395 protein-coding genes, 8 tRNA genes, 1 other RNA gene, 1 pseudogene and 1 riboswitch (1 of these 406 only partly in view) are annotated in these 461373 nt (G+C 56.6%); of the genes and pseudogenes, 154 read left to right on the top strand and 251 right to left on the bottom strand.

Annotation, left to right across the window (positions count from 1 at the left end):
* A protein-coding gene (locus HF679_RS02025) for a proline iminopeptidase-family hydrolase (protein WP_123755075.1) crosses the window boundary here: on the bottom strand, positions 1-103 show its beginning. The gene continues 797 nt to the left of window position 1, outside the view; 103 of the gene's 900 nt are visible here — the first part of the coding sequence; it begins with the start codon at positions 101-103; its stop codon lies off the left edge, out of view.
* Between the two features lie 203 nt (positions 104-306).
* Here HF679_RS02025 and HF679_RS02020 point away from each other — a divergent pair, with 203 nt between their 5' ends.
* Both HF679_RS02020 and HF679_RS02015 read left to right on the top strand, forming a co-directional pair.
* Complete coding sequence (locus tag HF679_RS02020) at positions 307-1059, top strand: helix-turn-helix transcriptional regulator (RefSeq protein WP_187042542.1); 753 nt, start codon at positions 307-309, stop codon at positions 1057-1059.
* A gap of 83 nt (positions 1060-1142) precedes the next feature.
* Positions 1143-2048: a proline iminopeptidase-family hydrolase gene (locus HF679_RS02015; protein ID WP_123755077.1), complete on the top strand. Its 906-nt coding sequence runs from the start codon at positions 1143-1145 to the stop codon at positions 2046-2048.
* Between the two features lie 41 nt (positions 2049-2089).
* Here HF679_RS02015 and HF679_RS02010 read toward each other — a convergent pair whose 3' ends face one another.
* Entirely contained in the window at positions 2090-3205 is a 1116-nt protein-coding gene (locus HF679_RS02010) for a succinylglutamate desuccinylase/aspartoacylase family protein (RefSeq protein ID WP_187042541.1), read from the bottom strand.
* A gap of 14 nt (positions 3206-3219) precedes the next feature.
* On the opposite strand from HF679_RS02010, the gene HF679_RS02005 reads away from it, so the two are divergent.
* Complete coding sequence (locus tag HF679_RS02005) at positions 3220-3675, top strand: Lrp/AsnC family transcriptional regulator (RefSeq protein WP_123755517.1); 456 nt, start codon at positions 3220-3222, stop codon at positions 3673-3675.
* On the opposite strand, the gene HF679_RS02000 is transcribed toward HF679_RS02005, so the two are convergent.
* The 5 genes from HF679_RS02000 to HF679_RS01980 all read right to left on the bottom strand — a co-directional run bounded on the left by HF679_RS02000 (position 3676) and on the right by HF679_RS01980 (position 8447).
* On the bottom strand, positions 3676-4401 hold the full coding sequence (locus HF679_RS02000; protein WP_123755079.1) for an ABC transporter permease: 726 nt from the start codon (positions 4399-4401) through the stop codon (positions 3676-3678).
* Positions 4398-5090 (bottom strand): ABC transporter permease, encoded by a 693-nt coding sequence (locus tag HF679_RS01995; RefSeq protein WP_154144239.1) that lies wholly within the window; start codon positions 5088-5090, stop codon positions 4398-4400. The genes HF679_RS02000 and HF679_RS01995 overlap by 4 nt, the downstream gene beginning before the upstream one ends.
* 64 nt (positions 5091-5154) lie before the next feature.
* Positions 5155-5928, bottom strand: a complete 774-nt coding sequence (locus HF679_RS01990) for an ABC transporter substrate-binding protein (protein WP_123755081.1) — start codon at positions 5926-5928, stop codon at positions 5155-5157.
* Between the two features lie 29 nt (positions 5929-5957).
* Positions 5958-6719, bottom strand: a complete 762-nt coding sequence (locus HF679_RS01985) for a dimethylarginine dimethylaminohydrolase family protein (protein ID WP_187042540.1) — start codon at positions 6717-6719, stop codon at positions 5958-5960.
* A gap of 186 nt (positions 6720-6905) precedes the next feature.
* A complete protein-coding gene (locus HF679_RS01980; RefSeq protein ID WP_187042539.1) occupies positions 6906-8447 on the bottom strand; it encodes an EAL domain-containing protein in 1542 nt (513 codons plus the stop codon).
* A 347-nt stretch (positions 8448-8794) separates the two neighbouring features.
* Between HF679_RS01980 and HF679_RS01975 the strand changes: the two genes are divergently transcribed.
* The 8 genes from HF679_RS01975 to yegS all read left to right on the top strand — a co-directional run bounded on the left by HF679_RS01975 (position 8795) and on the right by yegS (position 22762).
* Positions 8795-10042 carry an MdtA/MuxA family multidrug efflux RND transporter periplasmic adaptor subunit gene (locus HF679_RS01975; RefSeq protein WP_123755085.1) on the top strand — a complete coding sequence of 416 codons (1248 nt, stop codon included), beginning with the start codon at positions 8795-8797 and terminating at the stop codon, positions 10040-10042.
* Positions 10042-13164 carry an MdtB/MuxB family multidrug efflux RND transporter permease subunit gene (locus tag HF679_RS01970; protein WP_187042538.1) on the top strand — a complete coding sequence of 1041 codons (3123 nt, stop codon included), beginning with the start codon at positions 10042-10044 and terminating at the stop codon, positions 13162-13164. The genes HF679_RS01975 and HF679_RS01970 overlap by 1 nt, the downstream gene beginning before the upstream one ends.
* Positions 13165-16242 carry a multidrug efflux RND transporter permease subunit MdtC gene (gene mdtC / locus HF679_RS01965; protein ID WP_123755087.1) on the top strand — a complete coding sequence of 1026 codons (3078 nt, stop codon included), beginning with the start codon at positions 13165-13167 and terminating at the stop codon, positions 16240-16242.
* Position 16243: 1 nt separating this feature from the next.
* Positions 16244-17668, top strand: coding sequence for an MFS transporter (locus HF679_RS01960; RefSeq protein ID WP_187042537.1), 1425 nt, complete (start codon positions 16244-16246; stop codon positions 17666-17668).
* Positions 17665-19176, top strand: a complete 1512-nt coding sequence (gene baeS, locus HF679_RS01955; protein ID WP_123755089.1) for a two-component system sensor histidine kinase BaeS — start codon at positions 17665-17667, stop codon at positions 19174-19176. The genes HF679_RS01960 and baeS overlap by 4 nt, the downstream gene beginning before the upstream one ends.
* Entirely contained in the window at positions 19173-19895 is a 723-nt protein-coding gene (gene baeR / locus HF679_RS01950; RefSeq protein ID WP_123755090.1) for a two-component system response regulator BaeR, read from the top strand. Before baeS ends, baeR begins: the two co-directional genes overlap by 4 nt.
* A gap of 260 nt (positions 19896-20155) precedes the next feature.
* Entirely contained in the window at positions 20156-21517 is a 1362-nt protein-coding gene (gene yegQ, locus HF679_RS01945; protein ID WP_123755518.1) for a tRNA 5-hydroxyuridine modification protein YegQ, read from the top strand.
* A 351-nt stretch (positions 21518-21868) separates the two neighbouring features.
* Positions 21869-22762: a lipid kinase YegS gene (gene yegS / locus HF679_RS01940; protein ID WP_154144235.1), complete on the top strand. Its 894-nt coding sequence runs from the start codon at positions 21869-21871 to the stop codon at positions 22760-22762.
* 45 nt (positions 22763-22807) lie between these two features.
* Here yegS and HF679_RS01935 read toward each other — a convergent pair whose 3' ends face one another.
* From HF679_RS01935 to dalD, 10 genes are all read right to left on the bottom strand, one after another.
* Entirely contained in the window at positions 22808-23581 is a 774-nt protein-coding gene (locus HF679_RS01935) for an ABC transporter ATP-binding protein (protein ID WP_123755092.1), read from the bottom strand.
* 10 nt (positions 23582-23591) lie between these two features.
* A complete protein-coding gene (locus HF679_RS01930) occupies positions 23592-24455 on the bottom strand; it encodes an ABC transporter ATP-binding protein (RefSeq protein ID WP_123755519.1) in 864 nt (287 codons plus the stop codon).
* Entirely contained in the window at positions 24427-25332 is a 906-nt protein-coding gene (locus HF679_RS01925; protein ID WP_123755093.1) for an ABC transporter permease, read from the bottom strand. Before HF679_RS01925 ends, HF679_RS01930 begins: the two co-directional genes overlap by 29 nt.
* On the bottom strand, positions 25329-26366 hold the full coding sequence (locus tag HF679_RS01920) for an ABC transporter permease (RefSeq protein WP_123755094.1): 1038 nt from the start codon (positions 26364-26366) through the stop codon (positions 25329-25331). Before HF679_RS01920 ends, HF679_RS01925 begins: the two co-directional genes overlap by 4 nt.
* Positions 26363-27985 (bottom strand): ABC transporter substrate-binding protein, encoded by a 1623-nt coding sequence (locus HF679_RS01915; protein ID WP_154144233.1) that lies wholly within the window; start codon positions 27983-27985, stop codon positions 26363-26365. The genes HF679_RS01920 and HF679_RS01915 overlap by 4 nt, the downstream gene beginning before the upstream one ends.
* Before the next feature lie 105 nt (positions 27986-28090).
* A complete protein-coding gene (locus HF679_RS01910) occupies positions 28091-29245 on the bottom strand; it encodes a mandelate racemase family protein (protein WP_123755096.1) in 1155 nt (384 codons plus the stop codon).
* 319 nt (positions 29246-29564) lie between these two features.
* Positions 29565-30221 carry an HAD family hydrolase gene (locus tag HF679_RS01905; RefSeq protein ID WP_123755097.1) on the bottom strand — a complete coding sequence of 219 codons (657 nt, stop codon included), beginning with the start codon at positions 30219-30221 and terminating at the stop codon, positions 29565-29567.
* Positions 30222-30281: 60 nt separating this feature from the next.
* Entirely contained in the window at positions 30282-31559 is a 1278-nt protein-coding gene (locus HF679_RS01900; protein WP_123755098.1) for an RbtT/DalT/CsbX family MFS transporter, read from the bottom strand.
* A 69-nt stretch (positions 31560-31628) separates the two neighbouring features.
* The gene (gene xylB / locus HF679_RS01895; RefSeq protein WP_123755099.1) at positions 31629-33092 is read right to left on the bottom strand and encodes a xylulokinase; all 1464 of its coding nucleotides are present in this window, start codon (positions 33090-33092) and stop codon (positions 31629-31631) included.
* A gap of 9 nt (positions 33093-33101) precedes the next feature.
* The gene (gene dalD / locus HF679_RS01890) at positions 33102-34469 is read right to left on the bottom strand and encodes a D-arabinitol 4-dehydrogenase (RefSeq protein ID WP_123755100.1); all 1368 of its coding nucleotides are present in this window, start codon (positions 34467-34469) and stop codon (positions 33102-33104) included.
* A 209-nt stretch (positions 34470-34678) separates the two neighbouring features.
* Here dalD and HF679_RS01885 point away from each other — a divergent pair, with 209 nt between their 5' ends.
* Complete coding sequence (locus HF679_RS01885) at positions 34679-35620, top strand: sugar-binding transcriptional regulator (RefSeq protein WP_123755101.1); 942 nt, start codon at positions 34679-34681, stop codon at positions 35618-35620.
* A gap of 32 nt (positions 35621-35652) precedes the next feature.
* On the opposite strand, the gene HF679_RS01880 is transcribed toward HF679_RS01885, so the two are convergent.
* On the bottom strand, positions 35653-36663 hold the full coding sequence (locus tag HF679_RS01880) for a substrate-binding domain-containing protein (protein ID WP_123755102.1): 1011 nt from the start codon (positions 36661-36663) through the stop codon (positions 35653-35655).
* Between the two features lie 269 nt (positions 36664-36932).
* Here HF679_RS01880 and HF679_RS01875 point away from each other — a divergent pair, with 269 nt between their 5' ends.
* Entirely contained in the window at positions 36933-37682 is a 750-nt protein-coding gene (locus tag HF679_RS01875; RefSeq protein ID WP_174507887.1) for an SDR family oxidoreductase, read from the top strand.
* A 31-nt stretch (positions 37683-37713) separates the two neighbouring features.
* Positions 37714-39321, top strand: a complete 1608-nt coding sequence (locus HF679_RS01870) for an FGGY-family carbohydrate kinase (RefSeq protein ID WP_154144230.1) — start codon at positions 37714-37716, stop codon at positions 39319-39321.
* 40 nt (positions 39322-39361) lie between these two features.
* On the opposite strand, the gene fbaB is transcribed toward HF679_RS01870, so the two are convergent.
* The 7 genes from fbaB to HF679_RS01835 all read right to left on the bottom strand — a co-directional run bounded on the left by fbaB (position 39362) and on the right by HF679_RS01835 (position 47885).
* The gene (gene fbaB / locus HF679_RS01865) at positions 39362-40414 is read right to left on the bottom strand and encodes a class I fructose-bisphosphate aldolase (RefSeq protein ID WP_123755520.1); all 1053 of its coding nucleotides are present in this window, start codon (positions 40412-40414) and stop codon (positions 39362-39364) included.
* A gap of 201 nt (positions 40415-40615) precedes the next feature.
* Positions 40616-41416: a bifunctional hydroxymethylpyrimidine kinase/phosphomethylpyrimidine kinase gene (thiD, locus tag HF679_RS01860; protein WP_123755105.1), complete on the bottom strand. Its 801-nt coding sequence runs from the start codon at positions 41414-41416 to the stop codon at positions 40616-40618.
* Positions 41413-42189, bottom strand: a complete 777-nt coding sequence (gene thiM / locus HF679_RS01855; RefSeq protein ID WP_187042536.1) for a hydroxyethylthiazole kinase — start codon at positions 42187-42189, stop codon at positions 41413-41415. The genes thiD and thiM overlap by 4 nt, the downstream gene beginning before the upstream one ends.
* 34 nt (positions 42190-42223) lie before the next feature.
* A riboswitch (TPP riboswitch) is annotated at positions 42224-42320 on the bottom strand.
* Between the two features lie 90 nt (positions 42321-42410).
* Positions 42411-44390: a TonB-dependent receptor domain-containing protein gene (locus tag HF679_RS01850; protein WP_154144284.1), complete on the bottom strand. Its 1980-nt coding sequence runs from the start codon at positions 44388-44390 to the stop codon at positions 42411-42413.
* Positions 44391-44419: 29 nt separating this feature from the next.
* Complete coding sequence (locus HF679_RS01845) at positions 44420-45478, bottom strand: YncE family protein (RefSeq protein ID WP_123755108.1); 1059 nt, start codon at positions 45476-45478, stop codon at positions 44420-44422.
* Between the two features lie 228 nt (positions 45479-45706).
* On the bottom strand, positions 45707-46834 hold the full coding sequence (locus HF679_RS01840) for a polysaccharide lyase family 1 protein (protein WP_187042535.1): 1128 nt from the start codon (positions 46832-46834) through the stop codon (positions 45707-45709).
* Between the two features lie 415 nt (positions 46835-47249).
* Positions 47250-47885: a helix-turn-helix domain-containing protein gene (locus HF679_RS01835; protein WP_187042534.1), complete on the bottom strand. Its 636-nt coding sequence runs from the start codon at positions 47883-47885 to the stop codon at positions 47250-47252.
* 215 nt (positions 47886-48100) lie between these two features.
* On the opposite strand from HF679_RS01835, the gene HF679_RS01830 reads away from it, so the two are divergent.
* Entirely contained in the window at positions 48101-50077 is a 1977-nt protein-coding gene (locus HF679_RS01830) for an alkyl/aryl-sulfatase (protein WP_123755112.1), read from the top strand.
* A gap of 79 nt (positions 50078-50156) precedes the next feature.
* Here HF679_RS01830 and HF679_RS01825 read toward each other — a convergent pair whose 3' ends face one another.
* The gene (locus tag HF679_RS01825) at positions 50157-51098 is read right to left on the bottom strand and encodes a LysR family transcriptional regulator (protein WP_187042533.1); all 942 of its coding nucleotides are present in this window, start codon (positions 51096-51098) and stop codon (positions 50157-50159) included.
* 124 nt (positions 51099-51222) lie between these two features.
* Between HF679_RS01825 and HF679_RS01820 the strand changes: the two genes are divergently transcribed.
* Together HF679_RS01820 and HF679_RS01815 are read left to right on the top strand one after the other, a co-directional pair.
* Complete coding sequence (locus HF679_RS01820; RefSeq protein ID WP_123755114.1) at positions 51223-53034, top strand: adenine deaminase; 1812 nt, start codon at positions 51223-51225, stop codon at positions 53032-53034.
* Between the two features lie 2 nt (positions 53035-53036).
* A complete protein-coding gene (locus HF679_RS01815) occupies positions 53037-54380 on the top strand; it encodes an NCS2 family permease (protein ID WP_187042532.1) in 1344 nt (447 codons plus the stop codon).
* 38 nt (positions 54381-54418) lie between these two features.
* Here HF679_RS01815 and HF679_RS01810 read toward each other — a convergent pair whose 3' ends face one another.
* The 3 genes from HF679_RS01810 to HF679_RS01800 are packed head-to-tail and all read right to left on the bottom strand — an operon-like array spanning position 54419 to position 58051.
* Positions 54419-55261, bottom strand: coding sequence for a hypothetical protein (locus tag HF679_RS01810; RefSeq protein WP_187042531.1), 843 nt, complete (start codon positions 55259-55261; stop codon positions 54419-54421).
* Between the two features lie 10 nt (positions 55262-55271).
* Entirely contained in the window at positions 55272-56309 is a 1038-nt protein-coding gene (locus HF679_RS01805; RefSeq protein ID WP_187043021.1) for an oxidoreductase, read from the bottom strand.
* A complete protein-coding gene (locus HF679_RS01800) occupies positions 56303-58051 on the bottom strand; it encodes a PTS transporter subunit EIIC (RefSeq protein ID WP_154144227.1) in 1749 nt (582 codons plus the stop codon). The genes HF679_RS01805 and HF679_RS01800 overlap by 7 nt, the downstream gene beginning before the upstream one ends.
* 267 nt (positions 58052-58318) lie before the next feature.
* On the opposite strand from HF679_RS01800, the gene HF679_RS01795 reads away from it, so the two are divergent.
* The gene (locus HF679_RS01795) at positions 58319-59047 is read left to right on the top strand and encodes a GntR family transcriptional regulator (protein WP_123755119.1); all 729 of its coding nucleotides are present in this window, start codon (positions 58319-58321) and stop codon (positions 59045-59047) included.
* On the opposite strand, the gene HF679_RS01790 is transcribed toward HF679_RS01795, so the two are convergent.
* A complete protein-coding gene (locus tag HF679_RS01790) occupies positions 59044-59943 on the bottom strand; it encodes a LysR family transcriptional regulator (RefSeq protein WP_154144226.1) in 900 nt (299 codons plus the stop codon). The two genes, HF679_RS01795 and HF679_RS01790, sit on opposite strands and share 4 nt — an antisense overlap.
* Positions 59944-60130: 187 nt before the next feature.
* Here HF679_RS01790 and HF679_RS01785 point away from each other — a divergent pair, with 187 nt between their 5' ends.
* On the top strand, positions 60131-60445 hold the full coding sequence (locus HF679_RS01785) for an RcnB family protein (protein WP_123755121.1): 315 nt from the start codon (positions 60131-60133) through the stop codon (positions 60443-60445).
* Between the two features lie 102 nt (positions 60446-60547).
* Here the strand turns inward: HF679_RS01785 and apbC are convergent, their stop codons facing one another.
* Positions 60548-61657 carry an iron-sulfur cluster carrier protein ApbC gene (gene apbC, locus HF679_RS01780; protein ID WP_123755122.1) on the bottom strand — a complete coding sequence of 370 codons (1110 nt, stop codon included), beginning with the start codon at positions 61655-61657 and terminating at the stop codon, positions 60548-60550.
* 152 nt (positions 61658-61809) lie between these two features.
* On the opposite strand from apbC, the gene metG reads away from it, so the two are divergent.
* A complete protein-coding gene (gene metG, locus HF679_RS01775; RefSeq protein WP_123755521.1) occupies positions 61810-63846 on the top strand; it encodes a methionine--tRNA ligase in 2037 nt (678 codons plus the stop codon).
* A gap of 83 nt (positions 63847-63929) precedes the next feature.
* Here metG and HF679_RS01770 read toward each other — a convergent pair whose 3' ends face one another.
* The 3 genes from HF679_RS01770 to HF679_RS01760 are packed head-to-tail and all read right to left on the bottom strand — an operon-like array spanning position 63930 to position 66852.
* Complete coding sequence (locus tag HF679_RS01770) at positions 63930-64397, bottom strand: DUF1456 family protein (protein ID WP_123755123.1); 468 nt, start codon at positions 64395-64397, stop codon at positions 63930-63932.
* A 53-nt stretch (positions 64398-64450) separates the two neighbouring features.
* Positions 64451-65170: a two-component system response regulator BtsR gene (btsR, locus tag HF679_RS01765; RefSeq protein WP_123755124.1), complete on the bottom strand. Its 720-nt coding sequence runs from the start codon at positions 65168-65170 to the stop codon at positions 64451-64453.
* Entirely contained in the window at positions 65164-66852 is a 1689-nt protein-coding gene (locus HF679_RS01760) for a sensor histidine kinase (protein WP_123755125.1), read from the bottom strand. The genes btsR and HF679_RS01760 overlap by 7 nt, the downstream gene beginning before the upstream one ends.
* Before the next feature lie 209 nt (positions 66853-67061).
* On the opposite strand from HF679_RS01760, the gene HF679_RS01755 reads away from it, so the two are divergent.
* Positions 67062-67793 (top strand): MerR family transcriptional regulator, encoded by a 732-nt coding sequence (locus HF679_RS01755; RefSeq protein WP_154144224.1) that lies wholly within the window; start codon positions 67062-67064, stop codon positions 67791-67793.
* 59 nt (positions 67794-67852) lie between these two features.
* Positions 67853-67966, top strand: a complete 114-nt coding sequence (locus HF679_RS01750) for a protein YohO (protein ID WP_071844955.1) — start codon at positions 67853-67855, stop codon at positions 67964-67966.
* Here HF679_RS01750 and HF679_RS01745 read toward each other — a convergent pair.
* The 5 genes from HF679_RS01745 to bglX form a co-directional block, all read right to left on the bottom strand.
* Positions 67941-68678: an ABC transporter permease gene (locus tag HF679_RS01745; RefSeq protein ID WP_123755522.1), complete on the bottom strand. Its 738-nt coding sequence runs from the start codon at positions 68676-68678 to the stop codon at positions 67941-67943. The two genes, HF679_RS01750 and HF679_RS01745, sit on opposite strands and share 26 nt — an antisense overlap.
* Complete coding sequence (locus HF679_RS01740) at positions 68662-69609, bottom strand: ABC transporter ATP-binding protein (protein WP_187042530.1); 948 nt, start codon at positions 69607-69609, stop codon at positions 68662-68664. Before HF679_RS01740 ends, HF679_RS01745 begins: the two co-directional genes overlap by 17 nt.
* On the bottom strand, positions 69602-70759 hold the full coding sequence (locus tag HF679_RS01735; RefSeq protein WP_123755128.1) for an ABC transporter permease: 1158 nt from the start codon (positions 70757-70759) through the stop codon (positions 69602-69604). Before HF679_RS01735 ends, HF679_RS01740 begins: the two co-directional genes overlap by 8 nt.
* Before the next feature lie 7 nt (positions 70760-70766).
* Entirely contained in the window at positions 70767-71684 is a 918-nt protein-coding gene (locus tag HF679_RS01730) for an ABC transporter substrate-binding protein (RefSeq protein WP_123755129.1), read from the bottom strand.
* A gap of 141 nt (positions 71685-71825) precedes the next feature.
* Complete coding sequence (bglX, locus tag HF679_RS01725) at positions 71826-74123, bottom strand: beta-glucosidase BglX (protein ID WP_123755130.1); 2298 nt, start codon at positions 74121-74123, stop codon at positions 71826-71828.
* A 340-nt stretch (positions 74124-74463) separates the two neighbouring features.
* Between bglX and dld the strand changes: the two genes are divergently transcribed.
* Complete coding sequence (gene dld, locus HF679_RS01720) at positions 74464-76203, top strand: D-lactate dehydrogenase (RefSeq protein WP_123755131.1); 1740 nt, start codon at positions 74464-74466, stop codon at positions 76201-76203.
* 92 nt (positions 76204-76295) lie between these two features.
* Positions 76296-76850 carry a GNAT family N-acetyltransferase gene (locus HF679_RS01715; RefSeq protein ID WP_123755132.1) on the top strand — a complete coding sequence of 185 codons (555 nt, stop codon included), beginning with the start codon at positions 76296-76298 and terminating at the stop codon, positions 76848-76850.
* A gap of 40 nt (positions 76851-76890) precedes the next feature.
* Here the strand turns inward: HF679_RS01715 and pbpG are convergent, their stop codons facing one another.
* Together pbpG and HF679_RS01705 are read right to left on the bottom strand one after the other, a co-directional pair.
* Entirely contained in the window at positions 76891-77841 is a 951-nt protein-coding gene (gene pbpG, locus HF679_RS01710; RefSeq protein ID WP_174507852.1) for a D-alanyl-D-alanine endopeptidase, read from the bottom strand.
* A gap of 239 nt (positions 77842-78080) precedes the next feature.
* Positions 78081-78668, bottom strand: a complete 588-nt coding sequence (locus tag HF679_RS01705) for a Yip1 family protein (protein WP_123755133.1) — start codon at positions 78666-78668, stop codon at positions 78081-78083.
* Between the two features lie 229 nt (positions 78669-78897).
* On the opposite strand from HF679_RS01705, the gene HF679_RS01700 reads away from it, so the two are divergent.
* Positions 78898-79467, top strand: coding sequence for a DedA family protein (locus HF679_RS01700; protein ID WP_123755134.1), 570 nt, complete (start codon positions 78898-78900; stop codon positions 79465-79467).
* A 66-nt stretch (positions 79468-79533) separates the two neighbouring features.
* On the opposite strand, the gene mdtQ is transcribed toward HF679_RS01700, so the two are convergent.
* On the bottom strand, positions 79534-80982 hold the full coding sequence (gene mdtQ / locus HF679_RS01695) for a multidrug resistance outer membrane protein MdtQ (protein WP_123755135.1): 1449 nt from the start codon (positions 80980-80982) through the stop codon (positions 79534-79536).
* A 123-nt stretch (positions 80983-81105) separates the two neighbouring features.
* On the opposite strand from mdtQ, the gene HF679_RS01690 reads away from it, so the two are divergent.
* Entirely contained in the window at positions 81106-81840 is a 735-nt protein-coding gene (locus tag HF679_RS01690; protein WP_123755136.1) for a class I SAM-dependent methyltransferase, read from the top strand.
* A 45-nt stretch (positions 81841-81885) separates the two neighbouring features.
* On the opposite strand, the gene HF679_RS01685 is transcribed toward HF679_RS01690, so the two are convergent.
* From HF679_RS01685 to dusC, 5 genes and pseudogenes are all read right to left on the bottom strand, one after another.
* Positions 81886-83280 carry a glycoside hydrolase family 1 protein gene (locus HF679_RS01685; protein WP_187042529.1) on the bottom strand — a complete coding sequence of 465 codons (1395 nt, stop codon included), beginning with the start codon at positions 83278-83280 and terminating at the stop codon, positions 81886-81888.
* Between the two features lie 15 nt (positions 83281-83295).
* Positions 83296-85267: pseudogene (bglF, locus tag HF679_RS01680) on the bottom strand (PTS beta-glucoside transporter subunit IIABC).
* Between the two features lie 157 nt (positions 85268-85424).
* Positions 85425-86258 (bottom strand): transcriptional antiterminator BglG, encoded by an 834-nt coding sequence (gene bglG, locus HF679_RS01675; RefSeq protein WP_123755139.1) that lies wholly within the window; start codon positions 86256-86258, stop codon positions 85425-85427.
* A 176-nt stretch (positions 86259-86434) separates the two neighbouring features.
* Positions 86435-87799 carry a carbohydrate porin gene (locus HF679_RS01670; RefSeq protein ID WP_123755140.1) on the bottom strand — a complete coding sequence of 455 codons (1365 nt, stop codon included), beginning with the start codon at positions 87797-87799 and terminating at the stop codon, positions 86435-86437.
* Positions 87800-88155: 356 nt separating this feature from the next.
* Complete coding sequence (dusC, locus tag HF679_RS01665; RefSeq protein ID WP_123755141.1) at positions 88156-89088, bottom strand: tRNA dihydrouridine(16) synthase DusC; 933 nt, start codon at positions 89086-89088, stop codon at positions 88156-88158.
* A gap of 304 nt (positions 89089-89392) precedes the next feature.
* Here dusC and HF679_RS01660 point away from each other — a divergent pair, with 304 nt between their 5' ends.
* The 4 genes from HF679_RS01660 (at position 89393) to sanA (ending at position 92336) form a co-directional block, all read left to right on the top strand.
* On the top strand, positions 89393-89800 hold the full coding sequence (locus tag HF679_RS01660; protein WP_123755142.1) for a CidA/LrgA family protein: 408 nt from the start codon (positions 89393-89395) through the stop codon (positions 89798-89800).
* The gene (locus HF679_RS01655) at positions 89790-90485 is read left to right on the top strand and encodes a CidB/LrgB family autolysis modulator (protein WP_123755143.1); all 696 of its coding nucleotides are present in this window, start codon (positions 89790-89792) and stop codon (positions 90483-90485) included. Before HF679_RS01660 ends, HF679_RS01655 begins: the two co-directional genes overlap by 11 nt.
* 127 nt (positions 90486-90612) lie before the next feature.
* Positions 90613-91497 carry a cytidine deaminase gene (cdd, locus tag HF679_RS01650; protein ID WP_123755144.1) on the top strand — a complete coding sequence of 295 codons (885 nt, stop codon included), beginning with the start codon at positions 90613-90615 and terminating at the stop codon, positions 91495-91497.
* A 125-nt stretch (positions 91498-91622) separates the two neighbouring features.
* Positions 91623-92336, top strand: coding sequence for an outer membrane permeability protein SanA (gene sanA / locus HF679_RS01645; protein ID WP_123755145.1), 714 nt, complete (start codon positions 91623-91625; stop codon positions 92334-92336).
* 12 nt (positions 92337-92348) lie between these two features.
* Here the strand turns inward: sanA and HF679_RS01640 are convergent, their stop codons facing one another.
* The 7 genes from HF679_RS01640 to folE all read right to left on the bottom strand — a co-directional run bounded on the left by HF679_RS01640 (position 92349) and on the right by folE (position 100995).
* Positions 92349-93716 carry a GGDEF domain-containing protein gene (locus HF679_RS01640; protein ID WP_187042528.1) on the bottom strand — a complete coding sequence of 456 codons (1368 nt, stop codon included), beginning with the start codon at positions 93714-93716 and terminating at the stop codon, positions 92349-92351.
* A 240-nt stretch (positions 93717-93956) separates the two neighbouring features.
* The gene (mglC, locus tag HF679_RS01635) at positions 93957-94967 is read right to left on the bottom strand and encodes a galactose/methyl galactoside ABC transporter permease MglC (RefSeq protein WP_123755147.1); all 1011 of its coding nucleotides are present in this window, start codon (positions 94965-94967) and stop codon (positions 93957-93959) included.
* 15 nt (positions 94968-94982) lie between these two features.
* On the bottom strand, positions 94983-96503 hold the full coding sequence (mglA, locus tag HF679_RS01630; protein WP_123755148.1) for a galactose/methyl galactoside ABC transporter ATP-binding protein MglA: 1521 nt from the start codon (positions 96501-96503) through the stop codon (positions 94983-94985).
* Positions 96504-96681: 178 nt separating this feature from the next.
* On the bottom strand, positions 96682-97680 hold the full coding sequence (gene mglB / locus HF679_RS01625; protein ID WP_123755149.1) for a galactose/glucose ABC transporter substrate-binding protein MglB: 999 nt from the start codon (positions 97678-97680) through the stop codon (positions 96682-96684).
* A gap of 294 nt (positions 97681-97974) precedes the next feature.
* Positions 97975-98997, bottom strand: a complete 1023-nt coding sequence (galS, locus tag HF679_RS01620) for an HTH-type transcriptional regulator GalS (RefSeq protein ID WP_187042527.1) — start codon at positions 98995-98997, stop codon at positions 97975-97977.
* A gap of 155 nt (positions 98998-99152) precedes the next feature.
* On the bottom strand, positions 99153-100310 hold the full coding sequence (yeiB, locus tag HF679_RS01615) for a DUF418 domain-containing protein YeiB (RefSeq protein WP_123755151.1): 1158 nt from the start codon (positions 100308-100310) through the stop codon (positions 99153-99155).
* 16 nt (positions 100311-100326) lie between these two features.
* Complete coding sequence (gene folE, locus HF679_RS01610) at positions 100327-100995, bottom strand: GTP cyclohydrolase I FolE (RefSeq protein ID WP_123755152.1); 669 nt, start codon at positions 100993-100995, stop codon at positions 100327-100329.
* A gap of 266 nt (positions 100996-101261) precedes the next feature.
* Between folE and fghA the strand changes: the two genes are divergently transcribed.
* Positions 101262-102098, top strand: a complete 837-nt coding sequence (fghA, locus tag HF679_RS01605) for an S-formylglutathione hydrolase (RefSeq protein ID WP_187042526.1) — start codon at positions 101262-101264, stop codon at positions 102096-102098.
* 70 nt (positions 102099-102168) lie between these two features.
* Here the strand turns inward: fghA and HF679_RS01600 are convergent, their stop codons facing one another.
* The 4 genes from HF679_RS01600 to yieE all read right to left on the bottom strand — a co-directional run bounded on the left by HF679_RS01600 (position 102169) and on the right by yieE (position 108719).
* Positions 102169-103692 (bottom strand): EAL domain-containing protein, encoded by a 1524-nt coding sequence (locus HF679_RS01600; protein ID WP_187042525.1) that lies wholly within the window; start codon positions 103690-103692, stop codon positions 102169-102171.
* 213 nt (positions 103693-103905) lie between these two features.
* Positions 103906-105879 carry a catecholate siderophore receptor CirA gene (cirA, locus tag HF679_RS01595; protein ID WP_174507842.1) on the bottom strand — a complete coding sequence of 658 codons (1974 nt, stop codon included), beginning with the start codon at positions 105877-105879 and terminating at the stop codon, positions 103906-103908.
* A 312-nt stretch (positions 105880-106191) separates the two neighbouring features.
* Positions 106192-107661: a lysine-specific permease gene (gene lysP / locus HF679_RS01590; RefSeq protein WP_123755156.1), complete on the bottom strand. Its 1470-nt coding sequence runs from the start codon at positions 107659-107661 to the stop codon at positions 106192-106194.
* Positions 107662-107852: 191 nt separating this feature from the next.
* Positions 107853-108719, bottom strand: a complete 867-nt coding sequence (gene yieE / locus HF679_RS01585) for a DNA-binding transcriptional regulator YeiE (RefSeq protein WP_123755157.1) — start codon at positions 108717-108719, stop codon at positions 107853-107855.
* A gap of 249 nt (positions 108720-108968) precedes the next feature.
* Here yieE and HF679_RS01580 point away from each other — a divergent pair, with 249 nt between their 5' ends.
* Positions 108969-110018, top strand: coding sequence for a YeiH family protein (locus tag HF679_RS01580; RefSeq protein WP_123755158.1), 1050 nt, complete (start codon positions 108969-108971; stop codon positions 110016-110018).
* A 93-nt stretch (positions 110019-110111) separates the two neighbouring features.
* Positions 110112-110969, top strand: a complete 858-nt coding sequence (gene nfo, locus HF679_RS01575) for a deoxyribonuclease IV (protein WP_187042524.1) — start codon at positions 110112-110114, stop codon at positions 110967-110969.
* Positions 110970-111071: 102 nt separating this feature from the next.
* Here nfo and fruA read toward each other — a convergent pair whose 3' ends face one another.
* Genes fruA through fruB form a run of 3 tightly spaced genes read right to left on the bottom strand, consistent with a single transcriptional unit; the run spans position 111072 to position 114849 of the window.
* Positions 111072-112763 (bottom strand): PTS fructose transporter subunit IIBC, encoded by a 1692-nt coding sequence (gene fruA, locus HF679_RS01570; protein WP_123755160.1) that lies wholly within the window; start codon positions 112761-112763, stop codon positions 111072-111074.
* A gap of 16 nt (positions 112764-112779) precedes the next feature.
* Positions 112780-113718 carry a 1-phosphofructokinase gene (gene fruK, locus HF679_RS01565; RefSeq protein ID WP_123755161.1) on the bottom strand — a complete coding sequence of 313 codons (939 nt, stop codon included), beginning with the start codon at positions 113716-113718 and terminating at the stop codon, positions 112780-112782.
* On the bottom strand, positions 113719-114849 hold the full coding sequence (fruB, locus tag HF679_RS01560; RefSeq protein WP_123755162.1) for a fused PTS fructose transporter subunit IIA/HPr protein: 1131 nt from the start codon (positions 114847-114849) through the stop codon (positions 113719-113721). It abuts the gene before it with no gap.
* 331 nt (positions 114850-115180) lie between these two features.
* Between fruB and setB the strand changes: the two genes are divergently transcribed.
* Positions 115181-116362: a sugar efflux transporter SetB gene (setB, locus tag HF679_RS01555; protein ID WP_187042523.1), complete on the top strand. Its 1182-nt coding sequence runs from the start codon at positions 115181-115183 to the stop codon at positions 116360-116362.
* Here the strand turns inward: setB and HF679_RS01550 are convergent.
* A complete protein-coding gene (locus HF679_RS01550; RefSeq protein WP_123755164.1) occupies positions 116359-116613 on the bottom strand; it encodes a YkgJ family cysteine cluster protein in 255 nt (84 codons plus the stop codon). The genes setB and HF679_RS01550 overlap by 4 nt on opposite strands.
* A gap of 148 nt (positions 116614-116761) precedes the next feature.
* Between HF679_RS01550 and yeiP the strand changes: the two genes are divergently transcribed.
* Positions 116762-117334: an elongation factor P-like protein YeiP gene (yeiP, locus tag HF679_RS01545; protein ID WP_039079953.1), complete on the top strand. Its 573-nt coding sequence runs from the start codon at positions 116762-116764 to the stop codon at positions 117332-117334.
* A 77-nt stretch (positions 117335-117411) separates the two neighbouring features.
* Here yeiP and uxuA read toward each other — a convergent pair whose 3' ends face one another.
* On the bottom strand, positions 117412-118602 hold the full coding sequence (gene uxuA, locus HF679_RS01540; RefSeq protein WP_123755165.1) for a mannonate dehydratase: 1191 nt from the start codon (positions 118600-118602) through the stop codon (positions 117412-117414).
* 206 nt (positions 118603-118808) lie between these two features.
* On the opposite strand from uxuA, the gene HF679_RS01535 reads away from it, so the two are divergent.
* The 9 genes from HF679_RS01535 to yejF all read left to right on the top strand — a co-directional run bounded on the left by HF679_RS01535 (position 118809) and on the right by yejF (position 130589).
* Positions 118809-120275 (top strand): mannitol dehydrogenase family protein, encoded by a 1467-nt coding sequence (locus HF679_RS01535; RefSeq protein ID WP_123755166.1) that lies wholly within the window; start codon positions 118809-118811, stop codon positions 120273-120275.
* A gap of 121 nt (positions 120276-120396) precedes the next feature.
* On the top strand, positions 120397-121374 hold the full coding sequence (locus HF679_RS01530) for a CobW family GTP-binding protein (protein WP_123755167.1): 978 nt from the start codon (positions 120397-120399) through the stop codon (positions 121372-121374).
* 42 nt (positions 121375-121416) lie between these two features.
* Positions 121417-122124, top strand: a complete 708-nt coding sequence (locus HF679_RS01525) for a phosphatase PAP2 family protein (protein WP_123755168.1) — start codon at positions 121417-121419, stop codon at positions 122122-122124.
* A gap of 425 nt (positions 122125-122549) precedes the next feature.
* On the top strand, positions 122550-123122 hold the full coding sequence (mepS, locus tag HF679_RS01520) for a bifunctional murein DD-endopeptidase/murein LD-carboxypeptidase (RefSeq protein ID WP_123755169.1): 573 nt from the start codon (positions 122550-122552) through the stop codon (positions 123120-123122).
* A 308-nt stretch (positions 123123-123430) separates the two neighbouring features.
* Positions 123431-124993: a cyclic di-GMP phosphodiesterase gene (locus HF679_RS01515; RefSeq protein ID WP_187042522.1), complete on the top strand. Its 1563-nt coding sequence runs from the start codon at positions 123431-123433 to the stop codon at positions 124991-124993.
* A gap of 70 nt (positions 124994-125063) precedes the next feature.
* A complete protein-coding gene (locus HF679_RS01510; RefSeq protein WP_187042521.1) occupies positions 125064-126869 on the top strand; it encodes an extracellular solute-binding protein in 1806 nt (601 codons plus the stop codon).
* A gap of 9 nt (positions 126870-126878) precedes the next feature.
* Positions 126879-127973, top strand: a complete 1095-nt coding sequence (locus HF679_RS01505) for a microcin C ABC transporter permease YejB (protein WP_187042520.1) — start codon at positions 126879-126881, stop codon at positions 127971-127973.
* Entirely contained in the window at positions 127973-128998 is a 1026-nt protein-coding gene (locus tag HF679_RS01500; protein ID WP_154144216.1) for a microcin C ABC transporter permease, read from the top strand. The genes HF679_RS01505 and HF679_RS01500 overlap by 1 nt, the downstream gene beginning before the upstream one ends.
* Position 128999: 1 nt before the next feature.
* The gene (yejF, locus tag HF679_RS01495) at positions 129000-130589 is read left to right on the top strand and encodes a microcin C ABC transporter ATP-binding protein YejF (protein ID WP_154144215.1); all 1590 of its coding nucleotides are present in this window, start codon (positions 129000-129002) and stop codon (positions 130587-130589) included.
* Between the two features lie 3 nt (positions 130590-130592).
* On the opposite strand, the gene HF679_RS01490 is transcribed toward yejF, so the two are convergent.
* From HF679_RS01490 to rsuA, 3 genes are all read right to left on the bottom strand, one after another.
* Positions 130593-130937: a YejG family protein gene (locus HF679_RS01490; protein ID WP_123755175.1), complete on the bottom strand. Its 345-nt coding sequence runs from the start codon at positions 130935-130937 to the stop codon at positions 130593-130595.
* Positions 130938-131280: 343 nt separating this feature from the next.
* Positions 131281-132477: a Bcr/CflA family multidrug efflux MFS transporter gene (locus HF679_RS01485; protein WP_123755177.1), complete on the bottom strand. Its 1197-nt coding sequence runs from the start codon at positions 132475-132477 to the stop codon at positions 131281-131283.
* Positions 132474-133193 (bottom strand): 16S rRNA pseudouridine(516) synthase RsuA, encoded by a 720-nt coding sequence (gene rsuA / locus HF679_RS01480; protein WP_187042519.1) that lies wholly within the window; start codon positions 133191-133193, stop codon positions 132474-132476. Before rsuA ends, HF679_RS01485 begins: the two co-directional genes overlap by 4 nt.
* A gap of 160 nt (positions 133194-133353) precedes the next feature.
* On the opposite strand from rsuA, the gene HF679_RS01475 reads away from it, so the two are divergent.
* Together HF679_RS01475 and rplY are read left to right on the top strand one after the other, a co-directional pair.
* The gene (locus HF679_RS01475; protein ID WP_174507832.1) at positions 133354-135111 is read left to right on the top strand and encodes a DEAD/DEAH box helicase; all 1758 of its coding nucleotides are present in this window, start codon (positions 133354-133356) and stop codon (positions 135109-135111) included.
* Between the two features lie 137 nt (positions 135112-135248).
* The gene (gene rplY / locus HF679_RS01470) at positions 135249-135533 is read left to right on the top strand and encodes a 50S ribosomal protein L25 (RefSeq protein WP_095100671.1); all 285 of its coding nucleotides are present in this window, start codon (positions 135249-135251) and stop codon (positions 135531-135533) included.
* A gap of 60 nt (positions 135534-135593) precedes the next feature.
* Here rplY and HF679_RS01465 read toward each other — a convergent pair whose 3' ends face one another.
* Entirely contained in the window at positions 135594-136208 is a 615-nt protein-coding gene (locus HF679_RS01465; protein ID WP_123755180.1) for an NUDIX domain-containing protein, read from the bottom strand.
* Positions 136209-136289: 81 nt separating this feature from the next.
* Between HF679_RS01465 and HF679_RS01460 the strand changes: the two genes are divergently transcribed.
* The gene (locus tag HF679_RS01460; RefSeq protein ID WP_123755181.1) at positions 136290-137054 is read left to right on the top strand and encodes a DeoR/GlpR family DNA-binding transcription regulator; all 765 of its coding nucleotides are present in this window, start codon (positions 136290-136292) and stop codon (positions 137052-137054) included.
* A gap of 52 nt (positions 137055-137106) precedes the next feature.
* Here the strand turns inward: HF679_RS01460 and yejK are convergent, their stop codons facing one another.
* Positions 137107-138114, bottom strand: coding sequence for a nucleoid-associated protein YejK (yejK, locus tag HF679_RS01455; protein WP_123755182.1), 1008 nt, complete (start codon positions 138112-138114; stop codon positions 137107-137109).
* 189 nt (positions 138115-138303) lie between these two features.
* On the opposite strand from yejK, the gene HF679_RS01450 reads away from it, so the two are divergent.
* The gene (locus tag HF679_RS01450; protein ID WP_015583825.1) at positions 138304-138531 is read left to right on the top strand and encodes a YejL family protein; all 228 of its coding nucleotides are present in this window, start codon (positions 138304-138306) and stop codon (positions 138529-138531) included.
* 19 nt (positions 138532-138550) lie between these two features.
* Positions 138551-140311 carry an LPS biosynthesis-modulating metalloenzyme YejM gene (yejM, locus tag HF679_RS01445; protein ID WP_123755183.1) on the top strand — a complete coding sequence of 587 codons (1761 nt, stop codon included), beginning with the start codon at positions 138551-138553 and terminating at the stop codon, positions 140309-140311.
* 205 nt (positions 140312-140516) lie between these two features.
* Here yejM and HF679_RS24785 read toward each other — a convergent pair whose 3' ends face one another.
* Positions 140517-140900, bottom strand: coding sequence for a hypothetical protein (locus HF679_RS24785; protein WP_187043090.1), 384 nt, complete (start codon positions 140898-140900; stop codon positions 140517-140519).
* A 156-nt stretch (positions 140901-141056) separates the two neighbouring features.
* A complete protein-coding gene (locus HF679_RS01435; protein ID WP_123755184.1) occupies positions 141057-141419 on the bottom strand; it encodes a hypothetical protein in 363 nt (120 codons plus the stop codon).
* 767 nt (positions 141420-142186) lie between these two features.
* On the opposite strand from HF679_RS01435, the gene HF679_RS01430 reads away from it, so the two are divergent.
* Positions 142187-142263, top strand: a tRNA-Pro gene (locus HF679_RS01430).
* A gap of 131 nt (positions 142264-142394) precedes the next feature.
* On the opposite strand, the gene HF679_RS01425 is transcribed toward HF679_RS01430, so the two are convergent.
* Complete coding sequence (locus tag HF679_RS01425; protein WP_187042518.1) at positions 142395-143066, bottom strand: RES family NAD+ phosphorylase; 672 nt, start codon at positions 143064-143066, stop codon at positions 142395-142397.
* On the bottom strand, positions 143059-143760 hold the full coding sequence (locus HF679_RS01420) for an integrase (RefSeq protein WP_123755186.1): 702 nt from the start codon (positions 143758-143760) through the stop codon (positions 143059-143061). Before HF679_RS01420 ends, HF679_RS01425 begins: the two co-directional genes overlap by 8 nt.
* A 237-nt stretch (positions 143761-143997) precedes the next feature.
* Between HF679_RS01420 and HF679_RS01415 the strand changes: the two genes are divergently transcribed.
* Positions 143998-145107, top strand: a complete 1110-nt coding sequence (locus tag HF679_RS01415) for an AI-2E family transporter (RefSeq protein ID WP_123755187.1) — start codon at positions 143998-144000, stop codon at positions 145105-145107.
* Between the two features lie 218 nt (positions 145108-145325).
* Positions 145326-145817, top strand: a complete 492-nt coding sequence (eco, locus tag HF679_RS01410; protein ID WP_123755188.1) for a serine protease inhibitor ecotin — start codon at positions 145326-145328, stop codon at positions 145815-145817.
* Between the two features lie 47 nt (positions 145818-145864).
* Here the strand turns inward: eco and mqo are convergent, their stop codons facing one another.
* Entirely contained in the window at positions 145865-147496 is a 1632-nt protein-coding gene (mqo, locus tag HF679_RS01405; protein ID WP_187042517.1) for a malate dehydrogenase (quinone), read from the bottom strand.
* A 273-nt stretch (positions 147497-147769) separates the two neighbouring features.
* Between mqo and HF679_RS01400 the strand changes: the two genes are divergently transcribed.
* The gene (locus HF679_RS01400; RefSeq protein ID WP_123755190.1) at positions 147770-149017 is read left to right on the top strand and encodes a SulP family inorganic anion transporter; all 1248 of its coding nucleotides are present in this window, start codon (positions 147770-147772) and stop codon (positions 149015-149017) included.
* Here the strand turns inward: HF679_RS01400 and mgtE are convergent.
* From mgtE to ompK36, 6 genes are all read right to left on the bottom strand, one after another.
* Positions 148980-150416 carry a magnesium transporter gene (mgtE, locus tag HF679_RS01395; protein WP_123755191.1) on the bottom strand — a complete coding sequence of 479 codons (1437 nt, stop codon included), beginning with the start codon at positions 150414-150416 and terminating at the stop codon, positions 148980-148982. The genes HF679_RS01400 and mgtE overlap by 38 nt on opposite strands.
* 143 nt (positions 150417-150559) lie before the next feature.
* Positions 150560-152203, bottom strand: coding sequence for a multidrug ABC transporter permease/ATP-binding protein (locus tag HF679_RS01390; RefSeq protein WP_123755192.1), 1644 nt, complete (start codon positions 152201-152203; stop codon positions 150560-150562).
* A gap of 78 nt (positions 152204-152281) precedes the next feature.
* The gene (alkB, locus tag HF679_RS01385; RefSeq protein WP_123755193.1) at positions 152282-152941 is read right to left on the bottom strand and encodes a DNA oxidative demethylase AlkB; all 660 of its coding nucleotides are present in this window, start codon (positions 152939-152941) and stop codon (positions 152282-152284) included.
* Complete coding sequence (ada, locus tag HF679_RS01380; RefSeq protein WP_123755194.1) at positions 152941-154005, bottom strand: bifunctional DNA-binding transcriptional regulator/O6-methylguanine-DNA methyltransferase Ada; 1065 nt, start codon at positions 154003-154005, stop codon at positions 152941-152943. The genes alkB and ada overlap by 1 nt, the downstream gene beginning before the upstream one ends.
* A 72-nt stretch (positions 154006-154077) precedes the next feature.
* Positions 154078-155130, bottom strand: a complete 1053-nt coding sequence (gene apbE, locus HF679_RS01375) for an FAD:protein FMN transferase ApbE (protein ID WP_123755195.1) — start codon at positions 155128-155130, stop codon at positions 154078-154080.
* Positions 155131-155233: 103 nt separating this feature from the next.
* Entirely contained in the window at positions 155234-156325 is a 1092-nt protein-coding gene (gene ompK36, locus HF679_RS01370) for a porin OmpK36 (RefSeq protein WP_123755196.1), read from the bottom strand.
* A 769-nt stretch (positions 156326-157094) separates the two neighbouring features.
* Between ompK36 and rcsD the strand changes: the two genes are divergently transcribed.
* Both rcsD and rcsB read left to right on the top strand, forming a co-directional pair.
* Entirely contained in the window at positions 157095-159752 is a 2658-nt protein-coding gene (gene rcsD / locus HF679_RS01365; protein WP_123755197.1) for a phosphotransferase RcsD, read from the top strand.
* A gap of 15 nt (positions 159753-159767) precedes the next feature.
* Positions 159768-160418 (top strand): response regulator transcription factor RcsB, encoded by a 651-nt coding sequence (rcsB, locus tag HF679_RS01360; RefSeq protein WP_123755198.1) that lies wholly within the window; start codon positions 159768-159770, stop codon positions 160416-160418.
* A 96-nt stretch (positions 160419-160514) separates the two neighbouring features.
* Here the strand turns inward: rcsB and rcsC are convergent, their stop codons facing one another.
* Complete coding sequence (gene rcsC / locus HF679_RS01355) at positions 160515-163361, bottom strand: two-component system sensor histidine kinase RcsC (protein ID WP_154144210.1); 2847 nt, start codon at positions 163359-163361, stop codon at positions 160515-160517.
* Between the two features lie 169 nt (positions 163362-163530).
* Positions 163531-166170 carry a DNA topoisomerase (ATP-hydrolyzing) subunit A gene (gene gyrA, locus HF679_RS01350; protein WP_123755200.1) on the bottom strand — a complete coding sequence of 880 codons (2640 nt, stop codon included), beginning with the start codon at positions 166168-166170 and terminating at the stop codon, positions 163531-163533.
* 383 nt (positions 166171-166553) lie between these two features.
* Between gyrA and ubiG the strand changes: the two genes are divergently transcribed.
* From ubiG to yfaE, 4 genes are all read left to right on the top strand, one after another.
* Positions 166554-167282: a bifunctional 2-polyprenyl-6-hydroxyphenol methylase/3-demethylubiquinol 3-O-methyltransferase UbiG gene (gene ubiG / locus HF679_RS01345; RefSeq protein WP_123755201.1), complete on the top strand. Its 729-nt coding sequence runs from the start codon at positions 166554-166556 to the stop codon at positions 167280-167282.
* Between the two features lie 357 nt (positions 167283-167639).
* Positions 167640-169925 carry a class 1a ribonucleoside-diphosphate reductase subunit alpha gene (nrdA, locus tag HF679_RS01340; RefSeq protein ID WP_123755202.1) on the top strand — a complete coding sequence of 762 codons (2286 nt, stop codon included), beginning with the start codon at positions 167640-167642 and terminating at the stop codon, positions 169923-169925.
* A gap of 100 nt (positions 169926-170025) precedes the next feature.
* On the top strand, positions 170026-171156 hold the full coding sequence (nrdB, locus tag HF679_RS01335; protein ID WP_123755203.1) for a class Ia ribonucleoside-diphosphate reductase subunit beta: 1131 nt from the start codon (positions 170026-170028) through the stop codon (positions 171154-171156).
* Positions 171156-171410, top strand: a complete 255-nt coding sequence (yfaE, locus tag HF679_RS01330; protein WP_123755204.1) for a class I ribonucleotide reductase maintenance protein YfaE — start codon at positions 171156-171158, stop codon at positions 171408-171410. The genes nrdB and yfaE overlap by 1 nt, the downstream gene beginning before the upstream one ends.
* Before the next feature lie 62 nt (positions 171411-171472).
* Here yfaE and glpT read toward each other — a convergent pair whose 3' ends face one another.
* Positions 171473-172819: a glycerol-3-phosphate transporter gene (gene glpT, locus HF679_RS01325; protein ID WP_123755205.1), complete on the bottom strand. Its 1347-nt coding sequence runs from the start codon at positions 172817-172819 to the stop codon at positions 171473-171475.
* 273 nt (positions 172820-173092) lie between these two features.
* Here glpT and glpA point away from each other — a divergent pair, with 273 nt between their 5' ends.
* The 3 genes from glpA to glpC are packed head-to-tail and all read left to right on the top strand — an operon-like array spanning position 173093 to position 177148.
* Entirely contained in the window at positions 173093-174715 is a 1623-nt protein-coding gene (gene glpA / locus HF679_RS01320) for an anaerobic glycerol-3-phosphate dehydrogenase subunit A (protein WP_187042516.1), read from the top strand.
* Positions 174705-175964, top strand: coding sequence for a glycerol-3-phosphate dehydrogenase subunit GlpB (glpB, locus tag HF679_RS01315; protein ID WP_154144208.1), 1260 nt, complete (start codon positions 174705-174707; stop codon positions 175962-175964). Before glpA ends, glpB begins: the two co-directional genes overlap by 11 nt.
* Positions 175961-177148: an anaerobic glycerol-3-phosphate dehydrogenase subunit GlpC gene (gene glpC, locus HF679_RS01310; protein ID WP_154144207.1), complete on the top strand. Its 1188-nt coding sequence runs from the start codon at positions 175961-175963 to the stop codon at positions 177146-177148. The genes glpB and glpC overlap by 4 nt, the downstream gene beginning before the upstream one ends.
* A 7-nt stretch (positions 177149-177155) precedes the next feature.
* Here the strand turns inward: glpC and HF679_RS01305 are convergent, their stop codons facing one another.
* Both HF679_RS01305 and HF679_RS01300 read right to left on the bottom strand, forming a co-directional pair.
* The gene (locus tag HF679_RS01305) at positions 177156-178355 is read right to left on the bottom strand and encodes a nicotinamide mononucleotide deamidase-related protein YfaY (protein WP_154144206.1); all 1200 of its coding nucleotides are present in this window, start codon (positions 178353-178355) and stop codon (positions 177156-177158) included.
* A gap of 96 nt (positions 178356-178451) precedes the next feature.
* On the bottom strand, positions 178452-178994 hold the full coding sequence (locus HF679_RS01300; RefSeq protein WP_123755210.1) for a YfaZ family outer membrane protein: 543 nt from the start codon (positions 178992-178994) through the stop codon (positions 178452-178454).
* 231 nt (positions 178995-179225) lie between these two features.
* On the opposite strand from HF679_RS01300, the gene nudI reads away from it, so the two are divergent.
* Positions 179226-179651: a nucleoside triphosphatase NudI gene (gene nudI, locus HF679_RS01295; RefSeq protein WP_123755211.1), complete on the top strand. Its 426-nt coding sequence runs from the start codon at positions 179226-179228 to the stop codon at positions 179649-179651.
* On the opposite strand, the gene HF679_RS01290 is transcribed toward nudI, so the two are convergent.
* From HF679_RS01290 to HF679_RS01280, 3 genes are all read right to left on the bottom strand, one after another.
* A complete protein-coding gene (locus tag HF679_RS01290) occupies positions 179628-181067 on the bottom strand; it encodes a sensor histidine kinase (protein ID WP_123755212.1) in 1440 nt (479 codons plus the stop codon). The two genes, nudI and HF679_RS01290, sit on opposite strands and share 24 nt — an antisense overlap.
* A complete protein-coding gene (gene tctD / locus HF679_RS01285; protein WP_123755524.1) occupies positions 181054-181728 on the bottom strand; it encodes a transcriptional regulator TctD in 675 nt (224 codons plus the stop codon). The genes HF679_RS01290 and tctD overlap by 14 nt, the downstream gene beginning before the upstream one ends.
* 188 nt (positions 181729-181916) lie before the next feature.
* Positions 181917-182948: a linear amide C-N hydrolase gene (locus HF679_RS01280; RefSeq protein WP_123755213.1), complete on the bottom strand. Its 1032-nt coding sequence runs from the start codon at positions 182946-182948 to the stop codon at positions 181917-181919.
* 452 nt (positions 182949-183400) lie between these two features.
* Here HF679_RS01280 and HF679_RS01275 point away from each other — a divergent pair, with 452 nt between their 5' ends.
* From HF679_RS01275 to HF679_RS01260, 4 genes are all read left to right on the top strand, one after another.
* Positions 183401-183523 (top strand): small membrane protein, encoded by a 123-nt coding sequence (locus tag HF679_RS01275; protein ID WP_148060389.1) that lies wholly within the window; start codon positions 183401-183403, stop codon positions 183521-183523.
* A 329-nt stretch (positions 183524-183852) separates the two neighbouring features.
* Positions 183853-184833 carry a Bug family tripartite tricarboxylate transporter substrate binding protein gene (locus HF679_RS01270; RefSeq protein WP_123755214.1) on the top strand — a complete coding sequence of 327 codons (981 nt, stop codon included), beginning with the start codon at positions 183853-183855 and terminating at the stop codon, positions 184831-184833.
* A gap of 15 nt (positions 184834-184848) precedes the next feature.
* Positions 184849-185280 carry a tripartite tricarboxylate transporter TctB family protein gene (locus tag HF679_RS01265; protein ID WP_123755215.1) on the top strand — a complete coding sequence of 144 codons (432 nt, stop codon included), beginning with the start codon at positions 184849-184851 and terminating at the stop codon, positions 185278-185280.
* An 11-nt stretch (positions 185281-185291) separates the two neighbouring features.
* Positions 185292-186809, top strand: a complete 1518-nt coding sequence (locus tag HF679_RS01260) for a tripartite tricarboxylate transporter permease (protein WP_123755216.1) — start codon at positions 185292-185294, stop codon at positions 186807-186809.
* Here the strand turns inward: HF679_RS01260 and menE are convergent.
* From menE to HF679_RS01225, 7 genes are all read right to left on the bottom strand, one after another.
* Positions 186806-188179, bottom strand: coding sequence for an o-succinylbenzoate--CoA ligase (gene menE, locus HF679_RS01255; protein ID WP_123755217.1), 1374 nt, complete (start codon positions 188177-188179; stop codon positions 186806-186808). The genes HF679_RS01260 and menE overlap by 4 nt on opposite strands.
* Complete coding sequence (gene menC, locus HF679_RS01250; RefSeq protein ID WP_123755218.1) at positions 188176-189141, bottom strand: o-succinylbenzoate synthase; 966 nt, start codon at positions 189139-189141, stop codon at positions 188176-188178. Before menC ends, menE begins: the two co-directional genes overlap by 4 nt.
* Positions 189141-189998: a 1,4-dihydroxy-2-naphthoyl-CoA synthase gene (gene menB, locus HF679_RS01245; protein WP_123755219.1), complete on the bottom strand. Its 858-nt coding sequence runs from the start codon at positions 189996-189998 to the stop codon at positions 189141-189143. The genes menC and menB overlap by 1 nt, the downstream gene beginning before the upstream one ends.
* A gap of 14 nt (positions 189999-190012) precedes the next feature.
* On the bottom strand, positions 190013-190771 hold the full coding sequence (gene menH / locus HF679_RS01240; protein ID WP_123755220.1) for a 2-succinyl-6-hydroxy-2,4-cyclohexadiene-1-carboxylate synthase: 759 nt from the start codon (positions 190769-190771) through the stop codon (positions 190013-190015).
* Positions 190768-192438 carry a 2-succinyl-5-enolpyruvyl-6-hydroxy-3-cyclohexene-1-carboxylic-acid synthase gene (gene menD / locus HF679_RS01235; protein ID WP_187042515.1) on the bottom strand — a complete coding sequence of 557 codons (1671 nt, stop codon included), beginning with the start codon at positions 192436-192438 and terminating at the stop codon, positions 190768-190770. Before menD ends, menH begins: the two co-directional genes overlap by 4 nt.
* A 76-nt stretch (positions 192439-192514) precedes the next feature.
* Positions 192515-193810: an isochorismate synthase MenF gene (gene menF, locus HF679_RS01230; RefSeq protein ID WP_123755222.1), complete on the bottom strand. Its 1296-nt coding sequence runs from the start codon at positions 193808-193810 to the stop codon at positions 192515-192517.
* Positions 193811-193973: 163 nt separating this feature from the next.
* On the bottom strand, positions 193974-194435 hold the full coding sequence (locus HF679_RS01225) for a GNAT family N-acetyltransferase (RefSeq protein WP_123755223.1): 462 nt from the start codon (positions 194433-194435) through the stop codon (positions 193974-193976).
* A 52-nt stretch (positions 194436-194487) separates the two neighbouring features.
* Between HF679_RS01225 and rnz the strand changes: the two genes are divergently transcribed.
* Positions 194488-195405 (top strand): ribonuclease Z, encoded by a 918-nt coding sequence (gene rnz, locus HF679_RS01220; protein ID WP_123755224.1) that lies wholly within the window; start codon positions 194488-194490, stop codon positions 195403-195405.
* Between the two features lie 86 nt (positions 195406-195491).
* On the opposite strand, the gene nuoN is transcribed toward rnz, so the two are convergent.
* From nuoN to HF679_RS01150, 14 genes are all read right to left on the bottom strand, one after another.
* Positions 195492-196949, bottom strand: coding sequence for an NADH-quinone oxidoreductase subunit NuoN (gene nuoN, locus HF679_RS01215; RefSeq protein WP_123755225.1), 1458 nt, complete (start codon positions 196947-196949; stop codon positions 195492-195494).
* Between the two features lie 6 nt (positions 196950-196955).
* Complete coding sequence (nuoM, locus tag HF679_RS01210; RefSeq protein WP_123755226.1) at positions 196956-198485, bottom strand: NADH-quinone oxidoreductase subunit M; 1530 nt, start codon at positions 198483-198485, stop codon at positions 196956-196958.
* Positions 198486-198780: 295 nt separating this feature from the next.
* Positions 198781-200622: an NADH-quinone oxidoreductase subunit L gene (gene nuoL / locus HF679_RS01205; protein ID WP_123755227.1), complete on the bottom strand. Its 1842-nt coding sequence runs from the start codon at positions 200620-200622 to the stop codon at positions 198781-198783.
* Positions 200619-200921, bottom strand: coding sequence for an NADH-quinone oxidoreductase subunit NuoK (gene nuoK, locus HF679_RS01200; RefSeq protein ID WP_100682775.1), 303 nt, complete (start codon positions 200919-200921; stop codon positions 200619-200621). Before nuoK ends, nuoL begins: the two co-directional genes overlap by 4 nt.
* Entirely contained in the window at positions 200918-201472 is a 555-nt protein-coding gene (gene nuoJ, locus HF679_RS01195; protein WP_123755228.1) for an NADH-quinone oxidoreductase subunit J, read from the bottom strand. The genes nuoK and nuoJ overlap by 4 nt, the downstream gene beginning before the upstream one ends.
* Before the next feature lie 10 nt (positions 201473-201482).
* Entirely contained in the window at positions 201483-202025 is a 543-nt protein-coding gene (nuoI, locus tag HF679_RS01190) for an NADH-quinone oxidoreductase subunit NuoI (RefSeq protein WP_015365590.1), read from the bottom strand.
* 14 nt (positions 202026-202039) lie between these two features.
* Positions 202040-203017 carry an NADH-quinone oxidoreductase subunit NuoH gene (gene nuoH, locus HF679_RS01185; RefSeq protein ID WP_004865093.1) on the bottom strand — a complete coding sequence of 326 codons (978 nt, stop codon included), beginning with the start codon at positions 203015-203017 and terminating at the stop codon, positions 202040-202042.
* The gene (nuoG, locus tag HF679_RS01180) at positions 203014-205740 is read right to left on the bottom strand and encodes an NADH-quinone oxidoreductase subunit NuoG (RefSeq protein ID WP_187042514.1); all 2727 of its coding nucleotides are present in this window, start codon (positions 205738-205740) and stop codon (positions 203014-203016) included. The genes nuoH and nuoG overlap by 4 nt, the downstream gene beginning before the upstream one ends.
* Positions 205741-205822: 82 nt before the next feature.
* A complete protein-coding gene (nuoF, locus tag HF679_RS01175; protein WP_123755230.1) occupies positions 205823-207160 on the bottom strand; it encodes an NADH-quinone oxidoreductase subunit NuoF in 1338 nt (445 codons plus the stop codon).
* Positions 207157-207657, bottom strand: coding sequence for an NADH-quinone oxidoreductase subunit NuoE (nuoE, locus tag HF679_RS01170; protein WP_004865099.1), 501 nt, complete (start codon positions 207655-207657; stop codon positions 207157-207159). Before nuoE ends, nuoF begins: the two co-directional genes overlap by 4 nt.
* A gap of 2 nt (positions 207658-207659) precedes the next feature.
* Complete coding sequence (gene nuoC, locus HF679_RS01165; RefSeq protein WP_123755231.1) at positions 207660-209468, bottom strand: NADH-quinone oxidoreductase subunit C/D; 1809 nt, start codon at positions 209466-209468, stop codon at positions 207660-207662.
* 89 nt (positions 209469-209557) lie between these two features.
* Positions 209558-210232, bottom strand: a complete 675-nt coding sequence (gene nuoB / locus HF679_RS01160) for an NADH-quinone oxidoreductase subunit NuoB (protein ID WP_002913178.1) — start codon at positions 210230-210232, stop codon at positions 209558-209560.
* 15 nt (positions 210233-210247) lie between these two features.
* Complete coding sequence (nuoA, locus tag HF679_RS01155; RefSeq protein ID WP_123755232.1) at positions 210248-210694, bottom strand: NADH-quinone oxidoreductase subunit NuoA; 447 nt, start codon at positions 210692-210694, stop codon at positions 210248-210250.
* Positions 210695-211343: 649 nt separating this feature from the next.
* The gene (locus HF679_RS01150) at positions 211344-212270 is read right to left on the bottom strand and encodes a LysR family transcriptional regulator (RefSeq protein ID WP_123755233.1); all 927 of its coding nucleotides are present in this window, start codon (positions 212268-212270) and stop codon (positions 211344-211346) included.
* An 883-nt stretch (positions 212271-213153) separates the two neighbouring features.
* Between HF679_RS01150 and alaA the strand changes: the two genes are divergently transcribed.
* Both alaA and yfbR read left to right on the top strand, forming a co-directional pair.
* Entirely contained in the window at positions 213154-214371 is a 1218-nt protein-coding gene (gene alaA / locus HF679_RS01145) for an alanine transaminase AlaA (RefSeq protein WP_123755234.1), read from the top strand.
* Between the two features lie 86 nt (positions 214372-214457).
* On the top strand, positions 214458-215057 hold the full coding sequence (gene yfbR, locus HF679_RS01140) for a 5'-deoxynucleotidase (RefSeq protein WP_123755235.1): 600 nt from the start codon (positions 214458-214460) through the stop codon (positions 215055-215057).
* Positions 215058-215106: 49 nt separating this feature from the next.
* Here yfbR and HF679_RS01135 read toward each other — a convergent pair whose 3' ends face one another.
* The 4 genes from HF679_RS01135 to yfbV form a co-directional block, all read right to left on the bottom strand.
* A complete protein-coding gene (locus tag HF679_RS01135; protein WP_123755236.1) occupies positions 215107-216939 on the bottom strand; it encodes an SLC13 family permease in 1833 nt (610 codons plus the stop codon).
* 76 nt (positions 216940-217015) lie between these two features.
* The gene (locus HF679_RS01130; RefSeq protein ID WP_154144199.1) at positions 217016-217687 is read right to left on the bottom strand and encodes a sugar phosphatase; all 672 of its coding nucleotides are present in this window, start codon (positions 217685-217687) and stop codon (positions 217016-217018) included.
* On the bottom strand, positions 217687-218181 hold the full coding sequence (locus HF679_RS01125; protein WP_123755237.1) for a YfbU family protein: 495 nt from the start codon (positions 218179-218181) through the stop codon (positions 217687-217689). The genes HF679_RS01130 and HF679_RS01125 overlap by 1 nt, the downstream gene beginning before the upstream one ends.
* A gap of 86 nt (positions 218182-218267) precedes the next feature.
* On the bottom strand, positions 218268-218723 hold the full coding sequence (gene yfbV / locus HF679_RS01120) for a terminus macrodomain insulation protein YfbV (protein WP_123755238.1): 456 nt from the start codon (positions 218721-218723) through the stop codon (positions 218268-218270).
* 335 nt (positions 218724-219058) lie between these two features.
* On the opposite strand from yfbV, the gene ackA reads away from it, so the two are divergent.
* Entirely contained in the window at positions 219059-220261 is a 1203-nt protein-coding gene (gene ackA / locus HF679_RS01115; RefSeq protein ID WP_123755239.1) for an acetate kinase, read from the top strand.
* A 200-nt stretch (positions 220262-220461) separates the two neighbouring features.
* The gene (pta, locus tag HF679_RS01110) at positions 220462-222606 is read left to right on the top strand and encodes a phosphate acetyltransferase (protein ID WP_123755240.1); all 2145 of its coding nucleotides are present in this window, start codon (positions 220462-220464) and stop codon (positions 222604-222606) included.
* Between the two features lie 46 nt (positions 222607-222652).
* Here pta and HF679_RS01105 read toward each other — a convergent pair whose 3' ends face one another.
* The 5 genes from HF679_RS01105 to HF679_RS01085 all read right to left on the bottom strand — a co-directional run bounded on the left by HF679_RS01105 (position 222653) and on the right by HF679_RS01085 (position 226681).
* Entirely contained in the window at positions 222653-223606 is a 954-nt protein-coding gene (locus HF679_RS01105; RefSeq protein ID WP_123755241.1) for a transketolase family protein, read from the bottom strand.
* The gene (locus HF679_RS01100) at positions 223599-224429 is read right to left on the bottom strand and encodes a transketolase (protein ID WP_187042513.1); all 831 of its coding nucleotides are present in this window, start codon (positions 224427-224429) and stop codon (positions 223599-223601) included. Before HF679_RS01100 ends, HF679_RS01105 begins: the two co-directional genes overlap by 8 nt.
* Positions 224426-225817, bottom strand: a complete 1392-nt coding sequence (locus tag HF679_RS01095; protein WP_123755243.1) for a PTS ascorbate transporter subunit IIC — start codon at positions 225815-225817, stop codon at positions 224426-224428. Before HF679_RS01095 ends, HF679_RS01100 begins: the two co-directional genes overlap by 4 nt.
* A gap of 67 nt (positions 225818-225884) precedes the next feature.
* A complete protein-coding gene (locus HF679_RS01090; RefSeq protein ID WP_041146575.1) occupies positions 225885-226157 on the bottom strand; it encodes a PTS sugar transporter subunit IIB in 273 nt (90 codons plus the stop codon).
* An 80-nt stretch (positions 226158-226237) separates the two neighbouring features.
* Positions 226238-226681 (bottom strand): PTS sugar transporter subunit IIA, encoded by a 444-nt coding sequence (locus HF679_RS01085; protein ID WP_187042512.1) that lies wholly within the window; start codon positions 226679-226681, stop codon positions 226238-226240.
* Between the two features lie 236 nt (positions 226682-226917).
* On the opposite strand from HF679_RS01085, the gene HF679_RS01080 reads away from it, so the two are divergent.
* Positions 226918-227937: a LacI family DNA-binding transcriptional regulator gene (locus HF679_RS01080; RefSeq protein WP_123755245.1), complete on the top strand. Its 1020-nt coding sequence runs from the start codon at positions 226918-226920 to the stop codon at positions 227935-227937.
* Positions 227938-227941: 4 nt separating this feature from the next.
* Here the strand turns inward: HF679_RS01080 and yfcD are convergent, their stop codons facing one another.
* The 4 genes from yfcD to HF679_RS01060 all read right to left on the bottom strand — a co-directional run bounded on the left by yfcD (position 227942) and on the right by HF679_RS01060 (position 231331).
* Positions 227942-228505, bottom strand: coding sequence for an NUDIX hydrolase YfcD (gene yfcD, locus HF679_RS01075; RefSeq protein WP_123755246.1), 564 nt, complete (start codon positions 228503-228505; stop codon positions 227942-227944).
* A gap of 57 nt (positions 228506-228562) precedes the next feature.
* Positions 228563-229114 carry a phosphodiesterase gene (yfcE, locus tag HF679_RS01070; protein WP_123755527.1) on the bottom strand — a complete coding sequence of 184 codons (552 nt, stop codon included), beginning with the start codon at positions 229112-229114 and terminating at the stop codon, positions 228563-228565.
* Positions 229115-229170: 56 nt separating this feature from the next.
* Positions 229171-229815, bottom strand: a complete 645-nt coding sequence (gene yfcF, locus HF679_RS01065) for a glutathione transferase (RefSeq protein ID WP_123755247.1) — start codon at positions 229813-229815, stop codon at positions 229171-229173.
* Between the two features lie 97 nt (positions 229816-229912).
* Positions 229913-231331 carry an aldehyde dehydrogenase family protein gene (locus HF679_RS01060; protein WP_123755248.1) on the bottom strand — a complete coding sequence of 473 codons (1419 nt, stop codon included), beginning with the start codon at positions 231329-231331 and terminating at the stop codon, positions 229913-229915.
* A gap of 103 nt (positions 231332-231434) precedes the next feature.
* Between HF679_RS01060 and HF679_RS01055 the strand changes: the two genes are divergently transcribed.
* From HF679_RS01055 to HF679_RS01025, 7 genes are all read left to right on the top strand, one after another.
* Positions 231435-232349, top strand: a complete 915-nt coding sequence (locus HF679_RS01055; RefSeq protein WP_187042511.1) for a LysR family transcriptional regulator — start codon at positions 231435-231437, stop codon at positions 232347-232349.
* 72 nt (positions 232350-232421) lie between these two features.
* Positions 232422-233051, top strand: coding sequence for a GSH-dependent disulfide bond oxidoreductase (gene yfcG / locus HF679_RS01050; protein ID WP_123755250.1), 630 nt, complete (start codon positions 232422-232424; stop codon positions 233049-233051).
* A gap of 65 nt (positions 233052-233116) precedes the next feature.
* Positions 233117-233479 (top strand): dihydroneopterin triphosphate 2'-epimerase, encoded by a 363-nt coding sequence (gene folX, locus HF679_RS01045; RefSeq protein ID WP_154144196.1) that lies wholly within the window; start codon positions 233117-233119, stop codon positions 233477-233479.
* 18 nt (positions 233480-233497) lie between these two features.
* Positions 233498-234391 (top strand): TIGR01777 family oxidoreductase, encoded by an 894-nt coding sequence (locus HF679_RS01040; protein WP_123755252.1) that lies wholly within the window; start codon positions 233498-233500, stop codon positions 234389-234391.
* Positions 234392-234640: 249 nt separating this feature from the next.
* Positions 234641-234859: a hypothetical protein gene (locus HF679_RS01035; protein ID WP_187043019.1), complete on the top strand. Its 219-nt coding sequence runs from the start codon at positions 234641-234643 to the stop codon at positions 234857-234859.
* Between the two features lie 38 nt (positions 234860-234897).
* The gene (locus HF679_RS01030) at positions 234898-235464 is read left to right on the top strand and encodes a helix-turn-helix transcriptional regulator (RefSeq protein WP_187042510.1); all 567 of its coding nucleotides are present in this window, start codon (positions 234898-234900) and stop codon (positions 235462-235464) included.
* 86 nt (positions 235465-235550) lie between these two features.
* Positions 235551-236048, top strand: a complete 498-nt coding sequence (locus tag HF679_RS01025; protein WP_187042509.1) for a GNAT family N-acetyltransferase — start codon at positions 235551-235553, stop codon at positions 236046-236048.
* Between the two features lie 42 nt (positions 236049-236090).
* Here the strand turns inward: HF679_RS01025 and hisP are convergent, their stop codons facing one another.
* The 8 genes from hisP to HF679_RS00985 form a co-directional block, all read right to left on the bottom strand.
* A complete protein-coding gene (gene hisP / locus HF679_RS01020; protein WP_123755256.1) occupies positions 236091-236864 on the bottom strand; it encodes a histidine ABC transporter ATP-binding protein HisP in 774 nt (257 codons plus the stop codon).
* A gap of 7 nt (positions 236865-236871) precedes the next feature.
* A complete protein-coding gene (locus HF679_RS01015; RefSeq protein ID WP_123755257.1) occupies positions 236872-237588 on the bottom strand; it encodes an ABC transporter permease in 717 nt (238 codons plus the stop codon).
* Positions 237585-238271 (bottom strand): histidine ABC transporter permease HisQ, encoded by a 687-nt coding sequence (locus HF679_RS01010; protein WP_123755258.1) that lies wholly within the window; start codon positions 238269-238271, stop codon positions 237585-237587. The genes HF679_RS01015 and HF679_RS01010 overlap by 4 nt, the downstream gene beginning before the upstream one ends.
* A 66-nt stretch (positions 238272-238337) precedes the next feature.
* Positions 238338-239120: a histidine ABC transporter substrate-binding protein HisJ gene (gene hisJ, locus HF679_RS01005; RefSeq protein WP_123755259.1), complete on the bottom strand. Its 783-nt coding sequence runs from the start codon at positions 239118-239120 to the stop codon at positions 238338-238340.
* A gap of 269 nt (positions 239121-239389) precedes the next feature.
* Positions 239390-240172: a lysine/arginine/ornithine ABC transporter substrate-binding protein ArgT gene (gene argT / locus HF679_RS01000; protein WP_123755260.1), complete on the bottom strand. Its 783-nt coding sequence runs from the start codon at positions 240170-240172 to the stop codon at positions 239390-239392.
* A gap of 278 nt (positions 240173-240450) precedes the next feature.
* The gene (locus HF679_RS00995; protein ID WP_187042508.1) at positions 240451-241032 is read right to left on the bottom strand and encodes a UbiX family flavin prenyltransferase; all 582 of its coding nucleotides are present in this window, start codon (positions 241030-241032) and stop codon (positions 240451-240453) included.
* A 41-nt stretch (positions 241033-241073) separates the two neighbouring features.
* On the bottom strand, positions 241074-242069 hold the full coding sequence (locus HF679_RS00990) for a LacI family DNA-binding transcriptional regulator (protein ID WP_187042507.1): 996 nt from the start codon (positions 242067-242069) through the stop codon (positions 241074-241076).
* 10 nt (positions 242070-242079) lie between these two features.
* The gene (locus tag HF679_RS00985; protein ID WP_187043018.1) at positions 242080-243021 is read right to left on the bottom strand and encodes an ROK family protein; all 942 of its coding nucleotides are present in this window, start codon (positions 243019-243021) and stop codon (positions 242080-242082) included.
* Positions 243022-243298: 277 nt separating this feature from the next.
* Between HF679_RS00985 and HF679_RS00980 the strand changes: the two genes are divergently transcribed.
* Together HF679_RS00980 and HF679_RS00975 are read left to right on the top strand one after the other, a co-directional pair.
* Entirely contained in the window at positions 243299-244702 is a 1404-nt protein-coding gene (locus HF679_RS00980) for an MFS transporter (RefSeq protein WP_123755264.1), read from the top strand.
* A 10-nt stretch (positions 244703-244712) separates the two neighbouring features.
* Positions 244713-246671 carry a glycoside hydrolase family 127 protein gene (locus HF679_RS00975; protein WP_187042506.1) on the top strand — a complete coding sequence of 653 codons (1959 nt, stop codon included), beginning with the start codon at positions 244713-244715 and terminating at the stop codon, positions 246669-246671.
* Between the two features lie 60 nt (positions 246672-246731).
* Here HF679_RS00975 and purF read toward each other — a convergent pair whose 3' ends face one another.
* The 9 genes from purF to pdxB all read right to left on the bottom strand — a co-directional run bounded on the left by purF (position 246732) and on the right by pdxB (position 256003).
* Positions 246732-248249: an amidophosphoribosyltransferase gene (gene purF, locus HF679_RS00970; RefSeq protein ID WP_123755266.1), complete on the bottom strand. Its 1518-nt coding sequence runs from the start codon at positions 248247-248249 to the stop codon at positions 246732-246734.
* Between the two features lie 33 nt (positions 248250-248282).
* On the bottom strand, positions 248283-248771 hold the full coding sequence (cvpA, locus tag HF679_RS00965; RefSeq protein ID WP_004865201.1) for a colicin V production protein: 489 nt from the start codon (positions 248769-248771) through the stop codon (positions 248283-248285).
* Positions 248772-248969: 198 nt separating this feature from the next.
* Positions 248970-249668, bottom strand: a complete 699-nt coding sequence (dedD, locus tag HF679_RS00960) for a cell division protein DedD (RefSeq protein WP_123755267.1) — start codon at positions 249666-249668, stop codon at positions 248970-248972.
* Positions 249658-250926, bottom strand: a complete 1269-nt coding sequence (gene folC, locus HF679_RS00955; protein ID WP_123755268.1) for a bifunctional tetrahydrofolate synthase/dihydrofolate synthase — start codon at positions 250924-250926, stop codon at positions 249658-249660. Before folC ends, dedD begins: the two co-directional genes overlap by 11 nt.
* Positions 250927-251104: 178 nt before the next feature.
* Entirely contained in the window at positions 251105-252019 is a 915-nt protein-coding gene (gene accD / locus HF679_RS00950; protein WP_123755269.1) for an acetyl-CoA carboxylase, carboxyltransferase subunit beta, read from the bottom strand.
* A 200-nt stretch (positions 252020-252219) separates the two neighbouring features.
* On the bottom strand, positions 252220-252879 hold the full coding sequence (locus HF679_RS00945) for a DedA family protein (RefSeq protein ID WP_123755270.1): 660 nt from the start codon (positions 252877-252879) through the stop codon (positions 252220-252222).
* Positions 252880-252978: 99 nt separating this feature from the next.
* The gene (gene truA / locus HF679_RS00940; protein WP_123755271.1) at positions 252979-253791 is read right to left on the bottom strand and encodes a tRNA pseudouridine(38-40) synthase TruA; all 813 of its coding nucleotides are present in this window, start codon (positions 253789-253791) and stop codon (positions 252979-252981) included.
* Complete coding sequence (locus HF679_RS00935; protein ID WP_123755272.1) at positions 253791-254804, bottom strand: aspartate-semialdehyde dehydrogenase; 1014 nt, start codon at positions 254802-254804, stop codon at positions 253791-253793. Before HF679_RS00935 ends, truA begins: the two co-directional genes overlap by 1 nt.
* A 62-nt stretch (positions 254805-254866) precedes the next feature.
* Positions 254867-256003: a 4-phosphoerythronate dehydrogenase PdxB gene (gene pdxB / locus HF679_RS00930; RefSeq protein ID WP_187042505.1), complete on the bottom strand. Its 1137-nt coding sequence runs from the start codon at positions 256001-256003 to the stop codon at positions 254867-254869.
* Between the two features lie 109 nt (positions 256004-256112).
* Here pdxB and flk point away from each other — a divergent pair, with 109 nt between their 5' ends.
* Positions 256113-257096, top strand: coding sequence for a flagella biosynthesis regulator Flk (gene flk / locus HF679_RS00925; protein ID WP_187042504.1), 984 nt, complete (start codon positions 256113-256115; stop codon positions 257094-257096).
* A 63-nt stretch (positions 257097-257159) separates the two neighbouring features.
* Here flk and HF679_RS00920 read toward each other — a convergent pair whose 3' ends face one another.
* Positions 257160-258335 (bottom strand): MFS transporter, encoded by a 1176-nt coding sequence (locus tag HF679_RS00920; protein ID WP_187042503.1) that lies wholly within the window; start codon positions 258333-258335, stop codon positions 257160-257162.
* Positions 258336-258553: 218 nt separating this feature from the next.
* Positions 258554-259771: a beta-ketoacyl-ACP synthase I gene (fabB, locus tag HF679_RS00915; RefSeq protein ID WP_123755276.1), complete on the bottom strand. Its 1218-nt coding sequence runs from the start codon at positions 259769-259771 to the stop codon at positions 258554-258556.
* A gap of 159 nt (positions 259772-259930) precedes the next feature.
* Between fabB and mnmC the strand changes: the two genes are divergently transcribed.
* Positions 259931-261919, top strand: a complete 1989-nt coding sequence (gene mnmC, locus HF679_RS00910; RefSeq protein ID WP_187042502.1) for a bifunctional tRNA (5-methylaminomethyl-2-thiouridine)(34)-methyltransferase MnmD/FAD-dependent 5-carboxymethylaminomethyl-2-thiouridine(34) oxidoreductase MnmC — start codon at positions 259931-259933, stop codon at positions 261917-261919.
* A 110-nt stretch (positions 261920-262029) separates the two neighbouring features.
* On the opposite strand, the gene HF679_RS00905 is transcribed toward mnmC, so the two are convergent.
* The 6 genes from HF679_RS00905 to prmB are packed head-to-tail and all read right to left on the bottom strand — an operon-like array spanning position 262030 to position 266569.
* Positions 262030-262305 (bottom strand): YfcL family protein, encoded by a 276-nt coding sequence (locus tag HF679_RS00905; protein ID WP_123755278.1) that lies wholly within the window; start codon positions 262303-262305, stop codon positions 262030-262032.
* Positions 262306-262336: 31 nt separating this feature from the next.
* Complete coding sequence (locus HF679_RS00900) at positions 262337-262885, bottom strand: elongation factor P hydroxylase (RefSeq protein ID WP_123755279.1); 549 nt, start codon at positions 262883-262885, stop codon at positions 262337-262339.
* Positions 262885-263694, bottom strand: coding sequence for a sulfite exporter TauE/SafE family protein (locus HF679_RS00895; RefSeq protein WP_123755280.1), 810 nt, complete (start codon positions 263692-263694; stop codon positions 262885-262887). Before HF679_RS00895 ends, HF679_RS00900 begins: the two co-directional genes overlap by 1 nt.
* The gene (mepA, locus tag HF679_RS00890; RefSeq protein WP_187042501.1) at positions 263694-264518 is read right to left on the bottom strand and encodes a penicillin-insensitive murein endopeptidase; all 825 of its coding nucleotides are present in this window, start codon (positions 264516-264518) and stop codon (positions 263694-263696) included. Before mepA ends, HF679_RS00895 begins: the two co-directional genes overlap by 1 nt.
* Before the next feature lie 3 nt (positions 264519-264521).
* Positions 264522-265607 (bottom strand): chorismate synthase, encoded by a 1086-nt coding sequence (gene aroC / locus HF679_RS00885; RefSeq protein WP_123755282.1) that lies wholly within the window; start codon positions 265605-265607, stop codon positions 264522-264524.
* 29 nt (positions 265608-265636) lie between these two features.
* The gene (prmB, locus tag HF679_RS00880) at positions 265637-266569 is read right to left on the bottom strand and encodes a 50S ribosomal protein L3 N(5)-glutamine methyltransferase (RefSeq protein WP_123755283.1); all 933 of its coding nucleotides are present in this window, start codon (positions 266567-266569) and stop codon (positions 265637-265639) included.
* A 166-nt stretch (positions 266570-266735) separates the two neighbouring features.
* Here prmB and smrB point away from each other — a divergent pair, with 166 nt between their 5' ends.
* Positions 266736-267287: an endonuclease SmrB gene (gene smrB / locus HF679_RS00875; RefSeq protein WP_123755284.1), complete on the top strand. Its 552-nt coding sequence runs from the start codon at positions 266736-266738 to the stop codon at positions 267285-267287.
* A 21-nt stretch (positions 267288-267308) separates the two neighbouring features.
* Here the strand turns inward: smrB and sixA are convergent, their stop codons facing one another.
* The 4 genes from sixA to HF679_RS00855 all read right to left on the bottom strand — a co-directional run bounded on the left by sixA (position 267309) and on the right by HF679_RS00855 (position 271898).
* Positions 267309-267794, bottom strand: coding sequence for a phosphohistidine phosphatase SixA (gene sixA / locus HF679_RS00870; protein WP_123755285.1), 486 nt, complete (start codon positions 267792-267794; stop codon positions 267309-267311).
* A gap of 209 nt (positions 267795-268003) precedes the next feature.
* Positions 268004-270148, bottom strand: a complete 2145-nt coding sequence (gene fadJ, locus HF679_RS00865; protein ID WP_123755286.1) for a fatty acid oxidation complex subunit alpha FadJ — start codon at positions 270146-270148, stop codon at positions 268004-268006.
* Entirely contained in the window at positions 270148-271458 is a 1311-nt protein-coding gene (fadI, locus tag HF679_RS00860) for an acetyl-CoA C-acyltransferase FadI (RefSeq protein WP_123755287.1), read from the bottom strand. Before fadI ends, fadJ begins: the two co-directional genes overlap by 1 nt.
* A gap of 155 nt (positions 271459-271613) precedes the next feature.
* Positions 271614-271898 (bottom strand): YfcZ/YiiS family protein, encoded by a 285-nt coding sequence (locus HF679_RS00855; RefSeq protein WP_123755288.1) that lies wholly within the window; start codon positions 271896-271898, stop codon positions 271614-271616.
* A gap of 372 nt (positions 271899-272270) precedes the next feature.
* Here HF679_RS00855 and fadL point away from each other — a divergent pair, with 372 nt between their 5' ends.
* Entirely contained in the window at positions 272271-273593 is a 1323-nt protein-coding gene (fadL, locus tag HF679_RS00850) for a long-chain fatty acid transporter FadL (protein ID WP_174507773.1), read from the top strand.
* A gap of 62 nt (positions 273594-273655) precedes the next feature.
* Here the strand turns inward: fadL and mlaA are convergent, their stop codons facing one another.
* Positions 273656-274417, bottom strand: coding sequence for a phospholipid-binding lipoprotein MlaA (gene mlaA / locus HF679_RS00845; RefSeq protein ID WP_123755290.1), 762 nt, complete (start codon positions 274415-274417; stop codon positions 273656-273658).
* A gap of 265 nt (positions 274418-274682) precedes the next feature.
* On the opposite strand from mlaA, the gene HF679_RS00840 reads away from it, so the two are divergent.
* Positions 274683-275588: a formate/nitrite transporter family protein gene (locus tag HF679_RS00840; RefSeq protein WP_187042500.1), complete on the top strand. Its 906-nt coding sequence runs from the start codon at positions 274683-274685 to the stop codon at positions 275586-275588.
* Between the two features lie 74 nt (positions 275589-275662).
* A tRNA-Arg gene (locus tag HF679_RS00835) sits at positions 275663-275737 on the top strand.
* Positions 275738-275787: 50 nt separating this feature from the next.
* Here the strand turns inward: HF679_RS00835 and pgtA are convergent.
* The 3 genes from pgtA to pgtC are packed head-to-tail and all read right to left on the bottom strand — an operon-like array spanning position 275788 to position 280185.
* On the bottom strand, positions 275788-277035 hold the full coding sequence (gene pgtA, locus HF679_RS00830) for a two-component system response regulator PgtA (protein WP_154144183.1): 1248 nt from the start codon (positions 277033-277035) through the stop codon (positions 275788-275790).
* Positions 277025-279019, bottom strand: coding sequence for a two-component system sensor histidine kinase PgtB (pgtB, locus tag HF679_RS00825; RefSeq protein WP_187042499.1), 1995 nt, complete (start codon positions 279017-279019; stop codon positions 277025-277027). Before pgtB ends, pgtA begins: the two co-directional genes overlap by 11 nt.
* An 11-nt stretch (positions 279020-279030) precedes the next feature.
* Positions 279031-280185, bottom strand: a complete 1155-nt coding sequence (pgtC, locus tag HF679_RS00820; protein WP_123755529.1) for a phosphoglycerate transport regulator PgtC — start codon at positions 280183-280185, stop codon at positions 279031-279033.
* A gap of 470 nt (positions 280186-280655) precedes the next feature.
* Between pgtC and pgtP the strand changes: the two genes are divergently transcribed.
* The 3 genes from pgtP (at position 280656) to HF679_RS00805 (ending at position 285812) form a co-directional block, all read left to right on the top strand.
* Entirely contained in the window at positions 280656-282044 is a 1389-nt protein-coding gene (pgtP, locus tag HF679_RS00815; RefSeq protein ID WP_123755294.1) for a phosphoglycerate transporter PgtP, read from the top strand.
* A gap of 267 nt (positions 282045-282311) precedes the next feature.
* Positions 282312-284717, top strand: a complete 2406-nt coding sequence (locus tag HF679_RS00810; RefSeq protein ID WP_187042498.1) for a membrane-bound PQQ-dependent dehydrogenase, glucose/quinate/shikimate family — start codon at positions 282312-282314, stop codon at positions 284715-284717.
* Between the two features lie 294 nt (positions 284718-285011).
* Positions 285012-285812: a MipA/OmpV family protein gene (locus tag HF679_RS00805; RefSeq protein ID WP_174507744.1), complete on the top strand. Its 801-nt coding sequence runs from the start codon at positions 285012-285014 to the stop codon at positions 285810-285812.
* On the opposite strand, the gene cynR is transcribed toward HF679_RS00805, so the two are convergent.
* On the bottom strand, positions 285800-286711 hold the full coding sequence (gene cynR, locus HF679_RS00800; protein ID WP_123755296.1) for a transcriptional regulator CynR: 912 nt from the start codon (positions 286709-286711) through the stop codon (positions 285800-285802). The two genes, HF679_RS00805 and cynR, sit on opposite strands and share 13 nt — an antisense overlap.
* A gap of 200 nt (positions 286712-286911) precedes the next feature.
* Here cynR and HF679_RS00795 point away from each other — a divergent pair, with 200 nt between their 5' ends.
* Positions 286912-288105 carry a cyanate transporter gene (locus HF679_RS00795; protein ID WP_315970235.1) on the top strand — a complete coding sequence of 398 codons (1194 nt, stop codon included), beginning with the start codon at positions 286912-286914 and terminating at the stop codon, positions 288103-288105.
* A gap of 380 nt (positions 288106-288485) precedes the next feature.
* Positions 288486-288557: a membrane protein YpdK gene (gene ypdK / locus HF679_RS00790; RefSeq protein ID WP_099130696.1), complete on the top strand. Its 72-nt coding sequence runs from the start codon at positions 288486-288488 to the stop codon at positions 288555-288557.
* Positions 288558-288630: 73 nt separating this feature from the next.
* Here the strand turns inward: ypdK and alaC are convergent, their stop codons facing one another.
* Positions 288631-289869, bottom strand: a complete 1239-nt coding sequence (gene alaC / locus HF679_RS00785; RefSeq protein WP_123755298.1) for an alanine transaminase — start codon at positions 289867-289869, stop codon at positions 288631-288633.
* A gap of 410 nt (positions 289870-290279) precedes the next feature.
* Between alaC and HF679_RS00780 the strand changes: the two genes are divergently transcribed.
* Complete coding sequence (locus tag HF679_RS00780) at positions 290280-291959, top strand: sensor histidine kinase (protein WP_174508126.1); 1680 nt, start codon at positions 290280-290282, stop codon at positions 291957-291959.
* A gap of 11 nt (positions 291960-291970) precedes the next feature.
* Complete coding sequence (locus tag HF679_RS00775) at positions 291971-292714, top strand: LytR/AlgR family response regulator transcription factor (RefSeq protein ID WP_187042497.1); 744 nt, start codon at positions 291971-291973, stop codon at positions 292712-292714.
* 59 nt (positions 292715-292773) lie between these two features.
* On the opposite strand, the gene glk is transcribed toward HF679_RS00775, so the two are convergent.
* Positions 292774-293739, bottom strand: coding sequence for a glucokinase (glk, locus tag HF679_RS00770; protein WP_123755300.1), 966 nt, complete (start codon positions 293737-293739; stop codon positions 292774-292776).
* A 263-nt stretch (positions 293740-294002) separates the two neighbouring features.
* Between glk and HF679_RS00765 the strand changes: the two genes are divergently transcribed.
* Entirely contained in the window at positions 294003-295238 is a 1236-nt protein-coding gene (locus HF679_RS00765; RefSeq protein ID WP_187042496.1) for an ion channel protein, read from the top strand.
* Here the strand turns inward: HF679_RS00765 and HF679_RS00760 are convergent.
* Complete coding sequence (locus HF679_RS00760; RefSeq protein WP_123755532.1) at positions 295235-296896, bottom strand: alpha-keto acid decarboxylase family protein; 1662 nt, start codon at positions 296894-296896, stop codon at positions 295235-295237. The genes HF679_RS00765 and HF679_RS00760 overlap by 4 nt on opposite strands.
* Before the next feature lie 176 nt (positions 296897-297072).
* Between HF679_RS00760 and mgrA the strand changes: the two genes are divergently transcribed.
* Both mgrA and HF679_RS00750 read left to right on the top strand, forming a co-directional pair.
* Positions 297073-298065: an L-glyceraldehyde 3-phosphate reductase gene (gene mgrA / locus HF679_RS00755; RefSeq protein WP_123755302.1), complete on the top strand. Its 993-nt coding sequence runs from the start codon at positions 297073-297075 to the stop codon at positions 298063-298065.
* 152 nt (positions 298066-298217) lie between these two features.
* Positions 298218-298568, top strand: a complete 351-nt coding sequence (locus HF679_RS00750) for a DUF2502 domain-containing protein (RefSeq protein ID WP_123755303.1) — start codon at positions 298218-298220, stop codon at positions 298566-298568.
* A 48-nt stretch (positions 298569-298616) separates the two neighbouring features.
* Here the strand turns inward: HF679_RS00750 and HF679_RS00745 are convergent, their stop codons facing one another.
* A complete protein-coding gene (locus HF679_RS00745; RefSeq protein ID WP_123755304.1) occupies positions 298617-299855 on the bottom strand; it encodes an Nramp family divalent metal transporter in 1239 nt (412 codons plus the stop codon).
* A 345-nt stretch (positions 299856-300200) separates the two neighbouring features.
* Between HF679_RS00745 and HF679_RS00740 the strand changes: the two genes are divergently transcribed.
* Complete coding sequence (locus HF679_RS00740) at positions 300201-301403, top strand: NupC/NupG family nucleoside CNT transporter (protein WP_123755305.1); 1203 nt, start codon at positions 300201-300203, stop codon at positions 301401-301403.
* 40 nt (positions 301404-301443) lie between these two features.
* On the opposite strand, the gene HF679_RS00735 is transcribed toward HF679_RS00740, so the two are convergent.
* The 3 genes from HF679_RS00735 to HF679_RS00725 all read right to left on the bottom strand — a co-directional run bounded on the left by HF679_RS00735 (position 301444) and on the right by HF679_RS00725 (position 304025).
* A complete protein-coding gene (locus tag HF679_RS00735; RefSeq protein ID WP_154144180.1) occupies positions 301444-303624 on the bottom strand; it encodes an EAL domain-containing protein in 2181 nt (726 codons plus the stop codon).
* Positions 303625-303834: 210 nt separating this feature from the next.
* Positions 303835-303910: transfer RNA gene (locus HF679_RS00730), tRNA-Ala, on the bottom strand.
* A gap of 39 nt (positions 303911-303949) precedes the next feature.
* Positions 303950-304025, bottom strand: a tRNA-Ala gene (locus HF679_RS00725).
* Between the two features lie 219 nt (positions 304026-304244).
* Here HF679_RS00725 and HF679_RS00720 point away from each other — a divergent pair.
* Positions 304245-304598 carry a YfeC-like transcriptional regulator gene (locus HF679_RS00720; protein ID WP_123755307.1) on the top strand — a complete coding sequence of 118 codons (354 nt, stop codon included), beginning with the start codon at positions 304245-304247 and terminating at the stop codon, positions 304596-304598.
* A gap of 4 nt (positions 304599-304602) precedes the next feature.
* Positions 304603-304995 (top strand): YfeC-like transcriptional regulator, encoded by a 393-nt coding sequence (locus HF679_RS00715; protein WP_123755533.1) that lies wholly within the window; start codon positions 304603-304605, stop codon positions 304993-304995.
* 47 nt (positions 304996-305042) lie between these two features.
* Here HF679_RS00715 and gltX read toward each other — a convergent pair whose 3' ends face one another.
* Positions 305043-306461 (bottom strand): glutamate--tRNA ligase, encoded by a 1419-nt coding sequence (gene gltX / locus HF679_RS00710; RefSeq protein ID WP_123755308.1) that lies wholly within the window; start codon positions 306459-306461, stop codon positions 305043-305045.
* 258 nt (positions 306462-306719) lie between these two features.
* Here gltX and HF679_RS00705 point away from each other — a divergent pair.
* The 5 genes from HF679_RS00705 to HF679_RS00685 all read left to right on the top strand — a co-directional run bounded on the left by HF679_RS00705 (position 306720) and on the right by HF679_RS00685 (position 307268).
* Positions 306720-306795, top strand: a tRNA-Val gene (locus HF679_RS00705).
* 42 nt (positions 306796-306837) lie between these two features.
* Positions 306838-306913, top strand: a tRNA-Val gene (locus HF679_RS00700).
* Positions 306914-306955: 42 nt separating this feature from the next.
* A tRNA-Val gene (locus HF679_RS00695) sits at positions 306956-307031 on the top strand.
* A gap of 4 nt (positions 307032-307035) precedes the next feature.
* Positions 307036-307111 (top strand) — tRNA-Lys (locus HF679_RS00690).
* A 31-nt stretch (positions 307112-307142) separates the two neighbouring features.
* A non-coding RNA gene (locus HF679_RS00685) (RtT sRNA) lies at positions 307143-307268 on the top strand.
* Positions 307269-307371: 103 nt separating this feature from the next.
* Here HF679_RS00685 and HF679_RS00680 read toward each other — a convergent pair.
* Positions 307372-308298, bottom strand: coding sequence for a LysR family transcriptional regulator (locus tag HF679_RS00680; RefSeq protein WP_123755309.1), 927 nt, complete (start codon positions 308296-308298; stop codon positions 307372-307374).
* An 89-nt stretch (positions 308299-308387) separates the two neighbouring features.
* Here HF679_RS00680 and HF679_RS00675 point away from each other — a divergent pair, with 89 nt between their 5' ends.
* Positions 308388-309386: a bile acid:sodium symporter family protein gene (locus tag HF679_RS00675; protein WP_123755310.1), complete on the top strand. Its 999-nt coding sequence runs from the start codon at positions 308388-308390 to the stop codon at positions 309384-309386.
* Here the strand turns inward: HF679_RS00675 and HF679_RS00670 are convergent.
* The 3 genes from HF679_RS00670 to zipA all read right to left on the bottom strand — a co-directional run bounded on the left by HF679_RS00670 (position 309383) and on the right by zipA (position 312707).
* Positions 309383-309601: a DUF3820 family protein gene (locus HF679_RS00670; RefSeq protein ID WP_013878164.1), complete on the bottom strand. Its 219-nt coding sequence runs from the start codon at positions 309599-309601 to the stop codon at positions 309383-309385. The two genes, HF679_RS00675 and HF679_RS00670, sit on opposite strands and share 4 nt — an antisense overlap.
* A gap of 1 nt (position 309602) precedes the next feature.
* Positions 309603-311618: an NAD-dependent DNA ligase LigA gene (ligA, locus tag HF679_RS00665; RefSeq protein WP_123755311.1), complete on the bottom strand. Its 2016-nt coding sequence runs from the start codon at positions 311616-311618 to the stop codon at positions 309603-309605.
* 75 nt (positions 311619-311693) lie between these two features.
* Positions 311694-312707: a cell division protein ZipA gene (gene zipA / locus HF679_RS00660; RefSeq protein ID WP_187042495.1), complete on the bottom strand. Its 1014-nt coding sequence runs from the start codon at positions 312705-312707 to the stop codon at positions 311694-311696.
* 230 nt (positions 312708-312937) lie between these two features.
* On the opposite strand from zipA, the gene cysZ reads away from it, so the two are divergent.
* From cysZ to crr, 5 genes are all read left to right on the top strand, one after another.
* Complete coding sequence (gene cysZ / locus HF679_RS00655) at positions 312938-313699, top strand: sulfate transporter CysZ (protein ID WP_123755312.1); 762 nt, start codon at positions 312938-312940, stop codon at positions 313697-313699.
* 201 nt (positions 313700-313900) lie between these two features.
* Positions 313901-314872 carry a cysteine synthase A gene (cysK, locus tag HF679_RS00650; protein WP_123755313.1) on the top strand — a complete coding sequence of 324 codons (972 nt, stop codon included), beginning with the start codon at positions 313901-313903 and terminating at the stop codon, positions 314870-314872.
* A 379-nt stretch (positions 314873-315251) separates the two neighbouring features.
* Positions 315252-315509, top strand: a complete 258-nt coding sequence (ptsH, locus tag HF679_RS00645; RefSeq protein ID WP_000487600.1) for a phosphocarrier protein Hpr — start codon at positions 315252-315254, stop codon at positions 315507-315509.
* Between the two features lie 44 nt (positions 315510-315553).
* The gene (ptsI, locus tag HF679_RS00640; RefSeq protein WP_123755315.1) at positions 315554-317281 is read left to right on the top strand and encodes a phosphoenolpyruvate-protein phosphotransferase PtsI; all 1728 of its coding nucleotides are present in this window, start codon (positions 315554-315556) and stop codon (positions 317279-317281) included.
* A 42-nt stretch (positions 317282-317323) separates the two neighbouring features.
* Positions 317324-317833: a PTS glucose transporter subunit IIA gene (gene crr / locus HF679_RS00635; protein WP_003861316.1), complete on the top strand. Its 510-nt coding sequence runs from the start codon at positions 317324-317326 to the stop codon at positions 317831-317833.
* 55 nt (positions 317834-317888) lie between these two features.
* Here the strand turns inward: crr and pdxK are convergent, their stop codons facing one another.
* A complete protein-coding gene (gene pdxK / locus HF679_RS00630; RefSeq protein WP_187042494.1) occupies positions 317889-318746 on the bottom strand; it encodes a pyridoxine/pyridoxal/pyridoxamine kinase in 858 nt (285 codons plus the stop codon).
* Positions 318747-318828: 82 nt separating this feature from the next.
* On the opposite strand from pdxK, the gene ptsJ reads away from it, so the two are divergent.
* Positions 318829-320124 (top strand): transcriptional regulator PtsJ, encoded by a 1296-nt coding sequence (gene ptsJ, locus HF679_RS00625; RefSeq protein ID WP_187043016.1) that lies wholly within the window; start codon positions 318829-318831, stop codon positions 320122-320124.
* 65 nt (positions 320125-320189) lie between these two features.
* On the top strand, positions 320190-320591 hold the full coding sequence (locus HF679_RS00620) for a YybH family protein (RefSeq protein WP_187042493.1): 402 nt from the start codon (positions 320190-320192) through the stop codon (positions 320589-320591).
* On the opposite strand, the gene cysM is transcribed toward HF679_RS00620, so the two are convergent.
* From cysM to HF679_RS00595, 5 genes are all read right to left on the bottom strand, one after another.
* Positions 320588-321499, bottom strand: coding sequence for a cysteine synthase CysM (gene cysM / locus HF679_RS00615; protein ID WP_123755319.1), 912 nt, complete (start codon positions 321497-321499; stop codon positions 320588-320590). The two genes, HF679_RS00620 and cysM, sit on opposite strands and share 4 nt — an antisense overlap.
* A gap of 138 nt (positions 321500-321637) precedes the next feature.
* Positions 321638-322732, bottom strand: coding sequence for a sulfate/thiosulfate ABC transporter ATP-binding protein CysA (cysA, locus tag HF679_RS00610; protein ID WP_123755320.1), 1095 nt, complete (start codon positions 322730-322732; stop codon positions 321638-321640).
* Positions 322722-323597, bottom strand: coding sequence for a sulfate/thiosulfate ABC transporter permease CysW (cysW, locus tag HF679_RS00605; RefSeq protein WP_123755321.1), 876 nt, complete (start codon positions 323595-323597; stop codon positions 322722-322724). The genes cysA and cysW overlap by 11 nt, the downstream gene beginning before the upstream one ends.
* Entirely contained in the window at positions 323597-324430 is an 834-nt protein-coding gene (cysT, locus tag HF679_RS00600) for a sulfate/thiosulfate ABC transporter permease CysT (protein ID WP_123755322.1), read from the bottom strand. The genes cysW and cysT overlap by 1 nt, the downstream gene beginning before the upstream one ends.
* Entirely contained in the window at positions 324430-325446 is a 1017-nt protein-coding gene (locus HF679_RS00595) for a sulfate ABC transporter substrate-binding protein (protein ID WP_123755323.1), read from the bottom strand. Before HF679_RS00595 ends, cysT begins: the two co-directional genes overlap by 1 nt.
* A 438-nt stretch (positions 325447-325884) precedes the next feature.
* On the opposite strand from HF679_RS00595, the gene HF679_RS00590 reads away from it, so the two are divergent.
* The gene (locus HF679_RS00590) at positions 325885-326418 is read left to right on the top strand and encodes a sel1 repeat family protein (RefSeq protein ID WP_123755324.1); all 534 of its coding nucleotides are present in this window, start codon (positions 325885-325887) and stop codon (positions 326416-326418) included.
* A gap of 44 nt (positions 326419-326462) precedes the next feature.
* The gene (locus HF679_RS00585; RefSeq protein WP_187042492.1) at positions 326463-327275 is read left to right on the top strand and encodes a hypothetical protein; all 813 of its coding nucleotides are present in this window, start codon (positions 326463-326465) and stop codon (positions 327273-327275) included.
* 102 nt (positions 327276-327377) lie between these two features.
* Here the strand turns inward: HF679_RS00585 and HF679_RS00580 are convergent, their stop codons facing one another.
* The 4 genes from HF679_RS00580 to HF679_RS00565 all read right to left on the bottom strand — a co-directional run bounded on the left by HF679_RS00580 (position 327378) and on the right by HF679_RS00565 (position 329933).
* Positions 327378-328277, bottom strand: coding sequence for a Dyp-type peroxidase (locus tag HF679_RS00580; protein ID WP_123755326.1), 900 nt, complete (start codon positions 328275-328277; stop codon positions 327378-327380).
* Between the two features lie 157 nt (positions 328278-328434).
* Positions 328435-329010, bottom strand: coding sequence for an RpoE-regulated lipoprotein (locus HF679_RS00575; protein ID WP_123755327.1), 576 nt, complete (start codon positions 329008-329010; stop codon positions 328435-328437).
* A gap of 61 nt (positions 329011-329071) precedes the next feature.
* The gene (locus HF679_RS00570) at positions 329072-329521 is read right to left on the bottom strand and encodes a DUF2919 domain-containing protein (protein ID WP_123755328.1); all 450 of its coding nucleotides are present in this window, start codon (positions 329519-329521) and stop codon (positions 329072-329074) included.
* Positions 329508-329933, bottom strand: a complete 426-nt coding sequence (locus HF679_RS00565; RefSeq protein WP_123755329.1) for a GNAT family acetyltransferase — start codon at positions 329931-329933, stop codon at positions 329508-329510. The genes HF679_RS00570 and HF679_RS00565 overlap by 14 nt, the downstream gene beginning before the upstream one ends.
* 211 nt (positions 329934-330144) lie before the next feature.
* Between HF679_RS00565 and amiA the strand changes: the two genes are divergently transcribed.
* Together amiA and hemF are read left to right on the top strand one after the other, a co-directional pair.
* Positions 330145-331020, top strand: a complete 876-nt coding sequence (gene amiA / locus HF679_RS00560) for an N-acetylmuramoyl-L-alanine amidase AmiA (RefSeq protein ID WP_154144176.1) — start codon at positions 330145-330147, stop codon at positions 331018-331020.
* A complete protein-coding gene (gene hemF / locus HF679_RS00555; RefSeq protein ID WP_123755331.1) occupies positions 331017-331916 on the top strand; it encodes an oxygen-dependent coproporphyrinogen oxidase in 900 nt (299 codons plus the stop codon). The genes amiA and hemF overlap by 4 nt, the downstream gene beginning before the upstream one ends.
* 29 nt (positions 331917-331945) lie before the next feature.
* Here the strand turns inward: hemF and maeB are convergent, their stop codons facing one another.
* Entirely contained in the window at positions 331946-334225 is a 2280-nt protein-coding gene (gene maeB, locus HF679_RS00550; RefSeq protein ID WP_123755332.1) for an NADP-dependent oxaloacetate-decarboxylating malate dehydrogenase, read from the bottom strand.
* Between the two features lie 287 nt (positions 334226-334512).
* Between maeB and tkt the strand changes: the two genes are divergently transcribed.
* Positions 334513-336507 carry a transketolase gene (tkt, locus tag HF679_RS00545; RefSeq protein ID WP_123755333.1) on the top strand — a complete coding sequence of 665 codons (1995 nt, stop codon included), beginning with the start codon at positions 334513-334515 and terminating at the stop codon, positions 336505-336507.
* On the opposite strand, the gene HF679_RS00540 is transcribed toward tkt, so the two are convergent.
* The 3 genes from HF679_RS00540 to aegA all read right to left on the bottom strand — a co-directional run bounded on the left by HF679_RS00540 (position 336476) and on the right by aegA (position 340245).
* Positions 336476-337543, bottom strand: coding sequence for a DUF1176 domain-containing protein (locus HF679_RS00540; RefSeq protein WP_123755535.1), 1068 nt, complete (start codon positions 337541-337543; stop codon positions 336476-336478). The genes tkt and HF679_RS00540 overlap by 32 nt on opposite strands.
* Positions 337544-337608: 65 nt before the next feature.
* On the bottom strand, positions 337609-338205 hold the full coding sequence (gene nudK / locus HF679_RS00535) for a GDP-mannose pyrophosphatase NudK (RefSeq protein ID WP_123755536.1): 597 nt from the start codon (positions 338203-338205) through the stop codon (positions 337609-337611).
* A gap of 57 nt (positions 338206-338262) precedes the next feature.
* Positions 338263-340245 carry a formate-dependent uric acid utilization protein AegA gene (aegA, locus tag HF679_RS00530; protein WP_187042491.1) on the bottom strand — a complete coding sequence of 661 codons (1983 nt, stop codon included), beginning with the start codon at positions 340243-340245 and terminating at the stop codon, positions 338263-338265.
* 381 nt (positions 340246-340626) lie between these two features.
* Between aegA and acrD the strand changes: the two genes are divergently transcribed.
* A complete protein-coding gene (acrD, locus tag HF679_RS00525; RefSeq protein WP_123755335.1) occupies positions 340627-343740 on the top strand; it encodes a multidrug efflux RND transporter permease AcrD in 3114 nt (1037 codons plus the stop codon).
* A 130-nt stretch (positions 343741-343870) separates the two neighbouring features.
* On the opposite strand, the gene ypfM is transcribed toward acrD, so the two are convergent.
* A complete protein-coding gene (gene ypfM, locus HF679_RS00520; RefSeq protein ID WP_100181659.1) occupies positions 343871-343930 on the bottom strand; it encodes a protein YpfM in 60 nt (19 codons plus the stop codon).
* 408 nt (positions 343931-344338) lie between these two features.
* On the opposite strand from ypfM, the gene HF679_RS00515 reads away from it, so the two are divergent.
* The 3 genes from HF679_RS00515 to HF679_RS00505 are packed head-to-tail and all read left to right on the top strand — an operon-like array spanning position 344339 to position 346056.
* Positions 344339-344695 carry an ArsC family reductase gene (locus HF679_RS00515; protein ID WP_187042490.1) on the top strand — a complete coding sequence of 119 codons (357 nt, stop codon included), beginning with the start codon at positions 344339-344341 and terminating at the stop codon, positions 344693-344695.
* Positions 344696-344698: 3 nt separating this feature from the next.
* Positions 344699-345826 carry a succinyl-diaminopimelate desuccinylase gene (gene dapE, locus HF679_RS00510; RefSeq protein ID WP_187042489.1) on the top strand — a complete coding sequence of 376 codons (1128 nt, stop codon included), beginning with the start codon at positions 344699-344701 and terminating at the stop codon, positions 345824-345826.
* A 29-nt stretch (positions 345827-345855) separates the two neighbouring features.
* Complete coding sequence (locus HF679_RS00505; RefSeq protein WP_123755338.1) at positions 345856-346056, top strand: YpfN family protein; 201 nt, start codon at positions 345856-345858, stop codon at positions 346054-346056.
* 81 nt (positions 346057-346137) lie between these two features.
* Here the strand turns inward: HF679_RS00505 and ypfH are convergent, their stop codons facing one another.
* The 6 genes from ypfH to dapA all read right to left on the bottom strand — a co-directional run bounded on the left by ypfH (position 346138) and on the right by dapA (position 352776).
* Positions 346138-346836 carry an esterase gene (ypfH, locus tag HF679_RS00500; protein ID WP_123755339.1) on the bottom strand — a complete coding sequence of 233 codons (699 nt, stop codon included), beginning with the start codon at positions 346834-346836 and terminating at the stop codon, positions 346138-346140.
* A 76-nt stretch (positions 346837-346912) separates the two neighbouring features.
* Positions 346913-348913 (bottom strand): tRNA(Met) cytidine acetyltransferase TmcA, encoded by a 2001-nt coding sequence (locus tag HF679_RS00495; RefSeq protein ID WP_187042488.1) that lies wholly within the window; start codon positions 348911-348913, stop codon positions 346913-346915.
* A 12-nt stretch (positions 348914-348925) separates the two neighbouring features.
* Positions 348926-349801, bottom strand: a complete 876-nt coding sequence (locus HF679_RS00490; protein WP_123755341.1) for a neutral zinc metallopeptidase — start codon at positions 349799-349801, stop codon at positions 348926-348928.
* 120 nt (positions 349802-349921) lie between these two features.
* The gene (purC, locus tag HF679_RS00485) at positions 349922-350635 is read right to left on the bottom strand and encodes a phosphoribosylaminoimidazolesuccinocarboxamide synthase (protein ID WP_123755342.1); all 714 of its coding nucleotides are present in this window, start codon (positions 350633-350635) and stop codon (positions 349922-349924) included.
* 211 nt (positions 350636-350846) lie between these two features.
* Complete coding sequence (bamC, locus tag HF679_RS00480) at positions 350847-351881, bottom strand: outer membrane protein assembly factor BamC (RefSeq protein WP_123755343.1); 1035 nt, start codon at positions 351879-351881, stop codon at positions 350847-350849.
* 16 nt (positions 351882-351897) lie between these two features.
* Positions 351898-352776 carry a 4-hydroxy-tetrahydrodipicolinate synthase gene (gene dapA, locus HF679_RS00475; RefSeq protein ID WP_123755344.1) on the bottom strand — a complete coding sequence of 293 codons (879 nt, stop codon included), beginning with the start codon at positions 352774-352776 and terminating at the stop codon, positions 351898-351900.
* Positions 352777-352929: 153 nt separating this feature from the next.
* Here dapA and HF679_RS00470 point away from each other — a divergent pair, with 153 nt between their 5' ends.
* Positions 352930-353499, top strand: coding sequence for a glycine cleavage system transcriptional repressor (locus HF679_RS00470; protein WP_174507714.1), 570 nt, complete (start codon positions 352930-352932; stop codon positions 353497-353499).
* Positions 353500-353502: 3 nt separating this feature from the next.
* On the top strand, positions 353503-353973 hold the full coding sequence (bcp, locus tag HF679_RS00465; RefSeq protein WP_123755346.1) for a thioredoxin-dependent thiol peroxidase: 471 nt from the start codon (positions 353503-353505) through the stop codon (positions 353971-353973).
* Positions 353974-354054: 81 nt separating this feature from the next.
* Here the strand turns inward: bcp and HF679_RS00460 are convergent, their stop codons facing one another.
* Positions 354055-355122: an AI-2E family transporter gene (locus tag HF679_RS00460; protein WP_123755347.1), complete on the bottom strand. Its 1068-nt coding sequence runs from the start codon at positions 355120-355122 to the stop codon at positions 354055-354057.
* A 226-nt stretch (positions 355123-355348) separates the two neighbouring features.
* Between HF679_RS00460 and bepA the strand changes: the two genes are divergently transcribed.
* Together bepA and arsC are read left to right on the top strand one after the other, a co-directional pair.
* The gene (gene bepA, locus HF679_RS00455; protein ID WP_123755348.1) at positions 355349-356812 is read left to right on the top strand and encodes a beta-barrel assembly-enhancing protease; all 1464 of its coding nucleotides are present in this window, start codon (positions 355349-355351) and stop codon (positions 356810-356812) included.
* A 9-nt stretch (positions 356813-356821) separates the two neighbouring features.
* Positions 356822-357181: an arsenate reductase (glutaredoxin) gene (gene arsC, locus HF679_RS00450; RefSeq protein WP_123755349.1), complete on the top strand. Its 360-nt coding sequence runs from the start codon at positions 356822-356824 to the stop codon at positions 357179-357181.
* Positions 357182-357229: 48 nt separating this feature from the next.
* Here arsC and HF679_RS00445 read toward each other — a convergent pair whose 3' ends face one another.
* The 4 genes from HF679_RS00445 to HF679_RS00430 all read right to left on the bottom strand — a co-directional run bounded on the left by HF679_RS00445 (position 357230) and on the right by HF679_RS00430 (position 361776).
* The gene (locus HF679_RS00445) at positions 357230-357931 is read right to left on the bottom strand and encodes a DnaA inactivator Hda (protein WP_123755350.1); all 702 of its coding nucleotides are present in this window, start codon (positions 357929-357931) and stop codon (positions 357230-357232) included.
* Positions 357932-358025: 94 nt separating this feature from the next.
* Complete coding sequence (uraA, locus tag HF679_RS00440; RefSeq protein WP_187042487.1) at positions 358026-359315, bottom strand: uracil permease; 1290 nt, start codon at positions 359313-359315, stop codon at positions 358026-358028.
* 97 nt (positions 359316-359412) lie between these two features.
* Positions 359413-360039, bottom strand: a complete 627-nt coding sequence (upp, locus tag HF679_RS00435; RefSeq protein WP_123755352.1) for a uracil phosphoribosyltransferase — start codon at positions 360037-360039, stop codon at positions 359413-359415.
* Between the two features lie 306 nt (positions 360040-360345).
* Positions 360346-361776 (bottom strand): 6-phospho-beta-glucosidase, encoded by a 1431-nt coding sequence (locus tag HF679_RS00430; protein WP_154144174.1) that lies wholly within the window; start codon positions 361774-361776, stop codon positions 360346-360348.
* Between the two features lie 237 nt (positions 361777-362013).
* Here HF679_RS00430 and purM point away from each other — a divergent pair, with 237 nt between their 5' ends.
* From purM to ppx, 4 genes are all read left to right on the top strand, one after another.
* Positions 362014-363051, top strand: a complete 1038-nt coding sequence (gene purM, locus HF679_RS00425) for a phosphoribosylformylglycinamidine cyclo-ligase (protein ID WP_123755354.1) — start codon at positions 362014-362016, stop codon at positions 363049-363051.
* Positions 363048-363689, top strand: a complete 642-nt coding sequence (gene purN, locus HF679_RS00420) for a phosphoribosylglycinamide formyltransferase (RefSeq protein ID WP_123755355.1) — start codon at positions 363048-363050, stop codon at positions 363687-363689. Before purM ends, purN begins: the two co-directional genes overlap by 4 nt.
* A gap of 275 nt (positions 363690-363964) precedes the next feature.
* Positions 363965-366025 (top strand): polyphosphate kinase 1, encoded by a 2061-nt coding sequence (gene ppk1, locus HF679_RS00415; RefSeq protein WP_123755356.1) that lies wholly within the window; start codon positions 363965-363967, stop codon positions 366023-366025.
* A gap of 2 nt (positions 366026-366027) precedes the next feature.
* Positions 366028-367560, top strand: a complete 1533-nt coding sequence (gene ppx, locus HF679_RS00410) for an exopolyphosphatase (RefSeq protein WP_123755357.1) — start codon at positions 366028-366030, stop codon at positions 367558-367560.
* Positions 367561-367607: 47 nt separating this feature from the next.
* Here ppx and HF679_RS00405 read toward each other — a convergent pair whose 3' ends face one another.
* On the bottom strand, positions 367608-369845 hold the full coding sequence (locus HF679_RS00405; RefSeq protein WP_187042486.1) for an EAL domain-containing protein: 2238 nt from the start codon (positions 369843-369845) through the stop codon (positions 367608-367610).
* On the opposite strand from HF679_RS00405, the gene HF679_RS00400 reads away from it, so the two are divergent.
* Together HF679_RS00400 and HF679_RS00395 are read left to right on the top strand one after the other, a co-directional pair.
* Positions 369778-370092, top strand: coding sequence for a hypothetical protein (locus tag HF679_RS00400; RefSeq protein ID WP_187043089.1), 315 nt, complete (start codon positions 369778-369780; stop codon positions 370090-370092). The two genes, HF679_RS00405 and HF679_RS00400, sit on opposite strands and share 68 nt — an antisense overlap.
* A gap of 104 nt (positions 370093-370196) precedes the next feature.
* Complete coding sequence (locus HF679_RS00395) at positions 370197-370388, top strand: YfgG family protein (RefSeq protein ID WP_123755359.1); 192 nt, start codon at positions 370197-370199, stop codon at positions 370386-370388.
* Between the two features lie 40 nt (positions 370389-370428).
* Here the strand turns inward: HF679_RS00395 and HF679_RS00390 are convergent, their stop codons facing one another.
* A complete protein-coding gene (locus tag HF679_RS00390; protein WP_123755360.1) occupies positions 370429-371322 on the bottom strand; it encodes a LysR family transcriptional regulator in 894 nt (297 codons plus the stop codon).
* Between the two features lie 191 nt (positions 371323-371513).
* Between HF679_RS00390 and HF679_RS00385 the strand changes: the two genes are divergently transcribed.
* Entirely contained in the window at positions 371514-372614 is a 1101-nt protein-coding gene (locus HF679_RS00385) for an MFS transporter (RefSeq protein WP_187043015.1), read from the top strand.
* Positions 372615-372716: 102 nt separating this feature from the next.
* Here the strand turns inward: HF679_RS00385 and HF679_RS00380 are convergent, their stop codons facing one another.
* From HF679_RS00380 to guaB, 4 genes are all read right to left on the bottom strand, one after another.
* Positions 372717-373049: a type II toxin-antitoxin system RelE/ParE family toxin gene (locus HF679_RS00380; RefSeq protein ID WP_123755361.1), complete on the bottom strand. Its 333-nt coding sequence runs from the start codon at positions 373047-373049 to the stop codon at positions 372717-372719.
* Between the two features lie 30 nt (positions 373050-373079).
* On the bottom strand, positions 373080-373313 hold the full coding sequence (locus tag HF679_RS00375; RefSeq protein WP_123755362.1) for a type II toxin-antitoxin system Phd/YefM family antitoxin: 234 nt from the start codon (positions 373311-373313) through the stop codon (positions 373080-373082).
* A gap of 159 nt (positions 373314-373472) precedes the next feature.
* Positions 373473-375050 (bottom strand): glutamine-hydrolyzing GMP synthase, encoded by a 1578-nt coding sequence (gene guaA, locus HF679_RS00370; protein ID WP_123755363.1) that lies wholly within the window; start codon positions 375048-375050, stop codon positions 373473-373475.
* A 65-nt stretch (positions 375051-375115) separates the two neighbouring features.
* Complete coding sequence (gene guaB, locus HF679_RS00365) at positions 375116-376582, bottom strand: IMP dehydrogenase (RefSeq protein WP_123755364.1); 1467 nt, start codon at positions 376580-376582, stop codon at positions 375116-375118.
* Positions 376583-376740: 158 nt separating this feature from the next.
* On the opposite strand from guaB, the gene xseA reads away from it, so the two are divergent.
* Positions 376741-378111 carry an exodeoxyribonuclease VII large subunit gene (xseA, locus tag HF679_RS00360; RefSeq protein ID WP_123755365.1) on the top strand — a complete coding sequence of 457 codons (1371 nt, stop codon included), beginning with the start codon at positions 376741-376743 and terminating at the stop codon, positions 378109-378111.
* A gap of 13 nt (positions 378112-378124) precedes the next feature.
* Here xseA and HF679_RS00355 read toward each other — a convergent pair whose 3' ends face one another.
* The 12 genes from HF679_RS00355 to HF679_RS00300 all read right to left on the bottom strand — a co-directional run bounded on the left by HF679_RS00355 (position 378125) and on the right by HF679_RS00300 (position 396192).
* Complete coding sequence (locus tag HF679_RS00355; RefSeq protein ID WP_123755366.1) at positions 378125-378343, bottom strand: zinc ribbon domain-containing protein; 219 nt, start codon at positions 378341-378343, stop codon at positions 378125-378127.
* 50 nt (positions 378344-378393) lie between these two features.
* Positions 378394-379479, bottom strand: coding sequence for a Gfo/Idh/MocA family oxidoreductase (locus HF679_RS00350; protein ID WP_123755367.1), 1086 nt, complete (start codon positions 379477-379479; stop codon positions 378394-378396).
* Between the two features lie 144 nt (positions 379480-379623).
* A complete protein-coding gene (gene der, locus HF679_RS00345; protein WP_123755368.1) occupies positions 379624-381102 on the bottom strand; it encodes a ribosome biogenesis GTPase Der in 1479 nt (492 codons plus the stop codon).
* A gap of 159 nt (positions 381103-381261) precedes the next feature.
* A complete protein-coding gene (gene bamB / locus HF679_RS00340; protein ID WP_123755369.1) occupies positions 381262-382440 on the bottom strand; it encodes an outer membrane protein assembly factor BamB in 1179 nt (392 codons plus the stop codon).
* A gap of 10 nt (positions 382441-382450) precedes the next feature.
* Complete coding sequence (locus tag HF679_RS00335) at positions 382451-383071, bottom strand: YfgM family protein (protein WP_174507706.1); 621 nt, start codon at positions 383069-383071, stop codon at positions 382451-382453.
* 34 nt (positions 383072-383105) lie between these two features.
* A complete protein-coding gene (gene hisS / locus HF679_RS00330) occupies positions 383106-384380 on the bottom strand; it encodes a histidine--tRNA ligase (RefSeq protein WP_123755371.1) in 1275 nt (424 codons plus the stop codon).
* A 91-nt stretch (positions 384381-384471) separates the two neighbouring features.
* Positions 384472-385593 (bottom strand): flavodoxin-dependent (E)-4-hydroxy-3-methylbut-2-enyl-diphosphate synthase, encoded by a 1122-nt coding sequence (gene ispG / locus HF679_RS00325; RefSeq protein ID WP_123755372.1) that lies wholly within the window; start codon positions 385591-385593, stop codon positions 384472-384474.
* A gap of 26 nt (positions 385594-385619) precedes the next feature.
* A complete protein-coding gene (gene rodZ / locus HF679_RS00320) occupies positions 385620-386597 on the bottom strand; it encodes a cytoskeleton protein RodZ (RefSeq protein ID WP_123755373.1) in 978 nt (325 codons plus the stop codon).
* A gap of 272 nt (positions 386598-386869) precedes the next feature.
* Positions 386870-388036, bottom strand: a complete 1167-nt coding sequence (locus HF679_RS00315; RefSeq protein ID WP_123755374.1) for a bifunctional tRNA (adenosine(37)-C2)-methyltransferase TrmG/ribosomal RNA large subunit methyltransferase RlmN — start codon at positions 388034-388036, stop codon at positions 386870-386872.
* A 291-nt stretch (positions 388037-388327) separates the two neighbouring features.
* Positions 388328-388759, bottom strand: a complete 432-nt coding sequence (ndk, locus tag HF679_RS00310; protein WP_041146713.1) for a nucleoside-diphosphate kinase — start codon at positions 388757-388759, stop codon at positions 388328-388330.
* A 161-nt stretch (positions 388760-388920) separates the two neighbouring features.
* Positions 388921-391245 (bottom strand): peptidoglycan glycosyltransferase PbpC, encoded by a 2325-nt coding sequence (gene pbpC, locus HF679_RS00305; RefSeq protein WP_123755375.1) that lies wholly within the window; start codon positions 391243-391245, stop codon positions 388921-388923.
* On the bottom strand, positions 391246-396192 hold the full coding sequence (locus HF679_RS00300) for an alpha-2-macroglobulin family protein (protein ID WP_187042485.1): 4947 nt from the start codon (positions 396190-396192) through the stop codon (positions 391246-391248).
* 558 nt (positions 396193-396750) lie between these two features.
* On the opposite strand from HF679_RS00300, the gene HF679_RS00295 reads away from it, so the two are divergent.
* The 3 genes from HF679_RS00295 (at position 396751) to sseA (ending at position 400154) form a co-directional block, all read left to right on the top strand.
* Positions 396751-397962: a hypothetical protein gene (locus HF679_RS00295; protein ID WP_123755377.1), complete on the top strand. Its 1212-nt coding sequence runs from the start codon at positions 396751-396753 to the stop codon at positions 397960-397962.
* Between the two features lie 36 nt (positions 397963-397998).
* Positions 397999-399183 carry an amidohydrolase gene (locus HF679_RS00290; RefSeq protein ID WP_187042484.1) on the top strand — a complete coding sequence of 395 codons (1185 nt, stop codon included), beginning with the start codon at positions 397999-398001 and terminating at the stop codon, positions 399181-399183.
* Positions 399184-399305: 122 nt separating this feature from the next.
* Positions 399306-400154, top strand: a complete 849-nt coding sequence (gene sseA, locus HF679_RS00285) for a 3-mercaptopyruvate sulfurtransferase (protein WP_123755379.1) — start codon at positions 399306-399308, stop codon at positions 400152-400154.
* 33 nt (positions 400155-400187) lie between these two features.
* Here the strand turns inward: sseA and sseB are convergent, their stop codons facing one another.
* From sseB to trmJ, 11 genes are all read right to left on the bottom strand, one after another.
* Positions 400188-400964: an enhanced serine sensitivity protein SseB gene (gene sseB, locus HF679_RS00280; RefSeq protein ID WP_123755380.1), complete on the bottom strand. Its 777-nt coding sequence runs from the start codon at positions 400962-400964 to the stop codon at positions 400188-400190.
* A 119-nt stretch (positions 400965-401083) separates the two neighbouring features.
* Entirely contained in the window at positions 401084-402370 is a 1287-nt protein-coding gene (gene pepB / locus HF679_RS00275; protein WP_123755381.1) for an aminopeptidase PepB, read from the bottom strand.
* 110 nt (positions 402371-402480) lie between these two features.
* On the bottom strand, positions 402481-402681 hold the full coding sequence (gene iscX / locus HF679_RS00270) for a Fe-S cluster assembly protein IscX (protein WP_154144164.1): 201 nt from the start codon (positions 402679-402681) through the stop codon (positions 402481-402483).
* 1 nt (position 402682) lies between these two features.
* Positions 402683-403018, bottom strand: coding sequence for an ISC system 2Fe-2S type ferredoxin (gene fdx, locus HF679_RS00265; protein WP_004866372.1), 336 nt, complete (start codon positions 403016-403018; stop codon positions 402683-402685).
* 1 nt (position 403019) lies between these two features.
* Positions 403020-404870: a Fe-S protein assembly chaperone HscA gene (hscA, locus tag HF679_RS00260; RefSeq protein WP_123755383.1), complete on the bottom strand. Its 1851-nt coding sequence runs from the start codon at positions 404868-404870 to the stop codon at positions 403020-403022.
* Positions 404871-404885: 15 nt separating this feature from the next.
* Complete coding sequence (hscB, locus tag HF679_RS00255; protein ID WP_123755384.1) at positions 404886-405401, bottom strand: co-chaperone HscB; 516 nt, start codon at positions 405399-405401, stop codon at positions 404886-404888.
* A 282-nt stretch (positions 405402-405683) separates the two neighbouring features.
* Positions 405684-406007 carry an iron-sulfur cluster assembly protein IscA gene (iscA, locus tag HF679_RS00250; protein WP_123755385.1) on the bottom strand — a complete coding sequence of 108 codons (324 nt, stop codon included), beginning with the start codon at positions 406005-406007 and terminating at the stop codon, positions 405684-405686.
* 15 nt (positions 406008-406022) lie between these two features.
* The gene (gene iscU, locus HF679_RS00245) at positions 406023-406409 is read right to left on the bottom strand and encodes a Fe-S cluster assembly scaffold IscU (RefSeq protein WP_002913991.1); all 387 of its coding nucleotides are present in this window, start codon (positions 406407-406409) and stop codon (positions 406023-406025) included.
* Positions 406410-406435: 26 nt separating this feature from the next.
* Positions 406436-407650: a cysteine desulfurase gene (gene iscS / locus HF679_RS00240; protein WP_123755386.1), complete on the bottom strand. Its 1215-nt coding sequence runs from the start codon at positions 407648-407650 to the stop codon at positions 406436-406438.
* Between the two features lie 178 nt (positions 407651-407828).
* On the bottom strand, positions 407829-408320 hold the full coding sequence (iscR, locus tag HF679_RS00235; RefSeq protein WP_041146727.1) for a Fe-S cluster assembly transcriptional regulator IscR: 492 nt from the start codon (positions 408318-408320) through the stop codon (positions 407829-407831).
* A gap of 208 nt (positions 408321-408528) precedes the next feature.
* Positions 408529-409263 (bottom strand): tRNA (cytosine(32)/uridine(32)-2'-O)-methyltransferase TrmJ, encoded by a 735-nt coding sequence (gene trmJ, locus HF679_RS00230; RefSeq protein ID WP_123755387.1) that lies wholly within the window; start codon positions 409261-409263, stop codon positions 408529-408531.
* A gap of 120 nt (positions 409264-409383) precedes the next feature.
* On the opposite strand from trmJ, the gene suhB reads away from it, so the two are divergent.
* Entirely contained in the window at positions 409384-410187 is an 804-nt protein-coding gene (suhB, locus tag HF679_RS00225; protein WP_123755388.1) for an inositol-1-monophosphatase, read from the top strand.
* A 42-nt stretch (positions 410188-410229) separates the two neighbouring features.
* Here suhB and HF679_RS00220 read toward each other — a convergent pair whose 3' ends face one another.
* Both HF679_RS00220 and HF679_RS00215 read right to left on the bottom strand, forming a co-directional pair.
* Positions 410230-411210, bottom strand: a complete 981-nt coding sequence (locus HF679_RS00220; protein WP_187042483.1) for a nickel/cobalt transporter — start codon at positions 411208-411210, stop codon at positions 410230-410232.
* Positions 411201-411839 carry a DUF1007 family protein gene (locus tag HF679_RS00215; RefSeq protein WP_174507697.1) on the bottom strand — a complete coding sequence of 213 codons (639 nt, stop codon included), beginning with the start codon at positions 411837-411839 and terminating at the stop codon, positions 411201-411203. Before HF679_RS00215 ends, HF679_RS00220 begins: the two co-directional genes overlap by 10 nt.
* A gap of 124 nt (positions 411840-411963) precedes the next feature.
* Between HF679_RS00215 and csiE the strand changes: the two genes are divergently transcribed.
* A complete protein-coding gene (gene csiE, locus HF679_RS00210) occupies positions 411964-413241 on the top strand; it encodes a stationary phase inducible protein CsiE (protein ID WP_174507696.1) in 1278 nt (425 codons plus the stop codon).
* Here the strand turns inward: csiE and HF679_RS00205 are convergent.
* The 4 genes from HF679_RS00205 to HF679_RS00190 form a co-directional block, all read right to left on the bottom strand.
* The gene (locus HF679_RS00205; protein ID WP_123755392.1) at positions 413238-414371 is read right to left on the bottom strand and encodes a 3-phenylpropionate MFS transporter; all 1134 of its coding nucleotides are present in this window, start codon (positions 414369-414371) and stop codon (positions 413238-413240) included. The genes csiE and HF679_RS00205 overlap by 4 nt on opposite strands.
* 87 nt (positions 414372-414458) lie before the next feature.
* The gene (locus HF679_RS00200; RefSeq protein WP_187042482.1) at positions 414459-415286 is read right to left on the bottom strand and encodes an aldose 1-epimerase; all 828 of its coding nucleotides are present in this window, start codon (positions 415284-415286) and stop codon (positions 414459-414461) included.
* The gene (locus HF679_RS00195) at positions 415286-416722 is read right to left on the bottom strand and encodes a sugar porter family MFS transporter (protein ID WP_154144161.1); all 1437 of its coding nucleotides are present in this window, start codon (positions 416720-416722) and stop codon (positions 415286-415288) included. The genes HF679_RS00200 and HF679_RS00195 overlap by 1 nt, the downstream gene beginning before the upstream one ends.
* 70 nt (positions 416723-416792) lie before the next feature.
* The gene (locus tag HF679_RS00190) at positions 416793-420068 is read right to left on the bottom strand and encodes a DUF5107 domain-containing protein (RefSeq protein WP_187042481.1); all 3276 of its coding nucleotides are present in this window, start codon (positions 420066-420068) and stop codon (positions 416793-416795) included.
* 112 nt (positions 420069-420180) lie between these two features.
* Here HF679_RS00190 and HF679_RS00185 point away from each other — a divergent pair, with 112 nt between their 5' ends.
* Both HF679_RS00185 and HF679_RS00180 read left to right on the top strand, forming a co-directional pair.
* Complete coding sequence (locus HF679_RS00185; RefSeq protein ID WP_123755396.1) at positions 420181-421377, top strand: ROK family transcriptional regulator; 1197 nt, start codon at positions 420181-420183, stop codon at positions 421375-421377.
* A gap of 73 nt (positions 421378-421450) precedes the next feature.
* Positions 421451-421873 carry a DoxX family protein gene (locus tag HF679_RS00180; RefSeq protein ID WP_123755397.1) on the top strand — a complete coding sequence of 141 codons (423 nt, stop codon included), beginning with the start codon at positions 421451-421453 and terminating at the stop codon, positions 421871-421873.
* Between the two features lie 68 nt (positions 421874-421941).
* Here the strand turns inward: HF679_RS00180 and glyA are convergent, their stop codons facing one another.
* On the bottom strand, positions 421942-423195 hold the full coding sequence (gene glyA, locus HF679_RS00175; RefSeq protein ID WP_123755398.1) for a serine hydroxymethyltransferase: 1254 nt from the start codon (positions 423193-423195) through the stop codon (positions 421942-421944).
* 323 nt (positions 423196-423518) lie between these two features.
* Between glyA and hmpA the strand changes: the two genes are divergently transcribed.
* Positions 423519-424709 (top strand): NO-inducible flavohemoprotein, encoded by a 1191-nt coding sequence (hmpA, locus tag HF679_RS00170; protein WP_187042480.1) that lies wholly within the window; start codon positions 423519-423521, stop codon positions 424707-424709.
* 67 nt (positions 424710-424776) lie between these two features.
* Here hmpA and glnB read toward each other — a convergent pair whose 3' ends face one another.
* The 5 genes from glnB to purL all read right to left on the bottom strand — a co-directional run bounded on the left by glnB (position 424777) and on the right by purL (position 433203).
* Positions 424777-425115 (bottom strand): nitrogen regulatory protein P-II, encoded by a 339-nt coding sequence (glnB, locus tag HF679_RS00165; protein ID WP_002914032.1) that lies wholly within the window; start codon positions 425113-425115, stop codon positions 424777-424779.
* A gap of 65 nt (positions 425116-425180) precedes the next feature.
* Positions 425181-426518 carry a two-component system response regulator GlrR gene (gene glrR / locus HF679_RS00160; protein ID WP_123755400.1) on the bottom strand — a complete coding sequence of 446 codons (1338 nt, stop codon included), beginning with the start codon at positions 426516-426518 and terminating at the stop codon, positions 425181-425183.
* On the bottom strand, positions 426505-427209 hold the full coding sequence (gene qseG / locus HF679_RS00155) for a two-component system QseEF-associated lipoprotein QseG (protein WP_187043014.1): 705 nt from the start codon (positions 427207-427209) through the stop codon (positions 426505-426507). The genes glrR and qseG overlap by 14 nt, the downstream gene beginning before the upstream one ends.
* Positions 427210-427226: 17 nt before the next feature.
* On the bottom strand, positions 427227-428663 hold the full coding sequence (locus tag HF679_RS00150) for a sensor histidine kinase (protein WP_123755402.1): 1437 nt from the start codon (positions 428661-428663) through the stop codon (positions 427227-427229).
* A gap of 652 nt (positions 428664-429315) precedes the next feature.
* Positions 429316-433203: a phosphoribosylformylglycinamidine synthase gene (purL, locus tag HF679_RS00145; RefSeq protein ID WP_154144159.1), complete on the bottom strand. Its 3888-nt coding sequence runs from the start codon at positions 433201-433203 to the stop codon at positions 429316-429318.
* A 174-nt stretch (positions 433204-433377) separates the two neighbouring features.
* Between purL and mltF the strand changes: the two genes are divergently transcribed.
* Positions 433378-434991 carry a membrane-bound lytic murein transglycosylase MltF gene (mltF, locus tag HF679_RS00140; protein ID WP_123755404.1) on the top strand — a complete coding sequence of 538 codons (1614 nt, stop codon included), beginning with the start codon at positions 433378-433380 and terminating at the stop codon, positions 434989-434991.
* On the opposite strand, the gene tadA is transcribed toward mltF, so the two are convergent.
* Together tadA and yfhb are read right to left on the bottom strand one after the other, a co-directional pair.
* A complete protein-coding gene (gene tadA / locus HF679_RS00135) occupies positions 434992-435498 on the bottom strand; it encodes a tRNA adenosine(34) deaminase TadA (protein WP_222618214.1) in 507 nt (168 codons plus the stop codon).
* A gap of 58 nt (positions 435499-435556) precedes the next feature.
* Positions 435557-436192 (bottom strand): phosphatidylglycerophosphatase C, encoded by a 636-nt coding sequence (gene yfhb / locus HF679_RS00130; protein WP_123755406.1) that lies wholly within the window; start codon positions 436190-436192, stop codon positions 435557-435559.
* Positions 436193-436412: 220 nt separating this feature from the next.
* On the opposite strand from yfhb, the gene HF679_RS00125 reads away from it, so the two are divergent.
* Both HF679_RS00125 and HF679_RS00120 read left to right on the top strand, forming a co-directional pair.
* On the top strand, positions 436413-437261 hold the full coding sequence (locus tag HF679_RS00125; protein WP_123755407.1) for a MurR/RpiR family transcriptional regulator: 849 nt from the start codon (positions 436413-436415) through the stop codon (positions 437259-437261).
* Positions 437262-437317: 56 nt separating this feature from the next.
* Positions 437318-437578, top strand: coding sequence for a YfhL family 4Fe-4S dicluster ferredoxin (locus HF679_RS00120; protein ID WP_123755408.1), 261 nt, complete (start codon positions 437318-437320; stop codon positions 437576-437578).
* An 18-nt stretch (positions 437579-437596) separates the two neighbouring features.
* Here the strand turns inward: HF679_RS00120 and acpS are convergent, their stop codons facing one another.
* The 11 genes from acpS to rpoE form a co-directional block, all read right to left on the bottom strand.
* Entirely contained in the window at positions 437597-437977 is a 381-nt protein-coding gene (gene acpS / locus HF679_RS00115) for a holo-ACP synthase (protein ID WP_187042479.1), read from the bottom strand.
* Positions 437977-438708, bottom strand: coding sequence for a pyridoxine 5'-phosphate synthase (gene pdxJ, locus HF679_RS00110; RefSeq protein ID WP_123755410.1), 732 nt, complete (start codon positions 438706-438708; stop codon positions 437977-437979). Before pdxJ ends, acpS begins: the two co-directional genes overlap by 1 nt.
* Positions 438709-438716: 8 nt before the next feature.
* Positions 438717-439457 carry a DNA repair protein RecO gene (gene recO, locus HF679_RS00105; RefSeq protein WP_123755411.1) on the bottom strand — a complete coding sequence of 247 codons (741 nt, stop codon included), beginning with the start codon at positions 439455-439457 and terminating at the stop codon, positions 438717-438719.
* Positions 439458-439468: 11 nt separating this feature from the next.
* Positions 439469-440374, bottom strand: a complete 906-nt coding sequence (gene era, locus HF679_RS00100) for a GTPase Era (RefSeq protein WP_123755412.1) — start codon at positions 440372-440374, stop codon at positions 439469-439471.
* Positions 440371-441051, bottom strand: coding sequence for a ribonuclease III (gene rnc, locus HF679_RS00095; RefSeq protein ID WP_123755539.1), 681 nt, complete (start codon positions 441049-441051; stop codon positions 440371-440373). The genes era and rnc overlap by 4 nt, the downstream gene beginning before the upstream one ends.
* A gap of 295 nt (positions 441052-441346) precedes the next feature.
* The gene (gene lepB, locus HF679_RS00090) at positions 441347-442321 is read right to left on the bottom strand and encodes a signal peptidase I (protein ID WP_123755413.1); all 975 of its coding nucleotides are present in this window, start codon (positions 442319-442321) and stop codon (positions 441347-441349) included.
* 16 nt (positions 442322-442337) lie between these two features.
* Positions 442338-444137, bottom strand: coding sequence for a translation elongation factor 4 (gene lepA, locus HF679_RS00085; RefSeq protein WP_123755414.1), 1800 nt, complete (start codon positions 444135-444137; stop codon positions 442338-442340).
* Positions 444138-444323: 186 nt separating this feature from the next.
* The gene (rseC, locus tag HF679_RS00080; protein ID WP_123755415.1) at positions 444324-444803 is read right to left on the bottom strand and encodes a SoxR-reducing system protein RseC; all 480 of its coding nucleotides are present in this window, start codon (positions 444801-444803) and stop codon (positions 444324-444326) included.
* Positions 444800-445756, bottom strand: a complete 957-nt coding sequence (gene rseB / locus HF679_RS00075) for a sigma-E factor regulatory protein RseB (RefSeq protein ID WP_123755416.1) — start codon at positions 445754-445756, stop codon at positions 444800-444802. The genes rseC and rseB overlap by 4 nt, the downstream gene beginning before the upstream one ends.
* Entirely contained in the window at positions 445756-446406 is a 651-nt protein-coding gene (rseA, locus tag HF679_RS00070; protein ID WP_123755417.1) for an anti-sigma-E factor RseA, read from the bottom strand. The genes rseB and rseA overlap by 1 nt, the downstream gene beginning before the upstream one ends.
* Before the next feature lie 31 nt (positions 446407-446437).
* A complete protein-coding gene (gene rpoE, locus HF679_RS00065; protein ID WP_004866461.1) occupies positions 446438-447013 on the bottom strand; it encodes an RNA polymerase sigma factor RpoE in 576 nt (191 codons plus the stop codon).
* Positions 447014-447435: 422 nt separating this feature from the next.
* Between rpoE and nadB the strand changes: the two genes are divergently transcribed.
* Positions 447436-449055: an L-aspartate oxidase gene (gene nadB, locus HF679_RS00060; protein WP_187042478.1), complete on the top strand. Its 1620-nt coding sequence runs from the start codon at positions 447436-447438 to the stop codon at positions 449053-449055.
* Here nadB and trmN read toward each other — a convergent pair.
* Positions 449040-449777 carry a tRNA(1)(Val) (adenine(37)-N(6))-methyltransferase TrmN gene (gene trmN, locus HF679_RS00055; RefSeq protein WP_187042477.1) on the bottom strand — a complete coding sequence of 246 codons (738 nt, stop codon included), beginning with the start codon at positions 449775-449777 and terminating at the stop codon, positions 449040-449042. The genes nadB and trmN overlap by 16 nt on opposite strands.
* Before the next feature lie 132 nt (positions 449778-449909).
* On the opposite strand from trmN, the gene srmB reads away from it, so the two are divergent.
* Positions 449910-451235: an ATP-dependent RNA helicase SrmB gene (srmB, locus tag HF679_RS00050; protein ID WP_123755420.1), complete on the top strand. Its 1326-nt coding sequence runs from the start codon at positions 449910-449912 to the stop codon at positions 451233-451235.
* 56 nt (positions 451236-451291) lie between these two features.
* Here the strand turns inward: srmB and grcA are convergent, their stop codons facing one another.
* Positions 451292-451675: an autonomous glycyl radical cofactor GrcA gene (gene grcA / locus HF679_RS00045; protein ID WP_123755421.1), complete on the bottom strand. Its 384-nt coding sequence runs from the start codon at positions 451673-451675 to the stop codon at positions 451292-451294.
* A gap of 316 nt (positions 451676-451991) precedes the next feature.
* Here grcA and ung point away from each other — a divergent pair, with 316 nt between their 5' ends.
* A complete protein-coding gene (gene ung, locus HF679_RS00040; protein WP_123755422.1) occupies positions 451992-452681 on the top strand; it encodes a uracil-DNA glycosylase in 690 nt (229 codons plus the stop codon).
* Between the two features lie 69 nt (positions 452682-452750).
* Here ung and HF679_RS00035 read toward each other — a convergent pair whose 3' ends face one another.
* Complete coding sequence (locus HF679_RS00035) at positions 452751-453821, bottom strand: tRNA/rRNA methyltransferase (protein ID WP_123755423.1); 1071 nt, start codon at positions 453819-453821, stop codon at positions 452751-452753.
* Positions 453822-454024: 203 nt separating this feature from the next.
* Between HF679_RS00035 and trxC the strand changes: the two genes are divergently transcribed.
* From trxC to HF679_RS00010, 5 genes are all read left to right on the top strand, one after another.
* The gene (gene trxC / locus HF679_RS00030; protein ID WP_123755424.1) at positions 454025-454450 is read left to right on the top strand and encodes a thioredoxin TrxC; all 426 of its coding nucleotides are present in this window, start codon (positions 454025-454027) and stop codon (positions 454448-454450) included.
* Positions 454451-454520: 70 nt separating this feature from the next.
* Positions 454521-455219, top strand: a complete 699-nt coding sequence (locus tag HF679_RS00025; RefSeq protein WP_154144158.1) for a tRNA-uridine aminocarboxypropyltransferase — start codon at positions 454521-454523, stop codon at positions 455217-455219.
* A 35-nt stretch (positions 455220-455254) separates the two neighbouring features.
* On the top strand, positions 455255-457906 hold the full coding sequence (locus tag HF679_RS00020) for a bifunctional acetate--CoA ligase family protein/GNAT family N-acetyltransferase (protein ID WP_187042476.1): 2652 nt from the start codon (positions 455255-455257) through the stop codon (positions 457904-457906).
* Positions 457907-458026: 120 nt separating this feature from the next.
* A complete protein-coding gene (pssA, locus tag HF679_RS00015; protein ID WP_123755427.1) occupies positions 458027-459382 on the top strand; it encodes a CDP-diacylglycerol--serine O-phosphatidyltransferase in 1356 nt (451 codons plus the stop codon).
* A 41-nt stretch (positions 459383-459423) separates the two neighbouring features.
* A complete protein-coding gene (locus HF679_RS00010) occupies positions 459424-459747 on the top strand; it encodes a YfiM family lipoprotein (protein ID WP_187042475.1) in 324 nt (107 codons plus the stop codon).
* Positions 459748-459750: 3 nt separating this feature from the next.
* Here HF679_RS00010 and HF679_RS00005 read toward each other — a convergent pair whose 3' ends face one another.
* Entirely contained in the window at positions 459751-461049 is a 1299-nt protein-coding gene (locus HF679_RS00005; protein WP_123755429.1) for an MFS transporter, read from the bottom strand.
* Positions 461050-461373 lie beyond the last annotated feature (324 nt).

Below are 461373 nucleotides of genomic sequence, written 5' to 3'. Positions count from 1 at the left end.
GGCACAAAATGGTCTCGTCGCCGTCGCCGAATTGATACGCCACGACGTTATATCCATCCACCGCAATGTGATGGCACTGGTCGGGTGCTATTTCGCTCCACATGGTGTGTTCCTCGTCGTCGATGGTGCCGGCTGTTGGCGTTGCATTAACGCTAACGGCAACGCCGGAAGCTGAACAGTTAGCAAAAATACTAGTTTTACGCCGCGTCGGGACGGCACCGGAATTGCATACCTATGAGCGAGCACCGGACGGTTTTGCACAAATCGTGCCCGTCGCGGATCTCGGTTTAACCTGAAGGGGGTTTTATGCGACTGGAGTTTGAACGCCCCGGCAGCGCCCGGGCGACCAGCCTGGATGAGGCATTCGGCGGGCTTTTTCAGCAAACCCGCACTCTGGGATTCGACGCGGTCATTTACGACTACACGCCGGTCCCGCGCTCGCTGGAGGGGGAGCTGATTACGCCGTCATTACTGAAGACGTACAACGTGCCGGAAGATATGCGCCAGCTGTGGTGCGAGCGCGGCTATTACCAGCTGGATCCGGTGCAGCACTGCGCGCTGGCGAGCTGCGCGCCGTTTGTCTGGTCCTATCAACACCCGGATAACAGCATGCTGCGCGGCAGGCTGGATACCGACGCCGCCGCCGTTACCGACTATATGCGCGAACACAATATGCCCTGCGGCGCCACGGTTCCCCTGCATCTGCCTAACGGCGGGTTTGTGACCCTCACCGGCATCCACACCGGCCAGCGTCAGGAGCGGGAAATCAACGCGACCCTCGCACAGCTGATGCTGCTGGCCCACCAGTTTCAGGAGTCCGCCTTCCCGCTGTTCGACAGCACCATGCTGACCTGTCGTCACGTGAAGTTAAGCAACCGCGAGCGTGAATGCCTGGCGTGGTCCGCCGAGGGGCTGACCGCCAAAGAGATTGCCCGCAAGCTGCATCGCTCGGTAGCGACGGTGACGCTACATCTGAATACCGCGGCGAAAAAACTCGGCGCCAGCAACCGCGTGCAGGCGGTGGTCCGCGCCCTGCACTACCGCCTGCTCGACAGTTAAGAACTAGCATTTTTGCTAGTGTTCAGCCGCGGTGACCAGCCTTTACCCTGAAAGCCGGTCCACTGAGCAGGGAAAGAACATTCATGTACACCATTAGCGAAGGCTACGCGCCGTTTCGGCAGTATCAAACCTGGTTTCGTGTTTGCGGCGATCTCCATAGCGGCCTGACGCCGCTGGTGGTTGCCCACGGCGGACCTGGGTGTACGCATGATTATGTCGACGCGTTTCGCGATATCGCCCTCAGCGGGCGGGCGGTGATCCACTACGATCAGTTAGGCAACGGGCGCTCGACCCATCTTCCGCAGCAGCCCGCCGACTTCTGGCAGCCGGCGCTGTTTCTCGATGAACTGGCTAACCTGCTGCAGCATCTGGAGATTGCCGATAATTACGCCCTGCTTGGTCAGTCGTGGGGCGGAATGCTGGGGGCGGAACACGCCGTGACGCAGCCGTCGGGGCTAAAGGCGCTGGTAATCGCCAATTCTCCGGCCTCAATGGCGCTGTGGCTACAGGGGGCGGCGGCCCTGCGGGCGCAGCTGCCCGCCGGGGTCCAGCAGACGCTACAGGAACATGAAGCGGCGGGCACGCTGGACAGCCCGGCGTATAAAGCGGCAAGCCAGGTGTTTTATCAACGCCACGTCTGCCGCCTGGATCCCTGGCCGGCGGAAGTGCGGCGCACCTTTGACGCGATGGATGCCGACCCGACGGTGTATCACGCGATGAACGGCCCCACCGAATTTCACGTCATCGGCAGCATGAAAGCGTGGACCATTATCGACCGTCTGGCGCACATCCAGGTTCCGGTCCTGCTGATTTCCGGGCGTTACGACGAGGCTACGCCGGAGGTGGTGCAGCCCTTTATGGACCACATTCCCGACGTGCGCTGGACAATATTCGAAGAGTCCAGCCATATGCCGCACGTGGAAGAGCGCGCGTTATGCATGCAGACGGTGAACGATTTTCTCGACGACGTGCTCCCAGTCCGCCGATAGCCACCGACAGCGGGAAAACCGTGAGTTCACTCTCTGGCGTGTTACATCGCCAGTCCGCCACCGCCGCTGAAGGGCTGTTCGCCGGCGATTTTCATCACTTCGGCACCGAAGGTCACAAACGGCGCCCGACGGCTGGCGTAGATCAGCCCGCCGGCCTGCGGGCGAACGGATTTGATCATATCGGTCAGCGGGTCGACAATTTCGGCTACCACATCATCGGCGCTGACCCACTCGCCGGGCTGTTTCAGCTGGACCAGAATCCCACTCGCCGGGGCGGTGACAATCTCTCCGGCGCTAAACGGCAGCATCACCGTCTGCTGCTGCGGGACCTCCGGACGATCGCCGGCCAGCACGCCGCGAAATTGCAGGTAGCGATAGAGCCGCTCGGCATCCTGACGCGCCACCTCATGATTGACCTCCTGCTGGCCTCGCAGCTCGACGGTCACCGCCATGCAGCCGGGCTGCCGTGGCAGTTGGGGAAACGGGGCCGCCAGACGCTGCCAGGGCAGCCCGCAGGCTTCATCGAATGAGTTACCGCCGCTCTCCTGCGACAGCAGCACCGTGCCGATCCCAAGAAAAGCGGCCAGTACCCCGGCCTCTGGCTGCCAGGCCGGATCGGCGTACATATGTAAAATGGCCTGGTCGTCGCAGTGCAGATCCAGCACGACATCCGCATCGCAGGCCAGGCTCAGCAGATGATGGCGCAGCGCCTGCACTTCGCTACGTACCGGCTCCGCGGCCAGCCCATCGCGCATCGCCTGGCGTACCCGTTGCCGGTAATTATCGTGCGTCAGCGGCGCTGCGTCCTGCAACAGGGGTTGCGCCAGGCGGGCCAGGTCGGGAAAATCACGATTAAAGTTGCGGCCGCTGCCGAGGTCAAAGCGCCCGATGCCGCTGTTGAGCATCACCTGGGCCAGTCCCGGCGGGTTTGCCACCGGAACGAGGATAATTTCACCGCGCAGCTCGGCGCGCCGTTCCGCCTGGCACAGTAATCTTTTAAGATAGTGCAGCACCAACATGCCCGGGATTTCATCGGCATGCAGCCCTGCCTGGAGATAGACTTTCTCCCCGACGCCGGGTTCGCCAAAATGAAAATGCGTTAATTGCCGCTGCCCACCCAGGGCATGTTCGGGTAAGGTATAGTGTTTAATTTTCATTGGACGTCCTCTTTGTGGAAAAGAAAGCCCGGCTTGACCGTATCGATCATAAGATCCTTGAAATCCTGCGCCGGGATGGCCGCATTTCTTATCAAAAGCTCTCGGAGCAGGTAAACCTCACCGCCCGTCCTTGCCTGGAACGCGTACGTGGCCTTGAGCGCGATGGAATTATCAGAGGCTACAGCGCGATTATCGATCTCCCCGAGCCGGAGCATGCCTTCGTGGTGCAGGCGCAGATTGCGCTGGCCGACCATGGCCGCTCGCAGCCGGTATTTGAACAGGAGATGCGCCAGACCCCGGAAGTGCTCGACTGCTGGCTGGTCAGCGGCAGCTTTGACTTTCTGGTGCGCATCGGCTGTCGCAGCATGGCCCACTACTGCCAGCTGGCGGACACCTGGCTGACCAGCAAAAAATTCCGCGTCGATAAAATCGTGACCCTGACCGAACTTCAGGCGATTAAACGCTCCTGATCACGAGCGGCGGGCAAACGCCAGCCAGCGTCGTTCGGCGCGTGAAAAAGCGAATATCAGTAAAAAAGTGCACAGCAAATAGAGCGCGGCGGCCATCAGGAACGGAATAAACGGCGAATAGGTGATGGCATAAAACGCCCGCGCGACGCCGGTAATATCGAGCAGCGTGACGGTGCTGGCCAGCGACGTGGCATGCAGTAAAAACACCATCTCGTTATTCAGCGCCGGAATACCCCGCCGCAGCGTCGCCGGCAGCACCAGACGACGAATAATTTGTCCTTTGCTCATGCCGTAGGCTTCACCGGCCACCCACTCCTGACGCGGGAAGGTCATCATCATCCCTGCCAGCAACTCGGCCACGTAAGCGGCCGTATTCAGCACCAACGCTAAGGTGGCGCAGAAGGTCGCATCGCGGAACAGCAGCCAGAACGGCCGATCGTTTTGCCAGCCCAGCTGGACGATATCGAACTGCGACAGCCCGTAATAGATCAGCATCAGTTGCAGGTAGAGCGGCGTGCTGCGAAAGAACCAGGTGCAGCCGCGAATCGGCCAGGCCAGCAGTCGCGGGCCGTACACCTGGATGACCGCCATCACTACCGCCAGCACCATGCCGGGAACGATAGACAGTAAAAACAGTTCCGCCGTCACCGCCAGCCCGCTCGCCGAGCCGTTGCCGTCGCTCCACAGGTAGCCCGGTAGCGCATCGATAAAAGTCTGCAGGTTCATAGTGCCGCCCCCGCCGTCGAAGAGCGCAGCGCGTAGCGCTTCGCCAGACGATTAAACAGCCAGCTGGACAAGGCGGTGATCACCATATAAATCAGCGACACGAGGAAGTAGAACAAAAACGGCTTCTGCGTGGCGCGCCCGGCCTGTTCCGCCAGCCACACCATATCTTCTAAACCGAGGATCGACACCAGCGCCGACGCTTTCATCAGCCCCAGCCAGTTGTTATTGATACCCGGAATGGCAAAACTCAGCATCTGCGGCAGCATCACGCGCCGAAAGACCGTCCACGGACGCATGCCGTACGCTTGTGCCGCTTCGGTCTGCCCCCGGTCGACGGTCAGAAAGGCCCCGCGAAAGGTTTCGGTGTAGTAGGCACCAAACACAAAGCCAATCGCCAGCACCCCGGAAATAAAGGTATTGAAGCGAACCGGCCCGAACCCGACCAGCCCCAGCAGCGTATTCACCAGCATCTCGCCGCCGAAAAACAGCAGCAGCATAATGACCAGCTCCGGAATGCCGCGCACCAGCGTGGTATAGCCGGTCGAAAACCAGCGTAGCCAGCGCGGCCCGAACAGCTTAATCAGCGCATTCAGCAGCCCTAACAACAGCGCCACCAGCAACGAAACCAGCATCACGCACAGCGAAAGCCCCGCGCCGCGCAGCAGTAACGGTAAATAGTCTGCAACCATATTCTGTCTTCCACCCGTGTCGTAAAGGGGCGCCGATCGCCGACCGCGCCCTCCCCTTCACGGCTTATTTGCCGTAGATATCAAAGCTGAAGTACTTTTTCTGAATGGCCTCGTAGGTGCCGTCGGCGCGGATTTGCTTAATCGCACCGTTCAGGGCATCGCGCAGCGCCGGATTGTCTTTATTCACCGCAATGCCGACGTCGGACGAGATACTGCCATCGCTGATAACCGGGCCGGCGAAGGCAAACTTCTGCCCGCGCGGGGTATCGATAAAGCTGGTGGCCGCCTGAATATTGTCCTGCAGGGAAGCATCGATACGCCCGGAGAGCAGATCGAGATAAACGTTATCCTGGTTGGCGTAACCGACGATTTTCACGCCATGGTTGGCCCAGTGGGTTCTGGCGTAGGCTTCATGGGTTGAACCGGTCTGTACCCCGACGGTCTTGCCCTTGAGGCTGGCGGCATCTGGCTGCAGCGGGCTGCCTTTGCGCGCCACCAGCTGCGCGGCGCTACGGTAGTAGCGGTCGGTGAAATCCACCTCTTTCTTGCGCTCATCGGTAATGTTCAGCGAGGCGATAATGGCATCGAATTTATGGGCGTTGAGCGCGGCAATCATGCTCTCGAACGGCTGCTTCACGAAGACGCATTTCGCTTTTAGCTGCGTACAAAGGGCGTTGGCAATATCAATGTCAAAGCCGGTGATCTCGCCGCTGGGAGCAAGGACATCAAACGGTGGATAGCCACCGTCCACCCCAAAGCTGATGGTGTCAAACTGCTGTGCGGCCAGCGGTGCGCTCAGCGCCATACAGGCCAGTAAAGCGGCAATGCGTGTTTTCATATCGGTTACCCCTGATGTCAACGGTGTGGCTAAAAGCGCAGTGAAAGGCAGGTCAGGCCGCCGTCCATTTTCTTAAATTCGCTGGTGTCGAGCTGCACCACCGGCATTCCCAGCTTGCTGATTTCGCCGAGGGTATAGGGGTAGCCCTGAGGCGTAATCAAGGTGTCGTTGATCCACAAGGTATTGCCGGCATACGCCTCTTCCTGCGGGATCACAATGGTATTGAAGCCGCTAAAGGCCGGGTGATGCAGGTAGCCTTCCGTCAGCAGCAACGTATTGCGCCCGACGTAGTTCACAATCGATTTCAGGTGCAGCCCGGCGCTCACTTCAATCGCGGTGACCTGGTAGCCGTGCGGTTCGACGGCGGAGGCAAACTCGCGGATCCCTTGTTCGTCGGTACGTGCGGTCAGGCCAACAAAAAACTGCTTGCCGACCAGCAGCACATCGCCGCCGTCCATATGACCCTGTTCGCTCATCTGCACCAGCGGGCGAAAACCGGCCAGCACCGGGGCGATGGTCGCCACTTCACCCTGACGGCTCGGCGCGCCAGGATGGGTGATCACCGCCAGCTCCGGCATCACTACCGCGGTATCTTCCACAAAGTGGGCATCCGGGTAATCCGCGGCGGCAGGCAGAACGGTGACTTTCAGCCCGAGCTGCAGCAAGGTTTCGACATAGGCAAGGAACTGGCGGGTCGTGCCGGCAATATCTGGCGCTCCGAGGCGGGCGGTGGTTTGGCCGGCGGCGCAGGTGGCGGCGGGCAGACGGGCAATAGCCTGGTTGAAATGCATAGAGAACCCTCAGGTGACAAATGAACGTTGCGCTTCCCGACACGCGGGTAAAGCAACGGGTTTTCTTGATTATCAAACAGATATTGTCACCGGTCCGGCTGAATAGCCGGTCAGGATTGTCGATTTACGCTGTATATTGTGTGCAAACGACGCATTCCGCTGTCGGCGGATGACCTTTATCGCCCGCTACGGTTCCGCGTTTTGCGCACGCAGCGGAAGCGGTTCAGTCAGCAGCAACGCGCAGAGTTTTTCAATCGGCATCGACTTGTAAAAATACCATCCCTGAATCAGCGCGTTCTCATCGAAGGATTTGACAAACTCATAGTCGGTTTTGCTTTCTACCCCTTCAAAGACAATTTGTTTATTGAGCTGGCAGACGATCTCCAGAATCGAGCTCAGAATCGTGCGCTTGTACTCATTCTTCAGGCCGTTTACGAAAAACTTATCCAGCTTAATTTCATCGTAGAACACCTCGGTCAACCACAGCAGGTTGGAAGAGCCGGTACCAAAATCATCAAGGGCAATCCGCAGTCCCCGGTTCATCGCCTGCAATGAAAAGGCCGCGATCTTTTTATAGTACTCGCCGCTTCTTTCGGTAATTTCAATTTTAATCTGCTGCGGGCGAATATCATGACGCTTGAGCACCCGCATCAGATTATCTAAAAAACGCGGATTGTTGATTTCACTTTTGCCGATATTTATCGCCAGGGTGAAACCCGCATCGGCCTGCAGAATGGTTTTCAGCTCACGGGTCGCCTTCTCAATCACCAGCGCCGAAATATCGTCGGAGACATTCAGCTGCTCCGCCATCGAAATAAACAGATCCGGCGGAACCTGGCCATAGATCTTGTCATGCCAGCGAACCAGCGCCTCCACGCCAACGATCTTTTCGTTTTTAGCGCAGACTAACGGCTGGTACTCCAGATCGATCCGCTGGTTGAGAATTGCCTTTTTCAAGCGAAATTCCAGCGAACGCCGTTCCGCAAGATAGCTCAGAATGGCGTAGAACAGCGCGGCCCCGACAATAAAGGCGACGATCGCTATTGCGGCGATAAGCAGCGGCGGGAGCGATAAAAAGCCCTGCTCTTTTTCTGCCAGACGGGCGCAGATATCGTATTTCTGGCTACAAAGACGGGATGCCGCCGCGGAACCGGCGGCGGTATTAGCGCTGACGTCATTGAGAAAAACGTGCTGACCATTACGGCTGGTTAATGAAAAATCGAGCCCCTTATAGCGCCGCACAAAACCACTGAAGGCAAACGAAGAGGTAAATGAGATCACATTGCCGTACTGGCTCATGTCCAGAACGACGCCATATGGCAGATAGTTGCGCACCCCTTTGTAAATGCTAAAACCGTTCGGCACGACATATTTTTCGTCAGGCAGCAGCAGCGGTTTATCGAGCACGCCCCAGTTGGCGGTACAGGCTATCCTGCCATTCTCAATAATGCCGAGGTCCTCGACGTTAGCGTACTTCCAGATAACCTCGCGCAGGGCGGCAATATCCTGCTTACGACAGCCCACAATCTCTCGGGTGTGAACACGATTAATGGACGAGACAATTTGCGTGGTGACCTCTTCAGCATGGCTGAGCAGTTCGTCACTCATATCATCTAACTGCGCGCGCTGATGCGATAACATCAGGCTGTTGGTCAGAAATGCGGAAAGAAGCACAGTGATGCTGCCGCCGGCCAGCAGCCATTTCTGTTTCTTAATAAATTTCATCATCCCTCCGCGACCCGCGCCAGATACCGGAATCCGCCTCGCAAACTCTTAAGCCAGGTGTCACAGTCCCTGCCACGCAGACCTATAATGTCGATAATAATGACAAAGCGGTGGTTATACCAGGCATCAGCACGCGAATGGGCCCCCTTATTAATCAGGAGGGAACGCGTTGTTGACCGCCAGATTACGGTCAGAAAACGCCCGCTTTTCTTTAACGTAAGCGGCTCATCGAAAAGCATTTTTTCCAGACAGTTCTGGACAGACTTTTCACAATTCCTCCATTTTTGCGGGGCGTTTGGTCACTAAAATAGTATCATTCCGCGAAACGCTTCAGGATGAGATAACAATAAATGAAAGGCAGTCACACAATTCGCTGGGGAACCGCACTGGCGGTGATTATTGTTGCCGGCGCAGCATATTGGTTCTGGCATAGTCGTGAAACCGCAAACGGTGCGCCGTCTGCGACGAATGGTCAACATCAGCAGGCCCCAGGAGGCGCTCGTCACGGGCGCTTCGGCGCGACGCTGGCACCGGTTCAGGCGGCGACCGCCACCAGCGAGTCGGTCCCGCGTTATCTCAGCGGCCTCGGCACCGTTACGGCGGCCAATACGGTCACGGTGCGCAGCCGGGTAGACGGTCAGCTGCTGGCGCTTCATTTCCAGGAAGGCCAACAGGTCAAAGCGGGGGATCTCCTCGCCGAAATCGATCCCAGCCAGTTTAAGGTGGCTCTGGCCCAGGCCCAGGGCCAGCTCGCTAAAGATAAAGCCACGCTGGCCAACGCCCGGCGCGATCTCACCCGCTATCAGCAGCTGGTGAAAACCAATCTGGTTTCACGTCAGGAGCTGGATACCCAGCAGTCGCTGGTCAGTGAAACAGAAGGCACCATTAAAGCCGACGAAGCCTCGGTCGCCAGCGCGCAGCTGCAGCTCAACTGGAGCCGCATCACCGCCCCGATTGACGGGCGCGTGGGCCTGAAACAGGTCGATATCGGCAACCAGATTTCCACCGGCGACACCACCGGTATTGTGGTGTTAACCCAGACCCACCCTATCGATGTCGTCTTTACGCTGCCGGAAAATGATATTGCGACCGTCGTCCAGGCGCAGAAAGCCGGGAAAACGCTGCAGGTAGATGCCTGGGACCGCACCAACAAACAGAAAATCAGCCAGGGCACCCTGCTGAGTCTGGACAACCAGATTGACGCCACCACCGGGACCATCAAGCTGAAAGCGCGCTTCACCAACCAGGATGACGCGCTGTTTCCGAACCAGTTCGTCAACGCCCGCATGCTGGTCGATACCGAACAGAACGCGGTCGTTATCCCAACCGCCGCCCTGCAAATGGGCAACGACGGCCACTTTGTGTGGGTCCTGAACGACGAAAACAAAGTCAGCAAGCATACCGTCACGCCGGGGATCCAGGACAGCCTGAAAGTGGTGATTACCGCCGGGCTCTCTGCCGGTGACCGCGTGGTCACCGACGGTATCGACCGTTTGACCGAAGGGGCGAAAGTGGAGGTTGTCGATCCGCACAGCGCGCCTGCCGCCACGGAAAAAGCCACCAGCCGTGAGTACGGTAAAAAAGGAGCACGCTCCTGATGCAAGTGTTACCCCCGAGCAGCACGGGTGGCCCGTCCCGACTGTTTATTATGCGTCCGGTCGCCACCACCCTGTTGATGGTGGCGATTATGCTGGCCGGGATCATCGGCTACCGCTTTTTGCCGGTCTCCGCCCTGCCGGAGGTCGATTACCCGACCATCCAGGTGATCACGCTTTATCCTGGCGCCAGCCCGGACGTGGTGACCTCGGCGATTACCGCGCCGCTGGAACGCCAGTTTGGTCAGATGTCCGGCCTGAAACAGATGTCGTCGCAAAGCTCAGGCGGCGCCTCGGTAGTGACGCTACAGTTTCAGCTGACGCTCCCGTTGGACGTCGCTGAGCAGGAAGTGCAGGCGGCGATCAACGCCGCCACCAACCTGCTGCCCTCCGACCTGCCGAACCCGCCGGTCTACAGCAAGGTTAACCCGGCGGATCCGCCGATCATGACCCTCGCCGTCACCTCCTCCGCCATTCCGATGACCCAGGTCGAAGATATGGTGGAAACCCGGGTGGCGCAGAAAATTTCCCAGGTCTCCGGCGTCGGGCTGGTGACGCTTGCGGGCGGCCAACGCCCGGCGGTACGCGTGAAGCTCAACGCGCAGGCCATCGCCGCCCTCGGACTGACCAGCGAAACCATCCGCACCGCCATCACCAGCGCTAACGTGAACTCGGCGAAAGGGAGCCTGGATGGCCCTACCCGTGCCGTCACCCTGTCGGCAAACGACCAGATGCAATCGGCGGAAGATTACCGTCGGCTGATCGTCGCCTACCAGAACGGCGCGCCGATTCGCCTCGGCGATGTCGCCACCATTGAACAAGGGGCAGAAAACAGCTGGCTTGGCGCATGGGCGAACAACCAGCAGGCCATCGTCATGAACGTTCAGCGTCAGCCGGGGGCCAACATCATCGCCACCGCCGACAGCGTCCGTGAAATGTTGCCGCAGCTCACCGAGAGCCTGCCGAAATCGGTCAAGGTCCAGGTACTCTCCGACCGGACGAACAACATCCGCGCCTCGGTCAGCGACACCCAGTTTGAGCTGATGCTGGCGATTGCGCTGGTGGTGATGATTATTTACCTGTTCCTGCGCAACGTCCCGGCCACCATTATCCCCGGCGTAGCGGTACCGCTGTCGCTGGTGGGGACCTTCGCGGTGATGGTGTTCCTCGACTTCTCGATCAATAACCTGACCCTGATGGCGCTGACTATCGCCACCGGCTTTGTGGTCGATGACGCCATCGTGGTCATCGAAAACATCTCCCGCTACATCGAAAAGGGTGAAAAACCCCTCGCCGCAGCGCTGAAAGGGGCCGGTGAAATCGGCTTTACCATTATCTCATTAACCTTTTCGCTGATTGCCGTGCTAATCCCGCTGCTGTTTATGGGCGATATCGTTGGCCGTCTGTTCCGCGAGTTTGCGATAACCCTGGCGGTGGCGATCCTGATATCCGCCGTGGTGTCGCTCACCCTGACGCCGATGATGTGCGCGCGCATGCTCAGCCACGAATCGCTGCGTAAGCAAAACCGCTTCTCCCAGGCCAGCGAGCGTTTCTTCGACCGCGTGATTGCGGCCTACGGGCGAGTGCTGAGCCGGGTGCTGAATCACCCGTGGCTGACCCTGAGCGTGGCCTTAGGCACGCTGGTGCTGTCGATTATGCTGTGGGTCTTTATCCCCAAAGGGTTCTTCCCGATTCAGGATAACGGCATTATTCATGGCACCCTCCAGGCCCCGCAATCGTCGTCCTTTGTCAATATGGCCCAGCGCCAGGAGCAGGTCTCTGCCGCAATCCTCAAGGATCCGGCGGTCGAGAGCCTGACCTCCTTCGTCGGGGTTGACGGGACCAACCCGGCACTGAACAGCGCCCGCTTGCAGATCAACCTTAAACCGCTGGATGAACGCGACGACCGCGTCCAGGCCGTTATCTCGCGTCTGCAAAAATCGGTCGACAGCATTCCGGGCATCGAACTGTATCTGCAGCCGACGCAGGACCTGACGATTGATACCACCGTCAGCCGAACCCAGTACCAGTTCACCCTGCAGGCCAACTCGCTCGACGCCCTCAGCACCTGGGTGCCGCAACTGCTGACGCGTCTTCAGGCGCTGCCGCAGCTTTCGGACGTCAGCAGCGACTGGCAGGATAAGGGTCTGGCGGCCTATATCAAGGTTGACCGCGACAGCGCCAGCCGGCTCGGCATCAGCATGGCCGATGTCGATAACGCGCTGTACAACGCCTTCGGCCAGCGGCTGATCTCCACCATTTACACCCAGGCGAACCAGTATCGCGTGGTGCTGGAGCACGACACCCGCGAGACGCCGGGGCTGGCGGCGCTGGATAATATTCGCCTGACCAGCAGCGATGGCGGCATCGTGCCGCTGAAATCCATCGCCAGCGTCGAACAGCGGTTCGCTCCGCTGTCGATTAACCATCTCGATCAGTTCCCGGTGACCACCATCTCGTTTAACGTGCCGGATACCTACTCGCTGGGCGATGCGGTGGAGGCGATCCTCGCCGCCGAACAGGCGCTGGATTTCCCTTCCGAGATCCGCACCCAGTTCCAGGGCAGCACTCTCGCCTTCCAGTCAGCGCTCGGCAATACCGTCTGGCTGGTGGTGGCCGCGGTGGTGGCGATGTATATCGTGCTTGGCGTGCTGTATGAAAGCTTCATCCACCCGATCACCATTCTGTCGACCTTACCGACCGCCGGCGTCGGCGCGCTGCTCTCCCTGTGGCTGGCGGGGAGCGAGCTGGACGTGATCGCGATCATCGGGATTATCCTGCTGATTGGTATCGTCAAGAAAAACGCTATCATGATGATCGACTTTGCGCTGGCCGCCGAGCGCGAGCAGGGTATGCCGCCGCGCGAAGCCATCTACCAGGCCTGCCTGCTGCGTTTCCGCCCGATTCTGATGACCACCCTCGCCGCCCTGCTCGGCGCCTTGCCGCTGATGCTCAGTACCGGCGTCGGCGCCGAACTGCGGCGTCCGCTGGGGATCGGCATGGTCGGCGGTCTGATGTTAAGCCAGGTGCTGACGCTGTTTACCACTCCGGTCATCTACCTGCTCTTCGACCGCCTGTCGCTGTACATTAAAAGCCGCTTCCCGCGACATGAGGAGGAGGCGTAAATGAAGTTTTTTGCCCTCTTCATTTACCGCCCGGTGGCCACGATTTTAATTTCGCTGGCCATCACCCTGTGCGGCGTGCTGGGTTTTCGCCTGCTGCCGGTGGCCCCCCTGCCGCAGGTGGATTTCCCGGTCATCATGATCAGCGCCTCGCTGCCTGGGGCTTCGCCGGAGACCATGGCCTCGTCGGTGGCGACGCCGCTTGAGCGCTCTTTAGGACGCATCGCCGGCGTGTCGGAGATGACCTCCTCCAGTTCGCTGGGCAGCACGCGCATTATTATGCAGTTCAATTTCGACCGCGATATCAACGGCGCGGCCCGCGATGTACAGGCGGCGATCAATGCCGCACAGAGCCTGTTGCCCAGCGGTATGCCAAGCCGCCCAACCTACCGTAAGGCCAACCCGTCCGACGCGCCGATCATGATCCTCACGCTCACCTCGGACACTTACTCCCAGGGCGAGCTGTACGATTTCGCCTCCACCCAGCTGGCACAAACCATTGCCCAAATTGATGGCGTCGGGGACGTGGACGTGGGCGGCAGCTCGCTGCCCGCGGTCCGGGTGGATCTGAACCCGCAGGCGCTGTTTAACCAGGGCGTTTCGCTGGACGCGGTGCGCACCGCCATCTCCGATGCTAACGTGCGCAAGCCGCAGGGCGCGCTGGAGGACCACAGCCAGCGCTGGCAGGTACAAACCAACGATGAGCTGAAAACCGCTGCGGAATATCAGCCGCTGATCGTGCACTACAACAACGGCTCAGCGGTTCGCCTCAGCGACGTCGCCACCATCAGCGATTCGGTACAGGATGTGCGCAACGCCGGGATGACCAACGCCAAACCGGCGATTTTGCTGATGATCCGCAAACTGCCGGAAGCCAACATCATCCAGACGGTGGACAGCATTCGCGCCCGCCTGCCGGAGCTGCAGCAGACCATTCCGGCGGCCATCGACCTGCAAATTGCCCAGGACCGCTCACCGACCATCCGCGCCTCGCTGGAGGAGGTGGAACAGACGCTGGTTATCTCGGTAGCGCTGGTGATCCTCGTGGTGTTCTTGTTCCTGCGCTCCGGCCGGGCGACGCTGATCCCCGCGGTAGCGGTTCCGGTGTCGCTGATTGGGACCTTCGCGGCGATGTATCTGTGCGATTTCAGCCTCAATAACCTGTCGCTGATGGCCCTGACCATCGCCACCGGTTTTGTGGTGGATGACGCCATCGTGGTGCTGGAAAACATCTCCCGCCATCTTGAAGCCGGCATGAAACCGCTGCAGGCAGCGCTGCAAGGTAGCCGCGAAGTCGGCTTTACCGTGCTGTCAATGAGCCTGTCGCTGGTGGCGGTCTTTTTACCGTTGCTGCTGATGGGCGGGTTGCCGGGGCGGTTGTTGCGTGAATTTGCGGTGACTCTGTCGGTGGCGATCGGCATTTCGCTGGCGGTCTCCCTCACGCTGACGCCGATGATGTGCGGCTGGCTGCTTAAGAGCAGCAAACCGTCTCAGCCGACGCGCAACCGTGGTTTTGGCCGGGTACTGGTCGCGATTCAGGGCGGCTACGGCACCTCGTTGAAGTGGGTACTCAAACACAGCCGCATTACCGGGCTGGTGCTGCTGGGCACCATCGCGCTGAGCGTCTGGCTCTATATTTCGATTCCGAAAACCTTCTTTCCGGAGCAGGATACCGGCGTGCTGATGGGCGGTATTCAGGCCGACCAAAGCATCTCCTTCCAGGCGATGCGCGGCAAGCTGCAAGACTTTATGAAAATCATCCGTGAAGACCCGGCGGTGGATAACGTGACCGGTTTTACCGGTGGCTCAAGGGTCAACAGCGGGATGATGTTTATCACCCTTAAATCCCGTGACCAACGGCACGAGACGGCGCAGCAAATTATCGACCGGCTGCGGCAAAAACTGGCGAAAGAGCCGGGGGCCAATCTGTTTTTAATGGCGGTTCAGGATATTCGCGTCGGCGGCCGTCAGGCCAACGCCAGCTACCAGTACACGCTGCTGTCAGACGACCTTGCGGCGCTGCGTGAATGGGAGCCAAAGATCCGTAAAGCCCTCGCCGCCCTGCCGGAACTGGCGGACGTTAACTCGGACCAGCAGGATAACGGCGCGGAAATGGACCTTATCTACGATCGCGATACCATGTCGCGGTTGGGGATCAGCGTCCAGGACGCCAACAGCCTGCTGAATAACGCCTTCGGTCAGCGGCAGATCTCGACGATTTACCAACCCCTGAACCAGTATAAAGTGGTGATGGAGGTGGACCCGGTGTATACCCAGGACGTCAGCGCGCTGGATAAGATGTTTGTCATCAACAGCGAAGACAAACCTATCCCGCTGTCCTACTTCGCCAAATGGCAGCCGGCCAACGCGCCGCTGTCGGTGAACCACCAGGGACTGTCGGCAGCGTCGACGATCGCCTTTAACCTGCCAACCGGTAAATCCCTGTCGGAAGCCAGCGAGGCCATCGACCGCACCATGACCCAGCTTGGAGTGCCCTCCAGCGTGCGCGGCTCCTTTGCCGGCACCGCCCAGGTGTTCCAGGAGACCATGAATTCGCAGGTCATTTTGATTCTTGCCGCCATTGCGACGGTGTATATCGTGCTCGGGATCTTGTACGAGAGCTACGTGCACCCGTTAACGATCCTCTCCACCCTGCCCTCGGCGGGCGTGGGGGCGCTGCTGGCGCTGGAGTTATTTGGCGCGCCGTTCAGCCTGATCGCGCTTATCGGCATTATGCTATTAATTGGGATAGTGAAGAAAAACGCCATCATGATGGTCGACTTTGCTCTGGATGCCCAGCGCAACGGCAATCTCACGCCGGAAGAGGCCATTTTCCAGGCCTGTCTGCTGCGATTCCGCCCGATTATGATGACCACCCTGGCGGCGCTGTTCGGCGCACTGCCGCTGGTGCTATCCGGCGGCGACGGTTCGGAACTGCGTCAGCCACTGGGGATCACCATTGTCGGCGGGCTGGTCATGAGCCAGCTGCTAACGCTCTACACCACGCCGGTGGTCTATCTGTTCTTCGACCGTCTGCGGTTACGTTTTTCGCGCAAATCCAACCAGCCGGTAAGCGATTAACATGACAGAACTGCCCGCCAGCGTACGCTGGCAACTCTGGATAGTGGCTTTCGGCTTCTTTATGCAGTCGCTGGATACCACTATCGTCAACACCGCCCTCCCCTCCATGGCCCGCAGCCTGGGGGAGAGTCCGCTACACATGCATATGGTGGTGGTTTCCTACGTGCTGACGGTGGCGATCATGCTGCCCGCCAGCGGCTGGCTGGCGGACCGGGTCGGCGTGCGCAATATTTTCTTCAGCGCCATTGTGCTGTTTACCCTCGGCTCCCTGTTTTGCGCCCAGGCTAACACGCTCGATCAGCTGGTCATGGCCCGGGTGCTGCAAGGGGTTGGCGGCGCGATGATGGTGCCCGTAGGTCGCCTGACAGTGATGAAAATCGTCCCGCGTTCGCAATATATGGCGGCCATGACCTTCGTGACCCTCCCCGGCCAGGTCGGGCCGCTGCTCGGTCCGGCCCTCGGCGGTATCCTGGTAGAGTATGCCTCCTGGCACTGGATCTTTTTAATCAACATCCCGGTGGGGATTATCGGCGCCATCGCCACCCTGTGGCTGATGCCGAACTACACCTTACAAACCCGGCGTTTTGATATTTTTGGCTTTATTTTGCTGGCGGCGGGAATGGCCACGTTGACTCTCGCCCTCGACGGTAAAAAAGGACTGGGGATTTCTCCGCTGCTGCTCAGCGCGCTGGTGGTCATTGGCGTCGCCTCAATCCTGCTCTATCTGTGGTACGCCCGGGACAACGATAACGCGCTGTTCAGCCTGAAGCTGTTTCGCAACCGCACCTTCTCCCTCGGGCTCGGCGGGAGCTTTGCCGGGCGCATCGGTAGCGGCATGCTGCCTTTTATGACCCCGGTATTCCTGCAAATTGGCCTCGGCTTCACGCCGTTCCACGCCGGGCTGATGATGATTCCGATGGTCCTCGGCAGCATGGGGATGAAGCGCATTGTGGTGCAGGTGGTGAACCGCTTTGGTTACCGCCGCGTGCTGGTGGTGGCGACCCTCGGCCTGGCGCTGGTCAGCCTGCTGTTTATGGCCGTTGCGCTGGCGGGCTGGTACTGGCTGCTGCCGGTGGTGCTGGTATTGCAAGGCATGATCAACTCCAGCCGTTTCTCCTCAATGAATACTCTGACCCTGAAAGACCTGCCGGATGAGCTGGCCAGCAGCGGCAACAGCCTGTTGTCGATGATCATGCAGCTGTCGATGAGTATCGGCGTCACCATCGCCGGGATCCTGCTCGGGATGTTCGGCCAGCAGCATCTGAGCGCCGACCCGGCAACCGTTCATCAGGTCTTCTTCTATACCTATCTGTGCATGGCGGCGATCATTGCGCTCCCGGCGTTTATTTTTTCCCGTGTGCCGGACGAGACCGGCAGCAACACCACCATCGCCCGTCGTAGCCGTCATAAAAGGAGTGAGCCGTGAAGTACTGGCGTCCGGGGATTACCGGCAAACTGTTTCTGGCCATTTTAGCCACCTGTATCGTGCTGCTTATCAGCATGCACTGGGCGGTGCGCATCAGCTTTGAACGGGGGTTCATCGACTATATCAAGCGCGGTAACGAACAGCGCCTGACCCTGCTGGGCGATGCGCTGAGCGAGCAGTACTCCCTGCACGGCAGCTGGAAATTCCTGCGCAACAACGATCGCTTTATTTTCCAGATCTTAAAATCGTTTGACCGCGAGAGCGACGATCGTGCCTCCGGCGGACGCCGAATGAACGGCGGCGGATCGCCCTACGATCGCCCCGGCCACGATGGCCCGCCGCCAGAAGGCCCACCCGACGGACCACCGGGCGGCCCACGCGGTCCCGGCCCGGATATGCCGCCGCACGGCTGGCGCACCATGTTCTGGGTTGTCGACCAGAAAGGCCGGGTGCTGGTCGGCCCGCCGGAAAAGCTGCCGGAAGATGGCACCCGACGCGACATTATGGTCAACGGCGTGCGGGTCGGCATGGTGGTGGCCTCGCCGGTTGAGCGCCTGACGCGCAATACCGATATCAATTTCGATCGCCAGCAAAAGCGCACCAGCTGGCTGATTGTCGCCCTCGCCACATTGCTGGCGGCGCTGGCGACCTTCCCGCTGGCCCGCGGCCTGCTGGCACCGGTGAAACGGCTGGTTGAAGGGACCCATCGTCTGGCGGCGGGGGATTTCAGCACCCGCGTTACCGCCACCAGCAGCGACGAGCTTGGCCGTCTGGCGCAGGATTTTAACCAGCTTGCCAGCACCCTTGAACGCAACCAGCAGATGCGCCGCGATCTGATGGCGGATATCTCCCATGAGCTGCGCACTCCGCTGGCGGTACTGCGCGGCGAACTGGAAGCGATTCAGGACGGCGTGCGTAAATTCACCCCAGACTCCATTACCTCACTGCAGGCTGAAGTCGCCACCCTCACCAAACTGGTGGACGATCTGCACCAGCTGTCGATGTCCGATGAAGGCGCGCTGGCCTATCAGAAAACCTCGGTCGACATCATTACCCTGCTGGAAGTGGCGGCGGGCGCTTTCCGCGAACGTTTTGCCAGCCGGGGGCTGAGCATCAAGGTGTCGCTGCCGGAAAGCGCGATGATTTTTGGCGATGGCGATCGCCTGATGCAGCTGTTTAATAACCTGCTGGAAAACAGCCTCCGCTATACCGATAGCGGCGGACAGCTGCTGATCAGCGCCAGCCAGAGCGGTCAACGCCTGATTCTGGATTTCGCCGACAGCGGTCCGGGGGTCAGCGACCAGCAGCTGGAGCGGCTGTGCGAACGTTTTTATCGCGCCGAAGGTTCTCGCAATCGTGCCAGTGGCGGCTCTGGGCTGGGGCTGGCGATCTGTGTCAATATTGTGGCTGCCCATGGCGGCAGCTTACGCGCCGACCATTCGCCTTTTGGCGGGGTTAGCATTAAAGTTGAGTTACCACTGGAACGTGATATATCGAGAGACGTATGAGTGAATTACCTGTTGATGAAAATACCCCACGCATTCTTGTCGTGGAAGATGAACCCAAACTGGGTCAGTTGCTGCTCGACTATCTGCTCGCAGCAGGTTATGCACCGACGCTGATTAATCACGGCGATCAGGTCCTGCCTTACGTTCGTCAAACCCCGCCGCATCTCATCCTGCTGGATCTGATGCTGCCGGGTACCGATGGTCTGACCCTGTGCCGGGAGATCCGTCGCTTCTCCGATGTGCCGGTGGTGATGGTCACCGCCAAAATTGAGGAGATCGACCGGCTGCTGGGGCTGGAAATTGGCGCCGATGATTATATCTGCAAGCCCTACAGCCCACGTGAAGTGGTGGCGCGGGTGAAAACCATTCTTCGCCGCTGCAAGCCGCGCCGGGATCTGCAGGCGCTGGATGCGGAAAGCCCGCTGATCGTCGATGAAGGCCGTTTTCAGGCATCATGGCGCGATAAGCTGCTGGATCTGACCCCTGCCGAGTTCCGCCTGCTAAAAACCCTCTCCCAGGAGCCGGGCAAGGTCTTCTCGCGCGAGCAGCTGCTTAACCACCTGTATGATGATTACCGCGTGGTGACCGACCGCACCATCGACAGCCATATCAAAAACCTGCGGCGCAAGCTGGAGTCGCTGGACACCGAACAGTCGTTTATTCGTGCGGTATATGGCGTCGGCTATCGTTGGGAAGCGGACGCCTGCCGGCTGGCGTAGTGAGCCGCCTGCCCGACTATTCCCGGTGGCGCTGTGCTGACCGGCTACAGGTTTTTGCAACCCGGTAGCCCCGCCTCCGGGGAAACGTCCGCGCCAACGGCCACGACCTTGCGCATTGATTAAACCCGACGGTTTACTCCCCTCCTCCACAGCGCTACAATGCCCGCCCTTAATGTGTGGGCACTCTCCCTGCGAGAGCGTCTCCCCAACTCGCCGCATCAGGTGTGGCGAATCTGACCTGTCATCAGAACGAGAAAATCATGTTTAAACCGGAACTCCTTTCCCCGGCGGGAACGCTGAAAAATATGCGTTACGCTTTCGCTTATGGCGCCGATGCCGTTTATGCTGGCCAGCCGCGTTACTCTCTGCGCGTGCGCAACAATGAATTCAACCACGAAAACCTGCAGCTGGGCATCAATGAAGCGCATCAGCAGGGCAAAAAATTCTACGTGGTGGTCAATATCGCGCCGCATAACGCCAAGCTGAAAACCTTCATTCGCGACCTCAAGCCGGTGGTGGATATGGGGCCGGACGCGCTGATCATGTCCGATCCCGGTTTAATCATGCTGGTGCGCGAGCACTTCCCAGAAATGCAGATCCACCTGTCGGTCCAGGCCAACGCCGTAAACTGGGCGACGGTTAAATTCTGGCAGCAGATGGGCCTCAGCCGGGTGATTCTTTCCCGCGAGCTGTCGCTGGATGAAATTGCCGAGATCCGCAGCCAGGTTCCCGAGATGGAAATTGAGATTTTCGTCCACGGCGCCCTGTGCATGGCCTACTCCGGCCGCTGCCTGCTTTCGGGCTATATCAACAAGCGCGACCCGAACCAGGGTACCTGCACCAATGCCTGCCGCTGGGAATATAACGTTTCGGAAGGCAAAGAAGATATCGTCGGCAACATCGTCCACCAGCAGGAGCCGATTCCGGTTCAGACCGTCGAGCCCACCCTGGGCGTCGGCGCGCCGACCGACAAGGTGTTTATGATTGAGGAAGCAAAACGTCCGGGCGAATACATGACCGCCTTCGAAGACGAACACGGCACCTACATCATGAACTCCAAGGACCTGCGCGCCATTGCGCACGTTGAACGCCTGACCCAAATGGGCGTGCATTCGCTGAAAATCGAAGGCCGAACCAAATCCTTCTACTACTGCGCGCGCACCGCTCAGGTTTACCGCAAAGCCATCGACGATGCCGCCGCCGGCAAACCGTTTGATGAAAGCCTGCTGGAAACTCTGGAAGGGCTGGCCCACCGCGGCTATACCGAAGGCTTCCTGCGCCGTCATACCCATGACGACTACCAGAACTACGAGTACGGCTATTCCCTCTCCGAACGCCAGCAGTTTGTCGGTGAATTTACCGGCGAGCGCAATGGTCAACTGGCGGCCGTGGCGGTGAAAAATAAGTTCTCCGTCGGTGACAGCCTGGAGCTGATGACGCCGCAGGGCAATGTCAATTTCACCCTCGAACATATGGTGAATGCCAAAGGCGAAGCGATGCCGGTCGCCCCTGGCGATGGCTATACCGTCTGGCTGCCGGTTCCGGAAGAGATGGAGCTGCAATACGCGCTGCTGATGCGTAACTTTGCCGGACAGAGCACCCGTAACCCGCACGGGAACTAAGGTACCCTGAATAATTCGAGCTGCAGGCAGCAAAACCAACTGACATGCAACTTGAAATAAGATGGTTTAGTAGGGTTATTTTTTCACGGAATAAAGATATTAGAAACGGATCACACACCGCTTCGCTTGAAGCGGGTATCATCCATTCTGCTGAAAAACATAACCCATAAATGCTAGCTGTACCAGGAACCACCTCCTTAGCCTGCGTAATCTCCCTTACGCGGGCTTATTTTTTTCCCCTCTGCTACAACCCAGGCCTGTCGTACTTCTCACGATAAGTGGTGCAAAATATCCATCCCCGGCGTCATGCGGTACACTTTCTGCATCTTGTGCAAAAAGGAAGCCATACCCATGTCCACGTTTCCAGCCAGCTTACTGATTCTCAACGGCAAAGGGGCGAACGACCCCCAGCTACGTGAAGCAATCACCCTGTTACGCGAAGAAGGCGTCGACATCCATGTCCGCGTGACCTGGGAAAAAGGCGATGCCGTCCGGTATGTCGACGAGGCCATACAGCTTGAGGTCGGTACGGTGATTGCTGGCGGCGGTGATGGCACCATCAATGAAGTCGCCACCGCGCTGGTTCAGCGTGAATGTCAGGCCGCGCTCGGGATTTTGCCGCTGGGCACCGCCAACGACTTCGCCACCAGCGTCGGCATCCCGCAGGATTTAGCCAGCGCGCTGAAGCTGGCGATTATTGGCCGTGACGTGGCGATAGACGTCGCGCGGGTTAACGACAAGACCGGCTTTATTAATATGGCCACCGGCGGTTTTGGTACCCGGATCACCACCGAAACGCCGGAAAAACTCAAAGCCGCGCTCGGCGGCATCTCCTATCTGATTCATGGCCTGATGCGCATGGATACCCTGAAACCCGACCGCTGCGAAATTCGCGGCGAGAATTTCAGCTGGCAAGGGAACGCGCTGGTGATCGGTATCGGCAACGGTCGTCAGGCCGGCGGCGGCCAGCAGCTCTGCCCGCAGGCGCTGATTAACGACGGCCTGCTGCACGTGCGGGTCTTTACCGGCGAAGAGCTCCTTCCGGCGCTGTTCACCACCCTGGCGAATCCCGACAACTCCCCGAACCTGGTGGATGGCGTATCGTCATGGTTTGAGATTTCCGCCCCCCATGAGATGACGTTTAACCTCGACGGTGAACCGCTCAGCGGCACACATTTCCGCATGGAAGTGCTGCCCGGCGCCCTGCGCTGCCGCCTGCCGCCGGACTGTGCATTGCTGAAATAACTCAAATTGCGCCGGTGCCTCATCCCTGATGCACCGGCATACTCCTCAGTAGGCGGCCACTTCGCGCGCCATCTCCCGGGTATAGCGCTGGCTGGCGGTAACCAGCATTTGCGTATAGGCCGTCTGCGCATCACCGTTGACCAGAGCATCCACCGTCAGCGTCTCAAGGATTTTGCCGTGCTGCATCACCGCCACCTTCTGGCACAGATGCGCTATCACCCCTAAATCATGGGTCACCATCAGATAGGTTAGGCGGGACTCCTGCTGCAGCTCCGCCAGTAGATTGAGGATTTCGGCCTGCACGGATACGTCCAGCGCCGAGGTCGGCTCATCCAGCAGCAGCACCTGCGGCTCCAGAATCAGCGCCCGGGCGATAGCCACTCGCTGGCGCTGACCGCCGGAAAGCTGGTGCGGATAACGGTCACGAAAAGCGCGGTTCAGCCCCACCCGATCCAGCAGGGTATTCACCCGCCGGTCGCGATCGCCGATGCCGTGGATCTGCAGCGGCTCTTCGAGGATATCACCGATGGTATGCCGCGGATGCAGCGATCCGTAGGGGTCCTGAAACACCATCTGCACCTGCCGACAGCGCTCGCGGCGAATCTGATGATCCAGCGCGTGGCCGTCGATCGACAGCGCGCCCTGCCAGTGGGTGAACAGCCCCGCCAGGCACTTCAGCACGGTGGTCTTCCCGGAACCGGACTCTCCCACCAGCCCGTAAATCTCCCCCGGCTGCACCTGAAAACTGACGTCGTACAGCACCTGGTTACGCTTCTCACCTTCGCCAAACACCAGGTTCAGGTTGTTAACTTCAATCATCATCCGCTCCTTATTCCGTAAGCCAGCTGGCCTGGCGCTGTAGCACCGGCAGCACCGGGCGACGATGTTGCATATCCGGTAACGCGTTAATCAGCCCCTGCGTGTAGGGATGGCGGGCGTTATCGAGTTCGTTGGCCGCAATGGACTCCACCACCCGTCCGGCGTACATCACCAGCACCCGGTCGCAAAAACTGCGCACCAGGTTGATGTCGTGGCTGATAAAAATCAGCCCCAGCCCGCGCGACTTGACGAGGTCATCGAGCAGCCCCAGCACCTGCAGGCGCACGGAGACGTCCAGCGCCGACGTCGGTTCATCGGCGATGATCAGCTCCGGGTCGGTGATTAACATCATGGCGATCATGATCCGCTGCCCCTGGCCGCCGGAAATTTCGTGCGGATACAGGCGGTAGACCCGCTGCGGATCGCGGATACGCACGACGTCCAGCATCTCCAGCGCTTTGGCTCTGGCCTGCGCTTTACGCCCGGGGTTGTGGGTCAGCCAGGCTTCGGCCACCTGATCCCCGACGCACACCACCGGGTTCAGCGAGTATTTCGGGTCCTGCATAATCATCGAGATGCGCTTGCCGCGGATGGTGCGCATTTGCGCTTCGCTCTGCTGACGCAAATCGATATCGCCAAACTGCATGCGGCTGGCGGTGATCCGCGCCTTTTTCGGGTGCAGATGCAGCAGCGCCCGCCCGACGGTGGATTTTCCCGAGCCGGACTCCCCGACAATCGCCAGTTTTTCCCGGCCCAGTTGGAAGGAGACGCCGCGCACCGCATGGGTCACCGCGCCGCCGTTGACAAAATCGACGCACAGATCGCCGACGTCGAGTAGTGGTGCATTATTCGCTGCGAGGATCGAGGATGTCACGTAAGCCATCTCCTAAGAAGTTGAATGCCAGGCTGTTAATCAGAATCGCCAGCCCCGGAATCGTTACTACCCACCAGCACTCCATCATGTAGGTGCGCCCGCTGGAGATCATCGCCCCCCACTCCGGCTCCGGCGGCTGCGCGCCAAGGCCGAGGAAGCCCAGACCGGCGGCGGTCAAAATAATCCCGGCCATATTCATGGTGATGCGGATAATCACCGACGGCAGGCACAGCGGGACGATGTGTTTCCACAGCACCCGCGCCGGAGAAGCGCCCTGCAAACGCACGGCGGAGATAAAATCCGCCTGGCGCAGCGACAGGGTTTCAGCCCGCGCCAGACGCGCAATCGGCGGCCACGCAGTCAGGGTGATGGCAATCACCACATGCTCCAGCCCCGGGCCTAATGCCGCCACAAACGCCAGCGCCAGCACCAGGCTCGGGAAGGAGATGAAGATATCGGTCACCCGCATCAGCACCATATCCACCTTGCCACCGAAGTAACCGGCGCTCACCCCCAGCAGCAGGCCCAGCGGCCCAACGGTGACCGACACCAGCAGCACGATATACAGAGTGATCCGCGAACCGTAGACCAGGCGGCTGAAGATATCGCGGCCAAACTCATCGGTGCCGAACCAGTGTTGGGCATCCGGCGCGCTGAGCGCATTGTTCAGATCCTGAACCAGCGGGTTGTAGGGGGCGATCCACGGGGCGAAAATCGCCACGATCAGCAGCAGGCTGATAATCCCGCCGCCCACCGCCGTCAGCGGGTTGCGCGCCATTTTACCGATGAATCCGGCGCCCCACGCCAGGGTGCGCATAACCCGCCGGCGGCCTTCAGTACCGCCGCGTTGCAGCGGCGTCTCCAGAGAAACGGTCATGATTTGGTCCTCGGGTCAAAGCATTGATACAACATGTCAGAGAGCAGGTTGAGCATGACGAAGATCACCCCGACCAGCAGCACGCAGCCCATCACCGCATTCATGTCGCCCAGCAACAGGCTGCCGGTCAGATAAGAGCCGAAGCCCGGCCACGAGAAGACGGTTTCAATCAGCACCGCCCCTTCCAGCAAGGCGCCGTAGGCCAGCGCCACCACGGTGAGCAGCTGTACCAGGATATTGCGGAACGCGTGATTCCAGATAACCTGGCGCTCGGTTAAGCCCTTCACCCTGGCGGTGATAATGAACTCCTGAGACAGCTGCGCCAGCATAAAGCTGCGGGTCATGCGGCTGATGTAGGCCAGCGAGTGAAAGCCCAGTAAAGAGGCCGGCAGGATCAGGTGGTTGATGGCGTTCCAGAACACCTGGCTGTTGCCCGCCAGCAGCGCGTCGACGGTCATCAACCCGGTGCGTCGCGGCACGATGCCGTCGAGGCCGAGATCCACCCGTCCGGCACCACCGACCCATCCCAGCCAGGCATAGAACACCAGCAGCCCCACCATCCCGACCCAGAAGATCGGCGTCGAATAGCCAGCGAGGCTGATAATACGCACCACGTAATCGCTCAGGCTGTTGCGCCGCGCCGCCGCCAGCACGCCCAGCGGAATGCCGAGACCGGCGCCGACGATAATCGCCATGGTCGCCAGTTCCATGGTGGCCGGGAAGACGCGGATAATATCGTCCATCACCGGTTTACCGGTCAGCAACGCATTGCCTAAATCGCCGTGCATCAGGTTGTAGAAGTAGATCGCAAACTGCGTGGGCAGCGAGCGGTCAAAGCCCATCTGCTGATAGACCTGTTGATAGGTGCTCTGATCGGCATCCGGGCCAACAATCGCCAGCACCGGGTCGATAGGCATCACCCGGCCGATGGTGAAGGTCAGCAGCAGCAGGCCAAACAGGGTGATCGCGACCTGCAGCAGACGGGTTGAAAAGCGCCGGGCGCGAGAGCCGGGGGAAAACAGCATGGTGCTCATCCTTTCTCTCCTTCGCTGACTTTATAGACGTCGCGTAAAAAAGTGGTGGCGGAGGGGTGCGGCTGATAGTCCTTGACCTCATGACGCACCACCACCGAATCCACCATTTGTGACAACGGGATCAGGGCCGGCACCAGTTGGTCGTAGCGGGTCTGAATCGCCTGGTAGTCAGCGACCTGTTTTTGCGGATCGCGTTCGAGCAACGCGCGGTCGATCATCTCGTTGAGCGGCTTATCGTAGAAACCGGTACGCCAGCCCTGGAAGTTGGTCAGCCGGGCGGCATCGCTGTTATCCGGGTTGTAGACCAGCGCGCGCAGGCTGGAGTGCGGATGCGGCTCCATGCCGCTGCCGCCGCGGCCCACCAGCAGGTCGAACTGACGCTCGCGCATCGCGCCGTAGATCTGGTTGCCGGTACCGGTGATGATTTTGGCGTTAATGCCCGCCTGCATCAGCGTCGACTGTACGGCGATAGCAATGTTGAGGAACGGCTGGTCGGACAGCACCCGCAAGGTGGTGTCAAACCCGTCGGGATAGCCGGCTTCGGCCAGCAGTTTTTTCGCCCGAGGAATATCCAGCCGGTAGCCAGGGTCCGGCAGCGTCGAGGGCATCCCCGCTTTGATTGGGCGCTGATGCAGCACGCCATAGCCCGGCATCAGCGCTTTATTTATGCCCTGATAGTCAATCAGATAGCGCAGCGCCTCACGCACTTTCGGGTTGGCGAAATGCGGCTCCTTCATGCTCATCGCCACGTAGTACATCGTCCCGCGCTGAACCGCATCGATGCTCAGAGCCGGGTCATGGCGCAGCGCGTTGATATCCGACACCGCCATATTGCTGGCAATATCCAGATCGCCCTTCTCAACCATCAGACGCAGCGTTTGCGACTCCTGGAAATGGCGCAGCACCACCCGGCTCATCTTCGCCTCACCGCGCCAGTAGTTCGGGTTACGCTGCATGCGCAGGACATCTTTGGCCTGCCAGGTTTCCAGCATAAACGGCCCGGAACCGGCTTCGTGGGTGGTCAGCCAGCGGTTGCCCCAGTCGTTATCCTTCTCGTGGCTTTGCACCGTTTTGCTGTCGAGCACGCCGAGATTGCCCAGCGCGCCCAGCGAGTAAAGCACCAGCTGTGGGTCGTTGGCTTTCGGCAGAGCGATTTGCAGGGTGTAGTCATCCAGCGCCGTCACCTGCTTATCGATGTTATCTTTGCTAAAGCCGTACGATTTCCACACCGAAGCCTGGGCAAGATTGAGGTGCAGGATACGCCGCATCGACCACACCACATCCGCCGCGGTAAGCGGGTTACCCGAGTGAAATTTTACGTCCTTGCGCAGGTGGAAAGTCAGGGCACTGCCGTCCGGGGCAATGTCCCAGGACTCCGCCAGCGCCGGGCGCACATGGGTCAGTTGCTGCGGGTCAAGCTCCACCAGCGAATCGTAGAGGTTAACCACGATCCCCACCACTTCGTTGCCGGTCATCGCCGCCGGGTCGAGGGTGAGCAGGTTATTCATGTTCATGCCGATAATGAGCTGGTCGGGCGGCGTTTTGGCGTACGCCCCCCCACCCCCCATACTTATGGCGAGCGCGAGTAAACACGCTCCCATCAGGGAAGTTCTTTTCATGTCGGTATCGCCTGTAGGGTACGCCCGCCGTCGCCCGTGCCTGCGGTTACGCTGCACGAGCAAGGAGGGCTGGTTTTATTGTTATAGGGCGCTGCTGGTTATGGCTCAGTCGTGGCTGACGGTATGCGCTTCAATCCAGTTAAAGTTGATATCTTCGCCAAGGCCCGGACGTTGGGACAAATGCACAAAGCCCTCGTCGTCCATCGGGTCGACGATGCTGTTCAGGTACGCCGCCGGCTGGTCATAATCGAGGAACGGGTGCAGTAAACCGCGCTCGTACCAGCGACAGTTGCGGATCGCCCCGACCACCGCGAGGCTCGCGGCGCCGTTGCCGTGAACTTCGCAATCCATGCCGAAGGATTCCGCCAGCGCCGCCACCTTCATGGTTGGCGTAATCCCGCCCACGCCATTGGCCCCGGCACGCAGAATGTCGCAGGCGCCGGCCTTGACCCACTCCGCACGCATATGGTGTTTGCCGCCGAAGCTTTCCGGGCCGACGATCGGGATGGTCAGATTTTCAGCCAGCCAGGCGTAGGACGACATAGAGTCCTCTTCCATCGGCTCTTCAAACCATGCGAAGTCGAGTTTTTCCAGCTCCTTACCGATCCATAACGCCTCGGCGCGGCTGTACCAGTGGTAGCCGTCGATCATTAAATCAATGTCTGGCCCCACCGCTTCCCGCACCGCCGCGCAGGCTTTGATATCCATTTTCGGGTTCGGCGCAAAGGAGACCGGCGGCATCCAGGTATGCAGCTTGATGGCTTTATAGCCGCGGGCGACCAACTGTTCCGCGAAGTCCGCGTACTCCTGCGGCGTGGAGAGCCCGCCGGGCAGATCGTCGCCGCACATGGTGCTGCCGTAGGCCAGCACCTTATCGCGATAGCCGCCAAGCAGCTTATAGACCGGCATATTGAGTTTACGGCCAATCAGATCCCACAGCGCCTGCTCGATAAATGACAACGCGCGTTCGGTCAGCTGGTGCGCGCTGCCGCGCTGCCAGTGGTTGAGATCCTGCCAGATGCGCTCACGGTTAAAGGGGTCCTGCCCCACCAGCACTTTGCGAAAGAAGGTATTCACCACAAACGGCCGCACGATCTCCGGCGGCGAGAAGGAGAAGCCCTGGCTGCCGTCATCGGCAGTAATGGTCAGCATCGCCATTTTCGCCATGCTCTCTGCCCCGGGATGAGAGTGACCGGCGCTGTCGGAGACCCGACGGGTGGGATACTCAAAAACGGTCACGTTTACAGATTCAATTTTCATTATTAGTCCTTAGTACAGAGCACCTGAACGCATTCACCTGAAATGGGCGCAACAGAGTAAATCCGGAAAAACGGGCTCGTTTAATTGAAAAAGCGTTTCAATTACTAATCTAAGCACAAATTTGTAACACTGCCTCGGACAAATTCCGCTAAGCAACGGCAGAAATTTGGGCATTGGCACGACAAGGCGTGATTGTTTTCACAAAAGAGGGGCGAAATGTGATGGCGGTCGACAGGGCGTTTGAGAGCGGTGAGCGCAGCACGATGGGACGAACAGACCGTTTACATCGCCAGGGATGCCGCGCTCACCAGAAGGGTCGTTATCCTGCGGCCAGCACCGGCTCAGATTGCCGCTGCAGCCACTCGGTTAACGAATGATGACGGGCCACGGCGCCGTTAAAGCGCGGATGCTGGCAATCCGACGCCACAACCACCGTTGGAATACCTGCCGCCTGCGCGGCACAAAAACCATGATAGCTGTCTTCAAACACCAGGCACTGTCCGGCGCTCAGGCCGAGCCTGCGCAGAGTTGACAGGTACACCGCCGGATGCGGTTTTCCCCACTCATCGTCATCGGCGCTGGAAATCACGTCAAAGTACGGCCGCAGGGACAGCTTATCCAGCACCGCGGAAATCACCTGATGGGACGATGAGGTCGCCAGCGCAATGCGGTAACCCTGCTGGCGAGCATAGGCGAAGACCTCGTCAACGCCGCGCATCGCCTGGCCTTCTGCAGCGATCAGCCCGGTGATGCGGCCTAAAATGAGCGGCTCCAGCTGGTCAGGGGTGAGCGCCAGCCGGCAGTGCTGACACCACACCCGGGCAATGTCATCCAGCCGTTTGCCCTTGGTCAGAGCTTCGCATTCGCTCTCGCTGACCGTGGCGCCCAGGCTGGCCAGCGCTTCCCTCTGCGCCCGGCGCCACAGCGCTTCTGAATCAATAATGACGCCATCCATGTCAAAAATAACCGCTTTCATGCTTAGCTTCTCTCTTCTGACCGGGCGGATATGACCGCCATATTCGCCCGGTAACGACAATCAGGAAAACTCGACGCGCTTGCCGGCAGAGTCCGGCGCTACGGTAAAGCCCGGCTGCTCAACACGGATAAAGGCGCAGAGGAAAAAGGCCAGCACGTACAGTGCGGTGTAGGCCACCACCACGCCGATGGTGCTGAAGTATGGCAGCAGCACCACCGCAATGGCCGGTGCCAGGAAGTTGGACAGCCCCGCCGACAGGTTATAAACCGAGATAGCCGCCCCTTTGTGCTTCGGCTCCAGCGCCGGGAATACCGCCGCCATCGGCACAAACGCCGCCACAAAAATCCCCAGCGCAATCGCCGGTATCAGCGCCATCGCGAAGTTATGGCCGAAGTGCTGCGGAATGTAGTAAAACGCCAGGCTCGACAGCGCCATCCCGATACAGCCAAACCAGCGCACCACCCGGATCCAGCCCAGCTTTTCACCGAGGATCCCCCACAGCACGTTGGAGAAAATAGTGGTGAAGAAGAACGCCGCCCACACCTGAAGCCACTCGGAGGTGGTAAAGCCCAGCTCATCGACAAACATCAGCGGCATAATTACCGCAAAACCGAACAGCGACAGGGTGTTGATAATCCGCACCATGCTGGAGAGCAAAATATTGCGGTTGGTATAGAGCAGCGTCGCCGCGCGGCCCAGCTCGGCAAACTTCTCGCGGGTAGTGAGATTTTGCATATGCCGCGGTGTCTCAATGTGGCGCAGCGACACCAGGGCGACGATGCCGCCGGTCACGCAGAATACCAGCGCCAGCCATAACGTCCCCAGTTCACCAATATGCGGGATCGTAAAGCTCGGAATATAGCTGCCGAACACGCCAATCCCGATGGAATAGACCGCCCAGAACCAGCCCAACGCCGAACTGGCGCCTTCGCTCTTCACGTTATGGATGATGGCGACGATAAAGGAGTAGAGGAACAGCGGATAGGCAAAGCCACGAATGCCGTAGAACAACAGGATCAGCGGATAGTTGGCATGCCCGAGGCCGAATACCAGGAACAGCACATGGAACACGCACCACAACACGAAGCCAATCAGCATCGTTTTTTGCGGGGTGATAATTTCGGCGACCACACCCGAGATCCACGCCGATAACGCGGCGGCAAGGCCATACAGCGTAAAGGCGAAGGAGGCCTGGGCCGGCGTAAAGCCCAACTCCTTGATGTAGTGTGACAGGAAAGCCAGTTCAAACCCGTCGCCGGTCATGAACACGGCGATAGCGATGTATCCCCATATCAGATTCAGCGGCAAACCGAACCACTGGTTGTTATTCACGGACATAATGACCTCGTTTCTAGGGTGCAGAGAAGCAACTCCGGTGAAACCACCGGAGAGTTTTTATTATTAAAATCAATGATGTCTATAATTCAGGTCGTTCAGATATAACGATTTAAACTGTGCATAGCGCTGCATCAGCGCGTGGTGACGTTCGGGCGCGGCGCGCCAGGTCTGGTAGACCTCCGGCTTTTCGCACACCTCGGCCAGCGGTTTACCGACTGCCAGACAGGCCAGCCTCGCCGCCCCCAGCGCGCCGCCGGTTTCGCCGCCTTTGTGGGTGACCACCGGCATGTTGAGGATATCGGCCAGCAGCTGCGCCCAGAAGGGACTGCGGGCGCCGCCGCCCACCAGCGAGCACTGTGTAATTTGCGTGCCGCTCTCTTTCAGCACCTGCAAACCATCGTTAATGCCGAAACTCACCCCTTCCAGCACCGCGTAGCCCAGTTGGGCGCGCAGGCTGGCGTGCGTCATCCCCCAAAACATCCCACGCGCGTCAGGATCGTTATGCGGCGTGCGCTCCCCGGAGAGATACGGCAGGAACATCGGCGCGTTGGCCTTTTCCGCCTCGCTGAGCTGGGCGATCTCCTCCAGCAGCGCCACTTCGGTGGTGCTGGTTAAGCGGCAGAACCACTGCAGACAGCTGGCGGCGCTGAGCATCACGCTCATCTGGTGCCACAGATTGGGCAGCACATGGCAGAAAGCATGCACCGCCGACTGGGGCGCCGGACGGTAGGCGTCAGTCACCACAAACAGCACCCCGGAAGTGCCGAGGGAGATAAACGCATCTCCCGGCGAAACCGCGCCAACGCCAATGGCGCTGACCGCGTTATCGCCCCCGCCGCCGGCCACCACCACCGAGGCATTTAATCCCCAGCGCGCCGCCACCTGCGGGTCGAGCGTGGCGGAAACCTCGCAGCCTTCGACCAGCGCTGGCATATGGCTTCGCGACAGGCCGCACTTATCCAGCAGTCCATCGGACCAGTCGCGTTTCGCCACGTCCAGCCACAGCGTCCCGGCGGCATCGGACATATCAGAAATTTTTTGCCCGCTCATTTTGTAGCGCAGATAGTCCTTCGGCAGCATCACCGTGGCCGTGCGCTGAAAGTTTTCCGGCTCGTGACGGCGTACCCACAGCAGTTTCGGTGCGGTGAAGCCCGGCATTGCCAGGTTCCCGGCCACCTGATGCAGTTCGGGTGCCATCTCCTCAAGCTCGCGGCACTCCTGCGCGCAGCGGGTGTCGTTCCACAAAATGGCCGGGCGGATCACCTCCCCGCGGCTATCCAGCAGCACCGCCCCGTGCATCTGCCCGGAGAGGCCGATGGCCTTAATCGCGGACCAGTGGCCGGCGCATTTCTCCCGCAGCGTGGCAATCAGGTACTCCGTCGCCTCCCACCAGGCCTGCGGCGCCTGCTCTGACCAATGCTGATGGGGCCGCTGAATACTCAGCGGCGCGCTATGGCTGGCAACCACATCATTGTTCTCGTCAATGACCAGCGCTTTGACTTCCGACGTTCCGAGATCGATTCCTAAATACATCGCGCGCTCCTACTGCATCAGTGAATAGACTGCCGCCACTTTCTCGCGCAGCAGGGCCAGGAAATCATCCCGCTCGCTCAGGGAGCCAAACAGCGCCCGGTCTTTGGCATAGCAGGCGATGGGGTCGCTGGATTCGAACATCTCGTGCACCGCCTGAGCGTCAAGAATGCCGTCCTGGTACTCGTAAGGCAGAGTGCCTTTGTGCCACTGCTCCATAAACACGAAGAACAGCGCCGGCAGCATGGCGGTGGCCTCCGGGCGAGCGCCGCGCTGGTAGCATTCCTGTAACGTCGGGGCGATCATCGCCGGAATTTTCGAGAAGCCATCCGCCGCCACCCGCTGGTTGGTGTCCTGGATGTACGGGTTGGTAAAGCGCTTAAGCACCACGTCGCGATAGGTCGCCAGGTCGATCCCGTTATCTCCCAGGCACGGGATCACATCTTCGGTGACGTAGCGGTCGGCGATGGCGTAGATAAAATCGGTCAGGGTGCTCTCATGGATATAGCGCTGGCCGATCAAGGTTCCGGCCCACGCGATGCAGCTGTGGGAGGCGTTCAGAATGCGGATTTTCGCCTCTTCGTAAGGAATGACCGACGCGACCATCTCCACGCCGACGGCTTCAAGGTCCGGACGCACGTCGCGGAAATTATCTTCAACCACCCACTGAATAAAGGTTTCGCCCATCACCGGCGCACGATCGTCGATGCCGGTTTGCGCTTTAATGCGCGCCGGCAGATCCGCCGCCGGACGCGGCGTGATGCGGTCAACCATGGTGTTCGGGCAGGTCGCATTCTCCGCCAGCCACGCTATCACCGCCTGCTTGCCGGTTAACTGCAGGAACTCCACCAGCCCGTCATGAAAACGTTCACCGTTGTGGCGCACGTTATCGCAGTTGAGCAGCGTCAGCGGCCCGGCATTGTCGGCCATCCGCTTTTCCAGAATGCGCGCAATGGTGCCATAAATGGTGGCGCAGCCGCCCTGCAGGTCGGACTGGAGATCCGGGTTGCTGGTTTCCAGCTTATGGCTGGTGTTCAGGTAGTACCCGCCTTCGGTCACGGTGAAGGCAATGACTTTGGTCTGCGGCTGCGCCCCTTCGGCAATCAGCGGTTGCAGGTCGGCCTGCCACGGCAGCAGTTTTTGAATCGAGGTGATCTCTTCGTACTCGCGCTCCCCGTCCGGGCTGACGGTTTCCAGCACATAGCGCCCGTTTTGCGCCGCCAGCGCCTGCACCACCTGCTCGGCATCCGAACGAATATTCCCGGCAGCGATATGCCAGCGCCGATCGCCCCCGGCAATCAGACGATGGAGGTACCACGCCTGATGCGCACGATGAAAAGAACCCAGACCGATGTGAAGCCACGTGTATTGCTGATTCATATGCTGATCTCCTTGAGTGTATGCGGCTCACTGTAGATGATCATTAGACCTAATTAAGAGCGATAGATCACAAAAGATCAATTGACCATTAAAATTACAAATGACCAATTCAGAGCAAAAGCTTGCCTGTTTATAAAACCGCAGCGAAAATGCGGTGATACGGGTTTACCGGCAATCACGCCGGCTGGACAGGCTTAAGGCAGGGGATCATGGGTAAAGAAGATGACATCAGGCTGGATCAGAAGGTCCGCGCGGCATGGATGTACTACATTGCCGGACTCAATCAAAGCGAGATAGCCAGCCAGCTGGGCACCTCAAGGCCGGTGGTCCAGCGTATGATCGCCGCCGCCAAAGAAGAGGGCATCGTCTCCATTGGCCTTCACCACCCGGTGGCAAACTGTCTCGACTATGCGCAACTGCTACAGGAAAAATATCAGCTGATCGCCTGCAATATCGTCCCCGCCTGGAGCGAAGAGAGCACCCTGGAGAGCGTCTCCTTCGGCTGCTATCAGCTGATGGCCCGCTATCTGCAGGACGATAAGGCGAAAATTATCGGCATCGGCTCCGGGCTGACGCTGAAAAAAACCATGCAGCGCATCGACTTTGATAGCCTGAATACCCGTTGCGTGGCGCTGATTAGCGCCATGGATGCCGACGGACAGTGTAACTACTACGATGATGTTCCCCTGCTGCTGGCGCGTAAAATTCAGGCCAAATACTATCAATGGCCCGCGCCGCGCTATGCGCAAACGGTGGATGAACATGAGATGTGGTGCACCAGCCGCCTGTTCCGCAACGTTTCAGGGGTGGCGCAGCAGGCGGACGTGATTTTCGTCGGGATCGGCCCGCTGGGCACCAACAGCCCGATCTTTAAAGACGGTTTTATCAACCAGGCGCAGCTGGACGAACTGACGGCCCAGGGCGGCATCGGCGAGATCCTTGGCCGCTTTATCGATGCCGAAGGCGGCGTGGTGGCAAGCGATATCAATCGGATGATCACCAGCTACGATATTCGCCAGAATCAGTGCCCGCGCATCGCGGTGGCCTGCGGCGAGTACAAGCGCCCGGCGATCCTCGCGGCACTGAAAGGCGGCTGGATCAACGGCCTGGTAACCGATGAGCACACCGCGCGCTGGCTGCTGACCCGCTAGCGGCGGCCGCGCAGGCCGCCCCTGGCAGGCGCTCAGAGATGCTCGCGACTGTCGATCAGCAGCGGCGGGATTTCAATCAGCCGTTTGCTGGCGTCGTCGGCGTCGATAAGGCTAAACACCGCCTCCAGCATCGCCTGCACATTCTGCTGCACCATATCGATATCGTGGCCCAGCAGGAAGACAAACGGGTCCCAGTCAAAACAGCCCATCGGCGGCTGTTCGGTGCCGGTTAACCCCCGCTGCGCCAGCCATCTGACCACCCCTTCAAGCGAGATCGTCGAGTTGACGAAAAAGCCCTGCAGGTGCGCCTCCCCGGCGCCGAAGCGGGCCTGCATGCAGGCTTCCACTTTGCCCTTTGAGTAACCGGGTGCGAGTACATTCTCTTCCGGCACCTCGAGGCCGCGCTGCCGATGCGCATCGCGGAAGCCGCGCAGACGTTCAAGGGTGTTGTGGTCGCTGCTGCGTCCGCCTACGAAAGTCAGCGGCGCCAGGGTGCCGTGACGCCTCAGGCTGTTATCGAGGATTTTATCCGTCAGCGCTCTGGCCCCGGCGTAGTTATCGGAGATAACCGACGGCGCCAGCGTGCCCGGCAGATCGAGATTGACGGTGGGCACCCCCGCCTGCTGGCACAGTTCGGTGATCGTGTCCGGGTTGGTTGCCCCGGTCGCCACCACCCAGTCGACCTGCCAGGAGAGCATCGCTTTGACCGCTTCAATTTCCAGCTCCGGACGGCGGCGGGTACAGGTGATAATCGGCAGCAGGCCGCGCTCACGCGCCATCTCCTCGAAGCTTTCCACCACCGAGCCGAAGTAACGGTTATCGTATTTGGGAACGATCATGCCAATCACATTCGATTTTTTGCTACGCAGCATGCTCGCCTGACGGTTTATCGCATAGCCCTGCTCCTGGGCGATCTGCGTGACCTTTTCCGCCAGCTTTGCGCTGATGCGGCGCTTTTTCCAGTTGCCATTGAGGATCGCGCTCACCGCGCTTGCCGACACGCCGGATAATTCCGCCAGATCGTAGATAGTGATTTTTTTCATTTTCCCAACTTACGTCACAAATTCATTTCGCTGTTAATTTCCCCACTTGCTCAATCGATGAAGCTGGCGCTACATTGGCTTCATCGATTGAGCTACCACTATACTCCATACCGTATTGCGTCACTGATTGCTAACACTTCAGCATATACCAATAAATAGCGTTTAGATTCATTACGTTAACAATATTTCACGCACAATATCAACGCAGGCCCCACGCCTGGCGATGACCCGACAGATTGACCTAAACAGACTCAAAGAAGGATTATAAAATGAACCACTCTGTATCCTCTATGAATACTTCTCTCAACGGTAAAGTCGCAGCGGTCACCGGCGCCGCTTCCGGCATCGGACTCGCCTGCGCCACCACCCTGCTCGCGGCGGGCGCCAAAGTCGTGCTGATCGACCGCGAAGGCGAAAAGCTGAATAAGATTGTGGCTGAACTCGGCGAAAATGCCTTTGCGCTGCAGGTTGATCTGATGCAGGGCGCGCAGGTCGACAACCTGCTGGCGGGCATTCTGGATCTCGCCGGCGGGCTGGATATTTTCCACGCCAACGCCGGCGCCTATATCGGCGGGCCGGTGGCGGAAGGCGACCCGGACGTCTGGGATCGCGTCCTGCACCTCAATACCAACGCCGCCTTCCGCTGCGTGCGCAGCGTGCTGCCGCATATGATCGCGCAGAAATCCGGCGATATTATCTTTACCAGCTCCATCGCCGGGGTGGTGCCGGTTATCTGGGAGCCGATTTACACCGCCTCCAAATTTGCCGTGCAGGCCTTCGTGCACACCACCCGTCGCCAGGTGTCGCAGCATGGGGTGCGGGTCGGGGCAGTCTTGCCGGGCCCGGTGGTCACCGCCCTGCTCGATGACTGGCCAAAAGAAAAAATGGAAGAGGCGCTGGCGAATGGCAGCCTGATGCAGCCCATTGAAGTGGCCGAATCGGTGCTGTTTATGGTGACCCGCTCGAAAAACGTCACCGTTCGCGATCTGGTCATCCTGCCTAACAGCGTGGATCTCTGAACATTAACCCGCCAGGCTTAAGGATGGCTCTATGAACGACGATAAACACACCATTATTGGCGTCGATGTCGGCTCCGCCAGCGTGCGCGCCGGTGTCTTTGACCTTAATGGCACCCTTCTCGCCCATGCAACCCAGGGTATCACCCTGTTTCGTAGCGCGGGTAACGTGGTGGAACAATCCAGCCGCGAAATCTGGCAGGCGGTCTGCAGCTGCATTCACAGCGCGCTGGCACGCTCCGGCGCCGCCCCGCAGTCCGTCGCCGGGATTGGTTTCGACGCCACCTGCTCGTTGGTGGTGGTCGGCGAACATGGCGCCTCGCTGGCGGTGGGGCCTGGGGACGATCCTCAGCGCGATATCATCGTCTGGATGGATCATCGCGCCACGGCCCAGGCCGAAAAGATTAACGCCACCGGACACGCGGTGCTGCAGTACGTCGGCGGCACTATCTCACCGGAGATGGAAACGCCGAAAATTCTGTGGCTGAAGGAGAACCGGCCGCAGACCTATCAGCAGGCGCGACACTTCTTCGACCTGGCGGACTACCTGACCTGGCGCGCCACCGGCGATCTGGCCCGTTCAATGTGTACCGTTACCTGCAAATGGACCTATCTGGCGCATGAACAGCGCTGGGATGCCGACTACTTCCGCCAGATTGGCCTCGGCGATCTGGCGGACGACGACTTTGCGCGTATCGGCCAACGTATTGTCGATCCGGGCACCCCCTGCGGCCAGGGGCTTAGCGCGGAGGCGGCCCGGGAGATGGGCCTGCCGGTCGGCACGCCGGTAGCAGCCGGGATGATTGACGCCCATGCCGGCGGCATCGGCACCGTCGGGGTGCTCGATGGCGCGGTCAGCAATATGGCCTACGTGTTCGGCACCTCCTCCTGCACCATGGCCAGCACCGCCAATGCCGTTTTCGTGCCCGGCGTCTGGGGGCCGTACTACTCCGCGATGGTGCCCGGTTTGTGGCTGAGCGAGGGTGGCCAGAGTGCGGCAGGCGCCGCGATCGACCAGCTGCTGCGTTTTCACCCGGCGGCTGCGCAGGCCAGCGAACTGGCTCAGCAGGCAGGAGTGGCGCTGCCGGTGTATCTCGCCGATCGGGTGCTGGCTCAGGTGAGCAGTGCCTCCGCGGCGGCCGACCTCGCCGCCGGGCTGCTGGTGGTGCCGGAGTTTCTGGGTAACCGCGCGCCGCTGGCGGACCCGGAGGCCAGAGCGGTGGTGGCGGGATTAGGCATGGAGCAGGATCTGGATAATCTGCTGGCGCTGTATGTCGCGGGGTTATGCGGGATTGGCTACGGGCTGCGGCAGATCCTTGACGCCCAGCAGGCGTGCGGCATTCACTGTGAAAACATCGTCATCAGCGGCGGTGCCGGGCAGCATCCGCTGGTCCGTCAGCTGCTGGCCGATGCCTGCGGCATTAACATCGTGAGTACCGAGTGCAGCGAACCGGTGCTGCTAGGCTCAGCCATTCTTGGGGCCGTCGCCGGTCGGGTATCGGCATCGCTGCCGGAGGCCATGAAGCAGTTTACCCGGGTGGATAAAACCTACCGTTGCACGACGTCGAATCAGGCGCTGCATCAACGCCGCTATGAAGCCTATCTGGCGCTGCAGCAGGCAGCCCGCTTACTGCGCCAGTAGGTCGTGAAGTGAGGCCCCTCTACTGAAGAGGGGCCAGTACTCAGGCAATGGTCACTTTGCCGTCCAGATAGACATCCTGCACCGCATTAATCAGCTTCACGCCGTCGCTCATCGACTTTTTAAACGCTTTACGACCGAGGATCAGCCCCATCCCGCCGGCACGCTTGTTGATGACCGCGGTACGCACGGCATCCGAGAGATCGGTTTCGCCCCCCGCCGCACCGCCGGAGTTGATTAACCCGGCACGGCCCATATAGCAGTTCGCCAGCTGATAGCGCACCAGGTCGATCGGGTTTTCCGAGGTCAGTTTGCTGTACACGCGATCGTCGGTATAACCAAAGTTAACCGCTTTATAGCCGCCGTTATTTTCGGCCATTTTCTGCTTCACGATATCGGCACCAATGGTGGCCGCCAGATGGTTCGCCTGGCCGGTTAAATCGGCCGAGACATGATAATCGACGCCGTCTTTTTTGAACGCCGGGTTACGCAGATAGGCCCACAGCACGGTCACCAGGCCCAGCTCATGCGCGCGTTCAAAGGCCGCCGAGATCTCTTCAATCTGGCGACGCGACTCCTCGGAACCGAAATAGATCGTCGCCCCGACCGCCACCGCTCCCATATTGAATGCCTGTTCCACGCTGGCGTACAGCGTCTGGTCAAAGGTGTTCGGGTAGCTGAGGGTTTCGTTGTGGTTAAGCTTCACCAGGAAGGGAATGCGATGCGCGTAGCGGCGCGAAACCGAGGCCAGCACGCCATAGGTGGACGCCACGCAGTTGCAACCGGCTTCAATAGCCAGTTCAACGATATTTTTCGGATCAAAGTAGAGCGGGTTGGCGGCAAACGAGGCGCCTGCCGAGTGTTCCACGCCCTGGTCAACCGGCAGGATGGAGAGGTATCCGGTCCCTGCCAGGCGCCCGGTGTTGTAGAGGGTTTGCATATTACGCAGCACCGCCGGCGGACGGTTGTTATCCACCATCACCCGGTCGACATAATCTGACCCCGGCAGATAAAGCTGGTCAGCTGGAATGGTCATACAACGGTGCTGTAAAAGGCTGTCGGCATCTTTGCCAAGCAACTGCGTAATATCAGTCATAGCTATGCTCCCGTTAGCGCCGGCCGCAGCCGGCATGTCTTTTCCTGACCCAAGTATTTGGGCAGGTTAAGCCTGGTACCGACTTAGCATATTTTCCAGCCGGGATCGCATTTTTCAGCGGTTTTAACCGGCTGGAATCGGGACTCGCTGGCTCAGATAATGGTGTCGACATCCCTCAGCCAGCGGGGAGCGTTATCCGATTTACCACCACGCGTGGAAATGGTGCACCGGCCCGATGCCGTGGCCCACTTCCAGCGAATCGGCCTGCGCCAGCGCCGCAGAGAGCCAACCTTTGGCCTCCGCCACCGTCTGTCCCCAGTCGGCATAGCGTGGGCGCAGTGCGGCCAGCGCCGCAGAGAGCGTACAGCCGGTACCGTGGGTATTTTTGGTCTGCACCCGCGGCGCGGTGAAGCGCTGTTCGCCGTCGCGGGTAAACAGCCAGTCCGGGCTTTCGGCGTTATCGAGATGGCCGCCTTTCATCAGCACCGCGCCGCAGCCCATCGCCAGCAGCGCCCGCCCCTGCTCCAGCATCTCTTTCTCGTTGTGCGCATGGGGGGCATCCAGCAGCGCCGCCGCTTCCGGCAGGTTGGGAGTAATCAACGACACGTGCGGCAGCAGACGCTTACGTAACGTCTCCACCGCAGAGGCGCTGAGCAGCGGGTCGCCGCTTTTCGCCAGCATCACCGTATCCAGCACCACGTTGTCGATCTGATAGCGGGCAAGGCGTTCCGCCACCGCCTCCACGATATCCGTTTCCGCCAGCATGCCAATTTTGGTGGTATCGATGCGCACGTCGCTGAACACGGAATCCAGCTGGGCGGCAACAAAGTCAGGCTCGATACGATAGACCGACTGCACGCCACGGGTGTTTTGCGCCACCAGCGCGGTGATCACCGAGCAGCCATAGGCCCCCAGCGCAGAGAACGTTTTCAGATCGGCCTGGATCCCGGCGCCGCCGCTGGGATCGGTACCGGCGATAGTCAGTGCATTAATCCGTTTCATCCCTGCTGCTCCCCATATAACGCGTCAAGAAATGCCGGGGTAAAGCTGCCCGGTCCTCTGCCGTGAGCCGCCAGGCCACCGGCCTGTTTCATCAGGCCGCAGGCGGCGGCAACGTTCTCGAGGCGGTCGCCGGGCATGGCGGTACTGGCGGCCACAACGGCGGAGAGCGCGCAGCCGGTGCCCACCACCCGGGTCATCAGCACATCGCCGCCGCTGACCGTGCGCGTGCGCTGCCCGTCGGTGATGTAGTCCAGTTCACCGGTCACTGCCACAATGGTATTGATCTGTCGGGCCAGCGCCTGGGCGGCCGGCAGCGCCGCGGCGGCGGTATCGGTGGTGTCCACGCCGCGCCCGCCGGCGCTCATGCCGGCCAGCGCCATAATTTCCGAGGCGTTGCCGCGAATGGCCGCCGGGTGCAGGCTCAGCAGTTCATGGCAGAAGGAGCTGCGCAGGGTTAATGCTCCAACCGCCACCGGATCCAGCGTCCAGGGTTTACCGGCGCTTTGCGCACTGAGCGCCGCGCCGCGCATGGCTTCCGCACGGTCGACGGTTAAGGTGCCGACGTTAATCAGCAGTCCATCGGCGATAGCCGCAAACTGCGCCGCTTCTTGCGGGTCAATAACCATCGCCGGCGAGGCACCGATCGCCAGCAGAACGTTGGCAGTAAAGGTCTGTACCACATCGTTGGTCATGCAGTGCACAAGGGGGGAATGGCGGCGAAACAGATGTTGCAGGTGCGCGATATGCGCGGGATTGAGTGGCTCAGTTTGCATCGTGTGCTCCAGCCAGGCGACGTAGAAGCAACGACCTTGTGGTCTCTGACTTCCCTACGCTGGCATTATCCAGATCAGGTACTACGGGTTTTTCTCAGCCTTCACAAAGAAGGGCACCCCGAGTCATTTAAATCAAAATCAATAAGTTGGGATTAACGTCTCGTTAATCCCTGTTTGGATCATGCCAGCCACGAGCCAAAGACACAACCCCTGCCTTATGCTCAGAACTCGATGCGGCCGCCGAAATTGTAGCGGCGCCCTTCCAACATCGCGGTCTGTCGGTAAGAGGTGCTGTAAATCGGGTTCACATCAAACAGATTGTAGATGCCGCTCATCAGGGTAACGTGCTTGTTCAGGTGATACCGAGCGCCGAGATCCACCAGCGCGTAGGCCTCGGTGGAGGTGGACTTACCGATATCCGGCGAGTTGCTGCGCCAGCTTGCCCGGGTCCACAGCTCAAGATCGTTGGTCGTATTCCAGGTCAGCGACACGTTGGCCATGCTGCTCGGGAAATCGCTCAGCGCGTACCCTTTATACTCACCGCTCTTCTGTTCGCTGTGGGTGTAGGTATAGTTCGCGTTGGCTTTCAGCGCGGCGGTGGCCTGCCAGTCGCCGTTCAGCTCCAGACCGTAGATCTCCGCATCACCGACGTTAATGTATTGCGACACGGTGTCCGCGGTGTAGCCATTGTACTGACATTTCTGGGTCGCAGACGCCGTACAGATGGTGTGATCGCTGATTTTGTCTTTGAATTTGGTGTGGAAAATCGTGGCATCCAGCGCCAGCGCGTCCTGCTGCCAGTACACCCCCAGCTCGGTGTTGATGCTCTGCTCCGGCTTCAGGTCATCATTACCAATGCCGATTTCGGAGTAAGGATACGCGCCGTAGACGCTGGTAAAGCTGGCGTTGTTCTCGCGCAGATCCGGCTTCTTATACCCGGCGGACACGCCGCCTTTCAGCGCCCAGGTTTCATTCAGGGTCCAGTTACCGTACAGCTTAGGCGTGACGTGGTAGCCAAAATAGCTGTCATGATCCAGACGCGCCGAGGTGGTCAGGGTGAAATCCGGCACCATCATCCAGGCATCTTCCGCAAAGACCGCCCAGCCGTGACGGGTGATCTTGCTGACCGGCGTCACGCCGGGCGCCTCTTTGTCTTCTATACCAAAGGTGTCATTCAGCTCGTTGCGGGTAAAGTTGATACCTAACGTCAGCTTGTGATCGCCCAGGGTAAAGGTGTTCGCGCTGTTGGCTTCGAAGTTATTCTGTTTAATAAATTGCGAATCCATGCCCGGTACCCGATATTCCGTGCGCGCTTTCTCGTAGCTGATGAAGTTCTTGACCTCCAGCAGGTCATCACCGTACCAGGCGTGCTGCGAAAGCGAGGCCGCATCGCGGTCAAAACCCCAGTACCACTGCTTATCGTTATGGGTTTTCTCCTGATTGCCTTTGGTGGCGTTCAGATCCCACAGTTGGGTATCGGTGGGCGACATGGAAATCGTCGCATCCAGATTCCCCGCCTCGTGCTTCACAAAACGCTGCTTAGCCGGACTATCATCATCGCGACGGTCAAGATAATCCGCCGCCACGCTTACCCCGAGCTTGCCCGGCACTACCGGCCCCATCAAGAAAACGTTGCTCTGGTTGGTGTTGCCGTATTCGCTTTTCTCCTGCAGGAAGTAATTATCCTCCAGCACCCCTGTCCATTTATCGATGTTGTACGCTTTTTTGGTAATGACGTTGACCACGCCGCCGATAGAGTCAGATCCATACAGCGAGGACATCGGTCCACGAATGACTTCAACCCGTTCGATGGCCGCCAGCGGCGGCATAAAGGCCGCCTCAGTACCGATATGGTGCCCGTAAGGCCGGGATTCGCGGGTCGACTGCTTAATGCCGTTCACCATAAACGAGGTATAGGTAGAGTCCATCCCGCGCATCTGCACATCCCCGGTCGCCAGGCTACCGTGGCCGTTGCCGACCAGCACCCCTGGCATTTCGCGGATGGCTTCCGTCACGTTCTGGTTTGAACGGGTATTCAGCGCTTTCTCATCAAGCACCGAGATAGTGGCTGGCGCTTCGCGCCGCTCCTGAGTAAAGCCGGTGGCGGTCACCACCATTTGTTCTTCGTTGGCCGGGGTGCTGTCTGCTGCAAAAACCCCTGCCGGCAGGTTGGCAATGGCGAGCGCAATCGCCACGGCCATGCATGTCTTAGTCGTCACAAAAAAAGCCCTTAAAATGTAGTGAGATCAATCTTGAGAACGTAGTCAGCCTGGTCGGATTTTTCGTCTTGTTTGACGCTGGCATAGAGCGTTCTGGCATCGGCAGAAAGCACCAGGCTGTTCGGCATGGCCGCCGTTTTGATGGTGTGTTTGACGCGGTTGGTTTTGGCATCAATCACGCTAATCGAGCGATCGTTACGATGGGTCACATAGATTTCATCGCGCGCGGCGTTATACAGCACGGCAATGGAGTTCGGCGTGGCAATGCGATGCAGCAGCTTGCCGGAGCGCAGGTCCACCACCAGCAGGTCGCGGGTATTGGTATCGGCGATATAGCCCACGCCTGCGGCGCTATTCAACGCGATATTGAGGAAGTAGTGATTGGTCTCGGCCGGGTCGACCTTCACGCGGGAGAGCAGCGTCGAGGTTTTGCCATCAAGGGTAACCAGCTCGCCGTGGCCGGTGACCACATAAACCTTCTCACCCGTGGCATCCACCGCAAATCCCACCGGTTCGATTTTCCCGATAGTCTCCAGCAACTGCTGCTTACGGGTATCGACGACCCAGAGCAGCCCTTTGTCTTTACGCCCGATCCCGGAGACATACAGGCGCTGGTTGTGCTTATCGAGCACCACTTCGCGAACATGGGCCTTTTTCTCAGGGTCAGAATCGTCGCTCAGCTGAATGGTTTTGATCACCTTGCCCGTGAGCGTGTCCAGCAGCATCACCGAACCGTCCAGCGCATTGCCCAGATAGAGAATATGGTTCTCTTCATCCAGCGAGAGCGCGAAGGTGCGGCGCTCGGTGGCGATTTTATCCTTAATCTGCAAAGAATCGGCCGCCAGTCGGAACACCACGCCAGCGGTTTTATCTTTCTCAAAAGAGGGTGCCGAGGCGGCATAAATCGTCTGCTGCTGGTGGTCGTAGGCTAGTTCATAAACCCCGTGTCCCAGGGGCTGCGAGCGAAATACCTTCTCACTGAACTCCTTTGCAGATGCGCAGAGAGTATGAAGAGAAACGGCAATGGCCAGCGTGCAGAGCGCGGCTTTCTTTACAGATGCTGTAGACATGTAATATTTCTTTACAGTAGTTTACGGAATGCAAACGATAATGAAAATGAATATTATTTGCAATCGCGTATTCCTTCATATTTCCTACCATTTTTTGTGTTGTAATCGAAGCGGCAGCTGTTTTAACGCGCGCGAACCTGCGCGGGTGGGGCTTCTCAAATGACGTCGTTTCGCGGTGACGGGGCAAGTACAGCGCACCCGCGGTGCGCTGCCCTCCTCACTTAGTGTTTAAACCAGTTCACGATAATCCAGCCCGCAGCCGGCGTTGGCGATAATGCCCTCTTCAACCTCGGGGGTTAGATGCTGATGCGGGGAATAGTGATACGGGGGAGCGATATACTCGGTGTTAAATCCGCAGGGATTTAATGCCGGTGGAGGCACTTCCGGGGTACCAGGTTGATCCGGCGGTTCGCTATTAAATGTCGAACCTTTATCGCTCAGATACTCGCCGCCAAATGCTTTATACATTTTGCAGGAGTCGCTGACGCCCTGCACCCGGAAAATATTAAATTCTGAGCGGGTTCTTGAATCTTTGCCTACACCAAAGCTGTATTGATATTTATAGATGGGATCGCTAATACTGTTATCAAATACGTTATTAAAAAGATGAATATTACCAAAACGTACCCGTGGAGTACGCTGCACTATGCGGGTAAACAGATTGTCATAGAAGGTGACCCGGAGTTTACCAGCATCTTCCTCTATATTACTGTCGCTATGACCAATCAGGATTGTTTTGTCATGCAAGGTGAGATGGCAATGCGAGACCGTAATATAATCAGAGGCCCGTTTAATATCTAACGCGCCGTCGTGTTGAACGTATTTCCAGCCCTCCACGGTCTTGTAGTTATCCATGGTAAAACGGCCATCGGTGAAGGTCACATTGCTGACCCAGACGTGGTGAGCGCGAACGATACTGAGGCCATCCCACTCGGCATTCCAGCCGTCGCCCTCTTCGAATTGCGGCTCAACATCCACCGGGTTTTCAATATGCAGGTTGTGGATAATCACATTGCTGACATCCTGAACAAACAAAGCACATTCAATGAGTTGTGCATTGCTGTCGATACCAATCAGGGTGGTGTTGCTGCCGAGGAAAATGCGGCCGCGTTTTGACTGATCCTGGCGGTCGGTGTAGGGAACGCCCCCGCTGGCGTCAATTAACCCGCCGACCCAAATCCATTTCGGCTGGTCGCCTGATGCCGCAATCGCCTCCCTCAGTTCGGTGATATTCCTGACATAGTAAGCATGCTCCGGCGACGTTCCCCCGCCGGTCGTTCCCCCGGCTTCGGTGGCCCATCCCAGCGGAGTACCATGCCAGGGTTTATGCGGAGGCACATTATTGATTGTTGTCATTACAAATCTCCTTTTGTATTTTATAAAACGGCTGTTATTCAACAAATATTAACATCACAGTGATGACTTAATATTAATGAGATCCAGTTTATAAAAATATGTCAACAACAAATGGCATATCCCACAGAGTATAAATAGCTAGGTATTAAAAGCCATCACCATTTACATCAAGGTAAATGAAACATTATTTCACTTTAAAATCACAAAATGAGGTTAATCTGCACATATAAAAACTTCAAGTGCGACTTTGCATTAAAGGGAGGTAGATCATATTTACCGCTCGTCGGCGATCAACGGAATGGCGGTAACACATGGAAAACATGGCAAACGTAACCAGGCAATGATGTGCCGCACTATTTTGCCTGGTCTTTCCCTGCTGCTTATGGTTCCTGGCCGTCCGTAGGTGCCTTTCACCTTAATAATCTTCCGGCAGCGGTCGGTCAATGGAAACCAGCTTGCCTCTCTCCATGGTGATGTAGCCCCCGGCTTTCAGCTCGGCCAGCACCCGGAAAACGTGGGTTCGCGACAGGTTGGTCCGACGGATAATAAACAGCGCCAGCCCCTCGGTTTCGCCCTTATGAGCGTTCTGACGATACAGGTAACGGAACAGCATCGGCCGGATCGTCTGGTAGCTGGTCAGCTGCCGCCGTTCGTTATGCAGGTCGATGGTAAAGATGGTCATATACAGCAGAATGGTCGTCAGCTCCTGGATACGCTGCGGATCGTTTTTCATAAAAATACGATCAAACGCCTCGTAGGATATTTTAATAACCTCCGCTGGCGCCACCGCAATATATTCAAACTTCGCCAGGGGACAATATCTTTCCAGCAACCCTACCGGCATATGTTCAATCGTATTACCAATCATGAGTCCATTATCGGGCATCACCATGGCCAAAGAACCTTTAACGCAAAAATAGATACATTCGGGCTTTAATACTAATTTTTTATTTAGCGCAACGGACAGCAACTCGCCTTCTTCGGTTATTTCCGCCAGATAGGTGTCTATTTTAAGTCCTTGATAATAGCTATGCACGTCCTGAAAATTCACACCATTCCCCTTTCTGTCCCCTGTACCAACAACTGAAGTATAGCAGTGAACGCACTGTCTATTCACCGTGAACATATCCTGATCAACGGCCAGTCCCATTTGGGACTATCGCACTAATTCAATTCCCTTACAATGCTCAACAGTTACTCCAGATTTGCTTTTGTCACTTCATCATTATTTGTTGAACATGACAAAATTATCCAAGAGGCCCTTCAATGAAATTAAATCAGATCGCAAAACATCTGGCACTGGCCGGTGTTTTAACTTCTCTTTCTGTTTCCGCTTTCGCGCAGGTTATGCCGAAAGATGCAACAGAAGCCACTCAACAGGCAAATAACGCGCTTTATAATAAGTTGCCGTTTGCCGACAAAACTGACTTTGAAAATGCGCACAAAGGTTTTGTTGCCGCGCTGCCACAAGAAGTGATTAAAGGCGCACAAGGTAACGTTATCTGGGACCCGGCGAAGTACGACTTCATTAAAGAAGGCGAAAAAGCGCCTGCGACCGTTAACCCAAGCCTGTGGCGTCAGTCTCAGCTGATCAATATCAGCGGCCTGTATAAAGTCACCGACGGCGTTTATCAGATTCGTAACCTCGATCTCTCCAACATGACCATTGTTGAAGGCGATAAAGGCATCACCATTATTGACCCGTTATTGTCTGCAGAGCCGGCGAAAGAAGCCCTGGACCTGTACTACAAAAACCGTGGTAAAAAACCGGTCGTTGCGGTGCTGTTCACCCACAGCCACGTAGACCACTACGGCGGTATCCGTGGTGTGGTTGATGAAGCAGACGTGAAAGCGGGCAAAGTGAAAATCTACGCCCCGGACGGATTCATGAAAGAAGCCGTGTCTGAAAACATTATGGCCGGTAACGCCATGAGCCGTCGCGCCAGCTACATGTACGGTAACCTGCTGAAGCCTGACGCGAAAGGCCAGGTCGGCGCGGGTCTGGGGACCACCACCTCTGCCGGTACGGTTACCCTGCTGCAGCCAACGGACTACATCACCCATACCGGGCAAGAAGAAGTTATCGATGGCCTGACCTACGACTTTATGATGGCGCCGGGCTCTGAAGCGCCGTCAGAAATGCTGTGGTACATCAAAGAGAAGAAACTGATTGAAGCAGCAGAAGACGTAACCCATACGCTGCACAACACCTACTCTCTGCGTGGCGCGAAAATCCGCGATCCGCTGGCATGGTCGAAATATATCAACGCCGCCATCGAGCGTTGGGGCAGCGATGCCGAAGTCATTATCGCGCAGCACCACTGGCCGACCTGGGGTAACGAAAACATTGTTAAGCTGATGAAAGGTCAGCGCGACATGTATCGCTTTATCAATGACCAGACGCTGCGCCTGGCCAACAAAGGCCTGACCCGTGATGAGATCGCCGCGAACTTCAAGCTGCCGCCGTCACTGGAAAAACAGTGGGCAAGCCGCGGTTACTACGGTTCCGTCAGCCACGACGTGAAAGCCACCTACGTGTTCTATCTCGGCTGGTTCGATGGCAACCCGGCAACCCTCGACGAACTGGCGCCAGAAGAAGCGGCGAAGAAGTTTGTTGATTACATGGGCGGCGCGAGCAACGTGCTGAAGAAAGCCAAAGAAGATTACAGCCAGGGTAATTACCGTTGGGTTGCTCAGGTCACCAGCAAAGTCGTCTTTGCTGACCCGAAAAACCAGGAAGCGCGTAACCTGGAAGCGGATGCGCTGGAGCAGCTGGGTTACCAGGCCGAAGCGGGTACGTGGCGTAACTTCTACCTGACCGGTGCTCAGGAACTGCGTAACGGCGTGCAGCAACTGCCGACGCCGAACACCGCCAGCCCGGATACCGTGCGTGCAATGACCCCGGAAATGTTCTTCGATTACCTGGGCGTGCATATCAACGGCGAGAAAGCAGGCAATGCTAAAGCGACCTTCAACATTGACCTTGGCAAAGACGGCGGCAAGTACAAGCTGGAACTGGAAAACGGCGTACTGAACCATACCGCTAACGTTGAAGCGAAAGACGCGGATGCCAACATCACGCTGAGCCGCGATGCGCTGAACAAGATCATCCTGAAGCAGGAAACGCTGAAGCAGGCTGTCGATAATGGTGACGTGACCATTACCGGTAATGCCGCGAAGCTGGACGAAATGCTGAGCTATATGGACAAGTTTGAGTTCTGGTTCAACATCGTTACTCCGTAAGTTTATTCAGTGACTTACCCTACCCCGCAGCCTGTGGCTGTGGGGTATTTTTTTGCCTGTAAGATACTGAACGCCCGGTTTACCCCTCTGTCCTGAGGCGCGCCGCCGATTCGCGCAGCGAACTCAGCAACAGTAAAAAACACTCTTCAATTAACGGCGGCAGCGGCTGCGGCCCGCGCATTAACGCCACGGTACGCGCCAGCGCCGGCTGCTGGAGCTGCGCTATCTGCAACGCCGGGTCCTGTAAATGGGTGGTATAAAGCTCCGGCAGGATGGCAATCGCCAGGCGCGAACGCACCAGGCCATACAGGGTTTCGATATAGTCCACCTGATACCGGGTATTCAGGGTCAGGCGATGGCTCTCCGCCAGTGCGCCAACCAGACGTTGGATATTGCCTTTCGAGAACACCGCAATATCGCGCCCGGCCAGCAGTTTCCACCGTAAATGCGGCTGCGCCGCCAGCGGGTCGTCGTAGTGCAGCACCGCCACAAACGGATCTTCCCGCAGCGGGTAGACCTGCAACTCTGCGGGCAGCGAACTGTCGATAGCGCCAATGCCAAAGTCAATCTTGCCGCTTTGCAGCTCCCGCACCAGCGCATCGTTGGTCTGGTCGTGGAACTCGACCCGCAGCCGGGGAAAGGTTTGCGCCAGCAGCTGCGGCAGCAGTGGAAACAGCAGCGAACTCACCGAAGGCACCAGACCAATCCGCACGGTGCCATCGCCGCCGGCCGCCACGATCTGCTGCATATCCTGAAACGCCAGTTGGGCCACGCTCAGCACCCGGCGGGCGTGGGGCAAAATCGCCGCCCCCAGTTCGGTCAGGGTCACCGCAGCGGCGGTCCGGTTCACCAGCTTGCCGCCGAGCACGGTTTCAACCTGACGCAGCGCGCTGCTCAGCGCCGGCTGGCTGATGGCCAGGCGGTTGGCGGTATCGGTGAAATGACGCAGCTCCGCCAGGGTGACAAAGTACTGTAGCTGCTTGAGGGAAAGCGCGGGCAGGCGCTGCCATGGTTCGGTCATGGTGTTCTTCGCTAAGGGTAGTCAGGCAGAATAACCCGAGCTTATCGGGTGATAAATTTATTCATCTGGGCAAACGTTTGCTGTGCGCCTAGAGTATCACCATTATCCTTGTGCCGGAGTTGTTATGTCCAGCAATGCAGAAAACCGCCGCCGTGCCGTCCAGGCCGCCAGAGGCGAAACACCGTTTGACCTGTTACTGACCGACGGGCATATCGTCGATATGGTCACCGGCGAAGTCCGCGCCGCCGATGTCGGCATCGTTGGCGAGATGATCGCCAGCGTGCATCCGCGCGGCAGCCGGACGGACGCGCACCAGTGCCAGTCGCTGGAAGGCGCCTACCTTTCGCCGGGGCTGATCGATACCCACGTCCATCTTGAAAGCTCCCATCTGCCGCCCGAGCGCTACGCCGAAATCGTCCTTGCGCAAGGGACCACGGCGGTCTTCTGGGATCCCCATGAGCTGGCCAACGTCCTCGGCGTGGAGGGGGTTCGCTATGCCGTCGCCGCCAGCCGCCATCTGCCGCTGCAGGTGATGGTTGCCGCCCCTTCCAGCGTGCCATCGACCCCAGGACTGGAAATGTCGGGGGCGGATTTCGCCGGCGCCGAGATGACCACCATGCTGGCATGGCCGGAAGTCTGCGGCGTGGCGGAAGTAATGGACATGCACGGGGTGCTCAACGGTAGCGCGCGGATGCTGGAGATTGTCCAGGCTGGTCTCGACAGCGGCAAGCTGATCGAAGGCCACGCCCGCGGCCTGAGCGGCGCCGACCTGCAGGCCTACCTTGCCGCCGGGGTGACCTCCGATCATGAGCTGACCTCAGCGGAAGATGCGCTGGAAAAGCTGCGCGCCGGATTGACTCTGGAACTGCGCGGCTCGCATCCGTATCTGCTGCCGGATATCGTGAAGGCCCTGAAAACCCTCCCGCATCTCTCCTCGCAGATCACCGTCTGCACCGACGATGTGCCGCCGGATATGCTGCTGGAAAAAGGCGGGATTATCGCCCTGCTCAACCTGCTGATTAGCCACGGTCTGGCCGCCACCGACGTCCTGCGCTTCGCGACCCTCAACGCCGCGATTCGCCTGCAGCGTAACGATTTGGGGCTGATTGCCGCCGGTCGCCGCGCCGATCTGGTGGTCTTTGACAGCCTCGAAACTCTGCAGGCCCGTGAGGTCTTTGTGGCCGGGAAGTCGATCGCCCGTGACGGCGCGATCCTCCAGCCGATCCCGGCGGCTGCTGGCGTCTTGCCGCCGCGCGATACGCTCCAGATGGCGCCGCTACAGGCTGCGGATTTTGTGCTGCGGGTGCCCGGCATCGTGCACGGCGTGGCCCGTCTGCGGCATATCCGCGGCGCGCGCTTTACCCAATGGGGAGAGGTCGAGGTGCAGGTTCGCGACGGCGAAATCCAGCTCCCGGAAGGCTTCAGCCTGATCTGGGTGAAGCACCGCCACGGACGTCACCAGGCCAAGCCGCAAATCGCCCTGCTCGAAGGCTGGGGTGAGCTGCGCGGCGCCATCGCCACCAGCTACTCCCACGACTCCCACAACCTCGTGGTGCTGGGACGTCATCCTGCAGACATGGCCCAGGCTGCCAATCAGCTGATTGTCTCCGGCGGCGGAATGGCGCTCGCTCAGCAAGGCGCCATTCTGGCCCACGTGGCGATGCCGATTGCCGGTATGCTGTCCGACCTGCCGGCCGCCGAACTGGCGCAGCAGTTCCGTGAATTACGCGACCTCAGTGCGGAAATCGCCGACTGGGAACCGCCCTACCGGGTATTTAAGGCCATTGAGGGAACCTGCCTCGCTTGTAATGCCGGGCCACATTTGACCGATTTAGGGTTGACCGATGGCACTACCCGCCAGATCGTCGAACCGCTGATAGCATGCCGGGAAACCCCGGTCCCAACCGATCACAACAATAATCATCGGGGAGCCTGAACATGGCCGACAACACACTGCATACCTCCGCGCAGGGAAGCTGGCTGGAGCGGCGTTTTGCCCTGCGCTCCCGCGGCAGCACGCTGCGTACCGAATGTCTCGCCGGGGTGACCGGCTTTCTTGCCGCCGCCTATCTGCTGGTGGTGATCCCCGGCCTGCTGGCGGTGGGCGGTATGGACAAAGGCGCCGCCACCACCGGGACGATTCTGGTGTTCGTCGCCGGAACGTTGCTGATGGCCTTTTATGCCAACCTGCCGTTTATCGTTGGCCCAGGCATTGGCGGCTCGGTGCTGGTGGGCGTGACGCTGGCCGGCAGTGAGGGTATCGGCTGGCAAATCGGGCTCGGTATTGCCTGCTGGTCTGGGATCCTGTTCTTCCTGCTCACCACATTCGGCCTGCGTGAAGTGGTGACCCGTTCGGTGCCGCAGTCCATCAAGCTGGGGCTGACGGCCTCGATCGGCCTGTTTGTGGCGGTGCTTGGTTTTCGCAACGCAGGCCTGGTGCTGGCAAACGCCAAAACCAACGCCCTGATGCTGGGAGATTTCCTTTCCCCTGGCGCGCTGGTGGCGCTGTGCGGCCTGTTTCTCGCTATCGCCCTGCAGGCACGGCGCATTCCAGGGGCTATTCTGTGGGCAATTCTGTTTGCGACGCTTATCGGCATTCCTGCCGGCGTGACCCGCTTACCCGCCAGCTTTATCGATATGCCGCACTCGCTGGCGCCGGTGCTGGGCCATATCGATATGCTGGGAGCGCTGAATATCGCCTTCCTGCCGTTCCTGTTCGTCTTTTTCGCCTCCGAGTTTTTCTCCACCATGGGGACCACCCTGGCGGTCGGCGGCGAAGCGGGGCTGCTGGATGACGAAGGCAATATGCCGCAGATCAACCGGCCATTTATGGTCGACTCAATCGCCGCCGCCATCGGCCCATGGCTGGGTATTCCAGCGGCGACCGCGCTGATTGAGTCGTCAGCGGCGGCAGAAGCCGGGGGCAAAACCGGGTTAACGGCGCTGGCGGCAGCGGTGATGTTTTTGCTGATGCTGCTGTTCACCCCGGTGGCCCTGATGATCCCCAAAGAGGCCACCGCCCCGGCGCTGATCCTGATCGGTCTGAATATGTTCAGCGGCCTGCGCAAAGTCGATCTGGCTAATTTCACCGACGGGCTGCCGGTATTGATGATGGTGATGATCACCCTGATCGCTAACAGCTTCGGCACCGGGATTGCCGGCGGGCTGCTGTTCTACATCATGATTAAAACCGTTGCCGGCAAATGGCGCGAGATCCCGCTGGGACTGTGGATCCTCGCCATTCCGCTGGTCTACTACTTCGCCACCCTGGTACGCCACTAAGCGAAGATGCCGCCCGCCAGCCGGGCGGCATGCTGCATTTACCGCCGCTGCGACGCCGCCATCCGCACCCAGGTATGGCGGCGACCGCGTACCGCCATCGAGAGCGTGTAGACCGCCTGCGGGTCGGCCATTCCGGCGACCCCCGCATCACCAAAATTGTACACATCCGCCCCGCAGCGTTTGCTGGCCAGCGCTATCTGACGGACGCTGTGCTCATCGGCCCCTTCCTGACTGCTGCTGATGGTGGCGAGCGCTAGCCCACCAGCGGCCTGAACCGCCATGATAATCTGTTCAACCCGCGACTCCGATGCCCCACGACAGCTGGACGGTGCCGGAACCATCACCCCATCCGCCCCGGCTTTGATGCAGGCCGCATAGTCCTCGCTGGGCGCCAGGCCGTGTTGATAGAATTTCGCCACCAGGATCAGCTTGTCGGTCATCTGCCGCAGTTCCGCCACCGCCTCGCACACCCGCTGTATCGTCACGCCGGGTTTGTCATAGGCCGTCAGACAATAGAAGCTGGCCTCGGGAAGACGCGCCACCTGTGCTGCATCCCAGGCCCGGGGGTTTTCGCCGTCATTATCTGCCAGTACCTCAAGGCTGACGCCGACCAGACGCCCGGTTAACTGCTTAAGGTGGCGTAAGTTTTCACAGCCCTGAATCCGCTGGGTGTGGCAGTCCATCCCTTTGACCAGCAGCAAATCAGCGCCGAAGGCCCCCAGCAGCTCGCCGTTGGTCACTTCAGTGTACAGCGGCACCGCGTCAGCCGCGACTTCAGCCATGATCACCCGCCCTTCTGCGGCGCGGATGGCTTCCCGTAGCACCTCGCCGCTCACCTGACGTTCAAAATCACTGGTGCGGCAGTTAAGTATTCTTTGCATGCGTTGCTCCTCAGGCCAGGGTTATCAAGGCCGGCGACGGTTGGTGAAAGGCGGATTCCAGAATCTCCAGATTGGTGAGCGCCTGTGCTTCGCTGACATAATTGGCCGCCCCGCTGGTTATGGTGGCAAAAATGGCGTCATAAACCCGCCCGTAGTCGCCTTTCACCGATACCCGGTCTTCGCGAAACCAGATCCCCCGCTCATCGACATACTCCAGCAACGCCAGCGCTTCTTCGGCGGCGAAGCGGGGATCGCCGGGCATCACCCCGTCTTTCAAGGAGGTTTCCTGCTGGTCTATCTGATAGCGGGTAAAAGAGCCGCGGGTACCGTGGACGATAAACTTTGGATAAGGGGTTTTCACCAGATGGCTGGTTTTGATAATCGCCTTCATCTGCGGATAGAGTAGCTGCACCTCAAAGGTGTCATCGGGATTCTGCGGTTGCCGGAGATGGCGCAGATGATAGAAGACCTGCTCAGGGCGGCCGAACAGCGCAATCATCTGGTCAAGAGTGTGAACGCCCAGACCATACAATGCGCCGTCAAAGGCCCCGCCTGGACGCCGTTCAGCTTCAGGGCGAAAATAGTCAAAGTGGCTTTCAACTTCGATAATGTCTCCCAGCTTGCCGCTGTCGATCGCCTGTTTCATGGTCAGAAAACAGCTATCAAAACGGCGATTCTGGAACGGAGTGACCAGCAGTCCCTTTTCCCGCGCCAGCGCATAGAGGATCCTCGCCTCCTCAAGAGTGGTGGTAAACGGCTTTTCGACCAACACGTTTTTGCCGTGTTCCAGACACAGCCGGGCATAGTCGAAATGGCTGTCGGGATGGGTACAGATGGTGACGAGGGTAATCTGCGGGTCATTTAAGATATCCGCCAGCTGCGAGGTAAAATCGATATGGCGATAGATATCGGCCCCTTCGCGTTGCGGGTCGCGGTGCAGGTCGTAGATCCGTTTGACGCAGAACGTCTCTTTACGCGCCAGTACGTACGGCAAATGATAGCGGGTGGCACTTTTACCAAAGCCAATAAATGCACTGTAAATCATGATGTCCCCTCCTGTGGGAATAGGTGTTCTCCTGCCAGAATCGCGGCAGCCTGTTCCACCGCAGCTTTGCCGTCCAGCCGACTAAAAGCCTGGGTATTTATCGGTACCACCGGGCAGCGGCCCTGTACGGTCGCGGTAATGCTGTCGCGCATATACACCAGCTGTGGGCCGAGCAAAATCAGATCTGCTTTTTGATACTCGTCTTCAATACTGCCGCTGTTAACCGCGTACACCGACAGCGAGCAGCCGATCTCCTGTGCGTACTTGCGCATCTTCGTCGCCATGATTGACGTCGACATACCTTCATTGCAGGTCAGGACGATAGTTTTATGATTGAGAATGTCCAGCGCGTTGTCCGCCATATCACGCTCAGCAGGTGCAGGGTTTTGCGCCACCGCAGCCACGACCGGGGCCGCCATTTCCGCCAGCGTCTGGCGCCCTTTGGTCTGCCGCATGGTTTTTTCATAGGCCATTAAAAACGGTAAATAGATGACGACCCCCAGGATCAGCAGCACTATCTGCAGCAGGACGTTACGATAATCGCCGCCGGAACCGAGCCAGCCTGACAGCAGCGGCGGTACTGACCAGGGCACATAGGTAACGATTCTGGAGACCATGTCATACTGCGTCGCCAGATAAGCAATAATAAAGTTGATCTGCGGGTAAATAATAAAAGGGATCATGATTAACGGGTTATACAGCACCGGGAAACCGAAAATCACCGGCTCATTAATATTGAATATCCCCGGAGCCAGTACGGTGCGCCCCAGTTTTTGATGGCTGGAAATTTTACTGCGCAAAAAGATGGCAATCAGCAGCGCCAGGGTGCTGCCAGTTCCGCCCATATGGCCGTACAGATCGCGAAAAGGCAGCACGATAATATGCGGAGGGATCTCGCCGCGGGCGAATGCCGCCATATTTTCCTGCATCGCAACCAGCAGCGGCGGTTCCAGGATCGGATTGATAATCCCGGAGGGGTGGATCCCCAAAGAAAACAGAAAATTGGTCAGCGTGGTCAGTACCAGAAAGCCGGGTAAATTGGTGGTCAGATGAACCAGGGGAGCCTGAATCGCCGCCTGGATAATTTCATGTACCTCAAGGCCAAACAGGCTTTTCATGCCGACGGCCAGCAGCGCAAAGGCCAGCACCACCAGCATAATCGAAAACATCGACTGAAAAGATTGCGTTACCATCGGCGGAACATCGTCGCCCATGCGTATTTGTAGCCAGCGCGTTTTGGCTATCCATAAAAACAGGTCGGTCGCCAGCACCGCGGTCATAATGGCCATAAACACGCCGCCCGCATTGGTCAGCGCGAAGGTCATCACGCCGGAAACCTCGACGGCCTCGCCGCCCCCGACCGGCGTCAGGCTGAGGTTCACCGGCATCAGCACCACAAACGCTGCCAGCGCGGCCATTGCCGGGATCATCGGCGCCGCAAACTGGCGTTTGCTCGCGATACTCCAGGCAATCAGCACCACCAGCATCAAGGCCAGGATGCTCATGGTGCCGTTGAGAATCCGATCGCCGACGCTGCGTATGGCGAGCAGCGTTTCTCCGGATACCCAACGGCTCATGACACCGCCGGGATCCAGAAAAACATAATTAATCATGATGAACACACCGGCTAATACCAGAAAGGGGACGGTGATAATAAAACTGTCGCGCAGGCTGCGCAGATGAACTTCCGCGGCCATTTTTTGCGATATGTCGGTGATACGTGCTAATACCGCTCCGCTGCTCATTGTTTTATCCTTATATCATTGAAATATTCAACACCCAGAAGAGGTATTACCCACTGGAATTATATAAAATTAATCATTATTAATAATGGCATTGTAATTCATAAAACAAATATATAGATCGTTGTTGGCACCAAGGCAGAATGAAAGAGACACTCCATCAAGTCAATATGTTTATATTAAAAGTAATCTACTTATAAAATAAATGAGATCTGGATAATAAAACCCACACAAGGATATAATCGCCGGCAGATTAAACGGAGGTGTCGTTTGCGCAGATACATTGAAATAGCAAATATAATAAGAGAAAGGATATTAAATAAAATATATCTCCAGGGTGCAAAAATCCCCTTTGGTCACCAGTTGTGTCATGAATTCAGCTGTAGCAAAATCACGTTGAATAATGCGCTGGATATTCTGGTCAACGAAGGTTTTATTACCCGTCAGCGTGGGCTGGGGACCGTGGTCAAAACCGCAACGCCGCCGCAGGCCTTCGCCGCCGGGCACAGCGCCTCGCCGATTATGGGGCTCAGCACCTTTCATCGCGCACAGGGGGGCTGTGTCAGCAGCCATCTACTGGAATTTGGGATTGCCAACCCGCCGGAAGAGATCGCCGGGCAGTTGGCGATGCAGGGTGAGCAATATGCCTGGCATTTTCGTCGCGTGCGCTTTGTTGACACCCAGGCGCTGTCCATTGAGGAGACGTGGATCCCGCTGCGCATTCTGCCTGACCTGACGCGCCTTGATGCGCTGGGCTCTATCTATCAGTATGTCGAGACGCGGCTGCATAAAGTACCGACCAGCAGCCACACCTGGTTTTACTCTTTGCCCAGCGACGATGAAGCGCAGGAGTGGCTAAAGCTACAGCCCCATGAACCGGTGAGCGTGACGCGCTCGGTGACCTACCTCAACGACGGGCAGCCGCTGGAGTATTGCACCAGCCGCTACCACTATCAGCGATTTAATTACAACGCCGTGGTCCAGCATCATGATAATTAGCCCTGCCCCGCTTCGCAGTGCGCTTTCACCTCTTCATACAATAAACGCACCGCGGCGGAGAGCTGCTTGCGGTGCGGGCAAATCATATTCAGCGGCACCAGGTCGCCCTGGTAGTGCGGTAACAGCACCTGCAGACGCCCGGCGCGAATATCGTCTCTGACATCCAGCGCCGACTTATAGGCAAAACCCTCCCCGGCTATCGCCAGTCGGCGGATCACCTCGGCATCGTCGCTGACGATGGCGCCGGAAACCTGGATATGTTCCACCACGCCGTCAAGGCTGACCGGCCAGCGATCGAACTGCCGCCCGCGCAGCACGTACAGCAGCGCATTGTGCTGTGCCAGCGCCTGAGGCGTTTGCGGCTCGCCATGTTCGGCAATCCACGCCGGAGAGGCCACCAGCACCCGGCGGTTTTCCGGCGCGACGGGCAGTGAAATAAACGAAGCATCGTCGTTGTCGCCGTAGCGAAAGGCGACATCCACCGGGTCTTTAAACACATCGGTGCGGTGATCGGAAAAGAGGATCCGCAGCTTCAGCGCCGGGTGACGCTGGCGAAACGCCCGAAAGACGGTCAGCAGCAGATTGCGCCCAAGGTCGGAGGGCACCGCGATTTGCAAGGTGCCGCGCACTTCATCATCCGGCACCTGAATTTTTTGTAACCCGGCATGAAGCGTATCGAGCATCTGGATGGCATAGGGCAGCCAGGTCTCCCCTTCCGGGGTGAGGCGCAAGCTGCGGGTAGAGCGCGCAAACAGGCGAATATTGAGCATGGTCTCCAGGCGCTTAATCGCCGCACTGACCTGCGCCGGCTGCTGCCCGACCTCCCGCGCGGCGTCGCTGAAACTGCCTAAGGCCGCCGCCCGAACAAATAACGTCAGATCTTCCAGTCTGAACATAGACACTCCCGAATCCAGATCTCCGGATTGTTCTCAAAACGGGCGCGATTCGCCCAATCAGGCACCCTGCCCATCGTTTTCTTACATATTTAACGCAACCAACGCTTGCCATCCCCGCCATGCTTCAGGAATGATACGAGGCTGCGATTTTGTGTCCAGGGTAATCCAGGATAATAATGAGGAAAATATGCGCAAGACAAAAATGATGCTTCTGGGCGTCCTGTTGGCCAGCACCAGCACCGTATGGGCGGCTTCCAGCGGCCCGCAAAAATTCGAACTTGATGGTTTCACCGCAGACTTCACCCAGTTTCGCGTCGGAGACACCGTACCACCGCTGTATCTCACTCCGGAATACCACATCAAGCAGTGGCAGCAGCGTAACCTGCCTGCGCCGGATGCCGGCACCCACTACACCTATATGGGCGGCAGCTACGTGCTGATCACCGATACTGAAGGGAAAATCGTCAAAATTTATGACGGCGAGATTTTCTATCAGCATTGATGGCTGAGCGCATCGTCAGCGATGGCGCCAACGAAAACGCCCTGCCCTTTTCCTGCCAGCGCTGGCGCAGAGAAGGACAGGGCGTTGTCTTATCCGCCGGCGTTACACCGCGCGGAAGGCAATCTCGCTGGGAATAACTTCCCCTTGCCAGTAGAGCTGTGCCGCCACTCTTCCCGCCAGCTGACGGTAGATGTCGGTGAACTCGCTTTCCGGACGGGCCACGACGGTCGGCGTGCCGTTATCGAGGTCTTCGCGCAGGTTGATATGCAGCGGCAGCTGGGCCAGCAGCTGAGTATGGTATTTCTCTGCCAGTTTCTCGGCACCGCCGGTGCCAAAGATAGCCTCATGGTGCCCACAGTTGCTGCAAATATGCATGCTCATGTTTTCCACGATGCCTAATACCGGCACTTCTACCTTCTCGAACATCACGATGCCTTTCTTCGCATCGATCAGCGCAATATCCTGCGGCGTGGTCACCACAACCGCCCCGGTCACCGGAATATTCTGCGCCAGGGTCAGCTGAATGTCGCCGGTGCCTGGCGGCATATCCAGCACCAGATAGTCGAGATCCGGCCACATTGTCTCCTGCAGCATTTGCAGCAGCGCTTTGCTGGCCATCGGCCCGCGCCACACCATGGCGTTATCGTCGGTCACCAGGTAGCCGATGGAGTTGGTGGCAAGACCAAAGCGCATAATCGGCGCCATGTGGGTGCCGTCAGGCGAAGTAGGACGCTGATCTTCCGCCCCGAGCATGTTAGGAATCGACGGGCCATAAATATCGGCATCGAGGATCCCGACCTTCGCCCCTTCCGCAGCCAGCGCCAGCGCGAGGTTGACCGCCGTGGAAGATTTACCGACCCCACCTTTACCGGAGCTGACGGCGATAATATTTTTAACCCCGTTGATACCCGGCTGGTTTTTCACCCGCTTCAGCGTGGCGATGCTGTGCGTCAGCTTCCAGTCGATCGCCTGGGCGCCGGTGATGCGCAGCAGATCGGCACTGCATTGCTCTTTTAAATCCTCAAAGGCGCTGTGCCAGACGAACGGCATTTGAATCTCGATATGCACGGTATCGTCGAGCCAGGCGACGTGGTGCAGTGCCTTCAGCGCGGTGAGGTTATGCTTCAAAGTGGGGTGCTGGAAATTAGCCAACGTTCCGGCGACCATCGCACGCAGACGTTCGGGGGATTTGGCCTGGGATTGTGAATTCATCCCGACTCCTTTGTTGTTATGAGCTGCTTTCAGTATGGCTGAGTTTACCACAGCTGAGGATTATCCATATATGGTCAGCCATTTATGGCGCACCCATTACCCTTTTGGTAATATCAGAAGCCCTTTTTACAACAGAAGATGTAATGCCCACTATGACTCAAGTCGCGAAGAAAATTCTGGTAACGTGCGCACTGCCGTACGCCAACGGCTCTATCCACCTCGGCCACATGCTGGAGCACATCCAGGCTGATGTCTGGGTCCGTTACCAGCGAATGCGCGGCAACGAGGTCAATTTTATCTGCGCCGATGACGCCCACGGCACGCCGATTATGCTGAAAGCCCAGCAGCTTGGCGTTTCTCCGGAGCAGATGATTGACGAAATGAGTCAGGAGCATCAGACCGATTTTGCTGGCTTCAACATTAGCTACGACAACTACCACTCGACGCACAGCGACGAGAACCGTGAGCTGTCAGAGCTTATCTACGGTCGCCTGAAAGAGAACGGTTTTATCAAAAACCGCACCATCTCTCAGCTCTACGATCCGGAAAAAGGCATGTTCCTGCCGGACCGTTTCGTCAAAGGCACCTGTCCGAAGTGCAAATCACCGGATCAATATGGCGATAACTGTGAAGTCTGCGGCGCGACCTACAGCCCGACCGAGCTGATCGACCCGAAATCCGTGGTCTCCGGCGCAACTCCGGAAATGCGTGACTCCGAGCACTTCTTCTTCGACCTGCCGTCCTTCAGCGAAATGCTGCAGGCGTGGACCCGCAGCGGTGCGCTGCAGGAGCAGGTTGCTAACAAGATGCAGGAGTGGTTCGAGTCTGGCCTGCAGCAGTGGGATATCTCCCGCGATGCGCCGTACTTTGGCTTCGAAATTCCAGGTGCGCCAGGCAAATACTTCTACGTCTGGCTGGATGCGCCGATCGGCTACATGGGGTCGTTCAAGAACCTGTGCGACAAGCGCGGCGACACCACAAGCTTCGATGAATACTGGAAGAAAGACTCCAGTGCCGAGCTGTATCACTTCATCGGCAAAGACATCGTCTACTTCCACAGCCTGTTCTGGCCAGCGATGCTGGAAGGCAGCAATTTCCGTAAACCCACCAACCTGTTTGTGCACGGCTACGTGACGGTGAACGGTGCGAAGATGTCCAAATCGCGCGGCACCTTTATCAAAGCCAGCACCTGGCTGAACCACTTCGATGCCGATAGCCTGCGTTACTACTACACCGCGAAGCTCTCTTCACGCATCGATGATATCGACCTGAACCTGGAAGACTTCGTCCAGCGCGTCAATGCCGATATCGTCAACAAGGTGGTGAACCTGGCATCGCGCAACGCCGGCTTTATCAACAAGCGTTTTGACGGCGTGCTGTCGGCTGAACTGGCCGATCCGGCGCTGTACAAAACCTTCACCGATGCCGCGCAGACCATTGGCGAAGCGTGGGAAAGCCGTGAATTCGGCAAAGCCATCCGCGAGATCATGGCGCTGGCCGACGTGGCGAACCGCTATGTTGACGAGCAGGCTCCGTGGGTGGTGGCGAAACAGGAAGGCCGCGATGCCGACCTGCAGGCCATCTGCTCAATGGGCATCAACCTGTTCCGCGTGCTGATGACCTGGCTGAAACCGGTTCTGCCGACCCTGTCCGAGCGCGTTGAAGCGTTCCTCAACTGTGAACTGAGCTGGGATGCTATCCAGCAGCCGCTGCTGTCGCACAAGGTGAACACCTTCAAAGCGTTGTACAACCGCATTGACATGAAGCAGGTTGAAGCCCTGGTGGAAGCCTCTAAGGAAGAAGTGAAAGCGCTGAACAGCGCGCCGGTTACCGGCCCGCTGGCTGACGACCCGATTCAGGAAACCATCACCTTTGACGATTTCGCCAAAGTCGATATGCGTATCGCGCTGATTGAAAACGCCGAATTTGTCGATGGTTCCGATAAGCTGCTGCGCCTGAGCCTCGACCTCGGCGGCGAGAAACGCAATGTCTTCTCCGGCATTCGTAGCGCTTACCCGGACCCACAGGTGCTGATTGGTCGCCTGACGGTGATGGTCGCCAACCTGGCGCCGCGTAAAATGCGTTTCGGCATCTCTGAAGGGATGGTGATGGCGGCAGGCCCTGGCGACAAGGATATCTTCCTGTTAAGCCCGGATAGCGGCGCCAAACCTGGTCAACAGGTAAAATAATCTCCGCATCAAGCGCTGCTCCGGCAGCGCTTTTTTTTGTCCATCGTTACTGTCGCAGGTCGGGACAACTCAGCAAGAGAAACTCAAGGTTTGGCGTGGACGCGTTCGGCCAGGCCGCGCAGGAAATAGCGCAGGAACTGGTCGCCGCACTCGCGGAAGTTTTTATGCTCCGGCGCGCGCATCATGGCGGTAATTTCTGGCATCGAAACGCGGAACTTCTGCTGGGTCAGAATGGCGAGGATGTCATCGGTCTTCAGCGAAAACGCGATGCGCAGCTTTTTCAGCACCACATTGTTATTCACCCGGCGCTCAACCGCCAGCGGCGGTGCCGACTCGTCTTTGCCGCGTTTGTCATAAATCAGGCCGTTGAGGAAAATCGACAACATAATGTCCGGGCAGCGCTGGAAGCCATCTTCTTCTTCCTTTTTCAGCCACGGGACCAGCTGCTCTGCGCTGACGACGGAATCGCCCAGCGCAAAAATACGCACCAGGTCGTTATTATTGCTTTTCAGGATGTAGCGCAGGCTACGTAAGATATCGTTACTGATCATAATGCCTTCATGATGAAAAATGCTGGCGCTAAGTCTATCACGATTCAGGCGTATTACAGCCCAATCGCCTCTTTCAGATTTTTTAAGTAGCGCCGGCTCACCGGCACCGTTTGCCCGGCCCGCATCAGCAGTTCCGCCTGGCCGTTCTCCTCCAGACGGATCTCCTTCAGGTGCGCCATGTTCACCAGGTACTGGCGATGGCAGCGCAGCAGCGGCGTGCGGTTCTCCAGCGTTCGCAAGGTCAGCTCGGTGAAGCCCTCTTTCCCTTCGCGGTCGGTGACGTAGATTCCGCTCATCCGGCTGCTGACGAACGCCACATCTTCCATTTGCAGCAGCCAGATGCGGCTGTGGCCGGTGCAGGGGATGTATTTCAACGCCTGTTGGGTATCGTCGAGCAGCGAGATATCCTGCAGGCTGCGCTCCTGGCGCAGACGGGCCAGGGTCTTCTCCAGCCGCGGCGCCTCGATGGGTTTGAGCAGATAATCAAACGCATGCTCTTCAAAAGCTTTCACCGCGTACTCGTCAAAGGCGGTGAGAAACACGATGTAAGGCCGGTGCTCCGGGTCCAGCATCCCGACCATTTCCAGACCGCTGATCCGCGGCATCTGGATGTCGAGAAACAGCACGTCCGGGCGCAGCTTGTGCACCGCGCCGATGGCTTCTACGGCATTGCCGCACTCGCCGACAATCTCAATCTCGCCGGCGGATTCCAGCAATACGCGCAGGTTCTCACGTGCCAGCGGCTCATCATCAACTATCAACACTTTTAACACGCGTTCTCCTCCAGAGGCAGTCGCAGCGTGACGCGGGTGAAACGCTCCGCTTCACAGGTGACGGTAATGCCGCAGTCGGCGCCGAAGCGCGCCCGTAAACGTCTGTCCACCAGGCTCATACCCAGCCCGCTGGCGTTGGGATTGTCCTGGTACAGTCCGGCATTATCTTCGATATCCAGCTGCAGCCAGCGGTCGTTCTGGCTGGCGCGAATGGTAATTTCCCCGACCCCGAGATGCTGCGACGTACCGTGCTTAATGGCATTTTCTACGATCGGCTGTAGCGTAAACGCCGGTAGCTGATGGTGGGCCAGCGCCTCGGGCACCAGCATCTGAATCTGCAGGTTGGCCTGGAAACGCGCCTTCTCAATTTGCAGATAGGCGTTCACATGTTCAATTTCATCGGCCAGGGTCACGACCTCCGAAGGCCGCTTGAGGTTTTTACGGAAGAAGGTCGACAGATACTGCACCAGCTGCCCGGCCTGATCGCTGTCGCGGCGGATCACCGCCTTCAGGGTGTTTAAGGCATTAAACAGAAAATGGGGGTTCACCTGCGCATGCAGCAGTTTGATCTCCGACTGCGTCAGCAGCGCCTTCTGCCGCTCGTACTGCCCGGCCAGAATTTGCGCCGACAGCAGCTGGGCAATCCCCTCCCCCAACGTACGGTTGATGGAGCTGAACAGGCGGTTTTTCGCTTCATATAATTTGATGGTGCCGATGACCCGTTGATTTTCGCCGCACAGCGGGATCACCAGCGTCGAGCCCAGCTTGCAGTTGGGGTGAATCGAGCAGCGATACGGGACCTCGTTGCCGTCGGCGTAGACCACCTCGCCGCTATCAATCGCCTTTTGCGTATAGGATGACGAGATCGGCTTGCCGGGCAGGTGGTGATCGTCGCCAATGCCGGTAAACGCGAGCAGCTTGTCGCGGTCGGTGATGGCCACCGCGCCAATATCGAGCTCCTGGATCAGCACCTGCGCGACCTTCATGCTGTTCTCTTCGTTAAACCCCTGGCGCAGGATCCCCTCCGTCGAGGCCGCGACCTTCAACGCGGTGGCAGAGAAAGCCGAAGTGTATTTCTCAAACATCGCCCGCTTATCCAGCAGGATACGCATAAACAGCGCGGCGCCGACCGTGTTGGTGACCATCATCGGCGCGGCGATGCTTTGCACCAGATGCAGCGCATTGTCGAAGGGACGGGCGATCAGCAGGATAATCAGCATCTGCACCATCTCGGCGAAGAAGGTGATCGCGCCGGCGGTGAGCGGGCTGAACACTTTATCCGAACGTCCCCGTTTGACCAGCACGCTGTGGACCAGACCCCCCAGCAGCCCCTCCACGATGGTGGAGACCATACAGCTCAGCGCCGTCATCCCGCCAAGGGAGTAACGATGCAGCCCGCCGGTGAGGCCTACCAGGCCGCCGACGACCGGGCCGCCGAGCAGGCCGCCCATGACCGCACCGATGGCGCGCGTATTGGCAATGGAGTCTTCGATATGCAGACCAAAATAGGTCCCCATAATGCAGAAAATGGAGAAGGTGACGTAGCACAGCAGCTTATGCGGCAGGCGGACGGTGACCTGCATCAGCGGAATGAACAGCCGCGTCTTGCTCATCAGCCACGCGATGACCAAAAACACGCACATCTGCTGAAGCAGCAGCAACACCAGATCGAACTCGTACATACCCGCAGACCACACTTCACTTGAAAGCGCGTAACATACACCGCCGGGTCAAAACTTTCTTTGAAGCCACCGAGGAAAATGAAAAATCATGGTCAGGATCACACTTCTTAGCCGCCCACCTCTCGCCACTTGAACAAAAAATGAACAAACATATCGTCTTCGGCAAACAGCTTCTACAGTTATAAGGGAAGCAACTGCGGGAGGGATTTATGGCGCTTTATACGATTGGTGAAGTGGCTCAGCTCTGCGACATCAACCCCGTGACGTTACGCGCCTGGCAGCGGCGCTATGGACTGCTGAAACCTCAGCGCACCGACGGCGGCCATCGCCTGTTTAATGAACAGGAAATTGACCGTATCCGCGAAATTCAACGCTGGATTGACGCGGGCGTTCAGGTGGGCAAAGTCAAAACCCTGCTCAACGATAACGATCATCAGGAGGAGGATGGCTGGCGGGAACAGCAAGAGATCCTGCTGGGCTATCTGCACGACGGCAGCTATCACCGCTTGCGGCTGTGGATTAAAGAGCGCAGCCACAGCTACTCCGCCCAGACGCTGGTTAACCAGCTGTTTATTCCTTTGCGCCATCGTCTGCTCAGCCCTCAGCCCACCCTCACCGCCCTGCGCAGCATCCTTGATGGCGTACTGATCAACCATATTGCCCACAGTCTCGCCAGCGCCTACAAACACGCCGGCAGCCATGCGCTGGTGCTCGGCTGGAATATCGACGATACCACCCGGATGTGGCTGGAGGGCTGGATTGCCAGTGAACAGGGCTGGCGGGTCGACGTTGTGCCGCACTCGCTGCCGCAGATTCGCCCCGAGCTGTTTCCCGACAGCACCCTGCTGGTGTTGTGCGGCGAGAGCCCGACCCAGGCGCAGCAGGATCAACTGCAGGCCTGGCAGCAGCAGGGTCACGTTATCTGGCTAAATAGCAATTAATGTTTTATTAACACCTGAGCTTCACCGTATAATCCCTCCGTTAACATCAGGAGCCTATTATGAAGCCAGCGAAAATCGCGGTCATTACCCTATTCTTATTCATGGCCATCGGCGGGATCAGCGGCGTGATGCTTGCCGGTTATTCGTTTATTGTTCGTGGCGGTGTCGGCTGATCCAGCGGTTCAGCCGTTCAAATCCGCGGTCGACGACGATCGCCGCCAGCGCCACCAGCAGCGCACCCTGCAGTACATAAGCAGTGTTGAACCCGCTAAGGCCGATGACAATCGGCGTTCCGAGCGTATTCGCCCCGACCGTTGAGGCGATAGTTGCCGTGCCGATATTAACGATGGTCGAGGTCCGGATACCGGCCAGCATCACCGGTGCGGCCAGCGGCAGTTCGACCTTGATAAGCCGCTGCCAGCCGGTCATCCCCATTCCCTGAGCGACCGCCACCGCACCCGGCGGCACAGCGCTTAACCCGGCCAGTGTCCCCTGCAATACCGGCAGCACGCCGTACAGCGCCAGCGCAATCAGCGCCGGCTGCCAGCCAAACCCCATGACCGGCACCGCAATCGCCAGCACCGCCACCGGCGGAAAAGTTTGCCCCATCGCCGCTATCGTCTCCACCAGCGGGCGAAACTCACGCCCCGCGGGACGCGTCACCGCTACGCCGGCCCCGACGCCCACCACCGTCGCCGCCAGGCTCGAAAGCGCCACCAGCCAGCAATGGGCCCACGTCAGCGACAGAAAGCTCTGCTGCTGATAGACCGGGCGCGGCAGTTCGGGAAACAGGGCGCTGAAGAGCGGCGCGCTGTAGGGCAGCAGCAGCAAGATGGCGATAAACAGCGCCAGCAGCCACAGCAGCGGATCACGAAGCAGACGGATGGCGCACCTCCTTGCCGAGCAGGTCGGCAAAATGCAGCGTCCCGCAGGCTTGTCCCTGCTCATCCACCACCGGCAGCACCTCACAGCGATGGGTAATAAACTGCGAAAGCGCTTCGCGCAGCGTCATCGTTACCTGCAGCGTATCCCCGGCCAGCCGCTCATCGCGGCGCAGGTACTCCCCGACGCCGCGCAACGCCAGCAGCCGGACGCCCAGCTCGCTGTGGCCAAAAAACGTCTCCACGAAGGCATTTTGGGGATTCAGCAGCATCTGCAGCGGTTCGCCCTGCTGCACCACTTCGCCGCCGTCCATTAATACCAGATGGTCCGCCAGCCGCAGCGCTTCATCCACATCGTGGGTCACGAGGACGATGGTCCGCCCCAGCAGCCGGTGAATGCGGATCATCTCCTGCTGGAGCGCGTCGCGGGTCACCGGGTCGAGGGCGCCAAACGGCTCGTCCATCAGCAGGACGTCAGGATTGGCAGCCAGCGCCCGCGCCACCCCAACCCGCTGCTGCTGGCCGCCGGAGAGCTGATGCGGGTAACGAGCACCCAACGCCGGGTCCAGCCCCAGCAGCGCCATCAGCTCATCAACCCGCGCGGCGATCTGCTGTCGCGACCACTTTTGCAGTTGCGGGACGGTGGCGATGTTCTGCGCCACCGTCCAGTGAGGAAACAGGCCGATCGACTGAATGGCGTAGCCCATCCGTCGGCGCAGCGCCAGCACCGGCTGCTGGCGAATATCCTGCCCGGCAAAGCGCAGGCTGCCGCTATCATGCTCGACCAGCCGATTGATCATTTTCAACGTGGTGGATTTACCCGATCCGGAAGTACCAATCAGGACCGAGAAGGCGCCTTCACGCAGATGCAGGTTGAGATTTTTTACCGCCGGCTGCCCGGCGAAGGATTTGCTGACCCCGTCAAATTCAATCATCTGCCTCTCCTTTCAGTAACGCGCCCCACAGCGCAAACAGCGCATCGACCACCACCGCAAGGGCAATGGTCGGGATCACTCCCAGCAGCACCAGATCCAGGGCGCTGCTCAACAGCCCCTGGAACACCAGGGTGCCGAACCCGCCGGCGCCAATCAGCGCCGCCACTACCGCCATACCAACGGTTTGCACGCTCACCACGCGCAGGCTGCGCAACAGCACCGGCAGCGCCAGCGGCAGCTGTACCGACCTGAAGCACTGTCCGCGGCTCATCCCCATCGCCACCGCGCTCTCCAGCGCGTCGCGCGGCACCTGCTGCAGGCCGGTGACCACGCCACGCACCAGCGGCAGCAGGGCATACAGCACCAGCGCAATCAGCGCTGGCGCCATCCCGGTACCGGAAATACCCCGCGCCGCGAGCCAGGGAAAGTGATGGGCAAGACCGGCCAGCGGTGCGATCAGCAGGCCAAACAGCGCCACGGAGGGCACGGTCTGAATAATATTGAGGAAGGTAAACACCGGCGCCTGCCAGCGGGGCCGGCGCCAGATGGCGATGCCCATCGGCAAACCGATCAGCAATCCCGGCAGCAGCGTGCCAAACAGCAGCGTCACGTGCTGGTACAGCGCCGCATCGAAAACATCCTGACGGTTGGCGTACTCTTTCAGCAGCGATAGCTGATCCAGCGCACCGGTGGTCAGCAGCACACAGGGGATCAGCCAGATCTGGGCATTGAGCAGCCAGCGCCAGAGCGCCCGGGAAGTCAGGCGGCGGATGGCATCGCTGGCAATGAGCAGGCAGAGCGCCAGCGCCAGCCACAGGCCGCTGCCCGGCGAGGTACGCGCCAGCGCAGAACCCTCCTGCGCCAGTTGAGTCGCCACCTGCCCGGCCCCCCACAGCTGGAGCGGCAGCAGCGCGTCGGCCACCAGCAAGGTCAGCAGCAGCGGCCCACGGCCTGCTCGCCAGCACAGGAGCATCAGCAGCAGCGCCCCGCCGACCTGCAGCGTCAACAGCCAGCGGCAATCCTGCCATAGCCAGCGACCCTCTCCGGATAACAGGCGATTAGGCGCATAGTTGACGAACGGCAAGGCCACCGCCAGCAGCAGGACGCAGGCCAGCAGCAGCACGACACGGTTATAACAACGAATAGCCACCCGGGATCTACTTCAACAGCCCTTTTTGCTGCAGATAATCAGCGGCCACTTTTTTGGCGTCCCGCCCTTCTACGGCAATGCTGGCATTCAGCTGTTGCAACGTTTTTTCATCGAGGCTGGCAAACACCGGCTGCAGCCATTCGGCAATCTGCGGATAGGCTTTCAGCACCGCCTCGCGGACCACCGGAGTCGGGGCGTAAATCGGCTGTACGCCCTGCGGATCGCTGAGGGTTTGTAACCCCAGAGCAGCAACCGGGCCGTCGGTTCCGTAGGCCATCGCCGCATTGACGCCGGAGGTTTGCTGCGCCGCCGCTTTGATGGTCACCGCGGTATCGCCGCCCGCCAGCGACAGCAGCTGGTCCTGATTAAGCGAGAAACCGTAGGCTTTCTCAAAGGCCGGGAGCGCATCGGGACGTTCGATAAATTCGGCGGAGGCCGCCAGCTTGAAGGCACCGCCGCTGTGCAGATAACGGCTGAGATCCGCCAGTGACTTGAGGTTATTTTTTTCAGCCAGATCCTGACGCACGGCTATGGTCCAGGTGTTGTTCGCCGGTGCCGGGGTGAGCCAGATAAGCTTATTCTGCTCTGCATCGAGCTTTTTCACCTTCTCGTAGCCCTGCCGGGCGTTTTTCCACGCCGGATCGTTCTCCTGCTTAAAGAAGAAGGCGCCGTTGCCGGTATATTCTGGATAAATGTCGAGTTCACCCGCCGTAATCGCCCCGCGCACCACCGGGGTGGTCCCGAGCTGCACTTTATTGACGGTCTTCACCCCGTGGCTCTCCAGCACCTGCAAAATAATATTGCCCAGCAGCGCCCCTTCCGTATCGATTTTTGAGCCAACTTTGACCGGCTCCGCCGCCTGAAGCGGCAGACTTATCAGCGCGGCCAGCGCCAGCGCAGCGCGCCATTTCGTTGCCATATCCATCCCGCTATCCTCATTATTTTGCGCTCCATTTTCAGAAGCTTAAGAGAAAAGCGTAGCCTATTTGACCGCTGAACGAAAAAAGAAAAGGCCGATTAATCGGCCTTTTAGGGGAGTTCCGGCCGTATGACCGGGAGGATCAGATTAGCGTAATTCGAACTCGCTCTGCTTCACGCGGGCGGAGTCAACGCCAATAAAGACGTTGAATTTGCCCGGTTCGGCGTCGTATTTCATTTTCTGGTTCCAGAACTTCAGCGCATTAATCTCAATCGGGAAGCTGACGGTTTGCGTCTCACCCGGTTTGAGGTTCACGCGCTGGAAACCACGCAGCATTTTCACCGGTCGGCTCATTGAGGCGGTGACGTCCTGCAGATAGAGCTGAATGACCGTCGCCCCTTCGCGTTTACCGGTGTTGGTCACCTGCACGCTGGCGGTAACGCTGCCGTCGCGTGTCATGGTCGGCGCCGACATTTTCACGTCGGATACGCTAAAGGTGGTGTAGCTCAGGCCGTAACCGAACGGATACAACGGGCCGTTGGCCTCGTCAAAGTAGCGCGAGGTGTATTTATTCGGCTTGTCGGCGTTGTACGGACGGCCGGTATTGAGGTGGCTGTAGTACACCGGAATCTGTCCCACCGAGCGCGGGAACGACATCGGCAGTTTACCCGACGGGTTGGCATCGCCGAACAGCACATCGGCAATGGCGTTGCCGCCTTCGGTCCCGGCAAACCAGGTTTCCAGCATCGCGTCAGCCTGCTGGTCTTCTTTGACCAGCGCCAGCGGACGACCGTTCATCAGCACCAGCACCAGCGGCTTACCGGTGGCCTTCAGCGCGCTAATTAAATCACGCTGGCTCTGCGGCAGATTAATATCGGTACGACTGGAGGCTTCGTGGGCCATGCCCTGCGCCTCGCCGACCACCGCCACCACGACGTCGGACTGTTTCGCCGCGGCCACCGCTTCGTCAATCATCGCCTGCGGCGAGCGCGGGTCAACCTGCACCGCTTTCTCGTACAGATTAAGGAAATCGACAATGCCGCTATCGTTGGTGATGTTGGCGCCGCGGGCATAAACCACCTTGCCTTTGTCACCCAGCGCATCTTTGATGCCAGTCAGCACGGTGACCGACTGATCCGCCACGCCCGCCGCCGACCAACTGCCCATCATGTCACGCTTGCTGTCTGCCAGCGGTCCCACCACCGCAATGGTGCCCGATTTTTTCAGCGGCAGCGTCTCGAGGCGGTTTTTCAGCAGTACCAGGCTTTGCCGGGCAACCTCGCGAGCCTCTTTACGATGCAGACGGCTTTCGGCGTTGGTGTCCTGGGGGTCGGAATCTTTCGGCCCGAGGTGGCTGTACGGGTCGTTAAACAGCCCCATATCATATTTGACGTTCAGCACGTGGCGCGTGGCGTCATCCAGCTCCGCCATCGTCACTTTGCCGGATTTCACCAGCCCCGGCAGGTATTTACTGTAGTACTCGTCGCTCATGCTCATGTTGATGCCCGACTTCAGGGCCACCCGCACCGCATCTTCCGGGTCGGAAGCAACGCCGTGTTTAATCAGCTCCTTGATGGCACCGTGATCGGAGACGGTGATGCCTTTAAAGCCCCAGTCGTCGCGCAGGACCTCTTTCAGCAGCCAGGCGTCGGAAGTGGCCGGGGTACCGTTCAGCGAGTTCAGCGCCACCATGACCGCCCCGCTACCGGCATCCAGCCCGGCTTTGTAAGGCGGCATGTAATCGTTGAACAGGCGCTGCGGGCTCATATCAACGGTGTTGTACTCTTTTCCGCCCTCTACCGCGCCATAGGCGGCGAAGTGCTTCACGCTGGTCATCACCGAGTAGCGATCCGCCGGGCTTTTGCCCTGCATCGACTCGACCATCGCCTGGCCCATCATGGTGGTTAAATAGGTATCTTCCCCGAAACCTTCCGAGGCGCGGCCCCAGCGCGGATCGCGCGAGACGTCTACCATCGGCGCCCAGGTCATGTTCAGGCCATCGTCGGCGGCTTCATAGGCCGAAATACGGCCCACGGTATTGACCGCATCGAGGTTAAATGAAGAGGCCAGGCCGAGGCTTATCGGGAAGACGGTGCGCTGGCCGTGGATCACGTCATAGGCGAAAAACAGCGGGATCTTCAGGCGGCTGAGCTGCATGACCTGATCCTGCATGATGCGGATATCCGAGCGGGTGACGGTGTTAAAAATGGCCCCGACCTGGCCGTCTTTAATCATCTCGCGGATCGCCTCTTTCGGGTTATCCGGCCCGACGCTGATCAGCCTGAGCTGGCCGATTTTTTCATCGACGGTCATTTTCTTGAGCAGTTCGCTCACGAAGGCATCCCGCGCCTGCGGGGTCAAGGGGTGATTGCCGAACAGTTCATCCGCCAGAGCGGGTTGCAGCGCCAGACTAACGGCGACGCCAATCGTACAGAGCCATTTCATTGTTATCTCGCTTTCTCTCAGGCCGGGATCACGGCAAAACATAATAAAAACCGCAGTTTGCCATATATATAAACAAGACGCCTGCAGAATGCTAAGGTTCTTCTCTGAAATTCGACACATTCCTGCACAATATTGTCATACAAAGCGCTATGCTTAGAGCCTGACCCAGTAGGCTATTTTATTTGCCATTTCGGCCCTGGGCAGTGCTCACAATCCTCACGTACTACGTGTACGCTCCGGTTATTCCGCGCTGTCCGTGTCCAAACTGGCTGCAACAATTACGCCTACCGGGGCAGGCTCTTAATCCCGATATTTTCGGTACCACCACAAGGAGTGGATCATGTCATCTGCAACACCTTCGAATAATCATGATTTTCTGGCGGAACTGGCAAGACTGGTCGGCACTTCCCACCTGTTAACCGATCCGGCCAAAACCCAGCGCTACCGTAAAGGTTTCCGCTCAGGCCAGGGCGATGCGCTGGCGGTGGTCTTTCCGGGAACGCTGCTGGAACTGTGGCGGGTGCTGAACGCCTGCGTGAACGCCGATAAAATTATTCTCATGCAGGCGGCAAACACCGGGCTGACTGAAGGCTCGACCCCCAGCGGCAACGATTACGATCGCCAGATAGTGATTATCAGCACCCTGCGCCTCGATAAACTGCATCTGCTGGACAAAGGCGAACAGGTGCTGGCCTTCCCGGGCACCACGCTCTATTCGCTGGAAAAAGCGCTGAAGCCGCTGGGCCGTGAGCCGCACTCGGTGATCGGATCTTCCTGCATCGGCGCGTCGGTGATCGGCGGGATCTGCAATAACTCCGGCGGCTCGCTGGTGCAGCGCGGCCCGGCCTACACCGAGATGTCGCTGTTTGCCCAGATTGACGAAAACGGCAAGCTGCGGCTGGTGAACCACCTGGGAATCGATCTGGGCACTACGCCGGAGCAGATCCTCAGCCGTCTCGACGACGACCGCGTGAGCGATGGCGACGTGCTGCACGATGGCCGCCACGCCCATGACCACGATTACGTAACCCGGGTGCGCGATGTCAATGCCGACACGCCGGCACGCTACAACGCCGACCCGGATCGCCTGTTTGAATCGTCCGGCTGCGCCGGCAAGCTGGCGGTGTTCGCCGCGCGTCTCGACACCTTCCCGGCAGAAAAGCGCCAGCAGGTCTTTTACATCGGCAGCAACGATCCTGCGGTACTGACCGAAATTCGCCGCCATATCCTCGCAGAGTTTGCACATTTGCCGGTGGCGGGCGAATACATGCACCGCGATATCTACGATATTGCCGAGCGCTACGGTAAAGACACCTTCCTGATGATCGACAAGCTCGGCACCGACAAGATGCCGTTCTTCTTCACCATGAAAGGCCGCGCCGATGCCATGCTGGATAAAGTGTCGCTGTTTAAGCCGCACTTTAGCGACCGCTTCATGCAGAAGCTGGGGCACGTTTTCCCGGCGCACCTGCCGGAGCGCATGAAAACCTGGCGTGATAAATACGAGCATCACCTGCTGTTGAAAATGGCCGGGGATGGTATCGAAGAGGCGCAGACCTGGCTTAAAGGGTACTTCGAGCAGGCCGAAGGGGATTTCTTCGTCTGTACCCCGGAAGAAGGCAGCAAAGCATTTCTTCACCGCTTCGCCGCCGCTGGGGCCGCGATTCGTTATCAGGCGGTCCATGCTGATGAAGTCGAAGATATTCTGGCGCTGGATATTGCCCTGCGTCGCAACGACAGCGAATGGTTTGAGCATCTGCCGCCGGAAATCGACAGCCAGCTGGTCCACAAGCTCTATTACGGCCACTTTATGTGCCACGTGTTCCATCAGGATTACATCGTGAAAAAAGGCGTCGATGCCCATGCGCTGAAAGAACAGATGCTTGAGCTGCTGAAGCAGCGCGGGGCGCAGTACCCGGCCGAGCATAACGTCGGGCACCTGTATGAAGCCGCGGATAGCTTAAAACAGTTCTACCGCCAGAATGACCCGACCAACAGCATGAACCCGGGCCTCGGTAAAACCAGCAAGCAGAAGTACTGGGGCGAACGCCCGCAGAGCGAAAATAACGTCGCGGAATAGCCATCATCGCAGATGACGCGTAACGGGATTCTGTATTACGCTGCACGCCGGAGAAACGCTTCTCCGGCAAACCTGGTTAAGGAGTCCCCCTCATGTCCGAAGCGGATATGTTACACGGCGCTGAGTTAGAGATCCGCGAAGCCCTGCCCGATGACGCTCACGCTATTGCAGCGCTGTACGTCTGGCACGTACTGAATGGACGCGCATCCTTTGAAGATATTCCCCCCACCGTCGATGAAATGCGTAAGCGGATTAAGACGGTGCGTGATAACGGGCTGCCGTGGCTGGTGGCCCTGTGGCGCGGCACCATTGTCGGCTACTGCTATGCGACGTTTTACCGCCCTCGCCCCGCCTACCGCTACACCCTCGAAGAGTCGATTTATGTCGAATCGGGTATGGGCGGGCGCGGGATCGGCAGCGCCCTGCTGGCGCAGCTGATTGAGAAGTGCGAGCAGGGTCCGTGGCGGCAGATGCTGGCGATCATCGGCGATGGTCACAACAATGCCGGTTCGCTGGCGATTCACAAAAAATTTGGCTTCACCGTGGCCGGTCAGTTGCGCAGCGTGGGCTATAAGATGGGAGACTGGCGCGATACGTTAATCATGCAGCGCCAGCTGGGTGAAGGCGATTTAACCATACCGGAATAAAAAAACCCCCGTCCGCTGCTGCGGGCCGGGGGTAGAGGCATTAATCGTTTTGCGCCGTCTGCGCGCCACCTTTCAGCATCGCATCCGCCATCTGGGCTTCACGCTGCTTTTTGTAGCTCAGCGCGGAGGCCGGCACCGGCATCACCTTCCCGGTTTCAACCCACGTACGCAGGCGGCTGGCATCGGCAAAGTGGGTATATTTGCCGAAGGCATCCATCACCACCAGCGCCACCGGACGCTGATTAATCACCGTGCGCATCACCAGGCAATGGCCCGCGGCGTTGGTAAAGCCGGTTTTGGTCAGCTGGATATTCCAGTTGTCGCGATAGACCAGATGGTTGGTGTTGCGAAACGGCAGCGTATAGGCCGGATGGGCAAATGTCGCAGTATCTTCTTTGGTCGTACTCAACTGACCAATCAACGGATACTGTTCGGTCGCAATCAGCAGTTTCGTCAGGTCACGGGCGGTCGAGACGTTATGAATCGACAAGCCCGTTGGCTCAACGTAACGGGTATGGGTCATGCCCAGCGCCTGGGCCTTGGCGTTCATGGCGCGGATAAAGGCGTCGTAGCCCCCAGGATAGTGGTGGGCAAGGCTTGCGGCGGCGCGGTTTTCTGAGGACATCAGCGCCAGCAGCAGCATATTGCGGCGGCTGATTTGGCTGTTCAGGCGCACGCGTGAATAGATACCTTTCATCTCTGGCGTATGGCTGATATCCACGGTCAGCATTTCGTCTAACGGCAGATGCGCATCCAGCACCACCATCGCCGTCATCACTTTGGTAATGGACGCAATCGGTCGCACCAAATCAGGCTGGCTCTGGTAGACAATTTTTTTGCTGGCAAGATCAACGATCATCGCGCTACCGGAGGCAATATCCGGCTGCAAGGCCGTCGCGGCGGCGGGGGTTTTTGCTATCGCCTGGGGCGCAAAAGGCACAGCCAGGAGCAAGGTCAGGCTGAGCAAAGAAACTCGAAATTTCGGCATCATGATCATTCGTGAAAGTATTTTTGCACGTTATGAACGTACGCTGCGGCGCCGGGATGTGGGCGACGCTGGCAGGACCTATCATACCGTGCACTGGCGGGATCTGACTAATAAGAATCGTGAGCAAATGCTGCATTGCCGACATAAAAATCCATTTATGTCGGCAATGCATACCCAAAATAATTCGACTGACTTGTCGGCGGCAAACCGTTCATGCCAGCCGATTCTGTGGTTACCGAGGATTAGAAGAGTCGGTAACCGTACCCCCAGAGGATCACGGTGATCGCCAGCAGCACCTCGAGCACCAGCACCCCGATCGCCAGGGTCGAGCTGGCAAAGCTCAGCCCCTCTTCTTTGTTGATGTTCAGGAAGGTCGGAATACCGAGATACAGCAGATAACCGGTGTAAAACAGCGCTACCGTACCCACCAGCGCACACAGCCAGACCAGCGGATAGAGCGCCACCAGCCCGCTCATAAACAGCGGCGTCGCCACGTAACCGGCGAACACCATGCAGCGTTTAAGCGACGGGCGTTGCGGATAGCTTCTCGCCATCCACCAGATGATCCTCCCCATCACCGCCACCCCGGCCAGCATCACGGCATAGAACACCACCGCCAGCGCCAGCCCCGTCAACAGCGACAGTTGTACCACGTTACCGTCGCCAAAATTCCAGCCAAGTTGCGTGGTACCAATAAACGCGCAAATCACCGGAACCGCAGCCATCACCAGCACATGGTGCGTATAGTGGTGCGAAATGGTCTCATTTTCGCTTTTGATGACGCTCATTTCCTGATTAGGATGAGCGAACAATCCCCAGACATGGTTCATAGCATCCCCCTTGTCACGGCTTCGTACAGCACTGATCCAAGTATAATTCACTCTGAGAGATTAGTTTGTGTACAGCTATAAAAATGCACTTCACCGCGTTTTAACTCGCAGGGTGTATGATTAACAGATTGATGAGAATGATCTTCCCTGCTTTGTGCTGCCAGACCGACCGAAAGCGGTCGAGCGCCATCCAGCCTGAAGCCAAAGCAACAATGGAGTTTTTCTGTGTATGGATATCAATAACCTGATCTCCCAATATGGCTACGCTGCGCTGATCGTCGGCAGCCTGGCGGAGGGTGAAACCATCACCCTGTTGGGCGGCGTCGTGGCGCATCAGGGATTGTTAAAATTTCCACTGGTGGTTATCTCGGTCGCGCTGGGCGGGATGATTGGCGATCAGCTGCTGTACCTGTTGGGCAGGCGATTTGGCGGTCGTCTGCTGCGGCGTTTTTCACGCCACCAGGCGCGGATCCACAAAGCGCAGCGCATGATTCAGCGCCGCCCTTACCTGTTCGTGATTGGCACCCGTTTTATGTACGGTTTTCGGGTGATTGGCCCGCTATTGATCGGCGCCAGCCGCCTGCCGCCCAAAGTCTTTTTGCCGCTCAATATTCTCGGCGCGCTGGTCTGGGCCCTGCTGTTCACCACCCTGGGTTATCTGGGAGGCGAAGCGATTGGACCCTGGCTGCATCATCTTGATGGCCATCTGAAGCACGGGATCTGGCTGATTCTGGTGGTGGTCCTGGTGGCGGGCGCTCACTGGTGGTTCCGCCGCCGGGAAGCGAAAAAGAAGCCCTAGCGGGTAACCATTAAGCAGCGACCGGGGTCTCCCCCGGCCGCGTCAGCTGTAATGTTAGCTGTGGTGTTAGCTGGATTTTTGTGGGGTCTGGTGATAGCCGCCGCCCAGCGCGGAGGTCAGCTGAATGCTGGCATCCAGCCACTGGCCGTGCAGGCGCAGCGCCGTAATTCGCTCCTGCAGCGCGGGGAGTCTGGCTAAGCTGACTCGCGACCCCGCCAGGATCCCGGCTTCCATACGCGCCTGCGCCAGGTTCACCGTACGCTGAGCGTCTTTTTCAACCTGCTGCTGCTGCTGGTTCTTCTCCATCAGAGTCTCAACCTGGCTGGCAGTCTTCGCCACCTGATTGACCGCATCCACCACCGCTTTGTTGTACTTCGCCACCGACAAATTATTCTGCGCGCTGGCAATGTCGAGGTTAGCGTTGAGCCTGCCGCTATCAAAGATAGGCAGCGTCAGCCCGGCGGAAAGCCCCATCTGCTGTGCAGAGTGGCGGAACAGATCGCTTAAGTGCAGCGCATCCTGTTGCAGGAACGCCATCAGGTTGATGTCCGGATAGAACGCCGCTTTCGCGGCATCCACTTCGCTCAGTGAGGCTTCGATATACCAGTGCGCCTCCTGCAGATCCGGGCGCCGCGCCAGCAGTTCATAGCCCAGCTCCGTCGGCATTTGCGCGCTGACTTCCGGGAGATTAGCCACTTTCAGATTCAGCGACTGGCTTTGGCTGTTGGTCAACGCCATCAGACGCGCTTCGATCTCTTTCATGCTGCCGGCAACGTCGGTCAGCTGCTGATCGGTTTTGCTGACATTAATGTCGTTTTCAGCCCCTTCAGCAGAGTTGGTGATCCCGCGCTGATACAGCGCCTGGTCGACGTTAACAATATTGTTTTGTTCGCTTTTAACCTGCTGCAGCACGCTCTTCACCGCTGCTTCGGTCTGCCACTGCCAGTAAAGTCGCGCCACGCTGCTGGCCAGCAGCTCGCGGGTCTGCGCCTCTTCGGCGATTTGCGCTTTGACCTCACCAATGCGCGCTTTCACCAGCGCGCGGTTTTTACCCCACAGGTCCAGATCCCAGCCTGCGGTCAGGCCAAAGGTGCCGTTGGTGTACCAGGGACCGGTATTCCCGTCGGTGTCGGTGGCAAACGGCCCCATCAGCCCTTCGGCCGACATTTTCTGTCGTTCAACGTTGGCGGAAAAATCCATCTCTGGCCCAAGATTGGCTTGCGACATGCGCGCCTGCGCTTCCGCCAGCTTGATGCGCTGCTCGGCAATCTGCATATCCGGGGCATTCGCCAGCGCACGCTGGATAAGGCTGTTCAACTGCGGGTCGTGGTAATCCTGCCACCAGTTACTTTGCGGCCAGCCATTTTTAACGGCGGCGGGGAGATCCATGGACACATGAGAGGCAGGTGTCTGCTGCTGCGGCGGATTGCCAATATCATGGGACGGCGCGCAGCCAGCCAGAGCGATGACCAGGGGAATCCCGGCCAACACGCTTTTTCTCAACGTTAGATTCATTAGACAGGTCAGATTACGAAAAAAGGTTGGTTATAATAAGTTAATTGAAACTGGCCCGTTTAGTAAAGCGTGTGACTAAAAATCAGGGTAATTAAAAATACACAAATAATTCATGGAGTGATTATGAGTCAAAATATTTATGATGATCCTGATTTTTTTGCAGGATATGCCACTCTCGACCGCTCGATAAAAGGGCTCGACGGCGCGCCGGAATGGCCTGCCATTCAGCAGATGCTGCCCGCATTAGCTGGCCTGCGGGTAGTGGATCTTGGCTGCGGCTACGGCTGGTTTTGCCGCTGGGCGCGTGAACAAGGCGCCACACAGATTACCGGGATCGATATTTCCAGCCGCATGCTTGACCGCGCGCGCGACATGGGCACGGCGGGCGACATTGATTACCGCTGCGAAGATCTGCAGGCCCTCACTCTGCCCGCCGGCAGCTGCGAACTGGTCTACAGCTCGCTGGCGCTGCACTATCTTCCTGACGTCGCGCCGCTGTTTGCCACGATTTATCAGGCCCTGACGCCGGGCGGTACGCTGCTGTTTTCCGCCGAACACCCGATCTACACCGCCCCGCTACGCCAGGGCTGGCAGGTGGACGACGTCGGTCAAAAGAACTGGCCGGTCAACCACTATCAGCAGGAGGGGGAGCGCATCAGCAACTGGTTTGCCGACGGCGTGAAGAAACAGCATCGTAAGCTGGCCAGCTGGATAAACCTGCTGGTCGCCGCCGGTTTTGTCATTGAACATCTTGATGAGTGGGGACCGACGGCGGAGCAAATCGCCGCTCAGCCGGAACTGGAGGAAGAGCAGGAGCGACCGATGATCTTCCTGCTGCGCGCCCGTAAACCAGCATAAACGCCCGGCGGCCCGGGAGTTCCGGGCCGCAACGGATGGCGAGGCTTAGTCTTTTAAGCTGGCACCGTGACTGCCAATCACTTCTTTGTACCAGTAGAAGCTGTTCTTTTTGCTCCGCGCCAGGGTGCCGTTGCCCTGGTCGTCGCGATCGACATAGATAAAGCCGTAGCGCTTGGACATCTCCGCTTTTGAGGCGCTCACCAGGTCGATAGGCCCCCAACTGGTAAAGCCCAGCAGCTCCACGCCGTCGTCGATCGCTTCCCGCGCCTGCACCAGATGGTCGTTGAGGTAGCTGATGCGGTAATCGTCCTGAATCGAACCGTCCGCCTCAACCTTGTCTTTCGCGCCGAGACCATTCTCCACAATAAACAGCGGCTTTTGATAGCGATCCCACAGCACGTTCAGCAGCGTCCGCAGGCCCAGCGGGTCAATCTGCCAGCCCCATTCGGAGCTGGCCAGATGCGGGTTCGGCACCATGCTGAGAATATTGCCGCGCGCTTTCTTATTCAGCTCTTCGTCAGCGGTGACGCAGCCGGTCATGTAGTAGCTAAAGGAGATGAAATCCACGGTGGATTTCAGGGCCTCACGGTCGGCATCGGTGATGCTAATCGTCATTCCCTGGTCGCGGAAATAGCGCAGCATATAGCCCGGATAGCTTCCGCGGCACTGCACATCACCGAAGAACTGCCAGCTGCGGTTCTGCTGCAAGGTTTCAAACACATCTTCCGGCTTACAGCTTAACGGGTACATTAAGCCGCCGAGCAGCATATTGCCGATTTTGCCCTCGGGGACAATCTCATGGCAGGCTTTGACCGCCAGGGCGCTCGCCACCAGCTGATGGTGGATCGCCTGATAAACCGCTTCCTTACTGCTGCCTTCCGGCAGGCCGACGCCGGTCATCGGCGCATGGAGCGACATATTGATTTCGTTAAAGGTCAACCACAGTTTGACCTGGTCTTTGTAACGGGCAAATACCGTGCGGGCGTAACGTTCGAAGAAGCCGATCACCTCCCGGCTGCCCCAGCCGCCGTAGTTTTTCACCAGCGCCCACGGCATTTCATAGTGCGATAAGGTCACCAGCGGAGTGATATTGTGCTGCGCCATTTCGGCAAACAACCGGTCGTAAAACGCCAGCCCGGCTTCATTAGGCTCGGCATTGTCGCCGTCGGGGAAAATACGCGTCCAGGCAATCGACACCCGCAGGCAGTTGAACCCCATTTCGGCGAACAGGCTGATATCTTCCGGATAGCGATGGTAGAAATCGATCGCGATATCTTTGATCCCGCTGTCGCCCGGCACGCGCTCAACAACCTCGCCAAAGACACCGTGCGGCTGGACGTCCGAGGTGGATAATCCTTTGCCCTCTTCCAGATAAGCGCCTTCTACCTGATTGGCAGCGGTCGCGCCGCCCCATAAGAAGGTCTGTGGAAATGTCTTCATCTTTCTCTCCTGTGATTAAGGGATGACGGACAACAGCGGCTGGCCGGCATCGACCACGCTGGTGGAGACGATCTCGACGCTACGATAATCGTCGCTGTTGCTGATAATAATGGGGGTCGCCAGGTCATAACCGGCGTCCAGAATAGCCTGTCGGTCAAATTCGAGCAGCAGATCGCCGGCCTTCACCCGGTCGCCTTCTTTAACGTGGGCGGTAAAGGGCGCGCCATCGAGCTTCACGGTGTCGATACCGACGTGGATCAACAGTTCAATGCCGCTATCGCTGAGCAGGCCAATCGCATGTTTGGTCTGGAACAGCGACGCCACCTCCCCGGAGAACGGCGCAATCACTTTGCCGACGGCGGGAATAATCGCCACGCCCTGCCCCAGCAGGCCGCTGGCGAAGGTGCTATCGGGAACCTGATCCAGCGCCAGCGCGGTGCCGGACATCGGTGCGAGGATCGCGTTTTCCGCAACAGGACCAATCGGCACGCCAGCAGGCTCGGTGCGGTTCCCCGGCAGGCCCGCGACAAAGGTCAGCACGCAGGAGATAACCAGCGCCGCAACGATACCGACCACCCCGCCCCAGACGGTGGCATCGATGCCCTGCGGCGGGATCATCTGCGCGAGGGTGAAAATATTGGCAAAGCCAAAGGAGTAAACGTGGCTGTCGCTCAGGCCGACAATCGCCCCGCCGATGGCACCGGCCACGCAGCCAAAAATAAACGGACGGCGCAGCGGCAGGTTCAGGCCATAAATCGCCGGTTCGGTAATCCCAAAGATCCCGGCGGAAACCGCAGATCCCGCCAGCACTTTTTGCCGGGTATCACGGGTGCGCAGGAAGATCCCCAGCGCCGCGCCAACCTGCCCCATCACCGCCGGCAGCAGCATCGGCAGCATCGAGTCCTGGCCCAGTACCGTCAGGTTGTTAATCATCAGCGGTATCAGCCCCCAGTGCAGGCCGAAAATCACGCAGACCTGCCACAGCGCGCCCATGGCGGCACCCGCCAGCCACGGCGCCACGGTGTAGATAATCTGGTAGCCGTGGGCCAGCAGCTGGCTTAACCAGGTGGCCACCGGGCCGATAGCCAGGAAGGTCAGCGGCACCACTACCACCAGGCAAATCAGCGGCGTAAAGAAGTTTTTCATTGCCGACGGCAGCAGCGCGTTGCCTTTACGCTCCAGCCAGCAGCTCAGCCACGAGGCGAGGATAATCGGGATCACCGAGGAACTGTAGTTGATAAAGGTCACCGGGATGCCGAGAAAATAGCTCGCTTCCGCGCCGGGCAGTTGAGCGCCTTCAAAGGCCTGGATCATCAGCGGATGGGTCAGCGCACCGCCGATCACCATGGTAATAAACGGATTGCCGCCGAATTTTTTACCGGCGGTGTAGCCGAGAAACAGCGGGAAGAAAAAGAACAGCGCGTCGCTGGCGGCAAACCAGATTTTGTAGGTTGCCTGCTGCGGCACCAGCCAGCCGCAGACCACCGCCAGCGCCAGCAGCCCTTTGAGGATCCCCGATGCCGCCAGTACGCCGATAAACGGTGTGAAGATAGCGGAAACCACGTCAATCACCTGGCCCAGTACCGAGGTTTTCTCTCCAGTATCTGCCACCGGCTCGCTGTCGTCGGTGAGGCCCGCTTCGTTGCGTACCGCCTGCCAGACATCGTGGACGTGGTTGCCAATCACCACCTGGAACTGGCCGCCGCTTTCCACCACCATAATCACGCCAGGGTTAGTTTTCAGCCCTTCCGCGTCGGCCTTTTTGTTCTCTTTGAGTTTAAAGCGCAGTCGTGTGGCGCAGTGAACCAGACTCACAATATTCTCTTTGCCGCCAACCCGGCTCAGAATATCCTGCGCGAGTGCTTTGTATTCCATGCTGTTTTCCTTTCTTCCGCTGCCTGCCGGCAACAGTGACTGAGTATAAAAATAAAAAAAACCCGAGAACCACGCCGGGAAAGGCGTCGCGCTCAGGTTTTGCCTGCGTTATGCAGTAACAATCCAGTTTTATCCCCTTCAATCCTTCAAGTTGCCTCGGTGTTGACTGCACCCTCGCACCCCGGTCACTTATCTGTGTAAGCGCCTGGGGATTTACGGCTTTGCCGCCGACAAGCCACTCGAATTATTTTGGGTATAGTCAGAAGGGATCAGCGCCCTTCTTTTCTCACTCGCTCGATATGGATGGCGAGAAACATAATTTCTTCCGTCGTCAGCGACCGCTGGTAGCTTTTCTGCAGATGACGGGCCACGGTTTCCGCACATTTCCACGCTTTGGCGTAGTTTTCTTTTACCGCGCTGTGCAGCGTGACGTCATCATCTTCCACCACCGTGCGCGTCAGCATGCGCTGGGCGAAAAACTTCAGGTGGGTGACAAAGCGCTGGTAGCTCAGCGACTCCTGGTCATAATTCAGCTGGAGCTGATATTTCACCAGCTGCAGGATCTCCTGCATCACCCGCGTCACGTGCATTACTTCCGGCATTTCGCTGTTGAGCTGCGCGGTGACCAGGTGCAGGGCAATAAAGCCCGCTTCATCTTCCGCCAGCTCCACCCCGAGCCGCCGGGCGATAATGGCGCGGGCCTCCTGCCCAAGCTCAAACTCTTTCGGGTAAAGCCGCTTAATTTCCCACAGCAGCACGTTGCGCAGCGCCACCCCTTTTTTTTGCCGCTCGATGGCAAAATGGCAGTGGTCGGTCAACGTGATGTACAGGCTTTCCTGCAGTTTCCCCAACCGCCCGCGCGCCAGTTCAATAATCCGGTCGCAGGTGGTCATGACTTCTAACGGTATCTGACTGAGTAATTCGCCTAAGCGTCCTACCAGCTCATCACTGTGCAGCGCGAAGACTTTTTCAATTTTACTTTCATCCAGAGTGTCACCGACGCGCTTTTGAAAGGCCAACCCGCGCCCCATCACTACCTGCTCGCGTCGCTGCTCGTCCAGAATAACCACCACATTATTATTAAGAACTTTGGCGATTTGCATATGAACCCCAAAAACAAAAAAACCTGACCCCCGACAAATGCCAGAAATCAGGTTTTGCCTGCCGCAGCAGTAGCAATCCAACTCCCGCACTGTAACAACTTCTTTGTTTGTCTCAACTAACGAAACAAAAAAACGTGATACAGATCGCGACTAAATGCCCGTCGCCCGGCCGGCTGTCAGAAAGTCACCACCGTTTTCCACTCGATGACCCAGGCATCCTGAGTCTGGGCAACGCCGCCCGGACGATGCCAGTACTGCAGGCCGGGCTGAAGTTCGAGCCATGAAAGCGGGCGCAGGCGATAGTACAGTTCGGCATTCACCGAATGACCGGCCACCGGCTGGTAGTTTGCATCGTAGTAATCCGTAGCGCCGCTGACCTCGTTCATGTACTGCTGGTTGCGGGCGTAGTGGCTGCTCATATCAATGTAGGTGACGCCAAAGCCTAACCAGTCCTGCGGACGGGCATCAAACAGCCCGCGATAACGCATGGACGCGGCGGCGGTGGTATGAATGTAGTTGCTGCGCTGGTCACCGAACCCGGCGCTGAGCGAGACGCTCATTCCGCGGTTGGGATCGTCGGCATGGCGGGTTACCTGCTGGTTCATCCCGGTATAGAGGAACCAGGTGCGGTTATGCTGGGCGTATCCTTCGGGATCGCTGGCCCCTGGGCCGCCGGATTTCCCGGTATAGAGATCGCTTTGCGGCGCGTTGGTGAACAACACCCCGAGGTTATAGGCGCCGGAAAGTCCGTTGATCACCGGACGCGCTTCAATTTCGACCGGCAGCAGAATGCCTTTACTGCCTTTGGTTGACCAGCTCCACGCGTGGCTGCGGGAAGAGGCCTCTGGGTTTTGCTCCATAATGCCGCCTTTCAGCGTCAGTTCCGGCGTCAGTTTATATTCCAGCGTCGTCCCCCAGGTGTGGACGTTCCAGTTGTTCCACGTCATGGAGTTTGCCGACTTGCCGCCACACTGCATCAGGGTCTGGAAATCACAGGGGATTATCTGATCGAAGGTCTGGACTTTGTTCATCATGCCGATACGCCAGGTCAGGCGGCGGTCATCAAAACTACGGGCAAAGGTCAGCCAGCCAAGGCGGGTAATCGACTGTCCACCCCAGCTCTCCTGGGTCAGGTCGTTAAAATTGACCCGCGGATCCTGCAGCCGTTTGGTCGTCAGATCGTCGTTATGATTGCGGTTAACAATATTGCCTTCGATACGCGCATCGGGGATCCCGGTCCAGCGCTCGAGGTCCTGGGTAAAGGTCAATGCCACCTGGTCGATATAAGCCAGATGTTTATCATGGTTATATCCGCCGCCGGCGTTATAGCCCATTTCATTCAGGTAGCCGAAATTATAATTAAATCCGTTATCTTCGAGGATGGGACGAATTCCCAACATATCGCCAAGTAAACCGGTTTGTGGTTTTTCAAAACCTAATACCGTGCCGTTCCATTGTTCTGTTTCTGCTGCCAGCGCCCCCGGCGCCCACAGTGAAAATGTCATCACCAACAGCAGAGGATTTATTTTATTGTTGTGCATAACGATATCCATTGTGACTGAGTAAAGGTAATAGCGGTCCGCAGGCAATAAATTCGCCCGTTATTCATGTTCTTTTTTTATTTTTTGCAAAAGGTGTCCGTCAGTCATAAAACTGCCTGATTGATGAACCCAGAATAAAAATAACCCGTTGTTTTATATAGCCATTAAATTCTCTCAAGAATAAAAAGCAAAAAAAAACCTAAGCACTCCCGCCACGCATGGCGTAAGTGCTTAGGTTTTGCCTGTTATCAGTAGCAACCCTGAATATTAGAATCCCACAATATCACTCTGTTGAGGAAATTCCCATCACCAGAAAGTCCTTAAGTAATAAAGTGTGAGCAGATTAACAATCCAACCTAATAACGGGCAATCGCGGTAGCGATTTCTGCAGATGTTTTGAGGGTGCGAATTTCATTAAACAGCACCAGCGCTTCGCTATATTCTTTACGTAAATAACTAAGCCACTGTTTGATGCGCGCCACATGATACAGCCCGGTATCCCCCTGCTTTTCCAGCTGGGTATATTTTTGCAGTAGCGTTACCACCTGCGGCCACGGCATCCGCGGCTCGTTATATTTGATGACCCGGCTTAAATTCGGCACGTTAAGCGCCCCGCGGCCAATCATCACCGAATCACAACCGGTTGCCGCCAGGCAATCCTGGGCGCTTTGCCAGTCCCAGATTTCGCCATTCGCGACCACCGGGATGGTCAGGCGCTGGCGGATCTCGCCGATGGCCGCCCAGTTGATCCGTTCGGCTTTATAGGCGTCTTCTTTGGTACGCCCGTGCACGACAAGCTCCGTCGCACCGGCCTGCTGTACCGCATCGGCAATTTCAAACTGCCGGGCGCCGCTGTCCCAGCCGAGGCGAATTTTCACCGTTACCGGCAAATCGTCCGGCACCGCTTCGCGCATCGCCTTTGCGCCGCGATAAATCAGTTCCGGGTCTTTGAGCAGCGTCGCCCCGCCGCCGCTGCCGTTCACCAGCTTTGACGGGCAGCCGCAGTTAAGATCGACGCCCCATGAACCCAGTTCTACCGCCCGCGCGGCATTTTCTGCCAGCCACTGCGGATACTGCCCAAGCAGCTGAACGCGTACGCGAGTCCCTGACGGCGTGCGGCTGTGGTGGTGTAGCTCCGGGCACAGCCTGTAAAACGATTTTACCGGCAGCAGCTGATCCACCACCCGCAAAAACTCGGTGATGCAGAGATCGTAATCATTCACTTCGGTCAGCAGCTCGCGCACCAGCGAATCGAGCACGCCTTCCATCGGCGCCAGTAAAACACGCATTATTGTTACCCGGGGGAAAAAAGAGGCGCTATGGTAGCGTCTCTGTTCGTCGGTTGAAAGCAATCAATGTGTGAAGCGCCACGCTTACCGGGACGCGAGGTGGTCGCGGGACTACACGCGCTCAATAACGGTGTTATGCTACCTCTGGCACTGCGCCGTTTCACGGCGATGCCATCGCCATGTTTGCCATCTCATGGAAGGTTCCATTGCGCTATCCCAGGTATGCGTATAATTCATGATGTGATCGGTAGCACATTTCAAGGTTTAATTGTATGATGAATTCGGTTCATCAAGGGTTATTACCATGAGTAAATCGCTGAATATTATCTGGCAGTACCTACGGGCTTTTGTCCTGATTTACGCCTGTTTATACGCCGGCATTTTTATTGCTTCCCTGCTACCGATTACCATTCCAGGCAGCATTATCGGGATGCTGATTTTGTTTGTGCTGCTGGCGCTGCAAATTATGCCGCCCAAATGGGTCAACCCCGGCTGTAACGTGTTGATTCGCTATATGGCGCTGCTGTTTGTGCCCATCGGCGTCGGCGTCATGCAGTACTGGGATTTGCTGCGTGCGCAGCTTGGTCCGGTGGCGGTTTCTTGCACCATCAGTACCTTAGTGGTTTTCCTGGTGGTGAGCTGGAGCTCTCACCTGGTCCACGGCGAGCGTAAAGTGGTCGGTCAAAAAGAGGAAGTCAAAGATGATGCATGAAATCTGGTGGTCTTTGCCGCTGACGCTGATCGTTTTTTTCCTCGCCCGCAAACTGGCCGCACGCTTTAAATTCCCGCTGCTGAACCCCCTGCTGGTGGCGATGGTGGTGATTATCCCCTTTCTGCTGATCAGCGGTATTTCCTACGATCGCTATTTTCAGGGCAGCAAAATCCTCAACGATCTGCTGCAGCCTGCGGTCGTCGCGCTGGCCTTTCCTTTATATGAGCAGCTGCACCAGATCCGCGCCCGCTGGAAATCCATCATTACCATCTGCTTTATCGGCAGCGTCGTCGCCATGGTGACGGGGACAACCGTCGCCCTGCTGATGGGGGCCACACCACAAATCGCCGCCTCCATTATGCCTAAATCAGTGACCACGCCGATTGCCATGGCGGTCAGCGGCAGCATCGGCGGTATTCCGGCCATTAGCGCAGTGTGCGTGATTTTCGTCGGTATTCTCGGGGCGGTCTTTGGCCATACCCTGCTGAACCTGATGCGCATCCGGACTAAAGCCTCCCGCGGCCTGTCGATGGGGACCGCCTCGCATGCCCTCGGCACCGCCCGTTGCGCAGAACTGGACTATCAGGAAGGGGCATTCAGCTCGCTGGCGCTGGTGCTGTGCGGGATTATTACCTCCCTGGTCGCCCCCTTCTTGTTCCCGGTCATTCTGGCAATAGTCGGATAAATGTGATTTAAGTCACATTTATCAATGCAACAATGAAAAGTTGCACGAGCAATGAGATATTAGTCACATATACGGGCGATTGACGCCCGTACACTAGATTCCCATTACATTGTTAAGAGGCTACGCCATGCACCCACGTTTTCAAGCTGCGCTTCCCCTTCTGGCGGCAGACCTGCAAGCGGCCATCGCCCCGATGCTGAGCGACCCGCATTTTCCGGCTTTGCTGGATGCCGGTCAGGTCGCGACGCTGCGCAATGCGACAGGTCTGGATGAAGACGCGCTGGCTTTCGCGCTGTTGCCGCTTGCGGCGGCCTGCGCCCGTGCCGATCTCTCTCATTTTAACGTTGGCGCTATCGCCCGCGGTATCAGCGGCACCTGGTATTTCGGCGGCAATATGGAATTTCTCGGCGCGACCATGCAGCAAACCGTCCATGCCGAACAGAGCGCCATCAGCCACGCCTGGCTGCGCGGTGAAAAATCCCTGCAGGCCATTACCGTTAACTACACCCCTTGCGGCCACTGCCGTCAGTTTATGAATGAACTGAACAGCAGCCAGCTGTTGCGAATTCATCTGCCGGGCCGCGAAGCGCATTCGCTCCAGCACTATCTGCCGGATGCCTTCGGTCCGAAGGATCTGGAGATCAAAACGCTGCTGATGGATGAACAGGATCACGGTTTCCCGCTGGCGGGCGATGCGCTGGCGCAGGCGGCGATTCAGGCGGCCAACGCCTGCCATATGCCTTACAGCAACTCCCCGTCTGGGGTGGCGCTGGAGTTGAAAGACGGGACCATTTTTTCCGGTCGCTATGCGGAAAACGCCGCCTTTAACCCGACGCTGCCGCCACTGCAGGGCGCCCTGAACCTGCTGAGCCTTAACGGATACGATTATCCGGACATTCAGCGTGCGGTGCTGGCCGAAAAAGCCGACGCGCCGCTGATTCAGTGGGATGCCACCGCGGCAACGCTGAAAGCATTAGGCTGTCACAACATTGACCGGGTACTGCTCGGCTAAATAGCGTGTTATGCGGGCTTTTTAGCCCGCATTGTTGAAAAACCCCGCAATTAAACGATGGTTTCTTGCGCTTGCCCGACGGGTAAAGTAGCCTGATGTCTCCCTTATCCACATGAGCCCGGTGAATGTTAAAGCGTGTGTTATACAGCCTGTTAGTCCTGTTCGGCCTGCTGCTGTTGACCGTGCTGGGTCTTGACCGTTGGATGAGCTGGAAAACCGCCCCCTATATTTATGACGAGCTGCAGGATCTGCCCTATCGCCAGGTTGGGGTGGTGCTCGGTACCGCAAAATACTACCGCACCGGGGTTATCAATCAATATTATCGCTACCGGATTCAGGGCGCGCTCAACGCCTATAACAGCGGCAAGGTCAACTATCTGCTGCTGAGCGGCGACAATGCACTGCAAAGCTACAACGAGCCGATGACCATGCGCCGGGATTTGATCAAAGGCGGCGTTGACCCGGCAGATATCGTCCTCGATTACGCCGGATTCCGCACCCTCGACTCGATTGTGCGCACCCGGAAAGTGTTCGATACCAACGACTTTATTATCATCACCCAGCGCTTCCACTGCGAGCGGGCGCTGTTTATCGCCCTGCATATGGGGATTCAGGCCCAGTGCTATGCGGTGCCGTCGCCGAAAGATATGTGGAGCGTGCGCTTGCGTGAGTTTGGCGCCCGGTTTGGCGCGCTGGCGGATCTCTATATTTTCAAACGCGAACCGCGTTTTTTAGGGCCGCTGATCCCGATCCCCACCCTGCAGGAAGTGCCTGAGGGAGCTCAGTCCTATCCGGCCGTTACGCCAGAGCAGCTGCTGGAGCTGCAAAAGTCAAAGTAACGCCCCGCGGGTTTAATCGCTAAATTCAACCGCCCGGTTACGGCCAAGATGCTTGGCCTCATACAGCGCTTTATCCGCCTCATCGACCATTTTTTGATAATCAGGATGGCCGCGATAATAGCTCACGCCAAATGAAGCGCTGAGCGCCACGTTCTCCCCTTCCTGGGTCACAAACGGCGAGGCTTCAATGGTCTGACGAATTTTTTCAACCAGGCTCAGCGTCTGGTCACGCCTGACTTCCAGATAGACGATCATAAACTCTTCCCCGCCGTAGCGGAAAACATAGTCGCTGGCGCGGGTGTTGTCGGCGAGAATGCCGGCGATATGGCGCAGGACATCATCTCCGGTGGAGTGTCCCCAGGTATCGTTGATCTTCTTGAAGTGATCGACATCGAGCATCACCACCGAAAGGGCGTGCTCATTATCCATCGCCAGTTTGACTTCGTACTTCAGCACCGTCGACAGATAGCGGCGATTAAGCAGATTGGTCAGGACATCTTTGCCGCTTTCCAGACGGTTAGCTTCTTCAAACAGCGAAGTGAACAGGTTATTGATCGTCATGGTCTTCGAGCGAATATCGCTGAGCAGAGACTGAATGGAATCCAGTTCATTGCCACCGACCTCTCCGCCTTTGATCAGCATATTATCAATCGCATCAATCAGCAGGTTAATTTGTTCTATTTCCGGCTGTTTGCCGAAATGCTGACTACATTTATGGCGAAACCATAAACCAAATTCGGAGTCGCTGAGTAAATACGAGTGGATATTCGCCGTCCGCGATACCAGGGCGTAGATCAGCGCATTTTCCCAGTTAAATAGCGAGGCCTGCTGCTTACCTTTTTCCAGTTCAAGGTTAGCGATTAAATTATGCAGGCGGTATGACTCTTCATTTTTAGCTTCGCTGAACTGATAGTTTTCATAGGCATAGGTCATCAGTTCGCTGGCGATTTGAATCGATACCGAGACATATTGCTGCATCAGCGTATTGAGGTGGCTATCGAGGGACAGCGACTGAATATACTGCAGCATTGAGCGGGTGATGATGCGCATCCCTTTCAGCACCAGGCTTGCCGGGATCCCCACCCGCGAGTGGATATTACCGATGGTGAACTGCTGGCCGGCGAACGCCAGCAGCGCGTCGCCTTTTAAGGTCAGGGCGTTAATAATCCAGGTCCGCATCGAGTGGCGCAAACGTGTCTGGACCATCTCCGAGGAGAGGAATTTCTCCGCGTAGGGGTCCTCAAGCATAATGCTATAAAATTGCTCCGCGAGCTCCGCGGCTTTTTCATCGGCAATGCTTTGTAATTTAACAAAAACGGATTCAGAAATCTGTGTTGATAACTCAATCCACTCAGTGACAATTTGTTCGCTATATCTCATAAAACCACTCAACGCTTCTATCAATGTGCTTTTCATTAAAATGAGAGTAACTTCCTCATTAATGAAGATATTATTATCTTTTTGACAAAGATAAAAACCAGGCTATCTTCCTCCAAAACCGAGGAAAAGAGAATTATCCCCCCGGGTTTATTTATCTAATTTTGGACTTTAGTTCAGCGGCGCTTACGAGTGAAACAAAAAAGCCCGCACGGTTGGCGCGGGCGATTTCACTGCGGAATATTATTTCTTACGCGCGTATTTCAGGGAATCCAGCGCGACGGCGAAGATAATAATCGCCCCTTTAATAATATACTGCCAGTAAGGGTTTACGCCGATATAGGTCAGGCCGTAGTTGATTACCGTAAAGATGATAACCCCGGTCACCACCCCAAACACGGTACCCACACCGCCGCTGAACGATACGCCACCGACCACGCAGGCCGCGATGGCATCCAGTTCATACATAAAGCCGAGGTTGTTGGTCGCCGAGCCGATACGCCCCGCTTCCAGCAGACCACCGAAGGCATAGAACACGCCGGACAGCGCATAAATCACCAGCAGGTTCAGCGCGACGTTGACGCCAGAGACTTTGGCGGCTTCCGGGTTACCGCCGATAGCAAAGATGTTTTTACCAAAGCGGGTTTTATTCCACAGGATCCACACGAAGAACACCGCAATCAAGGCGTAGAACGTGATGTATGACAGGCGGAAGGTCCCCAGCGCCACAAACCCTTGGGCAAACTGCGAGAAGTGGCTGTCAAAGCCGGAGATCGGCGAGGCGCCCACAAAATCGTAGTACAGGGAGTTAATACCATAAACGATGATCATCGTACCGAGCGTGGTAATAAACGGCGTCACGTTCAGGTAAGCAATGATAATACCGTTAATCAGGCCGATAATGGCGCCAATCGCGCAGACCAGCAGGATCACCAGCGGAATCGGCATGGTTGCCATATCCGGGAACACCTTGTTGGCATTATCGACGGCCTGCAGCATGGTGGCAGCAATAACCGCCGCCAGGCCTACCTGACGTCCGGCAGACAGGTCGGTCCCCTGGGTAACAATCAGCCCGGCCACGCCAAGGGCGATAATAATACGCACCGAGGACTGGGTCAGGATGTTACTGAGGTTCAGCAAACTTAAAAACGTAGGGTCCTGGAAAATAATAATGGCCAGCAAAACCAAAAGAACAACGTAAATCCCACCTTCTTTCAGGTAGGTGAGAAAACTTTTTTTATTTAACGCGCTCATGAGAAGCCCCTGCTCTTAAAGATGCAACGACGCAAGACGTAAAATCTCGTTTTGCGTAGTAGTTTTTGTCTCAACAATGCCGGCGACAAGACCATTGCTCATCACCAGAATACGGTCGGTAATACCCAGCAGCTCCGGCATCTCGGAGGAGATAATGATGATCCCTTTCTCTTTCTTCGCCAGCTCAGCAATCAGCTGGTAAATCTCGAATTTCGCGCCAACATCGATTCCGCGCGTGGGTTCATCAAGCATTAAAATTTCCGGCTGGGTTAATAACCAGCGTCCAATAATGACTTTCTGCTGGTTACCGCCGGACAATGAACCAATTTGCGTGTGCTGGCCGGGGGTTTTCACCCGCATCGAATCAATTACCCACTGGGTATCGCTTTTCATGCGCGAATTATCCAGTAAGCCAACCCTGTTTTTATATTTCTTAATATTGGAGATCAGTGAGTTAAAACCGATATCCAGGTACGCGTAAATCCCGGTGGAGCGCCGCTCTTCGGTAACCAGGGCAAAGCCGTGGTTAATCGCTTCATTGGCGCTATGGTTATTTATTTTCTTACCGTGCAGCGTAATAGTGCCGCCTGACTTCTCGCGGATACCGAAAATGGTCTCCACAATATCGGTACGCTTGGCTCCCACCAGCCCGGCGATGCCGAGGATTTCGCCTTTGTGCAGGTCGAAAGAGATGTCGCGAATCGACGGCTGGCGCAGCGACGTCAGGTTGCGGACTTCAAGGATCACCTCACCCGGTTTGTTTTCACGGTCCGGAAAGCGCTGGTTGAGGGAGCGCCCCACCATCATGGCGATGATCTTGTCCATATCCAGGCCTTCGAGCGGCTGGGTGGCAATCCACTGACCGTCGCGCAGAACGGTAATCTCATCACACAGCTGGAAAATTTCTTCCATCTTATGCGAGATATAGACAATGCCGCAGCCGCGTTCTTTCAGCTTACGGATGATCTTAAACAGGTGATTGACCTCTTTCTCCGTCAGCGACGAAGTCGGCTCGTCCATAATGACGATTTTCGCGTCATAGGAGAACGCCTTCGCGATTTCAATCATCTGCATCTGCGATACTGACAGCGTACCGACGCGCGCGCGCGGGTCGATATCGATATCCAGTTCATCAAAGATCCCTTTGGTATCGCGATACATTTTATCCTGATCGACAAACACGCCTTTGGTGGGATAACGCCCCAGCCACATGTTGTCCATCACCGTACGTTGCAATACCAGGTTTAATTCCTGATGCACCATTGAAATACCGTTTTCCAGGGCCTCTTTCGCCGAATGGAAATCGATCTCTTTACCCTGAAAAAGAATACTGCCGGAATCTTTTTGATAGATCCCAAAAAGGCATTTTAATAATGTTGATTTGCCCGCACCGTTCTCTCCCATTAATGCATGAATAGAATGAGGACGGACTTTCAGATTGACATTATCGAGCGCCTTGACGCCAGGAAACGATTTGTTGATGTTGCTCATTTCCAACAAAAATTCGCCTGACCGTTCGCTATTATTGCTGACCATAGTTATACCTGGCTGCGTTCATGCACACCCCAACCGACGAATGAACGCCGAAGTCAGGATCTGGTTCTGTATCAGGAATAATCGGGCGGGAATACCCGGAGTCTTTCTGCTTGCAGTAACATTAACTGTCCTGCCACCTAAATACTCCGGATAATAATCCGCGCCCGTAACTCAATAATTATTTACCGGTAAACTGGCTCAGATTGTCTTTATCTACGCCAACGTAAGGAACGCGGACGATTTTATTCTCAATCTTCCAGTTGGTGCCTGCTGCCGGTTCTTTCCCGTCAGCCAGGTTTTTCGCCAGATCGAAGGTCGCTTTAGCCTGGTTGTTGGCATCGTTCAGCACGGTACCAGCCATTGCACCGGATTTAACCAGCGCCAGCGCTTCAGGCAGGGCATCGACGCCGAACACCGGAATGCTGCTCTTGTTGTGTGCTTTCAGCGCTTCAACAGCACCCATCGCCATGGCGTCGTTGTTAGCAATAACGACTTCAATTTTGTTGGCGTTCGGGCCAGACAGCCACGCGTCCATCTTGTCTTTAGCCTGCGCGGTATCCCACATCGCCGTGTCTAATGCCAGCTGCTGAGTTTTGAAGCCTTTGTCGTTCAGCTCTTTAATCACGTAGGTGGTACGTGCTTCAGCATCCGGATGTCCTGGCTCGCCTTTCAGCAGCACAAACTGAATCTGACCATCTTTGTTGAGATCCCAGTTCGGGTTTGCTTTCCAGTGTTTGGCAATCAGGTCACCCTGAATCACGCCGGACTCTTTTGAATCGGTCCCGACGTAATAAGCTTTATCGTAGCTATCCAGCGCTTTGCGGGACGGCTCTTTGTTAAAGAACACCACCGGCACGTTCTGACCACGTGCTTTATCGATAACGGTACCCGCAGCCGCCGGGTCCACCAGGTTGATGGCCAGCGCTTTCACCCCTTTCGCCAACAGGACGTCAATCTGATCGTTCTGTTTTGACTGGTCGTTCTGCGAGTCATTCATCAGCAGCTGCACGTCCGGCGCTGATTTGCCGTCTTTTTCGATAGCCTTACGCACCACCGACATAAAGTTGTCGTCATATTTATAAATGGTTACGCCGATGCGGGTATCAGCTGCGTGCGCCGCGGCGCCAAATAACATGCTCGCCATAACAGCAGACAGGGTTAACACCTTCTTATTCATGGAATCTCCGGTTTTTTTTATGCAGGGTCGTTGGTGTGAAAATAGCGGGCGGGCATCTGTTACATAAAAGTTACCGCACAACCATGTTCACGACTGTAATTCTGTCTTCCATGTAGGGTAACGCTCCAGAAATACGACTTTATTACGCGTTTAACGCCTTATTCCTACGGTAAAAGTGATTACTCACCGTGATAGAGTGGTTCAGACTAGTAAACGCGGCCATCATAATCAGTTGAATGTTAATATACTGTGAATTTACTCACAGATTGAAAGCGGTTACATAACGCCGCATCATCAGTTAGTGATCGGCCCCGCACTTTGCCGTTGCAGCACGGAATGACGACGCACCAGCGTTGGCATAAAGCAGTGACGCGCCTCATGATCCAGCTTGCCGGCCGCCCCCAACAACGCCAGTTCCGTCGCCAGTTTTGCCATCGACATCACCGGGTAACGCACCGTGGTCAGCTGCGGGTCGGTGTAACGCGAAATCGGGATATCATCGAAGCCAATGAGTGACAGATGCTGCGGTACCGCAATGCCGTTATCTTTCAGCGTCGTCAGCGCCCCGGCAGCCATGCTGTCGTTATAGGCAAAGACGGCCGTCAGGCCTAAATTACGCCCCAGCAGTTCGACCATTGCCGCTTCCCCGCCCTGCATATCCGGCGTTCCTGAGCCGACCCAACTGTCCAGCGCGATAATGTTTTGCTCCTGCAACGCCTTAAACCATCCTTCCCGACGCATATCGTCATCTTCAATGCCGTGGTTTGAAGAGAGGTAGCCGATGCGTTGATGACCATGATTGAGCAGCATTCGCGTCGCCATCAGCGCGCCGCTGACGTTATCCAGTCCGACGCAGCGATGGGCGTAGCCGGGCACGATGCGGTTGATCAGCACCATCCCCGGAATATGCTCCATAAAGTCGCCTAGTTCGGCGTCGCTCAGGGCTTTGGAGTGAACAATCAGGGCGGAACAGCGCTGGCGGATCAGGACTTCAATGGCATGACGCTCTTTTTCCGCCTCATGGTAGCTGTTGCCGATCAGCACATATTTTTGATGCTGCTGCGCGACGGTATCCACCGCTTTGACCAGCGCGCCGAAGAAGGCATCCGAGACGTCCATCACCACCACGCCGATGGTATCGCTGACCTGCGTCGCCAGCGCCTGGGCGTTGGCATTCGGCCGGTAGCCCAGCTGCGTTACCGCTTTCATTACATTTTCCCGTGTATCCGGGCTCACCAGCGCGCTGTTGTTCAGCACACGTGAGACGGTCGCCACGGAAACACCCGCCTGACGGGCGACATCACGAATGGTGATCATGCTCACCGACCTTAAGAAAATTGTAAGACGCCACACCCACCTCCTGTGTTCAGCAAGGTGGCTATTCTGGCAGCGACCTGCGGCCCACTACGTGAGTGATGTCACAAGCCTGGAAACGGTTACATCCGTTTTGTTAATGATTGTGATCGAGATCGTTATCTGGATGTGTTTTTTGATGAGGTGCCTGACGCACGAAGCGTTAGCTGACGCCACAACCATTCCACCGGCCCCTGGCGGAAATAGCGCAGCCACATTAGCGAGAAGGTGATATTGATGGCCCACACCGGCAGCACCAGGGCTAACAGGTGCAAGCGGTCAAACTGCATAAACAGGCCAAAGCGGTAGAAAATGGTGGTACAGATCAGCGTCTGGAGCAGGTAGTTGGTTAACGCCATCCGCCCGACGCAGGCTATCGCCCCCACCAGCCGGAACTGGCACAACCATGGCCAGAAGCCCCACGCCAGCGCAGCATAACCAATGGTTTGTAACGGGGCGCCCAGCTCACGCGGCGCCTGTAACAGGAACGCACACCAGCGCGGATCCCAGTCGAGATGCCACTGGGCAACAATAGCAGGGATATTTACCGCCATGCCGGCGGCAATCAGCAATACACCGGTGCGCCGGTAATGACTGAGGCTAAACTGCCCTTTTAACCAGCCGCTGCGCATCAATGCCGCGCCCATCAGCATCATCCCCGCGAGCTGCCAGCCATATTGCGCCCCCAGCGCCAGCAGATTATCGGAAAGCAGGTCGGCACGATTGCTCACCGCTTCCATCCCGCCGTTGAGCTTCCAGTATTGTTCATACTGTAAATTCGCCGCATCGGGCACCCATGAGCGGTTTGGCGTGCCGCCGGAAATCAGTCCCAGCAGCACCAGCACCGCAACGCCAATCAGGTACAGCACAACGCCGGTATTAAACAGCGACTTGAGGTGATGGGCATCGCGCACCATCCGCCAGGTCACCAGCCCGACTAAGGCATAGGCCAGCAGGATGTCGCCATCCCAGAAAAACAGGCCGTGGATAAAGCCCAGCAGCGCCAGCAGCGTCAGACGCGACTGGATCCAACGTTTGCCGCGCGGCAGCAGCATCTGTAGACCGGCACCAAACAGCAGGGCAAACAGCGTCAGGAATTTGACCTGCGCGAACAGATCGAGGATCGCCCAGGTCCAGGCATCGCTTGAGGTGATAGTCCCGGACCAGGCCGGATTGAGGTAAGCCGCCTTCGGCAGGCCGAAGGCGTTGATATTCAGGAGCAGGATACCGAGGATGGCCACGCCGCGCACAAAATCCAGCGTGACATTTCTCTCCATGTAACCTGCCCTTTGATTAGTTGTGATGGCGAACGGCGCGCAGGAACTCCTGGCGAGTGTTCTGGCTGGATTTAAACAGACCGCCCAACGACGTGGTGGTGGTGGCGCTGGTTGCATCACGGATGCCACGCGCTTTGACGCAGTAATGCACTGCATCAATCGATACCGCCACGTTGTTGGTGCCGAGCAGGGTCTGTAGCGCGGTTAAAATCTGCTGGGTCAGACGTTCCTGAACCTGCGGACGCTGCGAGAAGAACTGCACGATGCGGTTAATTTTCGACAGACCAATCACCGAATCTTTCGGAATATAGGCGACCGTCGCTTTACCATCGATGGTGACAAAGTGGTGTTCGCAGGTGCTGGTCAGCGTAATATCACGCACGGTGACCATTTCATCGACCTGCATTTTATTTTCGATAACGGTGATTTTTGGGAACCTGGCATAATCCAGACCGGAAAAAATCTCGTCAACGTACATTTTGGCAATGCGTCGTGGGGTTTCCACCAGGCTGTCATCGGTCAGATCAAGATTCAGCAGCTGCATAATCTCGGTCATGTGTCCGGCTATCAGGCGCTTGCGCGTTTCATTATCAAGTTCTTGTACTGGCGGACGCAACGGCGTCTCCAGCCCACGAGCGACCAGCGCTTCATGAACGAGTATGGCTTCTTTACTCAGTGCTGACATTTAGGTTCTCCTGCAGGTGTCGCGCTCTTTGCTCTATGAGGGCAAAGTTTGCATCCATTGTGCGTGAGGTGACGCACATAATCCAGTAGCCGAAACGATAATTGTTGAAATTTGCGTTAGCTATCAACCAGCACAGACATGTTGGCTAAAAGTTGCATTAATGATGCAATATCTTGCTGAAAGGAGAAAGTGAAAGTTGCTCACGGGCACATGAAATATCTGTATTATGGCCTGTCACGCGCACTTATCTTCCTGAGGAGCCCGGCATGGAATTGCTTGAAGAGCACCGCTGTTACGAAGGCCGGCAGCAACGCTGGCGGCACGACTCCAGCACCCTGAATGTTCCAATGACCTTCAGCATCTTTTTACCCCCATCGCAGTCAGAAACCGCGCCGCCGGTGCTGTACTGGCTGTCAGGGTTAACCTGTAATGATGAAAACTTCACCACCAAGGCCGGCGCTCAGCGAATCGCCGCCGAGCTGGGCATTGTCCTGGTAATGCCGGATACCAGCCCGCGCGGCGATAACGTCGCTGACGATAGCGGCTGGGATCTTGGCAAAGGCGCCGGCTTTTATCTTAACGCGACCGAAGCCCCGTGGTCCGAACATTACCGCATGTATGACTACGTGCGCGACGAACTGCCCGCGCTGATTCGCTCGCAGTTTAACGTTGGCGAGCGCTGCGCCATCAGCGGCCATTCCATGGGCGGCCACGGCGCGCTGATCATGGCGCTGAAAAACCCGGGCCGTTTTGTCAGCGTGTCCGCTTTCGCCCCTATCGTGAACCCGACGCAGGTTCCGTGGGGACAAAAAGCCTTCAGCGCATACCTGGGTGCCGATACTTCGGCATGGCAGGCGTGGGACAGTTGCGCATTGCTGCAGGCAAGCCAGGCCGCCGACGCCATCCCGACCTTAATTGATCAGGGTGATGGCGATACCTTCCTGGCGGTACAGCTTCAGCCGGCAGTGCTGGCAGAGGTCGCCCGCCAGAAAGCGTGGCCGTTAACCCTGCGGATCCAGCCGGGTTACGATCACAGCTACTATTTCATCGCGTCGTTTATCGAAGACCATTTACGCTTCCACGCCCGCTATCTGCTGGGCTGACGTACCGCCTGTGCGCCTCACGGCGCACCGGCTCTCGCCACCGCAGCTTAGCGCCTGTCCCTGTAGGCGCTTATTCCAGAACCACCGTTTCTTTCTTCTTAGAAAGCAATATTTTAATAAAGTCGACGTAAGAAACCGGTTTAAAGAAATAATACCCCTGCAATAAGGTGACATTTTTCCCGTTGAGATAATTGAGCTGCTCCTGCGTCTCAACACCTTCCGCGACAATCCGTAAGGAGAGCTTGCCCGCCATTTCCAGCACGCAATCCAGCAGCTTCGTCGATTCTTCAAGGTCGTTAACCCGCCCGACAAAACTCTTATCAATTTTGATGTAGTCAATGTTCAAATCGTGCAGATAGGACAACCCGGAATACCCGGTGCCAAAATCATCCAACGCAATGGAAAAACCGCGGGCGTGTAAGGTATTGAGATTGGCAATCAGTTGCTCATCCACATGCAACGGTTCGCGTTCGGTCACTTCGAGCACCAGTTTCAAATTTTGGTTGAGAAAACCCTCCCGGTATTTCAGGCAATCCGCCATAAACAGCGGCGAGCTGATATGCGACGCGCTGAAGTTGATCCCAATATGAAAACTATCAGGCAGTTTCTCGCTAAGTTTGTTCATCTGCGAGACGACCTGAGTCATCAGGCTTTGGGTCAGAGGAATGATCAGCCCGGTTCGCTCCGCCAGCGGGATAAACGCCACCGGGGAAATAATCCCAATTTGCGGATGCTTCCAGCGGGCCAGCACCTCGACGCCATAGATCGCCCCGGTTCTCCCATTGACCACCGGCTGGTAGAACGGGACAATTTCGCCGTTGGCAATCGCTTTGCGCAGCGTATCTTCGGGGGTGGTGTATTTATTGGCGTACTTCAACAATAGCCACGCCAGCGCGCAAGAGACAAACAAAATAAAGACCAACAAACCCGCTCCTTGATGAATCATGCGCCTGGCGCTAAAAAATGGCGGCAGGTTATATTCGATACCAAACGGAAAGTCGGCCGACTGAAACAAACCGGTGGTAGCCGTGCTGAAGCTGGCTTTTCTGACGTCCCCTGTATAGCCAATCGCCTTATCACCCACCACTAATGAAAACGCGGTATTTTGCACATTACTGTTCAGGGCATCACGAATATGGACGTCGCTGATGCTGATAATAATTTTGACGTTCCCGGAGATCTGCTGATAGACCAGCACCGGGCGATTATTCACGGTGTTCATCGCCGCAATAAGCATTAACGGCTCTGGCGGTAAAGAGTGAAGGCGGGAAAGCAGCACCCGGTTACCGGGGAGCGAGGAACACCATACTTTATCCCCTTTGATGATCAATAACGTTCTGAGGTGCGGCTTCAGCGCCGCCTCGGTGCCAAGCTGAAACTGCCCTTCTGGCGTACACCCTTTGAGGGCGACATCGCGCGCGGTGGTGGTTGCATCTCGCGCTTCATCCAGAAAGACGTTGATCTTTCTTGCTGTCTGATAGGCCGCGCTGGTGTTATTTATTCTGGCTAAATACCAGAGCTGCATATTTAAAATAAACACACCGACGCTAAAAAAAAGTACCGCAACCAAAGCCGGAAGTATGACGTTGCGCATTATTATTGTTCTCTATCAATAGGGATTCGAGTTGAGAAATAACGTCAGCATGAAATATCAGGAGAGCATCAGCCATCCTGAAGCAGGATGGCTGCGTCTCTCTCTAATAGTGTATACGCCATTTTGCGCCGCGCATGGTTCTGTGCGACAGGAAAACAGAGGCACAATAATAGCGGGCAGCCGGCGATCGCAACTGCCCGATTGGCGGGTTAATTAAAAGCGGTAATCCACGGCCATAAAGTAGCGGCGACCTTCTTCCGTATAGCTATAGTCGTCGCGGCTCAGGTCTTTATCCCCGACGTTCAGCACGCCGGAACGCAGCTTCACGCTCTTCGTCACCTGCCAGGCGGCACCGACGTCAAACATGGTGTACCCTCCCGGCGTTTTTGAGGTGGCGCTGACCGCACGCTGCTCGCCGGTATAATTTGCGGTGACGTAGAAGGACCAGTCGTCCAGCGGCGTCCAGTCCAGCGTGCCGTTAGCGGTATGGAACGGCAACGACTGCAGTGGCTTATCCCCACCGTTGCTGAGATCGCGGCCATCGTTGTAGGTGTAGTTCACCGTCAGCTTCCATTCGTCGCCAAACGGCACTTTCACTTCGGTTTCCACCCCTTTGATACGCGCTTTGTTGACGTTGAAGTAGCGGAAGACCGGCACGCGTTTGCCATTGACCGTTTTCCAGCCGACAAAGTTCGGATAGCCCGGCGCTTCGCTGGCGCTGGAAGTACGCAGAATATCGATCATATCGTCGACGTTATTCTGGAAGGTGGTCACGCTGCCTTCCACGCCCTCCAGCAGCCCTTCTTCGCCGCGGTAGTACAGGCCAATCTCGAAGCTTTCGCTGGTTTCCGGTTTCAGGTCCGGGTTACCGATGATGCTACAGGAGCCACGACAGGAGTTGGTGGTCCAGTCCGGGTTCAGCTGCAGCAGCGACGGCGCTTTAAAGGCCGTTGCCCAGCCGCCCTTCACGGTAACGGTGTCGGTCGCGTTATAGACCAGGTAAGCACGTGGGCTCCAGTGATCGCCGTAGGTCTCATGGTCATCCATACGAATGCCGGTGGTTAACGCCAGCGGTTCGAAAATACGCCACTCATCTTCAAGAAACAGCGCGTACTGGCTGGCGGAAGTGGATTTCCCGCCGCTACTCAGGTTGACGGGGTCTTTCAGCTTATCGTGGCGCCATTCACCACCGAAGGTCAGCATCTGGTTAATCACCCCCAGCGGCAGCACATATTTACCGTCGATGGCGTTGCTTTCGGAGGTGATCGTGCCGTCCTGCCCTGGGTTTTTGTTATCGACTTTTTCGCCGTAGAACTTGAGTTCGCTGTTGCCCATATCCCAGCGACCGTTATGGCTGAGGGAGTAGTTCTGGCGCTCAAGGCGGTTGCGATCCAGGGAGTCGGAATCACGGTCCTGGCGGTCAAAACCGTAGCCGGCCGTGATGTCCTGGTTATCGGTTGGGGTCCAGGCAAACTCGACGTTGCCGTCGCGGCTGGTAAAGCCTTCGATACGTGGCGTTTCGCCCGCGGCGTTGCTGGAAGCCTGCTGATCGTCTTTGGCGCGTTTCGCCAGGTTACCGTAGGCTTTCATGCCCAGCACGCCGTCAATCAGCGGGCCGCCGGTGAAGAACTGGCCGTTGTAGGTATCCCCGCGATCGCGGTGTTCCTGAATGGTGGTATCGGCGCTCAGCGTACCGGTCCATTTCTGGCCGACTTTTTTGGTGATGATGTTGACCACGCCGCCGAGGGCGTCGGAGCCGTACAGCGAGGACATCGGCCCGCGTACCACTTCAATCCGCTCGATAGCGTCAACCGGGACCCAGTTTAAATCGAAATCGTTGTGGCGGAAGACGGCGTTACGGGAGTTCACGCGTTTGCCGTCAACCAGGATCAGCGTGTAGCTGCTGTCGAGGCCGCGAATACTGACGCCCTTGCGGTTGTCGCCTTCGTTGGTGAGCTGTACACCAGGCACATCGCGCAGGACATCTTTAAGGTTCTGAACCGGGCGGCGCTGTAAATCCTGCTGGGTAATGACGCTGATACTGGCCGGCGCATCCTTCACGCTCTGTTCCGTCGCCGCGGCGGTGACCACCAGCGTTTCTTCATTGACTTCGGCAAGGGCCGGAAACGCCAGCGATACGACGGATGCGCACAATCCCGCCCGGACAAAAGGGTTTAACCTGAACATTCCATATCTCCATGAGGTTCATAACGAATCAAACAAAAGGTGCAATTAACACGTACAGTCGGCGCACTGCTCATAGGCGGCGCGCGCGGAATAGTTTTACCGTTGACGTGGCTGGTCACCTCTTGCCGGCGGTTATGGCCTGCAAGCTATGGAGATTGGCTTCATCCTGAATATGCGAGGATGATAAAGATAATGATTTCCATTATCAATAAAATTATGGAGAATTGTATCAGTTTGTAAGTTGCGACGAGCATAAAAAAACCCTCTTATAAAAGAGGGTTTTATCACTACTGCCCCGCGTTTTGCCGGGCGTTAGCCTTTAAAGCGCTGCGGGAACTTCATTTCGCTATAGCGGACGAAACGGGTGCCTTTTGCCAGCTTGTAACCAAACCAGATCACCAGGAACAGCGGAATACCAATATAGGTTGCCGCTACACCGCCCCAGTCAATGGTATCTTTCAGGAACGCTTCATAGTTCTGGCCCAGGGTAATGATCAGGCACAGCACGAAGGCGAAGATCGGCCCCAGCGGGAAGAATCCTGAACGATATGGCAGGTCGTTCAGATCGTTACCCTGCAGCACGTAGCCGCGGCGGAAACGATAGTGGCTGATGGCAATCCCCAGCCAGGCGATAAAGCCCGTCATGCCCGAGGTGTTGAGCAGCCACAAATAGACGGTCTGGTTACCGAACATCGAGCTCAGGAAGCACAGCCCCGCAATCACCGTCGTCGCATACAGCGCATTGCGCGGCACGCCGCCACGGGAGAGCTTTGAGAAAATGCGCGGCGCTTTGCCATCACAGGCCAGGGTATAGAGCATACGCGTTGAGGCGTACATTCCCGAGTTACCCGCCGACAGCACCGCCGTCAGGATAACCGCGTTCATGATTGCCGCCGCTGACAGCAGCCCCGCATGCTGGAACACCAGGGTGAACGGGCTGACGGAAATGTCTTTCACGTCGTTACGCAGCAGGCTTGGGTCGGTATACGGAATAATCAGGCTGATGATCAGAATCGCGAACACATAGAACAGCAGGATACGCCAGAACACCTGCCGCACCGCGCGCGGAATGTTCTTCTCCGGGTTTTCAGACTCACCGGCCGCAATGCCGATAAGTTCGGTGCCCTGGAACGAGAAGCCGACAATCATCGCCACGCCGATCATCGCCGCGAAACCACCGGCAAACGGCGCATCATCGATCGCCCAGTTGCTCCAGCCCGCAGGCTCCGCACCTTTAAAGATACCGACGATCATCATCACGCCGACAATAATAAAGATAATGACGGTGGCAACTTTGATCAGCGAGAACCAGTATTCCGCTTCGCCAAACCCTTTCACCGAGATCCAGTTCAGCAGGAACATAATCCCGAGGAACAGCGCGCTCCAGATCCAGCCGGGGGTATCCGGGAACCAGTAGCTCATCACCAGCTGTGCGGCGACAAGGTCAACGGCAATGGTGACGGCCCAGTTGTACCAGTAGTTCCAGCCCAGCGCGAAGCCAAAGCCTTCTTCAACGTAGTTTTGACCGTAGGTCGCGAAGGAACCGGAGACCGGCATATATGCCGCCAGTTCGCCAAGGCTGGTCATCAGGAAGTAGACCATCAGACCGATTAAGATATAAGAGAGCAGAGCGCCGCCTGGGCCTGCCTGAGAAATCGTTGCGCCAGATGCAACGAAAAGACCTGTACCGATGGAACCGCCGATTGCGATCATGGTCAAGTGGCGCGCCTTTAATTCACGGCGTAAGCCGGGCGCTTCTGTGGTTTTAGTATCCGAAACCATGTGAAAATGCTATCCATCCAAAAAACGAGGCGCGATTGTAGCAGACGATCCGGGTTCTATCCGGTACAAATGCGAAGTTATAAGAGAGCTTCATGATCGATCATAAATTATTAGTAAAGCACTAATCCCCGGAATTGCCAGCGATCCTCCCGCGATCTCTCACGATAATGAAGCCATACCTGGCCGGTGATTTACACCTGGCAGTAATGCAGAAAACGTTGTAATGCCTTAGAAATATGTTTTTGCCGATGGTGAATCCGCCACAGCGTGCGGGTCAGATTCGGCAGCGGCACCGTCAGCTCCACCAGTGACCCGACCTCCAGCTGCTCGGCGATAACCCGCCGGGAAAGGCAGCTGATGCCAAGTCCGTGACGCACGGCGTGCTTGATGGCCTCCGAGTTCCCCAGCTCCATCCCCAGATGAAATGCTGGCAAATGCGACAGCAGCAGGTAGTCGACGATCTCGCGCGTGCCGGAGCCGTGCTCACGCAAAATCCACGGCGCTTCCGCCAGACGTTGCAACGTGACCTCGCCTTGCAGCAGCGGCGAATCCGGGGCGGCGAACACCACCAGTTCATCTTCCAGCCACGGCTCGGCAATAATATCTGCCGCATGGCAGGGACCTTCGATAAGCCCGATGTCCACCCGCAGATCGGCGACCGCATTGATTACGTCCTGGCTATTCCCCACGCTCAACTCCAGCGGCAGGTCGGGAAAGTCGCGACGGTAGTGGGCGATGATGCCCGGCAGAATATAGTTACCGATGGTGCTACTGGCATACACCCGAATCGCGCCGTTGTCGCCGCGAAACAGTTCTTCTATCTCGATTGCGCGCTCCAGAAGCGCTAACGCCCGCGGGTAGAGCAGCCGCCCGTGTTCGTTCACCACCAGCCGCTTCCCTACGCGGTCGAACAACTGCACCCCTAACTGCCCTTCCAGATCGGTCAGGGCGGCGCTGACCGCCGACTGCGACAGCGCCAGCATCTGCGAGGCCTGGGTGGTTGAACCGCTCTTAAGCACCTCAGCAAAAACTTCCAGCTGTCGTAACGTGATATGCATAACTCATCCTGCCCGTCTTCCAACGCGAGTATCCGATAACCCGACGTAACCTGGGGATAATAACATTCTGGACCGCGATAGTCCGCCCTTACCCGTCATACTTCAAGCGGCTTAGGTGTTGGCGGCACCGTCATGCAACTTGAGTTATTTAGGGTTCTTACCACTTATTCCGATTAATTATAAATATATAATCAATTTTATTTTTAAACTAGTGCGGCGTAACCTTTTAGCCAGACAAAGGAGAAGGTTATGACAGCATTCACTTTACCGACTAAACATCGCACCTTGTGGCACTTTGCCCCTGGACTGGCGCTCACCGCCGTACTGACCGGCGCCGCGCTGTGGGCAGGCAGTTTTTCCGCTATCGCGGGCGCCGGTTTCAGCGCGCTGACGCTGGCCATCCTCTTCGGTATGGTTATCGGTAATACGATTTATCCTAAGCTCTGGCAGTCCTGCGACGGCGGCGTCATCTTCGCCAAACAGTACCTGTTACGCCTCGGTATTATTTTATACGGTTTTCGCCTGACCTTCGCCCAGATTGCCGACGTGGGCGTCAGCGGGATCACCATTGATGTGCTGACATTGACCAGCACCTTTTTTATCGCCTGCTTCCTCGGGCAGAAGATTTTCGGTCTGGACAAACATACCAGCTGGCTGATTGGCGCCGGCAGCAGCATCTGCGGTGCGGCGGCGATTCTGGCAACCGAACCGGTGGTGAAAGCCGAGGCCAGTAAAGTGACCGTAGCGGTGGCGACGGTGGTGATTTTTGGTACCCTGGCCATCTTCCTCTACCCGGCGATGTACCCGATGCTGGCGCACTGGTTCACACCAGAAGCCTATGGCATCTATATGGGGTCGACCATGCATGAAGTGGCGCAGGTAGTTGCTGCCGGTCACGCCATCAGCCCGGATGCGGAAAACGCGGCGGTGATTGCCAAAATGCTGCGCGTGATGATGCTGGCTCCGTTCCTGCTGTTCCTGGCGGCACGGGTGAAACAGCTGGCACCGGAAGGTCAGGGTGAAAAAAGCAAAATCACCATTCCGTGGTTTGCCATCCTGTTCATCCTGGTAGCGGTGTTTAACTCCTTCCACCTGCTGCCAAAAGCGGTGGTCGACATGCTGGTCACCCTCGACACCGTGCTGCTGGCGATGGCGATGGCGGCTCTGGGACTGACCACTCACGTCAGCGCCCTGAAAAAAGCCGGTGCCAAACCGCTGCTGATGGCCCTGATGCTGTTCGTCTGGTTGATTGTCGGTGGTGGCGTTATCAACCTGGTGGTTCACAGCCTGATGGCATAACCCCAACACCTGTCCATCATCATTCATTGATGTAACTCTTCAGTTAAGCCGCTATCATTACCCTCCCCCCAGCGGCTTAACTGGAGTTTTTTTATGAAATATATTGGAGCGCACGTCAGTGCCTCAGGCGGGCTGGCCAACGCTGCCATTCGCGCCGCCGAGATTGAAGCAACGGCTTTCGCGCTGTTCACCAAGAACCAACGTCAATGGCGAGCCGCTCCGCTGAGCGACGAAACCATTGCTGAATTCAAAGCCGCCTGCGAAAAATACCGCTTTGGTCCTGGTCAAATCCTGCCCCACGACAGCTACCTGATTAACCTCGGTCACCCGGTGGCCGACGCGCTGGAAAAATCCCGCGATGCCTTTATTGATGAGCTGAGCCGCTGCCAGCAGCTCGGTCTGACGCTCCTCAATTTCCATCCCGGCAGCCACCTGCAGCAGATCCCAGAAGACGAGTGTCTGGCGCGCATCGCCGAATCGATCAATATTGCGCTGGCTAAAACCGAAGGGGTCACCGCGGTGATTGAAAACACCGCCGGCCAGGGCAGCAACCTCGGATTTAAATTTGAACATCTCGCGGCCATCATCGACGGCGTCGAAGATAAATCCCGCGTCGGGGTGTGCATTGATACCTGCCACGCGTTTGCCGCCGGTTATGACCTGCGCAGCGCCGAGGAGTGTGAGAAGACCTTTGCTGATTTCGAGCGCATTGTCGGCTTCCGCTATCTGCGCGGCATGCACCTTAACGATGCCAAAAGCGCCTTCGGCAGCCGCGTTGACCGCCACCACAGCCTCGGTGAAGGCAATATTGGCCACGACCCGTTCCGCTGGATCATGCAGGACAACCGGTTTGACGGCATCCCGCTGATTCTGGAAACCATTAACCCGGATATCTGGGCTGAAGAGATTGCCTGGCTGCGGGCGCAACAGACGGAAGAAGCTTCGGCCTGATTGTCGCCGCGACTCTTTGAGGGCGCAGACCAGCAGGATCAAAAAAAGGGCCGAACTATCGGCCCTTTGCTTTTCTGTTTTACCGGTTCATCTGTCAATGACTCAGGCCGCTTTTTCGACTGCCTGAACTTCCGGACGTTTCACCACGGCGTAAGACAGACCGGCTACCAGGGTACCGGCAATAATCGCCAGCAGGTAACCCAGCACCGGGGTAATCGCGCCAGGGATCAGCAGCACAAACAGACCGCCGTGCGGCGCCATCAGTTTGGCACCAATCGCCATAGAGATGGCTCCAGTCACCGCGCCGCCAACGATACAGCATGGCAGGACACGCATCGGGTCACGGGCAGCGAACGGAATCGCCCCTTCAGAGATAAAGCACAGACCCAGTACCAGCGCCGCTTTACCGCCTTCACGTTGGCCCTTATCAAACTTGTTACGGGCAACCAGCGTCGCGATACCCATCGCCAGCGGTGGCACCATACCGGCCGCCATAATGGCCGCCATCGGGGCGTAGGTTTGGGTACTCAACAGGCCGACACCGAAAGCGTAGGCCGCTTTGTTCACCGGGCCACCCATATCGGTACACATCATTGCCCCAAGGATAGCGCCCAGCAGGACGGCGTTTGCCGTGCCCATCGTTTGCAGCCAGTGGGTCAGGCCTGCCAGGATACCGGCAACCGGTTTACCAATCAGGTAGATCATCGCCAGACCGACGATCAGGCTGGAAACCAGCGGAATGATCAGGATCGGCTTCAGCGCTTCCATGCTCGGCGGCAGTTTTAATTTGGTGCTGATCAGTTTCGCGACGTAACCGGCAAGGAAACCGGCGATGATCCCGCCGATAAAGCCGGAACCGCCGCTGACCGCCAGCATACCGCCGATCAGGCCCGGCGTCAGGCCAGGACGGTCAGCAATCGAGAAGGCAATAAAGCCTGCCAGAACCGGCACCATCAAGGCAAAGGCTGAACCACCACCAATCTGCATCAGCGAGGCTGCCAGAGTATCTTTGACTTCAAAGGCTTTGATACCAAAGGCGAAGGAGAGCGCGATACACAGGCCGCCGGCCACCACCATCGGCAGCATATAGGACACACCGGTCAGCAGGTGACGATAGGCGCCGCCACCCTCTTTCTTCGCCGAGTCAGCCTGCTGGCTGCCCTGGCCCGAAGGCTGGTACGGTTTCGCTTCCGCAACGGCTTTATCCAGCTCCTGCGCGGTTTTCTTCAGCGCCAGGCCGGTGGTTGTGCGATACATCGGCTTACCGGCAAATTTCGCCAGGTCCACTTCAATGTCGGCCGCCACAACGACCAGATCCGCCTGAGCGACTTCTTCTGGCGTAATCGCATTGCCGGCGCCCACGGAACCGCGGGTTTCGACTTTGACCCACCAGCCGCGTTTTTTGGCTTCGGTTTCAATAGCTTCAGCCGCCATAAAGGTGTGCGCAACGCCGGTCGGGCAGGCCGTAATGGCCACAATGCGTTTTGCGCCGCCGGTTGCCGCCGGCAGTGCCGCCGCGGCCGGTGCGGTATAGGTGGTCGCGTGACCTTTCGCTTCGCTGAGGAACAGTTCAGGATGCGCCACGGCGCGATTGATATCGCCGAGATATACCTGCTTACCGTTCAGCGAGCTGTCGGCCGGCAACGCGGTGCCGAGGACGATCGCCAGTTCGGCATCGTTCGGGTTGTCTGTCAGTTCAAGGTGCGCTTTAGGCGCGGCGGTACTCAGCAGGGTTTTCGCCATATAGGCGCGGGCCTGGCCAAGTCCGGCATCAATAATCAGCAGCGTTTTCATTATGCCTCTCCTGCTGTTAATTAAAGGGTTTTAAGTCGACGCGCGCCATCATTGCGGCCAACTGGGTACGATCGGTAATACCAACATTGCTCTGGCTGACCGCCAGTGCCGCCACGGCGGTTGCCAGGCGTAAAGTATGTTCACTGGATTCACGCATCAGCAGACCGTAGATCAGGCCGCCTACCATGGAATCGCCGGCACCTACGGTGCTGACCACTTCCACTGAAGGCGGTTTCGCGATCCATTCCCCGGAGGCGTTAACCCACAGTGCGCCCTCTTCGCCAAGAGAAATAACCACATGGGCAATCCCCTGCTCGCGCAACGCATGGGCCGCGTCAATCACGTCTTTCATGTCCGGCAGCTTGCGGCCAGCCCAGATTTCCAGCTCGCGACGGTTCGGTTTCACCAGCCACGGCGCCGCTTTCAGACCGGCGACCAGCGCTTCACGGCTACTATCAAAGATAATGCACGGGCACTGGCTGCGCAGGCGCACCATCCAGTCGGTGAAGGCTTCCGGGCTGACGCCGGACGGCAGGCTGCCGCTGACGCAGACCATATCGAACTGACCCAGCCAGCTCAGAGAATCATTAACAAAGCGTTCCCAGTCGGCCGGGGTGACTTCAAAGCCGGAGAAGTTAAAATCGGTCACTTCGCCATCTTTTTCCGTCAGCTTGACGTTGATACGGGTACGGCCCTGCACCACCTGGAAACGGTTGGCAATGCCCAGCTCGCTGAACAGCTGCTGAAAACCATCCTGGTTGTCTTTGCCGAGGAAGCCCCCGACGGTGACGTCAATGCCGAGATCTTTCAGCACTTTCGCCACGTTGATGCCTTTACCGGCAGCATGCAGGCCGGTGGTACGAACCAGGTTCACTTCGCCGCGTTCAATTTCTGGTGTAAAACCCACCAGGTCATATGCCGGGTTTAAAGTAATTGTTGCTACACGTCTGCTCATTTATGCGCCCTCCCCAAGGCCTGCGGCGATCGCTTCGCCAATCGCATCCAGCGCTTGTTGCGCATCCTCACCCTGCGCGGTAAAGCGCAGACGGTGACCTTTCTTCACACCCAGCGCCACGACTTTCATCAGGCTGCGGCCGTTGGCCGGCTTGCCGGAACCGTCGAGGTTAGTGACGGTAATGTCGCTGGAAAATTGTTTGATGGTGTTCACTAACATGGTGCCGGGACGGGCATGCAGCCCGTGCTCGTTGCGCACTACAAATTCGGCGCTCAGCACGTCGTCGGCAATGGCGTCATCGCTGGTCAGCAACGCCAGCAGGGTTGCGCCATCGGATGTCAGCAGACGGTCAGCTTTTTTGTCGATCAGCAGATTGCTCAGGCGGTTCAGCACCGCGGTAGGCTGTTCATCGGCCATCGCCACGGTGATCAGCAGGGAAACCGGCTGCTCATCGCTGGTAAATGCGTTGGCGGCACGGCTTACCGCAACCGCGCTGCGCAGGTTACCTTCCGCGCTGTCGTTCAGCCAGATGCCCTGACCAAGGTTCAGCGGCTTGTCATTAATGGTGCGGCTGACAAAGGACGCGTCAACGGCGCCGGCTTCTTTCAGACGCGCGGCGTTCAGCGCCTGTAAGGTCATCAGGTCGCTGGCGACGATATCGAGGCTCAGCGTGTCGTTATCCAGTTTCAGCACTTCGCTCTGCTTTTCACCCATCAGCAGGGCGCGCAGCTCTTCAGCGGTGGTCGCTGACTTAAGCTGCTCGGCCACTGAATCATCGCTGAGCACGTGCGTCAGCTGACGCAGCAGGCCGAGATGTTCATCGGAGCTGGCGGCAATGCCGATCGCCACGTAGGCGGTCTGCCCTTCGCCCCAGGCCACGCCCTGCGGGAACTGATAAACCTGTACGCCGGTTTTCAGCACCTGGTCGCGGGTGTCGGTCGTCCCGTGTGGGATAGCAATGCCGTTGCCAAGGAAAGTGGAGGTCTGCTGCTCGCGAGCCAGCATCCCGTTGAGGTAGCCTTCCGCCACGTTACCTGCGCTAACCAGCGCGGCTGCAACCTGACGAATTGCCTCTTCTTTATTACCGGCCTGCTGGCCGGGATGAATATCCTGCACAGATAACTGGAACATGGTTCTCCTCTCCTGCTGAGTTGAATCGTTTCAGCTGCTTTGAGAAAAAAAGCGCCATCTTCCTGACAGAGATATTCCCGATGACGCTGAAACGTTTCAATGAGTCTGTACCTTTCTTACCCACCGTGCAAGTTCTGTTAGCATCCTGATAACAGAATTTAGAGCTACTGCACATTTTTGCTGAAGCCATGGTCTGGAATTCAGCCCGGCTTCAGCATTTTGCTGAAGCGCCTAATTTGAAACTGCTTTTTATTTTTTGATACCATACTACTGTTCATTTTCTGACGCGCGGCGTAAACTCCGCTGCTCTCACCCACACAGATAGCCGCACATGCAAAACAGTAGCACCGCCCTCCCTCGTCGTGGGTTCGATTTAACCTCTTCAGCCTTCCTGATTGTCGCCTTCCTGACAGGCATTGCCGGCGCCCTACAAACGCCGACCCTGAGCCTGTTCCTGACCAATGAGGTGCATGTCCGCCCGGCGATGGTTGGCTTCTTTTTTACCGGCAGCGCGGTCATCGGGATCATGGTCAGCCAGTTTCTCGCCGGACGCTCGGACCGCCAGGGCGATCGTAAGCAACTCATCGTCGTCTGCTGTATGCTCGGGATCCTCGCCTGCCTGCTGTTCGCCTGGAACCGCAACTACTTTGTTCTGCTGTTTGTCGGCGTGTTCCTCAGCAGCTTCGGCTCCACCGCCAACCCGCAAATGTTCGCCCTTGCCCGTGAACATGCCGATAAAACCGGCCGTGAAGCGGTGATGTTCAGCTCGATTCTGCGCTCCCAGGTCTCCCTGGCATGGGTTATCGGCCCGCCGCTGGCCTACGCGCTGGCGATGGGGTTTGGCTTCACCGTGATGTATCTCTGCGCCGCCGTCGCCTTTGTGGTCTGCGCGGCGATGGTCTGGTGGTTTCTGCCCAGCATGCGCAAAGAGAAACAGGCGGTGGTAGGCCATCTGGAAGCGCCGCGCACCCATCGTCGCGATGCGCTGCTGCTGTTCAGCGTCTGCACATTAATGTGGGGCATCAACAGCCTGTACATTATTAATATGCCGCTCTACATCATTAATGAGCTGCATCTGTCCGAGAAGCTGGCCGGCTTGATGATGGGGACCGCCGCCGGGCTGGAGATCCCGACAATGCTGATCGCCGGCTATTATGCGAGGCGCTTTGGTAAGCGTTTTCTGATGCGCCTTGCGGCAGTGGCGGGGATCCTGTTTTACGTCGGCATGCTGCTGGTGCACACCCCGGTGTTACTGCTGGCGATGCAGGCGCTGAACGCAATCTTCATCGGCATTCTTGCCGGGATTGGCATGCTCTATTTCCAGGACCTGATGCCGGGACAGGCCGGTGCCGCCACCACGCTGTATACCAATACCACCCGCGTTGGCTGGATTATCGCCGGTTCACTGGCCGGTGTGGTGGCTGAAATCTGGAGCTATCACGCCGTATTCTGGATAGCCCTCGGCATGGGCGTGGCTTCGCTGGTCTGCCTGTGGCGGATCAAAGACGTTTAGGGCGCGGTGCTCGCTTCGAGCTGCAAAAGATAGGTCATCGCCGCCTCACGGCTGGTCGAGCACATCTCGCGCGCGGGCTGGAGGCTGGCGCACACTTTTGGCCTTAATGGCGAGGTAAAGATGTTGCACAGGTTGTCGGACGACAGCTGAACACAGCGGGTGTTTGCTGGTTTGCCGTCAGGCATTCCGGGGATCGGCGATGAGATGGAAGGGGCGATACAGCAGGCACCGCAATCGATACGACATTCCATAATGATTCTCTTGATGTTGCGGTTCACGGCTCAGCGTAAACGTTTTAACCGGAGATAGCAAAACTCGCGAATTCCTCTTGCCTGAAAGGCCCGGCGCGAGTAGTTTTACGCGATATTTTTTGAACCGTTAAGTCACAGGATTACTGCAATGCCAAGAGCGAATGAAATTAAAAAAGGTATGGTGCTGAATTACAACGGCAAGCTGCTGATTGTGAAGAATATCGATATTCAGTCACCGAGCGCCCGTGGCGCAGCAACGCTGTACAAAATGCGTTTCTCTGACGTTCGTACCGGCCTGAAAGTGGAAGAGCGCTTCAAAGGCGACGATATCGTCGATACCGTGACCCTGACCCGTCGCTTCGTTGACTTCTCTTATGTTGATGGCAACGAGTACGTGTTTATGGATAAAGAAGATTACACGCCGTATACCTTCACCAAAGAGCAGATTGAAGAAGAGCTGCTGTTCATTCCGGAAGGCGGCATGCCGGACATGCAGGTTCTGACCTGGGATGGCCAACTGCTGGCGCTGGAACTGCCGCAGACCGTGGACCTGGAAATCGTCGAAACGGCACCGGGCATTAAAGGCGCTTCCGCCAGCTCCCGCACCAAACCGGCGACCATGAGCACCGGTCTGGTGATTCAGGTTCCGGAATACCTGACCACCGGCGAGAAAATTCGTATCCATATCGAAGAAAGCCGCTATATGGGCCGCGCTGACTAATCACCTCCGGCGCCGCACCGCTCCCATAGCAAAAAGGACAGCCTCAGGCTGTCCTTTTGATTTTCCGGGCGCTGAAATTACAGCAGTTCCGGGTACTTAGTCATCTTCAGCGCCAGCTCAACGCCGCGTACTTCCGCCATCCCTTTCAGACGGCCGATCGCCGAATAACCTGGGTTGGTTTTCTTACGCAGATCGTCCAGCATCTGGTGCCCGTGATCCGGACGGAACGGGATCGGACGCAGATCGCCGGCGCGTTTACGGCGCAGCTCTTCGCTCAGAATCGCATTCACCACCGCCACCATGTTGACGTCACCGGTCAGGTGCGCCGCTTCATGGAAGGTTTTTGGGTTCTCTTCGCGGCAGGTTGAACGCAGATGCGTAAAGTGGATACGGTCGCCGAAGGTTTCGACCATTTTCACTAAATCGTTATCGGCACGCACGCCGTAAGAACCGGTACACATCGTAAAGCCGTTGTTGATGCTGTCCACGGTCTCTTTCAGCCACTGCATATCTTCGATGGTCGAGACGATACGCGGCAGGCCGAGGATCGGACGCGGCGGATCGTCCGGGTGAACGGCCAGCCGTACGCCGACTTCTTCACATACCGGCACGATGGCGCGCAGGAACACGGCCATGTTATCGCGCAGCTGCGCTTTATTAATATGATCGTATTCCGCCAGGCGCGCGCGGAACTGGTCAAGGGTATAGCCCTCTTCAGCGCCCGGTAAACCGGCAATAATGTTACGGGTCAGCTTGTCGATTTCCGCCGCGCTCATCGCCGCAAATCGGGCCTGCGCCTGGCGCTGCTCTTCTTCGCTGTAATCCGCTTCGGCGCCGGGACGCTTAAGGATATGCAGCTCAAATGCCGCAAAGGCGATTTGGTCAAAACGCAGCGCTTTCGAGCCGTCCGGCAGCTGGTATTCCAGATCGGTACGCGTCCAGTCGAGAATCGGCATGAAGTTGTAGCATACGGTATCAATCCCGCAGGCCGCGAGGTTGCGAATGCTCTGCTGGTAGTTGGCAATCCAGGTCGCACACTGCCCGCTATGGGTCTTAATCTCTTCGTGTACCGGAATGCTTTCAACGACTGACCAGGTCAGCCCTTTTTCCGCCAGCAGCGCCTTACGCTGTTGAATTTCTTCAACCGGCCAGACCTGACCGTTAGGAATATGGTGCAGTGCGGTGACTACCCCAGTTGCGCCCGCCTGTCGTACATCATCAAGCGATACCGGATCGTTCGGTCCATACCAACGCCAGGTTTGCTCCATCGCTATGCCCTCTCAAAGTTGTTATACCAATAACCTCAACATCAATGACGACTACCATACAGGCTTATCGTAAAGGATCAATAAATCCCGCTGTATTGATTGATCCAGCTCACACTAAGCGGATAAATACGGCTTACCAATTTAATTTGTTGTCATATAACTTTACACTGACCTTGTTAATCATTGGTTAATCAGGTGTATAAAGAATGACGACTATTGCGACAGCTACGCTGCCAGAAAACGTGCAACTCCCTCAGTATGATCGCAGCCAGCTGCGTTCGCGTATTGTGCACTTTGGTTTTGGCGCCTTTCACCGCGCGCACCAGGCCCTGCTAACGGATCGGGTGCTCAACGCCGGCGGCGGAGACTGGGGGATCTGTGAAATTAGTCTGTTCAGCGGCGATAAGCTAATGAGCCAGCTTCGCCAGCAGGAGCACCTGTTCACCGTGCTGGAAAAAGGGGCCGCAGGCAACCAGCCGATTGTCGTGGGTGCGGTTCACGAATGCCTGAACGCCAAACTGGACTCGCTGCCCGCCATTATTGAGAAATTCTGCGAGCCGCAGGTGGCCATCGTTTCGCTGACCATCACCGAGAAAGGCTACTGCATTGACCCCGCGACGGGTTCACTGGATTTGACGCAGCCGCGGATTATTCACGATCTGGAAAACCCGACGCTGCCGCAGTCGGTCCCGGGCATTCTGGTCGAAGCGCTGTCGCGCCGTCGTGAACGAGGCCTGGCGCCGTTTACGGTGCTCTCCTGCGATAATATTCCTGATAACGGCCACGTCGTTAAAAATGCCGTGCTCGGCATGGCGCAAAAGCGTAGCCCGGAACTGGCGCAGTGGATTGCTGAACACGTCAGCTTCCCCGGCACCATGGTGGATCGTATCGTGCCTGCCGCCACCGACGAGTCGCTGGCTGAAATCCGCGCCGCGCTGGGGGTAGAAGACCCTTGCGCCATCAGTTGTGAACCGTTTATTCAGTGGGTCGTCGAAGACAACTTCGTTGCCGGTCGCCCGGCGTGGGAAACCGCCGGCGTGCAGATGACCGACAATGTGCTGCCGTGGGAACAGATGAAGCTACGTATGCTCAACGGTAGCCATTCGTTCCTCGCGTATCTTGGCTACCTGGCAGGCCACGCGCATATCAGCGACTGTATGCAGGATGAAGTCCTGCGCACCGCCGCTCGCCGCTTAATGCTTGATGAACAGGCGCCGACGCTGACTATCGAAAACGTCGACCTGACGGCCTATGCCGACAGCCTGATCGCCCGCTTTGCCAACCCGGCGCTGAAACATCGCACCTGGCAAATTGCGATGGACGGCAGCCAGAAGCTGCCACAGCGCATGCTGGACGGCATTCGCGTGCATCTTGAGCGCGGCAGCCAGTGGCCGTTACTGGCGCTTGGTGTCGCCGGCTGGATGCGCTACGTCAGCGGCGTGGACGATGCCGGTCAGGCTATTGATGTGCGTGACCCGCTGGCGGAGAAGATTCAGGCCCTGGTCGCCAGCAGTCGCGAGGAGGAGCGCGTTAGCGCCCTGCTCTCGCTGGAAGAGATCTTTGGCCGCGACCTGCCGCGCAATGCGCAGTTTGTCGCTGACATTAGCGCCGCCTGGCACCAGCTGTCGGTTTCTGGCGCTCGCCAGGCCATCGCTACGCTAGTACAGATTTAACAATTTCTGCTGTTTAGCGGGCAGAATTTTTTTCTGCCCGCGCTTCCTCTTCTCTTTTCGTCATTTTTTCGTCAGGATAGTCGTAACTGTTACAACATTACATTTGCGTCCTGGAGAAAATGTGACCAAAACAAACTTGATCACGGGGTTTCTCGGCAGCGGTAAGACGACCTCGATTCTTCATCTGCTGGCCCATAAGCCTGCAGATGAAAAATGGGCCGTGCTGGTTAATGAGTTTGGCGAAGTGGGTATCGACGGGGCCTTGCTGGCCGAAAGCGGTGCGCTACTCAAAGAGATCCCCGGCGGCTGCATGTGCTGCGTCAACGGCCTGCCGATGCAGGTTGGGCTGAACACCCTGCTACGCCAGGGGAAACCGGATCGCCTGCTGATTGAGCCCACCGGGCTTGGCCACCCTAAACAAATTCTCGATATCCTCACCGCCGCCGTCTACGAACCGTGGATCGATCTTCGGGCAACGCTGTGCGTCCTCGATCCCCGTCAGTTGCTCGATAGCAAAGTGCTGGCGAATGATAATTTCCGCGATCAGCTTGCCGCGGCTGACATCATCATCAGCAATAAAACGGATCGCATGACGGCAGACAGCGAACAGGCCTTTCAGGCCTGGTGGCAGGACCATGGCGGTGAACGTCGGCACGTCACGGCGACACAAGGCAACATCGACCCGGCGCTGCTTGACCTCCCACGGCGTAATGTTGGCCCGCTGCCGACCAGCGCCGAACATGCGCACAGCCACGGCGCCACAAAGGGCCTGGGCGCGCTGAGCCTGCCGGCACACCAGCGCTGGCGGCGCAGCCTCAACAGCGGCCAGGGCTATCAGGCCTGCGGCTGGATCTTTGATGCCGAGACCACCTTTGACACCATTGGGCTGCTGGAGTGGGCGCGCCTGGCGCCGGTTGAGCGCGTGAAGGGCGTGTTACGCATTGCGGAAGGCCTGGTCCGTATCAATCGTCAGGGGCTTGACCTGCATATTGAGACCCAAAACGTCGCACCGCCGGATAGCCGAATAGAGCTCATTAGTGCTTCCGAGGCCGACTGGAACGCGTTACAAGCCTCTTTGTTGAAACTTCGTTTAAGTTAAGGCGGTTATGTTTTCCGCCGTTTTACACAACTCGCGACCGTTATGTTAAAAAATCGATTACCCCTGATCCTGCTGCTTAACGCTGCCGGTTTCGCCCTGTTTTTATCGTGGTATCTGCCCGCGAATCATGGTTTCTGGTTTCCGCTGGACTCCGCTATCTTCCACTTCTTTAACCAGAGTGTGGGGACCAACCACGCCTGGGCCTGGCTGCTGGCGATCATCAATAACCGCGCCTTCGATGGCTGCTCGTTGTTGGCAATGGGCTGCCTGATGCTCAGCTTCTGGCTGAAAGAGCAGAGCGCCGGGCGCCGCCGGATCGTGATTATCGGCCTGGTGATGCTGCTTTCCGCGGTGATTATTAACCAGCTGGCGCAGCATTTGATGCCGGTTAAACGCGCCAGCCCTTCCCTGTCGTTCAGCGGAATTGTGAAAGTCAGCGATGTCGTCTCTTTCCCGACCAAAGACGCGTCCAAAGACAGTTTCCCCGGTGACCATGGAATGATGCTGCTGATATTCGCCGCCTTTATGTGGCGCTATTTTGGCCGCCGGGCACTGGCGATTGCGCTCGCTATTTTTGTTATTTTCGCCTTCCCGCGGGTGATGATTGGCGCCCACTGGTTTACCGATATTGCTGTTGGCTCATTAACCGCCCTGCTGATTGGTGCCCCCTGGGTTCTGTTGACGCCATTAAGCGATATTCTGGTGGACTGGTTTGATCGCACGCTGCCGGGTAAAAAGGGTGAAAATTAACCCGACCGTTACAAATTACTAATATTATCCATAAGGGATCGTTCTCGGTCCCCTTATCGGCTTTTGCCACTTTTTGTCGTAATGGTCATCTTCTTGTCACATTAATCATCTTACAAATGAAGTAATTGCATATTTTTTACCCGCTATTGACGCTATTTTGCGCTTTCCCGATGATTCACTTTCAGACGCAAAATTTCTTATAAGAAATCGCGCAAAACCACTCGCCATCCCCCGGTTGATAGGGTAATCTCGTTCTCGTTTTGCCTTTTCAGCAACATATTCTGGCTCAAAATTAAATTTGTGCGTTATCCCACAAATTTGGATTTAAGGAATTGTCTCATTGCTGGCAGGTATTTAGGCTCTAACACGTTTGGCATTTTTTATAACGACATTGTCGTTAAGGACAACAAGGGAAAACAAACAACATGGTCAAATCTCAGCCGATTTTGAGATATATCTTGCGGGTGGTTCCCGCAATAGCAGTGGCAGTGTTGCTTTCTGCCTGTAGTTCGACAAGTAGTACCGCGAAGAATATGCATTCTGAGACGCATGCTGTGGGTAGTGGCGATTTATCATCACTGCAAGCCTCTCAGGATGAATTTGAAAAGCTGGTCAGCAACTTGAATGTTAAGACCAAGTTGATGGACCAGTATGCCAGCTGGAAAGGCGTGCGTTACCGCCTCGGTGGCAGCACCCGTAAGGGTATTGATTGTTCCGCATTCGTACAGCGTACCTTCCGCGAACAATTTGGTCTGGAACTGCCGCGCTCGACCTCTGAGCAGCAAGATTCCGGCAAGTCGATTTCACGTTCTCAGCTGCGCACCGGTGATTTAGTGCTGTTCCGCGCAGGGTCAACGGGTCGTCATGTAGGCATTTATATCGGTAACGATCAGTTCGTACATGCTTCCACCAGCAGCGGTGTGACCATCTCCAGCATGAATGAACCTTACTGGAAAAAGCGCTATAACGAAGCGCGTCGAGTTCTGAGCCGCTCGTAATCTCTTCTGCCGTCGGTTACCCTTGGCTGACGTTCAGATAAAAAAACACTGCTGTGGCAGTGTTTTTTTTTGCCTATTTACCTGTAAACGCCGCAATATAGGCTATCTCTATTTAGTGACGATAGAAAAAGCATGTTGTATACCCAAAATAATTCGAGTTGCTTGTAGGCGGCAAAGCCGTAAACCCCCAGGAACTTACTCAGGTAAGTGACTGGGGTGCGCGGGTGCAGCCAACACCCAGGCAACCTGAAGTATGACGGGTCTATCACCCATTGGCGTAACTTATAAACACGGACAGACTACAGGCTATGCTTACCCGTTATCTATCGCCCCGACGGAATATCTGGCTAACCAGCATACTCATTGGAATCATCGCCGCGCTGCTGGCCGGCAGCATTCAGTTTATAGCGATTTACCACAGTCGATCTGAGCGCTTTGATAGCGTCATCGATAACATTAGCGTCTTCCTGACGAATTATTTTCACGACCTCAACAAAACCATTGCCGACCTACAGCCGCTGGTTGACCAGAACTGTGTAAATGTCGCCTCCGGGTTGACCGCCAAAGCAGCATTCAGCCCAAACGTCCGCGCTTTTCTACTGGTCAAAGATGGCATGGCCTTCTGCTCTTCCGCCACCGGGCCGATGAACTCGCCGCTGACGGAGCTTATTCCGAGGCTGGATATCAGTAAACCGGTCGACATGCAGCTCCTGGCAGGGACGCCGATGATGCCGAAAAGCACCGCGCTGACCCTGTGGGTACGCAGCCCGCACGGCGGAAACGATGGCGTATTCGTCTCCCTCAATACCAACCTGCTCCCCTATTTTCTCTATACCGCCCGCCAGGATGATTTCAGCGGTATTGCACTGGTGGTGAATAACCTCGCCCTGGCTACCTTTAACAACCGCCTCGTTGACCCGCAGACCCTGTCAACGCAACCCATTCGCCAGCTGGAAATAAAAGGCCTGCCGCTGAAGGTCTATCTCTATGCCAACAGCTGGCTGTCGGAGAATATGCAGTTTGCCCTCCTGCTGGGGATGGTGAGCGGCCTGCTGGCGGGGCTGATTGGTTACTACATTCTCACGTTGCGCTCCGACCCACGAAAAGAACTGCAGACGGCGATTAACAAAAACCAGTTTTACATTGTTTACCAGCCGGTGGTGAAAGCCGATACCCTGCATATCAGCGGTGTCGAGGTGCTGATGCGCTGGCGACATCCGATAGGCGGTGAGATCCCCCCGGACGTATTTATTAACCTCGCCGAAACCCAGCAAATGATCGTCCCGCTCACCCATCATCTGTTCTCATTGATCGCCCGTGACGCGCCAACGCTGAAAACGATCCTGCCGGCAGGAACCAAGCTTGGGCTTAACATCTCCCCCGCCCACCTCCATGCCGATGGTTTTCAGGACGACCTCCGCCAGTTTGCCGCCGCCATGCCCGCCAACCACTTCAATGTGGTGCTGGAAATAACCGAACGGGCGATGATCGATAAAAACAAATCGCTGGCGATCTTTGACTGGTTGCATGAGCAGGGCTTTGAAATTGCGATCGATGACTTTGGTACCGGGCATAGCGCGCTGATCTATCTTGAGCGTTATAACTTTGACTACCTGAAAATCGACCGCGGCTTTGTGCAGGCTATCGGGACCGAAACCGTCACTTCGCCGGTGCTGGACGCCGTCCTGACCCTGAGCAGGCGCCTGAAGCTCCTGACCGTGGCTGAAGGGGTCGAAACGCCTGAACAGGCCGAGTGGCTACGCAAGCAGGGGGTACACTACCTGCAGGGCTACTGGCTGAGCCGCCCGATCTCGCTGGAAATGCTGCTGGAAGCGCATGACGAACCGGCAAAATATTTTGCCAACCGCTAGCCTTCCCTTATGATGCCACTCTGCAGGCAGGCCACCATCAGGCCTGCTCACAAAGGATAAGAATCTGGTTATGTTTGTCCGCGTCTGCCTGGTATTCCTGACCCTGCTGAGCCTGAACAGCCAGGCGCAAACTATTCAAGAGAGCAGCGCGCTCTCGATCATTGGTGAACCGAAGTACCGCGACGATTTTAGCCACTTCGATTACGCTAACCCGACGGCACCGAAGGGAGGCACTATCGTCAATGCCGCCATCGGCACCTTCGACAATTTCAACCGCTACGCGCTACGCGGTAACCCGGGTGTCCGCACCGAAGCCCTGTACGATACGCTGTTCACCACCTCCGACGACGAACCCGGCAGCTATTACCCGCTCATTGCCGAGCGCGCCCGCTACGCCGACGATTTCTCGTGGATGGAGGTCACCCTCAATCCCCACGCCCGCTTTCATGATGGCAGCCCGATTAGCGCCAGCGATGTCGCCTTTACCTTCCACAAATTTATGACCGAAGGGGTGCCGCAGTTTCGCTTGTTCTACAAGGGGACGAGCGTCGAGGCGATTGCCCCGCGCACCGTGCGCATCACGCTCGGGCAGCCCGGAAAAGAAAACATGCTGGGCCTGCTGACCCTGCCGGTGATGCCGGAGGCGTTCTGGCGTCAGCATAAGCTCAGCGATCCGCTCTCCACGCCGCCGCTGGCCAGCGGCCCGTACCGCATTACCGACTGGCGGATGGGGCAATACATCGTCTACTCGCGGGTCAAAGACTACTGGGCGGCCGATCTTCCGGTGAACCGCGGGCGCTGGAATTTTGACACCCTGCGCTACGACTATTATCTCGACGATAACGTCGCCTTTGAGGCCTTTAAGGCCGGGGCCGTCGACCGGCGCGAAGAGGCCGTCGCCAGAAACTGGGCCACCCGTTACGTCGGGCGTAACTTTACCCAGGGCTATATCGTCAAAGATACCTACCAGAATACCTCGGCGCAGGACACCCAATGGCTGGCGTTTAATATCCAGCGCCCGGTCTTTAGCGACCGCCGGGTCCGTCAGGCGGTGACCCTCGCCTTCGATTTCGAATGGATGAACAAGGCGCTGTTCTATAGCGCCTACAGCCGCAGCAACAGCTACTTCCAGAATACCGAATACGCTGCCCGTCAGCTGCCTGACGCCGAAGAACTTGCCCTGCTGACGCCGATGAAAAAAGCGCTGCCGCCGGAGGTCTTCACCACCGTTTATCAACCGCCGCGCTCCAGCGGCGATGGGTTCGACCGGGCCAACCTGCTGCAGGCGGATGCCCTGCTGAACCAGGCCGGATGGATAGTGAAAAACCAGCGGCGGGTCAATGCGGTCACCGGTAAACCGCTGCGCTTCGAACTGCTGCTCTCCTCCGGCAGCAACGATCGCTGGGTGCTGCCGTTCCGGCATAATCTCCAGCGCCTGGGGATCACCATGGATATTCGCCAGGTTGATAATTCGCAGTACACTAACCGTCGACGCAGCCGCGATTACGACATGATGCCGAACGTCTGGCGCGCGACGCCATGGCCCGGCACCGACCTGCAAATCTCCTGGGATTCATCGTATATTCACTCCAGCTACAATGCCCCAGGCGTCCAGAGCCCGGAAGTGGACCAGCTGATTGCGCAGATCATCCGCTGGCAGGGCAATAAACAGAAGCTGCTGCCGCTGGGACGCGCGCTGGACCGGGTGCTCACCTGGAACTATTACATGCTGCCGATGTGGTATATGGCGCAGGACAGAACGGCCTACTGGAATAAGTTCTCGTTCCCGCAGACGCGACCGGTCTACTCGTCCGGGTTTGATAGCTGGTGGTATGACAACAACAAAGCGGCAAAACTGCCCGCGGACAGACGGTAAGGAATCACGATGGGCGCATACCTGATCCGCCGGTTATTGCTGATTATCCCTACCCTGTGGGCGATCATCACGATCAACTTTTTTATTGTGCAAATTGCTCCCGGCGGCCCGGTCGATCAGGCCATTTCCGCCATCGAATTTGGCAATCGCGGCGGCTTACCGGGGGCCGGAGAAAGCGGCATGACAGCCAGCCACGCGCGCACCGGCGTCAGCAATATCAGCGAAGGGCATTATCGTGGCGGACGCGGCCTGGATCCGGAGGTGATTGCCGAAATCACCCGCCGCTACGGCTTCGATAAACCGCTCCACGAGCGCTACCTGAAAATGCTCGGCGATTATCTGCGTTTCGATTTTGGCGACAGCCTGTTTCGCAGCGCATCGGTTTTACAGCTGATTAAAAACAGCCTGCCGGTCTCCATCACCCTCGGCCTGTGGAGCACGCTGATTATCTATCTGGTGTCGATCCCGCTTGGGATCCGTAAAGCGGTGCATAACGGCAGCCGCTTCGATATCTGGAGCAGCACCCTGATGATAATTGGCTATGCTATCCCGGCGTTTCTGTTCGCCATTGTGCTGATCGTGGTCTTCGCCGGCGGCAGCTATTTCGATCTCTTCCCGCTGCGCGGGCTGGTGTCGGCCAACTTCGACAGCGTGTCGTGGTACCAGAAGATCCTCGATTATCTGTGGCATATTACGCTGCCGGTGCTGGCAACGGTCATCGGCGGTTTTGCGGCGCTGACCATGCTGACCAAAAACAGTTTTCTGGATGAGATCCGCAAGCAGTATGTCGTCACCGCCCGGGCCAAAGGGGTCAGTGAAAAACGTATTTTATGGGGCCACGTGTTCCGCAACGCCATGCTGCTGGTGATCGCCGGCTTCCCGGCGATGTTTATCAGTATGTTCTTTACCGGCTCGCTGCTGATTGAGGTGATGTTCTCCCTCAATGGTCTGGGGCTGCTGGGCTACGAAGCGACCGTCTCCCGCGATTACCCGGTGATGTTCGGGACGCTGTACATATTTACGCTGATCGGCCTGCTGCTGAATATTGTCAGTGATATCTGCTATACGCTGGTCGATCCCCGCATTGATTTTGAGGGCCGCTGATGTCTTTTCTGACCCCTGCTAATCAGGCCCGCTGGGCGCGCTTTCGCCAGCATCGTCGCGGCTACGTCTCGCTGTGGCTGTTTTTATTGCTGTTTGTCTGTAGCCTCTGCGCGGAGCTGATTGCCAACGACCGTCCCCTGCTAGTGCAGTATCGCGGCAGCCTGTACGTACCGGCCCTCAAAAATTACAGCGAGACCACCTTTGGCGGCCCTTTCGCCACCGCCGCCGACTATCAGGACCCGTGGCTGCAACAACAACTGCATGACAACGGCTGGGTCCTCTGGGCGCCGGTCCATTTCGGCGCCACCACCATCAACTTCGCCAGCGACGCCCCCTTCCCTTCACCGCCCTCGGCACGCAACTGGCTGGGGACCGATGCCAACGGCGGCGATGTGCTGGCCCGGATTTTATACGGCACGCGGATCTCGCTGCTGTTCGGCCTGATGCTGACCTTATTCTCCAGCGTGCTGGGGGTGCTGGCTGGGGCGATACAGGGCTACTACGGCGGAAAAATAGACCTCTGGGGGCAGCGATTTATTGAAGTGTGGTCGGGGATGCCAACCCTGTTCCTGATTATTTTACTCTCCAGCGTGGTACAGCCAGGTTTCTGGTGGCTGCTGGCCATTACCGTGCTGTTTGGCTGGATGACGCTGGTCGGCGTCGTGCGCGCAGAGTTTCTGCGTACCCGCAACTATGACTACATTCGTGCCGCCCAGGCGCTGGGGGTCAGCGATCGCCATATCATCTGGCGCCACATGCTGCCCAACGCACTGGTGGCGACCCTGACCTTCCTGCCGTTTATTCTGTGCAGCTCCATCACCACCCTGACTTCGCTGGATTTTCTCGGCTTTGGCCTGCCGTTGGGCTCGCCTTCACTGGGGGAACTGCTGCTGCAAGGCAAAAACAATCTGCAGGCGCCGTGGCTGGGTATCGCCGCGTTTCTGTCAGTGGCGGTGCTATTAACGTTATTAATTTTCATTGGTGAAGCCGTCCGTGACGCCTTCGATCCCGGTAAGGCGGTATAACATGACCCAGCCGTTGTTAGAGATCGACCACCTGTCCATCGCCTTTCGCCAGCAAGGGAAAACCAACGTTGTCGTCAGCGACCTCTCGCTGCAGATTGCCGCCGGTGAAACCCTGGCGCTGGTCGGCGAATCCGGCTCCGGTAAAAGCGTCTCCGCCCTGTCGGTGCTGCGCCTGCTTCCTGCGCCGCCGGTCAGCTATCCCGGGGGCGACATTCGCTTTCACGGGCAATCGCTGCTGCACGCCGATGAGCGCACCCTGAGCCAGGTCCGCGGTAACCGCATTGCGATGATTTTCCAGGAGCCGATGGTGTCGCTCAATCCGCTGCACACCCTGGAAAAGCAGCTCTATGAAGTGCTGTCTCTGCATCGCGGGATGCGTAAAGAAGCCGCGCGGGGAGAGATCCTCAGCTGTCTCGATCGCGTAGGGATCCGCCAGCCTCTGCGTCGGCTGGCCGACTACCCGCATCAGCTTTCCGGCGGCGAGCGCCAGCGGGTGATGATTGCCATGGCGCTGCTTACCCGCCCGGAGCTGTTGATTGCCGACGAGCCAACCACTGCGCTGGATGTGTCGGTGCAGGCGCAAATTCTGCAGCTGCTGCGTGAGCTGAAAAACGAACTCAATATGGGCCTGCTGTTTATTACCCATAACTTAAGCATTGTCCGCCAGCTGGCCGACCGCGTCGCGGTGATGCAGCACGGGCGCTGCGTCGAACAGAACGACTGCCGCAGCCTGTTTGCCGCCCCTGCGCATCCGTATACCCAACGTCTGCTGGATAGCGAACCTTCCGGTCATCCGGTGCCGCTGGCCACCGATGCGCCGCTGGTGCTTCAGGCCAACGACCTGAGCGTCGCGTTCCCGGTGCGCAAAGGGATCCTCCGCCGGGTGATCGATCATAACCGAGTGGTCAACGCGCTCAACTTCCAGCTGCGGGCCGGAGAGACGCTCGGACTGGTGGGTGAATCCGGCTCAGGGAAAAGCACCACCGGTCTGGCGCTGCTGCGTCTTATCGCCTCCGAGGGGAGTATCGTTTTCGCCGGTGAGACCTTACAGGGGCGCACTCGTCGGCAGATGCTGCCGTTACGTCGGCGCATGCAGATCGTCTTCCAGGATCCCAACTCATCGCTGAATCCGCGGTTGAACGTCTTGCAGATTATTGAGGAAGGGCTGCGCGTCCACCAGCCAACGTTAACCGCGAGCGCGCGTGAACAGGCGGTGGTACAGGCAATGCAGGAAGTCGGGCTCGATCCGCAAACGCGTTTTCGCTACCCCGCCGAGTTTTCCGGCGGCCAGCGTCAGCGTATTGCCATCGCCCGGGCGCTGATTGTGAAACCCCAGCTTATCGTGCTGGATGAACCGACCTCATCACTGGACAAGACCGTTCAGGCGCAAATTCTGGCCTTGCTGAAAGCATTACAGCAAAAGCACCGGCTGGCCTATATTTTTATCAGCCACGATTTGCGCGTCGTGCGCACGTTATGTCATCAGGTGATGGTGCTCAGGCATGGGGAGGTTGTCGAGCAGGGAGAGTGCGAGCGCGTGTTTACCGCTCCGCAGCAGGCGTATACCCGCCAGCTTCTGGCGCTGGGCTGACGGTCAGAATGGGTTGTTACCAGAGAAAGGTTCAGCGATCGCCACGCCGAAATTTTTCAGTCGACAGGTTGCCGCAAACTCGTCCTGCAGATTCACAAACAGGCACGGCTCGCCTTCACATTCAACGATGGAACAATCCACTTCGATATCGCTGAGCGCCTGGCTGAGCTTATGCATAACCGGCCACGCCTTCTCGCCATCCGGGCTGAGCAGCTTCAACGCCACGAGGCTGTTTTCGCTCTGTGCGCCGTTTTGCGGAATCGGTTCAACTCTTGAACCCGCAAAACCGGCGAGCCAACGATAGCTCTGCGGCAGACGGTGTACGATAGAGAGTTGCTGTGTATTCACTTAGTTTCCCCGGAAGCAAAATGCTTCACAATAAATTTACATCAATCTTAACACATTGTTGACAAATAGTCCTGCATCCGCATAGAAAACGTTTACATCCGCATCACACCAGGGCTAACGACTTATAATCCAGAACTTTATAGTTTCGCTGCGGAAACAGATCGGGGCTATATGTACCCGTTTCTGTGATCCAAAACAACTTTTTTATCGCAACAATGCGACTTTTTACACTAATTGATTTTACATAAAAGAAACAAATTACAGAAGAATGAAGCTCATCGTGCTTGATGTGCATCAAAAAAGGGGCGGAAATCGCCCCTTCTGGAAGGAATGTTAAGAAAGACTAATGTGCAGTTTTTCGCCGCCGGCTGGCGTAGAGATAGAACAGGATCGAGCAGCTGGCGCAGAACGCAATGGAAATCAGCATTGGCCAGGCGGTGGTAAAGGTCGCCATCGACAGCAGCGCCCCCGTAATTGCCCCGATACCAAAGCGGAAGGTCCCGGCCAACGAAGAGGCGGTACCCGCCATATGCGGGAACTCATCGAGAATCACCGCCATGGCGTTAGACGAAACCATCGACACGCAGCCGACAAACGCCGCAACGCCCAGCACCAGCGCCCAGAAGCCAACCCCGAACAGCGCGCAGACCACCATCCAGACGGCCATCAAAAACTGGATCCACAGCCCGGCCCGGAACATATTCACCGCCCCGACCCGCCGGACAAAGCGGCTGTTAATAATGGTCATGATGAACAGGAAGACGATATTCAGAGCAAAATAGTAACCAAAGTGCTGCGGCGAAACGTGGTTAATATTGATGTACACAAACGGACCGGCGCTGAGGAACGAGAACATCCCGGCAAAACTGAAGCCGCTCGCCAGCATATAGCTCAATACTCGTTTATGGCGGAACAAGGTGGCGAAATTACCCAGCGTGGTGCGTAGACGAAACTTTTGCCGCCGTTCAACCGGCAGCGTTTCGCTGATGAAAAAGGCGATCATCGCAGAGGCCAGCAGCGCCGCCACGGCGAGGATCCAGAAAATAGAATGCCAGCTGAACCACACCAGCACGGCGCCGCCCACCATGGGCGCCACCAGCGGTGCAATCGTCGTCACCAGCATGACGAATGACATCATTCGCGAAAACTCTTCTTTCGGGTAGATGTCACGCATCAGGGCGTTGATCACCACGCTCGCCGCCGCGGCCGCCAGGCCGTGGAAAAAGCGCATGGTAATCAGCATTTCGATGGTCTGTGATAGCGCACAGGCCACCGCCGCCGCGGCAAAAATCAGCGTTCCCCCGAGGATCACCGGCTTACGGCCGATGCTGTCTGCCATCGGACCGTACAGCAGCTGGCCTAGCGCGAAGCCCAGAATATAAGTACTGAGCGTCATCTGCGCACTGCCGTCCGGCACGTTAAACTGTGCCGATATCACCGGCAGCGCCGGGAGATACATATCGATCGACAGTGGCATCAACATGGCCAGCAGGCCAAGAATAAACACAATCCCCAGTGAAGAATTCTGCTTTGCCGTCACGCTTTACTCCGTGTTTGTGGGAGGCCAACGCTGGCGATCTCGGTTTCCGTCAACGGGCGGTATTCGCCTGGTTCCAGATCCTCATCCAGCATAATGTCACCAATACGTTCACGATGCAGACCGACCACGCGGTTACCGACCGCCGCGAACATTCTTTTCACCTGATGGTAGCGTCCTTCGCTGATCGTCAGGCGGACTTCCGTTGGCGTCAGCACTTCCAGGACCGCCGGCTTGGTCAGGCTTTTTTCATTGTGCAGCTGAACGCCGTGGGCAAACTGCTCCGCCGTCTGGTCATCCACCGGGTTTTCCAGCTGCACCAGATAGGTTTTCTCGCAGTGATGACGCGGAGAAGTAATGCGATGGGACCACTGCCCGTCGTCGGTCATCAGCACCAGCCCGGTAGTATCGATATCCAGTCGGCCTGCGGCATGCAGCTTGTACGCCACCGGAACATCGAGGAAATAGAGGACCGTCGGATGATCGGGGTCATCCGTGGAGCAGACGTATCCCTGCGGCTTGTTGAGCATAAAGTAGCGCGGGCCGTTCTGCTGAGTCAGGGTGTTGCCGTCAAATTCTACGTCGTGCTCCGGCAGGAGCTTGAACGACGCATCTTTGACGATCTCGCCATCCACAAGAACGCGGCTGCTGCGGATTTCACGCCCGGCAATAGCCCGACTGACGCCAAGTTGCTGAGCGATAAACTTATCAAGTCGCATGAGATTTTTTTAGCCTGTAATAATGCTGGAGCGGGCAAACGCCCGAAAAAGAAGAAATTCATTGGCTAGTATAACGGGCTCTTAACGCCACTCAAGGGAAAAAATTCGTGGCATACTGTCGGCGACTCCTCTTTGCCAACTGATTAACGCCCGAAACGCTATGACTTTTACACTACGCCCCTATCAAAAAGAGGCGGTCGACGCCACGCTAGCCTGGTTTCGTCGCCACCATGAACCTGCCGCTATCGTTCTGCCCACCGGCGCCGGCAAAAGCCTGGTTATCGCCGAACTGGCCCGCCTGGCGCGGGGTCGCGTGCTGGTGCTGGCGCACGTTAAAGAGCTGGTGGCGCAAAACCACGCCAAGTATTGCGCCCTCGGGCTGGAGGCGGATATTTTTGCCGCCGGTCTGAAACGCAAGGAGAGCCACGGCAAAGTGGTCTTCGGCAGCGTGCAATCGGTGGCCCGCAACCTCGATAGCTTTCAGAGCGAATTTTCCCTGCTGATTGTCGATGAATGCCACCGCATCAGCGATGACGATGACAGCCAGTATCAGCAAATTATCAGCCATTTGCAGCAGGTCAATCCGCAGCTGCGCCTGCTCGGGCTAACCGCCACGCCGTTCCGGCTTGGCAAAGGCTGGATCTACCAGTTTCATTATCATGGCATGGTGCGCGGCGACGAAAAGGCGCTGTTTCGCGACTGTATCTACGAGCTGCCGCTGCGCTACATGATTAAACACGGTTTTCTGACGCCCCCGGAACGCCTGGATATGCCGGTAGTGCAGTATGATTTCAGCCGCCTGCAGCCGCAGAATAACGGGCTGTTTAGTGAAGCTGATCTCAACCTCGAGCTAAAAAAGCAGCAGCGCATCACGCCGCACATTATCAGCCAGATCGTAGAGTTTGCCCAAACGCGCAAAGGAGTGATGATTTTCGCCTCCACCGTCGAACATGCGCGGGAAATTACCGGCCTGCTGCCCGCCGGTGAGGCCGAGCTGATTACCGGTGAGACGCCGGGCCCGCAGCGCGATCGCATTATCGAGGCCTTTAAGGCGCAGCAGTATCGCTATCTGGTCAACGTGGCGGTTCTCACCACCGGGTTTGACGCACCGCATGTCGATTTGATCGCCATTCTGCGCCCTACCGAATCGGTGAGCCTGTATCAGCAGATTGTCGGCCGTGGCCTGCGCCTGGCGCCGGGCAAAACCGACTGCCTGATCCTCGACTATGCCGGCAACCCTCATGACCTCTACGCGCCGGAAGTCGGCACGCCAAAAGGCAAGAGCGACAACGTTCCGGTGCAGGTCTTCTGCCCGGCCTGCGGTTTCGCCAATACCTTCTGGGGAAAAACCACCGCCGACGGCACGCTGATCGAACATTTTGGCCGCCGCTGCCAGGGCTGGTTTGACGATGATGAAGGCCATCGTGAGCAGTGCGATTTTCGCTTTCGCTTTAAAAACTGCCCGCAGTGTAATGCGGAAAATGATATTGCTGCCCGCCGCTGCCGCGAGTGCGACACCATTCTGGTGGACCCCGATGATATGCTGAAGGCGGCGCTGAAGCTTAAAGACGCGCTGGTTTTGCGCTGTAGCGGTATGGACCTGCAGCACGGCGCCGACGACAAAGGCCCGTGGCTGAAAATCACCTATTACGATGAAGATGGCGCCGACGTCAGCGAACGCTTCCGCCTGCAAACTCCTGCCCAACGCACCGCGTTTGAGCAGCTGTTTATCCGCCCGCATACCCGCACGCCGGGCATCCCGCTGCGCTGGATCACGCCGGCGGATATTCTCGCCCAGCAGCCGCTGCTGCGCCATCCGGACTTTGTGGTCGCCCGCATGAAAGGGCAATACTGGCAGGTGCGGGAAAAAGTCTTCGACTATCAGGGCCGTTTTCGCCGGGCCGGTGAACTGCGGTAATCCGCTTCGCGACTGAGGTTTTCATTGCCGTTAGCGCCGCAGGCGGATATAATGCCGCCCGCTTTTGCATTCGCAAAGCAGATCATCTGCCTGCTGCTGGGTCGCCTGTAGCAGGATTTAAATATAGAGAGATATCAATGTTTACTATCGACGCAGAAGTACGTAAAGAGCAGGGTAAGGGTGCGAGCCGCCGCCTGCGTGCAGCTAACAAATTCCCGGCCATCATTTATGGCGGCGAAGCTACTCCGGTAGCAATTGAGCTGGACCAGGACAAACTGTGGAACATTCAGGGTAAAGCTGAGTTCTACGGTGAAGTTCTGACCATCGTTATCGATGGCAAAGAAGAAAAAGTAAAAGTTCAGGCTGTTCAGCGTCACCCGTTCAAGCCAAAACTGTCTCACATCGACTTCGTTCGCGCGTAATCGCCGAAAGTTAAGTTGAGTGGCAAACGCCCCGGTCCGCAAGGTCCGGGGCGTTTTGTTTTATAACCTGTTACCCTGCTCCGGCGCCAGCAGCGTTTCCGCATTCAGCGCCAGATGTTGCAGCAGCATGATGGTTTTCGCATCCACGATAATACCATCGCGGATCGCCTGTAGCGCCTGGGTTAACGGCCATTCCAGCACTTCGATATCTTCCCCTTCCGCCGCCAGCCCTCCCCCTTCGCCGCAGCGATCGTCCGCCGTGTATTCAGCAATGAAAAAATAGAGTTTCTCGGTGACCGAGCCTGGGCTCATATAGGCGGTAAACACCGGCTCGATCCGCGTAACGCGAAAACCGGTCTCCTCTTCCGCTTCGGCGATAATGCGCTCTTCCGGTGAGGCATTATCCAGCAGCCCGGCGGCCGCTTCGATCAGCAAGCCATCGTGGCCGTTAATCCACACTGGAAAGCGGAACTGACGGATCAGCACCACCGTTTGCTTCGCCCGGTTATAGAGCAGGATCACGGCGCCGTTGCCGCGATCGTAGGCTTCACGGCTTTGCTCCTGCCAACGGCCGTCCCGCCGCAGCAATTCAAAGGTATATTTTTTTAGCGTGTACCAGTTATCGGACAGCAACGTTTCCTGAACATGACGAACCTGCGGTATCTCACTTTGCATTTTTTTCCCCTGATGAGGTGACAGCGAGCACCATAACATGCAAAATAAAGCACAAACAAGATCAAACATGCAGGATAAAACATGCTTGCCAGCCAACGAAAACAGCAGATTTTGCAGATCCTCAACGCCGAAAAACAGGTGATGTCCGGCGAGCTAAGCCAACGATTTAACGTCTCAGAAGACTCAATTCGCCGGGATTTACGCGAACTGGCGGCGGAGGGGAAGCTGCAGCGGGTTCACGGTGGCGCCCTGCCGGTTTCCGCCGCGATTGCCCCGATTGAAACAAGAAAAAACGTGCAAACAGCTTCAAAACAGGCCATTGCCCGACAGGCGGCGGCACTGATCCAGCCGGGCCAGGTGGTGATCCTCGATGGCGGCACCACTACCGGGTACATGGTCAGCTATCTGCCTGCGGATTTAGCCTGCACTATCGTGACCCACAGCCCGGGAATTGCCGTTGCGCTGGTCGACAGACCGTTGATCGAGGTCATTCTTATCGGCGGACGACTGTTTAAACATTCGGTGGTGACCGTAGGCGCCAGCGCGCTGGAAGGTATCGCGCGTATTAACGCCGATCTGTTTTTCATGGGGGTCACCGGAGTGCACCATCGCGCCGGTTTCACCACCGGCGATTATGAAGAGGCAGGTATCAAGCGAGCGCTTGCAGCACGAGCGGCGGAGACCATCGTGATGGCGTCACAGGAAAAGCTCAATTCGGCATCCGCCTTCGCGATTGGCGAGTTGAGCCTGGCGAGTACGTTGATTGTCGATAGCCCACTGGACGCGGTATTACAGGCGCAGCTCGCCGGGCACGGGATCGCGACGATCCATGCAAGCGCGGAATAGGAAGAGGATAAGCAGGTGAGCAACCCCGGCCGCTGGCCGGGGCTGATTACGGTCAGTTGCCGCCGGAGGTCCGGCGCTGCAGCTGATCGCGCAGGTTTGGCGGTGTGCCTTTGATGGTCAGGGTATCCGTTGCCGGATCCCAGAACACTCGCTCGCCCAGCAGCATGGCATCGAAGTTGATCGTTAACCCGCCGCCGCTGCCGGCAAACTTGGTTAACTGGCGCAGCGTGCTGCGGTCCGCCGGGAAGCTCTCTTCCAGCTCATACCCTTGTTCCGCAGTAAACTCCTGGAAGGTTTTCTCGCTGACGCCGGCAAGCTCTTTCGATAAAGACTCCAGCTCAATCTCTTCTCCCGCCTGCAGCTGTTCGTTGCAGTAGGTGTAGACCTGCTGGCGCACGTTCTGCCGTTCGGACTTATCGAGCTGCGCATCGGAGGCGAAATCATCAATCGCCTGCAGCAGCCCGCGGTTCTGCGCCTTGGCATTAAGCCCTTCGCTGGCACCGAGGAAATCCATAAAGAAATCGGCCACTTTGCGCCCGACCCGGCCCTTCAGGAAGGTCAGGTAGCGGGTCGATTCCGGATTGGTTTCCCATTCGGTTAAATCGATACGCGCCACGATATCGGCATGGTTAATATCCAGATAGTGGGTGGAGCTGATATCCAGATCTTCGTTGACGCGCATGCTGCTTAAGTTATTCAGCACCGCCACCAGCAGATACTCTACCGCCAGATAACGGTACTGGCAGAACAGCACGATACCGCCTTCTGCGAAGGGATATTTCGCCAGCTCGTCACGCAGACGACCGGTTGCCGCACGGCTGAACGGCAGAAATGCCTCTTCACCCTGACGCTGCAGGCGAAGGGCTTGCGCCAGTTCACTCTCTTCGTTAAACAGGCCATAGGCCTTATTTTTAGCGCTGTAGACGCGGTGCAGCTCGGCCATCATTTCCACGACCGTCGCGTTGGGCTCCAGCAATGAATCACGCAGCACCAGTTCGAGGTTTTGTTCATCACGCTTGATTAACTGATGCAGGGCAATCTGGTCGATATCCAGACTCATGTTAAACTCTCCTTTTAGACCGGCCGGTATTCAACCACCGCCGGGACGGCGACGCAACCGCCGCGTGACTCTTCGACAGCCAGAGACTCGCGATCCTGCGCGCTTTTGCGCCGTGGCGAAAAAATGCGGAAAAAAAGCTGCTGCTACGGTAATATGTTGCCCTTTCACGAACAAACAGATTTCGAATTTATGCCGCAATTATCCCGCTATAGTGATGAACACGTTGAACAGCTGCTCAGTGAGCTGACCAACGTGCTGGAAACACACAAAGCCCCCGTTGACCTTTCACTGATGGTGCTAGGTAATATGGTGACCAACCTGATCAATAGTAGCGTCGCGCCAGCGCAACGTCAGGCTATCGCCCGCTCATTTGCCCAGGCTCTGCAGTCTTCAATCAACGACGACCCGGCGCACTAAGGATAACCAACAACTGTATATGGTGACTCACCGTCAGCCCTACCGAGAAAAAATCTCCCAGATGGTCAGCTGGGGGCACTGGTTCGCCTTGTTCAACATGTTGTTGGCCATGGTGCTCGGCAGCCGCTATCTTTTTGTCGCCGACTGGCCAACGACGTTGGGCGGGCGTATTTTCTCTTACGTCAGCCTCGTTGGTCACTTCAGTTTTCTGGTTTTCACCAGCTATGTACTGATTCTCTTCCCGCTGACCTTTATCGTCGTCTCTCAGCGATTAATGCGCTTCCTGTCGGCCATTCTGGCGACGATAGGGATGACGCTGTTGCTGATCGACAGCGAAGTCTTCACCCGTTTCCACCTGCATCTTAACCCTATTGTCTGGGAACTGGTGATTAACCCCGACCAGAACGAGATGGCACGCGACTGGCAGCTGATGTTTATCAGCGTGCCGATCATCTTCTTGCTGGAGATGCTGTTTGCGACCTGGAGCTGGCAGAAGCTACGCAGCCTGACGCGCCGTCGTCGCTATGCCCGGCCTGTCGCCTGGCTGTTCTTTATTTCATTTATCAGCAGCCACCTGATTTATATCTGGGCGGATGCTAACTTCTATCGCCCGATCACCATGCAGCGGGCCAACCTGCCGCTCTCCTATCCGATGACGGCCCGTCGTTTCCTTGAGAAACACGGTCTGCTTGATGCTCAGGATTATCAGCGACGTCTGGTCGAGCAAGGGGCGCCGGAAGCGGTCTCCGTTGAATACCCGCTGAGCAGCCTGCGCTATCGCGATCTCGGGGCCGGCTATAACGTGCTGCTGATTACCGTCGATAATCTGAACTACTCACGGTATGAGAAAAACATGCCGGAACTGGCCAGTTTCGCCAAAGAGAGCGTCAATTTCACGCAGCATATGAGCTCCGGCAATACTACCGATAACGGCATCTTTGGTCTGTTCTATGGGATCTCGCCGGGCTATATGGATGGCGTACTGTCGGCCCGTATTCCGGCGGCGTTGATTACCGCGCTGAACCAGCAGGGTTATCAGTTGGGACTGTTCTCTTCTGATGGCTTCAGCAGCCCGCTTTACCGCCAGGCGCTGCTGTCTGACTTCTCGCTGCCGGTCGCCAAAACCCAAAGCGATGAGCAGACTGCCAATCAGTGGATTAGCTGGCTGAACCGCTATGCCCAGGATGAGAATCGCTGGTTCTCGTGGATTTCGCTGAACGGCACGACGCTTGAAAACAGCCAGCAACAAAACTTCGTGCGCCGCTACAGCCGCGCCGCCGGCGATGTCGATAGCCAGATTGGTCGGGTGTTAAGCACCCTGCGCGACAGCGGAAAACTGGACAACACGGTGGTGATCGTCACCGCAGGTCACGGTATGCCGTTGAACCCGCAGCACGGTCAGTTTGACTGGTCCCGGGAACAGTTGCAGGTACCGCTGGTGATCCATTGGCCGGGGATTCCGGCGCAGAACATCGCGACGCTGACCGATAACAAAGATGTGATGACAACGCTGATGCAGCGTCTGCTGCACGTCTCCACACCGGCCAATGAGTATTCACAGGGTGAAGACCTGTTCAGCCCGGCACGTCGCCGTGCCTGGGTCACGGCCGCCAACAGCGAGACGCTGGCCGTCACCTCGCATGACGTCACCGTGGTATTGAACCACAACGGTACCTACAGCACCTGGAACAGCGACGGTCAGAAGATTGACAACCGTAAGCCTCAGCTCAGCCTGCTGCTGCAGATACTCACCGATGAAAAGCGTTTCATCGCTAACTGAGTAAGCTACTGCGTATCAACCGCCTCTTCCCCGGTGATTATCCCGCCGGGGAAGAGGAATCAAAAATCCCCGAAATAATACCCAGCATTTTCCGCATCTCTCCCAAAAATAAAAGGAGAGCTTATGTTCTCATCGCTGGATAATCAGCCGCTACATCGACTCCTGTTCGCTGATAAGCGGGACATCATGCACCGCGATGCGTTGCTTATTTCACGCTGATGGCCGTCACGGTATCGGTTTTAGGATCCACTTTCATGCGCAGCGTTTTCTGTTGTGCTTCGTTCCAGAACGTTAAGGCATTTTCATCGGACGGGCGCCAGCCGGTATTTTTAAGCGTCCGGGTCGCCTGTGTTACTGACTTACCCTGCAGGGTCTTGTTAAGCGAGCTACTGCTCACGGTATCAGCCGCGTGATGGCTCGCGCTGGCGTTCTCGGCTTTGCTCTTATGGATGTCGCAGCCGTTGCCGTCGGTCACCTGCGTGCACCCGCTACGCTCCAACTGCTGGCGATAATGCTCGGAGATCGCCGACGCCTGGAAAGCCGTCGCCAGCACCGCTGTCGCGAGGACCAGCTGAATTTTCTTTTTCATGACATTTACCCTTTGCGTTTCATTTAACAATTATCGTTATTATCGCGACACTGCCGCCAGTGATGATGTATTACCCGGTGCAATTGCGTGTGAGTGACTAAAAACAGAATGTTTCAGGCACCTTCGCACCGTTAAATTGATGCTCTGGCAGTACGACTATGAATTTTTTTCGGCAATTTGATGCGCGTATTGCAGACTACGATGTAGTGATTCCCACTGTTTTCTCAGCTGGGCATCGAAGTTTTCTTTCAGTTCCTCATAGGATGAGGTACGCCACATGCAGTCGACTTGTGAAATATACTTATGTAACTCACGGTCATAGTTTTTTATGGTGGCAACATACCTTTCGAGATCGTATTCCAGTGAAAACAAATTCAAGGCGATATCGGAAAACGTTCGTTCGGCATGGTGATACTTCGCCTTCAAAATAACTTCCTTTTTACCTCCATGATATAAACCACAAAACATTAAAAACATAAGCATGCCAACGGTATACATACCCCATACTGGAATAAACATCTCTGTAACCTCGAACAACCACGGGTGATGACGCGCAATGTGTCTCTCTGGCCCGGCAGATAAACTGACTATCAAATCCTGGTAAAGCCGATGTACTTGTGCTACCCACTTTTCGGTTGGTTTTTATACTAAACCTGCCCGACTCTCTGAATCATGCTGACAGCACCGGCATTTGCAAACCCCGCTGACCTTTCTTGACTTAAAGAGTCTTAAAAATGCGTCGATTTGGCGTAACTATTTCGTCTGCATTAATGAGCAGGGGAAATGTATAAATTACCAATATATTTCTATATATCAATATATTGTATATCTATAAGCAACCAGTTTCCTGCCGTAAAATGGCGGCTATTAACAGGGATTTAATTGACATTAATACGATAATTAACACAGTAAAGAAACGTAAATATAAAGATGAATTAATAAAAAACAGGCGGAAGTAATCGATTTCCATCTGCTGAAGGCGAAGGAAAGGAAGAAAAACGGGCAAAAAAAATCATAGCGGACTAGCTCGCAGGAACACTTTATTTTCGCAGTTAATTATTTCAGATAACTCCTGGGTACAGACGGTGAAAATCGCGTCAGGCCCACCACCAGCAACCGGCGTAACCTGCCGCAAAAACGGGGGGTTAACCGACGGAAGCGTGGCTATCGCAAATAGCTCATTAGATAAGCAATTAAACCACCGGCTGGCTGTATGCTGTTGACTGGCAAGCATAAGCACACTAGGATAGCTCCTGCTTTATAGCATCAATCTGTAGATATCGCGTCGGCACGTAGCGCAGCCTGGTAGCGCACCGTCATGGGGTGTCGGGGGTCGGAGGTTCAAATCCTCTCGTGCCGACCAAAAATCCCAGATTAACCAGCCTCTTATGGCTGGTTTTTTTATGCCTGTTTTTCGTACGCGGAGTTAATGGGGTGAAATTGAGTACAGCAACTGCCAGCTGACACATTATCCCCCCTTGACTGCTACAGGTCCTACGGTTCATCACCGCCGTAGGGCTCAATCAACACCACGCCAAGCTGATCGGCCTCTGCCTCAATCAAATCCAAAAGCGAGTCCGAGCCCAGAATAGATTCAGACTCTATCTCCACTTCCAGCTGCTCCGAGGTTATCCGATCGCCAAACAGCATCAGCGCAGTGTCACCATGCTGTCGGGATGACCACTGCAATCCATGAGCATCCGGGTGAGCATGGTAGATGGCTAAAGAATATTCCTGAGTGAAGGCATACTGCTCTGGTGGAGAATCAAGAAGCTCAGACCGCTTAACCCCCATTTTCCGTAGCGTTTTAGGATTCAAATCGACCAGGTTCAGATCCAACACAGGCCTAATAACTGAATGGACCTTCCCCGCCAGCCTGCCTGAATCAAATGGAATCCCGGCAGAATCAGCGGGTAAGTCATGGAAAACGGTCTCCATAATCGCCACGCCGGTGCTGACACCGCCGTACAGTGTCAGCACCCCATTACGCATTGGACTAAAACGAGCCTTTCCCAGGCCCGGATTAAATTGCGTCGCCGTAAATTCGGATGAGTGAATCCTGTAAATGGGCTTTCCGGCAACCCAGGTCTCAATATTAGCGGTAAGATTTTCCTTTGGAGCAGGTACTTGCCGTGCAACCTGCTCGTCCTCATCCGCATTAGCCATGCCCTCCTCCATCCAGTTCGGCCTGTGCCGCCTGCAGCACCTGACCCGGCATAGTTTTCAGTACATCTTTTGGCTTATTTCCCCCCAGCCAGCTGTTGGCTGAACCAAACCAGATCGCCAGCCCCCAGGGCGTTTTTTTCTCGCCAAATAAGGAGATAACCTGTTTAACAACGGGTACCGGGCGGTAGCCTTCATCCAGCGCATATCCCGGGTATTTATCTTTGCCGTTAAGCTGAACGGCAAATATCCGCCCCGCAGATTTCCAGCGATTCGGCCCGGCGCTGGGATTCGAGCTTTTGAACTGCGCTTTATTCGAGAGCTCTTTTGCCGATAACCATTCAGAATCCGCAAGAATGCGGGCATTCAGCTCTTCACGACGCAGCGCATTACGTTCCACCCGCCTCTGCCTGTCGTCGGATGGCGCCACAGGTTTTGGCGCAGCACCGGCGGCTTTTCGTGCTCTCGCGCCTGGCGCCTCTATGCCCATGGAAGCGATAACCGCACTAACTGCAGCGTTCATCGCAACTTTGAGCGTTTCGTCGAAACCGCGATGACGTTCGCTGATGGTTCCTAAATCAATGACTAAATACTCAGAATCGGCATGGGTTGTCAGAGTATGCAGCTCATCACCGTTGACGGTTTTAATGTCAAAAAAGGATTCATTACGGCGCGCGGTATTCCCCTTCATTGCCATCGTCGCCTCCTCAAAATGGATATATTGGTTATATTCATTATATATCGCGAGATAGCATTGTCACCCTGGATGAACAAAATTTACGCATTTGTCGCCGCACCTGGGCAATTGTACCTCTGCACTGGCCTGTTCAGCGGCGCGCCTGGCGCATTAAGAACAAATGCCGACTTTACCGATTGTAAATCGAGGAATAACTTCTATTATTCCTCGTACTTGCCTGCCATCTGGACGATTACTATGAGAGTAAATGGGCTTACGAAAGGATTTTTTATCCTGATTTTGCTTGTGGTTAGCCTCGCCTTTTTTGATGTTCTCTCGCCTTATTACTCGGCTATCTTATGGGCCGCGATCCTGTCGGTTATTTTCAACCCGGTAAAAAACAAGATACGTAGCCGCCTCGGGGAGCGGAACGGTCTGGCATCGTTTCTGACCGTCGCCATCATTTGCCTGATTGTCTTTACCCCGCTGGCGATCATTATTTCCTCGCTGGCGATCGAGCTGAACGTGGTGTATACCCAACTTCAGCATAATGACACCCGATTTCCGACCGTCGTGGCAGATCTGATTGCCCATCTGCCCGGCTGGGCCAGAAGTTTCCTCTCTGAGCATCATCTCGACAGCGCCCAGCAGATACAGAGCCAGCTCTCAGACGCCGTCCTTAAAGGGGGACAGTATCTCGCCGGTAGCGCATTTTTGATTGGTAAAGGGACCTTCGGCTTTACCATCAGCTTCGGTATTATGCTGTATCTGCTGTTTTTCCTGCTCAAAGATGGCCCTTATCTGGTCCTGACGATCCTTGAAGCGCTGCCGCTGTCTAACTACGTTAAGCATCACCTGTTTGCCAAGTTTGCCGCCGTATCACGGGCAACCGTCAAGGGAACCGCCGCGGTGGCGCTTGCGCAGGGCATCCTGGGGGGGTTCGCATTTTATGTCGCCGGTATCGACGGCAGCATTTTGTGGGGAGCGATCATGGCGTTTCTGTCGCTGATTCCGGCCGTCGGCTCCGCCATCGTCTGGGTTCCCGCAGCCATCTTCCTGTTCGCCACCGACCAACTCTGGCAAGGTGCTTTCATTGTCGGTTTCTTCGTGATTGTCATCGGCCTGGTCGACAATATTCTGCGTCCGCTGTTGGTGGGTAAAGACACCAGAATGCCGGACTATCTGATCCTGATCGCTACCCTCGGCGGCATGGAGATTTATGGCATTAATGGTTTTGTGATTGGCCCGCTGATCGCCGCCCTGTTTATCGCCTGCTGGAACCTGCTGTCAGGCCGTGAACACGCCGGCAACACCGATGAGCTTGATGAAGAGTTTATTGAAGAAGGAAAAATCAGCCGGGAGGAGTAATCTCGGGGGGAGGTTTAGCCTCCCCGGTGAGCCCAAACATGCTCACCAGCAGATTAAATCACATAACAGGCGCAACGGCAGAAACTACATTCAGAAGAGTCTTATAAATCAGTACATATAACTACGTACAATTAAAACATTGGTAAATAATTCTTACCAGTCAGCAAAAGAGTGCTAATCTTCTGCCGTTAAAACTCGATGATAAAGGATCATGAATCGTGAAAAAAATCTCTACACTTGCCGTTTCCCTGCTGGCTATCGCCTGTGTTTCTACCGGCGCGCTGGCCGCTGAGCAGCCGCTGGAAAAGGTTGCGCCGTACCCGAAAGCAGAGCAAGGCATGAAGCGTCAGGTGATTCAGCTGCCGCAGCAGCCAGATGAATCGGCATATAAAGTTGAGCTGATGATTGGTCAGACGCTGGAAGTTGACTGTAACCGCCATCGTCTCGGCGGCCAGCTGGAAAGCAAAACGCTGGAAGGCTGGGGCTACGATTACTACGTATTTGATAAAGTAACCTCACCGATTTCGACGATGATGGCCTGCCCGAATGGCAAGAAAGAGAAGAAATTTATCACTGCCGGATTAGGCGATGCTGCAATGCTGCGCTACAACAGCAAGCTGCCGATTGTAGTTTATACCCCGGCGAACGTTGAAGTGAAATACCGGATCTGGAAAGCAGAAGAAACAACCGGTAATGCCGTCGAGCGCTAAGCTCAGACACTAAAAACCCGGCAGCAGGCGCCGCCGGGTTGCTTTTCTTACAGTGCGATATCCGCCATCGGTTTATCGCCGGACAGCGGTTTCAGCGTCGCCTCTGGCACCTCGTCGGCTACCGTCACCGGCTCGTAGTGCAGCTGTAACACTTCGCTGGTCCACGCCAGCGCCTGCTCAATCGCCGCCGGATTACCATCCAGACGCATGCCGTAAGACGGAACAATCTCTTTCAGCTTAGCCTGCCATGCCGCCGACTGAACCTTCTCTTTAAAGACCGTCTCCACCAACTGCAGCATGATCGGCGCCGCGGTAGATGCACCAGGCGATGCCCCCAGCAGAGCAGCAACGGTACCGTCATCATCGCTGACCACTTCGGTGCCCAGACGCAGTACGCCCTTCTTGCCGTTACGTTTGATAATCTGCACACGTTGACCCGCCTGCCACAACCGCCAGTCCTCTTTGCGCGCTTCCGGGTAGTATTCACGCAGCGCTTCGTGGCGATCGTTATCTTTCTGCATCACCTGGCTAATCAGGTATTTCACCAGATCGAAGTTATCCAGACCGACGTTGAGCATCGGCAGAATATTCGAGGTGTTGGTTGATGCCAGCAGATCCCACAGCGAACCGTTTTTCAGGAAGCGGGTTGAGAAGGTAGCGAACGGTCCAAACAGCACGACGCGCTTGCCATCGATGATACGGGTATCGATATGCGGCACCGACATCGGCGGCGCCCCGACTTCTGCCTGACCGTAGACTTTAGCCAGATGGTGGTTAACCACCTCCGGGTTTTCGCAGACCAGGAACTGGCCGCCCACCGGGAAGCCGGCATACTCTTTCGCCTGAGGAATACCGGTTTCCTGCAGCAGCGTCAGCGCTGCACCGCCGGCACCGATAAAGATAAATTTGGCTTTAATCACCCGCTTCTGACGACGATTGTCGGCATCCGCCAGCGTCACCGTCCAGCTCTTATCGGCGTTGCGCTTAAAGCGGCGCACAACGGTACCCAGCTGCAGGGAGAAGTTGTCGTGCGTCTGCAGCCCGGCAATCAGCTGACGGGTGATTTCCCCGTAGTTCACGTCGGTCCCGACTTCGGTGCGGGTGGCGGCCACTTTTTGCTGTGGATCGCGCCCTTCCATCACCAGCGGCGCCCAGGCTTTGACCTGCTGATGATCTTCAGAATAGCGAATACCGCGGAACAGTTCGCTCTGCTGCAGCGCCGCGTAACGCGCGCGCAGGAAATTGACATTATCTTCGCCCCACACAAAGCTCATGTGCGGCACGCTGTTAATAAATGATTTCGGCTTACTGAGTATGCCGCGGGTCACCTGGTGGGCCCAAAACTGACGAGAAATATGGAAGGATTCGTTGATATCGACCGCTTTGTCGATGTTAATCCCACTGGCGGTTTGTGGCGTGTAGTTCAGCTCCATCAGCGCCGCATGGCCGGTACCCGCATTGTTCCAGCCGTTCGAGCTCTCTTCAGCGACGCTGGACATCTGCTCGACCATGGTAATAGACCAGTCCGGCTCAAGCTCCTGCAGCCAGGTTCCCAACGTGGCGCTCATGATGCCGCCGCCAATCAACAGTACATCCGTCTCTTGCTCGTGGCGGGTGTTGGTCCGAGGTGTATTTGAACCAACCGCCGGTGAGCTGGGTACGGCCATCTTTCTTTTCATCGGATTTGAGCCTTACTTTACTCGCTTTTATAATTAGCGCAGGTGAAACGATTTCGTGAATCAAGGTAACACCGAAGATCAAAAAATTAAATATTGTTTAAAATTTAAGTTGAGTTTTGAGATCTGTTATAAAAATGTTTAATAAATGTGTACGGTAAATCATATTTTGTACTGGTATAAGTGACGCGCCCGCGCTATCATCCCCTGTTTTGTGACAGACCGCACACAAGCCCAGGCTTGTGCCGCCGCCGCTGACCAACCTGCGAATCGCTTATGCCTCAAGCCTCAAATCACGTCTCTTCCGCTGCAACCGGCGCTCTTCGCCACGTATTACGCTCACCGGCGCTGCTGACCCGGGAAACCCTGGCAGGCGTGATCACTGCGCTGGCCCTGATCCCGGAAGTGATCTCCTTCTCCGTCATCGCCGGCGTTGACCCGAAGGTCAGCCTGATTGCCTCGGTGGTGCTGTGTCTGGCGATGTCGGTACTGGGCGGCAGACCGGCGATGGTTACTGCAGCAGCCGGTTCGGTTGCGCTGGTGATTGGGCCGATGGTGCACCAGCACGGCGTGGGCTATATTCTGCCCGCTGTCATTTTGGCTGGTATTATTCAAATTTTGTTTGGGCTGTGCGGCATGGCGAGGTTAATGCGCTTTATTCCGCATTCGGTGATGACCGGCTTCGTCAACGCGCTGGGGATCCTGATCTTCTTTGCCCAGGTGCCGCATTTCTGGAGCAAGCAGCCGCTGATACTCGGCCTGTTCGTTCTGACGCTGCTGATTGTGCTGTGGGTGCCGCGCCTGACAAAAGCCATCCCTTCGCCGCTGATCGCCATTGTGCTGCTGACCCTGTTTACCGTCACCACCGGCCAGCTGCTGCCCACCGTTGGCGACGAAGGGTCCATGAGCGGCGGACTGCCTGGCTTTACCGCCCTGCTGGTCCCGCTCGATCTGAATACCCTGCAAATTATCTGGCCCTGTGCGCTGAGCATTGCCTTTGTGGGTCTGATGGAATCACTGCTGACGGCAAAACTGGTGGATGACCTGACCCAGACCCCGTCAAACAAAGCGCGCGAGAGTACCGGGCTGGGCATCGCCAATATACTGGCAGGGATGTATGGCGGTATTGCCGGCTGCGCGATGATCGGTCAGACCATCGTCAACGTCGAAATGGGCAAAGGGCGCAGCCGCGTCTCTACCATTGCCGCCGGTCTGGTGCTGCTGTTGCTGGTGACCGCCCTGAGCGAAGTGATGGCGAAAATTCCGATGGTGGTGCTGGCCGGTGTGATGGTGATCGTCGCGGCGAAAACCTTCAGCTGGCAGAGCCTTCGCCCGGCGGAACTGGCACGAAATCCGTGGCCAGAAACGCTGGTGATGCTGGTGACCGTCGGCGCGACGGTCGGGACCAGCAATCTGGCGATTGGCGTACTGGCAGGGCTTGCAGCGATGGCGCTGATTCCACGGCGCTGGCGCAACAAGCCGCAGGTTACATCAGAAACAGCGTCGCCAGACCGAGAAAAATAAAGAACCCGCCGGTGTCGGTGATAGCGGTGATCATCACGCTGGAGCCGACCGCCGGGTCGCGTCCCAGTTTGACCATCACCATCGGGATAATGACCCCCATTATCGCCGCCATCAGCAGATTCAGCATCATTGCCAGGGTCATCACGCCGCCCAGCTGTGGGTCGTCATACAGCCACCAGGTGATGCCCCCCATAATGCCGCCCCACACCAGACCGTTAATCAACGCCACGCCCACTTCACGCATAATCAAAAACGAAAAGCTGCCGGGCTGAATGTGCTGTAGCGCCATCGCGCGGACGATCATGGTGATGGTCTGATTACCGGTATTGCCGCCAATCCCGGCGACGATCGGCATCAGGGAAGCAAGCGCCACCAGCTGTGAGATGGTGTGTTCAAAGCCGTCAATGACCCGCGAGGCGATAAAGGCGGTACACAGATTGACCGCCAGCCACGCCCAACGGGTTTTTACCGCTTTGCTGACCGGCGCGAAGACGTCCTCTTCGCTGCTCAGGCCGCCCATACCACGCAGATCGCTGTCGGTCTCTTCGTACACCACATCAACGATCTCATCGATGGTCAGACGGCCCATTAACTTCCCGTCCGCGTCAATCACCGCGGCGCTAAGCAAGTCATCACGTTCGAAGGTACGCGCCACTTTTTCCGCGGCTTCGTGAGGCTGGAAGGTCACCGGATCCCCTTCCATGACATCGCCTACCCGCTTTTGCGCATCATTGAGCAGAATGGTCTGCAGCTCCAGCTCGCCCAGCAGCAGCTTATTGCGGGTGGTGACAAATAGCTTATCGGTGTTCTCCGGCATTTTTCCCAGCCGCCGCAGATAGCGCTGCACCGCGGCCAGGGTCATTTCCGGGCGCACGACGATCACCTCGAACTCCATGATCGCCCCGACGGTGTTGTCGGCATAGCGCATCATCTGACGCACGCGCGCGCGTTTATCCGGCGGCATCGTCGCCAGCAGGCGGCCGGTCAGGTTACGCGGCAGGTGCTGAACCAGATAGACCTGTTCGTCGATATCCAGGGTTTGCAGGGCATCCAGCAGCTCGTGGTCGCTCATCTTATCGATGAGATCGCCCCAGACGTTCTCGGATGCCTCAAGCAGCACCTCGCCGCGTTTATCATTGCGGACCAGTTGCCAGAGCGCATTACGCCCGTCGTTTGGCAATGCTTCCAGGGCATCGGCAAGGTCTGGCGGCGGCAGGTGGGAAACCAGCACTTCCACTTCGGCCAGATCGTCCGCGAGGGTGCCGTCGTCGTAGCGTTCGGCGAGGGTTAATTTGCCTGTCAGCGCCGAGGTGACGGCTTTATCGGTGGTCAGCAGCCAGATAAGACGAGCACGCTCTTCATCACGCAATCTGGCGCTTTTTTTATGCAACACGGACATCGGTCAGGCAATCCTTTTAAGAACAGGCGGCGGGCCAGGTGCCATAAGCATAGCGCGGGGAGGGAGAAAAAATAACCGTCGGGGTGTTCGTCCGGCGGAAAAATCAACAACCGCGCCCCCTGTTGACCAGGGGGCGCAGGCAATCAGGCGGTGCGGGCCACCGCATCACGGGTCGCCAGCTCGCGCTCTTCCCCGGTCAGCTCCGTCAGCTGGCCGCTGCGCATCTCCAGCAGGCGGTCCGCATGCTGGAAGTAATGATCGTCATGGCTGATCGCAAAAATGGTTTTCCCCATCTGCTGCATCAGCGGCAGCAGCACCTGATAAAACTCACGGCGGAAATGCGGGTCCTGATCCGCCGCCCACTCATCCAGCAGAATGATATCGCGTTCTTCCGCCAGCGCCAGCAGCAGCGCCACCCGTTTTTTCTGCCCCTTCGACAGCTTCAAATCGACGATTTTGCCGTTATCCAGCGTCAGCTTATGGGTCATTTTCAGGTGCGCCATCCACTGTGCTACCAGCGCCGGGTCAGCGGCGTTGCCGCCCTCTCCCAGCAACTGGTCAAACAGCCAGACATCGGTGAACACCGCCGAGAAAAGCTTGCGGTAATCTTCCGGCTTATCGACCACCAGGGGCTGACCATCGAGCAGGATCTCGCCGGAGGCCGGCTGATACAGCCCGGTCAGCAGCATTGCCAGCGTCGATTTTCCGCTGCCGTTGCCGCCGATCAAAAAGACCAGTTCGCCGCGCTTAAGGGTCAGGTTAATCGGCCCTACCGCGAAAGTGTTGTCCGGGTAGTGGAAGCTTACGTCGCGCAGCTCCAGGGTCTGCCAGTGAGGATGCGCCTGCGGCGTCGGGAACTCGGCCCGGTACGGCGCCAGAGAGAAGCGATGGAGCTTGTTGAACGCCACCTGGGCGCTCAGCAGCGTCGGCAGCGCGCCAACCGCCGAGAGCAGCGGCGTGCGTAAGAACAGCAGGGTCAGCGAATAGGTCGCCGCCACCGCGGTGTTCGCCCAGCCAAGGCCGTTGGCCATCCAGAACACCAGCCCAATAGCGCCCAGCATCATGATATTCGACCAGTTCACCGCGCTGAGATGGAAAGTATCGGCACGGATAATATGGTGACGGTATTCGCGGGCATCCGGCAAATACAGCTGATTAAACACGTATTCCGCGCGTTCCCGGTTGAGGGTCAGCTCTTTGCGCCCTTCCAGCACCGTCTGATAGTCGTGATAGAGCTTGTCTTCGGTTTCCCGCAGCGTCGCCATGTGTTTATAGACGCGAGACACCAGCACAAAGCCGCCCCAGATGGTGAGCGCCATCCACAGCGCGGTGACCATCATCATTTTCCCCGACAGCCACGCCAGATAACCGGCGGAACCAAACGTCAGGATAATCCCCTGCACCAGCTCCGGCAGGCGCACAAACGCGATGGTGATGTTACGCACATCGCTGGTGAGTCCGGCCAGCAGCGACGCGCTGCCGATTTTCTCAACCTGTTCGATTTGGGTATCGAGGATCCGCTTGATAAATTCGCCGCGCAGACGATAGACAAAATGGTGCCCAAGGGTGGTCAACGCGAGCTGAGAACCCAGCGTCACCGCCATCAGCAACAGCAATAAGCCGAGAAACTCCGGTAACACCGTCAGCGAGGTATCGACCACGGTCATTAACCGCAGATTAATAAAGGCAATCAGCCCGATACCCAGCGCCGCGCTGAGCAGACTAAGGGCAATGACTGAGATAAACGGCCAGCGATACTGGCGCCAAACAAGGAGGAGGAGTTCCATAACACGCAATCCGGACAAGCAAAACAGCCAGCAGTTTAAACGGCCCGGCGATGACATCAAGAATAATTCTTATTTTTGTTATTCATTACCTGTCAGATTAGCCGCCAGGCGGAAGGTGAGATTATAGCGACAGCTCCCGGTCTGCGGATGATCCCCCGCTTTCAGCGGCTGAATACCGTGATAAAACAGGCGCGATTCACCGCCCCACACCACCACATCGCCGTGCTCCAGCAGCACCCGCTGCAGCGGGTCATTCCGGCGCAGACCGCCGAACTGGAACACCGCCGGCAGCCCCAGCGACACGGAAACAATCGGCGCCCGCAGATCGCGCTCATCTTTATCCTGATGCAACGAGAGTTTAGCGCCCGGCTGATAGCGGTTGATTAAACAGGCGTCTGGGGTAAAGCGCGGGTAGCCGCAGGCCAGCGCCGCCTCTGCCGCCAGCGTCGCAAATAGCGTCGGCATCGGCGGCCAGTGCTGCCCGGTCAGCGGATCGTCAGGTGCATAAAGGTAGCCATGGCTATCGGTGGTCCAGCCCAGCATGCCGCAGTTGGTCATCGCTACCGACATCGTATAGCCGCCCGGCGTCACCATCTGACGAAACGGCGAGCGGCTGGCGACCTCTGCGATAGCCTGCAGCAAAGCCGGCGCCTGCAAGGTGGCAAAGCGCCGCAAAATCACGGCTCCCGGTGCCAGCGGCTCTTGCCAGGGAGGCGTATCGGCAAATAAATCGAGCATTACGGCTCCTCGCTGTGCGCTTCGCGCATTAACAGCTGGGCTTTGCGGGCCGTTCCCCAGCGATAGCCCGAGAGCGCCCCGCCTTCACGGACCACCCGATGACAGGGGATGACGATCGCCAGCTTATTCGCTGCACAGGCTCCCGCCACGGCTCTTACCGCACGCGGCTGACCGATGCGCTGCGCCACCTGGCGATAGCTGCGGGTTTCGCCTGCCGGGATCTCGCGCAGCGCCAGCCAGACGCGCTGCTGGAAAGCAGTACCGCGGATGTCCAACGGCAGGTCGATGGCCTGGCGGTGATCGTCCAGATGGGCGAAGACCTGCGCGACCCGCTGATGGAAATACGCATCGCCAGGTATCAACCGCGCTTTAGGGAACAGGCGGACAAGCTCATCAAGCAGCGGACCATCGGCTTCCCCCGGCAGGACGGCACACACTCCCCGCTCGCTTTCTGCGACCAGACAGCGGCCAACCGCACAGTCGCCTAAGGTATAGACAATATCGATATCTTCCCCGCCGCGACGAAACTGACTGGCGGTCATGCCGAGCGCGGCATCGGCCTGGCGATAGTAGCTACTGCCATCAGGAAAACCGGCGGCCATCACCGCAGGTGTGACCTTTTCACCCTGCCCCAGCGCCTCGCGTAAACGCCGCGCGCGCCACGCCTGCTGCCAGGCTTTTGGCGTCATGCCGGTAACTGATTTGAACAAACGATGAAAATGGAACGGGCTGACCGCCAGCGCCTGCGCCAGCGTTTCAAGGGTCACCGGCGCATCCTGTTCCAGCAGGCGGCAAGCACGGGCGACTTTGTCCACTTTCTGCTGCTGCGGGTCGATGTTGTCCGGCTGGCAGCGTTTGCAGGGACGAAAGCCGTCCGCCACGGCCGCCTCGACGTCAGGATAAAAGCGCACGTTTTCCCGCAGCGCCCGCCGCGAACGGCAGGAGGGACGGCAGCAGATACCGGTGGTCAACACGGCAAAAACGAACTGACCATCGGCATTCGCATCACGATCGCACACCGCCTGCCAGCGGCGCGCATCGGTATCAGCAATTATCGGTTTCATAACGGGCTCCTGCTTTAAGTGTATCGTCAGTCTGCATCGGCGCCGGTGAATAAAAACCCGAATTCTTGCGGTTTAATTTTTTTCGCCCACCAGGAAAGTGCGGAACTGCGGCGACATCCAGGTTGTAAACCCGTCGCCCTCTTTGACAATCATATAGACTGCCAGTCCTTGTTGACGCACGACTTCCTGAGCTTTCTGCGGCCCCAGTACCATCAGGCCGGTATCCCAGCCGTCCGCTTCCAGCGCCGTTGGCGCAATCACCGTCACCGACACCAGTTTATGGTCGATGGGGTGGCCGGTTTGCGGGTCGATAACGTGCGAAATCCGTTTACCATCGAGCTCATAATAGTTGCGATAGCTACCGGAGGTGCTGATCCCATGGCCGTTGATATCAACGATCGCCTGAACGGCATTTTCACGATCGGTCGGTTTCTGGATCGCTACCCGCCACGGTTGCTCGTCGCCATTCATTCCCCGGCTCACCAGCGCACCGCCGACAGAAACCAGATAGCGCGAAATACCCTCCTGCTCCATCAGGCGAGCCAGGTGATCGGCGGCGTAGCCTTCACCCACGGTGGAGAGATCGACAAACAGATCCGGAATATCTTTTTGCAGATACTGGCGATCCGCATGGTTAATCACCGTCAGGTGCTGCAGTCCGGTGCGTGCTTTCGCGGCGGCGATCTGTTGCGGATCCGGTGTTTTCAGCGGTTGTTTATCGGGGCCAAATCCCCACAGATTAACCAGCGGCCCCACCGTAATATCCATGGCGCCATCGGTTTTCGCGCCGATGCGCAGCGACATCGTGACGATATCGGCCATCGCCTCACTCACCGGCCAGGGTTCAGTGCCCGACGAGTGGTTAAAGCGCATCAGCGCCGAGTCGTTTTTCCAGGTGGACAGCAGGCGGTCGTCAGCATCAAGCTGCGCCTGTACTTTCTGACGTAGCGCCTGGGCTTGTTGCTGGTCCACGTCAATCACGCTGACGCGCCAGAAGGTGCCCATGGTTTTGCCATCGAGGACGGTGGCGGTACGCGCTGGTGCGCTGGAGGTGGTGGCTGAATCACAGCCGGAAAGCAGTACGCAGACGCTAAGCAGCGCGGTACGGAAAAAAGTGATATCCATAAAGTCAGGCTCCTCTTGCTAAGGCGGCAAGATTACACCAGCAAGGTTAAACCGGGCATAAAAAAAGGCGCCAGAGGCGCCTTTTTCATAAACTTCGTGCAACTTAGAACTGGTAAACCAGGCCCAGTGCAACCACGTCGTCGGTAGAGATACCGGCGTTACGGGTGAAGTTGTTGTCATCCAGCAGGTTGATTTTGTAATCAACATAGGTAGACATGTTTTTGTTGAAGTAGTAGGTCGCACCCAGGTCAACGTATTTCAGGATATCCTGATCGCCGTAACCATTCAGATCCTTACCTTTAGACTGCAGGTAAGCAACGGACGGACGCAGACCGAAGTCGAACTGGTACTGAGCAACCACTTCGAAGTTCTGTGCTTTGTTAGCAAAGCCCAGGTCACCCGCGCGAGTTGCGTTGTAAGTCTGGGTGTACTGAGTTGCCAGGTAAACGTTGTTCGCGTCGTATTTCAGGCCGCCGGTGTAGGTTTCAGCGTGGTCGCCTTCACCCAGAACCAGTGCGTTCTGATCGTCGGTACGTTTAGAGTTGGAGTACGCGAAACCAGCGCTGATGCCATCAAAGATGTCATAAGTTACAGAAGTACCGAAACCGTCGCCGTTCTGTTTCAGAGCGCCACGACCGTTGTTGGTCGCGCCTTCGCCGCTGACGCTGCCGTTTTTACCCTGGTACTGCAGAGCAAAGTTCAGGCCGTCAACCAGACCGAAGAAGTCAGAGTTACGGTAGGTAGCAACACCGTTAGCACGGGATTGCAGGAAGTTGTCAGAACCGTAGGTGTCGCCGCCGAATTCCGGCAGAACGTCGGTCCAGGACGTTACGTCGTATACCACGCCGTAGTTACGACCGTAGTCGAAAGAACCTGCGTCGCCAAATTTCAGACCAGCAAATGCCAGACGAGTCCATGCCTGATCGCTGGAGCTTTCAGTGTTGTTCGCCTGAACGTTGTATTCCCACTGGCCGTAACCGGTCAGCTGGTCGTTGATCTGAGTTTCGCCTTTAACGCCAATACGCATGTAGGTCTGGTCGCCGTCTACGCTCTTGTCGTCAGAGAAGTAGTGCAGGCCATCGATTTTACCGTACAGGTCTAATTTGTTGCCATCTTTGTTATAAATTTCAGCCGCATTTGCTGCGCCTGCTACCAGCAGAGCTGGTACCAGGAGGGACAGTACTTTAACTTTCATGTTATTAACCCTCTGTTTGTTATATGCCTTTTATTATGCCACTGCTTACTGATTACCCTTCTAATCAGTCGGCTATATTCATTGTGCTGTAAAATGCAGAATAATCCAACAAGAATATGATACGAAAACTTCTAAGGTGTTTCAAAGTTCCCACAAGATGTTTCAATTTGTAAATGCAGGGGAACTTTTCTGCACCATCAAAAATCACAAAAATAAGCACCAATAATCAAGAAAATAAATTTTCCCAATGCAGTTCAAGTGGTTACGAGACAACATTCGTATAGCACTGAATGACAAAACAAAAACCGGCCTTACGACTAGAATAATCCTCGCTATCATCATTAACTTTATTTATTACCGTCATTCAGTTCTGAATGTCTGTTTACCCCTATTTGAACCGGATGCCCTGCATTCGGTTTTTTTTTACCCTTCTTTACATATCTTGAATTTCCGCGTGTTATCCCGAAAAAAATAACGTCTATTAATCAAACAATTCGCCGATAAGAAAATGCTCAAGGTGGTAATTTCTTGTTATTTAGTGCTATTTACCCGTGAAATTCCGTAAATAATTGTACAATATTAACATTGCTGTACATCTTACCGACGTTCATTTTTTTAAGATTATTCTCGCGATTAAACTTTGACGAACGGCAATCTGTAGTATGGATTTGATAAATTAGCCTTTATACTGCTTACAGTATTCACTCTGCTACCAGCCGCCTGGTGCAATGCCCTGCTTACACACATTGATGAGCCGCTTCGCCACACGATGACCCAGAAAAAATTCTCCCTGATGCCTGGTAGCATCACCCGCTTCTTCATTTTGATGGTTATCGTCCTGCTGGCGACGATGGGCGTTATGGTTCAAAGTGCGGTCAACACCTGGCTGAAAGATAAAAGTTATCAGGTCATCGACGTCAGTCATGCGCTGCATAAACGCATCGACAGCTGGCGTTATGCCACCTGGCAGATTTACGATAATATCGCCGCGACCTCTACCAGTGCCACCAGTGACGGTTTACAGGAAACGCGTCTGAAACAGGATGTCTATTACCTGGAAAAACCGCGGCGCAAAACCGAAGCGCTGATATTTGGCTCCCACGACAGTTCCACCCTGGAGATGACCCAAAAAATCTCCAGCTACCTCGACATCCTGTGGGGCGCGGAAACTATCCCGTGGTCGATGTACTACCTCAACGGCCTGGATAACAGCCTGATTCTGGTGTCGACACTGCCGCTTAAGGACCTGTCATCCAGCTTTAAAGAGTCGACGATCACCAGCGTCGTCGAGTCCCGCCGCGCGGAGATGCTGCTGCAGGCCAACACCCTCGACGAGAGAGAAACCTTTTCGTCACTGCGCCGCCTGTCCTGGCAAAACGGCCACTATTTCACCTTGCGCACCACCTTTAACCAACCGGGACACCTGGCGACCGTGGTGGCCTTCGATCTCCCGATCAATGACCTGATACCGCCCGGCATGCTGCTGGATAATTTCCGGATTGAGCCCGACCCGGCACAAAGCAGTGCCACCAGCCCGGATAAAGAAGTCTCTGATAGCATCAGTATCGACTTTAATGGCACCAAAATTGAGATGACCACCAGCATCAACACCACCGGCATGCGCCTGATCTGGGTCGTTCCGTTTGGTACCTTGATCATGGAATCGCTGCAGAATGTTCTGCTGCCGCTGCTGCTGATTATCGGCCTGCTGGCTTTAACCCTGTTCGGCTTTACCACCTTCCGTCACTATGGTGGCCGCACGCGTCAGACCGGCACCGGCGTCTCCGCTGCCGCCACCAGCGAATTACGCACCCAACGCGCCATAAATGAAGAGATTGTCTCGCTGCTGCCGCTGGGGCTGCTGGTCCACGACCAGGAAACTAACCGCACGATAATCAGTAACCCGATAGCCGATCACCTGCTGCCGCATCTTAATCTGCAAAACATCACTAATATGGCGGACCAGCATCAGGGAGTGATTCAGGCGACAATCAACAACGAGCTGTTTGAAATTCGCCTCTACCGCAGCCAGGTTGCCCCGCGCACGCAGATCTTCATTATTCGCGATCAGGACCGGGAAGTACTGGTCAATAAAAAGCTCAAGCAGGCTCAGCGTCTGTATGAGAAAAACCAGCAGGGTCGCGCAGCATTTATGGCGCATATCGGCAGCGCCCTGAAGGCACCGGCGCAGAGCCTGGCGGAAGAAGCCGCGGCCCTCGGCATCGAGCACAGCCGCCAGCTGTCGCAACATGCTGACCAGCTGGTGCAGCTGGTAGATGATATTCAGCTGGCTAATCTGCTGGAGAGCGACAGCTGGAAAAGCCAGTCGGCGCTGTTCTCAATTCAGGAACTGATCGATGAAGTCGTGCCTGAAGTCCTGCCGGTGATCAAACGTAAAGGGTTACAGCTGCTGATTAACAATGCGCTGCCGGCCAATGAACAACGTTATGGCGATCGTGACGCGCTGCGCCGCACCTTGCTGATGCTTATTCAATATTCGGTGACCACCACGCAAATTGGCAAAATCACCCTCGACGTGAGTAAAGATGAGTCGGCCGACGACCGGCTGACCTTCCGTATTCTGGATACCGGCAACGGCGTATCCGGCAACGAAATCGACAACATGCACTTCCCGTTCCTTAACGAGACCCAGTCCGATCTGTATGGCAAAGCCAACGCCCTCACCTTCTGGCTCTGCGATCGTCTGACGCGCAAGCTGGGCGGTCAGCTGAATATTAAGGCACGAGAGTCGCTGGGTACCCGCTATTCATTGCATCTCAAAATGCCGGCCAGCGGCGAAGCGGCCGAGGCGGGAGAACACCTGCTGGATGATGTGGTGGTGATGCTGGATATTACCGCCCAGGAAGTGCGGAAAATCGTGGTGCGCCAGCTAGAAAACTGGGGAGCGACCTGCATCACCCCGGACGAGCGGCTGACAAGTCAAGAATACGATCTGTTTTTAACAGATAATCCGTCTAATCTTACTGCTTCCGGCTTGCTTTTAAGCGATGATGAGGTTGGGATACGCAAAATTGGCCCAGGCCAACTGTGTGTCAACTTTAATATCAGCACAGCCATGCAGGAAGCGATTCTGCAACTGATTGAACAGCAGCTGGCGCAGGAAGAGGAGCAATCCACCCCTGCTGGAAGCGAAAGTAACGCCGAACTCCACGCCAGCGGCTATTACGCACTATTTGCCGACACGGTTCCGGATGATGTTCAGAGACTGTATACTGAACTGGCAACCAGCGATTTAGCTGCGCTGGCGCAGACAGCGCACCGCCTCAAAGGGGCGTTTGCTATGCTTAATCTGATACCCGGCAAACAGTTATGTGAAACGCTAGAGCATCTGATTCGCGAGAAAGATGTGCAAGGCATAGAAAAATATATCAGCGACATTGACGTCTACGTCAAGAGCTTGCTGTAGCAAGGTAGCCTATACATGAACACGATGAACGTAATTATTGCCGATGACCACCCGATCGTACTGTTCGGTATTCGTAAATCCCTTGAGCAAATCGAGTGGGTAAACGTTGTTGGCGAATTTGAAGATTCGACTGCACTGATCAACAATCTGCCCAAATTAGACGCCCACGTTCTGATTACCGACCTGTCGATGCCCGGTGACAAATACGGCGACGGGATCACCTTGATCAAATATATCAAGCGTCACTTCCCTGACCTGTCGATCATCGTCCTGACGATGAACAACAACCCGGCGATCCTCAGCGCGGTGCTGGATCTGGATATCGAAGGGATCGTGCTGAAACAAGGCGCGCCGACCGATCTGCCAAAAGCGCTGGCCGCTCTGCAGAAAGGTAAAAAATTCACCCCGGAAAGCGTTGCGCGTCTGCTGGAGAAAATCAGCGCCAGCGGTTACGGTGATAAACGCCTGTCGCCGAAAGAGAGCGAAGTGCTGCGCCTGTTCGCCGAAGGCTTCCTCGTGACCGAGATCGCCAAAAAGCTGAACCGCAGCATCAAAACCATCAGCAGCCAGAAAAAATCGGCCATGATGAAGCTGGGCGTTGAGAACGACATTGCCCTGCTGAACTACCTCTCTTCCGTGACGCTGAGCGCCACCGACAAAGAGTAATTGTTCTGCTACCCGGATGATGGCGCCGCGCGCCTTCTCCGGGTAAGAATCCCACCCGTCTTCACACGCCGAAAACCACGCCCCAAAATCGGGCGCTTATCCCCTCTCTTTTCGTACCCGGGCGGCATACAACGCCAACGTCTTCTTGATGATATCGAGGGTCACCGGCTTCGACAGGCAGTTATCCATCCCCGACTCCAGACAGCGCTGCTTCTCTTCAGCCAGGGCGTTGGCCGTTACCCCGATCACCGGTAGCTTCATGCCCAGCTCGCGAATACGCTGCGTCAGACGGTAGCCGTCCATATTCGGCATGTTGACATCGCTCAGCACAATATCGATATGCTGTTTTGCCAGCACCGCCAGCGCATCGACCCCGTCGTTCGCCGTCACGCACTGATACCCCAGTGAACCCAACTGGTCTGCCAGCAGTCGGCGGTTAATCGGATGGTCATCCACCACCAGAATCATCATGTCGTCATTGCTGGCGGTGTGCGTTTCCGGCGCCGCCAGCGCCGGCCCGTGTTCCGGCGTAGTCACGGCGACGTGGAAAATATGCCCCAGCAGCGGAATCAGCTCATGTGGCGTTGTGACGCTATGCAGCCATTCGCCCGGAGCTCGCTCTTGGGGAATGCCAATATGACGGCGGCAGAAAATCACCGTTGCCCCGCCCTGCCAGCGCGGATCCGGCTGGTCGTCGGTCAGCAGAATGTCATTTGCCCCCGGAGCCTGTCCGTCATAGTCGCAGACCTGAATACCGTGGTACTTAAGCAGCGAGGCCACAAACATCGCCAGTGAGGTATTGCGAATGGCCAGCCAGCAGCATTTTCCTGCCAGCCCCTCGACGCTCAGCGGCTGGCGGTTTTGCACACCGTATAATGGAATACGGATCGTAAAACGGCTGCCCATGCCCGGCTCGGTCTCGACGGCAATATCGCCGTCCATCATGCTGATAAGCTTTTCGCAGATCGCCAGCCCCAGCCCGGTGCCCTGGAAGTTGCGCTGTACGCCGGTCCCCACCTGGAAGAACGGATCGAACAGGCGCACCACCTCTTTCGCCGGGATCCCTTCCCCGGTATCCCGGACGCTGATCTGCAGATAGTCGCCGGCACGCTGGACATGCAGAATGATACAGCCGGTATCGGTAAACTTAATGGCATTGCTTAACAGGTTGGAAATCACCTGCTGCAGGCGCATCGGGTCACCGGACATCAACTGCGGCACATCGGGTTCAATAAAGCAGTACAGCCCCAGCTGCTTGCGCACCACCAGCGGCAAATAGTTGGCAGAGATATGGTTCATCACCTCACGGGGCGAGAACTCTTCCGGTTCGATTTTCAGCTGCTCGGACTCAATTTTCGAGAAATCGAGAATGTCGCTGATGATCTTCAGCAACAGGCTGGAGGAGTTATTCATCGCCGTGACCAGGCGATCGACGCCCTTAGGCAGCTCTTTGGTCTGTAATAAATCGAGGTTACCGATAATGCCGTACAGCGGCGTGCGCAGCTCATGACTGACGGTCGCGAGGAACATCGATTTTGACTGGCTGGCCTGCTCTGCGGCCTGCGCCATCTCCTGCAGCGACTCTTCCATTTTCACGCGGGCGCTGACGTCGACCAGCACACAGATCGCCACGTTTTCATTGCGGTAGCGGGAATGGACAAAGCTGATTTGCAGGTTGGTGTTATTGCTGGTCAACACGTCAACGAAGTTAACCTGCTGCCCACATATTATCTGCGTTAAACGCTGCCGATCCTCATGGGTCAGCATATTGAGATAGTTATGCGCCAGCTCGTTACTCAGAATGTTAGTGCCGTCGAGGGTGCGCAGAATGCAGATCCCCACCGGCGCTGAAGCAACAATTTTGCGGTTGAACTGCTCGTGTTCTTCCAGACGCTGGGCGTCGTTTTCCGCCGGGATAAAAATCCGCCGCTCATACATCCGTGCCAGCGCGAACAAGATCACCCCGGTGAGGATGTTCAGGATCACCGCATTGATAATCAGCATCCGGATGCGTTCGAGAACCTGATCGACCGACACCGAGTAGACGATACTTAATGATGACGGCGGCAGGCTTTTCTTCATCGCCAGCTCGCGGAAACCGGCGGTATAGCCAAACCAGATGCGCTCCTGCATCCAGCGGGCTTCGCTCTTGATTTTGTTATCCGGCCCGGCAAGGGAGATCATCGGCTGGCCGTTATCGTCGAGGATCGTCACGCTCATCGGCAGACTGCCCGGCGTAAAGAAGCTCTCCATACGAATGGTTTGCTCAATCCCCAGCAGCGCCTGCAGGCGGTTCGCCATGTATACCGGCGTCAAGGCATAAAAATAGCCCATCCCCGGACGCATGCCCTGGCTTATCCAGAACAGATTGTTGCCACGCTCGTTTTGCGGGGCATCGCGATATTGTTCGATACGCTGGTGCAGGACTTTTAAGGCCTGGTCTCGCTCCACCGGCATTTCGCGCAGGCCAAAGTTAGCCATACACAGGTTGTCGCTGCCAATCAAAAAGATGCGGTTCAGGTCATAGGCGGCGGAAAAATTATCGCGCCAGTAGCGCATAAACCACGCCAGCGATTGCAGGGAGTTGCGCCAGGTCGTGCTCATCGTCCCGCAGTCGGAATCAGGATACAGCGGTTCGAAATCCGGAATGGCGATGTTGCCATTCTCAGACGGCGAAATACCGCCCTCGCCGCCGCCTGCCGGCCGGTTTCCGGCGACATATTTCAACTCTTTAATCACATCGGCCGTACGCTGGATATAGCGCTGCGCCTGATCGGCATTGAGATTAAATTCCTGACGGATCTCTGACTCTCTGTCATGCAGGGCATTGACGATATAGAACACCGAAACGAAAGCGATAAGCATCCACAGCAGCACCGCCAGCGCTCTGAACAAATAGCGTGAAACCTTCAGGGTGGTATGAAAAGAGGCAAGATATTTCAATGGGGCGATACTCGGCCGTCAGGGACTCAACAGAATGGGGTTAAGGTAGCGGTAAACACGTCTTGTCGCAACGTTATACTCTCTGGATTTCACGTTCGACAACCCACCGCAACCGGAAAACAAAAAGGGCCGGGAGATATCCCGACCCTTCTGGCATCACAACCGAAGATTATTCTTCGTCTTCGGCGATGTCATCATCAGTATCAGCATCGCTTTCTGGCGCGATTTCATCGTCGCCTTCCGCTACGCTGCCATCGATGGCATCCAGCTCTTCGTCATCTACCGGCTCGGCAACACGCTGCAGACCGACGACGTTTTCATCTTCCGCGGTACGGATCAGAATAACGCCCTGGGTATTACGACCGACAATGCTGACTTCCGATACGCGGGTACGCACCAGGGTGCCCGCATCGGTGATCATCATGATCTGGTCGCAATCATCTACCTGCACAGCCCCAACGACGGAACCGTTACGCTCGGTCACTTTGATCGAGATAACGCCCTGCGTCGCACGCGACTTGGTCGGATACTCTTCCGCTGCCGTACGCTTACCGTAACCATTTTGTGTCACGGTCAGGATAGCGCCTTCGCCACGCGGAATAATCAACGAGACGACTTTGTCTTCGCCCGCCAGCTTGATGCCGCGAACGCCGGTAGCGGTACGGCCCATGGCACGCACTGCGCTCTCTTTAAAGCGCACCACTTTACCGGCCGCAGAGAACAGCATGGCTTCGTCGTTACCGTTGGTCAGGTCAACGCCAATCAGTTCATCGCCATCATTGAGGTTAACAGCAATGATCCCGGCTGAACGCGGACGGCTGAACTCGGTGAGCGCGGTTTTCTTGACGGTACCGCTGGCGGTCGCCATAAAGACGTTCACGCCCTCTTCATATTCGCGTACCGGCAGAATCGCGGTAATACGTTCATCGGCTTCCAACGGCAACAGGTTGACGATTGGACGGCCACGCGCGCCACGGCTCGCTTCCGGCAGCTGATAGACCTTCATCCAGTAGAGACGACCACGGCTGGAGAAGCAGAGGATCGTATCGTGGGTATTGGCCACCAGCAGGCGGTCGATAAAGTCTTCTTCTTTAATACGGGCGGCCGATTTACCTTTGCCACCGCGGCGCTGCGCTTCATAGTCAGTCAGCGGCTGATACTTCACATAGCCCTGGTGAGACAGGGTGACCACCACATCTTCCTGGTTGATCAGATCTTCAATGTTGATATCCGCGGTGTTGGCGGTGATCTCGGTACGACGCGCGTCGCCGAACTGTTCGCGCATCGCTTCCAGTTCTTCACGGATCACTTCCATCAGACGGTCGGCACTGCCAAGAATGTGCAGCAGCTCAGCAATCTGTTCCAGCAGCTCTTTGTACTCGTCGAGCAGTTTTTCATGCTCAAGGCCGGTCAGTTTCTGCAAGCGCAGATCCAGAATCGCCTGTGCCTGCTGTTCGGTCAGGTAGTATTGACCGTCACGCACGCCAAACTCTGGCTCCAGCCACTCCGGACGCGCGGCATCATCACCGGCACGCTCAAGCATGGCGGAGACGTTGCCCAGATCCCAGGAGCGGGCAACCAGACCGGCTTTCGCTTCGGCCGGGGTCGGCGCGCGGCGAATCAGTTCGATGATCGGATCGATGTTGGCCAGAGCAACCGCCAGCGCTTCAAGGATGTGCGCACGATCGCGAGCTTTACGCAGTTCAAAAATAGTACGACGCGTTACCACTTCACGGCGGTGACGCACGAACGCCGAAAGAATATCTTTCAGGTTCATGATCTTCGGCTGACCATGGTGCAGTGCAACCATGTTGATACCGAAAGAGGTCTGCAGCTGAGTCAGGGAGTACAGGTTGTTCAGCACCACCTCACCCACCGCATCACGCTTGATCTCAATCACAATGCGCATACCGTCTTTATCAGACTCATCGCGCAGGGCGCTGATCCCTTCCAGACGCTTCTCTTTTACCAGCTCGGCCATTTTCTCGATCAGGCGCGCTTTGTTCACCTGATACGGAATTTCATGCACGATGATGGTTTCACGGCCGGTTTTGGCGTCGGTTTCGACCTCTGCGCGGGCGCGAATATAAATTTTGCCACGACCGGTACGGTACGCTTCCTCGATACCACGACGACCATTAATAATGGCGGCGGTCGGGAAGTCCGGGCCCGGGATGTGTTCCATCAGCCCTTCGACGGAGATGTCTTCATCGTCGATATAGGCCAGGCAGCCGTTGATCACTTCCGTCAGGTTATGTGGCGGAATGTTGGTCGCCATCCCGACTGCGATACCGGATGAACCGTTTACCAGCAGGTTAGGGATTTTGGTCGGCATGACGTCAGGGATACGCTCCGTGCCATCATAGTTGTCTACGAAATCAACCGTCTCTTTTTCGAGGTCGGCCATCAGCTCGTGGGCGATTTTCGACATACGGATTTCCGTATAACGCATCGCTGCGGCGGAGTCGCCATCGACAGAACCGAAGTTACCCTGGCCATCGACCAGCATATAACGCAGGGAGAATGGCTGTGCCATACGTACGATGGTGTCATAAACGGCGGTATCACCATGCGGGTGGTATTTACCGATGACGTCACCCACGACACGGGCAGATTTTTTATAGGCTTTGTTCCAGTCATTGCCCAATACGTTCATGGCGTAAAGCACGCGACGGTGTACCGGTTTCAGGCCATCTCGGACATCCGGCAGCGCACGGCCAACAATGACCGACATCGCATAATCCAGATAGGAGCTCTTTAGCTCTTCCTCAATGTTGACCGGTGTAATTTCTCTCGCAAGGTCGCTCATCTAACCGCTATCCCTCTACTGTGTCCCGGATTCAAAGGTCGCAAATTATAACACAGCCGCGGTGATACGGGTAAACCTATACCCAATGATTTTCGCGTGGGCTCAAGATTGGATTTACCCAAAATAATTCGAGTTGCTTGTAGGCGGCAAAGCCGTGAATCCCCAGGAGCTTACTCAGGTAAGTGACTGGGGTGACAAATCTGTCTGGAACAGATTTGAACGCTGCGAGCAGCGGACCTGATAAGGGTGAGGCTCATGGATGAGCCGAATAACGGCTGCAGCTAACAACCAAGCAACTTGAAGGATGAAGGGGATAGACGGTTTATTCATGCCAGCCACCTGATATACTCGCCAGTCTGAACAGATAAGGAGTAATTGCGCCCATGAATGCCGAAAAACAGCCGGTGGCCCACAATGTTGATCATCAAGAAATCGCTAAATTTGAAGCCGTCGCCTCGCGCTGGTGGGATTTAGAGGGTGAGTTCAAGCCATTACACCGCATCAACCCGCTGCGCCTGGGCTATATCGCACAGCGTTCTGGCGGCCTGTTTGGCAAAAAAGTGCTCGATGTTGGCTGCGGCGGCGGAATTCTGGCGGAGAGCATGGCGCGTGAAGGCGCGACGGTGACCGGCCTCGATATGGGTTTTGAACCTCTGCAGGTGGCGAAGCTACACGCACTGGAAAGCGGCGTTCAGGTTGAATATGTCCAGGAAACCGTAGAAGAACACGCGGCAAAACATGCCCAGCAGTACGATGTGGTGACCTGCATGGAGATGCTGGAGCACGTGCCCGACCCGCAATCGGTGGTCCATGCCTGCGCGCGGCTGGTCAAACCCGGCGGCCAGGTCTTCTTCTCTACCATCAACCGCAACGGTAAAGCCTGGCTGATGGCGGTGATCGGCGCCGAATACGTGATGAAAATGGTGCCCAAAGGCACCCACGACGTGAAAAAATTCATCAAGCCGGCGGAGCTAATCGGCTGGGTTGATCAGACTATTCTCAAAGAGCAGCATATTACCGGCCTGCATTACAATCCGCTGACCAATACCTTCAAGCTGGCACCGGGGGTAGATGTTAACTATATGTTGCATACAACCGCAAAAAGCGCATAACGTCAGCAGTATTTCGTATGGTAAATCCCCGATGATTGCGCGGTATCAAGCCGCGTAATTTTCACATCCGTTGAAGAAATCAGCACTCGATCAAATTTTCATTTTTATTTTCCAGTTTATTGACATCTTCGCCAGGCCTTATGGGGCGTGGATTTCGCGATTATTATGCTTCCGCACCCTCAAATTAACGTCAAAATCAACCCTTGTACTCAAAAGAATCCTTACTAAAATACTCACCATATAGCGTTTCTTTTATCGACTACCCCCTACATATAGTATTTATCCACAGAGTTAATCACAACGCTGTGCTGTGGATAAATGGGGGGATATTTTTTCTCACGGACAGGTAAAATCCACATGAATCAGAGTCTGCTGGTGACAAAGCGTGACGGTAGCACCGAGCGCATCAATCTCGACAAAATCCATCGCGTACTGGATTGGGCGGCAGAAGGGCTGAATAACGTTTCCATTTCTCAGGTAGAACTGCGTTCCCACATCCAGTTCTATGACGGCATCAAAACCGCTGATATCCACGAAACGATCATCAAGGCCGCCGCGGACCTGATCTCTCGCGATGCACCGGATTACCAGTATCTCGCCGCTCGCCTGGCGATCTTCCATCTGCGTAAAAAAGCCTACGGCCAGTTTGAGCCGCCGGCGCTATTCGACCACGTCTCTAAGATGGTGAAGAACGGCAAATACGACACGCATCTGCTGGAAGACTACACGGAAGAAGAGTTCAAGCAGATGGACGCGTTCATCGTCCACGATCGCGACATGAGCTTCTCCTATGCCGCGGTTAAACAGCTGGAAGGCAAATACCTGGTCCAGAACCGTGTTACCGGCGAAATTTACGAGAGCGCCCAGTTCCTCTATATCCTGGTCGCCGCCTGTCTGTTCTCCAACTACCCGCGCGAAACGCGTCTGGATTACATCAAGCGTTTCTACGACGCGGTCTCCACCTTTAAAATCTCGCTGCCGACGCCTATCATGTCCGGCGTGCGTACCCCGACCCGTCAGTTCAGCTCCTGCGTACTGATCGAGTGCGGTGACAGCCTGGACTCCATCAACGCCACCTCCAGCGCGATCGTGAAATACGTTTCCCAGCGTGCCGGTATCGGCATCAACGCCGGTCGCATCCGTGCGCTGGGCAGCCCGATTCGCGGCGGTGAAGCGTTCCACACCGGCTGTATCCCGTTCTACAAGCATTTCCAGACTGCGGTGAAATCCTGCTCTCAGGGCGGCGTTCGCGGCGGGGCAGCAACGCTGTTCTACCCGATGTGGCATCTGGAAGTCGAAAGCCTGCTGGTGCTGAAAAACAACCGTGGTACCGACGCCAACCGCGTGCGTCATATGGACTACGGCGTGCAGATCAACAAGCTGATGTACACCCGTCTGCTGAAAGGCGGCGACATCACCCTGTTCAGCCCGTCTGATGTCCCGGGCCTGTACGATGCCTTTTTCGCCGATCAGGACGAGTTCGAGCGTCTGTACACCCAATACGAACAAGACGACAGCATTCGCAAACAGCGCATCAAAGCGGTTGAACTGTTCTCCCTGATGATGCAGGAACGTGCTTCTACCGGCCGTATCTACATCCAGAACGTTGACCACTGCAACACCCACAGCCCGTTTGATCCGGTGGTTGCGCCGGTGCGCCAGTCCAACCTGTGTCTGGAAATCGCCCTGCCGACCAAACCGCTGGATGACGTCAACGACGAAAACGGCGAAATCGCCCTGTGCACCCTGTCCGCTTTCAACCTTGGCGTTATCGATAGCCTGGACGAGCTGGAAGAGCTGGCGGTGCTGGCGGTTCGCGCGCTGGACGCCCTGCTGGATTATCAGGACTACCCGATCCCGGCGGCCAAACGCGGTGCGATGGGTCGTCGTACTCTGGGTATCGGCGTGATTAACTTCGCCTACTACCTGGCGAAACACGGCAAACGCTACTCTGACGGCAGCGCCAACAACCTGACGCACAAAACCTTCGAAGCCATTCAGTACTACCTGCTGAAGGCGTCGAACGAGCTGGCGATCGAGCAAGGCGCTTGCCCGTGGTTTAACGAAACCACCTACGCGCAGGGTATCCTGCCGATCGATACCTATAAAAAGGATCTCGATGCAATCGTCAACGAGTCGCTGCATTACGACTGGGAAGCATTGCGTGAATCGATCAAAACCCACGGCCTGCGTAACTCCACGCTCTCCGCACTGATGCCGTCTGAGACCTCTTCGCAGATCTCTAACGCCACCAACGGGATTGAGCCGCCGCGCGGTCACGTCAGCATCAAAGCGTCGAAAGACGGCATTCTGCGCCAGGTGGTTCCTGACTACGAATCCCTGCAGGCAAACTACGAGCTGCTGTGGGAAATGCCGAGCAACGACGGCTACCTGCAACTGGTTGGCATCATGCAGAAGTTTATCGACCAGTCGATTTCGGCGAACACTAACTATGACCCGACGCGTTTCCCGTCAGGCAAAGTGCCGATGCAGCAGCTGCTGAAAGATTTGCTCAACGCCTATAAATTCGGCGTGAAAACGCTGTACTATCACAACACCCGTGATGGTGCAGAAGATGCCCAGGACGATCTGGCGCCATCCATTCAGGACGACGGCTGCGAAAGCGGCGCATGTAAGATTTAAAACACTCGCCGGGTAGCGCCACGCTCACCCGGCCAGACGTTTTGTAAGCCCGGCACATCCCTGCTGTCGGGCGATACAATTTCAACAGGACCTACATTTAATGGCATATACCACTTTTTCTCAGACCAAAAACGATCAGCTGCTTGAGCCGATGTTTTTTGGTCAGTCGGTGAACGTCGCCCGCTACGATCAGCAAAAATATGACATCTTCGAAAAGCTGATCGAAAAGCAACTCTCCTTCTTCTGGCGTCCGGAAGAGGTCGACGTTTCCCGCGACCGTATCGATTACCAGGCGCTGCCGGATCACGAAAAGCATATTTTCATCAGCAACCTGAAATACCAGACTCTGCTGGACTCCATCCAGGGCCGTAGCCCGAACGTCGCGCTGCTGCCGCTGATTTCCATTCCGGAGCTGGAAACCTGGGTTGAAACCTGGGCATTCTCAGAGACGATCCACTCGCGCTCCTATACCCATATCATCCGTAACATCGTCAACGATCCGGCGACGGTGTTTGACGATATCGTCACCAACGAGCAGATTCAGAAACGTGCGGAAGGCATTTCCCACTATTACGATACCCTCATCGAGATGACCAGCTACTGGCATCTGCTGGGTGAAGGCACGCACACCGTCAACGGCCAGACCATCACCGTTAACCTGCGTGAACTGAAAAAGAAACTGTACCTGTGCCTGATGAGCGTCAACGCTCTGGAAGCCATCCGTTTCTACGTCAGCTTTGCCTGCTCCTTTGCTTTTGCCGAGCGCAAGCTGATGGAAGGCAACGCGAAAATCATCCGCCTGATCGCTCGTGACGAAGCCCTGCACCTGACCGGCACCCAGCACATGCTGAACCTGCTGCGTTCCGGCGTCGATGACCCGGAGATGGCGGAGATCGCCGAAGAGTGCAAGCAAGAGTGCTATGACCTGTTTGTGCTGGCGGCGCAGCAGGAAAAAGAGTGGGCGGATTACCTGTTCCGTGACGGCTCCATGATTGGCCTCAACAAAGACATTCTCTGCCAGTATGTGGAATACATCACCAACATCCGCATGCAGGCGGTCGGGCTCGATCTGCCGTTCCAGACCCGCTCCAACCCGATCCCATGGATCAACACCTGGCTGGTCTCCGACAACGTGCAGGTGGCGCCGCAGGAAGTTGAAGTCAGTTCCTATCTGGTCGGCCAGATCGACGCCGAAGTTGACGCCGATGACCTGAGCAACTTCCAGCTCTGATGAAACGCATTTTTTTGAAGATTTCTGACACTCGCCTTGAGTGTCAGGATGAACACCCTTCCCTGCTGGCCGCGCTGGAATCGCATAACATCGACGTGGAGTATCAGTGCCGTGCCGGCTATTGCGGCTCCTGCCGCACGCGGCTGGTGTCCGGCCAGGTAGACTGGCTGACCGAACCGCTGGCGTTTATCCAGCCGGGCGAAATTTTGCCCTGCTGTTGCCGGGCGCAAGGTGACATCGAAATCGAGATGTAACCAGCGGAAGGAATAGAAGGAATAAAGGGAACGCCATGCGTTCCCTTTTTCTTTGTGCTTTATTAACCCTGTTTCAGCTGCTGGTGATGACGTTTTTCGCCGATCATCACCACGATCAGCAGCAGCACCGCCAGCACGCTACCGCCAATCATCACCATAAAACCACCGTCCCAGCCGAAGAAGTCCACGGTATAGCCAACGATAGCGCTGGCCGCCACCGAACCGCCCAGATAACCAAACAGTCCGGTAAAGCCGGCAGCGGTACCCGCAGCTTTCTTCGGTGCCAGTTCCAGCGCATGCAGACCAATCAGCATAACCGGACCATAGATCAGGAAGCCGATCACAATCATGCAGGCCATATCAACCCCTGGATTGCCCGGCGGGTTCAGCCAGTAAACCACGGTGGCTATCGTCACCAGCGTCATAAAGAACACCCCGGTCGCCCCACGATTTCCTTTAAACACCTTGTCCGACATCCAGCCGCAAATCAGCGTCCCGGGGATCCCGGCATACTCATACAGGAAGTAGGCCCAGGACGATTTATCCAGCGCGAAATGCTTCACCTCTTTCAGGTAGGTCGGCGACCAGTCAAGGATGCCGTAGCGCAGCAGATAAACGAACACGTTAGCCACGGCGATATACCACAGCAGCCTGTTCGGCAGAATGTACTGACGGAAGATCTGCCCGGCGGTCAGCTCCTGTTCATGCTGTTCGCTGTAGTCGTCCGGGTAGTCGTTTTTGTACTCTTCAATCGGCGGCAGGCCGCAGGATTGCGGGGTATCGCGCATCATCGCAAAGGCAAACACCGCCAGCAGTATCGCGCCAAACGCCGGCATATACAGCGCCGCGTGCCAGTCGTTAAACCAGGCCATGCCCAGCAGGAACAGCAGCGGCGGGATCCCACCGCCGACGTTATGCGCACAGTTCCACACCGACACAATACCGCCGCGCTCTTTCTGCGACCACCAGTGCACCATGGTTCGCCCGCACGGCGGCCAGCCCATCCCCTGGAACCAGCCGCACAGGAACAGCAGCACAAACATCACCATAATGCTGGAGGTGGCCCACGGGACGAAGCCCATCACCAGCATCACCAGCGCCGCCAGAATCAGACCCGCCGGCAGGAAAATGCGCGGATTCGAGCGATCGGATACCGACCCCATGATGAATTTCGAAAATCCATAGGCAATCGAAATCCCCGAAAGCGCGAAACCAAGGTCGCCGCGCGAAAAGCCCTGTTCGACCAGATAGGGCATTGCCAGCGCAAAGTTCTTACGAACCAGATAGTAAGCCGCATAGCCAAAGAAGATACCGATGAAAATCTGCCAGCGCAGGCGGCGGTACATCGGGTCGATCTCCGCCGCCGGTAAGCGCGCTTTATGTGGCGCGGGTTTAAAAATAGTTAACATAGCAGCCTCCGTGGCCATGGTTTCTCTGCTGATGAGTTCGATGAGAAAAATCTAATCTAATCACTCACTTCTGATGTGGCGGGATGGTAGGCAAAGCCCGCCATGGATACTGTGAAACATCGCACGCTTTGTTACAAAAATATGACAGAACATTCTATTTTGAGCATAAAATCACATATTTCGAGCAAATAATGCTCGAATATGCTCGAAATCAAACAAACCATAAGCTTTGTATGGCTAAATGGCGCTAAACGAAAGTAGAGGGATCGAAAGATGGCCGAAATCCGTGAGTGTGATGTCATCGTCATCGGCGGTGGCGCAACGGGCGCAGGGATAGCGAGAGACTGTGCACTCCGCGGGCTGCAGGTGACGCTGATTGAACGTCACGATATTGCCACCGGCGCGACCGGGCGTAACCATGGGTTACTGCACAGCGGCGCCCGCTACGCGGTGACCGATAGTGAATCAGCGCGGGAGTGCATCAGCGAAAACCGGATCCTGCGCCGCATCGCCCGCCACTGCGTTGAACCCACCAACGGGCTGTTTATTACCCTTCCCGAGGACGACCTCGGGTGGCAGCGCACCTTTATCAACGCCTGCCAGCAGGCCGGCATTGATACCCGCCAGCTGTCGCCGGAAGACGCGCGCCGCATGGAGCCCACCGTCAACCCGGCCCTGCTCGGCGCCGTGCAGGTGCCCGACGGCACTATCGACCCCTTTCGCTTGTGCGCCGCCAATATGCTGGATGCCCGAGAGCACGGCGCCACTATTCTGACCGGCTGCGAAATTACCGGGCTTATCCGCCAGGGCGCACGCGTCAGCGGCGTGACCTACTACGACACCCAACAACGCGAAAGCCGCACGTTGCACGCCCGCGTCGTCGTCAATGCCGCCGGGATCTGGGGGCAACGGATCGCCGAATATGCCGATCTGCGGGTAGCGATGTTCCCGGCCAAGGGATCGTTGCTGATCCTCGACCACCGTATTAACCGCCAGGTTATCAACCGCTGCCGCCAGCCCGCCGATGCCGATATTCTGGTGCCCGGGGATACCATTTCGCTGATTGGCACCACCTCGGTGCATATCGACGACCATGAGATTGATGACAACCGGGTCACCGCGGCCGAAGTTGACATTCTGCTGCGCGAAGGGGAAAAGCTGGCCCCGGTCCTCGGCCGTACCCGGGTGCTGCGCGCCTACTCAGGCGTGCGTCCTCTGGTGGCGAGTGATAATGACCCCACCGGACGCAGCGTCAGCCGCGGCATTGTGCTGCTCGATCACGCGGCCCGCGACGGCATGGAGGGGTTTATCACTATTACCGGCGGCAAGCTGATGACCTATCGCCTGATGGCGGAATGGGCGACGGATGCGGTGTGCCGCAAGCTCGACCATCAGGTTGCCTGCACCACCGCCGGGCCCCCGCTGCCCGGCTCCGCAGAAGCACCGGAAGTGACGGTGAAGAAAATTATCTCGCTCCCCGCACCGCTGCGCGGCTCCGCCCTCTATCGCCACGGCGATCGTACCCCGGCCTGGCTGGGCGATACCCGCCAGCACCGCAGCCTGATCTGCGAATGCGAAATGGTCACCGCCGGTGAAGTGCAGTACGCCGTCGAAAATTTAGCGGTCAACAGCCTGCTCGATTTACGCCGCCGCACGCGTATCGGCATGGGCACCTGCCAGGGAGAGCTGTGCGCCTGCCGGGCCGCCGGGCTGCTGCAACGGTTCAATATCACCACCCCGGCACAGTCGTTGACCCAGCTCTCTGAATTTTTAAACGAACGCTGGAAAGGCGTGCAGCCGGTCGCCTGGGGCGATGCGCTGCGGGAAAGCGAATTCACCCGCTGGGTCTACCTCGGACTGTGCGGGCTGCAACAGGAGCATCAGGATGAAATTTGATTGCGTGATTATCGGCGGCGGACTGGCCGGGCTGCTCTGCGGGCTGGCCCTCAATCAATACGGTCAGCGATGCCTGATCGTCAGCCGGGGCCAGAGCGCGCTGCACTTTTCCTCCGCGTCGCTGGATTTGCTCAGCGCCCTTCCCGATGGCGAGCGCGTAACCGATGTGGCCCAGGGCATTGCCCGCCTGGCCGAACAGCTTCCCGCGCATCCTTATGCCCGACTCGGCGCAGAGCAGGTAATGCGCTATGCCGCCCGGACCGAAGCGCTGCTGGCCGCCAGCGGTATTGCGATGCAGGGCGACGCGCACCAGCCGCATTTACGCGTGACGCCGCTGGGCACCCTGCGTCCGGCGTGGCTCTCCCCGCTGGAGGTCCCGGTCGCCCCGCTGCCCGCAGGCCGCGTGGGGGTGGTGGGCATCGAAGGCTTCGCCGACTTCCAGCCGCACCTGGCCGCCGCGTCGCTCAGCCAGCAGGGCGTGAACGCCAGCGCAACGGAGATCGCCTTAACGATGCTGGATGTTCTGCGCGATAACCCCAGCGAATTTCGCGCCGTCAATATCGCGAGGGTGCTCGACGACGAGCGCCACTGGCCGGCGCTGCTGGCCGCATTACGCCCGCTGGCGCAGTGCCACGAGCTGCTGATCCTGCCCGCCTGTTTCGGTCTGAAAGATGCCGGACTGTACCGCTGGCTACAGGAGCAGCTGCCCTGCCCGCTGCACCTGCTGCCCACCTTGCCACCTTCGGTGCCGGGCATGCGTCTGCACAATCAGCTGCAGCGCCGTTTTATTGCCACCGGCGGCACCTGGCTGGCGGGGGACGAGGTCACGCGCATCAGCCATCAGTCCGGGCAAGTGACCGCCGTCTGGACGCGTCAGCACGGCGATGTGTCGCTACGTCCGCGCTACGCGGTGCTGGCCAGCGGCAGTTTCTTCAGCAATGGCTTAATCGCCGACAAAAACCAGGTCCAGGAGCCGATTCTCGGCCTCGACCTGCAACAGATCGCCGGGCGCGAGAACTGGTATCAGCGTGATTTCTTCGCCTCTCAACCCTGGCAACGCTTCGGCCTGATCACCGACGCGATACTGCGCCCGCAACTCGACGGCCAGCCGCTGCACAATCTGTTTGCTATTGGCTCGCTGCTGGGCGGTTTCGACCCGATTCAACTGGGGTGCGGCGGCGGAGTGTGCGCGGTGACCGCGCTGCACGTCGCCCGACAGATTCACGAGCTTGCCGGAGGTGCCGCATGAACGATACCCGCTTTGAGAGCTGCATCAAATGCACGGTTTGTACCACCAGCTGTCCGGTCAGCCGGGTCAATCCCGGCTATCCAGGCCCGAAACAGGCGGGGCCGGATGGCGAGCGCCTGCGGCTGAAAGACGGCGCGCTGTATGACGAGGCCTTAAAATATTGTATCAACTGCAAGCGCTGCGAAGTCGCCTGCCCTTCGGATGTCAAGATTGGCGATATTATCCAGCGCGCCCGCGCCCGGTACAGCCAGCAAAAGCCGACCCTGCGCGATGCGATCCTCAGCCATACCGACCTGATGGGCACCCTCTCCACCCCGTTTGCCCCGCTGGTCAACGCCACCACCGGACTCAAACCGGTTCGCCGACTGCTGGATGTTGCGCTGAAAATAGACCATCGCCGCACGCTGCCAAAATATGGCTTTGGCACTTTTCGCCGCGCCTACCGCCAGCAGGCGCAGAAACAGGCACAGTTCAGTGAACAGGTGGCGTTCTTTCACGGCTGCTACGTCAACTACAACCATCCGCAGCTCGGGCTCGACCTGCTCCGCGTCCTCAACGCCATGGGCACCGGGGTGCAGTTGCTGAACCGCGAGAAGTGCTGCGGGGTGCCGCTTATCGCCAACGGTTTTGTCGACAAAGCCCGCCGACAGGCGCTGAGCAACGTCGCCGCCATCCGCGAAAAATCGCTGCCGGTCATCGCCACCTCATCAACCTGCACGTTCACCCTGCGCGACGAGTATCCGCACCTGCTGGACGTTGATAACCACGACGTACGCGATCGGGTTGAGCTCGCCACCCGCTGGATCTGGCGCCAGCTCGATGCCGGACGCCCCCTGCCGCTGCGCTCGCTGCCGCTGAAGGTGGTCTACCACACCCCGTGTCATATGGAAAAGATGGGCTGGTCGCTGTATACCCTGGAACTGTTACGGCAGATCCCCGGGCTACAGCTGGAGGTACTCGAGTCGCAGTGCTGCGGGATCGCCGGCACCTACGGATTTAAGTCGGAAAACTACGACGCGTCGCAGGCCATCGGCGCCCCGCTGTTCCAGCAGATTGAGCACAGCGGCGCTGACCTGGTGGTCACCGATTGTGAAACCTGCAAATGGCAAATCGAGATGTCCACCAGCAAACGCTGTGAACATCCGATTACGTTACTGGCGCAGGCGCTGGACGCGCCTGCGTGAGGGAGGGTCACTCGACGAACAGCGTCTCCACGACGTTGATCCAGCCATGCTCAGCGGCAACCGGCAGACCGTTCAACCAGCGACGCAGCATATTCAGGGCCATCATCGCGCACACTTCCTGGCGAACCGGCACGCTGTAGCGGGTGGCGCTGAATTTAACCCGTAGCGCATGGGTGCCGTCCGGCGTCGAAAGGACGATATTCAGGTGATCGGCCTCCTGGCCGCCGATTGCCAGCGCCAGGCCGGCAAAATGGTTCACCCGGCGCTCTGCCGTCCAGCGGGCAGATTGTGCCAGCGACTCGTCCTGCGACGGTACCACTTCGCTGGCCAGCAGCGGCGCACTGGCCCGGGAAAGCTGCAGCGCCAGCAAGCCGCCGGTAAACTGCTCGCTCAGGGTCAGGCTGAGCTGACGCTCCTGCAAACAGCGTGCGATCTGCGCGGGCAGCCCTTCCGTCCCCTCGAAGATCATGCTCTCCCCGGCGACCTTTTTCACTTCCGGCCACAGCGCCAGCATCGCCTCGCGCTGGGCTGCCGGGCCGGTCAGCTTCAGTTCGATGATCGGCATCGACGAGCGATAGCCCATCACCACCCCGTCGGGCAACGTCAGCGGATTGAGGCTTTGCGCCAGCTCGCTTTCCGAACGCCCGAAGGTGGTCAGACGCAGGCACAATGGGGGTTCAGTGAGAGAGAAACGGCTGCGCAGTCGCGGTAAAATTTCCTGTTCGACCATCACTTTGAATTCCGACGGCACGCCGGGGGTGAAAAACATCAGACAGCGGTTGAGCTGTACGGCAAAACCGCAGGCCGTGCCAACCGGGTTGTTGATCATCTCGGCGCTGGCGGGAATTTCCGCCTGCTTGCGGTTGCTGTCAACCATCGGGCGTCCGCGTTCGGCAAAGAAGCGCGTCATCGTCTCCAGCCATCCGGCGTGCAGAATCAGCCCTTCCCCTTTTGCGGTAGCCGCCGCCAGCGCGCTCAGGTCATCGCTGGTCGGCCCGAGGCCGCCATTGACGATCAGCACATCGGCCTGTTCACTTCGTTCGCGCAACACCGCAACCAGCGCATCGAGATCGTCCCCGACGGTGTTACGGCGCGTTAATGGTAATCCCTGATTGAAAAAAAAGTCAGCCAGCCACGCGGCGTTAGTGTCGACAATTTGTCCGTGCAACACTTCATCGCCGGTAGAGAGCATTTCCACATTTATCATTTTTGTACTCCTTGCCTGCCAGAAGGAACACTATAGCGTAAGGTGCGGGCGGAGTAGACAGGAATACGGCGCGGAAGACCGCGCCGGGGGAGATCATCAGAAGCTGGCGCTGACGCCGACGTACGGGCCATCGGCAATGGTATTGTCTTTGTTGCCGTCTTTGCCTTCGAGGGTCAGGTAGCGATAACCGGCGGTGATGCTCAGCGGACGCATAACGGTCCAGCTCCCGCCAACGTTAGCTTCCTGATAGCTCTGGATGCCGCTGGAGAGAGAATCCGGAGAGTAGTAGTAATCGCCGAACAGACGGAAGCTGTCGCCAATTTTCCACTGCAGGCCGCCGCCAACCGCCGCAGCATAGCCTTCATCGCCGCTCTTCGGATTGGTATAAACCCCTTTGCCGCCAACGGTTGCCAGGAATGGCCCCAGCGGGATGTTCAGGCCGAGGCCCAGACCGGCTGCATCGCCATCGTTATCGCTATGCATCCAGTTGCCGGTGACTGCCAGACCTGCGGATTCGGTACCGAAACCGACGCCGAGGTTGGTGAAATGCTCACCGGCTTCGCCGGTCACGCTGATCGCATGTGCCGCAGTGGAAACGAACATCACGCCAGCCAGACCTAATAAAACGCGCTTTTTCATTTTTTACTCTATCCAGTAAACAAGAATCAAAAAAAGTCCCAAAAACCGCAGAATTGTACTGCCGATCGCAAAGGAATCAATCCACTAAAACAACCTTTACCATCGTGATTGTAACCAGTTGCTTCCGCCAGGATAGCCAACAGGGTCGCAATGAGGCTTGCGATTCAGGCAAGCGGCTCGCACACTGCACCTTCAGGTCATTTTTCTGGCCATTACCTCAAGGAGACTGCCATGCGCCAAAGAACTATCGTCTGCCCGTTGATCCAACATGAAGGGCACTATCTGTTGTGCAAAATGGCAGACGATCGCGGCGTATTCCCCGGTCAATGGGCGCTGTCCGGCGGCGGCGTGGAGCCCGGGGAACGTATCGAAGAGGCGCTGCGCAGAGAGGTCCGGGAAGAGCTGGGAGAAGCCCTGCAACTGGTGAGCATTACCCCGTGGACCTTCAGCGACGACGTCCGGGTGAAAACCTTTGCCGATGGCCATCAGGAAGAGATTTATATGATCTACCTGATCTTCGACTGCATCAGCGCCAATCGTGAGGTCACCATCAACGAGGAGTTCCAGGAGTACGCGTGGGTTAAGCCGCAGGATTTGCCCCTGTATGACCTGAACGTCGCCACCCGCAAAACCTTAACTCTGAAAGGGCTGCTCTGATCGCTTCGGCGCCGCGCTCAGAAAACGCAGACTGACCTTCAGGCCCCCCAGCGTTTCGCTGCGCTGCAGCTGCGGATGGCTGCGGTGCAGGCGCGCGATATCGTTCACCAGCGCCAGCCCGATGCCGGCACCAGGGTTATCGCCGACGTTCTCCAGACGATGAAACGGCAGCAGCGCCTGCTCAACCTGGCTGTCGTCAATCCCCGGGCCGCTATCTTCGATGGTCATCACCACGCTGTTTCCCTCATCGCGCAGGCTCAGGGTCACCGTGCCGTTGGCGGGGGTATAGCGAATGGCGTTGTCGAGCAGATTCGCGCACAGCTCGCCGAGCAGGACGCTATCGCCCTCAATCAGCACCGCCGCCTGCTCCCCTTCGTAGCCGAGATCGATATGTTTGCTTCTCGCTTGCGGGATGCGTGAAAAACAGCTGTTCTGGGCAATCTCATGCAGATCGACAACCGCAAAGGCGCGCTCTCCCTGCTCTTTGCGCTTCACGCTCGCCAGTTGTAACAGCCGCTCCGTCAGCAGGATCGTGCCATCCAGCGTGGTGCGCATGGCCTGCAGGCTTTCGCGCCACAGCTGCGGATCATCGCTGGCTAAAGCAACCGAGGCCTGGGTTTTTAAGACCGCCAGCGGAGTCTTAAGTTGATGGGAGGCGTCGGCACTGAACCGCTCCTGGCGCGAGATCATCACCCGCAGGCGGTCAATGTAGCGGTTGAAGGCCACGATCAGCAGCCGGGTTTCTGACCATGGTAGCAACTCCGGCAGCGGCGTCAGCAGGCCGGGCTCACGGCGAACCATCAGCGCCGACAGCTGACGCATCGGGCGTAGCACCCGCCGCAGCAGCCAGCCGGTCAACACCAGAGTCAACAGCACCAGCAGCCCCTGAGATACCCACGACGAGAACAGCAACTGACCGGCCAGCCATCGCCGCGACTGCAACGTCTCTGCGATGTAGATTTCCGCCATGCCGACGATCCCGCCTTCGTTCACCGGCTGCAGCAGGCGCGCCACCCGTATCGCCTGGCCGCGATACTCGGTGTGATAAAACCAGGCTAAGGCCGGATAGAGCTGAGTGCGCGACGTGGAGGGCGGCATGGCGGGCAAATCGTCAAACCCGGAAATCACCTTCCCTTGGGGATCGACCACCTTGTAGTACAGGCGATCGTTCATGTTGAGCTCGAAGCTATCCAGCACCACCCATGGCACGTTGACCTCCAGCTTGCCATGGCGCACCACCAGCCGCTCGGCCACGGTGCGGGCGGAAGAGAGCAAGGTCCGGTCATAGGCCTGCGTCGCCGCCTGCAGCGCGCTGACGTAGCTGTTAAAAGCGGATAACCCCCATAAGAGCACCAGCGGCAGGCCGAGAAACAGCAACAGCTGGGCAAACAGCGACTGCGGTTTATGCCACTTCATTCCCGCACTCCAGCACATACCCCAGGCCACGCAGAGTGGTGATCCGCACGTTGCTGTCCTGCAGTTTTTTACGCAAACGGTGAATATAGAGTTCGATACTTTCAGGGCTGACTTCGTCGTTGAGGCTGAAGACCTGTTCAAACAGCTGCTGGCGTGAGACGGGACGCAGGCGGCGAAACATCAGCACCGTCAGCAGCGCCTGCTCGCGGGGCGTCAGCGACAGCATCTCACCGCGCAGCAAAAAATAGCCTTCATCGCGGTACTCCAGCTCGCCAAGCTGCTGAACTTCATGCACCTGCCCTTCGCTGCGCCGCAGCAGCGCCCGTAGCCGGGCGTCCAGCTCCTCCAGCTCAAAGGGTTTCGGCAGATAATCATCGGCGCCGACGTTCAGCCCTTTCACCCGATCCGCCACGGCGCTGCGGGCAGTCAGCAGCAGCACCGGCAGCGTCTGCCCGCGTTTGCGCAGCCGCTGAACCACCTCCAGACCGTCCAGCCCAGGCATGCCGATATCCAGCACCGCCAGCGCGTACTTTTCACTTTGCAGCAGATGGTCTGCCGCCCGGCCATCGAAAACGCAGTCCACGGCAAACCCGCCCTGCACTAACGCTTTTTCCAGCCAGTGGGCCAGCTCGCGGTTATCCTCGGCTAATAAGAGGCGCATTTTTAACATATCTCCATGTTTGTATTGAAATAAACGCTATTTCAATGCCATTTCTTTCCTGCTGCCGATCCGCAAGCTAACCCGTAATACCAGGCTAGCGGAACGAGCAGAAAATTGAGCATGTCAAAATGCAACAGACTTGCAACATTTGCCCGACGTAATTGCAAGCGGCCTAACATAAAACCGCGCTACTGCCCGGCCCCTCGGTGCGCCGCTGCCAGCATCTGTTTTTCCATCTCAAGCGTCAGGAAGGTCAGCGTCGCGCCGGACGTGAATTTCTGGCTGACCTCTCCGGCGATCCCCTGCTCGACCGCCAGGTCATCGACAAGGTTGAGCTTCATCTGAGGCGCTCCTTCGGCAAAATTCAGCTTCTCAAGGTCGACCCAGACAATGTTCGGGCGGGTAGTGGACTCGAAAACAAAGCGTTTTCTGGTCAGGTCAATCACCGTCTGCCACAGGGTCTGAGAGGCGTCGGGTTTGCCGGGATCCGGGATACGAAACGGCTGCGCCGCATTGCGCATGACGCTGAACATTGCCGCGATGGCCTGCACCTGGGTCTGGGGCTGGCTCAGCCGGCTGACATAGTAACTGGCGCGGGCAAAGCGGTCGCTCGCCAGCGTAGAACCCGGAAGCGGCCTGTCGCCACCCAGCCCGTCAATCGTTTTGACCAGTTCAAGCTGGCGGTCGTAGGTCGGCGAGTTGGTCATCACCCGGTAATCCGGGCTGTGGTAGACGCTAGCCTTCCCGCCGCTGTACTCAATAATGCATGAATCTCCGGTGGCATCATCGAGCGCGAGGTGAATAGCCGGCGGGTGCCCGCCGGTGGGATCCGCCAGCTGTACCACCTGAACATCGGAGGTGTCGATCCAGGCGACGGCATCGGCCACCGTGGTGAAGTTGTCGAGGAAGTACTGCAGCCACACCGCCTGGCTCAGCTGCGTGCGTGTTGGATCGGGGGTACCGTAGTCAGATTCCGCCAGCCATAAGACATGCCCCGCCAGCCCCTGCTCATTCACCCCGTCGACCGAGATCATGTCAAACGCGGTCGCCACCAGGCTGCCATATTTCGAGGTCCACTTCAGCGCCCCCTGTACACCATCGTCACGAGAGATCCCGCGCGGTTGCGTCCATAAATTGGTCAGCAGATCTTTATGAAAATCCATATTACGCCCAACAATCACCGCACCATTGGCGTCAGGCCAGATAACCCGTGTGCACATTGTCTTCCCCTCTGTTCATTTGGTCTGTCGAACACTGCGTCTTGCTGCCAGCCTCGCCCGCGCCACCAGCGCGGTTCAGTAGATCGTAATCCACGGGAAAACGCGACGCCAGATTATTGTGGCGCAGGCCGGTAAAAAAACACACTAATATTGCCTGCCTGATGCCTTCAATGAGAGGAATAATATTATAAGAGATATTTTAAACCGTATATCATAATAAAAAATACAGATATGCCTTACCTGTTTTATTAATAAGTGACATACCTAAAGAAATAGATAAAACAGAAATAACCATAACAACAATACGTCATGACATACTCATCAGTACAATGTATTAAATGAGCCTCGATGTACTATAAATGAGCAAAAAAACATGATTTAGATCACGATTACCCCTGCAGTCATTCATATAATGAATTCGAAAAACACCACACTATCAATTGACTAATAGCATGGGAAATATTTTACTCCTGGCGGTAGCCGCTGCGCTCCTTGCCACCTCCGTTTATTGCTTATATTCGTACCTGAAAGATATCAGAAAGCATAAACATGCTTTTATGAAAAGACGACGCTGAGTACTAATATGATTGCATGGCTCCACTCATTAATCTGACATTAATATTCACTGGTTCACTTTCTCGCTTTTTCGCGTCATACCGTTAAATAACGGGGCCAACGCTGGCCCCGTTATTTTTTCACGCTACGCGTCACCCCAGACACGTCAACGATCACGTTATCCCCTTGCCGCTAATCCAAATTGGAGAGGTCTATCACATCCTGCAAAGTTGCGCCGCCATTGAAAGGGAAATGAAAGGTTTTTGATTTAACAATTGCGCAACCAAGTCACTCGATATTGATTCACATAACCACAATAAACAGACCCTGCACCCGATTGAGGAAGCTTATGAACAGACCACTCCTGCGCCATCTTAGCGCGCTTGCGTTATGCCTCTGTACCGCTTCAGCCTGGGCGGTTGAAGCACCGTCTCGTACCGAATGTATTGCTCCCGCCAAACCGGGCGGCGGCTTTGACCTGACCTGCAAGTTGATTCAGGTCAGCCTGATGGAAACCGGCACCATCAAAAAACCGATGCGCGTCACCTACATGCCCGGCGGCGTCGGCGCGGTGGCCTATAACGCCATTGTCGCGCAGCGTCCTGGCGAACCAGGCACCGTGGTGGCGTTCTCCGGCGGTTCATTGCTCAACCTCTCACAAGGCAAATTTGGCCGCTATGGCGTCGACGATGTGCGCTGGCTGGCCAGCGTCGGCACCGACTACGGCATGATTGCCGTGCGCGCCGACTCGCCGTGGAAAGACTTACCGTCGTTTCTCGCCGCCATGGAGAAAGATCCAGCCAGTATCGTCATCGGTGCCGGTGCTTCTATCGGCAGCCAGGACTGGATGAAAGCCGCGCTGATGGCGCAAAAGGCTAATGTCGATCCCCACAAAATGCGCTACGTCGCATTTGAAGGCGGCGGTGAGCCGGTGACCGCCCTGCTGGGTAATCACGTGCAGGCGGTGTCGGGCGATCTGAGCGAAATGGTGCCGTACCTGCAGGGCAATAAAATCCGCGTCCTGGCGGTCTTCTCCAGCGAGCGCTTACCCGGCGCGCTGGCCAACGTCCCGACCGCTAAAGAGCAGGGCTACGACCTGGTGTGGCCAATTATCCGCGGCTTTTACGTCGGCCCGAAAGTCAGCGATGCCGACTACCAGTGGTGGGTCGATGAGTTCGCGAAGCTCCAGCAAACCGAAGAATTCAAAAAGCAGCGTGAACTGCGCGGCCTGTTTGAATTCAACATGAACGGCAAAGAACTGGATAGTTACGTGAAGAAGCAGGTCAACGACTATCGCGAGCAGGCCAAAGCCTTCGGCCTGGCGAAATAATCTACGGGGGTTGCCATGAGCGATCGTATTTTTGCCGGGATCTGGCTGCTGCTATGCACAGGCGGGATGTTCATCGCCTGGCAGATTCACAGTGAGTACTCCTATGAGCCCGTTGGCCCCCGCCCGTTCCCGGTGGGGATTATCGGCCTGATGTTGCTGTGCTCAGTGCTGCTGCTGTTGCGCCGTCCGGATGTGGTGGCCTGGCCCGGACGCCTGGTGTTACAGCGTCTGTTGACCATGGTGGTGGTGCTGATGCTCTACGCGTGGGGCTTTGAATGGCTCGGTTTTCCGCTTGCCACCGCGCTATTAACCGCCGTTATCGGCCTGCTGTTTGGCGCCACGCTCCGTGCGACTGCCGTTGCCGGCGCGGTGATGGGTATCGCCTTATGGTACGCCTTTGACACCCTGCTTGATGTCACCCTGCCGCTTGGCGTCTGGTTAAGTTAACGGAGAAGTTTATGGATACCTGGATTTATCTTTCACAGGGCTTCGCCGTGGCGATGACGCCAACGAACCTGATGATTGCCCTGATCGGCTGTTTCGTGGGGACCATTGTCGGCCTGCTGCCGGGGCTGGGGCCGATTAACGGCGTGGCGATCCTGCTGCCGCTGGCGTTTGCCTTACACCTCCCGGCGGAATCAGCCCTGATCCTGCTGGCCACGGTCTATATAGGCTGTGAGTACGGGGGGCGGATCTCGTCGATCCTGCTCAATGTGCCCGGCGACGCCGCCGCGATTATGACCGCGCTGGATGGCTACCCGATGGCGCAGCAAGGGCGCGGTGGCGTGGCGCTGTCGATTTCGGCGGTCAGCTCGTTCGTTGGCTCGTTAATCGCCATTGGCGGCATCATTCTGTTCGCGCCGGTGCTGGCCCAGTGGTCGCTGGCATTTGGCCCGGCAGAGTACTTTGCTTTGATGGTGTTCGCTATCGCCTGCCTGGGCAGCATGATGGCGCAGAACCCGCTGAAGTCGTTCCTCGCCGCGTTAATTGGCTTAGGCCTGGCGACGGTGGGCGTGGATGCCAATACCGGCGTCTACCGTTTCACCTTCGACAGCGTCCACCTCTCCGATGGCGTGCAGTTTATCGTGGTGGTCATCGGACTGTTCTCGGTATCTGAAATCCTGCTGATGCTGGAAAGCACCAGCGGCGGCCAGACGCTGGTACGTAAAACCGGGCGCATGCTGTTTAATGCCAAAGAAGCCGGTCAGTGCGTCGGGGCGACGCTGCGTTCCTCGGTCGTGGGCTTCTTCGTCGGCATCCTGCCCGGCGCCGGGGCGACGATTGCCAGCGCCATCACCTATATGACCGAGAAAAAGCTCAGCGGTAACAGCGACAACTTCGGCAAAGGCGATATCCGTGGCGTCGCGGCCCCTGAAGCGGCCAACAACGCCTCCGCCTGCGGCTCCTTTATCCCGATGCTGACCCTCGGCGTTCCCGGTTCCGGCACCACGGCGGTCATGATGGGCGCGCTGACGCTGTATAACATCACGCCGGGTCCGGCGATGTTTACCGAACAGCCGGATATCGTCTGGGGATTGATCGCGGCGCTGCTGATCGCCAACGTGATGCTGCTGATCATGAACATTCCGCTGATTGGCCTGTTTACCCGGATGCTGACGATCCCGCTGTGGTTCCTGGTGCCGGCGATTGCCGCAGTATCCGCCGTCGGGGTGTACGCCGTTCACAGCACCACCTTCGATTTACTGCTGATGGTCGGACTGGGCGTACTCGGTTACATCCTGCGTAAGATGCATTTCCCGATGTCCCCGCTGATTTTAGGTTTCGTACTGGGAGAAATGCTCGAGCAAAACCTGCGCCGCGCGCTGTCCATCAGCAACGGCAACCTCGGGATCTTGTGGGGAAGCGGCGTCACCAAAACCCTGCTGTTCCTCGCCATCGCCGTGATTATCGTTCCCCCGGTGCTGCGCTATTTACGTAAGCAGCGCCAGCGCCGCGCCGAGGCGAATCAGGCTTAATCGGGTTCGCGCCCAGCGGTATTAACCCAATCACGTAACGCCCGGCGGGAGATTTTAATCCCGCCGGTTTTTAACGATTCCGGCAGCGTCAGCCAACGTACCGGCTGCTGAAAACGCGCCAGCTTATCCTGGGACCAAGCCGCCAGCGCGGCCATATCGCACCCGACATCACACTCCACCACCGCGACCGGTCGTTGACCAAACTCAGCGTCATCCAGCGGCACGATAAACACCTGCTGCACCTGCGGATGAGCCACGATCGTCCGCTCAACCTCTTCCGGCTGAATCCCTTCGCCAGCGCTGAAAAAGAGATTATCCATGCGCCCCAGAATAGTGAGCCTGCCGTTATGCAGCTCGCCACGGTCGCGGGTAGCAAACCACCCGGCGTCGTTGAGCAGCGGCAACATCTTGCCGTCACGCCAGTAGCCGGAGGCCAGGCTATCGCCGCGCAGCCACACTTCACCGTCGACGATTTTCAGCGCCCGACCGGGCAAAGGTTGGCCGACATCAGGCGCGCCATCGGCCTCTTTGCCACACACCGTCGAGGCAAACTCGGTCAGGCCGTAGCCGCACCAGCAGCGGATCCCCCGGGCGCGGGCCTCGGTGGTCAGCGCCACCGGGATCGCCGCGCCGCCCAGCAGCACCGCTTTCAGGGATACCTCGGCCTCGCTCTTAAGCAGTCGCCACAGTTGCGTTGGCACCAGCGAGGCGTGACTACAGCCCTGCAGCGCCTGCTCCAGCGGCTGTTTCTCCGCGACCGTCAGACGGGCCCCCGCCAGCAGCCAGCGCCAGACAATGCCCTGGCCGGAGACGTGAAACAGCGGCAACGACAGCAGCCAGTCGTCGTCCGCCGCCAGCGGGATCATCGCCAGCACCCCCTGCGCGCTGGCAAGGTGTGCGTGATAGGTATGTACCGCCGCCTTCGGCAATCCGGTGGAACCGGAGGTCAGCGTCATTGACGCCAGCCGTTCTTCGCGCCACGGTAGCGCGTACTCCCCTGCCGCGCGTTGCAGCGCCAGAGACGGACAACCACAGTCTAGCGGCTCGCCGTTCAGCACCAGCGCGTGGCGGAGGTTCAGAGACGGCAATAGCGCTGCAAGCAGCGAAGCGGGCAACTGAGGGTTGAGGGGCAATACCCGGGCGCCGCACTGGAGCAGCGCCAGCCACGCCAGCACGGTGGCGGGTTGATTGTAGGCCCGCAGCAGCACCCCATCACCTTCGCTCACCCCTTGTTCGCGAAACCCCAATGCCAGCGCATCGACCTCGGCGCACAGCTGACGCCAGCTCAGGATAGAGTGGTGTAAACGCAGCGCCGGCGCGTCACCACGCAGCTGGCGCCAGTGCCGCCACGGCCAGTCGCTAAAGGTCACAGCAACGGCTCCAGTTCGTCCAGGCCCAGGCAAGGCAGCGGGCTGTCCGGCCAGGGGCGAATTAGCTGGGCGCGCATCAGCGCCAGGGTATCGAGGCCGGGGATGGTCTGCGGCGTAAGCCAGGCAGCAATCCGCGCCAGCTGCGTCAACCCGAGGCTCGACTCGATCGATGAACTGATCACCGCCGTTAGCCCCAGCGCGTGAGCGGCCGCCACCTGTTCCTGCACCTTCTGCAGGCTGCCGGTCAGCGTGGGCTTGATCACCAGCGCACGCACCCCTGGCTCCGCCTGAAAACGAAAATCGGCTTCACGCAAACTTTCGTCCCAGGCAATGGCAATGCCGGTTTCAGCGGCAAAAGCCCGCGAGTCGTCTCGGGTTTTACAGGGTTCTTCGAGGAAGGCGATACGCTGGCGATAGTCCGGGTTGACGTATTTGGCGAACTGCTGCGCTTTCAGCGGCGTCCAGGCGCGGTTGGCGTCAAGACGCAGCGTCAGCTCGGGGATCGCCTCCAGCAGCAGGTTCACCACCATGCCGTCGCGGACCGCCTCATACAGCCCGACCTTAACCTTCGCCACTTTTTCGCCGGGCAGGCTCGCCAGCCTGGCGAACAGCTCATCCGGGTCACCGCTACACAGCGGCACCGCACGATAATCCGCCGACGTCGGCAGCGCATCGTTCAGCTCCGCCAGCGCACAGCTGACGCCGAAAGCCACGGAAGGCAGAGACGGCTCGGTGAGCTCCTCGCCCTGTCGCCAGGCTTGCGCCCACGTCAGCAGCGCAGATTCCGCCGCTTCCAGCGACTCCTGACTAAACCCCGGCAGCGGCGCAATTTCGCCCCAGCCCGTGCGTTCACCCTCCTGCAGACGAATGAACAGCCCATCGCGAGTTTTTAACCGCCGTTCGCGCAGCACCACACCCGCGTCCATCGGTACCTGCCAGCGGTAAACCTGCGCCTGACGCATTATGGATTCCGTTTAAATTTGCTGAAGTCCGGCTGACGCTTCTGATTAAAGGCGTTGCGCCCTTCCTGACCTTCTTCAGTCATGTAGAACAGCATGGTGGCATTACCCGCCAGCTCCTGCAGACCCGCCTGACCGTCGCAGTCAGCGTTCAGGGCCGCCTTCAGGCAACGCAGCGCCATCGGGCTGTTTTGCAGCATTTCGCGGCACCAGCGGACGGTCTCTTTTTCCAGATCTGCCAGCGGAACCACGGTGTTGACCAGCCCCATATCCAGCGCCTGCTGAGCGTCGTACTGACGGCACAGGAACCAGATTTCCCGCGCTTTTTTCTGCCCGACGATCCGCGCCATATAGGATGCGCCCCAGCCGCCGTCGAACGAGCCGACTTTCGGGCCGGTCTGGCCGAAAATGGCATTCTCTGCGGCAATCGTCAGGTCACACATCATGTGCAGCACGTGGCCGCCACCGATGGAGAACCCGGCGACCATCGCCACGATCGGTTTCGGGCAGGTACGGATTTGACGCTGGAAGTCGAGCACGTTGAGGTGATGCACCCCGGAGTCATCCTGGTAGCCGCCGTAATCGCCGCGCACTTTCTGGTCACCGCCGGCGCAGAACGCTTTATCGCCTTCGCCGGTCAGGATGATGACGCCAATATTGTCGTCATAGCGGGCGTCGGATAGCGCATGAATCATCTCTTTCACCGTCAGCGGACGGAACGCGTTGCGAACTTCCGGGCGGTTGATGGTGATTTTGGCAATCCCGTCCGTCGATTTCTGGTAGCGAATGTCGGTGTAGCCTTCGGAGCAATCGTGCCATTCCACAGGGGCGTACAGCATGGCTTCATCAAGAGAGAGCATAGGATGTCCTTTGGTTAATTCGTTAATAGCTGCGCCAGACAAGCGGCGACTGCAGCGGGGTTTTCCCGATGCGCGTTATGTCCGGCATGATCGATAATATGTGTCGTTGCCCCCGTGTCACTCGCGAGGGCGCGAAATTTGGCGTCGTATTCGCCGCAAAGATAATGAAAAGCGTAGCGTCGGGTGTGCAGAGCTGCACGCAGGTCCGGCTGCACGGCCAGAGAAGTGGCCTCCAGCATCGCGGCGAGATTCTCACCGCTGTTGTGACTACGCAGCATCACCAGCGCCTGGCGCTGCGTAGCGCTCAACGAGGCGAACACCGGCTGTTGATACCAGTCGGCAAAGACCTCGGCGAGCGGCTGCTGGCGAAAACGCGCTGCCCAGGCGCTGTCGGCCTGATAGCGTTGGTGACGTTGGTGGTCATCCTGTAATCCGGGATGGCCGCCCTCCACCACCAGCCCGCGCAGCCCGTGTCGCGGCTGGCTGGCAAAGACCATTGCGATACGCCCGCCCAGCGAGTAGCCAATCAGCCAGTAATCCTGCACCTGATGGTGCGCGAGGGTCTGCTCCAGTTGCTGACAGACATCAGCAAAACCGCTGACCGCCACCTCCCGCGAGCCGCCGTGGCCCGGCAGGTCCAGATACAGCCGGGGCCAGGCCGCGAACCGCTGGCCCACCGTTTGCCACTCCCGGCAGTCGCCGGAAAAACCGTGCAAAAAGACCAGCCAGGGATAACCCGCCTGACCTTGTTGGCACACGGCATGCAGCGTCACAGGCGGCTGACCTGCGCCAGCAGCGCTTGCAACGTTTGTGTCCCCTGGGTTTCTTCCACCACCAGCTCGACAACCGTCGTACCTGGCTGTCGCCATGCGCCGGCCAGCACCGCTTCCAGCGCCTCCCAGCTTGTCGGGCGATGGTAATTCAGGCCAAACATGGCCGCCGCATGGTCGAAATTCACCTCCTGCGGCATCAGATAAAACTGGCGTCGTTCATCCTGCGGCGTCGGCAGCAGAGAAAAAATCTGCCCGCCGTTGTTGTTAACCACCATCAGCACCAGCGGCGCGGAGGCCTGACGCAGCAGCGCCAGCGAGTTTAGATCGTAGAGCGCCGAGAGATCGCCGACGATCGCAAGCAGAGGGCGCGCGCTGGCCCGCTGGACACCTGCCGCCGTCGCCAGCAGGCCATCGATACCGCTGGCCCCGCGATTGCTATAGACCGGATAACCTGCCGGAAGCTGCGACAGCGCATCAATCAGGCGCACCACCAGGCTGTTGCCAACAAACAGCTGCCCCTGTTCCGGAAGGTAGCGCGCGATGCGGTGAGCCAGCTGGGCTTCACCAAAGGTCTCGCTATTGTCAGCCGTGGCTTGCCAGGCCTGGCGGGAGAGCGTCGGGATGGTCGTTGCCCACGGCTGACGGCTTTCCGCCGGATGCAGATCCAGCCACCGATCCACCGTGCACACCAGACGACGGCCACGGTGATGAGCCGGATCCAGTCGCCCGGGCAGATTATCCACCACCCAGTATTCGTCAGGTTCACAGGTCACCTGCCACTGCAGCAGCCGTTTGCCGGTCAGGCTGCTGCCCAACTGGACCACGATTTGCGCCTGCTGCAGCTCGCTCACCGCGTTGCCGTTCCCCAGCCACAGATCGGCGCAGGGCAGCGGCTGCCCGGTTTGCGACAGTACGTCACCAATCAGCGGCCAGCCGAGGGTTTTGGCCCACGCCGCCACTTTCACACCTTCGCTGGCGCTCATGCGACCGGCGACGACCACACCGCGCTTTTGCCGCCAGAAAAACCAGTCGCGTTGCTTCTCGCTTTCCAGCTGCAGCGACTGCCGCAGCCAGGGTTTATCGCTCTGCCACCAGCTGCCAAGCTGCTGCTGCCACGCCACGCCGGTCTCGTCCATATCACCGTACAGCGGTTCGGCGAACGGACAGTTGATATGGACACCGCCGGCGTGCAGCTCACCCAGCGCCTGATCAATCGTCGAGACCAGCCAGCGGGCAGGAATATCCTGCGACGGGCGCGGCAGCGACAGCGTCTGCGACGGATGGGAAGCAAACATCCCCGGCTGGCGGATCGCCTGGTTGGCGCCGCAGTCAATCAGCTCCGGCGGGCGGTCAGCGGTCAGTAAAATCAGTTTTTCACCGGTCAACCCGGCTTCAATCAGCGCCGGGTAGAGATTGGCCGTTGCCGTGCCGGAGGTGACAATCACCGCCACCGGCTGACGGCTGGCTTTTGCCAGTCCCAGCGCCAGATGACCCAGCCCGCGCTCATCGAAATGGGTGTGGGGGATCAATGCGCGATTGGCCGCCGCGGCCAGGGTTAAAGGTGTCGAGCGCGAACCAGGCGCAATGCAGATATGCTGCACGCCGTGGCGGGTTAATGCTTCGAGGATCACCGCCGCCCAGCGTCGGTTAAATGCGCTTACTGACATGAAATTGTCCGGTATCAAATATTGAGGATAAGTATAGGTAATACAAAGCAATGGAGTATTGATATGGGTCGTTTATCTACGTTTTTGTCAGTAATAACGAACGCAGTCCTGCTGCCTTATTCTCGATTTCCTGCCACTCCTGCTGCGGATCGGAGCCGCTGACAATCCCGGCACCGGCATACAACCTGAGGGTGGCGTTGTCGACCTGCGCTGAACGCAGGGCCACGCAGAATTCGCTTTGCGCCCGCGACAGATAGCCTGCGGAGCCAGCGTACCATTGACGCCTGAAAGGTTCGTGACGGGTAATAAAATCCAGCGCCGCCCGGCGCGGCAATCCGGCGACCGCGGCGGTTGGCTGCAGCTGATGCAGACAGCGGGCATCGTCAGGTTGCTGCAGCTCGCCCCAAATGCAGCGGCGCAGATGCTGCACATTGCGCAGACGCATCACCTGCGGCGGCAGAACGTCCAGCGAGCGCACCTCATCCTGCATACGCTGGCAGATGTCCTCCACCACCAGCATATTTTCACGCTGGTTTTTATCATCTTTCATTAACCAGTCGGCCATGGCTTGCGCCTGCCGATCGTCGGCATGGCTGGCGACGGTCCCGGCCAGGGCTTCGGTGCGCAGCTGCGTCCCGCGCCGACGCCACAGCCGTTCCGGCGTGGAGCCAAAGAAAGCCTGCAGAGCGCTAAAAGCCATCATGAAATGAAAACAGTGGTGATTGCTGCGTCGGCTGGCGGCGACTACCGCCAGCGGATCGACCGGGGCGGCAAACTGCAGATCCGTGGCGCGCGCCAGCACCACTTTCGCCATCTCCCCGGCGGCGATTGCCGCGCTTGCCTGGCTAATCAAGGCACACCATTGTGGATAGTCCGGGAAATGCTGTTCGTGGAGCACCGCGGGTAACGTCGCGGGCGACGCCTGATCGGGAGTTAAAGTGGCCAGAAAGTCGCGGGCCGCGCGGGCCTCTTCGTGCAGTGAGACATCGCTCCACAACAGCAGGCGCAGGGTCGCTTTGCCCGCAACCCGTCGCCACTCCAGCCGCGGCAGAAACAGGCTGCCCTCCTGCGGACTGAACGCATTCAGGCCGCAAATACGCAGATCCTCAGAGGCCTGCTCCTGCAAAAACTGATGGGCCTGGCTCAGCGAGGTGAAGGTTTTTACCGCCCCAAGGGCGGCCAACTCTTCATCGCCCGAACGCTGCTGCCAGTAGAATTGCGGCCATTGCGCCTGATGACCGCACCACAGCAGCGGGTCAAAGGCATCATCAAGCGGGAAAGGTAGAGTAAAAATTCGCATGCCGGGTGACGTCGGGAAATCGTCGGTCAGACAGCCACGTAAGCGTTCCAGCGCAGTGGAAACAGACAGCACGCAAACCTCCACAGAATAAAAACCACAGATTATACGGGGTACTAGCCTGAAATTGCAGTACCCATAATGAGGGAGCGGCTTTTACGCCGGGCGGCGCTGCCAGCAAAGCTGGCAGGCTGAAGGTGAAAAAGTATAGATTCTTTAAGCGATGACGCGAATTCGTTTACCCGGCGCTGGCTTCGCGAGCCATACCAATATGGGGAATACCGTCTTCGTCGTACACTTCTGTCACCGGCTGAAAACCAAAGCTGGCATAGAAATTCTGCAGGTGTGCCTGGGCGCCGAGGTAGATCGCTTTTTGCGGCCAGTGCTGCTGGCAGCTCGCCACAGCCCGCTGCATCAACTGATTGCCCAGTTTCTCGCCGCGCGCCGCCGAACTGACGATAACCCGGCCGATCACCACCGGGTCAAATTCGTCGTCGCTTTTCAGGATCCGCGCGTAGGCCAGCAGCTCATCGCCCCGCCAGGCGAGAAGATGGCGGTTTTCGCCGACCAGATCGTCCCCATCGACATCCAGATAGGGGCAAGTTTGCTCAACGACAAACACCTCGCAACGCAGCTTCAGCAAGGCGTACAGCTGTGGAACGGTCAACTCTGCGTGGTGAAGATCCTGCCATGTAATCATCAACTGCTCCTGTATACTTGAGTTTTTCACCCGGCCCTGAGGACACTGGACGATGGAATTAACATTTTTGGGGACATCCGCAGGCGTGCCGACCCGTACGCGTAATATGACGTCTATCGTGTTGAATTTGCAACAACCAACGGCGGCGGAGATGTGGCTGTTCGATTGTGGAGAAGGGACCCAGCATCAGTTTCTCGACACCCCGTATCATCCCGGAAAACTGAACAAGATTTTTATCACCCACCTGCATGGCGATCACCTGTTCGGCCTGCCGGGCCTGCTGTGCAGCCGTTCAATGCAGGGCAACTCGCTGCCGCTGACGCTGTACGGGCCGACGGGGCTGAAGGAGTTTGTCGAAACCGCCCTGCGCCTGAGCGGCTCGTGGACCGATTACCCGCTGACGATTGTCGAAGTGGGGCCAGGTCTGGTGTTTGATGAAGGGGGATATCGGGTCAGCGCCTTTGCGCTCAATCACCCGGTGGAATGCTACGGCTACCGCATCGAGGAACACGCCAGACCCGGCACGCTGGATGCCGCCCGGCTGGTGACCGATGGCGTTCCGCCGGGGCCGTTATTCCAGCGCCTGAAACAGGGCGAGACCGTTGAGCTGGAAGACGGACGGCTGATTGACGGCAGCCAGTATCTCGGCCCGGCGACGCCCGGTAAGAAGCTGGCGATTTTTGGCGACACCGCGCCCTGCGACGCCGCGCTGGAGCTGGCGCGTGGCGTTGATCTGATGGTGCATGAAACGACGCTGGAGCAGGCGATGGCGGAAAAGGCCAATAGCCGCGGGCATTCCTCAAGCCAGCAGGCGGCGGCGCTGGCGCGCGATGCCGGGGTGCGCATGTTTATCGCCACCCACTTCAGTTCGCGCTATGACGCCGAGGGCTGCCAGCGTCTGCTGACGGAGTGTCGGGAGCTGTTTCCCCGCACGCTGCTGGCCGAAGATTTTATGGTCTACAGCCTGTAGCGCGTCGGACAATGGCCCGGACAAAAAGGCAAAAAAAATGCCTGTCAGTATTGCGACTGACAGGCATGATTTCAGGACCGTAGGGATTACATCAGCGGAGTTGCCAGCTGCACCAGGCTAATCAGCGGCTGCGGCCACACGCCGAGCAGCAGAACCAGCAGCGCAGAAATCAGCACCACGATACCGCCCGCGCTGTACTGCCAGTTCGACGGCGCATCGCGGTTCAGTTTATCCGGCGCGCTCAGGTACAGGCTCACCGCCACGCGCAGATAGTAGTAGAGGCCAATTGCCGAACCGAGCACCACCGCCCCGACCAGCCACCACAGGTGCGCATGCACACCGACCGCCAGCACGTAGAACTTACCGATAAAGCCCAGCGTCATCGGGATACCCGCCAGCGACAGCATCATCACCGTCATCACCGCCGACAGAATCGGACGGTGCCAGAACAGGCCGCGATAGGAGTACAGTGAATCGGCGTCCGGGCCACGATACGGGCTGGACATCAGGCTCACCACGCCAAACGCGCCGAGGCTGCTGAACAGATAGCCGGCCAGATAGACCCCGACCGCTTCCATCGACATTTCACCGCTCTGCAGGGCGATCAGCGCCACCAGCAGATAGCCGAGATGCGAGATAGAAGAGTAACCCAGCAGACGCTTGATATTGGTCTGGCTCAGCGCCATCAGGTTACCGAAGAGGATAGAGGCGAAGGCGATCAGCCCCAGCACCACGCGTACCGCTTCGCTATTGCCTACCGGCATGTACAGGAACAGACGCATAACGACGCCGAAGATAGCAATCTTGCTGGCGGTGGCCAGGAAGGTTGATACCGGCGCAGGTGCGCCCTGATACACGTCCGGCGTCCACAGGTGGAACGGCACCAGCGACAGTTTGAAGCCCAGGCCAACGATCATCAGACCCAGACCCGCCAGCAGCAGCGGTTCATGCAGGGTGTTATCGGCCAGGCTCTTGCCCAGCGCCAGGAACGACAGATTACCGGAGTTGGCATACACCAGCGCCATACCGAACAGCAGGAACGACGACGCTGCGGCAGACAAAATGGTGTATTTGATACTCGCTTCCAGCGACCGTTTCTGACGGAAGGCGTAGCCGACAAGGCCGAACAGCGGCAGAGAAATCAATTCAATACCGAGGAACAGCGCCGCCAGATGGTTGGCGCCCGCCAGCAGAATGCCACCCAGCGCGGCGATTAACACCAGCAGGTAGAACTCTTCTCTGTTGTCCTTGTACCCTTCCAGCCACGGGTACGCGAAGGTACAGGTGGCGAGACTCGCCAGCAGCACCAGCCCGGTATAGAGCATGGCGTAACCGTCGACGCGGATCAGCGGCGTGACGTCCATCGCGCCGTTCTGACCCACGAACCAGAGCGAGATCAGCGCGGCGTTCAGGCCGAGAACCGACAGCGTGGCATTGAGGAAATGATTGCGTCGCCACGCAATGGAGAGCATCACAACCACCACCGTCAAGCCGACGATCAGCAGCGGTAGCAGTGCGATCAGTTGTTGTGGAGTTATTGTCATGGCGAATTACGGCCTTGTAGTAGAAACAGAATTAACAAACCACTGCTGAATGTTGCTCATCGCAGCATGTGAGGTGTCCAGAATCGGCTGCGGGAAGAAGCCCAACAGCACCAGCAGAACCACCAACAGCAGAACAATCGACAGTTCACGCAGCGACATGCCCGGCAGATCCCGCGCCGCTATTTCACTCTTCGCTTTCCCGAAGTACGCCCGGTGCAGCATCGACAGCGAGTAGACGGAGGCGAATACCAGACCAAAGGTAGAGATCACGGTAATCACCGGCACCACTTTATAGCTGCCGAACAGAATCATAAATTCGCCGACGAAGTTACCTGTACCCGGCATCCCCAACGTCGCCACCGCAAAGAACATCGACAGCGCTGGCAGCCATTTAATTTTGCTCCACAGACCGCCCATCTGACGCATATCACGGGTGTGCAGGCGCTCGTACAGTTGGCCGCACAGGATGAACAGACCCGCCGCGGACAGGCCGTGGGCAATCATCTGAATCACCGCGCCCTGGTACGCCAGCTGGCTGCCGGTGTAGATAGCAATCAGTACGAAGCCCATGTGGGAGACCGAAGTGTAGGCAATCAGACGTTTGATATCGTACTGACAGAACGCCATCCACGCGCCGTAGAAAATACCGATAACGCCCAGCCACATCGCGATAGGAGCGAATTCAGCGGAGGCATTCGGGAACAGCGGTAAAGCGAAACGCAGCAGACCGTAGGCTGCGGTTTTCAGCAGGATCCCCGCGAGGTCAACGGAACCCGCAGTCGGTGCCTGGGAGTGGGCATCCGGCAGCCAGCCGTGCAGCGGCACAACCGGCATCTTCACCGCGAAGGCGATAAAGAAGCCCAGCATCAGCAGATATTCCACGCCGTGGGACATCGGGGTCTTCAGCAGCGCTTCGTAATCGAAGGTCCAGACGCCGGTGGCGTTGAAGTGCACAAATGCCAGCGCCAGGATGGCAATCAGCATCACCAGACCGCTCGCCTGGGTGTAGATGAAGAACTTGGTAGCCGCCGTGATACGCGTTTTACCGTCGGACGCCTTGTGGCCCCACAGCGCGATCAGGAAGTACATCGGCACCAGCATCATCTCCCAGAAGAAGAAGAACAGGAACAGGTCGATGGCAAGGAACACGCCGATAACGCCGCCCAGGATCCACATCAGGTTGAGGTGGAAGAAGCCCTGGTATTTTTCAATTTCGCGCCACGAGCACAGTACCGCCAGCACGCCAAGCAGACCGGTCAGCACCACCATCAGCAACGACAGGCCGTCGATAGCGAGGTGAATGCTGATGCCGAAGCGTGGGATCCACGGCATGACAAATTCTGACTGCCACTGCGGAATACCCGCGGATTGCGTCAGAGAATAGCCGCCCTGCATCCACAGCTGCAGGCCAAGTACAAGCGTCAATCCCATGGTGATCAGCGCGATCCAGCGCGGCATCTTCACGCCAAAGCGTTCGGTCTGCCAGCACAGGAAGCCGCCGATAAAGGGGATTAATATCAACCAAGGCAATAACATGGTGATTTTTATTCCTTATTTAAGTCCCGTTCAGGCTATCTTACTCGTCATCGCGAACCACGGCTGTGCCCGCAATCCTCACGTACATCAGTACGCTGCGGTTGCTGTGCGCAGGCGGTGCCCACTTTGACTTCGCCGATAACGCCTGTCCTTTAAGACCTGATTTCAACGAATTCGATAATCATTCACTTCGTATTGCGGGTTTATTGTGTCGGATAGCCCTACGTTTATCCGATCGACAGTCCCGTAAGCCCGGCAAACTCAGCGCCGCCGGGCAACACAACGGTTCTCAAACTCAACGCAATACCATCAGCAGCGCCAGCACGATAACCGCGCCTACGCTCATGGATGCCACATACCAGCGCAGATACCCGTTCTCGCTGAACAGCAGGCCTTTACCTGCAAAGCGGGAGAGGATCGCCGGAATGTTCATCATGGCGTTCAGCGGGTCGCGTTTCAGCAGCCACGCGATGCCAAGGAATGGTTTCACGAACACCATGTCGTATAACCAGTCGAAGCCCCAGGCGTTGTACCACCAGGTGCCCAGCAGACGGCCCGGTGCGCTGTTGGCGATAGCCGTCACCAGCGTGCGTTTACCCAGCCACAGCCAGGCGGCAATCAGGATCCCGGCAATCGCGATAATCCCGGAAGTGATTTCCAGTGTCATCACGCGACCGTGCTCCAGTTCCGTGGTCTGCGGCAGGACGCCCTGCAGCGGCGGAACTATCAGCGCGCCAACGAAGGTCGACAGAACCAACAGCACGATCAGCGGCAGATGGTGGGTAATCCCCTTCCCTGCATGGGCGTGAATTTGTTCTTTACCGTGGAAGACGATGAAGATCATGCGGAAGGTATACAGCGAGGTCATAAACGCCCCGACCAGGCCCGCAACCATCAGATTGATATGACCGTTGGCCATCGCACCGGCGAGGATCTCGTCCTTACTGAAGAAGCCTGCGGTGATCAGCGGCAGTGCGGACAGCGCCGCGCCCCCGACCAGGAAGCAGACGTACACCAGCGGGATAGACTTACGCAGGCCGCCCATTTTGAAGATGTTCTGTTCGTGATGGCAGGCCAGAATCACCGAGCCGGACGACAGGAACAGCAGCGCTTTAAAGAACGCGTGGGTCATCAGGTGGAAAATCGCCGCATCCCACGCCTGCACGCCAAGCGCGAGGAACATGTAGCCAATCTGGCTCATGGTGGAGTAAGCGAGTACGCGTTTGATATCGGTCTGCACCAGCGCGGCGAAACCTGCCAGTACCAGCGTCACCGCCCCGACAATCCCGACCAGATGTAGAATTTCCGGGGTCATCAGGAACAGGCCGTGAGTACGGGCAATCAGGTAGACACCGGCGGTCACCATGGTCGCAGCGTGGATCAGCGCGGAGACTGGCGTCGGGCCAGCCATCGCATCCGCAAGCCAGGTCTGCAACGGCAGCTGGGCGGATTTACCAACCGCACCACCCAGCAGCATCAGCGTCGCCCAGGTCAACATATTGTTGCCGGCTTCGAAGTGTGCTGGCGCCAGTTCGACCATTTCGCGGAAGTTCAGGGTACCCAGTTCGTTGTAGAGGATGAACAGCGCGAAGGCGAGGAACACGTCACCGACACGGGTCACCACGAACGCTTTCATCGCTGCGGCACCGTTCTTCGGATCGGTATAGTAGAAACCGATCAGCAGATAGGAGCACAGACCCACCCCTTCCCAACCGAGGTACATCAACAGCAGGTTATCCGCCAGCACCAGGACTACCATGCTGGCAATAAACAGGTTGGTGTAGGCGAAGAAGCGGGAGTAGCCCTCTTCACCGCGCATATACCAGGAGGCGAACATGTGGATCAGGAAGCCCACGCCGGTGACCACGGAAAGCATGGTCAGCGACAGGCCATCCAGCACCAGGTTGAAGCCGATGTTGAAATCACCCACCGACATCCAGGTCCACAGCGGTACGCTGATCGCCTGTTTGCCGTTGGCAAAGAAGTCAACACCGACAAACGCAGTGACCAGCGCCGCCAGCCCTACCGATCCCATTCCCACGGTGGCGGAGAGGTTTTCCGACCAGCGCCCACGGGAGAAGGAGAGCAGAACAAAGCCAATCAATGGCAGAAGTATGGTTAAGGCAAGCATGTTCATCCACGCAACTCACTTACTGAATCGATGTTCAGGTTCTGGCGGCGACGATGGAGCTGCAGCAACAGCGCCAGGCCGATACTCGCTTCCGCAGCCGCGAGGCTGATGGCGAGGATATACATTATCTGACCGTCAGTCTGGCCCCAGTAACTGCCTGCCACCACGAAAGCCAGCGCCGCAGCGTTGATCATGATCTCCAGGCTAATCAGCATAAACAGCAGATTGCGGCGGATGACCAGACCCGTCAGGCCGAGCACAAACAGGACAGCGGCGAGGATCAGCCCATGTGTTAAGGGAATCATGCGTGTTCCTCCGTTTTTCTTTTGTCGCTATCGTTCTGACGGTTGCTCAGCACTTCACCGACGCGCTCTTCGCGGCCGATGTGGAAGGCAACAACCAGACCGGCCAGCAGCAGCATGGAGGCCAGCTCCACCGCCAGGACGTACGGTCCAAACAGCGCAATGCCCACTTCTTTCGCGCTGATCGCTGTGCCATCAATACCCTGATCGTTCAGGCCCAGGATGGCATAGACGATAACCGCCAGCAGCACCGCAGACAAAATTGCCGGACCGATCCAGATCCCCGGCTGCAGCCATTTACGTTCCTGCTCGATTTCGCTGCCGCCCAGGTTGAGCATCATCACCACGAAGACGAAGAGCACCATGATGGCCCCGGCGTAAACGATGATTTCCAGCGCACCGGCGAAATACGCGCCCAGCGAGAAGAACACCCCGGCAATCGCCAACAGCGAAATAATCAGGTACAGCAAGGCGTGTACCGGATTGGTGTGGGTGATCACCCGCAGGGTTGCGAGGATGGCGATAAGGCCACAGATATAAAAAGCGAATTCCATTGCCCTCTCCTTACGGTAACAGGCTCTTGACGTCGATAGGCTTAGCTTCGTTCTCTGCTTCGCCCTTATCTTTGCCGTCGATTGCCATACCCGCCATCCGGTAGAAGTTATATTCCGGGTATTTGCCCGGACCGGAAATCAGCAGATCCTCTTTTTCGTACACCAGATCCTGACGCTTGTATTCGCCCAGTTCGAAGTCCGGGGTCAACTGAATCGCCGTGGTTGGGCACGCTTCTTCACACAGGCCGCAGAAAATACAGCGTGAGAAGTTGATGCGGAAAAATTCCGGGTACCAGCGGCCATCTTTGGTCTCTGCTTTCTGCAAAGAGATACAGCCTACCGGACACGCTACCGCACACAGGTTACAGGCAACGCAGCGCTCTTCACCGTCCGGGTCGCGCGTCAGCACGATACGGCCACGGTAGCGCGGCGGCAGATATACCGGCTCTTCCGGATACATCTGTGTTTCACGTTTGGCGAAGGCGTGCATCCCGATCATGCAGATACTGCGGACCTGGGTGCCGAACCCCACCAATAATTCTTTTAAGGTCATGGTCAATTCACCCCTTATTGCGCCTGCCAGAGAATGACAGCCGCCGTTACCAACAAGTTGATCAGCGTTAACGGCAGGCATACCTTCCAGCCAAAGGACATTACCTGGTCATAACGTGGACGCGGTAATGATGCGCGGATCAAAATGAACATCATCATGAAGAACGCGGTTTTCAGCGCGAACCAGATGAACGGAGGTAACCATGGGCCATTCCAGCCGCCGAAGAACAGCGTCACGATCAGCGCTGACACGGTGACAATCCCGATGTATTCACCCACGAAGAACAGACCGAACTTCATACCGGAATATTCAATGTGGTAACCATCGGCCAGTTCCTGCTCGGCTTCCGGTTGGTCAAACGGGTGACGGTGACAGACCGCAACGCCCGCGATGGCAAAGGTGACAAAACCAAAGAACTGCGGAATGACGTTCCACAGATGCGCCTGGTTGTTGACGATATCGCTCATGTTGAACGAGCCCGCCTGCGCCACCACGCCCATCAGCGACAGACCGAGGAACACTTCGTAGCTCAGGGTCTGCGCAGAAGCACGCATCGCCCCCAGCAGCGAGTATTTGTTGTTACTCGACCAGCCGGCGAACAGCACCGCGTACACCGCAAGGCCTGCCATCATCAGGAAGAACAGGATGCCGATGTTCAGGTCGGCAACCACCCACGTCGGGCTGACCGGCACGATAGCAAAGGCCAGCAGTAATGACGTGAAGGCGATAACCGGCGCCAGGGTAAAGATGACGCGGTCCGTAAAGCGCGGAACCCAGTCCTCTTTAAAGAACATCTTGATCATGTCGGCGACCAGCTGCAGCGAGCCGCCCCAGCCGACACGGTTCGGTCCGTAGCGGTTCTGGAACAGGCCCAGCAGACGACGTTCGCCAAAGCTCATGAACGCGCCGCAGGTCACCACCACCAGCAGAATGACAACGGCTTTCAGGATGCTTAACAGAATGTCGATGAGATCCGGTGTTAACCAACTCATGCTTTCGCCTCCTGCAGTGTGTCAATACGAACGCCGGTCAGTACCGGTGCAATGCCCGGCATGCCCATCGGCAAGCCAACCTGCCCGGCAGTCAGACCTGCCGAGACGATCAGCGGCAGGCTCAGCGCCTGGCCTTCAACGCTAAAGGAGAGCATCGCGCCATCGTTAACGCCAAGCTTAGCGGCATCTGCCGGGTTGAGCTTGATGTACGGCTGCGGCATGCGGCTCTGGAAGATCGGAGAACGCTGCGACAGCTCATCGCTGCCAAACAGATGGTAGTAAGGCGCAATACGCCATTTCCCTTCTTCCGCCTGGAAGCCGGCCGGCACCGCGGTGAAGTACTCAAGACCACTGGCAGACGCTTCAATCAGACGCACGCCCGGATCGCCGTGACGCAGTTTCCCGCCCACTTCATCCTGGAACTTGTTCCACGCCTGCGGGGAGTTCCAGCCCGGCGCCCAGGCAAACGGAATTTGCGAACGCGGCGCGGACGGCTGGTTGTTCCCTTCCATCGAGAAGGCAAACATGGTGTCTTTATCTTGCGGCTGACGCGGCTCGTGCACGCTGATATTGGCGCGCATTGCCGTACGACCACTGTAACGATGCGGTTCACGGGCCAGCTTCTGCCCACGAATGCGGAAGGTGGCATCCGGCGCAGCATCTTTAATCCCCGCCAGCTGCGGCAGTTTCGCCACGGCAGCATCAATGACATGATCCAGCTGGGTCCAGTCAACCTGACGGTTGTCGACGGTGCTGTGCAGGGAGTGCAGCCAGCGCCAGCTTTCCAGCATCACGGTATTAGCGTCGTAGTAAGCCGGGTCATAAACCTGGAAGAAACGCTGTGCGCGGCCTTCGTTGTTCACCACCGTGCCATCGCTTTCGGCAAAGCTCGCGGCGGACAGTACCAGGTGGGCTTTGTCCATAATCTCGGTACGCTGATGGTCGATAACCATCACCAGCGGCGCTTTCGCCAGGGCAGCATCTACGCGCGCAGCGGAAGCATGACGGTGCAGATCGTTTTCCAGCACCACCACGGCATCGGCCGCACCGGTTTCCAGTTCGCTCAGCGCCGCTTCCAGAGAACCGCCGCCAATCATGCCCAGACCGACGCTGTTGACCGCGCGGGCCACCATGGTGACACCGACGTCAATGCCGCGACCTTTCAGCGCTTTCGCCACGTTAGCGGCGGCCTGAATGATTTCGATGCTGCCGGCGTTGGTCCCGGAGACAATCAGCGGTTTCTTCGCCCCGGCCAGCGCCTGGACGATAACGTCGATTTTGCCTTTCAGGTCGCTGCTCAGTCCGTCCACTGCCGGCGCGGAATCATCCAGCGCATGGGCGATGGCAAAGCCCAGGCGAGCCTGGTCTTCTACCGGCGCGCGGTAGGTCCACGCGGCGACATCGTCGAGACGGGTGTCATCAATATTGGTGACAAACAGCGGGTGTTTCGCACGTTGACCGATGTTGAGGATCGCCGCGATCTGCCAGTCAGCCACTTTCTGGGCCGCCGCCATTTCACGTGCTTTGCCTTTCACCGCCTGACGCACGGCCAGCGCGATGCGGGCGCCTGTCTGGGTAATATCTTCGCCCAGCACCAGAACCGCATCGTAGGATTCGATTTCGCGCAGCGCCGGGGTATGAATCCCGCCGTCACGCAGCACTTTCAGCATCATCTGCAGACGTTCCTGCTCTGCTTTGGCGATGCCGGTATAGAAGTTGTCTTCACCCACCAGCTCACGCAGCGCGAAGTTGCTTTCGATGCTGGCGCGTGGAGAGCCGATACCGATCACTTTTTTCGACTGACGCAGAATATCCGCAGCGCCCTGCATCGCCTGTTCGGCGTTGAGGGTAATCAGATCGTCGCCACGGCGCTGAACCGGCTGACGCGGACGGTCTTTCAGGTTCACATAGCCATAGCCGAAACGACCGCGGTCGCAGAGGAAGTAGCGGTTTACGGTACCGTTGTAACGGTTTTCGATACGACGCAGTTCGCCATAACGCTCGCCCGGGCTGATGTTACAGCCGATGGAACACTGCTGGCAGATGCTCGGGGCAAACTGCATATCCCATTTACGGTTATAGCGCTCGGAGTGCGTTTTATCGGTGAATACGCCGGTCGGGCAGACTTCTACCAGGTTGCCGGAGAATTCGCTTTCCAGCACGCCATCTTCCGGGCGACCAAAGTAGACGTTGTCATGCGCGCCATACACGCCCAGATCGGTGCCGTCGGCATAATCTTTGTAGTAACGCACGCAGCGATAGCAGGCGATGCAGCGGTTCATTTCGTGAGAGATGAACGGCCCCAGGTCCTGGTTGCGGTGGGTACGCTTGGTGAAACGGTAGCGGCGGAAGCTGTGACCGGTCATCACGGTCATATCCTGCAGGTGGCAGTTGCCGCCCTCTTCGCAGACCGGGCAGTCGTGCGGGTGGTTGGTCATCAACCACTCGACCACGCTCTCGCGGAACTGCTTCGCTTCGCCATCGTCAATAGAAATAAAGGTCCCGTCGGATGCCGGCGTCATACAGGACATCACCAGGCGACCACGCGTGTCTTCCGCGTTTTGATATTGCTTCACCGCACACTGGCGGCAAGCACCGACGCTACCGAGCGCCGGATGCCAGCAAAAGTAGGGAATATCAAGCCCAAGAGAGAGACAAGCCTCTAGCAGGTTGTCCGCTCCGTTGACCTCGTATTCTTTGCCATCTACATGAATCGTAGCCATTAGCATGCTTCCAAATTAAAAAATCGTTACCACTGCCTCATTCAGTTGCCGTCTTACCGCAGGCTGAATAAGTGTGTGGGAATCACCAGCGCGTCTTAAGCAGGTTCGGCTGAATCCCGTTGATAGCATGGGTATTGCTGAACTGCTGCTTAATGCCTGCTTCGAATTCGTCGCGGAAATATTTAATGGCGCTCTGCAGCGGTTCGACCGCACCTGGCGCATGCGCACAGAAGGTTTTCCCCGGCCCCAGGAATCGACACAGTTGCTCAAGTGTCTCGATATCCCCCGGCTGGCCTTCTCCGCGTTCCAGCGCGCGCAGAATTTTCACGCTCCACGGCAGACCGTCACGGCATGGCGTACACCAGCCGCAGGACTCGCGGGCGAAAAACTCTTCCAGGTTACGTACCAGCGGAACCATGCCAATCTCGTGGTCGACGGCCATCGCCAGTGCGGTACCCAAACGGCTCCCCGCTTTACCAATACTTTCGAATTCCATCGGCAGATCAAGATGCGCTTCGGTCAGGAAGTCGGTCCCCGCCCCGCCCGGCTGCCAGGCCTTAAATTTCAGGCCATCACGCATGCCGCCAGCGTAATCTTCGAGGATTTCACGCGCGGTGGTACCAAACGGCAGCTCCCATACGCCCGGATTTTTCACCCGGCCAGAGAAGCCCATCAGTTTGGTTCCGGCATCTTTGCTGGTTGAAATGTTCTGGTACCACTCAACGCCGTTGGCCAGAATCGCCGGGACGTTGCACAGGGTTTCGACGTTGTTGACGCAGGTCGGTTTCCCCCACACGCCGGAGCTCGCCGGGAACGGCGGCTTGGAGCGCGGGTTGGCGCGACGACCTTCGAGGGAGTTAATCAGCGCGGTCTCTTCACCACAGATGTAACGCCCTGCCCCGGTGTGGACAAACAGTTCGAAATCAAAACCGGTACCGAGGATGTTTTTGCCAAGCAGACCGGCTTCGGTCGCTTCGGCAATTGCCCGGCGCAGGTGTTGAGCGGCTTCAATGTATTCGCCGCGCAGGAAGATGTAGCCGCGGTACGCTTTCAGCGCAAACGCGGAAATCAGCATGCCTTCCACCAGCAGGTGCGGCAGCTGCTCCATCAGCAGGCGGTCTTTATAGGTGCCCGGCTCCATTTCATCGGCGTTACACAGCAGGTAACGGATGTTCATGGACTCGTCTTTCGGCATCAGGCTCCACTTAAGACCGGTGGAAAAGCCTGCGCCGCCGCGTCCTTTCAGACCGGCGTCTTTTACCTGATTGACGATCTCATCCGGTGCCAGGCCCAGCAGCGCTTTACGAGCGCCGGCGTAGCCATTTTTGCTCTGATATTCATCCAGCCACACCGGCTGTTTATCATCGCGCAGGCGCCAGGTCAGCGGATGCGTTTCGGCAGTTCGGATCACTGTCTTCATTTATACTGCTCCAACAGGTCAGGAATCGCCTCCGGCGTCAGATAACTGTGAGTATCCTCATCAATCATCATCGTCGGCCCCTTGTCGCAGTTGCCCAGGCAGCAGGTCGGCAGCAGAGTAAAGCGGCCATCAAAGGTGGTTTGACCCGGTTTGATGTCGAGCTTTTTCTCGATAGCGGACTGGATCCCCTGGAAGCCGGTGATATGGCACACCACGCTGTCGCAATAGCGGATCACGTGGCGACCAACCGGTTGGCGGAAGATCTGGCTGTAGAAGGTGGCGACGCCTTCGACGTCACTAGCCGGGATGCCCAGTACGTCAGCGATCGCATAGATCGCGCCATCCGGCACCCAGCCACGCTGCTTCTGAACGATCTTCAGCGCTTCAATGGACGCCGCACGCGGGTCTTCGTAGTGGTGCTTCTCGTGCTCAATGGCCTCACGCTCTGCCGCACTCAGCTCAAAAGCCTCGGTTTGTGGTTGTTGATTCTCGTGCATAATTAGCGGTCCACGTCTGACATAACAAAATCGATACTACCCAGATAGACGATCAGGTCGGATACCAGGCTACCGCGAATAGCCGCCGGGATCTGCTGCAGGTGCGCATAGCTCGGCGTACGGATACGGGTACGATAGCTCATGGTGCTGCCGTCGCTGGTCAGGTAGTAACTGTTAATACCCTTCGTCGCTTCAATCATCTGGAAGGATTCGTTGGCCGGCATGACCGGGCCCCAGGAAACCTGCAGGAAGTGCGTGATCAGGGTTTCGATATGCTGCAGCGTGCGCTCTTTCGGCGGCGGCGTCGTCAGCGGATGATCCGCTTTGAACGGGCCTTCCGGCATGTTATCGAGACACTGCTGAAGAATACGCAGGCTCTGGCGCAGCTCTTCAACTTTCAGCATCACGCGGGTATAGCAGTCGGAAATACCGCCACCGGTCGGGACTTCAAAGTCAAAGTTTTCATAGCCAGAATATGGACGCCATTTACGCACGTCGAAGGCAATCCCGGTCGCACGCAGGCCCGCACCGGTGGTACCCCACTCCAGCGCTTCTTTGGCGTTATAGGCGGCAACCCCTTTCGAACGGCCGATCAGAATGCTGTTACGCAGCGCGGCTTTCTCGTAAGAGTCCAGACGTTTTGGCATCCACTCAAGGAATTCACGCAGCAGGCGATCCCAGCCACGCGGCAGATCGTGCGCCACACCACCGATACGGAACCACGCCGGGTGCATACGGAAGCCGGTAATCGCTTCCACCAGATCGTAGATCTTCTGACGGTCGGTAAAGGCAAAGAACACCGGGGTCATCGCACCGACGTCCTGAATAAAGGTCGAGATGTACAGCAGGTGACTGTTGATACGGAACAGTTCGGAGAGCATGACACGAATGACGTTCACGCGATCCGGCACGGTGATCCCGGCCAGCTTCTCTACCGCCAGTACGTAAGGCATCTCATTGACGCAGCCGCCGAGGTATTCGATACGGTCGGTATACGGAATGTAGCTGTGCCAGGACTGGCGTTCGCCCATCTTTTCAGCACCACGGTGGTGGTAGCCGATGTCCGGTACGCAGTCGACGATCTCTTCACCATCAAGCTGCAGAACGATACGGAACGCACCGTGCGCGGACGGGTGGTTCGGGCCGAGGTTAAGGAACATAAAGTCCTCGTTTTCGGTCCCGCGCTTCATGCCCCACTCTTCCGGTTTGAAGGTCAGCGCTTCCATTTCCAGATCCTGCTTGGCCTTGGTCAGCTCAAACGGGTCGAATTCGGTGGCGCGCGCCGGGTAGTCTTTACGCAGCGGATGCCCTTCCCAGGTTGGCGGCATCATGATGCGCGTCAGGTGTGGGTGGCCTTCGATATCAATGCCAAACATTTCCCAGGTTTCACGCTCATACCAGTTGGCGTTCGGGAACAGTTTGGTAAAGGTCGGCACGCGCAGATCGTTTTCGGACAATGCTACCTTGAGCATGATGTCGCGATTACGTTCAATGGAGATCAGGTGATAGAAAACGGAAAAGTCCGCGGCGGGTAACCCGTCACGGTGGGTGCGCAGACGCTCGTCCATGCCATGTAAGTCAAACAGCATGACGTAAGGCTTCGGCAATTTCTTCAGGAAATCACCCACCTCCAGCAGCTGTTCACGCTTAACCCAGACCACCGGAACGCCGGTGCGGGTTGGCTGAACGGTAAAGGCATCCGGCCCAAAACGATTGCGCAGTTCGCCGATCACCGGGTCATCGAGGTGATCGCGGGTTTGCCAGGCGGGTGCGGCATCATGCGCATGTAAATCGGTCATATTGTTCACCATTGCAAAAGGTCCGTGGTGACTGCCGGGCGGGACTTCGCGCTGTTGTAGATTGATTTGCGAAGTGTTGTTCCACCGCCCGCAGGCGCAAGTTAAATCTCGTCCGGCGTCCGCAGATTGGTCACTGCAATGCGTTCACCACGTTTACGCTCGCGTTCCGACTGCATGTTGGCGCGATACACGCCCTGATCGCCAACCACCCACGAGAGCGGACGACGTTCTTTACCAATGGACTCCTGCAGCAGCATCAGCGCCTGCATATAAGCTTCCGGACGCGGCGGACAGCCCGGGATGTAAACATCAACCGGGATAAACTTGTCCACGCCCTGGACGACAGAATAAATATCGTACATCCCGCCAGAGTTAGCACATGCGCCCATGGAGATAACCCACTTCGGCTCCAGCATCTGATCGTAAAGACGCTGAATAACCGGCGCCATTTTGGTGAAGCAGGTACCGGCAACGACCATCAGGTCAGCCTGACGCGGGGAAGCACGCAGTACCTCGGCGCCAAAACGCGCAACGTCATGCACCGCAGTGAATGACGTCACCATTTCAACGTAGCAACATGACAGGCCAAAGTTGTAAGGCCAGATTGAGTTCTTACGGCCCCAGTTCACCATGTCGTGTAGCGCGTGTTCGAGCTTGCCCATATACACGCTTTTGTTGACTTCTTGCTCCAGGGGGTCGGTGACGATCTCCTGTTTCTGCAGGGGGTAACGGTCGTTCTCACCGTTAGGATCTATGCGGGTGAGCGTATAATCCATCTTATTGCCTCGCTTTTACTGCATATGACGGTTAGTGGGACTGTCTGTTTCTGAGTTAACCAGCGTGCGACGGGAACGCGCAGGCGTCCAGTCCAGTGCGCCGATACGAACGAGGTAAACCAGACCTGCCAGTAGCACTAAAATGAAAATTGCGGCTTCCACAAAGCCGACCCACCCGCTCTCGCGAATAGATGTCGACCATGCGTAGAGATACAGGGCTTCCACGTCGAAGATAACGAAGAACATGGCAACCAGATAAAACTTCGCAGAAAGACGTAAGCGAGCCGAACCAACGGAGTCGATCCCCGATTCAAACGGCGTGTTCTTGCTCCGCGCGCGCGCGCGACCGCCGAGGTACCAGCCCCCGATCAGCATCAGGCAGCACAGGCCGATGGCAATGATGAGAAATATAGCGAATGCCCAATGATGAGCGATGACTTCAGTGGATGTTGACATACGCATTGCTTAACCAAAAAAGTGTAGCGCTTAACCCTCTGCTCTTACTGGCAGATGAACGCCACAGCGTTTCACGGGAGGAATAAAAAAATAACCTTGCAAAAAAGCGTCCCTACTTAGCGTAGAAGGCTGTATGCGGTGGCTTTTTACCCCTTTCTTTAACCTTTTGTCAACTTCAACAAAAGTTTTAACAACATTAATTTACATTAGCTTTTTTTCATTAACATTAAATGCCCTTTTATGCGAAATAACCTTGCATACAAACCGGATTTAGTGTTGTTGAATCGTGTCCGTTTCTGTTGTAAATCAAAATACCCATCTATTTTGACAGGATTCAGCCTCGATTCCTCCCCCTAAGGAGGGGTATTTTCTTGATCTGCGACACGGTTTTGTTAATTAAATCCATAAAACAGCAACAAACCTGTCGGTTTTTTAACATTAGCATGAAGTATTGAAAGTGCAGGGAAAAGTAGCGAAGTTAGTACGCCATTAAACGTAACAGACTGATAAATAAAATAATAAAGTAACAAAACGCTGAAAACGACTGTAAAATAAGGAAAAAAAGAGCCACCGCGGTGAATTTAAACCTTAGTGGCGCTTTTTTCACACTTACAATTTGTTACCAGCTTTTTGTGATCTGAGCGACTTATTCCGTTCAGGAAACGAAGGTACTGTCTCCCCCTTCAGGGGTAAACACGGCCTCAGATGACCAGGGATTATAATCCTGGCTCAGCGACTGGAAGATGGCCTGCGCCGACTCGCTCGCCTGCTGTGGATGACAGCTCAGCACATACTGCGTGTCCGGTAATCCTGGGAGTCCTTCGTTTTTACCAACCACACGTAATTCCGGGCTCATCATTTCAACAGGCCGGGCCGTAACGCCCAGACCGGCTTTAACCGCCGCTCTCACGCCGGTCAGCGTCGTCGCCGAGTGCGCCAGATGCCACGGCGTGCCGGCAGCATTCAGCGCGGCAATGATATCGGTACGGAACGGACCCGGCTCTTCGAGCAGGACCAGCGGAACCGAAGCCTCGTGAGGCAGCACATAATCCGCCGCGCAGTACCATAGCGTAGGCGAAGTGCGCAGCATCAGCGTATCGACGTTGTCACTCTGGTGGGTCGTCAAGGCGAGATCAATCTCGCCGCTCGCCAGCATTCCGACCACGTCCGGGTGATTCAGAACTTTGATTTCCAGCGTCAGCTTGGGGTAAAACCCACCGATCCGGCTTAATAAGAACGGCAAAATCGTATCTGCCGTTTCATCAGAAGCCCCGATGGTTAAGACTCCCTGCAGACCACTGAACATCAGCGACATACAGGCTTCATCATTGAAGCGCAGAATTTTTCGTGCGTAGCCCAGCAGCTGAATGCCCTGCTCGGTCAGCAACTTATTGCGCCCGTGACGGGCAAAGAGCTCTTTGCCAACCAGTTGCTCCAGACGCTGCATTTGTTGGCTGACGGCAGACTGGGTACGGCATACTGCGGCCGCCGCAGCGGCAAAGGTACTGAGATCGGCAACGGCAACGAATGTTCTCAACAGATCAAGATCAAGATTCAGTATCGGACGATTTGCATTTATCATATTTTTCACTCACAGGTCGCGAATGCTAACCTGCCTCGTTGATGCTGTGCTCCAGGTTTCCGGCTATTCCTTGAGCCTTGTGCCAGCCAAAAAATGAATGGCAACTGGAAGAATGTTATTGCATTTGAAAGTACTCGTTCGCGACAAGTGCGCGAAACCTCTGAGTAATAAATTATTCGTACTTCTACGCTTTATTGCCCTGAACAGATATCTGTGACGTTATTCAAAAAAAACATCATCAAGCGCAGTAATTGGCTCAGAGCACAAATCACCGCCTCTGGCAGCGAGCGCAAAAACAAACAAAAACCTGCAATAACAATATATTAATAACAACCTGAGCAAATATCAGGTCCTTGTTCGATATTAACGGTCGTATCCTAACCGAAAACTGAATTATTGATAAGATCTAATCATTATTATTAAAGCCAATTTTAAATTTTTTTCAGCTCTTTAATTAAATTAACAAAAACAGAGGCCTGACTTGCGTAAAAAATAAAAGTTTTTTAGTTTGTTAAATATTCTCATTAAATAATTTTAACATTAGCGCTACAGTCAGCACACTTAAACAGTTATACACCATTTCGCCTGCCCCGTTGCCTGTCGGGAACAAAATAACCACGATGGCGCTTCGCCACCGATTCAAACCATACAAACGTTCAAGACAACGGCAGACTCACACAATATTTGACCACGATTTTACCATCCAAAGGCAGATTCTATAAAAAACATCGCCATCAGGCAGGCAAATTGATTACTCCAAAAAAATCATAACGGCAAAATCTTCTCCTGCTAACCCTTCAAAACATCGGGGATGAAGAGTACATTGTTCCGTGCTGACTTCCACGGCAGGGAGTGGCGATAACAGCTAAAAGGTCAAAGGTTCATGTCCCCTATCGAAAAATCCAGCAAGTTAGATAACGTCTGTTACGACATCCGCGGCCCGGTTCTGAAAGAGGCAAAACGCCTTGAAGAAGAAGGCAATAAAGTCCTGAAACTGAACATCGGCAACCCGGCTCCGTTCGGCTTTGACGCCCCTGACGAGATCCTTGTTGACGTTATTCGCAACCTCCCGACCGCCCAGGGCTACTGTGATTCAAAAGGCCTGTACTCTGCGCGCAAAGCCATCATGCAGCACTATCAAGCCCGCGGTATGCGCGATGTGACGGTCGAAGATATTTATATTGGCAACGGCGTCTCGGAGCTGATTGTCCAGGCCATGCAGGCGCTGCTAAACAGCGGCGACGAAATGCTGGTTCCGGCCCCGGATTATCCGCTGTGGACTGCCGCGGTTTCACTCTCCAGCGGCAAAGCGGTGCACTATCTGTGCGATGAATCCGCCGACTGGTTCCCGGATCTTGACGATATTCGCGCCAAAATCACCCCGCGCACGCGCGGCATCGTGATCATCAACCCGAATAACCCGACCGGCGCAGTCTACTCAAAAGAGCTGCTGATGGAGATCGTCGAGCTTGCCCGCGAACACAACCTGATCATTTTCGCGGATGAAATCTACGACAAAATTCTGTATGACGAAGCGCAGCACCATTCGATCGCCGCGCTCGCCCCTGACCTGCTGACCGTGACCTTTAATGGTCTGTCTAAAACCTACCGCGTGGCCGGTTTCCGCCAGGGCTGGATGGTTCTGAACGGGCCGAAGAAACACGCCAAAGGCTATATTGAAGGGCTGGAGATGCTGGCATCCATGCGTCTGTGTGCCAACGTGCCGGCGCAGCACGCCATTCAAACCGCCCTCGGCGGCTACCAGAGCATCAGCGAATTCATCGTGCCTGGCGGCCGTCTGTTTGAGCAGCGCAACCGCGCCTGGGAGTTGATCAACGAGATCCCTGGCGTCTCCTGCGTCAAACCGAAAGGCGCGCTGTACATGTTCCCCAAAATAGACGCCAAGCGCTTTAATATCCACGATGACCAGAAAATGGTGCTCGACTTCCTGCTGCAGGAGAAAGTTCTGCTGGTTCAGGGTACCGCCTTCAACTGGCCGTGGCCGGATCACGTGCGTATCGTTACTCTTCCGCGCGAAGACGATCTGGAAATGGCGATCTCACGCTTTGGCCGCTTCCTCTCCGGCTATCATCAGCTCTGATACTCTGTCCCCGCCGCCGGTATTTGCATCCGGCGGCAATCCCTGCGCACAATAGCACCCGATGTTGTCACTGATTAAGGGTTCCTATGAGTCAGAGTCATTTCTTTGCCCACCTCTCCCGCCTGAAGCTAATCAACCGCTGGCCACTGATGCGTAATGTACGCACCGAAAACGTCTCCGAGCACAGTCTGCAGGTGGCGATGGTGGCACACGCGCTGGCAGCAATAAAAAACCGCAAGTTTGGCGGTCAGGTCAACGCCGAGCGAATTGCGCTGCTCGCGATGTACCATGATGCATCGGAAGTGTTAACCGGCGATCTCCCGACCCCGGTGAAATATTTCAACTCGCAGATTGCCCAGGAATATAAAGCCATCGAAAAGATCGCCCAGCAAAAGCTGATCGATATGGTCCCTGACGAACTGCGCGACATTTTTGAGCCGTTGATTGATGAACATCACTACAGCGAAGATGAGAAATCCATCGTCAAACAGGCCGACGCCCTCTGTGCTTACCTGAAATGTCTGGAGGAGCTTTCAGCCGGTAACAATGAATTTTTACTGGCGAAGGGCCGGCTTGAAAAAACGCTTGAGTCACGCCGAAGCCAGGAGATGGACTACTTTATGCAGGTGTTTGTCCCAAGCTTCCAGCTGTCGCTGGATGAAATCAGCCAGGATTCACCGCTGTGACGGTTTCCCCGGTCGGCAAACGCCGGACCGGGGAACGCTTACCAAGGGATCAGAACGGGAACAGCACCGGGATCAGCAGCACGCACACCACCATCACCAGCACCGTGAACGGCACGCCGATTTTCACGAAATCGCTGAATGAGTACTTACCCGGCCCAAGCACCAGCGTGTTCACCGGTGACGACACCGGCGTCATAAACGCCGCTGACGCCGCCATTGCCACCACCATGGCAAACGGATACGGTGACACCTCCATCGACCTGGCCGCTGCCAGCGCAATGGGCGCCATCAGTACCGCCGTGGCGGTGTTAGAGATAAACAGGCCAATTGCCGCGCACATCACAAACAGGCAGCCGAGCATCAGATAAGGCCCTTTGCTACCGGCAACATCCATCAGACCTTTCACCACCAGATCCACGCCGCCGGTTTTCTGCAACGCCAGCGCAAACGGCATCATCCCGACAATCAGAATAATGCTGGGCCAGTGAATCGCTTTGTACGCGCTCTCAGCGTTAATACAGCGGAATTTGCCCATCAATAAACAGGCAATGATCGCCGCAATCGGGTTGGGAATTTCGTCGGTCAGCATCAGCGCGACCATCAACACCAGGCAGAAAATCGCGTGCGGAGCCTGGCTATGCGCCGGCGACGCGTCGTTCACCTCAACCGGCATATTCAATACCACAAAGTCGCGACCGCGTTTCGCCAGCAGGCCAATCTGGCGCCAGTTTCCCACCACCAGCACAATGTCGCCCAGCTGCAAAGGCTCATCAACCACCGCCCCATCGAGGGCTTTGCCATCGCGCTTCAGCCCGACGATATTGAGGCCAAAACGGGTGCGAAAGCTGATTTCACGCACCGTTTTGCCAATCAACTCCGAGTCAGGGATCAGCGAAACTTCAGCCATACCGACATCCAGCGCCTGGTCGGAGAAATACTCGCCGCGCAGCACCATCGGTTCAAGCATCTGCTCGCCGCAGAACTGGCGCAAATCGACGTCCGACGCTGACATGTCGATCAGCAACACGTCGCGGGCGCGAAACTCAGAAACCCCGTTAACATTGACGATCACCCGGCGAAAGCGCCGCCAGCGCTCCACGCCAATGACGTTGGCGCAGTACCGTTCGCGCAGCTTAAGGTCATCCAGGCGCTGGCCGATCATCGGTGAACCCGGACGAATAGCCAGACGCCGGGCCCTGCCGGTCAAACGGTACTCTTTGATTAAGTCGCGAAAAGTACTTCTCGGGCGCCCGTCGCGGGTCGTTTCCCCTTCTTCGCCCCGCAGCATAAACCGGACCGCCAGCATGTAAATGACGCCCAGCACCAGCACCACCAGACCAATCGGCGTGACGCTGAAAAAGCTGAATCCCTGCAGCCCTTCACGTAACAACTCGCTGTTGACCACCAGGTTCGGCGGTGTGGCGACCAGGGTCATCATCCCGCTGATAAGGCCGGCGAAGCTGAGCGGCATCATCAGACGTGATGGCGACGTATTCATGCGCATGGAGACGCTCAGCACCACCGGAATAAAGATAGCGACCACGCCGGTGGAGCTCATGAACGCCCCCAGGCCGGCCACGGTCAGCATTAAGAAGACCAGCATTTTGGTTTCACTGTTGCCGGCAACCTTCACCAGCCATGACCCCATTTTGGTAGCAACCCCGGTACGCACCAGCCCATCGCCGATAATAAATAACGCCGCGATGAGGATAACGTTAGGATCGCTGAAACCCGAAAAAGCCTCGCTGAGCGTGAGCGTATCGCTGAGGACAAACGCGATAATCACTAACAACGCGATAGCATCCATGCGCACTTTTCCGGTGGCAAAGAGCACGATTGCTACGGCAAGAAGCGATAACACCCAAATCAATTCACCGTTCACAACTTATCCTTGTCAGATGATAGAGGGGAAAGTCTGGCATAAAAAAGCCCCACCGGTGCGGGGCTACATCATGAGATTAGCGTTTAAGACTGAGATTCACCTGACCGTCCTGCTGGCGCTCAACCACCAGACTTTCAAGGCTGGTCAGGACAAAATCGGCTTCGTCCAGACGCGGCGAACCGGCCGGCACATTCACCGCGACAGTCCGGCACCCGGCGGCCAGCCCGGAAAGCAGTCCGGCGGGGGCGTCTTCCACCACCACGCAATCCTGCGGCGCCAGGCCTAACAGTTCAGCCCCGAGTAAATAGGCATCGGGAGCCGGTTTACCGTGTTTAACCCGTTCAGCGGTGACGAAGATTTTGGCCTCCGGCAGACCGCCCGCGCGATGGCGGGCATGGGCAACCGGCACCGATCCTGAGGTCACAATCGCCCACGGGATCCCGGCCTCATCGAGCGTCGTCAACAGCGCAACCGCCCCCGGCAGTGCCGTGATGCCATCGATATCCGACGCTTCCAGCGCTTCAAGCCACAGGAACTCCGCCTGTAACTCCTCATCGCTACGTCCGGGTAAGAAATGGCGTAAAGAGGTTATCGCCTGCTTGCCATGAATGAAGTTCAGGACCTCATCGTGCGGGATGTCAAAACGATCCGCCCATTTACACCACGAGCGTTCGACCACCGGTAACGAATTCACTAACGTCCCGTCAAGATCAAACAGGAAACCTTTACACTGCACGGAAACCTCCATCAGGCATTAATAATTTGATTAATCTCGTTGCTGCTTAAATGATACTGACGCGGGCAGGCGTGCCAGGTGTTGAGCATCCGCTGGTACTTATCCCACATCGGCGTTTGCGAGTTGAACCCGTGGGTTCCGGCGTCGAAGTGGCTGTAGCGCCCTTCAACGTTAACGATAAAGCGGACATAGCCGAGGAAACGCGCTTCGGTTGCCACGTCGAACCCCAGGAAAGTGACCCGGCGTTCATCAATTTCACTGGCGTCCTTCAGGTTCGTCCAGGAGACATGCAGCGCATGATACATCTCCATGATATCAATGATGGTACGGCAGGTTTCTTCCGTCAGTTGGCCAAACTCGCGGTCCAGTTCGCGCATTTGTAATCCGTATCCACGCTCAATGATAGTCTGTAGACGGCGGTAACGTTCGGCGTTATCCGGGTCGAGCATCGTCATCATCTTGTACTGATTAGATAAAATCAGACGCTGCGCATTGGTCATTTCCATGTTTTGACTCCTGTGGCACTTTACGGCGTGAAAAAAGAAGGCGCATTAATCATGCGCCTTCTTTTATATGCGTTTTCATGATGGAATTACAAATCATCAAGGAAAGTTTTATCTAATTGTTTGAATGCGCGCTTAAGCGTGTCAGCTAAAGCCTGATAATCGGGCTTGCCGTCGACCGGCGCCAGCGCCTGCCCCGCCTCCTGCAATTTACCGCGTACTTCATAAAACCAGTTCAGCACCGTCGGCGGAAGCGGCGTGACCGAGCGTTTCCCCAGCCACCATAATCCCTGCATCGGCAGGCTCAGGGCAAACAGAGCGGTGGCGACGGCCGGACCCAGCTGACCACCGAGCGCAATTTGCCAGCACAGCGTGAAGACCGCGACCGGCGGCATAATGCGAATCGCGTAGCGGGTGGCGCGAATAATACGGTTTTCAATAAACACCGGGGCAAGGCGTTTATCCAGGGGCCAGGTCTTTGCATAGTGCTGCCCATGGCGGAACAAGCCAAAAAAACTCACAGGGCGATTCTCGGGACTGGACATGGCTTACCTCAACTTTACATATAAAACTTAAAAAAATTACGTAAAACACCAACTGTGCATGACAACGTTCAAAAGATTTTGGCAAAGGATGCGGCAATCAGGTATTCTGTGCGCACCTGAGGGGCGGTTAGACCCTTTTACCAGGTTAGTCAAATTATCGCATATTCTGCCATTGGCTGAAAATTATGCAAAATGACATAAAATCAAATGTACTGCTCCCATCTTGCCGAAAACAGAATAAGGCATGATGTTAATCATAAATGTCGTTGTCATCCTGCGCTACGCTTTGTGACACACTGACGTTTTTTTAGCCACGTATCATAAAAGGTACTTCCATGTCGAGTAAGTTAGTACTGGTTCTGAACTGCGGTAGCTCCTCACTGAAATTCGCTATCATTGATGCTTTAAACGGTGACGAATATCTTTCCGGTTTAGCTGAATGTTTCCACCTTCCAGAAGCCCGTATCAAATGGAAAATGGATGGCAGCAAACAAGAAGCTGAATTAGGCGCTGGCGCCGCTCACAGTGAAGCGCTGAACTTCATCGTTAACACTATTCTGGCACAAAAACCAGAACTGTCTGCTCAGCTGACTGCGATCGGTCACCGTATCGTCCACGGCGGTGAAAAATACACCAGCTCCGTCGTTATCGATGAAACCGTTATTCAGGGCATCAAAGACGCTGCCTCTTTCGCACCGCTGCACAACCCGGCGCACCTGATCGGTATTGCAGAAGCACTGAAATCCTTCCCGAATCTGAAAGACAAGAACGTTGCCGTGTTCGACACCGCGTTCCATCAGACCATGCCGGAAGAATCTTACCTCTATGCCCTGCCGTACAGCCTGTATAAAGAGCACGGCGTACGTCGTTACGGCGCACACGGCACCAGCCACTTCTACGTGACTCAGGAAGCAGCAAAAGTCCTGAACAAGCCGGTTGAAGAACTGAACATCATCACCTGCCATCTGGGCAACGGTGGTTCTGTTTCTGCCATCCGTAACGGTAAATGCGTAGATACTTCTATGGGTCTGACCCCGCTGGAAGGTCTGGTGATGGGTACCCGCTCTGGCGATATCGACCCGGCTATCATTTTCCATCTGCATGACACCCTTGGCATGAGCGTAGACGCGATCAACAAAATGCTGACCAAAGAGTCTGGCCTGCTGGGCCTGACCGAAGTCACCAGCGACTGCCGTTATGTTGAAGATAACTACCAGGAAAAAGCCGATGCTAAACGTGCCATGGACGTTTACTGCCATCGTCTGGCCAAATACATCGGTTCCTACACTGCACTGATGGACGGTCGTCTGGACGCTGTTGTCTTCACCGGCGGTATCGGTGAAAACGCGGCGATGGTTCGCGAACTGTCTCTGGGCAAACTGGGCGTACTGGGCTTCGAAGTTGATCATGAACGCAACCTGGCCGCTCGTTTCGGCAAGTCTGGCTTCATCAACAAAGAAGGCACCCGCCCTGCTGTCGTCATTCCGACCAACGAAGAGCTGGTCATCGCGCAAGACGCCAACCGTCTGACCGCCTGATTCCACACCGCCAGCTATAACCCTAAATAATTCGAGTTGCAGGAAGGCGGCGACGCAGAGAATCCCCAGGAGCGTACGAGTAGTACGTAACTGGGGTGAGCGAGTAAAGCCAACGCACATGCAACTTGAAGTATGACGGGAAGCGGGTGGTGTAGTTTTCTATCCCGCCAGATTCTGGCGGTAACGAAAGAGGATATATCGTGTCCCGTATCATCATGCTGATCCCTACCGGAACCAGCGTTGGCCTGACCAGCGTCAGCCTCGGTGTTATCCGTGCAATGGAACGCAAAGGCGTTCGCCTGAGCGTCTTCAAACCTATCGCCCAGCCACGCGCTGGCGGCGATGCACCAGACCAGACCACCACCATCGTTCGCGCCAACTCCAGCCTTCCGGCTGCTGAGCCGCTGAAGATGAGCCACGTCGAATCTCTGCTGTCCAGCAACCAGAAAGACGTGCTGATGGAAGAGATTATCGCTAACTACCACGCTGCCACTCAGGATGCTGAAGTGGTGCTGGTTGAAGGCCTGGTCCCGACCCGCAAACACCAGTTTGCCCAGTCTCTGAACTTCGAAATCGCGAAAACGCTGAACGCGGAAATCGTCTTCGTGATGTCTCAGGGTACGGACACTCAGGAACAGCTGAACGAGCGTATCGAACTGACGCGCAACAGCTTTGGCGGCGCGAAAAACACCAACATTACCGGTGTTATCGTCAACAAGCTGAATGCGCCGGTTGACGAACAGGGCCGTACACGTCCTGACCTGTCAGAAATCTTCGACGACTCTTCCAAAGCGAAAGTTGTGAAGATCGATCCGGCACAGCTGCAGACTGGCAGCGCGCTGCCGATCCTCGGCGCGGTGCCGTGGAGCTTCGATCTGATCGCCACCCGTGCGATCGATATGGCTCGCCACCTGAATGCCACCATCGTTAACGAGGGTGACATCAACACCCGTCGCGTGAAATCCGTAACGTTCTGCGCACGCAGCATCCCGCACATGCTGGAGCACTTCCGTGCCGGCTCTCTGCTGGTGACTTCTGCTGACCGTCCTGACGTGCTGGTCGCCGCTTGCCTGGCAGCCATGAACGGCGTTGAAATCGGCGCACTGCTGCTGACCGGCGCTTACGAAATGGACGCTCGCGTGAGCAAACTGTGTGAACGTGCTTTCGCCACCGGCCTGCCGGTATTCATGGTGAACACCAACACCTGGCAGACCTCCCTGAGCCTGCAGAGCTTCAACCTCGAAGTACCGGTTGACGATCATGAGCGCATTGAGAAAGTTCAGGAATACGTTGCAAGCTACATCAACGCTGACTGGATCGAATCCCTGACCGCCACCTCTGAGCGCAGCCGTCGTCTGTCTCCGCCAGCCTTCCGTTACCAGCTGACCGAGCTGGCGCGTAAAGCCGGCAAACGCGTTGTTCTGCCGGAAGGTGATGAACCGCGTACCGTTAAAGCCGCTGCCATCTGTGCAGAGCGCGGCATCGCGACCTGTGTCCTGCTGGGTAACCCGGACGAGATCAACCGCGTTGCGGTTGCGCAGGGCGTTGAGCTCGGCGCGGGTATCGAAATCGTCGATCCGGAAGTGGTTCGCGAAAGCTACGTCGCTCGCCTGGTCGAACTGCGTAAGAGCAAAGGCATGACCGAAGCGGTTGCTCGTGAGCAACTGGAAGACAACGTGGTTCTCGGCACTCTGATGCTGGAACAAGACGAAGTCGACGGCCTGGTTTCTGGCGCGGTACACACCACTGCCAACACCATCCGTCCGCCGCTGCAGCTGATCAAAACTGCACCAGGCAGCTCGCTGGTTTCTTCCGTGTTCTTCATGCTGCTGCCTGAGCAGGTTTACGTGTATGGCGACTGCGCGATCAACCCGGACCCTACCGCTGAGCAGCTGGCTGAGATCGCTATCCAGTCCGCAGATTCTGCGATTGCATTCGGTATCGAGCCGCGCGTAGCGATGCTCTCCTACTCCACCGGTAATTCTGGTGCCGGTAGCGATGTAGAAAAAGTACGTGAAGCAACGCGTCTGGCGCAGGAAAAACGTCCTGATCTGATGATCGACGGCCCGCTGCAGTACGATGCGGCTGTCATGGCTGACGTCGCGAAATCCAAAGCGCCGAACTCTCCGGTTGCGGGTCGTGCGACCGTGTTCATCTTCCCGGATCTGAACACCGGTAACACCACTTACAAAGCCGTACAGCGTTCTGCTGACCTGATCTCCATCGGGCCAATGCTGCAGGGTATGCGCAAGCCGGTGAACGACCTGTCCCGTGGCGCGCTGGTTGACGATATCGTCTACACCATCGCACTGACCGCGATTCAGTCGTCTCAGCAGCAAGCGTAATCTGCCTCCGGCATGAAAAAAGGCGACCTCAGGGTCGCCTTTTTATTTACAGCAGCTCGCGGGCCGCCGAGACAATGTCATGTGCCGTCAGGCCATACTCCTTTTGCAGGAAATCCTGCGTCCCCACCTGACCGTACCGCTCCTTCACCCCCACGCGACGCATCGGCACCGGACAGGTTTCCACCAGCACCTCGGCCACTGCAGAGCCCAGCCCGTTGTGAATACTGTGGTTTTCACAGGTGACAATGCGCCCGGTTTTCTCGGCGTAATTTTTCACCAGCATGCGGTCGATAGGCTTCAGGGTAAACATATCAATCACCGCCGCGCTGACCCCTTCCTGCTCAAGTTGCCTGGCCGCCTCGAGCGCTTCGGCCACCATAATGCCGTTAGCAATCAGGGTAATATCTTCACCTTCGCGCAGCACATTACCCTTGCCGATCGTAAACGTTGAGCCCGGCGCATACACGCTCGGCGCCTGCTTGCGGATGGTGCGTACCCAGTAAAACCCCTCAAGCTTCATCAGCTGATGCAGCACATCGTCGAACATCACCGCATCGGTCACCTCCAGCACCACCGAGTGCGCCAGCCCGCGAACGATCCCCATATCTTCAAACGACATATGGGTGCCGCCGTTGTGGCAGGCCGTGACGCCAGCGTCGGAGGCGATGACCTTGACGTTATTCCGCTGATAATCCAGCGACATAAACAGCTGGTCAAAGCAGCGACGGCTGGCAAAGGCGGTGAAGGTATGAACAAACGGTTTGCGTCCGGTCAACGACAGCCCGGCGGCGGTGCCGATCACGTTGGCCTCCATAATGCCGCAGTTGATGACGTGCTGCGGGTGTTCCCGCGCGACGCCGTCCATCGCCATAGAACTCATCAGATCCGCTTCCAGGGCGATAATCGGGCTACCGGCGTCAATCTGCTGCGCGACGAATCCGGCGTAGACTTTGCGCATCTCTACGGCATCTTTTTGTCCTGCAGGTGCAACCTTAATCATGTTCGGCCTCCAGCTGGCGAATGGTCTCGTTTAGCGTCTCTGTCATCTCAGCCGTCAGGCGCAAATGGTGGTTATTACCCAGTTGCTCGAGATACGGCACCCCCTGGCCCTTGACGCTGTCGAGGATCACCACCCGCGGCGGCGCATCGGCCGGAGGCACCGGCTGTACCGCCGCCAGCAGTCCGGGGATGTCATCGCCTTTGACGGTCACAACATCAAAACCAAAGGCGTGGAATTTATCTTCCAGATTGAAAGCGCAAATAATGTCGTCCAGCTTGCCGTCCAGCTGTAGCTTGTTCCAGTCAACGAACACGGTCAGGTTATTCAGCCGGTGATGGGCAATAAACTGGAACGCTTCCCAGCACTGTCCCTCGTTCAGCTCCCCGTCGCCGACGATGCAAAATACGCGATTCGGCCGTCCCGCCAGCTTATGCGACAACGCCATGCCGCCAGCGATAGAGATCCCCTGCCCCAGCGAGCCTGTGGTGGCATCCACGCCGCGCGTTTTCAGACGGTCCGGATGGCTGGGCAGTCGCGTGCCGTTCTGGTTAAGCGTGCTGAGCTCTTCCGTCGGGAAATAACCTTTGATTGCTAACGTACTGTACAGCGCCGGGCCGGCATGGCCTTTCGACAGCACAAAGTAGTCACGCTCCGGCCAGTCCGGATCGGCGGGGTCGATTTTCATCACCGCGCCATACAGCACCGCCAGCGTTTCCACCACCGACATGCTGCCGCCATAGTGGCCAAATCCAAGATCGGTCAGCGATTTAAGGGTGGCAACACGGATCTCGCGCGCCAGTCTGGTCACTTCTTTCACATTCATGATTTAGCTCCACTGTTTTCCTGCGCGCCGCCGCCCACAGATTTCTTTTTGGCAAAAACGTTGTACAGCACCAGCAGGGCGAACAACGCCACAACCAGACCGGTAATAGCAAACGGCGACAGATAGCGCGCCAGGTTGCCCAGCACGATGCCGACCGCGCCGAAATCGGCGTCAGAGAAGGTGGTATTGGCAAAACCGATGGCCCCCAGTACCGGCAGCAGCAGTACCGGCAGGAAGGTGATCAGCAGGCCGTTCGCGAACGCGCCGATCATCGCTCCGCGCCGTCCGCCGGTGGCGTTACCAAACACGCCAGCGGTAGCGCCGGTAAAGAAGTGCGGCACGACGCCAGGCAGAATCAGCACCCACTTGAACTGCCCGCAGAGGAACAGCCCCACCAGACCGCCGAGGAAGCTAAACAGGAAGCCAATCAGCACCGCATTGGGCGCATACGGGTAAACCACCGGGCAGTCCAGAGCAGGACGGGCGTTCGGCACCAGTTTTTCAGAGAAGCCAGTAAACGCTGGCACGATTTCCGCGAGGATCAGGCGCACCCCTTGCAGGATGATAAATACCCCGGCGGCGAAGGTAATCGCCATGATGATGGCGTAAACCAGGTAGTTCTGGCCGCCGCTGAAGGTGCTTTCGACATACTCGCGCCCTGCACTCACGGCCATGATCAGGTAGATAATCATCATGGTCAGAGAGATAGAGATTGAGCTGTCGCGCAGGAAGCTTAAATTCTTCGGCAGGTTCATCTCTTCGGTCGAGCGGGAGCCCTTGCCGCAGACGCTACCAATCCAGCCGGACAGCACATAGCCCAGGGTACCGAAGTGGCCGAAGGCAATGTCGTCAGTGCCGGTAATACGCTTCATATAGCGCTGCGCCAGCGCCGGGAAAAATGCCATCACCAGCCCGAGGATCAATGAGCCGGTAAACACCAGACCGACACCTTCGAAGCCCGCCACGGTAAGGATCACCCCAATCATACAGGCCATATAGAAGGTATGATGCCCGGTCAGGAAGATATACTTCAGGCGCGTAAAGCGGGCGACGACAATATTGGCGACCATGCCAAAAGCCATGATCAGCGCGGTCGAGGCGCCGTATTTTTCAAGCGCGATAGACACTATCGCTTCATTATTTGGAATAATCCCCTGGATATTAAAAGCATGCTCAAACATGCCGCCCAGTGGATTGAGCGAACCGACTAATACCGTCGCCCCGCCGCCCAAAACAATAAACCCTAGTATTGTTTTAATGGTTCCTTTTACGACATCAGAGAATGATTTCTTTTGCGCCACCAGGCCAATCAGGGCAATTAACCCCACCAGCACCGAGGGCACTTTCAAAATATCAACAACGAAATTCAGCGTTTCAAGAATAAACATATCCGCCTCGCTATATACCCGTCATTCGGCAAGTTGCAGCAACTCAAATGAATGAGGGTAAAAATAGTTATTGTTTGGCGAACCACGCGCGCAGTTGCGCTTCGAGTTCATTGATGTCGATGATGTTGGTTATCACCACCAGCTGGCTTTCCGGCACGCTGGCGCTGGCGGCGATGTCTTTGGCCATCACAAATAAGTCTGCTGCACCCGGCGTTGCCGATGAGAGATCGGAGTGCTCCACCTCGGCCTCTATTTCGAGTTTTTTAAGCACTTTTTTAATATTCATCTCAACCATAAAACTACTGCCCAGGCCAGAACCGCAAATTGCCATAATTTTCATTGTTAGCACCTTTTTTTGGGTAGAGTACGTCCGCATCACGCCGGTGCGTAATGTGTTATTAGTCGGATAATAAAATGAAGTCAGAAGCGCGCGATGATGGTTTTAATCTCCTCCAGAGCCTTCGCTTGATGTAATTGTTGCATATCGTGGTCGCTGGAAAATAATTCAGCCAACGCCGAGATCATCTCGATATGGCTATGCTTATCGGGAGCCGCCAGCATAATAATAATATCGACCGGGTCGAATTCCTCTGAACCAAACGACACCCCCTGATCCAGCTTCAACAGCGATAAACCTAACCCTCTTGCTCCCTCCTCCGGTCGCGCATGCGGCATCGCCAGTCCGGGCGCCAGCACGTAATACGGCCCCAGCTTGTCGTGCTGTTCCATAATCGCGGTGACGTACTCGGGCACGATCACGCCCGCGTCGAGTAGCGGTCTGGCGCAAACCTCAAGCGCCTGCTGCCACTCATCTACGTGCTGCTGGAGCGTAATGGTGGAATCAAAGAGCCATGTGCTGAGCATTTTATCTCCCGTCTTTTCGCAAAAGATGGGCAAACTTTATTCAAGCGCTCAACGGTTAGCTGCGACAAAGATCACAAAGATAGCGCTACCAACAGATAACATTCAAATTTGTGATAGCGCTATCAATTCGTCATCATCAGTTGAAAACGCAGCAAAAGTATGGATTTAAGGCGTATACTTCCTGAGACCTAAAACGATAGATATCAATAAAAAGCGACTGTTCAGCAGGAATGTGTATGTCTCTAACCCGAAAACGGCGTAGTACCGGTAAAGTGACGATCGCCGATGTTGCTCAGCTTGCTGGCGTGGGCACGATGACCGTCTCGCGAGCGCTACGCACGCCGGAGCAGGTTTCTGATAAGCTTCGTGAAAAAATCGAAGCCGCGGTACAGGAACTGGGATATATGCCCAATCTGGCCGCCAGCGCCCTGGCTTCCGCTTCATCGAAAACCATCGCCATGGTGGTGCCGAATCTTGCCGAAGCGGGATGTTCCGCGATGTTTGCCGGGCTTCAGCAGATGCTGCAGCCGGCGGGTTATCAAATCATGCTTGCGGAATCGCAGCATCGCGTAGAGCAGGAAGAGAAGCTGCTGGAAACCTTGCTGGCCTCTAACATTGCCGCCGCCATTCTCCTGAGCGTTGAACATAGCGATACCGTGCGCCAGTGGCTGAACAACGCCTCAATACCGGTCATGGAGATGGGGGCGATGCGCGCCGATCCGATCGATATGAATATCGGCATCGATAACGCGGCTGCGATGTTCGAGTTAACAGAGATGCTGGTCCTGCGCGGCTATCAGAATATCGGCCTGCTGTGTGCCAATCAGGAACAGTGGATTTTTCAGCAGCACCTGCAGGGCTGGTACAAAGCGATGCTGCGCCACCATATGTCGCCGAACCGGGTGATTAACGCCGCGCTTCCCCCGAGCTTTTCCACCGGGGCCTCTCAGCTACCGGAATTTTTACTGGCGTGGCCGGAACTGGATGCGCTGGTCTGCGTTTCGGATGAACTGGCGTGCGGCGCGCTGTATGAATGCCAGCGGCGACGTATCAAGGTCCCTGACGATTTAGCGGTTGTCGGTTTTGGCGATAGCGATGTCAGCCGGGTGTGCCAGCCGCCGCTCACCACGATGGCCGTACCGCATCATAAAATAGGCATTGAAGCAGGACGCGCGCTGCTGGAGCGCCTGAATGAAGGCAACTGGAGCGGTAGAAAGCCTATCGTCTCCAGTTTATGCCTGCGGGATAGCTGTTAGGCCGCTACTCGGCCTCTTCCGGCTTTTCTGACTTCTCTGATTTTGCTGATTCATTGCTGGCGTTGCGGGTCATCCACAGCGCCAGCGCTTTCAACGAATCCGGGGTGAACTCGTCGCAGCGGGCGGTGATCTCTTCAGGCGTCAGCCAGCACACTTCGCTGACCTCCTCTTCCTGCAGGGCAAACGGGCCGTGCGACACGCAGCTGAACAGACTTCCCCAGACGCGGCAGTGCTTATCTTCGTAATAGAACTGGCCGTGATCGGCAAAAGGAACACCGGCAATGCCCAGCTCCTCTTCCGCTTCGCGGCGGGCTGATTCCAGCAGTTGCTCATCGGCCTGAACCACACCACCGGCGGTGGCATCCAGCATCCCCGGCTGGAAATCTTTGGTCTCGGTGCGGCGCTGCACCAGAATTTTGCCCATTCCGTCATGAACCACAATATAGGTCGCACGATGACGCAGGCACTGCGCACGCATTTGCTCGCGGCTGGATTGCGCTATCACCTCATTGTTTTCATTAACAATATCTACCCATTCTGTGCTTGCCAAATCGTTCTGTTCCGCCATCAGGAAACCTTACTTATGAAAGCGCTCTCGCGGCGCGTCTTTACGGTTGGGGGTAAATTACGGGTTAATTGCAACCTCTGCAATAACCTGATGATCATCGAGTGCTAAAACCTGCAGTTTATCCCCATCGAGGAGACCGTAGCTGGCGGAGAATCCCCCTTTGGGGATGCTGACCGAGCCGGGATTGAAGAGAAAAACATCGCCGCGCTTCTCGGCTACCGGAATATGAGTATGACCATAAACCAGGACATCGCCAGCGGCGAGCGGGGGCATTTTTTCGGGGCTATACAGATGTCCGTGGGTCAGAAATAGCCGGTTGCGTTCGCCCAACACCTGCTGCCACGGCGCGGTTATCGGGAACTCCAGCAGCATCTGATCGACCTCGCTGTCGCAGTTACCGCGCACGGCGATCACTCGCGAAGCCACGCTATTGAGCTTTGTAGCGACCTCCGCAGGCGCATAGCCTGCGGGGAGCGCATTACGCGGCCCATGATTGAGCACATCGCCAAGAATGATCAGCCACTGCGCCCCACTTTGCGCGAACAGTTCCAGAACGCGTTCGGTAGCGGGCAGGGAACCATGAATATCCGATGCAAACATCAGCTTCATTTCTTCCATCTCCACGCATTTTGATGCGCCTATGATAACGGAAGCGCCGCTGCTAATCAGCCGGCACGTTTAGCTGACAGTGCGACATAACGTTGAACTGACGCACGTTGCCACTGAAATGTGGCGTAGTCCACCAGCGGTTCCGGGACCTCATCGCCGTTGAGCACCAGGCGGTTGAGCATCAACGCAAGGTCCGTATCGGCAAGCGACCATTCGCCGAACAGGTTGTTGCCGCCGTGGGCCAGCAGCGCACCGGCGGCGTCAAACAGCCGGGAGGCGCATTTCTGCCCGGCCTCGCTCAGCGGCGGCCGCTTTTCGCCGCCAAAGACCACCGCCGTCGAGCGCTCTTCACGGATCGGCATCAGGTCGCTGCGCAGCCAGGCCTGGACCTGACGCGCCCGGGCGCGCTTTTGCAGGTCGTGGGGATACAGGCGCTCCCACTCCGGCGGGGCAAAACGTTCGTCGAGATATTCGGTAATGGCGGAAGATTCACTGAGAAAGAAATTGTCGACTTCAAGCAGCGGCACGCGGCGGGTCGCACTGTAGCCTTGCCAGCCCGGCTGATGGTTCTCCCCCTTTTCCAGGTCAATGGTTTTGAGGGTAAACGGCAGGCTTTTTTCCTGCAGAGCAACGTAAACGGACATCACATACGGCGAGAAAAACTGCGAATCGGACCACAGGGTAATGACGGGCTGGCTCATGACATCCTCTACAAATTATGGGGCGATAAGCCAACATATCCTGTCTTTTGAAGGATGTCACTTACCGCACCATGAGGATTTTGCATCCCCGGAACCGTTAGCCAACCAGCACGGTTTTCGGCTCCAGGTAGGCCTGCATTCCCCATTTCCCCATCTCGCGCCCGAGGCCGGATTGCTTAAAGCCGCCGAAGGGCGCCAGTGGTTCATGATCGAGAGTGTTCACCAGCACGCGCCCGGATTCGATAGCCAACGCCACCTCCTGACCACGCTGGCGATCGCCGCTTAACACCAAGGCGCTGAGGCCATAGGTGGTATCGTTGGCCAGCGCAATGGCCTCGGCCTGATCCTGATACGGGATAATCACCAGCACCGGGCCAAAAATTTCTTCCCGGGCAATCCGCATCTGGTTGTGCACATCGCTGAATACGGTTGGCTTAACGCACCAGCCTTTGTCCATTCCCTGCGGCCGGCCTTCGCCGCCGACCAGCACTCGCGCCCCTTCCTGCTGCCCCAGGCGGATATACTCCTGCACCCGTTGCCACTGCTTTTGGCTGACCATCGGGCCAATCGTGGTGTGCAGATCGCGCGGGTCGCCGGAGATATACGCCTTCATCCCCTCCACGATAGCCTGTTCAAACTCCGCCAGACGCTGTTCCGGGACCAGAATACGCGTTCCGGCAATGCACGCCTGGCCGCTGTTCATAAACCCGGCCGCCAGCGCCAGGGGCACCGCCTGCTGCACATCGGCATCATCCAGAATCAGGGTTGGCGATTTACCGCCGAGCTCCAGCGTGACGCGTTTCAGGGTTTGCGCGCCGCTGGCGATAATATGTTTGCCGACGGCGGTGGAGCCGGTGAAGGAGATCTTCGCAATATCGGGATGAAGGTTGATGATATCGCCGACCACCTCGCCACGGCCGGTAACGATATTCACGACGCCTGCGGGGATCTGGGCCGCGTGCAGCGCTTCGGTAACGATCTGCGTTTGCCACGCGCTCATTTCACTGGGCTTAATCACCGCGGTACAACCGGCAGCCATCGCGGTCGCCAGCTTGTTACAGATAAACCCCGCATCGCTGTTCCACGGGGTAATCAACCCCGCCACGCCTACCGGGGTCATCACAACCTGCGCCCGTCCCACCTGCTCAACAAATTCAAAGCCCGCCAGGGTCTCCATCGCCAGTTTGATGGTTTGCGCCGGCCACTCCGCCATCCATTGTGCCCGCGACGCAGGCGCGCCGTATTCCGTGACAATGGCGTCCAGTAAGTCCGCTTCTCTCGCCCGAACCGCCTGATACATCCGCTCCAGCACCGCCAGACGCTGCTGTTTTGTGGTCTTCGACCACGCGGGGAACGCCGCTTTTGCCGCAGCGATAGCCCGGCGTGCGTCCTCTTCATCCGCCAGACGCACCTGACCAATCACCGCCTCCGTTGCGGGGTTGAACAGCGCAAAGGTTTCGCTACCGTGCGGGGTAACAAATTCACCGTTGATATAGATATTGTCAATATGCAGCATGATGGTCGTCCTCAGGGAGTGTATGTGAGGCAGTATAGGGCCGGGGCATTAGCCCGATAAGAGGGTATAATCAACACAACCTGTCACGAAAATCGGGATAATCATGCATCGTAGCGGTCTGACTGAACTGGAAATCCTCCTTGCCGTCGCCCACCGGCGCAGCTTTCGCGCTGCCGCCCGGGAGTTGGGCATGTCGGCCACCGCCATCAGCAACGCCATCGCCGGTCTGGAGGCGCGGCTCAACGTCCGTCTGTTTAACCGCACCACCCGCAGCGTTGCCCTGACCGATGCCGGGCAACGCTATGTTGAACGTGTCGCTCCGGCGCTGGCGGAGATCCAGCGGGCCTCGGAGGAGATAGCCACCCAGGCGGAAATGCCCAGCGGAACATTGCGCATCAACGCGCCGCGCGAAAGCAGCGTGCTGCTGTTTGATATCTTCGATGCGTTCCTTAAACGCTATCCGCAAATGCGCCTGGACATCACCACCGAGTCGCGGCTGATTGATATTGTCGCCGAAGGCTATGACGCCGGGATCCGCCTCGCGGAGTCCCTGCCGCAGGATATGATTGCCGTCCCTCTCACCCCTGACGTGCGCATGCTGATCGTCGGGACGCCGGACTATTTTGCCCATCATGGCACCCCACAAAGCCCGGAAGATCTGCAGCACCATCAGAGCATCGGCATGCGGATGTCCCACGGCGGGCTGTATCACTGGGAGCTGGAACGGCATCAGCAAAAAGTGACGGTCAACGTGCCGCCGCGGATTATTCTCAGCGAAATGCGCGCCATCCACTGCGCGGCCCGCGCGGGCATTGGTCTGGCATTTATCTCTGACTGGTTTATTCAGGAAGATCTGGCCAGCGGCAGGCTCGTCAGCGCCATGGAAGCGTGGTGTCCGTCGTTTGGTGGGCTGCGCCTCTATTACCCCGGACGACGCCACGTCCCGCCGGGGCTGAAGGCGTTTATCGCCCTGTTGCGCGAGATGCGGGAACGCCCCGGCACCACCCGCACTATTTAATCTTAGCCGCTCCCGGATGTCGGCAGGTCGCCTATACTCGAAAAGCGTGCGACCACGACGGCGGGAGACTCCATGATCGACCTCTACTACGCGCCCACCCCCAACGGCCACAAAATTATGCTGTTTCTCGAAGAGGCGCAGCTGGCCTACCGCCTGATTCGGGTAGATATCACCCGCGGCGAACAGTTTCGCCCGCAGTTTCTTACCCTGTCACCGAACAATAAAATTCCCGCCATTGTCGACCATGTTCCCGTCGACGGCGGCGCTCCGCTCGCGGTATTTGAATCCGGGGCAATTTTGCTTTACCTGGCGGAGAAGTCCGGGAAGCTGCTGAGCGGTGAACTCCGGGAGCGCTATACCACACTGCAGTGGTTGTTCTGGCAGGTCAGCGGATTAGGCCCGATGCTGGGACAAAATCACCATTTCAACCACAGTGCGCCGCAGACGGTGCCCTATGCTATTGAGCGCTATCAGGTGGAAACCCAGCGCCTGTACACCGTGCTGAACCGCCGCCTGGAGGCCAGTCCGTGGCTCGGCGGCGAGCACTACAGTATTGCCGATATCGCCTGCTGGCCGTGGATTAACGCCCACCAGCGTCAGCGGATCGATCTCGCCCATTTCCCGGCGGTACATAACTGGTTTGAGCGCATCCGTCAGCGTCCTGCTACCACACAAACGATGATGAAAATTCAACACGGTTAACCCCCTGCTCGCATGGCTTGCTTTCATGTATGATTGCGGAAATTACAACACGGAGGAAGCCTGCAATGTCTCAGCCAGACGCTATTATTCGGATAAAGAACCTGCGCTTACGTACTTTTATCGGTATTAAAGAGGAAGAGATCGCTAACCGTCAGGACGTGGTTATTAACGTCGCGATTCACTACCCGGCAGAGCAGTCGCGATGCAGTGAAGATATCAACGATGCGCTCAATTATCGCACCATCACCAAGCGCATCATCAGCCATATTGAGAATAACCGCTTCTCCCTGCTGGAAAAATTAACGCAGGATGTGCTCGATATCGCATGCGAACACCACTGGGTCACTTATGCTGAAGTAGAGATCGATAAACTTTACGCACTGCGCTATGCCGACTCCGTGTCCATGACCATGAGCTGGCGGCGCTAAGCTTCTTAGGGAGGCGCTATGAGGATTCTGCTTACTGGCGGTACCGGCCTGATTGGCCGGCATCTGATCCCCCGGCTGCTGGAGCTTGGGCATCACGTAACGGTATCAACACGCAGCCCGGAAAAAGCGCAAGGCCGACTGGATGCCCGCGTCACCCTGTGGCGCGGCTTCGAGGGCCATCATCACCTCAATGATATCGATGCCGTTATCAACCTGGCGGGCGAGCCTATCGCCGACAAACGCTGGTCGGCGGAACAAAAACAGCGCCTGTGCCACAGCCGCTGGGATATCACCCAAAAACTGGTCAACCTGTTCAACGCCAGCGATACCCCACCGTCAGTACTGATCAGCGGTTCTGCCGTCGGTTATTACGGCGATCTCGGGGAAGTTGTCGTCACCGAAGAGGAACCGCCACACCACGAATTCACCCACAAACTCTGCGCCCGCTGGGAGCAACTGGCCTGCGAAGCCCAGAGCGACCGCACCCGCGTCTGCCTGCTGCGCACCGGCGTCGTGCTGGCACCGAAGGGCGGGATCCTTGCCAAAATGTTGCCGGCCTTCCGGCTTGGCCTCGGCGGCCCTATCGGCAATGGCAGGCAGTATATGGCGTGGATCCATATCGACGATATGGTGAACGGTATTCTGTGGCTGCTGGATAACGACCTCAGCGGGCCATTTAATCTGGTTTCTCCGTATCCGGTGCGCAATGAGCGCTTCGCCCATGCGCTCGGCGAGGCGCTGAATCGCCCGGCAATCTTCCGCGTGCCGGCAACGGCGATTCGCCTGCTGATGGGAGAGTCATCGGTGCTGGTGCTGGGCGGCCAGCGGGCGCTGCCGAAACGGCTGGAAGCCGCTGGGTTTGGCTTCCGCTGGTACGATCTGGAAGAGGCACTAAAAGACATCCTTGGCTAAACGCCCCGCCGGTTAACGCCGGGAGATCCCCTATCTCCTGGCTCTTCCCACTCGCCTTATCGCCCTGGCAAACCCGCCTGTGGAAGCCGTCTCGCAACGCTCTCATCTCCTGCTGCTGCGCCCTTTTCTCCTGTGAAGCGCATTCCAGCTTCTTTTGCCGTTCTCTGTCATAACGTCCTGGCGTCTGTTTTTTCACCAAAATAATGTTGACATCCGTCAACAAATCATTCACTCTCTCAGGACTCGATGATGAAGGAACATCCGGATAAACACATCAGAGCAGCAATTGACTATGCACGCGCACGGGGATGGATTTTTATTGCTGGCGGCAAGAGCGCACACTGCTTTGGACGACTCAGGTGCGGTACGGCTGGTCATCGCGAACACATGATGAGCATCTGGTCTACCCCTGCCGTTCCCGAGCATCATGCCAGGCAAATCATCAGGATGGTCGACCGCTGCCGCTGAGCGTCGGCGCCCCGGTTTAACGATAAGGATCGCAAATAATGGCCCTCTACAACTTTACGCTAACCCTGTCAGGCGTTAACAGCCATACGCCAGGCCTTGAGGACGCACTGCATCGCGCAGGCTGTACTGATGCGCTGGTCTGTTTTTATGGCACCGCGGTGTATCTGGAATTCGATCGCGAAAGCGATTCCCTTGAACAAGCGATTCTGTCAGCGATCGATAACATCGAATCCGCATCAGCGCTGAACATCCGGGTTGAATCCGTTGACGCTACGCTGGTGGGGCTAAGCGACATCGCCGAACTCACCGGCCTTTCACGCCAGGCCGTGGCCCTGCTAAAAGACGGCGCGCGAGGCTCCGGCAAATTCCCCGGCCCGGTACAGCGCATCACCGGCAATTCGCCGCTGTGGCGCTGGAAAACCATTGTGAGCTGGCTGGTTGCCGAAGCCAGAGTGGCCGCAGATTCGCCGATGGTCGAACAGGCCGAGGTCCTCGACAGCCTGAATCTGGCGCTGCAGCTGCGCTCCTCTCGTCAAAGCGACACCGTGTTGCACTATTTTCACCAGATAGACAAACCGCTAACGACCTCGCCAGCTGCGGGGTAATCCGCCGCAAGCACCGGTATAAGATCATGTTATCCATGACTTTCTGGTGGTAAGGTGAGCGGACGTTCCAGCGAAATGGCCCGCTTATGATGACATTATCCACTCCGCGTCTGCTGCTTTCCCCGTTTACCGAAGCGGACTGGCCCTTTTTCCTGCGCCTGCGTCGCGACCCTGAAGTGATGCAGTTTATGGGCGAGCTTCTTGATGAAGCCGCGCTACGTAACCTGTTTACGGCCCGCTGCGCCGACCCCGGAGTATTTGTCCTGCGCGCTCGCCATCATCAGGCTATTGGCGATATCGGTCTGCGCATCAGCAGCAAAAACCCGCACGAAGCGGATGTCGGCTATGCCCTGCTGCCGGAGGCCCAGGGCCAGGGGTATGCCAGCGAAGCGCTACAGGCAATATGCGAATACGGATTTCAGCAGCTCGGCGTTAACGCCATCAATGCGTGGGTTCTCGGGGACAATATCGGCTCAGCGCGGCTGCTGGAAAAACATGGTTTTACGCGGATTCAGGTGCTGGAAAATGCCTACCACCTGAACGGGGTTGATTACGACGACTGGGTGTACCGGCGGGAACGTTGAGACTCTCCCGGCGAGCGACCTCACCGGGAGATAACGGAAAACTTATTTCAGCGAACCTTTCAGGAACTGCTGTAAGCGCGGGCTTTTCGGGTTGCCGAACAGCTCGTCCGGGTTGCCTTCTTCTTCGATTTTGCCCTGATGCAGGAAAATGACGTGCGATGAGACATGGCGTGCAAAGCCCATCTCATGGGTCACCACCACCATGGTTTTACCCTCTTCCGCCAGCTGCTGCATGATCCGCAGCACTTCCCCAACCAGTTCAGGATCGAGCGCTGACGTTGGTTCGTCAAACAGCAGCACATCCGGCTCCATCGCCAGCGCGCGGGCAATCGACACGCGTTGCTGCTGACCGCCGGAGAGATGCACCGGGTATTTGGCCTGCTGACGTTCATCAATCCCGACTTTCGCCAGATATTTCACCGCCCGCTCACGCGCTTCCTGCTTGCTTAAGCCGAGCACCTGAATCGGCGCTTCCATGACGTTTTCCAGCACCGTCATGTGGCTCCACAGGTTGAAATGCTGGAACACCATCGTCAGGCGGGTGCGCAGCAAACGCAGCTGGTTTTTATCCGCTACCTTGAGCTGACCATCTTTGTCGCGGACCAGGCCAATATTCTGCCCGTTAACCACAATCGTGCCTTCACTGGGCTTTTCAAGAAAGTTAATGCAGCGCAAAAAGGTACTTTTACCGGAACCAGATGAACCGATAATGCTGATAACGTCCCCGGCTTTCGCCTTTAATGAGACGCCCTTCAGAACTTCATGCTCGCCGTAACGTTTATGCAGATCGATAACATTTAATTTATTGTCGGACATGGCGGTCTCAATGCGTCGAAGAAGGTTTGATATGCTGCAACCAGCGCTTTTCCGCTTTGCGGAACAGGCTAATCAGGACATACGAAATAATTAAATAGAGCACCGCGGCGATCCCGAAGGCGGTAAACGGCTGGTAGGTCGCCGAGTTAATATCCCTGGCGATTTTCAGCAGATCCGGCACGGTGGCGGTAAACGCCAGCGCGGTGGAATGCAGCATCAGAATCACTTCATTGCTGTATGCGGGCAGCGCGATACGCAGCGCAGAGGGCAAAATAATGCAGCGATACAGTTTGACCGAAGAGAAACCGTACGCCCGCGCCGCTTCAATTTCCCCGGCAGGCACAGAGCGAATCGCCCCGGCGAAAATCTCCGTGGTGTAGGCGCAGGTGTTCAGGGTCAACGCCAGCACCGTACAGTTCAGGCCGCTGCGGAAAAACGCGTTCAGCAGTTCGGTGCCTTTGACGATTTCCAGGGTGTACATCCCGGAGTAAAACACCAGCAGCTGGACGTACAGCGGCGTACCGCGGAATACGTAGGTAAAGAGCCAGATCGGGAATTGAATGTATTTGTTGCTTGAGACACGGCCGATAGCGAGGAAGACCGCCAGAATGCCGCCCATCACCACCGAGGAAATAAGCAGCCACAGGGTAATCGCGACGCCGGTAAAGCGGTAACCGTCGGTCCACAGCAGGGATTTCCAGTACTCCTGAATAATCTCAATCACAGGTCAGCCCTCTTCACGCCCACGGAGTAACGGCGTTCAAGCAGCAGCAGCACACCATTGGAAATCGTTGTAAATACCAGATACACCAGGCCGCAAACGATCGCAAAGTAGAACGGCTGCCAGGTGCTTTTTCCCGCCAGCTGCGTGGCTTTGACCACATCTTCCAGCCCCAGCAGAGACACCAGCGCCGTCGCCTTCAGGATAACCTGCCAGTTGTTGCCGATACCCGGCAGCGCGTAGCGCATCATCGCCGGGAAAAGGATCCGCCGGAAGGTCTGCCCGCCGCTAAAGCCAAAGGCGGTTGCCGCTTCAATATGCCCTTTTGGCACGGCCAGGAATGCGCCCCTGAAAGTTTCAGTAAAATAGGCGCCGTAGATAAAGCCGAGGGTGATGATCCCCGCAATCATCGGGTCGATATCAAACTGAGACAAGCCCAGCGCATCGGTCAGGGTGTTCAGAGCAATCTGCAGCCCATAGAAAATCAGCAGCATCAGGACCAGATCGGGCACCCCACGGATCAACGTGGTGTAGCCTTCAAATACCAGTGCCAGTGGTCGATTGCTCGATAATTTTGCTCCGGCACCGGCCAGACCGATAAGGACCGCCAGCACAACTGAACTGAGCGCCAGTTCAAGCGTAACAATAGCGCCCTGAAAAATAACCTGTGAAAACCCGTACAGCATGCTGTCTGCCCTGTCTGTCATCGTCCATCGCGCGCTTAAACACGCGCGATGGGGTACGCCTGATGGTTAGTCACCGTACACGTTAAAATCGAAGTATTTTTTCGCCAGCTTGTCGTAGGTTCCATCTTTGCGCATCTCCGCGAAGGCTTTATTCAGCGCTTCACGCAGCTCGTTGTCTTCTTTACGCAGGCCCATACCGGTGCCGACGCCGAACAACTTCTCGTCCTTAATGGATGGCCCGCCAAACTGGTAATCTTTACCAATCGGTTGTTTGAGGAATCCTTCGCTCGCGGCGACTTCGTCCTGGAATGCGGCATCGATACGGCCAGCGGTCAGGTCAGAATAGATATTGTCCTGGCCCTGATAGGAGACAATTTCGATACCTTTTGGCGCCCAGTGCTCGTTGCCATAGGTTTCCTGCGTCGTCCCCTGCAGCACGCCGATACGCTTGCCTTTCAGTTTGGCGAGGTCAGGGACGATATCGCTGCCCTTTTTCACTACCAGGCGAGAATCCGCCGCGTAGAGTTTGTCGGTGAAGGCGATTTCCTGCTGACGTTTTTCCGTAATCGACAACGACGACATAATCGCATCGATTTTCTTGGCTTTTAAAGATGGGATCAGCGCATCCAGCGGGTTTTCAACGAAGGTACATTGCGTATTGATACGCTTACACAGCTCTTTCGCCAGATCGATGTCAAAACCAATCAATTCACCCTGCGCATTTTTCGATTCGAACGGGGCATAAGTGGGATCGGTGCCGATACGTACTTTTTGCGGAATGGCTGCAAATACCGTGGAAACGCTGGAAAGGGCCAGCGCCAAAGAAAGAGACAACGCCAGTTTTTTCATAACTATCCTCAACAGACTGTCATTCTAACGGGTTTATAAGAAGTGCTAACGGCAGTTATCGTGCCATTATTCGCCCCGGGAAGGCAAAACATTCTGCGCCATGGAGCAAATTTTTTCTCATCATAAACGCTTAACTATGCACTACTTACCCGCCAGACCCGCCTTTTGTGCACCATATTGATGCAGCAAAAGCGAGCACCGCACCAAAATAAGGCATTGCTGGATGTGCCACATCCACCAGACCCGGCTGCCCGGGTCTGGTGCGACGTTTAGTCACCGTACACGTTGAAGTTGAAGTACTTCTTCGCCAGCTTGTCGTAGGTACCGTCTTTACGCATATCACCTAACGCTTTATCGAACGCGGTTTTCAGCTCGCTATCGGTTTTACGCAGGCCAATGCCGGTACCGTCACCGAAGAATTTTTTATCTTTGACAGAAGGACCGGCAAAATCAAAATCTTTACCGGCAGGTTGTTTGAGGAAGCCTTCACTGGCCGCAACTTCATCCTGCAGCGCAGCGTCAAGGCGACCCGCGGCCAGGTCAGAGTAGATCAGATCCTGGTTCTGGTAGGCCACCACATCAACACCCTGGCTACGCCAGCGCTCATTACCATAGGCTTCCTGAGTGGAACCCTGCAGGACGCCGACATGCTTGCCTTTCAGCGATTCCAGGGTCGGCTGGATCGGCGAGCCTTTCGGCGCAATCAGGCGGGAGTCCGCTGCATACAACTTGTCAGAGAAGGCAATCTCCTGCTGACGTTTTTCAGTGATTGATAACGAGGAGATAATGGCGTCAATTTTCTTCGCCTTCAGCGACGGAATTAACGAGTCGAAGTCACTGCCCACCCAGGTACATTTCACCTTGATACGCGAACACAGCTCGTTGCCCAGGTCGATATCAAAGCCGACGAAATCCCCTTTCGCATCCTTGGACGAGAAAGGCGCATAGGTGGCATCGGTACCGATACGAATGCTTTGCGGAAGCGCGGCAAACGCGCCGGAGGCACTGCTGAGTCCCATCATTAAAGAGAGGGCCAGGATCGTCTTCTTCATACAATACCCTTAAGTGTCGTGATGTTGTTATGTCGTGCGTTATGTAGTTATGTGTGCTGCCAACAAATCCTGCAGGTTTTGTGCCATCTTCTCAGTGCGTGCTGGAAACAGCGTTAAATTTGTTAATAGAAGGTTGCAGGATTGTCTAAGAAGGGAAGATAACAGCATTGGCGGATAAACCGCAGCGGCCAGACGCAAAAAAACAAATTAAATGTCGAGGATTTGATCGAGGCAGCAAAATTGCACTGCAACCGCGCAAAGGTTAATAAACAGCACTATTAAGGTGCGTCAGACGGCCCCTGCCAACGGGTAAACAGGTCCTGCGGGAGAGTAATATCGAACTGATCGATGACGCGATTAACCGTCTGGTTAATGACGTCGTCGAGGGTTTGCGGACGATGATAAAACGCCGGCACCGGCGGCATAATAACGGCCCCCATTTCCGCCGCCTGCACCATCAGGCGCAGATGTCCGAGGTGAAACGGCGTCTCCCGCACGCACAGCACCAGCGGACGGCGCTCTTTGAGCACCACGTCTGCCGCGCGGGTCAGCAGGCCGTCGGTATAGCTGTGAACAATGCCCGACAGCGTTTTCACCGAGCAAGGCAGGATCGCCATGCCGGCGGTCTTAAACGACCCTGAAGAGATGCTGGCGGCAATATCCCGGGCATCATGGACCACATCGGCCAGCGCCTGCACGTCACGCAGCGAATAATCGGTCTCCAGCGCCAGGGTCTGTCGCGCGGCCTGACTCATGATCAGATGGGTTTCGACATCGGGAACATCGCGGAGAATTTGCAGCAGGCGCACACCGTAAATCGCGCCGCTGGCGCCAGAAATTCCAATAATAAGTCGTTTCACGATGTTTGCCCCTTTCACATAATGTCGCAGACTTTGCCGGATTATGGCGCAGGACGCAAGCGCACGGAGCTTTCACGTACCACCAGATGCACCGGCATCAGCAGGTTTCTCTCACCCTCTTCATTAAGCAACAGGCGAAACGCATCCCGGCCCAGCTCGCGCTTATCAATCGCCACGGTGGTCAACGGCGGATGCGCCCAGGCCGCGGCATCGATATCATCGAAGCCGACAATCGCGATATCGCCCGGGACGTTCAGCCCCTGACGGGCGCAGACCCGCATCGCCACCAGCGCCGCCATGTCGTTATAGGCAAATATAGCGTCTGGCGGCTGAGGTAGCGCGAGCAGTTTCTCCATCCCCTCAACCAGCGCCTGCTCAATATCCTTGACCGGTGGCACTTCGACGCGATACGCCTCAGAAAGTGAAACTCCCGCTTCAAACAGCGCCTGCTGGTAGCCTTCCACGCGCTGGCGAATACTGTAATGGCGTTGCGAATGGCCGAGGAAGGCAATCCGCTTCCTGCCCTGCTCCAGCAGATGCCGGGTGGCGACAAAGCCGCCATGGTAGTTGTCCGGGTTCACGCAGGGAAAATCGGCGGCCCACAGATCCACCAGCGCCACGGGAAGAGACATTTTCCGCAGCTCGCTCAACACCTCTGCCTCCAGATAACCGGCGCAAATCAGGGCGTCAGGCTGGTGCAGGTTAATCAGATCCGCGATGGAGTCATCCGGATCGATGGGCTGAAAACTCATCGCAATGTCATTTTCCCGGCAGGCGTCGGCCACCCCGAGCATCACGTTGGAATAGAACGGTAAGGCGCTGGCGATATTGTGCTGGCGATGCAGCAGGAAAAGCAGACGCTTGATTCGTCCGTTGCGCAGGCGAGTAAAATCGTAGCCCTGTGCTTCTGCGATCGACAGGATCCGCTGGCGCGTCTCTTCGCTCAGCCCCGGCTGCCCTTTGAGGGCCCGGGACACCGCCGCAATAGACACCCCGCACGTCATCGCAATGTCTTTAATTCGGGTCTTTTTAACCATGCCGTTCGTTTCACCTGTCAGGCGCGATACCGCGCGTTATTCCATTCTGTAAGGCCTGTTCACCGGCCCATGCCGCGCCGCGCACGCCGCTGCTGGCTCCGTGTGTCGCCGGCACAACCGGAGTCACACAGCGACCGCCGAAGACGTACTGTGCCATCTCCTCAGACAAACCACGATACAGCTCATCCACGCCGGACAGCCCGCCGCCCACGACAATCACGTCCGGGTCGAGCAGATTCACCACGCTGGCGAAGGCCCGGGCGACCTGGTTACGGTAACGCCGCCACAGGGCCTGCGCGCCATCCCGCCCTTCACGCATCTGTTGCACCAGGTCTTCCGCGGTGACGCTATGGTCAGCCTGCCGGCGAAACTGCCGGGCCAGGCCGCTGCCGGAAATAAAGGACTCCAGACAGTGATGCTGCCCGCAGTAGCACAGCGGCGATTCGCCATCATACTCAGGCCGGTAGTGGGGTAAAGGATTATGCCCCCATTCGCCGCTGCAGGCATTGGGCCCGGTCATCAGGCGCTGGTGGGCGACAATTCCTCCGCCGCAGCCCGTTCCGAGGATCGCGCCAAACACCACGTTGTGCCCAGCCCCGCTGCCATCCGTCGCTTCCGAGAGCGCAAAGCAGTTGGCATCATTTGCCACCGCCAGCGGCTGGCCAAAATATTCACTAAGAATATCATGCAGTGGATGACCATTAACAACCTGTATGTTGGAGTTTTTTACTAAACAAGAGTGCGGTTCTATCGCTCCCGGCAGACAAAAGCCCATGCTGATCGCCGTCCCCGCTTCCTGCTGCGCACGTTCAACCTCCGCAATCACCCCTTGCACAAACTGTTCGACGCTACTTTTTGGCGTTGCCGCCCGCTGACGCCAACGGACATCGCCTGTGCTGTCGAGCAGCACGGTTTCCATTTTGGTACCGCCAATATCCATGCCTAAATGCATTTTCGCTTCCCGTTTGTAGTCAATATGGTTGGTACCATAACCAACAACCATGGCTTCAGCGGGCAACGCCGGCTCGTTTCGTGATCAAGATCGACATTAAAAATTTATTTCTAGTAAAAATAAAGATCACAATCACAACAACATCGCCAGGCCATGTACCCATATTGCGTATCAGATCTATGCTCGCCGTCGTATTAATTCTACTAAAAACAGTCAGAGATACGCCGTAATGACGTTTTGGATCATCCCAACCTGGTTACGCAAATGAGGATTGATTATGGCTACAGCCGATAATCTCGATACCGATGTGCAGATCGTTGATGCGGGGGAAACGCTCTCTACCCGCGAGAAGATAGGTTATGGACTGGGGGATGCCGGCGGTCACTGCATCTCAGATTTAATCAGCGGCTTTCTGCTGTTTTTCTACACCGATGTGTTTGGCCTCAGCCCGGCTATCGTCGGCGCCATGTTTTTTACCCTCAGGATTGTTGATGCGGTATCCGACCCGGTGATGGGGGTTATCGCCGACCGGACGCGCAGCCGCTGGGGCCGTTTTCGCCCGTGGCAGCTGTGGACTGCCGCTCCGCTCGCGGTGATCGGCATCCTGACGTTTACCGTGCCGGACATGAGCGCCAATATGAAGATCGCCTGGGCCTTCGGCACCTACTTCCTGCTGTCGGTGGGCTATACCGCCAACAACGTCCCCTACTGCGCGCTAATAAACGCGATGACCAACCGTCACGATCAGGTGATGTCCTGCCAGTCCTGGCGCTTTGTGCTCAGCGGCATCGCCGGTTTCCTGGTTTCCGTCGGCCTGCCGTGGATGGTGGAATATTTTGGTCAGGGCAATCTCGCCAAAGGTTACCAGTACGGCGTGACCGTGCTTTGCGCTATCGGCGCGGTGATGTTTTTACTGTGCTTTTTCTGGGTCAAAGAGCGCGTGCCCCTGTCGCTGGCGGGAACGTTTACTCTGCGTCAGCACCTGCAAGGGCTGCGTAAAAATGACCAACTGTTGATGATGCTGGTGATGTCCTTCCTGCTGGTGAATATTCTCTGTATTCGCGGCGGCGGCTATATGTATTTCATCTCCTACGCCTTAGAGGGCAGCGCCGGGTTTATGTCGCTGTTTTTTGCCGTCGTGACCCTGGCGGCGATTGCCGGGGCGGTGATCGTTAACCCGCTCTCCCGCCGTGTTGATATGGTCAAACTGTACTTTTACACCAACCTGGTGTTGGTGGTCTTCGGCCTGGCGATGTGGTTCCTGCCGACCGGCCCGCAGCATCAGACCTTGTGGCTGGCCTGCATCCTGCTCAACAACATTGTCCTCGGCTTCACCCTGCCGCTGCACTTCTCGATCATGGCGTTCGCCGACGACTACGGCGAGTGGAAGAACGGCGTGCGCTCTTCCGGAATGAACTTTGCCTTCAACCTGTTTTTTATCAAGCTCTCGTGGGCCTCATCCGGCGGCATTATCAGCCTGATCCTGATCATGGTGGCCTACCAGCCGGGGCTGGAAAACCAGACCGCCGCCTCCGTTCAGGGCATCACTCTGCTGCAAAGCGTGGTCCCGGCGATTTTCCATCTGGTGCTGGCGCTGTGTCTGCTGAAGTGCCGCCTGAATGGCCCGATGATGAAACGTATTTCTTCCGATCTCCACTTACGACATTCCCAAATCTCCTGAGGTATACATAATGCAGTCTGATGTCATTGAAGCTGACCTGAACCGAATTACCGTGACTGACCCGTTCCTCGGGGAGTACCAGCGTCTGATCCGCGATGTGGTCATCCCCTACCAGTGGGAGGCGCTGAACGACAACATTCCTGATGCCGAACCGAGCCATGCGCTGGCGAACTATCGCATCGCGGCCGGGCTGGAAGATGGCGAATTTTACGGCATGGTTTTTCAGGACAGCGATATCACCAAGTGGCTGGAAGCGGTCGCCTGGTCATTAAGCCAAAAGCCTGACGCCACCCTGGAACACACCGCCGATGAAGTCATTGAGCTGTTGGCGAAGGCCCAGTCTGAAGATGGTTATCTGAATACCTGGTACTCCGTGAAAGAACCAGGCCTGCGCTGGACCAATCTGGCGGAGTGCCATGAGCTGTACTGCGCCGGGCATCTGTTTGAAGCCGCGGTGGCTTTTTATAACGCCACCGGCAAGCGCCGCCTGCTGGAGATATCCTGCCGCTTTGCCGACCATATCAACGACGTGTTTGGCCCCAATGAAGGCCAGCTGCGTGGCTACCCCGGACACCCTGAAATAGAGCTGGCGCTCATGCGCTTGTACGAAGTGACTCAGGAGCCGCGCTATCAGGAGCTGGCCCGCTTTTTCCTGGAAGAACGCGGTCAGCAGCCCTACTACTACGATATCGAGTTTGCAAAACGCGGCGGCACCTGGCACTGGGATAACTGGGGCGATGCCTGGATGGTGAAAGATAAAGCCTATACCCATGCGCACAAGCCGCTGAATGAACAGGACCAGGCGGTGGGCCACGCCGTGCGTTCGGTCTACCTGATGACCGGGCTGGCCCATATCGCCCGGATGACCCGCGACGAGGAAAAACGCCAGACCTGCCTACGCATCTGGAACAACATGGTCCAACGGCGAATGTACATCACCGGCGGCATCGGTTCGCAGGGCATTGGCGAGGCCTTCACCAGCGACTACGATCTCCCGAACGACACCGCCTACGGCGAAAGCTGCGCCTCCATCGGCCTGATGATGTTCGCCCGCCGGATGCTGGAAATGGAAGGCGATGCGCACTACGCCGACGTCATGGAGCGGGCCTTCTACAACACCGTGCTCGGCGGGATGGCGCTGGACGGCAAACACTTCTTTTACGTCAACCCGCTGGAAACCCACCCTAAAAGCATCCCGCATAACCATATTTACGACCATATTAAGCCGGTGCGTCAGCGCTGGTTCGGCTGCGCCTGCTGCCCGCCCAACATCGCGCGCACCCTGGTAGCCATTGGTCATTATCTGTTTACGCCGCGCCCGGATGCGCTGTTTATCAATTTCTACGCCGGCAGCGAGGCCAGCTTCACCATCAATGCGCAGACGCTGGCGCTGAAAATCAGCGGCAACTATCCGTGGGACGAAGAGGTGACGATCGCCTTCAGCCATGCGCAGGCCGTCAGCCATACGCTGGCGCTGCGTCTGCCTGAATGGTGCGCAGCACCGCAGGTACTGGTCAATGGTGAAGTGGCGCAAGGAGAACTGCGCAAAGGTTATCTGCATCTCACCCGCGAGTGGCAGCAAGGCGATACCATTACGCTACGCCTGCCCATGACGGTTCGCCGGGTGTACGCCCACCCTCGGGTGCGCCACGCCGCCGGGAAAGTCGCGATTCAACGCGGGCCGCTGGTCTACTGTCTTGAAGAGGCAGACAACGGCACCGAATTGTACAACCTCTCGCTGCCAACGAACAGCCGCTTCAGCGAAATCGCCGGCAGCGGTGTGCTGGCGGGGAAAGTGTTGCTGGTGGCCGAAGGGCTGCGTCGCCCAACGTCGGCAGACGACCAGCCGCTGTATGGCTTTGACCATCCGCAAACCCAGGTGCAGAAGCAGACGCTGACATTTATTCCGTGGTTCAGCTGGGCCAACCGGGGAGAAGGTGAAATGCGCATTTGGGTGGATGAAGCGTAACGCGACAACAAAAAAACCCGCGGTCAGCAGACGGCGGGTTTTTCGCAACAAAGGGAGAGATTACCCTTCGTTATGCATCTCTAAGTTCTCGACTTCATTCTGACGCTGTACCGCTTTGGCGTCGTCATTACGCAGAGAATCGAGATAATCCAGATAGCGCTGGTCGACGTCTTTGGTGACGTACACGCCGTTGAACACCGAGCATTCAAACTGCTGAATATCCGGGTTTTCCGCACGCACAGCGTCAATCAGATCGTTCAGATCCTGGAAAATCAGGCCATCGGCACCGATGATCTGGCGGATTTCGTCCACTTCGCGACCGTGGGCAATAAGCTCGGTGGCCGTTGGCATATCAATACCGTAGACGTTCGGGAAGCGAATCTCAGGCGCGGCGGAGGCCAGATAGACCTTCTTCGCACCGGCTTCGCGAGCCATCTCGATAATCTGCTCAGAAGTAGTACCACGGACGATGGAATCATCCACCAGCAGCACGTTTTTATCACGGAACTCAGCACGGTTGGCGTTGAGCTTACGGCGCACTGATTTGCGACGCAGCTGCTGTCCCGGCATGATGAAGGTCCGGCCAACGTAGCGGTTTTTCACGAACCCCTGACGATATGGTTTGTCGAGGATACGGGCGATTTCCAGCGCGATATCGCACGAGGTTTCCGGAATCGGAATGACCACATCGATATCCAGATCTTCCCATTCACGCGCGATTTTCTCGCCCAGCTTGGTACCCATGTTAACGCGGGCGCTGTAGACGGAAATTTTATCAATAAAGGAGTCCGGACGCGCAAAGTAAACGTATTCGAACAGGCACGGGTTGCTGACCGGGTTTTCCGCACACTGACGGGTAAACAGCTGGCCTTTTTCGGTGATATAAACCGCTTCACCCGGCGCAACGTCACGCAGGAACTCAAAGCCCAGGGTATCCAGCGCCACGCTTTCGGACGCCACCATATACTCGGTACGACCGTCACCCACATCACGTTTACCCAGCACCAGAGGACGGATGCCGTTCGGATCGCGGAACGCGACCATACCATGACCGATAATCATCGCCACGCAGGCGTAAGCGCCACGAATCTGCCGGTTCGTCGCGGCGATCGCGGCAAAGATGTTATCCGCTTCCAGCGGGTAATGGCGGAAATTATCCAGCTCGCTGGCAAAGATGTTGAGCAGGATTTCAGAATCGGAGGTGGTGTTGATGTGGCGGCGTTTTTCTTCAAACAGCTTTTTACGCAGCTCGTGCGCGTTGGTCAGGTTGCCGTTATGCGCCAACGTGATGCCATACGGTGAGTTAACGTAGAAAGGCTGCGCCTCGGAAGCACTTGAGCTGCCAGCCGTCGGATAGCGCACATGGCCAATACCCATATTGCCCTGCATACGCTGCATATGGCGAGCTTCAAAAATATCGCTCACCATGCCGTTTGCTTTACGCAAACGGAAACAGTTATTTGCATCAATCGTGATGATGCCTGCGGCATCCTGGCCACGATGCTGAAGCACCGTTAACGCGTCATAAATCGACTGGTTTACCGGCATAACACCGGCGATACCGACAATACCGCACATACGTCTTTTCCTCGTTCAGCCACATCCCAACGCTTATGCTTTGGGCAAGAAACTTGACGAGCTTTGCAGATAGTCAAAAAACCATCTGATAACGAAACTGAACTGCGGGATAAGCTCTGACTTTTGCCAGTCTTCGCTTTTCGCCATACCGGTAAAACTATCGAGAAAGAACAGTATCGCCGAGACTATCAGCACGCCACGCAGGGCGCCAAAACAGATCCCTAACACCCTGTCGGTACCCGACAGGCCGGTCTTCTCTACCAGTGCGCCAATCACATAGTTAACAATGGCGCCGACGATCAGCGTTGCGATAAACAGTATCGCGATAGCAATCCCATTGCGGACCATTTCGTCTTCAAAACCCGTGAACCAGACAGCCAGGTAAGTGTAGTAATGGCTGGCAACAAAGAAAGCACATCCCCATGTCACCAACGATAACGCTTCACGAACAAAGCCGCGGATCAGGCTTACCAGACAGGAAAAACCAATCACCGCAATAATGACGTAATCAATCCAGACCATAAACATCCCACGATTTACGCCCTGTCGTCCAGTTCGGGGCGCATTCTAACAGAAAAAGAAAACGTTTGCGTAGGGATTTCCGTGCCCTACAGAAATAAAAATGGCGCTGAAAAAACATTCAACGCCATGCTGTCTTTAGCCTTCTGAAAGCACATCAGACAGGCGCGTTGCCGCTCCCCGCTATGGGGAGAGGCAAGGTTAGTTAGGGCTGTATCCCATCACCACACCGCTCAGTCCGGAGAGCTGTTTCAGGTCGCCAAGTTGGCCTTTCAGCTTATCTTTCGAGGCATCTGGACCCACCAGGATTCGGGTAATTTTACCCTGAACCGGGGTTGAAGGCGACGTGTAGACTTTGAACCCGGAGGAGCGCAGTTTACCGACGATCTCGTTGACCTTATCGGCGTTCTTCAACGCCCCAAGCTGCACCACGTAGGCTTTGCCGGTCGGCGCCGGGATCTCTGCCGGTTTCGCCGGCGGCGTCTGCACGGCCACCTGCTGCTGTTGCTGCGGCTGTGGTTTCTCAACCGGTTTCGGCTGCACAGGTTGCGGCTTAGGCTGTGGCTGCGGTTTAGGCTGCGGCGCCACGACCGGCTCCTGCACATCATCGAAGCTGTTGCTGTTGACCGGAATTCGCGACGGATCTAACGATGGAGCCGCGGCATCACCCGCACGGACCTCTTCCGCCGCCCCTTCAGGCGGCTGCGCCGGCAGGGCCTGCGTCGCGGCCGGCAGCATGTCCGGCTCATCGCGATCGCCTGGTTTCGGCACCAGGGGAATCGCCGCGAACTCGTCCTGATAATGTTTTTTCTGGCCGTCGAGCAGCCCTGGGAGAATAATCACCCCCAGCGCCACCAGTACAATTGTCCCGACTAAACGGTTCTGAAACTTACTCGCCACCGATTCTCCCCGCGTCTATTTCTTCCATTACATGCGCCACCGTGTGGAATGACCCGCACACCAGTACGGTATCTTCAGACCTGGCATCAGCCATGGCCGCATGCCATGCCTGAGCGACATCAGCGTAAGCATTCCCTTCAGGTAAGTGTTCCAGCAGCTGTTGCGCCGTGGCGCCGCGCGGCCCTTCCAGCGGTGCGCAGTACCAGCAGTCGACCTCTGCCTTCAGGTTTGCCAGCGTACCGGCGATATCTTTATCATGCAGCATACCAATAACCGCCAGTACGCGCCCCGTTTTCGACAGGCTTTTGAGACGCCCGGCGAGATAGGCCGCCGCATGAGGATTATGGGCCACGTCGAGAATAACACGCGGCGTTTCGCTGATTATCTGAAAACGACCGGGCAACATCGCCCGTGCGATGCCTTCGCGAAGCGCCTGCTCGCTGATGACCAGCCGGCTGGCGCGCAGTGCTGCCAGCGCCGTCGCGGCATTTGGCATCGGCACCAGCGGCAGCGGTAGCCCTGCTAACGCTCCCTGAGCGTCGGAGAAGGACCACGATTCGGCATCGACGGTGTAGCGCCAGTCAACATCACGTTGCAGCAGCGTGGCGCCTTTCTCAGCGGCGACTTCAGCAATCGTGTGGGGCATATCCGGTTCACCGACCACCGCCGGTTTACCAGCACGGAAAATACCGGCCTTCTCGCGACCAATACTTTCACGATCCGGCCCCAGCCAGTCGATATGATCCAGCGCGATGCTGGTCACCACGGAAACGTCGGCGTCAACAATATTGGTGGCATCGAGTCGGCCACCCAGACCAACCTCAAGGATCACCACGTCAAGCTGGGCCTGCTGGAACAACCACAGCGCGGACAGCGTACCGAACTCAAAATAGCTCAGCGAAATATCGCCGCGGGCCGCTTCGATCTCGGCAAAAGAGGCGGTATGCGCGGCTTCCGGCAGCTCTGCGCCCTGGATACGAACACGTTCGGTATAACGCACCAGATGCGGTGAACTGTACACGCCGACCTTGTAGCCCGCCGCCATCAGCACGGACTCCAGCGTGCGGCAGGTGGTTCCCTTGCCGTTGGTACCTGCCACCGTAAAGACAAACGGCGCCGGTTTTAATACCGCCATCCGCCCGGCAACGTCGCGCACGCGCGTCAGCCCCAGATCGATGGTTTTACTGTGCAGGTGTTCCAGATAGGAAAGCCACGTAGCCAGGGGCGACGTGGCCTGAGGAGTAGGTTGTTTTTCCATGATGTCCGCTAACGTTAACGGTAAATGCACTGCATCCTTCAAGCGGGTGCCCGGCCTGCTGCGCTCGTAACTTACGCGGTCTGCTGACCTGGGTTCTGCTTATTCGCCGCGACCTGGCTTGAATGATGGCGCATATAATTAAAAAAGGGCAGCACCGTCAGGCCTGCCCTCTGAATTATCAGGCCTCTGGTTCCTGATCCGGTGCTGGTTGCACCACCTCGCCTTCATGAGAGACATCCGGGCTGGGCGCCGGAAGATTCATCAGCTTCGCCAGGATACTGGCCAGCTTCAGGCGCATCTCCGGGCGACGAACGATCATATCGATCGCCCCTTTCTCAATCAGGAACTCACTGCGCTGGAATCCCGGCGGCAGTTTTTCGCGTACGGTCTGCTCGATGACGCGAGGACCGGCAAAGCCAATCAGCGCTTTCGGTTCAGCGATGTTGAGATCGCCAAGCATCGCAAAGCTCGCCGATACGCCGCCCATCGTCGGGTCAGTCAGTACCGAAATATACGGTAAGCCACGCTCCTGCATTTTCGCCAGCGCAGCAGACGTTTTCGCCATCTGCATCAGCGACATCAGCGCTTCCTGCATACGCGCACCGCCGGAAGCGGAGAAGCAAATCAGCGGGCAATTATCTTCCAGCGCCTGTTCAACGGCACGGACGAAGCGCGCGCCGACGACGGAACCCATTGAGCCACCCATAAAGGAGAACTCGAAGGCCGCGGCGACAACCGGCATCTCATGCAGGGTACCCTTCATGACCACCAGCGCATCTTTTTCGCCAGTCTCTTTTTGCGCGGACGCCAGACGGTCTTTGTACTTCTTCGAATCGCGGAACTTCAGCACATCTTTCGGCTCGAGCTCGCTTCCCAGCTCCACCAGGGAACCTTCGTCCAACAGGCTATGCAGGCGATTACGCGCCGACATACGCATGTGGTGATCGCACTTAGGGCAAACCTCCAGGTTGCGCTCCAGCTCTGCACGGTACAATACCTGTCCGCAGCTGTCACACTTGGTCCATACACCTTCAGGAATACTCGCCTTACGGGTGGGAGTGATGTTGCTTTTAATTCGTTCAATCCAGCTCATTGATAACCTTTCTGCCTGAACCTGGTCGATGCCAGTTTTGTCTTAAGGGGCGCATAATGCCATTTTTGACCCTTACAGACCATGAATGTTGCACATTAAATCATAACATCCCGTCACATGGGATAAAAAAGTGGTCGTACCGCTCACACTTCCCTCTTCGGGCCGTGATGCTGCACCCGAAGAGGAACACGCGGTCTGGACTATTTTGCCTGCTTCGCCGCAGCGCGCTTGTGGCGAATGATTTCAATCACCCCAGGCAGCACCGACAGCACAATAATCGCGACGATCAGCAGCTTCAGGTTTTCCTGTACGATCGGCAAATCACCAAACAGATAGCCCGCATAGGTAAACAGCAGAACCCACAGCAGCGCGCCGGCCACGTTATAGATGGCAAAATGACGATAGGACATATGGCCCATTCCCGCCACAAACGGCGCGAAAGTTCTGACGATCGGCACAAAGCGCGCGAGGATAATCGTTTTACCGCCATGACGTTCGTAGAACGAATGGGTTTTATCCAGGTAGCTACGACGGAAAATTTTCGAGTTGGGATTACTAAAGAGCTTTTCACCAAACAACCGGCCAATGGTGTAGTTCAGCGCATCGCCGACAATCGCCGCGATCACCATCAAGACCACCATCAGATGCACATTCAGATCGTTGGTCGGCAACGCTGACAGCGCCCCCGCCACAAACAGCAGCGAATCTCCCGGCAGGAATGGCGTCACCACCAGACCCGTTTCGCAAAACAGAATCAAAAACAGAATGGCGTAAACCCAGACACCGTAGTCGGCAACCAGCTCAGCCAGATGAACATCAATATGCAGGATGAAATCAATTAAAAAACGAATCAGGTCCATATCGTATAAATCCTTAATTGCACGACATTTCATCGCTCAGGATACTGCCCGATAACACGCCGTGCGTTGCCAGGCAGTCCGAAGGATAAAGCGTATACGTTAGTCCGCCAGAAACAGCGGGCCCATCGGCATCACCGGCAGGTCGAAACGGGCCGGATAATCTACCGACACCAGATACAACCCTTCGGCTTTTGCCGTTGCGGCGGCAAGCTTCCTGTCTTTGGCCGCCAGAAGTTCTGCAATCCAGCTCTCTGGCTGGTTACCGGCCCCCACTTCCATCAGGCTGCCGACAATGTTCCTTACCATATGATGTACAAAGGCATTCGCTTTGATATCCACGACCACATACGCGCCATAACGGGTGACGCTGAGATGGATAATATTCCGCCACGGCGTGCGCGACTGGCACTGCACCGCGCGGAATGACGTGAAGTCATTTTCACCCAGCAGACATTGGGCGGCACGTTGCATCCGCTCAGCGTCCAGCGCCTGGTGATAATGTGTGACACCCTGACTTAACACCGCCGGACGCAGACGGTGATTATAGATGACGTAACGATAGCGCCGGGCGGTGGCGCTGAACCGGGCATGAAAATCGTCCGGAACATGTTTGACCCAACGTACAGCAATGTCACCAGGTAAATTCGCATTTACGCCGAGCGTCCATGCGGCATCTTTCCGCAGCGCTCGGGTCTCGAAATGGACCACCTGACCGGTACCATGAACGCCGGCATCGGTACGCCCGGCACAGAACACGCTAATCGGTTCATTGGCGACCTGCGAGAGCGCCTTTTCCAGCTTCTCCTGCACGCTGCGAACTTCATTTTGCCGCTGCCAGCCGTAATACTTACTGCCGTCGTACTCAATACCCAGTGCGATTTTATAGACCGGCAGCTGCTCCAGCTCAGACATCAGTACAGATACTCCTGCACCAGTTTCTCGGCAATTTTCACCGCCATCAGCGCGCCGCCAAAACGTACGTTATCGGCAACAGACCAGAACTGAATCTGCTCTGGCATACCGTAATCGTTGCGCACGCAGGCGACTGACAGGTGTGCAGAACCGGATGCATCACCAACCTGAGTCGGGAATTCACGTTCTTCTGAAAGCTCGATATCTTCACCACGGGCAAAGGCATCGCGCGCTTCTTCCGCCGCCAGCGGACGCAGCGCTTCGAAGCTGACCATCTGCGCATGACCGTAGAAGACCGGTGACTGCACGACGTTTGCCGAAATCATCAGCCCTTCATCCTGCAGGATTTTGCGGACTTCATCGACGATACGGCGCTCTTCGCGCACGCTGCCTTCACGATCCGGCAGCAACGGCAGCATGTTAAACGCCAGCTGACGACCAAAGAAATCATCCTCATCGATCGGGATACCGTTCAGCAGTTTGGCACTCTGCCCTGCCAGGGCATCCACAGCTTTTTTACCGTGCGCGGAGGCAGAGATCAGGCTGGTTACCCCGATACGCGACAGACCACCTTCGTCGATCAGCGGCTTCAGCGCCGCCAGCAGCTGGCTGGTCAGGCTGTTAGGGACGGCAATCACATTACGATTGCGATAGTCGGCCAGTACAAACGGGTTCACTTCCGGAACGACCAGCGGAACGTCCGGCTCCAGCGCAAACAGGCCGCTGAGATCGATAACCAGGCAACCGGCGTTGGTGGCCTCTTCAACATAGGTCGCGCTGGCTTCGACACCGGCGGCAAAAAAGGCCAGCTGGGCCTGAGTCCAGTCAAATTCAGCGGCATCCTGTACCACAACCGACTTACCGCTAAAACGCAGATGCTCGCCTGCGCTCTCATTGCGCGCCAGCGCATAAATGTCACCCACCGGGAACTGACGTTCAGCAAGGGTTTCAAGCAGGGCTTCGCCGACGGCGCCCGTTGCGCCCAGTACGGCAATATTCCAGCCTTCAGACATGGTGGTTTACTCCAGAGAAAAGCGACCCTGCCGGAGTATCCAGCAGAGTCATTAAGAAGATATTAACGAATGGGGTGATGTACGGCATTAAAACCGAGCTGACGCAACAGCGTTGCCGCCTGCACATCGCTGCACTGTACGTACAGGGATGACCATTCACGGCGTTCCTGATAATTCTTGCGTAGCTTGTCAAACTCACCCGGTACGCCGGCGACTTTTCGCAACGGCGCATCATCGCGGCGCACATCATACACCAAATGAACCAGCCTTTTTAGCGTTGGCTGATCGAGTGGGCCATGCAGGGTAATGCGGCCAAACTCTGGCGCCGGGAGCAAGGTGTCTAGCGCCACCTGCTGCGGGTGACCAATAAAGGTGCTGTAGGCTTCAAAGACCTGCGTCGTTCCGCGCGCTTTCCCTTCCAGGGTGTAACCAGCAATGTGCGGCGTCCCGATATCAACGCGGCTCAGCAGTTCAAGGTTCAGATCCGGCTCGGGTTCCCAGACGTCCAGCACCACGCTTAGCGACTGACCGGACTGCAGACAGGCCAACAGCGCGTGGTTATCCACCACCGGACCGCGACAGGCGTTGATCAGCACGCAGCCCGGCTTCAAACGGCGAATTAACGCCTCGTCCGCGAGGTGCAGGGATTTGTACGGCCCGTCTTTAAACAGCGGCGTGTGGAAGGTCAGAACATCCGCTCCCTGAACCAGCTCATCCAGCGTGCGGAAGTCACCTTCATCACCGCGATCGGCGCGTGGCGGATCGCACAGCAGCGTTTTGATCCCCAGCGCTTCCAGCCGTTTTTGCAAACGCCCGCCGACGTTGCCAACCCCGACAATCCCGACGGTACGATCGGTCAGCGCAAAACCATCGCGCTCGGCCAGCATCAGCAGGGATGAAAAGACATATTCCACCACCGCAATGGCGTTACAGCCAGGGGCGGCCGAAAACCCGATCCCTGCCTGCTGCAGCCACGCCTGATCGACATGATCGGTGCCGGCCGTCGCGGTGCCAACGAACGTAATTCCTGTGCCGGAAAGCAGCGCTTCATTCACCTTAGTGACGGAGCGAACCATCAGCGCATCGGCGCCGCTGAGGGCCTCAACCGGCACAGGACGGCCAGGGACCGCCTCGACCTCGCCTAATCGGCTAAAAAGCTCGCGGGCATAGGGCATATTTTCATCAACGAGGATTTTCACGGTTTTGTACCTGTCTGAGAACAAGAGTAAACCGGGGAAGTGTGCCATAATCTCGCCGCCAGGAACATCATCACCGGGCCTCTGTACAGCAATACGGAAAGGATTAATCATGACACATCCCGTTTCAGGTATCTCCGACCGCCCTCCGGGGAGTGGTCCATCCGGTGCTTCCGTCACCGGTGAGCCAGCACTGACCACGCAGCAACGCACCGTTCTTGAGCGGCTGATTACGCGTCTGGTGGCGTTAACGTCGCAGCAGAATGCGGAAGTGTGGGCAGGAGTCAGGCACGATTTGGGACTCAAAGGCGATGCATCCCTGCTGTCGTGCCATTTCAGTGCCGCTGAAAATAACCTGAATCAGCGTCTAAGCGTGGCGCAGCAAAACCTTCATCATCGCCAGACTCTCGCGCAATTAAGCGAGCTACTGAACCGGGGAAATAACCGCCAGGCGGTCAGCGATTATATTCGCCAGCATTACGGGCAAACCACGCTGCATGCGCTCAACGAAGCGCATCTGCAAGAAGTGCTGCAGCTGCTGAAAAGCGGCCAGCTGTCGATCCCTGCGCCGCAGCAGCGCCCGCCAACCCTGCGCCCGCTTCTGCCCGCCGAGCACAATACCCTTAACCAACAGGTCAGTCGGCTTGCCGCCGCCACCGGCGAACCGGGCAAGCTTATCTGGCAGTCAATGCTGGAACTGAGCGGAGTGAAAACCGGCGAACTGATCCCGGCGACCCACTTCACGCCCCTCTCCTACTGGCTGCATGCCCGACAAACGCTCAGCACCCAGGCAGCACCGACGCTCACCTTGCTGCAGGCGGCGCTGAAACAGCCGCTGGAAGTTCACGAGTGGCAGACAATTGTCGATTTTGCCCAGCACAGCTGGCACGTCACGCCGCAAACAACCTTGAGTTCGACCCAGGTACTGGCGCTACTGAACAAAATATTTGTCTTACGTGTCGCCAGAGCGCAGGAGACGCTGGCCATTCCCCCGATGCCGCCGGAACCAGCTTCGCTTATTGAGCGCCTGAAAAAGCCGTGGATGATTCTGCTGGCAGCGCTGGTGGTACTTGGGCTGGTCTGGCTGCTGATGTAAAGCAGCAGTATGGCGAGAGACCCGGCCCCTGCTTCAGACCGGGTCATCGCGTTATCTACGCGACTATTTACGCAAAGAGAGCAGCGTCACCAGAATGCCCAACAGCGCACAGGCCGCCCCGGCCATAAACACCGAGGAATAGCCCAGCGAAGTGGCGAGCAAGCCAGCGAGCGGGCCGGTAATGCCGTATGAGATATCCTGGAATGCGGCATAGCCACCTAACGCGGTGCCGCGCACCTGCGCCGGGACGCGCTTCACCACTTCAACGCCTAATGACGGGAAGATCAGCGAACAGCCGCACCCTGTCAGCGCCGCGCCCGCCAGCGCCACCCAGGCAACCGGCGCCTGCCACAGCAGAATCAGGCCGATGGCTTCGATGAGCAGTGAGACCATTGCCACCTTCACCCCGCCAAAGCGGTCCGGCATCCAGCCAAACAGAATACGCATCAGGACAAAAGCACCGCCAAACGCGGTCAGCGTGAAGCCCGCCATCGCCCAGCCGCGGCTGGCAAAATAGAGTGAGACAAAGGTGCCGATCACCGCAAACCCGACGCCCTGCAGCCCCAGCCCGATGCCCGGACGCCAGATCATCCCGACCACGCTCCATAACGACGGACGTTCACCGCCATGCGCCGGCACCTTACGCACCGTGCCATTGATCGCCAGCGCCAGCAGCGGTAACGCCATAGTGACGCAGGCCAGCACGGCAACGCCAAAATGCGAGTAGATCAGTAAGCCCAGCGGCGCGCCAACGGCCAGTGCGCCGTACATGGCCATGCCGTTCCACGACATCACTTTTCCTGAACGCGCCGGGCCCACCAGCCCCATTCCCCAGCTCAGGTTGCCGGTCAGCAGTTGGCTTTCGCCAAAGCCGAGGATCAGGCGTCCCAGTATCAATAAGGCAAACTTTGCCCACACCGATACCGGCAGCAGCGCGGCCAGCAGCCATGCCGCCCCGGCCAGGGCACAGGCCAGCATCCCCTGAAGCACCGAACGTTTGGCCCCGTGCTGGTCAGCGAGACGCCCGGCATAACCGCGGGTCAGCACCGTCGCCAGAAACTGGATCCCCACGGCAATCCCCACCATGGTGTTGCCGAAGCCCAAATCATGGTGCACAAAAAGCGGTATCACCGGCAGCGGTAATCCCACGGTCATATAGGTCAGAAAGACGGAAAAGGTAATACGAAATAGCGAAACATTCGCTGATTGAGTTGTTGCTGTGACAGTCGCTGCGGACATGCTTTACTCCAGTTCGCAGAGTAAGGCGAGGTGATAGCCACGCCCCCTCCACCTGATGATCAGGGTTTAGGTGCGTTGGATGACGTTAAACGCTTACGCATAATCGGGGAGATTAATGTTCCGCAGCAGTTTGCCTGCCGGGCCCTGGTGCTGTCAAGAAGACAAAAAGGGAGCCGGTTGGCTCCCTTTTATGCATCAGTTGGCATTACGCCGCTGGATTACGCGTTGTGTTTACGCATCACCAGCGTGGCGTTGGTGCCGCCAAAACCAAAGCTGTTAGACATAACAGTCGTCAGTGCAGACTCGGTTGGTTTGGTGACGATGTTCAGACCTGCAGCCTGCTCATCCATCTCGTCGATATTGATGCTTGGTGCAATAAAGCCGTGTTCCAGCATCAGCAGAGAGTAGATGGCTTCCTGCACGCCAGCGGCACCCAGAGAGTGGCCGGTCATCGCTTTGGTCGCGGAGATAGCCGGGCTGTGGTCACCGAATACTTCACGGATAGCGCCCAGTTCTTTCACGTCGCCCACCGGAGTAGAAGTGCCGTGGGAGTTCAGGTAGTCGATTGGGGTATCCACACCGGCCATCGCCTGCTTCATGCAGCGCACCGCGCCTTCACCAGACGGAGCAACCATGTCAGCGCCGTCAGAGGTTGCGCCGTAGCCAACTACTTCAGCGTAGATGTGCGCGCCGCGGGCCAGAGCGTGTTCCAGCTCTTCAACCACGACCATACCGCCGCCGCCGGCGATAACGAAACCGTCACGGTGTGCATCATAAGTACGGGAAGCTTTGTCCGGCGTTTCGTTATATTTGGTGGACAGAGCGCCCATCGCGTCGAATTCACAGGCCATTTCCCAGCACAGCTCTTCGCCGCCGCCAGCAAACACGATGTCCTGTTTGCCCAGTTGGATCTGCTCAACCGCGCTGCCGATACAGTGCGCAGAAGTCGCACATGCAGAGCTGATGGAGTAGTTCACGCCGTGAATTTTGAACGGGGTCGCCAGGCAGGCAGAAACGGCAGAAGCCATCGCTTTGGTCACCACATAAGGACCCACTGCTTTCAGGCCACGCGGGCTACGCATGGCATCTGCGCCAAACACCTGAGATTTAGAAGAACCGCCGGAACCAGCAATCAGACCGACGCGAGGGTTGTTTTGATACACCTCTTCTTTCAGTCCTGCATCTTCGACAGCCTGCTGCATTGAGAGATAAGCATAGATAGAGGCATCGTTCATGAAACGGACCACTTTGCGGTCGATGAGACCCGTGGTGTCCAGTTTGACGTTACCCCATACGTGGCTACGCATACCAGAATCTTTGAATTCTTGAGAGAAAGTGATCCCCGAGCGTCCTTCACGCAGAGATTCCAGGACTTCCTGCTGGTTGTTACCGATGCTGGAAACGATGCCCAGGCCAGTAATCACTGCACGTTTCATTCAATACCTCTATAAAGTCATGCTATTTTAAGTTTCGAGTCGCACAATAGCGTACACTTGTACGCTGAACAAGTCCGATCAGACAAATTAAGCATAAATTTGCGCCGTCCGGCACACATCGTTAAGATCGTTGCACGCCTTGAGATTCGAGTAACTTACGTGAAACAAAACGCCATACAACCTGCCAACCTGGAATTCAATGCTGAGGGTACACCTGTTTCCCGAGACTTCGATGATGTGTACTTTTCCAATGACAATGGTCTGGAAGAGACACGCTTCGTTTTTCTCGGCGGCAACCGCCTCAGCGAGCGCTTTCCGGTGCATCCGCACCCGCTGTTCATCGTCGCCGAAAGCGGGTTTGGTACGGGTCTCAATTTCCTGACCCTGTGGCAGGCGTTTGACGTTTTTCGCCGCGACAACCCCGACGCTACCCTGCAAAGATTACATTTCATCAGTTTTGAAAAATTTCCGCTGACCGCCGCCGATCTGCAGCGCGCGCATGCCCACTGGCCCGAACTGGCGCCGTGGGCCGAACAGCTGCAGGAACAGTGGCCGCTGCCGCTCGCGGGCTGCCACCGCTTGCTGCTCGACGACGGACGGGTGACGCTGGATTTGTGGTTCGGGGATATTAATGAACTGACCCACGAGCTTGACGACTCGCTGAATCAGCAGGTCGACGCCTGGTTTCTCGATGGCTTCGCCCCGGCGAAGAATCCGGACATGTGGACCCCGACGCTGTTTTCTGCGATGGCCCGTCTGGCAAGGCCGGGCGGCACTCTGGCGACGTTTACGTCCGCCGGTTTTGTGCGTCGCGGTCTGCAGGACGCCGGCTTTACCATGCGCAAATGCAAAGGTTTTGGCCGCAAACGCGAAATGCTCGTCGGCGAGATGACGCAGACGCTGAATGTCCCGGTACGTACGCCCTGGTTTGCCCGTACCGGCAGCCAGCAGCGCGATGTGGCGATTGTCGGTGGCGGCATCGCCAGCGCCCTGCTCGCTCTCGCCTTGCTGCGCCGTGGCTGGAAGGTCAGCTTATACTGCGCCGATCAAGCCCCAGCCGAAGGCGCCTCGGGCAACCGTCAGGGGGCGCTCTACCCGCTGCTGACCCAGCACGACCCGGCGCTGGCGCGCTTCTTCCCGGCCGCATTTACCTTTGCCCGTCGCCTGTATGACGCGCTCCCGGTGATGTTTGACCACCAATGGTGCGGCGTCACCCAGCTTGCCTGGGATGAAAAGAGTGAACAGAAAATCGCGCAGATGCTGTCGATCGGGCTGCCGGAAGGTATCGCGATGGCGGTGAATGCCCAGACCGTCGCGCAGGACACGGGAGTGGACACCGGCTGCGGCGGAATCACCTATCCCGCCGGCGGTTGGCTGTACCCGCAGCAGCTCACGGCCGAACTGTTTGCGCTGGCCGCCATCCGCGGATTGCGTACGCACTATGGCGTTAACGTCTCGACCCTGAGCGCCGACCATGACGGCTGGCAGCTTAACCACCAACATCAGCATGGGGTGGTGGTACTGGCCAACGGCCATCAGCTCACCGGTTTCTCCCAGACCGAGCATCTGCCAGCCTATCCGGTGGCGGGCCAGGTCAGCCATATCCCCACTACGCCAGGGCTGGCGGCGCTGCGTCAGGTCCTGTGCTATGACGGCTACCTGACGCCGCAGAATCCCCATAATCAGCAGCACTGCATCGGCGCCAGCTATCACCGCGGGCAGAGCACCCCGGCTTTCAGCGCCGAGGACCAGCAGCACAACCGGCAACGGTTGATTGACTGCTTCCCGCAGGCGGCGTGGGCAAAAGAAGTAGATGTCAGCGGCAATGAGGCCCGCTGCGGCGTGCGCTGCGCGACCCGCGACCATTTGCCGATGGTGGGCAATGTCCCGGATTATGACGCCACCTTGACACAGTACGCGACGCTGGCCGAAGAGAAAGAGCAGGCGCCGACGGCACCGGTGCATCGCAATCTGTTCGTACTGGGCGCGCTGGGGTCACGTGGGCTGTGCTCCGCGCCGTTAGCGGCGGAACTTCTGGCGGCACAGATGAGCGGCGAACCGCTGCCGCTGGATGCAACCACCCTGGCGGGGCTGAATCCGAATCGTTTATGGGTAAGAAAACTGCTGAAGGGAAAGGCGGTGAAGTAAGCCGCAGGAGCGTCTGGCTGGCGATGACTCAATTGGTGCAGCGCGGCGCCGGCGCGATACCCGGCGTCGCACCACCCGGCCAGATCCTCAGGCCGGGCGTTCAGCGGCAGTTAGTGGGTTGCGCGCTGATATAAACTGTCCCACATCCCCTGAACCAGGATCTGGTCCGGCGGCGAGAGTTCACCGGCGCCGATCGCTTTCTCCAGGCTGCGAACGACCTGATCGTTGATCGCTTTCGCAGAGTGGTCGTCCCCTCCTTCCAGCTCGGCAACCGCCAGTGTCAGGTGGCCGCGCAGATAGCCGCTGGCAAACAGTTCATCATCACTGGCGTGGTCTACCATTTCATCGATCAGTGCCAGAATGCGTGATTCAAACTCCGCGAGCATTGTCTTTCCTCTTCTAGTGTCAAACGTGGCGTTAGTGCAGGTCTTCCGGCCACGGGAATTGTTCTGCCGTCAGTGGCGGCGTCTGATAATAATCTTGTAAGGCCCGGATAAAGCGCGCCGGGCGCTCAGGGATCCCTTGCTCAAGCAGGGTCATCACCTGTGCATGAACGCGGCGCTGGAAGGCGATGCGATCGGGCTCAAAGTCCCCTTCCAGGTTGTCGCAGCTGACGTTAAACGGAAAACCTGCCGCGACGCAAAACAGCCAGTCAAAGGCCTGAGGCTTGACTTCCACCTCTTCGAACTTGCACTGGGTCATCGCGTCACGACCATCCGGGCAGTACCAGTAACCGAAATCAACCTGTTCGCGACGTGCCTTGCCCGCGATACACCAGTGGGAAATCTCATGCAGTCCGCTGGCATAAAAGCCGTGGGCAAAGACGATACGGTTATAGGACACGTCGTTGTCTGCCGGAAGATAGATCGGTTCGTCATCGCCTTTAATCAGACGGGTATTAAAATCGTCGGCAAAGCAGCCGTCAAAAATCGCGATCAGCTGCTGATAATGGTGTTGCTGTTGCATTAATGAATTCCCAACCACTGAAGAATTTCAGCCCCGTGGCTGTCATAAAGAAGTTTCGCGCTCATCACGGCGGAGACAACCACAATCATCGGACGAATCAACGATTGTCCTTTACTCAATACCAGCCGTGAACCGGCACGGGCGCCAATAAACTGCCCCGCCATCATCACGAACCCGGTGGCCCAAATCACTTTGCCGCCAATGATAAACAGCAGCAGCCCGCCGACGTTGGAGGTGGCGTTCAGTACTTTGGCATGGGCGGTTGATTTGGCGAGGTTAAACCCGGCCAGCGTGACGAAGGCCAGCGCATAGAAAGAACCGGCGCCCGGCCCAAAGAAACCGTCATAAAAGCCCACACAGCCGCCGGCAATCAGGGCAAACGGCAGGCCATACAGGCGACGCTGGCGGTCTGCTTCACCTAATCTCGGCATCAGCAGGAAGTACAGGCCGATGCCGATCACCAGCACCGGCAGGATCTGGCGCAGAATATCGGACTGGACGTGCTGCACCAGCAGCGCGCCGGCAGTCGAGCCGATAAAGGTCATCAGGATATTTAGCTTCTGGTCGGCCAGATTCACCACCTTGCGGCGAATAAAATAGAGCGACGCCGAAAGCGACCCGCCGCAGGCCTGCAGCTTGTTGGTCGCCAGCGCCTGCGCCGGAGGTAGCCCGGCAGCCATCAGCGCCGGGACGGTCAGCAGTCCACCGCCGCCCGCCAGCGAATCAATAAACCCAGCCAGAATAGCCACGAAAAAAAGCACCACCAGTACCATCGGTGACACCATAAACAGGTCAACAAAGCTTTCCATTACAGCACGTGCTCATCCAGTAGTGCCTGGCAGGAAGGCGGCAACGGCGGCGGCGTCTTCTTCACAGGAGAGGTGGTTCCAGGTTTTGATGGTTCAAACCAGCTTTGCAACTCGGCGCCGCAGCCATCACCTGCCGGTGGTGGGGCCTGCTCTTCGCACTCCAGGCTGCCCGCCGGGCAACGCAGACGCACGTGCATGTGCGCCCGATGCTGGAACCACGGCCGCACTTTGCGTAGCCAGTCACGATCCTGACCGGCGTCGAGGCACAGCTGCTGCTTGATAGCCGGGTTAACAAAAATGCGTGTGACGTCGTTATCTTCTGCCGCCAGTTTAATCAGGTTGCTGATTTGCGGGCTCCACAGCGACGGCACCACGCGCTTACCGTCGCGGGCAACCAGATCCAGCGCCTGTGGTTTCAGCAGCTGAGTCGAGCTCCAGCGGATCTGCGGGAGTTGGAGGAAGATATCGACATCCAGCCCGCTTTGATGGCTGGCATGACCGCCGTTAAAGCGCCCGCCCGCCGGCATCCCCATGTCGCCAATCAGCAGCGTACCCATGCCACGGCTATGCACCTGGTTGCCCAGACGCTGGATAAACTGCACCAGATCCGGATGACCGAAATAGCGACGCTGATCGGTACGCATGACCTGGTAACTGGCCGAGTTGAGCGGCAGCCCCTGCGCCCCCACGATACAGCCGTTCGCAAAGGCGCCGATAGACTGCGCGCTGCCGGCGATCGGCTGGGAGATTTTTTGCCACGGCGTTGCCGCGAGGCTGGCAGAGCTGGCGACAAGCGCCAGCAGAGCGATAACGGTTTTTTTCATCGATTACCAGCGTGGAATTGATGTCGTCACGTCGCCATTTTGTGCGCGTTGACGCATAAAGTGATCCATTAAGACGATCGCCAGCATCGCTTCAGCGATCGGCACCGCACGAATGCCTACACAAGGATCGTGGCGCCCTTTGGTGATCATCTCGACTTCGTCACCGAAACGGTTAATCGTATGTCCCGGTACGGTAATGCTGGAGGTCGGTTTTAGCGCGATATTGGCGACGATCTGCTGACCGCTGCTGATACCACCCAGAATGCCGCCCGCATGGTTGCTCTGGAAGCCGGCTTTGGTGATTTCATCGCGGTTTTGACTGCCGCGCAGTTTGACCACCTCGAAACCATCGCCGATTTCCACGCCTTTGACGGCATTGATGCTCATCATCGCGTGAGCAATGTCGGCATCCAGACGGTCAAATACCGGCTCGCCGAGCCCGGCAGGTACGCCGTCGGCAATCACGGTGACTTTTGCCCCGATGGAGTCGCCCTCTTTTTTCAGGCCACGCATCAGTTCATCCAGCGCGTCGATCTTCTCCGGGTCCGGGCAGAAGAAGGGATTCTGTTCAACCTGATCCCAGTCTTTTATCGCCAGCGGAATATCGCCCATCTGGGTCAGACAGCCGCGGATAACAATCCCGAATTTTTGCGCGAGGTATTTCTTGGCAATGGCGCCAGCGGCGACGCGCATCGCGGTTTCACGCGCCGAAGAGCGACCGCCCCCGCGATAGTCGCGCAGGCCATATTTTTGCTCATAGGTGTAGTCGGCGTGTCCCGGGCGGAACACATCTTTGATCGCGCCGTAATCCTGCGAGCGCTGATCGGTATTTTCGATCAGCAAACCAATGCTGGTGCCGGTGGTGACACCTTCGAATACCCCGGACAGAATCTTCACCTGATCCGGTTCACGGCGCTGGGTGGTGTAGCGCGACGTTCCCGGACGGCGACGGTCCAGATCGTGCTGCAGATCGGCTTCGGTCAGCGGAATGCCTGGCGGCACTCCGTCAACGATACAGCCCAGCGCCAGCCCATGCGATTCGCCAAAGGTGGTGACGCGAAAGAGTTGTCCAATTGTGTTTCCTGCCATCACGGCTCCGTCATGTTTGCGTGTTGTTTTTAGTCTTTATAAATGCCGAAATGCGCGCGGGCAGCGATCAGCTGTGATTTGGTCAGCATGAAGACGCCATCCCCGCCATTATCAAACTCGAGCCAGGTAAACGGCACGTCCGGATACTGCTCAATCAGATGTACCATGCTGTTACCGACTTCACAAATCAGAATCCCGTCGTCGCTGAGATAATCCGGTGCGTTGCCGAGGATGCGGCGCGTCAGCTTCAGGCCATCGCTGCCGGAGGCCAGACCCAGCACCGGCTCGTGGCGATATTCACCCGGCAGATCGGACATATCTTCTTCATCAACGTACGGCGGGTTGGTGACGATCAGGTCGTACTGCACTTTCGGCAGGTCGCGGAACAGATCGGAACGAATCGGCGTCACCTGGTGGATCAGGCCGTGCGCTTCGACGTTTTGTTCAGCAACGGCCAGCGCGTCGATGGAAATATCCACCGCGTCCACTTCCGCTTCCGGGAAGGAGTAGGCGCAGGCAATCGCAATGCAGCCGCTGCCGGTGCACATGTCGAGAATATGCTGTGGCTGATGGTCAATCAGGCCGGAGAAGTGGTTATTGATCAGTTCGCCAATCGGGGAGCGCGGCACCAGCACCCGCTCATCAACGAAGAACTCGTGGCCGCAGAACCAGGCTTTATTGGTCAGGTAAGCCACCGGGATACGTTCGTTGATACGACGGATCACGCGTTCAACAATGCGGTGTTTTTCACTGGATGTCAGACGGGCGGTATGCATGTCCTCCGGGATATCCAGCGGCAGGTACAGCGAAGGCAGCACCAGCTGTACCGCTTCATCCCACGGGTTATCGGTCCCATGGCCATACCAGATATTCGCCGCGCTAAAGCGGCTGACAGCCCAACGCAACATGTCCTGAATGGTATGCAGCTCATTGACTGCTTCATCAACAAAAATTTTATCCACGCCATCCTCCAGGACACGCTATACGGTAATTTCGGCGGCTAGTTTGCCACGAAGACGGCGATAAATCAGCATTCTTACGTCGGGCCGGCGGGGAAAAATACGTTTTGCTTGCCTGAACAGAGGCCGAGTCGGGTAAACTAGCGAAAAGAAATGATGAGAGTGGGCAATGAAAAAGAAAACATCGCTAAGCGACGAGGATCAGGCGCTGTTCCGTCAGCTAATGACCGGTACCCGTCAGATTAAGCAGGACACGATCGTTCACCGCCCGCTGCGCAAGAAAATCACCGACGTACCGCCCAAGCGTTTACTGCAGGAGCAGGTGGATAACAGCCACTATTTTTCGGATGAGTTTCAGCCGCTGCTGAATAGCGAAGGGTCGGCAAAATACGTCCGCGCTGATGTAAGCCATTTTGAGCTGAAAAAACTGCGCCGCGGGGATTATTCGCCGGAGCTGTTCCTCGATCTGCATGGCTTAACCCAGCAGCAGGCCAAGCAGGAGCTGGGGGCGCTGATCGCCGCCTGTCGTCGGGAGCATGTTTTTTGCGCCTGCGTGATGCACGGTCATGGCAAGCACATTCTCAAGCAGCAAACGCCGCTGTGGCTGGCACAACATCCGCATATTATGGCGTTTCATCAGGCACCAAAAGAGTACGGCGGAGACGCCGCACTGCTGGTACTGATTGAGGTGGAAGAGTGGCAACCGCCGGAGCTTCCGTAATACGGATGCTCCGGAGGGAGATTAGATAGCTTTTGCCATCTTCAGATTGCAGGGGCTCATCTGCCAGGTAAACTCACCTTTGCCGTCCGCATCCAGCGTGACGCAGGCAATGGCCGACGTTGTAAACATCGGGGGAGTTTCTCCCGGACACAGCTCTGAGACGAGATACCCCACCAGCGGCAGGTGCGAAACGACCAGCACCGTTGAGACACCTTCATTTGCCAGCGTCTGAAGCCAGGCGTTGACCATGCCCACATCGCCACACGGCGTGAGCTCCGGCATCACGTCGACATTTTCAGGCAGGTTCATGCACTCTCTTACCACATCCAGCGTCTGTTGTGCACGCAGGTAAGGACTCACCAGAACCCGTTCAATATCCACTTTCTGGCCTTTCAGCCAGGTTGCCATCTGACGGGATTCATCACAACCACATACGGTTAATGGACGAACCGAGTCACTGGCTGCATCGAGGGCAGCGTCGCCGTGACGCATGATAAAAACTTGCATATTGCACCGCTTTTGTTAACCAGAAGCACCGCAGTCTTACCTGCATAGAAAGCACGCAGTCGACCCGGTGGCCGGGCATTGTGCCTGATTCATCCAACGAATGAAACGCTGTTTTTTACCTCAATGGCGTAAGTATAGTCAATGATCGTTTACAAAACAGCCAACCAACAGCGTCGTTCATCGCCGGAATTATCTTCTTTGACCAAAACTTAGGTCGTCCGTTCGCCAGTGGGCCAAAAGGTTGCCCCCTGCTCGGCCATGCGCAATAAATTTTCACATGGTGTAAAACGTGGACCGTACTGAGCGGCCAGACGTTGCAAGATGGCAACAACTTCACCCGCGCCGAGCGTATCCATATAACGGAACGGGCCGCCAAGGAACGGCGGGAAGCCAATACCAAACACCGCACCGATGTCGCCATCGCGTGCGCTGCGAATCACCTGCTCATCGAAGCAACGCGCGGCTTCGTTAAGCATCATCATCACGCAACGCTCGGTAATCTGCTGCGCGGATAAACGCGCCTGCGGGGCAGAAACACCCAGCAGCGAATAAACGGCGGCATCAGGTCGTTTTTTGCTTGTACGCCCTTTTGTCTCATAAAGATAGAAACCACGGCTATTTTTTCTACCTTTGCGATCGTCCTTCAAGATCGCATCAATGATATTTGCAGGCGGACTAAAACGTTCTCCCCAGGCAGACTCCAGAACCGGGATAATTTTGGTGCCGGTATCGATCCCGACCTCGTCCAGTAACTGAATGGGCCCCACCGGAAAACCGAACTTCACCAACGACTTATCGATATGTTCAATGGGCTCACCTTCTGTCAGCAAGCGCATCGCCTCGTTGACGTAAGGCGCCAGAATACGGTTCACGTAGAAGCCCGCTTTATCGGCCACCACAATCGGGGTTTTGCCTTGCAGTTTGGCCAGTTTCACCACCGTCGCTATCGTTTGCTGATCGGTATTTTGGTGAGGGATCACTTCGACCAGCGGCATTTTTTCGACCGGGCTAAAGTAATGCAGACCAATGACCTGCTGAGGCCGCGCGGCCTGGGCCGCGATATCGCCGATCGGCAGTGACGAAGTGTTTGAAGCGAAGATAGTCTCCGGGCCGCAGTGCGCTTCGACTTCTGCCACCATCTGCTGTTTCAGCGCTAAATCTTCAAATACGGCTTCAATCACCACATCACGATGGGCAAATCCTTGATAATCCGTGGAACCTGACATCAGCGCTAGCTGGCGATCCCGCTCGCTGGCCCGCAAATAGCGACGACGAACCTGCTTGTCGAGCAGCTCCCAGCTGTATTTCAACGCATGATTGATGCCACGGGTCTGAATATCTTTGATACGCACCGGCAGCCCGCCTTTGCTGGCGGTCACATAAGCAATCCCCCCGCCCATCAGACCGCCGCCGAGGATCCCGATACTGCGTAACGGGGCGGCCTGCGCATCGGCTCCGCGATCTTTCTTCAGATCCGTACTGGCGAAAAATATCGAGCGTAAAGCTTGCGACTGCGGCGTCATTGCCAGCTCACCAAAGGCGCGCGCCTCCTCGGCGTAGCCGCTGCTACAGCCGTGGGCTAACCCATTTTCAATGACCTGCAGAATACGTTCGGCAGCAGGATAGTTGCCCTGCGTTTTCTGCCGCGTCTTTTTCCCCACCAAATGGAACAGCAGGCTGCGCCCCAGCGGCCCGGCCAGCACCCGCTCGCGTACCGGCACATTGCGGCTGGCCGGACGCTCTTTCAGCGCCAGCTCAACCGCCGTCTGCAGCAGGATAGCCTGCGGGACCACATCATCGACCAGGCCCGCCTTGAGCGCCTGTCGTGGGCGAAGCTGTTTACCGGTCAGGATCATCTCCAACGCGCTGCTGACGCCAATCAGACGCGGGAGTCGTTGAGTACCGCCGGAGCCCGGCAGCAGGCCCAGCTGCACCTCCGGCAGGCCTAAGCGCGTTTTGTCATCGTCGCTGCACACCCGGCCATGACAGGCCAGCGCCAGTTCGAGACCGCCGCCGAGGCAGGCGCCATGAATCGCGGCAATCACCGGGATCGTCAGGCCGTGGATCTCGGCCATAATCTGCTGTCCCTGGCGAGCCAGGGCTTCAGCTTCTTGTGCGCTGGTACAGCGGGCAATCATGTTGATATCCGCTCCGGCAATAAAGTTGTCCGGTTTGGCGGAAATCAGCACCACGCCGCGCAGGGATTTATTGTCGCGGATCTGGCGAACGATCGCCCGTACCTGCTGGCCAAACTCCGCCTTCAGGGTGTTCATCTTTTCACCCGGCGTGTCGATGGTGATCACCGCCACGTTGTCCGGGCGAATATCAAGCGTAAATGCCGATGCCATTTCCATTATTCGGCCTCCAGAATCATCGCCGCGCCAAGCCCGCCCGCCGCACAGGCGGTGACCAGACCAAATCCACCACCTCTGCGCCGCAGTTCATGCAGCGTCTGAGTGATCATTCGCGCGCCGGTGGCGGCGAAGGGGTGCCCGTAAGCGATGGAACCGCCCAGCACGTTAAATTTGCTCTCATCCACTTCCCCGGTGGCCTGCGAGCGGCCCAGGACTTCGCGGGCGAAACGGTCGCTGGCAAGACATTGCAGATTCGCCAGCGTTTGCGCAGCAAAAGCTTCATGCATGTCGATCAACGTTAAATCAGCCAGCGTCAACCCCGCCCGCTCCAGCGCCAGCGGCGTTGACCAGGCCGGCCCCAGGAGCATGTCCTGGCGCACATCAATGGCGGTAAAGGCGTAGCTGCGCAGGTAGCCCAGCGGGGTTAATCCCAGCGATCTGGCGCGGGATTCGGTCATCATGATGACTGCCGCCGCGCCGTCGGTTAACGGCGTACTGTTGGCGGCGGTGACCGTCCCATGCTTGCGATCGAATGCCGGCCGTAACTTTTGGTAATCAGCCAGAGTTGAATTTTTACGAATGTTGTTGTCATTTTCCAGCGGCTCGCGGAACGGCGGCGCATAGGCGGTCATCACTTCTGCCGCTAGCTTGCCCTCTTCCCAGGCTTTGGCGGCCAACTGGTGTGAACGATGCGCCAGCGCATCCTGCTGTTCGCGGGTAATGCCCCAGCTTTTCGCCATCTGCTCCGCGGTATCGCCCATGCGTAATCCGGTCGAATATTCCGCCACCGCGGGCGGTACCGGTAAAAGATCGCGCAGACGTAGCCGGGAGAACAGCTTCAGGCGCTGTCCGAGGGTTCGTGCTTTATTGGCGTCCACCAGCGTGCGGGCCAGTTTTTTACTGACGCCGATAGGTAATACGGAGGAAGAGTCAGCACCGCCGGCAATACCGGCGTTGATAGTCCCGGCCATCAGGCTTTCCGCCACGTTGGCAACGGCCTGAAAACTGGTGGCGCAGGCGCGGCTCACGCTGTAGGCATCGGTGTGCACGCTCATGCCGGTACCAAGCACAATTTCGCGAGCAATATTAGGAGCTTCCGGCATCTGAACCACCTGGCCAAACACCAGTTGTTCAATCATTTCCGGGGGGATGTCGCTGCGAGCCAGCATTTCACTGATGACCATTTTTCCCAAATCGACGGCGGGAACACCGTGAAATACCGTTGCCTGACGGGCAAACGGGGTACGTAAACCGCTGACAATGGCAATGCGATCGCCCTGACGGGTGACAAGCGGTAATGCCTGACTCATGACTTTCCCCTGTTAACCGATAAAACCAAGTGGTCTGACCTGATAACAGTTTTAACTAATTTTTTACATTAAGCCAATCGGTGAAGAGAAAAAGTGGGAGCCAAAACACATTGAATGGAAAAGAGAACGCCCCGCAGATGGGGGCGTTGGGGGAATTAACGCAGGCCGAGCTGGAAAATCAGGGTTTCAGCTTCGCAGCTGAAAACAAAATCGATGTCCATCTGTACGCCGCCTTCGACATCAGTAAATGTCGGGGTGATTTTGCACGGCTCAGACTCCACGCCACGGGCTCTTTCAGTCAACGCAGCAAGCGTTTCGTCTGCTTCAGCGCGGTTGGCAAACACGCGGCTGTAAGAGGCGGTGCAATCGGTGTTGTCCATAATGGTGCCAACATCCATACAGCAGCAAACCGGGGTTTCATCTGCACTAACTTTACTCATCGTAGATTTCCTCTGTATATGCACTCAATGGTGCCAGACAATTAATATGCTTATTTTACGCCCGGCCGGGGGCTGCCTCCAGTCGTTAATGACAACAAAAGTCCTAAGTGACCGAAATCACACTTAAAAATGATCCAAAACAAGAAATACCCGCTTTGGCTAATACCTGTGGGGGCAAATTTGCCAGCTGGATCGCTTTTTTCGCATCACAATTGAAAAATCTCATAAACAAACTTGCAACATCTCATCTGGTCAGACCTATACTCAGCGCACTGGTCTGATTTCTCTGTCGTAAAGCAGACCCTACACTTCGCGCTTCTGTTACGGCATGTAACATAGTTTAAATAAAAATAACTCAATGAGGTTATGGGCATGAGCCAGAAAACCCGCTTTACCCAATCTGCCCTCGCAGTGGCTGTAGCACTTGTTTCAACACAGGCCTGGTCAGCAGGCTTTCAGTTAAACGAATTCTCTTCATCAGGCCTTGGTCGTGCCTATTCCGGTGAAGGTGCAATTGCTGACGATGCGGGCAACGCCAGCCGTAACCCAGCGCTGATTATGATGTTTGATCGCCCGACAATGTCTGCGGGCGCCGTGTTTGTCGATCCGAATGTTAATATTTCCGGCACCTCCCCGACGGGGAAAAGCCTGAATGCGGATAACATTGCGCCAACCGCGTGGGTGCCAAACTTCCACTTTGTTTCCCCGATTAACGATCAGTTCGGTTGGGGGGCGTCAATTACCTCTAACTATGGCCTGGCCACTGAGTATGCTGACGATTATGCAGCCGGTAGCATGGGCGGAAAAACAGACCTCACCACCGCTAACTTCAACCTGAGCGGCGCCTATCGCCTGAACAGCAACTGGAGTTTTGGTTTAGGGTTTGATGCGGTCTATGCGAAAGCGAAGATCGAACGCTATGCGGGCGATTTAGGGCAAATCGTTGCGGGCTCTGGCGCACTGCCGCCGCAGCTGGCAGGCCCGGTATCGCAGATTCCTGCCGATACGCAAATTGCTCACCTCAACGGCAACGCCTGGGGCTTTGGCTGGAACGCCGGTATTCTGTATGAAATTGACAAGAATAACCGTTACGGCTTCACCTACCGTTCAGAAGTCAAAATCGACTTTGATGGTAACTACAAGAGCAGCTTACCGTCAGCCTACAACCAGATCCTCGGTAACTTCGGCCTGCCGGCGGGCACCAACGGTCAAACAACCGATGGTTCTCTGACCCTGAACCTGCCAGAAATGTGGGAGCTGTCCGGTTATAACCGCGTGGCGCCACAGTGGGCCGTTCACTATAGCCTGACCTACACCAGCTGGAGCCAGTTCCAGGAGCTGAAAGCCACCGGCAGCAATGGCGAGACGCTGTTCTATAAAGATGAAAGCTTTAAAGACGCCTATCGCATCGCGCTGGGGACCACCTATTACTATGACGATAACTGGACCTTCCGTACCGGTATCGCCTTCGATGATAGCCCGGTTCCGGCAAGCACCCGTTCTATTTCCATCCCGGATCAGGATCGTCTGTGGCTGAGCGCGGGTACCACCTACGCCTTCAACAAAGATGCTTCCGTTGACGTGGGTGTGTCTTACATGCACGGTCAGCACGTCGAAATTAAAGAAGGTCCTTACACCTTCCGTTCAGAAGGTACCGCGTGGCTGTACGGCGCGAACTTCAACTACCGCTTCTGATAATCTGACGATATAAAAAAGGGTGAACATCATGTTCACCCTTTTTATTTTCTCGCGATGGCTTACTGCGAATCGATATCTTTCAGATCGTCCTGAATCGCCTGAGCGTTCGGGTTATCGGCCGGCGTGAGTTTACCGCCGTTGGCGATAAAGTCATGACGCTGGAAGTACGCTTCGCGCATCAGGATATACGGGTCGGACGACTGGCGCAGCAGGCCGTCAGAATCCAGCAACTGAGCACGGGTCTCGATCCCTTCAACCGCCCACTTACCGATCGACATCGGCCAGGTCAGCCAGGAGAGCACCGGGTACAGGCCATCCGCCATATCACCGCCCTCATCACGCAGCGTGAAGCTGCCATAGAACGGCAGTTGTACATACGGACCATAGCCCACGCCATAGTGACCCAGGGTGCTACCAAAACGGTGCGGTTCAACACGCTGAAGTTTCGGGTTAGCCATACCGGCGACGTCGATCAGGCCGCCCATCCCCAGAAGGGTGTTCAGGAAGAAACGGGTAAAGTGCACCATTCCTTTATAGGGATCGCCCTGCAGGAAGTAGTTCGCCATCACCGCCGGCTCTTCCAGGTTGCTGGTAAAGTTACTCAGCCCGTTACGCGCTGGCTGCGGGACATAATCACGCCAGGCAACGGCAACCGGACGCAGCAGGTACGGGTCCATCACGTTGAAGTTGAAATCAAACATCGTGCGGTTAAACCCTTCAAGCGGGTCCGAACGCCCCTGTGTCCGATCGCCAGAGTTGGAACTGGCGCATCCCACCAGCAATGTGGCGCCAAGCGCGAGCGCCGACAGGCGAAAATTCATAGGTGTCTCCCTGTTAATTTTGGCTATTGCTGCGGGTTCTCCGGGGACGGCATCCTCCTTGAAGATCTCGCCCGAAACACATTGCAATCTGGTGCCTGCATTCAGCATAGCCTTTTTGGCATTATTGTTGCGACCCGATTCTATACATGTTTTGCAATATCCGTATTGCTAAACTTGCCATTACCTAAAAAATAGGAGGTTCTCCTGGACCAGGCGATGGAAATATCTCTACGCTTATGAGAGAGACATCGCTGGAGGACACAATATGGCGTCAGAACCGACATCTCACTCTCACCATGATAGCGAAGATATCGAAGTTGAGAGCGAGGAAAAACAGGATGGCAAAGAGATCGAGGTCAATGAGAAACGCCTGCCCTCCCGCGCCATGGCCACCCATGAAGAGATCCGCCAGGAAGGAGAAAAAGAGCTGGAGCGCGATGCGCTGGCGCTGCTGTGGTCTGCGGTAGCCGCCGGTCTGTCGATGGGAGCGTCGATGGTGGCAAAAGGGATATTCCATGTTCATCTGAGCGACGTTCCCGGCGGTTATTTGCTTGAGAACCTCGGCTATACCTTCGGGTTTGTTATTGTCATCATGGCCCGCCAGCAGTTGTTTACCGAAAACACCGTCACGGCAGTCCTGCCTATTATGCATAAGCCAACGCTCGGTAATTTTGGCCTGTTAATGCGTCTGTGGGGCGTAGTGCTGGCCGGGAATCTGATCGGCACGGCCATTGCCGCGTGGGCCTTTAACCTGATGCCGATATTTGACGATCCCACCCGCCAGGCATTCCAGGATATCAGCTTAAAGGTGATGGAAAATACGCCCATGGAGATGTTCGCCAATGCGATTATTTCCGGCTGGCTGGTCGCCACCATGGTGTGGATGTTCCCCGCAGCCGGCGCGGCGAAAATCGTGGTGATCGTGCTGATGACCTGGCTGATCGCGCTGGCCGATACCACCCATATTGTGATCGGCAGCGTCGAGATTTTTTATCTGATTTTCAACGGCTCGCTGCCGTGGCAGGAGTTTATCTGGCCCTTCGCGCTGCCGACGCTGGCGGGCAACATTTGCGGGGGGACGTTTATTTTTGCCCTGCTGAGCCATGCCCAGATTCGCAACGACATGAGCAACGAGAAAAAAGCGCGGCTCAAGGATGAAAAATGCCCCTAAGTGGCGACACTTTAAGCAGTCAACCCATAGATGCTTAACGTACAAGGAAAAAAACGCTATACTCCCGCCGCTTCGTCCCCTTAGTTAAATGGATATAACGAGCCCCTCCTAAGGGCTAGTTGCAGGTTCGATTCCTGCAGGGGACACCATTCTCCCTCGCTGCCCCTCGTGGAATCAGCATCATTGCAGCCTTGCTCCGCTACATCTTGTAGTGCTCTTTACTCAGACCGTGCTTTTTCATCCGCAGATAAAGCTTTTTGCGCGGGATTTGCAGATACTCAGCGACTTCATTAATCCTTCCCTGATGAATATTCAAAGCCTCAGTAATAATCTGCCGTTCAATTTCGTCGATGCGCCGATCCAGGGGCGTAGGTTCACTGACATGCATCTGGGGATTGGCCACTTCCGCCAGCGGTAAAACACCCACCGCAAACAATTCAGCAGCATTCGCCAGTTCACGGATATTATTTGACCATCCTCTGCGCAACATTCTTTTCAGAACTTCCCCCCCGACTTCGGGAACAGGATGATTAAGACGCTGGCAGGCCTTGTTTAAATAGTAATGAAATAAAGGCTCAATATCATCCAGCCGCTGTGACAAGGGCCGACAGAAAACTTGCGTCATGGCGAAACAGTAATAAAGCTCAGCAACAATATTATTGGCGGCGGCTAACTCAACAAGAGATGAATGACTGATACCAATCAAACGGAACGGACGCTGTTCCAGACTTTGCAGCTGCGCAAGTTGATATTGTTGCTCCCGGCTTAGATTCTCCGGACGACTCAATACCAGCGTGCCGCCATCGGCCTGGGCAACTACCTCCTGAAACATAGCCGTATTTTCAGGCATCACTTCATGGCAGATGAACGGCCCGCTGGCGTTGCGTCCTAGCTGATGGAGATAACGCGCGCCGGTCATACGCCCGGTTCCGGCTTCTCCGTGAAACCAGACGGCAATGTCCGTTTCGCTAAGTTGCTCCAGACGCTGCCGGTAGCGTTGCGTCCATTCGCTGCGCCCCACCAGCTCAACCTGTAACCTTTGCTGATGGCGTAAACGACGGGCTATAACCGACTTTCTGTGGCATAACGCGGTATCAACCAGGGCCAGTAATTTACCGGGTTCTACCGGTTTTTGCAGAAAATCCCATGCGCCTTTTTTCACCGCCTCTACTGCCATCGGAACATCGCCATGACCGGTAATTAATAAGACAGGCAACTGTTTATCATCGCGATGCAGCAGCGTCATTAAATCAATGCCAGAACATCCCGGCATGCAGACATCGCTAAGCACAATCCCAGGCCAGTCTTTCTGCATCCATTGCTGCGCGTCCAGCGGGTTATTACATACAAAAATACGATAACCCGCCTGTTCAAGCAGCAAGGTATAGGCATCCAGTACATCAGCATCATCATCAATCAGCAGAATGGAAAAATCGTTACTCTCCATCGTTTACTTCCGTCATTTTAAATTCCAGCACTACGCAGGCACTTTTTGTTAAGGTCGATGCCAGACGTAGCTCTCCCCCCATCTGCGCCATTAGCGAGACACAGATCGATAAACCAATGCCCAGCCCTACATCCTTACTGGTCGTAAAAGGCTTCAACAGCATCGGCAGCAAATGCTCAGGCCACCCGGGGCCATTATCGGCAATGAATACGCAGCGTGAATGACCATCAGTTTGCCATGTTACGGTAATTTCTGCGCCGCCAGGGCACGCATCCAGAGCGTTCGCCAGAATGTTCACCAGTACTTGCTGCAGGCGAACGTCCTCCCCACACACCCATGCATTTCTCTCGGGCAGAATCATCACTGCTTGTTGCGACTTATGGCGCATGGAGAGTAATTCCCAGGCCGCGGTAAAGGTTTGAGTTAAGTCGACAGGTTGCAACGCAAGATCCTGATCCGCACGCCGCGTGAATTGCCGCAAAGAGCGTATGATGGCGCCAATCCGGCTAACCACCCCTTCTCCTTTGAGCAAGGTGGTTTTGGCCTGTTCAGTCTGGCCCATATCGATAGCGCGGCCCGCAGTATAGAGATACATTGATAACGCATTCAGTGGCTGATTAATTTCATGAGCAAGCGTGGTCATGGTTTGCCCGACCATCGCCAGTTTTGCCGCCTGAATCAGTCCATCCTGCGTAGAGCGTAAATCCTCTTCAATGGCTTTACGCTCGGTAATTTCCTGCTCCAGCTGCCGTTTCTGGGAGTTTAACAGGCCAAGCGTATGCCGCAGTAAACCGGCAATTCGCCCGAGTTCATCCCGGCCATACACGGGAATATCAGTCGTCGTCGTGCCCAGCCCAATCTGCACAACTGCCTGATTCAACGCGGTAAACCGCTTAACCAATCGCGATCGAATAAAATAGTGGTTCAATGCCCATGCCAGTAAAAGTGCGAGAAATGTCGCCACCAGAATTAACCCGCCACTCACGCGAACAATCTGCTCCATTCGCTGATTAAACCGCTGCATTTGCTGATGACTATTGCCCAGCTGTGTTTCCAGCAATATCCGAAATCGCCCCAGCGTCGCTTCACGGGTGCGGCTGACATCAATGAGCGCTTTTTGCGCAGCAACATAATCACGCATGGTGTTGGGCATATTGCTTTTAACCATGCCGATTTCCAGCAGCTCATCGATGGTTTGTCGCAGAGTGATGGTGCTGGGCCAATCATCCAGCGCCCGTATATTTTCATCGGCCGTTTTTTTGAGATTCTCAAGATAGCGAATATGCGTCTCGACCAACATCTCGTAGTCATTCCCGGATTTCAGCTCGTTTAAGCGATCGCGAAGATCGTCAACAATCTGATTTTCAATTCGTGAGAGCGTATAGACCTGCTGTTGCTCATTCTGAACTTCCCGTGAGCGCTTCAGATATTGCGCGGTATCGCCCTGCCGGGTTTCTATTTGATCAAGCAGCGTTCCCTGTTGCCAGGTAAAATCCTGTACCAGCGAATGAAGTTCGGTCGTGAAATCATCATGCAGCCAATCAATCCTGGCGGAGAGTTCACTGACCTTTTCGCGCACCAGAAACATGTTATAGAGCGCCCTGTCCAGCTCGGACAACAATTTCCGGCTATCCTGCAAAATCATCGAAAGTTGCTGTTGCTCTTCGGGCGTCAGGCCCTGGCTGAGCCGCTCAATCTTATCTAATTGTTGGATAATCTGATTTCGCAACTGCAAACGCACCGTGGTGTTAGGTGCCAGTAAAAACTCGTTTAACTGATCGACGGCCAGATTTAAGCTTCCCTCAATCTGAAAAGCAGAATGGATACGCGGAAAATACTCATCAAGTGAATAACGGATCTGCGAACTTTGCTCATGCCATGAGTAAAGGCTGACGCTACTGACAATCAGAGTCAGAAGCGCCCCGATTAAAAACGCGCCGCGTAGGCTATTGCTGATGCTCATTTGCCGCAAACGTTGCAGCATCGACCGGCCCGTCATTTCAACTCTTCCAGTTTAGCGATCGCTTGTCGCTGGTTTTTCAGAAACCAAAGTTGCCATTCCATCATTTGTTGCTCTGCAAAACTTTTATTATCGAACTGCGCCAGCCAGGCTTCATCTTCACTGCTTGCAGGATCAACCGGCACGCGGGTGAGCAACGAACGAATTTCAGGCAAAGGACGTTTAAGCCGCGCTTCCGCACTGTGCAACGCCCGCCAGGCATCTTTTAATTGCGCGAGGCGAAAGCTAATCGCCGTATCAAACATGCGCTGTACCAACCGCTGACGTTTCAGTATCAGGCGATAGTTCAACGGCGGCTGATTCATCAACACAGCCTGCTGCGCGGCTCTTGGATTATCAGAACTCAGTGGCGTGACCGGGTATTTACCGGTATTGGCATCGGCGAGGATCAGTTGGCCTTCAGGGCTGAGCAGGTAACGAATGAAACGCCTTGCTTCACCTGCATGCTGGCTTTTCTTGAGCACCGCAACATAGGTAGGAGAGACCGCCGATTGAGGAAAATAGCTAAAGGTTAAATGCGGATCGTTTAAGAGTAAATTGGCATAGTTATCGATAACCGGGCCGGCCACGCCCAGCCCGCTCTTAATTTTATCGGCGACGCCAAAACTTCTCGATGAAATCGTCACCAAATTACCGGAACTCGCCAGCAGCGTTTCCCAGCCCTGGGCCCAGCCTTTTTGCTGCAACAGCGCTTCAATCATCAAATGGTTGGTATCAGACCGGGACGGGCTGCTCATCAGCAAAGCCCCCTGATAGTACGGCTGCATCAAATCATCCCAATCTGTGGGAGCGGGAAGATGGCGGGCTGCCAGCGCAGAGCGGTTAATTAACAGGCCAAACCCCGAGATCGCCACCGCAACGGAGGTGGAGCGAATCGACTCAGGCACCAGGCGTTGGCTGTTCCGGGGAACCTCTTCCAGCAGCGCAAGCTTTTGATGTTCTTGAAGATGCTGTAGCAGCATCGGTGAGGAGGTCAGAATGAGGTCGACATTTTCAGCACTGGAGGTATCCAGTAACTGCTCCAGAGAAGCGCTGGTACGGTTGAGCGTCCGAATCATCACGGAGTCGGGCTGCGTTTGCCAGCGCTGAATAATCCACGCGGTCGCACTGGGTGAAAACGTTGTCGCCATAACCAGTTCGCCATGTTGTGCCAGCGCCGGTCTGGAAAGCAGAACCAGCGATAATAAAACGCCGATTTTGCACAGTGCTCTGACCTGGTGACAAAACATGATTGTGATCCCTCTCATAAATTCCAATTTTCCGCGAAATAAAAATTGTGGCAAAACTTACCCGTTTTTAATTATCCGTAATGATGGCGGCGAACACGGAGTTATCTACGCAATCCTTGAGGATACGTAATAAGGATACCAGATGATGGTTGTCTAATTTGTTAATAGCCGCACAAGACCAAGCTAAATCTGATATCAAAAAGAATAATAACTCAGTCAGTCATTAATTATTGAGTCAAAAATGTCCAGTCGACTCACTAATTTGAGTCACTTTTGACACGTTACGTGAACTTGAAGGCAGAAGGTAATTACCGCACTCTTCATGTCTATTACTCCTGCCGTCTATATCAATTAAAAGTACAGGTGACAACATGTTATCAATATTTAAAACAGGACAAGCCGCAGATAAAATTCCTGCGGAGAAAGTTCAGGAAACCTATAGCCGATACCGTATGCAAGCATTGCTTAGCGTATTTTTAGGATATCTGGCGTATTATATTGTACGTAATAACTTCACACTCTCAACGCCTTATTTAAAAGAGCAATTAGATCTCAGCGCGACCCAGATAGGTTTACTCAGCAGCTGTATGCTTATTGCCTATGGTATCAGCAAAGGCGTAATGAGTAGTCTGGCAGATAAAGCCAGCCCGAAAGTATTTATGGCTGCGGGTTTGGTACTGTGCGCCATCGTCAACGTGGGCCTGGGCTTCAGTACCGCCTTCTGGATTTTCGCCGCGCTGGTTATTCTTAATGGTCTGTTTCAGGGGATGGGCGTTGGCCCCTCTTTTATTACCATTGCAAACTGGTTCCCTCGCCGGGAACGCGGGCGTGTAGGGGCCTTCTGGAATATTTCTCATAACGTCGGCGGGGGTATTGTCGCACCAATCGTTGGGGCCGGATTTGCTATTCTGGGCAGCGAGCACTGGCAAAGCGCAAGCTATATTGTTCCGGCCTGCGTCGCCGTCATTTTTGCATTAGTGGTGCTGGTGCTGGGTAAAGGTTCTCCGCGTAAGGAAGGTCTCCCCACGCTGGAAGAGATGATGCCGGAAGAAAAAGTGGTACTCAAAACTCACCCTACGACAAAAGCACCAGAGAATATGACGGCGTTCCAAATATTCTGCACCTACGTCTTACGCAATAAGAATGCATGGTACGTCTCACTGGTCGACGTTTTCGTCTACATGGTGCGATTCGGTATGATCAGCTGGCTGCCTATTTACCTGCTTACGGTCAAACACTTTTCCAAAGAACAGATGAGTGTTGCGTTCCTGTTTTTTGAATGGGCCGCGATCCCCTCTACGCTCCTGGCTGGTTGGTTATCCGACAAGCTCTTCAAAGGGCGTCGTATGCCACTGGCGATGATCTGCATGGCGCTGATTTTTGTTTGCCTTATCGGCTACTGGAAAAGTGAATCTTTGCTGATGGTCACTGTTTTTGCCGCCATCGTAGGCTGTCTGATTTATGTCCCGCAATTTCTTGCTTCTGTGCAAACAATGGAAATTGTACCCAGCTTTGCGGTGGGCTCCGCAGTGGGTTTACGTGGTTTTATGAGCTACATCTTTGGCGCCTCACTGGGTACCAGTCTGTTTGGCGTCATGGTTGATAAAATGGGCTGGCACGGTGGTTTTTATCTGCTGATGGGCGGGATTGTCTGCTGTATTTTGTTCTGCTATCTGTCTCATCGCGGAGCGCTGGAGCTCGAACTGCAGCGTAAAAAAGACGCTGAGGAAGCGTCCTCTCTGCAGCTGGCTGACGCCTGATTTTACATTCCTCGCAGGGAGGATTCCCTATACCTCCCTGCGCTACTTTTCTGCCCCCCGCCTCTATTTGTTATACATTTAATGCTCATAAGTTTTACATTTATCTTACAAATAAATAAACTTTCTTACGTTGTAGGCGCAGGCACTTCCCCTTCGGATTACCCACCATAACAACAGGATCTCAGGCGGCTAACGTCCTTAGCAGGATGATACGCCAGCCCACTGAGCAAAAAAGCGTTACACGATTGACTTTGTATGGGATGCACAATGGACGAACAAAAAAACAGAGGTGGAGGCGTGTTCTTTACGCTCTACCGCTTACTCTTCGTATTACTCAGTGTTGGCACTGGGCTGTTTTTAACCATCTGGGGCGGCAAGCTCCTGTCACTGGGCGGCAGCGCCTGGTATCTGATCGCCGGACTGGCGTATCTGGTTATCGCGGTAGGCTATCTGTTGCGTCGTAAATTTGCCCTCCCCCTTTCCATTATTACCTTTGTTTTAACCCTTATCTGGGCGCTCTATGAAGTGCAGTTCAGCTACTGGGGACTGATCCCGCGTCTGGTCGTTCCCGCGCTCTTATTAATGCTCGCCCTGTGGCTGACCACGACGCTTCCGGTTAAACGCACGCTGGTGCGCAACGCCAATCGCAGCGCAACGGTGATTCTTGTTGCCCTGCTGGCTACGCTGGTTTCAGCATTCTTCCCACACGGTGGCATTCATAATGGTGTTGTCGACACCCACGCAAGCAAAGAACCCACGCTGGTGCCCAAAAGTGATAACTGGGAATTCTTTGGCCGCGATGCCTCCGGTACGCGTTATGCGCCATACACGGATATCACGCCAGAAAATGTGAAAGACCTGAAAGTGGCGTGGACATACCACACCGGTCGCCGCTTAACCGGGCCGGGTATCGGTGTAGACGAAAACACGCCGCTGCAAATTGGCGACACTCTCTATTCCTGTACCCCGCTGAACGTGGTAACGGCTATTGATGCCGATACCGGTAAAGCCCGCTGGCGCTTTGATCCGCACGCGCAGACCGCAGAACATGTAACCTGCCGCGGTGTAGGTTATTACGATGCACAGAAAGATGACTCGCTGAACGCGCAAGAGAAAGCCAGCCCGGCGCTTCAGCAGTGCCCTCAGCGTATTATCATCTCTACCGTCGATGCCCGCCTGATTGCCCTGAACGCCAAAACCGGCGAGCTGTGCGATGGCTTTGGTGACAATGGCAGCGTCGATCTGAAACAGGGTATGGGCGATACGGAAAACAGCAAACGTTATCACCCAACGTCCATTCCGATGATCATGGGGCACATCGCCGTTATTGGTGGCTGGGTGCGTGATATCGTGCACGGTGAACCTTCAGGTGTTGTTCGCGCTTATGATGTCCGCACCGGCGATATCGTTTGGGCCTGGGATGTCGGCCAGCCGGAAAATATCACTGACCCGGAAAAAGCCCGCGCGTATACGCTGGAAACGCCCAACGTCTGGACGGTTCCAGGTTTCGATAAAGAGCTGAATCTGGTGTATCTACCTACCGGTAACGGCCCGCCAGACTACTGGGGCGGCGACCGTAACCAAGCCAAAGAGAAATACGGTTCATCTGTGGTAGCCGTTGATGCCAGCACCGGTGAGACCAAATGGGTCTTCCAGACGGTTCACCATGATATCTGGGACTACGATTTACCGTCTCAGCCGGTTCTGTTCCACATGAAGAACGAGAAAGGCGAAGAGATCCCGGTGCTGATTCAGACCACCAAAACCGGGCAGATCTACGTTCTTGACCGCCGCACCGGGAAACCGGTAACCAAAGTGGAAGAGATCCCTGTTCCGCATCAGGGCGCAGAGGGCGAACGCCTTTCTACTACTCAACCGTTCTCCACCGGGATGCCGCAACTGGGCGTTGACCCGCTGACCGAGAAATCAATGTGGGGCGTGACGCCGTTCGATCAGCTGATTTGTCGTATCGACTTTAAAGAGTCGACCTATCTCGGCATGTATACCCCACCGTCCGAAAAACCCTATATCGAATGGCCAAGCCTGCTGGGCGGCATGAACTGGGGTGGCATCACTATCGATGAGCGTACCGGTACGCTGTTCGTCAACGATATGCGTATGCCACTGCGGATGTCGCTGGTACGCCAACAAGATATGGCGAAATACCATGTGTCGACCGATGAAGTGCCTGGCTTTATGGGTACTGTTCGTCCTCAGGTCGCTGGCCCTTATGGCGGCGTACGTATCGATATTCTGCAATCCGCGCTGGGCGTACCCTGTAATACCCCGCCGTTTGGCACCATGAGCGCTATCGATCTGAATACGCGTCAACTAGTGTGGCAGGTGCCGCTGGGTTCCGTCGAAGATACCGGCCCGCTGGGCATGAAAACGCATATGCACATTCCGCTGGGAATGCCGACGCTGGGTGGCCCTACCTCAACAGCATCCGGTCTGGTGTTCTTTGCCGGCACACAGGATAACTACCTGCGTGCACTTGACTCGGCGACCGGTAAAGAGTTGTGGAGAGCTCGCCTGCCAGTTGGTGCTGTCGCCGCGCCGCTTATCTACAAATCACCGAAGACAGGGAAAGAGTACGTGGTTATTTCTGCAGGCGGTGCCAGCCACTCGCCGGATGTAGGTGACGACATTATCGCTTACGCGCTTGAAGATTAAGTTCTGACAGCCAAAAAGCCCGGCAGCGTTTAACGCTGTCGGGCTTTTTCATTCTACCCAGTGCGCGAGCCGTCACCGGGTCAGCAATATATTCAACCTGCCCGTAGTAACGATCCACTTCATCAATAATTCGACTGACTTCGTCCCGGAAAAACGCCCGTCACAAATTAAGAAAAAACAAAAAACCGGCCCACGGAGTGGGCTGCGCTGGTATATATTCACATTGGCAGTGCTTCATGTACAAAGCATCTGCATGTTTTCGCGCCATATTCCCTGATCATATTTGGAACCCGGATGAAACCATTTCGCTATTCTGCCGCTGCCCTCTGCTCCCTGATGTTGTGCTCTTCGCCCGCCAGCGCCGAGGTTGACCTGGGTTCCATCGATATCTTTTCCGGAAATAACCCTGACAGCCCGGTACCAAAAGGGTTTGTGCTGGGTGCCGCCGCCATTAGCGGAACGGCTCGCTACCAGAAGCAGGACAACGATACCTATTTCATTCCCGGTGGCCTCTACTTTGGCGATCAGTTTATCTATCTCGGCGATCGCGCCCGTTACTACTTCCATATTGACGACAAAGTGGCTTTTTACGGATATGGCCGCTGGCGCTTTGGCAACCTCGATCCCAGCGATGATGCTGCTTTCAAAGGCATGGAGAAACGCAAAGGCGAGTTTGAAGCGGGGATCGGCGCAACGCTCATCACCCCCTACGCGCTGCTGAGCGCCCGTCTCAGCTCTGACGTGACAGGCCGCAGCGATGGGCAAGAACTGCTGCTGTGGGCAGATTTCCCGATCATCAAAGATAATCTGCTGGTGATGCCTGGCATGGGGCTGATGATCCGCAGCAGCAATATGGCGAACTACTATTTCGGCGGCATCTCGGCCAGCGAAGCGACTCCGCAACGCCAGCAGTGGGATACCGGCACCACCGTCTCGCCAATGGCGGCGATTATCACCAGCTACCGTTTCAGCCCCCACTGGGTCGGCATGTTCGCAGCAAACTACGAACTGTATGACAAAGACATCGCCGACAGCCCTATCGTGCAGCACAACGGCGAGCTCTATGGCATTCTCGCCGTCGGCTATACCTGGTAAGCGTGGGCGGCTCCGGTCTTCAGCTCCCCGGCTATCTGTAATGTCAGGGCGCTAAATGCCCGCGCGGCGGCGCTCTGCCAGGCTGCTTTGTGCTGTAACAAACAGGCGGTCCTCTCCAGCAGTAGCGGGGTAAGTTCCACCGCCACCAGATCGTCACGATCCCGCACGATGGCCGCCGGTAACAGCGTCGCCAGTTGGGTCCGCTGAATCACGGTCAGTACCGCGCTGATGGAGTTGGCCTCCATCTGAATCTTCGGCTGAACATGATGCTGCCGACAGTAGCGATCGATTTGTTCGCGGGTGGCAAACTCCTCGCTCAATAAAATCAACGCCTGCTGATTCAGGGCCTCCAGCTTTACCCGCCGCTGCTCCGCCAGCGGATGATGACGCCCCACTACCAGCGCCAGCGTTTCGCTGAGCAAAGGCGTCGCGACAATATCCGCCGAACCAACGTCGCTAAAGGCAATTCCGGCATCCAGCTCATCATTCAGTAACAGCGCTTCCATTCGGTCCTGCGGCATTTCTCGCATCGTCAGCGTGATATTGGGGTAACGCTGATAAAACGCCGCCACCAGCGGCCCCATAAAATAGGTCGTGAAGGTCGGCGTCATCGCTACCCGTAACGAGCCCCGCTGCAGGTCCTCCACATCATGGATCGCCCGTCTGCCCTCTTCCAGATCCTGCATGACCCGACGAGCGTAAATGAGCCAGGCTTCTCCGGCATCCGTCAACCGAGTGTGACGCCCGCTGCGGTCAAAAAGCTGCGTCCCCAGCGACGCTTCAAGCTGGCGAATTTGTTGCGACAGCGCCGGCTGCGAAACATGCAGCGCCGTTGCCGCGCGGGTAAAGCCGCGGTGTTCCGCGACCGCCAGAAAACAGGTGAGATGACGTAGCAACATGCGATTTCCCATAAGCAAAACAAATCGAGTTAATCATAAATAAGTCTTTTAACTTATGAAACAACCTGCGTACCCTGTTTGTGTACTCAGCCGCAACGCTTCCCCTTCGCCACTCGCTTGTTTCTCTCTTCAGGAGCCGCTATGTCTGTTCATCACCACCATCTTCAGCTTGCACTCATGCACCGGGCGGATACACAGCCATGAACCCGATGCCCCGCAACGGCCTGATGCTGCTGGTGTTGGTTCTGGTCGGTATTAATATGCGCCCGCTGCTGACCTCCATCGGACCGCTGCTGCCGCAACTACAGCAGGCCAGCGGCATGGGGTTTGCCCTTATTTCACTGCTCACCGCACTACCGGTGATGGCGATGGGGCTTCTGGCGCTGGCAAGCCCGTGGATCGATCGTCATCTCAGCGAAAGCCGTGGGGTTGCGCTCAGCCTGTTGATGATTGCTACCGGCGCGCTGCTGCGCGAACTCGCGCCACACAGCGGGCTGCTGCTCAGTAGCGCCCTGCTGGGCGGGATTGGGATCGGTATTATTCAGGCGACCATTCCGGCGATGATCAAACGGCAGTTTTCCCAACGGACGCCGCAGGTCATGGGGCTGTGGTCCGCAGCGCTGATGGGGGGTGGCGGTTTAGGTGCCGCGTTGACGCCCTGGCTGGCTCAGCACAGTGCCGTCTGGCATGACGCCCTTGCCTGGTGGTCGCTGCCCGCCGTTGCGGCGCTGTTTGGCTGGTGGGCGATCGGCCGAACACTGCCTGCCCCGTCACCCGTTGCATCAGGGGCTGCCGTGTCGGTATTCCGCCATCGCCGCGCCTGGACCCTCGGGCTCTACTTCGGCCTGATTAACGGCGGCTACACCAGTTTAATCGCCTGGCTGCCGCCTTATTATATGCAGGCGGGCTTTAGCGCCCAGTTCAGCGGTACCCTGCTGGCAATATTAACCGTCGGCCAGACCGCCGGCGCGCTGCTGATCCCGATGCTGGCCCGGCACGACGATCGCCGTCGGTTATTAATCCTGACGTTACTCCTCCAGCTCATGGGGTTCTGCGGTTTTATCTGGCTGCCGCAGCAAATGCCACAACTGTGGGCCATCAGCGCCGGGGTCGGTTTAGGCGGCGCTTTTCCACTGTGCCTGGTACTGGCGCTCGACCATGCCCGACAGCCTGCCATCGCCGGTCGGCTGGTGGCCTTTATGCAGGGGATCGGGTTTATCGTGGCCGGGGCCTCTCCGTGGCTGGCAGGTCTGCTCCGTAGTCTGAGCGGCGATTATGTGCTGGACTGGATGTTTCACGCCGTCTGCGTCGCCACCCTGATGGTGGTGACCTTCAGTTTTGTGCCAGCCCGCTATCCGCAGGAGTGGCGACAGCGGGAACCGATTGGCGATTAAATCAGGTAATGGCGGCGACGCGGGACGATTTTCCGTGTCGTCCCGGCGTCATGCCAACAATAGAAAAAATCCCAAAATCAAGCAGCTATCACCGCAAGAGCACGGCGGTAAAAAGCCGTCGCCAGAATAGAATTTATTACCGAATGAAATTAATGTGTCGCCGAATCACGACACTCGTAAGTAACTAAAAATTAATAAAAAAATGCCGCTTGTTTCCCTGATTTTTTAGGCGTACATTAGCGCCATCTGGAGCCCTAACCGCACAGAATTTCGATCTGCCGCAGCCGCCAGAATCGTCTGGTTTTACCGCGACAGATCAGTATCAACAATGAAAATTATATTCATTTAGGCGTTTCGCCGAGAACGCGGAGTGATGAGTCGTGAAATACTTTATTATGGGCGTGTCGTTTATGGTCATCGTATGGGCCGGTACTTTTGCCCTGATGATCTAGCACTGTCAGCGTCAAAAAAAACGGGAGCCAGAAGGCTCCCTTTTTTATTGCCGGTATTCGTTGATTCGCCAGGTTATTCCTGACTGTCGCCGGTCGACTTGCCCGAGGCAGGCAGCAGCCCGTCAGCGCGGAACATCGATTTAATCCCACGAATCGCCTGACGGATACGGTCGCGGTTTTCGATCAGCGCGAAGCGCACATGGGTGTCGCCGTAATCGCCGAAGCCGATGCCCGGAGAGACGCACACTTTCGCATCCTGCAGCAGCTTTTTAGCAAACTCCAGCGATCCCAGCGCCGCATACTGCTCCGGAATTTTCGCCCATACGTACATGGATGCCTTCGGACACTCGACCATCCAGCCCGCTTCATGCAGCCCTTTCACCAGCACATCGCGACGGCGCTTGTACTGCTCTGCAATATCACGCACGCACTGCTGATCGCCTTCCAGCGCGGCAATCGCTGCGACCTGTAACGGCGTGAAGGTGCCGTAGTCGTGATAGCTTTTAATACGGGCCAGCGCGTTGACCAGGGTTTTGTTCCCCACCATAAAGCCGATACGCCAGCCGGCCATATTGTAACTTTTGGAGAGGGTAAAGAACTCCACCGCGACATCGCGCGCGCCGGGGACTTCCATGATCGACGGCGCTTTCCAGCCGTCATATACGATATCGGCATAGGCCAGATCGTGGACCACCAGCACATCGTAACGCTTCGCCAGCGCGACCACTTTTTCAAAGAACTCCAGCTCGACGCACTGCGCGGTCGGGTTGGACGGGAAACCAAGGATCATCATTTTAGGTTTCGGGTAGCTTTCGCGGATCGCACGCTCCAGCTCGTTGAAGAAATCAACGCCCTCCACCAGCGGCACTGAGCGTACCTGGGCGCCAGCAATCACCGCGCCGTAGATATGAATCGGGTAGCTCGGATTTGGCACCAGCACCGTGTCACCATGATCCAGCGTCGCCAGCATCAGGTGTGCCAGCCCTTCTTTTGAGCCGATGGTGACAATCGCTTCTGATTCCGGATCGATCTCGACGTTATAGCGATCCTGATACCAGCGCGAAATTGCGCGACGCAGGCGAGGAATACCGCGCGATGTTGAGTAGCCATGCGTATCAGGCCGCTGGGCAACGGTGCAGAGTTTTTCGACGATATGCGGCGGGGTCGCTCCATCGGGGTTGCCCATACTGAAATCGATAATATCTTCGCCGCGCCGACGCGCAGCCATTTTCAGTTCAGCGGTAATGTTAAATACATACGGGGGCAGACGATCGATACGCGTAAAACGGCGTTCAGGACTGGATTCAGCCATAGATTCCTCAGATTAACGTTAGCGCCCGGACCGTCCGAGCGACGCTGTCGCCTGTGCGACAAGCTTAGAAAATAACCCGAAAAAAATGATGCTGTCGAGGGGGTGAACAAAAAATAATATCTGGCAAAAAAAGGGGTATCGTCTCCCAAAAATGCGGCAGGGGCGCTCCTCGATTTAGCCGGGAGGAAAATTGACTGCAACATATTAATATCTATTAATTTACCTGTTTTTATCATTCCGGATGTTGGTCTCGCCCGCTCTCAGGCTTTGTCATTAATCCCCTTTTATTTGTGCAACTTTTCCTCATTCCCCACTCCGCTGGCCTCTTCGGCTGGCCTTCTGACCTCAGGTTTTTTATCATGTCGCTTTCCCGCGATAGATACGGCGCACTCATGCACGAAATATTCACTATGCTGCTGGCGGTATTTGACCGCGCGGCGCTGATGCTGATTTGTCTTTTTTTCCTGATTCGCCTGCGCCTGTTCCGCGAGCTGCTGCATAAATCGGCGCATACGCCGAAAGAGCTGCTGGCGGTTATCGCCATCTTTTCCCTGTTTGCACTGTTCAGCACCTGGTCCGGGGTGCCGGTAGAAGGCTCCCTGGTCAACGTGCGCATTATCGCCGTGATGTCCGGCGGTATCCTGTTTGGTCCCTGGGTCGGGGCCATCGTCGGCGTGATTGCGGGGGTTCACCGCTATCTCATCGATATCGACGGCGTTACCGCCGTGCCCTGCTTTATCACCAGCATTGTCGCCGGGCTATTGTCAGGGCTGATTAGCCGTAAGGTCCCGAAGGCACAGCGCTGGAAGGTCGGGATCCTCGCCGGCATGCTCTGCGAAACCCTCACCATGATCCTCGTGATATTGTGGGCACCTTCGCTCTCGCTGGGTATCGATATTGTCTCCAAAATCGGGATCCCGATGATCCTTGGCAGCGTCTGCATCGGCTTTATCGTTCTGCTGGTGCAGAGCGTCGAAGGGGAAAAAGAGGCCAGCGCGGCGCGTCAGGCAAAACTGGCGCTGGATATCGCCAATAAAACGCTGCCGCTCTTTCGCCATGTCAACAGCGAATCGCTGCGTCAGGTCTGCGATATTATTCGCCGCGATATTAATGCCGATGCCGTCGCGATCACCACCACCGACCGGGTGCTGGCCTATGTCGGATTTGGTGAAAGCAACTATCACGACCATGACAATAGCATCAGCCCTACCACCCGTCAGGCTATCGAAAGCGGGAAAATCATCATTAAGAACAATGATGAAGCGCACCGCACCCCGGAAATCCACTCCATGCTGGTGATCCCCCTGCGGGAGAAAGGCATCGTTACCGGCACGTTGAAAATCTATTACTGCCATGCCCATCGCATCACCTCATCACTGCAGGAGATGGCCATCGGGCTGTCACAGATCATCTCTACCCAGCTGGAGGTTTCGCGCGCTGAGCAGCTGCGGGAAATGGCTAACAAGGCTGAACTTCGCGCCCTACAGAGCAAAATCAACCCGCATTTTCTGTTTAATGCCCTCAATGCGATTTCATCTTCAATCCGCATGAATCCGGACACCGCGCGCCAGCTCATTTTTAATTTGTCGCGCTATTTGCGCTATAACATTGAATTAAAAGACGACGAGCAGATTGATATCAAAAGGGAGCTGTACCAAATAAAGGATTATATTGCCATCGAGCAGGCGCGCTTCGGCGATAAGCTGACCGTTATCTACGATATTGATGATGAAGTCAGTTGCGTGATCCCAAGCCTGCTGATTCAACCCCTGGTGGAGAATGCTATCGTCCACGGGATCCAGCCGTGCAAAGGTAAAGGCGTGGTCACTATTGGCATCACCGAGTGCGGCAACCGGGTGCGTATTAGCGTGCGCGATACCGGTAATGGCATCGATCCGGACGTGGTTGCCCGAGTGGAAGCCGATGAAATGCCGGGCAATAAGATTGGCCTGCTTAACGTGCATCATCGCGTAAAATTGCTGTATGGCGAAGGATTGCATATCCGCCGCATGACCCCCGGAACGGAGATTGCGTTCTATGTGCCCAACAAGCTCGTAGCTGAGCCGACTCCGGTGTCCCTGTTGCCATGAGCGGAGAAAAAATGAAAGTTATCATTGTTGAAGATGAATTTCCGGCGCAGCAGGAGCTCACCTGGCTGATTAACACCCATAGCCAGATGGAGATTGTCGCTACCTTTGATGACGGGCTGGACGTCCTGAAATTCCTGCAGCACAACAAGGTCGATGCCATTTTTCTCGACATCAATATTCCCTCGCTGGACGGTGTTCTGCTGGCGCAGAACATCAGTCAGTTCGCGCATAAACCGTTTATCGCGTTTATCACCGCCTGGAAAGAGCATGCGGTGGAGGCCTTTGAGCTGGAAGCGTTCGACTATATTCTCAAACCGTACCAGGAGTCGCGGATTATTAACATGCTGCAGAAGCTGACCAGCGCCTGGCAGCAACAGCAGCAAACGGCCAGCGGTGCCGGTACTGTGCCCAATCCGCAGCGTGAAAATGACACGATCAATCTGATTAAAGACGAGCGGATTATCGTGACCAGCATCCACGATATTTATTACGCCGAAGCGCACGAAAAAATGACGTTTGTCTATACCCGGCGGGAATCGTTCGTGATGCCGATGAACATTACGGAATTCTGCAGCAAGCTACCGCCAGCGCACTTCTTCCGTTGCCACCGCTCCTACTGCGTTAACCTGAATAAAATTCGCGAGATTGAGCCGTGGTTCAACAATACCTACATTCTGCGCTTACGCGATCTGGAATTTCAGGTCCCGGTCAGCCGCAGCAAGGTCAAAGAGTTTCGCCAGCTGATGCATCTGTAGTGAGCAGCGTATAGCCCGCCCGGGCGTTATCTTGCCGGAACGGGCTATCTGAGGCGGGGTTAGAGAATCTGCCCCAGCGTCTGGCGCAGATGCGCCCCGGAACCCAGCAGGCCTGGATTATCGTGGACGATCAGGTAGACGGGAATATCCTGAACAAAGGCTTTAAAGCGCCCTTTGTCTTCAAAACCACCGCGGAAGCCGGAAGCCTTAAAGAACTCAAGGAAACGAGGCACAATGCCGCCGGCAATATACACCCCACCAAAGGTCGCCAGGTTCAGCGCCAGGTTGCCGCCGAAACGCCCCATGATGACGCAGAACAGCGACAGCGCACGACGGCAATCAATGCAGGTGTCGGCCAGCGCGCGTTCGGTGACGTCTTTCGGCTGGAGATTTTCCGGCAGGCGGCCATCCGCTTTGACGATTGCGCGATACAGATAGACCAGCCCCGGGCCAGACAACACGCGCTCGGCGGAGACGTGCCCCAGTTCCGCGCGCAACTCCTGCAGAATAATGCCCTCTTCTTCGCTGTTTGGCGCGAAATCAACGTGGCCGCCTTCGCCCGGCAGGCTCACCCAGCGCTTGTCGACGTGGACCAGGTGGGCAACGCCAAGGCCGGTGCCAGCACCGTAGACCGCAATGGGTTTGCCTTCGACCGGCGCGGTGCCGCCAAACTGAATCAGGTGTTCAGCCTTGAGCATCGGGATAGCCATTGAGACCGCGGTAAAATCGTTGATGATTTCCAGGTGCGAAAAGCCGAGGTTCTCTCTCATTTCGGCGATCGAAAACGCCCAGGTATGGTTGGTCATCGCCACCCAGTCACCGGTGATCGGACAGGCAATGGCGATGCAGCCATCTTCAACGTCTACACTCTTCTCGTCCAGATAGACGCGAACCACGGCCTCAAGGCTGGGATAATCGAGCCCGGAATAGGTTTTTGCCTGGGAAATCTCCCCGCTGGCCATGTCGCATAATGCCAGTCGGGCATTGGTCCCGCCGACGTCTCCTACTAAAGCAAATTTTGTCATTCCGTTACGGCTCCACTAAAGTCAAAATGATTCTTTTGGCACACTGTAAATTCATGATGCCCTAACAACAACGACCAACGTATAAGTGCCCACAGTTTAGCGACCTACATCACATTTAGGTTGTAATCTGTGCAATATGATTCCGTTCATCCTCCGGGATCGTCAGGCACCACCTTAAGTTTATCGTTTCAGCACCATTTGCATCGACGCCCCCTGGGCGCAAGTGCAAAATCGTACTTTACGACTTTAAAAGGAAATGCTTCATGCTGCATCCGCGTGCAAGAACAATGCTGTTGTTAGCGATACCGGCCGTCATTATTGGTATCGCTTCCAGCCTGGTATTGATTGTGACGATGAAGATTGCGGCTATCCTGCAGCATTTCCTGTGGTCCAGCATCCCGTCGGGTTTAGGTATCGACGCCAGCAGCTCGCTGTGGATCATCGCCATCCTGACGTTGACCGGTATCGCCGTTGGCCTGATCGTGCGTTATAGCCCCGGACATGCCGGGCCGGACCCGGCCACCGAAGCGTTAATCGGTGAGCCCATCAACACCGGCGCGCTGCCGGGCCTGGTGGCGGCATTAGTGCTTGGCCTCGCCGGTGGCGTCAGCCTCGGGCCGGAACATCCGATTATGGTGATGAACATTGCGCTGGCGGTGGCCGTAGGCTCCCGCCTGTTCCCCCGCGTCAGTTCGCTGGACTGGACGATTCTTGCCGCCTCCGGCACTATCGGCTCCCTGTTTGGCACGCCGGTGGCCGCCGCGCTGATCTTTTCGCAAACCCTTAATAGCAGCAACGACGTGCCATTGTGGGACCGGCTGTTCGCCCCGCTGCTGGCGGCCGCTGCTGGCGCGCTGACTACCGATTTGTTCTTCCACCCCAATTTCTCGTTGCCGATCCCCGTGTATGCACAAATGCATCTGGTCGATATCTTCAGCGGCGCGATTGTGACCCTTATCGCCATCGCCGTCGGCATGGTGGCCGTCTGGTGTTTACCACGACTGCACACGCTGATGAATCGCCTGAAAAACCCGGTGTTAGTCCTCGGCCTCGGCGGCTTGTTGCTGGGGATCCTCGGCGCCCTGGGCGGGCATATCACGCTGTTCAAAGGGCTGGATGAAATGCAGCAGATCGCCGTGAGTCAAACGTTGACCTCAGGCGACTTTTTGCTGATTGCGCTGGTGAAACTGGCGGCGCTAGTGATTGCGTCCGCCAGTGGTTTTCGCGGTGGGCGGATTTTCCCTGCGGTGTTCGTCGGCGTGGCGCTGGGCTTAATGTTGCACTCGCACGTTGATGCGGTGCCGGCGGCCATTACCGTCTCCTGCGCGATCCTTGGCATGACGCTGGTAGTAACCCGCGATGGCTGGCTGAGCCTTTTTATGGCCGCAGTGGTGGTGCCGGATACTACGCTGTTGCCGCTGCTGTGCATCGTGATGCTCCCGGCCTGGCTGCTGCTGGCCGGGAAGCCGTTAATGATCGCCAGACACCGCAACGACTAAACGCGGCTGTTTCGCTCCTCCAGCGCCTGGGTCACTGCCCTCAGGAAATCAGGGATGTCCATTTTCGGCAGCATGACCTCCACCAGCGTCAGCTTGTCTGAGCCAACACTGTCGGCTATCGCGTCCTCCAGGCCTTGCGTATCCGTCACGCGCCAGCACCGGGAAGGAACATCCGGAGCAAACGCCTCTGGCAGACGGTTCCAGTCCCACAGCGCGATATCGTTATAACGCTGCTCCGGCCCGTGTATCGCGCGCTCAACGGTATAGCCTTCGTTATTGAGCAGCAGAATCAACGGGTTTTGTTTATCCCGCAGCATGGAGCCCAGCTCCTGAATCGTCAGCTGCGCCGCCCCGTCGCCCACAATCAGCACCACTCGCCTGCCCGGCGCTGCGGTCTGCGCGCCGTAGGCGGCCGGCAGGGTAAATCCGATGGAGCCCCATAGCGGCTGGACCAGCAAGGTGGCATCAGAGGGTAGTTTCAGCGCCGCAACGCCAAACGCCGCGGTGCCCTGATCGGCCAGAATAATATCGCCCGGGCGCAGTTGTTCCTGGACGGTACTCCAGAAATTCTCCTGGGTGAGAGGCCCGCTCGCCGCGCAGGCCACTTCCGGCGCGCTACAGGCCGGCATCGACCACTCTGCGGCCAGGCTGGTGGATAGGGTCATCAACACCCCAAGCGCCTGGTCCATTGGGATACGGCTGAACCAATGGTCACCGACCCGGACGGCGAAAGGCTGGATCTCGATCGTCCGCTCCTGGGGTAAATGCTGGGTGAATCCGGCGGTGATGGTATCGGTAAAGCGGGTCCCGACACAGATGATGGTATCGGCATTTTCGATAGCTTCGCGTGTGGATACCGCGCTGGCAATCCCGCTGTAGGTACCCACAAAACCGCGCTGTTGTTCATCAAACAGCCCTTTCCCCATCAGCATGGTGGCACAGGCCATCGGCGTTTTCGCCACCCACGCTCGCAGCGTATCCTGCAGGCCATAACGCTGCGCGAGGAAATCAGCCAGCAGCGATACCCGGCGACTGCTGCGCAGCATCTGCCCGGCGTGTTCACGGAAGCCAGCCAGCTGGTTTTCATCGGCAGGCGGCCCTTCTATTGTCAAACGACGTGCCGGCGGCGTGGCTTTCGCTTTGGCCACGTCGGCCGGCAGCATCAAATAACCGGGACGATGGTGCGTTAACATCTCGCTGAGTACGCGATCGATTTCATGGCAGGCGTTCTCGGCCGTCAGGGTGGCCTGGGTACAGGTGATCTGCTCGCTCATGCGGGCAAAGTGTGTGAAATCGCCATCCCCCAGAGTATGGTGCAGAAGCTCCCCCCGCTGCTGTGAGCCGGTACAGGGCGCCCCAACGATATGCAGAACCGGAACATGTTCGGCATAGCTGCCGGCCACGCCGTTAAGGGCGCTCAGCTCGCCGACGCCATAGGTCGTCAGCAATGCGCCAGCCCCTTTAATTCGTGCGTATCCGTCGGCGGCATAGGCGGCGTTCAGCTCATTCGCACAACCAACCCATCCCAACGCATCATGGGCAATAACGCGGTCGAGGAACTGTAAATTGTAATCTCCGGGTACGCCAAACAAGCGGTCTATGCCGCAATCTACGAGACGATCCAGCAGATAATCACCAATGGTGTAAGTCGGTTGCATTTCCATACTCCAATCCCGTTGCAGGTAATTTGAGTATTGAATAAGCGATCGAACTGTCCAGATTGTGATCAATATTCACAGTGGAAAGCAAAATTTACGCCAGTGGGGAGTGTACTCTGCGCAGAACATTCTTTAGTGTAAACGTATACACTACCTGTTCGGTCTACGGAGGAAGTATGGTTTACCAGGCAAATTCGGCGCGATACCAGACAATGGAATACCGCCGTTGCGGCCGCAGCGGCTTAAAGCTGCCGGCAATTTCACTCGGTCTGTGGCACAACTTTGGTGATGAAACGCGGGTGGAAACCAGCCGCCAGCTGCTTCGTCATGCTTTTGATCTCGGCATCACCCATTTCGATTTAGCCAATAATTACGGGCCGCCTCCGGGCTCGGCGGAGAGCAATTTCGGCCGTATCCTGCGGGAAGATTTTTTGCCCTATCGCGATGAGCTGATTATCTCCAGCAAAGCCGGCTATACCATGTGGGACGGGCCTTACGGCGACTGGGGGTCACGTAAATATCTGGTGTCCAGCCTCGACCAAAGCCTGAAGCGAATGGGGCTGGAGTACGTCGATATCTTCTATCATCACCGCCCGGATCCGGAAACGCCGCTGCAGGAAACCATGCGTGCGCTGGACCATATTGTGCGCCAGGGTAAGGCGCTGTATGTCGGGCTCTCCAACTATCCTCTTGAGCAGGCCGCTGAAGCGGTGAACATTCTCAACGACCTCGGTACGCCGTGCCTGATTCATCAGCCGAAATATTCGATGCTCGAACGCTGGGTTGAGGACGGGCTGCTTGATTTTCTGCAGACGGCAGGGGTCGGAAGCATAGCGTTTTCACCACTCGCCGGAGGTCAACTGACGGATCGTTATTTACACGGTATACCGGCCGATTCCCGTGCCGCCAGCGGCAGTCGTTTCCTGCAAGCGGATCAGCTGACCGACGCGAAGCTGGAGAAAGTGCGCCAGCTGGACGCGCTTGCTCAGGCCCGTGGACAAAAGCTCTCGCAGATGGCGCTTGCCTGGGTATTGCGGGAAGAAAAAGTGACTTCGGTACTGATTGGCGCCAGTAAAACCGCACAGCTTGATGATGCTGTCGGCATGCTGGGGAACCGGCTTTTTAGCGCGGAAGAGTGCGCGAAAATTGACGCGATCCTGGCGGCGTAAAGCAAATTTTCCTTTAGCAAAAAGTGCTCTTATCCGTGATTTAGGAGTTTCACCAATGCTACGGCGCTTTACCGCCCCGTAATATCACGTTAACAGGCCCAATGAGAGTCTATTTATCAGACTCTCAGGCCCCGATCGTGAAGGAGAAGAGTATGTTCAGGTCACTGATTCTGGCAGCAGTGCTTTTGGCTTCAACGCCACTGGTTGCCAACGCTGGAGAAATCACCCTGCTGCCATCTGTAAAATTACAAATAGGCGATCGTGATAATTACGGTAACTACTGGGACGGCGGCGGTTGGCGAGACCGCGATTACTGGCGCCGTAATTATGAATGGCGTGATAATCGCTGGCACCACCATGACAACGGGCGCCATCGCGGCTGGGATAAGCGCAAAGCTTACGAGCGAGGCTATCGCGAAGGCTGGAACGATCGTCGCGACCGTCACGACGGTTGGGGACGAGGTCCAGGCGGTGGCCGCGGCCACGGTCATGGCCATCATTAAACATTTCGGGGAGCCACAAGGCTCCCCGAATGATTTCCACCACTACCATTACAATCCAAGTACCGTTCCCACCAGTAACCAGCCGTTCAGTAACACCACAATGGCAACAATCACCCAGCCCAGCCGTTTAATCCACTGCGTATTCACCAGCTCGCCCATTAGCTGCGCATTGCTGGTGAAAATCAGCAGCGGAACCAGCGCCAGCGCAATACCAAAGCTGAGCAGCACCTGGCTCATGACCAGAATGCGGGTCGGGTCCAGGCCGATCATGATGACAATAAAGGATGGCAGCATGGTCACCAGACGGCGGAACCACAGCGGAATATGGAAGCGGATAAACCCCTGCATCACCACCTGCCCTGCCAGCGTGCCCACCACGGTCGATGACAGACCGGCGGCCACCAGACTCAGGCCAAATATGGTTGCCGCCGCATGACTTAACAGCGGCTCCAGCGTCAGGTAGGCCTCATCAAGATTGGCAATGCCCGTATGCCCGTTAAAGTGAAAGGCCGCCGCCGCCGTGGCCATCATCGCCAGATTAACAAACCCGGCGATAGTCATGGCAATCGCGACATCCCAACGCGTGGCGTGGTAACGCTCTTTGCGCGTGCCGTCGTGCAGATTCTGAGTTAATGAAGAGTGCAGATAGATGACGTGCGGCATAATCGTGGCGCCCAGCACACCGGCCGCCAGGAACACCGCTTCATTATTGGGCAGGCCTGGGACAATCATCCCTTTCGCCAGCGGCGCCAGCGCCGGTCGCGAGAAAATCAGCTCAACAATATAGGCAACGGCAACAAACAGCAGTAATCCGCCGATGACTTTCTCCAGCGGCTTTTGCCCACGGCGCTGAAGCATCAGGATCAGGAAGGTGGCAACCCCGGTGAGTACGGCCCCCTGCAGCAGCGATATACCGAGTATCAGCTTGAAACCGATCGCCGCGCCGATAAATTCAGCCAGATCGGTAGCCATGGCGATGATTTCCGCCTGCACCCAATAAAACCACACCACCGGACGCGGGTAGTGATCGCGGATCTGCTCCGCCAGATTTTTACCGGTCGCAATCCCAAGTTTTGCCGACAGCACCTGAATCAGCATCGCCATTAAATTGGCCCACACCACGACCCACAGCAGTTGATAGCCAAAACTGGCCCCGGCCTGGATATTGGTGGCAAAGTTACCGGGATCGATATAGCCAATGGCAGCAATGAACGCAGGCCCCATCAATGCGAGCTTCATCTTGCGCGCTGCGCGACCGCTGCTATTCTCAACGCGAGTGCCTGTCATTTTCTGCCTCTGAAATATAGCCTTTGCTATGTTTCATGCTATCAAAATGCGAATGATTATCAAGTTCATTTAGAAAGATAGTCATTATTGCTTTGATAGGGGGGAACGATAGCGGCTAACAACGAAAAACGGGTATGGATGGAATTGCATCTCGCCAGATCACAGAGTAGTACAATCTAAGCAACTTTTAAAACCTTTACGCAACATAACAAAAATGTATGTTTGATCACTATTTCAGTCACTGGTCACAGTTCCTTGCAATAGTGTGGATTTGATCTCGTTTTCTTTGCTCCTGTTACATAGAATGTGCAAAGAAATTTAACCTGCCTCATATTTGGAGCAAATATGGACCGCGTCTTGCATTTTATTCTCGCGATCGTAGTGGTGGCTATACTGGCCCTTTTGGTCAGCCATAACCGTAAGCAAATTCGCATTCGTTATGTTATTCAATTACTTGTTATTGAAGTCTTGCTGGCATGGTTCTTCCTGAACTCCGATGTTGGTCTGGGTTTTGTGAAAGGCTTCTCCGAGATGTTCGAAAAGCTGCTCGGCTTTGCCAACGAAGGGACCAACTTCGTCTTCGGTAACATGAATGACAAAGGCCTGGCCTTCTTCTTCCTGAAGGTACTGTGCCCTATCGTCTTTATCTCCGCGCTGATCGGTATTCTGCAGCACATCCGTATCCTGCCTATCGTCATTCGCGCGATTGGTACCGTGCTGTCTAAAATTAACGGCATGGGCAAGCTGGAATCCTTCAACGCCGTCAGCTCGCTGATTCTGGGCCAGTCGGAAAACTTTATCGCCTATAAAGATATCCTGGGCAAAATGTCACGCAACCGCATGTACACCATGGCCGCGACCGCAATGTCGACCGTTTCCATGTCTATCGTCGGCGCGTACATGACCATGCTGCAGCCAAAATATGTTGTTGCTGCGCTGGTGCTCAACATGTTCAGTACCTTTATCGTGCTGTCGTTGATTAACCCGTATCGCGTAGAAGAAAGCGAAGAAAACCTGCAGATGTCCAACCTGCACGAAGGTCAGAGCTTCTTTGAAATGCTGGGTGAATACATTCTGGCGGGCTTTAAAGTAGCGATTATCGTTGCTGCCATGCTGATCGGTTTTATCGCTCTGATTTCCGCGCTGAACGCCCTGTTCGCGACCGTGACCGGTTGGTTCGGCTACAGCATCTCCTTCCAGGGGATTCTGGGCTACATCTTCTATCCGGTTGCATGGGTGATGGGTGTTCCGGCCGGTGAAGCGCTCCAGGTAGGCAGTATCATGGCGACCAAGCTGGTTTCGAATGAGTTCGTCGCGATGATGGACCTGCAGAAAATTGCCAGCACGCTCTCTCCACGCGCTGAAGGCATTATCTCTATCTTCCTGGTCTCCTTCGCCAACTTCTCTTCTATCGGGATTATTGCCGGGGCGATTAAAGGCCTGAACGAAGAGCAGGGTAACGTCGTTTCCCGCTTTGGTCTGAAGCTGGTGTACGGTTCCACGCTGGTGAGCGTGCTCTCTGCTTCTATCGCGGCGCTGGTTCTGTAATCTCTATCAATGCCGAGAAGCCGGGCTTGTCCCGGCTTTTTTACGCCCGTAGATCGCTGAGCGGACGTGGCTTACCGATTAAATACCCCTGCAAATAGTCGACGCCTAAAGCCAGTAACGTCTCTTTCTGCTGTTCCGTCTCCACAAACTCCGCGACCACCGACAGGTTTTTGACTTTCGCCACATCAATGATGGATTTAATCATGATGGCATCCAGCGGGTCGCGTCCGAGGTCGCGTACGAAGCAGCCATCAATCTTCACGATATCCGCCTGCAGCCGCTTTAACCGTTCGAAATTGGCATAACCGGTACCAAAGTCATCAATGGCGATGGCACAGCCAAAGTCCCGCAGCTGCTGAATGTTATGCATGCTTTCCCCTGCATCGCTGAAGGCCTGCTCTTCGGTGATCTCGATGGTGATGGCCTCCGGCGACAGCTGATAACGTTTAAACAGGGCGATAATCTGCGCTGAGCTATTGTTTTGCATCAGCGTGTAAGGCAGTAAATTGACGGAGAAGTGCTGCCCTGGGTGCTGGTGTAAGGTACTGAAGAGCGTCTCCAGCACCAGCATGTCAAAACGCTGGCTTAGGTTGAACTGAACGATCAGGGGAATGAACTGGTCCGGGGTGATCATCGTGCTGCCGCACTGCATGCGCGTCAGAATTTCGTAATACCCTTCCCCGGCCGCATTCTGAATAGGCTGGGCATACAGCACCAGACCACGTTCATTGAGCGCACGCTTCACCAGGGTAAGCATTCGCACTTGTTCGCTGGTCTGGTCGGACACATGCTCTTGCGCCGCATCCAGCGCCAGCACCTGGCGGCCGGTCCCGGCCTGCTCCGACAGCCAGCTCAGTTGACCCAGCATCGGATGAAGCTCTTCTTCTACGCCACGGTATTGCCCCCAGGCGGCGCCAAACTCTAATTCCAGCATCTGATTGTGCCAGCTGTATTTCTTGTGATTGAGCATCGCGACAATGTGGGCCAGCCGCGCCACAGGCTCAGGGCCGCTTAGCACCAGCAGTAGCTCGCTACCGGGTAGCTGAAACAGATCGTCTTTCTCCCCCAGCAACGGCTGTACCTTACTGGCAATTTGCCGTTTGCAATGCACCCGCATCATCATGCCGTAATGGCGGCTGAGGAAGTCCAGGTTTGCGATCCGCAGGCTACTGATGACGAAATCACCCTCCTGGCGCAGATAGCACTCCAGCGCACGCAGATTGGGTAATCCGGTTAACGGATCCTCCTGCGCCTGATCGCGCCATTTGACCTTGATTCTTTCATTCTGCCCATAAATATCAACCATATAAAACAAACAGATGGTGAAGGAGATCAGCACGGACAGCACGAACGATATTGAATACTCAGTCTGTACGCCCTGGAGAAAATTGCGGTTATAGACCACCAGCAAAAAGGCCGACACCGACCACGAAATGCGAATTAATACATTTCCAAGACGCCGAATGCCAATAAAATACAGAATGAAGATCAGCGGCACTAAATAACCGGCAATATAGTCAGAATTATAAGGCGCGCAGAGCACCAGTAATATTGCCGCCAGCGCCATAAACCAATACAGCGTAAAGGCCCGGCGTTTCCGGGTCAACCACGGTTGGCAATGTCGAAGCCAGAATACTTTGGCATAATGTGGATTGATAACCATCCGCATTGGATAATAGAAAAACGTCGTAAATATTAATGCCGCGCCAATCAAACTCTGAATATCAATTATTGTGTAAACTGCCGGCATCCCTTTGAAATAACTGGATATGCTTAATGGGAACGAGAAATAGACGCCCACCAGATACATCGTTAATTTCATCAGTATCGGGGCAAAAAATCCGCCCCAGAAGATTCGCATCCCCATCAGCCTGGCAGAGAAGCCAGCACGCCAGCGTTTGCCCACCAGCGCCCGGACAATCAGGCACGACACCAGTGCTGAAAACAGCTGACAGAATAATATGAGCACCGCCTGCAGCGGCGTCATCGAAAGAATAAAGTTGTTGGTAATGGCAAAGGCGATAATTAATGGAGCGACAGCATAGCGGCCGAAAATAAATATAACGGCGTACATCATGCTTAATGGCAGCCAGGCGAGGAATACTTCATTTCCATCAACAAGGGCAACAGGTGAAATAAATCGGGCTAATGGAATAGAGATTAAACAAACAATGAGCGCAAGTAAAGTTTTCCTGATATTAATGTTAAATTTATCAATCATTATTGTTAATCAAAACTCCAGCACTCGGGAACATTATTTCGCCAATAGAAATATTAAAATGAATAATTATACCAGGCAAGTAATTTACCTGATGAAAAATCTTAAATTACATTTTCTTCTAAAGGTTGTGAAATGCTGACTTAACCTGAAACAGGCTTACAGTGGCGGGAGAAAACAAAAAACCCCCGCCGTAGCGAGGGTTTCGAATTTTGGTGGAGCTAAGCGGGATCGAACCGCTGACCTCTTGCATGCCATGCAAGCGCTCTCCCAGCTGAGCTATAGCCCCACAGATGTTTTACGAACCAAACCTGATGGGAACAGAGTTTGGTGGAGCTAAGCGGGATCGAACCGCTGACCTCTTGCATGCCATGCAAGCGCTCTCCCAGCTGAGCTATAGCCCCTAACCGTAAAACGTGTCGTGTTGACGGGCGGCATAATATGAATTCCTTCATCTGGTGTCAACGGCAAAATGACCCCTCGCTATTTGATCGCTGAAAAAGCAGGCAACTCGCTGACATTGCGAGCCTTATCGCAGGGAGACGTTAAACATGTCACCCTTTCATGTAAAAGGATGCTATAACATGGACAACTAATTCCCACATATTTACTCAGGAAATAGTATGCTCAAGGAACGAATGACACCTGAAGAAATCGCCCACCTCACCGGCTTCAGTCGGCAGACGATCAATAAATGGGTACGTAAAGAGGGGTGGCAAACCTCCCCCCGTCCAGGAGTACAAGGCGGAAAGGCACGTCTCGTGCACGTAAATGAGCAAGTAAAAGCATTTATTCGCAGCGCCCAACGCGTGGCGGAGCCAGCCCCTTCTTATTCTACCGTCGAAAGCGACCTTGAACCCCTGCTCCTGACGCTCAGTAAAGAGATGACCCCTGGCGAACAAAAACAGCTGATGTCATTACTTTTGCGTGAAGGCATTACCGGGCTACTCCAGCGTCTGGATATTCGTGACCAGTAACATCATGATGAAATTAAAAGATAAAATGACCCCAGCAGAGCTGGCGGATTATCTTGGCCTTGCCAGACAGACGATTAATCGTTGGGTCAGAGAACAACACTGGCGCACGGAAGCCATTCCCGGTGTGAAAGGTGGTCGCGCACGTCTTATCGTGATTGATAAGCCGGTCCTCGATTTTCTTGCCAACATTCCGGCACTGCGGCATCTGCTTACCGACTATCAGCTGGCAGAACCTTCCGGCCATTATGTCGTCAGTGAAACCGATGCCATCTGGCGGCAGATCACCGAAATTCTGCATTTGATGACGACGGAAGAACAACAGCATCTGCGGGATCTACTTGTTCGCGAAGGGATCAGCGGCTTTTTGTCACGTCTGGGCATTGCCAGCCAAAAATAAGCAAAAAAAACGGCAGGAGAGAACCCGCCGTTTTGTTAAGCCTGCAATCAGGATTGCTGGCTTTCGCGTTCTGCAATAAATGCCAGCGCTCTGTTAATACGTTCTACGCTACGGGTTTTACCGATAGCATGGACCGTCACGTCAAGCGCCGGTGACTGGCCAGCGCCCGTTACCGCCACGCGCAGCGGCATCCCGACTTTACCCATCCCCACTTCCAGCTCATCGGCCGTTGCCTGAATGGCGTGGTGGACGTTTTCTGCCGTCCAGTCGCTGAGGGCAGCGAGTTTATCACGCACCACTTCCAGCGGCTGACGCGCAACCGGACGCAGGTGTTTCTTCGCCGCGTCGGCATCAAACTCGGCAAACTCTTCATAGAAGTAACGGCAGCTTGCCGCTATCTCTTTCAGGGTTTTGCAACGTTCGCCCAGCAGAGTCACCAGCTCAGACAGCTGCGGACCGTTACGGGTATCGATATTTGCCTGCTCAATGTGCCACTGCAGGTAGGTCGCCACATATTCCGGCGCCATCGAGTTAATGTAGTGATGGTTCAGCCACAGCAGTTTGTCGGTGTTGAACGCGCTGGCAGATTTGCTTACCGCACCCAGTGAGAACAACTTGATCATCTCTTCACGGCTGAAGATCTCCTGATCGCCGCTGGACCAGCCCAGACGCACGAGGTAGTTCAGCAGTGCTTCCGGCAGATAACCATCATCACGATACTGCATGACGCTGACCGCACCGTGGCGTTTAGAGAGTTTTTTACCATCATCGCCATTAATCATCGAAACGTGAGCATACACCGGGACAGGCGCATTCAGCGCTTTCAGGATGTTGATCTGACGCGGGGTGTTGTTGATATGGTCTTCGCCACGGATCACGTGGGTGATCTCCATATCCCAGTCATCCACAACCACGCAGAAGTTGTAGGTCGGGGAACCATCGGTACGACGAATGATCAGATCGTCCAGTTCCTGGTTGCTAAACTCGATTGGCCCACGGATCTGGTCATCAAAAATGACTGAACCGTCCTGCGGGTTAGCAAAACGCACGACGCACGGCTCGTTATCAGCATGATGTTCGTGGCCGTGGCGGCAGCGTCCGTCATAACGCGGTTTTTCGCCCTTCTCCATCTGCTCTTCACGCAGCGCATCCAGACGCTCTTTGGAGCAGTAGCATTTGTACGCCGTGCCCGCTTCCAGCATCTCATCAATAACGCTGTTGTAGCGGTCAAAACGTTTTGTCTGGAAGTACGGACCTTCGTCCCACTCCAGGTTCAGCCAGTTCATCCCATCCATGATGGCTTCAATTGCTTCCGGCGTTGAGCGCTCAAGATCGGTGTCTTCAATACGCAGTACAAACTCACCGCCGTTGTGACGAGCAAAAAGCCAGGAATAGAGAGCAGTACGCGCGCCGCCAACGTGCAGATAGCCTGTCGGGCTGGGCGCGAAGCGAGTTTTGATTTTCATGAATTGGCCTTACGTTTATAAAGATGCCGACAACCGGCAGAGTCCGTGGGTATTTATGGGTGATTATTCTAACACTGTGGGCTGATTCCTCAATGTTGTTCAGGTCTGAACGTCACGCTTTGCTATTTTTGTTTATAAATCATGCGCCACAGCCGCATTAACGATCGCATTGGCTAATTTTACGACGAACAAACAAATTATTTAGAAAAGGCGTTGACTCATTTTCAACTCTCCCTATAATGCGACTCCACACAGCGGGGGTGATTAGCTCAGCTGGGAGAGCACCTCCCTTACAAGGAGGGGGTCGGCGGTTCGAACCCGTCATCACCCACCACTACTTAGGTAGTCTCCGCCGTGTAACAAGAAATTGAGAAGTGGGTGATTAGCTCAGCTGGGAGAGCACCTCCCTTACAAGGAGGGGGTCGGCGGTTCGAACCCGTCATCACCCACCACTACTTAGGTAGTCTCCGCCGTGTAACAAGAAATTGAGAAGTGGGTGATTAGCTCAGCTGGGAGAGCACCTCCCTTACAAGGAGGGGGTCGGCGGTTCGATCCCGTCATCACCCACCACTTCGGGTCGTTAGCTCAGTTGGTAGAGCAGTTGACTTTTAATCAATTGGTCGCAGGTTCGAATCCTGCACGACCCACCAATGTAGAAAGGCGCCCTAAAGGCGCCTTTTTGCTATGCGCAATTCGTGTAGGATGAGAACCTGCTGCAGGTTCGAGTCGAACGAAGTGAGACAACGGAGCCGCTTGCGGCGACGGCCCGCAGGGCGAGCGAAGCGAGTCATCCTGCACGACCCACCAATGTAAAAGGGCGCCTTTTTGCTATGCGCAATTCGTGCTGAATGAAACGAGTCATCCTGCACGACCCGCCACCTCCTGAAACAATCCTGTCGACTTAACCGACTTATCGTTGATACAGCGGATCCTGCATACGAGCTGACGTCAGATTTTGCCCCTCTTCACGCACCACTTCCCACAGCGCCTGCGCGGCGGTCGACAGCGACCGGTTCTTACGCTGCGCCAGCATCAGCTGTCGCTCCACAATCGGCGTCAATCGTTTCACCACTAACTGACTTCCTTGTGGAAGCGGCAATGCCAGCGCGGGCAGGATACTGATACCGATCCCGGACTCCACCATCGGAAACAGGGTCGCGGGATGGCCAATCTCCTGCACGATGGTCGGCTCTATCGAAAAATGCTGCAAGGCTGCATCAATCAGCGGACGACTACCGGAAGCATAATCCTGCAATACCAGGCGCTGCCCCTGAAGATCCTGCCAGCTCACCGACGCCATGGAAGCGAAAGGATGATCCTGGCGACAGAGCAGTAAAAAAGGTTCGGCCAGCACCGTTTCACACTGCAAATCAGTTGCAGCACCGGGATCGATAACGATGCCGAAATCCACGTCGCCCTGGCGAATACTCTCCAGAACCCATTGCTGGGGGCGATCGTGGAGAACAAAACTTATCTCCGGGTAACGCTGATTGCTGTGTGCGATACATTGCGGGATCAGGTGCGCTGAAATCGTCTGGCTGGCGGCTACGCGGACGGTACCCGAAAGCTGTTGCCCTACCCGCCCGGCATCACGCAGCGTACTGTTTAACTCATCCAGCAGACGTTCAAGGCGACCAGCCAGCTGCTGCCCGGCTTCCGTCAGCGCTACCTCCCGGGTGGTACGGTCAAGCAAGCGCACGCCGGTCTGGTGTTCCAGCTCTTTGACACTATGGCTGACCGCAGACTGGCTGAGACCAATAATCTCCCCTGCCCGGCTGAAACTCTTTACCCGCGCAACGGTGACGAAGACCTTTAACTGACGTAGTGAGTAATTCATCTCTTTTATTCATGAATAGATGCAATAAATCAATTTTATTTCTCAAAATAGAAAAAGCACAATAGCGACATCGATTTTCAGGAGCGTTTATGAAACTTTTCCGCATTCTTGATCCATTTACCCTTACCCTCGTGACCGTAGTACTGCTGGCCTCTTTTTTCCCGGCCCGCGGCAACTTTGTCCCCTTCTTTGAGTATCTGACCACCGCCGCCATCGCGCTGCTGTTTTTCATGCATGGTGCCAAACTCTCCCGCGAGGCGATCGTCGCCGGGGGAAGCCACTGGCGTTTACACCTGTGGGTCATGTGCAGCACCTTTGTGGTCTTCCCGGTTTTAGGGGTCCTGTTCGCCTGGTGGGCACCCATTAACGTCGACCCGGCGCTGTATACCGGCTTTATTTATCTGTGCATCCTGCCCGCCACCGTCCAGTCGGCAATTGCTTTTACCTCACTGGCCGGTGGTAACGTCGCAGCGGCCGTCTGTTCGGCGTCGGCATCAAGCCTGCTGGGGATCTTTGTGTCGCCGTTGCTGGTCGGGTTGCTGATGAACCTGCACGGTGCAGGAGGAAGCGTAGAGCAGGTCGGGAAAATTATGCTGCAACTGCTGCTGCCGTTTGTACTTGGTCACCTGTCTCGTCCGTGGATTGGCGATTGGGTGGCGCGGCATAAAAAGTGGATCTCAAAAACCGACCAGACCTCAATTCTGCTGGTGGTCTACTCGGCGTTCAGCGAAGCGGTGGTTAACGGGATCTGGCATAAAGTGGGGATTGGGTCGCTGCTGTTCATCGTCGTCGTCAGCCTGGTACTGCTGGCTATCGTCATCGCGATCAACATTTTCGTCGCCCGCCGCTGTGGCTTTAACAAGGCCGATGAAATCACGATTGTCTTCTGCGGGTCGAAAAAGAGTCTGGCAAACGGCATTCCGATGGCCAATATTCTCTTCCCGACGTCAATTCTGGGGATCATGGTGCTGCCGCTGATGATTTTCCATCAGATTCAGCTGATGGTTTGCGCCGTGCTGGCACGACGCTATAAACGACAGGCAGAAGCCTTGCAGGCGCAGGAGAAAGCCCGCGCCTCTGAAGCTTAACGCGGCTGCTTTAAGGGCTGAACCAGCTGGGTCAGCCCTTCGGTTTTAATCAACAAGGTTAACGCCATCAGCTCGCCAAGATGCCCGGCAGGAAACTGATCCTTGCGGGCAAACCACAGCAAATACTCTTCCGGCACATCAATCAGGCGACGACCTTTATATTTGCCAAACGGCATTTCCGTATTGGCAATCTCGATGAGCTGCGCTTTATCCATGTTAATCTCCCAGCAGACGCAGCATTTCGGCTTCGTCGATCACCTCGATGCCGAGCTCCTGCGCTTTAGCCAGCTTAGAACCCGCCGCTTCACCGGCAATCACCAGATCGGTTTTTTTCGATACGCTGCCGGCCACTTTCGCCCCCAAGGCAAGCAACCGTGCCTTCGCGTCGTCGCGCGACAGCTGGCTCAGGCTGCCGGTCAGCACCACCGTTTTACCGGCGAACGGACTATCGATTTCCTCGGCATTGACCACCACCGGCGCAGGCCAACTGACGCCTTCGGTCCGCAGTTGAGCAATCACATCGCGGTTGCTCTCTTCAGCGAAGAAGTTGAAGACGTGCGTAGCGACGACGATCCCGACATCCTGAACTTTTTGCAGCTCTTCAATAGAAGCCTGCTCCAGCGCTTCGATAGTGCCAAAGTAGGCCGCCAGCCCCGCCGCCGTGGCTTCGCCTACTTCACGAATGCCCAGCGCATACAGGAAGCGCGCAAAAGTGGTCTGTTTGGATTTTTCCAGCGCATTCACCACGTTTTGCGCGGATTTCGGCCCCATTCGGTCCAGGCCCGTAAGCTTACCGGCGCTCAAACGGAACAGATCGGCCGGCGTGTGGACATACTCTTTTTCCACCAGCTGGTCGATGATTTTGTCCCCCATCCCTTCCACATCTAATGCGCGACGTGAGACGAAATGTTTTAGGGCTTCTTTACGCTGCGCGCCGCAGATTAACCCGCCGGTACAGCGCGTCACCGCTTCGCCTTCCACGCGTTCAACGTCCGAGTTACAGACCGGGCAATGGGTCGGAAATTCGATTTCTCGCGTATCCTCCGGGCGTTCAGACAGCACAACGTTCACAACCTGGGGGATAACGTCGCCTGCACGACGAATCACCACTTTATCGCCAATGCGCAGACCCAGGCGGGCAATTTCATCGGCGTTATGCAAGGTGGCGTTGCTCACCAGAACGCCAGCCACATGTACCGGCTCCAGGCGTGCTACCGGCGTAATCGCCCCGGTGCGCCCGACCTGGAACTCCACGTCACGCACGAAGGTCATCTGTTCTTGCGCCGGGAACTTAAAAGCAACGGCCCAGCGCGGTGCCCGGGCAACAAATCCCAACTGCTCCTGCAACGCCAGGGAGTCCACTTTGATCACCACGCCATCGATATCAAAGCCTAAGTGCGGGCGGTCCTGCTCGACCTTACGATAGTAAGTAAGTACTTCCTCTGGGGTGTGACACAGTTTCACCCGGTCGCTCACCGGCAATCCCCACGCCTTAAACTGCTGCAGGCGGCCAGAATGGCTTTCCGGCAGTACTCCGCCATCCAGCACGCCCACACCGTAGCAGAAGAAAGTAAGTGGTCGCTTCGCCGTAATACGCGGGTCAAGCTGGCGCAGAGAACCTGCCGCCGCATTACGCGGGTTGGCAAACACTTTTCCGCCGGTGCGGCGGGCTTCGTCGTTAATTTTTTCAAAGCCGGCCTGCGGCAAGAACACTTCACCGCGCACTTCCAGGCGCGCCGGAATGTTGTCGCCGCGCAGCTTCAGCGGGATGGCGCGAATCGTTCTGACGTTGGAGGTAATATCCTCGCCGGTGGTCCCGTCGCCGCGCGTCGCCGCCTGAATCAATACGCCGTTTTCATACAGAATACTGACCGCTAACCCGTCCAGCTTCAGCTCGCAGCAATAAACCAGATCATCGCTGCTCTTCAGACGGTCCTGAACGCGCTTGTTGAAGGCCAGGAAGCTCTCTTCATCAAAGACGTTATCCAGTGACAGCATCGGTACGTCATGGCGAATCTGGCTGAATGAGGCCAGCGGAGTCGCCCCGACGCGTTGGGTTGGTGAATCAGAGGTAATCAGTTCCGGATGGCTGGCTTCCAGCTCACGCAATTCGCCCATCAACCGGTCATATTCCGCATCGGGAATCTCCGGGGTATCCATAACATGGTACAGATATTCATGATGGCGAAGCGTGGCTCGCAGTTCAGTCAGTTTTTGTTCGATCGGTTCCATATCGCACCATCAATGATAAAAAACCCCCGGCAGGCGGGGGTTCTGGATTGGAAGACGAAACGCCGGGAGGAAAAATCAGGCGTTGGCCTCTTTCACTTCACGAATACGGTCTTGATATTCGCGCAGCTTTTGCGGAGTCATCATCCGACGCTGATCGTCCAGCACGACACCACCAACTTCGTCAGCAATGTACTGTGCAGATTGCAGCATCAGCTTAAAGTTTTGCAGTTCATCACCAAACGACGGGACCTGCATAAAGATAGTCACGCCAGGCGTGGTCATATCCGCCATGCCATCCGGATTGAACGTACCCGGTTTGACCATATTTGCCAGGCTGAACAGCACCTGACCGCTGCCGTCCGGGCTAAGGTGGCGATGGAAAATATTCATGTCGCCAAATTTAAATCCCGCCTGCTGAATGCTGTTGATCAGCACTTCGCCGTTTATCTGCGTGCCCTGATGCGCGGAGACGTTCATCACAATGACCGTTTCTTTACGCTCTTTCGGCTGAGGAGCCGGTTCAGCGACCTGAGGTTCAGGAGCTGGCTGAGGCTGCGCGGCGGCCGGTTGTGGCGGTGCGACAGGCTGCGTTGGCTGAACAGGGGCCGGCTGATGCGGCGGCGTGTTCTGCTGCACCGCAGGCTGCTGAGGCGGTGGCTGATATTGCGGTGGTACCGGCTGTTGCACGGCAGGCTGCGGTTGCTGCGGCACCTGAGGTTGTGGAACCTGATGCTGCACAGGCTGCTGGCGTACCGGCTCTTCCGGGCGAACAGGTTGCTGAACCTGACGCTCATAAGGAGGCTGATATTGGTGTTGCGGCGGCGCCTGACGAGGAGCTTCTTGCTCACCGTGCACGCCATTAGGGGCGTGATTAACCCGGTGAACGCGAACTTCACCCACGCCTTCAACATCGTCATCAACGTCATCGCTCTCAGACTCTTCGTCATCGCGAGACTTCATACGTTTCAGTGGGCGATCGCGAAACATCGAGGAACGTTCTTTACGGCTGGTCCAGAAACCGTGTACCAGTAAAGCGAGTATGGCGATCGCGCCAACAATGATTAATATCAGACGCAAATCCTGCATCATTATATTCTCTGTTGTTCTAACACCTTGCCACCACGGCAAACATTTACTTACTAAGAGTATTTGTCGATTACGTCGAGTGCAAGTGCGTCTGCCGCTTTCACTACATAAAGATGAACTAAATCGTGCTTTTTGCTGTTTTTTCGAACATTTCCTAACTGGTTATTGTCTGGCAACCCGATAAAATAAGCGGGCATTCAGTCTGAATGTCAAAACAGGAGCATTGCCTGACCATGGTTTCAACATCCGCATCTACCCCGCGTAGTGGCGTCTACTATTTTTCACAGGGCTGGAAACTGATCGCCCTGCCCGGCATTCGTCGTTTCGTCTTTTTGCCTTTATTAGTCAACATTATCCTGATGGGCGGCGCCTTCTGGTGGCTGTTTACACGCCTCGATAGCTGGATCCCGTCGTTGATGGGTCACGTGCCCGAATGGTTACAATGGCTGAACTATCTGCTGTGGCCTATCGTAGTTATCTCGATCCTGCTGGTGTTCGGTTACTTTTTCTCAACGATTGCAAACTGGATTGCCGCCCCGTTTAGCGGCCTGCTCGCCGAACAGCTGGAAGCCCGCCTGACCGGCGCCACCCCGCCGGACGTCGGCGTTTTCGGCATCATGAAAGACGTGCCGCGCATTATGAAGCGAGAATGGCAGAAGCTTTCCTGGTACCTGCCGCGGGCGATCGTGTTGCTGATCCTCTATTTCATCCCCGGCATCGGCCAGACCGTGGCACCGGTACTGTGGTTCCTGTTTAGCGCGTGGATGCTGGCCATCCAGTACTGCGACTACCCGTTCGATAACCATAAAGTGCCCTTTAAAACCATGCGCGAGGCGCTGCGTACCCGTAAGGTGACCAATATGCAGTTTGGCGCCCTCACCAGCTTGTTCACGATGATCCCCGTTCTGAACCTGGTGATTCTGCCGGTCGCTATTTGTGGGGCAACGGCCATGTGGGTCGACTGCTATCGCGATAAACACGCGATGTGGAAGTAACCCCCCCTCTCCCTTCGATAACTGCTTCAGGCCAATGGCACGATGGCCTGAAGCAGAACCGCTATATGCCAGGCCTTATTCCTTCTGGCTCATCATTATTTCCCTTCCGAATATAGATATGCTATTTCCTTACTTCCGCATATTCCTTAAGCGGGTATGCTGGAGCCGTACTCCCAAATTTCATACAGTTAAGGACGGGCCATGAGTAAGATTTTTGAAGACAACTCCCTGACTATCGGCCACACGCCGTTAGTACGACTGAACCGAATCGGTAACGGACGCATCCTGGCGAAAGTCGAGTCTCGCAACCCGAGCTTTAGCGTGAAATGCCGAATCGGTGCCAATATGATTTGGGATGCCGAAAAACGCGGCGTGCTGAAAGCCGGCGTCGAGTTAGTCGAGCCGACAAGCGGCAACACCGGGATTGCTCTGGCCTATGTTGCGGCAGCGCGCGGCTATAAGCTGACGCTGACCATGCCGGAAACCATGAGTATCGAACGTCGCAAACTGCTGAAAGCGCTGGGAGCCAACCTGGTGCTGACCGAAGGCGCGAAGGGCATGAAAGGCGCCATCCAGAAAGCCGAAGAGATCGTCGCCAGCGATCCGGAAAAATATCTGCTGCTGCAGCAATTCAGCAACCCGGCCAACCCGGAAATTCACGAAAAAACCACCGGCCCGGAAATCTGGGAAGATACCGACGGCCAGGTTGATGTGTTCATCGCAGGCGTCGGTACCGGCGGTACGCTGACCGGCGTGAGCCGCTACATCAAAGGGACCAAGGGCAAAAAAGATCTGTTCTCCGTTGCGGTGGAACCGACCGACTCCCCGGTTATCGCTCAGGCGCTGGCTGGCGTGGAGCTGAAACCAGGCCCGCACAAAATTCAGGGTATCGGTGCCGGCTTTATCCCTGGTAACCTTGATCTGAAGCTGATCGATAAAGTCGTGGGCATCACCAACGAAGAAGCCATCTCCACCGCGCGTCGTCTGATGGATGAAGAAGGTATTCTGGCGGGTATCTCTTCCGGTGCGGCCGTCGCCGCGGCACTCAAACTGCAGGAAGATGAGGCCTTTACCAATAAGAATATTGTGGTTATCCTACCGTCTTCAGGTGAGCGTTATTTAAGCACAGCACTGTTTGCCGATCTCTTCACCGAGAAAGAACTGCAACAGTGATGCCATCCGGCTAGCATCGTGTAAAAAAGCACCTTTTTAGGTGCTTTTTTGTGGCATACGTCAAAGTTTTACCCCTCCTGGCATTGATTCACCGCGTAGGGTCTGGTATTTAACCAACACATTTATTTTGATGCGCGAAATTATTCAAAATCGGATTTCCACGTGCTGAATCGATTTTATGATTTGGTTCAAGTCTTCCTTTCGCTGCATAATGTTTAATGACGTGCCAGACGTCAACGGCCAGATGGTCCTCACAGCAAACACGCTGTTGACACCTTAGCCAGACACGTAACGCCGGCGCTAACAATACAGGCTAAAGCCTCGCCGTTAGGCTAGACTTTAGGTCCACAACACTAAACCTATAAGTTGGGGAAATATAATGTTCCAGCAAGAAGTTACCATTACCGCTCCGAACGGTCTGCACACCCGCCCTGCTGCTCAGTTTGTTAAAGAAGCGAAAGGCTTCACTTCTGAGATCACTGTGACCTCCAACGGCAAAAGCGCCAGCGCCAAAAGCTTGTTCAAACTGCAAACTCTGGGTCTGACTCAGGGTACCGTTGTAACCATCTCCGCTGAAGGCGAAGATGAGCAAAAAGCAGTTGAGCATCTGGTAAAACTGATGGCTGAACTCGAATAAGTTCACGGGTTCTTTTTAATATCAGTCACAAGTAAGGTAGGGTTATGATTTCAGGCATTTTAGCATCCCCGGGTATCGCTTTCGGTAAGGCTCTCCTGCTGAAAGAAGACGAAATTGTCATCGACCGGAAGAAAATTTCTGCCGATAAGGTTGACCAGGAAGTCGAACGTTTCCTGAGCGGCCGCACCAAGGCCTCCGCCCAGCTGGAGGTCATCAAAACCAAAGCTGGTGAAACTTTCGGTGAAGAAAAAGAAGCCATCTTCGAAGGGCACATCATGCTGCTGGAAGATGAGGAGCTTGAGCAGGAAATCATAGCCCTGATTAAAGATAAGCACATGACTGCCGACGCGGCAGCCAATGAAATTATCGAAGGTCAGGCCACTGCGCTGGAAGAGCTGGACGATGAATACCTGAAAGAACGTGCCGCTGACGTACGTGATATCGGTAAGCGTCTGCTGCGCAATATCCTCGGTCTGGCAATTATCGATCTGAGCGCAATCCAGGACGAAGTGATTCTGGTTGCAGCCGATCTCACCCCGTCGGAAACCGCACAGCTGAACCTGAACAAGGTGCTGGGTTTCATCACCGACGCTGGTGGCCGTACTTCCCACACCTCTATCATGGCGCGTTCTCTTGAACTGCCGGCCATCGTGGGCACCGGTAGCGTCACCACGCAGGTGAAAAACGGCGATTATCTGGTCCTCGACGCGGTCAATAACCAGGTTCTGGTTAACCCGACCAACGAACAAATCGAAGAGCTGCGCAATCTGCAGGCCCAGGTCGCAGAAGAAAAAGCGGAGCTGGCTAAACTGAAAGATCTGCCGGCGATTACGCTGGACGGACATCAGGTTGAAGTCTGTGCCAACATTGGTACCGTACGTGACGTCGATGGCGCAGAGCGCAACGGCGCAGAAGGCGTAGGCCTGTATCGTACAGAATTCCTGTTCATGGACCGTGACGCGCTGCCAACTGAAGAAGAACAGTTCGCTGCCTACAAAGCGGTTGCTGAGGCCTGTGGCTCTCAGGCCGTCATCGTGCGCACCATGGACATCGGCGGCGACAAAGAACTGCCGTACATGAACTTCCCGAAAGAAGAGAACCCGTTCCTCGGCTGGCGTGCCGTGCGTATCGCGATGGATCGTAAAGAGATCCTGCGTGACCAGGTTCGCGCCATCCTGCGTGCCTCTGCTTTCGGTAAACTTCGCATCATGTTCCCGATGATCATCTCTGTTGAAGAAGTGCGTGCACTGAAGAAAGAGATTGAAATCTACAAGCAGGAACTGCGTGACGAAGGCAAAGCATTCGACGAAACCATCGAAGTCGGCGTGATGGTTGAAACACCAGCCGCGGCAACGATTGCTCGTCATTTAGCAAAAGAAGTCGATTTCTTTAGTATCGGAACCAATGATTTAACGCAATATACTCTGGCAGTTGACCGTGGTAATGATATGATTTCACATCTTTACCAGCCAATGTCGCCATCTGTCCTGACGCTGATTAAGCAAGTTATTGATGCTTCTCACGCTGAAGGAAAATGGACTGGCATGTGTGGTGAGCTTGCGGGCGATGAACGTGCTACACTTCTGTTGCTGGGTATGGGGCTGGACGAATTCTCTATGAGCGCCATTTCCATCCCGCGTATCAAGAAGATTATTCGTAACACGAACTTCGAAGATGCGAAAGTATTAGCAGAGCAGGCTCTTGCTCAACCGACAACGGACGAGTTAATGACGCTGGTTAACAAGTTCATTGAAGAAAAAACAATCTGCTAATCAACGAGATGCGCGGCCCAAATTACTGCTTAGGAGAAGATCATGGGTTTGTTCGATAAATTGAAATCTCTGGTTTCTGATGACAAAAAAGACTCCGGAACTATTGAGATTGTTGCTCCGCTCTCTGGCGAGATCGTCAACATCGAAGACGTGCCGGATGTAGTTTTTGCGGAAAAAATTGTGGGTGATGGCATTGCTATCAAACCTACCGGCAACAAAATGGTAGCGCCGGTAGATGGTACCATCGGTAAAATCTTTGAAACCAACCATGCATTCTCTATTGAATCTGATAGTGGTATCGAACTTTTCGTTCACTTCGGTATTGATACCGTTGAGCTGAAAGGCGAAGGCTTCAAACGCATTGCCGAAGAAGGTCAGCGTGTGAAAGTCGGTGACCCGGTCATCGAATTCGATCTGCCGCTGCTGGAAGAGAAAGCCAAGTCTACCCTGACTCCGGTTGTTATCTCCAACATGGACGAGATCAAAGAGCTGATCAAACTGTCCGGTAGCGTAACCGTGGGTGAAACCCCGGTCATTCGCATCAAGAAGTAATTCTTGCCGCAGAAAAAATGGCGCCTTCCGGCGCCATTTTTTTATCGCAAAGACCTCACGCCAGCGGCGGCAGAATCAGCTCATCGCAACCCTGTTGCGCAGTCCAGGTCATCACCGCCAGAACGCGTTGCGCCGCAGCGTGCGTCGCTTCTCCCAGCGCCAGACCAGAAACCAGCCCGCTAATCAACTCGGCACAGAACAGATCGCCGGTTCCCTTCAAATCCGTTTCGACCCGCGGATGGACCACCACCTCAACAGAATCCGCCGTAACCACCAGCAGGTTGATCGTCGCGTTGTCGACGCCTGGCGCGCTGGTAATGACCACCCACTTCAAGGTATCAGATAACAGACTACGCGCGGCAATCACCGCTTCCTGCTGATTATGACAAGGCATCCCGCTCAGCGTTTCCAGCTCAAACAGGTTTGGCGTAATGCCCTCGGCCAGCGGCAGCAGATGCTGACGATAGGCATCCGGGATTTCGGCCTTCACGTAGATGCCGCTATCCACATCGCCAATCACCGGATCGACAAGAATACACAGATGGGGATGGGATTCGCGAATTCGGTGTAGCCACTGCGCCAGGCGTTCAATCTGTATCGCGCTGCCCATATAACCCGTAGTCACCGCCCGCAACTCACGCAGCGCATCGCGCTCCTCAAGGGCCTGCAAATAGCCTGTAAACCACGCTTCCGGGATCATCCCGCCGTAGAAGGTATCGTAGTGCGGAGTATTGCTAAATAACACGGTCGGCACCGCCATAACCCGCAGTCCATGCTGTTTAATGGCCGGTACCGCAATGCTGTTGCCGACGCTACCGTACACCACCTGCGACTGCACGGCGACGATATCGACCTGCAGCGCCCGGCTCTTGTCATTGAAGAGCACCGATTGTATTTCGTCTTGCTGGCCCATCCCTTCTCCCCCCGCTGGACAGCGGGTCACACCCTGATTATCATTCGTCCTATGCTAAAATCCATTTTGTCATAGGTCAATGATGATCGTTGGAAAAACCGCCAGTGAGATTTTTGATAACATCCGCCATCTGGTCCAGAGCGGAGTATTAAAACCCGGAGCCTCTCTGCCTCCGGTACGAGAGCTGGCGGCGGACCTGACGGTTAACCGCAATACTGTAGCCGCCGCTTACAAACGGCTGGTCAGCACTGGTCTGGCCAGCAGCCAGGGCCGTAACGGAACGGTTATCAGAGGGTTGACCACGCCGCCGGCGCTGGAAGGCCGGGATCCCGCCTCCCCGCTGAACGATATCTCCAGCGGCAATCCGGACCCACGCCTTCTGCCCGATCTCACCCGCTATCTGAGCCAGCTCTCCCTGACCCCGCATCTCTATGGCGACGACGCCGTCAAGCCTGAGCTGCGACGCTGGGCGCAGCGCTGGATGCACGAGGATTTGCAAAGAGATGCCGAGATTAACCTGACCAGCGGCGCTATCGACGCGCTGGAGCGCCTGCTCTGCGCCCTGCTGCTTCCTGGCGATGGCGTGGTCGTCGAAGACCCTTGCTTCCTCAGCAGCATCAACATGCTGCGCTACACCGGCTTTAACGCCTGCCCGGTGGCGGTCGATGAGCAGGGAATGCAACCTGAAGCGCTGGAGATTGCCCTACGCAACGGCGCTCGTGCGGTCATCGTCACGCCCCGCGCGCATAATCCTACCGGCTGCAGCCTCAGCGACGCCCGTGCCATGGCGATTCAGGAAGTACTGGCCCGCTATCCGCAGGTGCTGGTGATTATCGATGACCACTTCGCGCTGCTATCGTCAGCGCCCTGGCACTCGCCGCTCCCGGCGACGACACAGCGCTGGGCGCTGGTGCGCTCAATGTCCAAAACCCTCGGGCCGGACCTGCGGCTGGCGTTTGTCGCCAGCGATAGCACCACCTCGGCGGCGTTGCGCCTGCGGCTCAATGCCGGCAGCCAGTGGGTCAGCCATCTGCTGCAGGAACTGGCCTTCGCCTGCCTGAGCGACGGTACCTTTACTGATGTACTGGAGCGAAGCCGGCGCCATTATCGCCAGCAAAATGAAACGCTGGCTGCTGCCCTGGCGTGCCACGGCTTTGACCCGCTCCCTGCTGGAGATGGTCTCAACTTCTGGCTACCGTTGAACGAACCCGCCCAACCCGTGGCTCTGCGTTTAGCCCGCGCCGGCTGGCTGGTTCGTGAAGGTGAAATTTTCGCTATTGATGCCCCATCCCACGGGCTACGGCTGTCGCTCGGCGCCTTGAGCGACGCTCAGATTCACCAGTTGACCAATGATTTACGCCTCGTGCTGCGCCCCTGACGCAGGTAATATCGAAACAGACGCGCGGGTCAGCCGCACGCCATCCCATTCCCCGGAGATAACACATGGTCAATCCGCAGCTAAAAGCCACCATTGAAGCCTGCGATCGTGCAATATCGCAGGAAGACTACGTCACGCTCATGGAATACTACGCCGAAGATGCCCTGCTGGTGGTCAAACCGGGCATGGTGGTCAAGGGCAAGGAGAATATCCGCAAAGCCTTTATCGCGATTGCTGACTATTTTCAGCACCGTCTGGTCGTGACGCAGGGCAGAATGGAGATTCTGGAAGGGGGCGATAATGCGCTGGTGATAATGGAAACCCGGCTGGATATCCCGACCCCGGAGGGAGGAACCACACAGGTTACGCGGCGCGCAACCTATGTTTTTCGCCAGGAGGGAGAACGCTGGCTGTGTACCGTCGATAACTCCTACGGTACCGACCTGCTGGACCCGCCGGTCAGTTAAATGCCTGCGCCCTGGCTGAAGTGCTCTTCGCCGAAAACGCCGGTGGACAAGTAGCGATCGCCACGATCGCAGACGATCGCCACCACCACCGCTCCGGGGTTTTCACGCGCGATACGTAGGGCACCGGCCACCGCACCGCCGGAGCTAACACCGCAAAAAATACCTTCCCGCACCGCCAGCATACGCATGGTGCTTTCCGCCTCCTGCTGGTGAATATCGAGCACCGCATCAACCAGCGAGGCATTAAAAATCCCCGGCATATATTCTGCCGGCCAGCGACGGATCCCCGGAATACTGCTGCCCTCTTCCGGCTGCAGCCCCACGATGCTCACCGGCTTATCCTGCTCGCGCAGAAAGCGAGACACGCCGGTAATGGTGCCGGTGGTGCCCATGCTGGAAACGAAATGGGTTATACGTCCTTGAGTTTGCTGCCAGATTTCCGGCCCGGTGGTGGTGTAATGGGCATAGGGATTGTCTGGGTTGTTAAACTGATCCAGCAATTTACCTTCGCCACGCTGCGCCATCTCCAGCGCCAGATCACGCGCGCCTTCCATCCCCTGCTCTTTGGTCACCAGAATCAGCTCTGCACCGTAGGCACGCATGGCCGCACGGCGCTCCTGGCTCATGTTGTCGGGCATCAGAAGCTTCATCTGGTAGCCTTTCAGCGCCGCGATCATCGCCAGCGCAATGCCGGTGTTGCCGCTGGTGGCTTCGATCAGGACGTCGCCGGGGGCTATTTCACCCCGTTTTTCCGCTTCAACAATCATCGAAAGCGCGGCACGATCCTTCACGGAACCCGCCGGGTTATTGCCTTCCAGTTTGACCCAGATTTCACTGCCGTTATCCGGCCCCAGTCGTTGCAACTTCACCAGAGGAGTATTGCCGATGGTTTGTTCTAATGTATTCACGGTTTTTACCCAATAAAAAGGCCGGGTACGTTGTGCTTACCCGGCCTGCAATTATCTCCGGAGTTCGACGCAGGACGTCTTATCCGGGCTACCACACCCTGCCGTTGTCGGAACAGCGATAAACTAGCGATTAAGCTATCAGGCTGATTCCGCCAGAGCAAGCGCCTCACGCGGTTCGATTCGCTCGTTACCGTTATAGAGTCGCGCATTCTGTAAGCCAACGAACAGACGTTCGCCGCGAGAAGGTGCGTCTTCGCCCGGCAGTACCACGGTCAGCGGTTCGTCGTACCAGCCTAACGGCTGCACCACTAATTGGGTGTAGTGGCCTTTCGGGCTGGCTTCCAGTACCTGTACCGGTAACGGGGAATCCAGGCTGGTTCGACGGCTGATATCGACTTCCCAGGGACGCAGGAACAGATCGACCGGCCCTTGATAGCTCGGCGTATAGCCCAGCGGCCAGCGATGGGCGCCCACATGGAACTGACCGCCGCGGATGGTGCCTTTCAGGCGGTTCACTTCGCCCATAAACTCCAGCACAAAACGGGTGGACGGCTCACGCCAGACTCGTTCAGGCGCATCGGCTTGTTCAATATTGCCCTGGCTCATGACCACCACGCGGTCAGCGACTTCCATCGCCTCTTCCTGGTCGTGGGTTACAAACACGCTGGTAAACTTCAGCTCTTCATGCAGTTGACGCAGCCAGCGGCGCAGCTCTTTACGCACCTGCGCATCCAGCGCGCCGAAAGGCTCATCCAGCAACAGAATCTGAGGCTCCACCGCCAGCGCGCGCGCCAGGGCCACGCGCTGCTTCTGACCACCGGACAGCTGGGCCGGGTAACGGTCAGCCAGATGGGCCAGCTGTACCATTTCCAGCAAACGGGTAACTTTCTCTTTGATCCCGGCGGCGTTTGGACGTTCACGACGCGGCAGCACCGTCAGGCCGAAAGCGATATTTTCGAACACCGTCATATGACGGAACAGCGCGTAGTGCTGGAACACGAAGCCCACTTTACGGTCGCGGGCGTGTACCCGGCTCACGTCGGTACCGTGGAAACGAATATGGCCGCTGGATTGATTCTCCAGCCCGGCGATGATCCGCAGCAGCGTGGTTTTCCCGGAGCCGGATGGCCCCAGCAGCGCGACCATCTGCCCGGAAGGAATGTCCAAAGAGATATCGTTCAGCACCTGAGTGCGGCCGAAAGATTTCTTAATATTAACGATCTCAATGCTCATGATTCCCCTCCAGTTGCGCGCGTTTTTCCTGATTGGCCAGACGCCATTGCAACATACTCTTTAAAAACAAGGTCAAAATAGCCATTAACGTCAGCAAAGCTGCGGCGGTAAAGGAACCTACGGTGTTGTAATCCTGCTCAAGCAGTTCAATTTGCAGCGGCAGGGACAGGGTTTCACCGCGGATCGAACCTGATACCACCGATACCGCGCCAAACTCCCCGATAGCGCGGGCGTTGGTCAGCACCACACCATATAACAGCGCCCAGCGGATATTCGGCAGGGTCACCCGACGGAACATCTGCCAGCCGGAAGCGCCGAGCAAAATCGCCGCTTCATCTTCGTTACTGCCCTGACTCATCATCACCGGCACCAGCTCGCGCACCACAAACGGACAGGTAACGAAAATGGTTGCCAGCACCATGCCAGGCCAGGCAAACATCACCTGCAGGTTGTGCTCATCCAGCCAGCCGCCCAGCGGACCGTTCGAACCGTAAAACAGCAGGTACACAAGGCCGGCAACCACCGGCGAGACGGCAAACGGGATATCCAGCAACGTCAGCAGCAGCTGGCGACCTGGGAAGGTAAAACGCGTCACCAGCCACGCCAGCAGCGTACCGAACACCAGGTTTACCGGCACGGTAATCAGGGCAATCATCACCGTCAGCCAGATAGCATGGAGCATGTCCGGGTCGGCCAGGTTGTGCAGCACCGGCATCAGCCCTTTGCTGAAAGCCTGAACAAAGATGTACACCATCGGCACAATCAGAATGAAGGCGGACACCAGCATCCCGGTACCAATCAGAAACCATTTACCCCAGTTAATACGAGGCGCGTCATAACGCTTCAATTGAGTCACTTCCGCCATTAATGACCTACCACACGTCGACCAAAGCGACTTTGCAGGGTGTTGATGGAAAACAGCAGCAGCAGCGACGCCGCGAGGATCACCGAAGCAATGGCGCTCGCCGCCGGGTAATCAAACTCCTGCAAACGCACGAAAATCATCAGCGAGGTGACTTCGGTTTTCCACGCGATGTTGCCGGCGATGAAAATAACCGCGCCAAACTCACCCAGGCTGCGGGTAAACGACAGCGCAATCCCCGCCAGCAACGCCGGTGAGAGTTCCGGCAGTACCACTTTACGGAAACTCTGCAGACGCGTTGCGCCCAGCGTTTCCGCCGCTTCTTCGTATTCCGGGCCCAGTTCTTCAAGCACCGGCTGTACCGTACGCACCACGAACGGAATGCTGGTAAAGGCCATCGCCACCGCAATACCGAGCCAGGTATAGGTCACTTTGATATCAAACTTCGCCAGCCACTCGCCGTAAAAGCCGTTGACCGAAAACAGCGAAGCCAGCGTCAGGCCCGCAACCGCCGTCGGCAGCGCGAACGGCAGATCCATTAACGCATCCAGCAGCGTGCGGCCTGGGAAACGATAGCGGGTCAGGATCCAGGCCATCAGCAGGCCAAACACGCCGTTAAAAATGGACGCCACAAACGCTGACAGCAGCGTGACTTTATAGGCTGCGACCACCTGCGGGTTGGTCACCACTTCCCAGTACTGTCCCCAGGTCATCTGCGCCAGCTGCATCACCAACGCGCTCAAGGGGAGCAGCAGAATCAAGCACACAAACAGCAGGCTGGTGCCGAGGCTAAGGGTAAACCCCGGCAGCACGCGCTTAGAAGCAACTGCAAACATTACTTACGCCCCGCCGCCAGCAGTTTGTCCAGCTCACCGCCGCTGACAAAGTGCGTCTTCATCACCTGCGGCCAGGAGCCAAACTGATCTTCAACACGGAACAGCTCGGTCTGCGGGAACTTATCCTTCAGAGAGTCCATCACTTTCGGGTTGTTCACGCGATAGTAGTAATCGGTAATGATGGTCTGAGCCTGCGGGCTGTAGAGCCAGTTCAGGTAGGCTTTCGCCGCTTTCTCGGTACCGTTCGCCTTCACGTTTTTATCCACCCACGCGACCGGAAACTCCGCCAGAATGTTGACCTTCGGCACCACGACTTCGAAGCCCTGGTCTTCATACTGTTTACGGATATTGTTCACTTCCGATTCAAACGTAATCAGCACATCGCCCAGTCCACGTTCCACGAAGGTCGTCGTCGCACCGCGACCGCCGGTATCAAACACTTCGACGTTTTTCAGGAACTGGGTCATAAACTGTTCGGTTTTAGCTTTATCGCCACCGTCGGCTTTGTCCGCGGCACCCCAGGCAGCCAGATAGGTATAGCGCGCGTTACCGGAGGTTTTCGGGTTCGGGAAAATCAGCTTCACGTCCGGGCGCACCAGGTCGCTCCACTGGTGGATCCCTTTCGGGTTCCCCTTACGCACCAGGAATGCCATGGTGGAGTAGAACGGCGAGCTGTTGTTCGGCAGGCGACTTTGCCAGTCGGCGGGAATCAGATTGCCTTTGTCATGCAGGATCTGTACGTCCGTCACCTGGTTGTAGGTCACCACGTCGGCTTTTAATCCCTGCAGGATCGCCAGCGCCTGCTTGGAGGAGCCAGCATGGGACTGCTTAATGGTCAGCTTATCGCCGCCGTTATCTTTAGCCCACTGCTGCTCAAACGGAGGGTTCAGGGCCGCAAACAGCTCGCGAGACACATCGTACGAACTGTTCAGCAGTTCCGTCGCCTGAGCCTGCGCAACCAGCAGCATGGAAGCAGCCAGTGCCAGATATCCTTTGTTCAGTGATTTAACCGCCATTGCGCACCCTTATCAGTTTGATGACTTTCTTATAGCCATAATATTTATAACGGGTATGAAAGGAGTAACGGTTTTATATACCGTTTGGCGATTTGGAAGTCGAAAAGGGAATAAGGCCTCGCCTTTGCCGACTGTGAAAGCGCCGTTCACGCCCGGCATTGCACGCCAGACAGGGTCTGCTGGCCACTGAACGCATCCATCTGGCATACCGACGTCGACCAGGAGCAGGTATCGCCAATACGTCCTTTCCTATAAAAAATGTCATTTTGAATATTATATATAAATAATAAACGACCAAATATATACGCTACATGAATAACAAAACGCCATTATTTTGATGTAATCCGAAAACACCCCGCTTTTATTGTGGCCTCATAACACCCATGGTAGCGTGCAAAATCAAATAAACAGCCAGACGCTTCAATGGAGACGTTATGCATGAATATTAGATATTCCATTGTCATTTTTGCTCTTTTTTTATCAGCATGCAGTAGTGGCAAAAAAGATAATTCAACTGTTGAAGTCTGTCAGGGAAGCGTGTGTCATCTTCAGGATAAAAATGCCGTTACTGCAACCAGCGAGCCGGATGAGAAACAGCAATCCCCGGAGGCGTCCTACCAACAGGCATTACGTTATTTCCGTGGTGATGGCGTCGGGCAGGACAGTTATCTCGCGATTAAATCCCTGACCCGTGCGGCCGAAGGCGGCCACCATCAGGCGCAGAAGGCACTAGGCGAAATATATCTCTACGGCATGGAGGAGATGGGAAGCGATCCCTCCCAAGCTGCACGCTGGCTTGCGGCGGCGGCGGCTGACGGCAGTGCCGAAACGGCGGAATTACTTAAAATTGCTCGCGATGAAAAACGTAATGAGCATGAAAAATACGAACTGAACGAACGGCGAAAGTATTTTTATCGCTTCCTGTACCATACCCACTGGTATCGCCCGCCGATAATAATAAGAACATATTAATACAACACTACAAATCACCCTTATAAGTATATATGGAAATAACGATGGTAGAAAAATACATTAAACCTTTATTCTTAATTACCGCACTGGCTGGCCTGGTGGGTTGTTCAAATATCACTACGGGTAATCAGAAATATGGTGTATCCGGCGCAGCGGCGGGGTCAACAAGCGCCAACGCCGATAGCAACCTGGAACACTGCAGTTCCCCGCTGGGCACTCTGGCTATTAATGACGGGCGTAATGCCGATTGGTTTGGTCAATTTGGTAGCGCCACCAAAATTACCAGTATTGAACCTCTGTTACGCATCGCGGTACAACAGTCTAACTGCTTCGTTATCACTTCTATCGGTAACCAAAAAACGGATTCTCGCCTCTCAAACATCACCGACAAACAACGTAATTCAGGTGAGTATCGTGCCGGCTCTAAACAGCAGAAAGGACAAAGGGTAGCCGCAGATTACTTCCTGGAGCCGCACATCGTTATTGATAATTCAGCCGTTGGCGGCCTGGCTGGAAGCCTTGGCGGCCTCTTCGGTAACAGCATAATCAGTACCGTAGCGAGCAGCGTCCAGATGAAGGCATCCGTCGTTACACTCAGCCTGTTCGATATCCGCTCGTCGGTGCAAATTGCATCAGCAGAGGGAAGCGCCACGGCCACCAATTACGGTGCTGCTCTCGCGGGGTTTGGCTCCTCGGCGGGCGGTGCTTTAGGCGGGCTCTCCAGAACACCAGAAGGTAAAGCGACCGTTGCGGCCTTCCTGGAATCCTATAACAACATGGTTATCGCATTACGTAACTACAAAGCCAGCGAAGTGAAAGGCGGCCTTGGTCGCGGCGGTACTCTCAAGGTTAACTAATCTCGCTTCTCCGGCGGCCCCTCTCTGCCGGTTAATCTTTAGAAGCAATGAAGCCGATCGTTTTGATCGGCTTCATTTATTCAGACAGCGGTAACGTAACGATTACAGTGCCTGCAGACGATCCAGAGACGGGGCGAAGTAGTAACCGCCGGTCACCGGTTTGGTAAAGCGCAGCATGGCATCACGCTTGCCGTCGGTATCGCCAAACATGCTCAGCAGCTGCTGTTCAATGTTGTGGATACGCGCACAGTAAGCGCAGAAATAGAGGCCATGAGTCCCGCTGGCGGTACCGTACGGCAGGCTCTGACGCACGATTTTCAGCCCTTTTCCATCTTCTTTTAAGTCAACGCGGCTCAGGTGCGACGTGGCCGGGCGATCGTCGCCATCAATCTCTTCGTTGGCTTCTTTGGTGCGGCCAATCATCATCTCCTGATCCGGGACGCTCATCCGGTTCAGCTGCTTCAGATTATGTTCCCAGCGCTGTACAAACACGTAGCTACCACCGGCGTCCACACCATCTTTAATGATGGCTACGTCGCTGCGGGTCTCAAGGCCTGCCGGGTTTTCAGTACCGTCGACAAAACCGCTCAGGTCACGCTCTTCAATCCAGCGGAAACCGTGAACTTCTTCCTGCACGTCCAGCAGGTCGCCGAAAGCGGCCATCGCGGCCTGCGCCACAGAGAAATTCACCTCATGGCGTGCGGAGAGAATATGAATCAGCACATCGTACTGGGTAGATGGTGCCAGGCCTTTGCCGTATACCGGGAAATCTTTCAGCTCTTCAGCACCGACGCCGCCGCTCAGCTCACGCCAGACGTTATGGCCGAACGCCACTACCGCGCCCAGTTGGGCATCCGGGTATTGCGTTTGAAAATGCGCTAATTTATCAACAAACGCACGGCTGGCTGTGCGCAGGGCGTTGATATCCCCTTTGACATTGGCTTCAATCCAAATCGCCGCACGGCAATGTTCCGGCAAAATGCCGCTCTGAACCTGAGACATCGCTCCTCCTGAAATGATACAACCCCAACGCTGTGGGACTTTTTTACCCGTCATACTTCACGTTGCCTGCACGGTGGCATTCTACAACGCGAAGTATTCAGGCTTTATCGCCCTATTGTACCCGTTTTTTACCAGCGCCATGTCTCTTCAGATCAATTTAGCGTTGCCAGATAATTTTGCTGACTTTCCAGTTTTTCAACGTATCGTCTGAAGGCATCAGCTCTTCCGGACCGCTCCAGTGACCGGTAAAGGCGTAGCTGATGTGCTGGCTGCCCTCTGCTTTACATTCAACGACCGGGCCATTATCGTTCGCGCCCTTCTGACAGTTGCCATAGGCTTTGCTGTACAGATCGCTAAATGGCGTACCGACCTGCACGCCGCTCGCGGTTTTAATCTCGCTGTCGCGCACTTCGACACGGCTCACGGTTCCGGCGTCACCATTAATCGTCATGGCAACGTTGTCGCCTTTCAGCGCTTCATAGTAGCGAACGATATTGCCGCTGGCGGTTTTCATACCGCTACGCAGACGATAGCTCCCGCCGATGGCATCGCCAATAGCCTGTTCATTCAGCGGCGTTGCCGCCGTCAGACCACCTACGCCTTGCTCGGTCACTTCCATTGAAGAACCAAACCAGTTCCATGGATAGGCCGCAGACCAGTTAACGGCACTCATGGTGGAACAGCCGGTTAATGCCAACGGTAAGGCGCAAAGAAGTAAACGTAGCGATTTCATGACACAGTCCTTTCTTGTTTATTTGACCCATGTTGGAGTGCAGGATCGGCAAAAAGTGCCGTCAGAGGTGCGCTTCCAGGAAACAGGCTTTCAGCCGACGACTGGCTAGCAGCCACCAGAAGGCGTACAGGTCGATTAACAGCAGCCCGATAGTCAACATGGAAGGCGACTCACCGCCTAACCATAACAGTGGCTGCCAGAGCAGCAGCAGAGCCTGAGAGAGCACCAGCAGCCAGCGCATCAGCGGCCAGAGGCGCGGAAATCGCTGCCGCTGCCCGCTGACGATAAACGCCAGCACCGCCGGTATGCCAGGTAACAATCCTAGCCAGAAATTATCATGGTCGGGATAGAACAGATTGAGCAGTGCATCCCCTTGCTGCCGCGAGGCGCCTGCCATGATGAACAGCACCCACGTCCGCGCCTGCAGCAATAAAACGCACCAGAACAGAAATGGTAATCTGAGCCGCCCATGAGCATCAAAATCGGAGGGGATAAACTCAGTATTCTTCATCTTCAATTAAACGCTTGCCCAGGCTGAGCACGTCCGCATATTCGTAGCCAAGACGTTCGTACATGCCCTGCACCACGTCGTTATCCTCGCGAATCATGATATTAATTTTCGGGCAGCCGCGGGCAATCAGCTTTTTCTCGAGGCGATTCAGCAGCGCGTTGGCAATGCCGCGACCGCGATATTCCGGATGCACACCAAGGTAATAAGCAGAACCGCGATGACCATCATAGCCACCCATTACCGTTCCGACCACCTGGCCGTTCACTTCCGCGACCAGAAACAGGCTGACGTCGTGGTGAACCTTACGCTCGATGTCCATTTCCGGGTCATTCCATGGGCGCAGCAGCTCGCAGCGCTCCCACAGCGTAATCACTTCTTCGAAGTCCTGCTGGCGAAAGACGCGTATCTCCATGGTATTCCCCATTATTTAGGCTTAAAAACAGCGATTATGGCGTGATTTTACCCGATAGCCAATATCAGGCGAAATGAACCGGAAAAAATGTCATACTATGACCTTGTCATGTATTGAAATGAAAAGTAAAACAATTCTTGTTTTGAATGGTCGTAACGGAAAACGCGATACGATATAACACCAGGTACCACTTGTTTGCAATTCAGGCCGAATGAGCACTTTTAAACCATTAAAAATACTTGCTTCGCGCCGCCAGGTGCTGAAAGCAGGGCTGGCTGCCATGACCCTTTCAGGGATTTCATCGCAGGTAACTGCCAAAGAACAGCCGTTGACGACGTCCAATGGGCACAGCAAACCCGCGGCGAAAAAAGCGGGCGCTAAACGCATCGTCATGCTCGATCCCGGCCATGGCGGCATCGACACCGGCGCTATCGGTCACAACGGTTCGAAAGAGAAACACGTTGTCCTCGCGATTGCCAAAAATGTACGCAGCATCCTGCGCAGCAACGGCATCGACGCGCGTCTGACGCGTACCGGCGATACCTTTATTCCGCTGTACGATCGCGTCGAAATCGCCCACCAGCACGGCGCTGACCTGTTTATGTCGATTCACGCCGATGGCTTTACTAACCCAAGCGCGGCGGGGGCATCGGTGTTTGCGCTCTCCAACCGCGGCGCCAGTAGCGCCATGGCGAAATACCTCTCCGATCGCGAAAACCGCGCCGATGAGGTCGCCGGTAAAAAAACCACGGCGAAAGACCATCTGTTACAGCAGGTGCTGTTTGACCTGGTGCAGACCGATACCATTAAAAACAGCCTGACGCTGGGCTCGCATATCCTGAAAAACATTAAACCGGTGCATAAGCTGCATAGCCGCAACACCGAGCAGGCCGCGTTCGTCGTGCTGAAATCACCGTCGATACCGTCGGTGCTGGTCGAAACCTCGTTTATTACCAACCCGGGCGAAGAAAAACTGCTGGGTACCGCCGCGTTTCGACAGAAAATCGCCAATGCAATCGCGTCGGGTATTATCAACTACTTCCACTGGTTCGATAACCAGAAAGCCCACTCAAAGAGACGTAAATGAAGCCCGACGTAGAGCTGGTAAAGCGCTATCTCCTCCAGCTGCAGGACCATATTTGCCAGCAGCTTAGCGCGGTCGATGGCGGTAAATTTGCTGAAGACAGCTGGCAGCGTGAAGGTGGCGGCGGCGGTCGCAGTCGGGTGCTGCGCGATGGCGGCGTGTTTGAGCAGGCGGGCGTTAATTTCTCCCACGTACATGGCGACGCAATGCCGGCCTCGGCGACAGCACACCGCCCGGAGCTGGCCGGTCGCAGCTTTGAAGCCATGGGCGTATCGCTGGTGGTACATCCGCGCAATCCGTACGTGCCAACCAGCCACGCCAACGTGCGCTTTTTCATCGCCGAAAAACCCGGGGCCGATCCGGTGTGGTGGTTTGGCGGCGGGTTCGATCTAACCCCCTTCTACGGCTTTGAAGAAGATGCCGTTCACTGGCACCGCACCGCCTTCGATTTATGCGCCCCCTTCGGTGATGAGGTTTATCCGCGCTATAAAAAATGGTGCGATGACTACTTCTTTATTAAACATCGCCATGAACAGCGCGGGATTGGCGGCCTGTTCTTTGATGATTTAAACACTCCAAACTTTGACCACTGCTTCGCCTTTATGCAGGCGGTGGGCGATGGCTACACGGCGGCCTATCTGCCGATTGTCGAACGGCGTAAGGCCCTGCCCTACGGCGAACGCGAGCGCAATTTCCAGCTTTACCGTCGCGGGCGTTACGTGGAGTTCAATCTGGTGTGGGATCGCGGAACGCTGTTTGGTCTGCAGACCGGCGGGCGCACGGAGTCGATTCTGATGTCGATGCCGCCGCTGGTGCGCTGGGAGTATGACTACCAGCCAGAAGAGGGCAGCCCGGAGGCTGCCCTGAGTGACTTCATTAAAGTCAAAGCATGGATTTAACGAAAGCCCCGATGATGGGGCTTTCTGCATTATAACGGCTGAGTTTGTGCTTCCACGACCGCCAGCGCCACCATGTTGACGATACGACGAACGGAGGCAATCGGCGTCAGAATATGCACCGGTTTTGCCACGCCCATCAGTACCGGACCAACGGTCACCCCTTCGGAACTGGAGACGCGCAGCAGGTTGTAGCTAATCCGCGCGGCTTCCATATTCGGCATCACCAGAATGTTAGCTGAGCCTTTCAGCGGGCTGTCCGGCATCCGCTCGTGGCGAATGCTCTCCACCAGCGCGGCATCGCCGTGCATTTCACCATCAATCATCAACTCCGGCGCCCGCGCCTTCACCAGCTCCAGCGCTTCACGCATTTTGCTGGCTGACGGGCAGTTTGACGACCCGAAGTTCGAGTGCGACAGCAGCGCCACCCGCGGTTCGATCCCGAAACGACGCACGCTTTCCGCCGCCATCAGGGTGATTTCCGCCAGCTGCTCCGGCGTCGGATCGTTGTTGACGTAGGTGTCGGCAATAAAGGTGTTGCCGCTCGGCAGCAGCAGCGCGTTCATCGCCCCTGCGGTGCTGACGCCATCGCGGTAGCCGAACAGCGGCTGCACCACCGAATAGTGGTCATGGTAGTCGCCGATGGTGCCGCAGATCATCGCATCCGCTTCCCCACGATGAACCATGATCGCGCCAATCACTGAGGTGTTAGCAATCACCGCCCGCTGCGCCTGCTCCTGGGTTACGCCGCGGCGTTTCATGAGCTGGTAGTACTCACTCCAGTACTCTTTGAAGCGCGGATCGGATTCATTATTGACGATCTCAAAATCGACGCCGGCTTTGATCTGCAGACCCAGCTTCTGGATACGCATTTCGATCACGCTCGGACGACCGATCAGGATCGGTTTGGCCAGCCCCAGCGATACCAGTTCCTGAGTGGCATGCAGGACCCGAGTCTCTTCCCCTTCCGCCAGCACCACGCGTTTAGGCTCTTTGCGCGCCTGGGAGAAGATCGGCTTCATGAACAGGTTGGTTTTGTAGACAAACTCGCTGAGCTTCTCGATATAGGCATCGAAGTCGGCAATCGGACGGGTTGCCACGCCGGAGTCCATCGCGGCTTTCGCCACCGCCGGCGCGATCTTGACGATCAGGCGCGGATCGAAAGGTTTCGGAATAATGTATTCCGGGCCGAAGCTCAGATCCTGATCGCCATAGGCAGAGGCCACCACTTCGCTCTGCTCCGCGTGGGCCAGTTCGGCGATAGCATGGACCGCCGCCAGCTTCATCTCTTCGTTAATAGCCGTCGCACCGACGTCCAGCGCACCGCGGAAAATGAACGGGAAGCACAGGACGTTGTTCACCTGGTTCGGGTAGTCGGAACGGCCGGTACAGATAATCGCATCTTCGCGGACCTGCTTCGCCAGCGGCGGCAGGATCTCCGGTTCCGGGTTCGCCAGCGCAAGGATCAGCGGCGCGCGAGCCATCTTCTTCACCATCTCAGGGGTCAGGACTTTCGGACCCGAGCAGCCGAGGAAAATATCGGCCCCGTCGATCACATCATCCAGCGAGCGTTTGCCGTCATCGTCCACCGCGTAGGCCGCTTTGGTTTCCGCCATATTCGGCTCACGGTCTTTATAGATAACGCCTTTGGAGTCGCAGACCACGATATTGTGTTTCTGCATCCCCAGCGCCACCAGCAGGTTCATACAGGCGATAGCCGCTGCACCGGCGCCGGACACCACCATCCGCACGTCGGAGAGGTTCTTCTCCACCACCCGCAGGCCGTTAATGATCGCAGCGGTGCTGATAATTGCCGTGCCGTGCTGATCGTCATGGAATACCGGAATGTTCATGCGCTCGCGCAGCTTTTGCTCGATGTAGAAGCACTCCGGCGCTTTGATATCTTCAAGGTTAATGCCGCCGAAAGTCGGCTCAAGCGCCGCCACGACATCGATAAATTTATCCGGATCCAGCTCATCGACTTCGATATCGAAAACATCAATACCGGCGAATTTCTTAAACAAAACGCCCTTGCCTTCCATCACCGGTTTCCCGGCGAGCGCGCCGATGTTCCCCAGCCCCAGCACGGCGGTGCCGTTAGAGACAACGGCAACCAGATTGCCGCGCGCGGTGTATTTATAGGCGGCCAGCGGGTCCTTCTCGATTTCCAGGCACGGTGCGGCCACGCCAGGCGAGTAGGCCAGAGCCAGGTCCCGCTGCGTCGCGAGAGGTTTGGTCGGGACTACCTGAATTTTCCCAGGAACGGGAAACTCATGAAAATCGAGGGCGCTTTGTTTCAACTGCTCATCCATTTTATGGTTCCTTTCACGTATCAGTCGTAGGGGGTGGTGCGTAATGGCTTCCAGGTGCCCACCCTGAGGTGGGCCTAGTATCTCGCCTGACGGCTTTTTAAACTTTGAACGCCGCCATACTCTGGCCATCACAAAGGTATATTTGTTATCGATTTATAACATTTATGTAACCTTATTTCGAAAGCAATGATAGTCCGGTCTGCTATGCTTTTTAGTTATCTACCCCAAAAACACCTCGACTGACAATCAGCAAAAACTCATGCAACATCTTGTTTCAGGAGTCAATTATGTCCCGAAGAGAACTTGCCAACGCCATTCGCGCCCTCAGCATGGACGCCGTACAAAAAGCCAACTCCGGCCACCCCGGCGCCCCGATGGGGATGGCAGATATCGCCGAAGTCCTGTGGAATGATTTCCTTAAACACAATCCGGGCCACCCGGGCTGGTACGATCGCGACCGCTTTGTGCTCTCCAACGGTCACGCCTCCATGCTGCTGTACAGTCTGCTGCACCTGACCGGTTACGACCTGCCGCTTAATGAGCTGAAAAACTTCCGCCAGCTGCACTCGAAAACCCCCGGTCATCCGGAGCACGGCTATACCCCCGGCGTCGAAACCACCACCGGACCGCTCGGCCAGGGCCTGGCTAACGCCGTCGGTATGGCGATTGCCGAGCGCACCCTGGCGGCGCAATTCAACCGCCCCGGCCACGATATTATCAATCACTACACCTGGGTGTTTATGGGGGACGGCTGCCTGATGGAGGGGGTTTCTCATGAGGCCTGTTCGCTGGCGGGCACCTTAGGTCTCGGCAAACTTATCGGCTTCTACGACCATAACGGCATCTCTATCGATGGTAAAACCGAGGGCTGGTTTACCGACGATACCGCCGCACGTTTTCGCGCTTACCACTGGCACGTCATTGGCGATATCGACGGTCACGACCCACAGGCGGTGAAGCAGGCGATTCTTGAGGCCCAGAGCGTGACGGACAAACCGTCGCTGATAATCTGCCGGACGGTGATCGGGTTTGGTTCACCGAACAAAGCCGGTTCGGAAGAGTCCCACGGCGCAGCGCTGGGCGAAAAAGAGGTGGCGCTGACCCGCGAGAAGCTGGGCTGGAAATACCCGCCTTTTGAGATCCCTAAAGATATTTATCAGCAGTGGGATGCCCGGCCACGCGGCGAAAAGGCGGAACAGACGTGGAATCAACAGTTCAGCGCCTGGCAGCAGCAGTACCCCGAGCTGGCAGCCGAGCTGAAACGCCGGATGGAGGGTGAACTACCGGGAAGCTGGGATCAAATGGCGCATGACTATATTGCCCAACTGCAGGCCGAACCGGCGAAAATTGCCAGCCGCAAAGCGTCGCAAAATGCGCTTAACGCCTACGGGCCAGCACTGCCGGAGCTCTTGGGCGGTTCGGCGGATCTGGCGCCCAGCAACCTGACTATCTGGTCCGGTTCTCACTCCATCAAAGAGGACCTGGCGGGCAACTATCTTCACTACGGCGTGCGCGAATTCGGGATGACGGCGATCGCCAACGGGATTGCCCTGCACGGCGGCTTTATCCCCTACACGTCCACCTTCCTGATGTTTGTCGAGTATGCCCGTAACGCGGCGCGCATGGCGGCGCTGATGAAAGCCAGACAGATTATGGTCTATACCCACGACTCGATTGGGCTGGGGGAAGATGGTCCCACCCACCAGGCGGTGGAGCAGCTGGCCAGTCTGCGCCTGACGCCCAACTTCAGCACCTGGCGCCCCTGCGATCAGGTGGAAACGGCGGTTGCCTGGCGGGCAGCCATTGAGCGCCGCACCGGCCCCACCGCGCTGATTCTGTCGCGGCAAAACCTGGCGCAGATGGCGCGAACGCCGCAGCAGGTGCAGGATATCGCCCGCGGCGGCTACGTGCTGAAAGATGCCGGCGGCAAGCCGGACTTGATCCTGATTGCCACCGGTTCAGAAGTTGAGATTGCCGTGCTGGCGGCAGAGCAACTGCTTGCCAAAGGCGTTAACGTCCGGGTGGTTTCCCTGCCCTCAACCGATGTCTTCGATGCGCAAGATGAAGCCTACCGGGAGTCGGTCCTGCCCGGCGACGTCAGCGCCCGCATCGCCGTCGAGGCCGGGATTGCCGACTACTGGTATAAGTATGTCGGTCTGAAGGGGAAAATCGTTGGCATGCGCAGCTACGGGGAGTCAGCGCCGGCTGACAAGCTCTTTCCGTTCTTTGGCTTCACCGTTGAGCACATCGTCACTCTAGCGGATGAGCTATGTAACGGGTAACCCATAGCGTGGGCCAGGCATCTGGCCCCTGCCAGTTATCGCACTGCGGCTGCTGCGCATAGCGTACCAGGCTAAACCGCTGGCCATCATAGCGCCAGCGGGTCTGGATCCCGCAATCGCCGGGGCTGCGGCCTTTATCCAGCGTCACCAGCTCGTGACGCTGCTCATCGAAGCCGGCGTTAATCAGTTCAATCTCACGGGCCGCATTGCCCGGCGGCTGGAAAGGTAAGCTCAGACGCAGCTGGCGCGCCATGTACGGCGGCCGGCGCGACACCAGCCACGCCCGCCAGATGGTGTTGTACGCGCCCGCTTCACAACTGACCATCAGCAACACTTTTTCATCCGTTAACGCGGTGACCCGGATCTCACGGCGGAACGGATCCAGGGAGCACGAGCTGTTGTCTATCCGCTCGTTGCCATAATCCATCAGATCATTGAGTTCATCCCGACTCAGCGGCGATTGGGTCAGATCAACCTTGCCTACCGCGCGCAGCGCCGGGGCCGGGGGAACACTGAGCGGCGGCTCTTCGCCTTTACCCACCCAGGCAGTTTCACTGCCGACGCGTTTCTGATGATTATCGATAAACAGCAGGGCGGCCTTCAGCCCCTGCAGAGAGATGGTCTGTAGCCCGTTGACCAGAGTTATCGCCTGCCCTTCCTGCACCTGCTGCAAAAAGGCATCGATGGTGACGCTGTCGCCGGTTTTCACCAGTTTGTCGGCAACCTGCCAGTGTTTATCAACTAAGGCCAGCGGTTTACCGTCCAGCAGAAGACGCGGCGCCACTGGGGCCAGCGCGGCGACCGGGTTGCCGATGCCACCCAATTCAATACGCAAGTTGGCATCGGTGACCGCGCCGGCGCTGCGGCTCAGCGTCATCACCAGTCCGTGATGCAGACCGACGTTGCGGGCGACGCAGAAGTTCTGGTTATTACAGGTCACCAGCCAGTCATTGAAGAGCTGCTGCGCAGGCGCCGCCCACGCCAGCGACGACGGCAGGACGGTAAAAAGCAGAAAAAAGAGAACCCGATAAAGCATGCGCGGCACAACCCCAGAGAAAACGCTCAAAACAGTCGCCATCTTCACCAGCCGCGCCATGTTACTCAATCGGATTTATCAGATATCCCCGCCATCAGGCCCGAGGTTTGCAGGTACTGCAGCAGGATGACCGCTTTACCGTCGCGGATCTCGCCGCTGGCGACCATCTGCAGCGCCTGGCTGAACGGCAGCTCCAGCACGTCAATGTCTTCATCTTCAACGCCACCGCCGCGGGTCTTTCGCTGGGCGTCGCTGTACTCGGCAATAAAGAAATGGACGATTTCGGTCACCCCGCCGGGAGACATAAACAGCTCGAACAGCTTGCGCACTTCGCCGACTTCGTAGCCGGTCTCTTCAATGGCTTCTTTGCGGATGCAGGCTTCCGGCTCGTCGTTATCCAGTAGCCCGGCGCAGGTCTCGATCAGCATCCCGTCGTCATTGCCGTTGACCCAGGTGGCGACGCGAAACTGACGAACCAGCACCACCGTGCACTTGCGGCGGTTATACAGCAGCACCGTCGCGCCATTGCCGCGATCGTAGACCTCACGCTTATGGCGCACGACGCTGCCGTCACGGCGCGTCAGCTCGTAGGTGATATTGCGTAAAATGAAGTAGTTTTCGGAGAGGAGTTTATCTTTGATAACGTTGATGTTGAGTGACATACGGCCCCGCAGCATGGAATAACCATGCCATACTACGCCGCGGGGCCGGGTTTGTCGTTAGTGAAGCGGCGCTGATGTTACGCCGAGATAATCCATGATGCCCAATGCGGCATGGCGGCCTTCGGCCATTGCCGTCACCACCAGATCGGCACCGCGCACGGCGTCTCCGCCAGCAAAGATTTTGCTGTGGCTGGTCTGATAGCGATAGCGGCTCTCCACATGGGCTTTGATCCGCCCGCGGCTATCGAGTTGTACGCCGACGGACTCCAGCCACGGCATGCCGTGCGGATGAAAACCAAAGGCCATGATCACCGCGTCGGCAGGCATCACAAACTCGCTGCCCGGTATTGGCGACGGTCTACGTCGCCCCTGGGCGTCCGGTTCACCCAGTTGGGTTCGCAGAAAGCGCACGCCATTGACCCGGCCTTCGCCGTCCAGCTCCAGGGTCACCGGCTGCACGTTAAATTCAAATACTGCCCCCTCTTCGCGGGCGTTTTTGACCTCTTTTTTCGACCCCGGCATATTAGCCTCATCGCGACGATAGGCGCAGGTTACCTGTTTCGCCCCGTGGCGAAGCGCGGTACGCACGCAATCCATGGCGGTGTCGCCGCCGCCCAGCACCACGACATTCAGGCCGTGGGTATCGATGTAAGGCTCTTCAGGCAGCTCGCTGTGCCCCATCACCTTTTTGGTATTGGCGATCAGGAACGGCAGCGCGTCATATACCCCCGGAGCTTCTTCATTGGGCAAATCCGCTTTCATCGAGCGATAGGTGCCGGCGCCGATAAACACCGCGTCGTACTCCTCCAGCAGCGACGTTAAGGCAATATCCTTGCCGACTTCGCAGCCTAACTCGAAATGAATCCCCATTTGGCTGAAGATTTCCCGGCGCCGGGCCAGCAGAGATTTATCAAGCTTGAAGGCGGGGATGCCAAAGGTCAGCAGACCGCCGATCTCCGGATGACGGTCAAAAACGACGGACTTCACGCCATGGCGAATTAAGCGGTCGGCACAGGCCAGACCCGCCGGGCCGGCGCCGATAATGGCCACTTTTTTGCCGCTATCGACAACCTGGGAAAGATCCGGACGCCAGCCCTGCGCCAGCGCCTGGTCAGAAATATAGCGTTCAATGTTGCCGATAGTGACCGCGCCCTTGTCATCGCGCAGGGTACAGGCCCCTTCACACAGGCGATCCTGCGGACAAACACGGCCGGTAATTTCCGGCAGGCAGTTGGTCTGATGAGAGAGTTCTACGGCGCCGGAGATATCCCCGGCCTGCACCCGCTCAATCCACTGCGGAATATGGTTGTGCAACGGACAGGTCCACTCGCAGACGCTGTGCTCGCCGCATTGTAAACAGCGTTCTGTCGCCTGCTGCGCCTGTCCGGCATTAAAGGGCAGATAGATCTCGGCGAAATCCGTTTTACGCTCCTGAGCGGCACGTTTATCCGCCTCGCCGCGGGGCGACGTGGCTGCCATCTGGCGGACTTTGGCACCTTCCGCCGGCACGCTAATGTCGCCCGGATGCGCATGCCACGGCCGGGCATCCAGCCGCGCCGTGCGCTGACGCCGCTGTTTGGCCATGCTGAACAGCGTCTCGTCGGTGGCCAGCTGTAACGCCTCCGCCGGGCAGTTCTGCACGCAGGCCGGCCCCGCTTCGCGCCCGTTGCACAGATCGCATTTGTGCGCCGTCGCCTTCACTTTTCCCTCGGCCGCCGGGAGCAGCACGATCTCCATCACCCCAAACGGGCAGGCCACCATGCAGGATTTACAGCCGATACATTTCTCTTCATTGACCTGCACGCTGTCGTTGACCTGCCTGATGGCATCATTCGGGCAGCTGCGCAGGCAGGGCGCGCTTTCACAATGCCGACATGTAATGGCGTTACGTTTGTGTTCGTGCTTAATCACGCTAATGCGCGGCAAAAAGCGCTGTGGGGTCAGCACGTGCTGTTCGTCGTTATGTGCCATCACACAGGCCACTTCACAGGCTTTACACCCGATGCATTTGCGACTGTCGCTGATAATAAAGTGGTTCATGGTATCCTTCGGTCTTCGGTGAATAGCCCCTCAATTCGCATGATTATTTATTACCCGACAAAACAGGGTCGGAACAATGTTCATTTGCCCAGATTACTTTTTTCCTCGCGATAATCCGGTCTGGATCAAGTTTTTTTGACTTAAATGAAATTGCGTTTTATTTAGACTGGTATGAGAAGAAAATGAGATCGCCGTGAGCAACCTGGCGCCGCTCAGCGCGCAATTCCACCGAGGCAGTGGACCGCGACGGGTCGTGTCGCAAAAGACATAAGATAAATTACACTATCTCCTTAATTTCTCCACGATTGACTGTGGGGTTAGCTATAGAGTGTCACAGACTGTGAAACAACAGAGCATGTACACAATGAGGTCTCAATTCTGATGGCGAATTTTTTCATCGATCGCCCCATTTTTGCGTGGGTGCTGGCGATTCTGTTATGCCTGACCGGAACGCTTGCAATCCTGTCGCTGCCCGTAGAGCAATATCCCGATCTCGCGCCACCTAACGTGCGAATTACCGCCAACTACCCGGGCGCGTCGGCGCAGACGCTGGAAAATACCGTCACTCAGGTTATCGAGCAGAATATGACCGGGCTCGATAATATGATGTACATGTCATCGCAAAGCTCCTCCTCCGGGCAGGCGACCATCACCCTGACATTTACCGCCGGCACCGATCCCAACGAAGCCATGCAGCAGGTGCAAAACCAGCTGCAATCGGCGATGAAAAAGCTGCCGCAGGCGGTGCAAAATCAGGGAGTCACGGTTCGCAAAACCGGTGATACCAACATCCTGACCATTGCGTTTGTCTCCACCGATGGCAGCATGGATAAGCAGGACATCGCCGACTACGTTGCCAGTAACATCCAGGAGCCGCTCAGCCGCGTCAATGGCGTCGGCGATATCACCGCTTACGGTTCGCAATACTCCATGCGTATCTGGCTGGATCCGGCCAAACTCACCGGTGTGCAAATGACGGCGAAAGATGTCACCGACGCCATCTCGTCCCAGAATGCGCAGATTGCCGTAGGCCAGCTTGGCGGCACCCCGTCGATCAATAACCAGACGCTGAACGCCACCATTAACGCCCAGTCGCTGTTACAAACGCCGCAGCAGTTCCGCGATATTACGCTGCGGGTGAATCAGGATGGGTCGCTGGTCACCCTTGGCGATGTGGCGAAAGTCGAGCTGGGGGCGGAAAATTACGATTACCTCAGCCGCTATAACCGCAATCCGGCGTCGGGTCTTGGCGTTCAGTTAGCCTCCGGGGCCAACGAAATGCAGACCGCGGAGCTGGTGCTCAATCGCTTAAACGAGCTGTCGCAGTATTTCCCGCACGGCCTTGAGTATAAAATTGCCTACGAAACCACCTCTTTCGTGAAAGCCTCGATCCACGACGTGGTGAAGACGCTGCTGGAAGCGATTGCGCTGGTATTCCTGGTGATGTACCTGTTCCTGCAAAATATTCGCGCCACGCTGATCCCCACCATTGCCGTTCCGGTGGTTTTGATGGGCACCTTCGCGATCCTGTTTGCCTGCGGCTACAGCATTAACACCCTGACGATGTTCGCGGTGGTGCTGGCGATAGGCCTGCTGGTGGACGATGCCATCGTGGTGGTGGAAAACGTCGAGCGCATCATGAGCGAAGAGGGGCTCTCCCCTCGCGAAGCGACGCGCAAATCGATGGGGCAGATTCAGGGCGCGCTGGTGGGTATCGCCATGGTGCTGTCGGCGGTATTTATCCCGATGGCCTTCTTCGGCGGCACCACCGGGGCCATTTATCGCCAGTTCTCAATCACTATCGTTTCTGCGATGGTGCTATCCGTTCTCGTTGCCCTGATCCTCACCCCGGCGCTGTGTGCAACCTTGCTCAAACCGATTAAAAAAGGGGAAGAGCACGGTAAGACCGGCTTCTTTGGCTGGTTTAACCGCATGTTTAACCGCAGCGCCCGCAGTTACGAGACGGCGGTCGGCAAAATTCTTCACCGCACGCTGCGCTGGATCATGCTCTACGTGCTGTTGCTGGGCGGGATGGTGCTGCTGTTCCTGCACCTGCCTACCTCGTTCCTGCCGCAGGAAGATCGCGGGATGTTCCTCACTTCCGTGCAGCTGCCGAGCGGTTCTACCCAGCAGCAAACGTTGAAAGTGGTGCAAAAGGTTGAGGACTATTTCTTCAGCCACGAGCAAGCCAATGTTGCGTCGATTTTCGCCACCGTCGGCTCTGGCCCCGGCGGTAACGGGCAGAACGTCGCGCGCATGTTCGTCCGCTTGAAAGACTGGGACGAGCGTGATGCCAAAACCGGGACATCATTTGCGATTATCGAGCGGGCGACGAAAGCTTTTAACCAGATTAACGAAGCGCGCGTGTTTGCGACCAACCCACCGGCCATCAGCGGTCTGGGCAGCTCTGCCGGTTTTGATATGGAGCTGGAAGACCATGCCGGTAACGGCCATGAGGCGCTGATGGCAGCGCGCGATACGCTGCTTGATCTGGCGGCAAAAGACGATCGGCTCACCCGGGTGCGCCATAACGGTCTTGATGATAGTCCGCAGCTGCAGGTTGATATCGATCAGCGTAAAGCCCAGGCGCTGGGCGTCGACATTGACGATATCAACGACACCCTGCAAACCGCCTGGGGCTCAAGCTACGTCAATGACTTTATGGATCGCGGCCGCGTGAAGAAGGTCTACGTTCAGTCCGCCGCCCCATACCGCATGCTACCGGACGATATTAATCAGTGGTATGTGCGCAACAGCAGCGGCACGATGGTGCCCTTCTCAGCGTTTGCCACCTCGCGCTGGCAGACCGGCTCCCCGCGTCTTGAACGCTATAACGGCTATTCCGCGGTGGAGATTATCGGGGAAGCGGCGCCGGGCGTCAGTACCGGTACGGCGATGAATATTATGGAAGAGCTGGCCCAGCAGTTGCCAAACGGCTTCGGGCTCGACTGGACGGCGATGTCCTATCAGGAGCGGCTGTCTGGCGCTCAGGCTCCGGCGCTGTACGCCATATCGCTGCTGGTGGTGTTCCTGTGTCTGGCGGCGCTGTACGAAAGCTGGTCAATCCCCTTCTCGGTCATGCTGGTAGTGCCTTTGGGGGTGATTGGCGCGCTCCTCGCCACCTGGCTGCGTGGCCTTGAGAATGACGTTTACTTCCAGGTGGGTCTGTTGACGGTCATCGGCCTGTCGGCGAAAAACGCCATCTTAATCGTCGAGTTCGCCAATGAACTGAATGAGAAGGGAGAAGATTTGCTCGCCGCCACCCTGTCGGCTTGTCGGCAGCGTCTGCGCCCGATCCTGATGACCTCGCTGGCCTTTATTTTCGGGGTCCTGCCGATGGCGACCAGCACCGGCGCCGGTTCAGGCAGCCAGCATGCGGTCGGCACCGGCGTCATGGGCGGGATGATCTCCGCGACGTTCCTGGCCATTTTCTTCGTACCGCTGTTCTTTGTGCTGGTGCGTCGACGCTTCCCGCGCAAGGAGCGACCGCAATAATTCACGACGGGACCAAATGTCCTGTGCTGAAATAACAAAAAAGGCGACTATCACAGTCGCCTTTTTTATCTGTTCACAGCCGCATTAGCATTATTAGCATGACGCGATTACCCTGCTCACATTGTGGAATTTATTTACGAAGCATGCCTTCAATAAAATCTTTCCAGTTCCCTAATTCATGTTCAATCATAATATCCTCTCTTATTATTATGGGTGATTTTAAGTAAATCTGTTACCGATGGGAAGTTCATTGAAGTTATCGCTGTGATTGCTGGTTTGCATCGTACGCTACTGCCTTCGTTGACCTGGCGCTACTATGGACCTGAGTATGTTGATTTAATGTGACCAGTAGCAACATTTTGCAACAATAGCCACTTTTTCAGATTGTTCTCGCTGCCGGCTGTATGCCCGGTGAGTGGCGACATACAGCCCATGATTAAATGCACTGGTTAATATTCAACCAGGTGATGCAGGCACGGTAAAACGTTATATTTCTGAACCTGATTAACGTATTATTTCAGGCAGTATTTTTTCAGGTATATTCGGATATTCCTGAGTTTATAGTTCAATTCAACGTAAAAACGTAAAAGGTTTAATCATGCTGACCATGTACGGGATCAAAAACTGCGACACGATAAAAAAGGCCCGCCGCTGGCTGGAAGCGAATCAGCTTGAATATCGCTTTCATGATTATCGTACCGATGGCCTGGATCGTGAATTATTAAACACATTTATCGCCGAACTGGGCTGGGAAGCCCTGCTCAACACCCGCGGAACCACCTGGCGTAAACTGGATGAAAGCCGCCGCGATCTCATCACCAACGCCGATGCCGCCGCGACGTTGATGTTGGAAATGCCGGCAATGATCAAACGCCCATTGCTCTGCGCGCCCGGGCAGCCTATGCTGCTGGGCTTCAGTGAACTCACTTATAAGAAGCTTGTTAACGAGGTATAGTCTATGTCTTGCCCGGTCATTGAGCTGGCTCAGCAGCTTATTCGCCGCCCTTCCCTCAGCCCCGATGATGCGGGATGTCAGGCGCTCATGATTGAACGCCTGCGTGCGATTGGCTTTACCGTTGAACCGATGGATTTCGGGGATACCCAAAACTTTTGGGCATGGCGTGGACACGGTGAAACGCTGGCCTTTGCCGGCCATACTGACGTGGTCCCGGCCGGCGATGCCGACCGCTGGATTAACCCACCCTTTGAGCCGACGATTCGCGACGGCATGCTGTTTGGTCGCGGCGCTGCAGATATGAAAGGTTCGCTGGCCGCCATGGTGGTTGCCGCTGAGCGCTTTGTCGCCCAGTACCCAAATCACCGGGGCCGTCTGGCATTTCTGATCACCTCCGATGAAGAAGCCAGCGCCCACAACGGCACCGTAAAGGTCGTTGAAGCGCTGATGGCCCGTAACGAACGCCTGGATTACTGCCTGGTGGGCGAGCCGTCCAGCACCGAAGTGGTGGGCGACGTGGTCAAAAATGGTCGCCGCGGTTCATTAACCTGCAACCTGACCATTCATGGCGTACAGGGGCACGTAGCTTACCCGCATCTCGCCGATAACCCGGTTCACCGCGCGGCGCCAATGTTGACGGAGCTGGTGGGCATCGAGTGGGATCAAGGCAATGCGTTCTTCCCGCCGACCAGCATGCAGATTGCCAACGTGCAGGCCGGAACCGGCAGCAATAACGTGATCCCTGGCGACATGTACGTTCAGTTCAACTTCCGCTTTAGCACCGAACTGACCGACGAGATGATCAAAGCCCGGGTGATCGAGCTGCTGGATAAATACCAGCTGCGCTATACCCTGGACTGGTGGCTGTCAGGTCAGCCGTTCCTGACCAGCCGCGGCAAACTGGTCGAGGCGGTGGTGAACGCGATAGAGCACTATAATGAAATTAAACCTCAGCTGCTGACGAATGGCGGTACTTCTGACGGCCGCTTTATCGCCCGAATGGGTGCCCAGGTCGTCGAGCTGGGACCGGTGAATGCGACAATTCACAAAATCAATGAATGTGTTAATGCCGCCGACCTGCAGCTGCTGGCACGGATGTATCAACGCATCATGGAACAACTGGTCGCCTGACGGCCGCGATGTAATAAGAGGAAGCGCACATGGAATGGCTTATCAGCCACTGGTGGATTCTGGTGTTGGTCTTTTTAGTAGGCGTCATGATTAACGTCATCAAAGATCTTAATCGTGTTGACCACAAAAAATTTCTCGCCAACAAGCCAGACCTGCCCCCCCATCGTGATTGCAACGATAAGTGGGACGATGACGACGACTGGCCGAAGCACGACCAGCCGAAGAAATAAGTCCAGACCCCGGTCAGCGCTGCGCTGCCGGGGCATTCCCGGATGACGGTGTAAAGATGTTATCCGGGATCTACCACCTCATCACAGCAGTTCGATAATATCGTCATCTTTCGGCGTGCTGCCGCTTAGCGCTTCATCGAAATAGTGTTTCGGTACGGTATAGCGCAGACGCTCAAGCGCAAACTGCATGCTACGATCGTCAATCGCGTGTCCCAGATCCTCAACAATATCCAGCGTGACATCGCCACCGGCCTGCAACAGCGCCTCTTGCGCCGACACCGCCCATGCCAGATCGATAACGCGATCTTCGCCACCATGAATCAGGTGAATCGTCGTCGCCGTCGTCGCTGACTGAGGAAGCGTCGCGTAACGTCCGTTAAACGCGATAACCCGCGAGGCCAGTCCCGACTCGGCTTTGATACTCTCCAGCGACATAATCGCGCCCTGGGAGAAACCAATCAGCGCCGTGGCCTGCGGACTCACACCGCTCTGTTTCTGCCAGTAGCGAACCGTCTCAATAAAGGTCGGCATAATCGTGTCGATTCGCGACTGACGATTTTCCTCAGTGACTCCCTGAACGGAAAACCACTGCCGGCCCGGAGGAGGGCCACAAGGCTCGGCCCCGCCGATACTGACAATCAACGCATCCGGAAACTGCGGCGCGAACAAACTGCCGATCTGCCCCATTGAAACGGGGTTATCCCCGACGCCATGAAACAGCAACAGCAGCTGTTGGGCAGGTGTCGCCGGGCTTTGAACAATAAAATGGTCGTGTTTCATGGCGGTCTCCTTAGTGTACGTGGGCAGTTTACGCCGCACGTGGAATATGACCATGACATTTAACTGAATGAGTTAGTTAAAAAAATTGCAGTTCTTCAACCTGCTGGCGCAGCGCCTCTGCCCGCGATGCATCCAGGCTGAACAGCGCCTGTCCTGCCTCTTCACGCATCCTGACCAGCAGCGCTTTGCGCCCGGCCAGGCGTAATTCCGTGCAGATCAGCGCTTCATCCTGGCGTTGCAGACGTGCACGCAGGGCCACAAGCGCGCATTCGCTCTGCAGCACCAGGCGATTCAGGGCGCCGATTGCCGCCAGCAGTGGGCGATGGGCGAAGGCAAAGCCCGCGATATCCAGCCAGTCCTGTTCCGTAAGCATAGCTGCTTGCACCGTTGGCAGCGGCAACGTCGTGTCACGCCACTCCCGCAGCCAGAACTCATCCCGCGCCAGACGCTGTGACTCCTGTTGAACCAGTTCACTGCCCGCTGCGGTTAACGGATACAGCGCCATCGCCGTATAGCAACCGCTGCTGGCTTCGCGATGGGTGCCTAAGCGCACCAGGGTAAAACCGCAGCGCTGCCAGAAGCGCCAGAGCTCAGGGGTATACCCAAAGCTCACCGACAGATAATCGAGAGCGCGAGAGTGCGCAACCGCCCTGGCGACCAACGCCTGCCCCAGCCCCTCCCGCTGCCGGGCCGGATGGACGGCAATGCGGGTGATGCGCTGCCCGCTTAAGGTCGCCGCCAGCGGACTGCCGCCATGGGCCGCCAGCGACTGCGCCACCAGATTACCGCGTGGACGACGAAAGCCCGCCCACACCGCTTTACTCAGCGCGGGGTCCAGCCCTCCCTCCTCCACGCACCACAAGGCCCCAGCAACTCCGTCCTGCGTGCGTGCACAGGTAAAGTGCTGACCCGGGGCATCCATCATCCGCCGTAAATCCAGCGGCGATGTCCGGTAATGGGCGCCGGACAGCAGCTGGTACATCGCCGGTGCCAGTCCGTTGTGCTGCTGCCAGCTGGTCTGATCCACGGCTATGACCTCGACGTCACCCGTGGGCGCCTGCGCAAAACTCTCGTCGCCGAACAACAGCAGATCGCTGACCAGCGCTTCCAGCGGGCAGCCGGGCGCCCAGCGAATAGGGGTCGATAGCTGGAACTGCCACAGGTGCGCAAAGCTGGCGCAAAACTTGAGCATAAACCCGCGCCCGGTTCCTTCATAACCCTGGACGGTGGTGGTCAGCAAGGTTCGGGGGAAGCGGGCAACCAACTGGCGCAGCAACGGCCCGGGAATGGCGGCCGCTTCATCAACGATCAGCCACCCCGCCTGCACAGCGTTGGCCAGTAGCGCATCGGGAGCCATAAAATGAAAATCTTCGCCAGCAAAGGCGGCCATCACCTCGGTGGCACCGCGCGACGGGGCGGTGACGATGGCATCGCCAGCCAGCTGGCGTATCAGCATCCCCGCCAGCGCGGACTTTCCCCGCCCGCGTTCAGCGGTCACAACGGCGATGCCTGGCGGGAGCGCGGCCAACCGCTCAAGAAGTGCGGCCTGCCCGGCCTGAGGGTGACCATCTGCCGGCTGCCACTCTGGCCGGGGGACGCTGTCCGGTAAGGTCAGCGTCTCGCCCTGTCGCCAGATCACCGTGTCGCGACTGGTGCTGACCTGCTGGCAGAAGCGGTGGACAAAATGTGGGGTTGGGATCGGGGCTGGCGCATCGCTCCAGCGTAGAGAGTCCGCGTCAGGCAGCATTGGCCAGCGCGCAAAATCTGGCGTCAGCAGTATCAGCCAGCTTCCGGCGCGCAGGGTGCCGCTCAGCGCCGCGAAGGCCGCCACGTCAAACCCATGACGAGCGTCGAAGAAGGCGTGATGATATTCACGCCCGAGTAAGGATTTTAAGGCGCCCGGCAAGATAGCGGGCTGTGCCTGCGGCTCGCTGCCGACCCACAAGCCATCGCCTCCCAGGCGTTCACGTAGCTCGAGCGCCTGTTGCAGACACCACGCGTCGTCGCCGCTGAGCACCAGCAGGCGACGAATACCGGTTTGCACCATCTGCGCCGTCAGGTTAAGCAGCTTATCCATGTGCTGTCGCGATCAGAGCGAGTTACCGAAAGTATTGCACTGCGCCGGTTCGCCACTGTCAAAGCCGCGCTTAAACCAGGTGTAACGCTGTTCAGAGGTACCGTGAGTGAAGCTGTCCGGCACCACGCGCCCCTGGCTCTGTTGCTGCAGACGATCGTCGCCGATGGCTTCTGCGGCATTCAGCGCTTCCTGCAGGTCACCAGTTTCCAGAATGTCCTGTTTCTGCATGTTGTGGCCCCAGACGCCGGCAAAGCAGTCGGCCTGCAGCTCCATCTTAACCGACAGGCGGTTCACTTCGGTCTGCGATGCCTGCTGCTGCATCTGACGGACTTTAGGTTCAATCCCCAGCAGCTTTTGTACGTGGTGGCCCACTTCGTGCGCAATGACATACCCCTGGGCGAAGTCGCCATCCGCGCCGAGCTTATTCTTCATTTCGTCGTAGAACGACAGGTCGATATAGACGGTGCTGTCCGCCGGGCAATAGAACGGTCCCATTACCGACTGGCCGGTACCGCATCCGGTCCGCGTGGCGCCGCGATAGAGCACCAGCTTCGGTTTGACATACTGACGCCCCATCTTTTCAAACAGCGGTCCCCAGGTGTCTTCGGTGGTCGCCAGGATCACCGAGGTAAATTTGGCGGCTTCATCGTCTTGCGGGCTGACAGAATGCTGGGTGGTTGTTTGCTGCTGCTGGCCGATCGGCTCGCCCGTCAACATGCCGGTTAAATCCACGCCGTAGTAGCCGGCCACCAGCACGATAATCAGCAGGACGATCCCGCCCTTACCCGTGGGCAGACGAAAACCGCCACCGCCGCCGCCCATTGATGGACCTGAACTATTCCGCCTGTCTTCAACATTATCGCTCTCGCGACGCCCTTGCCAACGCATAGGAACCTCTATCTCTTTCATTCTCGAATAGAAGAGATCGTAGGCCGTTAAGCGGAGAATTACCACAGGAAACAACAGGAAGACGCCAGAAGACCGGACGGTCTTCTGGCGGAGGGATATTTAGTCCAGCTTCACACCCAGACGATGGGCCACTTCTTCATAGGCTTCGATCAGGCCGCCGAGGCTCTGACGGAAGCGATCTTTGTCCATTTTGTCGAGGGTATTTTTGTCCCACAGGCGGCTGCCGTCCGGGGAGAATTCATCACCCAGCACCACTTCGCCTTTGAACAGACCAAATTCCAACTTGAAGTCGACCAGGATCAGGCCGGCGTCATCAAACAGTTTTTTCAGCACGTCGTTGGCTTTGAAGGTCAGTTCCTGCATGCGCGCCAGGTTCTCTTTGCTGACCCAGCCGAAGGTTTCGCAATAGGATTCGTTGACCATCGGGTCGTGCATCGCATCGTTTTTCAGGAACAGGTCAAACAGCGGTGGCGACAGCTCAATCCCTTCTTCAATGCCTAAGCGTTTCACCAGCGAACCAGCCGCACGGTTACGGACAACGCACTCCACCGGAACCATATCCAGCTTTTTCACCAGGCATTCGGTATCAGAGAGCAGGGCTTCCATTTGGGTCGGGATGCCGGCTTCTTCCAGTTTGCTCATAATGAAATGGTTAAACTTGTTGTTCACCATGCCTTTACGGTCGAACTGCTCAATGCGCGCGCCATCACCTGCTGATGTATCGTTACGGAATTCGAGTACCAACAGATCCGGATTCTCGGTGCTGTAAACGGTTTTCGCTTTACCACGATACAACTCAGCTTGCTTTTGCATCTTTGTTACTCCAGTGAAGATATAGACGATAAAAATTGCGCTTTTCGCCTATACACCAAATCATTCAGGTTACCTCGACGCGGCAATGGAACGACAACTTCGTCAACAACGAAAGCGACCAACTACGAAGCAAATTGCAGGATTTAGTGTATACGCACACGTTTGCGTCACTATACATGAAAAAGGGCCGGATTACTCCAGCCCTTGTTTATTACTTAGCGAATGCTGCCTGGAATACGGCAACCAGCGCGTCGTTCTGCGACTGGGTCAACGTATGGCCTTTCGGATCGATGAACTGCAGGCTACTGCGGTTATCGAGGTCGCCGACCTGCAGTTTGTAGTCACCAGAAACCAGCTCTGGGTCGCGAGCGCCCAGTTCCTGCCAGCTGCTGTCAGACAGCGGCTTGTAGGTCAGCGCCATGCTGCCCTGCGAACGGGTGCTGTCGGTAACCTTCATGCCCACTTTTTCCAGGGTGCCCGGCAGACGTTGCCACACCATGTTAAACGGTGCGCGAACGACCAGCATCGGCAGACCGGTATCGTCGGCAGCGCTCTGCACGTCGAAGGTCGCGCCGGCATTTTTCTGCGCCGCGTTCTGCGCGCTGGTGGCGTTCATATCCAGACCTTCGGAGATGACGTTCAGCATCGCGGTGCTGTAGCGCTGCAGCGACGCCGGATCGGAGATCGGTTTGCCAGCCTGTTCCAGATTCACCAGCTTCACAATCACCGCCTGCTGATAGCCCTGCGGTTTCACTGAGATTTGATAGCGACCACGGTACTGCTGGTCTTCATCGAGGCGAGACCACTCCACCCAGTCAGTATTCAGCGTCTGGCTGGCATCGTCACGTTTGGTGATGACATAGTTCTTTGACTGTACGATGCTGGTCACCTGGGCCCACAGCGAACCGCTACGACCGTTCTCAACCATCAGCGTCGCGGTATCACCGTTAAACTGAGTGCGAGCACCGCTCACCAGTGCCAGAGGCTGAGCCGGTGGACGAATGTCCAGCGCTTTGCCCACGGCGCCTGTGCTGGTCGCGACCGGAATATTATAATCACTCACCTGAACCGGCAGAATCATGCCAGCAGGTGCGTGAATTTCACTGAGCGGCGCAGCTTGCAGGTAGACCTCGTCGCCTCCAACCTGACGCTTGTAGCGTGAATCGGAACTACAAGCCGCGAGAAGCAGGACCAATGAAACGCCCGCAACCTTCGTCAGGCGCGACTTCTGTACTGAGTAAGCCATCAAATCTCCCTAAACTTTACAGCAAACCGGCATGCTTCAGCGCTGCAGTGACGGCCTTAATACCATTTTCGGTAATCGGCGTCATCGGCAGGCGCAGCGTATCGGTTGCCACAAGACCCAACGCCTTACATGCCCACTTAGCGGGAATCGGGTTGGGTTCGACAAATAATTTTGTATGCAATGGCATCAGACGCTGGTTTATTACACGAGCCTGCGCGAACTGGCCTTCAGCTGCCAGACGGCACATATCAGCCATGTCGCGAGCCGCCACGTTCGCCGTAACGGAAATCACGCCATGACCACCAAGCTGCATAAAGTCCATTCCGGTGGCATCATCGCCGCTCAACAGAATAAAGTCATCTGAAACCAGCTCTTTGATCTGATGAACACGACTTAAGTTCCCCGTCGCTTCCTTAATACCGATAATATTTTTTACTTCCGCCAGGCGACCGACGGTTTCCGGCAACATATCGCAGCCAGTACGGGACGGCACATTATACAGAATTTGCGGCAGGTCGGTGTGTTCTGCGATAGCTTTAAAGTGTTGGAACAGCCCTTCCTGGGTCGGACGGTTGTAATAAGGGGTGACCGTCAGGCAACCTACAACACCGCTATTGTTAAAACGTTTGGTCAGGCTGATAGCCTCTGCGGTTGCATTGGCTCCGGTACCCGCGATAACCGGGATACGTCCGTCAGCCAGTTCAAGCGTCATCATGACGACATCGCCATGCTCTTCATGGCTCAGGGTTGCGGATTCTCCGGTAGTCCCTACCGAAACGATCGCCGAGGTTCCGCTGGCGACATGGTAATCAATCAGTTTTTTCAGGCTTGACCGGCAGACGTTACCGTTTTCATCCATCGGCGTGACAAGCGCTACAATACTTCCCGTGAACATGGGCCATCCTCAGAGCAGAAGTGCAACAAGATTCTCAATGTTACGTTTGGTGCCGTAATAAAAGCAAGAGACCCGACGCCATCAGGGATGTTGTATGCCGGTTTTTTTTATGCTTTCCTAATGTTACCTCACCTTTTTAAAGGAAGAACAGGTTTGACCGCCTCATTACAACACTATCTGGTTATTACCGCTTTGGGCGCTGACCGTGCCGGCATCGTGAACACCATCACCCGCCACGTCAGCAGCTGCGGCTGTAATATCGAAGACAGCCGGCTGGCCATGCTTGGTGACGAGTTTACGTTTATCATGCTGCTTTCAGGTTCATGGAACGCGATTACGCTTATCGAGTCGACCCTGCCATTAAAAGGCGCCGAGCTGGATTTACTGATCGTAATGAAGCGTACAACCGCGCGTCCTCCGCAAGCCATGCCAAACACCGTCTGGGTCCAGGTTGAGGTACCGGACTCACCACACATTATCGAACGCTTCACTGCCCTGTTCGATGCGTGGAATATGAATATCGCCGAGCTGGTTTCTCGTACCCAGGTCAGCGGTGATGACGAGTCAGCGCAGTTGTTTATTCAGATAACCGCTCACAGTCCCGCAACACAAAATGCATCAAATATCGAACAAGCGTTCAAAGCCCTATGTACAGAATTGAATGCACAAGGCAGTATTAATATCGTTAATTATTCACAGCATGATGAACAGGATGGAGTTTGAGTAATGAATCCACTGAAAGCCGGTGATATTGCACCGAAATTTAGCTTACCGGACCAGGACGGCGAGGAAGTAAATTTGACCGACTTCCAGGGACAGCGTGTTCTGGTTTATTTTTACCCGAAAGCCATGACCCCGGGTTGTACCGTTCAGGCCTGTGGCCTGCGCGATAACATGGATGACTTAAAGAAAGCGGGCGTTGAGGTTCTGGGGATCAGTACTGATAAACCGGAAAAACTCTCCCGTTTCGCCGAAAAAGAGTTGCTGAACTTCACGCTGTTGTCTGATGAAGATCATCAGGTATGTGAGCAGTTTGGCGTCTGGGGCGAAAAAACGTTTATGGGGAAAACTTACGATGGCATCCACCGCATCAGTTTCCTGATCGACACCAACGGTAAAGTCGAGCACGTGTTTGATAACTTTAAAACCAGTAATCACCACGATATCGTACTGAACTGGCTGAAAGAAAACGGCTAACCGTTCACCTGATATCATGACGCCGGACCGCGATTCATCGTTCCGGCGTCTATTTTAACCACGGTTATCTCGCGTAAATCCCTACTTCTCTTCTTCCACCACCAGGCCATCCGGCCAGGCGTGCACCACCGCTTTGATGAGGGTCGCCAGCGGAATCGCAAAGAACACGCCCCAGAAACCCCACAATCCCCCAAAGATGACCACCGAGAGAATAATCACCAGCGGGTGCAGGTTCACGGCTTCGGAAAACAGCACCGGAACCAGCAGGTTACCGTCCAGCCCCTGAATAATCAGATAGACCGCAAACAGGCTCCAGAACTCCGGGCCGGCGCCAAACTGGAACAGCGCCACGCCGATCACCGGAATAGTCACCACGAAGGCGCCAATATAGGGGATCAACACCGAGAACCCCACCAGCACCGCCAGCAAGAGCGAGTAGTTGAGGTCAAACAGAATAAAGCCGATCCAGGTCGCCACGCCGACAACGATCATCTCCAGCACTTTACCGCGGATATAGTTGGTAATCTGCTGGTTCATCTCTTTCCACACCTGCCCTGCCAGACCGCGGTTGCGTGGCAGCACGCGGCGCACGGCATTCAGCATCTGCTCTTTGTCCTTCAGCAGGAAGAAAACCATCAGCGGCACCAGCACCAGATAGACTGCCAGGGTCAGCAAACCGACCAGCGAGGCCAGAGAGTATTTGACCACTGAATCGCCCATGGTCAGCACGCGGCTGCGCATATTGTCCGCCATGGCATCGAGAATGCCGGCATCCATCAGCGCCGGATAACGGCGAGGGACCGTGGCGGCAAAATCGGAGAGTTTATTGAGCATCCCGGGCATATCGCGGATCAGATAGATCCCCTGCTGCCAGGCCACCGGCATCACCACAAATGCCATCAGCAGCAGCACGCCCACGAACAGGATCAGGACAAACGAGGTCGCCCAGGTGCGTGAAAACCCGACACGCTCCAGTCTGACGGTCGGCCATTCCAGCAGATACGCCAGCACAATCGCCACCAGTAAGGGCGCCAGCAGGCCGCTGAAAAAGAACATGATGCCGAAACCAGCCAACAAAATAACCAGCAGCGCTATCGCTTCCGGATCGCTGAACCGGCGACGATACCACTGCATTAACATCTCAAGCATAAAACCCTTCCCTGAAGCACATAGCGGCAAAAAAACCGAGGGAATTGTATCTAAATGTCACCTGAAAGACTTCGCTTTTATTAGCAAAGCCACAAACATTCACGCTCGCACGAAGATCATATTTTCAATAGCCTCTGCGCCAGCTAAACTCGCAGGACGCGCGGATACGGAACATTACGCCGCCCTATCGGTCAAACTGGCACACCCACATTACAGGACAGAGGTTATGTTCAGGCAGTTAAAGAAAACGCTGGTGGCAACCGTCATAGCGTCACTGACGCTGGGTTCAATTTTGCCGGCTTTTGCGGACTCCGCAGATACCCTGCCAGATATGGGCACCTCTGCTGGAAGCACGCTCTCCATTGGCCAGGAATTGCAGATGGGGGATTACTATGTGCGTCAGCTGCGCGGTAGCGCGCCGCTGATTAACGATCCCCTGTTGGTACAATATATCAATGGCTTAGGTATGCGCCTGGTGTCACACGCTAACTCCGTGCGGACCCCATTTCACTTTTACCTGATCAATAACGACCAGATTAACGCCTTCGCCTTCTTCGGGGGCAACGTCGTGCTGCACTCCGCCCTGTTCCGCTATTCGGATACCGAAAGCGAGCTGGCGTCGGTCATGGCGCACGAAATCTCACACGTCACCCAGCGCCACCTGGCGCGCGCGATGGAAGACCAAAAACGCAATGCCCCGCTGACATGGGTCGGCGCACTGGGCTCTATCCTGCTGGCGATGGCCAGCCCACAGGCGGGTATGGCAGCCCTTACCGGCACGCTGGCGGGCACCCAGCAGGGGATGATCAGCTTTACCCGCCAGAACGAAGAAGAAGCCGACCGCATCGGGATTCAGGTGCTGCAGCGTTCCGGCTTTGACCCGCAGGCGATGCCGGCCTTTATGGGCAAACTGCTCGATGAGTCGCGCTATTCCACCCGTCCGCCTGAAATGCTGCTGACTCACCCCTTGCCGGAAAGCCGTCTGTCGGACGCCCGTAACCGTGCAAACCAGATGCGACCGGTGGTGGTTCAGTCTTCCGCCGATTTCTACTTGGCCAAGGCCAGAACCCTGGGAATGTATAACTCCGGGGCCAATAAGCTCGGGGATGATTTACTCAACGCATGGGCCAAAGGCAATATTCGTGAACAGCATGCTGCCCAGTACGGGCGGGCGCTGCTGGCGATGGGAAGCAACAATTACGATCTGGCACGCAAAACGCTACAGCCGTTGCTGAGCGCCGATCCGCAAAATGCCTGGTATCTCGACCTGGCGACCGATATCGACCTTGGGCAGAAGAAAACGGCCGATGCCATCAACCGGCTGAAAAACGCCAAAGAAATTCGCACCAATCCGGTGTTGCAACTGAACCTCGCCAACGCTTACCTGCAGGGCGCTCAGCCGGCGCAGGCGGCGACCATCCTCAACCGCTACACCTTTAACTACAAAGACGACACCAACGGCTGGGATCTGCTGGCCCAGTCTGAAGCGGCGCTCGGCCATCGCGATCAGGAACTGGCGGCGCGTGCGGAAGGCATGGCGCTGGTCGGACAGCTCGACCAGGCGATCACGCTGCTGAGCAGCGCCAGCTCACAGGTGAAACTGGGCAGTTTGCAACAGGCTCGTTACGATGCACGTATCGACCAGCTACGTCAGTTGCAGGAACGATTCCGCCCCTATCAAAAAATGTAAGGAGACCCGATGTCTGACGCGGTAAAAATCTACCATAACCCTCGCTGCTCCAAGAGCCGTGATACTTTAAGTCTGCTGAAAGCTAACGGGATCGATCCTGAAGTGGTGCTCTACCTGGAGACGCCGCCGGATGCCGCCACGCTGCGCCAGCTGCTGAAAATGCTCGGCATGGTCAGCGCCCGCGAACTGATGCGTCAGAAAGAGGATCTGTATAAATCGTTGAACCTTGCCGACCCGCAGCTGAGTGAAGACGCGCTGATTCAGGCCATCGTCGACAATCCTAAGCTGATGGAACGACCGGTGGTCGTCAGCCATGGTCAGGCGCGTATCGGCCGGCCGCCGGAGCAGGTTCTGGAAATCGTCAGCTAACAGGCCAGGCGCCATCGCAACGATGGCGCAAGCATTAAAGAGAGACCGCTACAGCTTGAGGATCTCTTTCACGAAAGGAATGGTCAGTTTACGTTGAGCGGTGATAGATGCGTGATCGAGCTGATCGAGCGTCATAAAGAGCGAGCGCATTTCACGATCGAGGCGTTTAAGCAGGAAACGGCAGACGTCTTCCGGCATCTCGAAACCACGCAGGCGCGCACGCAGCTGTAGCGCCTGCAGTTTGTCTTCATCTGACAACGGCTGCAGTTTGTAGATCTGCCCCCAGTCAAGGCGTGACGCCAGATCTGCCAGCCCAAGATTCAGCTGTCGCGGCGGGCAATCACCGGTAATCAACAGACGGGTTTTCCCCGACTCGAGGATCCGGTTGTACAGATTGAAGATCGCCATTTCCCATAGCTCATCGCCGGCCACGCACTCGATGTTATCAATACAGACCAGCGAAAGCTGCTCCATCCCGTCGAGCACTTCCGGAACAAACCACGTACGCTTATCCAGTGGAACATAGCCCACCGCATCGCCGCGCTGGGAAAGCTCCGCACAGGCGGCATGTAAGAGATGACTGCGCCCCGCGCCTTCACGTGACCAGATATAGATGTACCCGCTATGTTCCTGCCGCAGCACGTTCTGTAACGCAGCAAGAAGAGAGGGATTATCACCCGGCCAAAAACTCGCGAAAGTTTCATCATCGGGAAGATACAGTGGCAAAGAGAGCTGTGCCGGTGCGTTCAGATGGACCTCATCATAGGCTTACAGAAAAACGCGATGAGTTTAGCACGAAGAAGGCCAGGTGAGAACCGGGTGGGATCGCCACCCGGTTGAAGGATCAATGTTTTACATCTTCGCTGTCTGCTGCATCCAGAACCACCTCTTCCGGACGCAGGACGCTGATCAATTTGAAGATCAGGCTCAGGCCAACGCCGACAATTGTCGCCAGCGCCATGCCTTTCAGCTCCGTCGCGCCAATATGCACTTTCGCGCCGCTCACGCCAATGATCAGAATCACCGAGGTCAGAATCAAATTCTGCGCCTTGTTGTAATCCACTTTCGATTCGATCAACACCCGAATACCGGAGGCACCAATCACGCCGTACAGCAGCAGCGACACGCCGCCCATCACCGGCAGCGGGATGATCTGAATGGCCGCCGCCAGCTTGCCCACGCAGGAGAGCAGAATCGCGAAGATAGCCGCGCCGCCGATGACCCAGGTGCTGTACACGCGGGTGATAGCCATGACGCCGATGTTTTCACCGTAGGTGGTGTTTGGCGTCGATCCAAAGAAGCCGGAGATCATCGTCGACAGACCGTTAGCAAACATCGAACGATGCAGGCCAGGATCGCGGATCAGATCTTTTTTAACGATGTTGGCCGTTACCACCAGGTGACCGACGTGCTCAGCAATAACCACCAACGCCGCCGGCAGGATAGTGAAGATCGCAAACCACTCAAAGCGCGGGGTGTAGAAAGTTGGCAGAGCAAACCAGTGCGCTTGTGCAATCGGCGTGGTGTCGACAACGCCCATCACGAAGGAGAGCGCGTAGCCAACCAGCACGCCAATCAGAATCGGGATAATCGCCATAAAGCCACGGAACAGCACCGAACCAAACACCGTGACGCCCAGCGTGACCATCGAGATAATAATGGTGGTGCTATCCGGTGATTGGCCGTCAGCCGGTAACAGACCGGCCATGTTAGCCGCCACGCCCGCAAGCTCCAGACCAATGACCGCGACAATCGCCCCCATTGCGGCAGGCGGGAACATCACGTCCAGCCAGCCGGTTCCCGCTTTTTTGACAATAAAGGAGACCACGCAGAACAGCGCGCCGCACATAATAAAGCCACCGAGCGCGACTTCATAACCCAGCGGCAGCAGCAGCAGTACCGGCGAGATAAATGCAAAGCTCGAGCCCAGATAGGCCGGGATTTTGCCCTTACAGATGAAGAGATACAGCAGAGTCCCGACGCCGTTAAACAGCAGAACGGTGGCCGGGTTGATATGAAACAGCACCGGGACCAGGACCGTTGCGCCAAACATAGCGAACAGATGCTGCAAACTAAGTGGAATTGTCTGTAAAAGCGGCGGTCTTTCACTCACCCCGATTGCGCGGCGCGTCATAACGTTTTCCTCTGAGAGTCATGTGATTAGTTGCTGTGATTTTGTTTTATTCAAAAAAAAGCCGACTCTTAAAGTCGGCTTCTTATTATTCATTCAATTACTTGGTACCAAAAATCTTATCGCCGGCATCGCCGAGTCCCGGAATAATGTATCCGTGGTCGTTGAGGCCCTGGTCAATGGACGCGGTGTACATCTCCACATCCGGGTGCGCTTTCTCGAGTGCGGCAATACCTTCCGGCGCCGCCACCAGCACCAGCACCTTAATGCTGGAGCAGCCTGCTTTTTTCAGCAGATCGATTGTGGCGATCATCGAACCGCCAGTTGCCAGCATCGGGTCAACCACCAGCGCCATACGCTCATCGATGTTTGACACCAGCTTCTGGAAGTAAGGAACCGGCTCCAGGGTTTCTTCGTCACGGTAAACACCCACCACGCTGATACGCGCGCTCGGTACGTGCTCCAGAACCCCTTCCATCATGCCCAGACCCGCACGCAGAATCGGCACAACGGTGATTTTCTTACCTTTGATCTGCTCGACTTCTACCGGACCGTTCCACCCTTCGATGGTGACTTTTTCTGTTTCCAGGTCGGCGGTCGCTTCATAAGTCAGCAAGCTCCCTACTTCTGAGGCAAGTTCACGGAAGCGTTTGGTGCTGATGTCGTGCTCACGCATCAGGCCCAGCTTGTGTTTGACGAGCGGGTGTTTCACTTCCACAATCTTCATTCTCTTTCTCCTCTGAGGGGCAGCCACAAAAAAAATCGCGGGATTATACCGCTTTTTTCCATTTGCGCCATAGCCGATATGTTTGACCGGGATCAACCAAAATGCTTTACGCTGCCTGAACCAGTATATACCCTAAATAATTCGAGTCGCAGGAAGGCGGCGACAGAGGGAATTCCCAGGAGCTTACTGAAGTAAGTGACTGGGGTGAGCGAGGAAGCCAACGCACCTGCAACTTGAAGTATGACGGGTATAAAACAGAATAAAAAAAACCCCGCGCAAGCGGGGTTGGATGAAATGAACGGTCAACTACAACGCATCACCGTTGGTATTAATAACCTGTTGATACCAGGCGAATGATGCCTTACGGCTACGGTCCAGCGTCCCGTTACCTTCATTATCTTTATCAACGTAAATAAAGCCATAGCGTTTTTTCATTTCGCCGGTGCCGGCGGACACCAGATCGATACATCCCCATGGGGTATAACCCATCAGATCCACACCGTCCTCAACCACCGCTTTTTTCATCTCGGCAATATGCGCAGAGAGATAATCGATGCGGTAGCGATCGTCTACCGTACCGTCCGCTTCGCGCACGTCGATGGCGCCAAAGCCGTTCTCAACAATAAACAGCGGCAGCTGATAGTGATCCCAGAACCAGTTCAGGGAGTAACGCAGGCCCACCGGGTCAATCTGCCAGCCCCAGTCTGATTTCTGGACGTACGGGTTGGAGACCAGGCTTTTCGTCTCGTCATAATCCAGCAGAGGGTTATCATCGGTCGCTTTGGTCGCGAAGGACATATAGTAGCTAAAGCCAATATAGTCGACGCAGCCCTCGCTCAACGCCTGGCGATCCGCGTCGGTGATATCCAGCTCAAACCCGCGGCGGGCAAAGTAGTTCAGCAAATGCTGCGGATAGTGGCCACGGACATGCACATCGGTAAACCAGTAGCGGCGATGCATGGCGTTCATCGCCATCATCATATCGTTCGGGGCGCAGGAGAGCGGATAGATTGGGCACATTGCAATCATGCAGCCCACCAGCAGCGACGGGTTAATCTCGCGCGCGGCCTTCACTGCCAGGGCGCTGGCAACCAGCTCGTAATGCGCCGCCTGATACATCACCGGCTCACGGTCTTCACCCGGCTGGTACTTCAGGCCTGAGTTCGTGAATGGCGCGAAGTCTTCGTGGTAGTTTGCCTGGTTGTTGATCTCATTAAAAGTCATCCAGTACTTCACTTTATGCTGATAGCGGTGGAATACCACTTTCGCAAAGCGCACGAAGAAATCGATCAGTTTACGGTTACGCCAGCCGCCATACTCCGTCACCAGATGGTACGGCATTTCGAAGTGGGAGAGCGTAATCACCGGCTCAATGCCGTGCTTCAGGCACTCATCGAACAGGTCGTCATAGAATTGTAAGCCGGCCTCGTTCGGCGTCTGCTCATCGCCCTGCGGGAAGATACGTGTCCAGGCAATCGAGGTGCGGAAACATTTGAAGCCCATTTCGGCAAACAGCTGAATGTCGTCTTTATAACGATGGTAAAAATCAATCGCCTCATGGTTGGGGTAGTTTTTCCCCGCTACCACGCCATCGGTGATTTCACGCGGCACGCCGTGCGCTCCGGCGGTCATCACATCAGCCACGCTGATGCCCTTCCCTCCTTCCTGCCAGCCCCCTTCAAGCTGATGCGCCGCCACAGCGCCGCCCCACAGAAAACCTTCTTTAAATCCAGACATGTTCTCTTCCTTTTATCCTGAACACAAAAAAGAAACCGGTTTCAGTGGCATGATGGCGATTCCCACAGACAGAGGCAAGCACAAGAATGTACCCGGTTTCATTTTCGTGAACAGTATCAAATTTGTGCATATTGCGGCTGATTCACGCCGACTGTAAAGCAGGCTCGCAAACGTTTGCTATCCCTGTTAGAATTGCGCCGATTTTTCTTGCTACCGCAAATGTGTGGAGATTTCGCAGTGACCGATAAAACCTCTCTCAGCTATAAAGATGCCGGCGTAGATATTGATGCAGGCAACGCTCTCGTCGACCGTATTAAGGGTGTGGTGAAGAAAACCCGTCGCCCGGAAGTGATGGGTGGACTGGGCGGATTCGGCGCACTGTGCGCATTGCCGCAAAAATACCGCGAACCGGTTCTGGTTTCCGGCACTGATGGCGTCGGTACCAAGCTGCGTCTGGCGATGGATCTGAAGCGCCACGATACTATCGGTATCGATCTCGTGGCGATGTGCGTCAACGACCTGGTGGTCCAGGGCGCAGAGCCGCTGTTTTTCCTCGACTACTATGCCACCGGTAAACTGGATGTCGATACGGCAGCCAGCGTCATCAGCGGTATCGCCGAAGGCTGTCTGCAGTCCGGCTGTGCGCTGGTTGGCGGCGAAACGGCAGAGATGCCGGGGATGTACCACGGGGAAGACTATGACGTGGCCGGTTTCTGCGTCGGCGTAGTAGAAAAATCAGAAATCATCGATGGCAGCAAAGTTGCCGATGGTGATGTGCTGGTGGCACTGGCTTCCAGCGGCCCGCACTCCAACGGCTACTCGCTGGTGCGTAAAATTATCGAAGTCAGCGGTGTCGATCCTCAGACCACTGACCTGAACGGCACCCCGCTGGCGGACCACCTGCTGGCGCCGACCCGCATCTACGTTAAGTCGGTGCTGGATCTGATTGCCAACGTTGACGTGCATGCTATCGCTCACCTGACCGGTGGCGGCTTCTGGGAAAACATTCCGCGCGTGCTGCCGGACAACACCCAGGCGGTCATCGATGAGTCTTCCTGGCAATGGCCGGAAGTCTTCAACTGGCTGCAAACTGCCGGTAACGTCAGCAGCCATGAAATGTATCGTACCTTTAACTGCGGTGTCGGTATGGTTATCGCCCTGCCGGCCGATGTCGCCGACAGCGCCATTGCGCTGCTGAGCGAGAAAGGTGAAAACGCGTGGAAAATAGGCTATATCAAAGCTTCAGATTCCGAACAGCGTGTGGTCATTGAATGAAAAACATCGTGGTGCTGATTTCCGGTAACGGCAGTAATTTGCAGGCGATTATCGACGCCTGCGCCCGGAAACAGATCAACGGCACCCTGCGAGCGGTATTCAGTAATAAGGCCGACGCGTTCGGCCTTGAACGTGCACGTGAAGCCCATGTCGCGGCCCACGCGCTGACGGCCAGCCAGTTTGCCAACCGTGAAGCTTTCGATCGCGAGCTGATGCAAGAGATCGATGCTTACGCGCCGGATCTGGTGGTGCTGGCGGGCTATATGCGGATCCTTAGCCCGGCGTTTGTCGCCCATTATCAGGGGCGTCTGCTGAATATCCACCCGTCACTGTTGCCAAAATACCCGGGGCTGCATACGCACCGCCAGGTACTGGAAAACGGTGATGAAGAGCACGGGACGTCGGTGCATTTCGTCACCGATGAGCTCGACGGCGGCCCGGTCATTCTGCAAGCCAAAGTGCCGGTGTTCGCCGATGACAGCGAAGACGATATCACCGCCCGCGTACAGGCTCAGGAGCATGCGATTTATCCGCTGGTCGTGAGCTGGTTTGTCGACGGTCGTCTGCGTATGGAGGACAATCAGGCCTGGCTTGATAATGTTCCTCTGCCGGCGCAGGGATACGCCGCCGAAGAATAAACATCAACGCCTCTGCCTTACTCAGAGGCGTTTTTTTTGGTGCATTATTTCGCTGGTCATACCGTCTTACCCACCCTCATCCCATGGCCGTTTATGGCGCGTCGACGCCCGGGAAGGACCTTGTTTTGTCTACAATATCAGCAAACGCGCAGCACCTTTTTTCTTCACAGCATATTGAAAGAAAACTGTCATACTTCTTTGACATAGTTGGACATTCAATGGCAAAGCTCGCCATAATGAAAAAGCAACATCAATCAACCGGAGTGTGAGTTGTAATGGGCCAGGAAAAGCTATATATCGAGAAAGAACTCAGCTGGTTGTCCTTTAACGAACGCGTACTTCAGGAAGCGGCGGATAAAAGCAACCCACTGATTGAGCGCATGCGCTTTTTGGGAATCTACTCCAACAATCTCGACGAATTCTATAAAGTGCGCTTCGCTGAACTTAAGCGCCGCATCATTATTAGCGAAGAACAAGGCAGTACCGCCCATTCTCGCCATTTATTAGGTAAAATCCAGGCCCGGGTCCTCAAAGCTGACCAGGAGTTTGACAGCTTGTACAACGAGCTGCTGCTGGAGATGGCGCGTAACCAAATCTTCCTGATCAACGAACGCCAGCTCTCGGTCAATCAGCAGTCCTGGCTACGCAACTACTTCAAACAGTACCTGCGCCAGCATATCACCCCTATTCTGATTAACCCTGAAACGGATCTGATCCAGTTTCTGAAAGACGATTACACCTATCTGGCGGTCGAAATCATCCGCGGCGAGACCATCAATTACGCCCTGCTGGAAATTCCGTCAGATAAAGTTCCGCGCTTTGTAAACCTGCCGCCGGAAGCGCCGCGTCGCCGCAAGCCAATGATTTTGCTTGATAACATCCTGCGCTACTGCCTGGATGATATCTTTAAAGGCTTCTTTGATTACGATGCGCTCAACGCCTACTCGATGAAAATGACCCGTGATGCCGAGTACGACCTGGTACACGAGATGGAATCGAGCCTGATGGAGCTGATGTCCTCCAGCCTGAAACAGCGTCTGACGGCGGAGCCGGTACGCTTTGTCTATCAGCGCGACATGCCGGACACCATGGTCGAAATGCTGCGCGAGATGTTCTCTATTTCGCGCTACGACTCGATGCTGCCGGGCGGCCGCTACCATAATTTCAAAGACTTTATCGGCTTCCCGAACGTCGGGAAGGCCAATCTGGTCAACAAGCCACTGCCGCGCCTTCGCCACACCTGGTTCGATAAATTCCGTAACGGGTTTGACGCGATTCGCGAGCGCGACGTGCTGCTGTACTATCCGTACCATACCTTTGAGCACGTGCTGGAACTGCTGCGTCAGGCGTCGTTCGACCCGAGCGTGCTGGCCATCAAAATCAATATTTATCGCGTTGCCAAGGATTCGCGCATCATCGACTCGATGATCCACGCCGCCCATAACGGTAAAAAAGTTACCGTCGTGGTCGAACTGCAGGCGCGCTTTGATGAAGAAGCCAACATTCATTGGGCAAAACGCCTGACCGAAGCGGGCGTACACGTTATCTTCTCCGCGCCGGGCCTGAAAATTCACGCCAAGCTGTTCCTGGTGTCACGTAAAGAGGGTGATGAAGTCGTCCGCTATGCCCATATCGGTACCGGTAACTTCAACGAAAAAACCGCCCGCTTGTATACCGACTATTCGTTGCTGACCGCCGATGCGCGTATTACCAATGAAGTGCGTCGCGTCTTCAACTTTATCGAAAACCCATACCGCCCGGTAAACTTCGATTATCTGCTGGTTTCGCCACAGAACTCGCGCCGCCTGCTGTATGAAATGATCGACAGAGAGATCGCCAACGCCCAGAACGGACAGCCTTCCGGCATCACGCTGAAGTTGAACAACCTGGTGGATAAAGGACTGGTGGATCGCCTGTATGCGGCCTCAAGTTCCGGGGTTCCGGTTAATCTGCTGATACGCGGCATGTGCTCGCTGATCCCAGGCCTGGAAGGCATCAGCGAAAACATTCGCGTGACCAGCATCGTTGACCGCTTCCTGGAGCACGATCGCGTCTATGTCTTTGAAAACGGTGGCGACAAACAGGTCTGGCTCTCTTCCGCAGACTGGATGACACGCAATATTGACTACCGTATTGAAGTGGCCGCCCCGCTGCTGGATCCGCGCCTGAAACAGCGCGTTCTGGATATTTTTGATCTGTTGTTCAACGACACGGTCAAAGCACGCTATCTTGATAAAGAACTGAGTAATCGCTATGTACCGCGCGGCAACCGCCGTAAGGTACGCGCACAGCTGGCGATCTACGACTATCTCAAATCACTCGAACAGCCCGACTAACTATGCCAATAAACGAAAAAACCCCTCGTCCTCAGGAGTTTGCTGCGGTCGACCTTGGTTCAAACAGTTTTCATATGGTGATCGCGCGTGTCGTCGACGGCGCGATGCAGATCATCGGCCGCCTGAAACAGCGGGTTCACCTGGCCGATGGCCTGGATGAAAACTCCGTGCTTAGCGAAGAAGCGATCGCTCGCGGGCTTAACTGCCTGTCGCTGTTCGCCGAACGCCTGCAGGGTTTTTCCCCCTCCAGCGTATGCATCGTCGGGACCCATACCTTACGCCAGGCGGCAAACGCCGCTGAATTTCTCAAGCGTGCGGAAAAAGTCATTCCCTACCCGATTGAGATAATCTCGGGGAATGAAGAAGCGCGTCTGATTTTTATGGGCGTTGAACATACGCAGCCGGAAAGAGGCCGTAAGCTGGTCATCGATATCGGTGGTGGTTCGACGGAGCTGGTGATTGGCGAGGATTTCGAACCGCGGCTGGTTGAAAGCCGGCGCATGGGTTGCGTCAGCTTCTCGCAGATCTACTTCCCTGGCGGCACCATTAACAAAGAGAATTTCCAGCGCGCGCGCCTGTCGGCTGTGCAGAAGCTGGAAACGCTGGCATGGCAGTTCCGTATCCAGGGCTGGAACGTGGCGTTGGGTGCCTCTGGCACCATCAAAGCCGCGCAGGAAGTGCTGGTGGCGATGGGCGAGAAAGACGGCTTTATTACCCCGGAACGTCTGGAAATGCTGGTGGATGAAGTGCTGAAGTATAAAAACTTCGATGCTCTCAGCCTGCCGGGGCTGTCGGAGGAGCGCAAAGCAGTTTTCGCGCCCGGACTGGCGATTTTGAGCGGCGTTTTTGACGCGCTGGCGATCAAAGAGCTGCGTTTATCCGACGGCGCGCTGCGTGAAGGCGTGCTGTACGAGATGGAAGGACGTTTCCGCCATCAGGATATCCGTAGCCGCACCGCGCAAAGCCTGGCGAATCAATACAATATTGACCGTGAGCAGGCGCGTCGGGTGCTGGAAACCACCACTCACATGTTCGAACAGTGGCAGGATCAGAATCCCAAGCTTGCCAACCCGCACCTGTCTGCACTGCTCAAATGGGCGGTCATGCTGCACGAAGTGGGACTGAATATTAACCATAGCGGGATGCATCGCCACTCGGCGTATATCCTGCAGAACAGCGATTTGCCCGGCTTCAATCAGGAGCAGCAAATGCTGATGGCAACGCTGGTTCGCTATCATCGCAAAGCCATCAAGCTCGACGATTTGCCGCGCTTTACGCTGTTTAAGAAAAAGCAGTTCCTGCCGCTGATTCAGCTTTTGCGTTTGGGCATCTTGTTGAATAACCAGCGTCAGGCGACCACCACGCCGCCTACGCTACGCCTGCAAACGGAAGCAAACCACTGGACGTTGGTCTTCCCGCACGACTGGTTCAGCCAGAATGCGCTGGTGCTGCTCGATCTGGAAAAAGAGCAACAGTACTGGGAAGGCGTGCCCGACTGGTTGTTGAAGATTGCCGAGGAAGAGCCCGACAACTAATCCACAGGCCGGGTTGAAGCAGCCCGGCCCTTTCTTATCTTACCCCGTCAGCCAGCCTTGGCCATTTCCTTGCTTGCCAGAGAATCCAGCGGAACCGGTGCACCAATGTCGCGGCCCTGCAGGTAGTCAATCCCCAGAGACTGCACCACCTGTCGAATCTCCGGCGTCTCAACATCCTCCGCCACCACCTGCATATTTTTCATCCGCGCCAGATGGCAAATCGAGGCCACCACCTGGTAATCGAGGCTGCTGGAAGGCAGATTGCGGATAAAGCTGCCGTCAATGCGCAGTAAATCGACATCCAGACTTTTCAGGCGAGCATAGCTGGCGGAACCCGTACCAAAATCGCGGATGGCCACACGGCAGCCTAACGTCTGCAGTTGTGCCACGGTTTGCCGTGCAAGCTCCGGATTGGTGAGCGCGTGGTTTTCCGTCAGCTCAAAGATTAACTGCCAGGGCTCAACATCGTAGTGCGCCAGCAGGATCTCCACTTCGCCGGGGAACTGGCTTCTGCTGGCGGAAACCGGTGAAAGGTTCATTGCCAGCCGCAGTCCCGGAAGCGTCTGCCGGTGCCGGTTCATAAAGGCGATGGTGTGCTCCAGCACCCACAGGTCGATACGCGATGCGAGGCCAAACTCTTGCGCCACCGGCAGGAAGGTTTCCGGGTAAATCAGCACCCCGTCCTCCCCCACCATTCGCAGCAGCACTTCATGATAGCTATCGCCGCGAATGCCGACGATCGGCTGAGCCGCCAGCTGAAACTGATTGCTTTCCAGCGCATACTGGATCTGGTTCATCATCGCCACTTTATCTTTCAGTCCGGACTGGATATGCACGGCGCCGCGGCGCTGCAGATTTTCCGGCTGGCCGCTGGTCAGCGACATATCAGCAATGTTGTTGAGCTCGCCCAACAACAAATAGAGATGCTGAACCGGTGAACGAACGCTGCAGTAGCTGATCCCAACGGTGGGTTGCAGAGGTATCCCGTCCCAGACCAGGCGAAAGCGTCTGATATGTTCAGCCAGTGTTGCAATTCGTGCCTTATGCTCACCGCTGTTCAGGCGGATCACCAGATCATGGCCGGAAAGATGGTAGACGGCTTCATTCGGTTGTAAAACGTCGCTTAAATGCTCGGCAAGCTGCTGTTTATATTGGATACGCAACAGAACGCCATAATGACGGCCAAGCAGCTCCAGCTCCGGTATCCGCAAAAAGCACAGCACTGACCAGATTGAGTTATCTAACGAGCGGCTCAGCGCCCGTAAATTGGGCATATGGACCACCGGGTCGAGAAATGCCATCCGCCGAACCCGGTCATGAATCATGCGCTGCTGGGTGGCCAGCATAGCCATATAAGCAATAATAAAAGAGAACACCAGATAGCTCGAAGAGGTGATGGCTATCTGGTTATGATAAACCATTGAAGAGGGTAAATAGCGCTCGTGAAAATGAATAACAAAAATCAGCACCAGCGACCAGATCAGCGAGATATAGCGATAACCAAAACGCATCGCTCCCCATAACATCACAGGCATAAGTAATGATAATGTATAATTTGTGCTAAATATCGTACTTCTGCTATTCAGTGGCATAAATAATAGTGCCAATAACATTAACAATGACGCAGCCCATAACACAAATTCGACATATTTTATTTTTGGGTCAACCTGTAGATTCGCCTGTGAAATAAACCCACGGATATGCCATGGATTACGAATAATACGAATCAGAAAATAGCATAGCGGCACGCCGGTTAAACAGCCCACCATCAAAGCCTGAAAAGTCACTAACGTTCGCAGGCTTAGCGGATCCACGCCAATCAGATCCGCCCGTCGCGGATGCATCCCCAGATACTCGGCCAGTTGGGAAATCACCAGAAAAATGAGTGATGGCAGAAACATTTGCCAGAACAATCGGTGCGGCATCAGGCTCACATTGCCATGCGTAATATGCTGCCGGTGTGGCACGAAGATTCGGTATCCGCCCCAGCACAGCACGGCGGGGATCAGGAAATGGAAAATAACGCTGACCGCGTTCCCTGGACTCATTCCGCGCGCGATAGTACACAGCAGGCCAATGATAATACCTGGCAGTGCCGCCCAGCCAAAAAAAAGCATCAGACTGAGGACCAGCGCTAACGGTAAATAGTAAAGAGAAACTTCACTACCGTTGAGCTCAGCGTAGGTATTTGCCTCTCTTGCAAGAGGCAGTAAAAGCGTGGGTAAGATAAGCGGCAGCGCCCACCATTTATCCCGATACTGTTTATATTTTTTAATTATTGTCATTGATGCTCTATGGATAACCCAGATTCCAGCAGGGTATATTCAGGCAGGCATCCAACCCAACCATCCTGACCGCGAAAATAATAACAACGCGGAACGAGCAGACGATTTTAGTGACCAACAGCCGCGCACAGTTGATTTAAATCAAAAAAATTATGCTCTAACATTAATAAATCTTATTTTTTTGGCATTGAACCGCCGAATGAGAAACCATGTAAATGTGGTGAGCATCTTACATAACATTAAGTAATGTTTGAGCCGCGGATTTTTACATCCCCATCAATTGACCCTGCGCCCTTCCTGTGCCTTAATACCCATATCGCCCACTTGTGGGTATACTTTAAGGAACCTTTTGTGAGTCAGGCACCCAGTATGCGTAAACGACATCGATTTAACCGTCGCATGACCCGTATCGTACTGCTTATCAGCTTTATCTTTTTCTTTGGACGATTCGTCTACTCCTCCATCGGCGCCTGGTACCATCATCAGGACAAGATCCAGTCTCAGCAGTCTACGATTACTGTTGATACTCCCCCGCGGGAATAAGCCGACACTGTCGTGTCAGCCACATGCCGGTCGCATCGCCTTAAACGGGGAAGCGCACACCGCGTAGCAGACGCAGTATTTCACCGATCCCTTTGCTGAGAATTTTATCCTGACGCATGACCACACCTAACTGTCGGTGCAGAGACGGCGTCAGCGACTGAACAGATAATCCGTGCCGGTCTTCAGGCTGCTCAACCGCCATGCGCGGGACAATGCTATACCCCAACCCGGCGCGTACCATACGTTTAATCGCCTCGATGCTCCCCAACTGCATGACCGGTGCCACCAGCAGCCCGGCAGCACGGAACCAGCCGTCGATGAGCTCCCGGGTGCCGCTTCCTGCCTCAAAGGCAATCAACGGCAGCGCCTGTAACCGTTCTGGCATCAGCGGCAATGGCAATTCATCGCCATCGCTGGCAAAGATAAAAACAAACTCCTCATCCAGCAGCGAAGTGACGGCCAGGCTACGCCCGCTGGCTGGGAGCGTCACCAGCCCCAGATCGAGCCGGTTCTCTTCCACGGCCCGCACGATATCAACCGTATTGCCGGTCGTAACGCCCACCGTCAGCAACGGATGTGCCAGCCGCAGCTGCTGTAACAACGGGGGCAAAAGGTGAATGCAGGCCGTCGCTCCCGTCCCCAGCGTTATCGAGCCGCTGATCTCATGGCTACACTCGTTGACCGACTGCAGCGCGGCGCTGACCGCACGGTCGATATGCTCGCTGTGACCTAACAGCGCCTCTCCGGCAGACGTGGCTTTAATGCCTCGCCCGGTGCGCTCAATCAGGCGGGTCTGGAGAAACTGTTCCAGCTGGCGCACCTGCAGGCTGACCGCAGGCTGCGATAGCCCCAGCACATCGGCAGCGGCAGAAAAGCTCCCGCGCTGGACCACCAGCCGAAAGGTCGCCAGATATCCCAGATTAAGCGTCGTCATTGCAAAGTTTCTCTTATAAGGGTCATAAACGAACCGGTCTGCCAGCACAATAGCGTGCGGGTTATGCTGCCGACAACTGCATAACTGACTGGAACACCACAAAAGTGACTGAACAAACGCGCCGCCCTACCGCTTTACTCACGCTGGCTGTCGGGTGCAATCAGCTGATTAACTGGGGGATTTCATTTTATATGCCGGGCACCTTTGCCCGAGCCATCCACCAGGACACCGGCTGGCCCGCGACCCACATCTACCTCGGCCTGACTCTTGCCATGCTGATAATGGCGCTGCTCTCCCCTTTCGTCGCCCCGCTTCTGGCGCGAGCTGGCGGCCAGCGGGTGGTGCTTTGCGGCACGCTGACGATAGCGGCGGGATGTTTCATGATGGCCACGGTCCATTCCCTGACAGGCTGGCTGGGCGCCTGGCTGCTTACCGGTATCGGCATGCGTCTGGCGCTGTATGACGCCCTGTTCGCTGCGCTGGTGAATCTTTACGGCCAGCAGGCGAGACGAACGATCTCCCGGGTCACGCTGGCGGGCGGGTTAGCATCCGCCCTGTTCTGGCCGCTGGGGGCCGCTTTGCTGACGGTGACGGACTGGCGACACGCGCTGCTGGTCTACGGTCTGCTGGGTCTGCTGAGTGCGTTCCTGCTCTGGCGGATGCCCAATCACACCCAGCCCGTCGCGATACGCCGGCACGAGCGCCTTCCTGCTTCGCACCATGAAAAGCGCATGGGCCTGCTGTATGCCACGCTGATCGCCCTGGTCACCTTTGTCTCCAATGGCACCTCCACTCATCTGCCGGAATTTATTGCCAGCTACGGGCTGCCGGTGGCGGTGGGAATGCTGTGGGGCGTGGGGCAAACCGGCGCGCGGTTTCTGGAGGTCGCGTCCGGCTCCGCGCTCACGCCGCTGAAGCTTACCCTGCTGACCACCTTCCTGATGCCGCTGTGTTTCGCCCTCTGCCTGAGCGCCCCCAGCGTTGCGTGGGCTGCCGCAGGGGTTGTGCTGGGATATGGCGCAATCAACGGGCTAACCACAGTGTTTAAGGCCACGCTGCCGCTACAGCTGTTTGCCACCCAGGATTACGCCCGCCGCACCGGCATCCTGCTGATCCCGGCCCAGCTGCTGGCTGCGGCCTCACCATTTGCCTATGCCTGGCTTAATCAACATCTCGGGATTCAGGGGAGTTTAGGGGTGTCCGCCGGACTGGCGCTGGTGGTCGCCGGGCTGGCACTGGCCATTGCCCGCGACCAGGCTCTGCGTCCGTCACCAACGCTTAGCCCACCTTAATACCCGGTCTAAAACGAAAACCCCTCTGCTTTTACAGAGGGGTCCAGGGGAATAACTCCCACGCAATGGTGTAAATGGAGTATTTAGAAACAACGCAGATTATCAGGCCATAATCAGACGCTTAAACAGTAACTGTTGGATGTCCTGGCGATGGGACAAGATCGCATGTGCTGTCACCCGCGTACCGTCGACAGAATACAAAACCCGGTAGCCTTCAGCATGGTTAAATTCCCGATACTTCGCACAGCCAATTTTCAGCAGCTCTGGGCAGAGCTGGCATCCTAACGGAAACTGGCTCACGGTACGCTCGAACTGCGTGAGTATATCCGCGATAACCGGGCGCGGTTTAACATCAACCCGGCGGAGATAACTCGCAATGGTGTCGATGCAGTGCTTTACAGTCAGCGTGTATTCAAAGGTGACCAGCGGTTCCATGGAAATCCCTTTACGTTGCGTGCTCTGGGTTTAATCCGCAATCCCATCCAGCAGTTGGTCTTTTGAGAACAAGCGCCCGTCAGATTTATCTTTCTCCGACAGAGTCAGCAGTTTTAACAACGCGATGGCGTTTTCCCGTTCCTGCTGCTGGTCATAGGATTCTATAACATACGCAGGTACACCATTTTGTGTGACCAGGATCGGTTCAGACAGATCAAGCGTCGCCGCGTTTTTTTTAACGTAGCTGATAGTCTCTACTTTCATGATGGCTTCACCGAATAATTATACAATGGTTTTAATATAGACCATTTTTAGACCACCAACAAGATGCAGAATTCTCACTTCCGATTGAATGATTGGGAACCCATAAAACGAAAAAACCCTCTGTAAAAACAGAGGGTTTTGTTTAATCACGCCGGGAGATTATTCCCACTCAATCGTTGCTGGCGGTTTGCCGCTGATGTCATACACCACGCGGGAGATACCGTTCACTTCGTTGATGATGCGGTTGGACACGCGGCCAAGGAAATCGTATGGCAGGTGCGCCCAGTGGGCGGTCATAAAGTCGATGGTTTCGACCGCACGCAGGGAGACGACCCAGTCGTATTTACGGCCATCGCCCATGACGCCAACGGAACGGACCGGCAGGAACACGGTGAACGCCTGGCTCACTTTGTTGTACAGGTCAGCTTTGTGCAGTTCTTCGATGAAGATAGCATCCGCGCGACGCAGCAGGTCGCAGTACTCTTTCTTCACTTCGCCCAGCACGCGAACACCCAGACCTGGGCCCGGGAACGGGTGACGGTACAGCATGTCGTACGGCAGGCCCAGCTCCAGGCCAATCTTACGCACTTCATCTTTGAACAGCTCACGCAGCGGTTCAACCAGACCCATCTTCATCTCTTTCGGCAGGCCGCCCACGTTGTGGTGAGATTTGATGACGTGCGCTTTACCGGTTGCGGAAGCGGCAGACTCGATAACGTCAGGGTAGATAGTACCCTGTGCCAGCCATTTAACATCTTCCAGTTTCAGCGCTTCTTCGTCGAACACTTCAACGAATACGCGGCCGATGATTTTACGCTTGGCTTCCGGGTCGTTTTCGCCCGCCAGCGCGGTCAGGAAGCGGTTTTCGCCTTCAACGTGAACGATATTCAGGCCGAAGTGGTCGCCGAACATATCCATTACCTGAGCGGCTTCGTTCAGACGCAGCAGGCCGTTGTCGACGAAGACGCAGGTCAGGTTTTTACCGATAGCGCGGTGCAGCAGCATCGCGGTGACCGAGGAGTCAACGCCGCCGGACAGGCCGAGGATAACTTTGTCGTTACCAACCTGCTCGCGGATGCGAACAATCGCATCTTCGATGATTTTTGCCGGGGTCCACAGCGCTTCGCAGCCGCAGATGTCCAGCACAAAACGCTCCAGCAGACGCTGGCCCTGACGGGTATGGGTCACTTCCGGGTGGAACTGCACGCCGTAGAAGCGTTTTTCTTCGTTGGCCATAATGGCAAACGGGCAGGTCTCGGTGCTGGCAACGGTCACGAAGTCAGACGGGATAGCGGTAACTTTGTCACCGTGGCTCATCCACACGTCCAACTGCGGAAGACCAGCAGCGCTCAGGGAGTCTTCAATACCGCGAACCAGCGCGCTGTCGGTTTTAACTTCGACCTGTGCGTAGCCAAATTCACGCTCGGTAGAGCTTTCAACATGACCGCCCAGCTGCATTGCCATGGTCTGCATGCCGTAGCACACGCCAAATACCGGCACGCCAGCGTCGAACACATACTGCGGTGCGCGCGGGCTGTTATGCTCGGTGGTGCTTTCCGGGCCGCCGGAAAGAATGATGCCGCTTGGGTTGAACTCACGAATTTGAGCTTCTGTCACGTCCCAGGCCCACAGCTCGCAATAAACCCCTAATTCACGTACGCGACGTGCAACCAGCTGGGTGTACTGAGAACCGAAGTCCAGGATTAGAATGCGATGTTTATGAATGTTATCCGTCATTGACGTTTATTCCAGAGCAGTATCGATTAAATAAAATCGCCCGGCGCATGGCCGGGCGATGAAAATCAGGAGCCCATGCGGTAGTTCGGGGATTCCTTGGTGATCGTCACGTCGTGAACGTGGCTTTCCTGGATACCAGCCCCGCTGATACGCACGAACTCCGCTTTAGTACGCAGGGTGTCGATGGTACCACAACCGGTCAGTCCCATACAGGAGCGCAGGCCGCCCATCTGCTGGTGAATGATCTCTTTCAGGCGGCCTTTATAGGCAACACGGCCTTCGATACCTTCCGGTACCAGTTTGTCTGCCGCGTTGTCGCTCTGGAAATAACGGTCTGAAGAGCCTTTGGACATCGCGCCCAAAGAACCCATACCGCGGTAAGATTTGTAAGAACGCCCCTGGTAAAGTTCGATTTCACCCGGAGATTCTTCGGTACCTGCCAGCATGGAACCAACCATGACGGCCGCGGCGCCAGCGGCGATCGCTTTGGCAATATCACCGGAGAAACGAATACCGCCGTCGGCGATAACCGGAATACCGGTTCCTTCCAGGGCTTCGACAGCATCAGATACCGCGGTAATCTGCGGAACACCCACGCCGGTCACGATACGGGTCGTACAGATAGAGCCAGGGCCGATACCCACTTTCACCGCGCTCACGCCGGCTTCAGCCAGGGCACGAGCACCGGCACCCGTTGCGACGTTACCGCCGATGATTTGCAGGTCCGGGTATTTAGCACGGGTTTCACGGATGCGCTGCAGAACGCCTTCGGAATGGCCGTGGGAGGAGTCAATCAGCAGTACGTCAACGCCTGCAGCAACCAGCGCATCAACACGCTCTTCGTTACCTGCGCCAGCGCCAACCGCTGCACCAACGCGCAGACGACCGTGCTCATCTTTACAGGCGTTCGGTTTACGTTCCGCTTTCTGGAAGTCTTTAACCGTGATCATGCCACGCAGATGGAAACCGGCATCCACGACCAGCGCTTTTTCAACGCGTTTTTCGTGCATTTTAGCAAACACGACGTCGCGGCTTTCGCCTTCACGCACGGTGACCAGACGCTCTTTCGGGGTCATGTAAACGCTGACCGGCTGGTTCAGATCGGTCACGAAGCGCACGTCACGGCCGGTGATAATCCCCACCAGTTCGTTGTCTTCGTTCACCACCGGATAACCGGCAAAACCGTTACGTTCGGTCAGTTCTTTCACTTCACGCAGCGTGGTGGTCGGCAGGACGGTCTGTGGGTCAGAAACCACACCGGATTCATGTTTCTTCACGCGGCGAACTTCATCCGCCTGGCGTTCGATAGACATGTTTTTGTGAATAAAGCCGATGCCGCCTTCCTGTGCCAGGGCAATTGCCAGGCGCGCTTCCGTTACGGTATCCATGGCTGCGGAGAGCATTGGAATATTCAGACGAATGGTTTTCGTCAGCTGAGTGCTGAGATCGGCAGTATTCGGCAGAACGGTAGAATGAGCGGGAACGAGGAGGACGTCGTCAAACGTCAGAGCTTCTTTAGCGATACGTAGCATGGGCAATATCTCGACCAGGGTGGATAAATATTGCCGTGGCATTATACAGAGCGTAACCGATTGCATCCACCCTTTTTTGAAAATAATACTTGCGATTGCCCCTCAGCAGGTTACTATCGACTGAATAACCTGCTGATTTAAAATTTGATCTTGCTCACATGTTGCCATCTAAATCTCCCTCCATTTTCACCGTCAGCCGCCTTAATCAGACGGTTCGTATGCTGCTGGAACAGGAAATGGGTCAGGTCTGGATCAGCGGCGAGATCTCAAACTTCAGCCAGCCCTCCTCCGGTCACTGGTACTTCACCTTAAAAGACGATAACGCCCAGGTGCGTTGCGCGATGTTCCGCAACAGCAACCGTCGGGTCACCTTCCGCCCGCAGCACGGGCAGCAGGTGCTGGTTCGCGCCAATATCACCCTGTATGAGCCGCGCGGCGATTATCAGATTATTGTTGAAAGCATGCAGCCCGCCGGTGAAGGCTTGCTGCAGCAGAAGTATGAGCAGCTAAAAGCCTTGCTGGCGGCGGAAGGCCTGTTCGAGCAACAGCATAAGCAAGCGCTCCCCTCTCCGGCCCACTGCGTCGGGGTGATCACCTCAAAAACCGGCGCGGCGCTGCACGACATTTTGCAGGTGCTCAAACGGCGCGATCCGTCGCTGCCGGTGGTTATCTACCCGACCGCGGTGCAGGGTGACGATGCGCCAGCGCAGATCGTTCGCGCCATCGCCTTAGCCAACCAACGTGCAGAGTGTGACGTACTGATCGTGGGTCGCGGCGGCGGCTCGCTGGAAGACTTATGGAGTTTTAACGATGAACGGGTCGTGCGGGCGATTTTTGCCAGCCGTATTCCGGTCGTCAGCGCTGTCGGGCATGAAACTGACGTGACCATCGCCGATTTTGTCGCTGACCTGCGAGCGCCAACCCCTTCTGCTGCTGCGGAAATTGTCAGCCGCAATCAGCAGGAGCTGTTACGCCAGTTGCAATCCGGTCAGCAGCGCCTGGAAATGGCGATGGACTATTTCATCGCCAACCGTCATCGTCGCTTTACCCAGCTGTTCCACCGCCTTCAGCAGCAGCATCCTCAGCTGCGCCTGGTGCGCCAGCAAACGACTCTGGAACGCCTGCGTGAGCGTATGCGTCAGGCGCTTGAAACGCAGATGAAGCGTGCCGATCAGCGTCAACAGCGCATCGTACAACGCCTGAATATGCAGAACCCGCAGCCGCGTATTCATCGCATTCAGTCACGGATTCAACAGCTGGAATATCGTCTTGCCGAGAACATGCGCGCGCGCTTAAGCGATCAACGCGAACGTTTTGGCAGCATGGTGACCCATCTCGAAGCCGTCAGCCCGCTGGCGACGCTGGCGCGCGGCTATAGCGTCACTTCAGCCAGCGATGGCAAAGTGCTGAAACAAACCAAACAGGTGAAGGCCGGCGATCGGCTCTCCACTCGCCTGAATGACGGCTGGGTAGAAAGTGAAGTTACCGTGGTCACGCCCGTGAAGAAAACACGGGCCAGGAAAGCCTGACGGCGCATCCGCCTTACTCAGGCAGAACCCACTCCACACGCTTTTTCGAGATCAGCCCGTGTCCGTGCTGACAAAAATAATCCACCGCCCCGCACGCCTTTAATACCTCGAGCGGTTGGTGGCAATCCGGACAGCGGGCCTCCGGTGCAAAGTCTGTTGCACAGTGGCTACAGTGCGCACTCTGCCCCTGCAGTTCCAGCGGCGCATGACAAACAGGACAGGCAAGTTCCATGGTGATTCCTTACTGAAGGTTTATCTGCCCAGTTTATCATGACATCCGCTTCAGTGCGGCCCGCGTAATTGCTGCTGTAGCTCCAGCAGCAGCGCCACCTCGTTGATCCGCCGCTGGGTTAAGCGGGCGACCTCATCGGGCGCGCGGACAAACAGGCTGTTGTCGCCCAGAATATGCTCTCCCAGGCAGTGGTCGTAGATGGCACCAGCGCGCCGCCAGCTGTCGACGCGCTCACCGTCAATCAACGACACCACCTCGCAATTATCACGGCGATCCTGGCTGATGATCCGCCCGTCACGCAGCCACAGGCGAAGCCCTTTCTGACCTCCGGAAGGCCCGGCATATTTGTTGAGCCAGATATTAAGCGCAAGACCGCTGATCTCCCCTGTCAGGTGGGCGCTGCCTTCTGCAGTGTGAAAATCGCCTGGCGCGATGGCGCGACCGAGCCGGTCGCTGGCCTGCCGGACCGCAAGATGAATGTCATCTTCCCCACCACAGTAGCGAATGGTTTCGCGCAGCATGGCCAGCACATGGGTACCGATATCGAGGATCACGCCATCGGGATGGCGCAGCTGACGGGTGTCAGGTTCACCGGTGGCAAAGTTGAGCGCCACCGGCTCGCCGTTTGCATTAAAACCGCTAGGCTCCTGCAAAAAGCCGTCGATACGGACGATGTCGCGGATTGAAGAGACCAGCGGCTGGCGGCTTAGCGCCGGACCTTCCCAACGGGCGTCCAGCTCACCTAAGGCCAGCTTCAGCGCGCCATCACGCGCCATCCAGTGATCGAGCGCCAGAACCCGCCGCGCGGTATGCGGATCGCTAAGCCGTGCCCGCAGACGGGCAATCTGTTCCAGGGTAGCAACAACCGGCTTTTCCACCACAATGCGCGGACAGTCTGAGGCCAGCGCCGCTTCCAGCACCGGTAGATGCTGTAACGAAGCGGTGGTGATAAACAGCAGATCCAGTGGTTTGTCGAGCAGCGCCGCCAGCGACTCACAGCAGGTGATGCCCGGCAGTTTTCTCCCGGCATTAGCATCGAAGCCCCAGCACGCCGTGAGCGGTATCGCCAGACGCCCGAGAGCCGGAAGATAGGCAGTTTCGACAACCGCACCCAGTCCAATAAATCCTACTTGCATCGTGACCCTGCCATCGTGATTGCCAGATAATCAGTAAAAAGTATACGGTTATTATACACGCCGCACCGTCGTCCGCTGCGGATTCATTCAGTGGCAGGATGCGTTCCTGAGGGATAAAAAAACCCGCCAGCGGCGGGTTTTCCATTATTTGCTTTTCTTGATGTGTTTAATCAAGCGCTTACGCTTACGCATCTGGTTCGGCGTCAGGGTATTACGTTTGTTGGCAAACGGGTTCTCGCCCTCTTTGAACTGGATACGGATCGGCGTCCCCATGACTTCCAGCGATTTGCGGAAGTAGTTCATCAGATAGCGTTTGTAAGAATCCGGCAGGTCTTTCACCTGGTTACCGTGAATAACCACGATCGGTGGGTTATAACCACCGGCATGAGCATATTTCAGCTTCACGCGACGACCGCGCACCAGCGGCGGCTGGTGATCTTCGGCAGCCATGGTCATGATACGGGTCAGCAACGCCGTCCCGACACGACGGGTTGCGCTGTCATAGGCTTCGCGTACGGATTCAAACAGATTACCCACGCCGCTACCGTGCAGGGCGGAGATAAAGTGGATACGGGCAAAGTCGATAAAGCCCAGACGGAAGTCCAGGGTCTCTTTGACCTGCTCTCTGACTTCCTGGCTCAGGCCGTCCCATTTGTTGACGACAATCACCAGCGAACGCCCGCTGTTGAGGATGAAGCCCAGCAGAGAGAGGTCCTGGTCAGAGATGCCTTCACGGGCATCGATAACCAGCATCACGACGTTAGCGTCTTCGATCGCCTGCAGGGTTTTGATCACCGAGAACTTTTCGACTACATCGGTAATTTTCCCGCGCTTACGCACGCCCGCGGTGTCGATCAGCACATATTCACGCTCATCGCGCTGCATCGGAATGTAGATGCTGTCACGGGTGGTGCCCGGCATGTCGTAGACCACAACGCGATCTTCGCCAAGAATACGGTTGGTCAGCGTTGATTTACCGACGTTCGGACGGCCGACAATCGCCAGTTTGATCGGCAGATCCTGCGGGTTGAAGTCATCTTCCGGCTCTTCAATTTCTTCGCCGTTTTGCTCGGCTTCAAACTGCGCCCAGTAAGCCGCATCTTCATCGACTTCTTCCGAAGGGTCGATTTCTTCTGCCCATGGCAGCAGGACGTGCTCCAGCAGGCTGGTAACACCGCGACCGTGAGACGCCGCGATCGGGTGAATATCACCCAGCCCCAGCGACCAGAAATCGGCAATCGCCTGATCGGCATCGATACCGTCAGTTTTGTTCGCCACCAGGAAGGTTGGTTTTTCACGAGAACGGAGGTGTTTCGCGATCGCCGTATCCGCCGGCATCAGGCCCGCACGGGCATCAACCATAAACAGCACCACGTCCGCTTCTTCAATCGCCAGCAGGGATTGTTCCGCCATCCGGGTTTCAACGCCATCTTCTGTGCCATCGATACCGCCGGTATCGATACAGATAAATTCGCGACCTTCAACTTCAGCACGACCGTACTTACGGTCACGAGTCAGCCCCGGGAAATCCGCGACCAACGCATCACGAGTGCGCGTCAAACGGTTGAAAAGCGTGGATTTTCCAACATTAGGGCGCCCGACAAGCGCGACCACAGGTATCATGTTAAATGCCTCTTACAAATTGCTATGCAACGTCGTTTTGACGACGTTTTTAAAAAAGTCAAAACGGCCCCTGTGTGCCAGGGGCCGTTTATCAATATGCACTATACCGCTGTCTCCCGTCGCACGAAGCAACCCGGTCAACTGGGTATGTCGCTACGACTAACGCGTAATGGAATACAGCGTGCCGTCTGTTGCCTGGATCAGCAGTCGACCATCGGCTACTGCCGCGTCGGTACGGAAGCCGGAGCTATCCACTTTCTGCTGGGCCACAAAGTGACCATCCTCTGGGTTAATCCAGTGCATATAGCCTTCGCTATCGCCAACGACCAGGTTGCCATTATACAACACCGGCGCCGTTAACAGGCGATGTAATAGATCGCTTTGCGTCCACAGCGTAACACCACCTTCAGTGGAGAGCGCCAGGATGCGGTCATTCTGATCGACCATGTAGATACGATCGCCGTCAACGATAAAGTCGTTCACGGAGCCCAGCTCACGTTTCCACATGATCTGGCCGCTACGCAGATCCAGCGCCGTCAGGTTACCATTATACGCCAGGGTATAAACCACGCCATTAACGATAACCGGAGTGGTATCGACGTCATTCAGACGGTCAATTTCAGTCGGGCCGGTTGCCTGGGAGATACGCTGCTGCCAGATGATCTGCCCTTGCTGCATCAGCACGGCGCTCACGCGACCGTTATCACCGCCAACGATGGCTGCGCCATAGGCGGTCGCCGGAGCAGATTCACCGCGCAGAGACAGCGCCGGCATATCCAGGTTGACGGTCCATTTGACCGCGCCATCCGTTTCGTTCAGCGCCTGCAGCTGGCCGTTGCTGGTATGCACCAGCACCATGCCGTCGCTGATGACCGGACGAGAAATCGCTTCACCGGCGACACGCGCCTGCCACGCCACGGTACCATCGCTGGTATTCAGAGCGTACAGCTGGGCTTTTTCGCTACCGATATAGACATGGCCGCCGGAGACCGCGATACCACCGGAAAGCAGCGCCGGGGTCCGTGAGAACCAGCCGTCTTTCTCAGCCAGGTTAATTGACCAGACTTCTTTACCATCGTCAGCATTCAGCGCTTTGACGGTGCCTTTACGATCGGCCGCATAGACCACACCGTCCGCAAAAGCCGGGTGCAGGTTAGAATAGAATTCGCCGATACCATCGCCAACAGAGGTGCTCCAGGACGTGGACGGCGTAAACTGATTTTCCACCGTCGGCAGTGGCGACATTTTCACCACATCTTCTTCGCTGTTAAACAACGAACAACCGCTTAATAAGGTAACGGAAAGCAGCCCTGGCAAAAGTAATTTACGCAATTGCATCGAGTCCCTCTCAGATGGACAGATTATTTATTTTCATACGCATCATTTCGCTGAGCGCTGGTGAAGCATCGCTTTTCACGCCAGCTTCCCAGGCTGCGCGCGCGCCTTGCTTATCGCCTTTATCGAGCAGAATCTCACCACGGAGATCGGCAACGATAGCAACCCAGCCCTCGCCTTTAATACCATCAAGGGTTTTCAGCGCTTCATCTGGTTTCTTCAGCTGCAGCTGTACACGCGCGAGACGCATATTGATAACCGACTTCAGGTTATCATCCGGCGCCGCGGCGAGGCCCTGCTGAAGCTGCTTTTCGGCATTTTGCAGATCGTTCTTGTCAACAAAACGCTGCGCCAGTTCCAGTGAGGTGAACGCACCGTAGGTATTTTTGTTGTCAGCCGCAAATTTCTCTGCCGTCGTCAGCGCTTCAGGCTTGTCTGATTTGAGCCCAGAAATCGCGTTCTCATAGGATAAAGACGACTCTCTCGCCGTATCCTGCTGATGAGAGCTCCAGTAGCGCCAGCCAACCAACGCACCAATCCCTAAAATCACACCAACGGCCAGCGCTTTACCATTTTCGGCAAAGAAACGCTTGAGCGCATCGACCTGATCGTTTTCGTTGTTATACGTTTCCACGCAGTCCTTCTCCTGACTAATGATTCCCGGGAGATTAACCCAGTAGTGCGCGCAAATGCGCAGCAACGCTATCCTGCGTTACGGTAGTTTGCTCACCTGAGCGTAAATCCTTCACCACCACGTTTCCGTCAGCAATTTCTGACTCACCGACCACCAGAGCAACACGAGCGCCCCATTTGTCCGCGCGGGCAAACTGCTTCTTAAAGTTGCCGCCGCCGTGGTTAGTCATCAGCTTAACGCCGGGCAGCGCATCGCGAACCCGCTCAGCCAGACGCATTGCGGCGGACTGGGTGTCGGTTCCGGAGGCTACCAGGTATATATCGACAACGGAATCGGCTTTAAATTCCGGATTAACTGCCTGGACCAGTAAAACAAGACGTTCCAGACCCATCGCGAAGCCCACAGCCGGCGTTGCACGCCCGCCCAGTTGCTCCACCAGGCCATCATAACGACCACCGGCACACACCGTTCCCTGCGAGCCGAGGCTGGTAGTCACCCACTCAAACACGGTACGGTTGTAGTAATCCAGTCCGCGCACCAGGCGCTGGTTCACGGTGTAGCGAATACCGGCGTCATCCAACAGAGCACACAGCCCGGCGAAATGCGCTTTAGAATCTTCATCCAGGTAGTCGCCTAACGCCGGCGCGTCGTTCAGCAGCGCCTGCACTTCCGGATTTTTGGAATCCAGAACACGCAGCGGGTTGGTGTACATGCGGCGTTTGCAGTCTTCGTCGAGCTTATCTTTAAACTGCTCAAGATAGGCGACCAGCGCATCACGATAGGTGGCACGAGCTTCCAGCGAACCAATAGAGTTCAGCTCCAGCGCGACGTGATCGGCAATCCCCAGTTCACGCCACCAGCGAGCGGTCAGCATGATCAGCTCAGCGTCAATATCCGGGCCCTGCAGGCCGAAGACTTCAACACCCATCTGGTGGAACTGACGATAACGCCCTTTTTGTGGACGTTCGTGGCGGAACATCGGCCCGACGTACCACAGGCGCTGTTCTTGATTGTACAGGAGACCATGTTCGATGCCGGCACGTACGCAGCCCGCCGTCCCTTCCGGACGCAGCGTCAGGCTGTCGCCATTGCGGTCTTCGAAGGTATACATCTCTTTTTCAACCACGTCGGTGACTTCACCGATCGCGCGTTTGAATAACGGGGTCTGCTCTACAATCGGCAAACGGATTTCGCTGTAACCGTAGCTGCCGAGTACCTGTTTCAGTGAGCCTTCAATGCGCTGCCAGAGAGCGGTCTCGCCCGGCAGATAATCGTTCATGCCACGGATGGCTTGAATGTTCTTTGCCACGTTTAATCTCTTTATATATATACAAAAATGAACCCCGACGCCGCGCGTCTGCAGGTTCAATCATACACGGGAAGTGATATACCGCCCCAGATTATTTCTCTTCGACCTGCTGAACGTCGATACGACGCGCTTCATCGAGCATCGAGGCTTTGGCACGGATACGCGCTTCCAGCTGATCGATCATATCGTCATTATCCAGTCGGTCTCTGCGCACGCCGTCTTCATACAGGCCGCTTTTTTTATTGCCGCCGGTCACCCCGAGCGTCGATACCAGCGCTTCGCCAGGACCGTTCACCACACAGCCGATAATTGAAATATCCATCGGCGTGATGATGTCTTCCAGGCGCTGTTCCAGCGCGTTGACGGTGCCGATCACGTCAAATTCCTGACGGGAGCAGGTTGGGCAGGCGATGAAGTTAATGCCGCGCGCGCGAATACGCAGAGATTTCAGGATATCGAATCCAACCTTGATCTCTTCAACAGGATCCGCCGCCAGCGAAACGCGTAGCGTGTCGCCGATCCCTTCATTGAGCAGCAGACCGAGGCCGATCGCCGATTTCACCGCGCCACTGCGCGCGCCGCCGGCTTCGGTGATCCCGAGGTGCAGCGGCTGATCGATCTGCTTTGCCAGCAGGCGATACGATTCAACGGCCAGGAACACATCTGACGCCTTCACGCTGACCTTGAATTGATCGAAGTTCAGACGATCGAGATGATCGACGTGGCGCATCGCTGATTCGAGCAGCGCCTGCGGCGTCGGTTCACCGTATTTTTCCTGCAGATCTTTTTCCAGCGAACCGGCGTTGACGCCGATACGGATCGGAATATTTTTATCGCGAGCACAATCCACTACCGTGCGGATACGCTCTTCGTTGCCGATATTGCCCGGGTTGATACGCAGGCAATCCACACCGTACTCCGCCACTTTCAGGGCGATACGGTAATCAAAGTGGATATCGGCGACCAGCGGTACATTGACCTGTTGTTTGATGAGCCTGAACGCTTCTGCCGCATCCATCGTCGGCACCGAGACGCGGACAATATCCGCGCCAACGCGTTCCAAGGCTTTGATTTGATTTACTGTCGCTTCCACATCGGTGGTGCGCGTATTGGTCATCGACTGGACGGCGATGGGGGCACCATCGCCAATCGGCACATTCCCAACGTAAATACGTTTCGATTTTCTACGTTGAATCGGAGCCTGGTTATGCATGAAAAATCTCCCGCGTTACCCGTCTGTTACTGCGCCGCAGTTGGTTCGGCACTAAGGGTCAGACGCGCAACCTGGTTAGTTCTGATAAAACGACTTAAATCGACGGGTTTACCCAGATACTGAATCTGTACGGCTGCCGGAGCACCGATTTTCAGTTTGTAAGGCGCCTGACCGCTGAGGTTCAGGTTACCGCCCTTACGCTGTAAACCGCTGAACAGTTTTTTGCCGGTCGCATCGCTGACTTCCAGCCAGCAATCAGCGGAAAAGTTCAGCACCAGGTCCTGAGCGGCTGCCGCGGTTGCGGTAGCATCAGCCGGGTTAGTTGGCAGCGGCGTGGCCGGAGCCGGTGTCGCTGCGGCAGTATCCACATTGGCCTGAGACGGCGCCACGACGGCGTTGTTGTCTACCGGCGCCTGAGCGGTGGCCGCTGGCGCTGGGGTGGTATCAACAGGTGCGCTGTTGGCGATGTCGCCAGCGTTGTCCGGCGCTGTGCTGCTTGCTCCGGTATCCAGCGGAATATTCTGGTTGCTGTCGCCGGCGTTTAACTCCGCGGTCGACTGGTCGGCCATGGACGTAATCTCTGCCTGCTGCGCTTTATGGTCTTGCCACCACCAGGCGCCGCTGAGGCCAATCACCACGAACAGTACCAGCCAGGTGAAGCTCATCAGCCAGCCGTCACGCTTTTTACGGCGCTTGCCCAGCGAGAAGCTCTGCATCGGCGCAACTTTTGCCGCACGGATCGGGGCCTGTTTTGCCATCATCGGCAACAGTTCTTCTTCCGGAATGTGGACAAGACGCGCATAGGAGCGGATATAACCGCGCAGGAAGGTGGAAGCCAGATCGGCAGGCGCCTTATCGTCTTCGATGTCACGAACCGTGGACACTTTCAGGCATAAGCGCTCAGCCACCGCTTGCTGGCTGAGTCCGAGTTGTTCGCGGGCATTACGCAGACGCGCGCCCGTGGTATTTGCTTCTTGATGGTCTTGAGTGGCTTCAGTATTCATTCGACAACTACTGGTACGTGAATTTAAAGTTCAGCGCCGGTCAGACCCGCGCCGCGAAACATCTGCTAAACGACATACAATGAGTATAAATCCGCCTGGCTAACTCTCACATATACTTATCAATACTGCATGCTAAGCGGTTGTAGTGCCGCTACATACTGCCTCAAAGTCGACAGAAACGCACCGTAATTATTGCCTGAACTGGCGTATTTCGCCTGGCGATTAGGCTTAAATACGCAGCACGCGCTTTATGACGCGCGCTGCGTTATTTATCAGACCGTTTTCACTTCAATCGCTTCACCCTGCATACGTTTACGCATCGTACGTTTGGTACGGTCGATAACGTCGCCGGCCAGCTGACCGCAGGCGGCATCGATGTCGTCTCCGCGGGTTTTACGGACGATGGTGGTGAAACCATAATCCATCAGGACCTTGGAGAAACGGTCGATACGGCTGTTGGAGCTACGGCCATACGGCGCGCCCGGGAACGGGTTCCACGGGATCAGGTTGATCTTGCACGGCGTATCTTTCAACAGCGCAGCCAGTTCATGCGCATGCTCGGTGCCATCGTTAACGTGATCGAGCATCACGTACTCAATGGTGACGCGACCCTGGTTGGCGTTGGATTTAGAAATATAGCCGCGAACCGAGTTCAGGAAAGTCTCAATGTTGTACTTTTTGTTGATCGGTACGATCTCATCACGAATCGTATCGTTCGGCGCGTGCAGGGAGATCGCCAGCGCCACATCGATCATATCGCCAAGCTTATCCAGCGCCGGCACGACGCCAGAGGTAGACAGCGTGACGCGACGTTTTGACAGGCCAAAACCGAAGTCATCGAGCATGATTTCCATCGCCGGTACCACGTTGGTCAGGTTCAGCAGCGGCTCGCCCATCCCCATCATCACCACGTTAGTAATCGGGCGCTGGCCGGTAATTTTGGCCGCACCGACGATTTTCGCCGCGCGCCAGACCTGGCCGATGATTTCCGACACCCGCAGGTTACGGTTAAAGCCCTGCTGCGCCGTCGAGCAGAATTTACACTCTAACGCGCATCCGACCTGCGACGAGACGCACAGAGTGGCGCGATCGTCTTCCGGAATGTAGACCGTTTCAACGCGCTGATCGCCAACGGCAATCGCCCATTTGATGGTGCCGTCGCTGGAGCGTTGCTCTTCGACGACTTCCGGCGCGCGGATCTCCGCGACTTCTTTGAGTTTGTTGCGCAGCACTTTGTTGATATCGGTCATATCATCAAAATCATCGCTGCAATAGTGATACATCCATTTCATCACCTGATCGGCGCGGAAAGGCTTTTCGCCCATGTTTTTGAAAAACTCGCGCATCTGCTGACGGTTCAGATCCAGCAGGTTGATTTTGGCATCTTTGTTCGGCACCGGCAGAGCGGCGTTATCAGGTGTGACAATATGTTCAGACATAATCGATTCCGGCCTCGTTGTTACACGTTATGGCCCCAGGAGGGTTGAAAAAAGAAACGCCCCTGAGAACGAGTGCTCGTTCAGGGGCGCTGCATTGTACAAATTCTGGCGTATCAATACCACGTTTGCACGCGGCAATGATGAAAAAATCTGTTACGGCGTACTTAATCCTCTATGGCTTTTCGATTGTCGCAAGGCGGCGAGCAAGTAAATCCCCGGGAACATAGATAACTATGTGACCGGGGTGAACGCGCGAAGCCAACACAGCGACGGCCGAAAAGACGACGAGGATTAGCGAGTGCGCGGGCAAACCTCGCCTTCAGCAAAGAAGAACGCGATTTCGCGAGCCGCAGACTCAACAGAATCGGAACCGTGGGTGCCGTTCTCGGTGAAGCTGTCCGCGTAGTCAGCGCGCAGGGTGCCCGCCAGCGCGTTGTCCGGGTTGGTTGCGCCCAGCAGGTCACGGTGACGCTGCACGGCATTTTCGCTTTCCAGGACGGAAACAACGATCGGGCCAGAGGTCATGAACTCAACCAGACCGTCGAAGAACGGGCGACCTTCGTGCTCAGCATAGAAGCCGCGAGCCTGCTCAACGGTCAGATGCAGCATTTTGGTGCCGACAATTTTAAACCCTGCAGCTTCAAAGCGAGAAAAGATGCCGCCAATAACGTTTTTTGCCACCGCGTTTGGTTTGATGATGGAAAAAGTACGTTCAATAGCCATGATAACCTCTTATATATGTTGTTCTGTTTCGCAGATGAGACCGATAAATACGGCGCGAATTATAATCATCATCTGCCGCCGTTGCCTATGTGTTTAGGTAACATTTTTTTAAAAAAAAGCGACCTTAAACAACAAATCCAGCCAGTCAATGCAAATTCCACTTATTGCAGCGTGAAACTGGCGGTAGCGATCTGGCCACTTTCCTCCATCACCACCAGCTGATAGCGGCCAGGTTGTTCCAGTGGCAAGGTTGCACTGGAGCCGGACGCCGCCTGCGGTTCACCATTCAGGAACCACCAGCGCCGCCCTTCTCCCCCGCTTGTCTGCAACGACAGCATCACCCGAGCAGCCCCCGGCAGGCGTTTGATCACCGCGCCATCCCCCACGCCGGTCAGCACCAGCGGGGCGACATCCAAGACCTGCGGCGGCGGACAACCCGCAGAGACCGGCCCCAGCCGGGCAGCACGCCGCTCGCTCGCCGGCAGCCAGGGTTCCAGCGGCAGCGGCCAGACATCGATCCGCCGCTCGACGGCGCCGGGGCAGTCTGCCGCCACGCGCCGTCCTTGCTCATCAGTCCATACCGGGAAGCGAATGCCACGAGCGCCCTCCTGACCCGGAAGCAACAGCGTCGGCGGCTGGCTGCCGTCCAGCAGCCATGTCGCCAGCCGCCGACGGCAGTTGCTGTCTCCCGCCGCCAGGCTCTGCCCGCCCGGCCAGCAGATCGTCGCCGCGCTCACCGACGCCGGTCGCGGGTCGACGGGCAACCCGCCGCGCCCCGTCATCGGCCGTGCCAGCAGCATATTATTGACCTGATTTAACAGCGGTACCGCACTGGCAAAACCAAACTGTCCCACCACCGGCGTACCGTCCGGCCTGCCGGTCCAGATGCCGATCAGATACCGGGCGTTCACCCCAATCGCCCAGGCATCGCGGTAGCCGTAGCTGGTGCCGGTTTTCCACGCCAGCGGCACCACCTGTGGCAAAGAGGCATCCGGCACCGGCTGCGCTTCACCGGCCAGGATCCGTCGAACGATCCACGCCGCGCCCGGCGACAGTAGTGGCCTTTCCACCAGCGGCGCGTCCGGCGTCATCCGCAGCCGCGCGGCCTTGCCGTGGCGGGCGAAGGCGCTGTAGCCCGCAACGATATCTTCCAGCCTCGCCCCCGCCCCGCCGAGGATCAGCGACAGGTTTGGCTCGGCGCCTGCCGGAAGCATCAGCGGCAGACCGGCGTTACGTAAAGTAGCGGCAAAGCGCTTCGGCCCGTAGGCTTCAAGCACCTGCACCGCCGGCAAATTCAGCGAGCGCACCAACGCCTCGCTGGCGCTGACCGGGCCATGAAAGCCGCTGTCAAAATTTCCCGGGCGATAATCGCTAAAGCGTCGCGGAACATCCTGCAACAGCGAAGCCGGATGAATCAGCCCGTCATCCAGCGCCATACCGTAGACAAAAGGTTTTAATACCGAACCCGGGGAGCGCACCGCCGACACCATGTCGATATGGCCGAAACGGCTATCGTCGGTGATATCCGCCGACCCCACCCAACCACGCACGCGCATGTTGGTATGGTCGACCACCACCATCGCCAGCGAGCTGCGCGGCGGCAGCCGCGATTTCCAGTTGAGAGCCAGATCTTCCAGCTGCCGCTGAAGCCCGGCATCCAGGGTAGTCACCACTTTTTCCTCGCGGCTACTCGCCAGCATACGACGCGAGAAAAGCGGCGCCAGCTGCGGCATCTGCCGCGGGAACAGCCAGACCGGCTCTTCTTTCGCTTCCCGCACCGCGCTGTCAGGCCAGACGCCCTGAGTGCGCAGTCTCTCCAGAACCTTATCCCGGGCAGCCTGAGCCCGCTGCGGCCAGCGGTCAGGACGTAAGCGGCTAGGCGCCTGCGGCAGCACCGCCAGCAGCGCCGCCTCGCCATAGCTCAGCTGCGCCGGCGGTTTCCCGAGATAGGCCCAGCTGGCGGCACCAATCCCCTGAAGCGTGCCGCCAAAGGGGGCACGATTAAGATACAGGGTCAGAATATCGCTTTTTGACAGGTGCCACTCCAGCTGCAGCGCACGCCATAGCTGGCGCAGCTTGCCGCCGAAAGTACGGGGATGAGGGTCGAGCAGGCGGGCGACCTGCATGGTCAGCGTACTGCCGCCGGAGATCACCCGCCCGGCGTGCATATCCTGCCAGGCGGCGCGCAGCACCGACAACGGGTTAACGCCCGGATGACGCCAGAACCAGCGATCTTCATACTGGATCAGCGCCTGAAGATAGCGCGGTGACACATCCTTCAGGGTCACCGGATAGCGCCAGACGCCCTGACTATCGGCGAACCGCCACAGCGGCGTGCCGTCTTCTGCCACCACCACCCGGGCCGGTACCACCTCATTGAGCGGTAGCGGCCACAAACGGTCGGCGGCCAGTACCACCAGCCAGAGTATAACGATGCCCGCCGCCAGCCAGCGCCAGCGGCGGGATATGCGCAACCACCAGCGCATTTACGGTGTAATAACCAGCGGACCGCTGGCCGCACCGGTTGCCCGCCATTGCGGAACATACATGGATTCCACCTGCGGTTGTGGAACCTGATAGGTTCCCGGCGTCACCGCGCGGGCCAGATACACCAGCGTGACCGGCTGTCCTTCATTAATCGCCACCGCGGCGACAAAGCGATCGTCGCGGAATTCGATATGCTGAATATCAGCCTGCTGCATCTGGTTCAGTAGGTTCTGCACCCCTTCGCCGTTCTCCTGCAGGCTGGCACTGCTGTTCGCCAGGTTCTGGTTTTCCAGCTCCAGCCCCGCCGGCAGCAGATCCACCACCAGCGCATCCGGCACGTTTCTGTTGGCGGTCACTTCAAGTTTCACCAGCACCAGTTCACCGCTGCGTAGCGAGCTCAGCGATTTCTGCTGGCCATGGGTATCAAAAATATGGCGTTCGATACCCAGCACGTTCCCCGCCGGCTGCGGCGCGCTAAGCGGATAGCCGCTGCTGTCAACGCGCAGCCACAGTGGTTGATTCCCGGTGTTGCTGACCTGCAGGGTTGCCAGACGATCGGCGCTCAGGTTTTGGGTCAGCGGTTTATCCGCGGAGAGCGGCTGCGCCTGCAGCGAGGTCTGCGCCTGCCAGTTGCCGGGCAAATTCTGCAGCGTCCGGCCTGCGAGGAACAGGGCGTTGGTCTCCTGGGTAGAGAGCCAGCGCTGGCCGTAGGCCTCTTCTGACAGCGTGTTCAGTAAGCGAGTCTGCGCTTCCGGCAACAGCTTGTTCTCTTCCAGCAGCGCCAGCTTCAGCGCATCGTCGCGCAACGCGCTGCCATAATCGCCAAGCCAGCGGTTCTGATCCTGACGCGGGGTGGTCATCGCCAGCTCCAGCGCCCGATCGCCGCGCGGGGCATCTCCCATCGCTTTCAGAGCGATCCCCAGCTGCAGCAGCGACAGGCCGGAACGCGCCTGCTCATGCCGGTTCCAGATTTCACGCAGTGCACCCAGCGGCGCTTTTTGCTGACGCGCCAGCACCAGCGCCGCATAGGCCTGGGCGGCGAAACGGCTGGCCGCGGTATCATCGCTGTAACGCACGGTCATCAGACCCGGCTCCTGCAGGTAACGCAGCAGCCGCTGATTACCGTTATTCAACGCCTGAGTCGGCACGCTATAGCCCTGCTCGCCCGCACGCACGAGGAAATCCATCGCATAGGCGGTCAGCCAGTACTCCTCTGGCCCTTCTTTGTCCCACAGGGCGAAGCCCCCGTCAGCACGCTGCATATTCAGCAGGCGGGAGATGCCGATCTCCACCGCTGCGCGGCGTTTCTCATCGCTGTCACCGACAATACCCCACGTTTTTAGCTGCGCGGCATTGGTGTAAAGCGACGGGAACAGCCCGCTGGCGGTCTGCTCCAGGCAGCCATACGGGTAAGCTTTCAGCTCGCGGATATAGCGCGCCAGGTTAAGCGGCGGCTTGCCGCTAAGCACCAGTTGCCCCTGAAGGGTCGCCGGCGAGAATCCCTGAGTTTGTGCTGCCGGTACCAGCCACTGCTCTCCCGGTTGCAGCACCACGCCGCTGTTTACCGTTTGAGCCGGGAAAGCCGGGCGCACGCCAATCTTCCACTGTTTCTGGATGGCAGCGAACGTCTCGCCCGGCAGATTCAGACCGTCGATGGTGGCGTTCACCTGACCATCGCCGAAACCTTCCCGCGCGCTCACCGGAATAAACAGTGTGCTGCGGGCGCCGGGCGCCAGCTGTACCGGCGGGATGGCCCCGCCATCGAGCTGTAGCAGGCCGCCGGCGTTCAGCGTAACGTTCAGGGTTTGCGGCCGGTCGGTCAGGTTGCTGAGATCCAGCGCCAGCCGGGTCGTGTCGCCGCTGGCGAGGAAGCGTGGCGTGTTAAGCTCCGCGATCACCGGCGCGGCGACCACCACCTTCTGGTCGCTGCTGCCAAAGTCATCGGCGGTCCACGCCTGCGCCATGACCCGCAGCTCACCGTTAAAGTCGCCAATCGGCAGCGTGACCTCACCTTCGCCCTGCTCATTAAGCACCACCGGCTGCGCCTGTTGAGCAATAATGGTGACGTGATTTACCGGCGGTTTACCGCCGCGTTTAAGCTCGTCGCCGTCGCCGCCGAAGCGCAGGCTGGCAAGACGCCCCTGCCCCTCAATGACCTGGCCGTAGATATCATAAATATCCGCGCCATAGCGTTTCTGACCGAAGAAGGCATTCCACGGGTCCGGCGTCGTGTAATCGGTAATATTCAACACGCCGCTATCCACGGCGGAGAGCAGGACGTTCACCTGTTTTGGCACGTCGCCCTGCTGCACGCTGGCTTTGACTTTCACCGTCAGCGGCTGGTTCGGACGCATCTTTTCAGGTGCCTCCAGCGCGAGGTTCAGACGACGGTTTTCGTCGCCCAGCGGCAGATGCAGCAGGCCAACCGCCCGTTTCGGCGTTGCGGAGCGGGATTTATCTCCGGGACGAATCACCAGCGTGCTGAGATAAAGGTCGTGACGGTTCCAGGTTTTATCAACCGGAATCGACAGCGCCATTCCGCTTGCCGGAACGTCGATCTCCTGCCACCACAGCGGGCCTTCGCTGGATTCAACCATGGCATAGCCTTTGCCTGCGGCAGGCGCGGCGATCTGCAGCTTGATGGTATCGCCAGGTTTGTAGGCGGCTTTATCCAGCTTCATGGTGACCCGATCCGGGCGCGCCGCGCCGGTACCGTCGCTGTTATCCTGCCAGCTGTAGCCTGCCCAGAAACGCACGCTGCTGACCGAATCATTCGGGCCTTTGACCTCCAGGCGATAAGAGCCCCATTCCACCGGGAAGCTCACCTTCGCGGTTTGCCCGGCCGGAATATCCAACGAGGTTTCGCCTTCCTGCAGATCTTTTTGATCAAACTGCGACTGCCAGCCTTCGCTGTCTGACCAGTTCCAGTAGTAGTCGCGACGCTCGCGGATCAGGCGAACCTGCAGGCCGGAGACCGCTTTTTTCTCGCCTTTGGCATCGGCATAGACAACGTCAAACGTGGCGATGCTGTTTTCATCCACCACCGGCTGTTTCACGGTGCTGTCGGTGCGGTAGTCATACACATCTTTGAGGGTAAATTCGGGACGGATCCCCGGCAGGGTATCCGCAGGCCAGATCGCTTGTTGCACGGTACGGGTAACCGGACGACCACCGGATTCCAGCAAGCTGGCCTGGAGGATCACCTGCAACGGTGAATGGCTCTCCTGCCACTGGCTGGCGGTGGTCACTTCACCATGCCCTTTTTCGTCGAGCGTCATCTGGACTTCATCGAGGCTCCGGGAGAGGTTTTCCTCCGCAATATCACCAAACTGGAAGCCCGGCAGAGCGGTCACCGCGTCACGCAGCGGGCGCAGGAACAGCTTGCCCTGCAGCTGGTTGCCGCTTGCCGGGGCGCCGTACAAATAGGCACCGGCCACCGCGAAGCGAACGTCGGCATTCAGGGCGAGCGGCGCGTTTTGCGGCGTCAGATTCAATGCCATGCGTTCCGGCATAAAGTCTTCGACGTGGAAATCCCATTCGCGCGGCTGGTTATCGCCGGTGCTGGCACGAACGTGCCACATGCCGGTCGCCGCATCGCTACTGAGCGGGTAAGTAAACTGATACAGGCCGTTGACCGGCTTGCTGACCTGCGAACGGATCACCTGGCCATCCGGCTGAACCACTTCCAGTTTTACCGGCTGCTCGGCCAGCGGTTTACCGTCGCCGTCACGCAGCAGCGCGTTGAGGATGACCGTCTCTCCTGGGCGGTAGAGATCGCGCGGGCCAAACATAAAGAACTGTTTGCTGAATCCTGGCGCGCCGGCAATCGAGAACTCGGCCAGATCCAGCGCGGGAAGCTTGAGATCCAGCAGCGTCGTCTGGCCCTCTTTACGGGCCAGCAGCAGCGCCGCGTCTTTATCGGTTTGCAGCGTCACGTGACCCTGGCCGTTGCTTTTCGCCTGGGCCAGCGTCTGCCCTTTGGCATTGAGCAGCTGTACATCGATATCGGATTGCGCTGCGCCGTTTTCGAGGCTCTGGGTAAAGACGTCCAGTCGGTTATGGTAGCGGTGCGCCGACACGCCGATATCGCTCAACGTAAACAGGGTCGCGGCATTACTGTAGCTATAGCGCCCCGCCGGGTTCATCACCGCCACATAGACGCCTGGCTGCTGTAACGGTTGGATATCCGCCAGCGGCAGCAGCAGTTTCTCGCGGGTATTACGCGCCGGGTTAAGGTCGAAGCGCCCGGTGTAAACCAGCTCGGCCATTTTCAGCAGCTCGTCGGATTCCCAGTTACTCAACGAATTGCGGTACTCCCACTGGCTGACGAACGCCGACAGCGATTCAGGTTTAACGCGGTAAAAATTAACATCGACGTTATCCACGTTCAGCGCCATCACCGGCAGCCCGGCCACTACTTTACCCGGCAGCAGCGAACCGCGGCTGGCAAAGCCTACGCTGGGGGCAATATCCCGGGTGGTAATGGTTTTTTCAAATGAGGTATCGAAGGTCGCCGCGTTCAGGGCCACCAGCGTCGGATCGACAGAGACAATCAGCTCGCGTTTGGGCTCAAGGTGGCGCAGCCGCAGCGTTTTCAGGTCGGGCGAGAGTTCCCAGGCGCCGTCAACCTTGCCGCTTTTTTTATCGACCAGGTGCACGCTGCGGGAGAAATCCTGATCCGGCTTCAACGGCACGGAAAATGTCAGCACCAGCGCCGCGGCGCCATCCAGCTGGAGCTCCGAGGCATCGAGCAGGGTCAGCGCCTTGCCTTTGCTTTTTTCCGCCAGCGCCGCCAGTTGGGTGCTATCAAGTTTTGCCCCCTCCTCTTTCGCCGCGGGCGATGCCGCAGGCGCGACGGCCTCTGTTTTACTGCTGTCGTCACACCCGGTGAGTGAGAGTGCGGTCAGCAGCGCCAGCGACACTGCCGCTAAACGAAATGGTTTCATCCTTTAACCCCTTGGCCCAAACAGCCAGATACCTATCGTGCTCTCATTATCATGCGTCGGCGACAGAATTACCAATCGGGGACGCTTTCTTCAGCCGGTTCAACAGCCAGTGCTCCCGCAAACCGGTGACGCCTCGCAAGCAAAGAACAACCTGATAATACTCACGGCGATAAACAGCATAATTAAATAATCCGCCGTAGCAGGATACTTCCCTGTTAATTTCATTCCGGATAGCAGAAAGATGAATTCCGAAATTAACGACCACACATGAATATAATTTGACAACATTGCGGCATTATCTTATTTCAACGCTATACCCGTCATACTTCTTATTGCTGGTTACCCGCAAACAGAACGGCGTTGCGGCGTGCAGGCACCGCATGCCCCATGGTGATATCTGCGCGGGTGCCTGAAAGAGTGCTGGTATTTCGGAATGTCGATGCCCAGTAATACATTCGGTGGTGATGAAATCGGCCGCACGTTCCGCGGGCGAAATAAATGGCGCAACATCACGCTGCTCCACATTAATAAATGAAATAAACAACACGAGATTTATTTATGCCACAAATGGTCGCGCTCTTTCTTATTATTTTTATTTTATATGCGGGCGATGTTATTTCCACCCGCACGAAAGCCTGGATCCCCTCCGTTTTTGTCTGCGCGGTGCTGTTTCTCGCCGGCTACTGGACCTTTTTCCCCGCCGATATTATTAGCCAGGCGGGGATCAATACCCCCGTCGCGCTGCTGATGATGTATCTGCTGATCACCAATATGGGCACGCTGCTCTCGCTGAAAGAACTGATGCGGCAGTGGAAAACGGTGATCATCTCGCTTGCCGGCATTGCCGGGATAACGCTGGCCGTCTTTGCGGTGAGCCTGATGCTGTTCGATCACAACACCGCGCTGGTGACCATTCCGCCGCTGGTGGGTGGCGTGGTCTCTTCGCTGATCATGTCGCAGGGCGCCAGCAATGCCGGTTTAGTCGACCTGTCGGTACTGGCTATTCTGATGTACGTCATGCAGGGCTTTGCCGGCTATCCCCTGACCGCCATTATGCTGCAGCGCGAAGGGAAAGCGCTGTTGGCGCGCTACCGTAGCGGCGACTATCGTCCCGAGCACGCTGACGGCGACCCGACGCTCCTCGCCCCCGGTGAGGAGACCATGCCGCGGTTGTTTCGCCGTATCCCCACCAGCTACAACACCGCCTATTTTAAATTCCTGCGCCTGGCGATAGTGGCCTGCCTGGCCTGGTTCGTGTCGGACCTGGCAAAGCCGTGGGTCAGCATCAGTCCGTTCGTCCTGTGCCTGTTTTTTGGCGTGGTCTTCACCTCGCTGGGGTTCCTCGAAAAGCATACGCTGCACAAGGCCAACGGCTTCGGCTTCGCGGTCATGGCCTTGATGCTGTTTATCTTTGATTCCTTGAACAAAGCGACCCCGGAGATGCTGCTGCGCCTGCTTTATCCGATGCTGGCGCTGATCGCGACCGCGATAGTCGGCATGTATATCGTCTCCTGGCTGGTGGGCAAAGCGCTCGGCGTGAGCGGCGCCATGTCCTTTGCCATCTCGCTGACCGCGCTGTATGGCTTCCCGGCGGATTACATCATCACCAACGAAGCCATTAACGCCCTCACCCAGGATGAAAAAGAGCGCCAGATCCTCACGCAACACATGCTGGGTCCCATGCTGGTCGGCGGGTTTATCTCCGTCACCATCGTCTCCGTCATTCTGGCCGGCGTACTGGTGGGCTATCTGACGCCTGCTATCGGCTAAGCCCGGTCATTATCACTATGCTTATGGAGTATCGTTATGATTAACCCCGAAATTACCGCAATCGTCGCCCGCGAAGAGCAGGCCATGATCGCCCGACGTCGCGATTTGCACGCTCATCCGGAACTGCCCTGGGAAGAGCAGCGGACAACCGAACGCGTCATCGATGAACTGCAGGCCATCGGCATCGCCTGCCGTCGTACCGAGCCAACCGGGGTGATTGCCGACATTAGCGGCGGCAAACCGGGCCACACGGTCGCCTTACGGGCCGACATGGATGCGCTCCCGGTGCTGGAGCTGAACGAGCAGCTTAGCTATCGATCGCAGATCCCGGGGAAAATGCACGCCTGCGGGCATGATGCCCATACCGCGATGCTGCTCACCGCCGCCCGCGCGCTGTACGCCGTTCGCGAGCAGATGCCCGGTAACGTACGGTTGATTTTTCAGCCTGCAGAAGAGATCGCCGAAGGTGCCAAAGCGATGATCGATCAGGGCGCGCTCGATAACGTCAGTAATATTTTTGGCCTGCATATCTGGTCCGGTACGCCCTCCGGTAACATCTCCTGCAACGTCGGGTCGTCGTTCGCCTCCGCGGATTTACTCACCGTCACCTTTCGCGGTCGCGGCGGCCACGGTTCAATGCCGGAGGCCTGTGTCGATGCCACGGTGGTGGCCTCGGCGTTTGTGATGAATGTGCAGGCCATCGTGGCGCGCGAAACTTCACCGCTCGACGCGGCGGTGGTCACGATCGGCAAAATGACGGTCGGCACACGCTTTAACGTCATCGCGGAAAACGCGGTGCTGGAAGGCACGGTGCGCTGTTTCAGTCTCGCGGCCCGCCAGCGGCTCGAAGATGCGATAACCCGTTACGCCCGGCATACCGCGGCAATCTATGGCGCGACCGTCCAGGTCGACTACCACTACGGCACGCTGCCGGTGATCAACGAGGCGCGCAGCGCCCTGCTGGCGCAATCGGTGATCCGCGATGCGTTTGGCGAGGCGGCGCTGTTCAGCGAGCGCCCCACCACCGGCGGGGAGGATTTCAGCTTTTATATGCAGAATATCCCCGGCTGCTTTGCCCTGCTCGGCTGCGGCAATCCAGAGAAAGGCAGCGATTACGCTCACCACCACGGCTGCTTCAATATCGATGAGCAGGTGATGAAAAACGGCGCAGAGCTGTACGCGCAATACGCCTGGCGCTATCTGCATCAGCAGGTGTTTTGATATTCCGCCCCCGAAGCGCTTCGGGGGCGTATCACATTCCCGTAGCCTTCCGGTGAAAATGCCTTGTCGGTCAGCGTAAAAACATCAACAATCTATCTATTATTGATGACACGGAGGCAGCCATGTCCACTTCGTTTTTTGTCGCCGCTGACTGGTTAGCGGAACATCTTGATGACCCGGAAATCCAAATAATCGATGCACGAATGGCCCCGGCGGGTCAGGAAGCGTTGCGCGATATGGATGCGGAATACCGCGCCGGCCATATTCCCGGGGCGCTCTTTTTCGATATTGAAGCCCTGTCCGACCACACCAGCCCGCTGCCGCATATGATGCCGCGAGCGGAAGCATTCGCCGTCGCCATGCGTGAACTGGGCGTGAGCAGCGATAAACATCTGGTGGTGTACGACGAAGGTAACCTCTTCTCAGCGCCGCGAGCATGGTGGATGTTGCGCACCTTTGGTGTGGCAAACGTCTCGATTCTCGCCGGCGGCCTGGCTGGCTGGCAGCGCGAAGAACGCCTGCTGGAACAAGGGATCCCTGAACAGGCGGAAGGTGAATTTGACGGGCGCTTCGATCCACTGGTGATCAAACGTCTTACCGATGTGCTGCTGGTCAGCCATGAAGGATCGGCGCAGATCGTCGATGCGCGCCCGGCCCCCCGCTTTAATGGTCTGGCCGATGAACCTCGTCCGGGGCTGCGTCGCGGCCATATTCCCGGGGCGCTCAACGTGCCGTGGGGCGATCTGGTGATTAACGGCGAGCTCAAAACCGTTGATGAGCTGAATGATATTTTCCTGCGCCAGGGCGTGGATTTTGATCGGCCGATTATCGCCAGCTGCGGCTCGGGCGTCACGGCGGCGGTGGTCGTGCTGGCGCTGACCACGCTGGGAGTCAACGGCGTCTGCCTGTACGACGGCTCATGGAGCGAATGGGGTGCGCGGAGCGATCTGCCGATCGAGCCGGCGCAATAGACAACATAACGGGGGCGCGATGCCCCCGTTATGTTAGAGAATGCGGTTCTGTTTGAAGTCGCGCAGGAAGCTGCCCCAGCGCTTTTCATAAAACGGCGTGATATGGGCCATCATAAAATGGCTGATGCCTTTCTCGCCCTCGACAACCTGACAGATATCAACCGGCTCATCGCCAGGTAAGGTATCGGTCGCCACGCTGCCGGTGGCCTGAATCACCGCCTCAATCTCGCCTTCCACTTCAAGGCCGATCAGCAGATTTGCCGGTGCCTCTGCGCTGTCCTTGATCGAACAAAGATACGCGCGTTTGACGGTCTTGAGCGTTTTAAACAGCGTCGTCAACGAGTCGATCATCTGTGCCGGTGGCTCGGCAACCTCTGACAGCAGCAACGATTCGCCGCCTTCAATCACCGTCTGCGTGCTGAGCGGCGTGCCCTCTTCTCCCAGCAGATGCTTGATCTCGTTGGGCATAAACTCTTTGCCAGTAGGCAGCTTCGCATTGAGGAACAGCGTTTCGCCAAGCGTCATGGCAAACAGCGTACGTGCCGGCATCGCCACAAAGGATTGCTCGTCGGTGACCGCCTGCTGCAAGGCCTCCAGCGAGGTGAAAAACGGAATGACCGAAGCCCCGTCGTCTTTCTCCCAATGCTGTAAGTCCACGGCGCTCTCTTCCACCACCGCTTCGCCTTCCGCCGCCGCACCGGGCACCCACACCGTGGATTCCAGCAGCACACGGAAAAATGCCGGACGGTGGCCCGGTTCGATCGCCGCCTGTTCCAGCAGGGTTTCTAATTCATTTTTAGTTTCGGACATAATGCTCACAACATCAGGATCGGAATGGCCCCGGCAACGCTGGCCGGGGCTACGAGTCAGGGCAATCGCCCCGGCAACGCTGGCCGGGGCTACGAGTCAGGGCAATCGCCCCGGCGCTTTTACTCTGCGGTTAACAGATTGGCAATCGTACGCACACCGAGGCCGGTCGCGCCAGCGGACCACTGTTCAACGGCGGATTTACGGTAGGTTGCCGAGCAGTCAATGTGCAGCCAGCCCTGATGATAGTTCTCAACGAAATGAGACAGGAAACCTGCCGCCGTGCTGGCGCCAGCCGGGTAAGCAGCGCTGCCGGTATTATTCAGTTCGGCAAAGTTAGACGGTAGCTGACCACGGTGGAATTCCGCTAGCGGCAGACGCCAGAAGGCTTCATTTTCTGCCTGCGCGCTCGCCAGCAGACGGTTAGCCAGCTCGTCATCGAAGCTGAACAGCGCGTGGTAGTCGTTCCCGAGCGCGGTTTTCGCCGCACCGGTCAGGGTCGCCGCGTCGATGATCAGCGCCGGTTTCTGCGCGCAGGCATCGATCAGGCCATCAGCCAGGACCAGACGGCCTTCGGCGTCGGTATTCATGATCTCGACGGTCTTACCGTTGCGGTAGCGAATAATGTCGCCCAGTTTGAAGGCGTTACCGCTGATCAGGTTGTCAGCGCAGCACAGGTACAGCTTCACGCGCTTGTTCAGACCGCGGGTAATCGCGAATGCCAGCGCACCGGTGACCGTCGCTGCGCCGCCCATGTCGGACTTCATGGAGTCCATGAACGCGCTCTGTTTGATGCTGTAGCCGCCGGAATCAAAGGTGATACCTTTCCCGACCAGGCAGGCATACACCGGCGCGTCTTTATCGCCGGATGGGTTGTAATCCAGCGCCAGCAGCACCGGCGGACGCTCGGAGCCGCGACCCACGGTATGCAGACCGAGATAGCCCTGTTCACGCAGGTCTTCGCCTTTGGTGATGCGGTAAGAAACATTGTCGCAGGCCACGCCGCACAGCAGATCGACGGCACGCTGCGCCAGCTGTTCCGGCCCCAGATCTTCCGCCGGGGCGTTAATGGTGTCACGGACCCAGTCGATGATCGTCAGGCGGCTGTCCAGCTCGCTCTTCTGCGCGTCGTCCAGCGTCGGCCATTCGACTTTGCGGCTGCCTTTCGGCCCTTTATAACCGGCCCAGAACGCCCATGCGCGGTCGGTATTCCAGCCTTCACCGCTCAGCGCGACATGCTTAATCCCCATGCCATCGACCTTACGCGCCGCGCGCTGAATCAAACCCAGGTCGTCTTTACCGTTCAGATGCAGGGTGATGCCGTCATCATTAATGCTGTAAGTCGCTTTTTCGCCCCAACGCGCATCGGCAGGTTGAGTCGTCAGCGTAATCTTCATGGCTTCTGTCATTTTTTTTCATCCTTATTAGCAAACGGGCCACCTTATGGCAGCCCGTTAGAATTTTTTCGCTGCATGATCCGCGTTGCAGGCACTCTGCAGCGTAGAGCATGACGCGAAAATTATTCGGCTTCGTCTAACCAGACTAGCAGAATCGCCTCAAGAATTTTTTCATTCGATGCGTTTGGATTGTCATCGAACGCTTCCAGCTCGCAAATCCACTGATGCATATCGGTGAAGCGAACGGTTTTCGGGTCGAGATCCGGGAAAGCGTCGTACAGCGCCTCACCAATTTCACGACTATCGGTCCATTTCAGTCCCATATTAATGCTCGCGTGCGTGGTTGATGGTGTAACGCGGGATCTCGACGACCAGGTCATCGTGGGTCACGCGCGCCTGGCAGCTCAGACGGCTATCGGGCTCCAGCCCCCATGCCTTATCCAGCATGTCGTCTTCGTCTTCCGTGCTTTCCGCCAGCGAGTCAAACCCTTCACGCACAATGCAGTGACAGGTCGTGCAGGCACAGGATTTTTCGCAAGCATGTTCAATCTCGATGCCGCTACGTAACGCCGCATCCAGAATGGTCTCACCGATCTCAGCTTCCACAACTACGCCATCCGGACACAGGTCCTGATGAGGCAGAAAAACAATCTTTGGCATATTAAACCTCGTCCACGGATTGGCCTTTCAGCGCAGTACGGACCGACTGGTCCATGCGGCGTGCGGCAAATTCCTGGGTTTGTGTGTCTGTATTTTTAATCGCATCTTTAATGGCGTCGGCATCATCACCTGCGGCAACCGCGCTCAACTGCGCCATTGCCTCATCGATAGCCTGACGTTCTGCGGCGCTGAGCAGCGCGGCATCGGCGGCCAGCGCACTGACCAGGCTCTCTAACACGCGTGCGGCTTCGACTTTTTGCTCAGCCAGCATACGCGCCTTGATATCCTGTTCGGCGTGACTCATCGAATCTTTGATCATGGTGGCGATTTCGCCGTCGGTCAGGCCATAGGATGGCTTCACCTGAATGGAGGCTTCGACGCCGGTCGATTTCTCCATGGCGGTCACGCTCAGCAGGCCGTCGGCATCCACCTGGAAGGTCACGCGAATATGCGCGCCGCCGGCCGGAAGTGCCGGAATACCGCGCAGCGCAAAACGCGCCAGCGAGCGGCAATCCTGTACCAGTTCACGCTCGCCCTGCATCACGTGAATGGACATCGCGGTTTGACCATCTTTGAAAGTGGTAAATTCCTGCGCGCGCGCCACCGGAATGGTGGTATTGCGCGGGATGACTTTTTCCACCAGGCCGCCCATGGTCTCCAGCCCTAAAGAGAGCGGGATAACATCGAGCAGCAGCAGTTCGCTGTCGGGCTTGTTGCCCACCAAGATGTCGGCCTGAATCGCGGCGCCAATGGCCACCACTTTGTCCGGGTCGATGGTGGTCAGCGGGGGACGGCCAAAGAACTCGCCGACGCGCTCACGCACCAGCGGCACGCGAGTTGAACCGCCGACCATCACCACTTCCAGCACCTCTTCCGCCGCCACGCCCGCATCTTTCAGCGCACGACGACAGGCCAGCAGGGTCCGTTTGACCAGCGGCGCAATCAGTTCATCAAACTGGCTACGGGTAATCTCCCCTTGCCAGCCACCCACGTTGACGCTGACGACGTCGGCATCGCTGAGGGCGATTTTGGCGGCGATGGCCGCATCCAGCAGCTCGCGCTGCAGGCGGTTGTCACTACGATCGCTCAGCCCCGCCAGTTCGCGCAGGTAATCCGCCAGCAGGTGGTCAAAGTCATCGCCGCCGAGCGCGGAATCGCCGCCCGTGGCCAGCACTTCAAACACCCCACGGCTCAAGCGCAGCACTGAAATATCAAAGGTGCCGCCACCGAGATCGTAAACCGCAATCACCCCTTCCTGACCGGAGTCCAGGCCGTAGGCAATCGCCGCCGCGGTCGGTTCATTCAGCAGACGCAGCACGTGCAGGCCCGCCAGACGCGCGGCGTCTTTGGTGCCCTGGCGCTGAGCGTCGTCGAAGTAGGCCGGAACGGTAATGACCACGCCGTCAAGCTCGCCGGACAGCGCTTCGGTGGCCCTGGCGGCCAGCGCTTTCAGGATATCGGCAGAGACGCGAATCGGGTTGAGCAGACCCGCGGCGGTCTGGATCATCGGCAGACCGTTTTCACTGGCCTGTAGCTGGTAAGGCAGATGCGGATAGCGGGTCTGAATATCGGCCAGCGAACGCCCCATCATACGTTTTACCGAGCTGATGGTATTGACCGGATCCTGGGCGGCATTCTGCCGGGCATCGTAGCCGACGCTCTGGCCAGATGCCTGGTAGTTCACCACGGAAGGCAGGAGGTAACGACCCTGATGATCGGGCAGTGTTTCGGCCTGACCGCTACGCACGGTAGCGACCAGAGAATTGGTGGTGCCAAGGTCAATCCCCGCGGCCAGACGACGCTGATGCGGCGCGGCGCTCAGACCAGGCTCACTAATTTGTAATAAGGCCATAATTGCTTCCGAAAATTAAAAATCGAGCAGCTTTTCTTCGAGTTGTTCTGCCACGCTCTGAAGTTTATCGAGAAAACGCAGTTTACGCACGGTATCTGCCGCTACGTCCCACGTCTCGTTATTTAATTGTTCAACAACCTGCTGATGACGAAGGTCATACATCCCTTTCACGCGCTTGATAAACCCCGCGAGCCGCGCTTCATCCTGCGACTTTTCAATCTCATCCAGCTCTTCACGCAGCTCCAGCTGTTCCATCAGGAAGGCGGTATCGCGCACGGTGTGCTGCTCGCTGGCTAAGTCGTAGCCATGAAGCGAAAGGAGATATTCGGCGCGGGTCAGCGGATGCCGGAGCGTTTGCCATGCCTGGTTGATTGTGGCGGATTGCTGCACGGAGGCGAGCTGTTCGGCCGCACTCGCGCTGGCGAACTTGTCGGGATGATACTGGCGCTGTAAATCCTGGTACCGGACAGCCAGCTGTTCTTGCGAAAGGGTATAACTGACCGGTAACCCGAAGAGGGTAAAATAGTCCATAGTAACCTCAGGGTTAACGAGATAAAGCAAACCCCACGCGTAGCAAAACTACGGTGGGGCTATACCCTTCATCCTTCAAGCTGCCTGGGGGTTGGCTGCACCCGTTCAGCCCAGTCACTTACCTGTGTAAGCTCCTGGGGATTCCCGGCCTTGCCGCCTACAAGCAACTCGAATTATTTGGGGTATATACTTTCTTACTTCGCGTTGCAGATGCATCGGCTGCGAGTGGCTCGCTTGCCGCCTTCCGCAACACGAATTAATCGGTATAACAGCGGAACGCGATTACACGTTAAAGCTTTCGCCGCAACCACACTCATCTTTAACGTTAGGGTTAGTGAATTTAAACCCTTCGTTCAGGCCTTCTTTGACGAAGTCCAGCTCAGTGCCGTCGAGGAACTGCAGGCTTTTGCCGTCGATCACTACCTTGACGCCTTTATCTTCAAACACGGTGTCTTCTGCCGCCGGCTCGTCAACAAACTCCAGCACATAGGCCATACCTGAACAGCCAGAAGTGCGGACCCCTAAGCGCAGACCGAAGCCTTTGCCACGGTTGGCCAGGAAGGAATTAACTCGCGACGCTGCGCTGTCGCTAAGAGTAATCGACATACAATAACCTCTTAATTATTTCGCTTCACGTTTGCTTTTATAATCCGCAATCGCGGCTTTAATCGCGTCTTCCGCCAGGATGGAGCAGTGAATTTTCACCGGCGGCAGTTCCAGTTCATCGGCGATATCGGTGTTCTTGATCGCCTGAGCTTCGTCCAGAGATTTCCCTTTCACCCATTCGGTGACCAGGGAGCTGGACGCGATAGCGGAACCGCAACCATAGGTCTTGAAGCGCGCGTCTTCAATGATACCTTCATTGTTGACTTTGATCTGCAACTTCATGACGTCGCCACATGCCGGTGCGCCAACCATGCCGCTGCCGACGTTCTCATCGCTGTTGTCGAAAGAACCAACGTTGCGTGGATTCTCGTAATGATCGATAACTTTTTCGCTGTATGCCATGATGAATTCTCCTTATACCCTACCGATTAATGATGTGACCATTCGATGCTGTTCAGATCCACGCCCTGCTTGAACATATCCCACAGTGGAGACAGATCGCGCAGACGGCCGATGGATTTACGAACCAGATCAATGGTGTAGTCAATCTCTTCTTCGGTAGTGAATCGACCTAAAGAGAAACGGATAGAACTGTGTGCCAGTTCATCAGTCATGCCCAGTGCACGCAGCACATAGGACGGCTCAAGACTTGCGGAGGTGCAAGCTGAACCCGAGGAAACGGCCAGGTCTTTCAGCGCCATAATCAGCGATTCGCCTTCAACATAGTTGAAGCTGACGTTGAGAATGTTCGGCGCGCCCTGCTCAAGGTCACCGTTGAGGTAAACCTCTTCCATATCTTTTACGCCTTCCCACAGACGGTTACGCAGACCGCGCAGACGCGCCATCTCGGTTTCCATCTCTTCTTTCGCGATACGGTAAGCTTCACCCATACCGACGATCTGGTGGACAGGCAGAGTACCGGAACGCATGCCACGCTCGTGACCGCCGCCGTGCATCTGCGCTTCAATGCGGATACGCGGTTTGCGACGAACGTACAGTGCGCCAATACCTTTAGGTCCGTAGATTTTGTGACCGGAGAAGGACATCAGGTCAACTTTCAGCTGGCTCAGGTCGATAGGCAGTTTGCCTACGCTCTGGGTCGCGTCAACGTGGTAAATGATGCCACGCGCACGGCACAGTTCGCCGATGGTAGCGATATCCTGCACCACGCCAATTTCGTTGTTCACGTGCATGATGGACACCAGGATGGTGTCGTCGCGCATCGCGGCTTCCAGCTCTTTAAGATCGATAATCCCGTTGCGCTGTGGCGCCAGGTAGGTGATCTCGAAGCCTTCACGCTCCAGCTGGCGACAGGTATCCAACACCGCTTTGTGCTCGGTTTTGCTGGTAATAATGTGCTTGCCTTTTTTCTGATAAAAGTTAGCAGCACCTTTAATAGCCAGGTTGTCGGATTCCGTTGCACCGGAGGTAAAGACGATTTCACGCGGGTCAGCACCGACCAGTTCAGCAATCTGATTACGGGCGATATCAACCGCCTCTTCAGCCTGCCAACCGAAACGGTGTGAACGAGAGGCCGGGTTACCAAAGGTCCCGTCCAGGGTCAGGAATTGCATCATTTTCTCGGCAACACGCGGGTCCACCGGCGTTGTTGCGGAGTAATCGAGGTAAATCGGTAATTTCATTGCTCTTTAACTCCGTACATCACTCAATGCAAGGAACCAGGCAACCGGCTTGATGTACGACCGGGGACACGGGATGCCGTAGCATCCCGGCCTGATTCTGAAATCTTTATTTTATCTTTTATGACTCTGACCGTTTCACCTTGCAGCACCGAGGCCACAAGTTGAAACCAGACGAGTATTACGCACGCAGCTTAACGTCAATGGCGTCCTGGGTGCGGGTATTGCGCTGGGATTCATGGCTATGCTGACGCCCAGAAACATCAAGGATTTCCTGGTTATTGACCAGTTCACCCAGGGTGATGTTGTTCAGGAAGCTGGTCAGACGTTCGCTCAGGTCACGCCACAGTGCGTGGGTCAGGCATTTATCGCCGCCCTGGCAGCCGCCTTTGCCCTGACAACGGGTCGCGTCTACCGATTCGTCTACTGCGCTGATCACTTCGCCTACGGCGATGCTACCGGCTTCTTTACCTAACAAATAACCACCGCCTGGTCCACGCACGCTGGAAACCAGACCGTTTTTACGCAGACGGGAAAACAGCTGCTCCAGATAGGACAGCGAGATCCCCTGACGTTCAGAAATATCAGCCAACGGAACCGGGCCCGATTCAGAGTTGAGCGCAACGTCCAGCATCGCGGTCACAGCATAACGCCCTTTAGATGTCAGTCTCATGTCTTACTTAACCTCAAACTCGCCCCTGCCCGGGCTTTTTATTAATATGGGTATTGCATAGCAGGAGCAAGTCTGACATTCCCGAGTAAATTGGTCAACTATTTACTTGACTGTTTTAGTCAGGTATTTAACCTTCCGTGCGCTCATGTGCTTGCGCGGCCTACGTTTTTGTCTGCCGGGCATGCCGCGCACCCTCGGGAAAGCGGCATCACTGCTCTTTGTTTTTTTGCTCAATCGACGCCAGCATGCCGCGCAGAATGTTCAGTTCCTGGCTTTCCGGGCGTGCGCGCGTAAACAAACGACGCAGTTTATTCATCACCTGCCCTGGGTGGGTGGCGCGGATAAAACCGGTGGAAATCAGAGTCTGTTCGAGGTGACCGTAAAAACGCTCTAAGTCATCGACCAGCGGATAAGGCGTTTCGTCGTGCTCTACCGCCGGGGCATCCTGCTCCTGCGCGGCCAGCCAGGCCATCCGCACTTCATAGGCGATAACCTGGACGGCCATCGCCAGGTTCAGCGAGCTGTATTCCGGGTTAGCGGCGATCGCAACATGGTAGTGGCATTTCTGCAGTTCATCGTTGGTCAGCCCGACGCGTTCGCGGCCAAAGACCAGCGCTACCGGTGCATGCTGCCCTTCAGACACGCTCTTCAGACCGCATTCACGCGGGTCGAGCATCGGCCACGGCAGCGTACGCGAGCGGGCACTGGTACCGACCACCAGGCTACAGCCTGCCAGCGCTTCATCGAGAGTATCGACGATCTGCGCATTGCCGATCACATCGCTGGCACCCGCCGCCAGGGCAATAGCCTGAGAGTCAGGTTTAACCAGCGGGTTAACCAGCCACAGGTTCGTTAACCCCATGGTTTTCATGGCGCGAGCAACGGAACCCATGTTTCCAGTGTGTGATGTTTCTACCAGTACGATTCGAATATTTTGCAGCATTATGGTTCTTCGGCTAAAGATTATTCACGCATGCTATCATAAAACGGAGACATAAGGAGATTTGGCTGTTATTATGTGCGCCGTTTTTTCCCGTTCTTTAACATCCAGTGAGAGAGACCGATGCATCCGATGCTGAACATCGCCGTGCGCGCAGCGCGCAAGGCGGGTAATTTAATTGCCAAGCACTACGAAACCCCAGACTCCGTAGAAACGAGCCAGAAAGGCAGCAATGACTTTGTGACTAACGTCGATAAAGCAGCCGAAGCGCTGATTATTGAAACCATTCGCAAATCTTACCCGCAGCACACCATCATCACCGAAGAAAGCGGTGAACACGCAGGTGAAGATCAGGATGTTCAATGGGTTATCGATCCGCTGGATGGCACCACCAACTTCGTAAAACGCCTGCCTCATTTCTCTGTATCTATCGCCGTACGCATTAAAGGTCGTACTGAAGTGGCGGTAGTTTACGATCCAATGCGCAACGAACTGTTCACTGCAACCCGTGGTCAGGGCGCACAGCTCAACGGCTATCGTCTGCGTGGCAGCACCGCTCGCGATCTGGATGGCACGATTATCGCCACCGGCTTCCCGTTCAAAGCCAAACAGCACGCGACCTCTTACATGAATATCCTGGGCAAAATGTTTACCGAATGCGCGGACTTCCGTCGCACCGGTTCTGCTGCTCTGGATCTGGCCTACGTTGCTGCTGGCCGCGTTGATGGTTACTTTGAGATCGCGCTGAAGCCGTGGGATTTCGCTGCCGGTGAGCTGATTGCTCGCGAAGCTGGCGCGATCGTTTGCGACTTCACCGGTGGTCATAACTACCTGCTCACCGGCAACATCGTTGCGGGCAACCCGCGTGTGGTTAAAGCGATGCTGGCCAACATGCGTGACGAACTGAGCGAAGCGCTGAAGCGTTAATCTCTCTCACTTCCCCCCGGTTCGCCGGGGGGAAGTTGTTTTTCAAAACGGCCGCAATCCGCCGCCGCCCGGCACCGCACTACTCCACATCACCACCGACGCCGCCAGTAAAATGACGCCGCCGGAGAGCGCCAGCGTCGACCAGCCAATTTGCTGCCAGAGAGGAGGCGTTTTACTCCCGCTCAGCTTCACGGCTAGCTGACGAAAACCATGCACCAGCAACGCCAGTCCACTGATGGTCAGTGACGTTCCCGCCGCCATTGCCAGCGCCGCCGCCATGCCCCAGCTAAATACGCCAATCACCTTACTAAACAGCAGAACCATGATCGCTCCTGAACAGGGACGCATCCCCATCGACAACACGATCGCCAGCCGTGCGCGCCAGTCATCGCCGCTCTGGAGCTGCTCCGGCGCCGGCATATGCTGATGCCCGCAGCCACAGTGGGCATCATGAACGTGATGAGGCGTAAACGCGGTAAACCGAGGACGGCGCAGGAGTCCCCGCAGCTTTTTCAGCGCCCGCCAACACAACAGCAGGCCCAGCACGCCGACCAGCAGATAGCTGCCTTTCTCCAGCCAGAAGCTGCTGAGATGCAGCTGCCTTGCAGGCAACTGCAACACCGTCAGCACCACTACCACCAGCACAATCGCCACCACGCCCTGCAGCAGCGAGGCGGCCAGCGTCAGGGCAATGCTGGATTTCAGCTTCGCCGGATGCGTTGCCAGCCAGGTGGTAATCACAATCTTGCCGTGCCCCGGCCCCAGAGCGTGCAGCACGCCATAGATAAAGCTAAAGGCCAGAAGGGTAAAACCTGCCGCTGACGGGTTATCCGCCACGGCCTGTAATAGCTGGCTCAGCTCGACATTCAACGCCCGCTGCCAGATGGTACTTTGCAGCAACACCTGCGGCCAGGCGCGCCAGAGCCAGATGCCAGCCCCGGTAACCAGCAGTAAAAAAACGGCCAGCGGCCACAGCTGACGCAGACGCGACGCCCGGGCAGCGGGAGAAAGAATTACTGACATGTCAGGGTCACCTTCTGAGCAAAGTAGGTTCCAAGCGCCATATCCTCCGGCGGCGCGTCGGCTTTATCCAGCGACAGCGCAAACGTCGTCATTTTTTCATTTGGCTCCGGGGTGATGACCTTCACCTTGCACATCGTGCGTAAGGCGGCAGGCAGCGTGACGTCGCTCGGGTGGTCATAATGCATATCAACGTAATAGGTCGGGTCAAAGGTCGACAAGGTCAGGGTTTGCCCCGCTAAGGGTTGCGGAGTTGCCAGCGGCATCGTGAACGTCAGCACCGCCTGATGACCTTCGCGCTCAAGGCCATAGCCATCGGGCCGGTTATCAAATTTGACCCGCTGCTGGTTATGCCACAACTCGCTGAAATAGTGCTGACCGAGAACATTGGCCATCACTTCCGCCGCCAGCCTTTTCCAGACCTCATCCCCCGGTTTCGCCTTTCCGGCATCGTACAGCAGGTCTGCGGAGGTGATCTCATCCATGGTCCAGCGCATCTTAAACCCGGTCAGCAGCCCGTTGTCGGTCACGATGTCCGTTTTCATGCTGATGAAGCTATGCGGGTGCGCTAGCACACTAAATGATAAAACCATGAAAAATGCCGCACTGGTGCATTGTTTCACTCTCTTCATCCGTTCCTCACGTGAAAAATTCTGTGAACTTCGCCAGCATTCCTGACGTAAAGCCGCCGAACGGCCCTGATCTCCATTCATCCTTTGGCTATTCTTAGCGAAAACCCTAACTGGAACTCACCAGATGATGACCGTCATTGAACCACCATCTGCGCTTTCCAGTCCACAGCGCCGTAGCCAGGTACTCCTGATGTTTTACCTGCCAGGGCAGTCAGTGACGCCCGAACAGCTCAGCCACATCAACCAGGTTGATGAAGCAACGGCCCGGCAGGATATCACGGAGACGGAACGTGAAATTCAGCGTTACCACCGATTGACCCTCTCGTCACAGGTGGACGGTAGCTACCGGATTGAAGGCGCCGTAATCGATCAACGCCTGTGTCTGCTGCATGGCCTGCGGCGGGCGCTGCGTTTATGCCCACATTTTATTGCTCACCATTTTACGCCCGCCTTAAAAACGCAGCTTAAACGACAGGGCATTGCGCGGACGCTGTATGACGACACCAACCTGCAGGCGCTGGTCAATCGCTGCGCGCGCACGCTCAACCGGCAGTTTGATTGTCGGGATATGCATTTCCTGTGTCTGTATCTGCAATATTGCCTGCTGCAGCACCATCAGGGCCTGACGCCAGACTTCACCCGCGAGCAGCAGCGCTGGGCGCAGGAAGCGGCGGAGTTCACGTTGGCGCAGGAGATCGTCCGCCACTGGCAACGCCGGGTCTCCAGCTCGCCGCACGCGGGTGAACAGCTGTTTCTGACGCTGCTGTTTATGCTCCTGAAGACCCCCGACCCGATCCGCGATGGCCACCATCAGGACCGGCGGCTGCACCTGGCGATTTCCCACTTAATTCATCGTTTCCAGCAGCTGGCGGGCCGGCCATTCAGCGACGACCAGGGACTCAGCGATCAGCTGTATATTCATCTGTCGCAGGCGCTCAACCGCAGCGTGTTCGCCATCGGCATCGATAACGCCTTACCGGAGGAGATTAGCCGACTCTATCCGCGCCTGATGCGCACCACTCAACAGGCACTGAGCGAGTTTGAAGCCGCGTATGAAATCGTCTTCAATCAGGAGGAAGTGGGGTTAATTGCGGTGATATTCGGCGCATGGCTGATGCAAAAAAGCGACCTGCATGAGAAACAGGTCGTGCTGCTCACCCATGATAATCCTGACCGTGAACAGGCGCTGGAACTGCAGTTACGCGAGCTGACTCTGCTGCCGCTCACCATTAAATATCAGAGCGTGCATACCTTCCAGAAAGAAGGGGCCCCGAAAGGCGTGACCCTGGTCATCACGCCCTATGCGACCGCGCTGCCGCTGTTTTCGCCGCCGCTGTTTCACGCAGAAGAGACCTTCAGCGATCACCAGCGGCAGCATATTTGTAAGATGCTGGAGGATTAGGCGACCGCTTTCGGCCGCAGCACCAGCGCCGGAAGCGCCACCAGCGCCATCACCCAGAACACTCCCTGATGCAGATGCTGGTATAGGAAACCGGCAAACACCGTCATGATGGCAATACTGCCGCCCATCGCCACCGCGGAGTAGACCGCCTGCAGGCGAATCACTTCGCTGCCCTGACGTGCGGAGATATAACGCATCGCTGCCAGGTGGCAGACCGTGAAAGTCCCACAGTGCAGGATCTGCGCGACGATGAGCCACGGCAGCGCGGTAGTCGCCCCCATCAGCGTCCAGCGTATCAGGCCGCACACCGCCGAAATCAGCAGCAGTTCCCGGGCGCTGAAGCGACTGAATACTTTTTTGCTCAGCGCAAAGATAACCACTTCCGCCACGACGCCCAACGACCATAAATAGCCGATGGCCGAGGCGGAGTATCCGGCCTCCTGCCAGTAGATGGCGCTGAAACCGTAGTAGGCGGCATGCGCGCCCTGCAACAAACAGACGCAGGCGAGAAAACGCCAGCTCTGGCGCACCAGCGTCAGCCAGGCCGCCAGCCCCGCCCCTTCCTGATGACGAGACTCACCTTGCGGCATCACCGAGGGCTTCAGCAGCATACCCAACAGCATCGAGGCGGCCCCGAGACTGAGCAGCACCAGAATCGCCCGGTAATCAAACAGGCTGACCAGCTTACCGGTCAGCGCCGAACCGATGACAAAAGCCACCGACCCCCACAGACGCACGCGCCCGTAATCCATGGTGATCTGTTTTTGCCAGGTGTTCGCCAGCGCGTCGGTCAACGGCACCAGCGGAGAGAAAAAGAGGTTGAAGCCGACGATCACCAGCGTCAGCCAGGCGACGTGGTTCCCGGCCCAAAAGGCCAGCGCAAACAGCAGCACCAGCAGCGCCAGAACACGCAGGGCGAATACCAGGCGGGAGGGATCGCTGACTCTCGGGGCAATCAACAGGCTCCCGAGGAAACGCGCCACCAGCCCCGCCCCCAGCAGCATACCGATGGTTTCCGGCGTTAAGCCCGTCCCGGCCAGCCAGACGCTCCAGAATGGCAGGAAGATGCCGTAGCTAAAAAAGTAGGTGAAGTAACTAAGCGCCAGCCAGCGCGTGGAGTGCAAAACCATGATTCCCTCCTGAATGGAGGCGATAGTCTGGCGATAAAGCATAGCCGGCGCAAGCCAGGGATTTTGAGTGCCTCCGCGAAACAGCCCCTAATCGACGGTGATTTTCACCCCCCATGAAACGCTATCTCCCGGCCCTAAAACCACCAGACCTGGCTGCCCCGCCATGTTGTGCGCGTTGACCGGATGACTCTGCGGCTCCAGGCAGATAAACGGTTCACCCGACATGCGGAACAGCATCAACCACGGAGTTTGTGATGAAATCGTGACGGACATCACGCTTCTCTGTATGTTCGCGACGCCGTTCCAGCCGGAATAGCAGACATTCAACCAGCGATCTTCGCCATACGTCGGCCGGGAGAAATCCCCGCCTTCAGGCAGATCGCCGCGCCAGCCCAGAGGCAAATGCGATGCGCCTTCCGGCCAGTGGCCGCTCGCCTCGAACTGCACCAGACTGTGCTGATCGAAGGCGAAGAACGGGTGAAAACCGCCGCCGTACAGCATGGGCGTCTGCCCGCAATGCACCAGCGTCATCGTGGCGATCAGCGTCCCGTGCTGCAGTTCATAGCGGACCCGGGCCTGATAATCAAAACCGCAGGGGTGCTGCTGGCGCAACTGCAACAGACAGGAGCGGTCAGCTTGTTCCAGCACCTCCCATGGCAGCAGCCAGCCGTCGCCGTGCAGGAAGAATTGCTCATCGGCATGATGGTGCGGCAGCAGGACCTCGCGACCCTGGAAGCTAAAACGGTTTCCGGCCACCCGATTAGCCAGTGGCAGCATCGGAAACATGCCGCCAGCCGGGTTTTCATACAGCACCGGCACCTGATAGCGTGACGAAAACAGGCTTTGCACTTTGCCGCCCAACGTTGAGACGCGCATCCTCAGATGCGCGTTTTCCAGCATCAACACCTGCGTCATTAGCGGGTCTGCTCGTGTTTCATCGCCTGGCCACCGGCATGCCGCTGTGCCAGTTGCTCCTCCAGCGCTTCTAAGGTAATGCCCTTCGTTTCCGGCACGTTGCGCAGAATGTAGAGGTATCCGGCAGCGCAAATCACGCCGTACAGCAGGAAACTACCTGATGCCCCCAGCCCGGCATTAAGCAGTGGGAAGGTGTAGGTTAACAGGAAGCAGGCAATCCACAACGCCACCGTCCCCAAAGACATCGCCAGCCCCCGGACGCGGTTAGGGAAGATTTCCGAGAGCAGTACCCAGGTCACCGGCGCCAGGGTCAGCGCGTAAATAGCAATCGCGGCCAGCACCAGCAGCAATACCGGCCACCCCATAATGCCCATGGCATAAGCGCCGGCGATCAGCACATAGATCACCGTCAACCCGCTGGCCCCCAGCAGCATTAACTTACGGCGGCCGATTTTATCCACCAGCGGCAGGGCGGCAATCGTGAACACCAGGTTTACCACCCCGGTCGCCACAATCGATTTCAGGGTGCTGTTGATATCAAATCCCGCCGAGGCAAAAATCTCCTGGGCGTAATTAAAGATGACGTTAATCCCGCACCACTGCTGAAATATCGCGAGCACCATCCCAATGATGACGATCGGTTTAACGTGTGGCGCCAGCAAGGCGCTGTAGGAGACTTTGTTGTTATCTTTTTCCAGGGTATGCGCGATTTCACGCAATATTCTGTCGGCGTAATCGGCAGAGCCAATACGCTCCAGCGCGGCACGCGCACGCTCTGTCTTACCGGCTTTCATCAGCCAGCGCGGGGACTCCGGCACAAAAAACATCAGCACCAGAAACGCCAGCGCCGGCACCAGCTCCGCACCAAACATCCAGCGCCAGCCGGTCTGACCGTTCCAGGTTTCCACGATCATCTGCTGGGTTGCTCCCGTCGCCACCGGTTCAGCAATCATCAGGTTGATCAGCTGGGCCGCCAGCACGCCAATCACGATAGTGAGCTGGTTGACCGCCACAAAGCGCCCTCTTTTCTCGGCCGGGCTGACTTCGGCGATGTACAGCGGACTGAGCGCCGATGCCAGGCCAATGCCCACCCCGCCCACAATGCGGTAAAACACAAACATGTCGAAATTGCTGGCCAGCGCCGTCCCCCACGCCGAGGCGCTGAACAGAACGGCAGAGAGAATTAATGGCAGCTTGCGCCCCAGTTTATCGGCGCACCACCCCGAGATTAACGCGCCAAAAACGCAGCCCACCAGCGCCGAACTCATAGCCCAGCCGGACTGCGCCGGGTCAGTAATCGAGAACCAGGCTTCATAAAATGGCTTCGCGCCACCAATCACCACCCAGTCATAGCCAAACAGTAAACCACCGCAGGCGGCAACCAGACAGATAGTCCAGACGTAGCCCATTTTCAGATGTGTCTGCGCGTTATTCATAATGATTCCTCTATAAGGGAAACGCAGGGAACAGTAGGGTTCAGGCGGGACCAGCCCGCCCGTTTGAGGTTCAGGAAAAAATGCCGCTTTGCAGGGCATGGTGAATCAAATGCGCCTTATCATGAGCAGGATTGATGTGCAGAAGCTGCTGCATCACCTGCTGGCTGGCGGATACGTTGCCCAGCCCCAGATGACCAAGCGCTTCAATAAACAAGCAGTGTTGTTGATGCTGCTGCTGAGCTGATACATCGAGGACCACCAGGTCCGGGAGAGAGACGGCGAAAAAGTCAGCCTGCGGAACGTCATCCCGATGCTGTTCCGCCCAGGAGATAAAGCTGCGGAAATGCTGCTCGGCCTGGGCGGTATTGCCGCACTTACGTAACGCCATGCCCTGCCAGAAAAGGTAATCGGCGGGTTGATCGTTGTAGTAGCGCCCGGCATCCAGCGTAGATCCGCCTTGCAGAGCGCGCTGATAGTACTGCGCTGCCTGCTGCGTCTCTCCGGACTGCTCCGCGCAATACCCCAGCAGATACCAGATATCGTTATCCGTCTGCCCTGGCAGTCGCCCCTCCCCCAGGTTGTGGGGATAGTGCAATGCCTCATGCAGATATTGCGCCGCTGACAGATACTCATGTTGTGCAACAGAACATAACGTCCGGTGAAGCTGATTAAGCAAATACTGGCCGGTCATCTTCCCTTCGCCCCCTTCCCAGGGGTGAAAGACCCGCGAGCTGAGCACAGAGGCCGCTTCGGCGTAATGACCGGTGATATGCCACAGGCTTAACAGTTCAGCGGTCAGATCGTCGCGCTTGTGCACCACCGACTGACGTGCCGCCAGCGTCTCCAGGCGTTCAGCCACGGGAGTGCCCAGTAATTTCTTAAGAAAATCAAGTTCAAAGAGGAAGCGGGCGTTGTCTGGCTCCAGCGCGACGGCGCGTTGCAAACAGGCCAGCGCCTGCCGTGCATCCTGCTGTTTGTTCCAGGCGTAGACCCCCAGCAACCGATGCGCCGGTGCATAATCCGGGGATGTTTCCAGCGTCCTGCGCCAGCAGCCTACCGCGTCGTCATAGCGCCGCTTGCTGTACCAGAAACAGCCCAGCAGATACTGCGCAAAGGCGCTGTCTCCCAGGGTTTGCAACATCTGGACTTCGTCGAGCGTGTTGGGGAAACGAACTTTTCGGGCATGGCACTTCTCGGCCGCCGCGATAAATTGTTCCCGTTGCGTCGCGTCATGGCTTAACGAGGCGCGCCACAGCAGCGGCAGCGCCTCCTGGCTATCCAGCAGCGCGAGCACCTCTGTTGCCGCCTGCTTTTGCCCAAGCGATAACAGCCACCCCGCCAGCAGGCTGGCGTTAATCCCTCTGCCCCCGGTCACACGCAACAGGTTCTCGCGAGCCTCATCGCCAGGCGCAATCATCCAGCGCACGCAGTGCAACGGATAGCTCAGCGGATAGCGTTCAAGACAGGCGGCACTGTATTCCAGCGCGTCATGAATCGACGCAGCCTGCGCCAACGCCAGCGTTTTCAGCCCCATCGCCAGATGGTTACTGGTATTGAATTGCAGGCTGATATTCACTTTTTCCAGCGCGTCGGCCGTATCACCGCGCTTCATCGCCAGACGTGCCAATGACCACCAGGCCGCATCGCGACAATTGCCGCTCCAGGAAGCTTTGTAATAATGATCCCAGGCGCCGGCATCATCGCCCTGTCGTTCCAGAGCATTAGCCAGCAGCATACTGGCTTCGCCATCGCGCGGGTTTTTATTTAGCCGATGGGCGCGGCGCAACGCCGCACGGGCACACTGCTCAGCGCAGGCCCAGTCGGCGCTATTGAACGCCAGCGTCCCCAGAGCGACGTTGTTGCGATAATCTTGCGGATCAAGTGCAATCGCCCGGCGATAGTAGTCGGCGGCATAGCGGCTTGCGTGGTTGTACTGTTCAAGATGCTGGCCGATAAAATAGAGTTCATCGCCATTGTGGATCGCTTCCGGCAGCGCTGGTGCGGTGGCCGGTTCGGGCAACGGGGTTTCCTGGGCCTGATGCTCCCGATAGTCCAGCAGCGCCTGGCCTTCGGCGGTTTTCACCTGGAGCGTCAAACGCCCGGCGCCGTTTTCCGGTAGCGTCTGGAGCCAGCTCTCACCCGGCCTGAGCGACAATTGCGTTTCATAAAGCGGCTGATTGTCGTCGCTAAGCTCAACCACGATATTCTCCAGCGGCGCAATGGCATACACGCCGACCTGCAGCTGCTGAGATTCGCGAACCAGCTTCAGCGCCAGCTGCGTGTTGGCATTTTGCACCATCCCTAACTCGCTGTAGGGAAGGAAGTTTTGCACAAACACCTTCTCTTCATAAGGCGCAAGCCAGGTAAAGTCAGGCTGGTTATCGGTGAACACGCCGGTCATCAGCTCGATGTAGGGACCATTTTCATCGGTCAGATTGCGGTCCCAGGCCTGGCCGAAATCACCGTAGCCCCAGCTCCACTGTTTTTTCCCCGGCGAGACATGGTGATCGGCGACATGCAGCAGCCCGCCGCGCTCGTCATGGTGATAAGCGCCGACAAAATCGTAGTCCGATTTCTCGGCCATGTAGGAGGTTGGCACCGGGACGTTCTTATAGCGGGAAATATCAACGCCTGCGGAGTAGTCAACCTTGTAGTAGGTGCCGGTCGCAATCGGGAACGCGGAGACGTCACGCTTGCCGTGGTCGAAGACCGCGGTCACATCCGGTGGGAACACGCTCTGATGGGCATCGCCGCCTTTGACCGCGGGGTTGGCCCACCACAGGAAATGACGCGGCGTCGAATTACCGTTAAACACCTTCCCGGTAATTTCAATCAGCGCGCGGTCAGGATAGAGCGTAAACCCGGTCATGACCTGCAAACCGCGCATCGGCTCAGCTTCCCCCATCCATACGGTCTGCGCACCGTCTTCTCTCTGCTGGATCGAAAAATCGACCGGCATAAAGGTGGTCGGACGGTGATGCTGTGGCCAGTTGAATTCAATGCCGCCGGAGATCCACGGCCCAAGCAGCCCCACCAGCGCCGGCTTAACCACTTCGTTGTAATAGACAAAATCGCGTTGTTTGACTTTGTCATACGCCCGATGAATGCGGCCCCCAAGCTCCGGCAGCAGCATGATGCGAATAAAGTCATTCTCCATCCAGAGTGCCTGATATTCACGCATTTCCCGCTCGCCGGTGAGCGTATCAATCACGCCGTAGGGATAGACGCTGCCGGAAGAGCCCTGATACACCCGTTTCTCAAGGAACATCGGATTCGGATCTTCCGTACCCGTCGTCCACGTCGGTAATGAAATCGTTTCCTGCCAGACCTTAACCGAACCGTACATGACGTCTCCACTAAAACAAATAAAGTAAAAGATGTTATGACAGCAGTTTATATCGCTATATAGCTGCTAAAATGCGCAATGCTCACGCAATATAGTTAAGGGAGTTAAGTGTATGCAGCGGACCGGTTTCAATAACGCCCGGGTCAGGCAGGCCAATAAATCTGTTTTTCTTTCCCACCTCTGGCGGGCGAAGCAGCTCAGCAAATCGCAGCTTTCTCAGCTCAGCGGTTTATCTATCCCGGCGGTGAGCAATATTCTCGACGAACTGCTTAGCGATGGACTGATTAGCCACTCCAGCGAAAAGATGAGCAACCGGGGCGTCAATAGTGGAAGTTTTCAGATCCCGCAGCACGGTGCCTGGACGCTATGCATGAACATCACGCCCACCAGCATTGAATATCAGCTTGCCGACGCGCGTTTGCTGGCCACCGGCCCTCTCCAGCACGTGCATATCGATGCTCCCACGCCGCAGGCGCTGCTTGCGGCCATTGCCGGTTGCTGGCAGGAAGTCCATCGTCAGTATCCGCAGTCGCGCATCAATCTCGCGCTGGGGGTGCATGGGCAGGTCGATCCGGTGACCGGGGTTTCGCAAACCATGCCCCAGGCGCGCTGGAAAACGCCGGTGGAATTAAAATACCTGCTGGAAGAGAAGCTCAAGGTTCGGGTCATGGTCGACAACGACTGCGTGATGCTGGCGCTGGCGGAAAAGTGGCAGAACGATGGGCACCCCCTGGATTTTTGCGTGATTAACGTCGATTACGGTATCGGCTCATCATTTGTGATCAACGATCAGGTATGGCGCGGCAGCCTCTACGGCAGCGGACAAATCGGCCATACGATCGTTAATCCTGACGGCATGGCCTGCGATTGTGGCCGATACGGCTGCCTGGAAACGGTGGCATCGCTCAGCGCGCTGAAGAAACAGGCGCGGACGTGGTTAAAAACGCAGCCTGACGCCGGGCTCTCGCCGGAGAACATCACGACCGAGTCGCTAATGAACGCCTGGAGAGCAGGCGATATGCATATTCGCGCCTGGGCCGACAGCGCCGCCAACGCCATTGGTTTAAGCCTTTATAACTTTCTGAATATTTTAAATATTAATCAAATCTGGCTCTATGGCCGCAGCTGCGCTTTTGGCGAGACGTGGTTAAACACTATCGTCAAACAAACCGGATTTAATCCCTTCGACCATGGTGATTCCCCCCGGACGCACGCCACCCAGATTGGCTTTGGCCGGCTGAGTCGCCAGCAGCAACTGCTCGGTATCGGTTATCTGTATGTGGAGGAGCAACTGCAGGCATTGCGCTGAACGCATGCGGCATGTGGCAGATCGCCAAACGGTGTATTACGTTTATAAGACTCATCTTCACAACGGATTGATTATGAACACACTACGCTATTTTGATTTTGGTGCTTCCCGCCCCGTGTTGCTGTTGATCGCCCGTATTGCGGTGGTGCTGCTGTTTATTCTGTTTGGCTATCCCAAACTGATGGGCTTTAGCGGCACGGTACAGTACATGGCGTCCTCCGGCGCTCCGCTCCCGACGCTGTCGGCGATTATCGCCATCGTGATGGAGGTTCCGGCAGCCATCCTGATTATCCTCGGCTTCTTCACCCGTCCGCTGGCGGTTATTTTTATTTTTTACACCCTCGGCACCGCCGTCATTGGTCACCATTACTGGGACATGACCGGGGATGCGGTCTTACCTAACATGATTAACTTCTACAAAAACGTCAGTATTGCCGGAGCCTTCCTGCTGCTGGCCATCACCGGGCCGGGGTCGCTCTCCCTCGACCGTCGTTAAGCAGCGATCGCCAGACGTAAAAAAGGCCGCATTTGCGGCCTTTTTCTTTACGCTTGCGTCGCTAAACGTTATGCGTAAACCGGGAAGCGTGCACAGACGTCCAGCACTTTGCCCTTCACGCGCTCAATGACCGCTTCGTCATTGATGTTGTCCAGCACGTCACACATCCAGCCAGCCAGCTCTTTGACTTCCGCTTCTTTAAAGCCACGGCGAGTCACGGCCGGAGAACCAATACGGATACCGGAAGTCACAAACGGGCTCTTCGGATCGTTCGGTACGCTGTTTTTGTTGACGGTGATGTTGGCGCGGCCCAGGGCGGCGTCAGCTTCTTTACCGGTCAGGTTTTTGTCGACCAGATCCAGCAGGAACAGGTGGTTTTCAGTACCGCCGGAAACCACTTTGTAGCCACGGTTCAGGAACACTTCAACCATCGCTTTCGCGTTCTTAGCAACCTGCTGCTGATAAACTTTGAACTCAGGCTCCATCGCTTCTTTCAGTGCGACAGCTTTACCCGCGATAACGTGCATCAGCGGGCCGCCCTGCGCGCTTGGGAAGACGGCAGAGTTCAGTTTTTTGTACAGTTCTTCGCTACCGCCCTTCGCCAGGATCAGGCCGCCGCGCGGACCCGCCAGGGTTTTGTGGGTGGTGGTGGTCACAACGTGGGCATGCGGAACCGGGTTCGGGTACACGTCTGCAGCGATCAGACCAGCAACGTGAGCCATATCGACGAACAGATAGGCGCCGATGCTGTCAGCGATTTCACGCATTTTTGCCCAGTCAACGATACCGGAGTAAGCAGAGAAACCACCGATGATCATCTTCGGTTTGTGTTCCTGAGCCTGCTTAGCCATATCTTCGTAGTCAATTTTACCGGACTCATCGATACCGTAAGGAATGATGTTGTACAGCTTACCGGAGAAGTTTACCGGGGAGCCGTGAGTCAGGTGACCGCCTTGTGCCAGGTTCATACCCAGAACGGTATCGCCCGGCTGCAGCAGCGCGGTGTAGACCGCAAAGTTAGCCTGAGAACCAGAGTGCGGCTGTACGTTGGCATAATCCGCGCCGAACAGCTCTTTTGCACGATCGATAGCCAGTTGCTCAACGATATCAACGTATTCACAACCGCCGTAGTAGCGCTTGCCCGGATAGCCTTCGGCATATTTGTTGGTCAGCTGAGAACCCTGCGCCTGCATGACGCGCGGGCTGGTGTAGTTCTCGGAGGCGATCAGTTCGATGTGCTCTTCCTGACGTACTTTTTCCTGCTCCATAGCCTGCCACAGTTCGGCATCATAATCGGCAATGTTCATTTCACGCTTTAACATCCGCATCTCCTGCTCAGCTAACAATAGATTACAGCTCTAAAAGGGGGGCCTTTTCGGGCAACGGCCCACAGTATAACTGAATCGTTCTGTGATAACAGGTCTTGACAAAGGATTTTACGCAAACGATTGGCTCCGCATGAGACAAGGCTTTGAGCAACAACGACTCCACGATTATCAACAGATTTCTTTTCAGGTTTGTGATGCAAATAATTCATGTTGTTACCACTACAGGGAAAAGTGTTAAAGAACCATTTACATTGCAGGGTTATTTTTATAAGATGCATATAAAATACATCATTTAAATAACTCTTAAGGAAGCTGCTATGCTCGACGCTCAAACCATCGCTACCGTCAAAGCCACGATCCCCCTGCTCGTCGAAACCGGCCCTAAGCTGACCGCCCATTTTTACGATCGCATGTTCGCGCATAATCCGGAGCTCAAAGAGATCTTCAACATGAGCAACCAGCGCAACGGCGATCAGCGTGAAGCGCTGTTTAATGCGATCGCGGCCTACGCCAGCAACATCGAGAACCTGCCTGCCCTGCTGCCGGCGGTCGAGAAAATCGCGCAGAAACACACCAGCTTCCAGATCAAACCGGAACAGTACAACATCGTGGGCGCTCACCTGCTGGCGACGCTCGACGAGCTGTTCAGCCCGGGCCAGGAGGTGCTTGACGCATGGGGAAAAGCCTATGGCGTACTGGCGAACGTCTTTATCAACCGTGAAGCGGAAATCTACCAGCAAAACGCCAGCAAAACCGGCGGCTGGGAAGGCACCCGAGCGTTCCGCATTACCCGCAAAGCCCCGCGCAGTGCCCTGATTACCAGCTTCGACCTGGAGCCGGTAGATGGCCAGCCGGTCGCCGATTACCAGCCGGGCCAGTACCTGGCTATCTGGCTGAAGCCGGAAGGGTTTGAATATCAGGAAATTCGCCAGTACTCGCTGACCCGCAAGCCAAATGGCAAAAGCTACCGCATCGCGGTGAAGCGTGAAAACGGCGGCCAGGTTTCAAACTGGCTGCACGCTGCGGCGCAGGAAGGGGATATCGTACATCTGGCGGCACCGGCAGGTGACTTCTTCCTCGACGTTACGGAGCAAACACCGGTAACGCTTATCTCCGGCGGGGTTGGTCAGACGCCGATGCTGGCGATGCTCGAAACGCTGGCGAAAACGCAGCATGCCGCCCAGGTTAACTGGCTCCACGCGGCGGAAAATGGCGACGTTCACGCGTTTGCCGATGAAGTTGCCGCCCTGGGTGCGACCCTGCCGGCGTTTCGTTCCCACGTCTGGTATCGCACGCCGACCGCCGCCGACCGTCAGGCAGCGCGCTTTAATAGCGAAGGTCTGATGGAATTGTACGGGCTGGCCGATGCGCTGCGCGATCCGCAGATGCAGTATTATCTCTGTGGGCCGGTGGTGTTTATGCAGTTTGCCGCGAAGCAGCTGGTGGCGTTGGGCGTGAGCGGCGAGAACATTCACTACGAGTGTTTCGGCCCGCACAAGGTGCTGTAAGCCGATAAAACAAAGTAGCCCCGGTGGCGCGAACCTACCGGGGCTACAGATCTATGCGGTCTTACATTTAAATCGCGGCGTCGTCTTCTTCGCCGGTACGAATACGAATCACGCGGGCCACGTCGAAGACGAAGATTTTACCATCACCGATTTTACCGGTCTGGGCGGTGCGGATAATGGTATCCACACAGGTATCGACGATATCGTCAGTGACCACAATTTCAATTTTCACTTTCGGCAAAAAATCCACCATGTACTCTGCACCGCGGTACAGCTCGGTGTGGCCTTTCTGACGGCCAAAGCCCTTCACTTCCGTTACCGTCATCCCGGTGATGCCGACTTCGGCCAGCGCTTCACGCACGTCATCCAGTTTGAAAGGTTTAATAATCGCATCAATCTTTTTCATGGTGTTCCTGTCTTTGTCGCGTAACCGGTTGCTTACCGTATCATAGCTTGCGTTATGTTGCGGAGCTACTCTTTAAAGTCGTTGGCGTCGAGCTCATGGCGCGACAGCAACTTATAAAATTCAGTGCGGTTACGCCCCGCCATTCTGGCGGCGTGGGTGACGTTACCTTTGGTAATTTGCAGTAATTTGCGCAGATAGTTCAGCTCAAACTGATTACGCGCTTCAACGAAGGTTGGCAACGCGGTGTTTTCCCCTTCCAGCGCCTGCTCCACCAGCGCATCGCCGATCACCGGTGAGGTCGTCAACGCGACACACTGCTCAATCACGTTCACCAGCTGGCGCACGTTACCGGGCCACTTGGCCGCCATCAGCCGTTTCATCGCATCGGTGGAAAAGGCGCGGACAAACGGCTTATGGCGATCGGCAGACTGACGCAGCAGGTGGTTCGCCAGCAGCGGAATATCTTCAGCACGCTCGGCCAGCGGCGGGATCTTCAGATTCACCACGTTCAGGCGGTAAAACAGGTCTTCACGAAACTCGCCGCGCGCCATCGCTTTTGGCAGATCGCGGTGGGTCGCCGAGATAATCCGCACATCGATATCGATATCGCGGTTGCTGCCCAGCGGGCGCACTTTCCGCTCCTGCAACACCCGCAGCAGCTTGACCTGGAGCGCCACCGGCATATCGCCGATCTCATCGAGGAACAGCGTCCCGCCTTCCGCGGCCTGGAACAGCCCTTCCCGGTTGCTGACCGCGCCGGTAAAAGCTCCGCGCGCATGGCCAAACAGCTCGGACTCCAGCAGCTGTTCCGGCAATGCCCCACAGTTGATGGCGACAAAAGGTTTGTCGTGGCGCGGACTGGCGTTATGAATCGCCTGGGCGACGATCTCTTTCCCGGTACCGCTCTGGCCGTTAATCAGCACGCTGACGTCCGACTGCGCCACCATCCCGGCCTGCTCCAGCAGGCGCTGCATCAGCGGACTGCGGGTAACAATCGCCTGGCGCCAGCGCTCATCCGTGACCGGCGCGCTTTGCTCAAGTGCATCATCGATGGCTTTATACAGCGCGTCTTTGTCCACCGGCTTGGTCAGAAAACCAAATACCCCTTGCTGGGTGGCGGCGACCGCATCGGGAATCGAACCGTGGGCGGTGAGGATGATAACCGGCAGCCCCGGCTGTACTTTCTGAATTTCGCTGAACAGCTGCAGGCCGTCCATCTCATCCATGCGCAGGTCGCTAACCACCAGTTCGACTTTATCGCGGGCCAGGATTCGCAGCGCCTCAGGGCCGCTTTCGGCGGTGACCACGCTGTATCCTTCGCTGGTTAAGCGCATACCCAGCAGCTTTAACAGGCCAGGATCGTCATCCACCAGCAGCAAATGGGCGGGTTTACGGATCGTCATGGATCACCTCCGGTACTTTATCGCTTCCGTGACTGCCGTCGGTATTAAAATTGCCGCCAGGTTTGCGACTGGAGAGCTGACGTTCGATATCGGTCAGGTTTTCCAGCTTGCGTGTTGTCAGCTCCAGTTGGCTGCGCAGCTGCTCTTGCTGGAGGCGCAGCGCCTCTAGTTCGGCATCGCTGGACTGTTGCAGCTTCGCATAGCGCGCACGCTCTTCTACCAGCTGAAGCTGGCGGTTCTGGCCATCGAGCCACAGCTGATACAGAGGACGCACCTGCACCGCAATGTGCGCGCTGTAGGTATTCAGGCGAGACACCACGTCGCGGCGCTCGTTGGGGGTGATTTTGGCATCCGCCAGCAGGATCCCGCGCTTAAACGCGTCCTGCCAGTTATTATCGCCGTGAAGCCGGGCTTCAGCCCGCGCCTGCACCGGCGCCAGACGGTCGGCACAATCAATCCCGCGTAGCCAGTACAGCGGGTTTTTATCGCTGGCCTCGCTCTTCAGCGACCAGATGTCGGCACAATCGACCGCGAGAAAATCCGCAACCTGATGCTGCGGCAGTTCAGGTTGCGCTTTGTCATTTGCCGTGTGCGGCGAAAAAGAAGCGGAACATCCCGTCAGCGCCAGACATGCGATGCCGCACAGCAAGCGTCCTTTGACAGCACGAACCACTGCGAAAAAGTGGGACATATTCACCCGTTGTTGATTCATGTGTTGGTTTTTCCCGACTCAGCGGCGGGCAGCGTGATGCGAAAACAGATATACCCGGGTTCATCCTCTTCCAGGCTCAGTTCTCCCTGCATTTGTCGGACGCAGTCCCGGGCAATACTCAGTCCCAGACCGCTTCCCTTCACCGCCCCTTTACGCTGATGACTTCCCTGATAAAACGGCTCGAAAATCATGTTTTTTTCCGCAGGCGGAATCGGTTCGCCGCTGTTGATCACGTCAATACGAACCTGCTCGCCATGCCGGTAACTATGGAGACGAATGTTACCGGATTCAGACCCATAGTGCACCGCATTGGAATAGAGATTATCCAGCACGCTGATGAATAATGCCGGGTCCGCCAGACAGGTCCGTTCCTCTAGCTGAATCTCGGTATGCATCATTTTAGCCCGGGCGGGCAAACTGTGGGCTGCCACAACGTTTTCAACCAGCTCAGCCAGATTCACGCGCTCACGCGGGACCGGACCATCCGCCTGTTTGCGGTTGTAATCAAGCAGTTGCTCAATCAGTTTTTGCAGATTGCGGCTGCTGCTATCCAGAATTTCGACAATCTCCTGCTGCTCAGCGGTCAACGGCCCGGCCACGCGGTCTGCCAACAGCTCGGTCCCCTCGCGCATGCTGGCGAGCGGCGTTTTCAGCTCGTGGGAGAGATGGCGCAAAAACTGATGGCGTTGCGATTCCAGCCATGCCAGGCGTTCGCTCAGCCAGATAATGCGCTCCCCGACGGAACGTAGCTCGCGCGGGCCGGTAAACAGTGCCGCGTTGTCCAGCGACTTCCCTTCCCCCAGCCGGTTAATCATCCTCTCGATCCCTTTTACCGGACCGATAATCATGCGGGTGAACAGCAGGACCAACGCCAGGCTCAGCAAAAACAGCACCAGCGCCTGCCAGCCGAAGAACTGCCCGCGTTCAGCAATCTCCTGCTGCAGCTGTTGTCCGCGTGAGTACACCACCGTCCGGGTGGCCTGCACCATTTCGCTGTTCGCCGCGGCAAAGGCTTCCAGGCTGGCCCCGGATTTGGCATCCGGGCTGCTGTTGCTGCACTTTAGCTGGGCCAGATCGCTTAACGCCTGGCTCAGCGCCTGCCAGATTTTTTCATCCGGCAGTACGCCGGCATGGGCATCCAGCATTTCGCTGTAGCGTTTGCGCTGGTTCTGATACACCTTCGCCAGCGTGGGGTCGTCCAGCACACAGTACTGCCGGTAGCTACGCTCCATTTCCAGCGAGGCGTTGACCATCGCTTCGCTGCGTCGGGCATCGATCAGCGTCGTACGGTTGATATGCGCCGCCTGGGCGCTCAGCGCATTCAGGCTCTGCCAGGCCTGCCAGGCTAACACCAGCAGAGGCAGCAGAATCAGCACAAAGGAGAGCGTGACCAGTTGACGCAGGGAACGAGGGAAAAGAGAGATACGCTTCAAGGCCTGGGGTCTCAATGATTAGCTCATAACGATGCCGGGTGAAGACATCACAGCGTGACAGGTACTGGCAACCGTGCTGTCGTCAGGAAGGTCACAATATATACCCTAATGCGTTCAAGTTGTAGGAAGGCGATGGGTGACCTTGCCAGGTGAAGTACCGCAGATATAACAAAGCCAGGCAGATGCCTGGCTTTGTTAAGGAATAAGGCGGTGCCTAACTCGACGTTTCGCCCGATGGCTGATAAAGCTAGGCTATTATCAATAGTTGGACGGCAGGCACCTTGTTGTGCGTCATTCGAAGTTTATGTAGCGCGTCCCGAAGGGGCTGACATAAGAAGGTGAATGAGCCACTGGTTATTATTATGCAGTAACTGTGCCACATTGCAAAACAATTTATTAACACAATGAAATATAATATATTTTTAATACTTTTAGCTGTTGACTGATGCGGTCATTTTTTATTCACAGTGTCGTCATTTAGCAACACCTTATTGCTGCTTTATCTATATTGTTTAAAATCAACATCTTAAATGTCGCCAATTGGTGACACCACTTCCTGGCGTTTGTCGGCGATCCCCGACACCTGAAAGCGACCGCTATCACAAATAAAAAAGCCCCCGGTCAATACCGGGGGCTTAATACGTGTCTGCGGTTAACCCAGCTGTTTACGCGCGTTGCGGAAGATACGCATCCACGGGCTGTCTTCGCCCCAGTTTTCCGGGTGCCAGGAGTTGGCAACGGTACGGAATACACGCTCAGGGTGCGGCATCATAATCGTCGCGCGACCACTTTCGCTGGTTACCGCGGTGATACCGTTGGCTGAACCGTTCGGGTTCGCCGGGTAGCTTTCCGTCACCTTACCGAAGTTATCGACAAAGCGCAGCGCCACCAGGCCTTTGCTCTCAAGCTGCGCCAGATGCGCACCGTCACGCACTTCCACCTGCCCTTCACCGTGGGAAACGGCAATCGGCATCATGGAGCCCACCATCCCCTGCAGCAGCAGAGACGGGCTTTGCGTCACTTCAACCAGGCTGAAGCGCGCTTCAAAACGGTCGGAGTAGTTGCGCACGAAGCGTGGCCACAGGTCGCTCCCCGGGATCAGCTCGCGCAGGTTAGACATCATCTGACAGCCGTTACACACGCCCAGCGCCAGGGTCTGCGGACGATGGAAGAAGGTGGCAAACTCATCGCGCACGCGTTCGTTGAACAGGATGGACTTCGCCCAGCCTTCACCCGCGCCTAACACATCACCGTAAGAGAAGCCGCCGCAGGCCACCAGCGCCTGGAAATCTGCCAGCCCGGTACGGCCGGCCAGCAGATCGCTCATGTGCACATCGATGGCATCAAAGCCCGCGCGATGGAAGGCAGCCGCCATTTCAACATGCGAGTTGACGCCCTGCTCGCGCAGCACGGCCACTTTCGGACGCGCGCCGGTTGCGATATACGGTGCGGCAATATCTTCGCTGATATCGAAGGAGAGCTTAACGTTGAGGCCCGGATCGTTATCGCGGCTTTTCGCTTCGTGTTCGCTATCGGCACACTCCGGGTTATCGCGCAGACGCTGCATCTGCCAGGTGGTTTCTGCCCACCACATACGCAGCGTGGTGCGGCTTTCGCTGAACACCGGCTGGTCATCCGCAGTGATAACAAAACGGTCACCCGCCGTCGCCTGGCCCAGGTAATGGACGCAATCTGCCAGACCATGAGAAGCCAGCAGGGCTTCCACCGCCTCGCGATCCGCCGCTCGAACCTGAATCACCGCGCCCAGCTCTTCGTTAAACAGCGCCGCCAGACGATCGTCGCCCAGCGCGGCGATATCGGCCGTCAGGCCACAGTGGCCGGTAAAGGCCATCTCGGCCAGGGTCACCAGCAGACCACCGTCAGAGCGGTCGTGGTACGCCAGCAGCTTACGTTCCGCTACCAGCGCCTGCATCGCATCCCAGAAGCCCTTCAGTTGGGCAACATCGCGAACGTCGGCCGGCACATCACCCAGTTGACGATAGACCTGCGCCAGAGCGGTGGCGCCGAGCGCGTTGTGGCCTTTGCCTAAATCAATCAGCAGCAGGGCGTTATCTTCTGTGGAGAGCTGCGGCGTCACGGTATGACGGACATCTTCCACACGGGCAAACGCGGAAATCACCAGCGACAGCGGCGAGGTCATCTCGCGCTGCTCGCTGCCTTCCTGCCAGCGGGTTTTCATCGACATCGAGTCTTTACCCACCGGAATCGTCAGGCCCAGGGCCGGACACAGCTCTTCACCCACCGCTTTCACCGCTTCATACAGGCCGGCATCTTCACCCGGGTGACCGGCTGCGGCCATCCAGTTAGCGGAGAGTTTCACACGATTCAACGCCCCAATTTGCGTCGCCGCAACGTTGGTCAGCGCTTCCCCCACCGCCAGGCGGGCAGAAGCGGCAAAGTCGAGCAGAGCAACCGGCGCACGTTCGCCGATAGCCATCGCTTCACCATAGTAGCTATCGAGGCTGGCGGTGGTCACCGCGCAGTTCGCCACCGGGATCTGCCACGGCCCGACCATCTGATCCCGTGCAACCATGCCGGTGACGCTACGGTCGCCGATGGTCACGAGGAAGGTTTTTTCCGCCACCGCAGGTAAATGCAGGACGCGATTGACGGCATCAGCCACGGTAATAGGCTGGCGATCCAGCGCTTCGCCTTTGACTTTCAGGGTCTGCACGTCGCGGGTCATTTTCGGCGTTTTACCCAGCAGCACGTCCAGCGGCAGGTCGATCGGCTGGTCGTTGAAGTGGGAATCGCTCATGTTGAGGTGCAGCGCTTCGGTGGCCTCGCCGATCACCGCATAAGGTGCGCGCTCGCGGCGGCACAGCTCATCAAACAGCGGCAGCTGCTCTGGCGCAACCGCCAGCACATAGCGTTCCTGAGATTCGTTACACCAGATTTCCAGCGGGCTCATGCCCGGCTCATCGCTGAGGATATCGCGCAGCTGGAATTTACCACCGCGTCCGCCGTCGCTCACCAGCTCCGGCATGGCGTTAGACAGGCCGCCCGCGCCGACATCGTGGATAAACAGAATCGGGTTGTCGTCGCCCAGCTGCCAGCAGCGGTCGATCACTTCCTGGCAACGGCGTTCCATTTCCGGGTTATCGCGCTGTACCGAGGCAAAGTCGAGGTCGGCATCGGACTGACCGGAAGCCATTGAAGAGGCCGCTCCGCCGCCCAGGCCGATATTCATCGCCGGGCCGCCCAGGACAATCAGTTTCGCACCCACGGTGATCTCGCCTTTCTGCACGTGTTCGCCGCGGATGTTACCGATCCCGCCAGCCAGCATGATCGGCTTATGATACCCACGCAGCTCTTCGCCGTTGTGGCTGGTCACTTTTTCTTCATAGGTACGGAAATAACCGTTCAGCGCCGGACGACCAAATTCGTTGTTAAACGCCGCGCCGCCTAATGGGCCATCGGTCATGATATCCAGCGCGGTAACGATGCGCTCCGGCTTCCCGAAGTCTTCTTCCCACGGCTGTTCAAAACCAGGAATACGCAGGTTCGATACCGAGAAGCCCACCAGGCCCGCTTTCGGCTTCGCCCCACGCCCGGTCGCCCCTTCATCACGGATTTCACCGCCGGAGCCGGTCGCCGCGCCCGGCCACGGAGAGATGGCCGTCGGGTGGTTGTGCGTTTCGACCTTCATCAGGATATGTGCGTCTTCCTGATGGTAGTCATAGCGGCCCTTTTCGCGATCGGCGAAGAAGCGCCCTACCTGAGAACCTTCCATGACTGCCGCGTTATCTTTATAGGCGGACAGAACGTAATCCGGCGTCTTTTCGAAGGTATTTTTGATCATCTTAAACAGCGACTTCGGCTGCTGTTCGCCATCGATGACCCAGTCGGCGTTAAAAATCTTGTGACGACAGTGCTCGGAGTTCGCCTGGGCAAACATATACAGCTCGATGTCGTTGGGGTTACGCCCCAGCGTGGTAAAGGCGTCGAACAGGTAGTCGATTTCGTCTTCCGCCAGCGCCAGCCCCAGACGGAGGTTAGCGTCAATCAGCGCCTGACGACCCTGACCCAGCATATCGACGCTGGTGACCGGCGTCGGCTGATGCTGAGCGAACAGCTGCTCACCCGCTTCCAGCGCATCAAAGACGCTTTCCATCATCCGGTCGTGAAGTTCGCTCGCGACGGTGGCCCACTGCGCTTCGCTCAGAGTGCTGGCTTCGACATAGTACGCCACGCCGCGCTCAAGGCGCACAACCTGCGACAGGCCGCAGTTATGGGCGATATCGGTAGCTTTAGAAGACCAGGGGGAGATGGTGCCAGGGCGGGGAGTGACGAGCAGTAATTTACCGGTTGGGGTATGGCTTTTTAAATCAGGGCCATACTTGAGCAGTCGCGCCAGACTCTCTCGTTCGTCGCCGCTTAACGGCGCGCTCAGATCGGCAAAATGAACATACTCTGCATATATAGTGCTAACCGGCAGGTTCGCCGCCTGGAAACGTGCCAGCAGTTTATTAATTCGAAATGCCGACAGTGCAGGTGAACCACGCAAAATTTCCATCATAAGTCTCTCGTCTTCGCAGCTTTCAATATGAGCCAGGGGGGAAACGGGCGCCATTATAGTGAATCCTGAGCCGCGACGAAACCGTTTGCGTGGAAATAAAATGATTCCCCTGGTTTATCAATTAATGTGACCGCACTCGCGAATAAGTTGCCAACTGGCGCATTCTTAAGCAAAATGCCGCTCATTCGACGTCTGTCTTTTCCCTATTCCGCTAATAGCCTGCTGAGGAACTCAGAGCTGCAGAAGATTAACTATCTGAAAAAACTGAAGATTAATTATCTGCTTATCGGCATTGTGACCTTACTGCTGGCGGCCGCCCTGTGGCCGTCGATCCCGTGGTCCGGCAAGCCGGAGAACCGCGTGGCCGGGATTATCGCCCGCGGCGAGCTGCGTATCAGCACCATCAATTCACCGCTGACCTTCGCCACGATCAATGACAAAACCTATGGGCTGGATTACGAGCTGGCAAAACAGTTCGCCGACTACCTCGGGGTGCCGCTGAAAGTGACCGTCCGCCAGAATATCAGCCAGCTGTTCGACGACCTGGACACCGGCAAAGCCGATATGTTAGCCGCCGGGCTGGTCTACAACTCGGAGCGGGTCAAAAACTACCAGCCCGGACCGAGCTACTACTCCGTATCCCAGCAGCTGGTTTATCGGGTCGGCAGCCTGCGGCCGCGTAACCTTGCCAGCCTCACGGCTGAGCAGCTGGCCATCGCCCCAGGTCATGTTGCGATTAACGATCTGCAGGCGCTGAAAGATCATAAATACCCGGACCTCGGCTGGCGTGTGGATGAAAAGCGTGGCACCACCGCGCTGATGCAGGCGGTGATTGACGGCGAGCTCGATTACACCATTGCCGATTCGGTGGCGATCAGCCTGTTCCAGCGCGTTCATCCGGAGCTAGCCGTTGCGCTGGATATCAGCGACGAGCAGCCGGTCACCTGGTTTAGCCTCAAGAGCGAGGACAATTCGCTTTCCGCCGCGATGCTTGATTTCTTCGACACCATGAATGAAGACGGCACTCTGGCGCGGCTGGAAGAGAAGTACCTTGGGCACGGCAACGATTTCGATTATGTCGATACCCGTACCTTCCTGCGCGCCGTCGAAAATGCCCTGCCCGGTCTGCAGCCGATGTTTGAAAAGTATGCCCGTCAGATCGACTGGCGTCTGCTGGCGTCCATTGCGTGGCAGGAATCACACTGGGATCCGCAGGCCACCTCGCCGACCGGGGTTCGCGGGATGATGATGTTGACCAAAAACACCGCCCAGAGCCTGGGGTTGACCGACCGAACGGATGCAGAGCAAAGCCTCAGCGGCGGCATGCGTTACCTGCAGGATATGATGGGCAAGATACCGGATTCCGTCCCCAAAGATGAGCGGATCTGGTTTGCCCTCGCGGCGTACAACATGGGTTACGCCCATATGCTGGATGCGATTTCGTTGACCAAAAAGCAGAAAGGCAATCCCGACAGCTGGGCGGACGTGAAGCAACGCTTACCGTTGCTTAGCCAGAAACCCTATTACAGCAAGCTGAAATACGGCTACGCGCGCGGCCACGAGGCGTACGCGTATGTCGAAAACATCCGTAAATATCACATCAGCCTGGTGGGCTACTTATCCGAGAAAGAGAGAAAGGAAGCGCAGAGGCTGGCGATGGCCGGAGACTATCCGGCGGTGATGCCGGACGAACTGGAGCAAGCGCCACGCACGATTCCTTTTTTCCAGTATCACGCCGAGTCTTTAGTCGACAACGCCAGGATGAAAATCCCCGGCCTGGGGCACTAACTACACGTCTTCGCCAGAGCGCGCCTTTTTCAGCGCTTTTTTCTCTTCGCGACGCCAGCGGAAAAAGTCACTGAGCATTCCCGAGCACGATTCCGCCAGGATCCCTTCGCTGACCTCGACCCGATGATTCATTCCCGGATGATGTAAGACGTCGATAAGCGATCCGGCCGCGCCGGTTTTTGCATCCCGGGCACCAAATACCAGCCGTGAAATCCGGCTATGCACCATCGCACCGGCACACATCACGCACGGTTCGAGCGTGACATACAGCGTGGCATCAATCAGTCGGTAGTTTTGCAGGACCATTCCGCCCTGACGCAACGCCATAATTTCAGCATGCGCCGTCGGATCGTGGCGCCCGATAGGACGGTTCCAGCCTTCACCGATAACCTGATTATTGTGCACCAGCACGGCCCCTACCGGTACTTCGCCCTCTTCCCAGGCACGTTTCGCCAGCGTTAATGCGTGACGCATCCAGTATTCATCGTTTAGTTCATGGTCAGACAAAGCGGGCACTCCTGCGGAAAAAGCGGGGCGCATTATACATGGCAACCGGCATTACACACTATTCTAACTGGTGAAGATCGCCCTGCGGCGTGACGCGCCAGCGGTGCTGGCAAAAACAGAGCAACGGGTTGTCCTGCTCGCTGTCGCTGTAGCCGCTGTACAGCTGCAACGGCGCACCGATTTTCTGCTCCAGTTGGGCGACTTTTTCATGTCCCAGGCAGCGTAGAGTTAGCCCCCAGCCGCCGCAACGGCGCTCCATCCGGCTGGCGATAACATTCACTCTCGTCAGCCAGGGGGTATCAAAATAGACCTGCTCAACCAGCGACTGGGGCGAGCCGGTAATCAACCAGACCTCGGCATCGTGATGGTCGAGGTAGTCCGTCAGCCGGGCCTGCACCACCGGGAACGCGGTCACCCGCTGGCGAAACCAGCGGACGAAACCGGCCTCTAGTCGCTTCAGGGCGCGCTCGCTGCGCCCGAAGGTGGCAGCCCACAGCAGCAGGCTCATTGGCCAGCGCGCCGCCCGACCGCTGACGGTTAATCCCAGCAGGATTGCCGGCGACATGAGGATCACCAGCGGGACATTCAACGGCTGGTGACGCAAGACATAGCGCAGGAAACTGCCGAACATATCTTGTTGATGTAACGTTCCATCGAGATCAAAAAAAACCACTCGCCGCGTGCTGCTATTCAAAACCGACCTCTTTCTTTAGCAAATATCGTAGCTGATGCCGTTAGCTTAACAGCCTTATCTCGTGAACAGAGAAAACATCTACGGACGTTAACCCTGGGTTAAGGCTATTTTCCTGGAATCAATAAATCTCAGCGGTAGAATTTTTAATTCGCTGTATTCCTCTTATAATCGAATACAAAATTCTTTCAGCAGAGGGCGAAGGTTGTCCTGAGGAAAACCGATGAACTGTTTAATCCGCATTCGCCAGCGCTATCCATCGCTGGCGGCAAGCGACAAAAAGCTGGCAGACTTTATTCTGGCTCAGCCTGACCAGACCCGCCACCTCAGTTCGCAGCAGCTGGCTGGCGAGGCCGGCGTCAGCCAGTCCAGCGTCGTGAAATTCGCGCAGAAGATGGGGTTTAAAGGTTTCCCGGCACTGAAGCTGGCCTTAAGTGAAGCGCTGGCCAGTGCGCCCGATCCACAATCGGTTCCGGTGCATAACCAGATCCGCGGTGACGATCCGCTGCGCCTGGTGGGCGAGAAGCTGATCAACGATAACGTGGCCGCGATGCACGCTTCGCTGGATGTCAACACCGAAGAGAAACTGCTGGAAGCCGTTGCGCTGTTGCGCCACGCCCGCCGGGTGGTGATCACCGGGATCGGCGCATCCGGGCTGGTGGCACGTAATTTCGGCTGGAAGCTGATGAAAATCGGTATTAACGCCGTTTCCGAACAGGATATGCACGCCCTGCTCGCGACCGTGCAGGCGATGTCATCCGACGATCTGCTGGTGGCGATCTCCTATTCTGGCGAACGCCGCGAGATCAACATGGCCGCCGGAGAAGCGCTGCGGGTTGGCTGTCGGATCCTGGCGATCACCGGGTTTACGCCGAATGCGCTGCAGCAGCAGGCGACACAGTGTTTGTACACCATCGCCGAGGAGCAGGCGACGCGCAGCGCCGCGATCTCCTCCACCAGCGCGCAAATGATGCTCACCGATCTGCTGTTTATGGCACTGGTTCAGCAGGATCTTGAACATGCGCCGGACCGGATCCGCCACAGCGAGGCGCTGGTGAAAAAACTGGTGTGAGCAGAAAATGGGCGTATAATGCCCGCCCTGTTTGTGATGTTTCTGAGAATTTCCTGATGGCGCTGTTAATCACCAAAAAATGCATCAATTGCGATATGTGCGAACCGGAATGCCCGAATGAGGCGATTTCGATGGGTGACAGCATCTATGAAATTAACAGCGACCGCTGCACGGAGTGCGTGGGCCACTATGAGACGCCCACCTGTCAGAAAGTGTGCCCGATCCCCAATACGATTCTGAAAGACCCGGCACACGTCGAAAATGAAGAGCAGCTGTGGGATAAGTTTGTCCTGATACATCATGCGGACAAAATCTGACGCTGCTCCCCGCAGGCGTTAACTCTCCAGGATGACCGTAGCACAAGCGTAATGGCGCTCATCCGCCAGGGTCACGTGGATGCTCCTGACCCCCATACGCTGTGCCAGATTCTGCGCTTCGCCCCATAGACGCAGGCTGGGTTTACCGAGCTCGTCGTTGTACACCTCGAACTGATTAAACGCCAGACCGTTGCGGATCCCGGTTCCCAGGGCTTTCGCCGCCGCCTCTTTAACCGCAAAGCGCTTCGCCAGAAAACGGACCGGCTGCTGGTGCTGCTGCCATATCAGCCACTCGTTGTCGCTGAGCACGCGCCGGGCAAGGCGATCGCCGCTACGGGCAATCACCGCTTCTATCCGAGCAATTTCAACAATATCGGTTCCCAGCCCCAGAATCGCCATTACGCGCGGGCTTCCTGCATCAGGCGTTTCATCTCGGCAACGGCCTCTTTCAGGCCGCTCATCACCGCCCGACCGATGATCGCGTGGCCGATGTTCAGCTCGTGCATTTCCGGAATGCGGGCAATCGCTTTGACGTTGTGATAGGTCAGGCCGTGGCCAGCATTCACCTTCAGACCGAGGCTTGCGGCAAAGGTCGCGGCGGTCGCGATACGCTGCAGCTCTTTTTCCTGTTGGGCGTCGCTTTCGGCGTCGGCGTAGCAGCCGGTGTGAATTTCAATATAGGGAGCGCCAACGTCTGCTGCGGCCTGAATTTGCGCTTCATCGGCATCGATGAACAGAGAGACCAGAATCCCGGCATCGGCCAGACGTTTGCAGGCATCGCGCATTTTTTCGCGCTGACCGGCCACATCCAGGCCGCCTTCCGTCGTCACTTCCTGACGCTTTTCCGGCACCAGGCAGCAGAAATGCGGTTTGGTGTCGCAGGCGATGGTCAGCATCTCTTCGGTGACCGCCATCTCAAGATTCATGCGGGTGTCCAGCGTCTGGCGCAGCACGCGCACGTCACGGTCGGTAATGTGGCGGCGGTCTTCGCGCAGGTGGACGGTAATGCCGTCAGCCCCGGCCTGCTCAGCGATAAACGCCGCCTGTACCGGGTCCGGATAAGCGGTGCCGCGCGCGTTACGCAGTGTCGCGATATGGTCAATATTGACCCCTAACAGTAATTCAGCCATGACAATCCTCATTGATCGTTATTCGTTTTATCTGCTCGCGCCGCGCGTGCGGGCATAAACTGGCGAAACAGCTCCCGACTCTTCAGCGGTTTACCGCCAAGATACGGCTTCAGGGCGATACGGGTAAAGCGCTTAGCGGCACGCAGCGCATCGCTGTCCGGAAACTCCCGGTTCGCCAGCGCTTTCAAATGGTGCCCGGTAAAGGTGTTGTTATCAATAACCACGCTGGCGATAAAGCCTTTTTCTTCACGGTAGCGGTAGGTCATGGTGTCATCGACCGCGTCGCCGCTGCCGGCGCAGTGGAGAAAATCGACGCCGTAACCCAGATGCCCCAGCAACGCCAGTTCAAAACGGCGTAATGCCGGCTCCGGCGTGCCGCTTGCGCCCGCCAGCGCCTGAAGACAGTGCAGGTAATCGAAAAAGAGTTCGGAAAAGCGCGTTTCATGTTCCAGCACGCGGGAGAGGAGTTCATTCACATACAGCCCGCTGTAGAGCGTGATACCGCTGAGCGGCAGGGCCAGTGAAACCGCTTCGGCATTGCGTAACGTTTTGACGTCGCCGCGGCCGCCAAAGCGAAGTAATAAGGGGGTAAAAGGCTGGAGAGCGCCTTTGAGGCTGGAGCGTTTGGAACGTGCGCCTTTAGCTACAAGGCGCACGCGGCCGGATTCTTCCGTGAAGACGTCCAGCATCAGGCTGGTTTCGCTCCAGGGACGACTATGCAGGACGAAAGCGCGCTGCCAGCCTTCCATCAAAATAGCGCTTAGTGATCGTCGCCGTAACCGAGACTGCGCAGCGCGCGTTCGTCATCAGCCCAGCCGGATTTCACTTTCACCCACAGTTCAAGGTGAACCGGCGCTTCAAACATATCCTGCATGTCTTTACGGGCTTCAATACCGATGGTTTTGATTTTGGCGCCTTTGTTGCCAATCACCATCTTCTTCTGCCCTTCACGCTCAACCAGGATCAGGCCGTTAATATCATAACCGCCACGTTCGTTGGTCTGGAAACGTTCGATTTCTACCGTCACAGAGTACGGCAGTTCTGCGCCAAGGAAACGCATCAGTTTTTCACGGATGATTTCTGAAGCCATAAAGCGCTGTGAACGGTCGGTAATGTAATCTTCCGGGAAGTGATGAATCGCTTCCGGCAGATGCTTACGGACGATCCCGGCGATGGTATCGACGTTCATTCCCGTTTCTGCAGAAATCGGGACGATATCCAGGAAGTTCATCTGGCTTGCCAGGAACTGCAGGTGCGGCAGTAAATCCGCTTTTTCCTGCACGTTATCGACTTTATTGACCGCCAGGATCACCGGCGCTCTGGCGTCACGCAGTTTGCCCAACACCATTTCGTCATCGGCGGTCCAGCGGGTACCTTCAACCACGAAGATAACCAGCTCAACGTCGCCAATCGAGCTACTCGCCGCTTTGTTCATCAGGCGGTTGATAGCGCGTTTTTCTTCCATATGCAGGCCCGGGGTATCAACATAGATTGCCTGATACGGCCCTTCCGTGTGGATGCCGACAATACGGTGACGCGTCGTCTGCGCTTTGCGCGAGGTGATCGAAATCTTCTGCCCAAGCAGATTGTTCAGCAGTGTGGATTTACCCACGTTCGGGCGGCCGACAATAGCGACAAACCCGCAATAACTTTTTTCGTTGCTCATTCCAGCTCCAGTTTTTTCAGCGCCTGTTCGGCGGCAGCCTGCTCCGCCTTGCGACGGCTGGAACCTGTGCCAACCACTGGTTCACTCAGGCCGCTGACCTGGCAGTGGATAGTAAATTCCTGATCGTGGGCTTCGCCACGCACCTGCACCACCAGATAAGACGGCAGCGGCAGATGGCGACCCTGCAGATACTCCTGCAAACGGGTCTTCGGATCTTTTTGTTTATCGCCCGGGCTGATTTCGTCCAGACGAGTTTGATACCAGCTCAGAATCAGGCGCTCAACGTTCTGGATATCGCTATCGAGGAAAATCCCGCCGATCAGTGCTTCAACGGTATCTGCCAGAATAGATTCGCGACGGAAACCGCCGCTTTTCAGCTCACCCGGCCCAAGGCGCAGGCACTCACCTAACTCAAACTCACGGGCGATTTCCGCCAGCGTGTTGCCTCGAACCAGCGTGGCGCGCATGCGGCTCATGTCACCTTCGTCAACCCGAGGGAAGCGGTGATAGAGCGCATTCGCGATCACAAAACTCAGAATTGAGTCACCCAGAAACTCCAGGCGCTCGTTGTGCTTGCTGCTGGCACTGCGGTGAGTTAATGCCTGTTGCAACAGCTCCTGATGATGGAAAGTGTAGCCCAGCTTCCGTTGAAGCCGATTAATTACGATGGGGTTCATGCGATACCAATAAATGAATGCGTCAAAAATGCAGCACACGAAACCGACCTGGGCAGCTCTGTCTCATAGTAGATTGCCTGTGCGCAAACCTGTCGCCTTTCTGCAACCCAACTTATTTCAGAGTAAAATCAACCAACGCGGTTTCGTGTGCAGTGTCACTCTTACGAGAGACAACCAAAACTTCGGGGGGATATTCTATACGCAACGACAAGGGATGTCGTTAGTTTGAATAGATTTAAATATTAAATAATTCACGCTGCCGTATTGCGACGGCAGCGTGAATAAGGCAGGGGAATTAGTGGATGCTGCCAATACGTGATAAACGCACGCCGGTCGGCCACTCACCTTCCTGTTTTTCGAAGCTCATCCAGATTGCCGTAGCTTTACCCACCAGGTTCGCTTCTGGCACAAAGCCCCAGTAACGGCTGTCGGCGCTATTATCGCGGTTGTCACCCATCATGAAGTACTGACCCGGCGGCACAATCCAGGTCGCCAGCGGCAGACCCGATTGATGGTAGTACATGCCGACCTGATCCTGAGCGATCGGAACGGTCAGAATACGGTGAGTCACCTCGCCGAGCGTCTCTTTACGTTCGGTCAGGCGGACACCATCTTCTTTGGTCTCGCCCTTCGGCAGTTGCCAGAACCCGCTGGTCGCTTCACCACCGTTACGGCGCGAGAATGTCTGAACGAAATCGCTCGGCTCAACGTTGGAGTAAGTAACCGGCAGCGCGCTACCACAAGCCTGGCCGGAACTGCAGCCTGGCTGGATGGTGACCTGCTTGGTCAACGGATCGTAGGTGACCTTATCGCCCGGCAGCCCGACAGCACGCTTGATGTAATCCAGGCGCGGATCTTCCGGGTATTTAAAGACCACGATATCACCGCGTTTGGGATGACCGGTTTCGATCAGCGTTTTCTGGTAGATCGGATCTTTAATGCCGTAGGCAAACTTCTCAACCAGAATAAAATCGCCAATCAGCAGCGTTGGCATCATTGAACCTGATGGAATCTGAAACGGCTCATAAATAAATGAGCGAACCACCAGAACAATAGCCAGTACCGGAAATACCGAGGCTCCCGTTTCCAGCCAGCCCGGTTTCGGGCCCACTTTCTTCAGCGTTTGCTTGTCGAGGCTATCGCCTGTCGCAGCCTGAGCCGCGGCCTGACGTTCACGACGCTTCGGCGCAAAGATGAATTTATCCAGACACCACAACAACCCTGTGACCAGGGTTGCGATCACCAGGATCAGGGCAAACATGTTCGCCATGCCAACTCCTTAATGGTTATTTGCCGTCTTTACCGACGTGCAGAATGGCAAGGAACGCTTCCTGCGGCAGCTCAACGTTACCCACTTGCTTCATACGTTTTTTACCGTCTTTCTGCTTCTGCAGCAGTTTTTTCTTACGGCTGACGTCACCGCCGTAGCATTTCGCCAGCACGTTTTTACGCAGCTGCTTGACGGTAGAACGGGCAATGATGTGGTTGCCGATCGCCGCCTGAATCGCAATATCGAACTGCTGGCGTGGGATCAGCTCTTTCATCTTCTCTACCAGCTCACGACCACGGTACGGCGCGTTATCGTTGTGAGTGATCAGCGCCAGCGCATCAACACGCTCGCTGTTGATCAGCACGTCCACGCGGACCATGTTGGAGGCCTGGAAGCGTTTGAAGTTATAGTCCAGCGACGCGTAGCCGCGTGACGTTGACTTCAGACGGTCGAAGAAATCGAGAACCACTTCCGCCATTGGAATTTCATAGGTCAGCGCCACTTGTTTACCGTGGTAAACCATGTTGGTCTGCACGCCACGCTTCTCAATACACAGGGTGATAACGTTACCCAGGTATTCCTGCGGCAGCAGCATATGACACTCGGCGATCGGCTCACGCAGTTCCTGAATGTTGTTCAGCGGCGGCAGCTTGGACGGGCTATCGACATAGATAACCTCTTTCGCGGTGGTTTCGACTTCGTAGACGACCGTCGGCGCAGTGGTGATCAGATCCAGGTCATACTCGCGTTCCAGACGCTCCTGAATGATTTCCATGTGCAGCAGGCCCAGGAAGCCGCAGCGGAAGCCGAAGCCCAGCGCCGTGGAACTCTCCGGTTCGAAGAACAGAGAAGCATCGTTGAGGCTCAGTTTGCCGAGCGCATCACGGAAGCTTTCGTAGTCATCAGAGCTGACCGGGAACAGACCGGCATACACCTGCGGTTTGACTTTTTTAAAGCCTGGCAGCGCTTTGTCTGCCGGGTTACGCGAGGTGGTCAGGGTATCGCCAACCGGCGCACCAAGGATGTCTTTAATGGCGCACACCAGCCAGCCAACCTCGCCGCATTTCAGCTCGGTACGGTCAACCTGTTTTGGCGTAAAGATGCCCAGACGGTCAGCATTGTAGACTTGTCCGGTGCTCATGACTTTGATTTTGTCGCCTTTACGCATGGTGCCGTTTTTAATACGCACCAGCGACACTACGCCGAGGTAGTTATCGAACCAGGAGTCGATGATCAGCGCCTGCAGCGGGCCATCCGCGTCACCTTCCGGTGGCGGGATATCGCGTACCAGACGTTCGAGAACGTCAGGAACACCGATGCCGGTTTTCGCCGAGCAGCGCACAGCATCAGCTGCATCAATGCCGACAATGTCTTCAATTTCTTCGGCTACACGCTCCGGGTCGGCAGCAGGCAGGTCGATTTTGTTGAGGACCGGAACCACTTCCAGATCCATTTCCATAGCGGTATAGCAGTTGGCCAGCGTCTGGGCTTCTACGCCCTGACCGGCATCGACCACCAGCAGCGCACCTTCACACGCGGCGAGAGAACGTGACACCTCATAAGAGAAGTCGACGTGGCCCGGCGTGTCGATAAAGTTCAGCTGATAGGTTTCGCCATTGGTCGCTTTATAATCCAGGGTGACGCTCTGCGCCTTAATGGTGATGCCACGCTCACGCTCAAGATCCATGGAGTCCAGTACCTGGGCTTCCATTTCACGATCGGAAAGGCCACCGCAAATCTGGATGATACGGTCAGACAACGTCGATTTACCGTGGTCGATATGAGCGATGATTGAAAAGTTACGTATATTCTTCATATTTAGAGTTAATTTTGCCTTACGCGAATCATGAGGCCGCTGTTCTGTGCCTGACGTTTTTTAATCCGAAAACGCCGCATTCTACACTACATCCACGAAACCAGGAAATGCTCTTACCAGCAGCATAACCGTAACAAATGGTGAGTGGGTCTGAGCGTGGCTAATAAAAAATAAAGGCCAGTGGAATCACTGACCTGGCTCTGAAGAGGGTGTCTCTGTACGCAGTAAATCCGGTGGCAGGCCCACGCTAATGATGACGGGTTGCCACGATTGACGAGCGGCTAATCCTGGAGAAAGTCCGCGCGCAATCAGGAATCCGCCAACGCCACCGAGCACCGCACCACACAGTGACGCGAAGTCATTGGCAAACAGCACCTGAAAAATGGAAGCCACCACAAACAACCCGACCAACGGCGCCATATAGACTAAAACCGCAGAGCCCAGCAGGCTGCTTTCGGCAATTCCCAGCTCAACTTTCTGCCCGGCGGACAGCGGCTGGTCGCTGGGAACGCTAATGGTATGGCTGGTTTGCGGTCCCAGCTTGTTCAGCACCCGACTGCCGCAGCCGGCACGCGAAGCGCAGCTGCTGCAGGAGGCTTTAACGTCGCAGTGCACCTGCGCCATGCCATTTTGCCAGGAGACGACCGTGGCCCACTCTTTAATCATTGTACTGCCTTGAACTTGATGCTGTCGGAGATGCGTTTAGCCGTTTGCGGCGGCATTTCGCCGACTACGGTAATCTCTGCGTTATCGCGTACCGTCGTGCTCACGGTACGACGCCCGGTGCGTAGCAGCTGATCGCTGCTGGTTGACGTGGCGCGACTAACGTTAACAGAGAAACTAAACAGCCCGTCCGAATAGAGGCGGGATTCAACCGGACCGTCAATCGTTGGCAGACGGCGTTGGCTGCTGGAGACTTCCGAAACCCCTTGCGGTAGCCAGGTTGGTGCCCAGTTAAAGTTGGCTTTATCGCCCCCTTCCGGCACCGACAGCTGCGGAGGCAGGCTCGCTTTTGCTAGCGTCTCCATACTGCTGCTGACTTTATCGCCAACGCTAAACGAGACGACCCGGAACTGCTCGAGGGTTTCCCCGTCGCGGTCGAGCAAATCAACCCGCATCGGCAGTTTCGTTTCGGCATCCAGCCAGACAATATAGCTATAGCGTGTGCCATCGCGCGCGACCACACGAATCACCTCGCATAAGCGATCGGCAATACGGGTACGGCCAACGGAAATGAAGTCGTAGTAGGAGGCCAGCCGCTTGAAGTCGGTGTAAGCCAGCGACGGTAATGAGTCGACAATGTAGTCGCCATTCAGCGTGAAGGGGTCAAGCCCAGGTTCAAAATAGCTGATTTCATTACCACGCAGCACAACTTCCCGGCGTGGGCCATCGAGTTGTAGCAGCTGTGCGAGAGGTTGATTGTTAAGGCGCGCGTGACGATAACGCAGCGACTCAACGCCCTGTTTGTTAATGCTGACAAAAGACAGCTCGTAATTCAGGGACTGGCTGGCCAGGTTCATTTGCTGCAACAACGCCCCGGACGATGTATCAGCCGAGGCGTTGACAGAGAAGAACAGGCTGCCTGCCATGAGCGACATGGCACACCAAAGTTGCTTCATTACTGCGATTGCGTTCCTAATGTTTGATAACCTGGCACCTGAACAGCGGCTTGCTGAGTCTGGGCTTGCCCAAACTGAAGCTGCTCTGCGTGCAGGCGGCGCTGCAGTTCATAGTCCTGCAGCATAGCATTAATGCGGCGACGTTGTTCTTGCACCTGCGCCTGCTGACCGCTTCCTGCAGACGCATCTGCTGGAACGCCAAGACTTACCGGGCTGGCTTTACCCATCATCGGCATGGTGTTGAACACCGGTGCTTCAGGTTGCTGAGATGATTCGTTCTGCCCATTATACTGCTGAACGCCAACGATAACAGCAAGCGATACGCACGCAGCCACACCCATCTGAGTCAAAGAGCTGGCCCATGGGCGGACTTTTTGCCAGAAAGGCATCTGGCGCCACTGATGTGGAGCCGGCTGAGATTCAGGAATAAGCGGCACCGCCTGGCGAACAGGTTCGTTTTCAATGGCGGCCATAACGCGGGCTGAGATATCAAAATGGAGCATCTCAGCGGTATCGCCTCGCAGCGAATCACGAATGAGATGATAGCTCTCCCAGGTCTTTTGCATTTCAGAAGAACGGCTCAGCTCATTGAGCAGCTCGTTATCCAGCGATTCACCATCCATTAAAGCCGAAAGTTTTTCTTTCTGCATGCCTGATACCCTTTTCAGTATTCCGCTATCGTCAACGCCTGATGAGCGGTTGAACTTTATTATCAATAGCTTCTCGTGCCCGGAAAATACGCGAACGTACGGTCCCTACCGGACAATCCATGATAGCGGCTATCTCTTCATAGCTCAGGCCATCAAGCTCCCGCAATGTAATTGCCATGCGTAAATCTTCCGGGAGCGATTCAATGGTACGAAAAACTATTTGTCTCAGTTCTTCTGACAACATTAAATTCTCAGGGTTCGAAATTTCTTTCAGTGCCCCACCACTTTCGAAGTTTTCTGCCTCATTGGCGTCAACATCGCTGGACGGTGGGCGGCGCCCCTGAGCTACCAGATAATTCTTCGCCGTGTTGACGGCGATACGATATAACCAGGTATAAAAAGCACTATCTCCCCGGAAGGACTCCAGCGCGCGCCATGCTTTTACGAACGATTCCTGAACGACATCAGGGATATCGCCCGGTGGCACGTAGCGGGAAACCAGGCTCGCAACCTTATGCTGATAGCGTACCACCAGCAGATTAAACGCCTTCTGATCTCCTTTCTGGACCCGTTCAACGAGGACCTGATCCGTTAACTGCTCGCTCATCCGAGGTAATGTCTCCCCAAACCCAATTCCCATGCGCCTTCAAAGCACTACCCAATCACTGCATTATGAGCAAGCAGACGATTGGAGTGTCTGAAAACAATAAAGTTCCGTTACGCTTTTGTTTTTTGTCTGGCAACGGCGGACAATTTGTTATCTCTCATTATAAGTCCCGCAACTCAACGCCAGGTAAGATGATGAAGAAAAAGCGTAAGGTCCGCCAGAAGGGTAACGTAACATCGTTTTTATTTCACTATAAAATCTGAAGCTAACGATCTGCTTCGCAAATATTTTCTCTCCTTTACCTGAAGGCCGCTCCGCGACCCGATGTTTAGTCTCCGCAACTAGTCGAAAAAAAAATGTACGATTCATCACGGCCTGGTGCTATTGTGGTTTCATCGTGTTTAGTAAATTAAACAAAGCCCATGAATACTACTCCTGACTTTTCCTGTGATGTGCTGATTATCGGCAGCGGCGCCGCCGGTTTATCCCTTGCTCTGCGTCTGGCGGAGAACAGTTCCGTGACCATACTGAGCAAAGGACCAATCAGCGAAGGCTCTACGTTATACGCTCAGGGCGGCATTGCCGCGGTCTTTGATGAGACGGACAGCGTGGAATCCCATGTTGAAGATACGCTGATCGCCGGCGCTGGCCTGTGCGATCGCCACGCGGTCTCTTTCGTCGCCAGCAATGCCAAACCTTGCGTGCAGTGGCTTATCGATCAGGGCGTCCTGTTCGATACCCAAACGCAGGCTAACGGCGAGCAGAGCTACCACCTGACCCGCGAAGGGGGCCACAGCCATCGTCGTATTCTTCATGCGGCCGATGCGACAGGCAAAGCGGTAGAGACCACGCTCGTCAGCCAGGCGCTCTCTCACCCGAATATTCGGGTGCTGGAACGAAGCAACGCGGTCGATCTGATCATTTCCGATAAAATCGGCCTGCCGGGAACGCGTCGCGTCGTCGGCGCCTGGATCTGGAACCGTAATAAAGAAAAGGTGGAAACCTGCAGCGCCAGGTCTGTGGTGCTGGCCACCGGCGGTGCCGCCAAAGTGTATCAGTACACCACCAACCCGGACGTCTCCTCCGGCGACGGCATTGCCATGGCGTGGCGCGCGGGCTGTCGCGTCGCCAACCTCGAGTTTAACCAGTTTCACCCCACCGCGTTGTACCATCCGCAAGCACGTAATTTCCTGCTGACCGAAGCGTTACGTGGCGAAGGGGCATACCTGAAGCGCCCGGATGGCTCACGGTTTATGCCCGATTTTGACGAACGCGGCGAACTGGCTCCGCGCGATATCGTCGCCCGCGCCATTGACCATGAGATGAAACGGCTCGGCGTCGACTGCATGTATCTCGACATCAGCCATAAACCGGAAGCCTTTATCCGTCAGCACTTCCCGATGATCTACGAAAAACTGCTTGGCCTGGGGATCGATCTGACAAAAGAGCCGGTGCCCATCGTTCCTGCCGCTCACTATACCTGCGGTGGCGTGATGGTCGATGACCATGGCCGCACCGACGTCGACGGGCTGTATGCCATTGGCGAGGTCAGCTACACCGGGCTACACGGGGCTAACCGCATGGCATCCAATTCGCTGCTCGAATGTCTGGTCTATGGCTGGTCCGCCGCCGAAGATATTATGAAGCGCATGCCGTTTGCCCAACCGGTCAACGGGCTTCCTTGCTGGGATGAGAGCCAGGTCGAGATCCCCGATGAGCTGGTGGTCATTCAGCATAACTGGTATGAGTTGAGATTACTGATGTGGGACTATGTCGGGATCGTTCGTACCACCCGCCGACTGGAGCGCGCGTTGCGCCGCATCACCATGCTGCAACAGGAGCTTGACGAATATTACGCGCGCTTCCGCGTGTCTAACAATTTGCTGGAGTTACGGAACCTGGTGCAGGTTGCTGAGCTGATCGTTCGCTGCGCGATGCAGCGCAAAGAGAGCCGCGGGCTGCACTATACGCTGGATTATCCGGAGCAGCTCCCGAACAGCGGGCCATCGATCCTCTCGCCCCTGGTTCACATAAAGAGATAGAAATCCTGGGTCAGGGCAGTAAACCCTTCAGAGTATTGTTGCTCTGGCCCACGGATAATCAGGCGATCGCTAAAACACTCCCCCGCCATCGGCGAGAACGCCAACAGCACCCGGTGCGGAGGACGCATTTCCGTTTCCACCACATCGGTACGCAAGCGCAAATGCCACCCCATATTCTGAGCGCGCTGAACAAATGCGTTGCCAATATCCACCGGCAGCACCACGCAGAAGAACCCTTCTTCTGTGATACACTCCGCGGCGCAGGTTAAAAGCGTCACATGGTCGAGTGTGGTGGTATATCGCGCCTGTTCACGCTGCGAGGTCGCGCAGGGCACGCCTTCAGCAAAAAAAGGCGGATTGCTGACGATCAGTTCATAGCGCCGGGTTTGCGGTGGCTGCCATTGTTGAATATCCGCCTGATGAACCTGGATTCGCGCCGGCCACGGAGACGCATCGACGTTTTCCCGCGCCTGGTCTGCCGCATTGTCGTCAAGTTCCACCGCATCCAACGTGACCCGCGCGTCGGTTCGCTGCGCCAGCATTAAGGCCAGCAGGCCGCTACCGGTGCCAATATCCAGCACCTGTTTGACCTGCGCGATCGGCGCCCATGCACCGAGCAAAATGCCATCGGTGCCCACTTTCATCGCACAGCGATCGTGAGCAACAAAGAACTGTTTAAACGTAAAACCATTGCGCGGCAGCGCAAACTTCGACTGAGACATCCTTAATAACCTTGCGGACGAAAAACTCCTGGGCTTGAGGCTATGCACAATACCGGAGAACAGATAGCCTTACAAACAGATGAACATTATGCCCGTAACGTTTATAATCGTCGGTCCACTCAGAGGTAGATCATGACTGTAACGACTTTTTCCGAACTTGAACTCGACGAAAACCTTCTGGAAGCCCTCCAGGAAAAAGGTTTCACACGCCCGACAGCCATTCAGGCCGCCGCTATTCCGCCTGCGCTTGATGGCCGTGACATTCTCGGTTCAGCCCCGACAGGCACCGGTAAAACTGCGGCATACCTGCTGCCAGCGTTGCAGCACCTGCTTGATTTCCCACGCAAAAAATCCGGACCACCGCGCATTCTCATCCTGACGCCAACCCGTGAGCTGGCGATGCAGGTTGCTGACCACGCGCGCGAACTGGCTGCGCACACGCATCTGGATATCGCCACCATTACCGGCGGTGTCGCGTATATGAACCATGCGGAAGTGTTCAGCGAGAATCAGGATATCGTGGTCGCCACCACCGGACGACTGCTGCAATACATTAAAGAAGAGAACTTCGATTGCCGCGCTGTAGAAACGCTGATCCTCGACGAAGCGGACCGTATGCTGGACATGGGCTTCGCCCAGGATATCGAGCACATTGCCGGTGAAACCCGCTGGCGTAAGCAGACCATGCTGTTTTCTGCGACGCTGGAAGGCGATGCAATCAAAGACTTTGCCGAGCGTCTGCTGGAAGAGCCTGTTGAAGTATCCGCCAGCCCATCCACCCGTGAACGTAAGAAAATTCACCAGTGGTACTATCGCGCCGATGATATCAAGCATAAAACCGCGCTGCTGATTAACCTGCTGCAACAGCCGGATGCAACCCGCTCCATCGTCTTTGTACGTAAACGCGAGCGCGTTCATGAGCTGGCTTCCTGGCTGCGTGAAGCGGGTATTAATACCTGCTGGCTGGAAGGCGAGATGGTGCAGGCTAAACGTAACGAAGCCATTAAGCGCATGACCGATGGTCGCATGAACGTGCTGATTGCTACCGACGTCGCCGCACGCGGGATCGATATTCCTGACGTCAGCCACGTATTCAACTTCGATATGCCGCGTACGGCCGATACCTACCTGCACCGCATCGGACGTACCGGTCGCGCAGGGAAAAAAGGCATTGCCATTTCTCTGGTCGAAGCCCACGACCACCTGCTGTTAGGGAAAATTGGTCGTTACATCGAGGAGCCGCTCAAGCCGCGCGTTATCGATGAATTACGTCCGACCACCCGCGCACCGAGTGAAAAGCAGACCGGTAAACCTTCCAAGAAGGTAATGGCTAAGCGCGCCGAGCAGAAAAAAGAGAAAGACAAAGATAAGACACGCGTGAAGAAACGTCACCGTGATGCTAAAAATGTGGGTAAGCGTCGTAAGCCAAGCGGTAGCGATAGCAGTACTCCGCAGTAAGCAGAAAGTAAAAAAAACGCCGGGATATCCCGGCGTTTTTATTTTCAGGCTTCGACTTACAGGCTTTCTGTAAAAGTACGAGCAATAACGTCACGCTGCTGTTCTGGCGTCAGGGAGTTGAAACGTACCGCATAGCCAGAGACACGAATGGTCAGCTGCGGATATTTTTCCGGATGCTCAACCGCATCCATCAGCGTTTCACGACGCAGCACGTTAACGTTCAGGTGCTGACCACCTTCAACGCGGACTTCCGGTTTTACATCCAGCGGAATTTCGCGGTATTCGATTTCGCCCAGTTTGCTCACCGCAACCACGTCATCTTCCGCAAAACCGCCTTTGGCACACAGGCAGCGCGCTTCGCCTTTTTCGCTATCCAGCAGCCAAAAAGAGTTCAGCAGGTCGTCATTTGCAGCTTTAGTGATTTGGATACCAGTAATCATTTGATGCCTCCCTTAGGCAATAGTTATTCGTCTTCCTGGCCTGTTCGCGGCCAATTGGTAAAACCATTGTTGTATGAGTGTATGTATATCAGTCAACCACCCGGCATTCATTGACTTAAATCAACAAAAACCCTGCGGCGCAAATGGGTATAGAGGGATATTATTGTTTTACATCAAGTTACGCCATAGCTAATTCAAAATAATTTTGTAAATTTTCAATTATTTTTGCATGCAAAACGTCAGCCGCAGCCTGCAGATTTTGTTATGCAGAAAGAAGCAGTTAAGCTATAGCGATGACACTTTGCAGGAGAGCAGAATGACGACCCCATTAACCTGGCACGACGTGCTGGTGGAAGAGAAGCAGCAGCCCTATTTTGTGAATACCCTGAAAACCGTCGCCGAAGAACGCCAGTCGGGGATGACGATTTACCCGCCGCAAAAAGATGTCTTCAATGCCTTTCGTTATACCGAACTTGGCAATGTCAAAGTGGTGATCCTGGGGCAGGATCCTTACCACGGGCCCGGCCAGGCGCATGGCCTGGCCTTCTCGGTACTGCCGGGTATCGCGACGCCCCCTTCGCTGTTAAACATGTATAAAGAGCTGGAAGGAACCATCCCTGGCTTCAGCCGCCCTGCGCACGGCTATCTGGAAAGCTGGGCGCGGCAAGGCGTGCTGTTGCTCAATACCGTCCTGACGGTACGGGCGGGACAGGCCCATTCTCATGCCAGCCTTGGCTGGGAGACCTTTACCGATAAGGTGATTTCGCTGATCAATGAACATCGTGAAGGGGTGGTGTTTTTACTGTGGGGCGCACACGCGCAAAAGAAAGGAGCGATTATCGATCGCCAGCGCCATTGCGTACTGAAGGCGCCGCATCCTTCACCGCTTTCCGCCCATCGCGGCTTCTTTGGCAGTAATCATTTTGTTCAGGCGAACCAGTGGCTGGCCGAGCGCGGCGAGTCGCCCATCGACTGGATGCCGGTGTTACCCGCCGACCAGCAATAGCCCCGTCGGCGTCCTGCAGAGACAAAAATGCCAGCATTCCGCTGGCATTTTTTTAGATCAACTCAGCGATCAGGCCTTGTTCTGGCGCCACCATTCAGCGAGCAATACGCCGGTTGCGACAGAGACGTTCAGGCTTTCGACATTGCCGGTGCCTTCGATAGCCACGTTAAGATCCGCGCTGGAAATCGCCGCATCGGACAGACCATCACGCTCCTGACCTAACGCCAGTACCATTTTCTTCGGCAGCTCAGCTTTGTGCAGCGGCGTGCCGTTATGGCTGGAGGTCGACACAATGGCATAGCCCGCTTTACGGAACTGTTCCAGGGTATCGAGGAAGCTGTCACCGGTAATCGGTTCAACGTGTTCCGCGCCACCTTCTGCGGTACGGATCGCCGCACCGGATTCCAGCATGCCGGCATCCTGTACGACCACGCCTTTCACGCCGAAATGCGCGCAGCTACGCATGATAGCCCCGAGGTTGTGCGGGTTGCCAACATCTTCCAGCGCCAGCACGCAATCTTCGGCATCGGCTTTAGCAACCCACTGCGCCACGGAGGTCCCGTTGCGTTTCTTGATCAGGAAGCATACCCCACCGTGGTGTTCGGTACCGGAGGCTTTCGCCAGTTCGGCTTCATCAACCACATGATAGGCTTTGCGATTCGCCGCCATCCAGCGCAGTGCTTCTTTGAAACGCGGGGTCACGCTCTGGATAAACCAGGCGCGAACGATCGCATCCGGACGGCTCTGGAACAGGGCCTGACAGGCATTTTCGCCGTAAACGCGGGTCTCTTCCGCGCGCTGACGACGCAGCACTTCCGGATCGATAAAGCTTTTGCCGCTGATCCCACCGTGATCCGGTTTGGCCGGCGCGTCATCATTCGGCGCACGCGAAACGGTACGCCATGGAGAACCACCGTCGCGATCGAAATCATCACGTTTACGATCGTCACGTTTGCGGTCATCACCGCGGCTGTTTCGCTCATCGCGGGCAGGGCGGCTACGGCCGTCAACACGAGATTTTCCTGGGCGCCCTCCCCCTTTCCCGGTACGCGGGTTATGGGTGCGTCTGTCAGAATCATCATCACTGCGGACATACATCACTTTGACCTTGCCGCTTTTATTTTTCAGTTCGTCGCTCATCAATTTTCTCCACCTGCGCTGCGCGAAGCGCGCAGATTACCCGATGTGTCACCGCCGCGCCATTATTTCGTTTAAAAGATAGGGTCTATTGTACTCATCGAACAAAACGCGTTGTTGTTTACTCGTCGCTAATCAATAATATGTAACATTACAGAAACAAATCGGCCACGTGCCACGCTGCAACCCATAACCAGAGGTTAGTTATGAATACCGTTTGTGCCAGTTGTCAGGCTCTGAACCGCATCCCCGAGCAACGTAGCGCCGATGGCGCGAAGTGCGGACGCTGCGGCCACGATCTTTTTGACGGCGATGTGATCAACGCGACCGGGGCAACGTTGGATAAACTACTAAAGGACGATCTACCCGTTGTCGTTGATTTCTGGGCGCCATGGTGCGGCCCTTGCCGTAATTTTGCCCCCATCTTCGAAGACGTTGCGGAAGAGCGTAGCGGTAAGATGCGTTTCGTTAAAGTCAATACCGAAGCTGAACGCGAGCTCAGCGCGCGTTTCCGCATCCGCAGCATCCCGACCATTATGATGTTTAAAAATGGCGAAGTCATCGACATGCTGAACGGTGCAGTACCAAAAGCGCCGTTCGACAGTTGGCTGAACGAAGCCAACCAACAGTAAACCTGCCGGGGCACCGCTTGTGCCCCCTTTTTACCTCTGCGACAATGGCGTTTTTTCTTAGCGACCCTTTATGATGGACAACGCCGTTCTTCGTCTTCGCGCCGAACGCCTCGCTCGCGCGACCCGGCCTTTTCTCGCTCGTGGTAACCGTATTCACCGCTGCCAGCGCTGTTTGCTGCCGCTAAAGCAGTGCCTGTGCGCCACGCTGACACCGGCTGCAGCCACCAGCCGCTTCTGTCTGGTGATGTTTGATACCGAGCCAATGAAGCCCAGCAATACCGGGCGGCTGATTGCCGACATCCTGCCGGACACCACCGCTTTTCAATGGTCGCGAACGGAGCCACCGCAGGCGCTGCTCGATGCTGTCGCCGATCCGAATTACCAGCCGATGGTCGTTTTCCCGGCCTCTTATGCGGGAGCTGAACGCCAGGTGCTGAGCGCACCGCCGGAGGGTAAACCGCCGCTGTTTATTATGCTCGACGGAACCTGGACGGAAGCGCGAAAAATGTTCCGTAAGAGTCCGTACCTCGACGCGCTGCCGGTCATCTCCGTCGATCTCTCACGTATTTCGGCCTATCACCTGCGAGAGGCGCATGCCGAGGGGCAGTACTGCACCGCCGAAGTGGCCATTGCGCTGCTGGATCTTGCCGACGACCGAAAAGCCGCCCGCGCACTTGGCGATCATTTTAGTCTGTTCCGCTCTCGCTACCTGGCGGGAAAAACCCAGCATAAGGGCAGTATCACAGCACAAATAGCAGAAAGCGTTTAAAATCATTCGGTCACTGGGGATCAAAGGAGACCGGTATGAGCCAAAAAGGCCTGGAAGCGCTGCTGCGTCCGAAGTCGATTGCCGTTATTGGCGCGTCAATGAAACCGCAGCGTGCCGGTTATCTGATGATGCGCAACCTGCTGGCCGGTGGATTTAACGGCCCGGTACTGCCCGTTACGCCCGCCTGGAAAGCCGTTCAGGGCGTGCTGGCATGGCCGACAATCGACAGCCTGCCGTTTACTCCGGACCTTGCGGTGCTCTGTACCAATGCCCGACGCAATCTTTCTCTGCTCGAAGCATTGGGGCAAAAAGGGTGTAAAACCTGCATTATTCTCTCCTCCCCGCCGGATCAGTACCCTGCGCTGCTTGAATGCGCGACCCGCTATCAAATGCGCCTGCTTGGCCCCAATAGTCTCGGGCTACTCGCCCCGTGGCAGGGGCTGAATGCCAGCTTTTCTCCGGTTCCGATTCATCGTGGCAAACTGGCCTTTATCTCTCAGTCGGCGGCGGTGTCGAATACCATTCTCGACTGGGCGCAGCAGCGTGAAATGGGCTTCTCTTACTTTATTGCCCTCGGGGATAGCCTGGATATCGACGTAGACGATCTTCTCGATTTTCTGGCCCGCGACAGTAAAACCAGCGCTATTCTTCTCTATCTTGAACACCTGAGCGATGCCCGGAGCTTTGTTTCCGCCGCACGCAGCGCATCACGTAATAAACCGATTCTGGTGATCAAAAGCGGCCGTAGCCCGGCGGCGCAACAGCTGCTGCACGTCAATTCCGGTATGGATCCGGCCTGGGACGCTGCGATTCAACGCGCGGGCCTGCTGCGCGTACAGGATACTCATGAGCTCTTCTCCGCAGTTGAAACCCTCAGTCATATGCGTCCTCTGCGCGGTGAAAAGCTGATGATCATCAGCAACGGTGCGGCCCCGGCGGCACTGGCGCTGGACGAGCTATGGCTACGCAACGGCAAGCTGGCCACCCTCAGCGATGAAACCTGCAACCAGCTGCGCCAGGCCCTGCCAGCCGGTATCGGCATCGCTAACCCGCTGGATCTGCGTGACGATGCCAGCAGTGAACATTACCTCAAGGCGCTGAACGTTCTGCTGGATAGTCATGACTATGACGCTCTGTTGGTGATCCACTCTCCCAGCGCCGCCGCGCCGGGAACGGAAAGCGCCCTGGCGCTGATTGATGCGCTGAAGCAGCATCCGCGCGGGAAATATGTCACGGTACTGACGAACTGGTGTGGCGAATACTCATCCCAGGAAGCTCGTCGTCTGTTTAGCGATGCCGGTCTGCCAACCTACCGTACTCCGGAAGGGACCATTACCGCGTTTATGCATATGGTGGAATACCGGCGTAACCAGAAACAGCTGCGAGAGACGCCGGTGCTATCAGATATGGTGACGGCGAATACTGAACAAGCCCATGTGCTGTTGCAGCAGGCGATTAACGAGGGGGCTCATTCGCTGGATACCCATGAGGTCAGCCCGGTGTTACATGCGTATGGCATCCATACGCTACCCACCTGGATCGCCGCCGACAGTGCCGAAGCGGTACACATCGCCGAACAAATTGGTTATCCGGTGGCCCTGAAGCTCCGCTCGCCGGATATTCCGCATAAATCTGAAGTGCAGGGCGTCATGCTCTATTTGCGAACGGCCACCGAAGTCCAACGGGCGGCAGACGCCATTTTTGACCGCGTAAAAATGGCCTGGCCACAGGCGCGTATTCACGGTTTGCTGGTGCAAAGTATGGCCAACCGTGCCGGGGCGCAGGAACTGCGCGTCGTCGTTGAGCACGATCCGGTTTTTGGCCCACTGATTATGCTGGGTGAAGGTGGTGTCGAATGGCGGGCGGAAGATCAGGCCGCCGTGGCTCTGCCACCGCTCAATATGAACCTTGCCCGCTATCTGGTGATCCAGGCGATCAAAAGTAAGAAGATCCGTGGCCGCAGCGCGCTACGTCCGCTGGATGTCTCCGGTTTGAGCCAGCTGCTGGTCCAGGTGTCGAATCTGATCGTTGATTGCCCGGAGATCCAGCGGCTGGACATTCATCCGCTGCTGGCCTCGGGGAACGAATTCACGGCGCTCGACGTCACGCTAGGCCTTGCTCCGTTTAGCGGCGACAGCGAAAGCCGGCTGGCTATCCGCCCCTATCCTCAACAGCAAGAAGAGTGGGTGGTGATGAAAAATGGCGAGCGCTGCCTGTTCCGCCCTATTCTGCCGGAAGATGAACCGCTGCTGATGGCGTTCATCGCTCAGGTAACGAAAGAGGATCTGTATTATCGCTATTTCAGCGAAATCAATGAATTTACCCACGATGACTTAGCCAATATGACGCAGATCGACTACGATCGAGAAATGGCGTTTGTTGCCGTGCGCACCACCGCCCAGGGGAATGAAATTCTCGGCGTAACAAGAGCCATTTCCGATCCTGATAATATTGATGCGGAATTTGCCGTGCTGGTCCGTTCCGACCTGAAAGGCCTGGGGCTTGGCCGGCGGTTGCTGGAGAAACTGATTACCTATACGCAGAGCCACGGCCTGCAGCGGTTAAATGGTATCACCATGCCAAATAACAAAGGCATGATTGGCCTGGCCAGAAAGCTGGGGTTCACGGTTGATATTCAGCTGGAAGATGGGATTGTCAGTTTATCCCTACAATTTACACCGCAATAATCATAAACTGGCGGCCGCAATTGTTGACCACATTCGCGAACAGTAATGTTATTATTGCCCGCTTACGTCGTCTGCATGGTACAGAAGACCCTTCAATAAACAGAGAAGAAACGCACTGTGATGTTGTCAAAATTTAAGCGTAATAAACATCAACAACACCTTGCCCAACTCCCTAAGCTTTCTCAGTCAGTTGATGATATCGAGTTCTATTACGCGCCTGCGGATTTTCGTCAGGCGTTACTGGCAAAGATAGCCCACGCCACCCAGCGTATTTGTATTATTGCGCTCTATCTCGAGCAGGATGATGGCGGCAAAGGAATTCTGCAGGCACTGTACGACGCCAAACGCCAGCGTCCGGAGTTAGATGTACGCATTCTGGTTGACTGGCACCGCGCCCAACGCGGGCGTATCGGCGCCGCTGCGGCAAATACCAATGCTGACTGGTACTGTCGTATGGCGCAGGAAAATCCTGGCGTCAATGTCCCGGTCTATGGCGTGCCGGTCAATACCCGAGAAGCCTTGGGTGTGCTCCACTATAAAGGTTTTATCATCGATGATTGCGTCCTCTACAGCGGCGCAAGTCTGAACGATGTCTATCTGCACCAGCACGATAAATATCGTTACGATCGTTACCAGTGTATTCGCAACGCCAAAATGGCGGATGTGATGTTCGACTGGGTCGATCACAACCTGGTTCAGGGTCGTGGGGTTAACCGTCTCGACAGCGCCAGCCGCCCGAAAAGCCCGGAAATCAAGAATGAGATCCGTCAGTATCGCCAGGACCTGCGTGACAGCAGCTACCATTTTGTCGGCAATGCTGATGACGATCGGCTGTCGGTCACGCCGCTGGTTGGCCTCGGCAAATCGAGCCTGCTGAACAAAACCATTTTCCACCTTATGCCCTGCGCTGAGCATAAGCTGACTATCTGCACTCCCTACTTCAACCTTCCCGCGCTGCTGGTGCGTAATATCATCCAGCTGCTGCGTAGCGGCAAGAAAGTCGAGATTATCGTTGGCGATAAAACGGCGAATGACTTCTATATTCCGGAAGATCAGCCGTTTAAGATTATCGGGGCGCTCCCGTATCTGTATGAAATTAACCTCCGCCGTTTTCTGAGCCGCCTGCAGTATTATGTCAATACGGACCAGTTGGTGGTGCGACTGTGGAAGGATGAGGACAACAGCTACCACCTGAAAGGGATGTGGGTTGATGATGAGTGGATGTTGTTGACCGGTAATAACCTCAATCCGCGTGCCTGGCGCCTGGATCTGGAAAATGCCATCCTCATTCACGATCCGCAGCAACAGCTGGGCGCGATGCGCGAAAAAGAGCTGCATCTGATCCGCGAGCATACGACCATCGTTAAACACTATCGCGATCTGCAAAGCATCGCCGATTATCCGGTCAAAGTGCGAAAACTGATTCGCCGTCTGAGGCGTATTCGTATTGATCGACTGATCAGCCGTATTCTCTGAACATCTGCCCCGCATTGCCGGGGCTTTTTTCTGGAATGTGTATGCGTAATATCATCTTTCTTGCCCCATTGCTGCTCACCGGTTGCAGCCATATGGCCAACGATTCGTGGCGCGGCCAGGATAAAGCTCAGCACTTTATTGCGTCGGCGATGCTCTCGGCTGCCGGGAATGAGTATGCCCAGCATCAGGGTTACAGCCGCGACCGCAGTGCGGCAATTGGCTTTATGTTTTCCGTCAGTCTGGGGGCATCGAAAGAGCTGTGGGACAGCCGCCCGGCAGGAAGCGGCTGGAGCTGGAAAGACTTCGCATGGGATGTCGCCGGCGCCACGACGGGCTACGCCGTGTGGCAACTGGCGCATCAGTAATACCTAGAGTCTCAGCCCTTTGCCTTTACGGTGCAGCATCAGAGAGACCAGCAGCGCGATGGCGCACATCACGGTGACGTACCAGTAGAAGACGTGTTCAATCCCCACGGATTTCAGCGACAACGCGACGTACTCAGCTGAACCGCCAAACAACGCATTCGCCACCGCATAGGACAGGCCGACCCCTAACGCACGGACCTGCGCCGGGAACATCTCCGCTTTCAGAATACCGCTGATCGAAGTATAAAAACTCACAATCATCAGCGCGCAGATCACCAGCGCAAATGCAGCATAAGGTGAGGTCACATTCTGTAAGGCGCTCAAAATCGGTACCGTAAAGAGCGTTGCTAATGCGCTAAAGCAGATCATTGATGTCCGACGACCAATTTTATCCGACAGCGCCCCGAACAGCGGTTGTGCCAGCATGTAGACAAACAGTGCCGCGGTCATGATTACGCTTGCGGTACTGGCGCTCATCCCTGCCGTATTGACCAGATATTTCTGCATATAGGTCGTAAAGGTATAAAAAATTAACGACCCTGCAGCGGTAAAGCCCAGTACCATCATAAAGGCTTTGCGGTTGCGCCATAGCCCTTTGAAAGAACCCGCCTCTTTTAACGCACGAGTCTCTTGCTTAGAGGTTTCATCCAGCTGACGACGCAGCCATAAGGCGACGACGGCGAGCACAGCCCCTAGCGCAAATGGAATTCGCCATCCCCATGCATGCAGTTGTTCGTCGTTGAGAATTTGTTGTAAGGCCACGACCACAAGTACGGCCAGTAACTGTCCGCCGATCAGCGTGACGTACTGGAATGATGCGTAGAAGCCTTTTTTACCTTCGACAGCGACCTCACTCATGTAGGTTGCGCTGGTCCCGTATTCCCCTCCGACGGAGATCCCCTGAAACAGGCGCGCGACGAGTAACAGTGCCGGAGCCCAGGTGCCGATGGTTTCGTAGCCGGGTAAACAGGCAATGACCAACGATCCCGCACACATCATGCAAACGGAAATGAGCATTGAGGCTTTACGACCACGGCGGTCAGCGATACGTCCGAACAGCCACCCGCCAATGGGGCGCATCAGGAAGCCTGCAGCAAAAACCCCGGCGGTTTGTAATAGCTGGGTGGTTGTGTTTCCGGAAGGAAAAAAGATGTGTGCAAAATAGAGAGAGCAGAATGAGTAGACATAAAAATCAAACCATTCAACCAGATTACCCGATGATGCACCGACAATTGCCCATATGCGACGACGAGTGTCGCTGTGCTCCAGCGAGCCTCGTTCGTTAAGACTACTTTCTGCCATTGTTATTCTGCTCCAGCAAGGACTGCAATCTGTCTGGGCGTTCCACGTCACTAAGACAAATCAATTAGTAAACCAAATGTTATATAATTGTTATTTAATTATATGTGAATGAATTCACATTTTTTCCCGTCATCTGGTTTTCGGGATTAACGCTAAAACATGGCCTGGGATAAAGTGAAATATGGTGAGGAGGCGCTGACAGCAGGCTTTTATGTTGTCGGGAAGGGTGGCTCCCGCGCGGTTTTATGATGAATGGAGACTTTCGTGGGAATAAAACGCAGAAAAAACAAAAGGCCCAGTCTTTCGACTGAGCCCTTTGCTTTA

Source organism: Enterobacter sp. JUb54, from assembly GCF_014298075.1.
GTDB classification, from domain to species: Bacteria; Pseudomonadota; Gammaproteobacteria; order Enterobacterales; family Enterobacteriaceae; genus Klebsiella; species Klebsiella lignicola.
The sequence above is the reverse complement of the archived record's forward strand: the minus strand, read 5'-3'. Positions and strand labels throughout refer to the sequence as shown.

Excerpts from the sequence above, each read along its gene's own strand:
- cysA (WP_123755320.1), bottom strand. The coding sequence starts at position 322,732 with ATGAGCATTGAGATCGTTAATATTAAGAAATCTTTCGGCCGCACTCAG.
- HF679_RS00905 (WP_123755278.1), bottom strand. The coding sequence starts at position 262,305 with ATGCTCGCGGAGTTTGAATCACGCATTCTGGCACTGATCGATGAAATG.
- glyA (WP_123755398.1), bottom strand. The coding sequence starts at position 423,195 with ATGTTAAAGCGTGAAATGAACATTGCCGATTATGATGCCGAACTGTGG.
- HF679_RS01820 (WP_123755114.1), top strand. The coding sequence starts at position 51,223 with ATGTCCAGCAATGCAGAAAACCGCCGCCGTGCCGTCCAGGCCGCCAGA.
- HF679_RS01760 (WP_123755125.1), bottom strand. The coding sequence starts at position 66,852 with ATGTACGAGTTCGATCTGGTGTTGCTGCTGCTTCAGCAGATGTGCGTG.
- pbpG (WP_174507852.1), bottom strand. The coding sequence starts at position 77,841 with ATGATGCCGAAATTTCGAGTTTCTTTGCTCAGCCTGACCTTGCTCCTG.
- HF679_RS01085 (WP_187042512.1), bottom strand. The coding sequence starts at position 226,681 with ATGCTCAGCACATGGCTCTTTGATTCCACCATTACGCTCCAGCAGCAC.
- purC (WP_123755342.1), bottom strand. The coding sequence starts at position 350,635 with ATGCAAAAGCAAGCTGAGTTGTATCGTGGTAAAGCGAAAACCGTTTAC.
- HF679_RS01970 (WP_187042538.1), top strand. The coding sequence starts at position 10,042 with ATGCAAGTGTTACCCCCGAGCAGCACGGGTGGCCCGTCCCGACTGTTT.
- HF679_RS00195 (WP_154144161.1), bottom strand. The coding sequence starts at position 416,722 with ATGAATAACGCGCAGACACATCTGAAAATGGGCTACGTCTGGACTATC.
- HF679_RS01125 (WP_123755237.1), bottom strand. The coding sequence starts at position 218,181 with ATGGAAATGACCAATGCGCAGCGTCTGATTTTATCTAATCAGTACAAG.
- yeiP (WP_039079953.1), top strand. The coding sequence starts at position 116,762 with ATGCCAAGAGCGAATGAAATTAAAAAAGGTATGGTGCTGAATTACAAC.
- HF679_RS00585 (WP_187042492.1), top strand. The coding sequence starts at position 326,463 with ATGGTAGAAAAATACATTAAACCTTTATTCTTAATTACCGCACTGGCT.
- HF679_RS00575 (WP_123755327.1), bottom strand. The coding sequence starts at position 329,010 with ATGAAATCGCTACGTTTACTTCTTTGCGCCTTACCGTTGGCATTAACC.
- sseB (WP_123755380.1), bottom strand. The coding sequence starts at position 400,964 with ATGTCCGAAACTAAAAATGAATTAGAAACCCTGCTGGAACAGGCGGCG.
- yfcF (WP_123755247.1), bottom strand. The coding sequence starts at position 229,815 with ATGAGCCAGCCCGTCATTACCCTGTGGTCCGATTCGCAGTTTTTCTCG.
- HF679_RS00795 (WP_315970235.1), top strand. The coding sequence starts at position 286,912 with ATGAACCCGATGCCCCGCAACGGCCTGATGCTGCTGGTGTTGGTTCTG.
- HF679_RS01750 (WP_071844955.1), top strand. The coding sequence starts at position 67,853 with ATGAAGCCAGCGAAAATCGCGGTCATTACCCTATTCTTATTCATGGCC.
- HF679_RS02010 (WP_187042541.1), bottom strand. The coding sequence starts at position 3,205 with ATGAAAATTAAACACTATACCTTACCCGAACATGCCCTGGGTGGGCAG.
- HF679_RS01580 (WP_123755158.1), top strand. The coding sequence starts at position 108,969 with ATGACAGCATTCACTTTACCGACTAAACATCGCACCTTGTGGCACTTT.
- HF679_RS00205 (WP_123755392.1), bottom strand. The coding sequence starts at position 414,371 with ATGGTTTTGCACTCCACGCGCTGGCTGGCGCTTAGTTACTTCACCTAC.
- HF679_RS00670 (WP_013878164.1), bottom strand. The coding sequence starts at position 309,601 with ATGGATAAAGCGCAGCTCATCGAGATTGCCAATACGGAAATGCCGTTT.
- nuoG (WP_187042514.1), bottom strand. The coding sequence starts at position 205,740 with ATGGCTACGATTCATGTAGATGGCAAAGAATACGAGGTCAACGGAGCG.
- ppx (WP_123755357.1), top strand. The coding sequence starts at position 366,028 with ATGCCAATAAACGAAAAAACCCCTCGTCCTCAGGAGTTTGCTGCGGTC.
- HF679_RS01290 (WP_123755212.1), bottom strand. The coding sequence starts at position 181,067 with ATGAAGTGGCATAAACCGCAGTCGCTGTTTGCCCAGCTGTTGCTGTTT.
- HF679_RS00840 (WP_187042500.1), top strand. The coding sequence starts at position 274,683 with ATGGCGTCAGAACCGACATCTCACTCTCACCATGATAGCGAAGATATC.
- HF679_RS01060 (WP_123755248.1), bottom strand. The coding sequence starts at position 231,331 with ATGCTGCATATTGACAATATCTATATCAACGGTGAATTTGTTACCCCG.
- HF679_RS01460 (WP_123755181.1), top strand. The coding sequence starts at position 136,290 with ATGCTTGCCAGCCAACGAAAACAGCAGATTTTGCAGATCCTCAACGCC.
- nuoK (WP_100682775.1), bottom strand. The coding sequence starts at position 200,921 with ATGATTCCCTTAACACATGGGCTGATCCTCGCCGCTGTCCTGTTTGTG.
- mepA (WP_187042501.1), bottom strand. The coding sequence starts at position 264,518 with ATGAAAAAAACCGTTATCGCTCTGCTGGCGCTTGTCGCCAGCTCTGCC.
- HF679_RS00900 (WP_123755279.1), bottom strand. The coding sequence starts at position 262,885 with ATGCAACAGCAACACCATTATCAGCAGCTGATCGCGATTTTTGACGGC.
- fadL (WP_174507773.1), top strand. The coding sequence starts at position 272,271 with ATGAGCCAGAAAACCCGCTTTACCCAATCTGCCCTCGCAGTGGCTGTA.
- HF679_RS01905 (WP_123755097.1), bottom strand. The coding sequence starts at position 30,221 with ATGAAAGCGGTTATTTTTGACATGGATGGCGTCATTATTGATTCAGAA.
- HF679_RS01505 (WP_187042520.1), top strand. The coding sequence starts at position 126,879 with ATGGGCGCATACCTGATCCGCCGGTTATTGCTGATTATCCCTACCCTG.
- cvpA (WP_004865201.1), bottom strand. The coding sequence starts at position 248,771 with ATGGTCTGGATTGATTACGTCATTATTGCGGTGATTGGTTTTTCCTGT.
- HF679_RS01510 (WP_187042521.1), top strand. The coding sequence starts at position 125,064 with ATGTTTGTCCGCGTCTGCCTGGTATTCCTGACCCTGCTGAGCCTGAAC.
- HF679_RS24785 (WP_187043090.1), bottom strand. The coding sequence starts at position 140,900 with ATGAAAAAGAAAATTCAGCTGGTCCTCGCGACAGCGGTGCTGGCGACG.
- HF679_RS00595 (WP_123755323.1), bottom strand. The coding sequence starts at position 325,446 with ATGGCGGTTAAATCACTGAACAAAGGATATCTGGCACTGGCTGCTTCC.
- HF679_RS00020 (WP_187042476.1), top strand. The coding sequence starts at position 455,255 with ATGAGCCAAAAAGGCCTGGAAGCGCTGCTGCGTCCGAAGTCGATTGCC.
- fadI (WP_123755287.1), bottom strand. The coding sequence starts at position 271,458 with ATGAGTCAGGCATTACCGCTTGTCACCCGTCAGGGCGATCGCATTGCC.
- yejM (WP_123755183.1), top strand. The coding sequence starts at position 138,551 with ATGGTGACTCACCGTCAGCCCTACCGAGAAAAAATCTCCCAGATGGTC.
- HF679_RS00295 (WP_123755377.1), top strand. The coding sequence starts at position 396,751 with ATGCCACAAATGGTCGCGCTCTTTCTTATTATTTTTATTTTATATGCG.
- HF679_RS00855 (WP_123755288.1), bottom strand. The coding sequence starts at position 271,898 with ATGAGTAAAGTTAGTGCAGATGAAACCCCGGTTTGCTGCTGTATGGAT.
- HF679_RS01690 (WP_123755136.1), top strand. The coding sequence starts at position 81,106 with ATGAGTCAAAATATTTATGATGATCCTGATTTTTTTGCAGGATATGCC.
- HF679_RS01685 (WP_187042529.1), bottom strand. The coding sequence starts at position 83,280 with ATGAAGACATTTCCACAGACCTTCTTATGGGGCGGCGCGACCGCTGCC.
- HF679_RS00405 (WP_187042486.1), bottom strand. The coding sequence starts at position 369,845 with ATGACAATAATTAAAAAATATAAACAGTATCGGGATAAATGGTGGGCG.
- truA (WP_123755271.1), bottom strand. The coding sequence starts at position 253,791 with ATGTCTGAGCTGGAGCAGCTGCCGGTCTATAAAATCGCACTGGGTATT.
- mdtC (WP_123755087.1), top strand. The coding sequence starts at position 13,165 with ATGAAGTTTTTTGCCCTCTTCATTTACCGCCCGGTGGCCACGATTTTA.
- HF679_RS00380 (WP_123755361.1), bottom strand. The coding sequence starts at position 373,049 with ATGGAACCGCTGGTCACCTTTGAATACACGCTGACTGTAAAGCACTGC.
- HF679_RS01450 (WP_015583825.1), top strand. The coding sequence starts at position 138,304 with ATGCCGCAATTATCCCGCTATAGTGATGAACACGTTGAACAGCTGCTC.
- thiM (WP_187042536.1), bottom strand. The coding sequence starts at position 42,189 with ATGCAAACTGAGCCACTCAATCCCGCGCATATCGCGCACCTGCAACAT.
- HF679_RS00980 (WP_123755264.1), top strand. The coding sequence starts at position 243,299 with ATGGCTACAGCCGATAATCTCGATACCGATGTGCAGATCGTTGATGCG.
- HF679_RS01035 (WP_187043019.1), top strand. The coding sequence starts at position 234,641 with ATGAAGGAACATCCGGATAAACACATCAGAGCAGCAATTGACTATGCA.
- HF679_RS00715 (WP_123755533.1), top strand. The coding sequence starts at position 304,603 with ATGATGAAATTAAAAGATAAAATGACCCCAGCAGAGCTGGCGGATTAT.
- HF679_RS00375 (WP_123755362.1), bottom strand. The coding sequence starts at position 373,313 with ATGAAAGTAGAGACTATCAGCTACGTTAAAAAAAACGCGGCGACGCTT.
- HF679_RS02000 (WP_123755079.1), bottom strand. The coding sequence starts at position 4,401 with ATGAACCTGCAGACTTTTATCGATGCGCTACCGGGCTACCTGTGGAGC.
- dapA (WP_123755344.1), bottom strand. The coding sequence starts at position 352,776 with ATGTTCACGGGAAGTATTGTAGCGCTTGTCACGCCGATGGATGAAAAC.
- HF679_RS01300 (WP_123755210.1), bottom strand. The coding sequence starts at position 178,994 with ATGAAAAAGCGCGTTTTATTAGGTCTGGCTGGCGTGATGTTCGTTTCC.
- setB (WP_187042523.1), top strand. The coding sequence starts at position 115,181 with ATGCAAAACAGTAGCACCGCCCTCCCTCGTCGTGGGTTCGATTTAACC.
- acpS (WP_187042479.1), bottom strand. The coding sequence starts at position 437,977 with ATGGCGATTCTGGGGCTGGGAACCGATATTGTTGAAATTGCTCGGATA.
- HF679_RS00495 (WP_187042488.1), bottom strand. The coding sequence starts at position 348,913 with ATGGATAAGCTGCTTAACCTGACGGCGCAGATGGTGCAAACCGGTATT.
- HF679_RS01755 (WP_154144224.1), top strand. The coding sequence starts at position 67,062 with ATGGCGCTTTATACGATTGGTGAAGTGGCTCAGCTCTGCGACATCAAC.
- iscA (WP_123755385.1), bottom strand. The coding sequence starts at position 406,007 with ATGTCGATTACTCTTAGCGACAGCGCAGCGTCGCGAGTTAATTCCTTC.
- ligA (WP_123755311.1), bottom strand. The coding sequence starts at position 311,618 with ATGGAACCGATCGAACAAAAACTGACTGAACTGCGAGCCACGCTTCGC.
- bglG (WP_123755139.1), bottom strand. The coding sequence starts at position 86,258 with ATGCAAATCGCCAAAGTTCTTAATAATAATGTGGTGGTTATTCTGGAC.
- HF679_RS01090 (WP_041146575.1), bottom strand. The coding sequence starts at position 226,157 with ATGAAAATTATGGCAATTTGCGGTTCTGGCCTGGGCAGTAGTTTTATG.
- HF679_RS00035 (WP_123755423.1), bottom strand. The coding sequence starts at position 453,821 with ATGAGCGACGAACTGAAAAATAAAAGCGGCAAGGTCAAAGTGATGTAT.
- bepA (WP_123755348.1), top strand. The coding sequence starts at position 355,349 with ATGTTCAGGCAGTTAAAGAAAACGCTGGTGGCAACCGTCATAGCGTCA.
- menB (WP_123755219.1), bottom strand. The coding sequence starts at position 189,998 with ATGCTCTCTCTTGATGAAGCCATGCTGTACGCCCCTGTGGAATGGCAC.
- HF679_RS01475 (WP_174507832.1), top strand. The coding sequence starts at position 133,354 with ATGACTTTTACACTACGCCCCTATCAAAAAGAGGCGGTCGACGCCACG.
- HF679_RS01420 (WP_123755186.1), bottom strand. The coding sequence starts at position 143,760 with ATGGCAATGAAGGGGAATACCGCGCGCCGTAATGAATCCTTTTTTGAC.
- cirA (WP_174507842.1), bottom strand. The coding sequence starts at position 105,879 with ATGTTCAGGTTAAACCCTTTTGTCCGGGCGGGATTGTGCGCATCCGTC.
- srmB (WP_123755420.1), top strand. The coding sequence starts at position 449,910 with ATGACTGTAACGACTTTTTCCGAACTTGAACTCGACGAAAACCTTCTG.
- era (WP_123755412.1), bottom strand. The coding sequence starts at position 440,374 with ATGAGCAACGAAAAAAGTTATTGCGGGTTTGTCGCTATTGTCGGCCGC.
- folE (WP_123755152.1), bottom strand. The coding sequence starts at position 100,995 with ATGTCAGCACTGAGTAAAGAAGCCATACTCGTTCATGAAGCGCTGGTC.
- nuoC (WP_123755231.1), bottom strand. The coding sequence starts at position 209,468 with ATGGTGAACAATATGACCGATTTACATGCGCATGATGCCGCACCCGCC.
- yfcD (WP_123755246.1), bottom strand. The coding sequence starts at position 228,505 with ATGGCGGAACAGAACGATTTGGCAAGCACAGAATGGGTAGATATTGTT.
- HF679_RS00895 (WP_123755280.1), bottom strand. The coding sequence starts at position 263,694 with ATGGAAAGCTTTGTTGACCTGTTTATGGTGTCACCGATGGTACTGGTG.
- qseG (WP_187043014.1), bottom strand. The coding sequence starts at position 427,209 with ATGTCCCACTTTTTCGCAGTGGTTCGTGCTGTCAAAGGACGCTTGCTG.
- HF679_RS00570 (WP_123755328.1), bottom strand. The coding sequence starts at position 329,521 with ATGAAGAATACTGAGTTTATCCCCTCCGATTTTGATGCTCATGGGCGG.
- yegQ (WP_123755518.1), top strand. The coding sequence starts at position 20,156 with ATGTTTAAACCGGAACTCCTTTCCCCGGCGGGAACGCTGAAAAATATG.
- HF679_RS01040 (WP_123755252.1), top strand. The coding sequence starts at position 233,498 with ATGAGGATTCTGCTTACTGGCGGTACCGGCCTGATTGGCCGGCATCTG.
- HF679_RS01700 (WP_123755134.1), top strand. The coding sequence starts at position 78,898 with ATGGATATCAATAACCTGATCTCCCAATATGGCTACGCTGCGCTGATC.
- der (WP_123755368.1), bottom strand. The coding sequence starts at position 381,102 with ATGATACCTGTGGTCGCGCTTGTCGGGCGCCCTAATGTTGGAAAATCC.
- nuoI (WP_015365590.1), bottom strand. The coding sequence starts at position 202,025 with ATGACCTTAAAAGAATTATTGGTGGGGTTCGGCACCCAGGTCCGCAGT.
- HF679_RS00180 (WP_123755397.1), top strand. The coding sequence starts at position 421,451 with ATGAACACACTACGCTATTTTGATTTTGGTGCTTCCCGCCCCGTGTTG.
- mqo (WP_187042517.1), bottom strand. The coding sequence starts at position 147,496 with ATGAAAAGAAAGATGGCCGTACCCAGCTCACCGGCGGTTGGTTCAAAT.
- hscB (WP_123755384.1), bottom strand. The coding sequence starts at position 405,401 with ATGGACTATTTTACCCTCTTCGGGTTACCGGTCAGTTATACCCTTTCG.
- HF679_RS00315 (WP_123755374.1), bottom strand. The coding sequence starts at position 388,036 with ATGTCTGAACATATTGTCACACCTGATAACGCCGCTCTGCCGGTGCCG.
- HF679_RS01435 (WP_123755184.1), bottom strand. The coding sequence starts at position 141,419 with ATGTTTATTCCAGTATGGGGTATGTATACCGTTGGCATGCTTATGTTT.
- HF679_RS00215 (WP_174507697.1), bottom strand. The coding sequence starts at position 411,839 with ATGAAGAGAGTGAAACAATGCACCAGTGCGGCATTTTTCATGGTTTTA.
- glpT (WP_123755205.1), bottom strand. The coding sequence starts at position 172,819 with ATGTTAACTATTTTTAAACCCGCGCCACATAAAGCGCGCTTACCGGCG.
- HF679_RS01670 (WP_123755140.1), bottom strand. The coding sequence starts at position 87,799 with ATGCACAACAATAAAATAAATCCTCTGCTGTTGGTGATGACATTTTCA.
- folX (WP_154144196.1), top strand. The coding sequence starts at position 233,117 with ATGTCTCAGCCAGACGCTATTATTCGGATAAAGAACCTGCGCTTACGT.
- yeiB (WP_123755151.1), bottom strand. The coding sequence starts at position 100,310 with ATGGAGAGAAATGTCACGCTGGATTTTGTGCGCGGCGTGGCCATCCTC.
- grcA (WP_123755421.1), bottom strand. The coding sequence starts at position 451,675 with ATGATTACTGGTATCCAAATCACTAAAGCTGCAAATGACGACCTGCTG.
- HF679_RS00580 (WP_123755326.1), bottom strand. The coding sequence starts at position 328,277 with ATGTCTCAGGTTCAGAGCGGCATTTTGCCGGAACATTGCCGTGCGGCG.
- pssA (WP_123755427.1), top strand. The coding sequence starts at position 458,027 with ATGTTGTCAAAATTTAAGCGTAATAAACATCAACAACACCTTGCCCAA.
- HF679_RS00805 (WP_174507744.1), top strand. The coding sequence starts at position 285,012 with ATGAAACCATTTCGCTATTCTGCCGCTGCCCTCTGCTCCCTGATGTTG.
- mltF (WP_123755404.1), top strand. The coding sequence starts at position 433,378 with ATGCCGCTCATTCGACGTCTGTCTTTTCCCTATTCCGCTAATAGCCTG.
- iscX (WP_154144164.1), bottom strand. The coding sequence starts at position 402,681 with ATGGGACTGAAATGGACCGATAGTCGTGAAATTGGTGAGGCGCTGTAC.
- HF679_RS01525 (WP_123755168.1), top strand. The coding sequence starts at position 121,417 with ATGTTAAAAAATCGATTACCCCTGATCCTGCTGCTTAACGCTGCCGGT.
- yfaE (WP_123755204.1), top strand. The coding sequence starts at position 171,156 with ATGAAACGCATTTTTTTGAAGATTTCTGACACTCGCCTTGAGTGTCAG.
- HF679_RS00515 (WP_187042490.1), top strand. The coding sequence starts at position 344,339 with ATGCTGACCATGTACGGGATCAAAAACTGCGACACGATAAAAAAGGCC.
- HF679_RS00540 (WP_123755535.1), bottom strand. The coding sequence starts at position 337,543 with ATGCTTTATCGGGTTCTCTTTTTTCTGCTTTTTACCGTCCTGCCGTCG.
- folC (WP_123755268.1), bottom strand. The coding sequence starts at position 250,926 with ATGGAAAAACAACCTACTCCTCAGGCCACGTCGCCCCTGGCTACGTGG.
- nuoB (WP_002913178.1), bottom strand. The coding sequence starts at position 210,232 with ATGGATTATACGCTCACCCGCATAGATCCTAACGGTGAGAACGACCGT.
- guaB (WP_123755364.1), bottom strand. The coding sequence starts at position 376,582 with ATGCTACGTATCGCTAAAGAAGCTCTGACGTTTGACGACGTCCTCCTC.
- fabB (WP_123755276.1), bottom strand. The coding sequence starts at position 259,771 with ATGAAACGTGCAGTGATTACTGGCCTGGGCATCGTTTCCAGCATCGGT.
- bamB (WP_123755369.1), bottom strand. The coding sequence starts at position 382,440 with ATGCAATTGCGTAAATTACTTTTGCCAGGGCTGCTTTCCGTTACCTTA.
- HF679_RS01920 (WP_123755094.1), bottom strand. The coding sequence starts at position 26,366 with ATGAGCACCATGCTGTTTTCCCCCGGCTCTCGCGCCCGGCGCTTTTCA.
- HF679_RS01790 (WP_154144226.1), bottom strand. The coding sequence starts at position 59,943 with ATGTTCAGACTGGAAGATCTGACGTTATTTGTTCGGGCGGCGGCCTTA.
- cysW (WP_123755321.1), bottom strand. The coding sequence starts at position 323,597 with ATGGCGGAAGTGACTCAATTGAAGCGTTATGACGCGCCTCGTATTAAC.
- nuoH (WP_004865093.1), bottom strand. The coding sequence starts at position 203,017 with ATGAGTTGGTTAACACCGGATCTCATCGACATTCTGTTAAGCATCCTG.
- HF679_RS00025 (WP_154144158.1), top strand. The coding sequence starts at position 454,521 with ATGATGGACAACGCCGTTCTTCGTCTTCGCGCCGAACGCCTCGCTCGC.
- HF679_RS01260 (WP_123755216.1), top strand. The coding sequence starts at position 185,292 with ATGGATACCTGGATTTATCTTTCACAGGGCTTCGCCGTGGCGATGACG.
- HF679_RS01265 (WP_123755215.1), top strand. The coding sequence starts at position 184,849 with ATGAGCGATCGTATTTTTGCCGGGATCTGGCTGCTGCTATGCACAGGC.
- accD (WP_123755269.1), bottom strand. The coding sequence starts at position 252,019 with ATGAGCTGGATTGAACGAATTAAAAGCAACATCACTCCCACCCGTAAG.
- pepB (WP_123755381.1), bottom strand. The coding sequence starts at position 402,370 with ATGACAGAAGCCATGAAGATTACGCTGACGACTCAACCTGCCGATGCG.
- yfbR (WP_123755235.1), top strand. The coding sequence starts at position 214,458 with ATGAGTCAGAGTCATTTCTTTGCCCACCTCTCCCGCCTGAAGCTAATC.
- HF679_RS01915 (WP_154144233.1), bottom strand. The coding sequence starts at position 27,985 with ATGAAAAGAACTTCCCTGATGGGAGCGTGTTTACTCGCGCTCGCCATA.
- HF679_RS00945 (WP_123755270.1), bottom strand. The coding sequence starts at position 252,879 with ATGGACCTGATTCGTTTTTTAATTGATTTCATCCTGCATATTGATGTT.
- HF679_RS01885 (WP_123755101.1), top strand. The coding sequence starts at position 34,679 with ATGGGTAAAGAAGATGACATCAGGCTGGATCAGAAGGTCCGCGCGGCA.
- alaA (WP_123755234.1), top strand. The coding sequence starts at position 213,154 with ATGTCCCCTATCGAAAAATCCAGCAAGTTAGATAACGTCTGTTACGAC.
- HF679_RS00775 (WP_187042497.1), top strand. The coding sequence starts at position 291,971 with ATGAAAGTTATCATTGTTGAAGATGAATTTCCGGCGCAGCAGGAGCTC.
- HF679_RS01655 (WP_123755143.1), top strand. The coding sequence starts at position 89,790 with ATGATGCATGAAATCTGGTGGTCTTTGCCGCTGACGCTGATCGTTTTT.
- HF679_RS00385 (WP_187043015.1), top strand. The coding sequence starts at position 371,514 with ATGCCGGGCACCTTTGCCCGAGCCATCCACCAGGACACCGGCTGGCCC.
- HF679_RS00190 (WP_187042481.1), bottom strand. The coding sequence starts at position 420,068 with ATGTACGGTTCGGTTAAGGTCTGGCAGGAAACGATTTCATTACCGACG.
- sseA (WP_123755379.1), top strand. The coding sequence starts at position 399,306 with ATGTCCACTTCGTTTTTTGTCGCCGCTGACTGGTTAGCGGAACATCTT.
- HF679_RS00760 (WP_123755532.1), bottom strand. The coding sequence starts at position 296,896 with ATGCAACCGACTTACACCATTGGTGATTATCTGCTGGATCGTCTCGTA.
- bglX (WP_123755130.1), bottom strand. The coding sequence starts at position 74,123 with ATGAAATGGCTCTGTACGATTGGCGTCGCCGTTAGTCTGGCGCTGCAA.
- yejF (WP_154144215.1), top strand. The coding sequence starts at position 129,000 with ATGACCCAGCCGTTGTTAGAGATCGACCACCTGTCCATCGCCTTTCGC.
- acrD (WP_123755335.1), top strand. The coding sequence starts at position 340,627 with ATGGCGAATTTTTTCATCGATCGCCCCATTTTTGCGTGGGTGCTGGCG.
- uxuA (WP_123755165.1), bottom strand. The coding sequence starts at position 118,602 with ATGGAGCAAACCTGGCGTTGGTATGGACCGAACGATCCGGTATCGCTT.
- HF679_RS01730 (WP_123755129.1), bottom strand. The coding sequence starts at position 71,684 with ATGGATATGGCAACGAAATGGCGCGCTGCGCTGGCGCTGGCCGCGCTG.
- iscS (WP_123755386.1), bottom strand. The coding sequence starts at position 407,650 with ATGAAATTACCGATTTACCTCGATTACTCCGCAACAACGCCGGTGGAC.
- ubiG (WP_123755201.1), top strand. The coding sequence starts at position 166,554 with ATGAATGCCGAAAAACAGCCGGTGGCCCACAATGTTGATCATCAAGAA.
- bamC (WP_123755343.1), bottom strand. The coding sequence starts at position 351,881 with ATGGCTTACTCAGTACAGAAGTCGCGCCTGACGAAGGTTGCGGGCGTT.
- rseC (WP_123755415.1), bottom strand. The coding sequence starts at position 444,803 with ATGATTAAAGAGTGGGCCACGGTCGTCTCCTGGCAAAATGGCATGGCG.
- cysK (WP_123755313.1), top strand. The coding sequence starts at position 313,901 with ATGAGTAAGATTTTTGAAGACAACTCCCTGACTATCGGCCACACGCCG.
- tctD (WP_123755524.1), bottom strand. The coding sequence starts at position 181,728 with ATGCGCCTCTTATTAGCCGAGGATAACCGCGAGCTGGCCCACTGGCTG.
- pdxK (WP_187042494.1), bottom strand. The coding sequence starts at position 318,746 with ATGGGCCAGCAAGACGAAATACAATCGGTGCTCTTCAATGACAAGAGC.
- arsC (WP_123755349.1), top strand. The coding sequence starts at position 356,822 with ATGTCTGACGCGGTAAAAATCTACCATAACCCTCGCTGCTCCAAGAGC.
- ndk (WP_041146713.1), bottom strand. The coding sequence starts at position 388,759 with ATGGCTATTGAACGTACTTTTTCCATCATCAAACCAAACGCGGTGGCA.
- smrB (WP_123755284.1), top strand. The coding sequence starts at position 266,736 with ATGAAAAAGAAAACATCGCTAAGCGACGAGGATCAGGCGCTGTTCCGT.
- apbE (WP_123755195.1), bottom strand. The coding sequence starts at position 155,130 with ATGGATATCACTTTTTTCCGTACCGCGCTGCTTAGCGTCTGCGTACTG.
- pgtB (WP_187042499.1), bottom strand. The coding sequence starts at position 279,019 with ATGCTGCAACGTTTGCGGCAAATGAGCATCAGCAATAGCCTACGCGGC.
- HF679_RS01425 (WP_187042518.1), bottom strand. The coding sequence starts at position 143,066 with ATGGCTAATGCGGATGAGGACGAGCAGGTTGCACGGCAAGTACCTGCT.
- HF679_RS01825 (WP_187042533.1), bottom strand. The coding sequence starts at position 51,098 with ATGACCGAACCATGGCAGCGCCTGCCCGCGCTTTCCCTCAAGCAGCTA.
- yejK (WP_123755182.1), bottom strand. The coding sequence starts at position 138,114 with ATGAGTCTGGATATCGACCAGATTGCCCTGCATCAGTTAATCAAGCGT.
- rnz (WP_123755224.1), top strand. The coding sequence starts at position 194,488 with ATGGAATTAACATTTTTGGGGACATCCGCAGGCGTGCCGACCCGTACG.
- HF679_RS00990 (WP_187042507.1), bottom strand. The coding sequence starts at position 242,069 with ATGGTTAAAAAGACCCGAATTAAAGACATTGCGATGACGTGCGGGGTG.
- glk (WP_123755300.1), bottom strand. The coding sequence starts at position 293,739 with ATGACAAAATTTGCTTTAGTAGGAGACGTCGGCGGGACCAATGCCCGA.
- HF679_RS00490 (WP_123755341.1), bottom strand. The coding sequence starts at position 349,801 with ATGCGTTGGCAAGGGCGTCGCGAGAGCGATAATGTTGAAGACAGGCGG.
- HF679_RS01225 (WP_123755223.1), bottom strand. The coding sequence starts at position 194,435 with ATGATTACATGGCAGGATCTTCACCACGCAGAGTTGACCGTTCCACAG.
- fghA (WP_187042526.1), top strand. The coding sequence starts at position 101,262 with ATGGAATTGCTTGAAGAGCACCGCTGTTACGAAGGCCGGCAGCAACGC.
- hemF (WP_123755331.1), top strand. The coding sequence starts at position 331,017 with ATGAAGCCCGACGTAGAGCTGGTAAAGCGCTATCTCCTCCAGCTGCAG.
- hisP (WP_123755256.1), bottom strand. The coding sequence starts at position 236,864 with ATGTCCGACAATAAATTAAATGTTATCGATCTGCATAAACGTTACGGC.
- HF679_RS00460 (WP_123755347.1), bottom strand. The coding sequence starts at position 355,122 with ATGCTTGAGATGTTAATGCAGTGGTATCGTCGCCGGTTCAGCGATCCG.
- rseA (WP_123755417.1), bottom strand. The coding sequence starts at position 446,406 with ATGCAGAAAGAAAAACTTTCGGCTTTAATGGATGGTGAATCGCTGGAT.
- yfcE (WP_123755527.1), bottom strand. The coding sequence starts at position 229,114 with ATGAAGCTGATGTTTGCATCGGATATTCATGGTTCCCTGCCCGCTACC.
- mlaA (WP_123755290.1), bottom strand. The coding sequence starts at position 274,417 with ATGAATTTTCGCCTGTCGGCGCTCGCGCTTGGCGCCACATTGCTGGTG.
- glpC (WP_154144207.1), top strand. The coding sequence starts at position 175,961 with ATGAACGATACCCGCTTTGAGAGCTGCATCAAATGCACGGTTTGTACC.
- HF679_RS01270 (WP_123755214.1), top strand. The coding sequence starts at position 183,853 with ATGAACAGACCACTCCTGCGCCATCTTAGCGCGCTTGCGTTATGCCTC.
- HF679_RS00985 (WP_187043018.1), bottom strand. The coding sequence starts at position 243,021 with ATGCATTTAGGCATGGATATTGGCGGTACCAAAATGGAAACCGTGCTG.
- HF679_RS01985 (WP_187042540.1), bottom strand. The coding sequence starts at position 6,719 with ATGCATTTCAACCAGGCTATTGCCCGTCTGCCCGCCGCCACCTGCGCC.
- mepS (WP_123755169.1), top strand. The coding sequence starts at position 122,550 with ATGGTCAAATCTCAGCCGATTTTGAGATATATCTTGCGGGTGGTTCCC.
- iscR (WP_041146727.1), bottom strand. The coding sequence starts at position 408,320 with ATGAGACTGACATCTAAAGGGCGTTATGCTGTGACCGCGATGCTGGAC.
- HF679_RS00780 (WP_174508126.1), top strand. The coding sequence starts at position 290,280 with ATGCTGCTGGCGGTATTTGACCGCGCGGCGCTGATGCTGATTTGTCTT.
- HF679_RS01500 (WP_154144216.1), top strand. The coding sequence starts at position 127,973 with ATGTCTTTTCTGACCCCTGCTAATCAGGCCCGCTGGGCGCGCTTTCGC.
- ptsH (WP_000487600.1), top strand. The coding sequence starts at position 315,252 with ATGTTCCAGCAAGAAGTTACCATTACCGCTCCGAACGGTCTGCACACC.
- HF679_RS01995 (WP_154144239.1), bottom strand. The coding sequence starts at position 5,090 with ATGGTTGCAGACTATTTACCGTTACTGCTGCGCGGCGCGGGGCTTTCG.
- nudI (WP_123755211.1), top strand. The coding sequence starts at position 179,226 with ATGCGCCAAAGAACTATCGTCTGCCCGTTGATCCAACATGAAGGGCAC.
- HF679_RS00620 (WP_187042493.1), top strand. The coding sequence starts at position 320,190 with ATGGTCAATCCGCAGCTAAAAGCCACCATTGAAGCCTGCGATCGTGCA.
- ung (WP_123755422.1), top strand. The coding sequence starts at position 451,992 with ATGACGACCCCATTAACCTGGCACGACGTGCTGGTGGAAGAGAAGCAG.
- pdxJ (WP_123755410.1), bottom strand. The coding sequence starts at position 438,708 with ATGGCTGAATTACTGTTAGGGGTCAATATTGACCATATCGCGACACTG.
- HF679_RS00120 (WP_123755408.1), top strand. The coding sequence starts at position 437,318 with ATGGCGCTGTTAATCACCAAAAAATGCATCAATTGCGATATGTGCGAA.
- apbC (WP_123755122.1), bottom strand. The coding sequence starts at position 61,657 with ATGAATTCACAATCCCAGGCCAAATCCCCCGAACGTCTGCGTGCGATG.
- HF679_RS01305 (WP_154144206.1), bottom strand. The coding sequence starts at position 178,355 with ATGATAAATGTGGAAATGCTCTCTACCGGCGATGAAGTGTTGCACGGA.
- HF679_RS01785 (WP_123755121.1), top strand. The coding sequence starts at position 60,131 with ATGCGCAAGACAAAAATGATGCTTCTGGGCGTCCTGTTGGCCAGCACC.
- HF679_RS01815 (WP_187042532.1), top strand. The coding sequence starts at position 53,037 with ATGGCCGACAACACACTGCATACCTCCGCGCAGGGAAGCTGGCTGGAG.
- nrdB (WP_123755203.1), top strand. The coding sequence starts at position 170,026 with ATGGCATATACCACTTTTTCTCAGACCAAAAACGATCAGCTGCTTGAG.
- HF679_RS01600 (WP_187042525.1), bottom strand. The coding sequence starts at position 103,692 with ATGCGCAACGTCATACTTCCGGCTTTGGTTGCGGTACTTTTTTTTAGC.
- nuoL (WP_123755227.1), bottom strand. The coding sequence starts at position 200,622 with ATGAACATGCTTGCCTTAACCATACTTCTGCCATTGATTGGCTTTGTT.
- cysT (WP_123755322.1), bottom strand. The coding sequence starts at position 324,430 with ATGTTTGCAGTTGCTTCTAAGCGCGTGCTGCCGGGGTTTACCCTTAGC.
- purL (WP_154144159.1), bottom strand. The coding sequence starts at position 433,203 with ATGATGGAAATTTTGCGTGGTTCACCTGCACTGTCGGCATTTCGAATT.
- rcsB (WP_123755198.1), top strand. The coding sequence starts at position 159,768 with ATGAACACGATGAACGTAATTATTGCCGATGACCACCCGATCGTACTG.
- menC (WP_123755218.1), bottom strand. The coding sequence starts at position 189,141 with ATGCGTCAGGCGCAGGTTTACCGCTGGCAGGTACCGATGGACGCGGGT.
- HF679_RS00005 (WP_123755429.1), bottom strand. The coding sequence starts at position 461,049 with ATGGCAGAAAGTAGTCTTAACGAACGAGGCTCGCTGGAGCACAGCGAC.
- glpB (WP_154144208.1), top strand. The coding sequence starts at position 174,705 with ATGAAATTTGATTGCGTGATTATCGGCGGCGGACTGGCCGGGCTGCTC.
- HF679_RS01870 (WP_154144230.1), top strand. The coding sequence starts at position 37,714 with ATGAACGACGATAAACACACCATTATTGGCGTCGATGTCGGCTCCGCC.
- zipA (WP_187042495.1), bottom strand. The coding sequence starts at position 312,707 with ATGATGCAGGATTTGCGTCTGATATTAATCATTGTTGGCGCGATCGCC.
- dapE (WP_187042489.1), top strand. The coding sequence starts at position 344,699 with ATGTCTTGCCCGGTCATTGAGCTGGCTCAGCAGCTTATTCGCCGCCCT.
- maeB (WP_123755332.1), bottom strand. The coding sequence starts at position 334,225 with ATGGATGAGCAGTTGAAACAAAGCGCCCTCGATTTTCATGAGTTTCCC.
- HF679_RS00675 (WP_123755310.1), top strand. The coding sequence starts at position 308,388 with ATGAAACTTTTCCGCATTCTTGATCCATTTACCCTTACCCTCGTGACC.
- HF679_RS02020 (WP_187042542.1), top strand. The coding sequence starts at position 307 with ATGCGACTGGAGTTTGAACGCCCCGGCAGCGCCCGGGCGACCAGCCTG.
- HF679_RS01105 (WP_123755241.1), bottom strand. The coding sequence starts at position 223,606 with ATGATTAAGGTTGCACCTGCAGGACAAAAAGATGCCGTAGAGATGCGC.
- rpoE (WP_004866461.1), bottom strand. The coding sequence starts at position 447,013 with ATGAGCGAGCAGTTAACGGATCAGGTCCTCGTTGAACGGGTCCAGAAA.
- HF679_RS01960 (WP_187042537.1), top strand. The coding sequence starts at position 16,244 with ATGACAGAACTGCCCGCCAGCGTACGCTGGCAACTCTGGATAGTGGCT.
- HF679_RS01875 (WP_174507887.1), top strand. The coding sequence starts at position 36,933 with ATGAACCACTCTGTATCCTCTATGAATACTTCTCTCAACGGTAAAGTC.
- nuoF (WP_123755230.1), bottom strand. The coding sequence starts at position 207,160 with ATGAAGACAGTGATCCGAACTGCCGAAACGCATCCGCTGACCTGGCGC.
- ada (WP_123755194.1), bottom strand. The coding sequence starts at position 154,005 with ATGAAACCGATAATTGCTGATACCGATGCGCGCCGCTGGCAGGCGGTG.
- rodZ (WP_123755373.1), bottom strand. The coding sequence starts at position 386,597 with ATGAATACTGAAGCCACTCAAGACCATCAAGAAGCAAATACCACGGGC.
- metG (WP_123755521.1), top strand. The coding sequence starts at position 61,810 with ATGACTCAAGTCGCGAAGAAAATTCTGGTAACGTGCGCACTGCCGTAC.
- nadB (WP_187042478.1), top strand. The coding sequence starts at position 447,436 with ATGAATACTACTCCTGACTTTTCCTGTGATGTGCTGATTATCGGCAGC.
- argT (WP_123755260.1), bottom strand. The coding sequence starts at position 240,172 with ATGAAGAAGACGATCCTGGCCCTCTCTTTAATGATGGGACTCAGCAGT.
- HF679_RS01095 (WP_123755243.1), bottom strand. The coding sequence starts at position 225,817 with ATGTTTATTCTTGAAACGCTGAATTTCGTTGTTGATATTTTGAAAGTG.
- nuoN (WP_123755225.1), bottom strand. The coding sequence starts at position 196,949 with ATGACAATAACTCCACAACAACTGATCGCACTGCTACCGCTGCTGATC.
- mglC (WP_123755147.1), bottom strand. The coding sequence starts at position 94,967 with ATGAGCGCGTTAAATAAAAAAAGTTTTCTCACCTACCTGAAAGAAGGT.
- mgrA (WP_123755302.1), top strand. The coding sequence starts at position 297,073 with ATGGTTTACCAGGCAAATTCGGCGCGATACCAGACAATGGAATACCGC.
- HF679_RS01705 (WP_123755133.1), bottom strand. The coding sequence starts at position 78,668 with ATGAACCATGTCTGGGGATTGTTCGCTCATCCTAATCAGGAAATGAGC.
- fruB (WP_123755162.1), bottom strand. The coding sequence starts at position 114,849 with ATGTTCCAGTTATCTGTGCAGGATATTCATCCCGGCCAGCAGGCCGGT.
- fdx (WP_004866372.1), bottom strand. The coding sequence starts at position 403,018 with ATGCCAAAGATTGTTTTTCTGCCTCATCAGGACCTGTGTCCGGATGGC.
- HF679_RS00765 (WP_187042496.1), top strand. The coding sequence starts at position 294,003 with ATGCTGCATCCGCGTGCAAGAACAATGCTGTTGTTAGCGATACCGGCC.
- HF679_RS00200 (WP_187042482.1), bottom strand. The coding sequence starts at position 415,286 with ATGACGCAGGTGTTGATGCTGGAAAACGCGCATCTGAGGATGCGCGTC.
- aroC (WP_123755282.1), bottom strand. The coding sequence starts at position 265,607 with ATGGCAGGAAACACAATTGGACAACTCTTTCGCGTCACCACCTTTGGC.
- HF679_RS00720 (WP_123755307.1), top strand. The coding sequence starts at position 304,245 with ATGCTCAAGGAACGAATGACACCTGAAGAAATCGCCCACCTCACCGGC.
- lysP (WP_123755156.1), bottom strand. The coding sequence starts at position 107,661 with ATGGTTTCGGATACTAAAACCACAGAAGCGCCCGGCTTACGCCGTGAA.
- HF679_RS00010 (WP_187042475.1), top strand. The coding sequence starts at position 459,424 with ATGCGTAATATCATCTTTCTTGCCCCATTGCTGCTCACCGGTTGCAGC.
- yegS (WP_154144235.1), top strand. The coding sequence starts at position 21,869 with ATGTCCACGTTTCCAGCCAGCTTACTGATTCTCAACGGCAAAGGGGCG.
- ptsJ (WP_187043016.1), top strand. The coding sequence starts at position 318,829 with ATGATCGTTGGAAAAACCGCCAGTGAGATTTTTGATAACATCCGCCAT.
- cdd (WP_123755144.1), top strand. The coding sequence starts at position 90,613 with ATGCACCCACGTTTTCAAGCTGCGCTTCCCCTTCTGGCGGCAGACCTG.
- recO (WP_123755411.1), bottom strand. The coding sequence starts at position 439,457 with ATGGAAGGCTGGCAGCGCGCTTTCGTCCTGCATAGTCGTCCCTGGAGC.
- HF679_RS01740 (WP_187042530.1), bottom strand. The coding sequence starts at position 69,609 with ATGATTGAATTTGACGGGGTCAGCAAATCCTTCGCCGGGCAGCCGGCG.
- HF679_RS00810 (WP_187042498.1), top strand. The coding sequence starts at position 282,312 with ATGGACGAACAAAAAAACAGAGGTGGAGGCGTGTTCTTTACGCTCTAC.
- ompK36 (WP_123755196.1), bottom strand. The coding sequence starts at position 156,325 with ATGAAAGTTAAAGTACTGTCCCTCCTGGTACCAGCTCTGCTGGTAGCA.
- ackA (WP_123755239.1), top strand. The coding sequence starts at position 219,059 with ATGTCGAGTAAGTTAGTACTGGTTCTGAACTGCGGTAGCTCCTCACTG.
- dld (WP_123755131.1), top strand. The coding sequence starts at position 74,464 with ATGTCATCTGCAACACCTTCGAATAATCATGATTTTCTGGCGGAACTG.
- rseB (WP_123755416.1), bottom strand. The coding sequence starts at position 445,756 with ATGAAGCAACTTTGGTGTGCCATGTCGCTCATGGCAGGCAGCCTGTTC.
- trmN (WP_187042477.1), bottom strand. The coding sequence starts at position 449,777 with ATGTCTCAGTCGAAGTTTGCGCTGCCGCGCAATGGTTTTACGTTTAAA.
- nuoJ (WP_123755228.1), bottom strand. The coding sequence starts at position 201,472 with ATGGAATTCGCTTTTTATATCTGTGGCCTTATCGCCATCCTCGCAACC.
- nuoE (WP_004865099.1), bottom strand. The coding sequence starts at position 207,657 with ATGCACGAGAATCAACAACCACAAACCGAGGCTTTTGAGCTGAGTGCG.
- rplY (WP_095100671.1), top strand. The coding sequence starts at position 135,249 with ATGTTTACTATCGACGCAGAAGTACGTAAAGAGCAGGGTAAGGGTGCG.
- pgtC (WP_123755529.1), bottom strand. The coding sequence starts at position 280,185 with ATGGCGACAACGTTTTCACCCAGTGCGACCGCGTGGATTATTCAGCGC.
- fbaB (WP_123755520.1), bottom strand. The coding sequence starts at position 40,414 with ATGACTGATATTACGCAGTTGCTTGGCAAAGATGCCGACAGCCTTTTA.
- glnB (WP_002914032.1), bottom strand. The coding sequence starts at position 425,115 with ATGAAAAAGATTGATGCGATTATTAAACCTTTCAAACTGGATGACGTG.
- fruK (WP_123755161.1), bottom strand. The coding sequence starts at position 113,718 with ATGAGCAGACGTGTAGCAACAATTACTTTAAACCCGGCATATGACCTG.
- HF679_RS01880 (WP_123755102.1), bottom strand. The coding sequence starts at position 36,663 with ATGAAAAAAATCACTATCTACGATCTGGCGGAATTATCCGGCGTGTCG.
- yfbV (WP_123755238.1), bottom strand. The coding sequence starts at position 218,723 with ATGTCCAGTCCCGAGAATCGCCCTGTGAGTTTTTTTGGCTTGTTCCGC.
- alaC (WP_123755298.1), bottom strand. The coding sequence starts at position 289,869 with ATGGCTGAATCCAGTCCTGAACGCCGTTTTACGCGTATCGATCGTCTG.
- HF679_RS01975 (WP_123755085.1), top strand. The coding sequence starts at position 8,795 with ATGAAAGGCAGTCACACAATTCGCTGGGGAACCGCACTGGCGGTGATT.
- sixA (WP_123755285.1), bottom strand. The coding sequence starts at position 267,794 with ATGCAAGTTTTTATCATGCGTCACGGCGACGCTGCCCTCGATGCAGCC.
- gltX (WP_123755308.1), bottom strand. The coding sequence starts at position 306,461 with ATGAAAATCAAAACTCGCTTCGCGCCCAGCCCGACAGGCTATCTGCAC.
- csiE (WP_174507696.1), top strand. The coding sequence starts at position 411,964 with ATGATGACCGTCATTGAACCACCATCTGCGCTTTCCAGTCCACAGCGC.
- thiD (WP_123755105.1), bottom strand. The coding sequence starts at position 41,416 with ATGAAACGGATTAATGCACTGACTATCGCCGGTACCGATCCCAGCGGC.
- HF679_RS01025 (WP_187042509.1), top strand. The coding sequence starts at position 235,551 with ATGATGACATTATCCACTCCGCGTCTGCTGCTTTCCCCGTTTACCGAA.
- HF679_RS00300 (WP_187042485.1), bottom strand. The coding sequence starts at position 396,192 with ATGAAACCATTTCGTTTAGCGGCAGTGTCGCTGGCGCTGCTGACCGCA.
- HF679_RS00430 (WP_154144174.1), bottom strand. The coding sequence starts at position 361,776 with ATGTCTGGATTTAAAGAAGGTTTTCTGTGGGGCGGCGCTGTGGCGGCG.
- crr (WP_003861316.1), top strand. The coding sequence starts at position 317,324 with ATGGGTTTGTTCGATAAATTGAAATCTCTGGTTTCTGATGACAAAAAA.
- HF679_RS00590 (WP_123755324.1), top strand. The coding sequence starts at position 325,885 with ATGAATATTAGATATTCCATTGTCATTTTTGCTCTTTTTTTATCAGCA.
- ispG (WP_123755372.1), bottom strand. The coding sequence starts at position 385,593 with ATGCATAACCAGGCTCCGATTCAACGTAGAAAATCGAAACGTATTTAC.
- HF679_RS01935 (WP_123755092.1), bottom strand. The coding sequence starts at position 23,581 with ATGATTGAAGTTAACAACCTGAACCTGGTGTTTGGCGAAGGTGAGAAG.
- HF679_RS01900 (WP_123755098.1), bottom strand. The coding sequence starts at position 31,559 with ATGTCCGTGAATAACAACCAGTGGTTCGGTTTGCCGCTGAATCTGATA.
- HF679_RS01100 (WP_187042513.1), bottom strand. The coding sequence starts at position 224,429 with ATGAATGTGAAAGAAGTGACCAGACTGGCGCGCGAGATCCGTGTTGCC.
- lepB (WP_123755413.1), bottom strand. The coding sequence starts at position 442,321 with ATGGCGAACATGTTTGCCCTGATCCTGGTGATCGCAACCCTGGTCACA.
- gyrA (WP_123755200.1), bottom strand. The coding sequence starts at position 166,170 with ATGAGCGACCTTGCGAGAGAAATTACACCGGTCAACATTGAGGAAGAG.
- guaA (WP_123755363.1), bottom strand. The coding sequence starts at position 375,050 with ATGACGGATAACATTCATAAACATCGCATTCTAATCCTGGACTTCGGT.
- glrR (WP_123755400.1), bottom strand. The coding sequence starts at position 426,518 with ATGACGATCCGTAAACCCGCCCATTTGCTGCTGGTGGATGACGATCCT.
- HF679_RS00745 (WP_123755304.1), bottom strand. The coding sequence starts at position 299,855 with ATGACAGGCACTCGCGTTGAGAATAGCAGCGGTCGCGCAGCGCGCAAG.
- HF679_RS01080 (WP_123755245.1), top strand. The coding sequence starts at position 226,918 with ATGTCTCTAACCCGAAAACGGCGTAGTACCGGTAAAGTGACGATCGCC.
- HF679_RS01660 (WP_123755142.1), top strand. The coding sequence starts at position 89,393 with ATGAGTAAATCGCTGAATATTATCTGGCAGTACCTACGGGCTTTTGTC.
- hscA (WP_123755383.1), bottom strand. The coding sequence starts at position 404,870 with ATGGCCTTATTACAAATTAGTGAGCCTGGTCTGAGCGCCGCGCCGCAT.
- uraA (WP_187042487.1), bottom strand. The coding sequence starts at position 359,315 with ATGACGCGCCGCGCAATCGGGGTGAGTGAAAGACCGCCGCTTTTACAG.
- HF679_RS00290 (WP_187042484.1), top strand. The coding sequence starts at position 397,999 with ATGATTAACCCCGAAATTACCGCAATCGTCGCCCGCGAAGAGCAGGCC.
- trxC (WP_123755424.1), top strand. The coding sequence starts at position 454,025 with ATGAATACCGTTTGTGCCAGTTGTCAGGCTCTGAACCGCATCCCCGAG.
- HF679_RS01010 (WP_123755258.1), bottom strand. The coding sequence starts at position 238,271 with ATGCTGTACGGGTTTTCACAGGTTATTTTTCAGGGCGCTATTGTTACG.
- HF679_RS02015 (WP_123755077.1), top strand. The coding sequence starts at position 1,143 with ATGTACACCATTAGCGAAGGCTACGCGCCGTTTCGGCAGTATCAAACC.
- HF679_RS00935 (WP_123755272.1), bottom strand. The coding sequence starts at position 254,804 with ATGTCTGAAGGCTGGAATATTGCCGTACTGGGCGCAACGGGCGCCGTC.
- trmJ (WP_123755387.1), bottom strand. The coding sequence starts at position 409,263 with ATGCTGCAAAATATTCGAATCGTACTGGTAGAAACATCACACACTGGA.
- HF679_RS00750 (WP_123755303.1), top strand. The coding sequence starts at position 298,218 with ATGTTCAGGTCACTGATTCTGGCAGCAGTGCTTTTGGCTTCAACGCCA.
- HF679_RS00185 (WP_123755396.1), top strand. The coding sequence starts at position 420,181 with ATGCAGCGGACCGGTTTCAATAACGCCCGGGTCAGGCAGGCCAATAAA.
- glpA (WP_187042516.1), top strand. The coding sequence starts at position 173,093 with ATGGCCGAAATCCGTGAGTGTGATGTCATCGTCATCGGCGGTGGCGCA.
- alkB (WP_123755193.1), bottom strand. The coding sequence starts at position 152,941 with ATGCTCGATTTATTTGCCGATACGCCTCCCTGGCAAGAGCCGCTGGCA.
- pbpC (WP_123755375.1), bottom strand. The coding sequence starts at position 391,245 with ATGCGCTGGTGGTTGCGCATATCCCGCCGCTGGCGCTGGCTGGCGGCG.
- nuoA (WP_123755232.1), bottom strand. The coding sequence starts at position 210,694 with ATGCGTATGTCAACATCCACTGAAGTCATCGCTCATCATTGGGCATTC.
- HF679_RS01845 (WP_123755108.1), bottom strand. The coding sequence starts at position 45,478 with ATGTCTACAGCATCTGTAAAGAAAGCCGCGCTCTGCACGCTGGCCATT.
- menD (WP_187042515.1), bottom strand. The coding sequence starts at position 192,438 with ATGTCAGTAAGCGCATTTAACCGACGCTGGGCGGCGGTGATCCTCGAA.
- HF679_RS01810 (WP_187042531.1), bottom strand. The coding sequence starts at position 55,261 with ATGCAAAGAATACTTAACTGCCGCACCAGTGATTTTGAACGTCAGGTG.
- galS (WP_187042527.1), bottom strand. The coding sequence starts at position 98,997 with ATGATCACCATTCGTGATGTCGCCCGTCAGGCGGGTGTTTCCGTGGCG.
- HF679_RS00975 (WP_187042506.1), top strand. The coding sequence starts at position 244,713 with ATGCAGTCTGATGTCATTGAAGCTGACCTGAACCGAATTACCGTGACT.
- HF679_RS01280 (WP_123755213.1), bottom strand. The coding sequence starts at position 182,948 with ATGTGCACACGGGTTATCTGGCCTGACGCCAATGGTGCGGTGATTGTT.
- HF679_RS01850 (WP_154144284.1), bottom strand. The coding sequence starts at position 44,390 with ATGGCCGTGGCGATTGCGCTCGCCATTGCCAACCTGCCGGCAGGGGTT.
- HF679_RS01465 (WP_123755180.1), bottom strand. The coding sequence starts at position 136,208 with ATGCAAAGTGAGATACCGCAGGTTCGTCATGTTCAGGAAACGTTGCTG.
- iscU (WP_002913991.1), bottom strand. The coding sequence starts at position 406,409 with ATGGCATACAGCGAAAAAGTTATCGATCATTACGAGAATCCACGCAAC.
- nuoM (WP_123755226.1), bottom strand. The coding sequence starts at position 198,485 with ATGTTATTGCCTTGGTTGATATTAATCCCCTTTATCGGCGGCTTCCTG.
- rcsD (WP_123755197.1), top strand. The coding sequence starts at position 157,095 with ATGACCCAGAAAAAATTCTCCCTGATGCCTGGTAGCATCACCCGCTTC.
- nrdA (WP_123755202.1), top strand. The coding sequence starts at position 167,640 with ATGAATCAGAGTCTGCTGGTGACAAAGCGTGACGGTAGCACCGAGCGC.
- HF679_RS01770 (WP_123755123.1), bottom strand. The coding sequence starts at position 64,397 with ATGATCAGTAACGATATCTTACGTAGCCTGCGCTACATCCTGAAAAGC.
- tkt (WP_123755333.1), top strand. The coding sequence starts at position 334,513 with ATGTCCCGAAGAGAACTTGCCAACGCCATTCGCGCCCTCAGCATGGAC.
- nfo (WP_187042524.1), top strand. The coding sequence starts at position 110,112 with ATGAAATATATTGGAGCGCACGTCAGTGCCTCAGGCGGGCTGGCCAAC.
- mgtE (WP_123755191.1), bottom strand. The coding sequence starts at position 150,416 with ATGTCCGTGTTGCATAAAAAAAGCGCCAGATTGCGTGATGAAGAGCGT.
- baeR (WP_123755090.1), top strand. The coding sequence starts at position 19,173 with ATGAGTGAATTACCTGTTGATGAAAATACCCCACGCATTCTTGTCGTG.
- HF679_RS00220 (WP_187042483.1), bottom strand. The coding sequence starts at position 411,210 with ATGTCAGTAATTCTTTCTCCCGCTGCCCGGGCGTCGCGTCTGCGTCAG.
- HF679_RS01415 (WP_123755187.1), top strand. The coding sequence starts at position 143,998 with ATGAGAGTAAATGGGCTTACGAAAGGATTTTTTATCCTGATTTTGCTT.
- cysZ (WP_123755312.1), top strand. The coding sequence starts at position 312,938 with ATGGTTTCAACATCCGCATCTACCCCGCGTAGTGGCGTCTACTATTTT.
- HF679_RS01800 (WP_154144227.1), bottom strand. The coding sequence starts at position 58,051 with ATGAGCAGCGGAGCGGTATTAGCACGTATCACCGACATATCGCAAAAA.
- HF679_RS00125 (WP_123755407.1), top strand. The coding sequence starts at position 436,413 with ATGAACTGTTTAATCCGCATTCGCCAGCGCTATCCATCGCTGGCGGCA.
- pgtA (WP_154144183.1), bottom strand. The coding sequence starts at position 277,035 with ATGGAGAGTAACGATTTTTCCATTCTGCTGATTGATGATGATGCTGAT.
- HF679_RS01030 (WP_187042510.1), top strand. The coding sequence starts at position 234,898 with ATGGCCCTCTACAACTTTACGCTAACCCTGTCAGGCGTTAACAGCCAT.
- sanA (WP_123755145.1), top strand. The coding sequence starts at position 91,623 with ATGTTAAAGCGTGTGTTATACAGCCTGTTAGTCCTGTTCGGCCTGCTG.
- pgtP (WP_123755294.1), top strand. The coding sequence starts at position 280,656 with ATGTTATCAATATTTAAAACAGGACAAGCCGCAGATAAAATTCCTGCG.
- yfcG (WP_123755250.1), top strand. The coding sequence starts at position 232,422 with ATGATCGACCTCTACTACGCGCCCACCCCCAACGGCCACAAAATTATG.
- rnc (WP_123755539.1), bottom strand. The coding sequence starts at position 441,051 with ATGAACCCCATCGTAATTAATCGGCTTCAACGGAAGCTGGGCTACACT.
- HF679_RS00680 (WP_123755309.1), bottom strand. The coding sequence starts at position 308,298 with ATGAATTACTCACTACGTCAGTTAAAGGTCTTCGTCACCGTTGCGCGG.
- aegA (WP_187042491.1), bottom strand. The coding sequence starts at position 340,245 with ATGAACCACTTTATTATCAGCGACAGTCGCAAATGCATCGGGTGTAAA.
- flk (WP_187042504.1), top strand. The coding sequence starts at position 256,113 with ATGACACATCCCGTTTCAGGTATCTCCGACCGCCCTCCGGGGAGTGGT.
- dusC (WP_123755141.1), bottom strand. The coding sequence starts at position 89,088 with ATGCGTGTTTTACTGGCGCCGATGGAAGGCGTGCTCGATTCGCTGGTG.
- mdtQ (WP_123755135.1), bottom strand. The coding sequence starts at position 80,982 with ATGAATCTAACGTTGAGAAAAAGCGTGTTGGCCGGGATTCCCCTGGTC.
- hisJ (WP_123755259.1), bottom strand. The coding sequence starts at position 239,120 with ATGAAAAAACTGGCGTTGTCTCTTTCTTTGGCGCTGGCCCTTTCCAGC.
- rsuA (WP_187042519.1), bottom strand. The coding sequence starts at position 133,193 with ATGCGACTTGATAAGTTTATCGCTCAGCAACTTGGCGTCAGTCGGGCT.
- HF679_RS01390 (WP_123755192.1), bottom strand. The coding sequence starts at position 152,203 with ATGGAACTCCTCCTCCTTGTTTGGCGCCAGTATCGCTGGCCGTTTATC.
- purF (WP_123755266.1), bottom strand. The coding sequence starts at position 248,249 with ATGTGCGGTATTGTCGGTATCGCCGGTGTTATGCCGGTAAACCAGTCG.
- cynR (WP_123755296.1), bottom strand. The coding sequence starts at position 286,711 with ATGTTGCTACGTCATCTCACCTGTTTTCTGGCGGTCGCGGAACACCGC.
- HF679_RS01990 (WP_123755081.1), bottom strand. The coding sequence starts at position 5,928 with ATGAAAACACGCATTGCCGCTTTACTGGCCTGTATGGCGCTGAGCGCA.
- HF679_RS00735 (WP_154144180.1), bottom strand. The coding sequence starts at position 303,624 with ATGATTGATAAATTTAACATTAATATCAGGAAAACTTTACTTGCGCTC.
- HF679_RS01840 (WP_187042535.1), bottom strand. The coding sequence starts at position 46,834 with ATGACAACAATCAATAATGTGCCTCCGCATAAACCCTGGCATGGTACT.
- HF679_RS00740 (WP_123755305.1), top strand. The coding sequence starts at position 300,201 with ATGGACCGCGTCTTGCATTTTATTCTCGCGATCGTAGTGGTGGCTATA.
- ppk1 (WP_123755356.1), top strand. The coding sequence starts at position 363,965 with ATGGGCCAGGAAAAGCTATATATCGAGAAAGAACTCAGCTGGTTGTCC.
- fadJ (WP_123755286.1), bottom strand. The coding sequence starts at position 270,148 with ATGGAAATGGCATCGGCATTTACGCTTGATATTCGCCCGGACAACGTG.
- ptsI (WP_123755315.1), top strand. The coding sequence starts at position 315,554 with ATGATTTCAGGCATTTTAGCATCCCCGGGTATCGCTTTCGGTAAGGCT.
- HF679_RS01550 (WP_123755164.1), bottom strand. The coding sequence starts at position 116,613 with ATGGAATGTCGTATCGATTGCGGTGCCTGCTGTATCGCCCCTTCCATC.
- HF679_RS00505 (WP_123755338.1), top strand. The coding sequence starts at position 345,856 with ATGGAATGGCTTATCAGCCACTGGTGGATTCTGGTGTTGGTCTTTTTA.
- mglB (WP_123755149.1), bottom strand. The coding sequence starts at position 97,680 with ATGAATAAGAAGGTGTTAACCCTGTCTGCTGTTATGGCGAGCATGTTA.
- xylB (WP_123755099.1), bottom strand. The coding sequence starts at position 33,092 with ATGTATTTAGGAATCGATCTCGGAACGTCGGAAGTCAAAGCGCTGGTC.
- amiA (WP_154144176.1), top strand. The coding sequence starts at position 330,145 with ATGAGCACTTTTAAACCATTAAAAATACTTGCTTCGCGCCGCCAGGTG.
- HF679_RS00350 (WP_123755367.1), bottom strand. The coding sequence starts at position 379,479 with ATGCAAGTAGGATTTATTGGACTGGGTGCGGTTGTCGAAACTGCCTAT.
- mglA (WP_123755148.1), bottom strand. The coding sequence starts at position 96,503 with ATGGTCAGCAATAATAGCGAACGGTCAGGCGAATTTTTGTTGGAAATG.
- nudK (WP_123755536.1), bottom strand. The coding sequence starts at position 338,205 with ATGTCACTCAACATCAACGTTATCAAAGATAAACTCCTCTCCGAAAAC.
- HF679_RS01980 (WP_187042539.1), bottom strand. The coding sequence starts at position 8,447 with ATGATGAAATTTATTAAGAAACAGAAATGGCTGCTGGCCGGCGGCAGC.
- HF679_RS00565 (WP_123755329.1), bottom strand. The coding sequence starts at position 329,933 with ATGGAGATACGCGTCTTTCGCCAGCAGGACTTCGAAGAAGTGATTACG.
- fruA (WP_123755160.1), bottom strand. The coding sequence starts at position 112,763 with ATGAAAACGCTGCTGATTATTGATGCCGGACTTGGCCAGGCCCGCGCC.
- bcp (WP_123755346.1), top strand. The coding sequence starts at position 353,503 with ATGAATCCACTGAAAGCCGGTGATATTGCACCGAAATTTAGCTTACCG.
- purN (WP_123755355.1), top strand. The coding sequence starts at position 363,048 with ATGAAAAACATCGTGGTGCTGATTTCCGGTAACGGCAGTAATTTGCAG.
- yieE (WP_123755157.1), bottom strand. The coding sequence starts at position 108,719 with ATGCATATCACGTTACGACAGCTGGAAGTTTTTGCTGAGGTGCTTAAG.
- ypfH (WP_123755339.1), bottom strand. The coding sequence starts at position 346,836 with ATGAAACACGACCATTTTATTGTTCAAAGCCCGGCGACACCTGCCCAA.
- hmpA (WP_187042480.1), top strand. The coding sequence starts at position 423,519 with ATGCTCGACGCTCAAACCATCGCTACCGTCAAAGCCACGATCCCCCTG.
- xseA (WP_123755365.1), top strand. The coding sequence starts at position 376,741 with ATGTTGCCATCTAAATCTCCCTCCATTTTCACCGTCAGCCGCCTTAAT.
- HF679_RS01400 (WP_123755190.1), top strand. The coding sequence starts at position 147,770 with ATGCCTCAAGCCTCAAATCACGTCTCTTCCGCTGCAACCGGCGCTCTT.
- HF679_RS01130 (WP_154144199.1), bottom strand. The coding sequence starts at position 217,687 with ATGGAGGTTTCCGTGCAGTGTAAAGGTTTCCTGTTTGATCTTGACGGG.
- suhB (WP_123755388.1), top strand. The coding sequence starts at position 409,384 with ATGCATCCGATGCTGAACATCGCCGTGCGCGCAGCGCGCAAGGCGGGT.
- HF679_RS00390 (WP_123755360.1), bottom strand. The coding sequence starts at position 371,322 with ATGACGACGCTTAATCTGGGATATCTGGCGACCTTTCGGCTGGTGGTC.
- HF679_RS01830 (WP_123755112.1), top strand. The coding sequence starts at position 48,101 with ATGAAATTAAATCAGATCGCAAAACATCTGGCACTGGCCGGTGTTTTA.
- HF679_RS01925 (WP_123755093.1), bottom strand. The coding sequence starts at position 25,332 with ATGACCGTTTCTCTGGAGACGCCGCTGCAACGCGGCGGTACTGAAGGC.
- HF679_RS01535 (WP_123755166.1), top strand. The coding sequence starts at position 118,809 with ATGACGACTATTGCGACAGCTACGCTGCCAGAAAACGTGCAACTCCCT.
- HF679_RS01910 (WP_123755096.1), bottom strand. The coding sequence starts at position 29,245 with ATGAAAATTGAATCTGTAAACGTGACCGTTTTTGAGTATCCCACCCGT.
- upp (WP_123755352.1), bottom strand. The coding sequence starts at position 360,039 with ATGAAGATTGTGGAAGTGAAACACCCGCTCGTCAAACACAAGCTGGGC.
- HF679_RS00355 (WP_123755366.1), bottom strand. The coding sequence starts at position 378,343 with ATGGAACTTGCCTGTCCTGTTTGTCATGCGCCGCTGGAACTGCAGGGG.
- HF679_RS01515 (WP_187042522.1), top strand. The coding sequence starts at position 123,431 with ATGCTTACCCGTTATCTATCGCCCCGACGGAATATCTGGCTAACCAGC.
- HF679_RS01715 (WP_123755132.1), top strand. The coding sequence starts at position 76,296 with ATGTCCGAAGCGGATATGTTACACGGCGCTGAGTTAGAGATCCGCGAA.
- HF679_RS01055 (WP_187042511.1), top strand. The coding sequence starts at position 231,435 with ATGCATCGTAGCGGTCTGACTGAACTGGAAATCCTCCTTGCCGTCGCC.
- HF679_RS01150 (WP_123755233.1), bottom strand. The coding sequence starts at position 212,270 with ATGATAAATGCAAATCGTCCGATACTGAATCTTGATCTTGATCTGTTG.
- HF679_RS01640 (WP_187042528.1), bottom strand. The coding sequence starts at position 93,716 with ATGAGATATAGCGAACAAATTGTCACTGAGTGGATTGAGTTATCAACA.
- HF679_RS00920 (WP_187042503.1), bottom strand. The coding sequence starts at position 258,335 with ATGTCCGCAGCGACTGTCACAGCAACAACTCAATCAGCGAATGTTTCG.
- lepA (WP_123755414.1), bottom strand. The coding sequence starts at position 444,137 with ATGAAGAATATACGTAACTTTTCAATCATCGCTCATATCGACCACGGT.
- dalD (WP_123755100.1), bottom strand. The coding sequence starts at position 34,469 with ATGAATCAGCAATACACGTGGCTTCACATCGGTCTGGGTTCTTTTCAT.
- HF679_RS01275 (WP_148060389.1), top strand. The coding sequence starts at position 183,401 with ATGGGAAATATTTTACTCCTGGCGGTAGCCGCTGCGCTCCTTGCCACC.